Source organism: Flavobacterium sp. 5 (genome assembly GCF_002813295.1).
Lineage (GTDB): Bacteria > Bacteroidota > Bacteroidia > Flavobacteriales > Flavobacteriaceae > Flavobacterium.
Genome location: NZ_PHUE01000001.1, coordinates 4,325,358 through 4,786,730 on the forward strand (window position 1 = coordinate 4,325,358; position 461,373 = coordinate 4,786,730).

Below are 461,373 nucleotides of genomic sequence, written 5' to 3' on the forward strand. Positions count from 1 at the left end.
CTATGGTCAGTATTGATATTGACGGCAATGTAGAATTACAAGGCAATACTAATATTCGTTTTTTAATTAACGGAAAGTCATCCAGTATATTTGGAGCGAGTGTTTCAGAAGCATTACAGTCCATACCTGCAAGTCAGATTAAAAGTGTAGAAGTTATTACAAGTCCAGGGGCCAAATATGATGCTTCGGGTACGGGAGGAATTATAAACATTGTTTTGAAGGAAAGTAAAATTCAAGGAATTAACAGTAGTATTAATTTATCAGCAGGTACGCGTTTGGAAAATGGTTCATTTAATTTAAATGCACGCAAAGGAAATTTTGGGGTTGGCATTTATTTTAGTGGCAACAAACAATTAAAGACAATAACAAAAAGTTCCAGCGACCGTGTATCATACAATATTGCTAAAGATAGTATTGACAGATTGTATCAAAATGGGGTGAGTCCTTTTACAAGAAGCGGGTATCAAACAGGGGTAAATTTTAATTGGAGCATAACTGAAAAAAATGAGTTAACGGCTACTTTGGGTTACAATTATTTTGCAAATAATACATCGGGAATGATATCGCAAAATCAAATATCCTCTTTATCTGACGGAACAATTTTTTCAGAGATAATCAGTGAAAGAAACGCTACCAGTAATTTTAAAAATAAAGCAACCGATTGGAGTTTAGGCTATAAAAAAGCTTTTGAAAAAGAAGATCAGGAATTAAATGTATTAATTACTTCCAGTTATGGCAGAAGTGCCAATGGAGCAGGACAACAAACCAGTTATCAAGATGCTGCTTATTCTACATCAGGACTGCAAAGCACTAATCCGGGCCAAGATCATCAAGTAGAGTTGTCTTTAGATTTTGTGCGACCTATTGTTAAAGGATTTACATTAGATATCGGATCCAAGATAGCTTTAGAGGATATAAATAATAATGTGGTTACCGATACTTTAGCTGTTGATGGTTCTTATGTAAATAATCAGGGGCAAACTTATGGTTTTAAATATAAGCGCAATATCTATGCAGCTTATTTATCAAGCACTTTTTCTTTATTTAATAATTTTTTAGTGGGTAATGCGGGCTTGCGTTATGAGCGTACCAATACTACAGCTAATTTTGTTAGAGTTACTATACCTGATTATAATATTTTTGCTCCATCCTTTACTGTTCAGCATCAGTTTAGTGATGATAACTCTATAAAGTTTGCTTATAATTATCGTATCGAAAGACCGGATTATGAAGAGCTTAATCCTTTTTTTAATATTAGTGACCCTCATAACATCAGTGTTGGGAACCCTTTTTTGAAACCTGAAATAAGTAACCGATATGAACTTGGATACAATAAAAATTTCAATAACGGAGCAAATCTATATCTCTCGGGATACTATCGCTATAATACAGATGATATTCAGCCTCTGACAACATTTCATTCTACACTAACCATTAATGGAACTGATTATACGGATGTAACACTGACACAACGTTATAATATTGGTTCTCAAACCAATATTGGAGCAAGCGTTTTTGGGTCAATATCGGTATATGAAAAATTAAACTTAAGATCAACTATTGAATTTGGAGAACGAACCAATACAGCACCCGGTCTTGGGAGTGTCAGTGGTTTTGTTTATAGGGCTAATTTAAATTTAAGCTATCAGTTTGAACCCACTATGATGGGGGAAATTTTTGGAAACTATCGGTCTTCTCAGAAAAATCTAAGAGGAGAACGCCCGGCATCTTTTCTTTACAATATAGCTGTGAGAAAACAGTTTTTGAATAAAAATGCAAGCGTAGGAATCACAATGACTAATCCTTTCAGTAAATACCTGAATCAAAGATCAACCAGTTATGGAGAAAGTTTTAATCAAGTAAATGTTAAGGAAGTGCCTGTTCAATCTTTCGGTATTTCCTTTAGTTATAAATTTGGAAAGCTTGAATTCAAAAAAGGAGAATCAAATGAAAGTAATGGACAGCCTGAACCGGCATTTTAAGGATAAAAAACGGTTTTAAATAAAATCAATTTGCATAAAATACAGAATTAATTCAGAATTGATTTTATACTTTGTGCTGATTTTAAAATTGTTATAATGAAATACTTGTGTGTACTCGCGGCATTGCTGTCAACTCATTTTTTAATAGCACAAAACAGTGTAACAGATACAATTGTGGTGAAAGACACAGTGCGAAATTTGAAATTTAATTATAAACAATTAATTATTCCCGGTGTATTAATTGGTTATGGATTTATAGGTCTTAACAGTGATCAGCTCAAAAGTTTTAACTCTGAGATCCAAGAAGAAGTGAATGAGCATATCGATAACAAGGTTACGATTGATGACTTTGCACAATACGCCCCAGCGGCAGCTGTTTATGCACTAAACGCATTTGGTGATAAAGGAAAAAACAACCTTAAAGACCGATCAATTATTTTAGCAAGTTCTTATCTTATGATGAGTGTTACAGTACTTGCTTTAAAAGATATTACCAAGGTAGAAAGACCAGATGGCTCTTCTAACAATTCGTTTCCTTCCGGGCATACTGCAACTGCTTTTGCCGGAGCTGAGTTTCTTTGGCAGGAATACAAAGATAAGTCCATTTGGTATGGAATAAGCGGTTATATTGTGGCTACAGGAACGGGTGTTTTTAGAATTGTCAATAATAGACACTGGTTGACTGATGTGGCTGCTGGAGCGGGGATAGGAATACTAAGTACGAAAGTGGCGTACTGGATTTATCCTTACGTCAATAGAAAACTTTTCAGCACTAAAGCTAAAGAAAACAAGGTTTCTTCGATGATAATGCCTTATTACAACGGAAAACAATTGGGCTGCGGTTTAGTGATGCAATTCTGATAATACTTATTTTAACAGTATCAATTTTATTTCCTTCTGGATCTTTACCGGATTGTCAAAACATTATATTTTTTTATAATTATAAATTAATCTGAATCCTTTTATTTTGTGGACATTGAATTATCTTATATATTATAAGTGCTTTTCATTTTTAAAAACAAAGCACAATAGACTCGGTAATACTACTAAGAGCAAAGGCATAGCGAATATAAAACCGCCAATTACAGCAATAGCGAGTGGCTGATGCAATTCTGATCCTGTTCCAATTCCTATTGCCAAAGGTAATAAAGCGATAATAGCACCCAATGCTGTCATTAATTTGGGGCGTAACCTTGTTGAAATGGAATAAATTAATGATTGATGTACATTTCCGGTAATCATGAAAGTTTCACGGAATTGTAGAAAAGTAAAAATGGCATTCTCACTGATAATTCCAACAATCATAATAATTCCGGTGTAGCTTCCGACATTTAAAGCTGTTCCAGTTAAAAAAAGCAAAATATAGCTTCCGGAAATTCCTAAAACAGAGATCAAAACTATAATTATTGCTACTTTAAAATTTCTGAATAAAAATAAAATAACACCAAAAACCAATAAAGAGGAAGCTATTAAAATCATTAATAATTCTTTGAAAGACTGTTGTTGTTCTTTGTAAGCTCCAGCATATTCGATATAATATCCGCTGGGAAGATGGATACTATTTGACACTTTGGTTTTAATTTCCTGCATCACACTTCCTAAATCCCGATTATCTAATCTACCCGTTACAACACTCATTGTTTGAAGGTTCTCTCGTTCTATTTCGGCCACTCCCTTTTGCAGATTTATATCTACAAGACTAGTAATGGGTACAGGTTGTCCTGTAGGTAAGAACAATTGCAGTTTTTTAATATCTTCTAGACTTCTTTTTTCTGAGTATGGATAAATTAATCGAATGGGAATTGTTTGTTCATTTTCTAATAAATTCCCTATAACATTTCCTTCTAAGGCGGTTTGCAGTTGAAATTGCAAATTAGTTGGCGTTATTCCAAATTGGGCCAATTGGGAATAATTGGGCTTAATATTTATTGATGGTCCTGCCAAAATAATTCCGTCAAAAACATCGGCTGTTCCTTTTACTTTCTCAACAACAGCAGTAACCTGTTTTGCTATTTTGTGTAATTCAGCCTGATTGTTTCCATAAATTTTAACTTCTATCGGTGCTACGGAACTCATCAGATCGCCCAACATATCGCCAATGACCTGACCAAAATCGATACGTAGAGCGGGTTGTGATGCTTCTACTTTTGCTCTAATTTCATCAATAACATCATTACTGGTTTTGTTCCTGTCTTTTTTTAACTGAATTAAATAATCACCAAAATTGGGTTCGGTAATAAAAAATCCCATTTGGGTACCTGTTCTTCGGCTGTAGGCTTCTACCTCCGGAATTTGAATTATAATTTTTTCTACTTCATTGAGCATTCTGTCCGTTTCTTCCAATGATGTGCCTGGCGGACTTTCATAATCAAGAACAATGCTGCCTTCATCCATTTCGGGTAAAAAACCAGTTTCTAAATTGGGTACTATCAGTATAATTGAAAGTAGTAAAACAACACAAAAAGCAATACTTATTATTGGTCTTTCAATAAAATAAGCCACCCAATTTTGAGTTTTTACTTCATGGATTTCGCTTGGTTTCTCTGTCACTGTTTTTATTTTTTCTTTTTTGGAAAGCAATAAATAAACCACAGGCAGTAACAGCCAGGTTACAAAAAAGGAACAGACCAAAGTAATAATCATTGTATCTGTTAATACCTTAAAATAAGAGCCCGCCACGCCGCTCATTAATACAAATGGAAAAAAAATAACGATGGTACTTATCGATGAACCCAACATTGCAGGGAATAAATAATGAATTGCTTTTTGCAAAAGAATAACAGTGGGTTCATCTGGATGTTCCTCATGAGTTCTATGAATTTGTTCGACAACTACAATTGCATCGTCAATAATTAAACCCAAAGCCGCAGCAATTGCTCCAAGTGTCATAATGTTGAAAGTTTGTCCCGTGAGATACAAAACAATCAGGGTGAGACCCAAAGTAACCGGAATAATTATCAGAATTGTGGCACTGGCTTTCACCGATTTTAAAAATAAAATGGCAACAATCATGGCTAAAAATAATCCAATGAGTAAACTATCTGTAACACTTTTTACAGCATCATTTACAAAACGGGCCTGTTCATAAAAAGGCTTGATACTAATACCGCTTGGAAGGATTTTTTTTAGATCCTGTACTTTATCATTCATTGCACTCGAAAGTGAAATCAAATTAGAATTGGGTTGTTTTATAACTGCTACAAGGACGCTTTCTTTACCATTGGCATTTACTTTTATATATTCTTTGGCTTCCCGAATTTCTACCGAGGCAATGTCCTTTAGAGTAACAATACCTTTTCCGTTGTTGCGAATGACCAGATTTTCTAATTCGTCTTTTTTATCGACTTGCGCATCAGTAATTGTTAAATAGAGAAAGCGGTAATCAGCCAAATATCCATTAGATTTAATAAAATTTGTTTCATTCATCACTTGAGTAATGGCATTTGGCGTAATGCCAAGCGCTGTCATTTTATCAAAATCTAAGGTTAACCAGTATTCTTTTTCTTTACCGCCAATAATTCTAATTTCAGAAACACCTTCTATTTGGGATAAAAAAGGTTTGATGGTCAAGTTGGCAATTTTTTTGAGTTCAATGGCCGATTTTCCTTTTCCTTCAATGGCGTAGCCAATTACGGCAAGAATTGATGGGTTCATTTTCTCGACCGTAATTTGTGTATCCGGAGGAAGGTTATTTTTTATCTGATTGATTTGTGCTTCAATTCTTGTTTTGCTCAAATCTATATCAGATTTCCAATCCATAAAAGCCGAAATCTCGCAACTTCCTCTACTTGTTGTACTTCGAATGGTTTTTAAATCCTGGACTTTTTTTATAGCATTCTCCAGTGGTTTTGTAACGGTAATCATCATTTTGTCGATAGGCTGCTGGCCTGCATCGGCAATGATTTTTATTTTTGGAAAGGTAATCTCGGGAAATAAGCTGGTCTGCATTTTAGAATAAGCAAAAAAACCGCCCAAAATTATAAGGAAAATAATGGAACTCAGACCATTTTTATGTTTGACAAAAAAAGTATTCATCTTGATTCGTTTTTAACAATTTTGACTTTTATTGTATCTCCAACTCCATAATTACCCGTTAGCAGTATTTTATCTTTACTTGATAAATTCGGAGAAAGTATTCCTACTTTGTCTTCGGTTTCAATTCCTTTTTTTACAGGGACTTTTATAGCAGTGTTGTTGTTAATCATCTTCATTATCCAGAAATTGGTTTGAGTTTCATCACTCAAAACTGCTGCTTTAGGTACTGAAATACTTTTAGAATCAGACGTTTTATTTGCCCGAACTTTTACAATTAAATTCTCTGGAATATCTTGTTTACCATTTATTTTCAAAATCACATTTTGCGTTTGCGAAGTGGCATCAACTGTAGGAGAAAATTTTTGCACTGTCGCCATTCTTGTAGAATTATCAGGTAAAACAACACTTAACTGCTGACCAACCGAAATGTATTTTTTTAACTCAAAAGGCAAACTCAAAACGATTGCAAAACTTTTAGTATCATTTATAGTCACTAAAGCATCGCCATCCTGCACATAATCGCCTTGCTGCGCATTGACCATCGTCACAATTCCACTGGTGTTCGAAAGTACTTTAATTGCTCCGCCAAAGCCCAAAGTTGGATCTATTTTATTAATGGAATTCCCTAACACTTTGGCCTCACGTGATTTTATCGAAAATAATTCCTGACCATTGGCTACAAAATCATTGGTTGCCACATTTACAGAATTCAAATAGCCCGTTGTATTGGCTTTAATGACATTTTTCACCAAATAAGTAGCCGTTGCATTTAGGTCGATATAACTTTGCAGATCTGTGGTATCAATTGAGGTTAAAGTTACCGGAACGCGAACATCTGTTGGCGTTTCAACGGATGGATTATCTTTACAGGAAATAAAAAAAACTGTAATTAGTAGACAGATAGAAAATGTTTTTTTCATTATGTTAGTCATTAGAAATCCAATAATTGATTTCGTTAATAAGCAGCAGTTTGTTGATTCTGTTTTGGGAAACTAAATTATTGAGCGTTATAACATTTCCAATTGCAATAACAAAATCGGTGATTTGGGCATCACCGGAAAGCAATAATTTCTTGTCTGCTTCTATAAGTGCATCTGTTATTTGAAGTTGAGATTGCAATTGGTTTCCGGTATCCGCCGTTTGTTTCAATTTCTGATTAAGCATCAGCAATTGTTGTTGGTATTGCTTATTGAAATGACTTTTATAAGCCAAATTAGTGGCTATGGCCTGTTCGTTTTTTTGATGCTGCAATGATCTTTGATTTCCATCATAAATGGGAATTGATAAACCTAATCCAACACTAAACCCAAAATTCTTATAAGGCTGATACTCAAAACTAGATAAATAACCCGCGTCGCCAAGCAAGGCCAATGTTGGCTTATATACGTTATCAATTAGCTTACTTTGATTGACAATTTTCAGACTATCAACTTCAAATTGCTTGAAGAAAATAGTTTTTTCAGGACTTAAAATCGTTTTTAAGTTGATATCCGGTTTTGTCAAATTCACAAAAGTGGTATCGGTCTCGCCAGACAAATAATTCAGTATTCCTAAATCATTTTGATATTGTTGCTTGAGTTGCAAAACTTGTAATTCTTGTTGCTTTACCGTTGAAAGAAAAATTAAATAATCGGTTTGCTTATAAATAGAATTTTGGGTTAACTTTTTCAGTGTATTAGCACCGTTATTCAGCAGTGTAATCATTTTTTGATTATAGACTATTTGTTCGGCGCTTCCGTAAGCTGTAATATATTGGTCGATGATTACTTTATTCAAATCTTTGAGAGCGATTCTTTTATTTAAAATCAAACTCTCTTTTAAAATTTTGAAGCTTTCCGCCTGTGAGTTTGCAATATTCTTACCAATTATTTTTTGATTAATCCCTACCAAACCAGATACGGATTGTCCATTAGTTATAGCGGTATCATAACCATATCCGTTTATAACCGGAGCATAATTTGCATTTAGGTTTGCAGATATTTGAGGTTTATAGTTCGATCTGTTCAATAAACTATCTATAGCAGCAGATTTTATTTGGTTGTTGAAATCGGTAATTAAAGGCGAATTGGTTTGTGCCTTTTCAATAAAATAGTGTAAGTCTTTTTCTTGCGAAAAAGACCTGATACTTAGCAAAACAAAAATGAGGCAAATCCTTAATTTCATAGAATAAGTTTGCATAATTTTTTTAAAACTATTTGGCATTATTTTCAACAACCAAAACCATAAAGGAATTAGGTATTAGACTTGCACGAGGCTGTGGATTCTCTTTTGTCGGTTCAGGTTTTATGCCAAAATCTGCAGTAGGCAAATACAATTGATTCGTAGTTTTGTTCAACGCAATTGTTCTAGCCCCTTTTTGAGTTTTTACTGTTTCAAGAACTGAAAAGGTATTCGCATTTTCTTCTTTTACAACTGTAATTGTTCCTTCGCCATTTGAACTAAAAATAAGTTTCTTTTCGGGATCAAATACAACACCATCACAACCTTCTCCAATGGGTAATGTTTTTATAATTTTCCCGTTTGATAGATTCACAATAACCATCAAATTATTGCTGCAAACCGAAAACAATCGGTTAGTTTTCAGATCTATTGCCAATCCGGAAGGCTCATCTCCCGGAGCAATACTCCAGGATGCTGTAACTTCTAATTTATTTGCGTCTATAGTTTTAATTTCGTTTTTATCTTCAATATTAACATAAATCAAACCTTTGGTGTCAGTTACCGAAAATTCAGGTTTGCCACCCAATGGAATAGTTTTTATAATCTTATTTGTATTAGCATCAATAACCGTTGCATCATTGCTTTTGGCATTGTAGGTTAACACTTTTTTAGAAAACTGATCATATAAAATTGCATCGGGTTTTTGGCCTTCGATAGCTACTTTATCGATTAATTTAAATGTTTTTAAATTGACAATGGTAACCGAATTGTCTTTTCCGTTGCTGATAAATGCTTTGTTCAAATCATTGGCAATTGCAATGCCGTGAACTCCTTTGGTATCGGGAATTGTTGTTATGGTTTTATTGGATTTTAAATCGATAACATTGACAATGCTTCCGTGAGAAACAAATAAATGCTGATTCACCTGATCAACGGCCAGATAATCCCAGCCTTCATCACCTGAAACATTTATTTTTTGTGATACTTTATACGTTTGGCTATAACTATTAGAGATAGAAACAATTATTAGTAATGATAATATTATTTTTTTCATTTTAAAAAAATCAGAAGTTAATTATATTTAATTTTACACGAACGACTTATCATCCTATTTTAAATCTACTTAAAATGGAAACATTACTCTACTGTAGTTAGATGCAAGATCAACTGTTTATGGGTATATTATTTCATTAAAAAAAAGGAAAAATTATTCTTTTATGGACATGCCGTTTTCTTTAAAAGCAAGGCTTTTACTTTTCATGCCTTTTTTTAAATCTACTTCATAAATAGTTCCGTTTTTAGAAGTTTCAGTTTTGTCCGCCTCAACAATTTTCCAATCACTATATTTTGATTTTACAGATTCTAAAACTGCTTTTGGTAAATCGACAGCTTTAATCTCTCTTTCCGTTTCCAGCCAGGTTCCATAGTCTGAAAAATTAGCAGAAATCTTGTTTCCTTCAAAGGTGAATTCTGCTTCCCATTCTTTTGGACCTTCAACTCCCCAACACACTTTTGTTGCAGTAGGAAATTTTTTAGCGAAAGCTTTTTTTACTGAGTCCGGTGGAGTTTTTGCAAATGCACAACTGCAAACCAATACAATTGAGATAATCATTATTAATTTTTTCATCGCTGTTAATTTTAAATTTATAATAATCAAAGTTGCAAACCGATTCTGTAGGAAGTTTGAATTTTTTAAAATTTAACGCTAAAGCTGTGTAATTGGTTCTCAAAAGTATACTTGATTTCCCATTGATTGATTTCGACAATTTTTTTGATTATCGCAAGACCAAGGCCATTTCCTTGAGAGGAAGGATTTATTTTAGAAAAACGATTAAATAATTTCTCGATTGCCAATGGTGCAGATTGTCCTGTATTGAGGAATGTCAATTGGTTGTCTTGAGTGCGAATGATTATTTTTCCATTTTTCTTATTGTGCCGAATAGCATTCAAAAATAAATTATTGATTAACACTTCTGACAAGGCAGGATTTCCTTTAATGGTAAGGGCAGAGGTGAATTCGGTTATAATGCGGAGGTTTTTTGCTTCAGCCTGTTCCGTGAAAAAATCCAGATGTCTTTCGATGTAATCATTTAAAATAATAGTGCTTTTTCCAAGGTATCTTTCGTTATCAATTTTAGAAAGCAACAAAAGGTTTTTGTTAAGTCTGTTAAGCCTGGAAACATCATTATTGAGTGAACTTACCACAGAAAGCTGTTCTTTATTCAGTTCCAATTGAAGCAAAGTGTCAATTTTGGTTTGAAACAGAGCTAACGGAGTTTGTAATTCATGTGCGGCATTTTCAACGAATTCTCTTTGGTTCTTATAAATGACTGTATTTTTTTCAATAAGTCTTTTAAGGCTATTATTAAGTCGATCAAATTCATCGATATCGGTGGGTATAAAAAGGGGAGGATTACTTTTATCGATTTCAAAATCCTCTATTTGAATTAGTGTGTTATAAAAAGGTTTCCAAATTTTTGCAGCAGTTATTTTTGATATTCCAATGATTCCGATAAGCAGCATAATAATCATAAACAGAAATATAACTGCTACATTTATCACCATTCCTTCCATTTCGACAAGATTAATCTTTTCTGTATAAGTATATCGTTTGCCATTGATATCCACCGGTGCATAAAGTACACGAAATGGTTCTTTGTCATTAGCAATAGAATCAAATAACATTTTGTCAACAATGGAATCTTTATTTACTCCCATATCAGCAAAAATCATTATATTATGATTGTATTTATGCCAGGATTTAATATCTTTTTCTGTAAAATCGGCATGGATTTCTTTAACAAATGCGCCCTTGTGGAACTGCAATACTTCATCAGTTTCATGAATATAAAGCCTTTGGCTGATGAAATAAAATAGCGGTGCTGCTATTAACAGCGTAATAACAGCGAAGATAAGAAAGCTGCCAGTTGTTTTTTGAAGTAGTTTTTTATTACTCATTTTCCCATTTGTATCCTAAACCGTAAATTGTTTTTATATAGTCGCCACTTCCGGCAGCGTGGAGTTTCTTTTTTAGATTCTTTATATGGGCGTATATAAAATCATGATTGTCAAGCATGTCAGCCATATCGCCGGAAAGATGTTCTGCTATTGCACCTTTGGATAAAACCTTATTATGGTTGCCAATTAAAAACAGCAGTAAATCTATTTCTTTTTTGGTCAGATCCAGTTTTTGGTTATTGACAATTACTGTTTTAGATAAAATATCAACATTAATTTCATTGAAAATAATACTGTTATTTCCGTGAAAATTCTTGCGGCGGATGAGTGCCTGCATTCGGACTAAAAGTTCTGAAAGATGAAATGGTTTTGTCAGAAAATCATCTGCGCCAAGATTAAAACCTTCAATGCGGGTGTCTAAAGTTTCTTTTGCTGATATAATGATAACACCTTCGGATTTGTTTTTGTTTTTTAATTCTCTCAAAATGTCAAATCCGTCGCCATCAGGAAGCATTAGATCCAACAATATACAATCGTAGTCATAATTCTCAATTTTTATAAGGGCTACGGCATAATTTTCAGCGGTTTCACAATGAATGCCATTAGTCTTAAAATAATTTTTAATACTTTGAGCAATTTCCTGCTCATCTTCTATAATTAGAATTTTCATAGTGCAATTTACAAATCAATTTTGAAGAAAAACTGAATATTGTTATAAATGAAATGCTTTGTTTAAATGACTTTAAGAAATGCAAATTCAGAAAGAATTCAGAATTGAAGGTTTCTTTTGCAAGAAATTATAATGTCTTGCCAGATATTCCCCAAATATGAAAAAAATTCAGTTCACAAAACCTCTCATTAATTTTCTTTTAATCGGTTTGCTAATTCTTACTGTCAGTCGGTTTATTTTGTTTTTTTTCTTTAGAAACCGTGTTGTAGAAACCCAAGATTACGGTTATATTTTCCCTATTGGATTGCGGATGGATCTCATCGTTTTGTGCTACCTTCTTTTTTTGCCTTTGGCTTTAATTGCTTTGGTGCCAGATTCTTTTTTGAAGAAAATTCAAGGTTTTTTGACTGTATATTTCATTCTGTTTTTGACACTTATTCTGTTTATGGAATTGTCAACGCTTGATTTTATTAATGAGTATGATACCAGACCTAACAAACTATTTATCGATTATCTGATTTATCCAAAGGAGGTTGTTGGAACATTATTGAAAAGTTATCTCTCGTCTATTTTTGTTACTGTAATTATCTTGGCGGGATTTGTTTATACTTTAATCCGTTACAGAAAACCGCTTTTTGGAATTAGAAATAACAATTATAAAACGAAGTTAGCACTGTTTCCTTTAGTTGCTTTTTTTGTGTTTTTTGGAGCAAGGTCCAGTCTTACTTCCAAACGGCCTGTTAATGCCAGTAATGCAATTTTTTCTACAGACCATCTTACTAATTCTCTTGGTTTAAATTCGTTTTACACCGTTGCTTTTGCTTTATATTCAATAAAAAATGAAAGTAATACAGAGAAAATGTACGGGAAAATGAATTATGCCGAAGCCATTTCGAGGGTGAAAAAATATATGGATGTAAAACCAAATGAGTATACAGATGATTCTATTCCATTATTGCACATTCAAAAAACAAATAAGGTTATAAATAGACCTTACAATATTGTAATTATTTTAGAAGAAAGCTTAGGTGCAGAATATGTAGGTTCATTAGGAGGATTACCATTGACGCCGGAATTTGACAAACTGACAAACGAAGGAACCTTATTTACCAATTTATTTTCAACAGGAACGCGCAGCGTACGTGGTATCGAGGCGGTTGTTACAGGTTTTTTGCCCTCTCCATCAGAAAGTGTCGTTAAACTTAACAATTCGCAAACCGATTTCTATACAATTGCGTCGTTGCTGAAACAAAAAGGATATGACACCAGTTTCATTTATGGCGGAATGGCCAATTTTGATAATATGGGTTCTTTTTTTAACGGGAATGGTTTCGATAAAATTATTGATGAGGATGATTTTGATCCAAATAAATCTGCATTTCACGGAACTTGGGGCTGGTCAGACGAAGATGTAATGACAAAAGCCAATAATTATTTTAAAAGTCTGGGCAATAAACCCTTTGTTTCTTTAGTATTTTCATCTTCCAATCACGAGCCTTTTGAATATCCGGAGGGAAGAATTACCCCTTACGATAAGCAAAAGAATACGGTAAATAATGCGATGAAATATGCTGATTATTCGATTGGCCAATTTTTTAAACAAGCAAAAAAAGAAAAATATTATAAGAATACTATTTTTCTTGTAATTGCCGATCATAATACCAGAACCTATGGAAAACATCTTGTACCTATACATAAATTTCATATTCCGGCTTTGATTATTGGTCCGGGAGTTCCAAAAGGAGGAAAATACAATAAACTCTGCAGCCAGATTGATATACAGCCCACCGTATTGAGTAGAATTGGAATGGATACCGAAACACCAATGTCAGGAAGAAATTTGTTCGATTTATCTGATTCGTTTCAGGGACGTGCAATGATGCAATTTAATGATATTAATGCCTTCCGTGTGGGGAATGAAGTGGTTATTATGCAGCCAAATAAAAAACCTTTGCAATTTCATGTCGAAAATGACTCTATCTTTACGCCGAAAAAGCTTAATGAAGATTTGTCCAAAGATGCACTGGCTCATGTAATAACCCCTTTCTATTTATACGAACAAAGAAAATACAGGCTTAAAAGTAAATAAGTCCAGCCTTTTTTCTCTTTGTAAAAAGAATTTTCGCTTAGTTACTATTATAAAACAGCATCAATAGACAAAATAATTTGATGACAGCAACCTTACTAATATTATTCATTTGCAGTTATTTAGCCTTTTCAATTAGCGCTATTTGCGGAGGCGGTGCAGGCTTAATGCTGATACCTATTTTGGGACAGCTTTTACCCGTGAGCAGCGTACCTGCAGCCCTTTCAATTGGTACGTTTACCAGTTCGGGTTCCCGATTAATTTTATTTCGAAAAAATATTTGCTGGCCTATCGTCAAATATTTTGTTCCAGCTGCTTTACCAGCTGTATGGTTGGGAGCTTGGTTGTTGAAATTTGTAAATCCTGTCTATTTAGAAATTGCAATGGGTCTTTTTCTAGTCAGTAATTTGACATTTTTGTTCCAAAAGAAAAAAGAATTAAATAAAACAGAACATCCGTCGAATTTTGTACTGGGTCTAATCGGTTTTTCAGCAGGTTTTTTATCGGGTCTTACAGGTGCTGTTGGATTGTTATTTAATCGTTTTTATTTGCGATACGGATTGACCAAAGAAGAAATTATAGCAACAAGAGCAGCAAACGAAATCATCTTGCATCTTGTAAAAATCGTGCTGTACTTTTTATTTGGCTTGATTTCTATGAAAGTAATTTACATAGGTGTAGTAGTCGCATTTTCTGCAGTTCTTTCCAGTTGGTCAATGAAATGGATTTTACCCAAATTAAGCGAGACTTCATTTAAAAAAATAGGATATTATGCCATGACACTTTCAGGTTTTGTGATGCTTTCGCAATCAAGTTCTGACTTATTAGCCGCCAATAACGGAAATTTAGCTACTAATTCTAAAAACAAAGGAATAGAAACCAAACTGAAATGGCAAGACTCTCATTTTGCTCTTGAATTTACGTATAATGAAGGTTTTGAATTTGAACAACTCATCCCAATTACCGACTTGACAAATGAGCAACAAAAAATAGTCTACAGTAAAAGGCAATCTGCGGATGAAATTGTAATAGAAGCAGTATATGTAATTGGTTCAAAATCCTATGAAGCCTACTATTTTAAGAATAATCAATTGATTCAGAAAATAGATTTCAAATAGATTTGATCCGATATTTTTAAAATGAGCAGGTAACAGGAATTGTATCCAATATGCAATAAATAATCCTTTTAGTATAATAGCCTGATGAAAATTTCACAATCAAATTAATTGTAAAAAAAACAGAGCTTAATTTAGTGCAGAGTCTTATTTGTATATCCATTCTAAAGTCAGTGCCATCAAAAAAAGCGATTCTAAGCTGTTAATAATTAAAAATAAGCATTGACAGTAATAAAACAAACGCGTGCCCGCTTGTTTGAACTCCCCAAAGAGGCATGTTCTGGACAGGCGGGCACTCAGCCCAGGGCTAATGGTTTCGTCCTGAAATCGACTTTAAAGAAATTGAGGTGTCCGCCTTAAATTAAAAGACAAAAAGTCATTTCCTGCTGTGCACAGAATTATATATTTCTCTATTTAAATGAAATTTTATTAGTTGTTTCCCTTTTTTTCTCGTCGATTATTTTTGTATATATCTGCGTTGTCTTTATGTTTTTGTGTCCCAGCATTTTCGATACCGTAAAAATGTCAGTACCTGCCGCCATCTGTAATGTTGCATACGTATGCCTAAAGCAGTGAAATGTAATATGTTTTTCAATTGATGCGTCTTTAATCCAAATAGGAAGCAGTCGGTCTACGTCCCATTTTTTTAAATCATAAAAGACTCTCTTACTTTGTGCCTCTTTTTCACCTAAGAACTCGAACGCTTCTTGGGAAATAGGAAGAGTTACCGGTCTGTCCGTTTTTTGCTGCTTAAATCTAATGTAATATCCTTCGCTTTTACTATACTGCACTTCTTCCCATGTAAGTTTTGCAATATCGGAATAGCGTATTCCTGTTAGCAGAGAAAACATGCAGACGCGTTTAACAATCTCTTTTTTGCATGGTGTCCTAAACAGCCTTGAAGCTTCTTCCATAGTTAGGAAATTTCTTTGGGACTCCTGTTCCTTGATGCTATCAACCGCAGCATTAATATCAGTTTGCAGTAATCCTTTCTTATAAGCTTTTCGAAGGGTGGCCTTGATTTTGTTAAAATAGGATAATGCAGTGTTTTGAGCCAAAAACTGGTCTTTTTTCTTTAAACATTTTGCCTTCAAAATGTATTCCCTGAAGTCCTCAATAATTGTTACATCAATTTCCTGCATTAATATGTCCTCGTTCTTAAGAAACTTTTCAAAGTGGATAATTGCATATTTCCAGATTTCAGCGTTATTGCCGGTCTTGATTTCTGCTGTCTGTTTTATATACTGCAGGAATGATTTTTCTCCTATTTCCTGCAGACGTAGCCGCTCTTGCTCAAATGGTGTATAGATTTGCTGCTTGTTTAATACATTAAGCCTATTTGCACAAATCATCTCGGCCTTGTGTAAATTTTCTGAATTCATTGCTTTATCAATATTATTTTTTGGTTTTGAAACCAGATATAAACCTAAATACTCTCTTCGCGAAAATTCATGAGTTTTAGCGTTATAGATTGGAGGGAAAAAATCAAGATATAATGTAATCTTTCCACTTGGCAGCGTCCTTTTCCTTAATGTAACATTTATATTTTTCATCTTCCAACAGCATTAAAAATTATATCAATATCCTGTTTGGCTACACAGGTGAATTTTCCAACGGAATATTTTACTATGCCCTGCCGTTGAATCAATAGATAGAGTGCTCCTGAAGAAATATTGTACTTCTGCTGAATTTGCGTGATAGTATAGCAATTGTCAAAACCAGGAAATTGCTGTCCAGTCTTCAAAGTAACATATTGAATGGGAATAGCAAAGAAAGCTTCAAGGTCGCATCTACGGATAACAGTTCGTTTGCCAAACTTTGCAATGTCGAGATATCCATTGTTAACTAACCTGTAAATAGTACTCCTGCTGATCCCGAAAAGAAGGCTTGCCTGAGTAATTTTTAGAAACTCAAGCGGCTTTATTTTTTCCAAATCTGTGTTTAAAAGCTGAACAGTTTCGTTATTGCTTTTTTCTACTTTTCCACTACGTACCAGTGCTTTATAACCACGACTGTTGCAAATGTGAGAACAATATCGTGTCCGAGTTGTTCTGGCTGTGAACTGTTTTTTACAGTGTTCACAAATTCTGATGACCTCAATTTTAGAACTCATAATATCACTAATTTTGTGTCCCATTGTGTCTATGTGTCTCTCTGTGTGTCATCATTTCGCCAAAAAAAAATCCGATGAGGAAAATTATTTTCGTGGTACAATAATGGTACAAAAAGGAACAAACTATCTGCAAATAAAGCTAAATAAACAGAAAGAAGAATCCCAGTTAAAATGCGGTTTTATGACATTTTAACTGGGATTCTTTGTTTTATTTTGTTTTATTTTGTGAAACTTATTTTCCGATACAAAAGTTAGCAAAAATATTACCCAACAATTCATCATTGGAAACCTGACCAGTAATCAACCCAAATTGATATAAAGCTTCTTTGATATCCAAAGCAATTAAGTCACTAGAAAGATTGGTTTCGAGGCCGTATTTTACTTTCTGAATTTCATCTAAAGCTTTTAATAACGAATCATAATGACGAGTATTAGTAACAATAGTTTCATTATTGCGTAAAGCTCCAGTATTGACGAATGAAAGCAACTCATTCTTTAAATCATCTACACCAATTTTTTCTTTAGCAGAAATATATATAGTTGTTGGTTGCTGGCTATCAGTTGTTAGTTGTTGGTTAATTATTGATTGCTCTTGCGGCGAAAGTTTATCCGATTTATTGACTATAATTAGAATTGCTTTTTGAGGAAACTTGTTTTTTATTTTTTCAATTTCAACTTTTAATGAGTTCAGTTTACTATCAACAAGCAACTGATAACCATCAACTAAAAATAATACGACTTGCGCCTGTTCTATTTTTTCGAACGTTTTCTTAATCCCAATACTTTCTACATAATCCTTAGTTTCACGAATTCCCGCCGTATCGATGAATCGGAAACCGATACCACCAATTACTAATTCATCTTCAATCGTATCACGTGTAGTTCCTGCAATTTCCGAAACAATGGCACGTTCTTCGTTCAATAAAGCATTCAATAAAGTAGATTTTCCAACATTTGGTTCACCAACAATAGCAACAGGAATACCATTTTTTATCACATTTCCAACAGCAAACGAATCGATCAAACGTTTAAGGACAAATTCAATTCGGTTTAATAATTCGTGAAATTGTGTTCTATCTGCAAATTCTACATCTTCTTCGGCAAAATCTAATTCCAATTCAATTAAAGAAGCAAAATTTAATAATTCCTCACGCAGTTTAGCAATTTCGTTAGAGAAACCACCACGCATTTGTTGCATAGCAATTTGGTGAGAAGCTTCGTTGTCCGAAGATATCAAATCAGCTACAGCTTCGGCTTGCGAAAGGTCAAGTTTACCGTTCAAAAATGCTCTTAAGGTAAATTCACCCGCATCAGCCATTCGACAGCCTTTTCGTAGTAATAATTGAATAATTTGTTGCTGAATATAAGTAGAACCATGACATGAAATTTCAATGGTATTTTCGCCTGTATAGGAATTTGGATTTTTGAAAATAGAAACCAACACCTGATCCAATGTTTTTTCACCATCCATAATATGACCCAAATGCAAAGTATGTGTTTTTTGGGTGGTTAAGTCTTTATTTTTTATAGATCTAAAAACTGAATTGGCAATAGTAATAGCATCTTCTCCAGAAATTCGAATTACAGCAATGGCTCCTGCTCCCGAAGCAGTGGCTAAAGCAACTATAGAATCGTTTTTAATCATATCTAAAAATTTATGCAAAAGTAAGCATTTTTTTTGGCTGATGGCTGTTAGCTGTTAGCTTTTGGTCTTCAATTCAACATTCATCATTTACAACTTACCATTCATAAAAAGCGACAAATGATAAATATCATGCTTTTTTCCTGTTAAGTTTTGTAACTTTATAATTAGTATTGATTTATATCTAAATAAATGATTATGAAGAAGATATTGTTTCCAACTGATTTTTCAGACGTTTCCAAAAACGCTTTTATTTATGCATTAAAACTAGCCGATGCAGTAAATGCAGAAATTATTACGCTCCATGTTTACGAAGTAGATTCGCCCAAATACTTAGACTTCTCTATTTATCTACAGGAAATTTATGAGTACGAAGAATTGAGTGAATTCGAAAATTACAAAGACGAAGTACCTCTTTTACGAAACATAGCCGAGGTCAATAATTTAGGGCATATACCCATTAGTAACGTACTCATTGAAGGTAGTTTGGCTGCCGAAATCCTTAAGCTTTCCAAAGAGGAAAACATAGATTTTATTGTTTTGGGAACCAAAGGAGTAACTAATCTAAGACAGATATTTTTGGGTACTACACTCACCAATATCATGGATGAATCCAAAATGACCGTTTTGGGTATTCCAGAAAGTTGTACATACACGCCCATTACAAAAATACTGTTTACAACAAAATACCATTTTGAGGATATCGAAGCATTACATAAAGCACATAATTTGTCCAAAATATTTAATGCTCATATCGATTGCTTGAATGTAAAACCAGCACATAAGGTTTATAATGACGATTTTATTGTCGACTTCAAAAACGTTTTCAAAAATTCCAACGTTGCTTTTCATTCCGTTTTAAGCGACGATGTCGAAGGAGCAATTTTAGATTTCATTCAACAAAAAAAAATAAATATGATGGCTGCACATATAAAGCACAAAGGATTTTTCGAAAAGTTATTTCAAATAAGCCTTTCCAAAAAATTGGCTGTAGATATCAATATTCCATTCTTATCGGTTAAGTAATTATATAAAGTAAATACAATTTGGGCGTGCCACATTAGGAAACGGGAGCCTATTTAGCATACCGCATATACGGCTCCCTTTTCCTAATCTGTCGGGCTATCCGCGCTACTTTGGTAGCTAGTTTTTATCCCTCACGCACAGTATGCACTACACTATTAGTTGTTCATAAGACTAATCAGAGATCAAAATTTACAAACTGAATTACTCAGTATTAATTAAACTATAAATTCATATAAAATGAAAAAGATTTTATTTCCAACCGATTTTTCTGAAGTCGCGAATAATGCTTTCATTCACGCTCTAGAATTTGCAAAGATTGTAAAAGGAGAACTAGTATTATTACATACTTTCGAATTGCCTGTTGTCGAAAATGCATTCACTCCAGACAATTATTACACACTCTTTGATTCGCTACAATTGGCACAGTATGATATGTTCAAAAGTCAAATCCCTAAACTTCGTGAATTAGCTCAAAAACAACATTTAGAGAACATTCAGCTAAATCATAAAATAATGGAGGGAGATTTGATTTACAGCATTAAAAAAGCCATAAAAGAAGAAAAAATTGATTTTGTTGTCATGGGAACTGCTGGAGCCACAGGATGGGAAGCCTTTTTTATAGGATCCAACACGGGCTCAGTAGTAACTGCGGTCGATGTTCCAGTGCTAAGCATACCTGTAGAAGCCCAATACACCAAAATCAAAACCATAGGTTTTACAACACGCTTTAGAGAAAAAGACAAAAAACCATTGCGTCAAGTTATCAAAATTGCTAAAAAATCGAATGCAATTGTAAAGTGCCTGTATGTAAAAACTAGTAAATCAGATGTTACAGATGAAATAATCAATCAATGGAAAAATGAGTTCGAGAAAGAATCTGTAGAATTTTTAATTACAAATAGCGACTTAGTAAAAGAAACTATTTTAGATTTCATATCTCATAAAAACATTGATATGTTGGCTATGATTACACATAAAAGAAACTTCTTTTCAGAACTGTTTCAACCAAGTCTAACTCAAAAGTTCTCTAATATTTCAACAGTACCAATTTTAGCGATGCACGAGGAATAAATTTTAAATATTAAATTGCAGATTTTAAATAAAGTTTTACTGCAAAGTACGAACACAATCTTATCATCCAGAGGAACGAGGGAACTCCTCGATAAATTTTCGTCTCGGATAACAAGATTATAAATAAAGGATTTCTAAATATGACTTTTGCTATTGCTGGAGATTTTTGATATTGCCATTGCCATCACCATTGCTTACATTTGTATATATCATTAAAACAAAAGATGAAAATATATAATAGCAACAGTCAAAATTATTCTCAGGAATTAAAAGCAATAAATACCAAATACAATACGATTAGTTTTTTCAGACTTGTTAGTATTTTACTTTTCTTAACAAGTTTATTTTATTACATAAAAACCAGTGAATCAGTATTTGTCATATCGGCAGTAATACTGTTTGCTGGTTTTGTTATTTTGATGCGAATCCACTCTAAATTATCCTTTCAGAAAAAGATAAAAGCAGCCCTTGTTGCTATAAACGAAAATGAAAGCACCTATTTGGAACGCAAATCAATCCCGTTTCAAAATGGAGCCGAATTCAATGATTTTCATCATCCGTATGCCTACGATTTAGATATTTTTGGAGAACATTCCTTGTTTCAAAATCTAAACAGAACAGCCACTTTTATAGGTAAAAAAACCTTGGCAAAACAATTATTAACACTATTGCCAAATGACGAAATACTAAAAAATCACCAAGCAGTACAGGAATTAAGCGAGAAGTTAAATTGGCGCCAAGAGTTTTTAGCAATCGCCAAAGTAGGGCAGGATAACGAAACATTTTATAAAACCTTACTACAATGGAGAGTATACAATAGTAAACCATTGTCGAAAGCAGCAGTGGTAATTTTATATTTATCCCCAGCACTTTTTGTGAGTTGTCTTATAACTTATTTGGTGACATCAAACACGGTTTTCTTAACGTATTTATCTTTTTTGTTTGTAGTTAATTTAGGGATTTTGGGTAATTTCACAAAGCGAATTCAAATGGAAATTGCACAATCCGAAAACATCAATACAATAATTAGTCAATACAGTTTATTGGTTCAAAAAATTGAAAACGAAAGTTTTATTTCGGAAAAACTGAAAGATTTACAACAAAAATTAAACTTTAAAAACCAAAAAGCTAGCGCACATCTTCAAAAATTAGCCGAGTTGTTTTCTAATATGGAAACTATTGGCAATTTTGTAACTGCGTTATTATTCAATGGAACGTTTCTTTTTAATATCCATGTTTTAAAATCGATGATTGCTTGGAAAAAAGAACACGCAGTAGTTTTAGAAGAGTGGTTAGAGGTTATCGGAGAATTTGAAATGCTCAATAGTTTAGCAAATTTCGCATACAATAACCCTGATTTCGTGTATCCAAAACTAAATTCTAATTATGAAATCGCTTTTTCTAATCTAAGCCATCCTTTATTAAATCCAGCGACTAGAGTAGGGAACGAGGTACAGTTTCAGCCTCAATCCTTTATGATTTTGACAGGTTCAAATATGTCTGGCAAAAGTACATTCTTGCGTAGTTTAGGCATCAATATGGTGCTTTCAGGAATGGGTTCTCCAGTTTGTGCAAGTCAGGCAACCGTGCATCCATTACCAGTATTAGTCTCAATGCGACTTTCAGATTCATTATCAGATAGTGAGTCCTATTTCTTTGCCGAAATCAAGCGTTTAAAACAAATTATGGACGAATTGGAAGAAAACCCAGCTTTTGTCCTTTTGGATGAAATTCTAAGAGGTACCAACTCCGATGATAAACGCAACGGAACAATCGAAGTAGTCAAAAAAGTGATTGCAAAAAAAGCCATTGGCGCTATCGCAACTCACGATATAGAAGTTTGCCTAACTACAAATGAATACCCAAATACCCTAACCAACAAATGCTTTGAAGTTGAAATTAGCAACGATGAATTACATTTTGATTACATGCTTCGTGATGGTATTTGTAAAAACAAAAGCGCTACTTTCTTAATGAAAAAAATGGGTGTGATTTAAATTCTGGATTTCATATTTAGATCATTACTTCCGCATTTAGATGTATCACTATTTCCAAAATAATAAAGCCAAGATTCGAAAGTGAATTTAATACACTATCGTAGATTTAAAATATTCGCAAAAATCATTTAAATATTGAATTGCGAGTGGTATTTTTGCATTTCAAATACTTCCGAAATTAAATCCCCATATTTAATATGACACGAGACCATTACATTCCCTTCAATAAGGAATTCTTACTCGAGCAACAACTGGCAACCTTCTCTGATGACCCAAAAAAGGTTGAAGATTTTAAAAAGCTATTCGATATCATCGAACATTATTACCATTACGAAGCTTTTAATCTCAATCAGAGTCTAAAGAAAAACTATGCCTTATTTGATCCAGATTTAAGCAAACATGAAAAAGAAGGATTCATAGGTAAAAGTGATTTTTCAGTATTTAAAAAAACACTTCAAAAAGTTCTTGATCACAGTAATTATACTCGTGTAAATCAAGATACTTTGGATGTTGCATTCAAAAATTCAGATTTAATTGGTTTAGATTTAGCAATAGACTTTAATGCTTTTAAAGATTACGAAGTCTATGTTCGTGGTGAACACAAGGCCAAAGAAAAGATAAAAAAATACTTCTTTTGGAAAAAAGAAATAGAAATTGAGTACTACGATCGGGTTATGATTTATCTAAATTATAACGACGCTGATTATCTCAAAGAGAAAAAAGTAAAACTAAAAAACATCCCTATTGAACCTGGCTCAATAGTATTAAAAATATTTAAACGCGTACCTAAAAATGACTTAGAAACGATATTTCCAAATGCTATCCCTATGATGTCAACTACAGATAAGTTGCTTTTATGGGTGCCTGCTATTTTTGGGGGAGTATCGTTATTAAGTGCTAAAGTAATTCCCGCATTAATAGGTATGTACGGTGCTTATAAGTCAGGTGAAGCTATTGATTTCTTAAATAGTAAAACCTCATTAAATCAAGGCTTAATTGCGTTAGGGATATTGTCTGCCTACTTATTTCGTCAGTATAATAACTATGTAAATAAAAAGATTAGATATTCTAAAATGCTTTCTGATAGTCTTTATTTCAAAAACTTAGGAAATAACAGTGGAGCATTTTATTCCTTATTAAACTCTTCGGAAGAAGAAGTGCTCAAAGAAACTATTTTAGTATATGCTTTTTTAAACAGAAGTGAAACTCCTTTATCTGCTGAAGAACTGGATCATCAAATTGAGTCTTGGTTCTCATCAGAATTAAATACAAACCTTGATTTTGACGTAAAAGATGCTTTATCAAAATTGCAGCATATTGGACTAGGTGTAGAAACTAATGGTAAGTGGGAGGTTGTTTCTTTAGATAAATCACTTATACAAATTGACACACTGTGGGACAACGTTTTTGAGTATAATCAAGGATAATTGATTTGAATTTACATTTCTAAAATATTTAATAAAAAAAAACCAAAACTCTGGTTAGGGAGTTTTGGCTTTTTCAAATATAAAAATGGTTTTGGTTAGTTTCGTATATTTTAAGTAACTAGCTGTTTAGCATTACTGGCATTACAAGCATTGTTACGGTTTCACCCTCTTCTAATCCATCAATAGGAGTAAGAATTCCGGCTCTGTTAGGTAATGACATTTCAAGCATTATCATATCTGATTGAAGGTTGTTCAACATTTCAGTCAGGAAACGAGAGTTGAAACCTATTTGCATATCGTCTCCTTGATAATCACAAGTCAATCTTTCTTCTGCTTTGTTAGAATAATCAATATCTTCAGCAGAAATATTCAATTCGGCACCAGCCACTTTCAAACGAATTTGGTGTGTTGTTTTGTTTGAGAAAATAGCAACACGACGTACAGAACTCAAAAACTGAGAACGATCCATCAACAATTTGTTTGGATTCTCTTTCGGAATAACCGCTTCGTAATTTGGATATTTCCCATCAATTAAACGACATAATAAAATGTAGTTATCAAACGAGAAAGTTGCATTCGAATCGTTGTATTCTATTTTTACTTCAGCATCAGATGAGCCAAGTATACTTTTTAAAATATTCAAAGGTTTCTTAGGCATAATAAATTCTGCTACTTGTGATGCTTTTACATCAGAGCGAGCATATTTTACCAATTTGTGTGCATCTGTTGCCACAAAAATTAAACCTTCCGGAGAAAATTGAAAGAAAACCCCAGACATTACTGGACGTAAATCGTCATTTCCAGCTGCAAAAATGGTTTTACTAACAGCAGTTGCTAATACATCAGCAGGAACTAACGTTACTGAGGGTTCGTCTAAGTTTACTGATTTTGGAAATTCTTCTCCTGGAGCATATGCCAAAGCATATTTACCTGAATTAGAACTAATTTCTATAGTACTGTTTTCTTGAACGGTGAATGTTAGTGGCTGTTCTGGAAAAGTTTTAAGGATTTCCAATAATAATTTTGCAGGAACCGCAACACTTCCTTTGCTTTTAGAATCAATGGTTAATGTAGCAGACATAGTAGTTTCTAAATCTGAAGCCGAAACAGTTAATTCGTTATTATTTAATTCAAATAAGAAGTTGTCTAAAATAGGCAAAGTATTGTTGCTGTTAATAACACTACCTAAAACTTGTAATTGTTTTAATAAGTACGAACTCGATACTATAAATTTCATCTGTATTGTTTTGTTTTTAATGGTGTACTTTTTTTAAATAAAATTCGGAATACACTTTTACAAATATATTGTAAACTATTCTAGTATTGCAAATTTTTTATTAACATCTATTTACTATATTTTCTTTTTCTAAGGAATGTAAATCCTAGACCAAATAACCCTAAAAATACGATTGGAAGTCCGATAGTTAGGAACTGCGTGAAAGTATAGTTTTCATAGACTTTTTCTTTGTCTAATAAGGGTAAATCAAGATCTTTGCTTCTAATGTTAATAAGTCCAGTATCATCTAATAGATAATTGACACAATTCATCATAAAATCTTTGTTGTCGTATAAATTGCCAGATCTTTGGTCGTAACCTAGTTCTACAGGCTGTCCCGATTTATCCAATTGGTTCTTTATAATATCTCCATCCGAAATTACAATCATTTTGCTGTCTGTTCCTTTCTTTAAAAAGGATTTGTCGTCAAATGGTAATACACGATTCTCAAACATCGAATGAAAAGAGCCTTCTAATAAAACTGCCATCGGAATATTTCCTTTATTCAAATAATCAGAAGGAGAAGTTTGCTCGGAGACCATATTTAAGCTGATTTCCACCGGCGTTCCTACTTTCTTGGAGTAAGGTGAAGATTGTAGAAGAACTGTTTTTTTAATTCCGTTTTTCAATGTATCCATTGCATTTGCAAAATCAAATTTGATACCTCCCAGATTTTTTACAATTGGGTGTTTACTAATTGGATACACTTGCGGTGCAAATTTCCAGTTAAAATCTTGATAAGTTGTTCCGCTTCCTTGATCACCACTAGCCAGTTTTATAGGACTTCCTTGTTCATCTTTCACTAAGTCTGGATTGATACGTACTCCATATTTGAAGAATAAATCGTTCAAATTTAAGTCTTTTGGAAATGCTAATGTTGCTCCTGTTGGATTGTAAAGACTATCCATTTCGGCATTGACCTGTTCTACCAACCACAGTGTTTTTCCTCCATTGATAATGAATTGATCCAGAACCAATTTTTCTTCATCAGTAAAAGCTTCAGTTGGTTTAGCAATTACTGCCAAATCATAATTTTGTAATGATTTTAAAGTTCCTGTCGGGTCTTTTGCAACCGAATCTAATGTAAAAGGACCTATGAAATAGCTTTCACGGACTTGCATTAGGAATTTAGCAATATGTCTCTCCTGAAGCTCTCCATTTCCTTTTATGATAGCAACTTTCTTTTGTTTTCCTTTAGAGATTTTATTAATACCATCAGATATAGAATATTCAAGATGCTGAACAGAACCAATTACTTTTTGAGTAGTATTAGTTCCCATAATGTTTTTCAACAGCGGAATATTAACTTCTTTGTTGTTGTAAACTGCAATTGCCCAAGGAAAAACCATCGATTGAGATTGTTTTCCTTTATCGTCAACAGTTATGTTTATTGGTGTAAGTCCTTTTCGATACAATTCTTTAATTTTATCCATACTTTCGTCTTTGTTTTCCAAAGGATCAACAAATTCGATAATAATGTTGGAATTATAAGCTTGAAATTCTTCCAAAAGCTGTTTTGATTCTTGCTGTAGTCGCTTGAATTCAGCTGGTAATTCTCCTTGCAGATATACTTTTATAGATAAAGGCGCTTTTACTTCTTTGATGATTCTTAAAGTCGTTGGTGAAAGGGTATAACGATGATCTTGCGTTAAATCAAAACGATGAAAAAAGAAATTACTAATGATGTTTAAAATGAATACTATCGCAACAGTAATCAATAACGATTTGGCGTTTTTTATATTGAATGCTTTCATTACGACTTGATAGATTTTAAATTATAAACGGTGAAGGAAAGGAATAAAACAGTAATGCTTACAAAGTAGATTACATCCCGAGTATCAATAACACCCCGACTCATACTTTTGTAATGATCTTGCATTCCGAAATAGGATATAATTGAAGAAAAATTAGGCAAGATTGAAGCCAATCCTTCAAATCCAAAATAGAAAAAGAAGCATAAGAATACAGCAATTATAAAGGAAACTATCTGATTCTCGGAAATAGAAGAAGTAAAAATTCCAATTGCTGAATAGGCTGCAATTAAAAATAATAATCCAAAATAAGATCCAAGTGTGCTCCCCATGTCTATATTTCCTTCTGGAGAACCTAAATTCCAAATTACAGCAACATAAATAAAGGTAGGGATGATTGCTATTACGATTAATAGAAATGCACCCAGAAATTTCCCGTTTACAATTTCCCAAAGACTGATGGGTTTTGTAAGTAATAATTCAAGGGTTCCTTGTTTTTTTTCATCCGAGAAACTACGCATTGTTACTGCAGGAATTAAGAATATTAAAATCCATGGTGCCAAAGTAAAAAAAGGCGTTAAATCGGCAAAACCAGTATTCAAAATATTATATTCACCTTCAAAAACCCAAAGAAATAAGCCGTTTCCAATCAAGAAAAGAGCAATTACTAAATATCCAATTGGTGAGCCAAAAAAGGATTTTATTTCGCGAAATACGATTGACTTCATTTTTATTTATTTAAAAAATTTAAAATTGTGTTGTTTTTAGATTTAAAGTTTAAAAACTGTTTTAATTAACATAGAATTTATGCCAAAGTGACTAACTTGTCTACACTCCAGGCCTCAGGTTTTGCATTGAATAATTTTTTGGTGTATTCCCAGACATTGTAAAAAAGCTCCGAATTTCGATAATTTTCTAAATCTTTCTCAGTTTCCCAATAACTATAAGTAAAGAAAATGTTTTTGTTATTTTTATCTTGATATAGTTCCAGGAAACGATTTCCTTCCGCGTTTCGTATTTTATCTTTCATTAATTCAAAGTTTTCCAAAAAAGCTGGAATATGTTCCTCATGAAAACTCAGTTTTACTATTCGTACAAACATAATTTTTTATTTAAAATTGATTTGTTTAAGATTTAATTAAACAAATTTTATAGAGACAACATCTCTGTAATTAAGACCTAATAGTGTACTGGCCGAACCTACTGTTAAAGGATTACTTCTAAAAATGGCTATTTCCAGAAAACCTGCCTCATTAAAAATAGCCAGTTTTTGACCTTCATAATATTTTACAGGATATTTATCTGAACTGGCAATAGCCGAATAATAAGGTAAAATTGTTTTTATAATTTGGGTTTTAAAAGTGATTTCATAGGCTCTTCCTTTAGAACATTCTAAAAACTGTTTTTTAGAAATATTAGTGACAACATTGCCAAAATGATCAATATATATTACATTCCCTTTCAATTGATTTCCATCTTCTGTGAAAATTACTTGTAAATCAGTTACTTGTTTTAAGTTTTTAATTTCTTTGCCAATTACACTTAAAACTCCACCTTTTGCAATATGACAAGCTACTTTGACAAATACATCAAGATCAGTAGCCTCGTTATGTAAACGGTCATGAATGGTTATAGCAACGATTTTTTGAGGAATTATCTTTTGCGAAAGCATACTTAATATACCATTATCGGCTGCAATAAAGAAATGATCGTTCCATTGCATAACAATATGTTGATTTTCTTTATTGGCTTCCAGATCCACTCCAATAATATGAACAGTTCCTTTTGGGAAGCTATTATAAGAAGCCGAAATTACATAACTGGCTTCTGCGGTGTTAAATGGATCAATGTAATGTGAAATATCAATAATTGAAGCGTCAGAATACTCAGATAATATTTTCCCTTTCAATGAACCAACAAAATGGTCTTTCAAGCCGTAATCGGTAGTAAGGGTAATTATTGACATAAAATTGTTTATAACTATTGAGTTTTGCAGCAGCCGAAACTTATTTTTTCTTAAATTTGGTAAATGCAAAGCTAAAGTATTTTATACTTTATTTAAACAGAAATTCATTTGAATTAAAACAAAATCTATGTCAAAGTTTATTTTTATTTTATTTCTTTTATTTACTAGTCTAAATTCATTTGGCCAAGAATGTTTTTCGAAAAACAAAGTGTCTAAATCAGATATTTCAGATAAAAAAATTAAAGTTAAAAAAGTAAAAATTGAAGTATTGAATGAAACAGAGATCGATTTACTTCTTAATGATAATCTTTGTGAAATCTTATCAATTAAGCCTTCCGATTTATTGAATGAAAAAATGTTAAAAAAATTAAGAGCTAACGTATAATTAGAACCAGAATTACTCAAATTCCGGAAAAGATGTTTTTTAGTGTTATTTACCGATTTAGAAATTAAAAACTGTAATTTAATAATTGCAGCGTAAAGATTGAATTAGTTTAATCTCAATTAATTAACTTAAAAACTTCTTATTTTGAACGAAAGAATCATAGAGCTCATCGACATTGCTCCCAAAGATTTCTGGGGCACACACGACTCACATTTAGAGTCAATTAAGAAATATTATCCAAAACTAAAAATTGTCGCCAGAGGAACTACTCTAAAAGCATTTGGAGATAAAGACGTTTTAGATGAATTTGAAATGCGTTTTCAGCGTTTAATGTTGCATTTTACGAGATATAACACTATCGATGATAATGTAATTGAGAGAGTGATTCAAAGTGATTCTCAAGAGGAAACCCGAGTATTTGGTCACGACAAAATTTTAGTTCATGGTGTAGGTGGTAAAATTATTAAAGCCATGACTCCAAATCAGCAATTGCTGGTTGATACAATGGAGAAAAATGATATGGTCTTTGCTGTTGGTCCTGCAGGAACTGGAAAAACCTATACAGGTGTAGCCATGGCTGTAAAAGCACTGAAAGAAAAACAAGTCAAGCGTATTATTTTGACTAGACCTGCTGTAGAAGCAGGAGAAAATCTTGGATTTCTTCCTGGTGATATGAAAGAAAAACTAGATCCATATATGCAGCCATTATACGATGCATTGCGGGACATGTTGCCTAACGAAAAGCTTGAAGATTATATTTTGAAAGGAATCATTCAAATTGCACCTTTGGCTTTTATGCGAGGAAGAACTTTGGATCATGCCTTTGTAATTTTGGATGAAGCTCAAAATACAACGCATTCGCAGATGAAAATGTTTTTGACACGTATGGGTAAAAGTGCTAAATTTATGATTACTGGTGACCCTGGTCAAGTAGATTTACCTCGAAGAACAATCTCAGGACTTAAAGAAGCTTTATTGGTTTTAAAAGATGTAGATGGAATTGGTATTATTTATCTTGATGATAAGGATATAGTTCGTCATAGATTGGTGAAAAAAGTGATAGATGCTTACAAACAAATTGAAAATAATGACTATTAAATTGAAAGACTTAATAATTTAAAATTAGAAAAGGAGAGGCTTAATTGTTAAGTTTCTCCTTTTTCATTTGTAATTAACTACTGTTTTGATTTTGGGCGTGGCCCTTCGTAAAACTGCGGGTCGGGTTTTACATTCCTGCTTTTTTCATATTTAGCGAAGAAAAATCGCTCCATTTCAAACGAAGTTCACTGAACTCAGATGAAAATAAATACATAGTGGAGTAATCCCTCACGCAAAAAAAAGGGAAAGTTGTTTATAAAAGGATTAAATGATTAAAGTTAACCCGTTGGGTGTAATTATTTGAAGTAAAAAATAGGGATTAGATATTGTTCAAGATACTGAAATTCAGTATCTTGATGTCGCTAAACGATACAATATCTATGTCAAATATAGTAAAAAATTATCTAAGAGTTTTAGAAGTTATAAGTTCGTTGAATTGTGAATTAGAATTCAAATCAGGTATCGGAAGAAAAGATAAAATGTCTGATTTAGAAGTTGTTGCATTGAGTTTAACCGCTGAATTTATGTCAATTGACAGCGAAAATTCACTTTTCAAACAGCTAAATTCTAATGAAATTCCAAATCTAATAGAACGAAGTCAATTCAATAAAAGAAGGAGGAAATTGTTTTTATTTTCTGAAGAAATTAGAATTAAACTAGCATCTTATTTTCTTGATTTTGAAGATTATTTTATTGTGGATAGCATGCCATTAGAAATCTGTAAATTTTCTCGTCATAACCGAATCAAAATCTGTAAAAATGAATTTGAAACTGCACCTACAAAAGGATTTTGTGCTTCTCAAAACAGCTGGTTTTATGGTTATAAACTTCATGGAGTTTGTTCAATTACTGGAGTTTTTCATTCATTAGATATTACAAAAGCAGAAGTTCATGATGTAAATTTTTTAAAAAACATAAAACAACAAATGTCTGATTGTGTGATTCTTGGGGATAGAGGATATCTGTCAGAAACGATTCAATTGGATTTATTTCAAACAGTAAATATCAAATTGGAAACACCAAAACGAATTAATCAAAAAAATTATAAACCACAACCGTATATTTTTAGAAAATCAAGAAAAAGAATCGAAACATTATTTTCTCAATTATGCGACCAATTTTTAATCAGAAGAAATTATGCAAAAACTTTTGAAGGATTTAAAACTAGAATATTGGCAAAAATAGCATCATTAACATTAATACAATATGTCAATAAATTTATATTTGACAGACCAATAAATAATATTAAAAATCAAATAATTTAATTGCACCCAACGGGTTAAAGTTAATATATTTATATAATTAAGTTAAATACTTCTCATGTGAAGCTTACTTTTTGGGTATGTTATTGTAAAGCAATAAATTTGCAGTGTTTAAAATGAAATTGAAATTATAAAATGTCGAAACAAAAAATTAAAGTAGTAATAAGCGATTTAGATGGAACATTACTCAACTCAGATCACACTATATCACCCTATACAAAATCTGTTTTTCAAGAACTTCACAAACAAAATTATTTAATTATTGTTGCAACCGGTCGTCATCACTTGGATGCTATGACAATTATTAATAGTCTCGATTTTCCTGTTTATTTAGTAACTTCAAACGGGGCTCGAATTCATTCTCCACAAAAAGAACTTTTGTATTCTCTTAATATGAATGGAGATTCTGTAAAATCTGTTTTGTCATTAGATATTGATCCAGAGATTACCACAGTTTTATTTAGAGAAACGGTTTGGCAAACTTCAAAAACGAATAATAAGCTTAATGCTTTTCAGAAAGATTTAACGTATCCTCCTCAAGTTGTTGATTTTGCTAAGCTGGATGATTTCAATGCTATCAAAATATTTTTTACTCATGATAATCATCAAAAATTGGTAGATTTAAAAGAGAGAATACTTGAAGATTATCCAGATACGTTTAGTCATGCTTTTAGTTTGCCTATTTGTTTAGAGTTTATGGATAAGTCTGTAGATAAAAGTGTAGCAATCTCCAAAATATTAGAAAAAGAGGGGTATTCTTTTGAAGAAACGATCACATTTGGAGATGGTTTTAATGACGAAAAAATGCTGGAAGCAGCTGGACTCGGATTAATTATGGGGAATGCACCAGAGAATTTAAAAAGCAAGTTACCTCATTTGGAAGTAATTTCAACGAATAATGAAGATGGGGTCGCCAAATATTTATTGAGGAAATTAGAGTTGGCGAGTGAAATCTAATGACTTGAGTATAAAACAAAAAAAAGAAGGAATAAGGAGTTTGTATTTTTGATTTAATCGAAATCTAATAGTATCAATGAATTATTCGTATGTATTTGTTTTTAATTCAAAAAAAAGTAGCAACTAATACTGTTTTTTTTCTGTATTTTCGCAGGACTAAAATAGTGAAAAATGTTCAAAAAAATAGTTGTTTTGATTTGCTTGGTTTATGGAATTGTTAGCCAAAGTCAGAGTTTAAAATTGGAAGAAATCATGAAGGGTGAATCGTTTGTAGGAGTACAGCCTACGAATGGACATTGGTCGATAGATGGAAAAAAAATCTATTTTGAATGGAACCCAAATAATGATATTGATAAGAGCATCTATTATTGGGAAAAAGGAATGCCAGTTCCGCAATTAGCTTCAGCAAAAGAAGCAGCCTTTTCAAAAATAGATTTAAAAAGAAACCTAGGTTCAGATTTAGGATATTATATTCAAAATGGAGCTTTATATTCATATTCGTTTAAATATAAAATATCAAAAAAACTTTTACAGCAAACTAGTCCGATTTCAAATTTGAAATTGGCTTTTGAGAATGGGGTACTTTTTTTTGAACAAAATGGGAATCTATTAAAATATAATACTAAAGAAGGATCAATACTGCAACTTACTAATTTTAAAGAAGGCAAAGAATCTGAAAAGGAAATAGAAAAAGAATCTTTTTTAAAGAGCCAACAAAAAGAATTATTTCAATTTATTCGTGACCAAGAGACGAAAAAGAAATGGAATACTGCAAAAATAAAAGAGAATAAGTCTGATTTTCCTAAGCCCTTTTTCTACGACAAAAGCATCTTTGAAAATTTAAATGTAAATCCACAAGGAAACTTCGTAACGTTTAGGCTAATTGATAAAGTTGATGTTAAGTCTGAAAAAATGGAGACTTTTATAACAAAAGATGGTTATAACGCAACTCCAGATACTAAAGAAAAAGTATCTATAAATAATTTAGTAGCTACAAAATTTGCAATTTATTCTGTTGCTAAGGATTCTGTTTATTATATGAATTTTTCGTCATTAAGTCATATTCAAGATGTGCCTAAATATTATAGTTTGTATGAAAATTTAAAGAGTAATAAAAAAACAGATAAATTAATAGTGGTTCAAGAACCGATCTATAATCAGGACGGAACTTTTGCTGTTGCAGAAATCAGAAGTCAAGATAATAAAGACAGATGGTTAGTGAATCTTAATTTAGAAAAAAACACTTTCGAAGAAATAGAACATCAACATGATGAGGCATGGATTGGTGGCCCTGGTATTCCTTCATATGCTTTTGATTCGGGTGTAATTGGTTTTCTGGCAGATAATGAAACTATTTATTTTCAATCAGAAGAGACAGGGGATTCTCATTTGTACATTTATAATATTAAAAGTAAAAAGAAAACACAGCTAACGAAAGGTAATTGGGAAGTGCGAGATGTAATTCTATCAAAAGATAAGAAAACGTTTTATTTAACAACAAATACAACTCATCCAGGTAATAGAAATTTTTATAAATTATCAATTAGTGATGGTGTTTTACAGCCAGTTTTAACAAAAGATGGTGCTCATGAAGTAAGTTTGTCTCCCGATGAAAGTACTTTGTTGGTTCGTTACTCTTTTAAAAATAAACCTTGGGAATTGTATTATGCCGAAAATAAAAAGAATACAGAACTTCATCAAATAACTTTTTCGACAACAGAAGCATTTAAAAAATACAATTGGCGTACTCCAGACGTGATTACATTTCAGGCTCAAGACGGAACATCAGTCCATGCCAGATTGTATAAACCAGAATTAGAAAAGAGTAATAAGGCGGCAATTATTTTTGTACATGGTGCGGGTTATCTTCAAAATGCACATAATTATTGGAGTAATTATCACCGAGAATATATGTTTCATAATTTGTTGACCGATTTAGGTTATACCGTATTAGATATTGATTATAGAGGAAGTGACGGTTATGGTAGAGATTTTAGAACTGGAATATATCGCTTTATGGGCGGTAAGGATTTGACGGATCAAATAGATGGAAAAAATTATCTTGTCAAAAATTTAGGTGTAGACGCTAGTAAAGTTGGAATTTATGGGGGGTCATACGGTGGCTTTATTACTTTGATGGCTATGCTGACAACACCTAAAGAATTTGCTTCGGGAGCAGCTTTGCGATCTGTTACAGATTGGGCGCATTACAACCACGGATATACATCTAATATTCTTAATTTTCCAGAAACAGACCCAATTGCCTATAAAAAGAGTTCTCCAATCTATTTTGCAGAAAATTTAGAAGGAAATTTGTTGATGCTACACGGAATGGTCGACGACAATGTAGAATACAAAGATATTGTTCGTTTGTCACAACGTTTTATTGAATTAGAAAAGAAAAATTGGAGCCTTTCTTCCTATCCAGTAGAATCTCATGGGTTTAAAGAAACATATTCTTGGATTGATGAATATAGTAGAATATTAAATTTGTTTAATAGCACACTTCTTAAAAATTAAAAGTGACTGTTTTTTAACTTGAATAATGTTTCAAAAAAAATAAGCCAATGATTTATTAATTATCTCATTTTTAGGAATTTGAATTTAAAATAGTATTATTTTATGCGTAAATTATTATATATTTATGATGCTAATTTTAATTCGTGTAAATAATGGAAAACTTTTTAAAGCAAGTTGAAAGAAATTGTGTTTCTGGGGCACTTTTATTATTACCCTTAGTAGTTTTTTTTATAATTCTTCAAAAGGTTTGGGGATTTTTTCAAAAATATGGAGAGAAGTTTGCTCATTTTCTTAGGTTAGATGAGATTTTTGGAAAAATAGCAACAGATATTCTAGGAGGAGTAATTTTATTACTGTTACTTTATTTTAGTGGTTATTTAATGAGATTAACTTTTTTAAAGTCATTTACCAGTTGGATAGATGATAAATTAATGATTTTTTTACCAGGATATGAAAAGAATAAAAAAATAGCGGAAGAAAAATTAAATACAAAAGTTAAAAAGCCAAATACCAATTTACCTATTTTGCTCGAAAAAGATCAATTTTGGCAACCAGCTTATTTAATTGAAGAAAGTGCAGATGGTAATGCTGTTGTTTTTTTACCAGTTGCACCGGATAAAAATCAAGGACAAATTTTGATAGTACCTTTAGTAAAAATAAAAAAACTTTCTAGTACAACACTAACTCAACTTGATGAAGCAATTAAAGACCATGGAAAAGGAATTTTAAATTTTAAATAGTTTTTTTGAAACCCTAAATTAAATCTTTGAAGTCTTATTCTTCAAATATTTTTTTTTGAAAAATAAATTTATCCATTTATTGAGGTATCTATTTTCAGGATTCATTATGTAACTATGTGAAATAGTTTTAAATTTGCATTCATAAAAATAACAACACAACACTAATGAGCAATACAATAACTACTACCAATTTTAATTTTCCGAATCAAAAATCTGTTTATAGAGGAAAAGTAAGAGAAGTTTATAATATAAATGATGATTTACTTGTAATGATAGCTACTGATAGGCTTTCTGCATTTGACGTGGTTTTGCCAAAAGGAATTCCGTATAAAGGTCAAATTTTGAATCAAATTGCGACAAAATTCATGGAACTAACACAAGATATTGTTCCAAATTGGTTAATTGCTACTCCAGATCCTAGTGTTGCTATAGGACATTTATGTGATCCTTTTAAAGTAGAAATGGTAATACGTGGTTATGTTTCAGGTCATGCTGCTCGTGAATATGCAGCAGGAAAAAGACAAATTTGCGGTGTAACAATGCCTGAAGGTTTGAAAGAAAATGACAAATTTCCAGAACCAATTATAACGCCAACTACCAAAGCAGACAATGGTTCTCATGACGAAGATATTTCTCGTGAAGATATTCTATCAAAAGGAATTGTTACCGAAGAAGATTATTTAGTTTTAGAAAAATATACTCGTGCTTTATTTCAAAGAGGAACTGAAATTGCTGCTAGCCGTGGTTTGATTTTAGTTGATACTAAATATGAATTTGGTAAAACTAAAGACGGTGTGATTGTATTGATTGATGAAATTCATACTCCAGATTCTTCTCGTTATTTCTATTCTGAAGGTTATCAAGAAAGACAAGACAACGATGAAGAGCAAAAACAATTATCGAAAGAGTTTGTTAGACGTTGGTTGATTCAAAATGGGTTTCAAGGTCTAGATGGACAGCAAATTCCTGATATGACAGAGGAATATATTGAAACAGTTTCGGATAGATATATCGAATTATATGAAAATATTTTGGGTGAAAAGTTTGTGAAAGCTGATATTTCAAATATTAACGAACGTATAGAGAAAAATGTCTTAGCTTATTTAGAACAAAGATAATTTAAGCCAAATCGTTATAATACGATTATAGTTAAGCCATAATTCATTTATTTGAGTTATGGTTTTTTTTAGGTCAAAAAAAAAACTCTTCGTTTGGAAGAGTTTTAATATGTTATTTTTTGATAATGTCTTCAAGAACAGCTTTGTTATCGTAATTGATTACTTTAATAGTGATTTGCTGATTCTTCTTTGTCTTACCATCAATTATGTATAGTTTTCCTTTTTTGAAAGGAATATTACTTTGATCAAAATCAACGTCTCCAAGTTTTAGCGTATTCTTAATATCTGTGGTGTCAACCCATTTTTGTGATAATATAAGTGCTGCTTTATCAGAATAGAAGAATGGTTTTGTACTTAAATCATTCAAAACTCTCGCATTTGGAAAATAGTTACAACGGGTATCTTTTCCGCTAAATATAGCGGCTACAATAAATCCTCCCATTATTAGACCTATTAAATAGTAGGCAAAACGTTGTATAAAATTCATATTTTAATTTTTCGGCAAAGGTATGGGAAAGTTTAGTTAAAAAACAATTAAATTAATGTCGTTATCTGGTAAATCAAACCAATCACCAATGGCTTTATTAGTTAGGATACCATGATACAAATAAACACCGTTTTTTAATCCTGAATTACAACGAATAGCACTTTCGATACCACCATCTTCTGCAATTTGTAATAAATAAGGAGTGATAATATTGCTTATAGAAAGAGAAGCTGTTTTTGAATATCGGGAAGGGATATTTGGGACACAATAGTGTAGTACATTACTCTTTATAAAAGTTGGTTTTTCGTGGGTGGTCACTTCAGAGGTTTCAAAACAGCCACCTGTATCAATACTGATATCAACTATTACTGCGCCTTTTTTCATATGTTCGACCATTGTCTCACTTACAACAACTGGACAACGTTCTTTTCCTCTCATAGCGCCAATCGCAACGTCGCAACGTCTAAGTGCTTTAAGTAATGATTTTTGTTGTATGGTTGAAGTGAAAATACGTTGGCTTAGGTTATTTTGTAATCGTCGTAGTTTAGTTATCGAATTATCAAAAACTTTTACACTAGCTCCAAGGCCAATGGCTGTTTTTGCAGCAAATTCTCCAGCGGTTCCTGCGCCAAGAATAACTACTTCTGTAGGTGCAACTCCTGTGATATTTCCAAATAAAAGCCCTTTTCCAAATTCATTGGTAATCATTAATTCGGCGGCGATTAAAATAGATGCAGTTCCAGCAATTTCACTCAACGAGCGTACAGCAGGGTAGGAGCCGTCTTCATCTTTTAAATATTCAAAAGCAAGGGAAGTTATTTTTTTTCGGGATAAAGCTTCAAAATATCCTTTTTTTCTAGTCTTTAGTTGAATGGCGGAGATTAAAATGGCTTTTGTATTCATCATTTCAATTTCGGCAATTGTAGGTGGTTCGACTTTTAAAATCATCGGACACCCAAAAACTTTTTTGGTATCTTGACAAATTTCTGCACCAGCATCACTATATTCTTTATCACTGTAACTAGAGCTTATTCCAGCTCCTGCCTCAATCATTACTCGATGTCCTTGATAGGTAAGTGAATTCACAGCATCTGGTGTTAAGCAAATGCGTCGTTCTTGATAACTATTCTCTTTTGGAATTCCTATAAAAAGTTGGCTTTTATGTCTAGCGATTTCTAGTTTTTCTTCCTGAGGTAGTAATTGTTCTTTTGTGAATGGGCTTAATGACATTGATATGTTGTAATTAGTGGTACAATTTACAAAAAAGATTCAAAGAATAATGTTTTACAATGTCCTATTAGGATAATACTTTTTCCATTTTAATATCGGCTCTTTCATAAATGCCTTCTTCAAGAGGGATTTCTTTGAAACCAAAATTGGCATATAAAGCTAATGCGGGTCTTAATTTTCGATTGGAATAAAGAATTAATTTTTGAATTTCATTTTGTTTAGCTTTATCTAAACAATGTTCCATCAGTTTTTTACCAATTCCTAATCCTTGATTTTTATCAGATACTGCCATTTTGGTTAATTCAAATGTAGTTTCGTTAATCTTTATCAAGGATACTGTGCCAACAATTTGATTGTTGTATTGAGCATAAAAAATCATTCCTCCTTTGTCTAATATTTCTCCCTGAGGGTCGGATAATACCTTTTTATCTTTGGGTTCAACTTTAAAATATTTTTGAAGCCATTCTAAATTTAATATTTTAATAGCTTCTTTGTATTCCGTTGAAAAAGGGATAATGATTACTTTATTTGCTTCTATACTCATAATCCGAATTATTTTAATTCTAATAAACGCTCGCCAGTTGGCAATAATTGTATTGTAATAACAGTATGCTGTTCGGGAATCAGATTTTCGATTTTTTCAGACCATTCTATAAAACACCAGTTTCCTGAGTATAAATAGTCGTCTACACCCATATCTAGCGCTTCAGTTTCTTTGTTTAATCTGTAAAAATCAAAGTGATATACAGTTTGATTATTGGTTGTTTGGTACTCATTAACTAACGAAAATGTTGGACTGCTAGTCGCATCATTTACCCCCAATGTTTTACAAAGCTGTTTGATTAAAGTAGTTTTTCCAACACCCATTTCTCCATTAAAAAGGATTACATTATTTGGGTTTTGGTCTAAAATTTGTTGCGCAACTGTTGAAAGTTGCGCAATAGTAAATGTAATAGTCATTTTTAAATATTTCTATTGTCTAATTAAAATAAAATCAGGCTATTTCGGATTGAAAACAAGGAAAGGAATAATCATTTCCTCCAATGAAATTCCACCATGCTGATAGGTGTTTTTGTAATAACTCACATAATGGTTGTAGTTGTTTACATAAGCCAAAAATAAATCATTTTTAGCAAAAATATACGAACTGCTCATGTTTATGGCAGGTAAGCCTATTAGTTTTGGCTCTTTAACTGCATATACATCTTTTTGCTCATAAGTTAAACTACGACCAGTTTTGTAACGCAAATTCAAACTAGTATTTTTATCACCTACTACTTTTGATGGATTTTTGACATTAATAGTACCGTGATCGGTTGTTAATATCAATTTGAATCCTAATTTTTGAGCTTGTTGAATGATTTCCAATAAAGGAGAGTTTTTAAACCAACTCAAAGTTAGGGAACGATATGCTTTATCATCTGAAGCTAATTCTTTTACCACATCCATTTCGGTTTTGGCATGCGAAAGCATATCAACAAAGTTATAAACCACAGTAACAAGATCATTGTCTTTTAATGATTTAAAACTCTCTGCTAGTTTTTTCCCTCCCGCTAAATTGGTGATTTTAAAATAATCTTCTTTTAAATCGAGTCTTAGACGTTTTATTTGAGCAGTTAGAAATTCGGCTTCGTATAAGTTTTTACCGCCTTCTTCCGGGTCATTTTTCCAATATTGAGGAAATTGTTTCTCCATTTCAAGTGGTGTTAACCCTGAGAAAATGGCATTTCTTGCATATTGTGTAGCTGTAGGAAGTATAGAAAAATAAGGAACTTCTTTTTCGAGTTTATAATAATTACCTACTACACTTTCAAAAGCTTTCCATTGGTCGTAACGCAAATTGTCAATCACAACAAAAAGTACTGGTTTGTCTTTCTTCTGAATCTCAGGAACTACTAATTCTTTGAATAAGTTATGAGATTGTATTGGCTTATCTGCCTTTGGTGCAAACCAATCTTCATAATTACGTTCAATAAATTTTCCAAATTGAGAATTTGCTTCCACTTTTTGAGATTCCAGAATTTCGATCATTCCTTGGTCATCAATATTTTCAAGTTCTAATTCCCAGAAAATAAGCTTTTTATATAATTCTACCCAATCTTCATAGGAGTTCACCATAGCCATTTCCATAGTTATTTTACGGAACTCTTTTTGATAATCCAAAGTTGTTTTTTGAGAAATCAATCTAGAATTGTCGAGGTTTTTCTTCAAACTCAATAAAATCTGATTTGGATTTACTGGTTTGATTAGGTAATCGGCAATTTTAGAACCAATTGCTTCTTCCATAATATACTCTTCTTCACTTTTGGTAATCATAATCATCGGAATGGAAGATTTTTTTTCTTTCATTTCAGATAATGTTTCCAAACCGCTCATTCCAGGCATATTTTCATCAAGAAAAACAATGTCAAAATTATTTTCGTCAAAAATATCTATAGCATCGCGTCCATTGTTACAAGTAGTTACGCTGTAGTTTTTTTTCTCAAGAAATAAAATATGTGGTTTAAGTAAATCGATTTCATCATCGACCCAAAGTATTTTTATAGTATCCATATATAATTTATTTTAGTGCAATTTAGTTTTATAGAACTTAAAAAATATTAAAAATAGTATAAAGTTGATTAAAAATAATTAGAATTAATTCTGATTGTTTTTATTGGTTGTGTTTTTTGGTTTTGATTTATAGTTGTTTATCTGGAAAATAAACTGATTTGGTTTGCTAAATTTGATTTGGAAGAATTTGGGATTAATTTTCAATGGCTAGATGGAGTTTAAAAAATGTATTTTTGCTAACAAAAATATAGGACTATGTTATTTCTTATTCTATCTGTTATTTGTAGTGTAACTGTGGGTGTTATTTTTAAAATAGCCCGAAATTATCAAGTGCCTTCTACACAAATTGTGGCTTTTAATTATGTATTTGCTTTAGCGTTGTGTTACTTGTTTTTTAGCCCAGATGTAACAGTTTTGGATGCTTCATCACCTTGGATTGTCTTTGGCTCATTAGGAATTCTGTTGCCAGTTATTTTTGTTTTTCTTGCTGCTTCTATAAAACACATGGGAATTGTAAAAACAGATGCTGCTCAGCGTTTATCTTTGATTATTTCCCTTTTGGGAGCTTGGCTGTTTTTTCAAGAACAATTTAGTTTGTTAAAAGTAATGGCACTTTTGGCTGGACTTCCTGCACTATTGCTTATTTTAAATAAACCAACTGACAACAAGGAAAATAAATGGATGTATCCTGCGATTGTACTGGTTGGTTTTGGTGTAATAGATATTCTTTTTAAGCAAATTGCATTGAATTCAAATGTTCCTTTTACGACTTCTTTATTGGTGTTATTTTCTATTTCATTGATTGTAATGGCTGTTTACAATGTTTACGAACTGCTTTTCAAGAAAGTTAAATTTGATTTAAAAAGTATCATTTTTGGAGGATTAGTGGGGGGGGTAATTTTGGAAATATTCTATTTTATCTAAAAGCACATCAGGCATTTGCTGAAAATCCTTCAACTGTTTTTGCTGGAATGAATATGGGAGTTATTGTTTTGGGTAGTCTTGTTGGTATTTTTATTTTCAAAGAAAAAATAACAAGACGCAATGTTGCGGGGCTTTTATTGGCTTTGCTTGCTATTGTTTTGATTGTAGCTTCTCAATTAAAGTAAAATTGTAATTTTTTTCTATCCGTATTTTATTATTATATTTGACCTCTGTAAACTAGCCCTGATAGCAGTGAAAATCCTTTTTATTTTTTCTTTAAAAATAAAAAGATTGCAACGGATAGCAGGAATAGCTCCTAATAAAAAAATAAACTAATTTTTAATATGAAATTACTAGAAGGAAAAGTAGCCATTATTACTGGCGCAAGTCGTGGAATTGGAAAAGGAATTGCTGAAGTTTTCGCTAAAAATGGAGCAAATGTTGCCTTTACTTATAGTTCATCTGTAGAGTCTGCAGAGGCTTTAGAAAACGAATTGAATGCTTTAGGAATTAAAGCGAAAGGATATAAATCCAATGCAGCTGATTTTAATGAAGCACAAACTTTTGTAGATGCAGTTTTGGCTGAATTTGGAACTGTTGATATTTTGATAAACAACGCTGGAATCACCAAAGATAATTTATTAATGAGAATGTCTGAGGCTGATTTTGACCAAGTTATCGATGTGAATTTGAAATCAGTTTTTAATATGACAAAAGCGATTCAAAAAACATTTTTAAAACAACGTTCAGGTTCAATTATTAACATTAGTTCTGTTGTTGGTGTTTCTGGAAATGCAGGTCAAACGAATTATGCTGCTTCTAAAGCTGGTGCTATTGGTTTTACTAAATCGGTAGCTTTAGAGTTGGGTTCACGTAACATTCGTTGTAACGCAATCGCTCCAGGGTTTATTGAAACTGAAATGACAGCAAAATTAAGTGAGGATGTTGTAAAAGGATGGAGAGAAGGTATTCCTTTGAAACGCGGTGGTTCTACTGAAGATGTTGCTAATGCTTGTTTATTCTTAGCGTCAGATATGAGTGCTTATATTACTGGACAAGTATTGAATGTTTGTGGAGGAATGCTTACTTAATAAACAGTAGGTAGAATTAAGCTAGCAGTAATCTGCAATCTAAAATCTGCAATCTGAAATCTTTTTTAATTAAAATATGACGACAAACACAATTCTATTACTACTACTTTCTTTAATAATAGCGGGTGGTTTGTCATTTTTTCAATATTTGTATAAAGTCAAAAGCAAATCCAAAGTGAATTTGCTTTTGACTTTTTTGCGTTTTCTCAGTGTTTTTTCTTTATTGGTGCTGTTGATAAATCCAATTGTTACAACCAAAAAACTAGAAATAGTAAAGACACCATTACCAATAGTGATTGATAATTCTAACTCTATTTCTTTTTTGAATGCCAAAGAAAAAGCAGTTGAGCTGGCACAAAAATTAACTTCTAATAGTGCTATTCAAGAAAAATTTGAAGTGCAATCGTATCTTTTTGATACCGATTTTCGACAATCGGATAGTCTTAGTTTTAAGGGAACTCAGACTAATTTGGATTTGGTTGCCAAAAACTTAAAAAGCGTCTATAAAAATGCTTTTTATCCAACTGTAATAATCACTGATGGTAATCAAACCTCAGGGAATGATTATGTCTATAGTTTTAATGAAAACAATAAAGTATATCCTTTAGTTTTGGGCGATACAACCAAAGTATTGGATTTGAAAATCAATCAGCTGAATGTAAACCGATATGCATTTTTAAAGAATAAATTTCCGGTTGAAGTGTTTTTGCAGTATTCAGGTGATAAAAATATAACGGCCAATTTTAGTATTAGTCAGGGTAATGAAGTGCTGAACAAGCAAAGTGTTTCTTTTTCAGCTTCCAAAAGAATGGCTGTGGTAAATGTACTGCTGCCTGCAAATAAAGTAGGTTTACAAGTTTATAAAGCTAAAATTGAATCCAAAGTAAGCGAAAAAAACACATTTAATAATACCAAGAATTTTGCTGTTGAAGTTATTGATCAGAAAACAACGGTTGCTATTGTTTCATCAACCAATCATCCTGATATAGCTGTTTTAAAAAGAGCTATAGAATCTAATTTGCAACACAAAGTCGTATTACTAAAACCAAATGATGTAAAGTCTTTACAGGATTACAATGTACTGATTTTGTATCAGCCAACTTCTGCGTTTAAGTCCATTTTTGAAGCTAATAAAAAAGCAAATTTGAATACTTTTACTGTTACTGGTACGAGTACTGATTTTTCATTTTTAAATCAAGAACAGAATAATTTTGTTTTCAAAATGAGTGGTCAGGACGAAGATTATCAGGCTAATTTTGATACTCATTTCAATCTTTTTGAGATGGAAAATATTGGTTTTGAAAATTTCCCGCCTTTGCAAAATAGCTTTGGTACGATTACTCCAAATGGCGAAGTGAATGTATTGCTTTCTGCTAAAATCAGGAATATTGATACTAAAGCTCCGTTATTATCTTTTGTAGAAAATCAAGGCAGAAGATCGGCTTATTTATTTGGTGAAAATAGTTGGAAATGGAATATGCAGAGTCATATCGATACACAGTCTTTTGAAAAATATGATATTTTTATCAATAAAATTATACAATATTTAGCTTCTAATAATGCTAAAAAGTCGTTGGTTGTTAATCATGAAAGTTTTTATAATTCAGGTGAAACTATAGAAATTACGTCTCAATATTTCAATAAGAATTATGATTTTGATGAAAAAGCCCGTTTAACTATTGCGGTGACAAACATCAAAACGAAGCAAACTAAAAATTATGACCTTTTGAAAGGAAACAATATCTATAAAGTAAATCTTGATGGACTTGTTGCTGGAAGCTATAATTTTTCGGTTAAAGAATTGAATTCAAAAACATCCTATTCAGGTCATTTTGAGATTTTGGATTTCGATATAGAAAAGCAATTTGTTAATCCTGATGTTCAAAAATTAAAGCAATTAGCGTCGCAAACAAAAGGGGCAGCTTTTTATCCAGATCAAATTGATGTCTTGATCAAAACATTGTTGAAAAATGAGGAATACAAGCCAGTTCAGAAAGATGTAGTAACTAAATCTCCTTTAATTGATTGGAAATGGCTTTTGGTTTTGATTGCCATTTTTCTATCTACAGAATGGTTTGTTCGAAAATATAATGGAATGTTGTAGTTACTAATTTTAGCAAAATACAAATTATGGATTTTAGACTAAAAGTATTTTTCACTGTGGCAACTCGCTTAAGTTTTACTAAAGCTGCTGCCGAATTATTCATTACACAGCCCGCTATTTCCAAACATATTCAGGAACTCGAAGAAGAATATAAAATTAAACTCTTTGAAAGAAACGGTTCTAAAATCACACTTACAAATGCTGGAGAGGTATTACTAAAACATACCAAAAACATCTTTGAGATTTATCGAGAAATAGACTTTGACATGAGTACGTTCCTTAACGAGAGAAAAGGTTTGTTGCGACTCGGAGCCAGTACTACGATTTCTCAATATATTATTCCGCCTTTATTGGCACGCTTTCATCAAAAGCTGGAATCTGTAAAAGTGAGTTTGCTCAACGGAAATACAGAACAAATAGAACATGCATTATTAAATAAAGAAATCGAAATTGGAATTGTCGAAGGACAGTCCAAAAATCAATCGATAAAATATACGCAATTCATTAAAGATGAATTGGTTTTGGTTTGCAATGTGAATCATCCATTAGTTAAGAAAAAAGAAGTTTCTCCTGCAGATTTTAAATCCTTGCGTTTTGTTGTGCGTGAACAAGGTTCAGGAACACTTGAAGTTATTGAATATGCTTTGAAACCTTTTCATATTAAAATTGATGATTTACAGGTTGAAATGCAATTGGGAAGTACTGAAAGTATAAAATCATATCTGTTAAATTCTGATTGTGTGGCTTTTATGTCCATCCATGCAATTTCTAAGGAATTGAAAAATAAAGAATTACAAATAATTGATGTTGATAATTTGACTATTGAGCGTTATTTTTATATTATAACGTTACAAGGAAAATCTGAGTCTCTTTCAGAATTATTTATTAAAAACATTTCGAGTTATTATAACTTAAAGTTATAGTGGATTATTTTTAACGATTGGCACTGCTTGGCTTTTAAAGCGACCTTTGTAGTGTAAAAGTTAGCAAATCCATGAAATCGAATACTATCAATAGTCCTTATTTTTTCAAAATCGATGTAACCGTACAGCAAATAATTTTTGCTTTACTAATAATCCTTTGTTTGTTTCCTGTCATTTCGCCACCAATTGCTTTGTTTTTAGGTTTGATTGTTGCTAATGTTTTTGGTCACCCTTTTTTACATCTAAATCATAGGGCGACTACTATATTGTTACAAGTTTCTGTTGTAGGATTGGGTTTTGGTATGAATGTTCATAGTGCTGTAGCTGCAGGAAAGGAAGGTTTTCTTTTTACGATTGGATCAATTGTTGCCACAATTACTTTAGGAACTTTGTTGGGAAAATGGTTTAAGATTCAAAAGAAAATATCTCACCTTATCTCTTGTGGGACCGCTATTTGTGGTGGAAGCGCTATTGCTGCAATTGCCCCAGTTATCCAATCGGATGAAAAGCAAACTTCGGTGGCATTGGGAGTAATATTTATACTTAATTCTGTTGCTTTGTTTGCATTTCCTGTTATTGGACATTGGCTGCAAATGTCACAAAATGATTTTGGTTTGTGGTGTGCCATTGCTATTCACGATACGAGTTCTGTTGTTGGAGCTGCTAATAAATACGGTGCAGAAGCTTTGCAAGTGGCCACGACGGTAAAATTGGCTAGAGCGTTATGGATAATTCCCGTCGCTTTGATTACTTCAGTAGTTTTTAAAAATAAGGCTAGTAAAGTGAAGATTCCCTATTTTATTGGATTGTTTATTTTGGCAATGGTTTGTAATACTTATTTTTCTCCGATAACAGCTGTTGCTCCTCATTTTGTTTCTATTGCTAAAGCAGGTCTTACTGTTACTTTATTTTTGATAGGAGCAGGGTTGAGTAGTACTGTTTTAAAATCAGTTGGAGTATTACCATTATTACAAGGCATTATACTTTGGGTGAGTATTGCTGTTGGTACTTTATTAGCGATTCTATATTTCTAAAATGGTAATTTCTTGCGTTTAATGGCAATGATGTTCAACAGAATGTGATCGTAGTAAAGAGCAATTAACAGAAAGGAAGCTGCAATAAATAAAGTTTTTAATGCCAAATAGACATATATAAATCCGCCACAAAAACATCCTAGAAAGAAGAACGTGATAATGGAAAGTCTCAAATAAATACTGGTTTTTAAAGCTTTTCGTTCTTCTTCTTTTTTGTAGAAAAATAATTGTGAAAGCTCTATTCCCAAATCGGTAAAAAGCCCTGTTAAGTGTGTCGTTCTAACGGTAGATCGTGATATTTTGGTTACTAATGCATTTTGTATTCCCATAGCAAAAAGAAGTCCAAAGGCTATCCATTTTCCTCCGAATAAATAGAAATTTGGTTGATTACCAAACAATCCTAAAGTAATTAAAATAATAAATTCAATGACTATTGCTGGTAAATGGGAAAGGTGTTGTTTTTTCTCAGAAACCAATTCAGCTAAAAAATTGGAAGTGAAAGCACCTGCTAAAAAAAATAGCGTATAAATTAAAAATATAATTGCTTCCTGGTAGTCGTGTTTGGTAACTTCTTCTGCAAAAAAGGCAAAATGTCCAGTAACGTTTGTTGTTAGAGTCTTTACAGCTAAAACTCCAGTTACATTTACAATGCCAGCTACAAATGATAATAATATGGCAAGGCGTAAATTATGTTTTGAAGTTCTGTTTTTGCCTTGATGTTTAAACATTTTAATTTATTTTTCTTTGGCTTAACATAAAATTAAACACAAAATGCTTGAATTATGTTTAAAAAAAATACTTTTGTATTTCAATTAAATAAATATAATGAAAAATTTTAAATTAAAACAAAGAGTTCTTACTTTCTCTGCAATTGGTGTTGCTTTTGTCAGTTTGTCTTGGGGTATTTTTGGCCACGAGCATATTAATAATGCAGCTGTAATGGCATTGCCAAAACCAATACAGACCTTTTTTTATAATCATATTGATTTTATAACTCAAGAAGCAACAGTTCCAGATTTACGTAAATATACTTTACGCGATAAAGCAGAAGGGCCACGTCATTATATGGATGTTGAGAATTTTGGGTCATTGGATTCTGTTCCGCATTCATTCGAAGATGCTAAGAAAAAATATACTGAGAAGTTCTTAAATGATAATGGTTTTGTATTATGGTACATTCAGGAAATAATGACCAAGTTGACCAAAGCTATGAAAGATAAAAGAAAGACTGAAATTTTATTTTTAGCGGCCGATTTGGGGCATTATATTGGTGATGCTAATATGCCTTTGCATACTTCTGCGAATCATGATGGACAACTTACGAATCAAAAAGGAATTCATGCTATGTTTGAATCTCGTATGCCTGAAATGTTTGGTAAAGATTATAATTTTTATACAGGCGAAGCTAAATACATTGATAATGTTGAAAAAGCGACTTGGGACATGATAAAAGATTCTCATAGTCAGGTAGAACCTCTTTTACTTATCGATAGAAAACTACGCGAATCATTTGCAAAAGATAAAATATTTCAAATGGATGAAAAAGGGAATGTGGCTAAAAATAAGTATGGTGATATGATTTATTCTAAGGAATATGTAACTCAACTTCATACGGCTTTGAACGGAATGGTTGAAAAACAAATGAGAAAAGCAATCGTTTCTATTGCTAATTTTTGGTATACTGCATGGGTTAACGCAGGAAAACCAAATCTAGAAGACTTAGATTCAAAAGAAATGACTAATCGTAATAAAAAGAATTTGAAAAAGGATTTGAAACTTTGGAAAGCAGGTAAGCTTTTTGGTTTAGAAAGCGAAAATGATTTCTAATCTTCAATGAAATAAAATAGAAAAGCCTGTAAAACGAATTTTTACAGGCTTTTCTATTTTCAGGATTGAGTTCTACTATTTCAATTCTTGGTATTTCTTTTTCTTCAGTATATCTGAAGCAGTTTGGTAATACGATACAGCATCGTTAACAAGATCTGTTCTTTCGGTTTTCAAAGGAACCTGATCATAATAGATTTGAAAATCTGAAGCCGTTTTTTGATCTGGTTTTAAAGTCAATTGAAACTGTTTTACAGTTTGTTTTGGAGAAAGAATAGTCAAAATATTGTCTTTTATTAATCCCAAATCCTGATAGGTTGCAATTAAAGCTCTTGGTTTGTAATCTGGTTTCAGAACATCTTGTCCGTAAAATTTACTTTGATAATTGAAATTCAATAATCCAAATAGTGTTGGCATAATATCAATTTGTGACATTACATTTGTATATTTTTGAGGCTGAATAAAACCTGGGCTGTAAATCATAGCAGGAATTCTGTATTTATCCACAGGAAGTTCCGTTTTACCTGCACTTGAAGCGCAATGGTCAGCTAAGATTACAAACACGGTGTTTTTATACCAAGGTTGTTTACTAGCCATTTCAAAGAATTTCTTCAAGGCATAATCTGTATATTTTACACCACCATCGCGAGATTTTGCATCACCAGGAATATCAATTTTATTATTTGGATAGGTAAATGGACGGTGATTACTGACAGTCATCCAATGGTTAAAGAAAGGTTTACCATCTCTAGCCTCTGCATTCATTATTTTTATTGCTTTATTAGCCATATCTTCGTCACAAACGCCCCAAATATTTGCAAAAGTAATTTCTTCGGGAGTAAATGATTTTTTATCTACAATATCATAACCATTTCCAGTAAAAAAATCTTCCATGTTGTCAAAGAAAGCATCTCCTCCATATAGAAACTTCACGTTATAATCTCTTTCTTTAAAAACAGATCCAGTAGAAAATTTCTTTTTATTGTCTTCTCTTTTTACAACACTCTCACCAGCAGTAGGGGGAAAACATAAGGTTACTGCTTCAAGTCCGCGAACTGTTCTGTTTCCTACGGCATATAAATTGGTGAACAATAAACTTTGTTGAGCAAGATTGTCAAGAAATGGAGTTATGTTTTGCTCGTTGCCATACATTTTCATAAAATCGGCACTGTAACTTTCTATGGTAATTAAAACTACATTTTTATGAGTTTCAATGGAATCACTTTTGATTTGTCTTAAAGTTGATACACCAGAAATGGATGGAATTTGTTTTCTTAATAAAGCAAAAGCTTCATTTTCTGGTAAAGTTTTGTAAAATTTAAAATAATCCAATTCACTATTCATGAATGCTAAATAGAAACGATACATTCCGTTAGCTTGCAATTCATTGGTAAAAACATTTTGAGAGTTTTCTTTTTTGGCTAGATAAGGGATGGCTAATAAGGAAATACCAAATAAGACAAGATAAATTGCCGATATTTTTATTTTTTCTGTAAAAGTTGGGATTGCATCAATATAGTTTCTAGTTCTTTTAATAATAAAATAAGTCACTATTCCAGCGATTAAAAATAAAGTCGAAAACAAAGGAATTACTGGATAAGATTCCATGATGTTCCCGATAACTTCATTAGTGTAAACTAAATAGTTTACAGCTATGAAATTATATTTAACTCCAAATTCATTCCAAAAAAAGTACTCGCTAATTCCGTTTTGAAGGATAAGAACAACGTATAAAAAAATTACAAAAGTGAATAGCCAAAATCTAATTTTGGTTCTGTATTTTGGTAGAAAAAGTAATAACCCAAATAATATAGTTTTAAGGCCAACGAAAATCATTCCTATTTTTGGTAAAGCACCACCATATTCATTTAGAATTGTTTTTCCAGAAGCTATATAAAGTAAAAGCGCTACTAATAGTCCAAAAATAATGTAACCATAAGGTTTATAGTACTTTGAGTTGGATATAAAAATAAGATACAACCATAAAAATCCAGTAGCTATTACAAATACAAATAAATCAGAAAGGAATCCTATTGTAAATATTTTTAAACTATCTATAAAAATAAAAGAAGTTTGTGTTATCGGATGAAACATTAAAACAATTCGCAGAACGAAACTAACAATAATATAGAAAATTGCTAGATTGTAAAAAGGAGAAAATTTTTTTAGAAAATTCATAGAGTTTTATTTTTGAGCAAAAATACAAAAAAGGGTGCTAGAATAGTATTTATGTTAAAATGATTTGATTTCATGTTTGACTTTATTCTATTATTTATTTTGGAATTTGATTATTATGATTTGAAAGATATTTAAGGTAGAATTTGGTTTGAAATTTTTTGTTGTAAAAAACCAACTATGATATTTGTTAAATTTTTAAAAGTTATTAATACTATCACGTTATCGTAGCTCTATATTTTTTTGACCTCCTTAGTTCTCGTTTTATTTTATATAATTTAGAAGTTTTTATTGTTGTAAATTCTGAATTATTGATGTTTTAATTGCTGTTTTACTAAAAAATTAACTTTTAAGCATCGGGTTTTGATTCTAAATTGTAAACATTAAACTCTAATATAAAGTATCATTAACTTACTAAAAAAACTATGTATAAAAAATTACTTTTAAAAAAAACACTTGTCTTTTGTTCGATTTTGTTTTCAATATTTGTTGGCCAGGCCCAAACATTTAAGGACGATATAATGATGCAGGCATTCGGCTGGGATGTTTATAATCAGTCAACTGTAACAGCAGAGGGAGGGCTCTATAATTATTTGAATAATAGAACTAGTAATTATGCAGCAGCTGGTTTTACTGTATTGTGGATGCCGCCACCAAGTAAATCTTCTGGAGGAGTGGGGTATATCCCTACAGAATTGTATGATTTTTCTCAAACAGTTTACGGATCAGAAAGTCAATTGACAACTTTATTGACAAATTTAAACAATAGTTCTCCAAAAATTCATCCAATGGCTGATGTCGTTGTGAATCATAGAGGAGGTACAACGAATTGGACTGATTTTACAAATCCTACATGGGACTGTAAATCAATAACAAGTACTGACGAAGCTAATACAGGAGTGATTACTGGTGTAAAACCTTGTGGTACTGCTGATACAGGAGATGATTTTAATGGAGCAAGAGATTTAGATCATACTAATTCGCAAGTACAAGATGGTGTGAAAGATTATTTGTCTAAATTAAAAGCACTTGGATTTGATAGCTGGAGATGGGATATGGTAAAAGGTTTTTCAGCAAGTTATGTTGGGGCTTATAATACTGCTTCTGCTCCTTATGGATCAGTTGGAGAGTACTGGGATGGTGATGCAACTAAAGTGAAATCATGGGTTGATGGGACAAGTAAAAAATCAACAGCTTTTGATTTTCCTTTGTATTATAATTTAAGCACTGCAGTTGCAGGTAACTATACAAAATTAGCAGGTACTCCTGGATTATCAAGCCAAACTGGTTATAAAGATTTAGCAGTTACATTTGTAGATAATCATGATACTTTTGTTACAACAGCTTGGATGTCTGATGTTAATTTAATGAAAGGATATGCATATATTTTGACTCATCCTGGAATACCATGTGTGTTTTTCTCACATTATTATGGAGGAGTTTATTCAAAAGATAATGTGACTAGAACATATACTAGTCATGAAAGTGAGATAAATGTTTTAATGGCAGTTAGAAAAGCAAATTCAATAAATGCTTTGAGCTCTGTGAGCATTGTGACAGCTTCAACAACAGAATATTTGGCTATAATTGATGGCAAAGTAGCTGTTAGGTTAGGTAACACAACTACAGTTCCTTCAGGTGTAGATTGGATTGAAAACGCTTCGGGTACGGGTTACAAAGTTTGGTCAAAAGTAGTTGTAAATGTAGCACCCACAGTTACAATTAGCCCTGTTGGAGGTTCATTTGTTGCAGGAACTACACAAGCAGTTACAATTACTGCAAAAGATGATAAAGCAGGCTCTAAGATTTATTATACTATAGATGGTACAACACCTACCGCTAGTTCTCTAGTTTATTCAACTCCTATAAACGTTAGCTCAACGACAACAATAAAAGCGATTGCTGAAGACTCAGAAGGATTATTTTCAGGAGTTGCTTCACAAACTTATACATTTTTGGCAGTTGGGAATATTACAGTACGTTTTTTACCTCCAACTTCTTGGGTAAAACCTATAAATATTCATCATTGGGATGCTATTCCATTAGCTAATTCAGCCAATTCAACATGGCCTGGAGATGTAATGACAGGACCAGACGTAAATGGTTATTATAGTTATGTTTTTAATAACATCATTAGTACTAATATTATTTTTAATGGTAAAACAGGGACTCCACAAACAGCAGATATTGTTGGTGTGAACAAAAATACTTGCTATAATATGTCTACGGGAACATTAGTTGAAGAAACATGTCCTAATTTAGGTATAGAAACTCCTAAAATTAAAACTGAAAAGATTAGTCTTTATCCGGTTCCGGTTTTAGATACTTTTAAAATAAATGCAATAGTTTCAAACGTATTTGTTTATGATATTAATGGTAGAATTGTAAAACAATTAAAAGAAACTTTAGAAGCTAATACCGCGGTTGAAATTAGTAATTTGAATAAAGGTGTTTACTTTTTGACTGCAAATGATGCTAATGGTAGCAGTTTTACAATTAAGTTTTTCAAGGAATAAAAAAAAAGGTTTTAGTTGGTTAGAGAAAGGTTGTTTGATAAGTTCAAACAGCCTTTTTTGTTTTAATTGGGTCTTTTTATAGAGAATAAAAGAAATGAAATTTTGAGATATGTTTTATAGTTAAGAAAACAGCTAAATTATCGATTAAATATAATTTTTAATCGTTTAAGTATCATATTATTAAGAAAAAGTGGTGTTTTTTAACTAATTTATGAACATTCTAACAGACTACATCGTTGTAGTCTTCTTGTTGAGAAAAAATGAATTGTTGCAATGTAAATAAAGGTTTACTTTTAAAATCTTAATGTTACTGAATCATTATTTTTTTAACAAAAAAACTGTTTTAATGAAAATAAAATTACTTTTAATTTTACTAATTACCATTTTATTAAGTAATAAATTAATTGCTTCAAATTTAGAGAAATTAGTATTATTTTCTAAAATCGAAAAAGAAATACTGCTTTCCAAAGCCTCCAAAAACAATCCTTATTTGCCTAAAACTTTCAAAAGAAAGTTGAATGTATTGGCTGTAGTCAATCCTCCAATAGCTGTTGCGGGAAGTTCTTGCGGACCAGGTGTAATAGCACTTTCGGCTACGGGTGCCAGTGGTGATATTATAGAATGGTTTAGTAGTCAGACCAGTGCCACAGTTTTGGCAACTGGCAATACGTATAGCCCTAATGTAGCTACAACAACAACTTTTTATGTTTCAGCTAGATCGGGTATTGGAACTAGTACTAGGGTTCCAGTTGTTGCGTCTGTTTACAATAGTCCACCAGCAGTTTTTTTATCATCAAATCCCCTCAATAATACTATTAATCCTTTGTGTTCAGGAACATCAGTAACTTTTACAGCAACGGGAGGAGCAGATTTGTTTGAGTTTTCTGTTGATGGTGTGGTTAAGCAATCGATGTCAACTAGCAAAACTTTCACAACAAGTTCATTAACTAATGGACAAATTGTAAGTGTGCGTTCTCGTTATGCTATAACATTGGATGGAAATCTTACCGATAATGCTTGGGGAACTGCTCCATTAGAGGATAATGTACTCTCGGCACCATTAGCAACACAAGCGGTTAATGGGTATATAAATGCATTAAAAATTAGCCCAACAGAAGATAAATTAGTTTTTGGTATTGCTGGAAAAGCTTTGAATTATAGAAGAATCATGGTTTTTTTAGATACCAAACCAGGAGGTTTTAATGTGTCTAATTATGGAGATGAAAATGGTTCTCTTCCAGATGTGAGAGCTTTTAATTATTTTAATAATAACCCAAGTACTTTTGATTCTTATTTTGAGGCGGATTATTGCCTTGCAATTGCTACAGATACTGGTGAAACAAACTATTATGCAGATGTAATTGAATTGAAAACAGGAAATTCTACTAAAACTTATTTAGGGACTGCAGCGACTGGATCTCCAACTGCTGTTATGGGAGTTAATAAGAATAATTCAGGTACCTCAGATTATAATTTAGGTTTTGAAGTTGAAGTATCAAAAGCATTAGTGGGTTATACTACTGGAGATGTAAAGTTTTTTGCTTTTACCATGCAAGATAATACTTCTTCTAATTATAATGTTACTAATTCGTTTTTGAGTCCCAGTATAAGAACCAGTGATTACGGAAGTGGTGCTATTGATTATAATTTGGAAGTTCCAAATCCAGTTGTTGTTGCGGAGGCAGCATTGACACCTTGTTACTCTACTGCAAGTTTAACGATGAATTTTGTGAATAATCCAACTTTGGCTACCGTTGGTGGGAATCAAACTAGATGCTCTTTAACAAGCGAAGGTTTAGGAGGTAATACACCATCAATAGGAACTGGAGTGTGGGCATTGAAGTCAGGACCAGGGATAGTTACTTTTAGTGATAGTTCTGCTGGGAATGCTACCGCTACTGTTAGTGTCTTGGGAACTTATGTTTTTACATGGACAATTTCAAGTGGTCAATGTTCGTCTTCATCTGCTGATGTTACAGTAGTATATAATGTGACAGATGCTCCAACAGGTTCATCTAGTCAGAATTTTTGTAAATTAAACAGTCCAAAAATAAGCGATTTGGTGGCTGTAGGAAATAATATAGAGTGGTTTGCAACTGCAGTTGGAGGTATAGCAATTAATAGCAGTACAAATTTAGTAACTGGTTCTTATTTTGCAGAGCAAACAAATGCTATAACTTCCTGTAAAAGTATTTCTCGTTTACAAGTAGATGTTGTTGTAGATAACCCAGCAGGACCAACGGTAGCAACAACACAAACGTTTTGTAATTCAGCAAAGATATCAAATTTAGCTGCGACTGGTACTGCTGTAAAATGGTATGCAGCTCCAACTGGAGGTATTTCATTAGATCCTAATACGAATTTGGTAGATGGAGAAACCTATTATGCTACTCAAACGGTATCAGGAACTCTTTCATGTGAAAGTTTTCCAAGAACAGCTTCCACTATAACTATAAATATTACAGATGTACCTACTGGTTCTGGATTGCAAACTGTTTGTAATTCGGGGACAATAGCAGATTTATTAGCATCAGGAATTGGAATAATAAAATGGTATGATAATCCAACAGGAGGAAGTTTGCTTCCAAGTTCCACAGTTTTGGTTACTGGGACTACTTATTATGCTTCTCAAACAATTGGAACTTGTGAAAGTGCTACTAGATATCCACTTACAGTTACTATAAACGACCCAAATACTCCAATAAGTGGAGGGAATCAATCGGTTTGTGCTACAAATCCTTTACAAACTTTAACTGCAAATGCTACAGTGTCTTTGGGGACTGTCGTTTGGTATGATGCACTTTTAAATGGAAATATAGTTACGAGTCCAATTTTAAATACAATTGGTTCTGTCACTTATTATGCTCAAAACAATATTGCTTCATGTTCTAGTATTTCAAGAACAGCTGTTGTTTTAGAAATAAAAGATTCTCCATTTTTGAATGTAACTTCCAAAAGCTGCTCACTTGATTTATTAACATATAAAGTTGATTTTACTGTTGCAAGTGGCAGTACTATTACCAGATTTCCTGTAGTAGGTGTGATAGTAGGAAATTCCATTACAAGTATACCTACTGGAACTGATATTATGATTACTGCTGATAAAGGAAATGGATGTGTCGAGACTTTTAATGTTATTGCACCAATTTGTACCTGTTCGGTAATTAATAATCCAGTGAGTGGAGGAGATAAATCTATTTGTGAGGGGCAATCAACTCCAGTTTTATCGGCTTCAGTTAATGGTGGAGAAACTATTGATTGGTATGCAAATAATAGTAGCGGTCCAGCTTTAGTTACTGGTAGTTTAACATATACACCAACGGTGACTTTACCTGGTGTTTATACCTATTATGCCGAATCTAGGAAAACAGTAGATGGCTGTTTGAGCTCTAGTAGAACTGCAGTGTCATTAACTATTAATGCAGAATCAAAACCAAGTGGACAGGCTACTCAAATATTTTGTGAATCACAAAATGCTACTGTTGTAAATTTGGTTGCAAGCGGGACTGGAATAAAATGGTATGCTGATGCAATTGGAGGAGTACCATTATCAAATTCTACAGCTTTAATAGATTCAGAAGATTATTATGCTTCTCAAACGGGAACTACAGGTTTGCTTTGTGAAAGTGTTGAAAGATTAAAAGTTGTGGTTACCATCAATAAACCCTCAGCTCCAACAACGACTGTTACTAATCCAGTTTTTTGTAATTCAGCAACAGTTTCTGATTTGATAGTTACTGGTACCAATGTAAAATGGTATGATTCTTTGGGAACTTTACTTTCACCAAGTTCTGCTTTGGCTGATGGTATTTATTCAGCTACACAAACAATATCTGGTTGTGAAAGTGTATCTAAGTTAAATGTAACAGTTACTATTAATAAGCCTTCTGCAATAACAATAAATGGAAGCCAGACGTTTTGTGAGTCAGAAAGTGCTACAGTTGCTTCACTTACTGCTAAAGCTACTTTTGGTGCAAATATAAAGTGGTACTCATCGGCAACAGGAACTATTGCATTGTCAGATTCAACACCTTTAATCAACGCCTTGTATTATGGTTCTCAAACAGTTTCTGGTTGTGAAAGTACACCAAGAGTTGTCGTTAATGTTACTATAAATGCACCTTCAAGCCCTGTGGGTGATGGTATTCAATTATTTTGTTCCAGTCAATCTGCAAAAATTTCAAATTTAAATGTCACAGGAAGTGCACCTATTGTTTGGTATAATGCAGCAGTTTTGGGTAGTTCTTTATCTAGTACGACTTCTTTAAGTGATGGTACAAAGTATTATGCAACTCAAACTATTTCGGGTTGCGAAAGTGTAAATCGTTTTGAAGTATCGGTTACAATTGTTGATCCATTAACTCCTACAATTAGTTCGGCAAGTCCTCTTTTTTGCGAATCACAAAATGCAACACTTAATTCAATTGCTTTAAATGGAATCATAAATAATTCAAATGTTATTTGGTATGATACTCCAAATAACGGAATTGTTTTGCCTTCAAACACTTTGATTGTTCAAGGTAGTACTTATTATGTTTCTCAACAATCTACAACTCCTTTAATGGGGTGTGAAAGTATTAATAGATTAGCAGTTAGTCCAATAATAGACAAACAACAAGCTCCTACTATAGATAGTGTAATTCAACCCACTTGTGCTCTGAATAGCGGTAGTGTTTTATTTAGCGGATTACCTACAATAGGTAATTGGACTATCATTCCATCTATTGGAAGTTCAATAATAGGTTCGGGAGCTAATTATTCATTTGTAGGTTTAACTGCAGGAACCGATTATACTTTTAAAGTTACAAATGCCAATGGTTGTACTTCAGTATTGTCTACTATTATTGTTAAAATAAATGCTGTGCCTACAGCTCCATTAGCGCCTACAATTTCGCATAGTATCCAGCCAAGTTGTGCAATACCAACAGGGACTATCGTAATAACGCCTCAACAAGGAATGGAATATAGTTTGGATGGAGTTGCTTATCAATCATCAACAATTTTTGAATTTTTATCTCCAAATGATTATACTCTGTATGTTCGAAATATTGCTGATGCTACTTGTACTAATACTTCAGTAAGTACAACAAAAATCAATTCCATTCCAACGGCTCCAGTAGCTGCAATTGCTTCAAGTGCTGTGCAGCCAACTTGCGCAGTACCATCAGGATCGATTACCATTACTACGCAAAGCGGAATGGAATACAGTTTGGATGGAACAACTTATCAATTGGCAAATATGTTTAATGGTCTTGCGCCAAATGATTATACTTTGTACGTTCGAAATATTGCTGATGCGACTTGTACCAGCACTTCAGTAAGTACAACAAAAATCAATGCGATTCCAACAGCTCCAGTAGCTGCACTTGTTTCAAGTGTTGTACAACCAACCTGCGGGGTACCATCAGGGTCGATCACTATTACTACACAAAGCGGAATGGAATATAGTTTAGACGGAACAACTTACCAATTGGCAAATATGTTCAATGGTCTTGCGCCAAATGATTATACTTTGTATGTTCGAAATATTGTTGACGCTACTTGTACTAGCACTTCAGTGAGTACAACAAAAATTAATGCCATTCCAACAGCTCCAATAGCTGCAATTGCTTCAAGTGTTGTTCAGCCAACTTGCGCAGTACCATCAGGATCGATTACCATTACTACGCAAAGCGGAATGGAATACAGTTTGGATGGAACAACTTATCAATTGGCAAATATGTTTAATGGTCTTGCGCCAAATGATTATACTTTGTACGTTCGAAATATTGCTGATGCGACTTGTACCAGCACTTCAGTAAGTACAACAAAAATCAATGCCATTCCAACAGCCCCAGTAGCTGTATTTGCTTCAAGTGTTGTGCAGCCAACCTGCGGGGTACCATCAGGGTCAATCACCATTACTGCTCAAAGCGGAATGGAATGCAGTTTGGACGGAACAACTTATCAATTGGCTAATATGTTTAATGGTCTTGCGCCAAATGATTATACTTTGTATGTTCGAAATATTACTGATGCTACTTGTACCAGCACTTCAGTGAGTACAACAAAAATCAATGCGATTCCAACAGCTCCAGTAGCTGCAGTTGCTTCAAGTGTTGTGCAGCCAACTTGCGGGGTACCATCAGGGACGATCACCATTACTACGCAAAGTGGAATGGAATACAGTTTGGACGGAACAACTTATCAATTGGCTAATATGTTTAATGGTCTTGCGCCAAATGATTATACTTTGTATGTTCGAAATATTACTGATGCTACTTGTACCAGCACTTCAGTGAGTACAACAAAAATCAATGCGATTCCAACAGCTCCAGTAGCTGCAGTTGCTTCAAGTGTTGTGCAGCCAACTTGCGGGGTACCATCAGGGACGATCACCATTACTACGCAAAGTGGAATGGAATACAGTTTGGACGGAACAACTTATCAATTGGCTAATATGTTTAATGGTCTTGCGCCAAATGATTATACTTTGTACGTTCGAAATATTACTGATGCGACTTGTACCAGCACTTCAGTGAGTACAACAAAAATTAATGTCATTCCAACGGCTCCAGTAGCTGCAATTGCTTCAAGTGTTGTACAGCCAACCTGCGCGGTACCATCAGGGTCAATCACCATTACTACTCAAAGCGGAATGGAATACAGTTTGGACGGAACAACTTATCAATTGGCTAATATGTTTAATGGTCTTGCGCCAAATGATTATACTTTGTATGTTCGAAATATTACTGATGCTACTTGTACCAGCACTTCAGTAAGTACAACAAAAATCAATGCGATTCCAACAGCTCCAGTAGCTGCGCTTGCTTCAAGTGTTGTACAACCAACTTGCGGGGTACCATCAGGGACGATCACCATTACTACGCAAAGTGGAATGGAATACAGTTTGGACGGAACAACTTATCAATTGGCTAATATGTTTAATGGTCTTGCGCCAAATGATTATACTTTGTACGTTCGAAATATTACTGATGCGACTTGTACCAGCACTTCAGTGAGTACAACAAAAATTAATGTCATTCCAACGGCTCCAGTAGCTGCAATTGCTTCAAGTGTTGTACAGCCAACCTGCGCGGTACCATCAGGGTCAATCACCATTACTACTCAAAGCGGAATGGAATACAGTTTGGACGGAACAACTTATCAATTGGCTAATATGTTTAATGGTCTTGCGCCAAATGATTATACTTTGTATGTTCGAAATATTACTGATGCTACTTGTACCAGCACTTCAGTAAGTACAACAAAAATCAATGCGATTCCAACAGCTCCAGTAGCTGCGCTTGCTTCAAGTGTTGTACAACCAACTTGCGGGGTACCATCAGGGACGATCACCATTACTACGCAAAGTGGAATGGAATACAGTTTGGACGGAACAACTTATCAATTGGCTAATATGTTTAATGGTCTTGCGCCAAATGATTATACTTTGTACGTTCGAAATATTGCTGACGCTACTTGTACCAGCACTTCAGTAAGTACAACAAAAATCAATGCGATTCCAACAGCTCCAGTAGCTGCACTTGCTTCAAGTGTTGTACAGCCAACCTGCGGTTTACCATCAGGGTCAATCACCATTACTACACAAAGCGGAATGGAATACAGTTTGGATGGAACAACTTATCAATTGGCTAATATGTTTAATGGTCTTGCGCCAAATGATTATACTTTGTACGTTCGAAATATTACTGATGCGACTTGTACTAATACTTCAGTAAGTACAACAAAAATCAATGCGATTCCAACAGCTCCAGTAGCTGCACTTGCTTCAAGTGTTGTGCAACCAACCTGCGCAGTACCATCAGGGTCAATCACCATTACTGCGCAAAGCGGAATGGAATACAGTTTGGACGGGACAACTTATCAATTGGCTAATATGTTTAATGGTCTTACACCAAATGATTATACTCTGTACGTTCGAAATATTGCTGATGCTACTTGTACCAGCACTTCAGTAAGTACAACAAAAATCAATTCCATTCCAACAGCTCCAGTAGCTGCACTTGCTTCAAGTGTTGTGCAGCCAACCTGCGGTTTACCATCAGGGTCAATCACCATTACTGCGAAAAGCGGAATGGAATACAGTTTGGACGGGACAACTTATCAATTGGCTAATATGTTTAATGGTCTTACACCAAATGATTATACTCTGTACGTTCGAAATATTGCTGATGCTACTTGTACCAGCACTTCAGTAAGTACAACAAAAATCAATTCCATTCCAACGGCTCCAGTAGCTGCACTTGCTTCAAGTGTTGTGCAGCCAACCTGCGGTTTACCATCAGGGTCAATCACCATTACTACACAAAGCGGAATGGAATACAGCTTGGATGGAACAACTTATCAATTGGCTAATATGTTTAATGGTCTTACACCAAATGATTATACTCTGTACGTTCGAAATATTGCTGATGCTACTTGTACCAGCACTTCAGTGAGTACAACAAAAATCAATTCCATTCCAACAGCTCCAGTAGCTGCACTTGCTTCAAGTGTTGTGCAGCCAACCTGCGGTTTACCATCAGGGTCAATCACCATTACTGCGAAAAGCGGAATGGAATACAGTTTGGACGGGACAACTTATCAATTGGCTAATATGTTTAATGGTCTTACACCAAATGATTATACTCTGTACGTTCGAAATATTGCTGATGCTACTTGTACCAGCACTTCAGTAAGTACAACAAAAATCAATTCCATTCCAACGGCTCCAGTAGCTGCACTTGCTTCAAGTGTTGTGCAGCCAACCTGCGGTTTACCATCAGGGTCAATCACCATTACTACACAAAGCGGAATGGAATACAGCTTGGATGGAACAACTTATCAATTGGCTAATATGTTTAATGGTCTTACACCAAATGATTATACTCTGTACGTTCGAAATATTGCTGATGCTACTTGTACCAGCACTTCAGTGAGTACAACAAAAATCAATTCCATTCCAACGGCTCCAGTAGCTGCACTTGCTTCAAGTGTTGTGCAGCCAACCTGCGGTTTACCATCAGGGTCAATCACCATTACTGCGCAAAGCGGAATGGAATACAGTTTGGACGGGACAACTTATCAATTGGCTAATATGTTTAATGGTCTTACACCAAATGATTATACTCTGTACGTTCGAAATATTACTGATGCGACTTGTACCAGCACTTCAGTAAGTACAACAAAAATCAATGCCATTCCAACAGCTCCAGTAGCTGCACTTGCTTCAAGTGTTGTGCAGCCAACCTGCGGTTTACCATCAGGGTCAATCACCATTACTGCGCAAAGCGGAATGGAATACAGTTTGGACGGGACAACTTATCAATTGGCTAATATGTTTAATGGTCTTACACCAAATGATTATACTCTGTACGTTCGAAATATTGCTGATGCTACTTGTACCAGCACTTCAGTAAGTACAACAAAAATCAATTCCATTCCAACGGCTCCAGTAGCTGCACTTGCTTCAAGTGTTGTGCAGCCAACCTGCGGTTTACCATCAGGGTCAATCACCATTACTGCGCAAAGCGGAATGGAATACAGTTTGGACGGGACAACTTATCAATTGGCTAATATGTTTAATGGTCTTACACCAAATGATTATACTCTGTACGTTCGAAATATTACTGATGCGACTTGTACCAGCACTTCAGTAAGTACAACAAAAATCAATGCCATTCCAACAGCTCCAGTAGCTGCACTTGCTTCAAGTGTTGTGCAGCCAACCTGCGGTTTACCATCAGGGTCAATCACCATTACTGCGCAAAGCGGAATGGAATACAGCTTGGATGGAACAACTTATCAATTGGCTAATATGTTTAATGGTCTTACGCCAAATGATTATACTTTGTATGTTCGAAATATTGCTGATGCGACTTGTACCAGCACTTCAGTAAGTACAACAAAAATCAATGCCATTCCAACAGCTCCAGTAGCTGCACTTGCTTCAAGTGTTGTGCAGCCAACCTGCGGTTTACCATCAGGGTCAATCACCATTACTGCGCAAAGCGGAATGGAATACAGTTTGGACGGGACAACTTATCAATTGGCTAATATGTTTAATGGTCTTGCGCCAAATGATTATACTTTGTATGTTCGAAATATTGCTGACGCTACTTGTACCAGCACTTCAGTAAGTACAACAAAAATAAATTCAAGTCCTCCTGTTCCAGATACTCCCGTTGTTGTAAATGCAGTTCAACCTACATGTGCTGTACCTGTAGGAAGAATCGAAATAGGGGATATGGTAGGTGTTGATTATAGTATTGGTAATGGTTTTCAAGATAGTCCAGAATTTTTGAACGTATTACCGGCAAACTATATTATTAGTGTTCGATTCAAGAATGATAATACTTGTGTAACTACAGGTTCGAGTCAATTAATACAAGAAATACCTCCTCAAATTCAATTTGAATCTTCTTGGACTTGTAAATCAAATAATTATGAAATAACGGCTTCTCCTCTTTTGAATTCTTATGATCCTGATGCTGTCAATTACATTTGGAAAGATAATGTTGGAAATGTTGTAAGTACAAATTCAAATGTATTAAATGTGAATGAAGTTGTAGATTCTACTTCTGTAATAGAGGCTTTTCCTTTGGAGTATAGTCTTACTGTGAAATCAAATGATACTGGATGTGAAACAACTTCTAGTATTATGATTGAATCCATTTATTGTGATATTCAAAAAGGAATTTCACCTGATGGTAATGGTTCAAATGATTTTTTCGATTTACGATTAATGAATGTGAAAAAATTAGAAATATTTAATAGGTATGGTCTTCAAGTCTATAGTCAAGGGAACTATACCGATCAATGGATTGGTCAGACCAATAGTGGCGAGGCTTTGCCAAGTGCTACCTATTATTATGTTATAGCATTTAATAATGGTCAATCTAAAACAGGCTGGATTTATTTAATTAGAGAGAAATAAAAATATATTAAAATGAATAGAACTTTACTGGTAGCTATATTATTTCTAGTACTCGTTATAGATGTTAAAGCGCAACAAGATCCGCAATATACTCAATACATGTACAATATGAATGTTGTAAATCCTGCTTATGCAGGCACCAAAGAGCACGTTACTTTTGGTGTGTTATATCGAAAACAATGGGTAAATATCGAAGGATCACCAACTTCGTTTACTTTTTATGGCGAGGGACCAGCTGGAAAGAATGTTGGTTTAGGGTTATCAATTATTTCAGATAAAATCGGACCTGTAACCGAGCAAAATGTTTATGGAGATGTAGCGTATAAATTACAACTAGGAGAAAATAGTAATTTGTCTTTTGGAATTAAAGGTGGAGCTACTTTTCAGAAAGTTAACTTCTCCGAGATTGTTCCAACATTACCTGATCCTTCAGAAGGCGTTTTTGGGAAAAATACAACTGATGTAACATTGAACATTGGAACAGGTGTTTTTTACTATACAGATAAATATTATGTTTCATTTTCAATACCTAATATTATTAATGCTGCACACTTGGATTATGATGGCAAAAAATATGGTTCTGATGTTTCTCACTATTTTTTGACTGCGGGTTATGTTTTTGATTTGAATCCAAATTTAAAATTTAAACCTTCGTTTTTATTGAAATCAGCATTTAAAGTGCCTTCTTCTTTAGATGTCTCTGCTAATTTTCTATATAAAGAGAAAGTTGAATTTGGTGCAACATATAGGTTAGAGGATAGTTTTGGATTTTTAGTAAATTTTAATGTTACTCCTGATTTAAGAATTGGATATGCCTATGATCATATTGTTTCGGATTTGAATATCTCAACATCATCATCACATGAAATAATCTTATTATATGATTTTTTACCAGTGAAAAAAGTGTCCCGCTCTCCAAGATTTTTCTAATATTAGATCTCATTTGAAATGAAAAAAAATAAAATACTTCTGTTTTTAATAGTCATTAGTTTTCCACTTTTGGCACAAAATAAATACACAAAAATTGCTGATAATTTGTTTGAAAGATATGAATATGTTCAAGCAGTTAAAGAATATCTTCTTGTAAATGAAAAAGGAAAATCGGATGAGTATGTGTATAAGCAGTTAGGAGAATGTTATTATAATATGTTCAATACTGTGGAGTCTGCAAAATGGTATGCTTTGGCAGTAAAAAAGGATCAGGATGCGGAAACCTATTTTAATTATGCCCAAATGCTTAAAGCAAATGCAAAATATGAAGAGGCAAATGTGCAAATGAAGACTTTTGCAATAAAAGCACCAACAGATCAACGTGCGGTAGATTTTAATAAAAATCCCGATTATTTACCTGCGCTTGTTGATAAGGATAAACTTTTTGATGTTAAAATTTTGGATATTAATTCAGATAAATCTGATTTTGGAGCGATACTTTATAATGACGTTTTATATTTTGCTAGTGCACGTAATAGCGGTGGCAAAAAGTACGGATGGAATGATGAAGCTTTTTTAGATATTTATCAATCGGATTTGAAAACTGATGGTAATTTTTCAGATCCAAAACCTGTTTCGGAATTAAATACTCGATTTCATGAAGGACCAGTGAGTATAACTGCTGATGGAAGTACTATTTATTTTTCTAGCGAAAGTTTTAATTCTAATTTGTATGAAAAGAATAATGCTAAACGATTAAAATTTGGTCAGGTTCATTTGTTTAAAGCTAAAAAAGAAGATGGTAAATGGACGGCAATAACACCGATGCCTTTTAATGATAAAAAATATTCCACTAGTAATCCATCAATTGACAAAGAAGGTAAAATACTTTATTTTTCGTCAAATATGCCTGGCTCAATAGGTGGAATTGATATTTGGAAAGTACAAGTGAATAATGATGGAACTTATGGTATTCCTAAAAATTTAGGTGATAAAATTAATACGGCTGGCGATGAAAGTTTTCCTTTTATTACAGATGAAAATGTGCTGTATTTTGCCTCAAATGGTTTGACTGGCTTTGGTGGTTTGGATGTCTTTTTTGTAGATCTTAATAAAAATGACTTGCCAATCAATGTGGGTAAACCAGTTAACACAGAGAAAGATGATTTTGCATTAACGTATAATTCTGTTAAACAACTAGGGTATGTTTCTAGTAATAGATCTGGTGAAGATCATATTTATTCTTCGATACCAGTTTGTAAAGGGAAGATAAAAGTAGTCGTAAAAAGCTTGAAAGATGGTGCCGTTTTGATGAATTCAAAAGTACTTATTTTGGATGAAAATAGCAATGTAATAGGAACACAAGTATCTAATGAAAAAGGAGAAGTAGTTTACGATGTGGATTGTGAAAAAATATACATAATTGAAGCTTTTAAAGATGGTTATATGACCGCAAAAATTCCTTTGGCAAAAATTATTGGAGGGTCAATAACAGTAGATGTAACTATCAAGCCAATTGATGTAGTCATTACAGAAAAAGAAATCATTTTGAATCCTATTTATTTTGATTTCAATAAAAGTAATATTACTAAACAAGGTGCTGAGGAACTAGATAAATTGGTTTATGTTATGTCGCAAAATGAAGCATTGAAGGTTTATGTTAAATCACATTCAGACTCCAAAGGTGATGATAAATACAATCTAAATCTTTCAGATAAGAGGGCTAAAGCAACTGTTCAATATGTAATATCAAAAGGTATAGATACTTCCCGCATTTCTGGAAAAGGATTTGGAGAAACAGAACTCAAGATTGATTGTAAAAACAAATGTACTGAGGAGCAAAATGCTATAAATAGAAGATCTGAATTTTTGCTTGTGAAATAAACTATGAAAAGCATGTTCTAAAAATCACAAAACATTCATAATTAGTTAGTATCCCTAAACTTTTCAACACTATCACGTTTTCGTAAAGACTATGAAAATTAGTAGTGTTGAAGGTGTTAAAATTTACATAAATTTAACATGTTTAATTGGTAAATATGTAATTAAAGTAGCTGATAAAAACAGAATATTAAAAATATTAGTTATAAAATTAATTTATGCTTAATTATTTAAACAATGATAGATTAATTATTAAAAACAAAAAAACTATATACCCCAAACCAAACTATTTTATAACCTACACTTATGCGAAACTGTACTTTGTCGTCACTTTTTGCCCCAAAAAAGCGATTCCTACTACTTGTTGTTTTATGTTTTTTAACATCTCTATTTTCCAATGCTCAGAACCTCATTTCAAATGGAGGTTTTGAGGGGACTGGAGGTTTTAATAGTAATTATTCTTTAATTACACCTACAGGAAATAGTACGCCAGGTCAATATGCTATAACTACAAATCCTAAACCAGTAAATACTGTAAATTTTATAAATAGTACAGATCATTCTGGGACAGGCAATATGATGATTGTTGATGGACAGAATAATGACATATTTTATAAATATACTAATTTACCAATACAGAGAGGTTTGAATTATACGTTTACGTATTGGATATTGAATGTAAATAACGTAACAAATGGTGCTAATCCTGCTCCAAAAATTGATTTAACATTGTCCAATCAATGTCCATGTACTAAAACATTAATTGCTGGTAACTCGGATGTAGGAGCAATGCCATCAGGTTGGAATAAAGTTTCTTATACTATAAATGTTCCAGGTACAGGTACTGCCTATATTCATTTTGAATTGTCAACAAATAGTGCAGGTGGTGGAGGCAACGATTTTGCCATTGATGATGTCTCTTTGTATGCTCCGCCTGCCCCGTTGACAATTTCAACATCGGTTACTAATCCTTCATGCCCAACTGGAAATGATGGCGTAATTGTAGCTTATCCTAATGGAGGTGTTGCACCATTTACTTTTACATTATCGGGAACGGCATCGGCTACAAATTCTACTGGAATTTTTCAAAATTTAGCGACAGGGCCTTATACGGTATCAGTTACCGATTCGAATTCGCCTGCTACTACTGTGTCAACATCTGCGCCATTACTAGCTCCACTTGATATAACCTTAACGGCGTCACCTACTGGATGTCTATTGTCTGGAGCAACTGTTACTTTAACGGCTGCAAATGGTGGTGCTACTTATGGCTGGTCAGCTTCGCCTGGAGGGGCAATTGCAGATACGAGTAATAGTATAGTTGTAAATCCTACCAGTACTACTATTTATACTGTAACTTCAACAATAATTCCGCCATCTGTTGGTAATTTAATTGGTAATCCAGGATTTGAGAATGGAACTTCTGGATTTTATTCTGATTATGGGTACTCTTTAACTAATACCAGTGGTACGCAGTTTGCTTATGGGATAGTTACAAATCCATCTACATGGTATAATAAATTTACTACATGTATTGATCATACAACAGGAAGTGGTAAAATGCTTGTTGCGGATGGAGCTACTATTGCTAATAGCGTTATTTGGTCACAAACAGTTCCTGTAGAAACATCAAAGAGTTACAATTTTTCTTTTTGGGTACAAAATATAGGAGATGGAAGTGTAGCGACTTTTCAAGTACTTGTTAATGGAGTGCCAATAACAATTAGTCCAATTTCTGCAACCAATGTTGTTATAGCAGGTACTCCAGCTACAACAACTTGTAATTGGACAAAAATAACAGGGACGTGGAATTCGAGTGTGGCAACATTGGCTACAATAAAAATTATTGATACAAATATTTCAGGAGGCGGAAATGATTTTGCAATTGACGATTTGTCTTTTAGTACCATATCTACGAAATCTTGTTCTTTATCTACTACAAAAACGGTTACGATTGGTGGAACGGCTCCGATTATTGGTTTCTCCTATACAACACCAGTTTGTAAAACAGGAACTAATCCAGTACCAACAGGTGATCCAGGATTTGTAACAGGAGGGACTTATAGTTCAACTTTAGGCTTAAGCTTAAATGCTTCCACAGGCGAAATCGATTTGGTAACTTCAACGGTTGGAACTTATACGATTACTTATTCGGTAGGTGCAAATGCTGCTACTTGCCAATTAGCTGGTTCTTCTGGGGCTACTATCACGATTAATCCGCAACCAATAGCGGGAACATCAGGTAATACAACAGTTTGCGAAAGTAGTGTTGCTTCAATAGATTTATTCAGTTTAATTACAGGAGAGCAATCAGGGGGAACTTGGACAAGAACAACAGGAATTGGAGGAACGTTTAATTCAGCGGCAGGAACTTTTATTCCAGCAGTTGGAGCGACAACTAGTACTTTTACGTATACTTTAATTGGAACTTCACCTTGTATAAATAGTTCTAGTGTTGCTACAGTGAATATTAATTTGCAACCTATAGCGGGAACATCAGGTAATGTAACAGTTTGCGAAAGTAGTGTTGCTTCAATAGATTTATTCAGTTTAATTATAGGAGAACAATCAGGAGGAACCTGGACAAGAACAACAGGAACAGGAGGAACGTTTAATTCAGCGGCAGGAACTTTTATTCCAGCAGTTGGAGCGACAACTAGTACTTTTACGTATACTTTGACAGGAACTTCACCTTGTATAAATAGTTCTAGTGTTGCTACAGTGAATATTAATTTGCAACCAATAGCGGGAACATCAGGTAATGCAACAGTTTGCGAAAGTAGTGTTGCTTCAATAGATTTATTCAGTTTAATTACAGGAGAGCAATCAGGAGGAACTTGGACAAGAACAACAGGAATTGGAGGAACGTTTAATTCGGCGACAGGAACTTTTATTCCAGCAGTTGGAGCGACAACTAGTACTTTTACGTATACTTTAATTGGAACTTCACCTTGTATAAATAGTTTTAGTGTTGCTACGGTGAATATTAATTTGCAACCTATAGCGGGAACATCAGGTAATGCAACAGTTTGCGAAAGTAGTGTTGCTTCAATAGATTTATTCAGTTTAATTACAGGAGAACAATCAGGAGGAACCTGGACAAGAACAACAGGAACAGGAGGAACGTTTAATTCAGCTGCAGGAACTTTTATTCCAGCAGTTGGAGCAACAACGAGTACTTTTACTTATACATTAACAGGAACCTCGCCGTGTATAAATAGTTCTAGTGTTGCTACAGTGAATATTAATTTGCAACCAATAGCGGGAACCTCTGGTAATACAACAGTTTGCGAAAGTAGTGTAGCTTCAATAGATTTATTCAGCTTAATTACAGGAGAACAATCAGGAGGAATCTGGACAAGAACAACAGGAATTGGAGGGACGTTTAATTCAGCTGCAGGAACTTTTATTCCAGCAGTTGGAGCGACAACTAGTACTTTTACGTATACTTTAATTGGAACTTCACCTTGTATAAATAGTTCTAGTGTTGCTACAGTGAATATTAATTTGCAACCTATAGCGGGAACATCAGGTAATACAACAGTTTGCGAAAGTAGTGTTGCTTCAATAGATTTATTCAGTTTAATTACAGGAGAACAATCAGGAGGAACCTGGACAAGAACAACAGGAATAGGAGGAACTTTTAATTCAGCTGCAGGAACTTTTATTCCAGCAGTTGGAGCAACAACTAGTACTTTTACGTATACTTTAATTGGAACTTCACCTTGTATAAATAGTTCTAGTATTGCTACAGTAAATATTAATTTGCAACCCATAGCGGGAACATCAGGTAATGCAACAGTTTGCGAAAGTAGTGTTGCTTCAATAGATTTATTCAGTTTAATTACAGGAGAACAATCAGGAGGAACTTGGACAAGAACAACAGGAATTGGAGGAACGTTTAATTCAGCTGCAGGAACTTTTATTCCAGCAGTTGGAGCGACAACTAGTACTTTTACGTATACTTTAATTGGAACTTCACCTTGTATAAATAGTTCTAGTATTGCTACAGTAAATATTAATTTGCAACCAATAGCGGGAACATCAGGTAATGCAACAGTTTGCGAAAGTAGTGTTGCTTCAATAGATTTATTCAGTTTAATTACAGGAGAACAATCAGGAGGAACTTGGACAAGAACAACAGGAACAGGAGGAACGTTTAATTCAGCTGCAGGAACTTTTATTCCAGCAGTTGGAGCAACAACTAGTACTTTTACGTATACTTTAATTGGAACTTCACCTTGTATAAATAGTTCTAGTGTTGCTACAGTGAATATTAATTTGCAACCCATAGCGGGAACATCAGGTAATACAACAATTTGCGAAAGTAGTGTTGCTTCAATAGATTTATTTAGTTTAATTACAGGAGAACAATCAGGAGGAACCTGGACAAGAACAACAGGAACAGGAGGAACTTTTAATTCAGCTGCAGGAACCTTTATTCCAGCAGTTGGAGCGACAACGAGTACTTTTACTTATACTTTGACAGGAACCTCGCCTTGTATTAATAGTTCTAGTGTTGCTACAGTGAATATTAATTTGCAACCTATAGCGGGAACATCAGGTAATACAACAATTTGCGAAAGTAGTGTTGCTTCAATAGATTTATTTAGTTTAATTACAGGAGAACAATCAGGAGGAACCTGGACAAGAACAACAGGAACAGGAGGAACTTTTAATTCAGCTGCAGGAACCTTTATTTCAGCAGTTGGAGCGACAACGAGTACTTTTACTTATACTTTGACAGGAACCTCGCCTTGTATTAATAGTTCTAGTGTTGCTACAGTAAATATTAATGCCGTTCCAATATTAGCTATTAATTGCGGTGTTTCTACACCAGTAAGCGTAACATTTAATTGGAATTCTATTTCTGGAGCTACTAGTTATGATTACAGTTATAGTGTTGATGGAGGACTTTCAGTTATTGGGTCAGTTACAACTACAACATTAACAATTAATAGTTTAACTCCAGGTCAAAATGTTGCTATTTCTCTTACTTCAGTTGGGAATAATTGTATTACAACAGCTAATGGAAATTGTGTTTCTTCAAATTGCCCTCTCCCAATAGTTAATCCAATTTCTGATATTACAACAGTTTGTGCCAATGGTACAGTAATAGTGCCAAGTTTTGTAAGTACGCCAGCGGGAGCAACATTCAATTGGGCTAATAATAATACAGCTATTGGTATTGGAGCTAATGGTATTGGAGATATTCCGTCATTTACAGGAATTAATGCAAGTTCTATTATCCAGACCGCAACAATATCTGTAACTGCTTTTGACGGTATTTGTACTGGTCCAGCTTCAATTTTTAAAATTAGTATCAACCCATTGCCAACTGCGACTATATCAGGAACAACAGCTATTTGTTCAGGAACAGGGACTAATATTACCTTTTCAGGAACTCCTAATGCAAGTGTGACTTATAAAATAAATAGCGGACTTGATCAAACAATAATTTTAGATGCAGCTGGATCAGCAATATTACCAACAGGAGTATTAATAGCAAATACAGATTATAGTTTAGTTAAAGTAACGGATGGAACCACAAGTTGTTCACAAGCCCAAACTGGAACTGCTACAATTTCAATAAATGCATTGCCAACGTCGGCTATATCAGGAACAACATCTATTTGCTCAGGAGCAGGAACTAATATTACTTTTTCAGGAACTCCTAATGCAACGGTAACTTATAAAATAAATAGCGGAATAGATCAAACAATAGTTTTGGACGTAGCTGGATCGGCAATATTATCAACTGGAGTATTAACAGCTAATACAGATTATAGTTTAGTAAAAGTGTTGAATTCAGTTACTAGTTGTTCACAGACCCAAACTGGAACTGCTACAATTTCTATAAATGCATTGCCAACGGCGGCTATATCAGGCACAACATCTATTTGCTCAGGAGCAGGAACTAATATTACTTTTTCAGGAACACCTAGTGCAACGGTGACTTATAAAATAAATAGCGGACTAGATCAAACAATAGTTTTGGACGTAGCTGGATCGGCAATATTACCAACTGGAGTATTAACAGCTAATACAGATTATAGTTTAGTTAAAGTATTGAATTCAGTTACAAGTTGTTCACAGCCCCAAACCGGAACAGCTACAATTTCTATGAATGCATTGCCAACGGCAACTATATCAGGAACAACTGCTATTTGCTCAGGAACAGGAACAAATGTTACTTTTTCAGGAACTCCAAATGCAACGGTAACTTATAAAATAAATAGCGGACTCGATCAAACAATAGTTTTGGATGCAGCAGGATCGGCAATATTACCAACTGGAGTATTAACAGCAAATACAGATTATAGTTTAGTAAAAGTGTTGAATTCAGTTACAAGTTGTTCACAGACCCAAACTGGAACAGCTACGATTTCTATAAATGCATTGCCAACGGCAACGATATCAGGAACAACAGCTATTTGTTCAGGAACAGGAACTAATATTACTTTTTCAGGAACTCCTAATGCAACAGTGACTTATAAAGTAAATAGCGGACTGGACCAAACAATAGTTTTGGATGTTTCTGGATCAGCAATATTGGCAACAGGAATATTAACAGCTAATACAGATTACAGTTTAGTAAAAGTATTGAATTCAGTTACAAGTTGTTCGCAAACCCAAACTGGAATAGCTATGATTTCTATAAATGCATTGCCACTAGCAACTATAACAGGAACAACAGCTATTTGCTCAGGAACAGGAACTAATATTACTTTTTCAGGAACACCTAGTGCAACGGTAACTTATAAAGTAAATAGCGGACTCGATCAAACAATAGTTTTGGATGCAGCAGGATCGGCAATATTGCCAACAGGAACCTTAACAACTAATACGGATTACAGTTTAGTAAAAGTATTGAATTCAGTTACTAGTTGTTCGCAAACCCAAACTGGAACTGCTACGATTTCTATAAATGCATTGCCAACGGCAACTATATCAGGAACAACAGCGATTTGCTCAGGAGCAGGAACTAATATTACTTTTTCAGGAACTCCTAATGCAACAGTGACTTATAAAGTAAATAGCGGACTCGATCAAACAATAGTTTTGGATGCAGCAGGATCGGCAATATTACCAACAGGAACATTAACAACTAATACAGATTACAGTTTAGTAAAAGTATTGAATTCAGTTACTAGTTGTTCGCAAACCCAAACTGGAACTGCTACGATTTCTATAAATGCATTGCCAACGGCAACTATATCAGGAACAACAGCGATTTGCTCAGGAGCAGGAACTAATATTACTTTTTCAGGAACTCCAAATGCAACGGTAACTTATAAAATAAATAGCGGACTAGACCAAACAATAGTTTTGGACGTAGCTGGATCAGCAATATTACCAACAGGAATATTAGCAGTTATTACAGATTATAGTTTAGTTAAAGTAACAGATGGAGTCACGAGTTGTTCACAAACACAAACGGGAACTGCTACGATTTCTATAAATGCATTGCCAACGGCAACGATATCAGGAACAACAGTTATTTGCTCAGGAACAGGAACAAATGTTACTTTTTCAGGAACTCCTAATGCAACTGTTACTTATAAAGTAAATAGTGGACTAGACCAAACAATAGTTTTGGATGCTTCTGGATCGGCAATATTACCAACAGGAGTATTAACGGCTAATACAGATTATAGCTTAATAAAAGTGTTAAATTCTGTTACAAGCTGTTCACAAACACAAACAGGAGTAGTTACGATTTCTATAAATGCATTACCAACGGCAACTATATTGGGAACAACTTCTATTTGCTATGGAACAGGAACCGATATTACTTTTTTAGGAACATCTAATGCAACTGTGACTTATAAAATAAATAGTGGAGTCGATCAAACAATTGTTTTGGATGCTTCTGGTTCGGCAACATTGCCAACAGGAACATTAATAGCTATTACAGATTATAGTTTAGTTAAAGTAACAGATGCAACCACAAGTTGTTCACAAGCACAAACAGGAACAGCTACGATTTCTATAAATGCATTGCCAACAGCAACTATATCAGGAACAACAGCTATTTGCTCAGGAACTGGTGCTAATATTACTTTTTCAGGAACTCCTAATGCAATGGTAAGTTATAAAATAGATAATGGATCCAATCGAACAATCGTTTTAGACGCTTCTGGATCAGTCATATTGCCAACAGGAACCTTAACAGCTAATACAGATTATAGTTTGGTAAAAGTAACGGATGGAACCACAAGTTGTTCGCAAACACAAACTGGAATAGCTACGATTTCTATAAATGCATTGCCAACGGCAACTATATTGGGAACAACATCTATTTGCTCAGGAACAGGAACAAATGTTACTTTTTCAGGAACAGCGAATGCAACGGTGACTTATAAAATAAATAGCGGACAAGACCAAACAATAGTTTTGGATGCTTCTGGATTTGCAATATTGCCAACAGGAACCTTAACAGCTAATACAGATTATAGTTTAGTAAAAGTGTTGAATTCAGTTACAAGCTGTTCACAAGCCCAAACAGGAACGGCTACAATTTCAATAAATGCATTGCCAACGGCAACTATATCAGGAACAACAGCTATTTGCTCAGGAACAGGAACTAATATTACTTTTTCAGGAACTCCTAATGCAACGGTGACTTATAAAGTTAATAGTGGACTAGACCAAACAATAGTTTTGGATGCTTCTGGATCAGTAATATTGCCAACAGGAACCTTAACAGCTAATACAAATTACAGTTTGGTAAAAGTGTTGAATTCAGTTACAAGTTGTTCACAAACCCAAACTGGAACGGCTACGATTTCAATAAATGCATTGCCAACGGCAACGATATCAGGAACAACAGCTATTTGCTCAGGAACAGGAACTAATATTACTTTTTCAGGAACACCTAGTGCAACGGTAACTTATAAAATGAATAGTGGAGTCGATCAAACAATTGTTTTGGATGCAGCTGGATCGGCAATATTACCAACTGGAACTTTAACAGCTATTACAGATTATAGTTTAGTTAAAGTAACGGATGCAACTACAAGTTGTTCACAAGCACAAACTGGAACGGCTACAATTTCTATAAATGCATTGCCAACGGCAACTATATCAGGAACAACAGCGATTTGCTCAGGAGCAGGAACTAATATTACTTTTTCAGGAACTCCAAATGCAACGGTAACTTATAAAATAAATAGCGGACTCGATCAAACAATAGTTTTGGATGCAGCAGGATCGGTAATATTACCAACTGGAGTATTAACAGCTAATACAGATTACAGTTTAGTTAAAGTATTGAATTCAGTTACAAGTTGTTCGCAAACCCAAACGGGAACAGCTACTATTTCTATAAATGCATTACCAACAGCAACTATATCAGGAACAATATCTATTTGTTCAGGAACAGGAACAAATGTTACTTTTTCAGGTACACCTAATGCAACAGTGACTTATAAAGTAAATAGCGGACTTGATAAGACAATAGTTTTGGATGCAGCAGGATCGGCAATATTACCAACAGGAACATTAACAACTAGTACAGATTATAGTTTAGTTAAAGTAATGAATTCAGTTACAAGTTGTTCACAAACTCAAACCGGAACGGCTACAATAACTATAATTCCATTGCCTACAATAGTTTTAACATCAGCTGGTATAACTTCAAATCAAACACTATGTATCAATACAGCTTTAGATGCAATAACATACTCAATAGGGGGAAGTGCTACTGGAGCTAATGTTACTGGATTACCAGCTGGAGTAACGGATAGTTTTGTTGGAGGAGTTGTTACTATTAGCGGTGCATCAACTGTATCAGGCTTATTTAATTACAAAGTGACGACAACAGGAGGATGCTTACCATCAGTAATTTTAGAAGGAACAATTAAAGTAAAAGAACCATCGACTCTTACATTGTCTTCGTCTATACCAACTACCGCGCAAACAATATGTTTTAACGATTCTATTTCTCCAATTTCTTATATGATCGGAGGTAGTGCCAATAATGCAGGAGTGTCAGGATTGCCATCAGGGTTAACCTATAGTATATTAGCAGGGACAGTTACTATTAATGGTACACCAACAGTATCTGGTATATTTAATTATAAAGTTACTACAATAGGAGGTTGTTCGCCAGATGCAAGTTTAGATGGGACAATAACTGTCAACTCATTACCTATAGTAAATTTCACTGGAGCTACAGATATTTGTTCTGGGGATACGACTGATATAGTATTGACAAGTACATTAGCAGGAACAACATTTTCTTGGAATGCCGTTCAAAACAACGTTTCTGGAGCTTCAACAGGAAATGGTAATACAATTAGTCAAGTTCTTACGGCAACTGGGAATAATTTAGGGCAAGTAGTTTATAATGTAACTCCAGTTATAGGAAATTGTAACGGATTGGCTAAAATGATAACAATAAATGTTAGCCCTGTTCCAAATGTTATTCCAAATACAGCAAAGAATACACTATGTTCAGGAGAAACAACAAATATTGATTTATCAAGTGATATAGTAGGAACTACATTTTCTTGGACAATTAATGCTGTTGGAGTAATAGGTGCTTCAGCAGGAAATGGTCAAAAGATAAATCAATTATTATCTAATACAGGTTTTGTACCTGGAACTGTAGATTATATTATAACTCCTTTAATTAATGGTTGTGCAGGAACTCCAGTGACTGTCACGATTATTGTTAATCCTTTGCCGGAAGTCTTGGGTACACCTCCAGGGACAATTTGTAGTGGATACAATACTAATATTATTTTGTCACCTACAATTGTTGGAACTACTTTTGATTGGACTGTAGTGCAAACTGGCGTTACAGGTGCAATTGAAGGAACTGGAAATATAATTAATCAAACTTTAGAGACAACAGGGACTTTACAAGGAAAAGTAACGTATACAATTATACCTTCTCTTAATGGCTGTACAGGTGTTCCTCTGGATATTATAGTAAATGTAAATCCAGCACCAAAACCAACTCTTGAGGATGGTGTTATTTGTGTCGAAGAAGCAACTGGATTAGCTTATAAAACGTATGTTTTGGATTCAGGTTTAAGTGCATCAAAATATAATTTCCAATGGTATTTTAATACTTTGCCTATTGATGGAGCTATATCAAATACTTATGAAGCAACTCAGTCAGGAGATTATATGGTAAAAGCCATCAATAATGTAACAGGTTGTGATGGAGTATCAGAAACGGCTAAAGTAACATCTTCTTTTCCGGGATTAGCAATTAAAACTTTGCAAACATTGGCTTTCTCTGATAATGCGACAGTGACTGTAACAGTTTCAGGAGGAAATGCAGATTTTGAATATCAATTAGACAATGGTTCTTTTCAAACTTCAAATGTTTTTGATAATCTGAAGTCAGGAAAGCATACAATAACTGTTAGCGATACAAACGGATGTACTAATTTAACACAAGACTTTTTTGTGATTGGGTATCCTAAATTTTTCTCTCCAAATGGGGATACTCATAATGATAAATGGAATGTTGTAGGGTTAGAAGATCAACAGAAATCAGTTATTTATATTTTTGATAGATATGGAAAGTTGATAAAACAAATAAGTCCGACTGGAGAAGGTTGGGATGGACTGTATAATGGACAACCTTTACCGGCAACAGATTATTGGTTTACTGTTGAATTCACTGAGCAGTCTGAAACTAAATTGTTCAAAGCGCATTTCTCACTAATACGTTAACCAATTAAACAAAAATGACTCCAAGCTATTGGAGTCATTTTTTTATATAATCGATTATTTTTTATAACGAATAAAAACTTTTTTATAATTATCTATTGCTTAATCGAGCTTTCTCTTTAATTATATCACTTATTTTTCGGTTCTCGATTTTACTTTCAAGCCATGAAATAATATCCAGGTATAAAAAAGCTCTTTTCTCGTAGGTATTTTTTTCTAGTTCAATAAAGCGTTCTCTCATTTTTATAAACTCTTTCTTAATGTCACTCGGATATAAGTTGCTTAAGTTTTTTAGAAAACGAATAATTTCTTTTTGAACCTCATGTAAGTCATTCATTTTGATTAAGAATTTATAAGTACTTAATAATTGACTTTCTAAATTAAAATCTTTCCCCGACTCATAATGTGCAATTAAGCATAATAAACGAGCAAAACAGGCTAAATCTTCTCGAACATAAAGATTTTTGTTGTTGATGATTTTTTCTAAATAAACAATACATTCTGAGTACTTTTCATTTCCAAAATAAATACTGGCTATTTTATAATAAAACATCATTTCGTGATGTTCATCCAAATGCTCATTGTGTATTTTTATTTTTTTTAGAATTTCAGGGATGAGATATTCACTTTCGGCAAAAGTACCTTCTAAAATATGATAGTTTAATTTGTTATTGTAAATATATAGAAAGGATAGAGAAGCAATGTTATCATTGACAGGAAATCGAGGGTCACTGATGGTTTCTTCTAAAAGGTTTAAATATTTTTTAAAATTGGTTTTGTATTTCAACATGAATAAAGATTCCAGTAAATAATGATTTCCTTTTAGAAAAAAAACAGGATTTAGGAAAATCATATTTTTATTATCGTAAAATAAAGTTACCCATTTAGTAGCATATTTATAACAGGAAAGAAAGTCTTGTACTAAGAAACTTCGCCAAAGATTAGCATTATAGAACCAATATTTTTCTCTAAAACCAAATTTAGATTGGTCCAAACGCGCAATATGTTTTACAAAATAATCATCAATATATTTGTATTCTTTATCGCTTTTTACGTAACCAGTTTTAAGCATAATACCATATAACTGAAGCGATAAATTAGATAATTTACTCGAAATAGTATTGCGATAGTTTAACTCTTTAGCTTGAATAACCAATTCATCTGCCCGACCTTGAATACTTCTGGTAATGTATTGTGATTCGATTAGCTTCTCAAATTCAACAATTTCAAAAGCCATGTATTTTTCATCATTTTCGATGGCTTGTTGCTTTGTTTTATCTAATATTTTAAGACTTTGCTTGTAAAGGCCTTTATTATAAAGTATGGCTGCAAAATCGATTTGTTCACGAAGTTGATACCTAATATTCTGACTGGGAATATTCAAACGGATACTTACTAATATTTGTTTGTAGAGGTATGATTTTAAATTAGATAATTGGACTTTTTTAATCAAACCGTTCTTAAGTATCAGTTTCTCATCATATACTTCTGATTTATCTAAAATATTAAATAATTCAATGAATTTTGTATTTGAACTGGTCTCTAAGCGGCTGGCAAAAATTTTAAATTGTCTTTTTTCAGATTTGGAAAGGGATTTTATTAATACAAATAAAAAATCTTTTTGATGGTTAGCCATTGTATTATAAAAGTGTTTAACTTGCTGGTTTACAGCTAATTGATTTGTTATTTTTTACGTTATAAATAGTATATTTACTTAAAAGCTGGTTTAGTTTTGAGTAAATGAAAAGTAAATTTGTTTTAAGATGTGAAATTACATTAAATAAATTAAAATGAATAGAGAGAAAGTCCAAATTTTTGATACCACTTTAAGAGACGGTGAACAGGTCCCAGGATGTAAATTAGACACCAATCAAAAACTCGTTATAGCCAATCGCCTTGACGAAATGGGAGTAGACATCATTGAAGCTGGTTTTCCTGTTTCTAGTCCAGGTGATTTTTTATCTGTCTCCGAAATATGTAAAATTGTAAAAAATGCAACTGTTTGTGGACTTACCAGAGCTGTTGAAAATGATATAGATGTTGCAGCACAAGCTCTGAAACATGCAGTTAGACCTAGAATACATACAGGAATTGGAACTTCGGATTCACATATTATTCATAAATTACAAACTACACCTGAGGATATAATTGCTAGAGCAAAACATGCGGTTGCTCATGCTAAAAAATATGTTGAAGATGTAGAGTTTTATGCTGAAGATGCAGGTAGAACTGATAATGCATTCTTGGCTAGAGTTTGCGAAGAAGTAATCAAATCGGGTGCTACTGTACTTAATATTCCTGATACAACAGGATATTGTTTACCTGAAGAATATGGTGCGAAAATAAAGTATCTTAAAGAAAATGTAAAAGGTATTGACAATGTTACAATTTCTTGTCATTGTCATAATGATTTAGGAATGGCAACCGCAAATTCAATCGCAGGTGCTGTTAATGGTGCTCGTCAAATAGAATGTACAATAAACGGAATAGGTGAGAGAGCTGGAAATACTGCACTTGAAGAAGTGGTAATGATTTTCAAGCAACACCCTTACTTAAATTTATATACCGATATTGATAGTAAGCAATTGAACGAAATGAGTCGATTGGTTTCTGATAGTATGGGAATGATTGTACAGCCTAATAAAGCTATTGTTGGAGCTAATGCTTTCGCTCACAGTTCTGGAATTCATCAAGATGGTGTGATTAAAAATAGAGCTACTTATGAAATCATGGATCCTTTGGATGTAGGTGTCAATGAATCGTCAATTATTCTTACTGCAAGAAGCGGTAGAGCAGCTTTGGCTTATAGAGCTAAAAAAGTTGGGTACGAGCTTACAAAAACACAATTAGATATTGTGTATGTTGAGTTTTTAAAGTTTGCGGATATCAAAAAAGAAGTCTTGGATAATGATATTCATCAAATTATTGAAGCTAGTAGGATATACGTTGATAATTTTTAATATAAATAGTACTTCTAAAAATAAATAACAATGAACTTAAAGATAGCAGTGCTTTCAGGTGATGGTGTAGGTCCAGAGGTAATTTTACAAGCAAAAAAAGCGTTGTATGCTATTAGTGTTGCCTATGATCATGAATTTATTTTTGAAGATGCTTTAATAGGAGCAGTTGCTATTGAAAAAACGAGAAATCCTTTGCCAGAACAAACCTTAAATCTTTGTTTAAATACTGATGCTGTTTTGTTTGGAGCTATTGGGAATCCTAAGTATGATAATAATCCAGAATCTAAAGTTCGTCCAGAGCAAGGATTGTTAAAACTTAGACAAGAATTAGGCCTTTATGCTAATATTAGACCAATAAAACCATTCAAAAATCTTTTAGATGCTTCTCCAATAAAAAAAGAAGTAATCGAAAATGTAGATTTTGTAATTTATAGAGAGTTAACCGGTGGATCGTATTATGGCGATAAAGTCATAAACGACGAGGGAACTTTTGCATCAGATATATGTGAATATTCAGAAAATGAGATTAATCGCATTACACATAAAGCTTTTAAAGCTGCTCAAGGCAGAAGAAAAAAAGTAACATTAGTAGATAAAGCTAATGTATTGGAAACGTCTAGATTGTGGAGAAAAATTGTTAAAGAAATAGCTAAGCAATATCCAGATGTAAAATTAGAATGTCAGTACATTGACAATGTTGCCATGCAAATAATTACAGATCCTAAACAATATGATGTAATCTTAACAGAGAATTTGTTTGGGGATATATTATCAGATGAAGCTTGTGCTATTATGGGGTCTATAGGGTTGATGGCATCTGCTTCAATAGGAGATAATAATGCTTTATTTGAGCCTATACATGGTTCTTATCCGCAAGCAAAGAAGAAGAATATTGCTAATCCGATTGCTTCCATTTTATCAGCTGCTATGTTGTTAGAACATTTTGGATTGATAAAAGAAGCTCAGAAAGTGTATGAAGCTGTTGAGAAAGCTATTGAATATAAGGTTGTTACTATTGATTTAAACCCAGGTTCGAGATTTGGGACAAATGATGTTGGGGATTTTATATCCAATGTTATATTAAGTAAAGATGATTTATATTTTAAAAATGATAATGTTCAAATTGGACAATCAACTATCGTTTAATTAATAAAAATCATAAAATATTGCGTTATATCACTAATTGCTGTTAGTTTGTTGATAAAAAGTTTTTCTATTTGAATTTATTTTGTACTTTTGCAAAGTCAAAAAAGAAAAAATGAAACACATTATCAACGTCCTTTTAGTATTAAGTGTCATTGTGATTATCACATATGAAAAGGGATTGTTATAAATATAAGTGAAAGCATATATATAAAACCTCCCAATAATTTTGGGAGGTTTTTTTTTTAAATAAAAATAAATACACAATTAAAATAGAATGGAATTAAATAAATACAGCAAAACAATCACACAAGACGAAACACAACCAGCTTCTCAGGCTATGTTCTACGGAATTGGTTTAACAGAAGAGGATCTTAAAAAAGCGCAGGTAGGAATTGTAAGTATGGGTTATGATGGAAATCCTTGTAACATGCACTTAAATGACTTGGCTAAAGATGTTAAGGCTGGCGTCTGGAAAGAAGATTTAGTTGGTTTAATTTTTAATACTATTGGTGTAAGTGATGGTATCTCTAATGGTAATGATGGAATGCGTTTTTCTTTGGTTTCACGTGATGTAATTGCAGATTCTATTGAAACGGTTATGGGAGCTCAATGGTACGATGGTTTGATCGCTGTTCCAGGTTGTGATAAAAATATGCCTGGAGCTTTAATGGCAATGGGTAGAGTAAATCGTCCATCTATTATGGTTTATGGCGGATCTATTCATCCAGGAAAATGGAAAGGTGAAGATTTGAATATCGTTTCAGCTTTTGAAGCTTTAGGTAAAAAAATCAAGAATACAATTACACCTGAAGATTTTAAAGGTGTAATTCAAAATGCATGCCCCGGTGCTGGTGCTTGTGGTGGAATGTATACAGCAAACACTATGTCATCAGCGATTGAAGCCTTAGGAATGAGTTTACCTTATAGTTCTTCAAATCCTGCTTTGAGTCCAGAAAAGAAACAAGAATGTGTTGATGCTGGTAAAGCTATCAAAATATTATTGGAAAAAGATATTAAACCTAGAGATATTATGACTCGTAAAGCATTTGAAAATGCAATTACGATGGTAGCTGTTTTAGGAGGTTCTACAAATGCGGTAATGCACTTAATTGCAATGGCTCACTCTGTAGGTATTGAATTGACATTAAAAGATTTCCAAGATATTAGTGATAAAACTCCATTATTAGCAGACTTGAAACCAAGTGGTAAATACTTAATGGAAGATTTACACAATGTAGGAGGTGTTCCAGCAGTAATGAAATATTTATTGAAAGAAGGTTTATTGCACGGGGATTGTTTGACTGTAACAGGAAAAACAATTGCTGAAAACTTAGAATCAATTCCAGCTTTACATGATGGTCAAGAAGTAATTTTTGAAATTCAAAAAGCATTAAAAGCTACTGGAAATATTCAAATTTTATACGGAAACCTAGCTTCAGAAGGTTGTGTTGCTAAAATTTCTGGAAAAGAAGGTGAGTTTTTCGAAGGTACTGCTGTAGTTTTTGAAGGAGAAAAAGATGTAATTAGAGGAATACAAGCAGGTGAAGTGAAGCCAGGAAATGTAGTCATCATTCGTTACTGTGGTCCAAAAGGTGGTCCAGGTATGTCTGAAATGTTAAAACCAACATCTGCTATTATGGGAGCTGGTTTAGGAAATTCAGTTGCATTGATAACTGACGGACGTTTCTCGGGAGGCTCACACGGATTTGTAGTTGGACACGTTACTCCAGAAGCTTATGAGGGTGGTGGAATTGCATTAATAGAAAACGGTGATGTAATTACAATTGATGCTGTGAAAAACACGATTGATATGAAAATTTCTGATGAAGAATTTGCAAAACGTAAAGCAAATTGGAAACAGCCAGAATCACCAATTAAACAAGGAGTTTTACTTAAATATATGCGTTCGGTCTCTAGTGCTTCTCATGGATGTGTTACTGACAAATAATTTAAATTAAAACAAATATTCTTGTAAATCTTCAAAACAAAGATTTATAAGTAAAAAAATATAAAATGGAAAATACTAAAATATCAGGCGCAGAAGCCGTTATTAGATGCTTATTAGCCGAAGGAGTAGATTTGCTTTATGGTTACCCAGGTGGTGCTATAATGCCGGTTTACGACGAATTATATAAATTTCAGGATCAATTGCATCACGTATTGGTGCGTCACGAGCAAGGTGCTGCACATGCAGCGCAAGGTTTTGCAAGAGCTACAGGCAAAGTTGGGGTTTGTATTGCTACCTCAGGACCAGGAGCAACTAATTTAGTTACAGGTATTGCTGATGCACAAATTGATTCTACACCTTTAGTGTGTATTACGGGGCAAGTAGGGAAACATTTGTTAGGTTCTGATGCATTTCAAGAAACTGATATCATTGGTATTTCAACTCCGGTAACGAAATGGAATTATCAAATTACAGAAGCTCATGAAATTCCAGCAATCATGGCTAAAGCTTTTTATATTGCTCGTTCTGGTCGTCCAGGTCCAGTTTTGATTGATATAACTAAAAATGCTCAGTTTGATTTATTGGATTTTAGTTATGAAAAATGTACTTCAATTAGAAGTTACCATCCAAAACCAGTTTTGAATCTTCAAAAAGTTCAACAGGCTGCAGATATAATTAATAATGCTAAAAAACCATATATAATTTTTGGTCAAGGTATTATATTAAGTCAAGCTGAAGAAGAATTAAAAAGATTCATTGAGAAGTCTGGAATTCCAGCGGCTTGGACTATTTTAGGACTTTCGGCTTTACCAACAGATCATCCTTTGAATGTTGGAATGGTAGGAATGCATGGTAATTATGGTCCGAATGTTTTGACTAATGAATGTGATGTTTTAATTGCATTAGGAATGCGTTTTGATGACCGTGTTACAGGAAGTTTAGAAACATACGCTAAGCAAGCGAAAGTAATTCATATAGAAATTGATGCAGCTGAAATCGATAAAAATGTAAAAACAGAAGTTGCAGTTTTAGCAGATCTTAAAGAAGCACTAACAGCTTTGATTCCATTAATTGACAAAAAATCACACGATTCTTGGCATAATGAGTTCAAAAAGAAATACGAAATTGAATTAGACGCAGTTATCAACGAAGAATTAGCGCCAACAAACGGAAAAGGAATTTCAATGGGTGAAACTATCGAAATGATTAATAAACACTCGAAAGGGGATGCGATTATGGTTTCGGATGTAGGACAACATCAAATGTTTGCTTGCCGTTATGCTAAATTCAATTCAACTAAAAGTAATGTTACTTCTGGTGGATTAGGAACAATGGGATTTGCTTTACCAGCTGCTATTGGGGCAAAAATGGGAAAACCTGAGCGCGAAGTTGTAGCTATTATTGGAGACGGAGGTTTTCAAATGAATATACAAGAATTAGGAACAATTTATCAAACAAAAGTTCCAGTTAAAATTGTTGTATTAAATAATGAATTCTTAGGAATGGTTAGACAATGGCAAGAATTGTTTTTTGACTACAGATATGCTTCTACAGTAATGATTAATCCTAACTTTTGTGCTATTGCAGAAGGATATTATATCAAAGCAAGAAAAGTAACTAAAAGAGAAGAATTAGATGAAGCAATAGCAGAAATGTTAGCTTCAAAAGATTCGTATTTCCTTGAAGTTATGGTAGAAAAAGAAAACAACGTATTCCCAATGATTCCAACAGGAGCTTCGGTTTCGGATATGAGATTAAGTTAAAAAATTATGGAAAATAAAATATTCACGATTTCTGTTTATTCAGAAAATAACGTTGGTTTATTGAATAGAATTTCAGTAATATTTCTGAAACGTCATATCAATATTTTGAGTTTGAATGTATCCGAATCGGAAATTGAAGGGGTATCTCGTTTTATTGTTGTAGTAAAAACTACTGAAAAATGGGTTCAAAATATTGTAGGTCAAATTGAAAAGCAAATCGAAGTCATAAAGGCTTTTTATCATATTGATGAAGAAACTATCTTTTTAGAAAGCGCAATTTTCAAAATAGAATCTAGTTTGTTATTTGATGAGAGACAAATTCAAAACATCATCAAAGAAAGCCATTCTGAAATTGTAACGGTTTCAAGAGACTTTTTTGTGATTTCAAAAACTGGAAAACGTTCAGAAATTCAAGACTTATATGAAAAATTGAAACCTTTTGGAATTATGCAATTTGTTCGTTCTGGAAGAATATCGGTTTCAAAAGAAAAAATGGAGATATCAACATTATTAGAATCATTATAATAAATATACAATCTGTTAAAATATAATTAAGACAGATTAGAATTCAATTATTAAATTTTACATTCATTAAATATTAAAAAAAAATGGCAAATTATTTCAATTCATTACCACTTAGACAACAATTAGAACAATTAGGAGTTTGCGAATTCATGGATCAATCTGAATTTTCAAATGGAATAGATGCATTAGCAGGAAAAAAAGTAGTCATTGTAGGTTGTGGAGCTCAAGGTTTGAACCAAGGTTTAAATATGAGAGATTCAGGTTTAGATATTTCTTATGCGTTACGTGCTGATGCTATTGCAGAGAAAAGAGCTTCTTTTAAAAATGCAACTGATAATGGTTTCAAAGTAGGTACTTATGAAGAATTAATCCCGACTGCTGATTTAGTTTGTAATTTAACTCCAGATAAACAGCATACAGCTGTAGTTACAGCTATCATGCCATTGATGAAACAAGGAGCAACTTTAGCTTATTCTCATGGTTTTAATATTGTTGAAGAAGGAATGCAAATCCGTAAAGACTTAACAGTTATTATGTGTGCTCCTAAATGCCCAGGATCTGAAGTACGTGAAGAGTACAAAAGAGGTTTTGGTGTACCAACTCTTATCGCAGTTCACCCAGAAAACGATCCAAATGGTTTTGGTTTAGATCAAGCAAAAGCATATGCAGTTGCAACTGGAGGTAACAGAGCAGGAGTATTACGTTCTTCTTTTGTAGCAGAAGTAAAATCAGATTTAATGGGAGAGCAAACTATCCTTTGTGGTTTGTTACAAACAGGTTCTATTTTATGTTTTGATAAAATGGTTGCTGAAGGTGTAGATCCAGGATATGCTTCTAAATTAATCCAATACGGATGGGAAACTATCACTGAAGGATTAAAATATGGTGGAATTACAAATATGATGGACAGATTGTCTAATCCTGCTAAAATTGCTGCATTCAATGTTGCTGAAGAATTAAAAGACATTATGCGTCCATTGTTCAGAAAACATATGGATGATATTATCTCTGGTCACTTCTCTAAAACAATGATGGAAGACTGGGCTAATGATGATGTTAATTTGTTATCTTGGAGAGCAGCTACAGGAGATACGAATTTCGAAAAAACTCCAGCTGGAAATTTTGAAATTTCTGAGCAAGAATATTATGATAACGGAGTATTGATGGTTGCAATGGTAAAAGCGGGTGTAGAATTAGCTTTCGAAGCAATGACAGATTCAGGAATTATTGAAGAATCAGCATACTACGAGTCATTACACGAAACTCCACTTATTGCTAACACAATTGCAAGAAAGAAATTATTCGAAATGAACCGTGTAATTTCTGATACTGCTGAGTACGGATGTTATTTGTTTGATCATGCATGTAAGCCATTAATTGCTGAGTATGTGAAAAATGCACCAAGTAATTTAGTTGGACGTCCATTTAATAACGGAAGTAATGGAGTAGATAATAAAGAATTAATTGAAGTTAATGCAATTATCAGAAACCACCCTGTTGAAGAAGTAGGAGCATGGTTGAGAGAATCGATGACTGCAATGAAAAAAATTGTATAATAAAAATAAAAATTAGGAATTACCATGCCATGAGGGTGTGCTGGGATTTGCATAATATCATAAAGGTTTAAATATTTTGAATTAGTAAGCACTTATTGGACAATTGAAAGATATTTATGCATAATTACATTCACTTAACTTCGAACGAGCTGTAAGTTAAGTGAAGTAATCCCTAGTTTATTATGAGATCTTATGATTTCAAAAGAGAATAAGATTGTTGTTAAATATATTGTTAATAAAAGGGCATTTTAGTTTCTAACTATGCCCTTTTCTTGTTTTAAATTCGAATATAATTCTAAAACGTTATGAAAAAATCATTAAATTTTGAAGAAGTACGATTTTTTATTATTTTTTTAGAACATTTTACAAATTAATAGTTTTGAAAACCGAAGAGATTTAATACTTTTATAAAAAATTTAAAAAGATGAGTTATTTTAAAATTGATAGTTTAGAACAATACTTTAAACATTATAATAAATCGATACGTGAACCTCGAAAATTTTGGGGTAAAATTGCTGAAGAGAACTTCACATGGTATCAATACTGGGACAAAGTTGTCGATTTTAATATGGCTGACGCCGAAGTAAAATGGTTTGTTGATGCAAAAGTTAATATTACTAAAAACTGTATTGATAGACATCTTGCCAAAAAAGGAGATAAAACGGCAATAATTTTTGAACCAAATGATCCTTCTGAAGAAGCGTTGCATATAAGTTATAACGAACTTTATGAACGTGTATCCAAAATGGCCAATGTTTTAAGAGAACAAGGTATTACCAAAGGGGATCGCGTTTGTATTTATTTACCAATGATACCAGAATTGGCAGTATCGGTTTTGGCTTGCGCTAGAATTGGAGCAATTCATTCAGTTGTATTTGCAGGTTTCTCAGCATCGGCGGTTGCTTCAAGAATAAATGATAGCCAATGTAAAATGGTAATTACTTCTGACGGTGGATACCGTGGAAATAAAACCATTGATTTGAAAGGGATAATTGATGATGCTTTGCAAAATTGTCCAAGTGTTACTAAAGTTTTAGTTGCTAAGAGAACAAATGCAGAAATTCAAATGAAAGCAGGTCGTGATCAATGGTTAGCACCGCTTCTGGATAATGCACTTAATAATAGTGTTGCTGAAATTATGGATGCCGAAGATCCATTGTTTATATTGTATACTTCAGGATCAACAGGTAGACCTAAGGGAATGGTTCATACTACGGCTGGTTATATGGTTTATACAGCTTATACCTTTAAGAATGTTTTTAATTATGAAGATAATGACATTTTTTGGTGTACTGCCGATATAGGTTGGATTACTGGACATTCTTATATTTTATATGGACCATTATTGAATGGTGCAACTACAGTAATTTTTGAAGGAATTCCTTCTTATCCTGATTTCAGTCGTTTTTGGGAAACAATAGAAAAGCATAAAGTAACTCAGTTTTATACAGCACCAACTGCAATTCGTGCATTGGCAAAAGAGAATTTATCTTATGTTCAAAAGTTTCCATTAAAATCATTAAAAGTAATTGGTTCTGTTGGGGAACCTATTAATGAAGAAGCTTGGCATTGGTATAATGATCACGTAGGAGGGAAGCGTTGCCCAGTAGTAGATACTTGGTGGCAAACAGAAACTGGCGGAATTATGATTGCCCCATTGGCATTTTTAACTCCAACAAAACCAACCTATGCAACATTGCCATTACCAGGAATACAGCCTGTTTTAATGGATGATAAACGTAATGAAATCGAAGGAAATCAAGTTGATGGTAGTTTGTGTATAAAATTCCCATGGCCTGGTATTGCCAGAACCATTTGGGGAGATCATCAAAGATATAAAGACACTTATTTTTCAGCCTTTCCAGGTAAATATTTTACAGGAGATGGAGCACTACGTGACGAAGTTGGATATTATAGAATTACAGGTCGTGTAGATGATGTAGTGATTGTTTCAGGTCATAATTTAGGAACAGCACCAATCGAAGATGCTATTAATGAGCACCCAGCTGTTGCAGAATCTGCAATCGTAGGATTCCCACATGATATTAAAGGGAATGCATTATATGGTTACGTAATATTAAAAGAATCTGGCGAATACAGAGATAGAGATAATTTAATTAAAGAGATCAATCAGCATGTTGCTGATCATATTGGTCCAATTGCTAAATTAGATAAAATTCAATTTGTAACTGGTTTGCCAAAAACTAGATCGGGAAAAATTATGCGTCGTATTTTAAGAAAAATTGCCGAAGGTGATTATTCTAATTTTGGTGATATTACAACACTCTTGAATCCTGAAATTGTTGATGAGATTGTTAAAGGAAAAATAGTATAACCTTATTCAATCTAAATATATAAACTGCTTCAATCCTGAAGCAGTTTTTTTATGCCCTAAAATCAGATAATAGTACTAATACATGAGCTTTTGTTATATGGCAAATGAATTATAATTATGAATTCATACAACAAGCTATATGAATAATTTAGAAATCACTTGAACAATAGGTAATTTCGTTTTTGGTGTTACAAATTATTTTTTTCTTTTTAATGTTAAAATTTTATTAATTGAAGTAACATTTTTTTTATTTTCAAGTCTATTGAATATAAGTTTTTATAAAAAGAAGTTTTTTTTAAATCTGAATGTTAAAATAAATAATCTAAATTTTTAATTTTCTCAATAAAAATGGCCTTAAAGTTAATAAAAAGTTAAAATTAAGTACTATGTAATACAGAATACCTTTTTAAAGACATATATTTGTATAGGATATTATTATATGATCCAAGTTTATTAATCAATCATCAATCAAAAATTAATTATTATGAAAAAATCAATCGTTTATTTAGGAGTAGCTTTAGTAGCTTTTGCAAATGTTTCTTTAGCTTCAAATGTGAATTCATTTTCAAATGCCTCTCACAAAGTTGAATTTTATGATGCAGTTTCACCGTTAGGGAATGCTGTTTTCAAAGGAGATTTAGAAACTGTAAAAAAGTTTGTTGAATACGGTGCAGACGTAAATGAAAAATCAAACGGAATGAGCCCTCTAATGATTGCTGCTCGTTACAATAAAATAGAAATCATTAAATATTTAATTTCTAAAGGTGCTCGTGTTAATCAAAAAGATGAGAATGGATTTACAGCTTTAAAATATGCACAATTATCAAATGCTACAGAAGCTATTCAACTTTTACAACAATAAATAGTCTAAAAAACTTAATGAGACATCATCATAGATGATGTCTCATTTAAAATCAATCAATCAATCAATCAATCAATCAATCAATCAAAAAATAGTAATCATGAAAAATTCAGTTTTAATCTTAGGAATTGCATTAGTATCATTTTCAAATATTTGTAATGCAAAAAGCACAGTTAGTTTATCTAATAATTTAATTCAAAATTTCATTTTTTCAGATGACAATGCAGAAACAAAAATCAATGAAGTAACAAAAATTGTAAAACCTTCTATGTTTGAAAATGTTGATGTATTCAATCCAGAAACAGTTATTGCCTATAGTCCAAAAACTGCAAAAGAGATCATCGCCGAAGGTGATAAAATTATTGATAACAAAACAACTGATGATGTAGAATTTATGGAATATGAAGAATCAATGAGAGAAATAGTAGCTCAATCTGATTTGGTTACTGAAAATGTTATTTCAAACGAAACTCATCCTCTTTATATTGAAAGAACAATAGAAGATGAAATAACTGAATTGGAATTGATTATTGAAAGTGCTAATGACAATGATTTAAGACCTTTAGATTTTAAAAAAATTAATTGTAATTCATTGATGAATAATTCATTGAATTCTAAAAAATTTATCGGAATGAATTAATTCCCAAGGGCTAATATATTGAATAAAGTCACAAGACTTCAAAAAAAGCACCATTATAAAGAGTATAATGATGCTTTTTTTATGTAATGATGTTATATTAGTTTGATTTAGCCAATTCTTTATCTTGTGTCTTTGAAAACACTAATAAAGCTGTAATAGATCCAATAGTTGCAAACAACATATCAGATTGAGTGTCCCAAACATACCCTTGAGTTCCTAAAAATGCATCTCCACCATCTCCAGTTGCTATAGAAACAAACCATTCAATCCATTCATAGGCAGCACTAATTGCCAAACAAATACAAACAATTATAAAGTTGAAAAAACTTTTATTTGATATTACTTTTTTTCGAATAAATAGTTCTCGAATAATCATGGCAGGTACAAAACCTTGTGCAAAATGCCCAACTTTATCGTAATTATTTCGGCTTTGATGAAATACATCTTTTATGTAATCAAAAAAAGGAACCTCTGCATACGTATAATGTCCGCCAATGAAAAGAATGATACAATGAATTAAAATCAAAGTATAGGTAAAATTGGTAAATCTAAATTTTTTGAAAGTCAATGCTAAGATCAAAAGTCCAATTATTGCTGGAATAATTTCTAAAAAACAAGTAAATCCTTCTTTTGCACCGATGATTGACCAAAGTAAAGTAGCTGTAAATATCGATAATAATGCATAAATGTATTTCATATGGTAGGGGCTGTAAGGATTGTTTTTATTTAATAACTGGTATCATCAAGTTTTACTTTTCCATTGAATGTTCTGTATAAAAAGAAAAAATAAGCGACTAATAAAGGAGCGCCAATACAAACAATAGTCAACATAATGCCTAATGATTTTTGCGAAGAGGCCGCATTGTAAATCGTTACGTCAAATTTTGGGTCTATTGTCGAAATTAAAAGGGTTGGGTACAATTGCAAAGCCACTAGAATTAGCAAAAAGGCCATTGTCAAAGAAGAAAAAATCAATGCTAACATGTATCTTTCTTTAGAAACCAGTCGCGGTACATTGGCTACAGCCAAAAAGGAAATAACAGGAACGGTAAAGTAAATAGGATTTTCTCTAAAATTTTCTGTTACTTCGGGTATAAATACTAAGGTATAAAGTGTTGTAATTCCAAAGCTGATGATGAAAAAAATCATTCCTTTCTGAAGTAAAAATGTCAATCTTAGATGTAATCTTCCTTCTGTTTTTAATAAAAGATAAATAGCGCCTTGTGTCATAAAAATGGACAAAGTGGTAAATCCAACCATTATAGCATAAGGATTTAGGAAGTAGAAAAATGTACCACCTTGATAACTGAAATTTGGTCCCAAAGCGAAACCTTGTAAAATATTTGCTAATATAACTCCAAGTAAAAAAGCAATTAGAATACTGGAAACACTATAAATAATATCCCAACTTTTTCTCCACCACACCATCTCTTCGATACTTCTAAATTTAATGGCGGCAGCTCTAAGTACATTCAATACCAAAAAAAGCATAAACGGAACATACATTGCAGATAGCATAGTGGCATACATAACTGGAAAACCAGCAAATAAAGCACCTCCACCAATAATCAGCCAAACTTGATTCGCATCCCAAACAGGAGCAATAGCGTTTATAGCAATTCTACGGCTTAAATCTTTTCTAAAAAATAAATGCCATGCACCAGAACCAAAGTCAAATCCTTCTAAAATAGCATAACCGGAGAACAATAACCCGATTACTAAATACCATAACGTTGGATAGTCAATTCCTAAAAAAGTTTCCATAATATTAAACAGATTGAAAATTTACAGTTTCTTTTGACTCTTCATAAGGACCATGTTTTATTTTTTTGTTGACAGTGTATAGAAATAAGACAAGCAATAGAGAATAGACTACTGTGAACATGACTAAAGAAAATACAATCTGATTGGCCGAGACTTCTTGAGAAAAAGCATGACTGGTTCTTAATTGACCATAGACTACCCAAGGTTGTCTTCCCATTTCGGCAGTAAACCAACCTACTTGATTTGCTATCTGAGGTAAAATTACTGCAAAAGAAAAAATCCATAAAAGCCATTTGGTTTCAAATAATTTATCTTTCCACCATAAAAAACTAGCATATAAGGTCAGTCCAATTAATGCCATTCCTATAGCAACCATAATATGATAAAACTGAAAAACAGCGTTTATTTGACTGGGTCTGTCTTCAACAGGAAAATTATTTAGTCCTTTTATAGGAGCATTAAAATCTTGATGAACTAAGAATGATAATCCGCCAGGAATTCCAATTCCAGTCACTTTTTGTTTTTCTTTATCTACCCAACCAACAAGATATAAGTCAGCAGGCTTGTCTTTTTCAAAATGACCTTCCATAGTGGCTAGTTTTGCAGGCTGATTAACAGCAACTCCGTCAGCAGTACTATGACCAGAAAGTAATTGGGTAAGCGAAAATAGAGTAGCAACCACCAATGAAATTTTGAATGCCTTTTTAGATATTTCAACATAGCGTCCTTTTCGAATATAATAGGCATGAACACTTAAAACTAAAAAAGCTCCAGCTAAAATAGCACCTTGCCAAGTATGAATGATTCTATCGACACTTGAAGGATTGAATACCATTGCCCAAAAATTGGTTACTTCAGCACGGGCATGTAGGCCTGTACCAACAATATGATACCCTGCTGGTGTTTGTTGCCAAGAATTAGCAACGACAATCCAAACTGCAGAGAACATAGAACCCAAAAACACCCCTAAAGTAGATACAAAATGAACCCAAGGTTTTACACGATTCCAACCAAAAAGCAATATTCCAAGAAAAGTACTTTCCAAACCAAAAGCAAATAAACCTTCGGCGGCTAGAGCACTTCCAAAAATATCACCAACATATCGCGAATATACAGCCCAGTTGGTTCCAAATTCAAATTCCATTATAATTCCGGTAGCAACTCCGATTCCAAATGTTACTGCAAATATTTTAATCCAAAAGCGAGTCAGAATTTCGTAATCTTTATTTCCTGTTTTCAGGTAAAGACCTTCCATGATTACCATTATTAAGCCAATTCCAATGCTTAATGGTGGATATATATAATGAAAAGCAATTGTAAAGGCAAACTGTATGCGGGCGAGTATTTCTACATCCATGATGAAAATATTTTGTTTGAAACTTGATGTAAATTTACGATAGAAAGCTAACTTTATCGGGTATCAAATTAATTTTATTACTGTTTTTTGTTATTCTTCTATTCTTAGTTAAGAAAAGATTTTTATATAAAAAAAAGTCAAGATATTTTAGAAGATTACAAAAAAAAAGCACCATTATAAAATGGTGCTCCTTATATTATTTAAAATAAGAAAACGTTTCGTTGTTTTCAATCTTCAATAGCGTTTCATAAATCAACTTGATGACGTTTTCGACATCTTCACGGTGTACCATTTCGACTGTCGTGTGCATGTATCGTAGTGGAAGCGAAATCAAAGCCGAAGCAACACCACCATTACTATAAGCAAAAGCATCAGTATCAGTACCAGTAACTCTTGAAGAGGCCAAACGTTGAAACGGAATGTTTTTCTCCACTGCAGTATCCAGAATTAATTCTCTCAAATTGTTTTGAACAGCAGGAGCATAAGTAACAACAGGACCTTTACCAATTTTAGTATCCCCTTCAATTTTCTTGTCAATCATAGGAGTTGTCGAGTCATGACAAACATCAGTAACAATTGCTACATTCGGTTTTATGGTTTGCGTAATCATTTCGGCACCTCTCAAACCAACTTCTTCCTGAACAGCATTAGTTATATATAAACCAAAAGGAAGTTTGATATTATTTTCATGTAATAGTCTTGCTACTTCAGCAATCATAAAACCTCCCATTCGATTATCGATAGCACGACAAACAAATTTATTCTCGTTCATAATCATGAACTCATCAGGATATGTAATTACACAACCAACATGAACACCAAGTTTTTCAACCTGTTCTTTGGTTTCGCAACCCAAATCAATAAAAATATTACTAATCTTAGGGTTTTCTTCCTTGTCTCTATTTCGAGTATGAATAGCTGGCCATCCAAAAACTCCTTTTACAATACCCTTTTTGGTATGAATATTAACGCGTTTCGATGGAGCAATCTGGTGGTCAGACCCACCATTTCGTATCACATATACCAGTCCATCGTCTGTTATATAGTTTACATACCATGCAATTTCATCAGCATGTCCTTCAATAACAACTTTGTAAGGAGCATCAGGATTTATAATCCCAACAGCCGTTCCATAGGTATCAGTAATAAAAGTGTCAACATAAGGTTTCAAATAATCCATCCATATTTTTTGCCCTTCACTTTCAAAGCCAGTAGGAGAGGCGTTATTCAAATATTTCTCTAAAAAGGTTAGCGATGATGCATTCAATATTGATTCAGTACTCATATAATTTATTTTTTCGCTAAATTAAATATTTGTCTTCATAGTTCTATATTTAATGTATAATTTTGTGTTAAAAATATTTTTCTATGAAGCTTTATAAAATTCTAATTTTTTGCTTTTTGACCTCACTATCGGTTCATGCCCAAGACCCCAAAAATGATAACATACCAATGGGCTATGTCTTAACAGAAGCAGATAGTATATTTGGCGACACCATCGTACTGCCTGAATTAGTAATCGAAACACACAAAATGAGTGATGAAGATAAAAAGCAATTTTTATTACTTCAAAAAAGAGTTTACGCCACCTATCCATACGCAAGAATTGCTGCCGAAAGATTGACTTCATTAAATAGAGGTATGCAAAAGTTTACCAACAAAAGAGATCAAAAAAGGTATTTCAAGATAGTAGAAGATTATTTAAGCAATGAGTTTGAAGCTCGTCTAAAAAAGCTCTCCAAAAAACAAGGGCAAATCTTGGTTAAATTAATAGATAGACAAACAGGATCCACAACATACGAGTTAATTAAGAACCTCAAAAGTGGTTTCAAAGCATTTGTGTCCAATACAACGGCCAGTATGTTCAGTATTGACTTAAAAATGAAGTATCTGCCTTTCGAGGTCAATGAAGATTATTTAATAGAGACCATTTTAGTCAGGGGCTTTGAATCCGGTAGACTTAGAAAACAAGATGCAGCACAACCCATAGATTATGAAAAGCTAGACGAAGCTTGGGAGAAAAAATAAACCAAAACATTTATATAATAGGAGAGAGATGATTACTAAAGGTAATTATCTCTCTTTTTTTGTTTCAATAATAATCAGGAGCTATTTCCTGCTATCCGTTCCAATCTTGTGGGCCGAACCCCGGCCCACAAGGATTTCCACTACTATCAGGGCTAGGGCATGAGGTTTCATAAGAGAGATTTGTTTTTTAGATACACCTATTATATATGTATAGCACCTTTTTGATGCAAGCCCCCCCCCATATTCTGAACCCTTCAGAATAACAACCCAACCATATTTTAGATTAAAAAGCAACCACCACATCTAAAACCAATGATATTATACTTTTTATATATAACATTTATATAAAAAGTATAAATAATTTATATAAAAAGTATAAATGATTTATATGAAAAGTATAATTGTTTCATATGAAAAGTATAATTGATTTATACAAAACGTATAAATGATTTATACAAAATGTATAATTGATTTGTATAAAAAATATAAATGATTTATATAAAACGTATAAATGATTTGTATAAAAAATATAAATGATTTATACGAAAGGTATAATTGTTTTATACGAAAAGTATAAATGATTTATATAAAAAGTATAAATGATTTATACGAAAGGTATAATTGTTTTATACAAAAAGTATAATTGTTTTATACAAAACGTATAAATGATTTATATGAAAGGTATAAATGTTATATACAAAAAGTACATTGTGTAGTAAGTACAGTCAAAAACGATACTTCTATGTGCTTAAAACAATAAAAATTTAGAATCACCACTCAGTACCTATATATAGTATAGCGAATAAACCATGTATTATTCCCAAAGAAACCTCCAAAACCCTAGCAAAACCGATAAAACACCTCAAAATCCAATACCCAAATTCAAAAATCATCAAAAAGTGACTTTGTAACCCGCCTTAAACCAGTGTATTAAAAAATAAACAAAAAATAGTTGTAAAAAGGCATTGCAGAAACGAATAAACGTGGTACTTTTGCACCCGCAACAGCGAATAAGTTCTTGGAAAATCTGGCAAGTAATTCAAAATCAAAACGAAAATTTATTTTCAAAAAAGATTCAGAAAAGCTTGTGAGAAATAAAAGAGTTAGTTACTTTTGCACCCCGCTAAATTAGCAACGATCTTTGAAATACTGATAAGAAAACGAGAAGCAAACGAAAAAGAAATTTTTCTAAAAAAACTTCAAAAAGTTCTTGCCAGTTAAAAAGAAATTGCTACTTTTGCACCCGCTTTGAGAAACAAGCGAAATACAAAAAGACACGTTCCTAGACATATTGAATTGACAGCCGTTTCGTTGAAAAACGAAACAAATAAAATAAGAGTAATAGAATCGTATAGATTTGAATAAACACCGATAGAAACTGAGTCGAATAATAATAGCTTGATTTATCAAGCAAACAATATACGATGAAGAGTTTGATCCTGGCTCAGGATGAACGCTAGCGGCAGGCTTAACACATGCAAGTCGAGGGGTATATTTCTTCGGAATTAGAGACCGGCGCACGGGTGCGTAACGCGTATGCAATCTACCTTTTACAGAGGGATAGCCCAGAGAAATTTGGATTAATACCTCATAGTATTACGAATCGGCATCGATTTGTAATTAAAGTCACAACGGTAAAAGATGAGCATGCGTCCCATTAGCTAGTTGGTAAGGTAACGGCTTACCAAGGCTACGATGGGTAGGGGTCCTGAGAGGGAGATCCCCCACACTGGTACTGAGACACGGACCAGACTCCTACGGGAGGCAGCAGTGAGGAATATTGGACAATGGGCGCAAGCCTGATCCAGCCATGCCGCGTGCAGGATGACGGTCCTATGGATTGTAAACTGCTTTTGCACAGGAAGAAACAACTCTACGTGTAGAGTCTTGACGGTACTGTGAGAATAAGGATCGGCTAACTCCGTGCCAGCAGCCGCGGTAATACGGAGGATCCAAGCGTTATCCGGAATCATTGGGTTTAAAGGGTCCGTAGGCGGTTTTGTAAGTCAGTGGTGAAAGCCCATCGCTCAACGGTGGAACGGCCATTGATACTGCAAGACTTGAATTATTAGGAAGTAACTAGAATATGTAGTGTAGCGGTGAAATGCTTAGAGATTACATGGAATACCAATTGCGAAGGCAGGTTACTACTAATGGATTGACGCTGATGGACGAAAGCGTGGGTAGCGAACAGGATTAGATACCCTGGTAGTCCACGCCGTAAACGATGGATACTAGCTGTTGGGAGCAATCTCAGTGGCTAAGCGAAAGTGATAAGTATCCCACCTGGGGAGTACGTTCGCAAGAATGAAACTCAAAGGAATTGACGGGGGCCCGCACAAGCGGTGGAGCATGTGGTTTAATTCGATGATACGCGAGGAACCTTACCAAGGCTTAAATGTAGATTGACCGGTTTGGAAACAGACTTTTCGCAAGACAATTTACAAGGTGCTGCATGGTTGTCGTCAGCTCGTGCCGTGAGGTGTCAGGTTAAGTCCTATAACGAGCGCAACCCCTGTTGTTAGTTGCCAGCGAGTCATGTCGGGAACTCTAACGAGACTGCCAGTGCAAACTGTGAGGAAGGTGGGGATGACGTCAAATCATCACGGCCCTTACGCCTTGGGCTACACACGTGCTACAATGGCCGGTACAGAGAGCAGCCACTGGGCGACCAGGAGCGAATCTACAAAACCGGTCACAGTTCGGATCGGAGTCTGCAACTCGACTCCGTGAAGCTGGAATCGCTAGTAATCGGATATCAGCCATGATCCGGTGAATACGTTCCCGGGCCTTGTACACACCGCCCGTCAAGCCATGGAAGCTGGGGGTGCCTGAAGTCGGTGACCGCAAGGAGCTGCCTAGGGTAAAACTGGTAACTAGGGCTAAGTCGTAACAAGGTAGCCGTACCGGAAGGTGCGGCTGGAACACCTCCTTTCTAGAGCCTTAGTTGTTAGCAATTTATTGCACGCTAGGGAAAGAAGACGAAGAATTTATAGGTTACAAATTAAAGATTATATTACTCTTGCTGTTAATTTAAAAAAATAAAGAATAAAAGTAGAGGCGTTGCAGTGCAACGACTAATACAATTTAAGAATAAAGAGTGTCTCGTAGCTCAGCTGGTTAGAGTACTACACTGATAATGTAGGGGTCGACAGTTCGAGTCTGTCCGAGACAACTATTTTAAGAGTTATAAGTCATAAGTTATGAGTTATAAGTTTAAAAGAATTGAAATTCTTAAAAAAAGGAAATTTTAGAAGTTGAGCGTTTATGAGCAAATTCATAACTCATAATTCATAACTCATCATTTAAAAATGGGGGATTAGCTCAGCTGGCTAGAGCGCCTGCCTTGCACGCAGGAGGTCAACGGTTCGACTCCGTTATTCTCCACAATCCGGTAGAGACGTTGCATTGCAACGTCTCTACTAAGGAAAAAGTTCATTGACATATTGAGATAAGAAATAATAAAAAGTAGAAAGCGTTTTTTACTATTTATAGTAAAAGACAAAAAAAAACGGTCTTAATTAATTTTAAGATTGGTACAATAAGCAAAATAAGGGCGTATGGGGGATGCCTTGGCTCTCAGAGGCGATGAAAGGCGTGATAAGCTGCGAAAAGTTACGGGGACGAGCACACATCGATTGATCCGTAAATACCTGAATGGGGCAACCCACTATGTTGAAGACATAGTACACCGATAGGTGGGCAAACCCGCTGAACTGAAACATCTAAGTAGGCGGAGGAGAAGAAAACAAAAGTGATTCCGTAAGTAGTGGCGAGCGAACGCGGATTAGCCCAAACCAATGTTGTTACGGCAATGTTGGGGTTGTAGGACCACGACATTTCTTGCATAAAGAATTAGAATCTACTGGAAAGTAGAGCCAAAGAAGGTGATAGCCCTGTATAAGTAATGAATGTAAAGGATAGTGGTATCCTGAGTAGGGCGGGGCACGTGAAACCCTGTCTGAATTTGGCGGGACCATCCGCTAAGGCTAAATACTCCTGAGAGACCGATAGTGAACCAGTACCGTGAGGGAAAGGTGAAAAGAACCGTGAATAACGGAGTGAAATAGATCCTGAAACCATACGCTTACAAGCGGTCGGAGCCCTTTTGTGGGGTGACGGCGTGCCTTTTGCATAATGAGCCTACGAGTTAACGTTGCTGGCAAGGATAAATGGTTAAGCCATGGATCCGTAGCGAAAGCGAGTCTGAATAGGGCGCTTTAGTCAGTAGTGTTAGACGCGAAACCGTGTGATCTACCCATGGGCAGGATGAAGCGCTGGTAACACAGTGTGGAGGTCCGAACCGGTTGACGTTGAAAAGTCTTCGGATGACCTGTGGGTAGGGGTGAAAGGCCAATCAAACTCGGAAATAGCTCGTACTCCCCGAAATGCATTTAGGTGCAGCGCACGGCGTAAAGTTATATAGAGGTAGAGCTACTGATTGGATGCGGGGGCTTCACCGCCTACCAATTCCTGACAAACTCCGAATGCTATATAATGTTTCCGTGCAGTGAGGGCTTGGGTGCTAAGGTCCAAGTCCGAGAGGGAAAGAACCCAGACCATCAGCTAAGGTCCCCAAATATATGTTAAGTTGAAAGAACGAGGTTTGTCTGCCCAGACAGCTAGGATGTTGGCTTGGAAGCAGCCATTCATTTAAAGAGTGCGTAACAGCTCACTAGTCGAGCGGACGAGCATGGATAATAATCGGGCATAAACATATTACCGAAGCTATGGATTTGTAATTTATTACAAGTGGTAGGGGAGCATTCTAACAGGGTTGAAGGTGTGTTGTAAAGCATGCTGGACTGGTTAGAAAAGAAAATGTAGGCATAAGTAACGATAATGCGGGCGAGAAACCCGCACACCGAAAGACTAAGGTTTCCACAGCTATGCTAATCAGCTGTGGGTTAGTCGGGACCTAAGGCGAACCCGAAAGGGACAGTCGATGGACCACGGGTTAATATTCCCGTACTACTAATTACTGTGATGGGGTGACGGAGTGATGAAAGCGCCGCGAACTGACGGAATAGTTCGTTGAAGTACCTACCTATAAGCTGCGCAGGCAAATCCACGCGGCTTGGGGAAATACGATAGTACTCGGAGTCTTCGGACAAAGAGATAGTGCGCCTAAGGGCTTCCAAGAAAAACCTCTAAACTTCAGGTAATTAGTACCCGTACCGCAAACCGACACAGGTAGTCGAGGAGAGAATCCTAAGGTGCTCGAGAGATTCATGGCTAAGGAATTAGGCAAAATAGACCCGTAACTTCGGGAGAAGGGTCGCCCCGAGTAATCGGGGCCGCAGTGAAGAGGTCCAGGCGACTGTTTATCAAAAACACAGGGCTCTGCAAAATCGTAAGATGAAGTATAGGGCCTGACACCTGCCCGGTGCTGGAAGGTTAAGAGGAGATGTTATCTTCGGAGAAGCATTGAATTGAAGCCCCAGTAAACGGCGGCCGTAACTATAACGGTCCTAAGGTAGCGAAATTCCTTGTCGGGTAAGTTCCGACCTGCACGAATGGTGTAACGATCTGGACACTGTCTCAGCCATGAGCTCGGTGAAATTGTAGTAACGGTGAAGATGCCGTTTACCCGCAGTGGGACGAAAAGACCCTGTGCACCTTTACTATAGCTTAGTATTGACCTTGGATAAATGATGTGTAGGATAGGTTGGAGACTGTGAAGTGGCGTCGCTAGGCGTTGTGGAGTCATTGTTGAAATACAACCCTTTGTTTATCTGAGGCCTAACCCCGCTTTGCGGGGGACATTGCTTGGTGGGTAGTTTGACTGGGGTGGTCGCCTCCAAAAGAGTAACGGAGGCTTCTAAAGGTTCCCTCAGTACGCTTGGTAACCGTGCGTAGAGTGCAATGGCATAAGGGAGCTTGACTGAGAGACATACAGGTCGATCAGGTACGAAAGTAGAGCATAGTGATCCGGTGGTTCCGCATGGAAGGGCCATCGCTCAAAGGATAAAAGGTACGCCGGGGATAACAGGCTGATCTCCCCCAAGAGCTCATATCGACGGGGGGGTTTGGCACCTCGATGTCGGCTCGTCACATCCTGGGGCTGGAGAAGGTCCCAAGGGTTGGGCTGTTCGCCCATTAAAGTGGCACGCGAGCTGGGTTCAGAACGTCGTGAGACAGTTCGGTCTCTATCTACTGTGGGCGCAAGAAATTTGAGTGGATCTGATTCTAGTACGAGAGGACCGAATTGGACAAACCTCTAGTGTATCTGTTGTCCCGCCAGGGGCACCGCAGAGTAGCTACGTTTGGAAGGGATAAGCGCTGAAAGCATATAAGCGCGAAACCCACCACAAGATGAGATTTCTTTTAAGGGTCGTGGGAGATGACCACGTTGATAGGCTATAGATGTAAAGGCAGTAATGTCATAGTCGAGTAGTACTAATAACCCGTAAGCTTATGTACACCCTTTTCCCGAGTCGCAAGACTCGGGAAGAAACTTTCTAATACATTTTTTATATTCTTTATCTCAGTATGTTAAGATATTGTTGCAATGCACGAGTTCTAAATTAGGAATTACGACTTGCAAGATGATTGTCCAAAGCAATTATAACTTCTTAAGGTGGTTATTGCGGCGGGGCTCACCTCTTCCCATCCCGAACAGAGTAGTTAAGCCCGCCTGCGCAGATGGTACTGCAGTTATGTGGGAGAGTATGTCGCTGCCTTTTTTTATAAAAACCCTGTTTCGATAAGAAACAGGGTTTTTTGTTTTACAAAAAACTCAGTTTATATAAAAAAATAACTATTGTATATTGCCCCAAACAGTTACTGAATTACCATAGAGGTGGATATATCGTTTTCGTGGAGTTAAAATAGCACTTATATTAGAGAATGTAGTTGTGTTTTTATAGGAATTATGAGACTACTTTAGCTATAGAAATAATTACTAATTTAAAACGCAGTATCATGAAAACGATTTTAAAATTCAGTTTAGTAGTATTAGTAGCAATGACTACAATGAGTACTTATGCAATCAATAGTGATTTTTTACTTAATGTAAAAAAGGGAGAAGGTAAAGAAATTAGTTTTTCGGTAAATGAGATACAAAAAGCTACTGTAACGATCTATGATGAGTCCCATAATGTGATTTATAATGAAACAGTAACCGGTAAAGGAGGAATAACAAGAGCATATAGTCTTGAGGAGTTTCCACAGGGGATTTACTTTTTGGAAGTAGAGACTAACTTAAAGAAAGTAACTCATGAGATTGTAGTTGCTGATACAGCCACTACCTTATCTAGAAAAGCAATCGCTGAAGTCTATAAAGGCGATTTGAAAATGAAAAATCAAAATGTGGCAGAAGTAAACTAATTGTTTTAGGATTAAACAACTTCGAATAAGAACAGCTCTTTGGGTAGTCATGGTCGGAAGAAAATCTTCCGACTTTTTTTGCTTTCAATTATTTATTTAACGAGATTTTTCTTGTTTATAGTATTGATTTTACGTATATTTATTACTGGTAAATCAGTAATCTATGACAAATTTTAAAGACCACAAAGTATCCGTTAAAGAGTTATTAGGCTTCATTCCAGAGGCTCTCTTATCTCATCTTTCCACCAGTACTAAAGTAGATCATTATTCAAAAGTTCTTCATGGCAAAAAAGTATTTTATCTGCTTTTATATTCTATAATGGACAACGAAAAGCTCAGCCAACGAACATTGGAAGACACCTTTAACTATTCAGGTTTTAAATCTATATTTAACTTGGATGAATCAGAAACTATCCGAAGAAGTTCAATTTCTGAGAGACTCTCGAAGATTGATGCGAGTTATTTCAAAGAAATTTTTGAATGTATGTATGATCGTTTTTCTGAGAGTTACAATCAGTTAGAAAGAAGCAAGTATAATTTAATTCGGGTAGATAGTACCATTGTTGCAGAAGCTGCTGGGAAACTCAAAGAAGGTATTGATCAAAAAAGCGGTAAAAAACTTATAAAATATAGTATTTTCTTTGACGGAATTCTTCCTTCTGGTGTTGAGATATTTAATGCTCAAAGATATTCAGCAGAAGATAATGCTCTTCCCGAAGCTATTTTAAATCAAGTAAAAAAAGATACTGAACATAGCAATATTTACATTATCGACAGAGGTATTCAATCCACCCGAACTATGAAAGACTTTGATAAAAAGAATATCAAATTTGTTATCAGGTCTAAGGAAAACCGAAAACATCAAGAAATACGGTCTTTGATTCAGGAAAATCAGGATTTAGATATTGGAGAAAATATCTTAATTCAAGACAGTATTGTCAACCTTTACACAGGTGTTCCAATAAAAAACAAGCGATGGAACACACATCATCGCCAAGAAAAAGTCAATAATCAATTCAGGCTAGTGGTTGTGAAAAACAAACAAAATCCCGAAAAAGTTTTTTGGTTTATTACTAATGATTTTCAACTTACTGCTAAAGAAGTTGCTGATTATTACAGGAAAAGATGGGATATTGAAGTTTTTTTTAGATTTATCAAACAAGAACTCAATTTTAGTCATCTTGTTTCACTCAGCAAAAATGGAATAGAAGTAATGGTTTATATGACTTTAATTGTTGCAATGCTTATCCTTATGTATAAAAAAGCAAATAATATTGGTTATAAAACCGCTAAAAGAAGATTTGTTTTGGAACTTAGAGAACTTATTATTGCAATAATGATAACGTTGACAGGTGGAGATCCTTCAAAAGTCTTTAAAACATAAGTGGCCGGAATTTCTTCCGACCACTACTAGCTCTTTGGGGGCTGTTTTTTTGTTTTAAGAACTTTTAAAACCTCAAATGTTCTTCATGAAACCGAATTTGTATGAGGGATGGAAATTATACTTGATTTAACTTATTCTATAATGTTAATAATATTTTGTTTACTTATTTTATATTTGATCAAATTATTAATAATTTATGAAAGTTAAGGACAATTTATACAATCAAAGAATTTTTTCAATAGATGCTCTACATGTAATAACAATTTTTGTAATGATTTTTGTAATGAGTTGGCAAGTGTTAAAGATGTGCCACAATGGATGAAACATATGTCTGCAGATGAAGATGCTATGACTTTTGTAGATGTTGTTTTTCCTGCTTTTTTATTTATTGTTGGAATGTCTGTACCTTTTATTTAATACTAGATTACTTAAAGGAGATAGTTTTAAAACTATTTGGTTTCATACTCTAAAAAGAGCTTAGCTCTAATTATTATAGGTGTTTTTATGATAAATGTTGTGTATGGTTACGATGTGTCAAAAATGATTATAGCTCCAGCAATTTTGGGCCTTTTAGCTTATGTGATAACTATTCCGATTTGGAACAAATATGCTAAAGATTTTCCAATTTGGATAAAACATACTTTCCAATATGGTGGAATACTAGTTTTAGTTGCTCTTTACTTTTTATACGTTCAAGATACGGGTGAAATTGAGATGACACCAAAATGGTGAAGGATTCTTGGTTTAATTGGTTGGGCATATCTTTTTACTGTATTGTATTATTGGCTTGTTTCAGGGAAATTATGGGCTATGATTTTGTTTCTAATTGTTTGCATTACTGCTAATTCAATGAATTTTATAGAAGGAATGATAACAAATTCAGCATTAAGTTTTGTTGCAGGACATTTGACACATGCAACATTGGTAACTGCGGGAATAATTATTTCACTATTATTTTTTGATAGAAAAGTACCTTTAAAAATCTATAGGGCAGTATTAAGCTTTGTAGTGTTCTTTTTTGTGATTGGGTATTTACTTCGTCCATATTTTCGGAATTTCAAAAATAAAAAGGACTCCATCTTGGACATTTTTTTGAGCTGCAATTTGTACGATTTTATTTTATTTCCTTTATCGGGTAATGGAAATAAAGAAACAAACTAAATGGAGTAACTTCTTTATGCCTGCCGCTGCAAATCCTTTGTTGATTTATATTTTACCAGGTGTCATTTATTATTTTACTCTAGCATTTGATTTTCATATAATTCTAGAGTATTTTACAGAAGGTCTTCCAGGAATTATATGGTCGTTGGTTTTTTCAACAATAATGCTTGGAGTGATGAAAATATGGAATAAATATAAGATTCAGTTGCATTTGTAAAGTTTTAGATTTTATTATTTATTTCAGCTACAATTTTTGGGGACATACAAAATAAAAATTGTATCTGAAACTTTTAATAAATCCATTGAATTCTGAATTGTAAACTATTGGTTATCCCGGTTATGCCATCTTTTTCTAAATTACTGATACCATAAACTAATCCGGCTTTCCAGTATTGGGTAGCCCACCAGTTCAGTCCAAAACTATAGCGATTGTTTATACCGCCATGAACCTCTTTTGTTTCTAGATCATTTTCTCCAACACGAACAAAAATTTCCCATGCACCATATTTTTCAGTTGGTTTTATTCTTCGGGCATAAGCTGCTTTTTGGTCATATGGTCTTTGCTCACCGCTTAAAACGTAACTTCCAGTCACATAATATCCGCTAAATTGTTCCATTCCAAAGTCTTTTGTGGCTGTCCAGTTGTGAACATATTCCATTAAAACAGAAAAGTTATCTAAGCTCCAAAGTTGTTCCATACTAAGGTTTAATTGATGCGAAGCATCCATATCACCTGTATCAACGTAACTTGTGGTTATATTTGATTCGTTTTTACCTTTTAATCGAACAATGTCATTTTTTGAATCAACATAGCGCACGCCAACTCCCATGTGCATAAATTCCTTTCCTTCATTTTGCCATTTGGGCAGTCCTGTAATTCTGGCGGTAAAAGTAGTATTTGAAGATGAAAAACTTTTATCATCCCCTATAAAATCTTTAAAAACTCCGGCAGCAGCTGTCAATCGGTTATTCATGAAAAAGTGATGATAAATAATCCCAATATTGCGGCTATTGAAAAAAGGACTAAGTAATCTTTCAAAATGAGGTAAGTTGGCAGCGTCTCCTACCATTTCATAAACAAAAGTTTCTTTTATTTTTCCAACAGTAATATCGCTGTTTTCAGATAATGGTATTACAAACTTTAAGTCGGTAATTCCAAAATTTGGATCGTCTTCTGCTCTGTCAAAACCTTTGTATTCAACACTTATTAAGTACTTCCACGGATTTTTAAAATTTATTTTACCGCTTAACATAACTCTTGCACTTCTGATGTCAAATCGACTTTCTTGCGAACCAACTTGATTTTTACTGTCTTCGTCCTGAATATTGAGATTGTAATCTAAAATAGGTGCAAAACCTAGTTTGGTTGTAAACCATTTATTGTGTGATTTGGTCCATCTCATTCCTTTGTGAGTTGCATCAGGAATTAAATAGTTCTTAGTTGTATCAGCTAAAATTTGAGTTTGTGAGTCATCAACTAAATCAGTATGCTGTGAGAAAATTTTATTACTGAAGAAAAAGAAAAACAAGAAAATTGAAGTTTTTAAAATAAAGCTTTTTATCATTTTTTCTGAATTTAAATTACTACAGGCCTTTAATTTTTTAGCTCTTAATGTAATAGTGTTTTAAAATTATATTATTGGAGGTTTAAACCTTTGTGTATCTTTTTTAACTGGTAATGGTGTTGAATTTCAAGTAAATATAGGAATAGTTTTTATTTTATTAAGAGTCAATTAAAATATTGCTGTTATATGAGTTCTCGATTGCGAGAGGGATAGAAGCAAGCTGCCGAAGTAGCATGTATAGTCCGACCGTATCCTGATAAAAGGGCGTATATGCACAGGTAGATTAATCTTTTTATTAGGATACGGTCTCGTCCAGATAGTTGTAGCTAGATTTTTTTATTAAAATAGGGTATGGTTATTATTTTGTGTTGTCAATGATTTAAATTCTGAAAGGTTTCTGATAAGTGAAAATTGTTAAAAGTATTTTTACTTTAGAAATGAAAAAAAATGCCTTATTTTTACACTAAAATAATTTAAATATACATAGAATGGAATGGATTACTGCCAGAGAATTTGAAGATATAACCTATAAAAAATGTAATGGTGTAGCAAGAATCGCATTTAATAGACCTGATGTGCGCAACGCTTTTAGACCTAAAACAACTTCTGAATTATATCAGGCATTTTATGATGCACAGGAGGATACTTCAATTGGTGTAGTTTTATTGTCTGCAGAGGGGCCGTCTTCAAAAGATGGAGTGTATTCTTTTTGTAGTGGAGGAGACCAAAATGCTCGCGGGCATCAAGGATATGTTGGGGATGATGGACAACATCGTTTGAATATTCTTGAAGTTCAACGTTTGATTCGTTTTATGCCTAAAGTTGTTATTGCCGTGGTTCCAGGTTGGGCAGTTGGAGGAGGGCATAGTCTGCATGTAGTTTGCGATATGACTTTAGCTAGTAAAGAACATGCAATTTTTAAGCAAACGGATGCTGATGTTACAAGCTTTGATGGTGGGTATGGTTCTGCTTATCTTGCTAAAATGGTGGGACAGAAAAAAGCACGTGAAATTTTCTTTTTAGGTAGGAATTATTCAGCCCAAGAAGCTATGGATATGGGGATGGTTAATGCTGTTATTCCTCATGATGAATTGGAAGATACTGCTTATGAATGGGCACAAGAGATTCTTGGTAAATCGCCAATGGCTATCAAAATGCTGAAATTCGCAATGAATCTTACTGATGATGGCATGGTGGGACAACAAGTATTTGCGGGTGAAGCAACCCGATTAGCATATATGACAGAAGAGGCTAAAGAAGGTAGGAATGCATTCCTTGAAAAGCGCAAGCCAAATTTTGAAAAGAAATGGTTGCCATAAAAAGTTTAAATATTTAAAAATTATTGATTTCAAGTTTGGAACCAATAATTTAAAACTTTAAACCTGAAACAAAACTTATAAATGGAAGATTTTACAAACGAAACTATTGATACCACATTACTTCCAAAATTTGAGGAAGTTCAATTTTCTTTACTCCATCCTGATTATTGGAAAGTAATCTTAGCAGGATTAACTTTGTTTTTTGTAGTAATAGCAATAGGTGTTGGAACTATATTGTATTTTAATGAAGAACTTTTTCTATTTATTACTGAACTAAGTATTATTTATATTGTTTTGTTACTGCTAGTTGTGTTCATGTCGAGAATAAGTTTTAAGAAAAAAGGATTTGCATTTCGTACTCATGATGTTTTATTTAGACATGGAATAATTGCGACAAATACACTTGTAATACCTTATAACAGAGTGCAACATGTAGCTTTACATGAAGGATTGCTGTCTAGGTTTTTTGGTTTGGCAAGTATTGAGGTTTTTACAGCTGGAGGTAGTTCTAGTGATATTCAGATTCCTGGAATAGCCAAAGTACAAGCCGAAAACATCAAACAATTGTTGATGGGCAAAATTCAAAAACAACTATAATGGAATCCAATTTTAGCCAGCCTCAAAGGCAATCCATTGTTGGGATTTTTGTAATGTTTATCTATTCTTTTCAGAGATATGCAAAAGCGTTATGGCCTTTGTTGGTAATTTGTATCTTGAAATTTAATGAATTTGATAAACTTAATATACTAATAGGAATTATAAGTGTTGTAACTATTTTAATTTTTGTAGGAATTACATCTTATTTTAGATATTTGAACTTTACGTTTTATATCGACCAAGAAAATGATGAGTTTGTTATTACTGAAGGTGTTTTTAATAAAACAAAAACGGCTATACAGCTTAACAAAATTCAGCAAGTAAATATTAATCAATCTTTAATGCAGAGATTAGTTGGTGTTTATGAATTAGTTGTAGATACCGCAGGTTCAAATAAAAAAGAAGGAAGTATCAAAGCCATTTCACATGAATTGGCATTGGACTTAAAAGCACGTTTATTAGAGAACGAAAATAAAAAGTTAAAAAATGTTGATAATGTGATTAATAATTCATCAGAAATTTTGAATAAAAAAACTTTTGATGCTGAAGATCCATTTATAGAAATCAGTTTTTTGAGTTTATTGAAAATCGGATTTACTTCCAATTATGTGAAAAGCTTTTTTTTATTATTAGCTTTCTTTTTTACACTTTTCGATCATATCAAACAATTCACTGGAAGAGATATTCTGCATGATGAAAAAATAGAAAATTATGTAGACAAAAGTCATATGTTAACTGCTGTTTTGATACTGTTTATTATTTTCTTTTCAATAGTTATCATTGTCAATTTAGTCAAAACGATTTTTAAATATTTTGGTTACAAAATTGCAAAACAAAATGGTTCTTTATTGCTTTCTTACGGATTGTTAAATACTAAAAGCACTATTCTAAAACCTGAAAAAGTTCAAATTACGAGTATTACTCAGAACTATTTTCAGAAAAAAATGAATGTTTTAGGGCTTAAAATATCACAGGCAACAGGAGGTGAGAAGGAAGATCATAAATTAGCAATAGAAATTCCAGGCTGTAATGATTTTGAAAAAGAGGCTATTTTAAAATTACTTTTTCAACAGATTCCTGAAAAAGGAGTAATGTTAAAACCCAATTTTAGAAAACTAGGATTTTCAGTTTTTTTAACTGTTGGAGTACCGTTGTTGGGGTATTATTTTCTCAGAGACTTGATAATAGAACAAATACCAATGATAGATTATTTAGTATTATTTTTTGTTCTTTTTATTGGAGTAATTCAGTTCTATTTATTCAAAAATAATAGACTTTATATTAACGATGATTTTATAATTCTTCAAAGTGGAGCTTGGGATATTACTAATAAAATTATCAAACCAAGTAAAATTCAGGCGATTACTACATCTCAACTCTTTTGGCACAAAAATATCAACATTGGTTCTTTAACTTTGCATACTGCAGGAGGGAATATTAGTTTTCAATTAGGTAATTTTACAGCTATAAAGCAATATATCAATCTTTGGTTATATAGGATGGAAACTTCTGACAGCAATTGGATGTAGTATTTATAAATTAAAGCTGATATTGAGATTATTAAATATTAAAACAAACAAAATAATATAATGAAACACTGGATTGAAGCAGCAAGATTAAGAACATTACCATTATCCGTTTCGGGAATAATTGTCGGAAGCATGTATGCATTGGCAAATCCTACCGATAATGTACTTACACCAACAGAGGTTTTCAATTGGGAAGTATTTGCTTTCGCATTATTAACGACTTTGGGATTACAGGTACTCTCTAATTTTGCGAATGATTATGGTGACGGAATCAAAGGAACCGATAATGAAGATAGAGTAGGGCCAAAACGCGCTATTCAAAGTGGAGTAATAACACCTCAAGCAATGAAACGTGCTTTAGTGATTACTTCAATATTAACTTTGGCTTCGGCAATATTTTTGATTTATGTTGCATTTGGAGAAAGTAATCTCGTGTATTCTTTATTTTATCTGGTATTGGGTATAATGGCAATAATTTCTGCAATTCGCTATACTGTTGGGAAATCAGCCTATGGTTATCGCGGATATGGAGATATTTTTGTTTTTGTTTTCTTTGGATTAGTAAGTACTTTGGGAGTCAATTTTTTGTATTCAAAACAATTGGATTTCGTGCTTGTTCTACCAGCCGTTGCAATAGGTTTACTAAGTGTTGGAGTTCTGAATTTAAATAATATGCGTGATCAAGCTTCTGATACTAAATCAGGGAAAAATACCCTTGTAGTAAAAATGGGAGCTGCAAATGCTAAAAAATATCATTATTTTCTAATTGTAGGAGCAATGGTTTCGGTTGTCGCTTTTGCAATATTGAGTGATTTCCATTTTGATCAATATTTGTTTTTATTAGCATATATTCCGTTAACGAAACATTTAATCACAGTGTCCAAAAATCAAGATCCAAAATTACTTGATCCAGAATTGAAAAAAGTAGCGTTGAGTACCTTTTTGCTTTCAATACTATTGTCAATTTGTATGATTTCACTAATTTCAGATATTATTGTGAACGTTTTCTTAGGAGGAAGATGATTTTGTGTCAAATTCTATTTTTTTAATTTTAAAACTATAAAAAGATGAAAATAACATTCTACGGTCATGCCTCTTTAGGAATTGAAGTAAGTGGTAAAAATATACTTGTTGATCCTTATATTTCTGCAAATCCAAAAGCAGCCCACATTGATATTAATGACCTAAAAGCTGATTTTATTTTATTGACTCATGCTCATGGGGATCATATACTAGATGTTGAAGATATTGCAAAAAGAACCAATGCAGTGATTGTTTCCAATGCCGAAATTTCAGCTTATTATGGTAAAAAAGGATTTCAATCCCATCCAATGAATCACGGTGGAAGCTGGAATTTCGATTTCGGAAAAGTAAAATATGTTAACGCAATTCACTCCAGTACTTTTCCAGATGGATCATCTGGTGGGAATCCAGGTGGTTTTGTAATCGAAGGAGAACATAAAAATATCTACATTGCTGGTGATACTGCACTTACGATGGATATGAAACTGATTCCGATGCGAACTAAGCTCGATTTGGCTATTTTACCAATTGGAGATAATTTTACCATGGATGTTGATGATGCTATAATCGCTTCCGATTTTGTGGATTGTGATAAAGTTCTGGGGTATCATTTTGATACTTTTGGGTACATTGAGATCAATCACGAAGAAGCTATCAAGAAATTCTTCGACAAAGGCAAAGACTTGATGTTGCTGGAAATTGGTGGTTTTATTGAATTGTAATATCATAAAAAAAAGAGAAAGGAGCTTTTTCCTGCTATCCGTTTCAATCTTTTCTATTTTTAAAGAAAAAATAGAAAAGGATTTCCACTTCAAATGAAATTTACTGAACACCTATGAAAATAAAATCCAAGTAAAGTAATCAGGGCCAAGGTATTCCGAATTTCATAATCATTTGTTTTTAAACTAGATCAATTTCCTATAATGACCAAACAACTTCTTTTATTTATAGTATTTCTATTTGTAATAAATACATTCGCACAACAACAAGATGGGTATTGGGATAAAGAGCGATCAACTACCAAAGAAATAAAAGTTTCTGCAAGAGATCGTATTGTTGTACAAATTGATGATTTACCACTTGGAACAACAGAAATTGTTTATAGAATTACCCTTTTGGATGAAAATCAGCAATTAGCTAGTAGCTTGGTTTCTGTTTTAAAATCAATTCCTGATCCTACCGGAATTAGTCAAGGTTCTGCAGGTGCTGTTTTTGTTTTGTCAAAAATCTCAGGTGACGATAAATGTACCTATGCTATCTTCTCCAAACAAGATTTGGCAACACAATATCAAGATTCAGGAAAAACTCTAGAGTCTTGTTTAATTCAATCTGAGCCTGTTAGTAAAGATGCAAAACGTCTTTCTGTAGATAAATCTAGTTGTTTAAGTAATGATAATGGTTCTTTATGGTTTGGTTTTGAAAGCAAAAATTGGATCATGAATCAAAAAATCATATTGGAAGTTGTGCCTTGGGTGGATAAAAAATTAAGCCGTGGATGGACATTAGAAAACCGAAAACACATAATCAGTCAATGTAAAACTTCGAATTTAGCTCAAAAAATGAACAATTCGGATAGCTTTTGTGTTTGTGTGTTGGATAAAATTCAAGCTAAATACAAATTTCAAGAGTTTCAAAAGTTGTTAATGATGGAGCAGTCCAAAGTTTATAAAGATGCAGGTGATGTTTGTTTAGGGGAAATAAGCACTTCTCCAGCCCTTTCTGCTGATTTACGTAAAGATGCATCGCTTTTGATTAAAAATGGTAAATATGGTGCTGCAATTGAAAAATTAGCAGTAGTTATCAATAGTAACAAAGCGACAATTTTGGATTATAATACTATCGGGAGCTGTTATCTTTTAACTAAGCAATATGGTAAAGGACTAAAATACTTGCAGGATGCAGAAAAATTGGATAATACCGAGCTATTAGTTCAGTTAAATTTAGCGCATGCGTATTTACTCAATGATAACTACAAAGAAGCCAAAAAGATTTACAAAAAATACCAAAATCAAAATGTAACGGATAATTTGAGTTGGGTTCAGAAAACTGAACAGGATTTTAAGGCATTCCAAAAAGTGGGAATTCAGAATGAGGATTTTGAGCGTGTATTAAAATTGATTAAAGAATAGTATCGCAATTCAATGAAAGCAGCCTATCATAAATATATTTTAAATTTCAAACGCCCATCAGGGACTTCTCGCGGCGTCATGATAGAAAAAGAAACCTGGTTTATTGTTTTGGAGCATAACGGTAAAAAAGGAATAGGAGAGTGCGGTATTTTGAGGGGCTTGAGTATTGATGATCGTTCCGATTATGAAGAAAAATTACAATGGACTTGTACTAATATTCATCTTGGTAAAGATCAGCTTTGGGAAGCTTTATTAGAGTTTCCATCAATACAGTTTGGAATTGAAATAGCGTTCCAATCTTTGGATAGTGAAAATCCCTTTTTACTCTTTCCTTCTGACTTTACAAATGGGGTCAAATCTATCGTTATAAATGGATTAGTTTGGATGGGAGAAGAGGCTTTTATGAAGCAACAAATTGAAGAGAAATTAGCTGATGGTTATAATTGTATTAAACTCAAAATTGGCGCTATAGATTTTGATAAAGAACTGCAATTATTGCGATTTATTCGACAAAATTTTGCACCAGAACAAATCGAAATCAGAGTAGATGCTAATGGTGCTTTTGATTCAAATGAAGCTTTATTTAAATTGATTCAATTGTCTGAATTTAAACTACATAGTATTGAGCAGCCAATACAGAAAAACAACACTGACAGTATGGCAGAGTTGTGTAAAGTGACTCCTTTTCCGATTGCATTAGATGAGGAATTGATTGGTGTGTTTACAGTTGTAGAAAAAGAAAATTTATTGCTCAAAATCAAGCCGCAATACATCATTTTGAAACCTAGTTTTGTTGGAGGATTTAGAGGGACTCAAGAATGGATTTTATTGGCTGAAAAACATAATATAGGATGGTGGATAACATCCGCTTTGGAAAGTAATATTGGACTGAATGCGATTGCTCAATGGACTTTTTTATTAAATAATTCGATGCCTCAAGGATTAGGAACAGGGGTTTTGTATACTAATAATTTCGATTGTCCTTTGCGAGTTTCTCAAGGACAATTATGGTATAGTTCTGAATTAAACTGGAATTTGGATATCGATACTTTTTAGTTCTTCCTTTAAAAGAAAAAAAGGTTCAAAACAAATGTGTTTTGAACCTTTTTTATATATTGAAACCTGAATTTAGAATGTTAATATGGTAAAACTCTTTTGTTTTTTTGTTCTTCTAAGAGTTCTGCTACTGCTAAGTAAAAGGCGCTGCTTCCGCAAATTACACCAATTGCTCCCGCAACTGGAGCTAATGATTCAATACCGGTAATTTTTTCTATAGCTAAAACGAAAAACAAGATCGTTAATGATAAAAATACAAATTGTTGCACTTTACTACCTCCCCAAGTTCCCCACCACATAAAAGCAGTGAAAATTCCCCAAAGAGTTAAATAACAACCAAAAAATGGTGCTGGAGTTGTTCCTGCCATTTCAAAACCGGTATTTGGAAAAAGCCAAATACCAACCAAAGTTAGCCAAAAGAAGCCATAAGAAGTGAAAGCTGTTCCAGCAAATGTTTTTCCATTTTTATAAGATAGTATTCCTGCGATTATTTGGGCTAGGCCACCATAAAAAATTCCCATCGAAATAATTACGGCACTAACAGGGAAAAAACCCAAATTGTGAATATTTAATAAAATTGTAGTCATCCCGAAACCCAAAAGACCTAAAGGCGCTGGATTAGCTAATTTGTTCTCCATTTTTTTTAGTTTTTTAATAGTTAGAAAAATCTAATATAGCGTTATAGTTTGTTATCAATTGGTATAAAAATAACAATTTATGATATTAAATGCTCATGTAAAGAAAAGAAAGTAATTTATGCGTCTAAATCTAAACCAAAAGTGGTTCTTAATAATTCAATGTTTGGATTTATTTCTAAAAGACGGTTGTAACGATCTTGATCCGTAAAGCTTCTTTTTATATCTATACTTTCATTTACAATGACTTCAATATTTATGTCGTGATTATGTAAATGTCCTCGTAAATGCCTTAAAAGACCAATCATTTCGCTTTCGAAATCTAGTTTAGATCCTTCGTTAGGTAATTCAAAAGTAATTTTAGTATTGTTTAATTTTGGGTCATTAATTAATAATAAGGACTCCATTATTTTATACCCTTTATTTCCAAGACGTTCAGCATATTTAGTCCATTGCAAAAGCATTTCTGTTTCTGTAAATGATTCAGTAGGAAGTATAGTATTGTCTTCTTTTACAAATCCTTTTAAGTTTTCTTCTAAAGCTTTTTTTGCTCGAATACTGCTAAGGGACAAAGCAGAAAATTTTGCTTCGTTGTTTATTGTGCTTGATGTTGTATTGTTTTGAATTTGTGGTTTTTCTACAGCAACATCAATTGGTTTTACGGTTTCAGGCGTAAGGACTTTTGATTCAGTATTTTGATTATTGCCCTCTTTATTGCTGTTGGCATTGATAATAGTGTTTTCTTTTTTAGAAACTTCAACTATTGAATAATCAGTTTTTCTGAAATAAGTAGGAGGGATTATAAATTGTTCAACTTTTTTTTTTCTCCATCATAATTGATAGAGGCTAGTTGCATTAGGCAAAGTTCAACAAGTAGTCGTTGATTTTGACTTGCTTTGTATTTTAAATCACAATCGTTGGCGATTTCGATGCCTTTTAATAAAAAATCTTGACTACATTTTTGGGCTTGAATACCGTACATTTTTTGAGCTTGCTCGCCAACTTCAAGTAAAATAAGGGTTGAAGGAGTTTTGCTTACTAATAAATCTCTAAAATGACTAGCTAGTCCAGAAACAAAATGGTGTGCGTCAAAACCTTTGGCGAGGATATCATTGAAAGCGATTAATAAGTCAGGTATTTTATTTTCCAGAAGTAAATCGGTAATTGTAACGTAGGTTTCGTAGTCTAAAACATTTAAATTTTCGGTTACGGCCTGACGAGTTAAGTTGTTTCCGCAAAAAGAAACCACTCTATCGAAAATTGATAAAGCATCTCGCATAGCGCCATCTGCTTTTTGGGCAATGATATGCAAAGCGTCATCTTCAAAAAAAACACCTTGACTAGTAGCTACTTCTGCTAGATGTTCTTTAGCGTCTTTTACGGTAATTCTTTTGAAATCAAATATTTGACAACGAGATAATATCGTTGGAATAATTTTATGTTTTTCAGTGGTTGCCAATATAAAAATGGCGTGTTTTGGCGGTTCTTCTAAAGTTTTTAAAAATGCATTAAAAGCCGCTGAAGATAACATATGTACCTCGTCAATGATATATACTTTATATTGCCCTGTTTGTGGAGGAATACGTACTTGATCGATTAAATTTCGAATATCATCTACCGAATTGTTTGAAGCAGCATCTAGTTCGAACACATTAAATGCAAAATCTTCATTGGGATCATCATAACCTGGTTGATTTATTTTTCGAGCTAGAATACGTGCGCAAGTTGTTTTTCCTACACCACGTGGACCAGTGAATAAAAGAGCTGAAGCTAAGTGATTGCTTTCAATAGCGTTAAGTAAGGTATTGGTAATCGCTTTTTGCCCCACTACATCTTTAAATGTTTGGGGACGATATTTACGGGCCGATACTACAAATTGTTCCATGCTTTTCTTTATTCGAAAGCAAATATAGGATTTGAAAATTCAAAAAACAAGTCACAAAATTTTAATTTTTCCACTTATTAATTTCTACTAAAAAGAAATGGTGAATTCGTTTTTCTGCTAACATTTGTGTATTTTCACAGTACTTTGTAGTTATGACTTTATAAATCGTCTTAATATGAATATTATCAAAGGGATTGTAATTGTTGGAGGAGGATTAGCTGGACTTACGGCGGCAATACATTTGTCAAAAATTGGACTTAAAGTTATTTTAATTGAGAAAAATGAATATCCAAAGCATAAGGTTTGTGGAGAGTATATTTCAAATGAAATTGTACCTTATTTAAATTGGCTTTCATTGGATATTTCTCAATTAAATCCTACTCAAATTTCAAAGCTAGATTTTTCTACTGCCGATGGTGAATTAATTCAATGTAATTTACCTCTTGGCGGATTTGGGGTTAGTCGCTATGCTTTGGATGATTTCCTTTATAGAAAAGCAATTCAGAATGGTTGTGAAATCATACAGGATAGTGTAGATGATATTGTTTATAAAAATGATTTTTTTACAATTTCTACTTTGAATAACAGAACGATTACAGCTGGAATTGTAATTGGTGCTTTCGGAAAGAGATCTAATATAGATCAAAAATTAAAACGTGAATTTATTACTAAGAAATCGTATTGGTTGGCAGTAAAAGCTCATTATTCAGGTGAATATTCTAATGAATTAGTAGGATTGCACAATTTTAAAGGAGGGTATTGTGGTGTTTCAAAGGTAGAGAATGACGCTGTAAATATTTGTTATTTGGCTAGTTATGATTCATTTAAAAAATATAAAAGTATTGAAGATTTTCAAAATCAGGTTGTAGTTAAGAATCCATATTTAAAATTAATTTTTGATACTAGTGAATTACTTTTTGATACTCCTCTAACAATTAGTCAAATATCATTTGATGCTAAAAACACGGTAGAAAATCATATTTTGATGATTGGTGATACTGCTGGTTTGATTCATCCTTTATGCGGAAACGGTATGGCTATGGCTATTCATAGTGCTAAAATTGTTTCTGAACTGATAGAAAAATTACATAAAAATGAAATAAAATCTAGAAAGCAATTGGAAAAGAGATACATAAAGGAATGGAATCTGAACTTTAAAAAAAGATTAAGAATGGGGCGTTTTTTAACATTTATATTACAAAAACAAAAAACTAGTGCTTTTTTGATGAAAATAATGATTAAATTCCCAAAGTTATTACCAATTATAATAAAGAGAACTCATGGTAAGTTAATAGTTGTAAATGATTAGTATTTTTTGATCTTTAAATTATGATTAATAAAAGCAAGATGTTTATAAAAACAAAATATAGAACCGATGATCCTGAAATAATAGATGATTTTGATTTGGGAGGAGATGTTTTGAAAGAATCATTGGATAAAATTGCACAAATTAATCAGTTATTGGGAGGTAATAAGTTGACTTTAAAAGGAGTTGAAAAATTATTAAAAAAAGTTCCTAGTTTGAATTTGATTACGATTGTGGATGTTGGTTGTGGTAATGGAGATATGTTGCGGAAATTAGCTGATTTCGGTGTTCGAAATAACTTGAATTTTGAACTTGTTGGAATTGATGCTAATAAGTATACTGTGAATTACGCGAACGTTTTGTCTAAAAATTATTCAAATATAAAGTATAGATGTGAAGATGTTTTTAGTGAATCTTTTAGTGAGTTAAAATACGATATAGTATTGTTTACCTTAACATTACATCATTTTGAAAATAAAGAAATTGTTGAAATTTTAAATTTATTTAATACTAATTCTAAGTTTGGATTAGTTATCAATGATTTACATCGAAGTATTATAGCTTATCGATTGTTTCAAGTGATTTGTTTTGTGTTTCGTCTGAATGAAATGTCTCGAAAAGACGGCTTGACTTCTATTTTAAGAGGATTTAAAAAACGAGAATTGCTTGAGTTTTCAGAAAATTTGAAATTTAAAAAATATAGCATTAAGTGGAAATGGGCTTTCCGATATCAATGGATAATTGAGAAATAAAATTAGGTTTAGTTTTTTAATTTTAAAATGTAACTATCAAAAAAATAATGAACGTAAAAATAAAATGTGTTGCGAAGCAGTTGCCTAAGTTTTCAAGGAGTACTGAAGAGATTCTTCCTTTTTTGGATATTTGGTTAGAAGGGCAAGAAGATCGTTTTATTCGAAAAGTAAAGAAAATTTTTGAAGGTGCTGCAGTTGATAAACGGTATTCTATAATGGATCCTATAGCTGTTTTTGAAAATACTTCTTTTGAGGATAAAAATGATATTTACTGTAGAGAAGTAATTATTCTGGGAGAAAAAGTATTAGATAAAGCGTTAAAAAAAGCTGAGTGGTTATCAGAGGAGTTAGATTTTATTATTACTGTAAGTTGTACCGGTATCATGATTCCTTCATTAGATGCCTATTTGATTAATAGTTTGAAATTGAGACAGGATATTGTAAGATTGCCGGTTACAGAAATGGGTTGTGCAGCGGGAATTTCGGGAATTATCTACGCGAAAAATTTCCTAAAAGCGAACCCTGGTAAAAAAGCCGCTGTTATTGCTGTAGAAAGTCCTACAGCTACGTTTCAATTGAATGATTTTTCAATGGCAAACATTGTAAGTGCAGCTATTTTTGGTGATGGAGCAGCATGTGTATTGCTTTCTTCGGTTGAAGAGGAAGAGGGGGTTGAAATTATTGACGAAGAAATGTATCATTTTTATGATAATATTGATATGATGGGGTTTAAACTTACAAATTCTGGATTGCAAATGGTTTTGGATATTGAAGTACCAAATACTATCGCTTCTCATTTTGAAGCTATTGTGCATCCTTTTTTGGAAAAAAACAGTTTAAAAATAAAGGATATTGATCATTTAATTTTTCACCCAGGAGGAAAAAAAATTATACAAATTGTAGAAGAGCTCTTTTTTGATTATGGAAAAAACATTGATGACACGAAAGAGGTTTTAAAATTATATGGGAATATGTCAAGCGCAACTGTATTGTATGTTTTAGAGCGATTTATGGATAAAAAACCTCAAAAAGGATCAAAAGGCTTGATGTTGAGTTTTGGGCCTGGATTTTCGGCTCAAAGAGTGTTATTGGGGTTCTAGATAGTATGTAAAAGTTTTTTTTTCTAAAATAAATTGGTTAATAAATGGATATAATATCAAAATTACCTTATTCTAAGCCGTTTTTGTTTGTTGATAAGATTATCGAAATTAGTGAAGATGGAGTAGTGGGGGAATATTTTTTTGATGAGAATTTGGATTTCTACAAAGGCCATTTTAAAGACAATCCAGTTACACCAGGAGTTATTTTGATAGAAGTTATGGCACAAATTGGATTAGTGTGTTTAGGTATCTATTTGTTAAAAGAAAAAATAAATTTAAAAACTGCAATTTGTTTAACATCAACCGATATTGAATTTTTAAAAGCAGTTTTCCCTAAGGAGAAAGTTACTGTGATTTCGGAAAAAATCTATTTCAGATTTGGAAAGTTAAAGTGTAAAGTAAGTATGAAAAATGAAAAGGATGAAATAGTTTGTAATGGGATAATTTCGGGAATGATGGTTTAAATCTAATTAAATACATGAAAAATCGAGTTGTTGTAACGGGTTTAGGTGTTGTTGCTCCAAATGGGGTAGGGCTTGATGTGTTTCAACATGCGGTAAAAAATGGAATTTCAGGTATTAGGTATTTTGAAGAATTGGAAAGATTAAAATTTTCATGTCAAATAGCTGGAATGCCAAATGTTTCTACAGAATTAGCGTTACAGTATTTTACTGAATTAGAACTTAAAAATTTTAATTCTTCTGGTATTTTATATGGTGTTATAGCAGGAATTGATGCTTGGAAAGATGCTGGACTATCAATAGAGCATTTCGATGAGCCAGATTGGGATAGCGGGACTGTTTTCGGATCTGGAACCTCTGGAATTGATAAATTTAGGGAAAGTATTTATAAAATTGATGATTTTAAAGTTAGGAATTTAGGCAGCTCTTCAGTAATTCAAACAATGAATAGTGGAGTGAGTGCTTATTTAGGAGGTAAATTAGGATTAGGGAATTTGGTATCTTCAAATTCTTCTGCCTGTACTACTGGTGCCGAAAGCATTATTATGGGGTATGATCGTATTCGATCAGGGCAAGCTAAACGTATTTTAGCTGGAAGTACAAGTGATTCCGGACCATATATTTGGGGAGGATTTGATGCGATGCGGGTATGTACCTACAAGCACAATGATTTTCCAGAGATAGCTTCTAGGCCTATGTCAGCTAGTGCCTCGGGATTTGTCCCGGCTAGTGGTGCTGGAGCTTTAGTTTTGGAAGATTTGGAAACGGCATTAGCACGTGGAGCAAGAATATATGCTGAAGTGTTAGGAGGTGCTTTGAACTCTGGAGGACAAAGAGGTTTAGGGACATTAACGGCTCCAAATCCTATAGCAGTCCAAAGATGCATTCAAAATGCGATGAAAAATTCAGGTATTTCGAGTGAAGAAGTTGATGCTATTAATGGTCATCTTACTGCAACTGCTAAGGATGGTTTGGAAATTTCAAATTGGAGTGCGGCATTAAATCGAAAAGGAATTGATTTTCCATATATTAATTCCTTGAAATCGACTGTCGGACATTGCTTGTCGGCTGCTGGAAGTATTGAGAGTGTTGCTACTGTTTTACAATTGCATGAGGGATATGTTTTTCCAAATCGGAATTGTGAAGATTTGCATTCCGAAATTGAGTCAATAGTAGATTCTTCTAGAATTCCAACTCAATTGATTGAAACAGAAATAAATATTATTTTAAAAGCTAGTTTTGGATTTGGAGATGTAAATGGATGTGTTGTTTTTAAAAAATATATATCTTAGTAGCTTTAATATTAAATAGTTAATGTATAAAAATATAGTTTTATGGATAGAGAAGAAGCATTAGAACAGTTGAAAAATATAGTGAAGCCTTATGTTCAAGATCAGGAAGCTTTAGATTCTCTTTCTGAAGAAACAGATTTTATAAATGATTTAAAAATAAATTCGGCTAATCTTGTTGATGTGATATTAGATATTGAAGAAAAGTTTGACATCATAATTGATAACGAGTCAATGAAACAAATGGTCAATGTAAAAGAGGCAATTGGTATTATTGAAACTGAATTACTGAAACAATGATTGGGAATGATATAGTTGATCTTAGGTTAGCTAGAAAAGAAAGTAATTGGAAAAGGAAAGGTTTTTTGGAAAAAATTTTTTCTTTTGAAGAACAAATATTGATTCATAATGATTCTAATCCTGAACTGATGGTTTGGAATCTATGGAGTAGAAAAGAAGCGGCTTATAAAATTTATAATCGATGTACAGGAATTAAAGGTTATTTTCCATGGTTATTACAATGTTATTATGATGATGGAAATTCCGGAAAAGTTGTTATAGATGATTTTGTTTTCTATACTCAAACACAAATCACGGATGCTTACGTTTATTCTGTAGCTGCTACTGATATAGCAGTTTTTACTAAAATAAAATCTTTAGTAACAACTGAAAATATAAAAAAGACCAATGGAATACCTAATATTTTAGATAACAGTACAAATACAATTCAACCTGTTTCTATAACCCATCATGGACGTTTTCAAAAGATAATTTCCTTGTAAAACGATCTGAAATTATTTAATTCCTAATCTTTTTTTCAACTTTAAAAATAATAGAGCAATAGTGTAAGCATCTTCCGAAGGGGAATTGCGATAACTTTTTGGTAGTTTGAAAATTTCGGATAGTTCGTCTAGTGAAAACTGCTTGTCATTTATATCTACAAGTTTTCGATACATGACATCAATATCTAAGGCTTCATTTTTTAATCGACCACATCCTAATCTTATCAAGGCATTATTAATCATGTCAACATCAAAATCAACATGATGGCCTATTAAAATAGCATTTCCGATATATTCTATAAAGGCATGCATTGCTTCGGGTTCACTTAATTTTTTCATTTTACTTTCAAGGATAAATTCATTTGAAAGTCCGTTGTCATGAAAAAATTTGTATTGAAGCAAAATAGATTCAAAATTATCTCCGATATGAATTCGGTTGTTAATTATTGCAAATGATCCAATTGATAATATGACATCACTTTCGGGATTTAAGCCAGAAGTTTCAGTTGTAAATACAACGTATCGTTTTGATTTTTGCTCAAACTTAGAAAGATAAGTTTTCCAAAATTCTGGATGTTCTTTGTTTATGTTTTTTAGCCAATCAAGCATGTTTATGAAAATTGCGTTAGTTTGAAATTACTTTTAATTAACTCTTCGAGTTCTTTCATTGGGGCTAAGGCATTCTTTAATTTTTCTTTGTCTAATTTTGTTAATTCTTTCAAATTAATGAATTGACCTGCATTTTCGTTTTTTAGCCCTTCATTTACTCTAAACTTTGATAAAGTTAAAAATGCTTCCGCGCAATTAAGATAAGTGTCAGAATTTTTGGAATCAATAATTGCTAATTGTTTAAAGCGTAAATAGGTATTGTTTAATCCTTTGATGTTAAAATGTAAAGCAAATAACCTAGCGCCATCAATTAATGGCATTAAAGCTTTTGTTTTAATGTCAAATTCGTCTTTGTGTGGTTCTTCTTCTTCTACAGCAAATTTCTTAAAAAAAGTAAGGGGCGAATTTTTTCTTAAGGCGTCATTGCCTAGAAAATCAAAAAACAAAGAATTGTCCTCTAAATTTTTTTCAATTACATTTTCGATAGCTTCAAATATTTTTTTCTCACCAAAAACGAGTTCTAAATCAAAGAAAATACTACTCAGATCATTGCTATTTTCACCTGGAGTATTCATCCAGCTATCATATTGCTTAGTCCAGTCAGTCAATGATTTACACCAAAGCATATTACTTGCCATATGTCCATTTGGACACAATTCATAACCTACTTTTTCTAGTGTTGCAGTTGTCTTTTTTCCTAATTTCAAAAAGTAATCTCTTACATCTCTGTATTTGTCCGGTAAAACATCTTCAAAGATTAAAATACTATCTTGATCTGTAAGTAATAATTGTTCTTTTCTTCCTTGGCTTCCAATGCTTAGCCAAACAAATCGAGCAGGAGGTGAACCTAGGTCTAATATTGACAATTCGACTGCGCGTTTTAAAATAGCTGAATTTATTTCGCTCGCGATATTGTAAATATTTGAAAGTGGTATATTTTTATGAATTGAATTTTGAATCAATTCAGTTAAGCGTTCTCTAAGATTTTTAAGTTCTTTAGCATTAGATGCTCTTTTAATTTCTTTGATTAGAACACCTGGATTATTGGCCTGTGCAATAATTAAATCATGTTCGGAAATCATTCCTTTGACAACAGATTTATCTGTTCCGTCTAAAGTAACACATAAGTGAGTTACATTATTTTTCAACATCATGAGTTGCGCTTCAGCCAATGAAATATTTTCAACAACAGTTACTACAGGCGAAGACATAATAGTTTTCATAGTTACTGTTAATGGAAATTGTCCCGTAGCAATTTTGGAGCACATATCAGTATGAGTAACGATTCCAATAGGTAAATGGTTATCGCAAATCACAACACTAGACGAGAGATTTTCGGTCATTAGAAATGCAATGTCCTTTGCTACATCATTAATCGTTGCTATTAGTGGTGATCTATTATAGGTTAAAGACTGAAAATATTGCATTTCTGACTTTTGGTCAATGTAAAATACATTATCAGTAGCTAATTTACCTCTTAAATTTTCTTTTTCTTTTGGATTCCAAGTATTTGTAGCAAAGCTTTCTAAAAGAAAGTTAAGTACATCTGGATTATTAGCTACAAAAGGTCTAAATGTCGCAATAGGAATAGCATATACAATACTTTCTTCACGAGATTTAGCAGTCATCATGTAATTATTTTTAGCAAAAAAAGGTCTTAGTCCGAAAACATCACCAGAATGACACTTATTTAAAAGTGTTTCTTCAGCATCAGCAATAACAGATAAATGAATTGTACCAGAAGACACAACATAGAAACAATCGTGTAGTTTGTCATTTATTTGGAATAAAGTTTCGTTCTTCTCCAAATTTAAAACTCTAATATTTGTAGCTATTACAGACAATTCTTGAAAAGTCAAGTTATCAAAAGGTGGGTATACCTTTAAAAAATCAGCTATATTTTCGGCAATTGTATTCATAGTTAGTTTGTAAAGTAATGCACGTAAAAATAATAAAAATAGGTATCAAAACGAAAGGATATAATTTATATTTGATTTATTTATTCTTAGTTAAAATTATCATAAATATCCAATAAATAACATGGCAATAATTATAAATATTTAATTTTAATAGCAAATAAACAAAGAAACTATGAAAATTTTAAAAATCACATTACTAATATTTTGCACTTTTTTTGCAATATCATTTGTAAATGCACAGGAAAAACCAAAAAGCCCGCCAGAAACAGCAACTGGAAAAATCAATGGTACTACAATTCAAATAAATTACGGAAGTCCTTCAGTTAGAGAAAGAAAAATATGGGGAGAATTAGTTCCTTTTGACCAAGTTTGGAGAGCTGGAGCGAATGAGGCAACAACTTTTGAAACTGACAAAGACCTTACAATTGAAGGCGCTAAATTACCAGCAGGTAAATATTCTTTTTTTATAATTCCTAATAAAACAGAAAGTACCATTATTTTTAATAAAGAAGCCAAGCAATGGGGGGCTTATAAATATAATGAAAAAGAAGATCAGCTTCGTGTGAAAGTAAAACCACAAACAACAAGTTCAAAGGTTGAAAAATTAGTTTATGCCATAAATGCAAATGATGTAACTTTAAGTTGGGACAATTGGAATATTGGTTTTAAAGTAAAATAATTGAATAATTAGTTAGTTAAAAAATCATTGTCGTTTTGGCAATGATTTTTTTTTGACATTTTTGAAACGCAAGGTTTATAAAGAGATAAGTAGTGTTTTTTGAATTAAAGATATACGAACAGATTAAAGAAAACATTATGTTCTAATAAAATTCTATTTTACATAATATAAATTATAGTTCATTTATGTTGATCTAAATTTGACTGAAGAACTGCTATTAGTTTGTTATCCATTTGTAACCGTTTAATATTTTAATAACTGAGTTAATTCTAAATTTTATTAATTTAAAAGCCAAATGAAAAAACAACTATTAATGTATAATAGTTTAGAACATAATTTTAAAAGTTACTTTTGCAAAAAAAAAATAAAAAGGTTTTCTAAAAATGACTAAAGCAAAATATTTTCAATTAATTCTGATTTTAGGATCCATGACGGCACTTGGGCCATTTTCAATTGATATGTATTTACCTGGATTTTCAGGAATTGCTCAAGATCTTAATACTACAGTAACCAATGTTTCTATGTCATTATCCAGTTATTTTATTGGAATTTCATTTGGGCAGTTATTATATGGACCATTATTAGATCGTTTTGGAAGAAAAAAACCTTTGTTTATTGGTCTGTTGGTATATATTTTAGCTTCTTTGGCCTGTGTTTTTGTAGCTGATATAAATACGTTCATTGGACTTAGATTTATTCAGGCTGTTGGAAGCTGTGCTGCTACAGTGGCATCTGTTGCGATGGTTAGAGATTTATTTCCAGTAAAGGAAATACCAAATGTGCTTTCTAAGTTAATGTTAGTATTAGGGCTTTCACCAATGCTTGCGCCGACTATTGGTGGTTATGTTACAAGCTATTACGGATGGCACGTTGTATTTTTAATTCTAATGGGAATGGGAATTTTTGTCCTTATTACTTCTCAAATGGGATTGCCTATTACTCGTAAACCAGATACTACAATTTCTTTAAGACCAAGACCAATAATTAAAAATTTTATCTCAATTATAAAAGTACCGCAGTTTTACACATATGCTTTGACTGGAGCAATCTCATTTTCAGGATTGTTTACTTATGTAGCTGCTTCACCAATTTTATTTATGACCATCTTGAAAGTTGATGCGCAAATTTATGGATGGATTTTTGCTTTTATGTCTGTAAGTTTTATTGGTGCCAGTCAGCTTAATTCTCTTTTCTTAAGACGTTTTTCTAGCGAACAGATGATTTTTGCATCATTAATTACTCAAATAATTTTCAGTAGTATTTTTTTAATTTTGGCTATAAATGATTCTTTGGATTTGTATACCACGATTATTATGTTGTTTTTGTTTTTGGGATGTTTAGGTATTTCAAACCCAAATACAGCAGCTTTGACTCTTGCTCCTTTTTCCAAAAATGCAGGAAGTGCTTCAGCATTGATGGGTGCTACTCAATTGGGACTTGGCGCTTTTGCTTCTTTTGCAGTAGGTATTTTTGTGAAAAATTCTATGGTTCCGATGGTTGCCATTATGACTTGTACCACGATTATTGCTTTTATTATTTTGAATATTGGTAAAAGAAAAATAAAGAAAACAATTCTGAATTCCGGAGATGATGAAATTATGATGGGGCATTAAATTTTTATCAATATTTTTTCAAAACTAGACATAGTATTGATTCACTTTACGGGTATAGATTACTTCATCAGTTCGCTTTCGCTTGTGCAAATCTATCTCTCGTTTTTTTTTTAATTACTTGCCTGCCAAATTCTTGCATATAGTTTGCTTGATTTTTTCAACGAATTACAAAAAATGAGTGTCAAATTTGATAAAAATAAGAGCAATCAATGTACATTAGCAACTAGTTTATATTGAATAATTTTTTAAGAAACACACATTATGAAACACTTTAAAAGCATCTTTTTATTTTTTCTATGCATAACCCGCTTTTTCTGTGCCAATGCCCAAGATAATGCAGCTATTAAAGAATTTAATTTTGGTAATAATACTGATAAAAAATCGGGTACACTCATAAATAAAGTTGTTGCTTATACTAAAGCTATTGGATACGGATTTGATTTACAATCCGATAAAAATGTAACATTTGACGAAAGATCAATATCGGCTAAGAGTCCGTTCTATTTTTCGATAAAACTTCCAGAAGGAAATTATAGTGTGGAGGTCGTTTTGGGTGGCAACAACAGCGGAATTACAACTGTAAAGACAGAGTCCAGAAGATTGATGTTACGAGAAATTAAAACTGCGGCAAAAGAAACTAAAACTGCACGTTTTGTGGTCAATATCAGAACCGGAAAATTTGATGTAACCAATACCATTAATCTTAAACCTGCTGAGATTAAGGGGTTGAATTGGGATGAGAAATTAACTTTGGAGTTTTTGGGGACATCAATTGTTCAAGGCATCAAAATTACTCCTATTTCAAAAATCAAAACAATTTATATGGCTGGGGATTCTACCGTTATGGAACATGATTTGGAACCCTGGGCATCTTGGCCACAGTTTTTTCCAAATTATTTGACTACAGATGTAGTGGTTGCCAATTATGCTTGTTCCGGTTTAACGCTCCGTTCTTTTATGTCTGGATATCGATTAGATAAAATTTTATACTTAATGGAACCAGGTGATTATCTTTTTATTGAGTTTGGCCACAATGATGAAAAAGCAACAGGTGAAGGAAAAGAAGCTTCGGGAGCGTATACAGCATTACTAAAGGATTTTATTACCAAAACAAGAAATAAAGGAGGTACTCCAATATTAGTAACTCCGGTGCAAAGACGTTATTTTAATTCTAATGGAACTTTAAAGCCTACTCACGGCGAGTTTCCAGATGCAATGCGAAAAGTGGCTCAAGAGATGCAGGTTCCTTTGATAGATGTTACTAAAATGACAACTTCTTTATACCAAAGCTGGGGTAATGAACTTTCAAAAAAAGCATTCGTTTATTATGCAGACGACACCTTTCCTGGACAAATAAATGCTTTGGCTGATAATGCCCACCTTAATAGCTTTGGTGCCAATGAATTGGCTAAATGCATAGTACAGAATATTAAAAATGCAGGTTTGGATCTTGCTAAAAATATTAAACCTACAGTTCCTTATTATATTTTTAAAAACCCAAGCAAACCAAGTGATTGGACTCTGCCGATGAGCGCCCGATTTGAAATTACCAAACCTGATGGTGAATAAAATTTTAGATTTATAGTAGTTTTTAAAATTGCTTATAGCTATTAATATACAAAACAAACCTTCTCAAAGCGTCTTAAATAAGGATCTATAGCAAGGTTTGTTTTATACTTTGTATTTCTTAAATATGTATCTTCTTATCTACAATTAGAGATTGAATAAAAAAGTTATTAGCTTTATGCATCGACTTTTGCTCTCTTCTCAGGTCTGATGATCATTCTTAAAGATTGATCTTTTGATAAATACGCAATCATCCAATGATAAAAAGTATTTAATCGGTTGCGATATGTGATTAATGACATAAGGTGTACAAATAACCAAATCATCCATGCAAAAAAACCTTTGAAATGCATTTTTGGTTTAGGTAAATCTACAACAGCCTTGTTTTTTCCTATAATTGCCATAGAACCTTTGTCATTGTATTTAAAAGGTTGTAAAGGCTTATTTTGCACTAATAATTTGAAATTTTTAGCCAAATTAACTCCTTGCTGAATTGCTACTTGTGCTAATTGAGGATGTCCTTCAGGAAAACTTTTATCATCAAATTGAATTGAAGTATCACCAATGGCATATATATTTTCGGTAGAAGTTACTTTTTGGAAAGCATCTGTTGTCATTCTTTTGCCGCGACCATAACTTTCGTTTGGAATTCCTTCAAATTCCCGAGCTGAAACCCCTGCTGCCCAAATTAAGTTTTTGGTTTTAATAGTTTTTCCATCATTAAAAAAAACAGTATCATCTTTATAATCAACTACTCGGGTGTTTAATTTTATAACAACTTCTAGTTTTGATAAGGCTTCATAGGTGTCTTTTTGTGATTCTTCACTCATTGGTGATAACAAAGCATCGCCTCCATCAACCAAATAAATATTACTGGCAGATGTATCGAGTTCTGGATATTCTTTGAGTAAAATGTTTTTACGCATCTCTGCAAACATCCCGGAAACTTCAACTCCTGTAGGACCACCACCTGCAATGACAATGGTTAAGAGTGTTCTGCGTTTGCGAATATCTTTGCAAATGGCTGCTTTTTCTAGATTTTTTAGTAAAGCATTACGCATCTCAAGTGCATCATTAAGCGTTTTCATTGGGATGGCATTTTTTTTGACATTTTCCATACCAAAAAAATTAGTTTCTGCGCCCGTTGCAAATACTAAGTGGTCATACTGTAATTCCCCATTATTTAGGATAATTTTGTTTTCGGCTGGAATCACTTTTTGTAATTCACCCAAACGAAATTGCAGATTTTTTTTGCCTGCAAAAAACTTTCTGAAAGGATAACTGATGCTTGAAGGTTCTAAAAAGGCTGTTGCTACTTGATAGATGAGTGGAGGGAAAAAATTGTAATTGTTTTTATCTACAAGGGTTACTTCTATCCCTTTTTCGTTTGCTAGTTCTTTTGCTAAGTTAATACCAGCAAAGCCTCCGCCTATAATTACTATTTGCATATCGTACTTTTATAAAAAGATTATATTTATAAAAGTACGATTTAAATCAGGAGTAAAACCTTAGTTTTTGAATTTTTTAACAGGCTTTTCTGTAGGTTCAGTTTTGTTTTGCAATATATAATTCGCTAACAATTTTTCAATTAATTCGTCTTTGGTAAGATGATGAAAAATGGTTTTTATTTTTGTTTTCAATTCGGCATCAACATCATGATTGGGTTTAGTTTTGAAGATTTGTTTCGCCCACAAAAGTGTATTATTCTCCTCAATACTAGCCACGGATGGTTTTTTGTATTTGGTAAATTGAATTCCTAGTTCTTTTTCAAAATCAGCAATTTCAGCAACTTCTTCAGGCTGTAAAACAGTTAAAGATAACCCTTTTGCCCCTGCCCTAGCCGTTCTACCGCTTCTGTGTACGTATACTTCGTATACATCAGGTAAATGATAATTAACTACATAAGATATTTCCTTTACATCAATTCCTCTTGCAGCTAAATCGGTAGCTACTAAAATATTGATATGTCCTTCACGAAATTGATCCATGATTCGGTCACGGATTCCTTGGGATAAACTTCCATGCAATGCTCCTGATGAAAATCTATTGATAGCAAGATTCTTTGCTAATTTATTAACGGCTGCTTTGGTTTTACAAAAGATAATACCTCGTTCTCCTTCTTTTGAATTAAGAAAATGCATCAAAACATCAAGTTTTTCTATTGGATCTACTACAATATAATTGTGATCAATGCCTTGATTACCCACAGTTTCCATACTAGCACTAACCTGAACTACATTTTTATTTAAGTAATTCTGAATTAATTGCTTGATGGTTCCAGGCATTGTTGCCGAAAACAAGAAGGTTCGGTATGTTTTTGGTAACTCGGTGATGATTTCGTCTAAGCCTTCTTTTAAAATAGAGACCATTTCATCGGCTTCATCCAGAACTAGAAATTTAGTTTCTTTTAGGCTAATAGCTTTGCGTTGCAACAAATCAATCAAACGACCTGGTGTTGCAACAACAATGTGTGTTGGTTCATTTAATCTTTCGATTTGTGGTTTAATTGGAATTCCACCGCAAACTGCTGCTATTGAAACTTCGGGAATGTATTTTGCAAAACTTTCCAGATTGTTGAAAATTTGTTGTCCCAATTCTCGTGTAGGCACTAGAATTACAGCTTGTACGATTGGAGATTGTGTATCTACTAATTGCAATAAAGGCAATCCAAAAGCTGCTGTTTTACCTGTTCCGGTTTTAGCAAGTCCCACGACATCAGTATTGTTTGCTAACAATAAAGGAATAGTTTTTTGCTGAATTTCGGTTGGGGTTACAATTCCCATTTCGGTAATCGCTTTTAGTACAAGAGCTGAAACTCCTAAATCTGAGAATTGATTTGACATATTTTTGTTTTTAATTGTAAATGTTGTTGAATTGCGGAATGTGTTTTAGCCCCGATAGTAGTGGAAATCCTTTTCTTTTTTTCTTTAAAAAAGAAAAGATTGGAACGTATAGCGGGATTAGCTCCTAATTTTTATTATTGTGTTGACTTCAAAAAACTATAAAGACGTACTAATTAGTACGTCTCTACAAAATTATTTAATCGGCTTCGTTCATGATTTTCTCACGATATTTTTTACCGATTAATAAAGTCATTTTTAGCTTGTAATCTTCCATTAGCCATTCTCTGTAGTTTTTACTGCATTGACTTAGGCATTTTGAGAAACGTTTTACACGGTATTCAATATCTGCTTCCAATTCTCTTGAAAGTGCTTTGGCTTCATTTAATTCTTCGGTATTGTCGACACACATTGCAGCATGCTGATCTATCGATTTTTCTAAAACTACTTTAGATCTTAAGTTCTGAGCTATAGCGAGTTTGTGTTCTTCATCTACATCAAAAGTTACCTCTGCAGTTTTGCTAAATTTAGCGCGTAATTCAGGAGGCATCGTATATTTGAAATGCACTTCAATTTCACTGTCGTCTCTTAAATTCTCCAAGTAAAACTCAGGTGATTTAAAGATATGCTGCCAGTTTACAGGATCGCTCCATAGTCCAAAACGAGCTGCGTTATTACCTAAATCGATAACTGCAAATTCATCCTTTCCAGGTAATTTTCGAGAGCCACGACCAATCATTTGGAAATATAAAGTCAAAGATTTGGTTGCTCTGTTCAAAATAATCGTCTCAACCGTTGGCTCATCAAAACCAGTTGTAAGGATTCCTACAGAAGTTAGAATCGCATCTGGTGTGTGTTTGAACCAGTGCAGGATTTCTTTTCGTTCTTCGGTACTGCTGGTATTATCCAAGTGACGAATACCATAACCTGCTTCTCTAAATGTTTCGTAAACATATAAAGAGGTGTTGATACCATTGTTGAAGATCAAGGTTTTTTTGCCTAAAGATTTTTCGGTGTAAGCGTGCAGTAATTTTTCCTGCATGGCCATATTGGTATATAAATCATCGGATGATTTTACTGTGTAATCTCCGTTGATACCTACTTTTAAAGAGGTTAAACCAACATCGTAACTATAAGTAACTGCTTTTGCCAAAAAACCATTATCTATTAATGAGCTAATCGTGTCTCCCACGATAAGTTCATCATAGCTTTGGTGCATTGGCAATTTAATATTAGAACTCAGTGGCGTTGCTGTAACTCCAAGTATGAATGCGTTTTTGAATGATTTTAATAATTTTCTAAAGGAATTGTAATGCGCCTCATCGATAATTACCAAACCAATATTATCTAAATGAAGTTTTTCGTCATTGATACGGTTTTTCAAAGTTTCGACCATGGCAACAAAACATGAATAATCGTTTTGGTCTGGAAGTTCTTTTACTTTACTGTTGATGATTTTGTTTTTTACATCAAATCCTTTAAGCATTTTTGAAGTTTGCTTACACAATTCGATACGGTGTGTAAGTACAACCACTTTTTTGTCGTGTTGTGACAAATAACGGCGCACGATTTCAGAAAAAATCACAGTTTTCCCTCCACCTGTAGGCAATTGATATAATAAATGATGTTGAGCAGGTGCATTGTCTATACGCTCAAATATGGCGTCAATGTCTCCTTTTTGATAAGCGTAAAGTTCTTTTCTTACTTCAGTTTCAATTTCTATACTCTCTTGATGCATTGTTTATTTTTGGATTTTTGCAAAAATACGCCTAAAAAACAGTTATTAAGCCATGTTTTTAAAAAAATTATGCTTGGAAATAAATTAAAATGATTTTTTAAACTGACTTTTAATTTTCTAAAAGCTCAATATTTGCTTTGAAATCAGACAGATTCTGCCATTTTTGTTGCAAAACTTCGTCACAAATGGCAATTAATCGATTTTTAAATTCGCTTATAATTCCATTTGAAATAATGAAATTTAAGGCTTGTTCGAATGAATTAAACATGCTTTTGTAAAATAATTCTTGTCTTATTATGTTTTCTGATGCAAAAGTCTGGGCGATTTCGATGTTATAAAGCATCACATCGGCAATAACGAAGGGGTCTACTCCTAAAACAATGAAGTGTTTGATATATTTTTGAGCAACAGAACGTCTCATTTTAGGTTTTTTTCTTTTGCCTTTTGTCTGCAACGGAAAATATTCATGAGATATTTTTAGTTTGCATTCCTGTAATAATGTTTCTTCTTTTGGGTTGAATACAAAATTATAATACACTTTTACCGGACTGAACTTTTCATACAATTCAAGAATCTGCTCTTCGAGCTGTTCTTTATTGAGTTCATTCAAATATTTTTTTAAATCTCGCTTGCTCATTGTAAAAGTTTAAGAATACAAAAGTAATTTCTTTATTTATCAATACCGCAATTACCAATGTTATTACTTAATTTTGCTTTCGAAATTTAGTTTATGTAAATAATCGTTACATTAACTTACTTTTTTTAATCTAATTTATTTATTTCACATGCTTAAAATTTTCAAGGTTGTAGCCATTTTAGAAGGTATCTCCTATTTGGTGTTGTTTTCAAATATGCTTTTTATAAAACCAACAAATTTAGTACTTTATAAAACATTGCTATACCCTATCGGGATGAGCCATGGTGTATTGTTTATTGGTTATATATTATTAGCTTTTTTATTGAAAAGCTCTCAAAAATGGGATTTAAAAACCTTTGGAATTATATTGATTGCTTCGTTATTGCCATTTGGAACTTTTTACGTCGAAAAAAAATATTTATAGAAAATGAATAAAATAATTCACTCCATATTTACTTTTCTCTATCCTGTTTTCAGAGATTGGGGAATGAGTAGAAGTATAGCAACGTATTTAAGTTTATTTTTCGACTTAATTATACTTTGCGTTCTGGTGTATGGATTGTTTATTGTTTTTCGATTTATATTGGTAACTGTACTGACTATTGTATCTCAAAATACAAAAACGAAATTTGATGATTTATTGGTAAGTAATAAGACGGCAACTTATGTTTCTTATTTGTTTCCGTTAACTTTTGTTGTTCGGTCGGTTCCGGTAATTCTGGATAAATTTGAATATTGGGAAAATTTCTTTAGCCAAATTGTTCGTGTTTACATTGTTCTAATGATTTTGTGGATAATCCGAAGCGTTTTTAATACTCTTCGAGATTATTTAAAATTGAAACCCCGATACAGCGATAAACCAATTGACAGTTTCATTCAAGTTATTATGATTGTGCTATGGATGATTGGTATTACAGTTATTCTTTCAAAATTATTTGATATTGATCAAAAAGAGTTATTGACCATTTTGGGAGCAGTATCGGCAGTAATTATTTTAATTTTTAGGGATACAATTTTAGGTTTTGTGGCCAGTGTTCAGGTTGCTATAAATGATATGGTTCGTATTGGCGATTGGATTACTATGGAACGTTATGGTGCTGATGGTGATGTGATAGAAATCAGTTTGGCTACAGTAAAAGTTCGAAATTTTGACAATACGACTACAACGATTCCAACCTACAGTCTGAGTTCGGATTCTTTTCAAAACTGGAGAGGAATGCTTAATTCTGATGGAAGACGAATTAAAAGACATATTATAATTAAAGCCAGCAGTATTCGTTTTCTAAAAGAAGAAGAGCTTAATGAATTTAAAAAAATAGAATTTTTGAGAGCTTATATTGAGACTCGTAAAATTGAAATTGATAACTATAATAACAGCCATGAAATTGATAAAAGTCTGGCTATAAATGGAAGAAATCTAACTAATTTTGGTTTGTTTCGTAAATATATTACCCAATACCTTCATCAAACTCCTGGTATAAATAAAGACATGACGATGATTTGCAGGCAATTACAACCAACTCCTTATGGTGTACCTCTTGAAGTTTATGCTTTTTCAAAAGACAAACGTTTTGAAAATTACGAATACATCATGGCAGATATATTTGATCACGTTATTGCTTCGGTTTCCTATTTTGATCTGGAAATTTTTGTAATGCCTGCTGAAAATATTGTTAAGGCTTAACTCTAGGGTGCTTATAACCGGTCTTTTACAAACTCAATTTCAGTTTTTCCGTGAGATTTTGGTTTGCCATCTTCACCAAGGTTAACCATTGTGGTGCTGTCTATAGTAATGATTGTTTCGCGAGTCATCATATTTCTGGCTTCACATTTTAATTCGAGAGAACTACGCCCAAATTTAACTACATCTATTCCAATTTCGATTATATCCCCTTGTCTGGCAGAACTTCTAAAATTTATTTCGGACATGTGTTTGGTTACAATTCTGGAATTTTCTAATTGTATAATGGTGTATAAAGCTAGTTCTTCATCAAGCCAGGCTAATAATTTTCCTCCAAATAAAGTTCCGTTAGGGTTTAGGTCTTCTGGTTTTACCCATTTTCTAGTATGAAATCTCATGTTTTTTTATTTAATAATGCTAAAATAAGATTTTGCTATCAGTAAATTTTATATTTTTAAGAAAAAATAAGATGAATCAGAGAGATAAAATAATCAAGGAAATTCGTGGAGAATCATTAGGAGAAACAAACATTCAGTCATTATCAGATGAGTTGTTTCAAAATGAAGTGCTTAGACCTATTTTGAAATTACAGAATGATTTGTTTATTGCCTCCTTTTTAAATTACATCAGTAAATACAAAAGAGATTTTTATACCAGGACGGTTGAAAATAAGTTGAGTATTATTGAAAATGCAATTCAAAAAGATATTAAATTCAGAAATGCTTTAAAAGGGATGATTATCGGATTATTTACAACTGAAGAATATGCGCTTTATATCAAAAATTCTTCGAGTTTAAATAAAAGGATGATGAATTTATTGATTGACAGATTGAAAAGTCAGGTTCAATTGTTTGATGTTGAAAGTTAGTTTTTTTCATTTTCTTAATGTAATAATGGTTACTATAGAATGTATTATAGTAAGTTTTTTACTGTATATTTTATTTTTTTTTTATTTTTGCCCTTCAACTATAGAGAAAACATTTTCTTAAAAAATTCTGATTTTTTCTGCTTTTTATTACGAGTTGCTTTTTATTTTTGATAATAATTACTAAAACGTTTTATTACTTGTGAATTATGAATTTATTGCAATTAATTAGGAGTATAAATATATATATATTGTTTTTTTACTTATTATTGTAATCTATTAATAAATATATTATTTGCAATTATTAGCTATTATTTTTAATATTTAGAAATTATGGAAAGACGTGAGGCACTAAAAAAAATAGCTTATTTAATGGGCGGGGCAATTTCGACTACAACAATGGGGGTTTTATTTGAAAGTTTTACTGTATTCGAACCAGGAAAGAATACGTATTCCTATTTAGCAACAGATGAAGAAATTCTGGCTGAATTTGCTGAAATTATTTTGCCAACAACTTCATTATCTCCTGGTGCAAAAGCTGCTGGAGTTGGTGCATTAATACCATTAATTATAAAAGATTGCTATCCTCCAAAATTGCAGGAAGTTTTTAAGAATGGATTTGAAGCCATGCAGACTAAATGCAAAACAAAATTCAACAAAGAGTTCTTAAAACTTAATAATGAAGAAAAAAATCAACTCATGAATGAGTTGAAACAAGAAACTATTGATGCCAATAGTGAACCTTCTTTCTTTTTACTTGCTAGAGATCTAACCCTTTTAGGTTATTTCTCTTCTGAAATTGGGTGTACAATGGCTCGAGAATATTTACCTATTCCGGGAAGATATGATGGTGCTGTAGAATATAAACCAGGTCAGAAAGCTTGGGCAACATAGTGCCGAAGTGCTGATGATTATTTTTTATTAATTCAAATAAAGGAACTCGTGAATATTAATACAGATTTAAAAAAACAAAATACTTATGACGCAATCGTTATAGGTTCAGGAATAAGTGGCGGATGGGCAGCGAAAGAATTAACGCAAAAAGGGCTAAAAGTCCTAATGTTAGAACGCGGAGAAAATATTGAACATATTAAAGACTATGATTCGGCAATGAAAGCGCCTTGGGAAATAGCCTACTGTGGGAAAATGACCGAAGAACAAAAGAGAACACATCCAGTGCAAACCAGAGATTATCCATACAGCCAAGCCAATGAAAGCTGGTGGGTAAATGATTTGGAATGCCCATACACTGAAGATAAACGATTTGATTGGTACAGAGGTTTTCATGTTGGTGGAAAGTCATTAATGTGGGGACGTCAAAGCTACCGTTTCAGTGATCACAACTTTGAAGATAATATAAAAGATGGTCATGGTAATGACTGGCCAATCCGATATAAAGATATTGCACCTTGGTATGATTATGTAGAAAAATTTGCTGGAATCAGTGGTCAGACAGAAAGTTGGCCTCTGTTGCCTGATGGTCAGTTTTTACCTCCAATGGATATGAATTGCGTTGAAAAATCAGTAAAAGAACGCATCGAAAAGCATTATAACAAATCCCGAATAATGACTATTGGCCGTACGGCAAATCTGACAGTACCTCATTTAGGAAGAGGTAGTTGCCAGTATAGAAATTTATGCAGTAGAGGTTGTCCTTTTGGTGCCTATTTCAGTACACAGTCTTCTACATTACCGGCTGCCATGGCAACAAAAAAACTAACAGTTCGTCCCTACTCTATCGTCAATCATATAATTTATGATAAAGAAACCAAAAAAGCCAAAGGCGTAATGGTTATTGATAGTCAGACTAATGAAAGTATGGAATTCTATGCTAAAATTGTTTTTGTAAATGGTTCAACACTAGGTTCCACTTTTGTTTTATTGAATTCAACTTCTGAGGCTCATCCAAATGGTTTAGGGAATGGAAGCGGACAACTTGGACACAATTTAATGGATCATCATTTTAGATGTGGCGCAGAAGGAACTGTTGAAGGTTTTGAAGATAAATATACTTATGGGCGAAGAGCCAACGGTATTTACATTCCAAGATACCAGAATTTTAATGATGATAAAAGAGATTATTTGCGAGGTTTTGGATATCAAGGAGCGGCAAGTAGAGGAAACTGGCATAAAGAAGTAGCTGAATTAGACTTTGGTGGAGATTTTAAAGAGATTTTATCAAGACCTGCTGAGTCATGGACAATGGGATTAGGTGGTTTTGGAGAAATGCTTCCTTACTACGAAAACAAAGTTTACATTGATCATTCTAAAAAAGATAAGTGGGGACAACCCGTTTTAGCTATTGACTGTGAATACAAAGAAAATGAAGCCAAAATGCGTGAGGATATGATGTATGATGCTGTCGAAATGCTTGAAGCAGCAGGTGTCAAAAACGTAAAACCTTATGATAACGGTTGTTATCCAGGAATGACTATCCACGAAATGGGAACTGCCCGTATGGGTAATGATCCAAAAGAGTCCGTGTTGAACAAATGGAATCAAATGCATGAAGTAAGTAATGTATTTGTTACTGATGGTTCCTGCATGCCTTCAAGTGCTTGTCAAAATCCTTCATTAACATATATGGCTTTGACTGCCAGAGCTTGTGATTATGCTGTAAAAGAATTAAAGAAAAAAAACATCTAGACGAGGATTATTCGAATATGAGAAAATTAAAAATGGGAATGATTGGCGGCGGCAAAAATGCTTTTATCGGAGCAGTACATCGCATTGCAGCAAATATGGATGGATTAATTGAACTGCATTGTGGTGCATTTAGCTCCAATCCTGATGTATCCCTTGAATCCGGTAAAGAATTAGGTTTGTCTCAAGATAAATGTTATGAATCCTATATTCAAATGATTGAAATCGAAGCAAAGCTCGTTCCTGAGGAAAGAATGGACTTCGTTTCAATAGTGACTCCAAATCATGCACACTTTGCTCCTGCTATGTTAGCATTAGAGAATGGTTTTCATGTTGTTTTGGACAAACCCATGACTTTAAGTCTGGCTGAGGCAAAATTATTAGAACAAAAAGTAAAAGATACTGGACTTTATCTGTGTCTGACACATACCTATGCTGGTTATCCGATGGTGAAACAAGCCAGAAATATGGTAGCTGAAAATGATTTCGGTGCTATTCGAAAAATAATGGTTGAATACCCACAAGGCTGGTTAAGTACTGACTTTGAAAATGCTGGAAACAAACAGGCTGTTTGGAGAACAGATCCATCCAAAAGTGGAATCAGTGGATGTATGGGAGACATCGGAACTCATGCGGCACATTTAGCAGAATATATTTCAGGATTGAAAATTACTCAAATCTGTGCCGATATTAATACTGTCGTTGCCAACAGAAGATTGGATGATGACGGAAACGTACTGCTTAAATTTGATAATGGTGCTAATGGGATCTTAGTGGCCAGTCAAATCGCCGCTGGTGAAGAAAATAGCTTAAAAATTAAAGTATATGGAGAAAAAGGCGGTCTGGAATGGCATCAAATGGAACCAAATACTCTAGTGGTGAAATGGTTAGATGCACCTGCTCAATTGTATCGTACAGGAAACGGTTATTTATCACCAATTGCTGCTTTTAATACCAGAATTCCAAGTGGGCATCCAGAAGGATATTTGGAAGCTTTTGGAAATTTATATAAAAATTTTGCACTGACTTTACAGGCAAAATTAGCGGGTGAAAAACCAACGGAAACAATGCTTGATTTTCCAACAGTAGCAGATGGTGTTCGAGGAATGGCTTTTATAGAAAATGTAATTGCTTCTGGAAAATCAACTCAAAAATGGACTGAATTTATAATTTAAATCATATCAAATGACCACAATGCAAGGACCTGCGGTTTTTTTAGCACAATTTATATCTGATGAAGCTCCTTTTAATTCTTTAGAAGGAATTTGCCAATGGGCTGCTAATCTAGATTTTAAAGGTATACAGATTCCAACATTAGATTCTCGTTTTATTGATTTAAAAAAAGCAGCTGAGAGTAAAACGTATGCTGATGAACTTACAGGTACTGTTGCTTCCTACGGATTAAAAATATCTGAGCTTTCAACCCATTTGCAAGGTCAGCTAGTCGCTGTTCATCCAGCTTATGATGATTTCTTTGACGGATTTGCTCCTCAGACTTTGCGAGGTAACCCAAAAGCAAGACAAGAATGGGCAGTGCAACAGTTGCACTATGCTGCAAAAGCTTCTCAAAATTTAGGACTTAATGCACATGCTACTTTTAGCGGTTCATTATTATGGCAATATTTTCATCCTTGGCCACAGCGTCCACCAGGTTTAATTGAAGATGGATTCAAAGAACTGGCAAATCGCTGGTTGCCAATCCTTAATGAATTTGATAAAAATGGCGTGGATGTCTGCTATGAAATTCATCCAGGAGAAGATTTATTTGATGGTGAAACTTATGAAATGTTTCTCAAAGCCGTAAACAATCATGAACGCGCCTGCATATTGTATGACCCTTCACATTTTGTTCTCCAGCAATTGGATTATATTCAATACATCGATTTTTATCATGAACGAATTAGAGCTTTTCACGTAAAAGATGCAGAATTTAATCCAACAGGAAAACAAGGAACTTTTGGAGGGTATCAAAGTTGGTTAAATCGTGCAGGACGTTATCGTTCGCCTGGTGATGGCCAAATTGATTTTAAAACCATTTTCAGCAAATTAGCACAATATGACTATAAAGGCTGGGCTGTAATGGAATGGGAATGCTGTCTAAAAAATCAAGAAGATGGAGCTCGTGAAGGAGCTGAATTTATAAAAAAACACATTATCAAAGTAACAGATAAAGCTTTTGATGATTTTGCAGCGGTAGAGACCAATTCACAGCTTAATAGAAAAAATCTAGGATTATAAAACAATAAATAAAAACATATGAAAATTAAAATTTTAGTAGCAATACTGATTATAGGTGGTTTAAGTTCTTTCTCTGATATTCAAACAATGCCAAATAAATATAGTAGCGTTAAAGATAATGACCAACCTTCTGAAGGAGAAAAATTAATGGCTAAATTAGATTGTGCCACTTGTCATAAAATAGATAAAAAAGTAGTAGGTCCCTCCTATTTAGATATTGCCAAAAAATATCCAACAAATGACAAAAATATTAATTATTTATCTGATAAAATTATTAAAGGAGGTTCTGGAGTCTGGGGTGGAATACCTATGGCAGCACATAGCGCATTAAAAAAAGATGATGCAAAAAAAATTGCTAAATACATTCTCTCATTGAATAAATAAATTGAAAACTATTTATGGATCAAGATTTAAATAAAAAAAATGAACCAGAATCTACTATTCGTAGGGATTTTTTTAAAAAAGGTGTTCTGGCAACTGCTGGCTTAATGATTATTCCCAGGCATGTCATGGGAAGAGGTTTTGTAGCGCCGAGTGACCGATTATTAATTGCCAGTATTGGTGTTGGTGGAAAAGGAAGGTCAGATATAGGTTCTTTTGAAAAAAGTGGTCTTGCAAATGTTGCTTATTTGTGTGATGTTGATACTAGAAGAGCTTCCGATAGTGTGAAATCTTTGCCTAAAGCTAAATTTTACAAGGATTGGCGCGAAATGCTGGACAAAGAGCATAAAAACTTTGATGCCGTTTCAGTTTCTACACCCGATCATAATCATGCTATTCAGGCATTTTCAGCCATGCAATTAGGTAAACATGTATATGTGCAAAAACCAATGGCACATGATATTTACGAAGCTCACATGATGACTCAAGCGGCTGCTCGCTACAAAGTAGTTACGCAAATGGGAAATCAAGGATCTTCAAATGATGGTACTCGAATTCTAAAAGAATGGTACGATGCAGATTTAATTGGGGATGTACATACTGTTTATGCCTGGACAGATAGACCAGTTTGGCCACAAGGGATTCCTTGGTCAACAGCAAAAACTGAAATTCCTAAAGAATTAGATTGGGATTTATGGCTGGGAACTGCTCCGAATAAAAATTATGTTGACAAATTAGTACCTTTCAACTGGCGTGGTTGGTGGGATTATGGAACAGGCGCTTTGGGAGATATGGGTTGTCACTTAATGGAAGCACCATTTTCTGTATTGAATTTAAAATACGCAAAAGATGTACAATGTAGCGTTGGTTCAGTTTATGTTGACGAGTTTAGAAGAGGATATTTCCCTGATAGTTGTCCTCCCTCCAGCCATGTGACATTAACGTTTCCAAAAACTGATAAAACGAAAGGCGATATTAAAATGCATTGGATGGATGGTGGTATTCAGCCAGAACGCCCAGAAGAATTAGGAGCTAACGAGATATTTGGTGATGGAGGAAATGGAACTTTATTCATTGGTACCAAAGGGAAAATGCTTTGCGATACGTATAGTGAAAACCCAAGGTTATTACCTTTAAGCCGTAATGAAAATCTAAAAATAGCCGAAAAATATCCTAGAGTAAAAGATGGTGCTAATGGTCATCAAAAACAATGGATAGAAGGTTGTATTGCTGGATATGGAAAAAAAGAGTTGAGTTCGCCTTTTGAGCTTGCTGGTCCTTTAACAGAAGCTTTATTAATGGCTAATCTTGCCGTTAGAGGTTATGATTTACATAAAGAGGTATTAGGAGAAGATGTGTATCCAGGTCGTTCTGTTAAACTACTTTGGGATAATGAATCTAAGAAAGTAACGAATGTAGACGATGTCAATCAATTTGTAAAACGAAATTATAGAGAAGGTTGGAAAAACCTAAGTTTTTAAAATATTAAAAAATAAATATTAAAATCATGAAAAAAATTATTATTACAGTATTAGCATTTACTTTATTTCAAACATTACAAGCTCAAAAAGGCTTTAAACCTCTTTTTGATGGCAAAACTACAACTGGTTGGCATACATATGGTAAAACTTCGGCTAGTGCTGGTTGGAAAGTTGAAGATGGCGTCTTACATTTTGACCCAGAAGCGGCCAAAAATGGACAAGGAGGCGATTTATTAACTGATTTAGAATATGAAAATTTTCATTTAAAAGTAGATTGGAAAGTGGCACCAAATGCTAACAGTGGAATTATTTTTTATGTTAATGACAATCCACAAAAATATAAAAACACTTATGAAACTGGTTTAGAAATGCAGGTTTTAGATAATGATGGACATCCTGATGGGAAAATTACTAAACACCGTGCTGGTGATTTATATGATTTAATTCAAAGTAAATCAGAACCAGTTAAACCAGTTGGAGAATGGAATACTGCCGAAGTTGTATGTAAAAATGGAAAATTGACTTTGGTTTTAAATGGAGTTATTGTTGTTGAATCAGTACTTTGGGATGATAATTTTAAAGCATTGGTTGCAGGAAGTAAATTTGCTGCTTGGCCTGGTTTTGGAACTTTCAAAAAAGGTCATATTGCTTTGCAAGATCATGGTAATAACGTTTGGTATCGTAATATTATGATTAAAGAGTGGAATACGATGGAAACCACAACTGGCTGTAAATAATTGTTCCAAAAGAAATACTAACTAAAAACCTGCTTCTCTTTATGAATTCAACTATCCGTATTAAATTATCTGTTATGATGTTTCTGGAATTTTTTATCTGGGGGGCATGGTTTGTCACTCTTGGTACTTTTCTGGGAAACAATTTAAAAGCTTCTGGCTCCGAAACTGCAGCTGTTTTTTCAACTCAATCCTGGGGAGCCATCATTGCGCCTTTTATAATTGGTTTAATTGCAGATCGCTATTTTAATGCGGAAAAGATTTTAGGTATTTTACACCTTGCTGGTGCATTTTTAATGTATCAAATGTACCAATCAGATGATGTTGGGTTGTTTTATACCTATGTTTTAAGTTATATGATTTTGTATATGCCAACTTTAGCTTTGGTAAATTCAGTAGCATTTAATCAAATGAAAGATGCTGAGAAAGAGTTTGCTAACATTAGAGTTTGGGGGACCATTGGTTGGATTTTGGCAGGTTTGTCTATTAGTTTCTTATTTCATTGGGATTCTGCAGAGGCTATTTCTAAAGGATTACTTAAAAATACTTTCCTTTTGGCTGGAATAGCGGCTTTTATTTTAGGTTTATTTAGTTTTACATTACCAAAAACACCACCGAAAGCGAGTGAAGAAAAAATTAAGATTGGTGACATTATTGGATTAGATGCATTAAAGCTTTTAAAGGATAAAAATTTTCTAATATTTTTCATCTCGTCGATTCTAATTTGTATTCCTTTGGCTTTTTATTATCAAAATGCACATCCTTTTTTGACTGCTGCAGGAGTCGAAAATCCAACAGGAAAAATGGCAATTGGACAAATCTCCGAAGCTCTTTTTTTATTATTAATTCCTGTGTTTTTTGCCCGTTTTGGTTTCAAAAAAACAATTTTAGTAGGGATGCTTGCCTGGGCGATTCGTTATGTGTTATTTGCTTATGGCAACGGTAGTGATTTGAGTTTTATGCTTATCCTTGGAATAGCTTTACACGGAATTTGTTATGATTTCTTTTTTGTTTCAGGCCAAATTTACACCAATTCAAAAGCTGGAGAAAAATATAAAAGTGCAGCTCAGGGTCTTATAACACTAGCGACTTATGGTATTGGAATGCTAATTGGTTTTGCTGTTGCAGGCTGGATTACTGATAATTATAAAACTGTTGAAGGGACAACTAACTGGCAAATGGTCTGGATAATTCCTGCTGGAATTGCTTTTGCTGTATTCTTGATTTTTGCTCTTTTATTTCAAGAGAAAAAACAAATACAAAACGGAATTTAAGTATTTTAAAACATTGAAAAAATGAGTGATACTTTTGATAGGAGATCAGCTTTAAAAGGAATTCTTGCTGGAACTGTAACTTTAGGAATTTCAAGTGGTTTTACATCTGTTTTGAATTCTTTGGAAGAGGAATCAAAATTAGCATCGAATATACTAAAAGGCAGAATCAATCATTCGGTAGCTCGTTGGTGTTTTAATGATTTTGATATCGAAACCCTTTGTTTAGAAGCAAAAAAAATTGGAATAACAGGAATTGATTTGGTTGGTCCAAAAGATTGGCCAGTACTGAAAAAGCATAATCTTATTTCTACGATGTGTAATGGTGCCGAATTGAATTTAGTAGATGGTTTTAATGATACTAAATTTCATGAGCAACTGATTAAAAATTATACAGAAATGATTCCTTTGGTTGCCAAGGCCGGTTACAAAAACTTAATTTGTTTTAGCGGAAACCGTAGAGAAAAAACAGATGAAGAAGGATGGAACAATTGTGTTCTTGGATTTCAGAAATTGATTCCAATTGCTGAAAAACATAACGTGGTCTTGGTCATGGAATTATTGAACAGCAAGATTAACCACAAAGATTATCAATGTGATAAAACAAATTGGGGAGTGGAATTAGTGAAAAGAATCAATTCGGAAAATTTTAAACTTTTATATGATATTTACCATATGCAGATTGATGAAGGTGATGTAATTCGTACTATTAACGAAAATTATAAGTATATTGCACATTACCACACCGGAGGAGTTCCTGGACGTAACGAAATTGATGAAACTCAAGAACTCAATTACAGTGCTATAATGAAAGCTATTGCTGATACAGGTTTTTCAGGTTATGTAGGACAAGAGTTTATTCCTAAACAAAAAGATAAAATTGCCTCTTTGAAAAAGGCAATTGCAATTTGTGATATTTAATTTAATAAAATATAAAGACAATGATAAAAAGAAGAGATTTTATAATAAATAGTGGCTTGGCATTAGGAACATTAGCAATTGTACCTTCCCTAGCCTTCTCTGCAAAACCAAAAAATATCGGTCTTCAATTGTATACATTGAGAGAATCATTTTCTAAAGATGTAAAAGGTGTTTTAGAACATGTAGCAAAGTCTGGATATAAAGAAGTCGAAACTTACGGTTTCTCCAGTGATAAAGGTTATTTTGGTACATCTGCAAAAGATTTCAAAAAAATACTTACCGATAATGGTCTAAAAGCACCTAGCGGACATTATGATTTTAAATCTTTTTTAAAAGATAATAATGCTGATTTTTTGAAAGCATCAATTGAATGTGCCAATCAACTAGGAAGTGAATACATTGTTATTCCATGGCTGGAAGAAAGTTTAAGAAGTACGTTAGATGATTTCAAACGAATTGCGCAAAAAGCAAACGAAGCTGCTGTTTTATGTAAACATGCAGGGATAAAATTAGCTTATCATAATCATGATTTTGAGTTTACGAAGTTTGGAAGTCAAACAGGTTATGATGTTTTATTGCAAGAAACTGATAAAAAATTAGTTGACTTTGAATTGGATTTGTATTGGGTAGTTCGCTCAGGAAACGATCCTTTGCAATTGTTTAAAGCAAACCCTGGGCGGTTCACAATGTGGCATGTAAAAGACATGGATAAATCCAAAGGAGAATGGAATACTGAAATTGGAGAAGGAAGTATTAATTTCAAAGCTATTTTTGCTGAAGCTAAACTTTCTGGAATGCAGCACTTTTTTGTAGAACAAGAAACTAATTATTCTCCAAATCCAAATGATTCTATTAAAACGAGTTGGGAATATGTATTCAAACAATTAATTTAATTTTAATAATTTACGAAATATTACGACACTAAGTTGCAATAAATAAAACTTTTAACACAAGAAAGACCTGTATTTACAGGTCTTTCTTGTGTTAAACGAAGCGAAAATGATTTAATCAATATTTTTAGAAAGAACATAAAAATTCTTATCAACTTCTACTTTTTCAATTTTAAAAGGACTGTCCAAATCGGTCCAATCTGAAGTTGGGTTCAAGGAAACTTCAGTTCCGTTTATAATTACTTTTACTGGCATTTCAAAGCCAGAAACACTATTTATCCAGCGATATTTTAAAATATTTTCTTTAAATGTATATTCTAATGTTGGAATTCTAGTATCTCTTAAATATTGATTGAAAAATGGATTTAAATCCATACCAGTTTGTTGACTTAAATAATCTTCAATTTGTTTGGTAGTAACGGTTTGATGATAAAAAGTACTATTTAATCCTCTCAAAATATTCCTCCATTTTACATCGTCATTTACAAGTTGGCGTAAAGTGTGCAACATATTTGAGCCTTTGTAATACATATCACCTGATCCTTCACTATTTACATTATAATGACCAATAATTGGTTTATCATTTTCAATGTTTTTTCGGATACCTCTTACATATTCGGCTCCAGCATCTTTTCCGTAATAATATTCCAGAAAAAGGCTTTCAGAATAGCAAGTGAAACTTTCATGAATCCACATGTCAGCAATGTCTTTGTAAGTAATATTATTGGCAAACCACTCATGACCTGATTCGTGAACTATAATAAAATCAAATTTTAATCCCCACCCCGTTCCGCTTAAATCACTACCTAAATAACCGTTTGTATAGCCATTCCCGTAAGTTACACAACTTTGATGCTCCATACCTAAATACGGTACTTCAACCAGTTTATAACTATCTTCATAAAATGGATATGGTCCAAACCAATGTTCAAAGACTTTCAACATTTTTGGCACATCTTTGAATTGTTTCTTAGCTTTTACCAAATTCTCTTTTAAAACATAATAAATGCAATCTAAATCACCTTTCTCGCCTTTGTATTTCTCAGAAAAAGTTGTGTAATCTCCAATATTTATATTTACACCATAATTATTTATTGGATTTTTCACGATCCATGTATACGTTTTAGTACCGTCTTTTAATTCTTTTGCATTTATTAAGCGTCCATTAGAAACATCAGTTAAATTTTTGGGTACATTTACACTAATAGTCATTCCTTCGACTTCATCATACATATGATCTTTGTTTGGCCACCAAACACTTGCTCCTAATCCTTGACACGATGAAGCAATAAAATCTTTTCCATTTTTATCTTTTTTCCAAGTAATTCCTCCATCCCATGGTGGTTTAACTGCTTCTTTAGGTTTTCCTCCAAAGGAAATTACTATTTCTTTTGTTTCTCCTACTTTTTGAAATGTAGATAATTCGATAAAAAAAGCATTTCCGTTTCTTACAAATTTCTGTTCTTTACCATTTTGCGTTACTTTATAAATTTGCATGGGTTCCTGCAAATCAATTTGCATTTTATTATTTTCGGATAAAACGGTATAACTAATTGTATTTGATCCTGTAATTGTTTTTTCTGTTGAATTTACTTTAATATCTAAATGGTAATATTTTAAATCCCACCAAGCTCTTTCTTTCGTAATGCTTCCGCGCAAAGTATCCTGATGAGTAAAATTCGTTTCAGAGGTATTGAGAAGCCCTTGTGCGTTGGTAGTCAGACCCGCTAAAAGGAAGATAAAAATGCAGCCAAAGTAGTTTTTCATTATTTAATTATTTGAAGTAAATATTGGTACTAGTACGAAATTAGTTAGCAACAAATGTAAACATTCAGATTAAGTTTTTTTGAAATTTTATGATTTCTATTTTAGTTAATTATCAGTAAAAGATGTTTTTTGCTATTTAATTTTAATCAAATCATGTTGCAAATCATTATTCTTCTTTATTTTAGTATTTTAAAAACATTTGTTTTATGAAATCGACTTCAATTTTATATGTTTTATTTTTAGTATTTTCTATAACGAGTTATTCTCAAATTATTCCGATTCATAAAATAAGCAAGAACCTCATTATTGATGGGGATTTATCAGATTGGAATATTCCTTTTTTAGGACCGTTTGTCGTTCATAATTCAGGAGTAAAAGGAACACAGAGCACGTTTGTTTCACTTTCGTGGAGTAATGAAAATCTTTACATTGCCTATCGTTCAAAAGATTCTAAAATTATAGGAGCATATAAGGAGAAAGATTCTCAAATATACAATACTGATGATTTAGTAGAAATTTTTATTGATCCTGATGGAAATGGTCAGAATTATGTTGAAATTGGAGTAAATGCTTTCTCAACTAATTATGATATGCTGATTGAATGTATTTCGCCTGATTGTGGCGGTTGGAAAACTTCGTTAGGATTTACAGTTTTGGGGATGGAAACTGTCAGTAAAATGACTTCAGAAGGTTTTTGTACTGAAATAAAAATTCCATTCTCGAGTTTAGAAAGTATTCAAAACGGAAATTTCAGTAAACCAAAAATCGGTACAAAATGGAATGGAAACGTTTTTAGAATTGATTATGGTAATTCTACAGAATATCTTGCTTTACAATATTATAGAAATTCTGAATTTGGTTTTCATCAACCAAAAGAATTTGCTGTTTTTGAATTTGTGGAGTAATGTCCCTAGCCCCGATAGTAATGGAAATCCTTTTGTGCCGGGGTTCGGCACAAAAGATTGTAATGAATAGCGGGATTAGCTCCTAAAAAAATTACTATTTCTGACGTCCTTTTAAAACATTGACAACATCATTCAATTGAAATCCTTTAGCTTGCAATAGAATTAGATAATGGAAAAGTAAATCGGCACTTTCGCTCAAGAATAAATCGTCGTTATCGTCTTTGGCTTCAATAACAACTTCTACAGCTTCCTCTCCTACTTTTTGAGCAATTTTATTGATTCCTTTTTCGAATAAAGATGCTACATAACTTTTCTCAGAATCAGCATTTTCTCTACGAATTTTTATTGTGTTTTCTAAATCAGAAATAAAACCGTAGCTCTCATTATTAGTTTCCTGCCAGCATGTATCTGCTCCTGTGTGACAAGTAGGTCCAACTGGTTTTGCCTGTATCAAAAAAGTATCATCATCACAATCATTTTTTATAGAAACTAAGTTTAAGAAGTTTCCGCTTTCCTCGCCTTTAGTCCAAAGTCTTTTTTTCGAACGGCTGTAAAAAGTTACTTTTTGAGTTTCTAAGGTTTTTTGATATGCCTCTTCATTCATATATCCCAGCATCAAAACATTCTTAGTTTCGCTATCTTGAATTATCGCCGGAATCAATCCGTGTGGCATTTGTGAAAAATCTACTTTCATTGTATTTTTAGATTTTAGAATTCAGAATTTAGATTCTGACTTCAATATTATTATTTTTAAGTTCTTTTTTTAATGTTTTTATTTCAATTTCCTTGAAATGAAAGACACTTGCTGCCAGAGCGGCGTCTGATTTTCCTTCAACAAATGTATCTACAAAATGCTGAATATTCCCTGCTCCACCTGAAGCAATAATTGGAATGTTCACTAATTCGGAAAGTTTAGCCAAAGCTTCATTAGCAAATCCACTTTTAGTACCATCATTATTCATTGAGGTAAAAAGGATTTCACCAGCACCTCGCTTCTCTACTTCCTGTGCCCAATCAAATAATCGAATCTCAGTTGGTACTTTTCCACCAACCAAATGCACGATCCATTCACCATCAATTTGTTTGGCATCAATTGCTACAACGATACATTGGCTTCCAAATTTCTGAGCTAAATCATTAATCAATTGTGGATTTTTTACCGCCGATGAATTGATAGAAACTTTATCAGCTCCATTTTGAAGCAAAACTTCTACGTCTTCAACTGCTGAAATTCCGCCACCTACCGTAAAAGGAATATTAATAGCTGAAGCTACTTTACGAACTAAATCAACTAAAGTCCTTCTTCTTTCTTCGGTTGCCGAAATATCAAGAAAAACCAATTCGTCAGCACCTTCATCCGAATAGATTTTAGCTAATTCTACTGGATCACCAGCATCACGCAAATCTACGAAATTAATACCTTTTACAGTTCTTCCGTTTTTGATATCCAGACAAGGAATTATTCTTTTTGTTAACATTTTTTATTTGATTATGGTTAAAACGTTGCATTGCAACATCTAATCATTATTGTGTGTTTTTTCAATTGTTGCAGTAGAGACGTTGCACTGCAACGTCTAAACATTATGCATGTTTTTTTTTCAATTGTTGCGGTTTAGACGTTGCAGTGCAACGTCTCTACAATGATATGATATATTGTTCCAATTGTTTCAACGAAATTCTACCTTCGTAAATCGCTTTTCCAATAATGGTTCCTTCACAGCCTAATCCTGCTAATTTAGGCAATTCATCAAATGTCGAAATTCCTCCTGAAGCAATTAATTTTATTCCTTTGGCTTCCGTCAAAATTTTAGCATACAAATCAAAACTAGGACCTTCCAGCATTCCATCTTTAGCAATATCAGTACAAATTACATACTGAATTCCTTTAGACTGATATTCTTGAATAAAAGGAACTAAATCTTCATCTGAATCTTCCAACCAACCTGAAACAGCCACTTTTTCATTATTAGCATCAGCTCCTAAAATGATTTTGTCTGAACCATATTCAGCAATCCATTTTTCGAAAATAGAACGGTTTTTCACTGCAATACTTCCTCCGGTAATTTGATTAGCACCACTTTCGAAAGCAATTTTTAAATCAGAATCAGCTTTTAAACCACCACCAAAATCAATTTTTAGCTTCGTTTGTGAAGCGATTTGTTCCAATATTTTATAATTGACAATTTTACTGGATTTTGCTCCATCAAGATCTACCAAATGCAAATATTCAATTCCGTGGGCTTCGAATGATTTCGCTACTTCCAGCGGATTCTCATTGTATATAATTTTGGTATTGTAATCTCCTTTCGATAAACGAACACATTTTCCTTCGATGATATCTATTGCAGGTATTATTCTCATTTAATTAAGTCTTAATGGTTGAAAGTCTATAGTAATAAAGCCTTAGATTTTCAAGTTATATTTTTAAAAAATTCTCTAAAATTTTCTCTCCAACGTCACCACTTTTTTCAGGGTGAAATTGCGTTCCGTAGAAATTATTATTTTCTAAAGCTGAGGAATATTCTAATTCGTAATCCGTAGTAGCTATCGTTTCATCGCAAATTGGCGCATAAAAACTATGTACCAAATACATATATTCTTTTTCGGCAATTCCTTTAAAAAGATCAGATTTCAAGTTGTAAATAGTATTCCAACCCATTTGAGGAACTTTTACTTTATTGGTAAACTTAATTACTTCAACATCAAAAATTCCTAAACCTTTGGTATCACCTTCTTCAGAATGGTTACACATCAATTGCATCCCCAAACAAATTCCAAAAACAGGCTGTTTTAATGTTGGGATCAAAGTGTCTAATCCGCTTTTCTTTAGCATCATCATTGCATAACTCGCCTCTCCCACGCCTGGAAAAATAACTTTATCAGCAGATTTTATTTCCTCAGGATTATTACTCAAAACCGCTTTATATCCCAATCTTTCGATAGCGAACATAATACTTTGGATGTTTCCTGCTCCGTAATTTATAATTACTATTTTCATTAATTTTAGTTGTTAGTTGTTAGTAATTGGTTGATAGTTGCATTCTAATAACTATCAACCAACAACCATAACCTTTATAGCATTCCTTTTGTACTAGGCAAAATCATTTTCTCAGTATCGCGTTTTACAGCAACTTTTATTGCTTTGGCGAAAGCCTTGAAAATAGCTTCAATTTTGTGATGTTCATTATCACCTTCGGCTTTGATGTTGATGTTTGCTTTGGCGCCATCCGAGAATGATTTGAAGAAGTGGAAAAACATCTCAGTAGGCATTTTACCAACCATTTCACGTTTAAATTCGGTTTCCCAAATCAACCAGTTTCTTCCTCCAAAGTCAATTGCTACTTGAGCCAAACAATCATCCATTGGTAAACAGAAACCGTAACGTTCAATACCTAATTTATTCCCTAATGCTTTTGCATAAACTTCACCCAGAGCAATAGCTGTATCTTCAATTGTGTGGTGCTCATCAACTTCTAAATCACCTTTTACTTTGATTTCTAAGTCCATTTGTCCGTGACGTGAAATTTGATCCAGCATATGGTCAAAAAATGCAATTCCTGTGTCAATTTTACTTTGTCCTGTTCCGTCTAAATTTAAATTGATGTAAATATCTGTTTCGTGTGTTTTTCTGGTAATTGAAGCTGTACGTGCTTCTAACTTTAAAAACTCGTATATTTTTTTCCAATCAGTAGATTGCAAAGCAATTGTTGCGTCTAATTCTTCTCTTTTAGTACTGATTTCTGTACTTCCATCTCCATCAGTAGTATTCATGAAAATGGCTTTGGCTCCTAAGTTTTTAGCCAGTTCAACATCCGTTAAACGGTCACCTAGCACAAATGAATTCGTCAAATCGTAATTTGGATTGTCAATATATTTAGTCAACATTCCTGTGCGAGGTTTGCGTGTAGGCGCATTGTCTTCTGGAAAAGAACGGTCTACAAAAATATCATCAAATAAAACGCCTTCGTTTTCAAAAGCTCTTAAAATAAAATTTTGTGTTGGCCAAAAAGTATCTTCTGGAAAACTATCTGTTCCCAAGCCATCTTGGTTGGTTACCATTGCCAATTCGTAATCCAATTCGGTAGCAATTTTAGCTAAATACTGAAATGCTTTTGGGTAAAATTCTAATTTATCTAAACTGTCTAATTGGTATCCTTCTGGTTCCAAAACAATCGTTCCATCACGATCTATAAAAAGTATTTTTTTCATTGTTATATAGCTAAAAGTGCCTCCATTAATTTTTTATTTTCTTCTACTGTTCCAATAGTCAAACGCAAAGTGTTTTCACATAGAGGTTGAGTAGTTCTGTTACGAATTACAATTCCTTTTTTAATTAATTCATCATAACGTTTATTAGCGTTATCCACTTTTATCAAAATGAAATTCGCTTCGGTTGGATAAATTTTTTCTACAAAAGATACTTTATCTAAAACTGAAAGTAATTCGGTTCTTTGTGCTATGATTGAGGCAATTTCGTTTGAAATTTTAACTTCATCACTCAAACGTTCCAAAGCACGAAGTTGTGTCAATTCGTTTACGTTATATGGTGGTTTGATTTTGTTCAATACCGTAATTACTTCTGTAGATGCATAGCAAACTCCTAAACGAATTCCTGCCAAACCATACGCTTTTGATAAAGTTTGTGTGATAATCAAATTTGGATATTGATCTAGTTTCTGTAACCAGCCTTCTTTATCTGAAAAATCAATATACGCTTCGTCAATTACAACAAAACCATTGAATTTCTCTAATAAAGTTGTTACGCTTTCTGTTGAAAAAGAATTTCCCGTTGGGTTGTTTGGTGAACATAAAAAGATAATTTTGGTATTAGCATCAACTGTATCTAAAATTTTCTCAATTTGTGGCTGAAAATTAGTTGAAAGTAATACTTCTCTATTTTCAACAGCATTGATATTAGCCAAAACACTATACATTCCATAAGTTGGTGGCAATGAAATAATGTTATCAATTTTTGGCTCACAAAAAGCTCTGAATAATAAATCTAAAACCTCATCACTTCCGTTTCCTAAAAGGATTTGTTTTGGATTTACATTTTTCATTTTACCCAAAACTACTTTTACATTACCCTGTTGTGGATCAGGATAACGGTTTACTCCGTTTTGATATGGATTTTCATTGGCATCCAAAAAAATCATATCTGCTGTATCAAAATCCTCAAACTCATCACGAGCTGAAGAATAAGGCTTTAATTTTTTGACGTTTTCACGTACTATGGTGTTTATATCGAAAGTCATTTCTTGAATCTTTAATTTTTTAAATCTTTTAATCGCAAGGTAACGGCATTTTTATGAGCCTGTAATCCTTCGGCTTCAGCCATTAATTCAATAGCTGGACCGATATTTTGAATACCTTTTGGACTTATTTTCTGAAAAGTCATTGATTTTAAAAAGCTATCCAGATTTACACCACTGTAATTCTTAGCATATCCATTCGTTGGTAACGTATGATTAGTTCCAGAAGCATAATCTCCTGCACTTTCTGGAGTATAATTTCCAATAAAGACAGAACCTGCATTTCCAATGTTGTTTACATAAAAGTCTTCATCTTTAGTACAAATGATAAAATGTTCTGGGCCATATTCATCGATTAGCTCTAATGCAACTGCATCATTTTCAACATAAATCAATTTAGAATTATCAATCGCTTTTTGAGCAATTTCTTTTCTTGGAAGAACTTCTAATTGTGTTTGGACTTCTTTTTCCACTTCGTCAATCAATTCCTTTGATGTTGAAACTAAAATTACCTGACTATCAGTCCCATGTTCTGCTTGAGATAATAAATCGGAGGCGATAAAAGCAGGAACTGCAGTATCATCAGCTACAATTAATAATTCAGAAGGTCCAGCTGGCATATCAATAGCAACACCAAATTGAGTTGCTAATTGCTTTGCTACTGTTACAAATTGATTTCCAGGACCAAATATTTTGTACACTTTTGGGATTAATTCAGTTCCAAAAGTCATTCCTGCAATGGCTTGAATACCTCCAACTTTTAATATTTTGGTCACTCCACATAAATAAGCAGCGTATAAAATAGCTGGATTTATGTTTCCTTGTTTGTCTGGTGGTGAACATAAAACAATTTCTCTACAACCTGCTAGTTTTGCAGGAACAGCTAACATTAATACCGTTGAAAATAAAGGTGCTGTTCCGCCTGGAATGTATAAGCCAATTTTTTGAATCGGTCTTTTTTCTTGCCAGCAGTTAACACCGTCAGTAGTTTCTACTGTGATTGGGTTTGTTTTTTGAGCAGCGTGAAACTTTTCAATATTTGATTTGGCTAATTGAATGGCATCTTTTAGCTCTTTTGAAATCATTGCAATTGCAGTTGCAATTTCCGTTTGTGAAACTTCTAACACAGGAACTGAAACTCCATCAAAAAGCGAAGTATATTTTGCAACAGCAAAGTCACCTTTTGATTGTACTTCTTTAAAGATTCCCTTAACAGTAGATTCAATATCATCAACTGTTTTAGTTGGTCTCTCTAAAATAGCTGACCAAGTTTCTGGTTTTGGATTGTATATTTTATTCATTGTTTTTAGTTTAAGGTTTCAAGTTTGCACTTAATACTTCTTACTTAATGCTTACGACTTAGTTATAGTACCATTTTCTCGATTGGACAAACTAGGATTCCTTCGGCTCCTACTTCTTTTAATTGGTCTATTACTTCCCAGAAAGTATCTTTGTCAATTACTGAGTGCACACTACTCCAACCTTCTTGTGCTAAAGGTAAAACCGTTAAACTTCTTAGAACTGGAAGGATTTTTCCAACTGCATCAATCTTATCATTTGGAACGTTCATCAAAATATATTTTGACTTTCTTGCTCTTAATACTGATTCGATTCTGAATTTTAAGGTGTTGATTATTTTTTGAGATTCAGGACTTACTTTTGGAGAAACCGCTAATACCGCTTCACTTTTAAAAATAACCTCAACCTCTTTTAAATTATTTTTAAAAAGAGTACTTCCGCTGGATACGATATCAACAATTGCATCTGCTAACCCTATGTTTGGTGCAATTTCTACTGAACCTGATATTTGGTGAATATCAACTGTTATTCCTTTAGAATTAAAATAATCAAGCACTGTGTTTGGATAAGAAGTAGCGATACGCATACCATCTAAATCCTTAACAGATTTGTAATTAAAAGCTTTAGGAACAGCTACAGATACTTTGCATTTTGAAAAACCTAATTTTTGAATTACTTCAATGTTTTTTCCTTTTTCAACCAATAAATTATCTCCAACAATAGCAATATCTACTACACCGTCGATTAGGTATTGAGGGATATCGGAATTTCGTAAATATAAAACCTCCAAAGGGAAATTAGAAGCTTCTGCTTTTAATTGATCTATTCCATTATCAATTGAGATTCCGGCGTCTTTTAGAATTTGAATGCTTTCTTCGTTTAAACGGCCAGATTTTTGAATTGCAATTTTAAGTGTACTCATTTTGTAGTTGTTTTGTTTGTAGTTTTTGAATTAATGTTTGAGTACAAAGAATAGGTAATAAAAAACCCGCTTGATGTACTCAAACGGGTTTAGACTATTGTGATTTACACGCATATCATTAACACATCGCTTGAGAGCAATTATGAGAATGATGATGATGTAATTGAATTGATAACATAACTTTATAAAATTAGATAACTCTTTGTTTCTTTTGCAAATATAGAGCATAAATTAATAATAATCCAATTTTTATTTTAACGTTTGGTCAAATATTTGTTAAATTAAAGTTTAGAAAATAATTAATATGCAAAACTGAAATAAAATAAAAACACCTAAGAGATATTGCTTTTTATTACAGTACCTAATAGGTGTTTTAAACCAACTTTAAAAATAATTACTATTAACTGCGACTAACTTAAAACTGGTTCTAAACAAGGTCCAGCTGCGACTAAGCGTTTTCCTTCTTCAGTGTCAGTGTATTGTTCAAAATTTTTGATGTAGCGAGCAGATAAATCTTTTGCTTTAGTTTCCCATTCTTCAACATCTTTATAGGTGTTTCTTGGGTCTAAAATTCCTTCACTAACATTTGTTAATGCTGTTGGAATAGTAAGGTTTAAAAATGGAACAGTCGTTGTTGCTACGGTATCGATCTCACTGTTAATAATTGCATCAATAATCGCTCTTGTGTTTTTAAGAGAAATTCTTTTCCCTGTTCCATTCCAACCTGTATTTACTAAGTATGCTTTTGCACCATGTTCTTTCATTTTTCCGATCAATGTTTTAGAATACATTGTTGGGTGTAATGTTAAGAAAGCTTCACCAAACGCTGGAGAGAAAGATGGTTCTGGAGTTGTAATTCCTCTTTCAGTTCCTGCTAATTTAGAAGTATATCCGCATAAAAAGTGGTATTGTGCTTGATCTTCATCTAAGATAGATACAGGAGGCAGTACTCCAAATGCATCTGCAGAAAGATAAATGATTTTTTTAGCATGCCCAGCTTTTGATGGCAATACAATCTTATTTATATGATAAATTGGGTAAGATACTCTTGAGTTTTCTGTAATTGAGTGATCGTAATAATCAATTTCGCCATATTCATCTACGATAACATTTTCTAATAAAGCATCTCTTTTGATAGCTCTCCAGATATCTGGTTCATTTTCTTCAGATAAGTCAATTACTTTAGCATAACAGCCACCTTCATAATTAAATACCCCATTGTTATCCCATCCGTGTTCGTCATCACCAATTAAATATCTTTTTGGATCTGCAGAAAGTGTAGTTTTTCCTGTTCCTGAAAGCCCGAAGAATACGGCAACGTCTCCTTTTTCGCCAACATTAGCAGAACAGTGCATAGATGCCATTCCTTTTAATGGTAAGTAGTAGTTCATCATAGAGAACATTCCTTTTTTCATCTCACCTCCGTACCAAGTGCCACCAATAATCTGAATTTTTTCGGTAAGGTTAAAAACTACAAAGTTTTCTGAGTTTAATCCTTGCTCTCTCCAATTTGGATTTATAGTTTTTGAACCGTTCATTACAATGAAATCTGGTTGTCCAAAGTTTTCCAATTCGTAATTTGATGGTCTGATAAACATATTAGTTACAAAGTGTGCCTGCCAAGCTACTTCCATTACAAAACGAACTTTAAGTCTTGTGTCTGCATTTGTTCCGCAAAATGCATCTACTACATATAGTTTTGGTGATGTAGAAAGTTGTTTTAAAACTAATCCTTTCAACTCATCATAAATTCCTTGAGTGGTTGGAAAATTTACTTTGTCATCCCAATAGATAGTATCTTTTGAAACTGCGTCTTTAACAATATATCTGTCTTTAGGTGAACGTCCTGTAAAAACACCAGTTTTTACGGCAACAGCACCTGTATCAGTTAAAGCACCTTTTTCATATCCTTTTCTTTTATTAGAAACTTCAGCTTTGAATAATTCTTCATAAGATGGATTATATACTACTTCGTGGTAGCCAGTAATACCTAAATTATGTAATTCCTGAATGATTTTGATGTTTTTCATAATGTGTGTATTTTATTATAATTTGATGTTTGATTTCTGTATCAAATTTACTTCGGATAGAAACAAAAAAAACTGATTTTTATCATGTTTTGAAGAAAAATATGCGCAAACGTTTTCGGTTTTAGTACTGTTTTACAAAGAGATAGGATTGTCTTTTTAAGTAATTGATTGTTGTGATGTCGTTTTAGTTTTTTATAGATAAAATAAATTAAAAACTGATTTTTCTGATATAAAGTTACCTAAAAAAATAATTCAGATATGTTATATTTTCATTAAAAAACGATTAGTATTGTTTTTTTTCTTTAAAATTTTGTGGGTGTTTTTTTTAATCTGAATTCGATTGTACTTAAATTATAAGGAGAGAAGGTCTGTCTTTCTCTTTGTACTCTTAGAATACTGTTTGAGCCTACATTTTGCTTCAAGTTGCCTCCAAAAGATATAGTAGCGCCTATCTAAACTATAGGCGAGCCTACCTTTCTGGTAGGCTCGCCTGCCTAAACTGTAAGTGTGCCTATCAAAGTTATTGGTTCGCCTATAAAAAACATAGGTAGACTTACAAAAACAATAGGTATATCTACCATATTGATAGGTGCTCCTTTCAAAACCAAAGGCTTACCACATTAATATTATACCGTACCTAAACAGTTAATAGGGATCTCCTTTAAAATCAAATGCAATAGCTTTAAAATAGTGAGGTGTTCCTATCGATTTTGAAGGTGATGCCTAACAAAACTAAAGGAGAACCTTTGAAAATTAAAGGAAAGCCTATCGAAAAAATAGGTTATGCGTAAGAAATTGAGAGGCGAGCCTTAATATTAGTATGGCTCGGTATTTTATCCAAAAATAAAACCAGACTCTTTTTAGATAGTCTGGTTTTATTATACCAATGAATTTATGTTTTAGTTCAAAATAGATACGGATTGCAGTCTGTGTCTTTATTAATATTGTAATCAGTGTTAGTATTCTAAAAGAGTTTTTAGTTCCTCCTCAAATCTAGCTTTAGGTAAATACTGATCCTCCAGTGCTTTTGTAAAAGGGATGGGAGAATCTAAACTTGCAACTCGTTTTACAGGAGCATCTAAGTATTCAAAACAATTTTCCATAATCAATGCCGAGATATCACTGGCAATACCACCAAATAGTGAGTCTTCTTGGTAAATAATTGCTTTTCCTGTTTTTTTAACGGATCTATAAATAGCTTCGGTATCTAAAGGCAGTAAGGTTCTTAAATCCAAAATATCAGCATCTATTTCGGGGTTTTTCTCTAATGTTTCTAAAGCCCAGTGGACAGCAGCCCCAAAAGAAATAATGGTTACGTTCTTCCCTTCTTTTAGTAAAGCAGCTTTTCCTAACGGAATGGTATAATAATCATTAGGAACATTTTGGGATAAACTTCGGTATAATTGCTTGTGTTCAAAGAAAAGCACTGGATTCGGGTCATTAATTGATGCATTCAATAAACCTTTTGCATCATAAGGAAACGCTGGATAGACTACTTTTAAACCTGGAGTTTTAGTAAACCAAGCTTCATTGGTTTGTGAATGAAAAGGCCCAGCTTGAGTACCACCACCACATGGCATCCGAACTACTACATCGGCTTTCTCTAACCATCGGTAGTGCGATTTGGCTAATAAATTAACTATCGGATTGAATCCCGTGGATACAAAATCGGCAAATTGCATTTCGACAATAGCTTTGTATCCATTGATAGACAATCCCATTGCTGTTGAAACCACTGCGCTTTCACAAATGGGAGTATTACGAACTCTTTCTTTACCAAATTGAGTTACAAAACCGTCAGTGATTTTAAATGCTCCGCCGTATTCGGCAATGTCTTGCCCCATGATAACCAATTTATCATGCCGTTCCATCGATTCGCGTAAACTATTGGTAATAGCATCTATAAAACGGATATTTTCGGTCTCAGAATTGGGTTGAAATTCTTCATGCTGATACGGTTTGTAAACATCGTTTAGTTCATCTTCGTAAGTTGGTGTTATTTCGGGTTCGGCATTACTCAAGGTCCAAGCTTCCTCAATTTCGTGTTTAATTTGGTTTTTTATAGCTTCATCATCTTCTAAGGTAAGAATATTGTTTAGATACAGATAGCTTCTGTAATTGTCTACAGGATCTTTCGTGGCCCATAAATTCATTAATTCTTGCGGAACGTATTTTGTACCACTTGCCTCTTCATGTCCCCGCATTCTAAATGTTTTGAATTCCAATAAAATTGGTCTGGGCTTTTCGATCATCGAAGCTTTTAGTTCTGTAACTAAATTAAAAACTTCCAAAATATTGTTACCATCTACAATATGACTTTCTATTCCGTATCCAATTCCTTTATCGGCTAGGTTTTTGCAACGGTATTGCTCGTTGGTTGGAGTCGATAATCCGTATCCGTTATTTTCGATTATAAATAGAACAGGTAAATCCCAAACTGCGGCTATGTTCAAAGCTTCATGAAAGTCACCTTCACTTGTGGCACCTTCACCGGTAAAGACAGCTGTTATTTTACCATTTTTTTCTAATGTATTGGCAAGTGCTATTCCGTCTGCAACCCCAAGCTGAGGTCCCAGATGCGAAATCATTCCGATAATTTTATAATCCTGTGTCCCAAAATGAAAGCTTCGGTCTCTTCCTTTGGTAAAACCATTGGCTTTACCTTGCCATTGCGAAAATAAGCGTTGCAATGGAATGTCTCTGCCTGTAAATACACCTAAATTACGGTGCATTGGCAGAATGTATTCGTCAGTATCTAAAGCGGCTGTAATTCCAACAGAAATGGCTTCTTGTCCTATTCCAGAGAACCATTTGGAGACTTTTCCTTGTCGAATGAGGATTAACATTTTTTCTTCTACCAGTCTTGGTTTCAGAATTCTTTTATAGAGGTCTAATAAAATTTCGTTGGTTAAATTTTTTTTATCAAAATTCATTTGTAATAGTTTTTATGGGTCTCTCAAAGATAAAATAATATAACAGTTCATTGTATTAAAGTTATATTATTTTAAAATGTGAATAATTTTTAAAAATACTTGTCTTTTTTATTCTTTATATTTGTAGTCATGAAGTTTTTTGACTTCTAAAGTATTAAATACAGACTAATATGCAAAACATTCCTAGTGTTGACTTGCGTGATTTCCTTTCGGACGACCCGAAACGTAAACAAAAATTTGTAAATGAAATCGGAAGTGCATTCGAAGATATAGGCTTCGTAGCGCTCAAAGGGCATTTTTTAAACGATCAATTAGTTGATGAGTTGTATGGTGAAATAAGAGAGTTCTTCTCATTGCCATTAGAAACCAAACACAGCTATGAAATTCCTAGAATTGGCGGACAAAGAGGCTATGTTTCTTTTGGAAAAGAGCATGCTAAAGGCCGTAAAGAAGGAGATTTAAAAGAGTTTTGGCACTTTGGACAATATGTAGACAAAGATTCTAGATATGCGTCTCAATATCCAGATAATGTTGAGGTAAAAGAATTACCACGCTTTAATGTTGTAGGTAAAGAAGCCTACCAAATGCTTGAAAAAACAGGTGTTTATGTGTTGAGAGCTTTGGCTTTGCACCTTGGATTGGATGAGTTCTATTTTGACGAATATGCCAAAGAAGGAAACTCAATTCTAAGACCTATTCACTATCCTCCTATTACATCTGAGCCTGAAAATGCTATTCGTGCAGCAGCGCACGGAGATATCAACTTGATAACTTTGTTAATGGGTGCTCAAGGGAAAGGTTTACAAGTTCAAAATCATGATGGAGAATGGATTGATGCGATTGCAGAACCAGATGAATTAGTAATTAATGTTGGTGATATGTTATCACGTCATACCAATAATAAACTAAAATCGACAATTCATCAAGTGGTTAATCCGCCTAGAGAATTATGGGGAACTTCACGTTATTCTATTCCATTTTTTATGCATCCGGTAAGCGATATGAAACTGGATTGTTTAGAAAATTGTATAGATGCCGAGAATTCTAAGAAATTCGAAGATATTACTGCAGGTGATTATTTATACGAACGTCTTGTGGATTTAGGTTTGATAAAAAAAGCCTAACTATCCGAAAGTAGAAATAAATTAAATTCCAAATATCAATAACTTTCATTGGTATTTGGAATTGTTTTTTAAATTTGGTTTAAAGAAATAAATTAGAAAAAATGGATTTACAGGATCAATTAAAAAATCTTTTTCCAGATCACGAAATGTCACCGGAAGAAGAAATTGAGGCAGCAGCGCATCAATTATACGTTCAAAAAGAACCTATGATTTGCAAATTCGAAAAAAGAAAAGGAAAAGCAACTACTGTAATCGAAGGTTACGAAGGATCTGACGAAGATTTTAAAATTTTAGCTAAAGAAATCAAGATCAAACTTAGTGTTGGCGGAACTTTTAAAGACGATTCTATTATTATTCAAGGTGATTACCGTGATAAAATAATGGTTATTTTAAAAGAAAAAGGCTTTAAGGTAAAAAGAGTTGGAGGATAATTTGGTTGACAGTTTTTAGTTGGCAGGCTTTAGTTTGCAGATATTTTTTTTTAACATTAAACAACTTTAAAACTTAAACAAATAAAACTTTAAACAAAAACAATGGCTATACAACAATCCGAATTAATACTCAATCCTGACGGAAGTGTGTATCATCTTAACTTGAAACCGGAGAATATTGCTTACGATATCATTTTTGTAGGTGACCAAGATAGAGTTTCAAAAATTACCAAGCAGTTTGATACTATTGAATTTTCTACGCAAAAAAGGGAATTCAAAACCGAAACAGGCATTTATAAAGGCAAACGATTAACAGTAATGTCAACTGGAATTGGTCCTGATAATATTGATATTGTCATTAATGAATTGGATGCTTTGGTTAATATTGATTTAGAAACAAGAAAACCAAAAGAGAAATTAACTTCTTTAAACATTATCCGAATAGGAACTTCTGGTTCTTTGCATGCAGATATTCCTGTGGACAGTTTTGTTATGTCAAAGTTTGCTATCGGACTCGATAATATGCTTCGCTCCTATTTGATCGATGAGGTTTCAAATGAAAAAATAGAAAACGCATTTATTGAACAAACTAATTGGGATTTACGAAAAGGAAGACCAACAGTTGTTTCTTGCTCTTCTGAACTAGCAAAAAGAATAGATAGTGATAAAATGCACAAAGGAATCACGGCAACAGCTGGTGGTTTTTACGGGCCTCAAGGACGTGTTTTGCGTTTAAACATTCAAGATGCCGAATTAAATTCAAAAATGGATAATTTCTCTTTTGAAGGAAACAGAATTACCAATCTTGAAATGGAAACATCAGCAATTTATGGGCTTTCGGCTCTTTTAGGACATCAGGCTTTGTCATTGAATGCTATTATAGCCAACAGAGCAAGGGGAACTTTTAGCAGTGATGCATATAAAGCCGTAGATGAATTGATTGAATATACTTTGGGAAAACTAGCTGAAAAATAAAAGATGGCAGAAACTCATTCAAAAATTTTGTTCAGATATCATAGTGATATTTTAGATGAAGAAGTAGTTGAAACGATGTGGTCTGAAATAATTGATCAAGAAAAAGGAATTTATAAATTAGATAATATTCCATTCTACGGGCCACTTATTGCGACAGATGATATTTTCTATGCCAAATATGATGAAACCGAAGATACTGTCGTTTATAAAGAAACAATTTCAATTTCTGGAAATTCAATAATTCAAGTTGTCATTTTAAAAGACAACTATAATAAAGAAATTATTAGAGAGAAACTCAAAGCAATGAATTGTGAGTCAGAAGGGCTAAATGAAAAGTTTTTTGCTGTTGAAATTAAGAAAGATGTTGATTATTCTGTTGTCAAAAGCTTTTTAAATGAATATTTCGAGTTGGAAATACTTGATTTTGCAGAACCTTGTTTGTCTAAAAAGCACAGTGATGATTTATTAAAATAACTACATTAATTTCCAACAAACTTATTCTTTAAGATGTTTTAAAAATGATGCAAATCTTTTTTTTAAATCTATATTTGCACTTCGAAAAAGACAACAATGAAAATAATTCTTACAGGGGCTACAGGAGTTTTGGGTTCGCATGTTATGTACGAAATTCTGGAACTGTTTATTAATCAAAATCAAAGTGCAAAACTGTTTATTATTGCCAGAAACAAAGGGAAAGCTAATGCGATAGATCGTGTTAATGAACTTCTGACAAGTGATTATACACCTTCCATTTTATTAAAAACCGGTTTAGAAAAACTTCATGAGTATATAGAAATTATAGATTCGGATTTAGCGAATCTTCAGGATACTTTTTCAGAAAAAATAAAAGGAGCTTATTTTATTCACTCTGCCGGATACGTGAATTTATCTACTGACGAGAAGCTAAAAAAGAAAATTTTTGATGAAAATGCCAAAATAACCCAATCGCTTTTCAAGACTTTTAACCCTTTTATCAAGAAATTCATTTACATAGGGACAGCATTTTCGTCTGGAATCCGAAAAGGATTAATAGATAATGATTTTCATAATCTTGGTTTTACTCCAAAGCATCGTAATGCGTATGAGGATGCCAAATTTCATTCAGAGAATTTCATCGCTCAGGAATGTAAAGCTTTAGGTTTGCCTTTTCAAATTTTGAGACCAAGTGTTATTGGTGGAAAAATGTTAGGAACCGAATGCCCTTATTTTATTCCAAAATACATGGTTTTTTATCTTTTAGCGAAATTCTTCCACTTTACATCCCAACGAAAAGGCGAGCAGGAAAACGTTCGCTTCATCATTAATGAGGAAACTGGTCTGAACATTATTCCAGTAGATTATGTTGCCAAAGTAATTGTAAACACCTTTGAACGCGATGACATCGAACAGCTAAATATTGTAAATGACAAAAGTTTCAATATTGTAAAAGGTCTACAGTTGATCATGAAAGAAGTAGGATATACAAACTTTACTTTAATCAAAAATCCACTCGATTTTAAATACAAAAACACCATAGAGAAATTGTATTACGAAAGTATTGGAAAGCATTTAAAGCCTTATTTTATTACCAATCCGAATGAATATGATACAACTTTGCTGAATTCAATTCTTGAAATTCCAAAGCTGGATAATGATGCTTTTTCAAACATGATTCGATATGCAATCTTGAATGATTTTAAGGATATCAATGTATAAAGTAGCTTAGTGACTAAGTTTCTAAGTTGCAAAGACAAGTAAAAAACTCAAAAACTTAGCATCTCAGAATCTTAGAAACTCTAAAAAAAAAAAGTACTTTTACAAAAAGCAATCTAGATTCCCTTTCGGGTATTATGACACAATTTAGCAAAACTAATTTTCAATCCGTAAAAGCCAAGTTTCAGTTAAAAAAACCTTGGGATAGATTTGTTATCTTTTTTTTAAGTGTCCTCATTACAATCCCTTTATTTGTAGTACTTCACCAAACATTAATTGACCCGCAATGGATTTTTGCTTTAGACAGGATTCTATTGTTTATTCTAGTTTTCGCTTCCGTTTACGCTCTTTTGTACATGTTAAGGACCATCATCATTATATGCTTAGCGCTCTATTTCTTGATGCTGATTTACGGAAGTTTATTTGGAAATTTCAGCTTTAATTCAGTTTTCGATGACTACAATTCCATGTTGTATTCCATGAACAACAATCCATTTCCTCAAGATATTATTATTGCAAAATTATTGCCTTTCCCTAATAAAAGTGAAATAATCAAAGCAATAGAGTATGAAAATCCAAAGGTTCGCAACTTTGCAATAATGGCTACAACGAAGCATTTCAAAGACGTAAAAGGCTATCCCGATTATCGAAATTTAATTCAGTGTTTTGCGGTTTTCAAAGAAATCAACAGCCGATGGCATTATGTAAACGATCCAAAAAACGGTGATTATATCGCCACAGCCCACGAATCCTTACTATATTTTTCAGGTGATTGTGATGATCATTCTATCTTGATGGCTGCGAGTATTAAATCGATTGGAGGCACACCAAGACTAATTCATACCAAAGGACATATCTATCCCGAAATCTTAATTGGAAGCATGAAAGATCTCGAAAAAGCAAATTTTCTGATTAAAAATGTATTATTTGTTGAGGAAAGTAAAAACAAGCAACTCAATTACCACATTGACGAACACAACCAAGTGTGGCTAAATCTCGATTACACCGCAAAATACCCAGGAGGCCCCTTTTTATCCGAGGAGATTTTAGGAGCTTTAACATTAGATTAAAATCATTTGGGCGTGCCACCATCCTGACAAATGGGCTAATTCTCTTTGCACATATTCGCCCATTTATCAGGATGCTGTCGGGCTTTACGCGCTACTTGGATAGCCTGCTTCAATCCCTCACGCGTGACCAGGAAACTGTTGAGGTAGTAACGAAATTACAGTCATAAATGGTAGATTTATTTTTCTAAATTTGTGAGTAAAGTTATAATTGAATTCTTGTCATTTGATATTCTAAACATTATGAAAATACAGATTTTGCTTTTAAGTTCTCTTCTCTTATTATCCTGTTCTCAAAAAGAAGAAATAAATACATTTCCTTTTGATGATTTTGTTTTTTCTTCTGCTGGTGAAAGCCATGATGATTCAATGAAATTTACAAAAAGTGACACTGTATATTTTCAGAAAAGATTTCCTGACCCCATAGAAAACTCCTATGCCATTTTAAAAACGGATGATAGAATTAAACTTAACAAATTGCTTCAACAAGTAAATTTTAAAAAATTTGATAGCGTTTATGAACAAGAAAATTTGCAAGATGGTGAAAGTTATCTTATCAATATCTCGAATAAAGGAAAAAACAAATGGATATATTTATATGGTCATGTAATTCCAAAGGAATTGGATGAGTTTATAGATTCTTTGGGTAATATAAAGGCTAAATTGAAGTTTTTACCAACGAACAAGATTGCAGATTTTGGTGATTTAAAGTATATTTTACCTCCACCGCCTCCACCCATGAAAATAGAATCAATTAAAAAATAATTTACCACTCTATTTCTGTTTCTCCATTCAATTTTAAATAAGCATTAGCTTGACTAAAATGTTTATTTCCGAACCATTTCCCCTGATTAGCACTCATAGGCGAAGGATGCCCTGATTCTAATACCAAATGTTTCGTTCTATCAATTTTAGCTCCTTTTTTTTGTGCAAAACTTCCCCAAAGCATGAAAACTACATTTTCTTTTTCTTCGGATATTTTTTGAATTACTGCATCAGTAAAAGTTCCCCATTTTAAGTGTTTATGACTATTTGGTGTGTCAATTCTAACAGAAAGGGAAGCATTTAAAAGCAATACTCCTTGTTTTGCCCAACGTTCCAGATTTCCTGATGTGGGCATAAAAATAGAATCCAAATCATCATTCAATTCTCTAAAAATATTACGTAATGATGGTGGAATTTTCACTGAATCATTCACTGAAAAAGACAAGCCATTCGCTTCACCAACTCCGTGATACGGGTCTTGACCAATAATAACCACTTTCACATCTTCAAAAGAACAATTATTAAAAGCCGAAAAAATTAATTTCTTTGGAGGAAAACAAATATGATTTTGATATTCTTCATCAAGGGCATCCATTAATTCTAAAAAATAAGGTTTCTTAATTTCGTCCGCTAAAATAGTTTGCCAAGATGGGTTGAGGTAAAGTTTCATACATATATTTTACCGCAAAGTTCGTAAAGTTTTCTCAAAGAGAACAAAGAAAATGGTTTTTGACTTTTTACTTTGTAACTTTGGGCTTTTACTTTGACTTTTGATATAAAAATGATATCCATTACCGAAAAAACATTACAAGACTTACAATTTCCTACGGTTCTCGAAACGATTTCCGAAATTTGTAATACCGATATAGGAAAACAAAAAGCTTTAGAAATAACTCCTTTTAGAGACAAAGAAACTTTGATGAGTGCTTTACTGCAAACTTCTGAGTATGTTTCTTCTTTTCAAAATAACAATGCAATCCCTAATCATGGTTTTGACGCTATAACTTACGAAATAAAGTTTCTAGCTATCGAAGACAGTTTTCTTGAAGTAGGTGGTTTTAGAAAAATTGCCACGATTTCAGAAACAACGAATGTACTTTTGGCATTTCTGAATAAATTCAATGATTATTATCCAAACCTTTGCGCTAAGAGCTCAGGCATTCAACTCACCAAAGAAATTATCACACTTGTAGATGCTGTAGCCGATAAATACGGAGAGATTAAGGATAATGCTTCTCCCCGATTACAGGAAATACGACGTGAAATGAATTTAGTTCGTGGGAAGGTAAATCAGAGTTTTGCTTCCGCCTTGACGCAATACAATAGTTTGGGTTATTTGGATGATATCAAAGAGAGTTTTGTTCAAAATCGCCGTGTTTTAGCGGTTTTAGCGATGTATAGACGCAAAGTTAAAGGTTCTATTTTAGGAAGTTCAAAAACAGGAAGTATAGCTTACATCGAACCTGAAAACACGCTGAAATATTCTCGTGAATTAGCTAATTTAGAATATGAGGAAAAAGAAGAAATTACCAAAATTCTAAAACAATTATCAAACGCTGTTCGTCCATTTTTACCTTTGCTGATTCAATATCAGGATTTTCTAAGCGATATTGATGTAATTGCTTCCAAAGCAAAATATGCTAACCGAATAAATGGAATTTTACCAACCATTACAGAGGAACGTCGTCTTTATTTTAGAGATGCCTATCATCCTATTTTGTATTTGAATAACAAAAAAAAAAAGGAAATTACGCATCCACAAACAATCGAATTAAGTCAGGAAAATAGAATAATTGTTATCTCTGGTCCAAATGCTGGAGGTAAAACTATCTCGATGAAGACAGTTGGTTTACTTCAATTGATGTTACAATCGGGAATGTTGATTCCGGTTCATGAGCGCAGTGAAACCTTTCTTTTTGATAGAATATTAACAGATATTGGAGATAATCAATCTATTGAAAATCACCTAAGTACTTATAGTTACCGCTTGAAGAACATGAACTACTTCTTGAAAAAGTGCAACAAGAAAACCATGTTCTTAATTGATGAATTTGGTACAGGTTCTGACCCCGAGTTAGGTGGAGCTTTGGCCGAAATTTTCTTAGAGGAGTTTTATCATAGAGAAGCTTTCGGATTGATTACTACCCATTATTCGAACCTTAAAATTTTGGCTAATGAACTACCTCACGCTACAAATGCTAATATGCTTTTTGATGAGAAATCATTAGAACCAATGTATAAATTAGCTTTGGGACAAGCAGGAAGTTCTTTTACGTTTGAAGTTGCCTTAAAAAACGGAATTCCATTTAGTTTAATCAACCGTGCCAAAAAGAAAATTGAAGTTGGTAAAGTTCGTTTTGACAAAACCATTGCTACACTCCAAAAAGAACGTTCTAAACTCGAGAAAACATCTTTAAATCTGAAAGAAGAAGAAACTCGAGCACGTGAGGAAGGTAAGAAAATGGAAAATATCAACGTCAAAATCAAGCAAAAGCTAGAAAGCTATCAAGAATTGTATGATGATAACCAAAAGACGATTTATATTGGACAAAAGATTGAAGATATAGCTGAGAAATATTTCAACAATAAAAACAAAAAAGATCTTATCGGTGAGTTTTTGAAAATTGTAGAAATAGAAAATTCAAAACGCAAAAAAGCTACTCCTAAAGAGGTTAAAGCTAAAGTTGAGCTGAAAAAAGAAATCATCAAAGAAGTTGAAATCAAGGTTGAGGAAATTCGAGTTGAAAAGAAAGAGAAGAAACTAAAACCTGTTATTGAGAAGCCTAGACCAATTTTAAAAGTCGGTGACCGTGTACGAATGTTAGATGGAAAATCAGTGGGAAGTATTGATTCTATTGAAAAAAACAAAGCAACAGTTAATTATGGAATTTTCACTTCAAAAGTAAGTTTAGATGAGTTGGAATTTGTTGAAGCTGGTAAGAAGTAAAATTGGTACACGGATGACACAGATGTAACGGATTAAACACAGATTTTTTATTGTTATTTATAAAATCCGTGTAAATCAGTTTAGTCCTTATAATCTGTGATCTAATTGACTAAGTTTGTTTTTCCTTATAATGAAAGAAACGATGCTAAACCTTCCTCAAAATAAAAAAATAATCCTTTTTGACGGCGTTTGCAATTTATGCAATTCGGCGGTTCAATTCGTTATTCGACATGATTCAAAAGATGCGTTTAGATTTGTGGCTTTACAATCTGAATTAGGAATACAAATCCTAAATCATATTGGAGTTAATCCAAAGAAAACAGATAGCATAATTTTGTACGAACCCGGAGTTGCTTATTATTACAAATCACAAGCGGCTATTCAAATTTCCAAGAATCTTGGAGGGTTTTGGCATTTGGTAACTATATTCAGAATTATACCAACTGGAATTAGTAATTATATTTACGATTACATTGCTCAGAATAGATATAAGTGGTATGGTAAAAAAGAAAGCTGTATGATTCCAACACCTGAATTAAAAATAAAATTTTTAGAATAATTCGATTTCATGATAAATGTCATTTATTTAGCAGGATTGTTGCTGTAAATTTGACATATCTTAAAAGTTAATTTTTATTAGAAGAAGTTTATAGAAGACCGTACATTCATAGTTGTTTTCGAGTTGGTAATTATTGGTTTAAACGAGAACTGTGTTTTTTAAAATTAATTCTAATAAAGAGAAATGATTAGTTTTTTTTGTCTAAAATGAAAAAGGGTGCCTTTCTGTGAGCATCCTTTTTTTATTTTAAGATATTTGAAACGAATGCCTTGTAATGAAACCAAATGCCCTAGCCCTGATAGAAGTGAAAATCCTTTTTGTTTTTCCTTTAAAAATAAAAAAATTGTAACGGATAGCAGGAAATAGTTACAGGAAAGTAATCAATAAAAAAGCCTCAAACTATTAGATAATTTGAGGCTTTCCAGTTATTTAAAATTAATTATTATCTAATTAATTTTCTGTATTTCAAACGTTTTGGGGTTAAATCACCACCTAAACGTTTCTTTTTGTTTTCTTCATATTCAGAGAAACCTCCTTCGAAATAGTATACTTCAGAATCTCCTTCGAAAGCTAGAATGTGCGTACAAATTCTATCTAAGAACCATCTGTCGTGCGAAATCACTACAGCACAACCTGCGAAATTCTCTAAACCTTCTTCTAATGCACGAAGTGTGTTTACGTCCAAGTCATTTGTTGGCTCATCCAGTAGCAATACGTTTCCTTCTTCTTTCAAAGTCATTGCTAAGTGCAAACGGTTACGTTCTCCACCTGAAAGCGCTGAAACTTTTTTGTTTTGCTCACCACCACCAAAATTAAAACGAGATAAATAAGCTCTTGAATTGACTTGTTTTCCGCCCATCATAATCAATTCCTGTCCGTCTGCGAAGTTTTCCCAGATTGATTTATTCGGATCGATATTAGAATGTGATTGATCTACGTAAGCGATTTTTACAGTTTCACCAACAGAGAATTCTCCGCTATCTGTTTCCTGCTCACCCATAATCATTCTGAAAATAGTCGATTTACCAGCACCATTTGGTCCGATAATCCCAACAATTCCAGCTTGAGGCAAAGTAAAATTCAAGTTGTCATACAATAATTTATCACCAAAAGCTTTGGCTACATTTTTAGCTTCGATAACATTTGTACCTAACCGTGGACCGTTTGGAATGTAGATTTCCAAGTTTTCATCCAATTGTTTTTGGTCTTCATTTAATAATTTATCGTAGTTCTGTAAACGTGCTTTTTGCTTCGTTTGACGGCCTTTAGCTCCTTGACGAACCCAGTCCAACTCACGCTCTAAATTTTTACGACGTTTTGAAGCTACTTTTTCTTCCAATGCCATTCTGCTCGATTTTTGATCCAACCAAGAAGAATAATTTCCTTTCCACGGAATACCTTCTCCTCTATCCAATTCCAAAATCCAGCCTGCAACATTATCAAGGAAATATCTATCGTGCGTTACAGCAATTACAGTTCCAGCATATTGTGCCAAGTGTTGCTCTAACCAAAGAACAGACTCCGCATCCAAGTGGTTGGTTGGTTCATCCAAAAGCAAAACGTCAGGTTGTTGCAACAACAAACGACATAAAGCTACACGACGGCGCTCTCCACCAGAAAGGTTTTTGATAGGTGTATCACCATCTGGAGTACGCAAAGCATCCATGGCGATTTCTAATTTGGTATCTATTTCCCAAGCTCCCAATGCATCGATTTTGTCTTGTAAAGCTGCTTGACGATCCATCAACTTGTCCATCTTATCTGGATCTGAATAGTTTTCTTCAAGACCAAATAAATCGTTAATGCTATTATATTCTGCCAAAACAGCCATAGTTTCTGCAGCACCTTCTTGAACAATTTCTAAAACAGTTTTAGAATCATCCAAAATTGGCTCTTGCTCCAAATAACCAACAGTATATCCAGGTTGAAAAACAACATCACCTTGGTAGTTTTTATCAACTCCAGCAATAATTTTTAAAAGAGAAGATTTACCTGAACCATTCAAACCTAAAATACCAATTTTGGCTCCGTAAAAGAAACTTAAATAGATATTTTTAAGAACAGGTTTGTCTGCTCCTTGATAGGTTTTACTCAATTTTTGCATTGAGAAAATTACTTTTTTATCGTCTGACATAATTTTTGTTTAAAGTTTTATTTGTTTAAAGTTGTTAAAAAAAACAACTCATGACTATTCATTTTTACACTCTTCCTTTCAAAGCGTTAAATACCCAAGCATTGGCTAAAAATCCTACTCCAACTGCAGCAAATCCCCAGCCAGAAACATCTCTGTATTTAAAAAAGCCCAACCCTATTAGTAATAATCCCATTAGTATCATTATAAAGGTTGCCCATCCTAAAATAGTATTTTTATTCATTCCCATAATTGTAGTATTTGTTTTTAGAAAGGTGCAAATATCGGGATTTTTTGTTAAATTTTTAAATTAAAATAGTTAATCCTGATACAAAATTACTGCGCTTCTGCTTGGAATGGTAATAATTTGATTTTTAATATTCAATATTCCCTTTTGATTGATAATTTCTCCATTGCAGATCATTTTCCAATTGCCTTTTATAGGCTGTTTTGAATCTTTTTCATCACCATTAAAATAGACTCTGATATTCTTCCAAGAATCTCCATTTGCATGATTTTTCAAGGTATATCCAACCAATAGTGGCGAATCTAAAGTTAGGAATTCCAAATGCTCTTGAATCATCTTTTCTGTTGGCATTTTGAAAGCTGGATGTTTTTTTCTTAAAGCAATCAAGTTTTCATAATATTGAACTAATGCTGCGTTCTCATGTTTCCAGTTCCAATCAATTTTATTGATACTGTCTGGTGCGTTGTATGAGTTTTCAACTCCCATTTTGCTACGTTTCATTTCTACGCCATTATGCAAAAAAGGAATGCTTTGGGACGTTAAAATAATGGTATTGGCTAGTTTGTCCATTTGTACCAACTCTTTTTCAGTTGCTTTAGGATTTGCTATTTTTAATTTGTCATACAATGTGTTGTTGTCGTGACAGGAAACGTATCCAATAACTTTTGTGGGACTATCAGAATATGGAAATTGAGCATAACCTCTTTTGGAATCGTATTTAATTTGAGGATGATTCGTTGAAGCTACAATTCCAAATTGAATTACTTCTTTGTAATTTGGATTTCCACTTACAAAACCTTTTTCAGTAACATTAGCCCAATGGCCTTTCACGCCATCTCTTATATCATCAGAGAAAACAGCAATATCATTTAGTTTTTTGACATTGTTTTTTAAAGCTCTCTTTTCTATAGGCAAAGGTGAATCTCCAGCAGTCCATCCTTCTCCATAAAGGAAAATAGTTTTGTCAAGTTTTTTTAGTTCTTTTGAAATGATATTCATTGTTTCAATGTCATGAACCGCCATTAAGTCAAACCGAAAGCCATCAACATGGTATTCTTTAACCCAATATTTAAGAGATTCTAACATAAATTGTCTTGCCATAATTCGGTCTGAGGCAAATTCATTTCCGCAAGCTGTCGCATCCGAACGTTTACCATTGGGCCATGATCTATAATAATAACCGGGAACTAATTGGTCAAAAATATCTGTAGAACTCGTATGGTTGTAAACAACATCCATAATTAATCGAATTTTAGCTTCATGCAATGCCAAAATCATTTGTTTGTATTCTTTTATTCTTACTAAACCATCAAAAGGGTTTGTTGAGTAAGAGCCTTCTAAAGAATTGTAATTCTGTGGATCATACCCCCAATTGTATTGCTTTTTATCTAACTGAGATTCATCAACGGATTTATAATCAAATACAGGAAGGAGATGTAAATGTGTAATACCTAATTCTTGTAGATGGTCTAACCCGGTAGCTTCTCCAAAAGCATTTTTGGTATTTTTCTCTGTTAAGCCTAGAAATTTTCCTTTGTTTTTTATTCCAGAAGAAGGATCGATTGAAAAATCCCGTACATGCGCTTCGTATAGGATAATGTCCGAAGCAGATTTTAACAGAGGTTGTTTATCTGTATTCCAATTTTTAGGATCAGTTAGTTTAGGGTCGAATATTAATCCTCTGTTTCCGTTAACGCCTACTCCTTTTGCATAAGGATCTGGCATTTCTTTTGACCAATTTCCATTGGTGTATTTTACTTGTAAAGTATAATAAGTGTTGTGATAATTGCCATCTAAAACAATTTCCCAAACACCTGTTGTAGAATCATAATCAAGGTTTTTTGTTAAAAACACTTCTCCTCCATCACCTTTTTTGTAAAGATTGATTTTTGTTTCCACAACATTAGGGCTCCATAATCTGATAGTTGTCTTATTAGCGGTGTAGCTTACACCTAAATCATCTTTTAAATAAACAGGATAAGTATCAAAAGAGCTGTATTGAATAGTGTTTATTTTAGAATCTTGTGCCATAGCAAAATTTACAATAAGTAGAAAAACTGTTAAGCAACTCAATTTTTTAGTGGAAATAAACATTGTAGAATCGTTTAATTAAATATTTTATAAAGCATTTCTCTTAATAAATCAGCCTGAGACAAACTGTTGGCGCCAACTCCTTTGCTTTTTACATCAGTATCCCGCAATGAAGTTACAATTTGACTAACCTTTCTCATTGGGTAGTTTTTCAACGCTACATCGTAATCTTTCAAGAAAAAAGGATTAACACCAAGTACTGAAGCAACATTTTTAGGGTTTTTATCCTTCAATCCGTGGTATTTTAATAATTGAATGAAAAAGCCAAAAACCAAACCTGTAGTCATTACAATTGGATTGTCTTTTGGGTTTTGAGCAAAATTTTCAGCTATTTTGTATGCTTTTAATTGATTGCGTTCTCCAATTGCTTTTCGTAATTCGAATACATTGTAATCTTTACTAAATCCAATATTTTCTTCTATATCTTTTGCAGAAATAGTGCTTCCAGCAGGCAAAATAATTTGTAATTTTTCAAGTTCATTGTTGATTTTACTCAAATCTGTTCCTAAAAACTCAACCAATATTGCTGAAGCTTTGGGTTCTATAGCATATTTTTTACCTGCTAATACTCTCTTAATCCAATCTCCTATTTGGTTTTCGTATAACTTTTTACTTTCGTAAACAACTCCGTTTTTGGCTAGAACTTTGGTGGCTTTTTTTCGTTTATCCAAAGTTTTGTATTTGTAACAAAACACCAACACTGTTGATGGCATTGGATTTTCTGCATAACTTTCAATTTTGTCAATGGTTCTTGATAATTCTTGAGCTTCTTTGACGATAACCACTTGACGATCGGCCATCATTGGATAGCGTTTGGCTGTAGAAACAATATCTTCTATAGTAACATCTCTTCCATATAAAACAGTCTGATTGAATCCTTTTTCTTCTTCGGATAAAATATTAGCTTCGATATATTCGGATAATTTGTCAATGTAATAAGGTTCTTCCCCCATCAAAAAATAAATGGGTTTAATGTTTCCTCCTTTAATATCATTAACAATTTTTACAACTTCGTCCATGTTTTTTGTTTAAAGTTTGAAGTTCAAGGTTTTATTTAAAGCATAATCTCTGAGCTTTAAACCTTAAACTTTAAACAATTTAATTATTTTTGCTTCATGCAAAAACTTAATTTTCCTTCCTATACTTTTCGTTTCAAAAATAGCGAAAATAAAGTATCTATTTTTGATGCTATCAGGAAAAAATTCATCATTCTTACCCCAGAGGAATGGGTTCGTCAACATGTGGTCAACTATTTATTGGAAGAAAAAAAATATCCAAAATCATTGATTAATGTTGAAAAAGTTCTACATGTCAATGGTTTACGGAAACGCTATGATATTGTAGTTTTTAACCCAGACGGCACTATTTTTATATTAATTGAATGTAAAGCTCCTGAGGTTAAAATTGCTCAAGCAACCTTTGATCAAATTGCACGATATAATATGACTCTTGAAGCCGAATTTTTGATGGTAACCAATGGGCTAAATCATTATTTTTGTCTAATGGATTTTGAAAACGAAAAGTATGAGTTTTTGAGAGAGTTACCAGATTATAGATAAGATACTTTTGAGTACTGATTTTGATACATAAAATATAAATAAACTTCCTTGGAAAAAATAGCCGTAGTTATATTGAATTGGAATGGCGTAAAACTTTTAGAACAGTTTTTGCCTTCCGTAATTCAATTTTCGCCCGAAGCAACTGTATATGTTGCTGATAATGCTTCAACAGATGAGTCTATCACATTCGTTAAAAATAATTATCCATCAATAAAAATTGTGCAGAACAAAATCAATCATGGTTTTGCTGGTGGTTATAATGATGCTTTACAATATATTGATACCGAAATTTATGCATTGATAAATTCGGATATTGAAGTAACTGAAAATTGGCTGAAACCTATTTTGGAAACTTTTGATTCTGAATTCAATACTGCTATTATTCAGCCTAAGATTTTAGATTTTAAACGAAAAGAGTATTTTGAATATGCTGGTGGTGGTGGTGGATTTATTGATAAATACGGTTATCCTTTTTGCAGAGGTCGTATTTTTGATACATTAGAAAAGGATAATGGGCAATATAATGATGCAACTGAAATATTTTGGGCTTCTGGTGCTTGTTTTTTTATTAGAAGCGAAGTTTATAAAGAGTTGAAAGGTTTTGATGAAGATTTTTTTGCTCATCAGGAAGAAATTGATTTATGCTGGCGTGTCATCAACAAAGGATATATTATTAAATACAATTCAGAATCAGTTGTTTATCATGTTGGAGGTGCTACTTTACAAAAAGCTAATCCACAAAAAACGTTTTTAAATTTTAGAAATTCTTTGTTAATGTTAACAAAGAATTTGCCACAAAATGTTCTTGTTCAAGTACTTTTCGTCAGAATGATCTTAGATGGTATTGCAGGTGTTAAATTTGTGTTTTCGAGTCAATTTTCTCATTGTTGGGCAATTATACGTGCTCATTTTTCTTTTTATGGGTTGTTTTTTAAAAATTATAAAAAAAGGGAAAAAAATCAAGCAGAAATATACTTTAAAACGAAAAGCATCGTTTATGGTTATTACGTTAAAAGTGGCACAGTTTTTGGTGACTACATTTAACAATAATTTACATTTAAAATTAACATTTAAAAACTAACTTTGTAAAACACACATTTAATTAAAATTGAATTCTATGAAAAAAATAATGTTAACTCTGGCGGCTTTGGCACTTCTTACTTCTTGCGTTTCTAAAAAAGAATACGCAGCATTAGAAGCTAAAAATAAAGAAACACAAGATTTATTAAATACTTGTACTGTAAAATTAAATTCTTGTTTAGAAGAAAAAGCAGGTCTTAAAGCAACTGTAGATGGTTTAAAAGAAACGAATCAGCATTTGATTTCAACTTCAAAAGACATGACAATTTTGTCTACTAAAGGAGCTGAAAATATTGAAAAAGCATTAGAGTCTATCAAAGAAAAAGATTTGAAAATTAGCAGAATGCAAGACGCTTTAACTAAAAAGGATAGTGTTACTCTTGCGGTTGTTACTAGTTTAAAATCAGTAGTTGGATTGGATGATAAAGACATCGAAATTAATGTTGATAAAGGTGTAGTTTTTATCTCTATCTCTGATAAAATGTTGTTTAAAAGTGGTAGTTATGAAGTAAGCGATAAAGCAAAAGGAGTTTTAGCTAAAGTTGCTAAAGTGGTAAATGACAAACCTGATTTCGAATGTATGGTTGAAGGTCATACAGATACTGATGTATTAAAAGGGAATTCTTGTCTAATAGACAACTGGGATTTGAGTGTAAAACGTTCTACAGCGATTATCCGTATTTTATCTAATGATTTAGGAGTAAATCCAGCTCAATTAATTGCTGCGGGAAGAAGTTCTTATGTTCCTTTGGTACCAAATGATTCTCCAGATAATAAATCTAAAAACAGAAGAACTCGCATCTATGTAATGCCAAAAATCGATCAGTTCTATGATATGGTTGAAAAAGAAATGAAAAAACAACCAGGAGCTCCAACAACAGCACCAGTTCAAAAATAAGGTATAATTATAATTCATTAAAAACGCTTCGAAATTCGAAGCGTTTTTTTTTATGCATTAATTTTTAGAATTTCAAAAACTATTTGGCTAGTTTGATATAATCTACTTTTTATTTGAAAAAAATTATATAATATCAATATCCCCCTTACCTTCTCTAACCACTATCGGCTCATCCCCAGATAAATCAATTATAGTTGAACCTACATTATCACCATAACCACCATCAATAACTATATCAACCAAATTTTGCCATTTTTCAAAAATAAGTTCAGGATCTGTAGTATATTCAATTACTTCGTCTTCATCTCGAATAGAAGTAGAAACAATAGGATTTCCTAATTGACGAACTATTTCTAAAGCAATAGAATTATCAGGAATACGAATACCTACTGTTGTTTTCTTTTTAAATTCTTTAGGTAAATTATTATTTCCTGGAAGAATAAAAGTATAAGGTCCTGGTAATGCTCTTTTAAGTAGTTTGAAAGTCGAAGTATCTATTTGTTTTACATAATCGGATAAGTTGCTCAAATCGTAACAAATAAACGAGAAATTAGCTTTTTCTAATTTAACTCCTTTTATCTTGGCAATTTTTTCAAGTGCTCGAGAATTGGTAATATCACAACCTAGACCATAAACAGTATCTGTTGGGTAAATTACTAAACCACCGTCTCGAAGTACTTTTACGACTTTAGCTATTGCTGCTTCGTTAGGTTTGTCTTCGTATATTTTAATGAATTGAGCCATGATTTATTTAGTTTAATGTTTTTTTGCTTAAAGTTTTAACGTTTTTAGAATAAGAACTTTAAACTTTTTTATCCTATAATATCCAATTTTGCAAATCGTAATAATAATTTTTTAAGTCCACCTACTTCAAACTTAATTTCAGCTTTTTTATCAGGTCCAACGCCTTCTAAATTGACTACTTGTCCTTTTCCAAAACGTTCATGCATAACCACATTCCCCGCAACTAATTTATTGTCAAATAGGTTAGCAGTTCCAGCTGAAGGATTATTTACTGTCATTGGCTTCAGTTTTCTAATATTAACGTCAGATTTGGGTTCATTATCTGTAATGTATTTAGGAGGTGTGCTTCCTACTGGTTTTGCTAAACGCAATTTGGATTTATCTACATCTCCAAAAATATCACTATCAATTGATGATTTGTAACGATAATTACTTTCGGCTGGAGTTAGATATTCTAAGAATTGACCATCAATTTCTTCGATAAAACGGGAAGGCTCACTATCGGTCAATTTTCCCCAACGATAACGAGATTGAGAATATGTTAAATATGCTTGATGCTCTGCACGAGTTAATGCTACATAAAATAAACGACGTTCTTCTTCTAATTCGCTTCTTGTACTCATACTCATAGCGCTAGGAAATAAATCTTCTTCCATTCCAACTACAAATACATGAGGGAATTCAAGACCTTTCGCCAAGTGTATCGTCATTAAAGCCACACGGTCTTCATCACTGGTATCTTTATCCAAATCAGTAGCTAAGGCAACATCTTCCATAAATTCGGATAATGAACCACGAGCCCCATCTACTTCTTTTTGACCTTCTATAAAGTCTTTAACACCATTCAATAATTGCTCAATATTTTCAATACGAGCCATTCCTTCGGGCGTAGCATCTTTTTTTAATTCTTGAATCAGCCCTGTTTTTTTTGCTACATGTTCTACAACATAAAAAGCATCCTGATTCTCATTAATCACTTGAAAACTCTGAATCATTGTAACAAAATCTAGTAGTTTTTGTTTGGTACCCGAGTTCAGTTTCAAGTCAATTCGTTCAATGTTTTGCATTACTTCAAAAATCGAACGCTTATAATGATTGGCTGCAATTGTTAATTTTTCGATAGTTGTATTTCCAATTCCACGTGCAGGGTAATTGATAACACGTACCAAAGCTTCCTCGTCTTTTGGATTAATGACTAATCGTAAATAACACAGTGCATCTTTGACTTCTTTTCTTTGATAAAAAGACAAACCTCCATAAATTCGGTAAGGGATATCTCTTTTTCTCAACGCATCTTCCATAGCTTTGGATTGTGCATTGGTACGATATAAAATTGCAAAAGCACCATTATGTAACTGATGATTCATTTTTTGTTCCCAAATGGTAGCAGCTACAAAACGTCCTTCTTCATTATCAGTAATACTGCGATGTACTTTTATTTTTGGACCAAAATCGTTGGCTGTCCAAACCACTTTGTCCAGTTTTACTTTGTTTTTATCAATAATGGTATTAGCCGCTTCCACGATATTTTTGGTCGAGCGGTAATTTTGTTCTAGCCTAAAAGTTTTTACACCTTCGTAATCTTTCTGGAAGTTCAAAATATTATTGATATTCGCCCCACGAAATGCATAAATACTTTGTGCATCATCCCCTACCACACATATATTTTGAAATTTATCTGATAAAGCACGAACAATCAAATACTGAGAATGGTTGGTATCCTGGTACTCATCTACCAATAAATATCGAAAACGGTTTTGATATTTAGACAAAACCTCAGGAAAACGAGTCAATAATTCATTGGTTTTCAATAACAAATCATCAAAATCCATGGCGCCCGATTTAAAGCAACGCTCTACATAATTCTGATAAATCTCACCCATTCTAGGCTTTTTACTCATTGCATCAGCCTCTTGTAAATCAGGATCATTAAAATAAGCTTTTACAGTAATCAAACTGTTTTTAAAGTTGGATATCCTACTTAAAACCTGCTTGGGTTTGTATACATCGCGATCCAATTGCATTTCCTTGATAATTCCAGAAATAGCACGTAAAGAATCTTGCGAATCATAAATTGTAAAATTCGAAGGATATCCTAAATGATCCGCTTCCGAACGTAAAATTCGAGCAAATACGGAGTGAAAAGTTCCCATCCAAAGATTCTTAGCTTCACTAGTCCCTACAATATCTGAGATACGTTTTTTCATCTCACGTGCTGCTTTATTAGTAAAAGTAAGCGACAAAATATTGAAAGGATCTACACCTTGATGCATCAAATAAGCAATCCTGATAGTAAGCACACGTGTCTTTCCTGAGCCTGCACCGGCAATAATAATCATAGGACCATCTTTTTGCAATACAGGTTCGCGTTGCGCTTCGTTAAGTTGTTCTATATATTTTTGCATAGAAAAATGTACTGTTTGTCGCAAAATTAAGAATTTAAGACTGAATAAACGAGTCTTTACAAAATTCAGTTGTCAGTTTTCAGATTGCAGTTTTCAGATTCAAAAATCCTCACTCAAATGTTGCATTTCTAAGATAAATTAAAACACTGAATTCTATAATTTGTAATCTAAAATCATTTGGGCGTGACCACAATAGAAAAAGGAGCTATTTTCGTGATGGTTATTTGCTCCTTTTTCTATTGCAGTCGGGCTGTACGAGCTACTTTGGTAGCTTGCTTCTATCCCTCACGAGGCATCAAGTAAATTCAAATACTTCTAGTTTAAATAATAAGGAAAATATTGAATTTATTCATAAATTAGCAATGGCTATTGCCTCAATTATTAACTAAAAATGTAATACTATGAAAAATCTAGGTCTGTTTTGTTTGCTGTTAGCTTGCATTGGATTCGAAAGTTGTAAAAAAGACCAAAGTCAAAAAGATGTTGAAGCAACCAAAGCACAAGCTGAAAAACCAATAAGTACAGCATGCTATAAAGCATTCTATGAAAACGATACTATTGATTTGAGGATTAATACGTTGAAAAACGGAAAAATAAACGGTGATATGATAATGAAAATTGAAAATATGCCGAATAAAGTTGGGGAAATTACTGGAGAATTTCGTGGAGATACCTTGTTTGCTGATTACTCTTTTATCCAAGGAACAAATGATAAAGTAAAATTCAAAAATCCGATGGCATTTCTAAAGCATGGGAATGAACTCAATTTAGGTAGTGGTAAAATAGAAACCTATTTGGGGAAATCATACTTTGTTAAAGACACACCTATAGAATTTGAAAAAGTGAAATATAAATTTACAACTGTAGATTGTGTTAGCAAATAGTAAATTTTTTAGGAATGAAGCAATTATGAGCATTCTTGATAGAATTCTAAATGTGATTGCTTCATTCCTAATAATTTTGATTAAGTTTATTTATTAAACTCTCCAATATGCCATAATACTCCTGAAGGGTCATGAATAAAACATTCTTTACCCCAATCTAATATTTTGATAGGGACAAGTTTTGCCTCTTTATATTTTGTTGTCAATTCTAATTCTATAAGATCATTCCAAAAATGACTAACATCTTTCACTTCTAAAAAAATCATAGAATTATCAATCCAATCCTTTATGTATGCATCTTGCAAATAAAAAGATAATTCCTCCATTTCGAATACAGACATATTGTTGCCTAAAATTGTTTCTTTAAAACCCAGATCTGTATAAAAACTTCGTGACAGATCAAAGTCTTTAGCTCCTATAAATGGGCGAATTGATTTCGTTTTACGTTCCATGGCTTGTATTTTTAAATCAAATATAGAGTTTATATTTATTTAAAAAACACATCGTAAGCAAAACGTACCAAAGTACCGATAACAACAATCATAAAAAAAAATCGAATAAAACCGTTTCCTTTGTTTATCGCTAATTTAGCACCTATAAATCCGCCCAAAGCGTTACTAAAAGCCATTGGAAGTGCAATCGCCCAAATGATTTTACCTTTTAGTATGAATAGGCAAATGGAACCAAAATTGGTAGCGAGATTCACCATTTTTGCATTGGCAGAGGCATGCAAAAAGTCAAATCCCATTAATGCGATGAAAGCAACAACAAGAAAGCTTCCCGTACCTGGACCTATGAATCCATCATAAAAACCAACTACAAAACTGATAATTACTGCATTGAAAATCTGCGTTCTTGACGATATGTTTCTTTCTTGATGTTGCCCGAAATTTTTCTTTGCGTAGGTATAAATAGCTAATAATGAAAGTACTATTAATAGTAAAGGTTTCATAAAGTCATTACTCACATAAGTCAATAAAGTAGATCCTAAAAAAGCTGCTGGAAATGCTAACAGCATCATGATAATCAGTATTTTATAATTTATAGTGACTTTTTTCATGTATTGATAGGCAGCAAATGATGTTCCGCTAAAAGCTGGGACTTTTAAAGAGCCTATCACGATAGATACAGGAAGATTAGGTAAAAGGATAAGTCCCATAGGAGTTTGTATCAGTCCGCCTCCACCTACTATGGCATCTACAAATCCTGCAAAAAAGGCGGCTAAACAAAGTAAGACTATAATATAAGTTTCCATTTGGTTCGTGCAATTTGGGTTTTGAATCTTGAATGAGCAAAAATACCCATCCACTTTTTATTATTGAAATAATTTTGCCTTTGTTTTAGTTTCAAAAAGGTTATTTTTGCTTTTTTTAAAATGAAAACAAAATGGATATTTCAAAAATGCTAGAATTACTGAGTTATACTTTACCTGCAATTATTACTGGAATGGTTGCTTATTACTTTTTTAATTTACATACCAAAAATGAAGAAGGAAGACGTCGTTATTTATTGAGTAAAGAAGCTCAAAAAAATACAATGCCTTTACGTTTACAAGCCTACGAGCGTATGACTTTATTTTTGGAACGTATTAGTCTTTCCAATTTATTGATTAGAATTTCTCCTATTTCGACAGATAAAAATGATTATGCTAATTTTGTTATAGCACAAATTGATCAAGAATTTGAACATAATTTAGCACAGCAAATTTATATGACAGATGAATGTTGGACAATTATTGTGACTGCTAAAAATGCCACAACTCAAATGATTCGTAAAGCGGCTTTGAGTGAAGTTGTTGGTAATGCAGATCAATTGAGAGAAGCCTTATTAAATGATTTACTGGATAGACAAACTCCAAGTAATGCTGCTTTGGGTTATATTAAAAAAGAAGTAAGCCAAATGTGGTAGTTTTTAAAGTTCTTAATTTATTAAAAGTTCTAAGTCTTTGAATAGTATTTCAGAGACTTGGAACTTTTTAATATTTAGGAGTTTTTTATTTGACTATATTTTAATCTTTGTTTTGATAGAGAAAAATAGAGAAATTAAATATGTATTATAAAGTAGTTTTAGTGTTCTTTTTTATTAACATAAATTTATTCCTTAAGCAATCGATCCAATTGAAATTGTTCTTTTTCATTCAAATTTGGCAAGATAGTTTGGAAAGTACTTCTTGTTTCTGAATTTTTTAATAATAAACGAATATTATCTCTACCAAATTTAGAAAATTGCCACATATGATGCGTAGTAGCATTGACCAAATTTTTTAAAATTTCTTCATTAATGATATTAAAATTCAAAAGATATTCTAATGCATTTTGTCTTGTTGTTGCCTCAAATTTAGAGGAAGAATAGTTTACTAATTCTTGAATATTGGTTTCTTTATTGCTAGCATATTCTGGAGTTGATACAGCTAATGATAGCCATAAAATCCGTAAATTGAAATCGTTAAATCCTATCCAGTCTTTTGTTTTTGCTAGATAATCGTTCCTTTTAGTTGGAAAGTTATTCCACAAATTATATAGTGCGACCTCCTGAGTTTGATAAGATTTGTCATCGAGTAGGGTTTCGTATTCGGTCCTAAATTCTTCAGGTATTTTTTGAAGTGTGACAGCTACTGCTTGTCTAACCTGAATGTTTTGTGTTTGCATTGCCAAATGTAATAACTGTTTTTTATCTTCGAATTTTTCTTTAAATAATTGACTTAAAATCGCTTCTTTTATAGTAAAGTATGTGTCTGATTGTAATGTTTTCTCAAAAAATGCATTTTTTTCGTTTAATGGTTTGTTCCTTAGTTTCGCTACTTCCAGCTGAACTTTCGTTGCATCATTTTTGGATAATAATTCATTAGTAATATCACTGTTAAAGACAGGTGACTCAAGCCATATTTTACTAAAATTTACTAAATCATAATTTGATAATTTTTTAATTTCATCAAACAAATTTTGAGTAGTTACGTTTTGATAAGAATATTTCAAGAGGTAATTTTTCACAGCTTTTCTAAAGACCTCCTCTCCTATTCCTTCTCGTAAAACATGCAATGCCCAAGCACCTTTTTGATAAAATGATAAGGAACTTGCTTTGGCATTTAGCACCGGAATCGTATCCGTTTTCGAAGCTTGTTTGAGTTGTAATGACGATTCGTATAATTTGGAATAAAAATAATCATCGCCATAGACAGAACGCTCTGCTAACAAAGCATAATAAGTTGCAAATCCTTCTTGAAGCCAATGATCTTTTCCACTTTGAGCAGTTACTAAATCCCCAAACCATTGATGAGCTAGTTCATGTGCGTTGACGTTGGTATAACTTCGGTCTTCAAATCCTATAGAATCTACGACATAACGTGTTGCGAATATTGTGGCACTTGTATTTTCCATACCAGCATAAAGAAATTCTGAAACTGGAACTTGACGATAGATTTTCCAAGGGTACTTCACTCCTATTTCCTTTTCCAAATAATCAAATATTTCTTTAGAATAACGGTAAGTTGGTTCTTGTTTGCTAACATCTTTTGAATCTAAATACAATTCTAGCGGAATACCTGATTTTGTATTTAATGTACTTTTTTCAAAATTCCCTATAGCAACCATTAACAAATACGAACTCATTGGTTTTTGCATTTGATATGTCCAATGAGTATTGTTTTTATCTGCAACTTTATGTTTTAAAACACCGTTTGAAATTACTTTATAATTAGAGTCAAAAGTAACATCCATATTAAAAATCACTTTCTCATTGACATCATCAAAACTTGGAAACCAATGACTGGTATATTTGCCCTGCCCTTGTGTCCAAATTTGTAAATTATTCGTGGCTTTAGAGCCAACAAAATATAGGGTTTGCTTGGGTTTTGCTTCGTATGAAAACTGGATGGAATTTTTACCTTTTTGAAACGGATAAATCAATAGCAATTCTTTTCCATTGGTTGAAAAAGGGATTTTTTTCGCATTTAATTCTAATGATGCAAAAGTCATGTTTTGTGCATCAATTTTGATAGTATCAATGAGGTTTAAAACTTCAAAAGTATAAGTAACTGTTCCCGAAATACTTTTATTCTCAGGATTAATAGAAACATTGCCATTAACGGTTTTAAAATCTACCGATTTGGTTTGTTGTCCGAATACAAATGTGGAAAAAATCAGGAAAAGGTATTTCATTCTTGTATGAATTTATGGAATCTGGTTTGTATTTTTCTACAAGTTAATCAAAGTTACAAAGGTTTAAGCAACAAATCGAACATAATTTGTAAGTTTACTTCCGAAATAAATCATAAAGAAAAATTGAAGAAAAAAGCCTTATTTAATTGGAGCAGCGGAAAAGATTCTGCTTTAGCATTATACAAAACCTTGCAGAATGATGAGTTTGAAATCTGCTGTTTGTTAACTAGTGTAAATCAGCAGTTTCAGCGTATTTCTATGCACGGTGTTCGAGTAGAATTATTGGAACAACAAGCGCAAAGTATTGGTTTGCCTCTAGAAATTATGCAAATCCCCGAAATGCCTACTATGGAAGTGTATGAAGCTGTGATGCAAAAAACACTTTCAAAATTAAAAGAAGAAGGTATTACTCATTCTATTTTTGGAGATATTTTTTTGGAAGATTTGCGAAAATACAGGGAAGATAAATTAGCAGAAATAGGTTTTGAAGGCGTATTTCCTCTTTGGAAAGTACCAACCATTGATTTGATTCAGGAATTTATCACACTAGGATTTAAAACTATTGTAGTTTGTGTTAACGAACGTTTTTTAGATAAAAGTTTTGTAGGTCGTGTTATCGATCAGGATTTTATCAATGATTTGCCTGAAAATGTAGATGTATGTGGTGAAAATGGAGAATTTCATACTTTTACTTTTGATGGGCCTATTTTCTCGAAGCCTATTTCATTTGAAGTTGGAGAAATTGTTTATCGTAAATATGAAAAACCAAAGGAACAAGATGCTTCGGATACCGCTTGTGACACATCAGCATCGGATGCTTTTGACTTTGGATTTTGGTATTGTGATCTGATACCGAAATAGATAATTATAGCTGATTAAAAAAATGTTATGTTAGTAAAAAAACACAGTATAGAATTAGAAAAAGTTTTGTCTTTTTTAAACGAAATTGAGATTACTATTATTGAAAAAGAATTAGATGAAACTACTTTTTTGCCCGGATTGACTTTGGGGCCAAATTGTATTTATATTGATTTTGATAAATTATTGTATCCTGGAGATATTTTACATGAAGCAGGGCATTTGGCCGTTACAACAGCATTAGAAAGAAAATTAGTAGGTACAGAAGATATGCCTAAAGATTGGCCTACTCAAGGTGATGAAATTGGTGCTATTTTATGGTCGTATGCAGCAGTTTGTCATTTGAACTTGCCTTTGGAATTTGTTTTTCATGCAAATGGATATAAAAATAATTCGGATTGGTTTGTATCTAATTTTAAAAGTGGAAATTACATAGGATTACCGTTTTTAGAATGGGCAGGACTAACTTTAAGTGAGAGTCGAGCAGCATTAGAAGGGAAAAAAGCTTTTCCAATAATGCAAAAATGGTTAAGAGATTAAATTATGGAAGAATTAGTAAGAACAATAAAATTTCCAATTGTTTTTGACACAGAACGTTTAAAAACTGATGTTCAAAAAGTGTTGGAGCTAAACTGGATTGATCATTATAATTCCAATGATTATTCGGGTAAATGGACTTCTATTGCTTTGATGTCACAAAGTGGGAAATCAGATGCTATATATGCTTTTCCAAATGGCAATGAGCCAATTGTAAATACAGAAATTTTGGATTCCTGTGAATATTTTAAGTCCATTTTGAATGGTTTTCTTTTTGAAAAAACTGCCGTCAGATTGTTACAATTAGCAGTTGGAGCCGAAATTAAACCACACAGTGATCATTGTTTAGGTTATGAAGACGGTTCTTTTCGATTACACATTCCCATCATTACTAATAGTGAGGTAGAATTTATTTTGGATGGTAATCGGGTTATAATGAATGAAGGTGAATGCTGGTACATTGATGCTAATTTTATACATTCAGTGGCTAATAGAGGAAAAAATGACCGCATACATTTAGTTATTGATGGTATTCGGAATGAATGGACAGATAAACTTTTTTTTACGGAAGCAAATCCTAATCAATTCATAAAACCAAAAGATATTATTAGTGAAGAACAAAAACAACTTATGATTGCCGAATTGCAGCTCATGAATTCTTCCATAGCAAACGATTTAATCAAAGAAATTAAATAGATTATTAATCATTATTCTTCTCTAAGACTACATTCTCAAGAACCAAAATATCCAGTGCAGAAATCCCAAATAAGTTAAGGGCTTCTTCTGGAGTTTCAACAATTGGCATTCCTTTTTTATTCAAACTGGTATTGAGTAATACTGCAATTCCGCTTTGGTTTTTAAACTCTTTTAGCAATTTCACAAATCGTGGATTCCAAGTCTCTTCCACAGTTTGAACTCGAGCTGAACCATCACAATGTGTTACATTACATAATTGTTTTAGAAATTCAGGGCGGGTTTTATCAACCAAAATCATATAAGGACTGTATCTGCCCGTTTCAAAATAAGTCCCTACTTCTTCTTTTAATACAGCTGGAGCAAAAGGTCGAAAATCTTCTCTAAATTTGATGTTTGCATTTATATGTACTTTCATTCCGTCGATTCCTGGATGAGCTAAAATGCTCCTTCTACCTAATGATCGTGGTCCAAACTCAGCCCCCGATTGAAACCAAGCTACAGTTTTACCTTCGTTTAATTTTTTGGCACAATATAAAATTAAATCCTCTTCGGTTTCAAATTTTGTTTGTGTATAGGTTTTATTAGCTTCTTTTTGAATAGCAATTTCTATTTGTTTTTCACTGTATTGTTTTCCAAAGCAAGTGGTTCCTTCATGAGTTACTTTTGGCATTTTTAGATGCTCTAACCATCCATAATACGCACAACCCAGTGCCAAACCATTATCTCCTGCAGCGGGTTCAAAATAAATATTTTCGGCTATTTGTGCATCTTCCAGTTTAGCATTTGCAACAGCATTAAGAGCTACGCCACCTGTATAGCATAGATTTTTATGAGGAAATCGTTCTAAACGATTGGAAATGCAGTAAATAACAGCTTTTTCTACTTGCTCCTGTGCCCACTTTGCCACATTAGCGTAATAAGAAAAATGTTTTTTAAAATAATCATAACCTTGAGAAGGATTGGTAAAATATTGTTTCCAGCTGTCTTTTACTAACAAACATCCGGATTCAAATTCAAAAGCATCAAAAGTAAAATCCTTGGCATCCCCAAAAGGAGCCAATCCCATTAATTTCCCTACATCATCCATGTCGCCAAAAACATAAAGGCTAACTGCAGCATAAAACCCACCAATGGAATGCTGTGTCGTAGGAAGCTTTAGTTCACTCGTCACAGCTCCTGACATATTACTAAAATCTTTGAACAATGGAGTCAGTTTTTGACCATCAAAATGGTAAAAGCTGTCTTTCTCACATAGCATTTGTACTTCCTTCAGAAAAGAAGAATCAATATGTTTTTTCTGTTCGGGATGCATATTCAAAAACTGATCTAATGGACTGCCGCAACCATCAATTACCATGACTGCGCATTCAGAAAAAGGAGAAGTCCCCACAGCACTATAAGCATGAGCTAAATGATGCGATATATCAATAATCTGAGGTTCATTTGCTGTTGCAAAAATTCTTTCACCTCTAAATTGGTTTCGATTAGGAATATCAAAATTAGCGCATTGTACTACTAAAGCGACATCACTCAATTTAATACCTTCCGCATCTAAACAATATTGAATAGCTAAGGTATCATTACCACCATCGTGCTTTTTTCTACTGATGCGTTCTTTTTCAATACCAACACAAACACGACCGTTTTTTAACAATATTGCTGAACCGTTATGGGATAGGCCTGTTCCAAGAACATAAATGGGTGGAGTCACTTTATCGTTCATCATACATTTTAAGCAACTGTGTCACTGTATTCCAATTCCTAATAGTAGCCGTAATATTTAATTTTTTTTCAATGTATTTTTGATCAAATCTAGTTTTTCCTGCTCCAACATTGTATTTAATATAGATTCTGTTTTCATCAATATGAGCTTCATCTGGTTTTACCTGGCTCATCTTTAAATCATTAATACTGTCACTTTTCAATGTTTGAGAAACAAAAGCAACATATAATTTTTTTATGTCAACTTCTTTTTCTTTCAAAAAGGAGTTGTTTTTAAAGCATTTCTCTAAATCCGTTTTTCCTATAACCACAATTGGAACTTCGTGTCCAAAAGCCTTGAAAATTTCCTGTTTGATTTTGAAACCTACAGCAGCAGAATTTTCCTCATCTGTATCCACAAAAACATTTCCTGATTGAATATAAGTCACTACATTTTGAAAGCCAATATTTTCTAAAGTGATTTTTAAAACCTCCATTTTCATCATGTTGTGACCAGAAACATTAATACCTCTAAGTAGTGCGAGATGGGTTGTCATTTTTTTAGTTTTTTAATGAAAACAAAAGTATTGACTTTATAATAAATTTGATGTTATTCTTCCTATATTTCTTTCTAAATTCAATAATTTACAAAATTAGATATTACAGTTTTTACTGAATTTATTAAAAAACTCCATTTTTAAATTTCCTAACAAACAACTATCTTCGCTTTTCTTAAAGAAAAAAGAACTAGAATAAAGATTATTTAGAGAAAATCTAAAATCTGCATTCTAAAAGCTAAAATCATAAATGTCCAATAATTTACTAGAAACCCCAATAGAATATCTTAAAGGCGTTGGTCCCACCAGGGGTGCATTGCTACGTAAAGAATTAGGGATTTTTAAATATGGTGATTTGGTCAATTTTTTTCCGAATCGCTATATCGATCGTACCCGTTATTACAAGATTAATGAACTTCAAAATAATATTGCTGAAGTTCAGATTATTGGAAAAATCATCAATATTAAAACGGTTGAATTTGGTAAAAACCAAAAACGATTAGTGGCGACATTTGTAGACGATACGGGGCAAATTGATCTCAACTGGTTTCAAGGACATAAATGGATTAGAGAAAGTTTGAAACTTAACGAGGTCTGTGTTGTTTTTGGAAAATGCGCACAATATGGTAGCCAATTTAGCATGGCACATCCTGATATTGAATTGTTGAGTGAACACGAAAAGAGTTTGCGTTCTGCCATGCAACCTGTTTATCCCTCTACCGAAACTTTGACAAATCGAGGTGTCACAAATCGTGTGGTGAATAAAATGATGCAGCAATTATTTATGGAAACGCAAGCATTATTTAGTGAAACTTTGCCCTCTTATTTGACAAATGAATTACAGTTAATTCCTAAAAATGCTGCCTTATTCAATATTCATTTTCCTAAAAGTGGCGATATTTTGGCGAAAGCCCAATTCCGATTAAAATTTGAAGAATTGTTCTTTATTCAGTTACAGTTGATCACAAAGAATTTAATTCAGAAGCATAAAATAAAAGGGCATCCATTTTCCAAAGTTGGAGATTTTTTCAATGATTTTTACCAAAATCACCTTCCTTTTGAGTTAACTAATGCTCAAAAAAGAGTTATCAAAGAGATTAGAACCGATATGGGTAGCAATGCTCAAATGAATCGATTATTACAAGGTGATGTTGGTTCTGGCAAAACAATAGTTGCTTTTATGAGTATGTTATTGGCTCTGGATAATGGTTTTCAGACTTGTTTGATGGCCCCAACAGAGATTCTGGCTAATCAGCATTTTATTGGATTATCGGAATTGGCTGCTTCTTTAAATATCAATATAAAAATACTTACTGGTTCTACCAAAATTGCCGCTCGTAGAATTATACACGAAGAACTGGAAAATGGTTCTTTGCAAATTCTAATTGGAACTCATGCCTTGTTGGAAGATAAAGTCAAATTTCAAAATTTAGGATTAGCCGTTATTGATGAGCAACACCGTTTTGGAGTGGAGCAACGTTCTAAGTTGTGGAAAAAAAATACAATTCCTCCTCATATTTTAGTGATGACTGCTACGCCGATTCCAAGAACCTTGGCTATGAGTTTATATGGAGACCTTGATATTTCAGTTATTGATGAATTACCTCCTGGAAGAAAACCCATTCAAACCGTACATCGTTTTGATAGCAATAGACTAAAAGTTTGGAAATTTATTCGAGATGAAATTGCTTTGGGACGTCAAATATATATTGTTTATCCGTTGATTCAGGAATCTGAAAAGATGGATTATAAAGATTTAATGGATGGTTATGAGAGTATTTCCCGTGATTTTCCATTGCCTAAATATTCTGTTTCGATCCTTCACGGTAAAATGAAACCTGCTGAAAAAGATTCAGAAATGAAGCGATTTTCCGAAGGAAAAACAAACATTATGGTCGCTACAACCGTTATCGAAGTGGGTGTAAATGTGCCCAATGCAAGTGTAATGATTATAGAAAGTGCTGAGCGTTTTGGTTTGTCACAACTACATCAGTTGCGAGGCCGTGTGGGTCGTGGTGCCGATCAAAGTTATTGTATTTTGATGACCTCTTTCAAGTTATCAAGTGATAGTAAAACACGAATGGAAACCATGGTAAGTACCAATGATGGTTTTGAAATAGCCGAAGTTGATTTAAAACTTCGGGGACCTGGTGATTTGATGGGGACTCAACAAAGCGGTGTTCTAAATCTTCAAATTGCTGATATTGTCAGAGATAAGGATATTTTACTTTTGGCACGAAACTATGCTATTAAAATTCTAAAAGATGATGCTCCTATGCAAAAGCCTGAGAATACTATCCTAAAAGCCGTTTTTATTGAATTGACAAAAAAGAAAAATATTTGGAATTATATTAGTTAGTTTCTCAAATTATAAACTTCTCTCAGATTATTAAAACCTATATACTTCAAATTATCATCTTGATCTTAGATTATGTCTAAAATACTTTAGAATAGATAAAATGAAGTATATGGTTTTATTCTTTTATTTTTTAGGAGGTGTTTTCTTTTCGAAAAGCCCTGTAAATAAACCTTTACTTACTTTATTTTTATCATCTTTTCCAGTTGTTATAAGATGATCGATATATTCCATGTACGTTTTTTTGCGTTCTTCTAAAAATCCTATTAAATAATTTTCGGAACCATCAATCCCGCTAACTTCTTCAATATGTAGTAGCTTTTTATATAAAGGTTCTATAAATTTTACTATTATATCTTCAGGAACAGATTTTCTTGTGCCAAAGTATCCTACAATTTCCCCATCAGCATCAGAAATAATCTTAAAATCAGTAACTACCCAATAGTATCTTCCTGTTTTTGACATGTTTTTGATTACTACATGAATATTTTTATTGGATTTAATATTATCCCACATGAATTTAAAAATCACTTTTGGCATTTCAGGATGGCGAACAATATTATGAGGTTGACCAATTAATTCAAATTCGTCATAACCTGATACATCTATAAAATCCTCATTAGCATATAAAATAGTTCCCTTTGTGTCGGTTTTACTTAATAATACTTTAGTTTTATTCCAATCAACTTCTCTGTTTGATGGTGTTGGGCGCGTAGTATTGGTATCCATAAACTTTGCATTTAAAATTAAATTAATTATGTTTTTTGGTTGATTTTAATTGCATATTAACTTCTACCGATTTTTGATTTATGATGTATGTCATTCACTAAATCATCAATTTTTTGAGTACTTTCTCTCATCCTTTCCAAATAATTTAGAAGTTCATCATTATCGGTATGATCTTTTGAAGCATCAATGAGTTTTAAAACTGAATTTACAGGCATTTTCAAATCAAGAGTTACTTTGTTTATGAAATCATTATATTCTTTGTTTGCTGATATTGAGTTATATTTTGCTGAAGCTAGTTTAATATTTTCTAGTTCATATTCATCAGAAATTTTAGAAATATGGTTTTGACTATGTTCTTTAAAATAATATGCCCAGTATCCATTCATAAAAAATACTACAGCCGCTAACACAACATGGATAAGAAACGTTTCTACATCAAAATTTACTTGCGAAAAAAACACTTGAGGTCCTGCGGCATCATTATAAACAAAATTTTGTAAGTAAGCTAAACCTCCGTGATGTAAAACCACTAAAAGGGTAAGCGGAATTTGGAGTTTCCAATTTTGGTAAATAATTAAAATCGTACTAGCAATAAAAACTGTAAAATGCATTTCGAATAGACCGTGCATTTGATATATGTACAGTGCCATAAAGACAGATAACACTACCGATAATACATATTGGTAGAATTTCGATTTTTTTAGAAAAATTTTTGCAGAATAATAAGCTACCAAATTTAAAGTTCCTACTCCTACTCCAATTTCATAAGTATCGTACTTAAATGATAACCCAATTCCAAGTAAAAAATAAGCGGCAAGGACATAGTTAATAATAGTGTCTGATTTTTGCGTCATTGTTGACGTAAAATTGTGAAGATAATCTTGTTCATTCAAACTAGCTTTTGTTTTCATAGATATAGGTAATTTAGGTTAAAGTTAGATTTATTTATTGCATTTTGGTAATGAACATCCGTATGCCCTAAGTGCTAAAGCATCAAATGAAGGGGAATTAGTTTTCTTTAGTAAAGATTCTATTGCCATTTGAGCATAATTACTATCGGCATTAGTACAATATCTTGTTTTGTTGTAGTTTCCACGGTAATATAAGTTGTGAGATCCATCTAAAAGGACTGCTTGGGGAGTCGAAAAAACACCGCATTTTTTAGCAATTTCTTCATCAAAAAAGACAGGGATATCATCAGAATTAAATTTTTTTTGGATTTCTTCTATTGTGAAATTTTTCTGTTTGTTTAGAACAACAATTTTAAAATTGATTTTATCTCCATACTTTTTGATTAGTGTACTTATATGAGGTACATTAAATCGTGAGCAGGGACAATCAGGATTAAAAAAGTGGATAAAAACTGGTTTGCTATCTTCAACGCAACATTGTCCCAAGTCAATTTTGGTCCCCATGGCAACGTCATGATAATTTTTTGGAATAGGTGTTGGTAGACTATATTTATATTCGTTCTGCCAGAATAAAAAAGCAATTGCAACAAGTAATAATGAAAACCATAAGCCCAGAAGTATTTTTTTCTTCATAGATCAATTATTTAGTTAAAAACAAAAAAAGGTAAACACTTGTTAATTCAATTATTTCTACTAATTTTAAAAGGTTTAAAAAATGGTCTTGTTTTTATATTTTAACATTATTTTAATGAAGAATGTTTTTATAAAGTTAAAAAACAACCACTTTCTTTAACAATATCAATATTACAAATAAAATAGATAAAGTGCAAAAAAAAGAAACAAAATACATAAAAAAAAATATTACGTCTTATTTTACTTGCTTTTAGCTTGTAAAAGTTAAAATCAAGAGATAAAAGATTAGTTAATTATTGATTTTGTTTTTAAATGAAATGTTAATAAAATTAAAATTTATTCATATTATTCAGCTGATACGTTTAATAAACATTCTAAATGATTATATTTTTTTTATGGCTCCAATTATAACTTTCATACATTTAGTATTCGTTGCTTTCCTAACATTATTTCCTCCAGTAAATCCAGTAGGAACTTCTTTCATAATAGATCCAATGTTAACTCATTTAAGCCGAAAAGAACGACTTGTGGCTGCTAAAAAAATAGCATTATATTGCTTTGTTATATGTGTTACTTCTGTGATCATTGGTAGTTGGATTTTAAAATTATTTGGGCTTTCATTACCAATAGTTCAAATTGCTGGTGGATTAACAATTTGTAATATGGGATGGAATTTATTAAATTCGGATAATAGCGCTTCTGAAAATAGTTCTTCAGAAAAAACGATTCAGCCTCAAGATAAATTCTCAAAAATTGAAAACTCATTATTTTACCCCATGTCTTTTCCGATGATGTGTGGAGCTGGTACGATTTCTGTTTTGCTAACATTGAGTGCATCAACTTCATTCCAAAATATCGAACAATATTTATGGAATACTAGTGCTCTAATTGTTGGGATTTTTTGTATGACCGTTGTTATTTATATATGTGTTGCCAATACGCATATTCTATTAGAAAAAATAGGTGAAAGAGGAAAACAAATTGTAAATCGTTTAAGTGCCTTTATCGTATTTTGTATTGGTTTGCAAATTTTTTGGGAAGGATTACAAGTACTTCTTTCTTTAAAGTAATTTTAAAAATTTAAACCTTTTTATCTTATTGATTAAACCTTTTGGAATTTTGAAAGTCTTATATTTTAGCTAAAACAAGTTTTGGCTAAATATTAATACTTGTATGTACAAACGTTAAATAAAAATTAACAATTCAACTTTTAACAATTCTAAAACCTAAATTTGCTTTTCCTTAACTAAAGGAATTATTTAACTTTATTTATACCCTACTTATGAAAATAAAAAACATTGTCTACATCTTATTATTACTATGTTTTGTTGGATTTATTGGCTATAGAATTACTTCTAATAGTGCGAAAAAAAATGATTCAAAAGATAAAGGCGCAAAAGATAAACCAGTGACCGTTACAGGGATAGTAGTTCGTTCTAAAACTTTTGACAATAACTTATCTCTTTCTGGCTCTATTGAAGCAAATGAGCAGATTGAAATTCACTCAGAAGTTTCAGGAATTGTTGAGGGTATTTATTTTCAAGAAGGTAGCAATGTGACCAAAGGACAAATATTATTTAAAGTAAATGATATAGAGTTAAGAGCGCAATTAACTCAAGCTAGTACAAAAGAAGGTTTAGCTGCCGAAAATGAAAGAAGAGCTAAGTTATTATTACAAAAGGAAGCAATTAGCCAAGAAGAATATGATATAGCAAGAGCCGATTATAAATCTGCTCAAGCACAAAGTCAGTTGGTAAAGGCTCAAATTTCAAAAACATCTGTTCGGGCTCCTTTTTCAGGAAAAATAGGATTACGTTCAATTTCTCCAGGAACTTATATTACACCTACAGTTATGGTAGCAAAATTAGTCAATACTGGAAAATTAAAAATTACATTTTCTATTCCCGAAAAATACGCAGCAGAAGTAAAATCAAATTCAGCTATAGATTTTACTGTTTCGGGATCTACTAAAGTGTACACTGCCAAAATATATGCTATTGAGCCAGAAGTAGAAGTAGCTACACGTACTTTACAAATTAGAGCGATTGCAGATAATATTGATGGAAAACTTTTCCCTGGAACTTTTGCAGATGTAAAATTACCATTAGATATTATTAATGATGCAATAGTTATTCCATCCGAGTCAATTATACCTGTTCAGAATGGTAAAAAAGTTTATATCGCCAATATGGGCAAAGCCAAAGAAGTTATGGTAGAAGCTACTACAAGAACCGATTCTTCTATTTTGATTCTTTCAGGATTAAAAGTTGGTGATACCTTAATAACTGGAGGTGTAATGTCATTAAAGAATGATGCTCCAATAAAAGTTAATATAAAATAAGTCACTTTATCTGAAAGGGATAAAGTCAAAAGTTTAAAAAATATAAAATCTAAACTCTAAAATTATAAATCTCATATGAGTTTATCAACTACAAGTATAAGAAGACCCGTTTTAACCATAGTATTAAATCTTTTAATTATATTATTTGGTTTTCTAGGTTTTACCTTTTTGGGTGTTCGCGAATTCCCTTCAATTGACCCTGCTCAAGTTTCTATTAGAACCAATTATACAGGAGCCAATTCTGATATTATCGAATCACAAATTACTGAACCACTAGAAAAAGCTGTAAACGCTATTGACGGAATTCGAAATATTACCTCTTCTAGTAATCAAGGGAGTAGTAATATTACAATAGAATTTAATTTAGATAAAGATCTTGAAAGTGCAGCCAATGATGTTCGAGATAAAGTTTCTCAAGCAGTTCGAAGTTTACCTCAAGATATTGATGCTCCACCAGTTGTTTCCAAAGCAGATGCTGATAGTGAGTCAATTATTTCAATGACTGTGCAAAGTGATTCGCGAAGTTCTTTAGAATTAAGTGATTATGCCGAAAATGTAATTTCGCAACGATTAGAAACTATTCCTGGAGTAAGTGGTGTTCAAATTTGGGGACAAAAACGATATGCGATGCGTTTATGGATTGATCCTGCAAAACTTAGTGCTTATAACTGTACAGTATCTGATGTTCGTACAGCTTTAAATGCTCAGAATGTGGAATTACCATCAGGAAAATTGACTGGAAATAATACCGAACTTACTGTAAAAACTATTGGGAATTTATCAAAACCAGAAGAGTTTAATAACATTATCATTCGGACTGATGGAGACAAAATTGTTCGTCTTAGTGATGTAGGAAGAGCTAGTTTAGGACCTGAAGTTATCGAAACTCAATTGACACAATCTGGACTCCCTATGATTGGTTTAGCTATTGTTCCAATGCCAGGAGCTAATTATTTAGATATTTCAAAAGAATTTTATAAAAAATATGACGCATTAAAAAAGGATTTACCGAAAGATATTAAACTAAATATTGCTTTAGATAATACCATTTTTGTAAAAAAATCAGTGCTTGAAGTGGCTGAAACTTTGGGAATTTCGATTCTTTTGGTTATCATTATTATTTATTTATTTTTTAGAGACTGGGCTATAGCTTTTAGACCTTTAATTGATATTCCAGTTTCTTTAATTGCTACTTTTTTTATTATGTGGCTTTTCGGATTTTCGATAAACGTATTGACCTTATTAGCAATTGTTTTGGCTACTGGTTTGGTTGTAGATGATGGAATTGTAGTTACCGAAAATATTTTCAAAAAAGTTGAGGAAGGAATGTCTCCTATTGAAGCAGCTATCAAAGGTTCTAATGAAATTTTCTATGCTGTAATTTCAATCTCAGTAACGTTAGCAGCAGTGTTTTTACCTGTAATTTTCTTGGAAGGTTTCGTAGGGCGCCTTTTTCGAGAGTTTGGAGTTGTGATTGGTGCTGCAGTATTAATTTCGGCTTTTGTATCATTGACTTTGACACCTATGTTGAATGCATATTTAATGAAAGGTGGTGAACAAAAAAAATCAAAATTCTACGTTAGAACCGAACCGTTTTTCGAAAAATTAAATAGCGGTTATGCAGATTCTTTACAACGATTCATGAATAAAAAATGGGTTAGTTTTCCAATTTTAATTGCTTGTTTTGGGTTGATTTATTTATTTTTTACAATACTTCCAAAAGAAACTGCGCCTTATGACGACCGTAGTTCTGTAACTATGCGTATGACAACTCCTGAGGGATCGTCTTATGAATATACGGATCGCTTTATGCAAGAAATCTCTAAGTTGGTAGATGATTCTATTCCTGAGAGAAAAGTAAGTTTAGTTGTTACTGCTCCTGGTTTTGGATCATCTGCTGCTAACACTGGATTTATCCGACTTTCATTAACAGAACCTGATGAAAGAAAAAAATCTCAAAAAGATATTGCAGACGAACTATCTAAATGGACAACAAAATATCCAGATGCTAAAATATCAGTCATGCAGCAACCTACAATTGCTGTAAACCGACGTGGAGGTTTACCAATTCAATATATCATTCAAGCTCCAACTTTTGAGAAATTAAGAGAAAAAATTCCTATTTTTATGGATGAAGTAGGCAAAAGTGATGTTTTCTCTGTTACCGATGTCAATTTAAAATTTAATAAACCGGAAATCAATGTCAGTATTGATCGAGCAAAAGCCGAGAGTTTAGGGATTTCTATTATTGATATTGCTCAAACCTTGCAACTTTCATTAAGTGGACAGCGTTTTGGTTATTTTATTAAAAATGGAAAGCAATACCAAGTTATTGGGCAATTTGATCAAAAAGACCGTTCTAAACCTTTGGATTTAACTTCGATGTTTGTTAAAAACGACAAAGGAGAATTGATTCAGATGGATAATGTTGTTAATGTGGAAGAACAAAGTAATCCTCCACAATTGTTTCATAATAATAGATACATGTCGGCAACTGTTTCTGCTGGTTTAGCTCCTGGTAAAAGTATCAGTGATGGTATTAGCGCAATGGATGAAATTAAAACTAAAGTTTTGGATGACAGTTTTACTACTGATTTAAGTGGTGAATCTCGTGACTTTGTCGAAAGTAGCTCTAATACATCTTTTGCATTTGGATTAGCATTATTATTAATATTTTTGATTCTTGCAGCTCAGTTTGAGAGTTTTATTGATCCATTTATTATCATACTTACGGTACCCATGGCAGTTGCGGGAGCTTTGTTTTCTCTTTGGTTGTTCAATCAAACTTGGAATATTTTTAGCCAGATTGGAACCGTAATGCTTATTGGTTTAGTAACCAAAAATGGAATTTTGATTGTAGAATTTGCTAATCAGTTACGAGAACAAGGAAAACCAAAATACGAAGCTATTATGGAAGCTTCGGAAGCTCGTTTGCGCCCAATTTTGATGACAAGTTTGGCAATTGCGTTGGGAGCTTTACCTATTGCAATGTCTCTGGGGGCTGCTTCTACTAGTAGAATTGGAATGGGAGTTGTAATTGTAGGAGGAACCATTTTCTCTTTAGCATTAACCCTTTTTGTAATTCCTGCGATTTATTTAATGTGGTCTAAAGCTAGGAAACATTATCCTGAATTTGATCATATCGAAGAATATGAAAGTGATAGTAAATCATAGATTTTAAATTTTGAAATAAAAAATATAAGTGGTGATAAAAATATCACGACCAATAATTCATTCACATGAAAACTAAAAACGTATTAAAAAGTCTAGTACTATTTTTGTTTTGTATAGCAAGAGCAAACGCTCAGGAAGTGTTAAGCCTTGAAGATGCAATTAAAATAGCTTTAGAAAATAATTTTGAAATAAAAATTTCAAAAAACAATTTAAAAATTAGCGAAACCAACGCAACTATTGGGAATGCTGGTATGCTACCTTCTGCTACTGCCTCTGTTACTGATGCGAATAGTATTATGAACTCATCTCAAACACGTCAGGATGGTACAACGACTTCATTAGATAATGCTAAAAATAATAGTCTAAATTATGGTGTAAATCTAAATTGGACCATTTTTGATGGAATGAAAATGTTTGCCAAATATGATCAGTTAAAGGAATTTCAAAATATGAGTGATGCTCAAATGAAATTAACGATTATTAATAAAGTGAGCAGTGTTAATTCGGTTTATTTTGATTTGATACAGGAACAACAGAAATTATCTGATTTGGATTCAACAATTGTCATTTCTCAAAAAAGGCTGGAATTTATTAAAAACCGTTATACAATTGGTAAAAATTCTAAACTCGATGTCCTAAATGCTCAAGTTGATTTGAATACTGATCTTGGGAATTTGGTAAAGGAAAAACAAGCTTATGCTAACGCGAAAACTCTTTTGAACCAAATATTAGCCAGAGATTTGAAAACGGATTTTAAAGTCACAAATGGAATTCATGTAGATCGTAAATTGCAGCTTGATGAATTAATGACGCTTGCTGAAAAGCAAAATCCAGAATTAGTAATGCAAATTATAAATAATAAAATAGCTGAATTAGATTTGAAGCAAATCAAAGGAGAGCGTTATCCTACTGTTGCATTAAATACAGGTTATAATTTTAGTGATTCAAAGTCGAGTCTCGGTTTTACAAGTAAATCTTCGTCTCATGGTTTGAATTATGGTTTTTCGGCTTCTTTGAATTTATTTGATGGAAATGCTCAAAACAGAAATGAAAAAATTGCTAAAATGCAAATTGACAATTCTAAACTGGCAATTGATCAACAATTAATTCAGTTGAGAAGTAATTTGACTGTTGCTTTTCAAGTGTATTTAACTAATTTGGATTTGATTGATTTAGAGGAAAATAATACGGCTATTGCAAAACAAAACATTGAGATTACGGCTGAAAAATTTAAAATAGGAACTATTACTTCTGTTGAGTTTAGAGCAGCACAATTGAATTTTATTAATTCAAAAATTCGTTTGACAAGCGCACAGTTTCAAGCTAAATTATCCGAAATAACATTGAGAGAATTAGCAGGTAATCTTAATTTTTAATTATTTTTGATTAAAAAATCTGAATGATATCATACAATCCCAAAATTTGGCTTTCCTACATCTTTCGTTTGCATAAATCAGATACCTTTAGATATCTCTTCCCTTTTGTGCTTCTAGTGGCAATTTATTCTGGTGTTGTAGCTTATTTAGAGATCGAATATTTCAAATTGAAAGAAACTAGTCATATTAAAAATCTTTCGGTAATTCATACTACATTAGGTTTTGTAATTTCATTATTATTAGCCTATAGAATCAATTCAGCCTATGATCGTTGGTGGGAAGGCCGCAAATTATGGGGTGCTTTGGTTAATAATAGTCGTAATCTAGCCATCAAACTGTCTGTTATATTAAAAGACGAGAAGGATTTGGTTTATTTTCGAAAATTAATTCCAAGTTATGCTTCAATTTTAAATAAGCATTTGAAAGACGAGGAAACAAGCATGCAATTGTTTGAACATGTTGATTTGAATTTAGATCATCACAAACATAGACCTAATCAAATAGCTAAAATGCTATTCCAAAAAATTAATGATTTGTATGTTATTCATAAAATATCTGGAGATCAATTGATTATTTTGAATAGTGAAATACAATCATTTACTGATATTTGTGGAGCTTGTGAACGTATTAAAAATACTCCTATCCCCTATTCATACAGTACTTTTATTAAAAAATTCATATTCATTTTTGTTTTAACATTACCCTATGCCTATACTTTTACTTTAGGCTACTACGTAATTCCTGTAGTATCTTTTATTTTTTACGTATTAGCCAGTATCGAGTTAATTTCAGAAGAAATTGAAGAACCATTTGGTTACGATGACAACGATTTACCACTAACAAAAATTACTCAAAATATAAAAAGACATATAGAAGAAATTTTATAATAGTAATACACTAATTTTTCATATTTGTTTAGAAGCAGCAAGATTTAGCAATTTTGGTTATATCTATACTACTCTTTACGCTAGATCTTTGCTTTTTTGTTAGTAAAAAAGCAAATGACAATGTTTTGATTAAAGTTGGTTTTGTTGTATAGTATTGATTTTTAGTAATTTAGAAATTAAATTAGATTTAGATTTCAAAACAAAATTTGTTGGTATAGTTTGAAATTTTGCGACAAACTAACTTTGACTCTCAAGAAACATTGATTATATTTGCAATCTTGAAAAAAACGTAAAATGAAAATATCTTATAACTGGCTAAAACAGTTCATTAAAATAGATTGGAAATCAGAAGAAACATCAGCATTACTTACCGATTTAGGGCTCGAAGTAGAAATTGTTGAAAAATACCAATCCATCAAAGGAGGATTAGAAGGTATTGTAGTAGGACATGTATTGACTTGTATACCACATCCTGACGCTGATCGTCTAAAAATTACTACTGTTGATCTTGGAGACGGTATTCCATTACAAATTGTTTGCGGTGCTAGTAATGTTGATGCTGGACAAAAAGTGCCAGTAGCAACCATTGGAACTGTTTTATATGATAAAGAAGGAAATTCATTTACCATAAAAAAAGGAAAAATTCGAGGACAGGAAAGCCACGGAATGATTTGCGCTGAAGATGAATTAGGTCTTGGAGAAGGTCATGACGGAATTATGGTTTTGGATGCATCTGTTCCTGCTGGAACATTAGGTTCAACTGTTTTCAAAATTGAAAACGACGAAGTTTTCGAGATTGGTTTAACGCCAAATCGCGCGGATGCTATGAGTCATTTAGGAACTGCCCGTGATTTAAGAGCTGGTTTGATTCAAACTGGAATTAATGTAGAATTAATTACTCCATCAGTAAGTAATTTTAGAGTTGATAAAAGAACTTTGAAAATAGATGTTGATGTAAAAGATATTCAACTTGCTCCAAGATATTGTGGAGTAACTATTTCTGGAATTTCTGTAAAAGAATCACCGGAATGGTTAAAAAACAGATTAAAAGCAATTGGTATTAATCCAAAAAATAATATTGTTGATGTTACTAATTATGTATTGCATGATTTAGGTCAACCGCTTCATGCCTTTGACGCAGCAATGATCAATGGTAAAGTTATTGTACAGACACTTCCTGCTGGAACAAAGTTTACCACTTTGGATGATATCGAAAGAACTTTGCATGAAGAAGATTTAATGATTTGTGATGAAAAAGGACCATTATGTATTGCTGGTGTTTTTGGAGGTAAAAAATCAGGAGTATCAGATAGGACTACTTCTATTTTCTTAGAAAGTGCTTATTTTAACCCAGTTAGTATACGTAAATCTGCCAAAAGACACCAATTGAACACAGATGCTTCTTTTAGGTTTGAAAGAGGAATTGATCCAACAATTACTGAGTATGCTTTAAAAAGAGCTGCTTTGTTGATACAAGAAGTAGCAGGCGGAGAAATTACATCTGATATTGTAGATATCTATCAAAAGAAAATTGAAGATTTTCCTGTGTTTTTGAATTTTGAGAATGTTTCCAGAATTATTGGTCAGGAATTGCCAAAAGATACTATCAAACAAATTTTGGCTTCTTTAGAAATAAAAGTCAATAGTGTTTCTGATGCTGGTTTAGGATTAACCATTCCTGCTTACCGTGTAGATGTACAAAGAGAAATAGATGTTATCGAGGAAATTTTGAGAGTGTATGGATATAATAATATAGTATTCTCTAAAAAGTTGAATGCAACAGTATCTAATTCTCCTAGAAACGAAGATTATAAAATACAAAATACGGTTGCAAGCCAATTAAATTCTCAAGGTTTTAATGAAATGATGGCCAATTCATTGACTACAGCTTCGTATGTACAGCTTTCAGAGACTTTAAAAGAAGATTATAATGTAACCATGTTAAATCCTTTAAGCAGTGATTTGGCAACGATGCGTCAGTCTTTACTATTTTCTGGATTGGAAGCTATATCGTATAATATTAATCGAAGAAATTCAGATTTAAAATTATTTGAATTCGGGAAATCATACCACAAATTTCTTGCAGGATATGAAGAAATTAAGCATTTAACATTATTTCAAACAGGAAATAGAAACCAAGAGAGCTGGACAAATACTCAAAAACCTTCTGATTTCTTTTTGTTTAAAGGATATGTTGAAGCTATACTTTCGAGATTGGGGATTTCTAATGCTAAAAGTTTACCCGTTTCTTCAGATGTATTCTTAGAAGGTATTGCATTAGGAATAGGAAGTGAAATTTTAGTTGAATTTGGAGTTGTTAAAAAATCGGTACTTAAGCATTTCGGAATTAAGCAAGAAGTTTTATATGCTGATTTTAATTGGGCAACGGTTTTAAAATTAATGTCTAGTAAAATTAAGTATACAGAAATACCTAAATATCCAGAAGTTCGTAGAGATTTGGCTTTATTAGTAGATCAAAATGTAACGTATGATTCTATTTATGCACTAGCCAAACAAACTGAAAAGGCGTTGCTGAAAAATGTCAATTTGTTTGATGTATATGAAGGTCAAAATTTACCAGAAGGTAAAAAATCATACGCATTAAGTTTTATTATTCAAGACACTACCAAAACACTTGAAGATGCTCAGATTGATAAAATTATGAGCAAGTTGCAAAAGAATTTTGAAACCGAACTTGGAGCAAGTTTGAGATAATATAATTTTAGTTTAAAAAAAATCCAAAATCATTGATTTTGGATTTTTTTGTTTGGTAGGTTTTGTTTGATTTATGATTTTGGCAAAAGCACGGTATCCACAACATGAATTACTCCATTTGATTGATTTACGTCTGCAATGGTAACTTCAGACATCCCTCCTTTTTCATCGGTGATGTACAGATTTTTACCTTTCATCCAGGCAGTTAATGTACCGCCACTTACAGTTTTTAAAATTGCTTTTCCATTCCCCGCTTTAATTGCATTAGCAATATCTGTTGCACTCATTTTACCTGCTACTACATGATAAGTTAAAATAGTCTGTAGCATTTTTATATTTTCAGGTTTCAACAAAGTTTCAACGGTGCCTTTTGGTAATTTGTCAAACGCATTATTTGTTGGGGCAAAAACGGTGAATGGTCCTGTTCCTTGTAAAGTTTCTACCAAGCCTGCAGCTTTAACGGCAGCTACTAATGTGGTGTGATCTTTTGAATTGACAGCATTTTCAATAATGTTTTTTGTTGGATACATTTCTGCTCCACCGACCATAACTGATTTTTGAGCAAAACAAGTTACTCCGAATACTAAAGTAAAAAATGCAACTGATAAAAATTTTCTAGTTTTCATAAATTTATTAATTAAAGATTATCTAATTCCATTTACGGGATTGCATTTCTTTTGGTTTTGAAAAAACTGAAATTTTTTAAATTATTTTTAAACCTGCCCAAAAATAAAGTATATAGCCTAAAAATATTTTAGCGTTTTTTCTTATTACATTCAAAATTTATTATATTTATGAGAACCAATAATTCTCAAAATAAAAAAATATTTAATTATCATTTAGCTTAAATCATTTACTATGGAAAATTCTAAAAAAGTAAGAAGTAAAAAATTAGATCCAAGAGTTGATTTAACAGCAATGGTGAGCGTTTCTTTTCTATTGATTATATTTTTCATGGTGACAACTGAATTATCGAAACAGAAAATAATGAGTTTATCCTTGCCTGAAAAAGATATATCTTGTGGAGGTTTTGGTTGTAGTTCTGGTTCAGAACTTCGAATTCAAACAGTTTTGCTTGATGAGAATGATAAAATTATAACTTATTCAGGATTATTAGAATGTCCTCTTGAGGCTCCTAAAAAAGTTAAGTATGGAAAAGATGGAATTAGAAAAGAATTACAAAACAAACAAATTAAAACACTTAAATATTATGCTGATATGGGATTACCTCACAGGGGATCTATAATAATTATTAAACCAAGTGAGAAATCTAATTTTAAAAATTTAGTTGATATTTTAGATGAAATGGCAATTGTTAATATTGATACATATTCAATTGTAAATGAGTTTACTCCTGAAGAGTCTAAACTTTTAGCCAAAAATTAATAAACTAATTTGTGTATTCTAAAAATAAAAAGTCCCAAACTGTTGGGACTTTTTAGTATATTCTAATTTAAAAAATGATTATCATTTTAGTATTTAAGATTATAAATTCTTAATCACAAATTCACTTCTTCTGTTTAATTCATGTTGTTCTTCATCACAAGAATCATCAGGAACGCATTTTACTATTGGAACAGACTCCCCATATCCTTTGGCTTGTATTCTGTTTTTAGGAATTCCTTGTTCTAAAATATAATTTCTAGTCGCATCAGCTCTTTTCTGAGAAAGATCCTCATTGAATTTTGCATTTCCACGACTATCAGTATGCGAGCCAATTTCGACAACCATTTCTGGGTACTTCTTCATTAATTCAACCACACGATTTAGAATTTTTTTAGATTCTTTTCGGATATACCACATATTGTAATCAAAATAAATAGGATCAGTTTTAATGATTAGGCGGTCTTTATCTTTAACAACATCTTTTTCGGCGGCAACTATGGCTGCTGTTTTTTCTTTTTTCTTTGTTTCAGCTAATTCTTTTTCTTTTTTATCGGCTACTAGTTTGTCAGTTTTTAATTGCTGAATCGCTGCTAAATCTACTAGTCTTTTTGATTCAAGTGCAATTGCATCGTCTTTTTTCTTTTGTTTAAGATTGTTTGCGTCAGCTATTTTTTGTTCTTGTAAAGCAATAGCATCTGCTTTCCTTTTTTGTTCAAGTGCTACTAATTCGGCAGCTTTTAACTGTTCTGTAGCTAATTGTTCTTCTTTTTTAATTATTTCTTGAGATCTAATTGACATTGATCCATCATTGGTTTTATTTCTCTCTTTCGAAATAGTTAATGATTTTGAATCCTCAGTATAATTTTCTTTAGTTACAAATAAGGTGTATTTGGATTCACATTCAACAGAAAAACTAAATTTTCCATCCATTGATGTTATTGCATTTTCAATTTCTTGATTACTACTATTTCTTAAAATGACTTTAGCATTTTCTAATGCTAGATGTGAATCGGTATCAGAAATAATTCCTGCAATATATTGTTTACAATCTTCGACAGATAAGTTTTTAATTTCTTTTAAAAAATAGATGTCATCTTTTCCTTTTCCCCCTAGTCTATCCGATGAAAAATATCCTTCTTTAGTATCTGAATCAATATAATATGCAAAATCATCATAACCTGAATTTACAGGAAGTCCAACATTCAAAGCTTTGGAGTATGAATTACCTTGAACATCTGAAACAAAGATATCCAAAGCTCCATAACCTTCATGTCCATTGGAAGAAAAATACAATTTGTTATCTTTAGAAATAAATGGAAATTGTTCTCTTTTGGAGGTGTTGATATTATCACCCAAATTCATTGGTAAACCATACGTTAAACCATCAATAGAAACACTGAAAATATCAAAAGACCCTTTTGTTCCAGGCATATCAGAGGCAAAATATAATGTTTTTTCATCAGAACTTAAAGCAGGATGTTCTACAGAATAATTAGGGCTATTAAAAGGTAACGTCACAATATTTGTCCATTTACTATTTACTAATTCGGCTCTGTATATTTGAATATTTGAGATTTTGTTTGTGTCTTTCCCTCTTTTACCGTTAATATAATTATTTCTGGTAAAATACATAGTTTGGCCATCTTTTGTAAAAATCGCATTAGATTCGTGCATTGGTGATTTCAAATCCTTAGAAAAATAAGTCACAATTGAATCTTTTGCATTTACATTTTTCAAAGGAATAGTTACTAAATTTAGGTAGCCTTCATTATTCCATCTATATGTTTTATCAAATAGATTTGGTTTCTTTTTGACAGCTGCAAAAACTAAATTATCACCTAAAACGACACCTCCGAATTCTGAATTTACCGTATTAACTTCTAGATTTACAATTTCGAATCTTTCTCCAATTGCTGAAACATTATTTAAGTTTTTGATGTCCTTATCTAATTTTTCGATTGCTACACTGTTATTAGAGGATTGATAATAGTTTCTCATAACTGTATTGGCCTCAGTATATTTTCCTTTTGCTTTCAATGTTTGTGCATATCTAAAATAGAAGTCTTCATTGAGGTCTTTACTTTTGCTTTGGATTAAAAGAGTATATTGTGCATGAGCTTTATCGTATTGATTAGTGTAGTAATAACAATCTCCTAAATTTTTAATTACATCAGCAGTTTGGTTTTTTAGGCTAATTTTTTCAAACAATGGTATGGCTTCGCTATAATATGTTTTGTCAAACAAGCGGTTTGCTCTTAGCAAGTCCTGTTGTTGAGCTTGTGCAAATTGGACTGTAAATACAATTAAGAGTATATATATTCTTTTCATTTTTACTTTTTTAAAAGAATCTAGGTGATTTGTTATATCCTTTACCCAATAAATCCAAATTATACAATAGCACTATTTCATGTGAACCAGAGTTAAATTGGCTTAGATTAGAAGTAGTATAATCATAAGAATAACCAACTCTTAGATTTGGAGTTACATTTACATTCATTAGTATACTCACAGCATCACCAAATCTATAGGCAGCACCTAGTTCGAACTTTTCATTATACAATACATTTGCAGTCAAATCTATAGAAACAGGAGCACCTTCTACAAATATAGCCATAGCAGCAGGTTTTATTTTGAAAGATTCATTTATATCAAAGACATAACCGCCTGTTAAATAACCATGAACTCTATGAGTTCCGAAAGAATTAACTTGGTTGTTCGATGATCCGATATGTTCTGCGGTGAATATGTTTGGAACGGATAGCCCAACATAATAATTATCTGTGAAATAGTAAGCTCCAACTCCAAAATTAGGTACAGTTTCATTTGTATTTTCAGCAAATGCTAAATCGGTAGAAACATCCCCGCTATTTAATTGAAATCCATTAAAGTTTGTACTTATAGTAGAAAAACCAGCTTTTACTCCAAAAGAAAGTTTATGTGTTTCATTCAATTGTAAAATATAAGCGAAATCTGCAAAAACATTGGTTTCTTTTTTTGCACCATCCCCAATATCATCTGATATTAATGAGATCCCAGTCTCTATTTTGTCATTAATAGGTGTATGAGCAAATAAGGTCATCGTTTTTGGGGCACCTTTAATCCCAGCCCATTGGTAACGATATAAACTTCCTAAATTAAGAATTGCTGGTGTAGCAGTTGCATAAGCAGGGTTTATCACACTCATATTACTCATATACTGTGTAAAATGAGGTTCTTGCTGAGCAGTTGCCTTTAGTATAGAAAGGAAAAAAAACACAAAAAGTATTAATTTCTTCATTAGGATAAATTTAATAGTAAAAAAAGAATTATCGGTTTAAGTAAAGTTGCCCCTGTCTTGGAGAGAAGTTGTCTTTATTATAATTGATAATATAAAAATATACTCCTGTAGCTGTATCACCATCTATGAAGCTTGAATTTGAATTTTTCCCATCCCAATCTGGTTTGTTTATATTTCCTTTGAATAAAATATTACCATATCTGTTGAATATTTCTAAGGTAAAATTTGGAAACAAATATTCGATATCCAAAATTTTAAATGTATCATTAACGCCATCTCCATTTGGTGAAAAACCATCTGGTATTGTTAAACCATCTGGTGTAACATTGCAAGAAGTTAAAGTAACTATTGCTTCTAATGGGTTAGAAATACATTTGGTATTAGGGTTATAATCAATTCCATAGTAAGTAGTTCCTTCTGTAAGTAAATCTGTATTGGCAAGCGCAATTCCACTAGTTGGTGTATTGTACCAGGTTAAATCTCCTGTGTAAGTAGTGTTATTGGATAAATTTTGAATTGTAGGTTTATCGGCTCCACAATAATTTTGCCCATTTGAATTTAATGTTGGAGTTGCTACGCTGTTTAATACTACACTAATAGTTGTAGCATTCGATTCGCATCCTGCAGGGCTTACTTCCTTTAGATAATAATTGCCTTCAATCAAGGGGGTGTTAGGTTGCAATGGTGTTGTACTGATTGCTGAATCATACCATTTGTATTGTGTTTCGTTTGGTATTAAATTAGTTACAGTTGCCAAATTTTTTTCGCAAAATTCTTGATTATCCGCAGTTGGATTACTCGGAATTGGTAGTATATTAAAATTTTGAGAAATAGAATTTATTTCAGAGGAACAATTAGTTACCAAATTAGTAATATCATTTATAACTAATGAATTGGTACCTGAAACACTAAGTGCTGAACCGGGGATAGTAAAATCAGTAGTTCCTTCTGTCACATCCAATGGGTCAGTTTGTAAATTAATTATATTCGTACCAGATAATACTGTATAATTGAACGTAACTTTAGTTAAAATTCCTAATCCGGTAACATTTACATTAAGTGGGAGATTAGGACAACCGTTATTGACTGTAATAGCTATATTGGAAACATCAGGAAGTGGATTTACAGTAAAATTAACCTTTTTTTCCATATTTAATGCACAACCATTTGATCGATTGGTTATACTACTCATCGTAAAAAGTGTTGGTCCTGAATTAGGTACATCGGTTGCAAGAATCTCAAAATTGACATTTCCATCAACAACATTTAATGAAATTGTTCTTGGGATAACTGTATTTGCTCCCTCTAATGAGTAATTGATATTTATATCGGTTAATGCTCCTAAACCTGATAATTCTATCTTTGCTGGCTCCCCTTTACAAATATCTTTAATGGTTATATTTAAATTAGTTATATCTGGCGAAGCTTCTATTGTGAAAGATTTACTTATAGTATTGCTTACCGTGTTTGAGCAGTTACTAGGATTGGTAATATTCGTAATTGTGACAATAGATTGACCCGCATTTGGAACTAAGTTCGACAGAATTGTAAATGGACCACGACCAGTTCCACCAGAAATAGTTAGAACAGCTGTTATGGCAGTAGCCGTATTCTTTCCAGTCAAATTATAAACAATAGTATAATCCCCATCGGGAAGGCTCGTATTTCTTAAATCTACTTTTACATCAGAAAACTGGCACACTGTTGCGATTGATAGTATAGCACTATTAATTTGAGGTGTGACATTTATGACTACAGGGACTGTTTGTAAATCTGAAGAACAACCTGTTATTAGGTTTGTTTCTTTTACAAAATAATCTTTAGTTTGTAAAGATGTAGTACTAGTTAATGGTATTGTACTTGTTACAGAATCAAACCATTGGTATTGATTTCCTTGAAGTGGTAAATTTGCAACAGTTGCATTATCAGCTGTACAGAAAGACTGTGGACCTAGTAAAGGTTTATTTGGTAGCGGATTAACTTTAAAATTAGCCCCCTTATTTATGTGATCAATAAAACAACCTGTTAAAATGTTTGTTATACTATTTATAGTAATAGTGGTCGGTCCACTATTTGGGATATCAATACCTTGAATTGAAAATTTAACTTCACCTGATCCCGCAATTAGAGAAATAACTCTAGAAGTAGTAATATTGCTTACAGAAAGGTTATAGGTTACTTCGATTTTAGTTAATGTCCCTAAACCTGTTAGCTTTACCTCTGTATCTTGATTTATGCAAGCATCTTTAACTGTAACTCCTAAATTACTCATATCTAATGATGGATTTACTGTAAAATCTTGTCCAAGTGTTGAGGAATTAAAACAACCTGTATTTCGGTTGGTAATTTTAACAATTGTAATTTTGGTATTACCTGTCCTTGGAATATATAAAGCAGGAATAAGGAAAGTAGCTTTTCCTCCTATTATATTCATAGTGGCAGGTATCCCATTTAATGTGTTTTTATCACTTAAATTGTAAACAATATCGTAATTTCCATCTGTAAGATTAGAAGTTCCTGAAAATTGAACTATAGCATCTGCTCCTAAACATACTGGATCAATAGTAAGAGTGGCTGCATCAATTTTTGGACTTGGTTTAATACTCAATACATCTTGAATTGTTCCTATGATACTTGAACATAAAACTGGGCTACTAATCAATGTTACATCAACTATGCTTATTGTGTAATCTTTAACTTGAGAAAATGTTGGCAAAAAGAAATTTAATTTGCCACCAGAAAAAAATGCGGTTGTAATAAATGACCCCATCCCAGAAATTGTATAACTTACTCTATAACTTCCGTTTGCAATTGGTTTAAGTCCCTCTTTTAAAGTTGCAGAATATATTGTAGTTTCCATTTCATTTTCGCAAACTGGATTAGGGTTTATTTTTAGTGTTGCATTTGTAAAATCTAGCTGTTCACCTAGCGAAATAATAACAGTGGCTGACTGCTCGGTACAAACGCGATCATCCTTTGGAGGTTTCACAGTGTATGTAAAACGATAATATCCTGGTCCTTTAGTATTGTATATATTTTGAATATCAATTGTAGAGTCTGTACCGCTACTAAGTTCCGATGTTCCTGATTCAGACCATACTCCGCCAATATCTTCACCATCCAATTGATTATATAAATCTACATTTGTGTATGCACTAAGTTGGTTGGAACATAGTGATAAGTAATTGGGTGTACCTGGTTCTGGAGAACGATAAATAGATACGGAAATTTGAGATGATGTTTCTGGACAGACACCAAAAGCTTGTATTGTATATTTATAGGAATATGTGTTATACGGAGGAGGAATAGATGCATTCAAATCACCAGTTATAGTATTTAAGCCCCCTGTATAATCTAGCCCCTCCCAAGTACCTCCACTTTGAGGTGCTAAAATTGGTGTTCCTTTAAAAACTTGAAACAAACTATATGAATGATCTGAACTACAGATTGAATTATTTGGACCTGGAATTCCAGCATATCCACCAATTGTAACTTCTATAGTAGCTGTGTTATCAATACAAGCAGCATTTCCATTTACCGTATAGGTATAATGATAAATACCCGCTACATATATTTTTTGAGCATTTAAAATACCAGTAGCTATATTGAATCCACCCGAATTATCGTCATCACTCCAAGTACCCCCAATAGTGTGCATTGGATCTAAATATGTATTTAAATCAATAGATTGACTACTAATATTTGCTATATCACAAACTGAAAAATTATGATCATCTCCAGCACATTGAGCATTCATGTCTATAGAAAAGACAAAAAAAAGTAAAATGATCAGATAAGTTGGAAATGTAAATTTGGAGGAGAAAAGTAAATTTCGAACCATAAAATTTGTTTAGTTTTATCAAAAATAAGCATTTTCAGATTTTAAAATGCAGTTTTATGCTTTTTAATTGATTTATATGCTTTATATGTATATAATAACTTAAGTTGCCTTAAAATGGGTAACAAGTATTGCAATATTAGATGTAAAAAAAAATATTAGAACTAAAAAGTAAACTTTCTTAATGTAAGATTTTTAAACAATAATACGACTTTTTTATTAATTTTTTATTGATTAAAATATTGAATATAAAAAAAGCTCCACATTTTTGTGGAGCTCTATATTCGGAAAAATTTAAGAATTATTTTTTGTTTTTTTTATTTTAGTTTTTAATGAAGTTAATACATTATAGTTATTGTTAGTATGTGCTTTTGAATCAAAAAAACAGATCAAACAAATCAAAGCTAATTTTTAATGAACTTCATACTCGAGCTACCTTTATCTGAATTTATTTTTATGAAATAATTCCCTGTTGTAAGTTTTGAAACATCAATTTTAGAAACCGATTTTGCATTTGGAACTGCAATAACTATTTGACCTATAATATCATAGATGGCTAACGATTTTATTTCTATAGCTCGTGTAGTATTGATATTCAAAATATCATTTGCAGGGACAGGATACACAGTTAAATAATTTGAAAACTCAAAATCCTGAGTGGCTAATGCTGTTTTAAAGGTTGAAGTTGCTTTGTTAGTGAGAATTGGAAAATTATAATCAAAATAAATATTAGCTTCGTTATCAAATGAGTCTCCAGTAACAAGAGTTGGTTTTGTTTTGATTTTAAAAGCAATATAACCGTCATTATTTGCATCGTCAAAAGGAAGATTAATGTTTTCAAAAATAAACTCTACTTTATTTCCTTCAGAAATCTTAGTAATAAATGAATGGCTTGAACTTGTTGGAATTAAAGTCGAAATGTCAAATTTAGATAGATCAATCATATCTTTTACTACAATATTCTGTGCTTGATAAGTTCCTGTATTTTCAAAACGAATCATATAATGAACATACTCTCCGATTAACTCTGGTGTAATGACATCTCCTTCCAAACAAGTTTTGTCATTTGGGTCATATGCCCCTACTACTTTATGATCAAAATAAAAAGTATTATCATTCGTATTCTCATCAGTTTCGGTGGAGTTTATTGTTGCTTTATAACGCAAACTAGCTCCATTTATAATCGCAGGTATTTCCATTGGTCCATTTAAATTTATGGTAAATGTTATCTCACGAGTTTCAAAAGGTTGTAAATTAGAGAAATTCCAAGATAAATTATTTAAGCTTTGACTGGAAACGACTGGACTCGAAATCACCAAATCTAAAATAATATCTTCAAAAGTCAGATTTACCAATCCAGATTGTACAATATTACCTTTGTTTTTATAGATTATTTTATACTTCGCATCAAAGCCTGGTCTAGCCGCTTCTAATGGCATTAAGATGATTTCTAGATCTTTATGAGAATCAATGGGTGCAATACAAAAATCTTGAATAAATGTAGGGATATCTGTTGGAAAGGTAATATTTATGGAGCTTGGAGAAATAGTAAAATATTCAGCATTTTCTAAAATTGGAGTTACCATATAAGTTCCTTCTTTAACTTTTACAGAATAATTACCTGATGTATTAGTAATTACGGTTCCTGTTTCAATTCCGTCTGAAATGCTAAATTTTATATTTGAAGCTGGTAAATCCAAAACATCACAGCCATTTTTATTATTATCTATTCTGTTATTTCCTTGAATAGTAAAGTTTGTTCCTCCATTTTCAAATGAGCAATATCCGCCAACAACACAATTTGTATAGTTGTATCCAGCTATTTTTAGAGAAATCGATTCCAGTTCTCCTTCATCTCCGCAAATGTATTTTAGTTTAGGGCAGTTAGAGAAATTACTGTAATCTGTATGATAATAATTTTGTAATTCAACCTCCAAATAATTTAAATCTTCAACACTACCATTTTTTAGATTTATAGATTCTAAATTTGGACAACTAGATACATTAGCTCCTTTGAGTTTATTTGAATTGCTTAAGTCTAAAGAATGTATTGAAGTATCCCCTAACCATAATATTTCCAGATTAGGCAATTGAGATAAATCAATAAATTCAATTGGGTTTTTCCCACCATCCAAATCAGTTATTTTGGGAGAATTTTTAAAAGTAATAGTTTCAATATTATTATCAAAAAAACTTAAATATAGTAGTTCTGATAGTCCTGTAAGATCAAGTGTGGTTATCTTATTTTCAAATAAATTCAATAAATATAGATTTGATAATCCATTTAAATCTACATTTGTTAGTAAATTTGATGAGCAGTCTAGATCTTGTAAATTGATATTTTTATTTAAATCTATATTTGTTAATTTATTATTGTAGCAATCAATTGACGTTAGGGAAGTTAATCCGCTAATATCTAAGTTAGTTAAAATATTTTCGTTGCAAACTATGCTATGCAGATTTGATAATCCCACTAAATTTAAATCAGAAATTTTATTTTTACCACAATCTAAACTTATAAGTTCATTATTTCCTTTAACATCTAATAATGATAAATTATTATTGTTACAATTTAAATTATTTAGACTCAAATGATTTGATATATTTAGACTTGCTAATTTGTTGTTGGAACAGTCTAAATCCTTGAGATCATTTAAACTTAAAGTTAAACTTTCTAGTTGATTATAACTGCAATCTAGATATTTAAGCAATAACAAAGTGTTTACATCCAAATTTGCTAATTCATTTCCTTGACAATTTAATGAGGTTAGATTTGTAAAATTTTCAATTCCACTTAAACTAGAAATTCCTGACCCAATAAGTACCAATTTATCAACATTTAATGCTTCACTTACTTCTATTTCTCCATCGTTATTTGCATCAACCTTAAATGGACTACCATCTGTATTTATAGTAATATAAATATCAGTATCAGCCTTTAACAATTTAGCTTTAAAAGTTGCATCTAGAAAATTTATAATCTGCGCGTTCAAACCATTAAAAAAACAAAAAGCCAATATCAAAAAGTAGATTTTTTTCATAAATAAATTTTTAGAAAACAAATGTAAACTTTTAAAATTGTCAAACGCTTTTTCTTGTTAAAATAAATAAAAAAAGTCATAAAAAAAGCCCCGCAATTTGCGAGGCTTCTATATTCAAAAAATCTAAGAATTATTTTTTCTCTGATTTTTCCATTTTAGCTTTCAATGCAGCTAATACATCATTGTTATCTCCTAAAGTTGCAGCTGGTGCGTTTGTAGTAGATGCAGATGAAGTATTTTCAGTTGCAGTTTTCACATTTTTCTCTTCTTCTTCACGGAAGATAGCAGTGTGAGAAGCAACTACTCTTTTGAATTCTTTGTTGAATTCAATTACTTTAAATTCAGCAGTATCACCTTTTTTCAATTTTTTACCGTCTTCTTTTTCAAGGTGACGAGTAGGAATGAAAGCAACGATATCTTCTCCGAATTCTACAGTAGCTCCTTTGTCAACGATTTCAGAGATTTCACCTGAGTGGATAGTTCCAACTGCGAATGAATCTTCGTATTGATCCCAAGGATTAGCAGTAGTTTGTTTGTGACCTAAAGATAATTTACGTCCATCAACATCTAATTCTAATACAACTACGTCTAATTTTTCACCAACATTTACAAATTCAGATGGGTGTTTGATTTTCTTAGTCCAAGAAAGGTCAGAAATGTAGATTAATCCATCAATTCCTTCTTCTAATTCTACGAAAATACCAAAGTTTGTAAAGTTTCTAACGATACCTGTATGTTTAGAACCTACTGGGTATTTAGAAGTGATATCAGTCCATGGATCTTGAGTTAATTGTTTGATACCTAATGACATTTTACGGTCATCTCTATCTAAAGTTAAGATAACAGCTTCAACAACATCTCCAACTTTCACGAAATCTTGAGCAGAACGTAAATGAGTAGACCATGACATTTCAGAAACGTGGATTAAACCTTCAACACCTTCAGCAACTTCGATGAAAGCACCGTAATCAGCTATTACAACTACTTTACCGTTTACTTTATCACCAATTTTTAAATCAGCATTTAAAGCATCCCATGGGTGAGCGTTTAATTGTTTCAATCCTAATTGAATTCTTGTTTTCTCATCATCGAAATCAAGGATTACAACGTTTAATTTTTGGTCTAATTCAAGAACTTCACTTGGGTGGTTGATTCTACTCCAAGAAAGGTCAGTAATGTGAATTAATCCATCAACACCACCTAAGTCAATAAACACACCATAAGAAGTAATGTTTTTAACAACACCTTCTAATACTTGTCCTTTTTGTAATTGACCGATGATTTCTTTTTTCTGTACTTCAATATCAGCCTCGATAAGCGCTTTATGAGATACAACAACATTTTTGAATTCGTGGTTGATTTTCACAACTTTAAATTCCATCATTTTGTTTACGTAAACATCATAATCTCTAATTGGTTTAACATCAATTTGAGATCCTGGTAAGAATGCTTCAATTCCGAAAACATCAACGATCATACCACCTTTAGTTCTGCATTTTACAAAACCATTAACGATTTCACCTGTTTCGTTTGCAGCAATAACTCTATCCCATGATTTGATAGTACGTGCTTTTCTGTGAGATAATACTAATTGACCAGTTTTGTCCTCACGGATGTCAATTAATACTTCAACTTTATCACCTACTTTTAATGCTGGGTTATAACGGAATTCATTTAATGAAATAACACCTTCCGATTTTGCGTTGATATCAACGATAACGTCTCTATCTGTAATTCTAACAACTACTCCTTCTACTACTTCTTCTTGATCTGTAGCGATGAAAGTTTTTGATACTAGTTCTTCGAATTCTAATAAGTTTTTCTCATCTACTGCATCGATACCTTCTTCGAAGTTATGCCAGTTAAAATTTGCTAAAAACTCTTCTTGTGATTTTAATTGTTCAGACATGCTGATAAAAAATTTGTATTCTGTTTATCTTGAGTTTCTTAAAGTGATAGAAAAAACAGAAGTTGTTTTACATAAATAGTTGATACCTAAAGGAAACTCTTCTCTGCCAAAAGGTGTGCAAAATTAATTCTTTTATATAACATGGCAAAATATTTATAACAAGATATTTACAACTATTACAAAAAGAACCCAAAAAAAGGCTTAGAAGCGAATGATAAGGCATATTTGTTGGGAAAGTTCCCGCTGTCATTCCTAATCTTTTTATTTTTGAAAAAAAATAAAAAGGATATTCCCTTCCATCGGGGCTAGATAGATTTAATTGTGGTTTATCTGCTAAAAAAAATCCCAACAAATAACTGTTAGGATTGATTTATTTTTTCTGAAGAAATATAATTTTAATGATTCAATATTTCCACTTCATTTGGATTATGCTCGTGTTTGAATAAGATAGCAAATGCAATTGCAATAATTAATGAATAAATAGCAAATGCTAGCCAAATCTGATGCCAATCCTTCATCATAATTACGTGATGTAAAACTCCATCAGTAGCTGAATTTCCTTGTCTATTTATAAATTCCAACATTTTAGAATTAGTAACATCGGTATGTAAAAAAGAAGCCAAATCACTCGTAGTACTAAAAGACTTTGTAAAAAAACGGTCAATCGCCCATCCCGAAGTAAAACTACCTAATATCGCTCCTACTCCATTAGTCATCATCATAAACAATCCTTGCGCTGAAGAACGATTTGTATTATCAGTATTAGTTTCTACAAATAAAGAACCAGAAATATTAAAGAAATCAAAAGCCATTCCGTAAACAATACAAGAAAGGATAATCATCCACAAACCATCTGCTGGATTTCCAAAAGAAAATAATCCAAAACGCAATACCCAAGCCAGCATACTGATTAGCATTACTTGTTTGATACCAAAACGTTTCAGGAAAAATGGAATTGCCAATATAAACAACGTTTCTGAAATCTGAGAAATAGACATAATAATAGTTGAATACTTAACTACAAACGAATCAGCATAGATTGGAAAATGTTTAAATTCATCCAGAAAAACATCTCCGTAAGCATTTGTCAACTGTAAAGCACCACCCAAAAACATTGAAAAAATAAAGAATAAAGCCATTTTGTAATTAACAAATAATTTGAACGATCCTAAACCCAAAGTATCAATCAATGATGCATTTTCTTTAATTAAACGTTGTGGTTTACACGCGGGCAGTGTAAATGCATAAATTCCTAAAATAATTGCCGAAATACCAGCGATATAAAATTGATAAGATGTTGCTTTATTTCCGGTCAAATTGACAATCCACATGGCAACTATAAAACCAATCGTTCCAAATACGCGAATAGGTGGAAAGCTTTTAACGACATCCAATCCGTTTGTTTTTAATGCATTATAAGAAATAGAATTACTTAAAGCGATTGTTGGCATGTAAAAACACATTGCTAAAAGCATCACATAGATAAAGCTATTTGGAGTGGTAACTTCAGGGAGATAAAACAAAACACCTGCATATAAAATCTGAAGTATTCCATATAATCTTTCGGCATTTACCCATCTGTCGGCAATAATACCAGCAATTGTCGGCATAAATAAGGAAGCGATTCCCATGGTTCCAAAAACTAAACCAAATTGAGTTCCTTCCCAATTTTTGGTTCCAAACCAATAATTTGCAATTGTAATCAACCAAGCTCCCCAAACAAAAAATTGAAGGAAGCTCATTATTATTAGTCTATTTTTAATTCCCATAAGATGATTTGTGTTTTTTGTTTTTAATAAATTCGGAGGCTGTAAATCTACTATTTAAAATAAGATTACCAAAAAAATTATAAAGTATTAATAACCTCATTTACCAACTCAAGAACGGCATCAAATTGTTCTTTTCGATCTAAATAAGAGTTATCTATTTCAATAGCGTCATCAGCCATAACCAATGGAGAATCTTCCCTATGAGTGTCAATATAATCTCTTTCAACTACGTTTTTTAAAACCTCTTCATAAGACACTTCATCTCCTTTTGCTTGTAATTCATCAAAACGTCTTTGGGCACGGGTATCAGCGCCAGCGGTCATGAAAATTTTGAGTTCGGCAGTAGGAAAAACAACCGTACCAATATCTCTGCCATCCATTACAATTCCTTTTGCTGCACCCATTTCTTGTTGCTGTTCTACTAGTTTGTGACGTACTTCTGATATAGCGGCAACGGTACTTACAAAACTAGAAACTTCTAAAGTTCTGATTGTAGTCTCAACATTCACATCGTTCAAATACATTTCAGCAAAACCTAAATCTGCATTAAATACAAAATGCAAGCGTACTAAAGGCAAGCTGTTTATTAATTTTTCTTTGTCCAAAAAATCAGCGCCGATACATTTGTTTTCCATAGCATACAAAGCTACTGCTCGGTACATAGCGCCAGTATCTACGTATACATATCCCAAATGTTTAGCCAATTGTTTTGCCAATGTACTTTTTCCTGTAGATGAAAATCCATCTATTGCTATGATTATTTTTTTCATGCTTTTTAATTTAGTGTACGAATTATTATTTCCGTCTTTATTCTTTTCTCAAATATAAAATCATTCTCCAAAATTAATTACCAATCCAAACAAACTCGTATTTCCTGCCAAAGTATATTTAGAATAGGAGTAATTTAATTTTAATTTATTCAGTTTAAGTCCAAAGCCCAATGAAAGTCCTGAGAAATTCCGTTGATCTTGAATTTGTAATTCAGTGCCTCTTCTAAAATTGTATCCTAATCTAATATTAAAGGCTTTTTTAGGGAAAAGTTCTGCACCCAAAATCATGTGACGAAGAGCATTGTTAAAAAACGATACTTTTTCTTCGGTAACAGTGCCATCAATCGAAGTTTGTGAATTAACAGGATTTGAAAAAGACAAATTCCATTGTTGTAGATTTTCAACAGTTAAGTGCCAGCGTAAAGGCACATGTTCTAGTTCTTGAGAAACACCTGCGATAATTTCAAAAGGCAGTTGTTCTCTCGTTCCGTCGTAGGTGGTGAATTGTGTTCCAATATTCATTAGGGTTAAAGCCCAATTTACATCGTTTTTTTCATCAATATACACCATACCTAAATCTACTGCTGCTCCAAAAGAGTTATAGCTTTCTAATGTAGATTCTATAAATTTTGCATTAGCTCCTATATGAATGTCTGTGTATGGAATATTGTAAGCGTAGCCCAGAGAAAGTGCTATTTCACTTCCTGTAAATGAGGAAGTTGGTAATCCGTTTTCATCATATCCATCAAATTTCCCATAATTGATGTAATTGATGCCTGCTTGAAATGTTTGCAAATGCTGATCGTAAGTGTAAGCGTAAGAAGCGGTTCCATAAGTAACCTCTTGGTAATAATTACCATAATTTAAAGACAAATGATTGTCCATTTCTTCATTGATTGATGCAGGATTAAAAAGTGCCTGATTGACATCTTCATCATAAATGGTAATTGTTTTTCCTCCCAATGCAGCTTGTCTTGGTGAAGTAATCAAATTTAAAAACTCATAAGTGTACTTCCCTCCTATTTGTCCGTATGAAACAGAACAAATTAAGAGCAAATAATAAATTATAAGTTTTTGGGACATATAATGTTTAAAAGTAAGTTTGGAATTCCAAGTGTCAAACTTACAAAAATAAGAGCTAATAAATGGCTATAAATAAAATTCTGGTAGAGAAAATAATCAGATCTAAATCTAAAAATAAATTCCAAATTTCAATAACACCGATTTGATTCGGGATCGAAATTTGGAATTTAAAATATTAAACGATTCAGATTTATTTTAAATCTTTTGCATTTTTGACTTTGTCTTTTGTAATGGCTAATTCTAATACTTCGCTCATTTCTTTTACATAGTGAAAACTAAGACCTTCTAAGTATTCAGCTTTAATTTCATCAATATCACTTTTGTTTTCATGACATAAGATGATTTCTTTGATATTGGCTCTTTTGGCAGCTAATATTTTTTCTTTAATACCTCCTACAGGCAAAACTTTTCCTCTCAAAGTAATTTCTCCTGTCATGGCTAAGTTTTTCTTCACTCTTTTTTGAGAAAGTAAAGAAACTAAAGATGTCAGCATCGCAATACCAGCACTAGGACCATCTTTTGGAGTAGCTCCTTCTGGTACGTGTAAATGGATGTTGTATTTAGTTAATACTTCAGGATTTAATCCTAATAATTCAGCATTAGCTTTAATATATTCTAAAGCAATTGTTGCCGATTCCTTCATTACAATACCTAGATTTCCAGTAATTGTCATTGAACCTTTTCCTGGTGAAAGAAGTGATTCAATAAATAAAATATCTCCGCCTACACTTGTCCAGGCAAGGCCAGTTACAACACCAGCAACTTCATTGTTTTCGTACTTGTCTCTTTCTAATCTTGGAACGCCAAGAACTTTGATAATATCTTCGTCAGTTACTTTTTTATTGTATTCTTCATCCATTGCTACTGATTTGGCAGCATTACGAACGATTTGAGCAATTTTATTTTCTAATCCGCGAACTCCAGATTCACGTGTATAGCCTTCGACGATTTTCTCCAATTGTTTTTTACCAATAGTCAAATCTTTAGCTTTTAATCCATGGGCAGTCAATTGTTTTGAGAACAAATGTTTTCTGGCAATTTCAACTTTTTCTTCAATAGTGTATCCAGACATTTTAATAACTTCCATTCTGTCAATCAATGCAGGCTGGATAGCTGACATGTTATTTGAAGTTGCTATAAACATCACTTTAGATAAATCATAACCCATTTCAAGGAAATTGTCATAAAAAGCATTGTTTTGTTCAGGATCTAAAACCTCTAATAATGCAGATGATGGATCGCCGCTATGACTAGACGATAATTTATCAATTTCATCCAAAACAAATACTGGATTAGATGTTCCAGCTTTTTTTAAACTCTGAATAATACGTCCTGGCATAGCACCAATATAGGTTTTTCTATGTCCGCGGATTTCAGCTTCATCACGTAAACCACCTAAAGAGATACGTACATATTCTCTGCCCAATGCTTCTGCAACAGATCGGCCAATAGAAGTTTTACCAACTCCTGGAGGTCCTGTTAAACAAATAATTGGTGATTTCATGTCGTTTCTTAATTTAAGAACGGCCAAATGTTCAATCATTCTCTTTTTGACATCTTCTAGACCAAAATGATCTTTGTCTAATATTTTTTGAGCATGTTTTAAGTCAAAATTATCTTTAGAATAATCGCTCCAAGGCAAATCTAAAAACAATTCTAAATAATTTCTCTGAATTCCAAAATCAGGAGCTTGCGGATTCATTCTGCGCATTTTCGACAATTCTTTTTCAAAATGTGTCTGCGTTTTTTCATCCCAATTTTTGGTTTTAGCCTTCAAGCTCATTTCGTCAATCTCTTCCTCATGTGAAACGCCTCCCAATTCTTCTTGGATGGTTTTCATTTGCTGATGCAGGAAATATTCTCTTTGCTGTTGGTCTAAATCAAAACGGACTTTGGATTGGATATCATTTTTGAGCTCTAGTTTTTGCAGCTCCACATTCATGTAACGAAGCGTTTCTAAAGCACGCTCTTTTAATCCATTGATAGATAACAAGTCTTGTTTTTCCTTAACAGATAAATTCATGTTGGAAGAAACAAAATTGATCAAGAACGAAGGACTTCCAATGTTTTTAATAGCAAAAGTAGCTTCTGTTGGAATATTTGGGCTTTCGCTGATAATTTTAACAGCTAATTCTTTTACGGAATCAATAATAGCATTGAATTCAGTATCTTTTTTAGCTGGTCTTTTTTCAGGAACTTCTTTGATTTTTGCTTTCAAATAAGGTGAATCCGATACTACTTCGTCAATTTCGAAACGCTTTTTCCCTTGAAGAATAACGGTTACATTCCCATCGGGCATTTTTAAAACACGAAGAATACGGGCTACAGTTCCAACTTTATTGATATCATCAAATGTAGGATCTTCATCATCTTCGTTGATTTGAGCCACTACTCCAATTACTTTTCCATCAGCATTGGCGTCGTTAATCAATTTTATCGATTTATCTCTCCCTGCCGAAATTGGGATAACAACTCCTGGAAACAAAACAGTATTTCGTAAAGGTAAAATTGGTAAAAATTCCGGTAATTCTTCATTATTCATTTCTTCCTCATCCTCAGGAGTCAATAATGGAATTAATTCGGCTTCCGAATCAAATTCTTGAAGTGACAGATTGTCAATAGTAAGTATTTTATGATTTGACATAGTAGTATTTAAGTCTTTTTGTCATTAATTTTTTAGATAGGAACGCAAATATAAGGTATCACAACAATATTTTAAACTAATATTGATGTATAAATACATTAAAATATATGAGCCTTAATAAGGCAATCATTATGCCAAAATCAAGACTATTTCAAATTCTTGCATTAATTTGATATTGCAGTTTTATGTTATACTTAATTAAATAGAATTAAGTTTTTTTGTTTTAAAGTAAAAATTATTACTGTTTGTGTTTCAATCTTGGCATTAGAAAACCTAAGATTATTCAGAGTTCCGATCGTATTAGTCTTTAAAAGTGAAAAAAAATTAAACTAATTTTATAAAACTGTAACAAACCAAAAATATTCATGTCTTTACTATAAATCATTACTATTTAATTGAATCTGACCCATCAAAATATCGAAGAATTAATTACGCTTTGCAAAGAGAATAATCAGAAAGCACAATTTGAGATTTATAATCGCTATTGCAAGGCGATGTATAATGTGGCCTATAGAATTGTGAAAGATGAGCATTTTGCCGAAGACGTTATGCAGGAAGGCTTTTTGAAAGCATTTACTAAAATAAATGATTTCAAACAAGAAGTTGCCTTTGGCGCATGGCTGAAGCGAATAATAGTGAATTACAGCATCGATTTTTACAAAAAAAACAATCAATTTAAAACAGAAGATTTCGAAAAAACGCTGTATAAACTAGAAGAAAACGACAATGATGGAAAAGAAGAGTTAGATTTTAATGATTTAAAAGTCAAGCAGATTTTGGAGACAATTCAGTCCTTGAAATACAATTACAGTATGGTTTTAACTCTATTTTATATAGAAGGTTATGATCAGGAAGAAATAAGTGAAATTCTTAAAATTAGTTACGCCAATTGTCGAACAACTTTAAGCAGAGCTAAAGAAAGTTTAAGAAAAAAATTAAATGAGTTATGAAGAATGAAAATGAAAAATTAGATCAATTATTTGAAAATTTAGAAAATCAATGGGATATTCAGGAAATGGATAATCAACATTTAGATCGGTTTTCAAAGAAAATGGTTCTTAAAAAGAAAAAAAGAAATTACAGTTTTTTCTATGCTGTTGCTGCTTCAGTGGTTGTTTTATTAAGTATTACATTGTTTTATACAAATAATGATAAACCAAGAGAATTGAAATTTGCTTCCAAAGAAACAAAACAAACCGATTCAATTTTTACTGTTTTGATTAGAAATGAATTAGAAAAAGTTAAAGAGAAAAAATCTCCAGAAAATGAAAAAATTATAAATGATGCATTAAAACAAATGAAATCGCTAGATAGCGATTATGAAAAAATAGTGCATGAATTGGAAGTAAACGGAGAAAGTAAACCAATTATTTATGCCATGATTAGTAACCTTCAAACTCGGATTTCGTTTTTGCAAAATGTATTGCAACGTATTGAAGAAACTGAAAAATTTAAAAACTTAAACGATGAAAAAACAATTTAAAATATTCTTTATTCTTTTTATAATTCCTATTTTGGGATTTTCAAATGATGATTTTAACTATTCAAAGCAAAAAACAATCAGTAAGGCTTATGTAGTAAATAGTGACGCTGGTATCAATATAGACAATTCTTATGGTAACATTTTTGTAACCACTTGGAACGAAGACAAAATTGAAATCGAAGTATTAATTAAGGTTAGTGGTGATAACGAAAGATGGGTAAACCAAAGAATTGATGCAATTGATGTTAATTTTATAGCATTGAAAAGTATGGTTACTGCTAAGACAGTTTTTGAAAATAACGTTTCAAGAAACAATGGAAAAAACAATAATTTCCAAATTAATTATACTATTAAAATGCCTAAAAATGGAAGTGTAACACTAAACAATAAATACGGAGGTATTAGTACAACTGATCTGTTTTCCAGTACTGATATTACTTGTAAATATGGTAAAATTAATTTAGGAAGTCTCAACGGGAATAATAATAAAATCGAAATTGGATACTGTTCTAAGTCAGAAATTGAGTACTTAAAATATGGTGCTGTAATTTCAAAATATTCAGGATTAAAAGTCGTAAAAGTTGCTAAAATTGATTTAGTTTCTGATTACTCAGAAATAGAAATTGAAGAGGGTAATGATGTGAAATACAATAGTAAATATGGGAGTGTAAAAATTGACAAAGTAAATTCACTAGATGCTAATGGTAATTATTTGACAATTGATATCGGTTCAATTTCCAATCAATTAAAATTATATACTAAATACAGTAATGTTTCTATCGATGCTATTCAGCCCAAAGCAAATAATGTTACGATTGTTGCTGGTTATACAGGAGTTGATATTGGCTTTCAATCTAATTATGTTTTTGATTTTGATGTGTCTGTAAAGTATGGTGACTTTAAATATGACAATGAACTGACAGTTAATTCCAAAGAAGAGACCAATTACACTAAAAGAGTTAGTGGTTATTTTAAGAAAAAAGGAGAAAATAAAATTACAATTACTTCCGATTATGGTAATGTTAAATTGTATAAAAATGATGTTCAAAAATAGTTTCAATCACAAAAATCAATTAAAAAATGAAAAAATCACTTCAATTAATCATTTCAGGAGCTTTCTTTATAACAAATATGGGATATGCTCAATGGACTAAAATCAAAGGAAATGGAAAAGTAATAACTGAAAACCGATCTACTGTTGGATATGATGAAGTCAACGTATCTGGTTTTTTTGATGTAGTATTGGTATCTGGCAAAGAAGGTGCAATAACGATTAAAGGAGAAGAAAATCTTTTACCATATGTCAAGGTTGAAGTAAAAGATAATGTTTTACATATTTATACTGAAAAAAATATAAATATTAGTACCAAAGAAAATCTAATTTTGACAGTACCTTTTGAAGAAATTAGTGCTGTTTCACTTTCTGGATCAGGAGATGTTAGCAGTAAAAATACTATTGTTGCTACAACTTTCAAAACTAAATTGTCGGGTTCTGGGGATTTAACTTTGGATGTTAAAGCAACAGATTTTGAAGCTAATCTTAGTGGATCAGGAGATGTTGTTTTAACGGGTAATTCAGATACTTTTACTTCTAAAATTTCGGGTTCAGGTGATGTAGACGCAGTAAATTTAATTACAAAAAAAGCAAATGTGACTATTTCAGGATCTGGTGATATGAAAGTAAATTGCAGCGATAGTTTATATGCTAGAGTTTCAGGTTCTGGAGATATCGCTTACAAAGGTAATCCTGAATCTAAAGATACCAAAGTCAATGGTTCTGGTGAAATTTCAAAAATATAATTCGTAATTTTTTTAATTTATTTACAAAAATCGGTATTTAAGATTTCATAATCTTAAATACCGATTTTTGTTAAACGAACTTATTAATGCTCAAGTATACTTTGAACTTTTGACAATCCATTAGTTTGTTAGTTTTTTGATACGGCGTCATTTTTTGGTACTCTTCTCAAAAGCAAAATTCCAATAACAAAGAATACTGCCAAAAAGACAATAGCTAATCTTGGGCTTCCAGTAATTTGATCAATAATACCATAAACGCACATCCCTATTACAATCCCAATTTTTTCAGTAACATCATAAAAACTAAAAAATGAAGCTGTGTCCTCTGTCTCAGGTAATAATTTTGAATAGGTTGAACGCGATAATGCTTGGATTCCTCCCATTACAAGTCCAACCAATGCTGCCATTACATAAAATTCGTTAGGAGTAGTTATAAAATAGGCAGTAGAACAAAGTGCTACCCAGATACAATTAATTACAATAAGAGTTGGTATATTTCCGAATTTAGCAGAAGCTTTTGACGTTATAATCGCACCACAAACTGCCACTAATTGAATTAATAAAATACATATAATCAATCCTGTTTGACTTTGACTTGGCGACTCCCATGCAATTTCTTGAGAACCAAAATAGGTAGCAATTAACATCACAGTTTGAACGGCCATACTGTAAACAAAAAAGCTCGTTAAATATCTTTTTAATGGAATGTTGGTATCTAATAGTTTCCAAACCTTTTTTAATTCATTAAAACCATTAAAAATAACTGCTTTAGTAACTTTTTGTTTTTCAGTTTTATTTCCTTTTGGTAAAAAATAATAAGTGTATTGACTGAAGAGTATCCACCAAATTCCAACCATTACAAAAGAATAGCGCATGGCTTTCATAGCTGCTTCCCCTTTAGTACCCGAAATACCAAAAGTATCAGGAAACATGACCATTCCTAAATTTACAATTAATAATATTACACTACCAATATAGCCAAGGGAATATCCTTTGGCACTTACAGCATCTTGTTGCTCTGGGTAAGCGATATCAGGTAAATAAGAATTATAGAAAACTAAACTACCCCAAAAACCAATTAAACCTAAAAAGTAAAAAAGCAATCCGACGTAAATATTTTCTAAACTAAACCAGTTTAAACCAATACAAGAAATGGCTCCCATGTAACAAAAGAATTTCATGAAGGATTTTTTATTTCCAACATAATCGGCAATTCCTGATAATAAAGGTGAAATAATAGCAACCATCAAAAAAGCTGCAGCAGTAACAAAACTAATTAATGCTGAATTTTTTAAGGTCATACCAAATACATCAATATAGAGATGATCTTTAGGAAATAAAGCTAAATAAAATAATGGAAATATAGCTGTGGAAATTACCAATGGGTAAACGGAATTAGCCCAATCGTAAAATGCCCAAGCGTTTAATAATTTTTTACTGCCTTTTGCTAAATCTGCCATGTTTTCTTTTTTTATACTGCGAATTTATTTCTTTTTTAAATCGGAATAACAGCAAATGACATTTTTTCATAAATTATTTTTTAATGCTAAATTTATGGCACCATCGTTTATAGTAGAACTAGTTTTTTAAAGTAGAATCTGGACCAAAAAAAAGCTATTCCTTTTATTGAATAGCTTAATAATAAAAATAATTTAATCAATTTTATTTGGAAGCATTAACCTTTGCTGCAATAGATCTTGCGTCTGGAATCAAAGCTTTTAAATTTGCCATTCTTGTAGCATCAGAAGGGTGAGTGCTTAGGAATTCTGAGGGTGCACTTCCTCCTGATTGTGTTGCCATTCTTTGCCAAAAAATAATGGCCTGATCTGGGTTATAGCCTGCGATAGTCATTAAAATAAGCCCGATTTTATCAGCTTCAGTTTCCTGACTTCTACTAAACGGAAGCATTACTCCTACTTGGGATCCTAAACCATAATATTGCTGCCACATTTGTTGTTTTTCAGAACTCTGCTGACCAGTGGCAACAGCCACTCCTACTGCACCTAATTCTTGTAATTGGGAAGCGCTCATTCTTTGTGCTCCATGATTTGCTAATGCATGAGAAACCTCATGCCCTAAAACTGTTGCGAGACCTGCTTCATCTTTTGTTATGGGTAAAATTCCTGAATAGACAACGATTTTTCCTCCAGGCATACACCATGCATTAACTTCTTTACTTTCAATTAATTTATATTCCCATTGATACCCATTTAAGTATTGGGTTTGCCCGAGATATCTTGAATATTTTTCTGCAGCGGCTCTAATTTTTGATCCAACTACTTCTACTGTTCTAGCTTCTGCTGTTCCTGAAATTATTTTATTTTCTTTTAAGAAAGTTCCATATTGTTGAAATGAAGATGGAAATAATTCACTGTTGGATACAAAATTAAGTTCTTTTTTTCCTGTGATAGGATTTGTGGCACAAGAATAAAAAACACCAAGTATCCCTAATCCTATTAATAAAATTTTTTTCATGATTTTTCAATTTAATATTACTACAAAATTGCAATTTTTTAAAGACTGCCTATTTATATAATTAAATTTAAAAGTATCAACTTTTTAGTATTTTTATAAATTAAAAACACCAATTAAAGTAGTGCTAGTTTTAAAAAAAACAACTATTTTAATTGGTGTAAATTCAATTTAAATTTAGGAAATTTTGAATACTGTAACGCTTAAAGGAGGAAGTAATAAAGCAGTTGAATATTCTTTTCCATCATATGGATTGTTTTCAATACTTAGTTTTTTTGAGTTTTTCACTCCACTACCTCCAAAATCCTCTGAATCGCTATTAAATATTTCTACCAATTTTCCTGTTTTTGGTAGGCCTATTCTATAATTTTCTCTTACTACTTGAGTAAAATTAAGGACAATAATTAAATCATCTTTTGGATCATTTCCTTTTCTAATATAAGACATCACTGCGTTCTCATGATCTGAATAATTAATCCATTCAAAACCCTCTGGACTAAATTGTTTTTCATGTAAAGCAGGTTCCGTTTTGTATAGTTTATTAAGCTTTGTGATGGTTAATTTTATTCCGTTATGAAAAGAATATTGCAACAAGTGCCAATCTAAGCTGCTCTGAAAATTCCATTCGCTACTTTGTCCAAATTCAGAACCCATAAATAATAATTTAGTTCCTGGATGGGTAAACATATATCCATAAAGTAATCGCAGATTAGCAAATTTTTGCCACTCGTCTCCTGGCATTCTTCCTGCAATAGATTTTTTTCCGTAAACTACTTCATCATGTGATAGCGGTAACATGAAATTTTCTGTATAGGTATAAGTCATAGAAAAAGTCAAGTCATTTTGATGGTATTTTCTATAAACAGTTTCTTTTTGGAAATATTCTAAAGTATCGTGCATCCAACCCATCATCCATTTCATGCCAAAACCTAATCCTCCAGCAAATGTTGGTCGGGATACCATTGGGAATGATGTGCTTTCTTCAGCTATAGTTTGTACTCCTTCATAATTTGCATAAACAGCTTCGTTGAAATCTTTTAAAAAGCTAATGGTATCTAAGTTTTCTCTTCCTCCAAATTCATTAGGCTCCCACTCCCCTTCATTTCTGGAATAATCTAAGTAAAGCATAGAAGCAACTGCATCTACTCTAAGTCCATCAATATGATAATGTTGTAACCAAAATAACGCATTACTAATTAAGAAGGAACGAACTTCATTTCGACCATAATTAAAAACTAGACTTTTCCAATCTGGATGATATCCTTTTTTACGATCTGGGTGTTCAAATAAATTAGAACCATCAAAAAAACCTAACCCATGAGCGTCTTCAGGAAAATGTGAAGGTACCCAGTCTAAAATTACTCCAATACCGGCCTGATGTAATTTATCTACAAGCACCATAAAATCCTGAGGGTTTCCAAAACGGGATGTTGGAGCAAAATACCCTACTAATTGATAACCCCATGATGGATCATAAGGATATTCCATAATTGGCATAAATTCTACGTGAGTAAAACCAGTTTCTTTTACATATTTTACTAGATCCTCTGCATATTCTAAATAGGTTAAAAAACGATTTTCTTCTCCATGTCTTTTCCAGGAGCCTAAATGTACTTCGTAAACTGAATAGGGTTTATCTAGATCATTGTGCTCTTTTCGAGTTTGCATCCATTTTTTGTCTTTCCATTTGTAGTCAAGATCCCAAACAACAGAAGCAGTATGTGGTGGTTTTTCACAGTAAAAAGCAAATGGATCAGCTTTTTCAGTAATAATTCCGCCATTGTTTGATTGTATTTTGTATTTATAAGTTGTTCCTTGTTCAATTCCTGGAATAAACCCTTCCCAGATCCCTGAGGAATCCCATCTAACTTGCAATGCATGTTCTCCTTGAATCCAGTAATTAAAATCACCAACAACAGAAACCGTTCTTGCTGATGGAGCCCATACAGCAAAATATACTCCTTTTACTCCATCGACTTCGATTAGATGTGCACCTAATTTTTCGTAAAGTCTAAAATGTTTACCTGCTTTAAATAAATCAATATCAAAATCTGTAAAAAGCGAATAGGTTTGTACTTTGTTCATTTTTATGTTTTATTTTTTCTTGTGAAATTGTAATTAACTATTTTTATTAAAATCCATTATACTGGCTATTCCAGTCAAAGGAATTACGGACCATCTTGGTCTGGAATTTAATTCATAGCCTAATTCATATATTGCTTTTTCCAAAAGACAATATTTTAATAAAAAATCTATTTCTTTTCGGTAGCCAATATTTAAGTTACCCCCTTGTGCAATTTCTGTATAAGTGTTTAGAAATACGCCAACAAAATATTTATATAAAATTTCTCCAGCTTGAAATAGCTCTTCTTGTTCATACGGATATTTTTCATTGCTATTGAAAATAGTTGCATATATAGCATAATGAAAAGACCGAAACATCCCAGCTACATCTTTCAAAGGTGGCTGCTTTACTTTTCGATCACGAATTGTACTTTCAGGTTCCCCTTCAAAATCCAAAATGTAAAAATCATCACCATTCACTAAAACCTGTCCCAAATGATAATCTCCATGAATACGGATGCGTTCTGATTTCATTTGTGTCCAGTCAAAATCAAGAAAAACTTTTCTAATTTCTTTTTTATTATCCAAAAATTGATTGGCGAGTTCTAATGCTAATCCATCCAATTTATGCAAATTATTTTCTAAAATATTCAATCTATTTTGAAACTGATACGTTAATCTGTTTTTTAGCCAAACTGAATAATCACCATTATAGGTAAGTGGTGTGAATGCTGTTTCATGGATGTCACTGCCTAAAGCAATATGCATTTCGGCTGTTCGAGTAGCTAAAGTTTTGATTTTCTGGAAAATACTCAGTCCAGCCCAATCAATAATCTCATGGGGAACATCGTTTAATTTTAATCGTTTGAATAATTCAATATCCGGAAGTTTAGCAATTGAAATTTTTTTAGTACTCAAATTTTCGAAAATTCGATCTACCTCTTCCAACATATATTTCCATGCATCACCTTGATTAGGAACCAATTCTTGCATTAATCCAAGAGTAATATTTCCATCAGAAGATTCAATACTGATACTTCCGGTATAAGAAGGGGAATGATCAAAATTCATCCTTTCAGTAAGAAAACGACTTATTTCATAGTCTGGATTCATGCTGATATATATTCTTCTAAATATTTTGAGAACTAAGTCATCATTGAATATTATTGATGTATTACTTTGTTCTACTCCCATAAAATGAGATGAAATATATTCTTTGGCATGTAATGCTTTCCCTTTATGAAATTTCACGTTTGAATCTTCATTCTTTTTGGAATGAATAATTTTATCGAAAAGCAATTTTCTAAAATCTTCCTGATGTAAAGCATCGACAAGGTACCCTTCTTGCTCGTTCATTACTATTGGAGCAATTACAGTATTGGTATCTAGATCCTCTTCAGACATAAAAGCCAGCGGCATAAAATAGTGCTGGTAAAAGGCTTCTTTAAAATTAACTTCTAATAAAACACCGTAATATGTATTGTCATTTGAATTGATTTTAAATGAATGTACAACTTCAATATATTTTAAGGTACTGGCTTTTCCACCGTACCATCTTTTATTGATAATGTAATTTTCTAAAATATCGGAGGCAAAAATTTTAATAAAACTCTCGTCTTCAAAAGCATCACTCCAATTGGTATGAAACACAAATGGATTTTGATATTCGGCTTCGTTAATTTTATCAACCATTATTTCTGGATTTTAAAAAGATGAAAAGGTAATTCTGGAGGGAGTTCTACATAATTCCATTCATTATCCCATGAATAGGTGTTTCCTGTAATCAAATCGTTTATTTGTATACTATGGCTTCCAATTTTGTCCAAAGGTAATCTTACTGATGCGCTGCTGGTATTATAGGGATCTAAGTTAACAATCATTATTGTTTCGTCTTGTTTGTCATCATCAAATTTATAATATGCTATTATTTGATCATTATTAGTTTCACAAAAAACGATGTTATTAGTTTGTTGCAATGATAAATGCTCCCTTCTAAGGAAATTAATGCGGGTAATAAGAGTAATTAGTTTATTTTGGATACTCCAATCCCATTTGTAACATTCATATTTTTCAGAATGCAAATATTCTTCTTTTCCAGGAGCCATCGGTGTGCTAACCATGTACTCGAAAACGGGGCCATAAATTCCAACATTTGAACTTAATGTTGCTGCAAGAAAATATTTTTGTAAATGCACTGACTCATTGCCATTTTGCAAAGCAAATGGGTTGATGTCTGGTGTATTTGGCCAAAAATTAGGCCTGTAAAATTCCTTTTGTTCGGTTTGAGTTAATTCTTCAACATATTCTGTTAATTCCTGTTTAGAATTTCTCCATGTAAAATAAGAATAAGACTGGCTAAAACCTTGTTTTGCCAATTCATTCATGATTTTGGGACGCGTAAAGGCTTCTGCCAAAAATAATACATCTGGGTGCTTTTTCTTTATTTCAGCGATTAGCCAACCCCAAAAATAAAAGGGTTTTGTGTGTGGATTATCAACTCTGTAAATTTTAATATTACATTCTTCAATCCAAAATAAAGCAACATCCAGCAATTCTTTCCATAAGTTTTTCCAATCAGAGCTCTCAAAATATATTGGTTGAATATCTTGGTATTTTTTAGGAGGGTTTTCAGCATATTGAACTGTTCCATCTGGTCTCCATTTAAACCATTGAGGAAAATCTTTTACATACGGATGATCTGGAGCTGCTTGCAAAGCATAATCCATAGCTACTTCAATTCCTAAATCTTGCGCTTTTTGAACTAATTCTTTAAAATCTTCTATTGTGCCTAATTCGGGATGAGTGGATTTATGACCTCCATGATGAGAACCAATTCCCCAAGGAGAACCAACGTCTCCATATTCGGCATTTGTACTATTGTTTTTTCCCTTTCGGTTTACTTCTCCAATTGGATGAATTGGAGGAAAATAAAGTGTGTCAAATCCCATTTCTGCAACTCTGGGAAGTAATTTTTCGCAATCTTTAAACGTTCCATGTTTGCCTTCTTCAGATGAAGTTGAGCGCGGAAAAAATTCATACCAAGTACTGAATAAAGCTTTTTTTCTATCTACATATATTTGTAAATCAATTGACTTGTTTTCTAAAAAACGGATAGGATATTTTTTAAAAATTTGAATTAATTCTTCTGATTTTGTTTCTCTAACGGCATTATCATATTCTGATTCTGTAGTGAAATAATAATGCAATCTATTAAGGTATTCATTTTCAGAACCTTCAACACTATTCAGAATTGCTTGGATATATTCGGCTCCTTCAAGTAATTCTGATTTCACATATTGATTGTCATTAATTTTGCGTTCAGTACCATGTTGCCAATTTAGAGCATAATCTACCCAACCTTCAACAAAATAAGTATAAGTCCCTTGTTTTTCAACTTGAAATTCCGTCACCCATTCATCATTTTGGGTAGGCTTCATTCTAACTTCTTGCCATTTTTTTTCTGATTCATGCTTGAATTTTACACAGCATTCCACAACATCGTGTCCATCTGAAAAAACTTCAGCAGTTACAACAATTTTTTGGCCAACAATCCTTTTAATAGCAAAGCTGCCACTATTGAGTTGTGGTAAAACATTTTCTATAATTATACGTGTCTGATTTTGCATAGTATTAGTTAAATTGAATATGAAAATTAGTAAATATTAAAGGTTTATAGAAACTAATTTTAAGAAATACAAATAATCTATTAATTGGCTTCATTACTGATTATTTGTTATGAATAATAAATTAAATGACGTTATTGAGTGATATTTTTTTTGCATTAGTAGTCAATAAAAACAATTACTTTTTTAAATAATGGCAATCGGTCTTTCATTACAATTGAATTTTTTCTTTTTTTTAGTAAATCAATCAAATCAATTGAAAAAAAAATAAGTTGGTTTTTATAAATAAAATTAAGTTCCTTACAATTCTAAAAACTTATAATTGCTAATTACACCAAATCGAAAGTAGATTTTAATGCTCTTTCAATTTGGTGTAATTTGCCTCTTAAATATAAAATATCTAAATAAATAATTTATTTGACAGTAAAATTATCTGGAATTATTGCTCCTTTTCGAATCACTACGATTCCTTCTTTTACACAATACAAATCGGTTACAGTATCTTCTAAGTGTTTACCACCTTTGACATATACATCATTACCAATTCTGCAATTTTTATCAACGATTGCATTGTGAATGAAGCATCTTTTACCGATGCCAATTAATGGAATGTTATTGGCAATGTTTTCTTTGATATCTTCAATACTTTGGTATAAATCATTACCCATTACATAGCTGTGTTGAATTACAGTTCCCTCTCCTATTCGAGAGCGATTACCAATAACAGATTTGGTAATTTCTTCAGCATGAATAATACAACCCTCAGAAATTAATGATCTTTCGACCATTGTTTTATGAAACTTTGATGGTGATAATAAACGAGGTCTCGTATAGATTTTATTATCATTGTCAAATAGATTAAATTGTGGAATATCATCTGTCAATCCAATATTTGCCTCAAAGAAAGAATCGATATTTCCGATATCAGTCCAATAACCTTCATATTGGTAGCTCAATAGCTTTTTATTTCCAACGGCTTGTGGTATGATTTCTTTTCCAAAATCTTTTGTCTCTGGATTAGACATTAATTCAGTTAATAGTTTTCTATTAAAGATATAGATTCCCATAGATGCTAAATAATGTTTTCCTTGGCTTTTCATTTCTTCACTTACTTCTGATGTCCAATCAGATAATAATTCTTTTGCCGGTTTTTCTATAAATGATTGAATAGTACTGTCTGAATTAGTTTTTAATATTCCAAATTCAGGAGCATCTTTTGCATTTACTGGCAATGTGGCAATAGAGATATCAGCTTCTGCTTTTATATGAGCCTCAACCATTTCGTTAAAATCCATCTGATATAATTGATCTCCAGATAGGATTAGTGCATAATCAAATTCATGGTTTAAAAAGTGCGGCATACATTGTCTAACCGCATCTGCCGTTCCCTGAAACCAAGTTGGATTATCTGGTGTTTGTTCAGCAGCTAAAATATCTACAAATGAATCACTGAAAAAACCAAAATTATAAGTGTTTTTAATATGAGCATTTAAAGATGCTGAATTGAACTGAGTTAACACAAACATTTTGTAGATATCAGAATTGATACAGTTCGAAATTGGAATATCTACCAGTCTATATTTTCCTCCTATCGGTACTGCTGGTTTTGATCTTCTGGCAGTTAAGGGGAATAATCTAGAGCCTTGACCACCACCTAAAATAATAGCGATCACATTTTTCTTTTTAGTTTTCATGTCTTTTTGCAATAATTAAATTATATAATTCTATGTATTCTTGGCTTATGTGTTCCCAAGAATGGTCTGTATTCATTCCTTTAATTTTAATTTGGTCTATGATATCTTTATTAGAATATAAATTGACTGCTCTTTGTATAGCATCACAAATATCTTCTACAGTTGCTTGATCATGACAAATGCCATTTCCATTATCTTCAAAATCAATAATGGTATCTTTTAGTCCTCCTGTTCTTCGAACAATTGGTATAGTTCCGTAGCGCATTGCATACATTTGATTTAATCCACAAGGTTCTATACGTGACGGAATTAAAATAAAATCTGAACCAGCATACGTTTTATGAGCTAATTCTTCATTATAACCAATGTGCAAATGATAATTGCCTTTATACTCATCAAGTAATTGTTTAAGTTCATTTTCTATTCGAACATCACCATATCCTAAAATTAAGAAATTAATTTCATTTTTATAAGTTGTTAAAACTGATGGTACTACTTTAGGGAGTAAATCGGCTCCTTTTTCATTATATAACCTTCCAATAAAACTAAATAGCGGTTTTGTTGGATCCATGTTAAAAAGCGAACACAATTGCTCTTTATTTTTTTGCTTTCCTTCATTAATATTAGATATTGAATAATTGCTTTCTAACATTGGATCTTTACGAGGATCCCAAATGTCTGTATCAATTCCATTAAGAATTCCTTTTGATTTGTCTCTCACACGTTGAAATAATGTTTCAAGTCCGTTATCAGAATAATTTATTTCATTAAGATAGCTTGGTGATACTGTTGTAATTTTATCAGCACTTTTTATCGCTGCCGCTAATGAGTTAATACAATTACCCCATTCTAATTCTTTTATATTAATCAAATCAAATTCTGGCAAATAATACAATTTATTAAATGTGAATATTCCTTGATACAAGCCATTATGAATGGTAATAAGTGTTGAAATATTTTTTAATTTTTCATATTTTGGACAATACTTTTTCATAAAAGGAATTAATCCCGTATGATGGTCGTGACAATGAATTATATCTGGCATAGTAATCCATTCGGAAATCCAATCTAATATTGCAATTTGAAAGGATAAAAAACGCTCTATATCATCTCTATAATTATATATATCAGGTCGATCAAAGAGTTCTGGTATTTCAATTAAATAGAGATTAAATCCTAATTTATTACTTGTTTCTTTAAGTACACTATATGGAAAGTTGAAATTGCCTAATTTTAATTTTCCCGAATGAACACAATCAAAATCATTTTCTAATCTAAATGCTGTTTGATAGCATGGAATGATAACGTTAACGTTATTTTCTGTGTTATTTTGATATTTTGGCAATGCTCCAATTACATCTGCTAGCCCCCCCACTTTTGCTATTGGGTAACATTCTGCCCCCACGTGAAGTATTTCCATGCATTATTTATTTTAATTTTCTTAAAAAAAAGGTTTTATTCTTTTTATATTTCAATAGTTACAAAATTTAAAAAAGTGTTGATTTTATAGTAAGAAACTAAATTATATTAACATTAAATTTATAGTACTTTTGTCTTTTTTAAATTTAGTTAAAAAAAGTTAACATTTAAAGACTTCTAATAATTTTATCAATATGACAAAAAATACCTCAAATCATATTAAACCTTTAAAAATTCCCAAAATTATAATACTATCTAGTAAGTTTATTGCGTTTCTGTCTCCGAAATGGGCTACTATTTATGCCTCTAAATTGTTTACAACCCCAATAAAACATAAGATTCCAAAACGAGAATTTGAAATGGATGAAAAAAGTAGTCAGCAAATGATTACAATTCCTGTGATAAATAGAGAAATTAATATTTATGAATACGGAAAAAGTGATACAAATAAAAAAGTTCTTTTAGTTCATGGATGGTCAGGTAGAGGAACACAATTGTGTAAAATCGCTAAAGAAATGGTTAATTTAGGATATCAAACGGTTAGTTTTGATGCCCCTGCGCATGGAAAATCACCAGGGAATTCTACTATTATGGTTGATTTTATTGCTTCTGTTATTGAAATTGACAAACAATTTGGACCTTTTGAAATTGCCATCGGTCATTCTTTAGGAGGAATGTCAGTAATGAATGCGATAAAAGAAGGTTTAAAGGTTGATAAGGCAATAATTATTGGAAGTGGAGATATTGTACAAGATATTACGGATGATTTTATTGCTAAATTAGGATTAAAACCTGCTATAAGTAAATTATTATGCGAGCGTTTTGAAAATAAATATGGAGGAAAAATGGATGACTATAGTGCTTATAAAGCTGCAGAAAGTACCTTAATTCCAACTTTAGTTATTCATGACAAAAATGATCCTGAAGTTCCGGTAAAAGCTGGTATAAATATTCACAAGCATCTCAAAAATGGGGAATTAATGTTAACAGAACAATTAGGTCACAGAAAAATACTTGCAGATCATCAAGTGATTCAAAAAATAATTAATTTTATTAAAAAATAATAATTATGAACTATCCTTTTGTTAAAACTGAAAAAGAATGGGAAGAAGAATTAGGAATTGAACGATACAGAATTCTTCGTCAAAAAGGAACTGAATACCCACACACTGGAAAATATAATTTACATTTTGAAAATGGAGTGTATTGTTGCGGAGGTTGTGGTACTCCCCTATTTGAAAGTAATTCGAAATTTGATGGACATTGTGGTTGGCCTTCATTTGACGAATCAATACCTGGAAAGGTAGAGTATATGTCAGATACAACACACGGAATGAAGCGCACTGAAATTCTATGTGCTAATTGTGGGGGGCATTTAGGTCATGTTTTCGATGATGGACCAACAAAAACTGGTCAACGGTATTGTGTGAATTCTTTATCTGTTGATTTTAAAGAAAAATAAAATTTCTTTCGAAAATAGTTATAAAAAAAGCTTCACAAAATTGTGAAACTTTTTTTATAGATAAAAGTAATGTTTTAAAATGCAACATTCCATTTAGGTAATTTACCTGTTTCGTCTAAGAAGTTTTGCAAAACTTGTCCTTCTATGCTAGTAGGAATAGCTTTTATTGAGTCATTAAACGTTTCAAACCAAAAAACTTCTAAAGTATCAATGTTTTCTTTTTTCATCTGTGCTGGCCAAGAATATTTTCTTCCAGTTTTTGCAAATTGATGACCGTTTACAATTTTGTCATATAGTCCACCACTTTTGCTTTTTAGAGTTCCATCATTTTGAACAGTTCCAGTAGAACTAACCATAATTAACTCTTTTGTATCTGCTACAACAGCATATACTACAAAAACACCACTTGCATTGTCTGAAGCGTTACAAACAGCTTCTAAATTATCTTCTTGTGTAAACGTAAAATTTCCTTTTACTGTAAACTTTTCTAATTCTTTGTACATATCTTATTTATTAATCAAAATGCCCCACAAAATCGTGAGGCATTTTGGAATTTTATTGTTTAAAATATTGAAAATTAACCCAATACTTCTTTAACTTTTTTACCAATCTCAGCTGGAGAATCTACAACGTGTATTCCATTTTCTCTCATGATTTGTTTTTTAGCTTCAGCTGTATCATCAGAACCTCCAACAATTGCACCAGCATGTCCCATTGTACGTCCAGCTGGAGCTGTAACTCCTGCTATGAAACCTACAACTGGTTTACGGTTACCATCAGCTTTGATCCATTTAGCCGCATCAGCTTCTAATTGACCACCGATTTCACCAATCATAACGATACATTCCGTTTCTGGATCGTTCATTAATAATTCAACAGCTTCTTTAGTAGTAGTTCCAATAATTGGATCTCCACCAATACCGATAGCAGTTGTAATTCCTAATCCTTGTTTAACAACCTGATCAGCAGCTTCGTAAGTTAATGTTCCAGATTTTGAAACAATTCCAACAGTTCCTTTTTTGAAAACGAATCCTGGCATAATTCCAACTTTAGCTTCTCCTGGAGTAATTACACCAGGGCAGTTTGGTCCAATTAATCTAGCATTTCTTTCTTTAACATAGCTATTCGCTTTAATCATATCAGCAACTGGAATTCCTTCTGTAATTGCTATGATAACTTTTATTCCTGCATCAGCAGCTTCCATAATAGCATCAGCGGCAAAAGCTGGCGGTACAAAAATAATTGTAGTATCAGCTCCAGCTTGTACTACAGCATCTTTTACTGTATTGAAAACTGGAAGGTCCAAATGTGTAGTTCCACCTTTTCCTGGAGTAACACCACCAACAACATTTGTACCGTATTCAATCATTTGTGTAGCGTGGAAAGTTCCTTCACTACCTGTAAATCCTTGAACAATTATTTTTGAATCTTTATTGACTAAAACACTCATGATATATTTTTTATGTAGTTTTTAAAATTGTTTCGCAAAAGTAAGGCTTTTGTAATTATTTTATACTTTTTTTAAAATAAAAATAATGACTAAACTTGACTGATCTGGTATCCTCTGTATAATTTACTATCTTTTATTTCCCATATAATCATAATATGAGCCAAAAACATTTCTTCTCTTGGATTTTCTATTGTTTTTACAAAATGATCAAAACGAACAGAAACGATGTTTCCTTCTTCGATAATATGACTAATTCTTGCTTTTGTACGAACATAAGCTCTGCTAATTTCATTAGTCAACTTTAATATTTGATCATAATCCCTTTGAAGAAATCCTGCAGTACTATTCCAATCCAAAATACATTCGGGATGTAAATACTCTTTCATTATCTCAGGATTAATGAAGGCATCTGATTTATAAAAACTTTTTACAATTTCTTTAGCAGACATAATTATTTCAATTTATTTAAAATTTCAGGAATCTTCTTAATATTTGCTGATTGTTTTAAAAATGCTCTTGATTCTTGTATTGGGTTTCCATTATAAACTTTATCTCCGGATAATGATTTGGTCACTCCTGCTTGAGCTAAAACTATAGCTTTAGATCCAATTTTAATTCCACTTGTTATTCCTACTTGGCCCCAAATGGTAACTTCATCTTCAATAATAACACAACCAGCAATTCCAGTTTGAGAAGCAATTAAGCATTTTTTTCCAATAACGGTATCATGTCCAACATGTACTTGGTTATCAATTTTTGTTCCTTCACCAATTGTGGTATCTCCAGTGACTCCTTTATCAATAGTGCAAAGAGCACCAATTCCAACATTGTCTTTAATTACAACCCTACCACTTGATAGTAATTGATCATACCCTTCTGGTCTTTTTTTATAATAAAAAGCATCAGCACCAAGAACAGTACCGGAATGAATAATTACATTATTTCCAATAATAGTATGGTCATATATTGAAACATTAGCATGTATTAAACAATTTTCACCAATAACAACATTATTTCCAATGAAAGCATTTGGCTGAATAATTGTTCCTTCCCCGATTTTTGCTGAAGAAGAAATGGTAACGTTTGCTTGAGTAAAAGGCTTAAAATGTCCGGTTAGTAAATTAAAATCTCTAAATGGATCATCAGATATCAATAATGCTTTTCCTTCTGGGCAATCCACTTCTTTATTAATTAAAACAATCGTAGCAGCAGAATTTAATGCTTTATCGTAGTATTTTGGATGATCAACAAAAACTATATCACCCGATTCCACGACATGAATTTCATTCATACCATAAACAGGAAATGAAGCATCACCAACAAATTCACATTGAAGTAAATTTGCGATATCTTGTAGTGAATGAACTTTTGGGAATTTCATAATTTAATTAGAAATAGTATAATTAAAAAATGTGCTAATATCAATTAACACATTTTCTAATTATCAAATTATTTATGCTTTAACACGTTCCATATAAGAACCTGATGTAGTATCAATTTTAATTTTGTCACCTTCATTAATGAATAAAGGTACATTTACTGTAGCTCCAGTTTCAACAGTAGCTGATTTAGTTGCATTTGTAGCTGTATTTCCTTTGATACCTGGTTCGGCATAAGTAACTTCAAGGATTACTGATGCTGGCATATCTACAGAAAGTGGTAAATCTGTCTCAGTGTTGATACTTACCATAACGTTTTCTCCTTCTTTTAATAAATCAGGGGAATCAAGAATGGATTTATTTAAAGAAATTTGTTCGAAAGTCTCTACATTCATAAAGTGAAATAAATCCCCTTCAGGGTATAAAAACTGAAATTTGTGATTTTCAACTCTCACTTCATCAATTTTATGTCCTGCAGAAAATGTATTATCCAATACTTTTCCATTGCTTAAACTTCTCAATTTTGTTCTAACAAATGCAGGTCCTTTACCTGGTTTCACATGAAGAAATTCAATGATTTTATAAATATCATTGTTATATTTGATACATAATCCGTTTTTAATATCTGATGTAGATGCCATTTTTTTGTTTATTTATTGATTCTTTTATTTCTAGATTCATTTATTTATTTGAACGATTAAGCGATTTAATAAATAAAATGATCAACTGACTTATTTTTAATAATTCCCTGAATATCCTTTCATAACACCACGAGACGAATTTCTAATAAAATCTAATATTTCGTCACGTTCTGTTGTTGCTTCCATTTCTGCTTCAATAATACCAATTGCTTGGGTTGTATTGTAGTTTTTTTGATAAAGAATTCGATAAATATTCTGAATTTCTCTGATTTTTTCAGTAGAAAACCCTCTTCTTCTTAAACCAACTGAATTAATCCCAACATAAGACAAAGGTTCCTTTGCCGCTTTAGTATAGGGAGGAACGTCTTTTCTTAATAAAGAGCCACCAGAAATCATTGCATGATCTCCTACACTTATAAATTGATGTACGGCAGATAAACCGCCAATAACTGCATAATTACCAATGGTTACGTGCCCTCCAAGCAGAACACCATTTACAATGATTGCATTATCACCCACATGACAATCGTGAGCAATATGGGCAGCAGCCATGATTAAACAATTATTTCCGATAGTGGTTTGCCCTGAAGCTATAGTTCCTCTATTTATAGTAACACATTCTCTAATAGTACAGTTGTCTCCAATAATGGCAAGAGAATCTTCTCCTCCAAATTTTAAATCTTGAGGTACAGCAGCAATTACCGCACCTGGAAAAATGTTACAATTTTTACCAATTCGAGCTCCTTCCATTATAGTAACATTGGAACCTATCCAAGTACCATCTCCTATAATGACATTATTATGTATGGTTGTAAAAGGTTCAATTACAACATTTTTGGCGATTTTTGCACCTGGATGAACGTATGCTAACGGTTGATTCATCTACTGTTTTTTTAATTAATTAAAAGATTAATACTTTTTATAAAGCATTTAATCAAAATTTATTGCTTTCTAGCAATTTGCGCCATTAACTCAGCTTGAGCAACTAATCGCCCATTTGCATAAGCGTTTGCCTGCATGTGACAAATACCTCTACGTATTGGAGTTATTAAGTCACATTTGAAAATAAGTGTATCCCCAGGTAATACTTTTTGTTTGAATTTTACATTATCAATTTTCATGAAAAAAGTCAAGTAATTTTCAGGATCTGGAACTGTGCTCAAAACTAAAATACCTCCAGTTTGTGCCATAGCTTCTACAATCAAAACTCCAGGCATTACTGGTGCATTTGGAAAGTGACCAATGAAAAAACTTTCATTCATTGTCACGTTTTTCATGCCTACTACGTGACTATCAGACATTTCGATTATTCTGTCAATCAACAAGAATGGAGGTCTATGCGGAAGCATTGCCATAATCTTATGGATGTCCATTAATGGTTCTTGATTTAAATCATAAGTAGGAACATAATTTCTTTGTTCGTTTTTGATGATTTTTGACATTTTTTTTGCAAACTGAGTATTCACATAATGTCCAGGTTTATTTGCAATTATCTTTCCTTGGATTTTAGTTCCAATTAAGGCTAAATCACCAATTACATCTAATAATTTATGTCTTGCCGCTTCATTAGGATAATGCAAAGTAAGGTTATCTAAAATACCATTTGGTTTTACAGTAATCTCATCTTTACCGAATGCTTTTTTCAAGCTTTCCATTGTAGATTCTGAAATATCTTTATCTACATAAACGATAGCATTATTTAAGTCCCCGCCTTTAATTAATCCATTTTCTAATAATGCTTCTAATTCATGTAAAAAACTAAATGTTCTTGCATTAGAAATTTCAGTTTTGAAATCATTAATAGTTTTTAAAGTTGCATTTTGAGTACCTAATATTTTTGTACCAAAATCAACCATAGTTGTTACACTGTAATGATCACTTGGCATAACCATGATCTCACTTCCAGAAGCTTCATCTATAAAAGAAATAACTTCTTTTACTACATATATATTACGATTTAATTCTTGTTCCTGTATACCAGCTTCTTCTATGGCTTCCATGAAAAATTTTGAAGAGCCATCCATAATAGGAAGTTCAGAAGCGTCTAATTCAATGATAATATTATCCAAATCAGAACCCATCAAGGCAGCTAAAACATGCTCAGGTGTTTGAATTTTGACACCCAATTTTTCTAAATTTGTACCACGTTGTGTATTAACTACATAATTAGCATCAGCTTCAATAACAGGATGACCTTCAAGATCAACACGAACAAAAGTGAATCCATTATTTACTGGAGCAGGTTTAAAAGTCATTTTTACTTCTTTTCCAGTATGTAATCCAACTCCCGTTAACGAAATTTCTGTTTTGATGGTCTTCTGTTTAACCATTGTTTCCATTTTTTTGGTTTAATATTTGTTTTTTTAACTCTTCTATTTCTTTTACCATTTTTGGTAAATTCTTAAAATAAACATACGATTTACTAAAATCAGAATATCCAAAAGTTGGACTTCCCTGTAATACTTCGTTGTCTTTTATATTGCTTGCAACTCCAGATTGAGCCTGAATACGTACATTATTACCAATAGTTAAATGCCCTACAATCCCTACTTGTCCTCCAATCATGCCGTTTTCACCCAATTTTGTTGAGCCTGCAATTCCTGTTTGGGCAGCAATAACTGTATTTTTTCCTATTTCTACATTATGAGCAATTTGAACTTGATTGTCAATTTTGACACCGGATCTTATAATGGTAGATCCTAATGTGGCTCTGTCAATAGTTGAATTGGCACCAATATCTACATAATCTTCAATAATTACATTTCCAATTTGTGGAATTTTATTATAAGTACCATCTTCATTTGGAGCATACCCAAAACCATCAGCACCAATAACTGCTCCTGAATGAATTGTGCAATCATTTCCAATTACTGTCTCGGAATAAATTTTAGCACCAGCAAAAATAATGACATTATTACCAATAGTCACATTGTCACCAATAAAACTTCCGGGATATACTTTAACATTATCTCCTAATATTACATTGTCTCCTATGTAACTAAAGCTTCCTAAATATAAATTTTCACCATAGGCTGCACTTTCGGAAATAAAAGAAGGATTTTCAATACCACTCTTATTTAATTTCACTTGATTATAAAACTCTAATAATTTAGAAAAAGCTTTATAGGCATCACTTACTTTTATAAGTGTTGTACTTATTGGAGATTCAGGTTCAAAAGTATCATTAACGATTGTAATTGAAGCTTCAGTGGTATATATAAAGTTAGTGTATTTTGGATTGGATAAAAAAGTAAGAGAACCGCTGGTTCCTTCTTCAATTTTAGATAAGCGAGACACTTCAACATTGGGATTACCAACAATCTCTCCTTCTAATATTCCTGCTATTTGTTCAGCTGTAAATTTCATCTTATTGTATTGTATTTTTAAAAGGTATAAGACGGAACAGACTAAAAGTTAGTTCTCACACTATATAATAAAAATGGATTGGCTTGATTCATGGCGACAAAAATATAAAAAATAGGTTTTAAATGTTAATTTTAAAGCAGTTGTTTTGGAAAACAAATATAATACTTAGTTACTAACCTTGATAACGACTTCAAATTCAGTTGGTCAGAAGCTTCTACAACATCTTCGATAGTTGCATCTTTATTTAATATTCGTATAGGTTCAGCTACTTTACTGTATGCCTGGCTTTTTATTTTTCCTTTGAATATAAAATAATTAGACTCGGCCAATGTAATTTTATTTTTAATTGAAAAACGTTCTTTTTGCTCTTGCAATTCTTCTAAAGAAACTTTTTCATTGGTCAATTTTATTTTTAATAAGTCTCTGTTAATAATCATTTTGCTTAACGAAGAGAGAATAAAGTCATCATTACTTTCCCATGCTTTTAAGGCACTAATAATATCAAAATCGTCTAGTTTTGTAAAAAGTTTTACTGTTTTTTGATCGAAAGTATCTAAGGTTACTTTGTTTTGCATGAAAAATAATAAGGGAGCACTACATGGCAAAACAATCCCTCTTTCGGTTAATTCTTTGGCTCGTTTTAAAGCTTTGGTTAAAGTTAGTTCGGCAACCAAGCTTGTTTTATGTAAATATACCTGCCAATACATCAATCTACGTGACATCAAAAATTTTTCAACCGAGTAAATTCCCTTTTCTTCAATCACCAATACATCATCCACCACATTCATCATCTGAATCAATCTCTCAGAATTGACATTTCCTTCGGAAACACCTGAATAAAAGCTATCTCTTTTTAGATAATCCATGCGATCCATATCCAGCTGGCTAGAGATCAATTGTAGCATAAATTTACGATGGTATTCTCCTTTAAAAACTTGAATGGCAAGACTCAATTGACCATTAAATTCAATATTGAGTTCATTCATCAATAGTAATGAAATTTCTTCGTGATGAACATCCTCCACAATACTGCTTTCCATTGCATGTGAAAATGGGCCATGTCCTATATCATGCAATAATATGGCAATATATAATGCATTTTCTTCTTCGGTGCTGATGTTTATTTCTTTAAAGCGCAAGACTTCAACTGCCTTTTGCATTAAATGCATACAGCCTAAAGCATGGTGAAAACGGGTGTGATTAGCTCCTGGGTATACTAAATAAGACAGTCCCATTTGAGATATACGTCTTAACCGCTGAAAATAAGGATGCTGGACTAAATCGTAGATTAAAGGATTTGGGATAGTAATAAACCCGTAAATTGGATCATTGAATATTTTTAATTTATTTATTTGAGACACAATCAAGTAATTTTTAGGAAAACAAATATAGTTAAAATAGTATATAGTATTGAAATCGATTTTGTATTCTAATTGCAAAAACTTTTGTCAGCTACTGTAATAAGAAAAGAGCAAATTTCATACAATAAAAAAACCTCCAAAATTTATTCCTTGGAGGTCTTTTGTCTTTTGAAAACTATCTTATAAAAGCTAAATTTCGATAAACAACCGATATGGAAATACGTTTGAAGATTTGTTTTTTAAATTTTTCATGAAACTCTCACACAAATAATCCCATTCTGTAAGGGATAAAAGCTCTTTTTCGACTGAATTTATTTTTAAATAAATGTCTACCGTTCGGCTAAATCCTGCTTTTACAGAAATTTCTTTTCGTGTACCTTTTTCTATTTTAACATCAGTAATGCAACTTTTAAAATGATTAAAACCAAAAGCTTTTATATCTGCAAAAGTCACAATTCGCCCTCTTGTCAATAAATCATTGCGATAAGCCAAAATACGATCTTTGTTATTCTGCTTATTCATTCCCCCAACAGTATTGGTGACCAATACAACTTCTTTACTAACAAAATACAAATCGTCTTTGGATTCTAAAACTGTTCCTGCTTTAATATCATTTCCTTCTTCTGCACATGTTGACCAATAATTTATTGCAAATGATTTCCCTATAGAATCATCAATTTTAGGCTTAATCATCAAATAGGGAGCATTATTTTTGGAAAAATTACTCTCTTTCGCTTGCTGCTCAACAGATGCTAATAACTGATTAATTTCTACCAATGAACTATTCATGAAATCTTTTCCTAAACCTGCAAAAGAAGAACTTTCATCTTTTAATAAGTCTAATACATTTTGAAGTAACTCTGAAGCACTTCTGGAATCGAATCTGGAAACTCCTCCTGTTCGTAACACTGCATTTCCTTCTTCAAGAACACCATCTTTGAATTCTTTTATTTCGTAATGATTATTGAATCCATCAACAACAGTATCTATATCGAGATATATATTATTATCAGTTTCAAGAGCTACGTATGATAAAAAATTGCCGAGTGTTTTATTTATGGTATGTCTTTTTTTATTAATTACTGGAAAACAATTTGCGGTAAAAGAAACATTATCAATTATTTGAGGAATTAACGATTCAGGAAAAACCATTTTTATCCAAATAATAGGATTCCCATTGCTATTGGTAACTCCTTCAAAATGTTTATACTCAGTGCTGTATTCTTTAATTGTTTTGTACTGTAACTTCCCTTTAAAAGTGTAAAAATTATCAAAATAAAATTCGTTTACCTCCTGCATTACTTCACTTAGATGTGTGTAATTGCGATTGATGATATTCTCTATATCAAAATTGTTTACAGGAACATTATATCCCTCTTCTACAAGAATTTGTTTATCGTCATGGAAACATTTCATTTGCTTTAAATAGTAATGAAACATTTCTTTTTGATGTGTGTTTTTAATATCGATATATAACATTAAATTCTCTATTTCGGATATAGTATTCTTTAACTCGATACCTAAAAATACTTCCCCAGAAGGTAATGAATGTCTATAATCCCGAACTGCATCTTTGTAAAAAAGATTAGAGATTTCATAGAGATTTCTTTCATAGGCAACATATTTTACCTCTGCTGCAGCTAATTTCACCTCGAGTGTAGGCGAAAGTGTTATCTCTTTGGTAATTGGTGCTAAGGGATTATAAATATTATGAATTCTTCTGTTAACCGACATCTGGTTTTTTAAAGAAATATTCATATTATTTTCAATTGGCAAAGCATACATAATCGCTCTAGCTGGTTTTGTACCAGCAATAACCTCTGGGAACATAATTTCAAGAACCCTTTCTACTACACGGGTTTTAGAATCCTCAAGCTCATGTGCTACTTTTTCTAATTCATATGATAATGCATTAAGCATCATCGATACAACTGGATCGAAAGATGTTTCCATTTCAACATCTGAAAAGCCCCATGTTCTGGCTGCTCTTTTTAATACCCTATCTTTTATTCGTTCTTGTCTCATTGATTTTTTTTAATAGCAAAAAAGCTTTACGCTAAGTCAATTATTTTAAATAATAGCTCTTATTAATTTTTGTTTTTTATTGGAAATGTTTCACTACATTCTTTAAAAAACAACAAATTCAATTAGTAGTTTTCTCAATCTATAAATATAAACTTCTTCTTATAAAAGACAGTAAAAAATTGTTAATGGATATCATAAAAATTCATATAAAACATACAGAAATTAAAGTCACTATAAAGTTAAAAATTTTTAAACAATAGATAATAATGACCTGACTTATAGTTAAGGTATGTTGTAAAGTCCTAGATGGAATCCAATTCCTTAATTAATTTGAACATAAATTTAGTTTATATGTTATCGTTCCTTACAATTCTGATATAAAGGGGATAAAATATTAATAATGATAAAATACTTATCAGCGTTCAATAAATTTTATTTTTCTATTATAATTTCCAACTATCTATTTTATTGTATTTTCCAATGTTTATTAGGGTTTTCTTTAAAACCATTTGGATAAAAATATACAAGACTTCCTTCAGTAATATTATAAATTGTATCATTTATAGTTTCTGTAGAACTTCTGTTATAAGTTTCAAAACGATAATATGGTAAAGTGGGACAGGCTTCTTTACAATTTTTATATTCTTTAATTAATTCCTTATCATTATAAACATAAGAAACAAGATACTCATTTATAAATTCCGAATTATCAGATCTGATATCAATTAAAGCACCTCCTATAAAAGCATGATAGTAAGGTTTATAGAATCTTGTTAAATTAAAAGTTTCTTTATAAAATGATTGCACATACAACGTCTTATTTGCTCTTGATTTCAAATCTATTGTATCGTTCATTTCTTCGATTAGTTTTATAAGTTCTTCTTTGGAAGAAGGAGGATTTTGTAAAACAAAAACATCGAACACATCATCAGCCACTTTTTTATTTTCAAACTTAATCCAATGTATTTTTGTTCCTTCCAATTTATACAATATAAAAGGAGATAATACTATCGCTATAATAATTAGTAATATTCTTCGCTTTTTAATATGTTTCATTAACTGTTTTATTTTTTATTTTTATTACGGTACAAAATGGCTTATAACCACATTTATGTTGCAGAATAAACCAACATAAAAAACCTTCAAAACTTGCAGGTTCAAAAAAGCCACCTTTTATTTTGGGATCAATATCCTCACTATTTAGTCCATAATGATCAAAAAAATCAATGTCAAACGTGGCAGCAAATGTTCTTTTTTTTTCATCTTTTACAAAATTTGTTATTATAACATTATAACCCCATGTGTCATTTATTGCTATACCTAATCCACCATATTTATCTGAATATGTAGGGCTAGGAATATCTTTTCTTTGTATTTTGGTTCCTGGAATGTAAAGATTTTTATCATTATTTACCAATAGTTGCTTCTCAAACACGAAATTTGGATTTTGCTGTAATTGCAATTTCATGTTTTCTTTTAATCTTTTTAAAAATAATTTAGTACTATCATGCTCTTTAGCTGCCTTGGTTAAAATTTCATCTGAAAAATCGCCCTCTTTATTTCCTACAAATTTTTTATACATTTTTAAATTTATATCTTCTAACTCTCCTTGTGAAAAGTCAGTTAGTAAATCCTCCATTTCATCAGCTAATTTTTTTATCCCTTGGAATCCTTCCTTGTTTACTATATCAATCCATTTTTTTGTATCTGGATTTAATGTAATTATTTCGGCATCAGTCATATCTTTGCTCATCATGTCATGATGCGTTGCGGTGCCTTCTTCGTTCATCCCCTTGCGATGGCGAGATTGTGCAATAATATAAGGATGGAAAACATCTTTGTTTTTTATATCTAAACATACTGCATCATCAGCCTTTTGATAGAAAGCATACACTTTTGCATTCTCAAAAGTGTGATTTAATTTCAGTGGTAAAATAATTTTATCTCCTTCTAATTTATTATAATTTGCTGCACCTAAGATAATTTGTTTTTCAGTATCATCTAATTTCACAGCCCATTTTAATAATTTAAGTTCAGGGACTGTAGGTTTTCTTGTCGTTGTTGCTTTAAAAATATAAGAGGCTCCTAAAACAATTTTATCTACTAATTTTCCATTACCATCAAATGGCCCTTCAACTTTTGTTATTCGAATATCTGTAGGAGGTTTTCTATCTTTGTTTTTATCATAACTAATCTCTTTTTTACTATTTTGAACAACTTTTTTAGTTGATTGATTTGAAATTTGGGCTCCATCATCTCTAATGCTACCAGATGCATTTTCGAAAAAATTATTGGCTATTATAGTAATCTTTCCCATAATCTATGCATTCAAAGATTTTTCTCCTGACAGATTCTCTATTTTACCCTTACTGTTCTGAATGTGTTCATCTACAGAAATTGCTTCAATTTTGCCTGAGGCATTTCGAGTAATATCTTTAGCATCAGCAGAATAATTTTCACTAGCTACTTTAGTAATGTTTTTTGCCATTACTAAATAATCTGCTCCTGCATTGTGTGAAATCATTGCTATTGCATTTTGTGAAATATCACCTCCTGCACTTTCAGAAATATTCGTTCCCGCTGTAGAATTAATATTTTGTCCTGCTGCCATTGAAATATTCCCACCAGCATTTATACTAATATCGTTAGGTGCATTCACACTAATATTCCCTTTTCCATCCATTTGCCAAGTATTACCAGAAGGGTCTTCAATCAAAACACTACCTTCACCGTCATTCAAAATGATTTTGGTTCCTGAGCGTGTATGGATTGCCTTTACATTATTTTCTCCATCAGCATATCCACTAGATTCACTACCGTTATAGTGCGTTCCTAAAACATAAGGATTTTGTACATTGCCACCTTCAAAACCTACTAATACTTCTTCGTCAATTTCAGGAATAAAGTAAAAACCTTTGCCTGCTCCTGCATGTGGTTGTATGAGACGTATCCAATCGCTCTTCATATTCCCACCTGTCCAATTAAACTCTACTTTTAATCTACCTAAACCATCAGGATCGTTATTATCAATTACTTTGGCAGGCTGTGTCTCGGCTTTTGCAAATATGTGTACATCGGTATAATTTGGTGCGGCAACGTCGGCTGGAATTGCTTTGAACTCACAGGAATAATTTCCATGTACCTGTGAATGGTGTATAACCTCGACTGCGATTAATTCATGTTCTACTGTCTGATTTACTATCGTAAATACTTGTCCAAGACCTATTGGGAAGTATGATATCCCACTATAATACACACTATTAGCATCACTACCTGAAGTTTGTAGTGTTACCATTTCATCTATATCGTCTTTATTTTGAGCGTTTGTTGTATAAGCACCAGTACTTAAATCACTATTAGTAACCGTTCCTTGATTGTAGCCCACAATAGCCGAAAAACTATCTTTACTACCTGTAGAAGTTTTGGCTGCTGAATTGCGAATATTTGCTCCACTGCTATAATCATACCCTGTTAAGGAAATTTTATGCGAGGACATATTGGTCTGTATCTTAAAACCATGAAGTGAAGCTCCGTTAATAAGCTTTGTTTTGCTGTTTTTCGTTTGTCCAAACTGCATTCGCATCCCGTCAAAATAAAACCATTGACCATAACGTGCTGATACTCTTTTTAGAAATTCAAAACTAGTTTCGTTATATTGTACAAGGTTTTTAAATTCTTTGAGATGGGTAGATTTTATAGAGTCTCTTTGATAAAATTCGCCAGGACCCTCAGAAAAAATACTTAAAACAATATCATCCATAGTCATTTCCTGATAAGCTCTTGATTTTTTTATATCATCGAGGAAAACACTATGGCTTACCCCTGTAACATGTAAACCAACTGGACTTCCATTAAGATCAACTGAGGATAATTCCGTAATAATTCCTTTACTCATCAATTTAATTCCAGTAAGACTCATAAAAGTGAATATTACTTCATCTCCTAAATAATTTCTTAATGCTTTGGCTTGATCTACAGGGTTTATTAGTGCCTTTCCTGTGTATTGCCAAATGAATGAAAATTCATGATGATTAGCCATTTTTTGTGATAGCTTAAAATCATAATAAACAATATTTTGGGTAAAACTCCCTATAGTTATGTGTACTTGTTCTGAAAAATGTGCCATAATAAATGCTTTTTAGTAGCTATTAATTTAATCTAAAGCAATCCAGTTATTCGAAAATTTAGCATCTCCAAAAGTCAATTCTTTAGCAACTAGTTCCATTGTTATTTTCATCGGAACCTCTGTAGTACTTGTAAATTGTTCATCATAACTAACACAAAAAGCTTTTACAAACTTAAGCTCTTTCATTTTGCTTAAGGCATCTCTTCGGTAAAAAACAATTTTGCCATCTTTGGTTAAATCACCATTTAGCATCCATGATAAAAAGTGGCTGTTTTGAGTTGCCTCTATTATCATTTTTACGATGCCTCCTTTTGCATTTCCTGTAGGTTTGCTTGTTGTATCAATTTCTTGTTTAAAACTAATATTAAATTCAAGAACATTATATTCTTCTCCGTCTATATGTAATTTAGATAAAAAACTCATTTGTAGATTTGTTAGATTGTTAAAAGGTACTATGACAAAATGTGCACCAGCTTACTATAAAGATTTAGATTTTTAAAAATAAAGCAAAAAAGGAAGTCCAAAAAATGGACTCCCTTCAATGGTTTTAAACTTGATTAAGTTTGATAAAGTCCAAAGGATTATACCCAAGCATTATCAAATTCTCCTCCACCCATAGAAATTTTACGAGCAGAAATCATAAAAGTTTCTGTTAACGGATTTTCACTGTTATGGTCAAAGTTTTCTTTGTATTTAACCATGTAAGCTTCTGTAAACTTCAACTCTTTTAGAGTAGCATTAGAATCACGCTTGATGAATTTTACTGACCCATCTTTTCTTTCGAAATTATTGGTCATCCACTCAAACAATTCAGTACTTCCTGTAGACTCAACTTCAATCATAATTCTTCCACCACGTGTTACCGTAGATGGACGACCAGACGCGTCTGTTTCTTGAGCTAAATCATAGCTTACATTCAATACTTTGTAATCTTTTCCTGCAACTGATAACGATGTTAAAAACGACATAATAAAAATTTTTAGTTATTAATTTATTTATTTATATTGTAAATATATAATTAAAATCTTATAATAAATTTATTTTTTATAAAATTTTAATTACAATTGTTGATTTTTAAATTATTTATAGAAAAACAGTTAAAAAGTAATTACTTACAAATAAATAAAATCTAAATACTGTTAATTTTTTAATTATTTGTAAGACAAAGGGCCGACAAAAAAATATCCTCGAAAATCAAAATCTCTATTTGTACTTTTTATGGTTGCTTCAATAATAATGTCAACCTTTTTTTTTGCTCTGCTAACCTCATCAACTAAATACATAGTTTCTGATAATTCAACTTTGAGTTCATTTACTTTTATTCTTCTTTCGTGCAAAAGCAGAGATTGCTTCATTGTTTTTGAAATGATTTCTTTTAATGTATTTTCATTCATGAGTAAATCAAAATCAATCTCCCAAATTCTAGAGCCAAAAGTTTCATCAAACTTGCATTCGCCAAATGTTGTTGTCGCCAGCAATATTATCTGTTGTGCAATTGAATGTTCAATTGAAGTTTTTTCTAATTCTTTCTTTTGTATAACACTATTAAAATCAATAGGTAGTTTATAAAAAGCTCCTTTCATTATTGTATGTTTTTAAATATAAACCAGTCTATTTGTACTTCCCTCCTTGTTTGTTTCCATTCCTTTTGAAACCTCTTTTCGTTTGATTATATGTAATTTTACATTTGGAGTAATTTTTAAAAATTTTTCTCGATACAAAATGTCACCTATAAATCTTTGCCCTTTTTTTTCATCAACAATTAGAAAATAGCTGGTTCCTTTTTCAATTTTCAGTCTATTTATATCTCCAGAATAAATCTGAACGTTTTGTCCTTCTTTTTGAAAAGTATAAGTAAGTTCTTCTTGATTTAATTTTCTGTATTTAGAAATATCAAATATCTCCATATCCTCTTTTAAAGGTTCAAATGGTATATTCTCGAAAAGAAAGTTTTTTGGTGCTAAAAATTTTAAACCTAAAAAACTCCACAACCCTTTTTTTGTTGTCTGTTTTTTATAAAAAAAAGTATCACGTGTTACTTTATAAATTTCTTTTTCATTGGTTTTATCATCTGTAACAATCATCTGATACGTTGGTATCTCTATTTCAGCTGGAATATCCGCTCCTTCAAAATGAGTTTTTAGATTGACTATACCCACCTGTTGTTCAGAAATTGTTATACTGATTGTATGTTTTTTTAAGGCAGAGTCAGTTCGGACAACAACTTTGCCTTCTCCGCTTCCCGCATAAAAAATAGAACCATCATTATCTGTAAGTCCCAAGGAAAGATTTAATTCTGGAAATGGCATATTTAAAATTTTAAAATGAATTAAGCTTTAAAGTTAATCTTGAATTATTTTTCAGTTTTGACTTAAGTCCAAATTTGATTTATTTTTTTTTCTTGATTTTATATAATTTTAAACAATGCAGATAAAATTTTATATTTTGATTATCAACTTCACTAGGACTAAATTCATAATCTTTTTTAAGTGAATAGAACTTTATAGTATTAATAGAATTGGTCATTAATTTTTTAATATCTTTTCTTGTGAGTTCCAAAACTGCTGTACCATCACAATTTACCTTGTACGTATTTTTCAGAATGTACACATCTCCATTTTTAAAATAAAGTTCCAGGGGTTGATTCTGTTTCACACAAACATTATCAGTGAAAATTTTAAAATACAAGTATATGCTACTTTGTCTTTTACCAAGTTGAAACACTGCATATTCCTCATATTCTTCATTAAATACACGTAGCAAAATTGGTTTCGCACTTGCAAATAACTTTCCTGAAAGCAATAAATCATTTTGAGAAATTGGACAATTTAAAGTATCAATTGGATTTATTTTTTGTGCTTTTATCGAATTTGTAATAGAAAATAATCCGACTAAAAGTATAATTTTAAGTACGTTCATGAATTTGAATTATTTGGTTTGATCATTCAAAAGATCAATATTTTGTTTAAAAAAGGAAACACATTTTTTATGTGCTTCCTTTTTAGAATTTAGTGTACAATTATTTTTGTTCGTAATCTGTATCCCATTCTGTTCCATCAGTTCCTTTTTGCCCATCCATTTTTATAAGGAAATTTTTGGCTGGGAAATATGGTTTCATATGGATGTCCATATATATTCTGTCTTTTTGAATTGGATCTTGTTCAAATCTGCGAATTTCAAAATTCTCGATTAATTTATCTGGGCCTGTTATACCATCAAGGAAACTAACGATTTGATTCATAATTTCTTTACGGGTTTTAGCTGTAAAGTTTTCGAAAGCACGACGGTTAAGGAAATCCATTAATACTTTAGTAACATAATCAAAAACACGAACTACTGAATACGTTTGTAACCCTAAATTATCTCCACTAAACAAAGTTTTTGCAGAGAAAGCCATTACTTTTCCGTACTCGTTTACCATAGGAACTAATCCTAAGTTTTCAAGATTTGCAATTTCACTTTTCTTAAGGTCAAATTTTACTCCGTCCACTTCATTAATACCACCGAATTTTTTACCAGCAGTAACCTGAGACATCAATGTTTTGTATATTTTACCAGCAAGTGCTGCAGATGGTGCAATGTGTAAATCTTCGTTTTCACCAATTTGGTCAAATCTTCCACGACCTACTAACCAATTACAAGTCATTATTACATTCGAACGATATACATCACCACCTGTTAAAGAAGCAGCATCGAACATTTCCATTACGTCATCCGGTTCGTCAAGATGTTCGAAATCAGTAACCAACATTACTTTATTTTCATGAGCAATCTTAGCCCATTTTTCGATTACTTTATTAGAACCTAAATAACCAGGAATTACAAGTATTCCATAATTGTTTTTTAGGTCTAAACGGTCATAATTATCAACTAATTCTGAATGAATAGCATCGATAAAACGAGTGTTGTCAAGGTCTTTTAATTGCTCTAAATCAGCATTTACGATAGTGACATTTTTAACTTTATCAATTTCTGTATTTTTGAAAAATAAAGCAATTGTTCTGTAAGCAGCTTCAATTTCTCTTGTATCTTCGACCGCTTTAATCAAATTCTTTTTTAACAATGCTTCAGATTCTTTGCATTTGTCCTCACTTTGAGCCACCATATCAGTTAAAGCTTCATTGTTGCTTAAAACCGAAACCCATAACTCTAAAGTTTTTTTAAGAGTTTCTCTCTCTTTTACTTTATTTACTTCACTAAGAAAAATTTTTCTTCTTGCTTTTCTGTCTGGATTGAGGTTTTGAATTCCTTCTATTGACATTTCCAATAAATCAAATCCACCGTATTTAGCCAGTTTTTCAATATTTTTTTCAATTGCACCACCAACTACTTTACGTTCTAATACAGCAGTATCAGCGTCATTTCCTTTATATGCTTCTTTTGTTGACATATTATATTTTTTATAAAATTTATTTATTTTCTTTTAACTCGTTAATTAGCGTTCCAAGGCTAGCCAATAAAGCTTGTTTAGCTTCACCGTCTTCCAAAGCAGCTTTTAAAATCTTGTTTGATTTTAACTGACGAATGATTTTTTGATATTGGTCTTTTTCTGTTTCTAAATCAGATAAAAAACTACTTTGAGAAGTGATTCCTTTTATACCAAAATCACCTAAATTTTTAAAATTCAACGCTTCTACTTTTGTAGCACCGTCTACATTTTCAAAATTTACTTTCACTTCTGGCTTAAAGTGTTCGAATGCTTTTTCTACACTCGTAATTCCTTCAACCAATTCTGGTTTTACAGGAGCATCAACAGTTAGCTTTTGAGCAACAAGTGTTCTGTTTTGAGGGATTGCAGTGATTGCTTCATCTGCATCTAATTTTACTTCATTACCTCCAATTCCATAATTTGATAACATAATTTTAAATTTTAAATGGTTGTTTACTAATTTTTTACTTTTATTATTCTATTTATTGATTTTGATAAATCTGACGACAGACATCTAAATCTCTACTTACTTTTTCTAACTCTTCTTTATATGTTTTAGCCGATTGATTCAAACTGTCTATTAAGTGTGAATTATGAGTAAGGCTTCTAATTTGCTTTTTATAATCAATAATGTTTTTGTATGCCAAAACAACATTGTTGTATAGTTTTTTATTCTCAGTAGTATCTTTTGGGATTTTTTGATACATATTGGCAATCATAACATTAGCCAAACGTTGCTGAAAATCATTATCCACTTTTGGGGAATTAATTGAATCAATTGTCATTCTAATACTGTCAATTTTTACTGAAAAATTAGTTTGATAATCGTATTCTCTTTTCATCATTTCATTCTCAGATTTCAGTACTTTATTTTCTGCAATAGGCATATAAAAATTGAATGATACCGAAATTAACATCACTGAAAAAGTGAGAATAAATGCAATTAGAAAAGCGATAAAAGCTTTTTGACGTTCTTGTTTGTTTAATACTTCCATAATTTATATTACTATTATATTTTTAATCTTTTATAAAAAAGCCGTGTCGTTTCGGGCTATGAATGATGTCTTTTTTATCCGTTTCGGCAACAAAAAGTTCGATATTTTCTTTTTTCTTCCCTATATAATCCAACTTATTTAGGGTCTCAAACAACTTTTCAATTCTGCTTAAAGCATTCATTGCAAGCGTAGCAGTTTTGTCAATATGTACATGATCATAACTTGCATTAATAAGTGAGGTAAATAATATTTCAAGATCTCCTTGTGAAAAATCACACCATTCAGCAAAATAATTTAGTAACTCCTCCTTACCTGCTCCTGATTTTGAATCGATAAAATTTTTCATTACTCTAGCAAAGGACACTACTGTACTCAACATCGCGGCAGGATGCTGATGCAAGGCAAACCAACGAAACTGAGTGAGACAATTTCCTAAATAATACCCTGTATTATCTGCTAATTGTATAACTGACTGTGCTAAAATTCCAGTTTGTTGAATTCGGTTAATTTTTTGAGAAATCTGTACAGAATAAATTTCTATCTGACCAAAAGAGCGTGCAATTTGCGCATGCATATCAACCAATTTAGGGTGACAAGCTACAGTTACAGAAGACGGAATATAATCTTCATCAAGAACTGTTGTGTTTCCAATCAAAACTTTACCAATTGCGAGATAAAATCCACCATACCCAATTCCAGAACGAAATTCGTCTGCTTTGATTAAATGAAGTCTATATTCTGGCAATGTAAATGGATATCTTGGCGGAACTTCGTCAGGATCTGGTTCTCCAAACGGAATTCTTTTTTTTGAGTTAACGGATATACATGCCAGTAAGACCATTTGTTCACCATCTTTAATTTCATAGGTGTCTTCTGGATAGGAAACTTGAAGATCTAGCGTATCGGTGTTACTTTTACTGATTTCTATTCTTGATCCGTTTGGTGTAATAGCATGACATTCCTCTACACGTACGCGTAATAATTTGTGATTATCAATACTTAGTGTGATTTTTGTAGATTCTTTGTTTTGATTCCCAGAATCCAATAATCCATAGCTCATAGGTGTGGTATGAATACCTATAGCGTCATTTACTAATTCAGAGACATTATCCTGAATCGCTAAAAAATGATTCTTATTTATTTTCATCCCATCAATCCAGTTTACGGGAAAATGACTTAATTTTTCTATCATATATTCTTTTTATTTAAAATGAGATGTTGTTCTTTTATTATTTTCCTTATTATTAAATTTCATTTAAAAAAAATCTTCATTAAATAAGTTTGTTCTGGTTAAATATTGACAATATTGTATAATGTGCCCTAATTTTAGAAATTTTGTAGTGTTACTTTTTTATGAATTTATTAAATTTCAAAAACAAAATTAATTATTAAGGCTGTTTTATTTGTTCTCATTTTTTGTATGAATTGCAAATCAGAGTCATTGAGCTATTTTACTAATTTTATTAATAATTCTTGTGTAATTGCTTCAAATTGTATTTTACCGAAATCTTTAATTGTTTTAATTTTGTTAGGAATTAACTTATATGGATTACTACGATCTGTATAAGCTTCGCTATATTTATGCATCACGATTTCTTTTGTTTTTTCATCAAATCTAAAAGTGGTATATGAATTAACAAAAAGAAAGTCTTTACAATAAACTTGTTCAATTGTAAAATAATTATTTTTAACTACAATTTTTTGAAATCCGTCTGCAGGACAATTATAATCATATTTAAAAACTATATTTTTATTTGATTTAGCTTCTATGAATTCATTATTAAATTTCTTTAAAATAATTATTAGCAATGAATTATGTTGTGCATTTTCTTTATCGTTTACTTTTTTTTCTAATGCCAAAATTTTAAAAACTTGATCTTTCCAATTAAGCGTAGCACTATTCAAAATATACATGCTGGCAGGTATTTTAAAATTTAAAGTTTGTTTTTGATCTGATTTATTCTGTCCAAAACAAGAATTAATCGATATGATACAAAAAAAGAATATTATTATTTTTTTCATTTTTTTTACATTAAAAGATTAAGATATACTAAAAGATTATTTTTTTCTCTCCACTTTATCCAATACTCTTTATTTAAAGTAGTGTTTTTAACATTTAACCAATCGCCTTTAATTTCAATTACTTCAATTTCATCGTCTGATTGTATGTTTTTGATAGTAATAACTTTTCCATTCATTTTATCGAACAATGGATTAAAGCTTATATTTTTATTTTCGATACTAGTTACTTGATTTTTTAAAAAATCATACCAGTCATAATATAAATATTTTTGAGTAGGCTTTATATATGCATATTTGCCAATAGAAGTAACGATTTTAAAGTATTTGTTGTTTTTTTCTGAGCAAATAAAAAATTGGATGCTATAATCAGGTTTATTTAAGATAGGAATGATATCTTTTCCGATTTTTGCTTGATTAGTTTTTATGGTTTTACAGGAGCTATAACTATATAAAATAATTTTTTCATTTGGATTTACTAATTGCACTAATCCAATGCCAAGTTCTTTTATTAAATTGTCATTTTGATATTCTAATTGTGCTTCTTCCTTTTGAGCATTACAATGTATTACTTGAAATAAAAAAAAGATGACGCTAAATAATTTTGCTTTTTTCATATTACTATTTATCACAATTCTAATTCAATCAAAATTTTTAATAAATTGGGGTCTATTATTTTACTTTATCTTTTAGTATAATATATTTGAGTCATCATGTTTAAAGCTGTTTTTTAATTAATAGTTGCCATTTAAAATCATCAAATCTTTTACTTTTTATATAGTATTTATTATTCTGTTTTTTAATTAGAAATGTACTTTCATCTTCATCTGAAGTACAGGTACCTTCTCCAGTATATTTTAATTTTAAAACATTATCATTTTTTGTAATAATATATGCCCCTTCACAATATGCTTCAAGAGAGTTATTTGTACCTATACTTAAAACTGCTTTTGATGTATCAAAAGAAAAATAAAAACTAACGTCAATTGGATCGCCTGTTTCAATACTAGAAACTTTAGTCTTAATAAAATAATCACCCTTGAGTTCAGGTATTATGTCTTGTACAGATTGATCAGAGTTATTTAGAAATTTTATCTTCCAATCAGTATATTTAGAATCTTTTTCATTACTTATATCAAGAGTTACAATATTTTTATATTTACCATCTAAGTATTTATATATTGTCTGCTTATATGGATAACTTGGATAATACGGCACATCCATATTAGGATTATGTGTCAAATATTTTTTATCAATTATAAATATATATATATCATAAAATTTCTTTAAACTGCTAATATTCATTCTTCCAATATTATTTTCTTCTTTTTCAACATCAAAATTTTCTTTTAATTCTTTTTTAGGGATAAGATATACTTCTGCATTTCCAAATTTATTTATTCCTTTAGGTTGATATATGCATCCAAAATCAGCTATAGTAAAATATCCATCTATATAGGAATAATCACCACATTTTAAAAGATTATCTAGAGCTTCATTCGCATCCACACTTTTAATATTTGCCACATTTTTTGCTACTTCTTTTTCTTTAATTTCTAAAGACTTTGTATTATTGTCTTTACAACTAATAAAAAGTAAAAAAAAGCTAAGTAATTTAATTGATTTCATTGTTTTATAAATTTTTAGTGTAATTTTTTGGTCTAAAATATCCTTTCCAACCTGCATGACTGGCTAAAGCTTTTCCTGTTCTTCTATAAATAGCCGTTCTAGAACATCCTTTTCCTGAATGACCGCCATTATTATTATTAGTTCTTTCATCAGCACTACCGACATTACCTATTGCCTCCAATATTGTAACTAAGTCTGTTTTTTCATTGTACTCATATACTATTCCTGTATGTCCTACTCCATCAGTTCTCCTCCAAACAAAAATATCTCCACGCTTAGGTTTAAAATTCTCTGAATTACTTCCTGAAACAAAATCAATATTTTCTGAATCTATAGCTTTTCTGAAATCTTTTTGAGTAGTCATAACTCCTGTATTTATTTCTTTAACACTCGCCGTTATTCCTAATTTTGTTAAGTAAATTGATACTGTTTCCGAACAATCTAAACCCCGTAATCCTTTTTCTGAAAGGGAGTTTCTAACTCCGAGTTGACTATATGAAATGTGCTGATCTACTAATGCTTTCATTTCATCTAATATTCCTATCGTGTTGGTTTCCTCTTTTTCCTTTGTTATTCCACAACTAAATTTTTTTTCTTTCTTTAAAATACCTTCAGCAAAACTTAAACGATATCTGCCTAAAATTTCTAAACGTTGAATTTTTTTATCATTGTTGTTTTCTTCATCAACACTTTTATTTGCATTATAATTTTTTGTGCTTGTTTTTTCTTTTTCAGTTTCAGGATTTTCATGTTTTTGATACAATACATAATTATCATCTTTTGCAATACCAATTGGAGAAAAAACTTGTAAATAAATATCCTCTGGTGATAATAATTTTTTATGCCAACCATATAACATGAAATATTTTTTAACATAATCTAATTGATCTATATCAGACATTAAAGCTAATTTTTTCTTATTAAGTGTTAATGAGTTTTCTTTGTTTAAAGCATCTATTGCATCTTTTGTAAACTGTATCAGACCTACAGCACCATTAAAATTATCATCAAGTTCATTAATTGCATCTTTAGATAGACCTTGATATTTTTTTCTTTTTTTTCCATTATTATCAATATAGCTTACTAAATCAATTTTAGAAGGAGAGAATGTTTCTGAAGTTTCAACTCTCATAACAGCCATCAATCCATTTGCCATTGCTTTATATTTATCTGGCCATAATTCTTTAGAAATTTCTACAACTTTTTTTCTAAAATCACAACTAACTTTATTTCCCCAAATTAAATCGTATTCTTTACAAACACATGTACCATTTTCATTCTTTTTATCTTCCGCTTCTTTATCAGGTGTAAAAATCTTCGCGACACTATTTATAACATCAATTGGATCTGGGAAAATTATCGGCGAAACTTTTACTTTTCCTTCCCACCAATCAATAACATTATCTACAATAGATTTCTCTTTCTCCTGTTTTTTGGAGGGACCTTTTTTCTGAGCCGGAGTTTGTTTATTTTGTGGAACTGCTACTTTTTTATCATTAGGATTAGCCACATTTGTATTGTTACTTGCCGTCTTCTTATTTAAAAATTCAGCAGTAACATAATACTCGTGAGTTTTGCCTTCACTTTTATCTCCTTTAGCTTTTATTGCATCAGCAATTTTAGTAAAATCGGGATTTAAAAAGAAATCTATATCAGCAACACCGTCTTTTACAGTTCCTGGAAGAGTTATCATTTTATTTTTCTCATTGGCCTTATTATGCCCAGCTCCCTCAGCATCATCTTCCCATAGAGTTGCATATATTGTTCTTTTTTCCATATGCAAGCAATGTACTCTTGCCTTAAGGATTTGACTATATGCGAAAGGTTGAGTAGGTTTATTACCCAATTTGTCAAGAAACTCAATACTATCAATTTTAGGTTCCTCAGCTTTATTAGGTTTTATGTCAATTCTTGCAAATTCCTCACCCTTGCGAGCATAGATACGAATCCCCTTTCTCTCCAAACTTTTCTGTAAAAAAGTATAAGAAACTTTATTTCCAGTTTTGTCGTTCTCTTTTGTTTTACGCCATCTGCCATTTTCTAAAACATGTACCTCCCAATTAATAAGATGTTCAAAAATACTTTTATCAGTATTGGCGAAACTCTGATAAGGTAAAAATTTAGTTAATAAATTATTTACCCAATAGAATTCTTCTTTCCCTACTATGGGAGCAGTATTTCCAATAATTTTAAAATCTGACATACTGTTTTATTTTATTTACAAATAGAATCACTCTCTTCTAAACTTTGTTTAAATTTTGTCGTATTTACCAAAGGATTTATTTGGTTGTTTACTTGTGGTTTAACCTGCTTTGCATTTTGCTTTCCTGGTTCGGCTTTTTGTCCATGTTTATCAATTTCTATACAATCAGGACCACCAATAGGACAAGTTCCTTTACTATCTTCTAATAAAATTTTTCCTTTATTGGATAGTGTAACTTTATCATAGAAACCACTCCATTTGGTAATTACAGCTTGGCAAGGCAAATAATCTCCGCTTCCATTGGGCTGCATTTTACATTTTCCAAAAGTATTTTTCTCTAATGTTTGTCCAATTTCTTTATCGGTTGCAATAAGTTTTTTTTCAGCATCTTTGTCATTGGCATAATGCTTACTTTGTGTTTTTACCTTAAGTTTATCTAACTTAGGTTCTACACTAAACTTACATTTTACTGTTGCACCCTGTACGACTATATGTTTCTCACTCATTACTTTACCTTTTATAAATCTTTTAAGTTATTTCTATCTTTAACTATTGCTTTTTATTTCGTCTTCCTGAAGAAGTTCAATATGTACAGTAATTTTCAGAGGCTCATCATACTCAATACTACATTCTAAATTTATTTTTTCGATGCAATAGGAATCTGAATTTAAAAAAAAAGCAGCATTATAATTTCCTTTCCAAGGAGCATAACCATATTGAATTCCATCACTTAAATCTATATAATCTCCTTTTTGTTCTACTTTGATTAAATCAGAATCATCTAAATGTTGCGCAATTTTTTGCTGTACTTTAAACATAGATTCTTCCTCTTTTTCTAAGGGAAAGGAAATCTCATTTTTAAATGAATAATCAGAAGTATACCCCAGATGAATACCATTAAAAAAAACTCTCAAAAAATAATCTGAACTAATAGAAGCTAATAATGTTTCCGAATTCTCTAATGCATTCTCGGTATGTTCGATGTAAGCCTCTGCTACTTCTCCTTCATAATAGTCTAAAATTTCTCTTTTTATTCTTCCCCAACGGTTTTCAATTTCATTATAATTATGAATATCTATCCATTTACCATATTCATTAACTACAATTTTTAAAGGATACAAAACTTCGGCAGCTTTCAATGCCAATTCACTCATCATTGTATCAGGTGCTTTACCATTGATATAAATTTCAGATGCTCTATCAATTTCGAAGAGATGATACCTGTTATTATCAACAGCAAGCCATTTTACTGATATCTTCATTTCTGTAATATCAATCTCATCACCAACTTCAGAAGTATATTGTATTTTGTAATTTTCATTAATTCTTTCTGGTAAAAAAGGCAGTCTGAAATCATTTGCAAGACTAATTTTTTTAAGCTTTCTAGCTATTCCTTCATTTGTTTTAACCTCTTTTTTTTCAGGAGCCAAAATCACTAGTTCTAAATGGTTTTTAAAATCAGCTTCTATCAAATCTTGGATCGGGCAATATATATTATGATATCTTCTGAGTTCCTGAGCTTCTACACCAAGTTCACGAGCTACAGCTTGAAGCGTATCTCCTTTTCTTACCTTGTAAGTTTGGTGTTTGTCGTATTCTGACGTCTCAATTTTCTCTAAATGATACATTTGCTTTTAAACTATTTTAGAATTTATTTTTAGTTCATTAACTCCACTTCTTTTTCTTTTTTCTCAGTCTTAGGTTCGTAAATAAAACCTTTATCCTCTTTCTTTTCTTTCTTATTCAATATATTCTCTTTTTGCTTTTGCCTTTTACAAATAATTACCGAATTCTCAGTAATTCCATTCATTCCCAAAGTATATTTAGCATCTACATATTTTGCAGTCTGATACCATTTTGGCTGTAAAAAGAATACCCAATTACAATTTTCACCATTTTGTTTTAATTCGATTTTACTTTCAGCATTATGCTCGTTAAACCCTGAAACAGTATGGTAAAATAAAGCTCCAAAATCAATTCGTACAGGCCCTTTCGATCTAATAGAAGTATAATTTTCGCTATCCGATTGTTTCTGAATTAATAATGTAATAAGTAACAAATCCTTCATTTCTACATTCTCAATTTCTGGAAATGGATTTTTTCTTTCAGGTATTTTCCATGTAACATATTCTTTTGGAGGTATTTGCATCATATAATTGAAAACCGCGTAAACCCCTGTAGGAACCATAAAAATTAGAAAATGGGAACACATCAAGAAAGTAAAATGAATTCCATTTAGAGCAGTGTAAATAATAACAAATAATACACTGGAGTAAAGTGTGGTTAAAAATGCAAACAACAATTCATGACCTATTGCCTTTAAATTAAATCCCTCGAAATACCATCTATATAAATACACATGAAGGATTCCGAATAGCAAAGAAGCTATCTGATAAAAAAGAAACTCATCAGATAATTCAGTAAACAATTTATTGTATCCTAAAAATCCAACTAAGGCATAAATAAGTACAAATGAAAAAAGATATATGTAAAATTTTCTTTTATATTTTACTGCAAATTCTTTTATTTTATCACTAAATACCATTGTAAGTATAACACTAACTGCTATAATTACAACTAAAAATACTATAAGCCTGACATCTATAAGTGCTGCTAAATGCTTTTTTATCATTTCTAAATTCTTGTTGTAAACCCTAACACAGGTTGTTTATTAAAATTAAATTCTTCAATTTCATCATTCATTAATAAAACTATTTTTACTTCAACTTCCATTGGGAAAAGATGCTCACAAAAACAATCTATGAAATTTTTTATTTCCCCATTATTTATATAATTATCAAAAGTTTTGTTGATTATCGGTCCAATTTTTATTGTTAGATTCATAGAATAATCGATGTAATTTTGACCACTAATAAAATCGACTCCTAATCTATTCTCTCCTAATCTAATTTGTTCACCTTCTTCACTATATTCTTTAGAACTCGTTGATGTATGAGTTACTTTTTCTTCTAAAATACTTGCTAAACAACGACAAGCTAAATCAATATCTCCTACAATTTTATAAGCGTAAGGCAAAAGTTGAATAAATTTTGAAACCAAAACTGCTGGATAAATATGTGGTAAACCCCAAAAATTATAAAAAAAATCTAGTGGTTTACTCCCATTCAGTTTATACAAAAAATCTCTTTCAACATTTTCTATTTTTGTTCGGTAATGAAATATTTCATTTTCGAAAGGAGCAAAAAAATTACGGGCTTCAGCTTCTTGTTTTTTTTGATGCTTATGCTCCCTAATCATTTGCTTCACCGATTTATCGGCGTTATTTTCGCTTAGACTATGTACTATCCCTTCTGGAAGCGCATCATAAATACTGTCTCTGGATAATTGTATATTAAGATATTCTTGCTTATTATAATTATCATCCTGAACTGTCGCACCCAAAATATCACTTCTGTAGGCTCTTGAGAATTGCCCATGATTTGAAATCGCAATTTCATCCTGCAGAATAATATTACTCTCAAGGAGTTCATTTGTAATAACTTCAGCTCTAATGTCATATGAAATATTCTCTATTTCATACACAAGTTCCTCAAGACTTTTTTTATTTTTTCTTAACATCTTCATTGATTCTTCCTGCTCCTATGTAACGTAACTGAAAATACTCGTCATTGAAATTATATATTGCCAAGCCTTTATTGGTACAAGCCAAGATTCTGTCGTTGTGTAGATATAAACCCACATCAGATATTGGATGGTCTTTGTCATATCTAAAAAACACTAAATCTCCTTCTGCAAGGAAACTTCTTCCGGTAAAAATTTGAATGGATTTTGATTTCCACATACCTGCAGGATCCTTAGGCAGTGTAACCTTATAAACATCACTATATAAAGACTGTAAAAAATAGGAACAGTCTATTCCTTTCTTTGAAAAGTTTTTTTCTTTGTATGGAGTGTTTATCCAAGGGTCGATGTAAGAATATAATTTGTAGTTTGTTATTTTATTAGGCATTACTGCTAATACAATTGAATATTTTTCTTTAAGAGCCAATAAATCATCGCTTAAATTTTCTGAATTATCATTAACTATTGTTTTATTCTTTAACCCAATTTCTCCAATTTGGGATTGCTTTTTTAACGATTCTAAAGAATAATCATATTTAAAAGGAATCTGAGAAATATATTGTTGGGCATAAGATTTAATGCATAAATGCATAATCATAATTAACAAAATTGCTTGCCTCATAGAAAATAGTATTTTATTATTTTACCAATATTCAAAAAATACGGTAAGACTTAATTGCATTGTTTTTTAGATCTTGAAAATACAAATTAATAATCTTGAGTTTTACCTCTTAATTTTTAAATCAGGAATTTTCTCATTTGTTAAAATAATTGTATTATGAATTTATTTACAAATTAATTCATCGCATTGCAAACGTAATAAATTATTTTGTAAGAATACAAATTATTTTTATGAATTTTTTGTAATAATTTTAATATTTTTAAAATAATAAAAACTACTTTTGTTTTTCATTTTCATAAAAAATATCTGACTTTGTAGAATAATTAAACATTTAAAATGAATAAAAAAAATATTGATATCAGGGTTGTTTTTTTCTTTGCAATCTTGTTACTAATTGGAGTAATTGTCTTTATAGTGCAGTTTTTCAATCATGTAGATTGTGATGATGCTAAATTTTATGTCTTTTCAGATCATTCACAAACGGATGAATCTATTGAGTTTTATGATAAAACAGATGATGCTAAATCATGGAAATGGGACTTTGGAGACGGTTCTGAAATTGATGTAAGAAAACATACTTTTCATATTTATAAAAATCCTGGAAAATATTATGTCACTTTAACCATAAATGGGGATTGTGGTCACACGAAAGAAATTAATATAAAAGATAAATATGGAGCAGATAAGTTAGGTATACCTCAAATTATTACTCCCCAAATTATTACTGTAGGACAGCCTGCTTATTTTAAATCTGTTTCAGAAGATGCTAGAACTTGGGAATGGGCATTTGGTGAAAATAACGGTATTGATGAAACTTCATCTAATCCTGTTTATAATTTTTCTACATCGGGAGAAAAGACAATTACACTAGTTATAAATGGTGATTTTAGTCGTGTTGCAAAAAAAGTTATTTATGTACATCCAAAAGTCATAAAAAAAACAAATCCATTAGATGTGACATCGTACGTATTTGAGAAAAAAGCTGAAGCTTTTGAGTTGCCCCGCGGAACTGTAAAAAAGGACCCACTAGAAGAAATGTTACAATATGTTCCAGTAGCTCCAAAAACAAAAACGATTAAAGACAGTACACTTGCTGTTAAAAAAGCTCCTAAAATATCAGAAGATCAATTTGAAATTTTATTGACTAAAGTAGCTGAAGGTAATAAGGTTAAAGATGATTTTGCAGAATATTTATGCGATGATTTGGATATTCCAATCGTAAAAAACGATACAGATTTATTGACTTTTTCTCAATTGTGTGCTTCTATTAAAGGAAAAAAAATAAAAATAGAATCGATAAGACTTAACAAAGACAAACAAAATAATTGTGTTAAAGGATTAAATATCAGCTATAAAGTTAAAAAATACTTGATCTGGTCTAAAGATTAAATTTGTATGGAAGAAGAAAAAAACATTTTCAGCGTAGAATTATTAAGTGCTCTTGAGATTGCTAAAAAGATTGCTAAAAGCAATTTAAATAAATATTACTCAGCATCACATTTGCTTAAAGCTATTTTAAACAGGGATTTATCACTTTTAAAGCGTCTTGAAACCATGGGCAAAGATGTCTATTATCTTGATGAATGGGCCGAAGTCCGTATGGAAGAAGAACCTAAAACAACTCATGTTCTTGATTCAGAACCTAGTCATCTGATTGATGAGATTATTATAGAAGCAGAATCGGTAAGAATAGCATTAAATGAAGATGAAATAAGTCTTTATGCGATTATAGTTGCCATAAGTTCTCCTGGAGTTGGTTTTAATTTTGACCAAATGAAAACCTACCCTATTTTACGAGGTGAATTATTAGAAGATCAGATTGATATTCCACAAAATGATAATTTTTCCAAACAAGAAGTCAAAAAAGGTTTTTTAGGTAAATATTGTATTCATAAAAACCTTGAAAAAAAGAGTAAAAGAGTTGTTGCAATTGGCCGTGAAACAGAATTAAACACCATAAAAGAAATTCTTTGCAGATTTTCTAAACCAAATGTATTATTGATTGGAGATCGTGGAATCGGTAAATCAATATTAATTGATACTCTTATTCAAAATGTAATTGCAAATCAGGTTCCAGATGCTTTAAACAAAGTACAACTTTTTGAATTGGACTTATCCTCTTTAATTGCTGGTGCTTCATACAAAGGTGAAATTGAAGATCGATTAAAAAACTGTATTCAAGAACTGAGACAGTATCCAAAAGCAATATTTATTATTGAAGAGTTCCATACACTATTGGATAAAAATGGTGGAGACTCTGGTGTTTCAAATGTTTTGAAGGGAGAATTAGCTAAAGGTTTAAATATCATTGCAACTTCAACCATTGATGAATTTTCAAAAAGAATCGAAAAAGAACAAGGTTTATCTGGAATGTTTGAAATCGTAAAATTGGAAGAATCTGACGATGAAACTTTATTCAGAATGATTAGAGAATCAATAAAGACGTATCAAGAACATCATAAAATACAAATTGATGATGAAACTATATCTGAATCTATTCGATTGTCAAGAAGATATTTAAAAGAAAAAAGTCTGCCAGAATCAGCAATAAATCTTATCGATCATACAATGTCGGTATTAAAGACATCTGGTGAGACTTTCTTAAAAGAAAAACAATCTATTCTTGATAAATTATCTGTTTTAAAAACGAACGAGAAAAATTTATCTGAAGAACAATTAATAAAAGAATTTAACTGGTTTCTTACTGATTTAATCAATAAAACTACTTTTTTAATGATTGTGGATGAAGAAAATGATAAGAATACTTTTGAAACTTCCGAATCAATTGTTAAACACATCGAAAGTCTAATTAATGGTCTAGAAGAAAAAGCTTTAGACAAACGTTTACATATTGAGCCTATTGACTTATCACTAATTATCGCCAAGAAAACGGGTATTCCTGTTGGAAAATTAAAAGAAGAAGAAAAGCAAAAGCTTAATAGTATCGAAGAAGTTTTAAACCGAAGAGTTATTGGTCAAAATCATTGTATTGCTTCAGTTGCGGGTTCTATTTTAGAATCAAGATCTGGTTTAAGTAAAGCAGGTCAACCGATTGCATCATTCTTTTTTTTAGGACCAACTGGAACGGGTAAAACAGAATTAGCAAAAAGTTTAGCAGAATTTCTTTTTCAAGATGAAAATGCGATTATTAGGTTTGATATGTCTGAATTTAAAGAAGAGCATTCAGCTGCATTGCTTTATGGAGCACCTCCAGGATATGTTGGTTATGAAGAAGGTGGATTATTAGTAAATAAGATAAGACAAAAACCATATTCTATTGTACTATTTGATGAAATTGAAAAAGCACATGCTTCTGTTTATGATGTTTTTCTACAGATAATGGATGAGGGAAAATTACACGACCGTTTAGGAAAAGAAGGAGATTTTTCGAATGCGATTATCCTTTTTACCTCAAATATCGGAGCAGATCATATTGTAGAAACATTTAATAGAGGCCAAATTCCTAGTTCTTCTTCTTTAATGGAAATCATGGGGAATTATTTTAGACCAGAATTTTTAGGAAGATTAACCGAAATTGTACCCTTTGCTCCTATCAGTAAAGAAAATGCTTTAAAAATATTTGAAATTCATCTTAAAAAAGAATTTATCGATTTACTAAAGAATATTAATATTACTGTTGAAATTCCAATGGAAGCTAAACTTTATTTAGCCGAGAACGGATACAATGCAAAATATGGTGCAAGACCTATAAAAAGTATAATTAGAACTCATTTGAGAAGACCATTAGCTAAAAAAATAATTTCTGGAGAAGTTAAAGATGGAGATAAAATGATTGTTACAATTGAAAATGGGGAAGTTAAATGGTTAAATGAAACAATTTTAAACGTCATATCATAACTCTTAAGTAAAACATAAAAAAACTCCATTAGAAATAATGGAGTTTTTTTATGTTTTACTACAATTGGTAATTTGGTATACTTATTTTGCAATAATAATAAAATCAGATCTTCTATTGATCAAATGCTCTTCCTCTGTACATTTTACCCCATTACTACATTTATTAATCAATCTTGATTCTCCATAGCCAATTGCACTAAGAATTCTAGAAGAATCTATTCCGCTTTTGATAAGATAGTCGAGTGTTGCTTTGGCTCTATTATCAGACAATTTTAAATTATATTGATCTTTTCCTCGTGAATCGGTATGTGATTCAATTTTTATAATAACTTTTGGGAATTTTTGCATTAGAAAAACAACTTTCGAAAGTTCTTCAATCGCTAAAGGAGTAATGTCAAACTTATCATAATCAAAATAAATTGGGTTTACATCCACTTTTTCAACTCCTTTTTTATCTCTTATTACTAGATCATTATAATTACTCAAATAAAAGTCAATATCCTTAATTTCGGTGTTGTAAGTATCTGTTGTTTCAACAGTTTTTTCATCATTACTATAATTTGGTTTGGTAGCAATCATTTTTATGATACTATCACAAGGAACTTTGATTATGTACTTACCCAAATCATCTGTATTTGCTTCTGCAATAACTTCGTCATGAGAATTATAAGCTCTTACTAAAACCTCCTTCAATGGTAATGTTGATTTACGATCGAAAGCTGTTCCCGAAATACTTTGAGTACAGACTAAAGGTCTTTTTGTAAATGAATATATATCATCATTCCCTTTACCTTGTGCTCGATTGGATGAAAAATACCCGAAACTATTTTTACAATTAATAATAAAAGCAAAGTCATCTTTGTTACTATTTATGGGTGCACCAAGATTTTTAGGAGTTGAAAATTTTAAATCTCCTGAAAACTTACTTTCATAGATATCTAGATTTCCCCAACCATAATGGCCATCAGATGAAAAATAAAGTATCCCATTACAGAAAAATGGAAAAACATCCTCACCCATAGTATTTATTTTAGGACCTAAATTCTTTGGAGAACCCATCGTTCCGTCATCGGCAATTTGAACTACGTATAGATCTGTTTCTCCATAACCACCAGGCATATCTGAAGCAAAAAACAACCATTTACCGTCTTCACTCAAAGAAGGTTGTCCCACAGAATAATCTTCACTAGAAAAAAAGACTTTTTCGGAATTTACTAATTTACCATCTACAATTTGACCTTTAATGATTTGGAAATTATTCGTTTTAGTATCATCAACTACTAATTTTTTCTTTTTAGTGATATTGGTAGAATAATACATAGTTTGCCCTTTTGCATCAAAAGTTGTTGTGGCATCGTGGTATTTAGTTTCAATATTTGGTAAAAAAATAGTTGGGTTAAATAAACTATTATCTGCAGGATTTCTTTCGGCAACGTATAAATTTAGATACGGTTCATTATTCCAGCTATACAATCCATTTGAAAAATGGGTTGTATCCCTTGCTGAAGAAAACACTATTTTATCATTATAGAAACTCGCTCCAAAATCAGACAAATCAGTATTAATATCTAAATTTTTTATGGCATATAAAGGTTTCTTTAGAGTTAAACTGTCCATTTGTTGCTTTTGATATTTATAGCGTTTGATTTCCTCAAGATCATTTTTTTTCTCTAAATATTCAAGTGTTATTTTATTAGCATCATCATAGTCCATAACCGCTTTCATAGTCTGGATATACCTCAAATAAGAAAGGTCAGTTAAATTGTTTTCCTGTATTTCATATAACCTTTTGTACCATTTTAAGGCATTTTGACTGTCCGAAATATAATAGTAAGAGTCTGCCGCATTTTTTATGGTATGTGCAGAAGGACTTTTTATGTTTTGCAAACATTCTTCGTATGCTTTGGCAGCATCTGCATAAGAATAGTCATTAAACAAGGCATCTGCTTTTTTTAGATTTGTCTGCGAATAAGCGGTTGTTAAACACCACAATAAACAAATGGTATACGTTCTTTTCATAGGTACAGTTTTTAGAAAAATCTTGGGGATTTAATTTTATTTTCGCTTTTAAGGAATTGATAACGAAGCACAATTTCATGTGAACCGTCGTTGTATTTATTCAACTCGCTTACAGTATAATCATAAGAGTATCCTGCATAAAAATTATTGGACACTTGAAATCCTACTAAGGCACTTACGGAATCATCAAATCGATAGGAAGCTCCTAAGACAAATTTTTCGTACAGCATGAAATTAGCAGATAAATCTGCTGAAATAGGTGCTCCAGTTACTGCTTTTACCAAAAATGCAGGTTTAATTTTTAAATTCACATTGAGATCAAAAACATAGCCTCCAATGAAATAATAATGTAATCTATCATAATTGACCGCTTCTTGTACATCATCATAATAGGTTGACTGAATAAAATTAGGAACAGAAACTCCAAGATACCATTTGTCGGTATAGTAGTATAGTCCAGCACCAATAGATGGTTTAATTTCATTGTTGATGTTTTGGTTTAACAACGGATCAACATTGTCATAATACTTTCCTTTTGTCCAATCAACATTTAACACCCTAGCTCCTGCTTTTATACCAAAAGCTAACCTTTTTTCATAGCCAAGAGCGAGTGAATATGAAAAATTACCATCAAAATACAATTCGTTTGAAGGTCCTATTTTATCATTGACAATACTCAATCCTAATCCTATATTTTCGTTTCGTAATGGACCATCTACGCTGAATGATTGTGTTCTGGGCGCTCCATCCATGCCAACCCATTGTGATCTATGTAAAAGAATCGCTTCTAAATTACCTGTAGATCCTGCATATGCAGGATTTACAGTCATAGTATTGTACATGTATTGAGTGTATTCAGGGTCTTGCTGCGCATTTATAGAAGATACAACCAGCAAAAAGGCTACAGATAAATATTTTTTTATGTTTAGTTTCATAATGATACTTATTTTAAATTAAATAATTAGTAATGTTGATTATCTCACGATAGATAGCCATCCTTTTTTAACTGTTCCATCTCCAATGTTTATCACATAAAAGTAGGTACCTGTTGGTAACATATCCCCTTTATTTACGACTCCAGATACATTGGCAGTTCCATTCCAATCATTTTCATATTTATTTTTTTTGTAGACTAAAGAACCGTATCTATTATACACTTCGAGTTCATTATTTGGATACGATTCAATACAATCAATTCTGAAAAGATCATTTGCGCCATCATTATTTGGCGTAAACTCATTGTAAACAGTTAAACAAATTGGCTCTACAAAAGATGATGCGGTATTATTTGTTGAATCTAAATCCAATGGGGTTGATGCTATAATTGATGCTACGTTCATGTAATTGTCAGTAGACAGGACTAATGCTTTAATTTTTAGAATTTGACTTGTTCCTGCATTTAAAGTTGGTAAATTCCAGATATGATTTGCGGGATCATAAGTTCCTACTGATGCCGTAAATGAAAGAAAATCATATCCATTTGGCAATAGTTCGTTGACCTGTGTATTGATCATGTTTCCTTCACCAACATTACTTATTGTTATTGTAAATTCTACTTCTTCACCAAAATTAGGCGCTGGGTTATTTACTATATTGGTGATCGTTAAATCTGAACAAGTTACAGCAGTAATATCTAATGTTTTGGTTGTATTTTCATCACAGGTATTTGTGTACGTAACCTTAACCTGACCAGCCCCTATATTCGACCATGAAACCGTTACAGAACCATCAGCAGTTCCTCCTCCAGAAAGAATTGTGCCTCCAGTAATTGTCCAAACGTAATTTGATTTTCCGTTAGCAATTGAATAAGTTACTCCGTTGAAAACACAAGGCGTATCATTTGTAGAAGAGATTTGTATTTGATCTGAATTTTCAAATTCTACGGTAATTGCTAATCTTGTCAAACTTTCACAACCACTTAGTGTAGTTGCAGCAACATAATACGTTTTTGGAGTAAGTGTAGTATTTAATGCTAATGGAGTTCCTCCTATTGCTTGAGTATACCATACCAAATTTGTTCCACTTGCTTCTAGATCCGCAATTGTTGCAATCGCTGAAGGACAGAATGTTTGTGTTGTTTTTGGCGTTGTAGGTATAGTTGGAGCGTTCACATTAACAGTTACTTTCAAACGAATCGAGCTTTCACATTTGGTTATTGGGTCTTTGATTGCTCCATAGTAATCACCACTTGTTAAAGCTGTTGTTGCTACAATTGCTGTTCCGCCTATTACTGCTTTATACCAAACCACATTGCTTTCATTCACTTGAATGTTTGCAATTGTTGGAGCGTTTATCAAACAGAAACCTTGAGTTGAAGCTGTTGTTGTTGGTGTTGCAGGGTCAGTAACGTTAATAATAACTTTCAAACGAACCGAACTTTCGCAATTGGTTATTGGATCTTTAATTGCTCCATAATAATCACCAGTTGTTAAAGCTGTAGTTGCTAGAATTGCTGTGCCACCTGTTACTACCTTATACCAAACCACATTGCTTTCATTTACTTGAATATTGGCCACTTTTGGAGCATTTATCAAGCAGAAACCTTGAGTTGAAGTTGTAGTTGTTGGTGTCACTGGATTACTAACATTCACAGTTATTTTCAAACGAACCGAACTTTCACAATTGGTTATTGGATCTTTAATGACGCCAAAATAATCTCCAGTCACCAATGCTGTATTTGTTGGAATTGCTATTCCTCCAGTTACTGCGTTATACCAAATGACATTACCTTCATTTACTTGAATATTGGCTATTTTTGGTGCATTTATCAAACAGAAACCTTGTGTTGAAGCTGTTGTTGTTGGTGTGCCAGGATCAGTTATATTGATGGTAACTTTCAAACGAATCGAACTTTCACAATTGGTTACTGGATCTAAAAGGGCACCATAATAATCTCCACTTGTTAAAGCTGTTGTTGATGAAATTGCTTCTCCGCCTGTTGCTACTTTATACCAAACAACATTGTTTTCATTCACTTGAATATTAGAAATTTTTGGAGCATTTATCAAACAGAAACTTTGAGTAGAAGCCGTTGTAGTAGGTGTTACTGGGTTTGTAACTTTAATAGTCACTTTCAAACGAACAGAACTTTCGCAATTGGTTACAGGATCTTTAATTATTCCATAATAATCTCCATTTGTTAAAGCTGTAGTCGGAAGAATTACTGTTCCTCCTATTGCTACTTTATACCAAACTACATTGCTTTCATTCACTTGAATGTCGGCTATTTTTGGCGCATTTACTAAACAGAAGTTTTGTGTAGTTGCTGTTGTAGTTGGTGTTGCCGGATTAGTTACGCTGATAGTTACTTTCAAACGTAGAGAACTCTCACAATTGGTTACAGGGTCTAAAATGGCTCCAAAATAATCTCCGTTTATTAAAGCGGTAGTTGATGCAATCACAGTTCCTCCTGTCATTGTATTATACCACACTACATTACTTTCATTCACTTGAATGTTGGAAACTTTAGGTGTATTTATTAAACAAAACCCTTGATTAGCAGCCGTTGTAGTTGGTGTTGCTGGATTGGTAACACTAATAACCACTTTTAAACGAACTGAACTTTCACAATTTGTTATTGGATCTAAAATGGCACCATAATAATCTCCACTTGTTAAATCAGTAGTTACGGCAATTGCGGCACCTCCTGTCACTACTTTATACCACACTACATTACTCTCATTCACTTGAATATTGGAAATTTTTGGTGTGTTTATCAAACAGAAACTTTGACTAGTAGCCGTTGTCGTTGGTGTTGTTGGGTCTGTAACATTAATAGTTACTTTCAAACGTACAGAACTTTCACAATTTGTTACTGGATCTAAAATTACTCCATAATAATCACCGCTAGTTAAAGCTGTAGTTGCTGTGATTGCAGTACCTCCTGTTACTACTTTATACCAGACCACATTACTCTCATTCACTTGAATGTCGGCTATTTTTGGCGCATTTACTAAACAGAAGTTTTGTGTAGTTGCTGTTGTAGTTGGTGTTGCCGGATTAGTTACGCTGATAGTTACTTTCAAACGTAGAGAACTCTCACAATTGGTTACAGGGTCTAAAATGGCTCCAAAATAATCTCCGTTTATTAAAGCGGTAGTTGATGCAATCGCAGTTCCCCCTATCATTGCATTATACCAAACCACATTGTTTTCATTCACTTGAATGTTAGAAACTTTAGGTGTATTTATTAAACAAAACCCTTGATTAGCAGCCGTTGTAGTTGGTGTTGCTGGATTGGTAACACTAATAACCACTTTTAAACGAACTGAACTTTCACAATTTGTTATTGGATCTAAAATGGCACCATAATAATCTCCACTTGTTAAATCAGTAGTTACCGCAATTGCAGCACCTCCTGTCACTACTTTATACCACACTACATTACTCTCATTCACTTGAATATTGGAAATTTTTGGTGTGTTTATCAAACAGAAACTTTGAGTAGTAGCCGTTGTCGTTGGTGTTGTTGGGTCTGTAACATTAATAGTTACTTTCAAACGTACAGAACTTTCACAATTTGTTACTGGATCTAAAATTACTCCATAATAATCACCGCTAGTTAAAGCTGTAGTTGCTGTGATTGCAGTACCTCCTGTTACTACTTTATACCAGACCACATTACTCTCATTCACTTGAATATTAGAAATTTTTGGGGCATTTACTAAACAGAAGTTTTGAGTAGCTGCTGTTGTAGTTGGTGTCGCTGGATTGGTTACATTGACAGTAACTTTTAAACGAACAGAACTCTCACAATTGGTTACAGGGTCTAAAATGGCTCCAAAATAATCTCCGTTTATTAAAGCGGTAGTTGATGCAATCACTGTTCCTCCTGTCATTGTATTATACCATACCACATTACTTTCATTTACTTGAATATTGGAAACTTTTGGGGTATTTATCAAACAGAAACCTTGAGTTGAAGCCGTTGTTGTTGGTGTTGCAGGATTGGTAACACTAATAGTTACTTTCAAACGAACCGAACTTTCACAATTGGTTACTAGGTCTAAAATTGCGCCATAATAATTACCACTTATCAGAGTTGTAGTTGGTGCAATTGCGACACCTCCAGTTACGGTTTTATACCAAATAACATTACTTTCATTTACTTGAATACTAGAAATTTTTGGTGCATTTACTAAACAGAAGTTTTGAGTAGATGCTGTAGTTGTTGGTGTTACTGGATTAGTAACATTGATAGTTACTTTTAAACGAATTGAACTTTCACAATTGGTTACAGGATCTTTAATCGCTCCATAATAATTTCCACTTGTTAAAGCCGTAGTTGGTGCAATAGCTACGCCACCCGTTACAGTTTTATACCAAATGACATTACTCTCATTTACTTGAATGCTGGAAACTTTTGGCGCATTTACTAAACAAAAGTTTTGAGTAGCGGATGTTGTGGTTGGTGTTACAGGATCGGTTACATTGACAGTAACTTTTAAACGAACTGAACTCTCACAATTGGTTACAGGGTTTTTAATCGCTCCAAAATAATCTCCACTTATTAAAGCTGTAGTTGATGCAATTGCTGTTCCACCTGTTACTGCATTATACCAAACGACATTGCTTTCGTTTACTTGAATATTGGAAACTTTTGGCGTATTTATCAAACAGAAACCTTGAGTAGAAGCCGTTGTTGTAGGTGTTGCTGGATCGGTAATGTTGATAGTTACTTTCAAACGAACTGAGCTCTCACAATTAGTTACAGGATCTTCAATTGCTCCATAATAATCTCCGCTTATCAAAGCTGTTGTTGATGCAATCGCTGTTCCTCCTGCCATTACGTTGTACCAAATGATGTTGCTTTCATTTACTTGAATGTTAGAAATTTTTGGCACATTTACTAAACAGAAGTTTTGAATAGATGCTGTAGTTGTAGGTGTTGCTGGATCGGTAATAGTAACGGTTACTTTCAAACGAACGGAACTTTCACAATTGGTTATTGGGTTTAAAATCGCTCCATAATAATCTCCATTTGTTAAAGCTGTAGTTGCCACAATTGCTGTTCCGCCTGTTGCTACTTTATACCAAACTACGTTGCTTTCATTTACTTGAATATTAGACACTTTTGGAGTATTAACTAAACAAAAATTTTGAGTCGCAGTTGTTGTAGTTGGTATAGTTGGATTGGTAACATTGATAGTTACTTTCAAACGAACTGAACTCTCACAATTAGTTACAGGATCTTTAATTGCTCCAAAATAATCTCCGCTTATTAAAGCGGTGGTTGATGCAATTGCTGTTCCACCTGTTACTGAGTTATACCAAACAACATTGCTTTCATTTACTTGAATATTGGAAACTTTTGGTGTATTTATCAAACAGAAAATTTGAGTTAAAGCGGTTGTTGTAGGTGTTGCTGAATTGTTAACATTGATAGTTACTTTCAGGCGAACTGAACTCTCACAATTGGTAATAGGATCTTTAATTACGCCATAATAATCTCCGCTTGTTAAAGCCGTAGTTGCTGCAATTGCAGTACCTCCTGTTGCAATTTTATACCAAATCACATTGCTTTCATTCACTTGAATGCTAGAAACTTTTGGTGTATTTATTAAACAGAAGTTTTGAGTTGAAGCAGTTGTGGTTGGTGTTGCTGGATTAGTAACATTGATAGTTACTTTTAAACGAACAGAACTTTCACAATTGGTTACCAAATCTTTAATTGCTCCAAAATAATCACCGTTCATTAAAGCTGTAGTAGTTGAAATCAAAGTTCCGCCTGTCATTGCATTGTACCAAATGACATTGCCTTCGTTTACTTGAATATTAGACACTTTTGGTGAATTTATCAAACAAAAGTTTTGAGTTGAAGCCATTGTTGTTGGCGTTACTGGATTGGTTATGCTGATAGTTATTTTTAAACGAACCGAACTTTCGCAATTGGTTACTGGATCTAAAATTGCTCCATAATAATCACCACTGGTTAAAGCTGTAGTTGGTGCAATCACTGTTCCTCCTGTTGCTGTTTTGTACCAAATTACATTGCTTTCATTTACTTGAATGTTAGAAATTTTTGGTGCGTTTATGAAACAGAAAATTTGAGTTAAAGCGGTTGTTGTAGGTGTTGCTGGATTGTTAACATTGATAGTTACTTTCAGGCGAACTGAACTCTCACAATTGGTAATAGGATCTTTAATTACGCCATAATAATCTCCACTCGTTAAAGCCGTAGTTGCCGCTAAAGCTGCACCACCGGTTATTGATTTGTACCAAATGACATTACCTTCATTTACTTGAATACTGGATACTTTTGGAGTATTTACTAAACAGAAATTTTGGATAGATGCTATAGTTGTTGGTGTTACAGGATCGGTAACAGTAATAGTTACTTTCAAACGAACCGAACTTTCGCAATTGGTTATGGGGTCTAAAATGGCTCCATAATAATCTCCGTTTGTTAAAGGGGTAGTTGCCACAATTGCTGTTCCGCCTGTTGCCACTTTATACCAAATTACATTACTTTCATTTATTTGAATGTTAGATACTTTTGGAGTATTAACTAAACAAAAATTTTGAATAGATGCTGTAGTGGTTGGCGTTGCTGGATTGGTTACATTGACAGTTACTTTCAAACGAACAGAACTTACACAATTGGTAACAGGATCTAAAATGGCTCCATAATAATCTCCGTTGGTTAAAGCTGTAGTTGGTGTAATAGCTGTTCCTCCTGTTGAGGTACTATACCAAACTACATTACTTTCATTTACTTGAATATTGGATACTTTTGGGGTGTTTACTAAACAGAAACCTTGTGTAGAAGCTGTTGTTGTTGGCGTTGATGGATCATTAACAATAATATTTGCAGTTTGAAGTGTTCCTGCAATATTCTCACAAGTTGTATCACTAGATACCCCAACATAATAGGTAATAGAACCCATTGCATGAGTTACACCTGATGCCGTTAAAACACCTGTAGCGCTAATTGTATAAGTTATTCCACTTATAATGGCTCCGTTAGTTATAGGCTGGGTTTTATTTGTATTTAAATACCAATAAAACACTGGGTTGGTTAACGTAGTTACAGTTGGTGTTAAAGTTGCTATTTCACCAGAACATATTATTGCATCATTAGTAGAAATATCATTTGTTTTAGAAGGAGGTAATATTGTAAATGTAATTTGTTTTCTATCTGTTGTTACAGTTTCACAAAAATCATTTGAACTAACTCCAACATAATACGTATAGGTTCCAGGAATCAAACTATTCACAGTTAATTGTGATGTAGTTGCACCAGGAATCAATTGCATTGATGTTCCGTTAAAACGATACCAATAATAAATAGGATTTGTTAATACTGGAGCTCCACTAGGACTGGTAGCCAGAGTTATTGTTCCAGATGGAGAACAAATTGAAGTGGTTACACCTCCATTTAAAGTGATATCAGTTAAAGCATTTTCTGGGCTTGATGGTCTCACCTCTACGATCACTTCTCCACGAGCAAAAGTTTCGCAATCGTAACGAACTGGCTGTACATAATATTTATAAATTCCGGCAGCAAAGGTAGCTAGAACAGGATATGTAACTCCTGTAGCTACAACATTTCCTCCTGTTGGGGCATCATACCATTTGTAGGTAGAGCAAGATTTTTGTGGTATTTGAAGTGTAACAGCAGTTCCAGGACAAACGGTGACTTTATTATTAGAATCGCTTCCTATAACTTTCGTATCTGCTACTCTTTCAACGGTATGAACTCTTAATAAATCTAATACTCCTGCAACGCCTCCCAAACGAATTCTAACTCTGTCGTATGGTTCAGGTTGAGAATTTACGAGTACCATAGACATTGTATTTCCAGGTAATACTTGTAAAGTTAAGAATGTACTGGTATTTAAAATTGGTGCTCCAACAGGTACATTTCCTAAGTAACGTTGAATACTAAATCCTCTTAGCAAATTAACATCAAGAGGTACGCTTGGTTTAGAAACAACTATTCTTAATGTATCACTAGCAATGGATGGAGTTTTGAATGCTATTGTTAAGTCGGCAGCCGCAAGCACACTCACGCCACTATACATAGTAGTAAAAGTTGTAATATCATTATCCGCTACATTCCAAGGTTCACTAACGCCTATTGTAGCTGTTACCGCACCTACACCTAATGTAGTTGAACCATAAAATATATCCTGAATATCACCTGGTGTACAAGTTATTGTTGAAACAGATTTGTTATAATAAGCATCGTATACTTTTATGCTTTGGGCAACGCTGGCTAGAGATGCAGATTGAATTCTAATTCCATCATAGTCTTGAGGACCTGATGCATTTGCAGGAACAAAAGTAAATTCGAATACATTATCACCAGATAATCCATTTAATAAAGCACCTGAAACTGGCTGTAGTGTTCCAATATCAACTCCGCTTTTAGTTCCAATTACCGATAAATTCTGACCAAGAGTGACTGCGCTATATTCTGATCCTAGTTTAACCGTTACTGGAGTTCCTTTTACAATATTAGCTGACCATTTTAAATTTTGCCATGTAGTACCAATACCTAATAATCCTACTCCCGTTACGATTGTTGAATTGGTTAGAGGATTTCCATCTACAGCATTAGTACCATTTGATACTCCACCTGTAATGTTGGAACCTGAACTTTGAGTGTTAGCATACACTCTTTGGGTTAATAATTGACAGCCATTGGTATCTATGACATTTATAGAAACCGTACCTGTTCTTGAACAAGTTCCATTACTTGCTACTACTGTATAAGTATAAACCCCAGGTGTATTTAAAATTCCTGTCGAAAAAGAAGGACCTGTTATAAGAGCTCCTTGTGGATTAAACCAAGTCAATGTTCCATCTGATGTTGCGGTTAATGGAACACTAGTTCCTGCACTTACTGATATTGAAGGAGTAACATTCAAAGTCGGTAATGAATTTACGGTAACTGTTACTGGGGATTTTACAGAAGGGCAAATAGCACCAGTTATTTGAGCTTGAATCGAATAAATACCGCTTAGGGTTACATTGGCAGCTGCTTCTGCAGTTATGCTACTATTAGATGGATCAAAGAAATTATAAGTTGTATTTCCTGATGTATCAAAAGCTTCAATAGCATCTTTCAAGTTTACGCTTCCACATCCTATTAAAGGTGAAATTACTGTTAATGATGATGATGTTGGAGCCGTTATAGTTACAAGTTTTAAAGTGTTATTGTCATTTTCACAAGTACTTCCATTAGAAACAGAAACATAATAATTATAAGATGAACCAGCTGTAAGTCCACTAATGGTAAGTGCTCCAGTTGCTAGATTTTTAGAGAAAGTTACTCCTGGCTGAGTAACAACATTTGTTCCAGATGTAATTTCTTGTGTTTTAATTTGATCTGTATAGTATTTAAATTGTGCTCCTCCTAAAGCAGATGTTGGAGATAATACAATTCCTCCGTTGCAAGAGGCCTCTTGCGGGCTTGTAATTATCACAGAAGCTGCTGTTGCCAATGGAAAAACAGTAACTGTTACTGGTTGACGAACACTGTTATCACAAGTTCCTCGTGTTGTTTCTATATAATAAATTGTAGTAGTTGTTAAAGCAGGAGTTGTATAATCTGCAGTTGAAGAAAGTAATCCTCCACCGCTTGCTGCAGTATACCATCTAACAGTTTCTCCAGACAAAGGGGTGGCTACTAAAATTGCTTTTTTTCCTGAACAAATAGGAGAATCCGCTCCTGAAACAGAGACTTCTTTATATTTAAATGAAGCACCATAAATATTTAAATCAGTAGCGATAGTTGCTGATCCACCTAATCTAACCTGAACACCTGTAAAGTTTCCACCTGCTACAAAACTAGCTCTAAAACGATTTCCTCCTAAAAGTTGAATATTTAAAAGAGAATTGATTGTAATTCCATCTGTATTAACTGTTCCTCCATCATAACTTTGTAAAGAAATATAAGAAAGTGCACTAATATCTAATGTACCTGTTGGAATACCTAATTCAATGTCAATAATATCACCCGCTAATCCAGATGTTGAAAAATCAATTTTTTGTTGAACATAGCCTGCTACTGCAATAGGAACCTGAAGAGTTGTAGCTGTATTAAAATCTGTATCTATAGAAAGTGCTTCAGTACCTGGGACTGCACCACAAGCTAGACATAAAATTCCATCATTTGAAATTGTTTGATTAACCGCCAATAAACAGCTTGTAATGGGTTTATTTACGATGACAGTCACAGGAGTTCTTGTAGTATTTATACAACCTGATGTAGTGCCACTAGCTTCAATATAATACGTTGTAGTGGTCAATAAAAGAGGTGTTGTAAATTCGGTAGCAGTTGCTAAAGAACTTCCTCCGACAGCAGCACTAAACCAATCATAATTAACTCCTGCTTCTGGATTTATTACTTCTAATAAAGCACTTTGTCCAGATTGAATTGATACATTAGAAGAAGCTACAGTTGGAGCTAATGGTGTAGGATTTACAATAACATCTATTTGAGTTCTTGTTGTACTTGAACAACTGCCAATTTCTGCTTCTACATAATAAGTGGTATTGGCATTTAAAACAGAGGTTGTAAAAGAATTTCCAGTAAATAATAATGTTCCTGCTGTAGCTGTAGTAAACCATTTATAATTGGTTCCAATAACTGGAGCATTTATATTTAATGTAGTGGTTTGACCGCTACAGATAGTGGTTCCACCCACTGCGATTGTTGGTGCAATAGGATTGGTTACATTTACCAGAACTGGAAAGCGTTCAGTACTTACACAACCATTTCTGGTAATTGCTACATAGTAAGTTGTGCCAGTAGTCAAATTTGGTGTTGTGTATGCTGCTGCGCTTACTAATAAGGTACCAGCTGTTGGAGCATCATACCAAGCAGCGGTCTCTCCTACTGAAAGTCCTGCTGTTAATGTGGTATTTTGTCCACTACAAATAGTTGTAGTGCCAGATATAGTAGGAGCTTTATATTGGTAAGACGCCTGATAAATGTCTAAACTAGTTAATACAGTTGCTAAACCACCTAAACGTATTTCAACACGATCAAAATTAGCACCAGCAGTAATACTGGCTTTAAATCGGTTTCCTCCTAATAATTGAACATTTAATAGATTATTAATAGAAACTTTATCATTATTAAAAGTTGCTCCATTGTAAGTAGCTAAAGTAATATAGCTCAATGCGGTTAAGTCAAGAACACCGCCAGGTAATCCAAGTTCAACATTAATTATATCTCCTGTTTTCCCTGGATTATTAAATTGAAGTGTTTGTTGAATCCATCCGTTTATTAAACCAATAGGAATCGTAAGTCTTGCTGCTGTTGCAGTATTTCCATCAACAGAACTATTTGGTGTGGTAGATCCGCACAATATGCAAAGTCCGTTTAGATTAGTCTGTTGTGTATTGGCGTCTAAACATCCTCCAAGTGGAGTTGTTATAACCGATACTGTTACTGGCACTCTTGTTACGCTAACACAGTTTCCTGTAGGACTTTGTGCTTCTACATAATAGGTTTTAGTGGCAGTTAATATAGGTGTGGTAAAGGTTGGAGTGTTTGAAGCAAGAACAACACCAGCAGTAGGTACATCATACCAATTAAGTGTTACTCCAGCTTCCGCAGTAGTAGCACTCAAAGATGCATTTTGTCCAGATTGTATAGTAACACTTTGTGTTAAAACAGTTGGAAGAGCTGGTGTTGCAGTAGAAACCACATCTACTTGTGTTCGTGTGGCACTATTACAACTACCAATTGAAGCTTCTACATAAAAACTGGTTGTTCCTACAGAAACTGTTGGTGAATATGAAGTGCCTGAAGCTAAAATTGTCCCAGCAGTTGCAACAGAATACCAATTATAAGTAGTTCCAGGAATTGGATTTATAACTGATAAAGTCGTTTGCTGAGTAGCACCACTAGAACAAAATACAGTACCAGCAGTATCAATAGTTGGTGCAATAGTATTGGTTATATTTACCAGAACAGGAAAACGTTCAGTACTTACACAACCATTTCTGGTAATTGCTACATAGTAAGTTGTGGCAGTGGTTAAATTTGGTGTTGTGTATGCCGCTGTGCTTACTAATAAGGTACCAGCTGTTGGAGCATCATACCAAGTAGCGGTCTCTCCTACTGAAAGACTTGCTGTTAATGTGGTATTTTGTCCACTACAAATAGTTGTAGTACCAGATATAGTAGGAGCTTTATATTGGTAAGACGCCTGATAAATGTCTAAACTAGTTAACACAGTTGCTAAACCACCTAAACGTATTTCAACACGATCAAAATTAGCACCAGCAGTAATACTGGCTTTAAATCGGTTTCCTCCTAATAATTGAACATTTAATAGATTATTAATAGAAACTTTATCATTATTAAAAGTTGCTCCATTGTAAGTAGCTAAAGTAATATAGCTCAATGCGGTTAAGTCAAGAACACCGCCAGGTAATCCAAGTTCAACATTAATTATATCTCCTGTTTTCCCTGGATTATTAAATTGAAGTGTTTGTTGAATCCATCCGTTTATTAAACCAATAGGAATCGTAAGTCTTGCTGCTGTTGCAGTACTTCCATCAACAGAACTATTTGGTGTGGTAGATCCGCACAATATGCAAAGTCCGTTTAGATTAGTCTGTTGTGTATTGGCGTCTAAACATCCTCCAAGTGGAGTTGTTATAACCGATACTGTTACTGGCACTCTTGTTACGCTAACACAGTTTCCTGTAGGACTTTGTGCTTCTACATAATAGGTTTTAGTGGCTGTTAATATAGGTGTGGTAAAGGTTGGAGTGTTTGAAGCAAGAACAACACCAGCAGTAGGTACATCATACCAATTAAGTGTTACTCCAGCTTCCGCAGTAGTAGCACTCAAAGATGCATTTTGTCCAGATTGTATAGTAACACTTTGTGTTAAAACAGTTGGAAGAGCTGGTGTTGCGGTAGAAACCACATCTACTTGTGTTCGTGTGGCACTATTACAACTACCAATTGACGCTTCTATATAAAAACTGGTTGTTCCTAAAGAAACTGTTGGTGAATAAGAAGTACCTGAAGCTAAAATAGTCCCAGCAGTTGCCACTGAATACCAATTATAGGTAGTTCCTGGAATTGGATTTATAACTGATAAAGTCGTTTGCTGAGTAGCACCACTAGAACAAAATACAGTACCAGCAGTATCAATAGTTGGTGCAATAGTATTGGTTATATTTACCAGAACAGGAAAACGTTCAGTACTTACACAACCATTTCTGGTAATTGCTACATAGTAAGTTGTGGCAGTGGTTAAATTTGGTGTTGTGTATGCTGTAGTGCTAACTAATAAGGTACCAGCTGTTGGAGCATCATACCAAGTAGCGGTCTCTCCTACTGAAAGACTTGCTGTTAATGTGGTATTTTGTCCACTACAAACAGTTGTAGTGCCAGATATAGTAGGAGCTTTATATTGGTAAGATGCCTGATAAATATCTAAACTGTTTAATACTGTTGCCAAACCGCCTAAACGTATTTCAACACGATCAAAATTAGCTCCGGCAGTAATACTGGCTTTAAATCGGTTTCCTCCTAATAACTGAACATTTAATAGATTATTAATAGAAACTTTATCATTATTAAAAGTTGCTCCATTGTAAGTAGCTAAAGTAATATAGCTCAATGCGGTTAAGTCAAGAACACCGCCAGGTAATCCAAGTTCAACATTAATTATATCTCCTGTTTTCCCTGGATTATTAAATTGAAGTGTTTGTTGAATCCATCCGTTTATTAAACCAATAGGAATCGTAAGTCTTGCTGCTGTTGCAGTATTTCCATCAACAGAACTATTTGGTGTGGTAGATCCGCACAATAGACAAAGTCCGTTTAGATTAGTCTGTTGTGTATTGGCATCTAAACATCCTCCAAGTGGGGTTGTTATAACCGATACTGTTACCGGTACTCTTGTTACGCTAACACAATTTCCTGTAGCACTTTGCGCTTCTACATAATAGGTTTTAGTGGCAGTTAATATAGGTGTGGTAAAGTTTGGAGTGTTTGAAGCAAGAACAACACCAGTAGTAGGTACATCGTACCAATTAAGTGTTACTCCAGCTTCCGCAGTAGTAGCACTCAAAGATGCATTTTGTCCAGATTGTATAGTAACACTTTGTGTTAAAACAGTTGGAAGAGCTGGTGTTGCGGTAGAAACCACATCTACTTGTGTTCGTGTGGCACTATTACAACTACCAATTGACGCTTCTATATAAAAACTGGTTGTTCCTACAGAAACTGTTGGTGAATAAGAAGTACCTGAAGCTAAAATAGTCCCAGCAGTTGCAACAGAATACCAATTATAAGTAGTTCCAGGAATTGGATTTATAACTGATAAAGTCGTTTGCTGAGTAGCACCACTAGAACAAAATACAGTACCAGCAGTATCAATAGTTGGTGCAATAGTATTGGTTATATTTACCAGAACAGGAAAACGTTCAGTACTTACACAACCATTTCTGGTAATTGCTACATAGTAAGTTGTGGCGGTGGTTAAATTTGGTGTTGTGTATGCCGCTGTGCTTACTAATAAGGTACCAGCTGTTGGAGCATCATACCAAGTAGCGGTCTCTCCTACTGAAAGACTTGCTGTTAATGTGGTATTTTGTCCACTACAAATAGTTGTAGTGCCAGATATAGTAGGAGCTTTATATTGGTAAGACGCCTGATAAATGTCTAAACTAGTTAATACAGTTGCTAAACCACCTAAACGTATTTCAACACGATCAAAATTAGCACCAGCAGTAATACTGGCTTTAAATCGGTTTCCTACTAATAATTGAACATTTAATAGATTATTAATAGAAACTTTATCATTATTAAAAGTTGCTCCATTGTAAGTAGCTAAAGTAATATAGCTCAATGCGGTTAAATCAAGAACACCGCCAGGTAATCCAAGTTCAACATTAATTATATCTCCTGTTTTCCCTGGATTATTAAATTGAAGTGTTTGTTGAATCCATCCGTTTATTAAACCAATAGGAATCGTAAGTCTTGCTGCTGTTGCAGTACTTCCATCAACAGAACTATTTGGTGTGGTAGATCCGCACAATAGGCAAAGTCCGTTTAGATTAGTCTGTTGTGTATTGGCATCTAAACATCCTCCAAGTGGGGTTGTTATAACCGATACTGTTACCGGTACTCTTGTTACGCTAACACAATTTCCTGTAGCACTTTGCGCTTCTACATAATAGGTTTTAGTGGCAGTTAATATAGGTGTGGTAAAGTTTGGAGTGTTTGAAGCAAGAACAACACCAGCAGTAGGTACATCGTACCAATTAAGTGTTACTCCAGCTTCCGCAGTAGTAGCACTCAAAGTTGCATTTTGTCCAGATTGTATAGTAACACTTTGTGTTAAAACAGTTGGAAGAGCTGGTGTTGCGGTAGAAATCACATCTACTTGTGTTCGGGTGGCACTATTACAGCTACCAATTGACGCTTCTACATAAAAACTGGTTGTTCCTACAGAAACTGTTGGTGAATAAGAAGTACCTGAAGCTAAAATAGTCCCAGCAGTTGCAACAGAATACCAATTATAAGTAGTTCCAGGAATTGGATTTATAACTGATAAAGTCGTTTGCTGAGTAGCACCACTAGAACAAAATACAGTACCAGCAGTATCAATAGTTGGTGCAATAGGATTAGAAACATTTATTACAACAGGTATACGTTCACTGCTTTCACAGCCTGCTGTGCCAATTACCCCTATATAATAGGTTGTATTTGTTGTTAAAATTGGTGTAGTAAAACTATTTCCCGTTATGATAGCAGATGTAGAAGTCGCGGAATTATACCAAGCCAAAGATGTAGCGACTGCTGGTGTAGCAATAATTGTAGTAGAATCTCCAGAACATATTGTTTTATTCAGGCCTCCAGTTACTGTTGGTTGCACAAACTCTAGGCGTGCATCATAAACTCTTAAAACGGATAAATCTAAAATTCCACTAACTCGAATTTGTATTTTATCTGCATTTCCAGTAAAAGTATATTCTACAGCTTGAATTGTTTTACCAGGCACTAGACTTACATTCAAAAGAGCATTATTTAGCGCTACACTTGAACCTACATTAGTGTTTGATAATTTTGCTTGAATAGAAACATTAGTTAATAATCCGAGATCTAATAATCCTCCATTTGCGCTCAAATAAAGTATTATTTTATCGCCAGCTTTTACTGTTTGATTTAGCGTTAAGGTTTCTTCTACAGAACTAGCTAGTCCGCTTGATATACTTGCATATGTAGTTAAGTTTGGGTCATCATCAAATACATTGTCTGGGTTTGATATACCACCAATTAACCCTACTTTACTATTTGTTTGAGAAATAGCACGACAAAAGGTTTGTCCTTGTAAATAATTTAAGGAAAGCAAAGTAAGAAAGAATACTAGCCAAATTTGATAAGAAATAAATCCTGAAATAGTAATTTTTTTTTCCATAATTTAATATTTAAAATTGAGCCAAAAAAAGTCTATTTGCTATAAACTGAATAGTTTATGCATTTTTTAATTAATTGATAATAAGACTATTGAGTAATTATACAGACTAGTGCTTCTTAAATGTTATTAGGAAAATTAGAATGTATTGTAACTTGGTAAACTTTGAGAAATTACTTTCTAGATTAAAAGAAAATGAAAAGACTCAAAAAATAATTAAATTTTTAAATTAATTTTATGAAAAACTAATGCTGTATTCATAACGATTGAAATGTCATGAATAAACAATACAAATCCTCATATTTTTTTAACGATTAGTAAAAAAAAATGACTAATTTAAATATAAAGTAACAATTAGAATGGTACAATTGTAATGCATTTTAGTCGCATCAACTGATACCGATTGTAAGGGGAGGGGATAAAAATATATTTCGTTTTTAAAAATATGTACTAAAACTAAAATTAGCTTTGTTTAATTTTAAATCGAACCAAAAAAATGTACTCAGAGAAAAAAAATAAATAAACTCAAGAAGTATATTGTTAAGGATTTATTATTAAAATTAAAAACCTTTTCTAGTTTTTATTTACGCTCTCAATATTTTGAGAATACCTAAAAATTATATTTTTTTTAAAAGTTAATATTGCTTTTTAACAGTGTGTCTAAAACAATTTTAAAAGAATATATTTTCTTTGAAAAGTATTGTTTTATCTATTCATCGTCTAATTTAGAAATTTTATTTTTATTTAACAAAGTTTTTTTGCAAGAAATTTGTTTAAAAAAATAAAATTTATATATAAAATAGTACTATTTTATATATAACTCAAGAAAAACAAAGGATTTGTAAAAAGTTAGCTAAAATAAAAAACATATATAAAATAAAGATTTAACTTACTAAATTGAAGTATCAATAACAAAATTTTTATAATTAATAGATGAAGATTAAGTTTTAAATTTTACCTAAAAAGCACTTTTTTCGTTTTCATATTAAAAAAGTAGCTGCTTTTATTTATCATTTCATTTTAGATATTACAAATCATGTTGCCATAAATTATCTATTGATCATAGAAAAAACTTGTTTTATTCTATTTAAGAGAAATTCTTTATCCATTGGGTTGATTAAATATAGTAATCAATTCTACTATGTTTTTGATGTTGAGTTTACCAAATATTTTATTTTTATGTGTGCTTACAGTAGTCATACATATATCTAATTTATTGGAGATTTCAATATTCCCATTTCCTTTTATTAATAATTCACAAATTTCCATTTCTCGTTTAGACAATTTATCAAGAGGATTTAAAGTTTGTCCTTTTATTGATGCATTGATGATTGTATTTACAATATCCGGTGCAAAATAATTTCCTGTCTTTAATATGGTGTCTACGGTCAAAACTATTTTTTCTTTGTCACTAAGTTTATTTAAATAACCATTGGCTCCAGCCATAATGTATTGATAAGCATGAGTGGTTTCTTCATAAACAGAAAAAATTAAAATTTTTACATCTGCTTGCAACTCTCTAATTTCACGTATCATTTCTTTATTTTTTCCTCCGGGAATATTTATGTCTAGAATGATAAGCTCTATTTCATTTTCTTTCAAAAGAGAAATGGTGTCTGGGAAATTTTCGGTTGTAAACAGTTCTATACTTTCAAAACTTTCTTCGAGAATTATAGAAACGCCAGTTCGTACAACTAAGTGGTCATCAACTATTAGTATTTTTTTTGACATAGATTCTTAAGTTAAGTTTTTAATATTTAATTTCGACAGTTACAGTGGTACCAGCATTTACAACACTGGAGAAATTGATGTTTCCTTTTAAAATAATAAGCAATTCTAAAACAAAATGGAGTCCTATTCCAAAGTTATTTAGAATTAACTTTTCTGATTCTTTACTCTTAAATAGATCAATATAATAATCAATTAAATACTGATCCATTCCAATTCCAGTATCTTTTATCCAAAAAACAAATTTATTTTTATCTGCGAAAGCACCAACTTCAATCTCACCAAAGATTGTATTTTTGATAGCATTATCGAGTAAATTGTGCAAAATAATTGCTACAATTCTATTGTTTACATGAGATATTAAATTCTTGTCTACTTTATTAAAAATAACAGAATTATTATTGTGAGCTATTTCCGTGAATAATTCTATCTTTTTGTGAACTAAATCATAAAAGGGATAAGCCACTATTTCATATCTTTTTTCTTCAATATAAATATCGGAATATTCCACTAGTACATTAGTAAATTCATAAAGTTGTGACGAAGATTTGAGTATTGAAGTTGCGTATTTATGTGAAACGGAGTTATTTGTTTTTTTAGTTTCCTCACATAAATACTTCCCAATCAGGACTATATATTTTAGTGGACTTTTAATATCATGACTAATAGTTCCGATAATTTTTTTTTGTTGAATAATCTCTTTTGACAAATCGGTTTTAATGTTTTCTAAATCAGTAATCATTGTCTGAAGATACTTATTGGATTCATTAATTTCGTTTTTTGAAAATAACAATCTTTTTATCATGGTGTTATAATACAAACTGACACTTCCGAAAATAATTAAGACAAAAAAGATATTGGTGTAGATAAGATAATCTCTTATCTCCCTTGTCCCCTCACCTAGCGTATTAGAAAAATTGCGTTCATTAATTGTGAGTTTATCGCTAACGTCACTTAACTTAGTGAGAAAATAATTTCGCGATGTAACAGTTAAATGTCCATTTATAATCTCTTTATGAATTTCATCACCTATAGAATCTATCTGAGAAATCAATATATCACCTTGCCGCCATTCATTTATTGCTTTGCGCATAAACGGAATGGCTTTGAAATTTTTGAAAACCCAAATTAAATCGTCCAAATCTTTCTCATGATTTCTACCATTTCGAAACCCTTTTTTGATAATGTCAGTATTCAGATTTTTTATCAAAGCTATGCGTGCAGTACCATCGCCTTGAGGTACACTCAATTCATTTTCATATAATTTCCATTGCTCTATATTATCGGTATATAAGTAGGTAATAAGATGTCGAACAGCATCTTTCTGTCCTTTAGAATAATGTGATTCACCATTCACATAAGCTCTGCTACCAGAGAGAATTTTAATTGTGAAACAATTAATAAATATCAAAGCAGAACAGGAAACGAATATTAATATTAAAAGAATAATAATATTTGTTTTTTTAAAATATCTAAAAGCTTTGATTCCTTCCATTTAATATTTAATTATTTGAGTAACACACTCTACTCTAAAAAGGGCAATTTGTTTTTTATTCTGAATAGTAAAAATGTAAGAAAGCGTCCATTTACTAATAGAATAAAATACAGGTTTTGAATAGTTTTAATTCTGTAATGCTATCAGTTTTTCTTTATGAATAAAATGGTAAAATATTATAATAATCTTATAAATTTACCATTATAAAAATAAAAAAACATATTTTTTTATTTTAAAATTTCAAAAAAATCATTTTTGCAATACTGTATTTATTCGGGGGGATATAATATGACAAATAGCAAGAATGATTTTTTTATAAAATTTATAAAAATAGAAAAATCTGATTATTACATAATGAAGGGATCATTTTATCAATTTAAAACAAATTTGATTATGAGTTATATGAACTGATTATTTTGAACAGTTTGATAATAGTTTTAATTATAAGCAGTATTGATTCCTTGAATAAAGACTTTAACCGTTTTATTCTCTATAATTTCCTTAAATGCAATTATTCTGTAAAATATTCCAGCTGGTTGTGTTTAGAATTTTCTCTTAAAATTTTAATGTAGTTTTGCACTGGTGCACTTTTGTTTTAAATTTGCAGACTAGAATAATGGCAAATTTTTATACAAATGCCAAGATCAAGTAAAATAAAAAAGGAAGTGAAAAAAGCGGAAAATGAGGCATGGACTATTTGCCAGGAATGTCAAGGACGTGGCAAAAAAAGTCGAGGTCTTAGTGATAAAGCAAGACGAAGCTACCAAATAGAACTTGATCAATTTGAAAAAACAAAAGATAAAGGAACAGCTCCTGTTCGTCCTAAAGGTCACCTGTATACCTGCTTAAATTGTGCTGGATCTGGGGTGATTTTCTCTACTGCCTACCCTATAGCAGATAAAGAAAATTACCCACATGTTGCTATTATTGGTGGAGGTATTGGAGGTGTGGCTCTGGCTGTGGCTTGTTTGCACCGAGGAATCCCTTTTACTATTTATGAACGAGATAGTGATTTTAATGCCCGATCTCAGGGCTATGGACTTACTTTGCAGCAAGCTAGTAAAGCAATCGAAGGATTGGGTATTTTCTCGTTAGATGAGGGAGTGATTTCAACAAGGCATGTTGTACATACTACTGAAGGAAAGGTAATTGGGGAATGGGGAATCAGAAAATGGATGCAATCAGATGCAAAAACATTTCAGAAACGTACTAATGTGCATATTTCACGGCAAGCTTTACGTTTAGCGCTACTTAAACAACTAGGAGGTCATGACAAAGTGCATTGGAATCACCAGTTAGTAGATTTTAAAGAATGTGATGGTGAAGGTGTTGATTTAAATTTTCAAGTAAATGGTGAATTAAAGACCTACAAAGCAGATCTTGTGGTTGGAGCCGATGGTATTCGTAGTTCGGTACGAAGGTTGTTGATTGGTGAGAATGTTACTCCTTTACGTTATTTGGATTGTATTGTGATATTGGGTATTTGTCCTCTAAAAGCTATTCAAGATACTACTAGCTCTTTATTGGATTCTGCTACCGTTTTTCAAACAGCCAATGGAAATGAGCGTATCTACATAATGCCTTATACGTCAGACTCGGTAATGTGGCAGCTTAGCTTCCCAATGCCAGAAGAAGAAGCTAAGGAATTAAGTGCTAAAGGACCTCAAGCGCTCAAAGAAGAAGCATGTCGTAGAACTCAATGGCACGATCCTATTCCTCAAATTATCGCGGCTACACTAGTAACTCAGATTTCTGGTTATCCCGTCTATGACAGAGAATTACTTGATTCAGAATTGTTAGAAAAAGGAAAAAAAGTAACTCTGATTGGAGATGCGGCGCACCCTATGAGTCCGTTCAAAGGACAGGGAGCCAATCAAGCATTACTGGATGCGCTCTCACTGGCTCGGGGCATATCAAAAGGATGCAGACCTTTATCCCAATGGAGAGAAGTCGGAGTTAGAGAAAGTGTATTAACTGAGTTTGAGTCAGAAATGTTGCAACGTAGTGCTTCCAAAGTAAAAGATTCAGCTGAGGCTGCACAGTTTTTACATTCAGAAATTGTACTTCATGAAGGTGATGAACCCAGAGGGCGATGTCTAAAGAAAAATGACGTATTATAAGACGTAAATTTGAAAAAATTAGAATTAAAAACTGATTAGAATAAATTCATTAATTTATAAACTATTGTATTTCAATAAATTTAATTTCAAGTGAATATATTGTAATTGAAGACCATTCTTCAATACGTCATATTCTGCTGAAAGCAATTGATTTTTAACCGAAGAATATAAAATTGCTTCTACTTTTCCATTAGTAAATTTAGCTTGTGTAGTAGTTAAAGAAGCTTTTGCATATTTTTGTTTTTCATTCAATTTCTTCTGAATCTCCTGATAGTTTTTCCTATTTTGTTCTTCAAGGGCAACTTGTTTCTCTAATTCTTGTTTTTCTTGTTCTATACCCTGTTTTGTTTTTTCGCTTTCAATTTTCGATGCACTTATTTTTTTATTGTTTCTAAATCCGTTAAAAATTGGAACAATCATTTGAATGCCTACTTGTTGGTTTTTATTGTCTTCCAATTGATTTTTAAAGTTGATAGTGCTTCCAATTGGCTGATTTAAAATGGTATAATAAAAAGTTGAATATCCATAATATGCTGATACTATTGGTAAATTATTGGCTCTTTCCAGACTTATTGACTTTAAACTGTTTTGATACTGAAGTTCGGCGCGTTTTATTTTTGGGTTATTTGCTATATCTGTATCGTTAGTTGTGGTTTCATTTAAAACATTTTCCAGTACAACTTTTTCGGTTGCAATAGCTGTAGCATTCATCAATTGGAATAATTGCATTTTTTTGATTCCATACAATTGTTCCGATTCCAAATTTCTATTCTCCTCTTCTGCAAAACTCAATTGCATATCATATAAATCACTTTGGGGTTTACTTCCAATAGCGACTTCTTTTGTGACTCTGTCTAAGTTAAAGATTGCCTGCTTGAATTGTTCTTTCTGAATTTTTAATAATTCCTGAGTGTAAAGTGTTTGGTAATAGCTTTCTAAAATCTGTAGTTTATATTCGTTTTCAATGACTTCTTTATCAGCTTGGGCGATTTCGATATTGATTTTATCCTTTTTTGCATTTGCAAAAGCACCAAAATCAATCAAATTTGTTCGTGCATTCAGATAGAAATTGTCATTTTGAATATTGGAACTTATTCTTCCATTTGATGAAGGATCTATAGTTGAACCAAAATTATAATTTTGTTCTCCAGATAAATTGACAACTGGTAACATTCGGTTTAAAACAGAGTTTTGAGATTTTTGAGTTCGTTTTATTTCCAGCTGCCTGATTTTTATTTCGATATTATTTTGCAAAGCCAAATCCATGCATTTAGTAAGCGACCAGGAATTTTCCTGGCCATTTACTAAAGCAAAAAATAAAAAAAAGATAATCGTAATTAGTTTCTTATTCATATTTTAAATAGTGTAAAACATCAACTCTTGTTGCCTGATAGGCTCTGGAAAGAACTACTAAAAGTGTTAAAAACAGCAAAGCTGCGAATCCAATTAAAAAGGGATAAATAGAAATATCAATTCTATAAGAAAAATTATCCAACCATTTATTTAGTAAATAATACACTGGAAATAAAGCAATCATAAATCCGATTATGCCGAAAATAATATACTGCTTTGAGAGTTCTTTAAGTAAAACATTAGTTTCTGCACCAAGTGTTTTTCGAATAGCAATTTCTTTCATGCGTCTTTCTATAGAATATGAGGCCAAAGCAAATAACCCAAAAAGAGCAATTAGAATTACAATGACATTCAGTAAAGAGAAAAGATTCTTTTGCTTTACGTATGTTTTATAGGTTCTCTGATAGCTTTTATCTATAAAATTATATTGAAACGGATAATCGGAATCGACACTTTTTGTCCAGAGTTTTTCAATATCAGCAATAGTCTGTTCCGTATTTTCTGCTTTCAGTTTTACATAAATATGATTCATATTTCCAATCATCCAAGGCACTGTTTTGAAGTGGAAAAAGACCATTGGCGGCACTTTTCCCTGTGGGCTGTAAAGACTAAAATCTTTAACAATTCCAATGATTTTGAGTTTGTTTTCATTCCAATCGACAATTTTACCAATAGGATTTTTCTCGTTCATTATTTTCAAAGCTGCTTCATTGACCATCATTGAGTTTATGGTATCTGAGGCAATTTTTGGATCCAGATAACGACCTTGTGCCATTTCGATTTTCATCATTTCGAGCATGCCAAAATCAACAGCAATATTTTGCCCCTGAATATTGATTCCGTTATAACTAAAACCTGAAGAAGAATCATTACCTCCACCAAATCGGAATGCTCCGGTTGCTACCTGCTCTACTCCTTTTATTTTTGAGATTTCATTTTTAGTAGTTGTATATCGATCAAATATTTGTTGTTCCGAATTTTTAGCATTGAGAAGAGTTTGCGTCTTAAAATAAAAAATTTCCAAAACCTGGGATCCAGAAAAGCCTAGATTTTTATTGCTTAAATAACGTACTTGTTCGTAAACAATATAAGAACCAATAATAAAGAAAGAAGCGATAGAAAACTGCAGAATCAGCATTCCGTTTCGGAGCCAGACCCCACTTTTATTTCTTCCGAAATTTCCTTTCAATACTTTTAAAGTTTCAAAATTAGAAACATATATCGCTGGAAAAACGCCTGCAAAGACTACAGTAATGATAAAAATCAATATGATTTGCAGATAAAATTGATTTCCATAAATAATTAAATCTTTGTCCAAGAATTCGTTGTAATAAGGCAATGACAATTCAACAATAACCAAAGCGAGTAAAATAGAAATTAAAACAGTGATAATTGTTTCAAACAGAAACTGCTTGATTATTTCGGCTTTCGAAGCACCAACAATTTTTCGAACCCCTACTTCTTTGGCTCTGCGAATAGCATTTGCTGTTGCCAGATTAATATAGTTGACTATTGATAATAGTAAAATTAAAATAGATAATCCTGCCATTATCAATAGAAATTGATAGTTGCCTTTTCCCTCAGGCGATCCTTGACCTATAGTATGTAATCTTGAAATTGTAAGTGGTTCTAATAAAAATTTAAACTTTCCATATTTTGATTCAAATTCTTTAGGACTGATCCCTTCTGCTTTTGCATCTTTAATCGTTTTATTCTGATAGTAAATTGAATTAAGTTTTTTCGAAAGTTCGTTTGCTTTCGAGGGATCTTTTAATTTGATATACCAACCACAATTAAAATGTCCCCAATGTTCTTTGTTTTCATCAATCTTTTTTTTCATGTTATTCACAACTGCATCAGGAGCAATAGCGGAATTACCTGGAATTTTATATACAGCGGTAACCGTTAGAATTTGATTTTCATACTGAATTTGTTTTCCAATAGGATTTTCAGTGCCAAAAAAGAGTGTTGCCGTTTCTTGTTTCATGGCAATACTATTTTCGTTTTGCAATACCGTTTTTGGATTTCCTTGTAGAAATTCAAAAGGAAAAAAATCAAAGAAATTATTTTGAGCGTTAAACAATTTTTCAATAATTATCTTTTTTCCATTGTATTTATAAAGTGGTGATGCATACCAATTTTCGCAGTACATCATTTTTTTAATATTGGAATCATCTTTTAAGAAGGGATCGAATGTTACAGGAGCATTTGTCCAAACTCTGCCCTCTCCTATATCAACCAGAACTTGAAAAGTAGTATCTTTTTCAGGATTCCAATCATTGTAACTTTGTTCATCATTCCAATATAGAATGGCAAAAACTAAGCCTGCTATTCCAATACTCAAACCCAAAATATTCAAAGTTGTAAAAAGCTTGTTGTTTTTAATATGATATAGGAATATAGTTGTCCAGTTTTTTATCATGATTCTAGTTGTTAAAATTGGTTACTAAAACATCTACATTTCTATGATTCAATTTTTCAGAAAGTACTACTCCATCTTTCATATGAATAGTTTTTTGCGAAAAGGAAGCATCATAATCGGAGTGTGTAACCATCAGAATGGTGGCACCATTGGTATGTAAATCGGTTAATAATTCCATTACTTCATTTCCGTTTTTACTATCCAGATTTCCTGTAGGTTCATCGGCAAGAATAATTTTCGGATCATTTATCAAAGCTCTTGCAACGGCTACACGTTGTTGCTGTCCTCCGGAAAGTTGCTGCGGATAATGTTTCAAACGATGAGAGATATTTAATTTTTCAGCTATTGCTTCCACTTTTAACTTTCTTTCAGCAGAAGGAACTTTGTTGTAAATCAGAGGCAATTCAATATTATCATAAACTGATAATTCATCAATTAAATTGAAATTTTGAAAAATGAAGCCTATGTTTTCTTTTCTAACTTTAGATTTTCCTTTTTCTTTCAATCCAACCATTTCCTGATGTAGTAATTGGTAACTTCCTCCCGAAGCACTGTCAAGCAATCCCACAATATTTAATAATGTAGATTTTCCGCTACCGGATGGTCCCATAATAGACACGAAATCACCTTGATTAATGGTTAATGAAACTTCACTTAAAGCTTTAGTTTCAATTTCTTCGGTTCTAAAAATTTTCGAAAGATTTTTGATGTTGATCATGATTATTGTTCGTTTTTTGATTGATGTTTATTTTTAATATTTATTTAGTCTATACGGTTATTTTTTTCTTATTCTAAATTCAAAACTTCTACCTGTTTATAATCTTTGTATGATGATGTAATAACTTTATCGCCAGGTTTTAACCCTTCTAAAACTTCATAATACAACGGATTTTCTCTTCCTAATTTAATTGCTCTTCTTTCTGCTTTATTTCCATTAACAACAAATATCCACTTGCCATTTGTTTCTTCATTAAAGCTTCCTTTGGAAAGTAATTTGGTCTTTGTTTTTTCAGATAAATTTAATTTTACTCCAAAACTTAATCCTTGTTTTAAGTCCATTTTAGCAGTAGAAATAAAATCTAATTCTACTTGAAATCTTCCATTTTTTACTTCCGGAATAACTTTCGTTATTTGAACATCAATGGTTTTGTTTTCAAAATCTACAGTTCCTTTTTGGTTTGCCGAAATTCTGTCCAAATAAAACTCATCAACATCAGCTATCAATTTATATCCTTTTTGATCGTCAATAAAACCAATGCTGGTATTTTGTGCATAGGTTTTTCCAAGTATCGGTTCAAATGATGAAAGTCTTCCAGAAATGGGTGCCGTAACTAAAAAATTCTTTTTGTTGGTTCTTAAAATCCCCAAACTTTTATTCATGATGCCAATCGATTGATTGAGTTGCCCGATCTGAATTTGATTCGCCTGCTTTTCCTTGCTCACACTTTGCTTTATGATACTCATTCGCTCCTTCTGAAAACGATAATTTTCTTTAGTTTTCTCCCATTCACTTTTAGCGAGAATCTCCTGTTCAAACAGACTCTTATTGGTCTCTAATAAATTTTTAGAATCCAAATAATCGTGTTCTATCGAAATCAAATCTTTACCTAAATTCAATTCCTGATTTCTCAAATCAAGTTTGGCTTTATTAAGATTATTTATTTGTTCGATAATAGCTGTTTCCTGTTGCATATATGCTAATTCTGCATTTGGATTGTATAATCTTGCCAACGATTGCCCTTTTATAACCATATCACCGTTTTCTACAAATATTTCCTGTACTGCTCCACCTTCAATAATATTAATCAACATTGAATTTACAGGAACCGCTTTTGCCTGAAAAGACATGAAATCTTCAAAAAAATTATCTTCAACCGTTTTAATCGAAATTTCTTCTTTTTTTACATTAAGACTTCTTTTTTTGGTAGCCGATACAAAGATGATATAACCCAAAACTAAGATAATGGGTAATACAATTATTAGATACTTTTTTTTGTTATTTTTACTTTTGATTATGGTGTCCATTGTTGCTTATTTGTTGTACTTAAAGTGATTATCGTGCCAAAAAATTAAAACATTGCAACTCCTTTATTTTTAAGTTTTTATTTTTAATTAAATTTTCAAGCTGTCCATTATTGAACATCTTTTGTCCGCAACTGAACAGTAATGAAATCAGTATGACTCCAAATTATAGCAGTAAAAATGAAGAATAGTGATAACATGTTCCTATAAAAAAAGCAAATATTAGCTTCACATGAAAAAAACAAACACATCAATTTTAATTATAGACGATCAGGAAGACATTCTTTTTGCCTCAAAAATGTTTCTCAAAAAGCATTTTGAAAATATTTTTACGCTTAATAATCCAAAATTGGTGGTCGATTTATTGGCAAAAAACACCATCGATGTCGTTTTATTAGACATGAATTACAGAATAGGTTTTGAAGATGGTAAAGAAGGATTGTATTTATTGAAAGAAATAAAAACACTTTCGCCAAAAACAGTTGTTATTTTAATGACCGCTTTTGGTAAAGTTGAAACTGCTGTCGAGGGGCTAAAATCAGGCGCTTTTGATTATATTTTAAAGCCTTGGGAGAATGAAAAATTACTTGAAGTTGTAAAACAAGCAGTCGAAAAATCCAGAAAAGATCAAAAGAAACTTAATAGTAATGTAATTGCTGACGATAATTTTTTTATTGGCAATTCGGATGCTATAAAAAAGGCCTATTCATTGGCAGATAAAGTAGCCAAAACAGATGCCAATGTCTTAATTCTGGGAGAAAACGGAACAGGAAAGTTTGTTTTAGCACATTATATTTTTAGTAAATCCGAACGAAAAAATGGTCCTTTTATTCCCGTTGATTTGGGGTCTTTGAATTCTAATATTTTCGAAAGTGAATTGTTTGGTTATGCCAAAGGTGCTTTTACAGATGCTAAAATCGATACTGCAGGTCGTTTCGAAATGGCACAAAATGGCACTATTTTTTTAGATGAAATTGGTAATGTTCCGTTGCATTTACAATCAAAACTTTTGCAGATAATACAAACCAAAACTGTTACCAGATTGGGCGAATCAAAAGCCAGACCTTTGAATGTCCGCATTATTACAGCGACTAATTTGAATTTAAAACAAGAAGTTACAGATAAAAATTTCAGAGAAGATTTGTATTACCGCATCAATACAATGGAAATTGTATTGCCTCCTTTGCGAGAGCGTATTCTGGATAAAGTACCATTGGCCGAATATCTTTTGCAAAAAATGATTACCAAATACGGAAGAGATGAAATAACTTTTGACAAAAGAGTGATTGAACAAATCGAAAAACACGCCTGGAATGGTAATATTCGAGAAATGGAAAACAGAATAGAACGTGCTGTAATTCTTTGTGAGGATAACCATATTACGGTTTCAGATCTTGATTTGGAACAAATAACTATTTATGAAGATAATCAAGAAGATATCCAACTCTCTTCAATTGAAAAAGCATCTGTCGAAAGAGCACTTCTTAAAAATAATAACAATATTAGTAAAACAGCAGAAGAATTAGGTCTCTCAAGAGGCGCCTTATACAGACGTTTAGAGAAATATAACATCACTACCAATTAATATGTTTAAATCCTCCAAAATATATAATCAGCTTTTTTTTCGATTGATTTTTATTCTCTTTTTTTCGGGAATTTTAATTGTTATTTATCAAGACAAATTGTTTTTCACCACTTTGTTTGTAATTTTTATTATTGTTATACTTATTATGGAAATGTATTTTTATCTCAAAAATGCTTTCTCACTTTATGATAAAACAATTGCTTCTATATTAAGAAATGATTTTACATCCGATTTCTCTAGACACAAATCCTATAAAAACTATACTGATTTATTTCACTTATATGAAAATCTAAAAAACAAACAAAATGACGAAGTTTCAAAAGACATTGTTTACCGTTCTATTTTAAATACTATTGGAACAGGAATTATCATTCTTCAAAAGGAGGAAAATGAATGGAATGTTTTTATGATGAATGATTATTTTTCTAAACATTTTGATGTTCCAAAAGTTACCAAATGGAAATATCTAAAAAATCAGTTGCCTTCTTTATGTAAAATTATTGAAGAACAGGATTTTCAGGAAATTAAAACATCATTAGAGATTAGAGTAAATGAGCAGGACACACAGACATTTGTGATGCAGACTTCAAGAAGTGCCATTTATAATCAGGATTATTTTATTGTATTATTAGATTCTATTCAAAATGTAATTGAGAAAAAAGAGAAAGAAGCATGGATAAATCTAATGAAGGTGATTTCTCACGAGCTGTTAAATTCGATTACCCCTATTCGTTCCCTCTCTCAAAATCTACAGGATTTGATGCAACAGGAAACGATATCAACTGAGGATTTGGATGACATGAAAAGCAGTATTGCAGCCATGTTGAGACGAAGTGACCATTTACAACAATTTGTAGAAAGCTACCGTAAACTTGCCATGTTGCCTTCTCCCAAAAAAGAAAAAATACAATTATCGCAATTGATTGAAAATAGCTTTCAAATCATGATGCCAATGTTTAAAAAGGAGCAAATTGAAATCATAAATACTATTTCATTTGATCGTTGGTTACATATTGACCAGCAACAAATGGAACAAGTAATGATTAATCTTTTAACGAATTGTATATATGCTTTAAAAGATACCGTAAAGAAACAAATAATCATTTCGGCAGATGTCAAAGAAAAAAGAACTTTAATTAGGATTGAAGATAATGGAAATGGCATCGAAAAAGAAATAGAAAATAAAATATTCCTACCGTTTTTCACCACTCGCAAAGAAGGAGCCGGAATTGGATTAACGTTGTCCAAAAGTATAATGGAGGCTCACGGAGGGTATTTGGCGTATAGAAAAAATGAGGATGATAAAACTGCTTTTGTGATTTGTATGGTGGATTAATCTGTTATAAATGTCACAATCTGGCTTGTAGTTATGCCATTCCTATTTGTAGTTTGATAATGCATGATTTTACTATTTATTTTAATAGCTAATTATTACGACAAAATAAAGCCCTGAGCAACTCTCTATTGGAATGTTCAGGGCTTTTAATTATTTAAAAAAATTATTTTTTAATAAAACGTTTGACTATTTTCTTTCCGTCTCTTTCAAAAACCACAAGATAAATTCCGGTTCTAAGGCGTGAGACATCAATACTGCTATTATTGATTTTCTGTTCAGAAACTACTGCTCCTGATTGAGAATCTACAATACTAACTCTTTCATCACTTACCTCAGTTGTAACATAAAGGGTGCTTTCTGCCGGACTCGGATATATGCTTAATTCTGTGGTAACTGCTTCTTTATTAGTTGTTTTTGCCAGAGCCGTTATTACAGTTGAACCAGCACCAACTTTTGTGATTTTAATCCAGTTGATGTTCATTCCAGTATTTTGAATATAAATTCCAAAATTATAGGTGCCAGCGTTTACATTTACTGTTTGTGATACCGTTTGCCAATTTTGCCACCCTCCAGTATTCGGAATATCTACATTCCCTAATTGAATTGTTCCTGCATTCAAATCAGATGATAATTTACCACCCGCTACAGCACTTGCTACTCTGTATTCAATCGTATAAGAACCAGAAGCTGGGAAATTAATATTGTTATATGCCAGCCAATCACCTGTTTCTGTATAACCTACATTTGAACCTCCTCCTGTATCAGTTGTAGATTCAACCTGAATTCCGTTCATAGCTGAATAATCTTCTGCCTGAATCAACGTTGAAGTCTGTGCTACAGTTGTCGAAATTAACTTCCATTGACCGCAAGTCTGATTGTTATTGTCCCATTGTTGAATATTTCCGCCATTTGCTGTACTTGCTCCTGCAACCTCAACGATTCTTCCGCTGTGACGGGCAACAATTTTATAAAATCCGTCGCCTGTAGCTACCAGAATAAACTGTTGGTTTGTAGTTCCGTTATACGGATATTGCTCTACGTTGGTACCGTTTGCTTTATTAAAACCATTTACATCCAACGATAGTCCGCTGTGATTAGCAATAATTTTATACAATCCATCACCTAAATGAGTAAAAGTAAACTTCTGATTATTTCCTGTATTAACAGTTCCCTGTGCAATATTGGCTCCATTTGACAAACTTGCGTTCCAAACATCCATGTTTAAACCGCTGTTCCTGTTTTGTAAAAAGAAGGTCTGATTTCCTAAAGTAGTAACTCCGTTTGCAAGTATACGAATCGAACTTACTTTGTCATTCCAGGTAGCATTCAAACATGAATTATCTGAATTAATTACTGTTGAAGCTCCAGTGAAATTATCATCCTGATACAAAATAGCCTGAAATCCTTGAGTAATTCGAAGTGAAGAAATATCATCATTTAAAATTCCTAAAGAATTCAGTCGTGCCAGATTATAATCTCCAATTGTCAATCCTGCGGAAAAACCAGCATAATTACAATCTTTATAAGCAGTAATTACATCTGTTGAAGAAGCAATATTTCCTCCAGGCGGAATTGTCCCTGTAATAGAATAGCTTCCGATAGAACCATAAGCAGAATATCCCCCGGAAGCAGCACTTCCCGCTCCGTTTCCATCAACACCAATAAAATATTTACCTGCCGGCAAATTCACATTCATAGAAGCGTTTAAAGCAAATGGATCAGAATTCCAATACGTTCCCATTTCTGCTCCTGCAGAATTATATAATCGTATTAATAGATGAAGATTTCCATCACTGGCAACCGTATTGGCATTAATAGAAACATTTCCTCCACCAGTTGTAAATGTAAAAAAGTCATAATCAGCTTCGCTTGAAATAATCCCATTTTTCTGATTGATGGATCCGCTTCCATTATAATCTAAAGTAGTGGCAGAAGCAGTAGTATTTCCATAATCATCGCCTCTGTAGCCTACACCAAATTTTGCACTCGCAATAGTTTCAACATCATCTTGTTTGTTGTTTGCATAATTGTATTCTCCCTTACTCCATTGTACAACAGGTCTGTAATATCCTGCACCCATAATTGGAGCCCAAGAAGTTCCATCCAGACCAACAAAATAATCTTCTGCAGGATTGGTACGACCGTCGTGTCCAAGATCAAAAGTATGCCCAACCTCGTGTGCCGAAGCATCTCCTCCGGATTTACCTGAAGTAATAAATACCCAACACGGAACATCATTATCCCAATTGAAAGAACCAATATAAGCTACACCACCTGCACCAGGAGCAGCAGTATTGGTTGGTGTAACTACAACACGCATTCTTCTGTTTCTTGGATAAGAATTAAAAACAGCTTCGCTTGTTGTAACATTTACATTAAAAGGTCTGTAATCTTCAGAAACTACTTCCCAATGTTGTTGTACCGCAGCATCACTCATACCAGAAGCCGCTGCATTAATTGGGTTACCGTTATTCCAAAGATTTCCTGCCGGCATATTATAACCATCGAAATCCAACATTACACATCCTGCAGCACCCGGTAAACTTTGTAAGTTCAATAAAGCTGGTGCAATTGCAGCAACAGCAGCTTTAGAAGTTGTTTTGTTTGCGATTAGAGGAACGTTTTTGTAGTCAATACAAATCAATTTATTGATGTCTATTTTTTCTACATAGGCATTTCCTTGCGCATCAGAATAATATTTATACGCTTCTTTGGATTTTTTTAAAATGATATGACCTTCCAAAGATTTATCCATTACCTTGATATAAAAAGAAGATTCTGCAATATTTTTAATTTCTCCAATCAAAAACTCGCTTGATGCTTTTGATTCTTTAAAATTTATTTTTCCATTAAAGGTTTTTGAATTAGAAACCAAAAGGGCTACTGTTTTTTCTGTACTTTTTGAAGTCGCAGAATTGACCATTTCTTTCTTTAAATTGTTCATAAATGTTTTACTCGAACCTAAAGAAGTCTGCGCAACCGCAAAGCTGCTAAAAGCAATAAATAGCAGTAAACTTAGCTTAAATTTATAATTGTTTTTCATTATTTATCTGGGGTTTGTGAGTAAAGAATTAATACAAAAGCACAATCTTCCCTAGTCGGAACAAAGAAAAAATAGTGCTTTTGAAAAGGTTATTTTTTAATAAAACGTCTTACTGTTTTAACTCCGTCTTTTTCTACTAAAATTAGATAGATTCCGCTTTTTAAGCTTGAAACATCAATAGTATTGTTATTTACTGTTTGTGTAGAAATAGTAGAGCCGTCTGCAGAATTTATAACAGTCACGCTTGCACCCGAAATTTCAGCATTAAAGGAAAGTGTACTTTCAGTCGGGTTTGGTGATATCGATAAACTTGGAATTTCAACTGTTTTTGCTGTAGAAGCTGATTTTGCAGTTAAAGCCGAGCCTGATTTTGCAGTTAAAGCCGAGCCTGATTTTGTGATACGGAACCAGTTTAAATTAACTCCGGAACTTTGTATGTAGATTCCAAAATTATAGGTTCCAGCGTTAACATTTACGGTTTGAGATACTGTCTGCCAATTTTGCCATCCTCCAGTATTAGGAATATTAACAGCACCAAGCTGAATGGTTCCGGCACTTAAATCAGATGATAATTTTGCTCCGTTAACCGCACTTGCTACTCTGTATTCAATTACATAAGAACCTGAAGTTGGGAAATTAATATTGTAGTAGGCCATCCAATCGCCTGTATCAGCATACCCTACATTTAAACCTCCGCCCGTATCAGTTGTAGCTTCAGTCTGAACACCGTTCATTGTAGAGTAATTTTCAGCTTGTATTAAAGTTCCTGTTGCCGGCGGCTGACTTCCAGTGATAACTTGATTCACGGCTGTTAATAATGATTTAGAACCAACAGCATCCTGAGAAAGTTCCCAAATCATAACACCTCCTGCATTTTGAATAGCAAAAGTAGTTTTAGCCTTAATAGTTGGAATTCCGTTATAATAAATTGTATTTCCAACCTGATCGAGATTTTCAGCACCGGGATATTGATTTACGATATTGGCATAAGAAATTCCCTGATTAGCAGAAGCACCAAAACCATATCCGTAAAAAGGAAGACCAATTATTGCTTTGCTTGCAGGTAATCCCCTTCCTGTCCAGTAATTAAACTGGTTAACCGCCATACTGTAAGGAGAATGTTGTCCCGGATTTCCCGGTGCCCAAGGACCAGTTGCATCATAAGCCATGATATTGATCCAGTCATAAGTGGCAAAAGTAGATGAAGGTACATTGGCTCCACCATATCCTTCTGAAAGTGCTGCAGAGATTAGTTTGCCATTAGCATGTAATTTGTTAGCCAAAGCAATTACAAATCCACCGTAATCTCCATTAATGGCTGGCCCCTCCAAATCGACATCTACTCCATCGAAGTTGTGTGCTACAACATAATCGTAGATTTTTTGAACAAAGGCCGTTCTGTTTCCAGGCGTAATCAGATTGAAATAATTGTCGCGAATTGCGCCGCCTTCAGATACAGAACCTCCTCCCAGAGAAACAAAAACTTTTACATTTTGCGCATGTGCCGCATTAATAATAGTATTACTTCCGGAATTAAAAGTCAAATATCCGTTTGCATCTGGGTTTTCAAACGCGATATTAATGTGTGTTAATTTGCTATATTGAATGCCGCTCGAAAACGCATTAAGATCTATCCAATTGGGGATATAAGCAATTACTTTTTTCTGGGCAATCGAAAGATTAAAAACTCCAAGAACTAAAATGATGGTCCATTTCAGTTGTATTCTTCTGTAGTTGTATTTCATAATATTCATTTTCAATAGTTAATTTAACAGTAGGATTTAAAATTGTATTGATAATAAAAACCTCAAGCAGTTCTCAATCGAAATGCTCAAGGCTTTTACTTATTCTGAAATTATTTTTTGATAAAACGTTTCACCGTTTTAATACCGTCTTTTTCGAAAATCACAAAATAAATTCCGGTTCTCAGATTAGATACATCAATACTGTTATTGCTGATTTTCTGTTCAGAAACTATTGTTCCTGTTTGATCTGCAATACTAATTTTATCTCCACTTGCAACAGTTGTTACAAAAAGTGTATTATCTGCCGGGTTTGGATAAACGCTCAATTCAGTAGCAACAGGTTCTTCTTCTAATATTGTTTTAACTGAAGCCGTTTTTGCTGTACTAACTTTTGTAATTTTAATCCAGTTGATATTCATTCCAGTATTCTGAATATAAATCCCAAAATTGTAAGTACCTGCGTTTACATTTACCGTTTGAGATACTGTTTGCCAGTTTTGCCACCCTCCGGTATTAGGAATATCTACATTACCTAATTGGATTGCTCCTGCATTTAAATCAGAAGATAGTTTACCTCCAGTTACAGCACTCGCTACTCTGTATTCGATTAAATAAGAACCAGTTGTTGGAAAATTAATATTGTTATACGCCATCCAGTCTCCTGTTTCAGTATAACCAACATTTGAACCTCCGCCAGTATCGGTAGTAGCTTCAACTTGAATTCCGCTCATGGATGAGTAATCTTCCGCCTGAATTAAAACTGATGTTTGTGAAGTCGTAACTGGAATCAATTTCCATTGTCCACAAGTTTGATTGTTATTATCCCATTGCTGAACATTTGCACCGTTTACTGTGCTAGCTCCTGAAACTTCTACGATTCTTCCGCTATGGCGGGCAACAATTTTATAAAACCCGTCACCAGTTGAAACTAAAACGAATTGTTGGTTTGTAGTTGCATTGTATGGATATTGCTCTACATTAGCTCCATTTGCCTTATTAAATCCATTTACATCTAATGATAATCCACTATGACTAGCTATAATTTTATACATTCCATCGCCTAAATGCGTGAACGTAAATTTTTGATTAGCATTTGTATTCGGCGTTCCCTGAGCAACATTGGCTCCGTTGGCTGTGCTGGCACCCCAGACATCCATGTTTAGTCCGCTGTTTCTGTTTTGTAGATAGTACGTTACATTTCCTAAAGTTGTAGTTCCATTTGCAATTATTCGAACAGAAGTTACTTTATCATTCCAGGTTGAATTTAGACAAGAATTATCAGAATTAATTACTGTTGAAGCTCCTGTGAAATTATCATCCTGATACAAAATAGCCTGAAAACCTTGTGTAACTTTAAGCGAAGAAATATCATCATTTAAAATTCCAAGCGTATTTAAACGCGCTAAATTGTAATCACCAATAGTTAATCCTCCTGAAAAACCCGTGTAGTTACAATCTTTATAAGCGGTAATTACATCTGTAGAAGCAGGCACAGAAGGAACGGTTCCTCCATATCCTCCAAAACTTGCAATTACTTTGGTCGGTTGAGGCGTATGAAGAGATGGCGATTGGTCTGCTACATCATCATAAGCAAAACCGTAAGCCAGATTATCTACACTTATTCCTGGCAAATGCCAAAATTTAGAATAATGATTTGTTGGATTTACTTGGTAGAATTTTGATGCATCATACCAATTTTGCTGACCAGGATTTGTAGTTGTAACATTTACAACATGTCTGTTTATTGCTGCAGTTAATTGCGCCTGAACTACAAGATCCAAATCTCCATCAACCAATCTTCTGTCTAAAACACCTTTTCCTTCAAGTGCTTCTTGAGTTGATGGTCTATATTGTACACGACCTGTGCGACCTACAAAACCTCCTGATTGTCCAACCATTTCTAGTTGTTCTCCAATTACTCTTCCTTTAAAAACTCCAGCATCTCCGGCATAAAATATTAAATCTTCATTTTTGTATTTATTCCAAATTGCATCAATATAAGATTTTAAATAATTAGCCTGAGGCCCAACAATAGTCCCTCCTGTTCCATCTGCGAAAGCAGGTGTTTTTGATGGCGCAGTAATTTCACCTGTTGTATTATTAACACAACCTTGAAATTCTGCTGGTACATTGGCTTTGAAAGCAGCAATAATATCAGCATGCTTTTTTAATTCACCCACTCGTTTTTGATATCCGTTTGCACCAAATAATTCAAGCCCCATTGGGTATTTATAGGAATCAACCCTTGAAGGATTTCCGAAAAAACCGTATTGATTATTAGTAAGTTCAATTATTTCATACAATATTCCTTGATTAGGATCTGTTGCATTTAACGGATTTGGTGAAGTATAACCTGAAGGAGCACCACTTGCACCAAAGAAATAAAAATACAACTGCTGTCCTCTTGATATAAAAACTCTACATCCTGCAATTTGCGGCAAAGTAAATGTCTTATTAGGGATATCACTTAGTTTTGTAAAGCAATTTGCATATTTTGAGTTTTGCCCAGGTCCTGTATTTCCTCCAATTGTTGGCCCGGTTACCGTATTATAAGAAGAACTCATTGGTAATACCTGACTAGTTTTAGCGTCTACCCAAACATGATTTCCTGTATTGTAATCAATCCCAACAATGGCTACATATAGTTCGTTGTCATTATATGTTGAAGTATTACTTATGGTAAAAGGAATTGCTCCTTGTCCATGCATCAAATTCGAAAACACCAAGAAAAGTGTGATCAATAAAGAGGTTCTTGTAAGTCTGTTTTTTTTCATATATAAAAGGTTTTTGGTTACTAAATAAAATTTTGAAACGTAAAATCATTTTGAAACGATGATTTATATTAATCCGTCAGGTGTAATAATGTAGGTAATATTTAAAATGGAAACTCCGGTATGTTGGAGTTGGGGACATTCATTTTAATTTAATTACACCCAACGGATTTATAATTATTTTTTAATCAGCTTTTTAGCTACGTTTTTTTCATCAGAACTAAAATTCAGAATATAAACTCCTTTTGAAAGTCGGCTGATATCAATAATGGTTTCATCGGACGTAGTATTAATTCTGTTTTTCATTACCAGATTGCCTGTTAAATCATAAATTGTAACTTCTTTATTAGTTAATTTACCAGATACTGAAAGCTCAATATAATCGCCTGCAGGATTTGGATAAATTGCTAAATCTGTCACTTCTGTTTCAGGAGCCACTCCTTTAGATGTTAATACTTGTTTGGCAGTTGAGGCAGATCCGTAAGCTTCGATCTCATACAATGAATATCCATAAGGAGCCAAAGCTTTTGTTGTACATAAAACTCGGATATATCTTCCTGTTCCACTTACTGTTAAATCATCTGTTCCTCCATCACTGGCTGTTTGTGTATTTACAGTTTCATTTTCTGTGAAAGTAGCATCTGTTGAAATTTGTACTTTATATTGAGTTGCAAAAGCTGCCTCCCATTTCAATACAACTCGGTTAATGTTATAATTACTTCCTAAATCAACATAAACCCATTCTGTTGCATTTGCAAAAGAACTTGCCCATCTTGTTCCAGAATCCCCATCTGTAGATTTTCCGGCACTAAGTGTAGCATTTTCTTCTGTAGAAGCTACTGCTGTTTTTGCTAATGCTAAATTAGTATTGTTGTTTGCGACAATATTTCTAACCACTACATCACTAAAAACCCCTGTTCCTAATGTTCCATTTGCATGGGATGTAACAGCTAATCCAACATAAATAGTATTTGCCATTGCAATAGTTCTTGGTGTACCAATTTGTGTCCAAGTCATTCCATTATCCGAAGAATAAGAGGTAAACACATTTCCAGATCGTACTATACGAACCCATTTAGGTGCAGCTCCGCCAACGCCTTCAAAAATTGTTGCTCCTGAAGTTGCATCTCTCGATAAAAACTCAATTCCAGCACCAGCACTTGCATCAGTCATAGCATGTTTAGAAGTTGGAGTAAGTGTTTCGCGGAACATTATTCCCGCTTTAGCATAAGTATTTGTATTAGTTAATGAATTTACTTTTGCAATAATTTCGGCATCACCAGTTATTGGCTGATTTACATATTGAAATTGATCGCTGGAATTCCAAATATCATCACCCGATCCTTTTACCGTAAAAGTTCCACCAGAGTATGTAGCTTCTCCTGCAGGTGTAACTGAACCTAAATCTGTGCTAATCCAAGGTGATGGCAAAGTGTTTGTTGGGTTCTCAGTAGAAACTAAATTTACACTCCTAAGGTTGTCAAAATAATAAGTGTTTCCAGAGCTTGTTCCCGGTTCTAATAGGAAAACAAAACGATTAACTTCACTATCTAATGTTGATGCATCTGGAGCACTTGCGTAAGTAAATGTTAGCGCATGCCATGTATTGGTTTGTTTTACAACGGCCTGATAAACACTATGTCTTCCAACAGGATAATTTGACGGAATCGAAGCACTGCTTTCTGCCTGCCATGTAATTATTGATCCAACTGGCGCAGAAGTATAAACATCCATTGCAAATTTCTTAGTACCATTTTTGAAATCTCCAATATTTGTTATTGTCGTATTGAACGAGAAGTTATCGTATAGTTCTGTTGATTTTCTAACGTATTTACCAACGCTTGAAGAGGTGTTGATTCCGCTGGCATTTGGATTTGCAGCATTTGCTGTATAAGTTCCGTTAGCATCTCTAAATGTAATAGTATGTATTGTTTGATAATCTTCGTAAACTGTTCCAGGTGTATAAGTGTCTGGGAGTTTAGTAGATCCAATTCTGATATTATCAAAATAATAAGTATCACTTGTATAGGAACCTGAGTTAAATAATAACACCATTTGGTTTGCAGCCAGGTTTGATGTTCCTTCATCAGGACTTGAGTTATAATAAAATGTAAGCGTTTCCCATTGGTTTTGTTTGGTTGTTATAGCTACATAATTACTGTTTCTTCCTGTTGGGAAATTTGCAGGAAGAGACGTTGCGCTATTTTCCAAATTCAAAGTCACAACTGTTCCGATTGGAGCTGAAGTATAGACATCAATCATTATTTTATTGGTCTGATTTTTCAATAAACCAGTATCTTCAATAGTGCTTTGTGTATTAAAAAACAACACATCATATTGTTCTGATGAGTTTCTAACGTACTTCGCTACATTTGCGGAAGTGTTAACCGAATTAGACCCTGGATTTGCCACAACAGAATAAGTTCCCGTTGCAGTTCCTTTTATAATTCTATTGGTGCCGTCATAGTTTTGAAGAACATCTGTGGCGATAATTGGTTTTTCAGGAGCGGCTTTGGTTTGTAAATTATCAAAATAATAAGTAGTGCCAGAATTAGAGTTTGACTCAAAAAGGAACACTACATTATTGATAGACAAAGCACTTGTGTTCGCATCGATTACTTTTTCGAATTCAAATTCAATTGTTTCCCATTTGTTTTGTACAGTTGTAGTTGCTTTGTAACCACTATGTCTTCCATAAGGAAAATTAGTAGCTGTTGTTACCAGACTATTTTCAAGTTGCATTGATATTTTAGTTCCAACGGGAGCAGAAGTATAAATATCAAAAGAGAGTTTTTTTCTTCCGTAAACATAATCATTAGCATTTTTAATGATTAAGTTTTTAATATTGATAACATCGTATAATTCAGATGAGTTTCGAACATATTTCCCAACCAAAGCAGATGTGTTTATGCCTGTAGCCGATGGATTTGCAACGGCTTCTGTTAAAACACCAGTTTTTAATGGATATAGAACATTTCTATTGCTTTGGAAATCTTCGTGAATTTTCTCTACTGGCAATGGTACTTCTGTAGTTACAGCCAATTTATAAGTTGTGGCGTTGCAACCAGAAACTGTTGCTACAGCAGAAACATCTCCGCCAGTAGTTCCCCAATTTACAGTAATTGTATTGGTCCCCTGTCCGGAAGTAATTGTTGCTCCTGACGGAACTGTCCAATTATAAATTGCTCCGGCGATCGCATTAAGAGTATACGTTTTGCCAGTTTCATTGTTGTATACTTTTGCATCTCCTAGTACGCCATGAGTATAACTTCCGTCATAGACACGAACATAATCTACTTGCATTTTTGTTGGAAAATCACCAGGAATTGGTGCTACTCCACTTCCGTTTACACTTGTATAAGGTGTTCCTGCCCCACCAACAGCCAGATTCAGAATAATATAAAAGCTATTATCATTAAAAGGCCATCCGCCGTTTACAGTAGTTTTTGGAGTTGCTGTATGAAATAAATTCCCGTCCACAAACCATTTAATACTATCTGGTCCCCATTCTACAGCATAAACGTGAAAATCTGCTGATAAATCTACTGGAGAAGCATAACTTCTGCCAGTATAATGATAACCTCCGCCATCATAATGAATGGTTCCATCTATAGATTTTGGATTTCTGTGTTTGGCTTCCATGATATCAATCTCACCAGTATACGGCCAATTTGATACGCCCGCTGGCAACATCCAAAATGCTGGCCATGCACCCATTCCTGACGGTAATTTCATACGGGCTTCTATTCTTCCGTATTTTATCGAATATTTGCCTTCAGTTGTTAGTTTTGCAGATGAATAAGGTTGGTCCGGAAATGCAGCATTCGGAGCATATTTAGCTTCAATATTCAAATAACTGTTTGCCCCATCTTTAACAATTGTTGCCTGATTTGGATCATAACGTTCTGCTTCTCCATTTCCAAAACCACATAGTGAAGGGCAACCGTTACCGCTAATGCTTTGCCATTTTGTTCCATCTACTGAGGTTCCGTTAAATTCGTCTGACCAGACAAGTGTATTACATTGTGAATAAAGATGTAGAAAAGGCGACAGTAATAATAGTGTCATAATAATAAACCTCTTCAAGAAATTGGAATTGTTTTTCGGTGGTTGTCCGAAGAAAATGTTTTTTTGCTTCATTATTTTGTTTTTTTGTTAATTAATATTATTATCTAAATAAAAAATCAATTTGTAAAAAATTAATTGTCATTTTTAATAATAATGCACAATATTAACAAACAAACAAACCAAGACTCGTATTTAGCTATACGGTTTGACTACGGTACAGGGCTAAAAAGTAGTAAATAGTAATCAAATTAGGTAAATTTACGTAGGATTAAGCTTAAATAATTTAAATTTAAAAATTAAGAATAAATTCTGTAATATTTGCTTCAGAAGACAGTTGTAGTTTTTTTCGGATGCGATATCGGGTATCTTCAACACCTCTTACAGAAATTCCCAAAAGAGGCGCAATTTCTTTAGTATTGAAATTCATTCGTAGATAAGCACACAATCGCATATCTCTTGGAGTTAATTCTGGGAAACTGGTTTTTAAACGTTGCATGAAATTATCATGAATTTGATTGAAGATTTCTTCAAATTCATTCCAATGCTGATCTCCTTGTAGTTCATGGTCAATTATTCGATTTATTTTGGTTAACAAACTCAAATTTACAACGGAATCATTTTCTTTTTTAATATCAGAGATAAGCTCTTTTATAGATAACAGAATTTCATTTAAATGAATAAGATTTACTGTATTCGATGCAACTTTAGCATTTTTAAGATTAATCGTTGCTTCTAGGTTTTCACGCATTATGACCATGTTTTCCTTTTCTAATGCTAGTTTCTGCTCATTCAATTCAGCACGATTTTGCAATAATTCCTTTTCCTGATTTAAAATCAATTGCTTACGTTCGCGTTCTGCGAGATTTTTTTGATACTTAATAATAGTGTATATCAAAAAGCCAAAAAGCGATAAATACAAAATATAAGCCCAGTTAGTTCGGTACCAGGGTGGTAAAATTTCAAATCTAAAAACAGCTTCTTCACTTATAGTATCATATATATTTTTTGCTCTTACATGAAAAACATATTTATTTTCAGGTAGGTTTGTGTATTCTTTCTCTGTCTGAAGGCTCCAGTCTGACCACTTTGATTCAGAACCTTCCAGCCAATATTCATATTTCGTAGCATCTGCTTCATCATAACTTAAAGAAGCGAACGAAAAATGCAATGCATTATTCGCATATGATAAAACTGGAGAAAGTTTTTTGGTTATTGAAATTGTTGGAAGAACATCATATCTGTTCGAAAATAGTAAACTGTCTTTTGGAACAATACATTTGACCTCAGAAATAACCGATTTGTAATTGATTTTATACTTTTTTCCTTTTGTATTATTATAATGAATTAAGCCATCTTGTGTGCCAAAAAACACATCACCGCTTGTTGTTGTCTGAATATTTTCGAAACCCGGGACGTATAAGTACATTAATTTTCTAAATGGTAATTCTTCTACAGTTAAATTTCCATTCTTTTGTTGACTCATTTTTCCAGTATTTTCTCCGGATATATACCAAACATTACCTTGATTATCTTCTTTAAGCAAACGAATGTGATTGTTTATTCCCAAGTACTTTTTATAAAGAGTATTCGGAATCATTGTATGTGAAGTTTTATCTTGATTGTAAACTCCTTTAGTTGTCCCAAAAAGTATTTGATTGTTTATTTTGAAAGTATTTAAAAATAAGCTTGAAGGAAAACCATTTTCTTTATTATAAAATTGAATGTCTGAAACGCCATCAAATGTTTTATTGAGTTTTATTTTAAAAATACCTTTGTAACCATGTGCAATCCATATATTATCATTATCGGTTACGATTATCCTACTGCACTCTTCAAAACCTTTTATTTTATTTTGATATACCCAAGAACCATTTATTTTTTTTAATAAATACAATCCGGTATAGCCTCCAACAAGTAATAATTCGGGATTATTCGGGATAATAACACCTTGCCATACACCATCTGGTTTGGCAATTAATTTAGCCGAAGTACCATTTATCTCGAATATTCCGTTTTTTCCAAAAGCCAAAAGCGAATTACCAAAAATACCAGTATTCCATACATTTTCAGACATTCCAAAAACATGCTGAAAATGTGTGTTTTCTTTTTTTTGGGTTTTATACGCTTCCCAATTGAGCCAAAATAAGCCATTATCAGTTGCTATGTAAAGTTTGTTCTGATAAATCTGACTACAATATATTTTGGTTTCTGAATTTGATGTATCTAATATCCTTGACAAAGGCGAAGAAATTTGAATAAGTGAAATGCCTTCCTTGAGTGTCACCCATAAATTACCTTCTTTATCAACTTTAAGATTGGTCACATATTCGTTCTGCAAACCCATTTGTTTACTAATATGCTGAATCAATTTCCCTTCACTATCTAAAATTACCAGTCCAGCCTGACGAGTCCCAATGCCTAAATACCCATCAGAAAATAAAATCCCTGCAGTGATTTGATTTTGTTTCAATAAATAATCTACTTCTGTTACAAAAGGTTTTAGTTGATTATTGTAATAAATAAATAATCCGTTTTTTTGTGTAAGAAGGACTAAACCTTTTTTAGTTTCAAAAATCTTTTGAATCTTCATTCCGGTAAATTGCCCACTATTTGGAATTGCTACTAAACTATCATCTTTGAGTTTTAATAAGCCTTTAGTATTATCTGAAACATAAATATCCTTATTGACTTCAAAAAATTCATCAAAATTAGCATCAGACTTTATTATTTTTATTTTGTTATTTTTATAAATGAATATAGCTTCATTAGAAAAAAAAAGTACTTCATTATTGCGAATAACTGTATGTAGTACATCTCCAAAATTTCTTTCAGAAATTGGAAGCAAGTTCACTAATGAAGTAAATTTATATTGCCCATTTGATAACTGAACTACATAACCAAAATCTCCCTGAGCACCAACATACATTTTGTCTTTTTTATCGATGGCAAGAGAACGAACCATGCTTTTATTGTTTGGTTGTGTTACAATGCTCCATCGTACACCATCAAACTGCATGATTCCAAAATGATTTGCAAAAAACATCATGCCTTTGGAGTCCTGTAAAACGTCCCAATTCTCTGACGCAGCTTTATAACTTTTAGGACTATAATTGGTTATGAATGGAATCCCAATTTTTTTAGTTTGAGCTTTTATAGCATTGGGCAAAAAGAATATTGATAAAACTAAAAGTTTAAAATATTTCGTCATTTTTTTCTGTCTGTAGGTTACTTTTATGATTTATAAAAAACCATAATCTAAAAAAACATCCCATTTGGGTAAAGGATATTTTTAAAGTAAAACATATTATTTTATTGATTTTTCAAAATATTAAAATCATATTTTGTCATGTTAAAAAAATAAATGTTTATAATCAAATATATAAAATTTTATTTTATATCAGTATAAACTGTTAATTTTTAAGAATATAATATAAGATTCGGATTTTATACCGAGAGGAGAAAAACATAAAAGACATATTTCATTTCTAAATAAATCTTTTTTATGTTTTTTGTGAATTTTACCAATAGCCTTTGTTTTATAAATCTAAAAGAATCCGGGTGATTTTAAAAACCAAAATTTGCTTTGAAATATAATGAGCTTTTAAACAAATAAAATTGAGCTTTTCAACAAATCATCAATATCTGTTCCTGATGTAAATTTGCAATGAACATTAAATACAAATAAAATGAAAAAAGTATGGTTTATTACAGGAAGTGCCCGTGGATTAGGTCGTGATTTAGCGGAAGCAGTATTAGAAAACGGTGATAATGTAGTCGCAACCGCACGAGATATTAATCAATTGAATGATTTGAAAGATCGTTTTAAAGATAAGATTTTTCCAATTACACTTGAAGTTACTAATTATGAACAAGTCAATCTCGCAGTTCATGAGGCAGTACAACATTTTGGAAGAATAGACGTATTGGTAAACAATGCTGGATTTGGAATCATTGGTGCGGCTGAAGGGTATACTAATGAGCAGGTTCGGAGTCAGCTGGAAACTAATTTATATGCACCAATTGAAATTACACGTGCAGTATTGCCTTATATGCGTAAACAGGGGTCAGGAAGGATTTTGCAAATCAGTTCTATTGGTGGACGCGTTGGTAATCCAGGCCTAACGATGTATCAGGCGGCAAAATTTGGCTTAAGCGGATTTTCCGAAGCTTTGGCAAAAGAAGTTGCCCCATTAGGAATATTCGTAACCAGTGTTGAACCAGGCGGTTTCCGTACGGATTGGGGTGGCGCTTCAATGTCATATGCAGCAGAAATAGAAGGCTATGGAATGGTAAAACAGCGTACTGATTTTTTCAAAGGAGGAAAATTTATTGCGGTTGGAAATCCTGAAAAAGCAGCGAAAGTGATGGTAGATTTAGCTTCTAATCCAAATCCACCAGTGCATTTAGTATTAGGTAGTGAAGCAATTGGTATTTTAAAAAATGCTGATCAGAACCGAACAGAAGAAATGGAAAAATGGATAGATGTCAGCTTATCTACAGATCATGATGATGTTGGAAGTTTTTTTGATACAGCACAAGGAAAATGGTATACCAATAATGGCAAAAAATAATAATTTAAATGCATTTTGCAATGGGCAGTAATCAGTATTGCTGCCCGTTTTTTTATAAATTTGTAATATGAACGATTCAAAAATAAATCAAAAAACATCTCCCATAGCTTATTCCTGTTACTATGTCCAGAATAGGCAAGGCGAGCAATTTGCTGCAGAACATGTTTTAAGTTTTCAGATTTCGGGCACACTTACTTTAAACAATGGCATTCAGGAACATATTTTCAAACCTGGAGATTTTCGATTTGTTAAGAAGAATCAGCTTATAAAATTCATTAAACAACCTGATCCCAATACCGCATTTCAGTCCATTTCAATTTATTTGAATCAGGAGGCGTTGCTCGATTTCTCTATAAAACACAATTATAAAACTAGTTTAATTAAAAATCCAAAAACAGAAACTGTTTTTCGATTAAAGGAAATTCCTCTTCTTAAAAGTTTAATGGATTCTTTAATTCCTTATATCAACGAAGATCAATTAATTACCGAAGAGCTTCAGGCTTTAAAAGTAAATGAAGCTATTGCCATTTTATTGCAATGCAAACCGGAACTTAAAGACATTTTATTTGACTTTAATGGACCTGGTAAAATTGATTTGGAAGCTTTTATGGAAAAGAATTTTCATTTTAATGTGCAATTAGATCGTTTTGCTTATTTAACTGGTCGGAGTCTGGCAACTTTTAAACGTGATTTTCAGCGTATTTTTGAAATTTCACCAAGTCGATGGTTATTACAAAAGAGATTGCAACAAGCATATTATCTTATAAAAGAAAAAGGAAAAAGTCCATCCGAAGTTTATCTAGAAACTGGTTTTGAAGATCTTTCGCATTTTTCCTTTGCTTTCAAAAATAAATTTGGAATATCTCCTTCAAAATTGAATTAAATTATAGTCAACTTTTTAAGAAAAGTTATTTATCTAAAAAGCCTCAAAATCAATAGTTTTTGAGGCTTTTTAAAAGAAAAAATATTTATTATTCAATATCTAGTTTATTATCATGCTTTTACTAATGTATTTAACTCGACTTTGACACTACTATCTTGTGTGCTTTTTAATCTGTATTTATTGAAAATCACAAAAAGGATAACCACATTTACAAGTAACGAAAGATCTGCAATGCCTAATAATAATTGACTTTTTACATGAAATAAATTAGCAAATCCGTAGCTAAAAACAGAACTAATCATATACATAACTCCTCCGGTAAGTCCGCTTGCAACTCCTGCATTTTTAGAAAAACGGCTTAGACAATATCCATACAAAATATTAAAAATAAAGCCTCCAGCGATATGAATTCCGATTATAAAACCCATCAGAGTATAAAGGTTACTAGCCCATGAAGCAGTTAAAATCATCAGTAAAACCAACAGAATTTGTATTCCAAATGCAATGCTTACTTTTTGAGCCAATGGTTTTTTAATCAATGATTTTGCTATTATTCCACCTGTCATTAGTGAAAAACCAGACAATAAAGAACTATATCCTGTAGTGATAGCCGAATATCCTAAAACACGTTCTATGATAAAAGGACCTGATAAACTATAAACCAGAACGACACCAAAACAAATTCCGATAATAAGCAGTCCCAATATAAAATCAGTTGTTTTTAGCATATCTGAATAGGTTTTTGCTATTAATTTCAATTTGAATGGATGATAATGTTTTAATGATTCTCCGCTGTAAATAAGTTCTAAAACCAAAAATACTAATGATAAACCGCCAAGAAAATAAAAGTTAGATCTCCATCCAAAACTATTTTGCAAATAACCTCCTAAAAACGGAGCCATAATAGGTGCCGATGCCCAAATAATCGAAAATAAACTGATGTAATTTTTTAGCTTTTCTCCCGAAAAAAGATCAACAAAATAAGCTCTTTTTCCCACTACAATGAGGGCAATTGTAATTCCCTGAATAATTCGCATCGCGTAAATCACATAAATATCAGATACCAAGGCAATAACAAAACTGGTTATAGAAAATAAAGCAAGTGATGCAAGACCAATTTTATAACGCCCAAAACTGTCTAGTATACTTCCGATAAAAAACTGGCTTATACCCACACTAAACATAAATACAACTAACGAAAGCTGTACAGCCGATGCTGAGACATGCAAATCATTTGCCATTGCCGGAAGCGATGGTAAATAAATATCTGTTGCAAATCCCGATAACGGAATAAATGCCAGAGCTAGTATAGTACTGAAGCCCTGATGATTTTCTTTTAAAGTTTTCATTTTTATTTACTTTTAAAAATTATTCTCCATGTGCTTCGTCAGAAACAGATTTCCAATCTGAAAAGCTTTCCAAACGTTCTTCGTACACTTTTTTAACTGTTGGATATGCGAATGAACCTAATAGCAATCGCAAAGGCGGATTAGGATTGTCTACCAATTTAAGGATAACTGAAGCTGTAGCTTCAGGTTTTCCAAAGATACCCGGAGTCGAAACTGCTTCGCTAAAACCTGCTTTTACAGGATTATAAGCTTCAATACTTTGAGTTTGAAAAGCTGATTCTCCTGACCAATCTGTTGTATAGCCGTTAGGTTCAACTAATGAAACGTTAATTCCAAAGCCTTTAACTTCCGAAGCCAATGTTTCACTCAAACCTTCCACGGCAAATTTAGAAGCGTTGTAAAGTCCTAAAACCGGAAGAGTTACTAAACCTAAAAAGCTTGATACCTGGATAATGTGACCGCTTTTTTGTTCTCTCATAATTGGCAATACTGCTTGTGATAACCAAAGAACGCCAAAGAAATTAGTTTCCATTTGATTTCTAGCTTCTTCTTCAGATGTTTCTTCAACCGCGCCAAATAAACCATATCCAGCATTATTGATTAATACATCGATTCTTCCGAAATGTTCTTTTGCTTTGCTTACTGCTTCAAAAGAAGCGTTTCGATCATTTACATCTAATTGAATTGGCAAGACCAAATCTCCGTAGCTTTTTTTAAGATCTTGCAACGCTTCGGCATTTCTGCCAGTTGCTACTACTCTATCTCCACGTTTTAAAAATGCTTCTGCCCAGATTCTTCCAAATCCTTTTGTGGCTCCTGTTATAAAAATTACTTTTGACATTGTTATTATATTTAATTATTAAACTTTATATTAAAATAGACCGAACGGTCTTAAATTATTCAAAAAAAATAGTTTAGAGTACATATCTTTTAAATTCATCTTTTATTCCTTCTAGAATAATCTTCATTTGGGTATCACTTCCGATAACTTTCGTTAGTAAAATAGCGCCTTCGATCATTGCAAATGCTTTAATACTAAATTGCTCTGCATCAAACTCTGGAGATAATTGGTTGTTCTTAATTCCATCTTCAACAATGGTATAAAACCTTTTTTGAGCAGAAAAAATAGCCTTTTTTACATGTTCTCTTATTATTGGATTGGTGTCATCAGCTTCAAGTCCAAAATTCATTATAGGACAGCCTTCATCCATATTCTCTAAATTACTATATACTTTCAGTAAATTAAAAAGCCTTTCTTCAGCCGATTTACCTTTTAATAATGCGGAATCTAATTGCTTTGCCAATTGTGCTCTTAAGTATAAAAAAGACTCTGTACAAATTTCTTCTTTGTTCTCGAAGTTTCCATAAATACCGCCTTTCGCTAGTTTGGTAGCTTCCATAATATCGGTAAGAGAAGTTCCAGCCATACCTTTTTTATTGATAATCGGTGCCGATGTTTCTATAATAAACTGTCTTGTACGTTCTGCTTTACTCATGATAATTTCATTTTGACAGGACAAATTTAGACCGTTCGGTCTTAAATAACAAATATTTTAACTTTTATTTTTGAAAATCAATTTGATAGAAATCTAAAAGTAACTATGTTTTCCTTATATTTATAAGGGTTGAGAAGCTGATTATATTTATAAATTCATTAAAAATAAAAAAATTAAAGGTTAAGTATTATTTTTACTTTTTTGATAAAAATTATAATAATGGAAGCCAAAACAATCTTAAAAGAGCATGTCTCAAAAATTGCAACTTTAACCGATGCGGAATTTGATTATTTCTTTTCGCATTTTAAGCCAGAAACTTTTAAGAAAGGACAAGCTATTATTACCGAAGGTCAAGATGTTGATAAAGAATACTTTGTTCTTTCGGGCTGTTTAAAAACCTTCTTTTTAAATGATGAGCTCAAAATGTATATTTTACAATTTGCTATGCCAACTTGGTGGGCATCCGATTATTTGGCTCTTTATAATAAAACAAAAGCAACGGTTAATGTCGATTGCATTTCAGATGTAGAAATACTTTCTCTTGCTAATAGCGACCGCGAAAAAGTTTGTGCCGAAATGCATCAAATCGAACATTTCTTCAGATGGAGAACAAACAGAGGTTATGTTGCTACTCAAAAAAGACTGCTTTCTTTTATGAATAACGATACTAAAACCAGATACGAAGAACTCCTCGCACTCTACCCTGCTCTTTATAATATGGTTCCTAAACATTTAATTGCTTCTTATCTTGGAGTTTCAAGAGAAACTTTAAGCCGATTATACAACGCTTCAAAATAGCCGATTTACGAATGTGATCTACATCACGTAACCCATCTTCGGTATCGCCATTACTTTGTACTATAAATTAATAACAATTTAAAAGTATAAAAAAATGGAAACTCAAAATTTTAAAATTGCAAACGCACAAAGTAGTGTAAACTGGATCGGTAAAAAAGTAACTGGTCAACACAATGGAACTATTAACATTGAAGAAGGTAACTTCACTATAGTTAACGGTGATCTTGTAGCTGGAAATGTAGTTATCGACACTACTTCTATCGTAATTCTGGACGTTACAGATCCAGCAACCAACCAACAATTTGCAGGACATTTAGCTTCTGATGATTTTTTCTCTACCGAAAAATTTAAAACAGCATTTTTAGACATTACTTCAGTTGCGAAACAAAATGAAGTGAATTATTTTGTTGAAGGTAACTTGACAATTAAAGCAATCACGCATCCTATTGGTTTCAACTTAAAAGTAAATACCAGCGAAGATGAACTTAGTGCTTCTGGTAAAATTATCATTGACCGTACCAAATATGACATGAAATTCCGTTCTGGAAATTTCTTCACCAATCTTGGAGATACTTTAATCTACAATGAATTTGAACTTGATGTAAACCTTACAGCTAAACTAGCTTAATACTTGGAAATCATGCCATACGTAAAAATAGAAGTTACACGCGAAGGCGTTACTAGAGAACAAAAGCAACAACTTATTGCAGGAATCACAGCACTTATTACCGATGTATTAGACAAAGATCCCAATCTTACTCATGTTGTAATTCAGGAAATTGAATTAGACGATTGGGGTTTTGCAGGTGAACAAGTTTCGGTATTGCGTGAAAAAGGAATTACTGCTCAAAAAAAATAATTAATTAAAAGAAACATACAAATGAAAACAGTAATAGTAACCGGTGCATCTACCGGAATAGGAAAATCAATTGCTCAATTATTCTTAGAAAAAGGATATAATGTAGTCATCAATTCAGCTAATTTAGGTAATCTGGAAAGTACCTATAAAGAATTAGGGCATCCAAATCAATTAGCAATGGTTCATGGTGATATAAGTCTTATAGCGACTGGAAAGAAATTGGTTGAAACTGCCGTCGAACGTTTTGGAAGCGTAGATGTATTAATTAATAATGCAGGTATTTTTGAACCAAAATCGTTCTTAGATGTTGAAGAGCAAGATCTTGATAAGTTTTATAATATCAATCTTAAAGGGACTTTCTTTACCAGTCAATCGGCTGTAAAACAAATGTTGCAACAAAGTCAAGGTTCAATCATCAACATTGGAACTGTATTGGTAGATCATGCTATTGACGGGTTTCCTGCAACTGCACCAATTTCGAGTAAAGGTGGTATTCATGCCTTTACCAGACAGCTTGCCACCGAATTCGGAAAAAATAATATCCGAGTAAATGCCATTGCGCCGGGAATTATTAGAAGTCCGCTTCAAGCAAAAACAGGAGTTGATAATGCAGATTCATTAGCAGGTTTACATTTGCTAAATCGCATTGGAGAAACCAGCGATGTGGCTCAATTAGCTTATTATCTTGCCGAAAGTAATTTTGTTACTGGAGAAATTATTAATTTAGATGGCGGGCACGTTGCGGGCCACAGTATTAGATAATTAATTTAAACTATTATTAAATTTATCGTCATGGACAATTTTAGTACCAATACAGCTCTTATCACAGCTTTACTTATGAATTACTTCAATGGAGTATACACAGGTGATGTTACGCAATTAAGAAGTGTTTTTCATCCGCAGACTTTACTTGCGGGTGATATTAACGGACAGTCTTATTTTAAAACCCTAGATCAATATCTGGAAGGAGTAAAAAACCGCAAAAGTCCGAAGGAACTTGGAGAAGAGTTTAAAATGAAAATTATTTCATTGGAAATCATCAATAATACAGCTGTTGCTAAAACACAGGTTCCGATATTGGGATACAATTATTATGATCAGCTTAGCCTTGCTATTGTTGATGGCAAATGGATTATTGTAAACAAATTGCTAACGAATGTAAATCAGTAAGTGATGTGGAATTCAACTAAAATAACACAATTATTAGGCATAGATTATCCAATTTTACAAGGTCCGATGGGCGCTGGTTTTTTTACCACTGCCCTATTGGCTTCTGTTAGCAATGCTGGCGGGTTGGGTAGTTTTGGTGCCTATACTTTATCTCCTGAGGAAATTTTGGAAGCTGATAAAAAGATAAAGGAAGCAACGAACAAACCTTATAATATTAATTTATGGGTTAATGATGTCGATGCAGCTTTAGTCAATTATCCTCCTGAAAAATTAGAGAGAATCAAACAGCTCTTTAAACCTTACTTTGATGAATTAGGGGTTCCATTGCCAGATTTATCTACTGATATTCCATCAAAATTTGAAAAGCAAGTTGAAGCTTTATTCGAAATTAAACCTGCAGTTTTTAGTTTCATCTTCGGGATTCCTTCCAAAGAAATCCTTAACGAAAGCAGAAGATTAGGTATAAAAACAGTTGGAGCAGCAACAACTTTAGACGAAGCTCTTGCCCTTGAAGAAGCCAAAGTTGATGCCATTGTTGCAGCAGGATTTGAAGCTGGCGGACACAGACCTTCTTTTTTAAGACCTGCGCAGGATTCTTTTACCGGATTATTTACTCTTTTACAGCAAATAAAAGCAAAAACAAATACTCCAATTATTGCTGCCGGTGGTATTGCAGATGCAAAAGGTATTGTTGCTGCTTTGACTTTAGGTGCTGATGCCGTTCAGATTGGGACAGCATTTTTGGCTACAGATGAATCTGGTGCAACACCGCTTCACAGACAAATGTTATTCTCAGATGAATCTAATCATACTACAATTTCAAAATCGCTTACGGGAAGAATGGGCAGAATGATTCATAACCGAATATCTCAGAATATTGCTTTTGAAACAGAAGTTTTGCCTTTTCCATTACAGACAAAGTTAATAGCTCCTTTAAAAGTTGCTGCACTAGCACAAGGAAAAACCGAAATGATCAGTTTTTGGTCAGGACAAAATACAAGTTCTTTAAAATATCACAGTGCCAATGAGCTCATGCACGCATTAATTACTGAAACTGGAAACTTAATCGTATAGTAACTATTTGACTTAAACAAGAAGTAGCGAAAAAGACAGAGCATAATTCTGTTTTTTTTCGCTACTTTTTTAGATAAGTCTAATGAAGTTAAAATTATTTCATCAACAGGCTCTTATATTTGTCTATATTTTTTAAGACAATGCCAGTACCTTTTACAACAGCTCTTAACGGATCTTCTGCAATATATACTGGTAATTCTGTCTTCTGCGATATTCTTTTATCAAGACCTCGAAGCATTGCTCCACCTCCTGCGAGATACAATCCCGTATTATAAATGTCGGCAGCCAGTTCCGGTGGTGTCAATGAAAGGGTTACCATAATCGCATCTTCAATTCTCTGTATTGATTTATCCAAAGCTTTTGCAATTTCCCTAAAGCTAACTAGGACTTCTTTGGGTTTTCCCGTAAGTAGATCTCTTCCACGAACAGTGATATCATCTGGAGCATCGTCAAGGTCTTCCGTTGCAGCACCAACATCGATTTTTATTGCCTCGGCAGATGCATCACCAACATATAAATTATGATGTGTTCGCATGTAATACAAAATGTCACTGGTAAAAACATCACCTGCAATCTTTATTGATTTATCACAATTTATTCCTCCAAGGGCAATAACTGCAATTTCAGTAGTTCCTCCACCAATATCAACAATTAGATGTCCTTTTGGCTGCATAACATCTATACCTATTCCAATAGCAGCAGCCATTGGCTCATGAATTAAAAAAACTTCTTTACCGTTTACACGTTCACACGATTCTTTTACGGCTCTCATTTCTACCTCGGTAATTCCACTTGGAATACATACCACCATTCGAAGTGCAGGAGTAAAAAAACTTTTCTTTAATTCCGGTATGTTTTTTATAAACCAACTGATCATTTTCTCTGATGCATCAAAATCGGCAATCACTCCGTCTTTAAGAGGTCTGATTGTTTTAATATTCTCATGTGTTTTACCCTGCATCAAATTGGCCTCATGCCCCACAGCAATAATTTTTCCGTTTCTAATATCCCTGGCTACAATTGAAGGACTATCAACTACTATTTTTCCGTCGTGAAATATTAAAGTATTTGCTGTTCCTAAATCTATAGCTATTTCCGCCGTCATAAAATTAAATGCACCCATAATATAGTTTTGTTTAGATAGAAAACGCTTTTATTGTCCTTTTATTCCGCAAAAAGTATTTAGGATATGCTAAACTTATCATAAAATGAGATAGTTGAAGTAAAATCTTATTTTTATGAATAGAAAGAAAATTTTAAATAGGCTCTTATGATAATAAACCAAGTATTGTCTATTTCAAGGTTTAATTTGTCCATTTCAAGATGATTTCTATATTTTTTTTAAGGCTTAAATCACAATTTTGTCTCGTTAAATAACTTAAAATATAAAAATCATGAACACAAAAACAACAAAAATTATTTACTGGACTGGAATCGCATTAACCTCTTTATGGTTTGGTACAAGCGGATTATTTGAATTGACCAACAACCCAATTGTTTGGCAAATTACTCAGCAATTAGGGTATCCTGCACATTTTATTTATTTGCTTGGCGTATTTAAAGTAGCCGGAGTTATCACTTTATTAATCCCGAATAAATTGCTTCGATTAAAAGAATGGGTATTTGCAGGAGTCTTTTTTGATATCATTTTTGCATTTGTTTCGAAACTTGCTGTACTGGATTTTACCGCAGGTATAGATGCAATCATTGCCTTTGTAATGGTAACTGTAACATATGCGATGTTCCGTAAATTATATACAGCAACTTACAGTCCTGTTACATTGAATTAATAACAAATACATAACAATATAAATATCCTAATTATTTAATATTATGACATTTATATTGTTATTATTAATTAAAAACTTTAAACAAGTAATCACTTCAAAAAAGCTAATTTATATGAAAAAAATCATCCTAATTATATGCTTTATACTATCAGCTCTTTTCTTTATCAGCTGTTTTTTGTTTCCTGGATTATAAAAACAACCCATTAAATTATTCCTTAAAATGAATAATTTAATGGGTTATCTATTTTCTAACCAACTTAAAAAAGCAGTTGCCTTTTCTTTTCCGATTAGTAATTTCTCTTCTGTTGGAATGGTTAATTTGATGATTAGCTTGCGTGAAAAATAATGTTCCGCTTCTCTAATTGCTGTAAAATTCACTAAGTATTGTCTGTTGATTCTAAAGAATTGTATGGGTGATAAAAGTTTATGAACTTCGTCTAATGATTGTGTTATTTGATATTCATTTTTATCAAAAGTCATAATCGTTGGCGTTTCATTCTTTATGTAGAAAAGCGCAATATTCTCTGTAAGGACTGTTTGGTATTTGTTGTTTTTAAAAACTAAAAAACTACTTTTCCCTTTATTCTCGCCTGTACGTGTCAATAAATAATCAAAATCTGGCATTGCTTTTTTATTCCTTTGAAAGAAATTCTTCAATTCTCCTGCCTTCTTAATTGCCTGTGCAATACTTTCTCTAGAAAATGGCTTTAAGACATAATCGATTCCATTAGATTTGAAAGCTTCAATAGCATATTCATCAAAAGCAGTGCAGAAAATGACTGGCGAAAGAACTTCCACATTTTTAAAAATCTCAAAGCACAAGCCATCTGCCAATTGAATATCCATAAAGATAAGATCGGGTTGATCATTTTCTAAAAGATAACTCACAGCTCCATCAATACTTTGTATATACGACAAAATTTGAGCATCGGGTCTGATACTCAAAATTAATTGACCAAGGGCTTTGGCCGTTTTTACTTCGTCCTCAATTATTATGATAGTCATATTTCATTGGTATTTTTACTTTAAAAGTAGTTTCGTTTTTATCAATTTCAATTTCTGCATGCATCAAATGCATAAAGCGCTGATTGATATTATCAAGTCCAACACCGGTAGATAGTACTCCCCTTTTCAGTTGGATCTTATTTTCAACCACTAAGAAATCATTTTCAGTATATAATTGAATTCGTAAAGGTTTATCCAGAGAAACTACATTGTGTTTGATACAGTTTTCAATCAATAACTGTAACGTAAATGGCGGAATAACCGATTCGTATTGTTTCGAATCTACTTCATTTATTAGTACAAATCCATCTTCAAAACGAGCCTTCAATAAATAAACATAAGAATCCAAAATCTGAAGTTCTTCTCGAAGCGGTATTAAATCCAGTTTTCTACTTTCGAGTGTAAAACGATAAAAGTCTGATAATTTCAAAATAAAATCAGAACTCTGTGGATCCTGCATGTCCACCATCGATTTCAGCGTATTCAAACTATTAAATAAAAAATGCGGATTAACCTGTTGTTTCAAAAGTTCATATTGTGCGCCAAGATTTAGAGCATGAGTGCGCTCCAACTCCATTCCCATTTGCTGAGTTTGATAGTTTTGAAAAAGCAAATGCAAAAACATATAGACTATCAAATTGATTAAAACACCTCGCAATTCAAACATTATTGGAGCATCCATTTTTGAAACCTGAAAAAGTTCCTGGTGCACGACTACAAGAATAACCATTACAAGAATTCCCATTATAACACTCAATAAAAGTTTCCAATTGAATAAACTAGTATTCGTGCGTTGTGAAGTAAATTTTGGAAGACTGTAAATGTTATAATACCAGATAAAAATAGAAAACATCAATGTAATCGAAGAGTTTATAATGATGTCGGGAATAGTAATAAAAGGATCAAATAATTTTGGAATCGAAGCAAGGATTGCCAATGCTATAGAACTTCCCCAGATAACTCGTTGAGAAACTTGAAAGCGTTTTAGTTTTTCCATAATTTATTTAGTTGTTCTTAATCTTCTTTTGTCAAAGATAAATTTATTTTAGAAAATTTCTCTTCTTGTTGATTCGATTGATAGCTAATTAATAGTAACTCTTTTAGCTCCCAAAATAGTACCAAAATTCATATTTTGTACAAATCCTATTATTTCAAACTCTTTGGTATTGAAATCTTTTAATAAAGACATCGAAACAATCCCTTTAATATTTCCAGTTAATGCAACACTATGTAATTGACGTACAATTTGAAAATGTGATAAAACTCGATTGGCATTCTCGCCTCTTTTTACATTGCTTTTAGCCGATTTTTGTACAACGGCCAATACCAAACGATTATTTTTTGACGCTTTATTTACATTGTAACTCACATTCAATTTAGTATCTAACAGAGTTGCTTCCAAAGATAAATCTACAATTGAGGGTTTCGCAAGAGCAACTTTAATTGCATTTCTCACAACAGTTTCCTGCGAACCGATATATTCAGTTGTTCCGTTAACGATTAGCTGTGGTGTATAAATTGGCTCTTTGCCTAGATATTTAGCATATTCATATTGTCTTTTGGTATAATCAGCGTTACTGAAAATATCTTTCCAACCTTGTCTATCCCAGTAATCTACATGGAAAGCTAAAATATAGACATTGTCTTCTTTGTATTCACTTTGTAGTTTTCCCAATAATTCATCTGAGGGAGGACAACTTGAACAGCCTTCGGAAGTATATAATTCTAAAAGAGCAAAACCTTTTACGGCTTTTTTATCTATATTATTTTGACTATAAACTGTCATTCTGGTTAGAAATAGAAAGCTTATAAAAACGAAAATTAGTTTTATTTTTCTCATGATTCATATTTTAATATAAGCCTCATCTATTGACAAGGCTTATAAAAGTAAATTTACAGAATATTAATTTCAACACGAATGTTTCCTCTTGTAGCTTTAGAATAAGGACAGGTTTGATGTGCTTTATCTGCAAGTTCTTTAGCGGTTTCAGGATCTAATCCCGGAAGACTGATATTCAAACGTGCCTGTAATGAATATTCTCCGGCTGTTAAAGCCAAATCTACTTCGGTATCTACGGCAGTTTCTGCAGGAAGTTTTATGTTCATTGCTCCTGCGGCCTTTCCCATTGCTCCTATGAAACATGCAGACCATCCAGCGGCAAATAATTGTTCAGGATTTGTCCCAGGTTTTGAAGAGCCTGGAGAACTCAGTTTAATATTTAATTGATCATCAGAACTTCTTGAAGAGCCTTCACGTCCTCCTGTTGTGTGTGTTTTCCCTGTATAAAGAATTTTTTCTGGTTGTGGGATGTTTAAATTTTCCATGATTGTGTTTTTAAAATTGTTATTGAAATTGAAATTGATTTTTGATATTGATATTGAAACCGTTATTTTTCTTTAGCAAAAGCAGCTACATCGATAATTGCCTTAGCGAAGGCTTTTGGGTCTTCTTGCGGTACATTATGCCCGATGCCATTTAAAACTCGATGCTCGTATTTACCGATGTATTTATCAGCATAAGCTTTTCCATCTGCATTAGCGCCATCAAAATCACTTGCGATAGTGATAGTCGGAACTGTGATTGCTGGTCGTGATGCTAAACGTTTTTCTAAGCTATCATATTTAGATTCGCCTGCTTCAAGTGATTGACGCCATCTGTAATTATGAATTACAATTGCTACGTGGTCTGAATTATCAAATGATTGTGCCGTTTGATCGTAAGTAGCTTTGTCAAAATTCCATAACGGAGAAGCCAATTTCCAGATTTGTTTATTGAATTCATAAGTATTTTGAGTGTAGCCTAATTTTCCTCTTTCTGTAGCAAAATAATATTGATACCACCATCCTAATTCAGCTTTAGGCGGAAGCGGTTTTAAATTTGCTTCAAGATTTACAACCAAATATCCACTTACGGAAACCAATCCCTGCAAACGTTCTGGCCAAAGTGCAGCCATAACCACTGCTGTTCTTGCACCCCAATCAAAACCACCTATAATGGCTTTGTCAATTTTAAGCGCATCCATAAAATCCATAATGTCTTTTGCTAATGCAGCCTGTTGCCCATTTCTAAAAGTATCTTTTGAAAGAAAACGAGTAGTACCAAATCCTCTTAAATAAGGAGTAATTACTCTATATCCTTTAGAAACTAAAATTGGAACCACCTCATTATAACTGTGAATATCATAAGGCCAGCCGTGAAGTAAAATAACTGGTTGCCCGTTTGAAGGTCCCGCTTCGGTGTAACCAACATTTAATAATCCAGCATTAATTTGCTTTAATGTTCCAAGAGAAGAGCTTACTGTTATCTCTTTTGCTTTTTGATTTTCTGATTGTGCAGTAATTTGTGTTATTGTGAAAAATAAAACTGCTATTAAAACTGTTTTAATTGCTATCATGTTGATGATATTGTTTTGGATTTTTGCTATTGTTTTCATAATCTTTAATTATTTGGTTATTAGCTAATTTCTTCGTCAAAAGTACATCTGTTATTATTTTTATACTATCAGAAAAGAGTTCAAATGGACGAAGTAAGGATTGAAATGGACAGGCCTAAAGCTGAAATTTATTTCTTCATAACAAGAATAGGTTTCCCTTTTTCGACTACATAAGTTGCCAGTTCTGAAGCTTTTGCATCGCTATTGTTTTTTGCAGAATGAAATTTTCCTGCTGGAATAAAAAGTACTTCTCCAGCTTTGAGTGTCACCGGCAGTTGCCCCTCAATTTCATATTCTAAAGAACCTTCAAGAACATAAATGATTTCTTCTCCGGGATGATTGTGTTTTCCAAAAGCTGTGTGAGGTTCAAAATCTATTTTAGCCTGAACAGCTTCTCTACCATCAAAACTAAGATCATGTTTTTGCAGATCTGTACGTATAATACCAGACTTTTGTGCCATTGCACTATTGGAAATGATAAATGCTAAAATGCCAAGAACGGTACTAGCATAAAATTTAAAGTTTTTATTTGTTTTCATTTTGTTGATTTTAAGTTATTTGATTATCAGTGAATTTCTTTGTCAAAAGTATCTTGATAACCCTTTATTTAAAATCAAAAAATAGCCCAAGCGGACAAAGTGAAACCTGAAATGGACAAGCTAAAACCTAAAGATTTTTATGTATAATATAATGGTAGTGTTTTATGGCTTTCTGTTGAAATTATTGTTTGAATGCTTAAGTTATTATAGCAAAAAGGTTTTTTCGTTTGCATTCAGAGATAGAATAATATAGTACTAAAAAACCTTCAGAATGGATAAAATATCCAGTCATGAAGGTTCTTGATTTTCTGTCGATCAGCTTCTGTTACTCTTTTTGTTCCTTTTTACCCTAAAAAAGCCATATCTTCTTCTGTTAAAAGAATATCACATGCCGCAATGTTTTCTTCAAAATGTTTCAATTGTGAGGTACCTGGAATAGGCAAAATCAAATCGTTAAAATGCAACAACCAAGCAATATTTATTTGAGCAGTGCTTACCTTGTATTTTTTGGCAATTACAGCAATTTTATCATCATTCTTTGGTAACGAATTTTGCAAAGACCAAAACGGAACCATCATAATATTGTTAGCAATACACAAAGGCATTACTTCTTGCAATCCACGAGTTTGCTGGCCGTGCGACTCGAAACTTGTTCTTTGCCCATAACCGAAAGCATTTTCCACACTAACAATACTTCCCATAGTTAATCCTATTTTTAATTCTTCAGGGCTCACATTGCTTAAACCAATATGAAGAATTTTGCCTTCTTTCTGCATATCAAACATAGCTTGTAAAGATTCTTTAAATGGTGTTGCTGTATTTGGCATTACTCTAAAGTGAACCAATGGAAGCTGTTCTAACTTCAAGGTTTTCAAGTTTCTTTCAATGCTTGTTCTTAAATTTTCTGGAGTATTAAATACTACCCAAGCTTTATCTGGAGTCCTTGCAGCTCCTACTTTAGTACAAATTAATGTTTCATCGTTGTACGGATATAGTGCTTCTTTGATTAACCTGTTTGTAATATCATCACCGTAAAAATCGGCAGTATCTAAAAAGTTAATGCCTTTGTTAGCAGCAGTTCTTAATATTTCTAAAGCTTCTTCTCTGTTTTTTGGTTTTCCCCAAACAAAGTCTCCTGGTAACCGCATCGTACCATAACCAAATCTGTTAATAGTAATTGGATTGTTAGTTCCTGCCCCGATTGTTATTGTCTTTTTCATCTTTTATGTAAATTTTAATTGGACAAATTTCAGAGAAACATAAAGAGAATTTGTATCTGAATCGACTTTTGTTGTAGCCCAAAAAAAGGAACATAAATAACACTATTAGTTTTAGTGAATTGATAACTACTTGCTAATCCTGAAAAGGAATTCTCAAATTCAGCTACAACAAAAGTCGATTTAACTACATTGATTTTTAAAGAAATACAAACCTTTGTTACATAAAAAAACAATAGAAATGAAAATAATTATTACAGGTTCACTAGGACCAATCAGCAAACCGCTAGCAGTAAAATTAATAGCTGAAGGACATCAAATTACAATTGTCAGCAGTAACAAAAACAAGCAAAAAGAAATAGAAACCTTAGGTGCAAAAGCTGCTATCGGGAGTATTGAAGATATTGGCTTTTTAACTGAAACTTTCACAGGAGCAGATGTAGCCTATCTTATGCAACCTACCGTAAATTTCTTTGATCCTTCGGTAGATCTGTTGAGACACTATGAAAAAATTTGCAAAAAATATGTACAGGCAATTTTAAATTCAGGTTTAAAAAAAATTGTTCATTTAAGCAGTATTGGCGGACATTCCAGTACTGGAAATGGCATGTTAGCTTTTCATTATTATGCTGAGCAGGCTTTGAAAAAATTACCAGGGGATGTGGCAATTACCACTTTACGCCCTATGTCGTTTTACTCCAATATAATGGCATTTATTTCTACAATTAAAGGTATGAAAGCAATCATTACCAGTTATAAAACTGATGAACCAGAACCTTGGGCTTCTCCACTAGATATTGCTGATGTCGCTGCTGAGGAACTAACCACTTCTGCTAAGGGAAGAAAAGTGACATACATTATTAGTGATGAAGTAACAAGCGATAAACTAATTGATGTTTTAGGAAAAGCAATAGGTGAAGAAATTCAATGGATTACGGTACCGCATGAAACTTTGGAAGAGTCTTATAAAGATTTCGGAATGAGTCCGCAAGCGGCAAATGGTTTTGCAAAACTGAATGAAGCTAAAAATAGCGGAATTTTATACGAAGATCTTATAAAACATAAAGCAGAAATTACGTTTGGAAAAGTAAAAATTGAAGATTTTGCTAAAGACTTTGCACTGGCGTATCAAAATTCATAATTAAAAACGTCGGCAAACTATACTAAGGTTTTTAGTTAAATATAACTACAATAAAAGTTGATTTGGCTAAATGCAAACTGCTGTTTATCCGTACTTTTGTAATAGAAATAAAGAGTTGAAAAATGGAAAATAAACCACCAATCCGATTAAAAACAATCACAGAGTTTCATAAACTTTGGGCATTACCAAAGCCTGAACATCCTTTGATTAGTGTTGTTGATTACAGACAAATCAAACACTCGCTCTTGGATTCCGATCAGGCAGTGATTATGGATTATTATTCCATTACTATCAAACGTGATTTGGGTGTGAAGATCGTTTACGGACAAGAATCTTTCGATTTTGATGAAGGTTTGATGTTTTTTATGGCGCCAAATCAGGTGTTTAAAATCGAGAAAGAAATTAGAAATACGACTGATCACGCAGGTTGGATTTTATTGATACATCCTGATTTTCTTTGGAACACACCTTTGGCTAAAACCATCAAAAAGTACGAGTTCTTTAATTATGCAATGCACGAAGCTTTATTTCTTTCAGAAAAAGAAGAAGAGATGGCGGTAAATATTATCCAAAATATCCAACACGAATATCATTCTAATATTGATACTTTTAGTCAGAACATTATCATTTCGCAATTGGAAACCTTGTTGAATTATTCTGAACGATTTTATCAAAGGCAATTCATCACCCGAAAAATAGCCAACCACAAAATATTAGAACGCATCGAAGATTTGCTTGATGTCTATTTTAATGATGATTTGTCGAATAAAGGTTTGCCTACAGTAAAATTTATTGCTGAAAGTCTGAATATTTCGCCTAGTTATATGGGTGGTTTATTGAAATTACTTACCGGTCAAAGTACACAACAGCACATTCAAAACAAAATTGTAGAAAAAGCCAAAGAGAAACTCTCCACTACTAATTTATCTGTCGGTGAGATTGCTTATGAATTAGGTTTTGAACATTCACAATCATTCAATAAATTTTTTAAGACCAAAACGAAACTTTCTCCTTTAGAATTTAGAACTTCTTTCAATTAGTTAAAATTTAAAAAACACACACATTTTTATCACTTACCTATTGGCTGTTTAAAGACGGTCATAGTGATTTCTTGTGCTAAAAATAAAAATATAAAACAACTTAAATAATGAATACTATTTTTCGAATTCCTTTTGTCTTACTGCTATGTATAATAACTTTCCATTCGTATGGACAAGAAAACCAAAAAGTATTTCACAATCCTCCCGTCAATGTTGAAGCTATGGTTGGAAGCCGTGGTGTATCTTTTCAGATGATAATTGATAAAAAAATAGAAAGTCTGCCACAACTTGGATTTTTCAGCGTAGTTGATATGAACTCCGATTGGAATGAGAAAAAAACTGACGATTTAATGGTACAAGCCAACTTGACTTTGGATTTGGTTAAAGGATTTCGTTTGTATGGAGGATTTCATCACACCGTTGTTACAGGTCTGCGTCCTTCAGCTGGATTGATTTATTCGTTTGTAAATAAAAAATGGACAATCATTACTGCGCCTAGAATTGATTTACAAAAAAATCCAAATATTGAAGGTATTGCATTAATTGAGTTTAAACCGAAATTAAACGAAAACTGGGGTTTGTATTATCGCGTGCAGGGTTTGTATTCTTACATGACCGAAATTGAAGACCACGGCAGAAGTTATATCAGAGCCAGAGCGGGTTTGAGTTACAAAGAAATCGCTTTTGGAGCAGGCGCCAATATAGAATATTACGGACCGATGAAGCATAACGAAAACAACATCGGTTTCTTTACCAATGTATTACTTTTTTAAAGCAACAAAATAATAGTTTAACTTTTAAATACTAAAAAAATGACAACAGATAATTTAACAAAAAACCAATTAAGCGAAGAACGTTTTAACTGGTTGAAAGAAGCTTACACCATTATCGATTCATTAGATGCCAACACGAACCACAATTTGTATGCTGAAAATAGCGAAGTGATATTTGGTAATCGTCCCGCTGTTCAAGGAAGAGAAAACATCATTACAATGTTCAAACATTTTTGGACTACTATTGAAGGATATAGCCATTCTTTTGTTTCTGTATTTGGGCAAGATGATGCTTTTGCTGTAGAAACAGTAGTGAATTATACCCGATTGGATGCTACAACTATTGGTATTCCTGCGGTTACTGTAATTGAAATGAATGAAAAGAATCAGATTCAATCGATGCGTATTTTCATTGATATTGCTCCTCTTCATCAAATTTAATTTTAAAAAAGTGCAACACAATGAGCAATTTGAAATAAATATATTTGAAAATTCTACACATAAATGCTTAGTGAATTGTAGTTAATTTTATGAATTGAAATTATATCTGGTCGCTGAATATGGTGATTCAGCGACCAGATTTTGTTTACATAAATTTAAAGTTATAACCTAATTGTATATAAATCGGTATGGTGGGGGATGTTTTAAAATCTTGAGCTATTGTCTTCCCTCCTTTTAAATAAATATCGCTTATATTAAATGAATAACCAACCTGCATCCCTAATTGTACATTTCCTCCAGTGGTTTCATACCAGCCATCTTTGACTTCTGGAAAGTTATTTTTATAAATATCGCTATGTTGAAAATGGGTAACTATAGCTTTGTCAAAACCAAACTCTCCGTTTAGATACCATTTTGGGCTATAATAACCAATAACAACATTTGCATTACCTCCGAAATTTGAAAGGCTTACTAAAGTGTTCTCATAACGTCTGAAAATGCCGTTAACATTTAAACTAACAGCCATTTTTTTTATTTCAAATACCTTTACATGAGCTCCGATTTTAGTTTTAAAATCATCTAAAAGTTTATTTCCTGATGGTACCGAAAACTCAGCATTTAATACGACTGGTAATTTTGATTTGACACGATAACCATAACCAAATCCATAAATTACACCATAGTCAACACCTAATTGCAGGTTTACTAAATGTCGGTGTTCTTGTTTTAATCCAGCCCAGTTTATACTTTGAGCATTGCAATAATTGTATAATGAGAACAACAATACCGTTATATTGATGATAATTTTATTTTTCATTTTGAATGTTTTATTTGAAGAACTTATTTTAAAGCGTTGAAATAGGTAAGAATTGCTGGCTTCGTATTGTTCCAGCCTGTTGGAAAAGAAAGCATATCATGACCAGCTCCTTTTGTTTCAAACAACTGAACATTTATAAAAGCAGACGATACATTTTGTGCGTGGGCTAAACCATAAGCTTTGTTTCGCTCGCTATAAATAAATAAGATTTTTGTTTTAAATTGCTTTAAATTGGTGGTCCAATCGGAATTCTCTTTTTTAATAATGTTAAAGTAGGCATCCTGTAATACAAAACCCGGACGCCAGAAAGGGAGTGTTCCCTCATTGCCAACAATCGCATTCTCGTCACCAGTTGAGGCAAGCAACTTAAACTTATAGTCTAAAATGATATGTTCATCCTCATTCCCTGTCAGGAATTGATCCATATAAATAGCATTATTCAATGCTTCGCTGGTAATATTCATCTTTTGAGAACGCTTTACATAACCTTCAATATCATTCCATTTTAAGCCGCCTGGTTCTGCAAGTACAGCACCATTTATGGCAGTAGGATATTGATTGATATATGCTCCGGCGAGCATTGCACCCCAGGAATGTCCTAATAAGAAAATTTTCTGTGTTGGTGATTTTCTATAATGTGCAATTACACTGTTTAGATCATCAAAAGAGGTTTGTATGCCTGTGTAATACGAACCCGGAAAACGTTGCGATAAACCTGTTCCTCGCTGATCATAAAAGACCACAAAATAGCCATTGTCTGCAAATTCTTTGCAATTGAGCAAATAGCGATAATCTGCTGCAGGGCCACCGTGCAAAATGAAAATGATGGGATCGTTTGGATTTCCAAAAGTTTCGGCATGTAGTTTTGCGCCATTAATTACAATCGAAGGAAGACTGGAATTTTGATCGGCTGTTTTTGGAACTAAGTTCCCGGGTTCATCAATTTTCATTTCGTTTTCACAGGAAAAGAAAAAAATTGTGAAGAGCAAGAGCATCGGAAGTAATTTGTTTTGATACATTTTTTGAGTTTTAATATTACTGCAAAAATGACCTAAACATCGTGTCTCATCGCCCCAAAGGGTAAGTTGGTACTTATTCTAACTGTATTTTTGTTCTTTTAAATACATTGTAGGAGTTTGTCCTGTGATTTTTTTAAAATTTCTATTGAATGAGGTTTTAGAATTAAAACCAACTTCGAAAGCCAGAGAAAGTATAGTGAAATTTTGGTTCTCTTTTAAGACTGAAATTTTTATAAATTCGGCTATTCGTTGTTCATTGATATAATCGAAAAAGTTTTTATTCTCTATAGAGTTAATTACCTGTGACAAAATATTCGGATTAACATTTAATTTTTGCGCCAATTCATCTAAGGTTAGTTCTGGATCTTTATACAATTTTTCGTTTTGCATTAAAATTTTTAAATCCTGATGAATTTTTAATAGTAAAGTTTCATCGGCATTAGAACTTTGATACTTAATTTTTTCTGTAATAGTTGGAATAATCTCTTCATTTACCGTTTCGATAATCGGCTGATTCGTAAGGTTACTATTTGTAAAAACTCCAATTTGTTTAATTCCAAAATACCCAATAAATAAGATAAAAAGATCGAGTAAAGTAAAGGTAGAAATATCATTAGCAAAAAAAACTGAGATCCAGATTAGGCCGATTCCTAGTATTAAATATCGTAACCAGTTTAAATTTATTCTTTCCAGATCAGAAAATTGGTTTGAAATGTAGGCAGAATATTTTTTCAGCAAAGTCAATGATAAAATAACATATAGCACACCTGATAATAAGGTAGCCAGATACATCCATTTCATAAAACCCTCAAAACCTGCACCTGCATGTATATAAACTTCAATTTTTTTGTCAAATGACAGTAGAAAGAATCGGTATAAAAGTCCAATTGCAATGATAAGTGGCAAAAAATGAATTATCCAAAGTGCTTTTTTAGTACTTTGACTTGTTAAAGACTTGGTGTATAAATATAAAAAAGGTCCATGAATTAGAGGTAAAGGAATTTCAAAGCCAAGAAAATAAGGGAATTTAATATACTGGCCGCTACTATAAATGTAAAATACATAGAGATGAAATCCAATAAAGAACAACCAAACTGCCAAAATTACATCGGCTTGTGATTTTCCTTTTTTCGTAAAAAGTATGATAGAAAGAAAAAAGGAAATAATGATTCCTATTAAATGCAGCATAACATCGTATTATTTTATTCTGATCAACTCTGCATCTTTTTAAATAAAAGACCTACAAAACTAATAAAATGCGAAGCTACAAAAAGTCTTGCTGAAAATACGGTCTGAATTGATTTAGGGCAATTTATTATTAGGTGGTGAAACTCACAACCAATAATTACTATTTTAAAGGTTTATGAATAAGTATGAGTAGTTCTTTATTAATTCTCACGAGGGCATACAATAGCAAAAAAATAGGATAATTTCTATTTTTCTCCACGAATTATAATCTTGAATTTTTCAATTTGTCGTCTATGTCGCAATATATGAACAATGGCGTGTTCTGTTATTTGTTCAATATCATAAACTTGTCCCCACGGAGTAATTATTTTTTTTGCATTGTCAAATTCCTCTAGCTGATTGTCTTGAATATTTTTAAAAGTCTCTATCGTGAAAGTAAAACAATTGTTCAAGTCCTTATTAAAATCGTTTATTGTCAAACGAAGTAAATCGTCTGGATAATCTACTTTTTCTCCTAAAAATTGTCGAATATCAAGGGCGTAAGCAAATACAGAGTTAACAACGTGTGCTAAAACTGTCTGAACGGATTGGCAATTAGAATCCGTTGTTTCATTATCTATAATTGCAATAAGTTCATTGTCTGAAATATCGAAAATTGTCTCTTGCAAGTCAATTATTGCTCTTTCATATTCGTCTAGCAATGCTCCAATCGCACCTTGTCTATAACTTTTGGTCATCAATTTTATCAATTAGTTTGGGCTTTTATAAAACAACACCTAACGTCACAGGTGTTTATCTTCATTACTGAAATAATAATAGAGTATTTTCTTTCGAACGTAAATGTAGTTGATTTTTATAATGTTTTTATTTCGAAAAAAGAAGCAATAGAATAAACATTATGTTAGCGTTTTGTTTTTCGTATAAATACTATTGTTTTACATTATCCATTCTCGTTTCTACATGGCATACTGAAATTCACTTCCCCACTTTACTTCAAAGAATATATTTTCAATAAAGTATCCTTCTTGTTTAAATCCTGTGTTTTTAATAATTTAATAGAAGTCCTAATCACAAAACAATCGTCCTGAAAGTTAAATTCACTCTTGGTTTTGTAATTAATTTTGTTGGTGGCAGCCTGTGAAGCCAATTGGTTTGAGTTGTGTCCTTCATAATCAATAAACTGCCGTGTTCAAGAATCAATGAAATAGTTTCTTTGGTTTGTTTATGTTTAAATACAAATTTTCGTTCGGCTCCAAAACTTAATGATGCAATTGCTCCATTCTTTTTTAGGTCTTTTTCCGCATCACTATGCCAAGCCATTCCTTCATTACCATTGTGATACAAATTGAGCAAACAGGAGTTAAAGTGTTCTCCTGTTTGTTTTTCAATTGCACTTTTCAATTCCAATAATTCTTTTGTCCAAGGTAACGCTTGTTTCGTGGTGTTAGAATAGGTATAATCAAATTTATTGTCGCCATACCAGGCTACTTTTCGTTTTGTAATAATATGTTTTCCAAAGATAACAGCTTCATCATTTTTCCATTCGATTGTGTTAAGCAGACAATCTAAATAATGATTAGCTTCAGTATGAGAAAATAGTTTACCATAATAATTCACTGTACCATCATTTGGTAATAAATTTTCTGTGTGGTCAATTTGGTCACTAAATAAATTCATTTTTCCATTTTTGATAGTTCTCTTTCATACAATGCCCACAAGGACGAAAACCGCTTTCGATAGCTTCGTTTTCTGAAATGAAGAAAACACGATTTTCTTTTTTCATTCGTTTTCCGGATTTACATTGCAAAGTTCCATAAATTTTAAGCTTTTGGTTGCCGCCAAAGCAAATTATATTTTTCCTGATTCCATTTCGTAAATCGCTATCAGTTATTTCAGAATGCTGTATCATTTTAATTTAAAGCATCATGAAAGATAATGCCTAATGTATGTCTTTCACCACTATGCAATTCGCTTACACCGTGTTTCATATTTACTCGATAATATCCTTTAGTTCCTTGTATAGGCCGGAAATTAGTTGTAAAAATAAGCATATCGCCTTTCTTTGGTTTTAAAACGATGGCTTTTGATTGTGCCCTTGGTGTCTGTTGAGTCAAAACAAATTCACCGCCTGTAAAATCTTCATCGGGTTCATTCAAAAATAAAACGATTTGCAAAGGAAAAAAAATGTCTCCATATAAATCCTGATGTAAAGTGTTGTGTCCTCCTTTACCATATTTTAAAATCAAAACAGTAGCTTTTAACTGATTATTGTCGTGGCAAAGATTTTGCAATTCCTGAAAAGTATCAGGAAATCTGGTGTCAATATGCAATACTTTCATCCAGCTATTTGCAATTGGGGCGAGTTTTGGATACACATTTTCTCTAATGGTCTGAATTAGGTTTGGCAAAGGATAATTGAAATACTTGTATTCGCCTAAACCAAAACGATAGCGTTCCATAACCACCGTTTTTCTGTAAGCATTTGTATCCATATAATTGTAAATTAACGCATTGCATTGCTCTTTAGACAATAAATCAGAAACAATGGCAAATCCTTTATCATTCATGTCTTCTGTTATAACTTGCCAGTCGATAGTTGATATTTTATTTTTTAGCTCTTCCATTATTTAATTTTTGGAAATCCGCCATCAACAAATATTTCAGTTCCGTGCATAAAAGATGCATCTTCTGATGCAAGAAATGTAATCGCTTTTGCCACTTCGGATGGCTGTCCAAATCGGGCAAGCGGAACTTGTGGAAGTACTGCTCCGGCAAGACCTTCTATTTGTTCTGTCGTTAAATTAGAACGTTCAAAATAATTAGTAGAAATTGGGCCAGGACTAACGGCATTTATTCTGATTTTTTTAGAGGCTAATTCTGAGGCAAACGTTTTAACAAAAGATTGTACTGCAGATTTTGCTGCCGAATAAACAGAGGAATTAGGCATACCAACTTCTGTAACAATCGAAGTATTTAAAATAATAACACCGCCTTCTTTCATTAATGGTAAAATTTGCTGAACTGTAAATAATGTTCCTTTTACAATAACATTAAATTGCTCGTCAAAATGGTTTTCGTCTATTTGTTCAATTGGAGCGTACTTTCCAAAACCTGCATTTACGTATAAAATGTCTATCTGTGGGGAAATCATTTTTACTTTGTCTCCTAATTGTAAAAGATCTGCCATTTTACCAGCATCAGAAACGATACCTTTGGCTTTTTCTCCAAGTTCATTGATAGTTTCGTCTATAGTATTTTGAAATCGGCCGGTAATAATTACTGAGGCTCCGTTTTCTATAAAATCAATTGCTGTGGCCTTACCTATTCCGCTTGTTCCACCTGTAATTAAGGCTGTTTTGTTTTTCAGTTTTGTCATCATTTTTATTTTAATTTATGATACAAAACTGCAACTGTTTGCTATTTTATAAAATCCGTTTCTTGCTCAATATTTATTTTTGAAGCTTCCCAGCCAATAATTGCCGTTTTACGGGTTGTTCCCCACATATAACCACCTAGTTTTCCTGTTGATTGAATGACACGATGACAAGGAATAAGAAAAGCAACCGGATTATCACCAATTGCACTACCAACAGCTCTTGAAGCATTTGGGTTTTCGATTTGTTTTGCAATAGTTCCATAGGTTGATAATTGTCCCATCGGAATTTTCAGTAAAGTTTCCCATACTTTCAATTGAAAATCAGTTCCTTTTAAATGAAGTTTTATTTGATTGAGTTTTTTCCAGTCGTGGTTAAAAATATATAAAGCATTTTGTTGAATAAGGTCTAAATGCTGTGTGAAACTGGCATTAGGAAATTGATTTTGTACTATTGAAAATGCTTTATTTTCATCTTCAGCAAAAGCGATGTGACAAATACCTTTTGAAGTAGAAGCAACTAAAATATTTCCAAATGGACTCTCTGTAAAACTATAATTTATAGAAAGATTTTTACCGCCATTTTTGTATTCGGCTGGCGTCATACCTTCAATATTTATAAACAAGTCGTGTAGTCTGCTGGTTCCCGAAAGCCCTGTTTCCAGGGCTGTTTCAAATAATGTAGCTTGGTTTTCTTTTAGTATTTTTTTTGCGTATTCAATACTGGTATATTGCAAAAACTTCTTTGGACTTGTTCCCGCCCATTCGGTAAAAAGCCTCTGAAAATGAAAAGGACTCAGATTAACTTTTTTTGCAACCTCGTCTAAATTGGGTTGGTCTTTAAAATTGGTTTGGATATAATGTATTGCGTCTGCAATACGATGATAATTAATGTCTTCCTGTATGTTCATTTGGTCAAATTTTAAGATACAAAGTTCGAGAGTTTTTGAGTCTCATAAAATCCGATACTTGCGGTTTTAATTTGTTATGTAAAAATGAACAAAAATTTCTGTTTTCAAAGTTATAAAAAGATATCTCAGCCGAATTATTATTCTTTATAGGATTGACTCTGAATTTCCTTCACAAAATCGCCATAGGTTTTATTTACTAATTAGCTTTATAACAACTTTTCCTTTAGCACGTCCGCTTTCAACATAAGCAAGGGCCTCATTGGTAGCCTCAAACGGAAAAATTTTATCTACAACTGGGCGTATAATTCCAGAATTAATAAGCGTTGTAATTTTGCTAAGCTGTGGCCCGCTTGCTTTCATAAAAAGAAATGAATAATTTACATTTAGCCTTTTTGCTTTTATCTTAGTTGTATAACTTAAAATAAACATAACCAATTTCATTACTGCATTCAATTTTATTTCTTTTGCAAAATCCAAATCTGGAGGACCAGAAATTGATATTAGTTTTCCGCCTTGTTTTAATATTCGAAGTGATTTCTCTAATGTTTTTGAATCCTGACTGTGTAAAACAACATCATAATCTTTAAGAATCGTTTCAAAATCTTCTGTTCTATAATCAATAACAATATCTGCTCCCAGACTTTTTACTAACTCAGCATTAGTTGTACTGGTGGTTGTTGCTACTGTAGCGCCTAAATGTTTTGCAAGCTGAATTGCAAATGTACCAACACCGCCTGATCCCGCCTGAATAAACACTTTCTGTCCCTTTTTTAAATCAGCTTTTTCAACCAGTGCCTGCCAGGCTGTTAATCCTACTAGCGGAATTGAAGCGGCTTCTTCCATCGAAATATTTTTAGGCTTTAATGCTACATCATTTTCATCAATGGCAATAAACTCTGCAAAAGTTCCAATTTTATAATCAGCCGGACGTGAATAGACTTCATCACCAATTTTAAATTTCGTCACCTTAGCCCCTGTTTTTATAACAACTCCAGCTGCATCATGCCCTAAAATAAGAGGCATTTTATAAGGCAGAAATGGTTTAAATTCCCCGCTTTTAATTTTTGAATCTAAGAGATTAACTCCTGCGGCATATATTTTTACCAATATATCATTTTCCTGAAGCTGCGGCTCAGAAGCATCAATCAGTTTCATGCCGTTCTTAGGTTTATAGCTATTTAGAATAAATGCTTTCATATAATTTGTTTTAAAGTTTTGAAACAACTGTTATTTAACTATTGTAATGATTTATAGCTTTCTTTAGAATTAACTAAGCCATAAGCTATTTTAGGAAAAAATCTATTTAATAAATACAGGGCTTTTGTATCGCCAATTCTAATGGTGTACTGGTCTTTTTTAAGAGCAGTAATAAACTGTTTCACAAACTCTTGTGTGCTTAGTTTTTTACCTGTTCTGTCTGCTGTCATTTCTGTGGCAACAACAGGTGGCAGTAATTCAAAAACTTTTACACGGCTGTTCAAAATCTGTAAATGTTTGCGAAGTGATTCTGTATAAAAACCCAAAGCAGCTTTAGACGCAGAATAAGTTGGTTCTACAATCGAAGGTACATAACGAAGAAGTGAAGTAGTATTGATAATAGCACTTTCTTCTTGTTGCTGAAGCATTTCCATAAAAATGTTGTTTAAACGGATTACGCCAAGATAATTAACTTCCATTTCATAAGCCGCACTTTCAGCATGTCTGTCATCAGGAATGCCTAAATTCAACAGCGGACTTAATACACCTGCATTATGGTATAAAATATCAATTCCTCCTAATGCTTTAACTTGATTAAAAAGGGTAATTGCATCTTCTGGATTACCTGCATCGCTTTTTATTACGGTAAGACTTGGGTATTTTTTTTTAGCTTCATTTAACTTATCCTGATTTCTTCCCGTAATAATTACTTTTGCCCCTTGTTCAAGGAATTGTTTTGCGGCTTCAAGGCCTATACCAGAGCCTCCTCCGGTAATTAATATTGTTTTGTTTTTTACTGTCATAATGATATGTTTTATTTTTAATTAGATTCAGATTCTGATAAAAAGAAATAGGATTTAAAAAGGCAGTTTTATAATTTATCAGAAAATGTTTTCGATTCACCCACCAAAATATCAAATTGGTTTTGTCCTAATCCTAAAAGTAATTCATCGGCTACTTCTGAAGGAGGAATACCGTTTGCGCCGCCAATCTCAGCAGAAAATTCTGTGTTCACCAAAGGAGGATAAATTTCAAAAATATTTAGATTTGAATTTTCTTCAAACGTATCTCTCAGCCCTTGTGTATAACTGTGTAAAGCTGCTTTACTGGCAGCATAAGTGGGTAAGTATTTATTTCCTCTAAACACAGCTATTGAAGAAACATTTATAATAGCAGCCTCTTTCTGTTGTAATAAATTAGGTAATACCAATCGTGTAAAATCTATCACACTTAAATAATTGGTATTCATTTCCTGAAATGCTTTTTCGGCCGCATTGTTCACGTCATCGCTTAAATCATTCATAAAAGCTGCGCCCGCATTATTGATGACAATATTGGTTTCTGGATATTGCTCTGTTAATTCTTTTGCAATTCGAATACGATCTGCCACAATCGATAAGTCTCCTTGAATAGCAGATGCATTGTCTAACTCTTTCAATGCTTTTTGCAGACGTTCTTCACTGCGTCCGTTAATGATAATGGTATTGCCGGCTGCACTTAACTTTTTAGCAAATGCTAAACCTATTCCTGCACTTCCGCCTGAGATGAATATGGTATTTCCTGTTGTTTTCATTTTATTGTTTGTTTAAATTGTTATTTTTTAGACTTTTTAGTATATTTTATTATCCGATTATGTAATGTATTAAAATAAATTATTTTATAAAATAGACTAAAAAGTATATTTTATGTCAAAAAAATTAGACCCTAAATTGTTCTAATTCTTCTTTTAAGCTTTTAATCAAACTCTGCATTGGCTTAGCAGTATTCATTGTTTTGCATAAAACCAAAGCTCCTTCAACGGCAGCAACTGCTTTAAAAGCATATACATCTGTTTGCAGTTTGTTAGAAAATTCTCCATCCTCAATCCCTTTTTCAAGAATCCCAACAAATAATGCTTGTCCATTTTTTAGAACGTCTGCAACTCTTTCTTTAATAATTGGAAAAGTATCATCAGATTCCACAGCCATATTAAACATAGGACATCCTCCTTTTATATGAGTATTTAAAGGATCTTTATAAAAATCTAAAAATGCAAAAACCTTTGATCTGGCAGATTTTTCCTTATTGATAGCAGTTACCAATTTGGAACTGTTATAGTCAAGCATATAATTAACTACTTGAACAGATAAATCTTCTTTACTCTCAAAATGTCCATAGAGACAGCCTTTAGTTAATTTTGATGCTTCTAGAACATCATCAATATTTGCTCCAGCTATCCCTTTTTGATTATAAATAGGAGCTGCAGTTTCTAGTATGAATTGTTTTGTTCTTTCGGCTTTTGTCAGCATTGCTTCAATAATTAGAGTACAAATATACTAAAAAGTATATTTTGATATATGGTCTATCATATGATTTATCTATAGACATATTCTATATTGCTATACTTACTTTATTTAAAATCAAAAATAGCCCAAATAGGGAGTGTTATTGTTAAATATTAATTGTGGAAGTAGGAAAAGAAAAAGTGAGAAGCAAGTGTGAATTTCCACAACTGCATCTCACTTTTCAAGTCACCTTTTAGCCTATAATTGTAATCAACAACTCATCATAACCAAAAAACATAGGTCATTATCCATAATTTACAATTCATAATTCATAATTAACTTAATACCATTCCTCCATCCATAATAATATCAGCTCCTGTAATAAAAACAGCAGCTTCACTGCTTAAATAGCTTACCATTTTAGCAACATCTGCAGAAGCACCCATTTGTTTTAAAGGAACTTTATTAACTACAACATCCATAATTGATTTTACAGTTGCCTCGTCTAAACCCACTTTATTCATTACTTCGGTTTCCGTTGGTCCGGGGCTAACAGAATTAACTCTTATTTTTCTTGGTGCTAATTCTAAAGCTGCAGATTTCATTACCGAATTTAAAGCTGTCTTACTGGAAGAATAAATTGATGATCCCGGACCAGGCATACTCGCAGTATTTGAAGAAAGAAACACAACTGATGCTCCATCTTTCAAAATCGGAATAAAGCGACTTAAGGTAAAGTAAGCTCCTTTAAAATTTACATTCATAATACTGTCAAATAAATCTTCTGTGGCTTGTTCAATTGTTCCCAAACCAGCAATTCCAGCATTTATAAACAGAATATCAATAGGATCAAAATTTTCCTTTATTTGAGATGCTAAATTTTCGATATCCGAAATACTCGATTGATCTGCGACTATTGCATTTACATTCAATTCTAAAGCAGCTTTCTCAATTGCTTCTTTTCTTCTTCCTGTAATAATAACTGTAGCCCCCTGCTCTTTTAATTGCTTTGCTGTTGCATAGCCTATACCACTATTACCCCCAGTTATAACCGCTATTTTATTTTTTAAATTGTCCATTTTATTTGTTTTAAAATTAATGGTACAAAGTTAGATTCAAAAACATATTGCTTTTTTGGAGGTATCATGGAGTATACCAGAATTAGGATAGACTCCGAATTCTTCTTTTATATTTTGCTTGCCTTTAGTATCTTTATTATCTGTTTAATAATTAGTCATGGAAAGAAATCAAAAAGAAGAAGTTCGCGCACTTCAGGATACGATATATGTTTTGGGTGGAAAATGGAAATTACCCATCATAAATTCAATCTGTAATGGAAACAATCGTTTTAAAGATATTAAAGAGAGTATTCCTGGCATCACTTCAAAAATGCTTTCGAAAGAATTAAAAGATATGGAACTCAACAACCTTGTTAAAAGAACTGAAGATCATGATGCAAAAGTCACAATCCTTTATGAATCTACTGATTACTGCAAATCTTTCGGCCCTATAATTACCGAAATGATTAATTGGGGAATCTCACATCGAAATCATATCAAAAAGAGAGAAGTAACTATTTGATTTTTACAAACGTTCAATGATGAATAGAAATTTAAGCTAAACATTTTTTTGATTACTTAAAGTAGTTTACAATGGGTTTGTGTCCCGCCACGGTCACTAAATAAAAAAGCTCAATTCGCTTCGAATTGAGCTTTTTTTATAACTTTTCAGACTATTTAACACATACATACCTCTATTTATTTATAAAAACTAAATGGTTTGAAAATTTATAAAGTTAACTTGACTGGATTCAAACCACTATCATGTTTGTAGGTTTTAAAGGCAGAAAACGATCTAACTGTATGTTATCATTTTTTTCATTAGTAAGAGTACTGAATTGTTGCAAGGTCAACTTCTACTCTACGCATTTTCATTATTCCTTTAACATCCCTATAACTCAATGCCAATCTTAATTTGAAATAAACCGCTTGAAGAATAATAGCTTTGAGTAGGCAATGACCTTTAGTATTCCTTTAAAGATTTTTTTAATATCTAAATAAAAAAATTATTCATCGATATTACAGCCCCATTATTATCTGCCTACAAAAAAATACAGTTAAATATGGCATGATAGGGTTACCTCAATAAAAGCAAATTAATCTTATTTTATTTACATAATTAATAAAATTACGAAATAACGTAAAGCATAAAATACAAATATATTTTTAAGTAGTTGATTATTAATGAATTGTCATGAAAGACATATTGTTTGTCTACTCTTTAGCATTCAATTAATTAACTTAAAAATATAAAAATGAAAAACTTACTTTTTACAATCAGCTTATTTACGCTCCTTTTTGCGAATACTGAAGTCTTTTCACAAGCAAAAAGAGTTCCTGCTTCTTTAGGAAGAGAAGAATACATTGAAGTTGAAAAAAATGTACGCCTTCATGTAACTGATTTAGGAACTGGTCAGCCAATCATATTAATCCATGGATGGCCGTTGAGTGATGCCATGTACGAATACCAGTATTCCTATTTTATTCAAAATGGCTATCGTGTAATTGGAATTTCTTTACGTGGATTCGGACTATCTGATAAACCTGGAGGAAAGTACAACTATGATGTCTTTGCAGATGATATTAAAGTAATACTTGACAAATTAAAAATTGAAAATGCCATTTTAGGTGGGTTTTCAATGGGCGGTGCTACTGTAATTCACTATGCAGCAAAATACAATGCTGCCCATATCTCAAAATTGGCATTATTCGGAGCAGCAGCGCCAATTTGGACAAAAAGAGCCGACTTTAACTATGGCAATTGGACTAAGGAGGATGTCGATGGATTGATTAATTTGAACTACACAAACAGACCTCAATTATTCGAAAATTTCGGGCAAATATTCCCTGCAAATTCATCTAGTGTATCTCCTGGACTTGGAGCATGGTTAGGAACAATTCAGGCACAAGCTTCTCCATATGCTATGGCTGAAGGTTTAAAAACACTTAGAGATACCGATTTAAGAGATGATTTAAAAAAGATTAAAATCCCAACATTAATCCTTCATGGTAAGTTAGATAAAATCTGTTCCTATGATTTAGCCGAACAGATGCATTCAATGATTAAGAACTCAACATTAGTTCTTCTTGAAAAAAGTGGGCACGCCTTATTCATCGAAGAAACTTCAAAATTCAATGCTGAATTATTGAGTTTTATCAAAAAATAATTCTTTAAAATTTCGTATCATGACTGGTTCTACAACATTGTCTCCCTTTCAAATTTTAATCATGTCAGCCACAGCAGGTATATGTGTGGCTAACATCTATTACAGTCAGCCTATTTTAAATGAAATTGCTAATTCTTTGCACATCAGCATAAATGAAGCAGGGTATTTATCGGTGCTTTCTCAAGCTGGTTATGGTTTTGGATTGTTTTTTATAACTCCATTGGGAGACAAAATAGACCGAAAAAAGTTGATATTATGGCTTCAAATAGGGCTGCTAATTTCATTGGCAGCCATAGCCACTACTTCATCAGTTTTAGTTTTATATATAGCCAGTTTAGCCATAGGTCTTTTTGCTGTTACTGCTCAAGTAATTTTACCAATGGCAGCGAGCCTAACATCCGAAAATAAAGGTAAAGTAGTAGGAATAATTTTTACTGGAATTCTAGTTGGAGTTTTAGCCGCAAGAGTGGTAAGTGGTTACATAGCTGAATTTTTGGGATGGCGTTATGTATATCTATTTTCTGCAGCTTTGGTTTTACTTTCTGCCATAAGCATGCAAACCGATTTTCCTGGTACAAAAGACCAATTTGTTGGGACGTATAGCCAATTGCTAAAATCAGTAACCAATCAATTCAAACGTTTTGCAACACTGAGAAGAACCTCATTTATTGGAGCATTGACATTTGGTACGTTTAGTTCTTTTTGGGTTACTTTGACTTTTCATCTTAGTGGAAAACCTTTCAATTATCAATCGGATATCATTGGTTTGTTTGGTCTTTTGGCCATTGGCAGTGCATTGTTAGTTCCAATTATCGGAAAGCTTTTTGACAAATATAATAATCCAAAAAAAGCATTGCTATTTAGTATTGGAGCAATCATCATTGGCCTTCTCACACTAGTCCTATTTCCTTACTCACTGACAGCGCTTTGGGTCGCAGTTATCCTTATTGATATTGGAGTTCAAGCTACTCAAGTAACAAACATTGCTGTGATTTACACTTTAGATGCAACTGCTAATAGCAGAATCAATACTGTTTATATGACCTCTTATTTTATTGGAGGAGCATTAGGCGCTTTTGTTGGAATTCATTGTTGGGAATTGGGAGGCTGGCATGCAGCATTACTTCAAATGGTATTGTTTGCTGTTACAGCCTTCCTTATTGTGATTACAAGTAAAAAAATAATGCAATAAATATATAATAATCAAATTAAAAATGACAAAAAATGACAAAATCAACTTGGGCAATCGACCCCACACATTCAGAGATTGGCTTTAAAGTAAAGCACATGATGTTCACAAATGTATCAGGAAAATTCAATGATTTCAAAGCTTCAATCGAAAATGAAGATGACAATTTTGAAATCTCAAAAATTAATTTTTCGGCTGATGTTAGTTCAGTGGATACCAACAATGCTGACAGAGACAATCATCTCAGAAGTAATGATTTTTTTGATGTTGATACTTTTCCGAAAATTTCATTTACATCAACAAAGATTACAAAAATTAACGATGGATTGTTCCAGATTAATGGAGACCTGACTATCAAGAATGTAACTAAAAGCATTGCTCTAGAAACAGAATACAGTGGATTAATGGAAGACCCATGGGGAAATACAAAAATTGGACTTTCAATAACTGGAAAAATTGACAGAAAGGAATTTGGCTTAACCTGGAATTCTACTCTAGAAACTGGAGGAGTTCTTGTTGGAGAAGAAATTAAATTAAACTCTGAAATTCAATTTATTAAACAATAATCATTAACCATTAAAATTAAACAATTATGAAAAAAGTTATTTTAACAGTAGCAGTAGGTTTATCAACCTTAGCAGGATTTGCTCAAAAACCAAGTCCAAATTTATTAAGTCCAACAAATCATACCTTGGTATTGGTTGATTTTGAGGGACAAATGGCATTTGCTACAAAAAGTATTGATGCAATCGATTTAAGAAACAACACTGGTTTGATTGCTGGTGCTTCCAAAATTTTTAAAGTTCCAACTGTAGTTACAACTGTTGCTGAAAAATCGTTTAGTGGTCCAGTATTCCCTGAAGTATTGGAGGCATATCCTAACCAAGCTGAATATATTGATAGAACAACCATGAATACTTGGGAAGATGCAAAAGCGTACAAAGCCATTACTGGTAAAGGAACCAAAAAAATTGTTTTTGCAGGACTTTGGACAAGCGTATGTATTGTAGGTCCAACCCTATCAGCACTTACTGAAGGATATGATGTTTATTTTATTACTGATGCCTGTGGAGATGTTTCACCTGAGGCGCATAACCAAGCAATTGCTAGAATGATTCAAGCTGGTGCTAAACCGATGACTTCTTTACAATACTTACTTGAATTACAAAGAGACTGGGCACGTGGAGAAACCTATAAAGCAGTAACAGATTTAGCCGTAAAATATGGTGGCTCTTATGGTTTAGGTGTTCAATATGCTAGAGAAATGGTAAAACACTAATTACAGAAAGTGGGTGTAAAAGCCCACTTTTTTTTAAATTCTAAAAAATGAAAACAATTCTAAAATATTTTATTTGTGCTTTTTTCTTTTATAGTAATGGTTTTGCTCAAAAAAAAACTGCCCCTACTTTAATTGTTTACAATGCTGTTATTCACACTTTGGATGATCAAAATCCAAATGCTGAAGCAATAGCAATTACTGATGGAAAAATTATGGAATTAGGCCAAAACAAATCTATACTCAAATTAAAAACAAACACGACCAAAGTAATTGATGCTCATGGAAAAACGTTAATTCCAGGTTTATTCGACAGTCATTCTCATGTAATTCGAGGTGGCAGATTTTTCAATACCGAATTGCGTTGGGATGGTGTTCGTTCTTTAAAAAGAGCTTTGGCTATGCTTAAAGAGCAAGCTCAAAGAACTCCTGAAGGACAATGGGTTCGCGTCGTTGGAGGATGGAATGCCTATCAATTTGAAGAAAAAAGATTGCCTACTTTAGATGAAATCAATGAAGCGACTGGAAATGTGCCGACATTCATTTTGCATCTTTATGGACACGCTTATCTGAATAAAGCAGGTTTAGCGAAATTAAAAATTGATAGTACTACACCTAATCCAAAAGGAGGTCTAATTCAAAAAGATGAACAAGGGAATCCAACTGGATTATTGGTTGCAGAGCCTAGTGCTTTTATATTATATTCGACTGTTGCAAAATTACCAGAACTGACAGCAGAGGAAAAAATTAATTCTGCACAACAGTTTTTAACAGAGAACAATCGCTTCGGAATTACTGCTGTAATGGATGCCGGAGGTGGGTTTCAAAACTATCCGGATGACTATGGAATTACTAACAAATTGGCGGAGCAACATAAACTTACAGTAAGATTACCATTTTATTTGTATCCACAAAAACCAGGAAATGAACTTGTAGATTTTACCAAATGGATTAGCGAAGTTGAAGTTGGTAATCATGATGAAGACCAAAGTCATACCGAATATTATATTCAAGGAGGTGGCGAAAGTCTGGTTGCAACAGGAGCTGATTTTGAAAATTTTGACAAGCCCAGACCTGATTTATCTCCTGCAATGGAAGATCAGATGAAAGCCATCATTTCACTTATGGTAAAAAACAAATGGCCTTTTAGAATTCACGCTACTTACGATGAAACCATAACCCGTTTCCTGAATGTGATTGAAGAAGTTAACAAAGAAACACCTTTAAATGGTTTGACATGGTTTTTTGACCATTGCGAAACTATTTCAATAGATAATTTACAGAGAATTAAAAACTTGGGTGGAGGAATTGCAATTCAACATAGAATGGCATTTCAGGGAGAAGCTTTTATTAAACGCTATGGTAAAAAAGCCGCACAAAATACTCCGCCAATTAAACAAATGTTAGCTATGGGAATCCCAATCGGAATGGGGTCTGATGCTACACGGGTGAGTTCCTATAATCCCTGGATTGGTCTTTATTGGCTTACTACAGGAAAAACCATTGGAGGAACAAAATATCAGGGTGAACAAAATATTCTAGACAGAGAAACAGCCTTAAAACTGTATACTCAAGGAAGCGCTAAACTGATTCATTTGGATAAAGACAGAGGCATGCTTAAAAAAGGATATCTGGCTGACTTTGCCATTCTTTCAGATGATTATTTCAAAATAGCTGATGAAAAGATACTCGACATTACTTCTATTTTGACAGTAGTAAATGGCGAAATTGTTTATGCTGACAGCTTTTTTAAATCATTGATAAAGCTGCTTCCAAAAGCAATTCCAGACTGGTCTCCTATTAATTATTTTGGCGGTTATCAATCAAATAAATCTAAATAATGAAGCTAATTGAATTTATAAAACAGTTTAATGATAAAGTATTATCATTTGATTTTGGAATGTTGCTTTTTAGAATTACAATCGCAACACAACTAATTGTTGTTCATGGACTAAAAAAAATTGGAATTGGAGTTGAAATCGCTGAAAAAGTGCCCAATCCATTGCATCTTCCTGAAATTTTCAATTATTCATTTGCTGTTGCTGCCAATTTGGTGTTTCCTTTATTTGTGATATTGGGATGGTGTACCAGATGGGCTACACTTCCCACATTGGCAGTAATATTATCAGGATATTTTATTGTACATTGGAATGACCCACTACTTGTTAGCGATGTTCCATTTATGTACAGTTTAGGATTTTTATTCATTTTTTGTTCAGGACCAGGATTATACTCAATGGACAGGTATTTTAAAATTAATAGCAAATGAAAAAGGTTATTCTAATATTGTTTATAAGTAATTCTTTATTTTCTCAGCAAATGCTGGATTTTAAAATGCTTCGTTATGATGAAGATTACTTTGAAAAAAAAATGGATACTAACGCTACCTTTTTTGACAAAATAAAAAACATATCACTCGATAATCATAATGCTTTCAAACTTTCAATCGGAGGAGAATTAAGATTACAATACCAATATTTGAAAAATGAACAATGGGGAGATATTCCTGATGATAAAGATGGTTTTTTATTAAACCGTGCCTTACTTCATACCGATTTTAAGTATAAAAATCGATTCCGATTATTTACACAGCTTCAAAGTAGTACAGCTGTTGGCCGAATTGATCCAAGTCCAGTTGAGAAAAATGAATTGGATTTTCATCAGCTTTTTATCGACTATAATATTTTTATAGAAAAAAGTAAAATAACCTTTAGAATTGGTAGGCAAGAAATGCTTTTAGGTTCCCAAAGATTGGTTTCAGTTCGAGAAGGCCCAAATAACCGCCAAGCTTTTGATGCTACAAGAATAATGTTCGAAAATACTACTCTTAAATCAGAGCTTTTCTATAGTTTTCCTGTTAAAAACCATTACGGAACTTTTGATGATAAGTTTGATAATAATACCAAATTCACCGGATCATATACAACCATTAAAAAAATACCAATACTTGAAAATATAGATGCTTATTATTTTAATTTAAGAAAAAACAATGCCAAATTCGAAGATGCAAGTGGTTTTGAAAACCGCAATACTATTGGAACCAGAATATGGCGAAAAAATCATTCCTGGAATTATGACTTTGAGGCTGTTTATCAATTTGGTGATATTGGAGATACGAAAATAGAAGCTTGGACAGTCTCTTTAAATACTACCTATGAATTTAATGCCATAAAATTTAAACCTATGTTTGGCTTAAAAACAGAATTAATATCGGGTAATAAAAATTATGGCGACACTACTATTCAAACGTTCAATCCTTTGTTTCCCAAAGGAGCTTATTTTGGATTAGCCGCATTAATTGGACCATCCAATTTATATGATATTCATCCTTCAATAAGTTTAAATCTGTCTGAGGATATTGTATTCTCCGTAGATTATGATATGTTTTGGAGATACAGTACAAATGATGGTATTTACCAGCCCAATACCCAATTAATTTATTCTGGTAAAAATGCTTCTGAAAAATATATTGGTAGTCAATGGGAAGCAACTCTGGATTATGATGTAAAAAAATGGTTGGCTTTTAGATTAGAAGGTACCTGGTTTAAAGCTGGAGATTATCTTCAGGAAGTAAGTGCAGGAAAAAATATTCTATTTGGCGCAGCTACAATGTATTTAAGGATGTAAATTTGAAATAAAATTTATCTTATGAGTCAAACTTTTATTTGAAACAATTGACGTTTTGTTGATTTCCGTTAAAATTAAGAAATAGAATTTATCCGGCAGTTACATCCAAGATTGGTTTTTGAATAAAAGTTATCTTAACATTGGCACCATTTTTATTTGAGAATTCTAATTTCCCATCTAGCTGCTCTGTTAGACCATTTATCAAATTCATACCTAAAGAAGGAGATTCTTTAAAATTAAAATGTTCTGGAAAGCCAATTCCATTATCACTTATTTTTAATAAAATCTTATTATTACTTTCCAGTTTCATTAAAACCAATATACTACCCATTTTATTATCAGGAAATGCGTATTTGATTGAATTAGTTATAACCTCGTTTAAAATAAGTCCTACTGATACTGCTTGCGATTGGTCAAGATCAATAGAATCTACTTTCATTTCAAAGTTAATACGATTATAAACATCTAAAGTATCCTTAAAGTTTGTTGCCAAATCATTAATATAGTTTTTCATTTGAATTTGTACAATTTCATCTGTTCTGTACAATTTTTGATGTAAAAGTGAAATTGCATATAATCTTTGTTGGCTATTTTGAATTGCGTTAAAGGCATCTTCATTTTTTAATAATGATAATTGTGAATTTAAAAGACTCATAATAATTTGCAAATTATTTTTAACCCTGTGATGAATTTCCTGCATCAGGTGTTCCTTTTCATTTACTAATTTTTGAAGTGTACTATTTTTTAAATCAATTTCATTTTTCTGGCTTATTAAAATTTGATTGTTTTTTTGTTTAAGTCTATAAATTGTAGCAAAAAGTAGTGTTGTAGTGAGTAATAATACTAAGACAACAATTCCAATGTTGATTTTATTATTAGCTTCAACTATTTTCTTTTTTTCTAACTCCATTGAAAGTTTCATATTTGATAGTTCCTTTTTTTTCTTTTCAAAAGAGTAGGACATTTGTATTTTTTCAATTTGTTTGGTTTTATTAAAATCAAAGATAGAATCATTTAAATATTTATATTTCTGAAAATGCTTTATTGCCGAAATATAGTTACCTGTTGCAGAATCTATTTTGAACAAATAAAGATTGGTTTCTTTTATCTGTAACTGATCTATAATCCCTTTTGGGGATTCTTGAGATTTGATGAAATTAATTTTTGCCTTATTATATATTTTTTGTTCTACGTAAAATTTCCCTAATTCAAAATATGCATTTGACAATTTAGCAAAAGACATCAGTTCTGGATTTTTTTCATACAAGTCAATCATTTTGATATAATTAGCCTCTGCTAATTTAGGTTCATTACTTTTTCTGTAGCACAATGCCATTGTTCCAGCAATTACTGCATTTTCCATTTTTCCCTTAGGAGGATAATCTTTTATTAGGTTTTGAGCTTGGGTTAATGCTTCTTTATATTGTTTAATTTCAACTAATTCCTTGCATAAAAAATCAGTTAAATAATATAACATATTATTATCAATATCTTTTCTTGGTCTTTGAATATTAATTGCTTTTTTTAATAATTCAATACAAGTTTTATGCTTTCCAAATTCTTTATAAGATTTTGCTAACTGTATATAAAAAGCAGGCGCATAAAGATAATCTTTATTTAATTCCATACTTTTTACACATTCTAAAGAATAATAAAGATATTTACCTAAATTACCTTTCAATCGATATAAATTGGCTAAAAGATCGTATGTAAAATGAAGTTTTTTATACCTTATTTTATTATAAATGGAAAGAACGTGTAATAATTCTTTTTCAGCCAAATCAAGCTTACCTTGATTTAAATGGGAGTCAGCAATTAGCTTAATTGTATAAGCACTATCTTCGCTAAGACTTAAATGTTTATAAATTTGTAATGCTCTATTATAATAAACTATAGATTCTTCTAGAGATTTTATATTCCTCGGAGATTTCCAAAAATATTTTTCGCCTAGATTTATCCATAATTCTGCCTCTTTCTTAAATTGTTTAGTTTTTCGGAAATACTTAACAGCTGTTGATGTTCTTTCTATTGCTTTTGGATAATTATTTTCTTCATATGAAACTTCTCCATAATAAAAGATACATTTATAAATAAGATTTTGATTATTTATACTCTTACTAATAGAAAGCGCTCTGCTTAGATTAATTTTAGCACTATCAATATCAATTTTATAATTTTCAGGCTTAAATAAAAAATTTTCACACTTATCTAGAAAATAATTAATTTTTTTAACTTCTAAAAAATAGTTTTTTTGGGGATTAACTTTATCACTGATAGAATAACATCGCCAATTCACAAAAACAATAATAAACAAACATTTTAGGATGCAATTTCTTGTCATATATAATTTAGTACTATAGATTTTTAGAAAAATACTTTGAGAATTTAAAGATACAAAAAACACAACGTAATTTCTTATTAATAGACTAAGGAGATAAATTTTTCAGACTATCTTAATAAAATTAAAAAAAGCTGCCAAATACACATAATTGGCAGCTTTTTTTTATTATTTCAATCTATATTATCAATTGATAAGTTACGACTTTATAAAAGCCAAAATATCTTTATTGATTGTTTCTGCCTCCGTTGTTGGCATACCATGAGGAAAACCTGGATACGAAATTAATTTTCCGTTTTTCAAAAGTTTAGCGGCTTTTGGTGCTTGATAAAAAGGTACGATCTGATCATCTTCACCATGAAGTACAAGAACCGGAATGTCTAAACTCTTAAGATCTTCTGTAAAATCAGATTCAGAGAAAGCTTTTATACCTTCATAATGTGCTAACACAGAACCCATCATTCCTTGACGCCACCAATTGTGTTTAATCCCTTCCTGAACTGTAGTACCTTCACGATTCCACCCATAGAAAGGGATTGGGAAATCATAAAAATATTGCGCTCTATTAAAACCAGTGCCTTCTCGGATTTCATCAAAAATAGATAATGGTACACCTTCTGGGTTGTCTTCGTTTTTAATCATTATTGGTGTTACTGCACTAATTATTACAGCTTTTGCTACACGTTCTTTTCCGTATTTAGCAGTATAACGGATTACTTCGCCACCACCAGTTGAATGACCAACATGAATTGCATTCTTTAAGTCAAGGGCAGCTGTAAGTTCAGCGATATCGGATGCATAAGTATTCATATTATTTCCTTCAGAGCTTTGGCTAGACCGACCATGTCCACGGCGATCATGAGCAATAACTCTGAATCCTTCTTTAAGGAAAAACATCATTTGTGCGTCCCAATCATCACTTGATAATGGCCAGCCATGATGAAAAACAATAGGCTGCCCTGTTCCCCAATCTTTGTAAAAAAGTTCTGCTCCGTCTTTTAATTTAAGTGTACTCATTTGTATTTGATTTAAGATTAATAGATTATTTTGTTGATTTTATGGCATCTTCTATCACTGCCAAAACTTCTTTTGGATGCGACACCATTACCACATGGCTTGCTTCAATTTCGGTGATTTTGGCTTTTATTCTTTTTGCCATAAACCTTTCTAAATCAGGATGCAATCCTTTGTCGTCTTTTGCTACAATGTACCAACTTGGTTTAGTTTTCCAGGCAGGTTCACCACTTTTATCTCCAAAAATACTTAGCGATGCAGGTACTTGGATGGCAAAAATTTCTTTCTGCTGAATTGGTGTTAAATCTTGTGCAAAAACCTTTTTTACACCTTCTTCGGATAAGTAAGCAAACCCATCTGTTGCAGAAAAATAATCGCCCAATTTGGTAGCAGGACCATTTGCAGATAATACAGGAATTGTTTCCCCCAAATCGGGTGCATAAGCTGCGATATAAACCAAGCCAATTACTTTTGGGTCATTTCCTGCTTGGGTAATCACGTATCCACCCCAGGAATGTCCCACCAAAATTACTTTTCCTTTGGCTAAACTAATGGCTCTTTTGGTTGCAGCAACATCATCTGCAAGCGAAGTAACTGGATTTTGTACCGCCAAAACTTCGTATCCTTTTGCCTGCAGAGCCAAAATCTGACTATGCCAAGAAGATGTTGCATCTGCCCATACTCCGTGTACAAAAACGATAGTTGGTTTTTCGTTTCCTTTTGTTTGTGCGTTCATTTCTGTAGAAAATAATGAAGTCACAGTTAATGTGGCCATCATTAAAGTCCTTTTTAACGTCCTGATAAATTTTGCATTTGTTTTCATTTTAATTTGGTTTTAGATATTAATTTTTACAATTCGATTCTTAATATCCAAACGGCATGCCTTTTTATATAATATACTGATTAATAAAAACTTATAAATTGTGTAAATATTATTATTTTGCGATATTTCGTAATTTTATAAAACAAAACCATAATCAGTTAAAGTATTAAAATACTCTTTTTTGTTACTAACCATTATTACAATATAATAGCCTCTATCAATAAATTTACGAAATAGCGTAATGTAAAAAATGCAACAAAATAAATAAAGTGTTGACTATCAATATATTAGATAAAAAGGCATGTTGTTTGGTTAATAAAGAATGTGCTTTACTAATTAAAAATTTAACAACCATGAACTTATCCCAGCAACCCTCATTTGATACCGTGACCGAAGCTTTGCAATGGCTCAATCGGGAAGGATTTACACATGACTTTAATCTTGATGATGATTGTATCTTATTCAACAATAACAAACAATCCATGTCTCCTGAAGAATTTTCGATAGAATATCTATTTCGTTTTGAAGGAGATACTGACCCTGGAGATGAAGATATTGTCTATGGAATAACATCAGAAATCTACAATGTTAAAGGTGTTTTAACTAGTGCTTTTGGAGCCTATGCTGACTCGATTTCATCAGAAATGATTAGAAAACTTTCAACTCATTAAAATAAAATTTTATGAAAGCAGATTTAATTTTATTCAACGGTAAAATTCATAGTTTTAATGCAGAAACCCCAAACACTTCCGCTGTGGCAATCAAAGACGGCAAATTTATAGCAGTTGGAAGCGATGAGTTTGTAATGGGATTTACATCTGAAGAAACTAAAATAATTGACCTCCAAAATAAAAGAGTTGTTCCAGGAATCAACGATTCGCATATTCATCTCATTCGTGGAGGTTTAAATTACAATTTGGAATTGCGTTGGGACGGCGTTCCTTCGCTTGCAGATGCGTTACGAATGCTAAAAGAACAAGTTGACCGCACACCAACCCCACAATGGGTCCGTGTTGTTGGTGGCTGGTCTGAATTTCAATTTGCTGAACGCAGAATGCCAACTTTGGGCGAAATCAATTCAATTGCTCCAGAAACTCCAGTTTTTATTCTGCATTTGTATGATCGAGCCATTATGAACAGAGCCGCTTTGAAAGCGGTTGGTTATACTAAAAACACACCTGCCCCTCCTGGAGGACAAATAGAACGTGATGCCAATGGCGAGCCAACCGGGCTGATTATTGCAACTCCAAATGCGATGATTTTATATTCGACTTTGGCAAAAGGTCCGGCTCTTTCCTTTGAACATCAGATCAATTCAACGCGTCATTTCATGAAAGAATTGAATCGCTTTGGAATAACAAGCGTTATTGATGCAGGTGGCGGTTTTCAGAATTTCCCCGACGATTATAAAGTTGTCAATGAATTGAATGAAAAGAAACAGCTTACGGTACGAATTGCTTATAATCTTTTTACACAGAAGCCAAAACACGAATTTGAAGATTTTGAAGATTGGATAAGTACTGTAAAATTATATCAGGGAGATGATATGTACCGTCATAATGGTGCTGGTGAAATGCTAGTTTTTTCGGCTGCTGATTTTGAAGATTTTATCCAGCCAAGACCAGACCTTCCAGAAACTATGGAAGCAGAATTAGAGAAAGTGATTCGGCTTCTAGTAGAAAATCGCTGGCCGTTCAGACTTCATGCCACTTATAATGAAAGTATTTCGAGATTTCTGAATGTTTTCGAAAAGGTTAATCAGGATGTTCCATTCAACGGACTTACTTGGATTTTTGACCATGCAGAAACGATTGACGAACGAAATATCGAACGCGTTAAAAATTTAGGCGGTGGAATTGCCGTTCAAAGCAGAATGGCGTATCAGGGAGAATATTTCACAGACAGATATGGTGCAAAAGCAGCCGAAAATACACCTCCAATAAAGAAAATGCTCGAAATGGAAGTTCCTGTAGGTGCGGGTTCTGATGCGACGAGAGTAAGCAGTTATAATCCCTGGGTTTCCATGTATTGGATGACGGTTGGAAAAACGGTTGGAGGTTTGCAATTGTATAACGAAACGAGATTGAGCAGGGAAACTGCGTTGGAATTGTACACCAGAGGAAGTGCTTGGTTTTCGCAGGAACAAGCAAAGAAAGGCGATATCAAAACGGGAATGTTTGCAGATTTAGTGGTTTTAGACCGAGATTATTTTTCTATTAATGAGGAAGATATTAAAAAAATAGAAGCTGATTTAACTATTGTTGATGGGAAAATTGTGTACGCTAATGGTGATTTTTCATCCTTTTCGCCACCGCATATTCCAATTTTACCAGATTGGTCGCCAACTAATATTTATAACGGTTATCCAACGAGAAGCAATTTGCAAAGTGCCATCGAAAAGAACTCAAAAGTTGATGCAAAACCAGGTTTGACTTCTCAAATACACAGTTGTAGCGGAAGTTGTGATGTTCACGCTCACAGCCATGATATTGCCAGAATGAGCAATGTTCCGGTAAATAATTATAACGCATTTTGGGGAGCATTGGGCTGTTCCTGTTTTGCATTTTAAATCTTAAAAAATGATTGACATTCTAAAACAAATTCTTTATTCAGATTTAGGAACATCTTTCAATAATCTGGCACTTTTATTCTTTAGAGTTTTACTTGCGATAGAACTTTTTAGAGTGCATGGAATGAAAAAGTTCCGAGTGGAGAACGGACAAAGAGAACACGTTCCGAATCCTTTTCATTTGCCTGAAAAACTAAACGGATTAGTAGCTACATTTTCAGATACTGTAGTTCCTTTTCTTGTTATTCTTGGTCTTGGAACCAGACTTGCTGTAATGCCAACTATTGGTGTAACTGCTGTAGGCTATTTTATTGTTCATGGAAAAGATTCTCTCGAAGTACGCGACGCTCCCTATATGTACACTATCTCTTTATTACTAATTCTGGCACTCGGTGCTGGAAAATATTCACTCGATTATTATTTATTAAACTTAATTTAAAATGAAAGCAAACATCGGAATTAAACAAGAAAGCATCTCAAAAGTTGTAGATGTATTAACTAAAGTTCTTGCAGACGAATTCGTACTTTATAACAAAACAAAAAAAGCACATTGGAATGTTGAAGGTGCAGATTTTTATAACAAACATCTTTTCTTCGAACAACAATACGAAGCACTTGACGAAATTGTAGATGCTGTTGCAGAAAGAATTAGAACTTTAGGTCATTATGCTCCAGGAACATTAAAAGAATATTTGGCGCTAACGCATCTTACAGAAGAATCAAGTAATAAAAATGATAGTTTAAGTTATATCAAAGAATTGCTTTCTGACCATGAAAGTATCTTGATTCACCTGCGCGAAAACATTAACAATTTTGCTGCAGAATTACGCGATGCTGGAACAAGCGATTACATTACAGGGCTTTTAGAAACTCACGAAAAAATGGCTTGGATGCTTCGTGCTCACTTGAACTAAAACAAATTATGGAAATACAAAAAAATATTTGGTACGTAACCCTGCTTCTTACAATGATAGCAGGGTATTGCGACACCGTAACTTTTGTAGCAGCAGATTCAATATTTTCTGCGCATGTTACGGGTAACTTTATTGTCTTTGCCTATCAAATCATCAAAGGTTATGATTTACATACTTGGGTAAAACTACTGACTTTCCCTGTATTTATAATTGCTGTTATGATTGGTGGAAGAATTGCATTGAAAAGTACAAGTCATTATACCATTTTATTTTGGGAAGGCTTACTATTGTTTTTAAGTGGTAGTTTGATATATGTTGCTGATTTATTTGGCTTTTATTCAGAATGGACTATGTACACGGTTGCCATGACAACAGTATTTGCAATGGGACTTCAAAATGCTTTTGGAAAATTGTGCAGCAAAGAAACGTACGGACCAACAACAATGATGACGGGGAATGTTACACAGGCTTCTCTTGATTTGGGAAATCTATTAAAAAATGGAATAAAAGATTTAGAAACACTGCTTAGTTTTAAAAAACAATTAGTTACAATTTTTGGATTTCTTACAGGTTGTTTTCTAGGTGCGATTACTGGAAAGTTTTGTGGCTTAGGAACTTTAATTTTTCCAGGTATAGCAATGATTATTTGTTATTTAAAAAATACTTAAATCAACTAAAAACGAGAAATATGGAAATAATTCAAACCCCACAAAATGCTTTATCAGCATCAAAAGTAAGCGCTATAATTAATGCTCCTATCGAGAAGATAAATATTTCAGATTGGCTGCTGAATTTACCAGATGCGGAATATCAGCGTTGTTCAAAAGACCATATTGCTGCTGGCACGACTTCAACTTTTGACGGTCAGCCAATGACAATTAATGTCGAAACAATTGGTTCAGCTCTGGTTATTCAACATTATGTTGCCGTAGAACATCGAGCTGATTATTGCCGGATGCTTTCTATTTCGGATACAATTTCTGTAAATGGCCGTTCAAATGTTCAGGTTCTTTGGGAATTGAAAGTTGAAAAAATTGATGATAATACCTGTAGATATACCAATGAAATCCATGGAACTGCTACACCAGATTTTCTAGAATTCATCAAATTACGTGGAATTACTTTAGAACAAGCTGCACAAGCTAGACAACAAGCCTCTCATGAACACAACATAGGTGAAACACCATATTTTGCTAAAAGCATTGAAAATAAGGCATTGTACGGAAAGTATAATTTACCATTTAATTAGCCGAAACAACTACTTGATATAAAATTTGGCAATATGCGTAAAGAAAGAGAGAGATTGAATCGTTTTACTTGGCTTTACTTTGTAATTTTATTTTACATGGTAACAGATTATACGTATGCTCAATCCAAAAAAAACAATTTAAATCGTACTGGTAGTAAATCGGATATTCAAAACGCCATGTTTGAGTGGGAAGTAAACAATGATACTTTTTATAAATCAAAAAATATTTTGGCACTTTTAGCTGTTACGGGTTTAATTTTCAATACGTATAGACTTAAACAACGGAACGATAAAATGCTTTACAACAAGCAACTAGAGATTAGTCAACAAAAAGAAATTCTAGAAAAATTATTAGGCGAAAAAGAATGGTTATTAAAAGAAATTCATCATCGGGTAAAAAATAATCTCCAAATTGTTATTAGTTTATTAAACTCACAATCTTCTTATTTAGAAAATCAAGATGCATTTATTGCTATTAAGGAAAGTCAATATAGAATGTATGCAATGTCACTGATACATCAAAAGTTATATGAATCTGATACTCTTTCGTATTTGGATATGTCATGGTATATTTATGAATTGGTCAAAAAAATGAAAGAATGTTTAGACACAAAAACAAAAATAAATTTTATTTTAGATACAGAAAAAGTATATCTGGATGTTGTTCAGGCTGTTCCGCTTGGATTGATTATAAATGAAGTTTTAAATAATGCGATTAAACATGCTTATCCTTTAGAAGAAAAAGGAAATGTTTATATTTCGCTTAAGAATATAGAAAAGAATAATTATCAATTAATAATTTCAGATAATGGAATAGGTCTTCCTGAAGATTTTGAAATAGAGCAGGAAAAATCGTTTGGAATGAATCTCATCGTTGGTTTATCTAATCAAATTGATGCTATCTTTGAGATGGATAATACCAATGGATTAAAAATCACAGTTACATTTACTAGAAATACAGAATTTAAAATTTCACTAGACAATTCTGAAAACATTTAAATTAAGCAATGAAAGAGAAGATTCTAATAGTTGAAGATGAATTTATAGTCGCCAATGACTTAAAATTGATGTTGCTAAAATCGGGTTATGAAGTAACTGGAATTGCATCTTCGGTCATACAGGCTCGAAAATTAATCGAAACCAAAAGACCAGACTGGGTATTTCTTGACATCATGTTGAAAGGCAATCTTACAGGAATTGATTTGGCTAGGGAATTGAGAGAACAGCAATTACCCTTTCTATATATTTCCGCCAATACCAACCAGTCGACGCTTGAAGCTGTTAAAGCCACGGATCCTTATGGATTTATGGTAAAGCCTTTTCGAGAAAGAGACCTTTTTGTAATGTTGGACATTGCCAAGTATCGATTTGAGCAGGAAAAAGGAACATCTACAGAAGTTTCAAATAAAATCACAACTGAAGAAATTGAGGGAATTATTGGAGAAAATAATCTCTTAAAAGAGGTAATTGAGAAAATAAAAATTGTAGCCCCAACAGAAACTTCAGTTTTGGTTTTAGGAGAAAGTGGTACTGGAAAAGAAAGAGTGGCGCACACAATACACAATCTTTCTAAACATAAATCAAATCCAATTGTAGTTGTAAACTGTGCCGCTTTACCTCATTCATTGATAGAATCAGAACTTTTTGGACATGAAAAAGGCGCTTTTACAGGTGCCAATAGTTTAAGAACAGGAAAGTTTGAACAGGCAAATGAAGGAACCATTTTCCTCGATGAAATTGGCGAATTGCCACTTGATTCGCAAGTAAAATTATTACGGGTACTGCAAGAAAAAGAAATCCAGAGACTTGGCGGAAATAAAACAATTAAAGTGAATGTCCGCATTGTAGCAGCAACCAATAGATGTCTGGAAAAAGAAGTTGCCGAAGGACGTTTTAGACTTGATTTATATTACAGACTAAACGTATTCCCAATACAATTACCATCCTTAAGAGAACGCAAAGAAGATATTGAAGCATTGGCTAATTATTTTCTAAAAAAATACGCTGCTAATTCTCGAAAAAATGTCACAACAATTAGTGAATTAGCCTTGAATCAATTAATGAAATATGATTGGCCGGGTAATATTCGGGAATTAGAACATTTGATAGAAAGAAATGTTTTGCTCGCTAAAACGAATGAAATTGAAAAATTTGACCTTCCAACCAATTTTTCCAATTTTACCAATCCTGTTCAAGAAAGTTCTGGAAAAATAAAAGCAATGGAAGAAATGGAAAAAGAACACATCTTGAATGCATTACAAGCCAGCGATGGGAAGGTTTCAGGAATTGGAGGTGCTGCAGAACTTTTAGAAATGCAGCCACAAACTTTGTATTCAAAAATAAAAAAACTAGGTATAAAACAAGAATATAATTAAAATATGGAAAGGATAAAATTAGAATTAAACGAAAAACGCGAAGGAGCTTTTAATCTGTATATAGATGATAAAAAGCTAGGCGAAATGGTTATTAGCATTACAAACAATTTGCTAACCGTTTATCATACAGAAGTTGCCCCCGAAGCTGAAGGAAAAGGCTATGCAAAGAAACTTTTAGACGAAATGACTGCTTATGTTCGTGCCAATAATCTAAAGGTTGTACCACTTTGTCCGTATGTACATGCACAATTCAAAAGACATCCAGACGAATACCAAGATATTTGGAAAAAATAAAATGGTTGACCGTAATTTACCCTAAAAGTCACCTATTGAAAATAAACTTTCCGTCTCTGCGCCTTTGCGAGCCCAATTTCACGCAAAGGTGCAGAGAAGCAAAGAAAATAAAAGTATTATTGAGAAATTGCATTAATCATGTATGCTAATAATAAAAAGGAATCAGATTTTTTTTTAAATAAATCTGCTAAAATCTGCGTGCCAAAATTGTGTTTAGTCAGCAAACTAGATAGTCATAAAAAATAATTTTAAATAAATCAAATTATGAGTTTAGAAGTTATAACAGACGGAGTCCCTTTAAATGAGGCAAAAAAAGCCCTAATACTACTTCACGGACGTGGTGCAGGAGCTCACGACATTCTTTCGGTGGCGAGACATCTTAAAGTTGAAGATTTTGCATTAGTCGCTCCTCAGGCTGAGAACAGAACTTGGTATCCTTATTCTTTTTTAGTTCCAATTGAAGAGAATGAACCTTCATTTTCAAAATCACTCGATGCTATTCATCAGACTGTAGTAGCCATTCAGCAAAATGGAATTGAAAAAGAGAATATTTATTTCTTAGGATTTTCACAAGGTGCTTGTCTTGCTTTAGAATTTACAGCTAGAAATGCTGCTAAATATGGTGGAGTTGTTGCCTTTACGGGCGGACTTATTGGTGATAAAGTTTATCAAGATCATTATGCTGGAAATTTTGGAAATACACCGATTTTCATCGGAACAAGTGACCCGGATTTTCATGTTCCTGTGGAAAGAGTGAATGAAACTGAAGCACTTCTTCAAAAAATGGGCGCTTCAGTTACCAAAAAAATCTATGACAATATGGGACATACGATAAGTCAGGACGAAATTGATTGGGCTAATAAACTTATTTTTAATAAAAAGTAATGATACAAATCACACGTGTTTATAGCGACAGCAATGGTGAAAGTCATTTTGAAGACTTTGAAGTTCCGTTGAAAAACAATGGAGATATTGGATTTTTATCTGATGATGAACCTGTAAAATCAATTGTTTTTAGGGAAGTTAGTCCTTCTTATGATTATGATTTTCATAATGCTCCAGCCCGACAATATATTGTTTTGTTGGAAGGTGGCGTAGAAATAGAAACTTCTTTAGGAGAGAAAAGAAGTTTTAATACAGGTTCAATTTTATTGATGGAAGATACAACTGGAAAAGGGCACAAAACTAAAAACATTGAACCAAAATTGCGAAAATCAATATTTATAAAACTAAGTGACTAAGATTCTAAGTTGCTAAGATTTTAGTCGATGATTTAAATCGTGAGTTTTGTTGTTATATATAGTTTTACAATTAAAAAAATCCGTGTAAATCAGTTTAATCCGTCCAATCTGTGTGCTATTTTATTGAGATTGCTTCGTTCCTAGCAAGGACTTTGATTGAGATTTGTAAACTGAAATCTGTAACCTAAAAATGCTTTTTCTTAATTCCTAATTTCTGCATTTTTGAAATTAAAGTTGTTCCTGGTAAACCTAATAAAACAGCCGCGCCTTGTGGTCCTGAAATTTTCCCGTTACATTTTTTTACAACTGTTAAAATATGCTCCTTCTCTACTTCTTGCAATGTTTTTGTGTAAAATTCATTTTCATTTGTTACAGAATCTGTTTTGAATATTTCTGGGAAATTCATTTCTTTTATTACATCTTCTTTGGCAAACAAAACACTTCTTTCTACCATATTCTCTAATTCCCTTACATTTCCAGGCCAGGAATTTGCAACCATACTATTAAGAACTTTTTTAGAAAAACCTTTTATTTTTTTTCCTGATTTTTTGGAGTGTTTTTCTAAAAAGAAATTAGCTAATTCAGTAATATCTTCTTTTCGTTCTCTTAAAGCAGGTAAAAGAATTGGATATACATTTAAGCGATAATAAAGGTCTCTTCTAAAACGTCCTTCGGCAACTTCTTTTTCCAGATATCTATTTGTCGCCGCAATTACTCGTACATTTATCTTGATTATATTTTTCCCACCAATTCTTTCTATTTCCTTTTCTTGTAAAACGCGTAGCAATTTTCCTTGTAATTCTAAAGGCAACTCCCCTATTTCATCCAAAAAAATAGTACTGTTTTCAGCTTGCTCAAATTTTCCAATTCTTAAATCTGTTGCGCCCGTAAAGCTTCCTTTTTCATGACCAAATAATTCGCTTTCAATTAGGTTTTCAGGAATCGACGCACAATTCACTTTAACCATTCTTTTTTTAGCAACAGCTGACAAATCATGAATAGTACTTGCAACGAGTTCTTTACCTGTTCCGGTTTCGCCTGCAATTAAGACCGTAGAATGAGTTCCTGCAACATTAGTAATCAGTTCATATATGTTTTGCATTGTATTACTATTCCCCAATATACCTTGAAAACCTTTTATTTCTGAATCTGAATTTTCTGTTTTCTTTTCGTTTAAATTATTTTCCAAAAACTTCAAATTCGCAATCTTCCTTTCATATTCTTCTGCCATCAAAATATTTCTGACCGATATTGAAAGTTGCATGGCAATTCCTTTAATGATACGGTTGGATTCCCTGCTAAAAGTGATACTGTTCTTAAAAAAGAGAAAAAGAACATTTCTATTACCCTTTGTATAAGGAAGACAAATCCCTATACCATTTTTGAGACCTTTATCCTGTAGCCATTTTATATAATTTGGAAAATTATTTTTTTTATCTATTAAAGTTTTTAAATCGAAAACAACCGTTTCGGCAGAATTTAAACAAACATCAAAAAAACCATCACATAAAGTATAGGTTTGACTTTCTGAGGATTTTATCTGTGAAAATTGGCTGAATAGCTTATATTCTATTTCATTTTCATCGGTTGATGCCAAAATGAAATCATCAAATTGGAAAGTTTCTTTTAGTAAACTGCTAACAACTTTCTGAAAATCTTCTTTAGTTAAAGCCTCAGAAAGTGCTTTACAAATAGACAAAATCGTCATTTGTTCTCTTTCTCTTTCTTGCAGTCTGTTCATTACATCTGCTGTTTGCTCTATTTGATTCTTCATAAATTTTTATTGATACACTGTTTATTTACTAAAATGTAAATTTAAAGAATAGTCTTCATAAAATAACAATTTTTATACCAAATAACAAGCTATTCGGCTAATAAAATTACGAAATGCCGTATAATTAAAATTAACTATTTTACATCAATTAACTGAATTACAACTTGTTAATCTCAAAGGCATGCTATTTGTATATTAACTAGCTCTAAGATTAAGGATTTTCATTTCTTAATCTAGATTAACTGACAATCAGTTATTTAAGAAGTAAATTTGAATAAGAAATCAATAACCACATAAAAACAATATATCATGGAAAATCAAATTTTAGGATTACATCACATTACAGCAATTGCAGGTGACGCTAAACGCAACTTTAACTTTTATTCAAAAATATTAGGATTACGCTTTATTAAAAAAACGGTCAATTTTGACGACCCGGGAACTTACCATTTTTATTTTGGGGATGAAGTTGGAAGTGCTGGAACAATCTTGACCTTTTTCCCTTGGGGAGAAGGAATTCAGCAAGGTAGAAAAGGCTCAGGAATGGCAACAGAAATTGGATATTCTGTACCAAAAGGAAGTCTTGATTTTTGGCAAAAACGTTTTGATGAACATAATGTAATTTACAATAAACCATCTGAAAGATTTGGAGAAAAACACCTTCCTTTTTTAGATCCAGATGGACTAAAACTGGAATTAATCGAATCTAAAACTGAGGATACCCGAAAAGCGTGGGAAACCGATGAGATAAAAGCAGATGTTGCCACAAAAGGGTTTCATAATGTTACTTTGACTTTAAAAAATATCAAAGCAACTGCAGCTATCTTAACTGAAATATTTGGCTATAAATTGATTGAACAAGAGGTAAATCGCTATCGCTATGCAACTGATACTGTAGAAACCGCAGCGATTGTTGACTTGGTAGAATTAGAAGATGAAAAACATGGACATGTCGCCAATGGAACTGTTCATCACGTGGCTTTCCGTGTAAAAAATGATGAAGTATTGATGCATTTCCGTGAAAAAGTAGAATCTTTCGGATTATCAATCACACATCAAATTGACAGACAGTATTTCCACTCCCTATACTTTAGAGAGCCAGGTGGTGTTTTGTTTGAATTAGCAACAGAAAATCCTGGATTTACATATGATGAAAGTTTAGAAGAATTAGGTAAAAACTTAAAACTTCCAGCACAATATGAGTCCGACAGAGAACGTATTGAATCACATTTGGCAAAAATTGATTAATTCAAAATACTTCTAAATGTTTTAATAAAAACACTAAAAGTAATTTCCTCTAAAGCTGTCTATAAATAGACAGCTTTTTTTATTTCAAAAAAAAAATGTAGTATTCTTGTTATTTTTAAAAAATTAATGAGTCAATATTTTCATAATGAACGTATTATTAAAATATATTTATTGAAAAATAAATGTCTTTATGAAAAAACAGTTGAATTCAGCTATACTATTTCTTTTTACAATAAAATCTGCAGGTCAGAATCAACCTGTAAAGCAAATAAAACCCCTTATACATTAATTAACGATATTTTTGTTTGGTTCGAATATTTTTCGAGGATATTAATCTGAAAAACATATAATTTTACAGAACCTATTTTTTGTATTTTTAACCAAAACAAAAAAATCATGTTAGGATTTTACATTAATACAGAACATCTAAGAAAAGCAGTTGAATATCCCAAAAGATATCAAACTCAAAATCTTTTCAAAAATTCGGTTGTAGTGTTTTTTATTCTTTTGTCGTTTCTTTTATTATTTAAACCATTTGGAGTGTATGATCCGGAACTTAAGATGCATTATCTGTTTATTTGTTTTTTCCATGCCTTTGCTCCTGCTTTTATTTTATTCGCTTATTTTGGAGTATTGAATTATTTTAGAAAAAGAAAAAAACAAACGAAATGGACGCTGCTTAAAGAATACATTCACATTGGAACTTTGTTACTGTTAATTGGCGCAACAAGTTTTTTAATGCGTGATTTACTTTATAGAAATCCAAATAATTGGTCTTGGAATTATTTCTATGAAGAAATTAGAAATTGTTTAATTGCGGGTGTATTTTTCTACTTCTTTTTAAGATTATTAAGTTTCTATTTTGAATCAAAAAAAGGAGCGCCATTTGTTCTTCAGTTTATCCCGTTGGCTATTGAAGCTGAAAAAATAACTTTAAAAACACCTCTTTTTATTAGCACACAGGTAAAACAAGATGATTTTAGCCTGGACATTGACGAATTACTATTCGCAAAAGCAGATGGCAATTATATCGAATTAACTAAATCAAAAGAAAATCAAATCACCACAGAAGTAAAACGAATTTCTTTAACTCAATTTGAAACTCAAATAGCAGATTATCCACACTTTTTCAGATGCCACAGAACCTATTTAGTGAATATGTTTAAAGTCGAAAAAGTATCCGGAAATTCTCAGGGTTATATTTTATCTTTTAATGAAACCAACTTAAAAGTTCCGGTTTCCAGAAAACAAATTGATAGTTTCAATACTTACTATCAAGAGCTTCGCACCAAATACATTGCATAATCTTGTTGCTCGTCACAAAAGCTAGTTACCAGTAACAAGCCTTACCACGTCTGCCTTTTCTTGTTGTAGGTTTGCCATCAATAACACAAAACCAAATTTATGATGTCAACTGCAACCGTTACCACAAAACCGAATTCAAGCTCTTCAAGCAAATTATTTTATATTGATACTATCAAAACGATATTGACGATATTGGTCATTCTGCATCATACCGTTATCACTTACGGAGGTTCTGGTGGCTGGTATTGGACTCAAAAAACAACTTGCTTTGGTGCACTTGTACCAATGACAATGTTTGTGAGCATAAACCAATCTTTTTTCATGGGTTTTTTCTTCCTGCTTGCTGCTTACTTTACTGATTCTTCTTATTACAAAAAAGGAACAACACAATTTATAAAAGATCGCCTTATCAGGCTCGGAATTCCTTTACTGTTTTATTGCTTTATTCTCTCGCCTTTTTTGAGCTATTTAGTCTATTATTTTGCAAAACAACAGCATATAACATTCTTGCAATATCTTTCAGGTTACGATAGCTGGATCGATTTTGGAGTAATGTGGTTCGTTGCAGCATTGTTGTTCTTTACCATGATTTATGTTTTAATGCAGAAGTTTTTCAAAACCGATTTTTCAAAATCACTTCCTGCACCGGGAACATTCCAAATACTTTCATTTGCGGTAATTATAGGCACAATTAGTTTTATAGTTAGAATTATATTTCCGGTAGGATGGGTTCTCAAACCACTTGGTTTTCAGTTAGGACACTTTACACAATATATAGCATTATTTATAGTCGGAATAATGGCATCCAGAAACAATTGGTTCGAACAGCTTACGGACCAAACCAGAAAGTATTTAAAAAAATCAATCGGATTCTGTTTATTATTCTTTCCCATATTTTTCTTCATACGAGCCAAATTAAATATGCCAATTTCATGGTATTCAGGAGGTTTTCATTGGCAATCATTAGTATATGCAATTTGGGAACAATGGATTGGAATTTCTATCTTAATAGTATTTCTTATAAAAGGAAGAAAAAGTTGGAACACCACATCAGCCTTTCTCACAAAAATAGCCCGAAGTAATTTTGTGGTTTACATCTTTCATCCACTTGTAATAATTAGTTTAACGCTGCTCATAAGAAACTGGGCAATTGATCCAGCCATAAAACTTTTGGTTATAGCTCCATTTACAGTTGCAGGCAGTTTTGGACTCGGATCCACCATTTTATTAATTCCTGGGATTAAGAAAATTATTTAATAGTCCATAACCTTCTTTCAAATAGTATAGTTTTAATATACAGCTTTTGATACAAAACTATTTGTTGTTGATTATAAGAACGGGCATAAAGTCAGAGAGATTTGTGTTGTTCCTGCATCGCTTTAAAGAGCGGGATTCAAAAAACTTGCTTAATACTAAATGGAGCCACAAAATGGCGATATATTCATAGAAATCAAAAGGAGTTAAGAACATTGTGAGCTCCATAGGAGCGAAATGTAAAATACAATAATAATCGAGTTCAGGTGGATAAGAATTGGGTAAGTGAAAAAGTGAAAATCTAAAACAAAAAAACGACCTAATATTAGGACGCTTTTCTATATTTATATTGAATTTGAAATTACAATATACAACTTTTATCACATAACTATTAATTGTGGATTATAGCAACGGGCGCAAAGTTAGAGACATTTGCACAACATTTGTGTTATTTTTGTAACTCTTCAAAGAGCGAAGCTAAACTTTTGTTTTTAATTCATTTTTAGTAGATATAAAGAAACTCCGTTTCTTGGTGGGACTACAAACTATTTTATGGCTAATTTGAAAAAATTAAATAAGTTATGACTTAAGTTGATTTTTCAAATCCCATGTTGCTTGCTATTAAATTACACCAAACTATATTCTAACTTTGTTTTCCACCTTTTCCAATCGGGCATCATTTTTTCTTGTAAATCATAAAATGATTTAGTGTGATTGTGATGTACTAAATGGCATAACTCGTGTATTATTACATATTCAATACTTCCTTTTGGTGCTTTTATTAATTCAGGATTTAATATCACCTTACCTTTTACAGTACAGCTTCCCCAGCGTTTATTCATTGTTCTAATTTCAATAGTTGGCTTTTCAATATTGTATTTAGAAAATAAGCAGATTTTTTCATCTAATACCGAGGTGAAATGTTCAATTGCTTTTTCTTTATACCAATTCCTGACAACTGTTTCAATTTTGGTATTAGCTTTATGATTTACTATCAGCTTACCACGATAGACTTTAACTTGGTTTACTTTTGCTATTTCTGAATGTAAAATATATTGTCTTCCTAAATACAAATGTGTTTCGCCATTGATATATTGCCTTTTCGGAGTTAATGGAAGATACGATTGAAATTCATTTTGTTGCTTGATTATCCAACGTGCTTTTTCTTTTACTTTTTCTTCAATTTTTTCATTAGTAGTTTCATTTGGGGCATACACTTTTACCGAACCTTCAGGAAATACTTTTATACCTAGTGTTTTCCTTTCTTGAAAAATTAGTTCATAGCTGATTTCTTTTGTGCCGTATTTGATATTTTTGCTATTCGTAATCATTATGTAAATTTGATTTTAGCAATATTCAATCCTTGTTCTACGATATCATCTATCTGTTTGAATGAAATTTCTAATCCATATTTTGACTTTAAATCAAAAATATAATCATCAATAGCAATTTTAATTTTCCCTTCAATATCCGTTTTGTTTTGCCAATCAATTATTAATATATCATCTTCATATACTATTGAACGAATGATAGTATCAATTTCAACTGCTATTTCTGTCGCTATTTCGGGTTTTGTTCCTAATTCATTTTTAAGAATGTCTTTTACTAAATTGTATATTGCTATACCAGTATCATTTCCATTTAATTCGGTCGGAATATTGCTTCTTTTACCACTTAAAAACTCTGCTTCATATTCTTTTACTTTTCGTAAGTATTCAGCTTCTAAAATACGTTCTAGCCTATAACTTTCAATAGTTTCTCTAATTAAGGCCGACAGGTTTTTATAATAAATGGGATCTTCATTTATTTTAACGTTAATAGCTTTAATTGTTCTACTAGCTATGTGGTCTGCCTTTGCTGCTTTACCTGTTAATTTTTCAACTTCTGCTTCTCTTTGTTCTTTATCAAAAATATTTACTAAATCAGTTATGCGAAGCATATCGCCCTCTGTAGTAATATGCTTGTCTATTAACTTTTGAATTTGAGGTTCGTAAGCTGCATAATCCGCTTCGTCGGAGTATCTTCTTTTAACGGAAATTCTTAATTCTAAAAAGAATTTTAAATCCTTTTTGTATTTAGCAATTACTTTATCAGGCGTCTTGGTTTCAAACTCATAACTAGATAATGCTAGTTTTAGTAATAGTGCAAATGCAGACACTTTTTCATAAAAATTATGTCTAATTTCTTCATCTTGTAATAATACTTCATAAGCAGGTTCATCGTATTTATTTGCTACTGTTTTAAAAATATCCCATACTTCTGAATGTGCTTGGGGTAATTTTTTTATTTCATCGTTGATATTGGTAAATGTACCTGCCAAATCTTCTTCATCATAAGCATTATCACCCGAATAGGTTTCTAAAGCTTTGTCTAAATTTTCGAGGTTACCATAATAATCAATGATATATCCATATTTTTTACCGTCGTGCAATCTATTCACCCTTGCAATTGCTTGTAATAGGGTGTGTTCTTTTAAACCTCGTGTTATGTATAATACAATGTTTCTTGGAGCATCAAAACCAGTTAATAGTTTATCGACAACAATAATGATTTCGGGTTCATCTTGCTTTTTAAATGCACTAATAATAGATTTTTCATACTTTTCAGTAGTGCCGTATTTATCCATTTTAGCTTTCCAAAATGCTTTTACTTTATCATCAGCTTTATCAAAGGCATCTTCTTCTCCTTCACGTGTGTCAGGTGCTGAAATAATTACTTCGGAAGTTATTTTTCCTATCTCATCAAAATATTCTTTGTATTTGATTGCAGTTGCTTTATTTGGTGCTACTAATTGTCCTTTAAAAACTGTCCCCTGCCAATTGTCTACAAAATGATCCACAATATCCCACGCTCTTGCATAAATTATTTGGTCTGCTTTATTCAGCATATTTTTACTGCTGTACTTTCTTTTTAAAGCTGCTTTACCATAAACTGTTAATGGTTCTGAAATTTTATTAAAATAATTATCTATTGGATTGTCATTTACCTCAATAAGATTGTGTCTTCCTTCATACAATAAAGGAACTACTGCACCATCAGCAACTGCATCATTAATAGAATACACATCAATTAAGCCTCCAAATTTATTAGCGGTACTTTTTTCTTTCTTCATCAATGGCGTCCCTGTAAATGCTATAAAACAAGCATTTGGGAAAACTTGTTGCATTCTTACATTGAATGAACCGTATTGACTACGATGCCCTTCGTCTACTAATACAAAGATTTCAGAAGATAAAAAAGGAGTTACCGAAGCATCAACCGCCGCTTTGAATTTGTGAATTAAAGTTGTTATTACTGCATCACCTGGTTCTGCTATAAGATTTAGTAAACTCTTGTCTTTTTTAAGTTTATCAAAATCTTTATCCGACAGTTTTTCGCCTTTTAATTTTTTGATGATTTCTTTTGAAGCTCCAACTTCTGCATTTTCTACAGGAAACTGACACTTTTGAAATGTTTCGGTTATTTGGCTATCTAAATCGATACGATCTGTTACTAATATAATTTTAGGGTTTTTGATGTTAGGATGTGCAGCAATCATTTGTGCCAACATTACCATCGTTAATGATTTTCCGCTTCCTTGCGTATGCCAAATTACACCTCCATTATACTTGTTATTTGTTTTAGTACTTAAACGAGCTAATGTATTTTTAATCCCAAAATACTGCTGATATCTCGTTATCTTTTTCACCCCATCATCATACACAATGTAATTGAATATTAAATCTAATAGTCGCTTGGGTTGGCAAAAACTAAAAATTAGCTTGTCTTGTTCTGTTACAGTCTCTGCATTATCGACCACATTGGCAATAAACTCATTTCTCTTTTCGTGCCAATCAATTAATTTGTTCCAATCTTCTTTGTTTACTGATTTCGTTTTGATTTCGGAAATAGTATCTTCCCAAAGCGTTTGTTCTTCTTTGGTTTTAAACAATTCTTTCCAAAAACTCCAAAACTCTTTTGGTGTTGCTGTTGTTGCAAACTTTGCATCGTTTACCGCAATAGACATTAGTACATTGGAATATAGATATAATGAACGAATACCATCGTCTTGCTGATTGCGTTGATGTTGTTCAATGCCTTTATCAATAGGTTCCTTTATTATTGGACTTTTACATTCAATAACAACCATAGGAATGCCATTTATAAACAAAACTATATCAGGTCGATAATGGTCGTTTCTTTCTGAACGCAAGACACTAAACTCTTCGGTAACGTGATAGGTGTTATTTTCAAGGTTTTTCCAATCTATATATTGAAAAGAGAAACTCTTTTTGTCGCCAAGAACGGTTTGTTCTAAACTTTTACCTAATGTTATTAGTTCATAATAAGCTTTATTAGCTGCAATATAACCATCTTGTACAGGTAAATCTCTTAATGCTAATAAACCATTACTTATATTAGTATCTGAAAATTCAAACTCTTTTTGCTTGTATTCTATCTTGTTTATTTTGCGTAGTTGTTCTTTTAGAATATCTTCTAGTAGTACATTAGAAGTCCTATTTCCTCTAGCTTCAAGAGCCTCATCAGGAGTAAGGTATTGCCAACCTATATTCATTAATAGTTTTAAAGCTGGAAGTTGAGCTATATGATCTTCTATAAAAGAGGGTGTACTCATATCTATTGTTTTATCTTTATTAATAGCGTTTTTTTGTACTACTATTGTTTTATTAGAATTTATTATTATCTTTGCAGTGTCAATGCACAAAGTGTAAAGGACGTGGTTGCCCACAGAACCGTAAATGTGGACCGCATTCACCGAAGTGCGGTTTTTTTTTGCTACAAACTTTCCCGATACTTATTATAATCCCATTCAAAATCTTTCTTTTTTAGAGCTTCTACATAGAAAGCTGTAACTAATAATAAATTTGCACTCACAGGTTTTAGAATCACAACAAAGTCTTTTTCTTCAAACCAATAATGTCTTTTTAAATATCCCTGATCTACTTTTTCAAAATATTTAATTTTAGGATTATCCTTTTGAGTTAATATTTGTTTGCCCCAATGTATCCTATTTGCTCTTAACTTATCAAATGTTCTTGGTTTTCCCTTTGAAGGTTCTCTTGTTAGTAAATGAACAAATGTTTCGGGCAATTCTTCAAATCCTTTTAACCACGTTTTTTGACTTTTTAAAGTAATTTCTTTTCCATCAATTACTACATAATCGTGAACGAAATCATCTCTATATATTTCATACATTTTAGCTAGTTGTACTGCTGTGGGACTGACTTCATCCAGATTGTCAAATAAATCCTCAAGATCATCTAAATCAATCATTTTTTCTTGGTTTTACTTGAAAATCATCAATAAAGAATTTTGTTTCCCAAGGCTCTGTTCCATCATCTAACACGTAACCCGAACTAGCTTCTAAATAATCAACGACCATTCTTTTTATTTTAGAAGCATTTTCATTTTTATATTCTGGTCTTGATTTGTAGCAAATTGCTCCAATAAATAAATCTGTTAATTGTAAAAGCTCATTTTCATTGGAATGTAAATGTTGGAAATACTTGAATGGTGAATTGTCATTGTGTTTTTCTAATAACTCCGTTTGTAATAATTCCAATCTTGTTTTACCTCTGGTATCCTTAACATCAAGATAAACACGGTAAACATCTTCACCATAAGAAACTTTGTTGTTTAGTAAAAAAATTAATGTTTGATAATAAAAGCTGTTTTTATCTTCTCTATTATATCTTTCTGGACCAAGATTTTTTTTATTTTTTACGAGTACACTTCTAAACTCTATTGTGCTGGCAAAAAAGAAATCAATTAATTCTTTGTACAATTCCCAACGTGACATAGAAAGTTGGTTCCACTTTACTTCTGTAGGAGATTTGTGTTTTAGTTTGATTTCTTTTATTGCCTCCTTGACGCTTGAGTAATCTTCTAGGCTAATTTTTGTATAGCCAATACACATCACTTCTGATTTGTCGTGTTCAAGATGACAACTTTCGTCGATATAGATATTATAGGTTGTGCTCATAGTTTCTTAATTTACATTCACTATTATTTTTCCTGTTAGCAATTGTTGCATTAATCCCTTCTTTTGTAATTGCAATGCTTCTAGCTTGGTTTGATAGCTTTTTAATTCTTGGTCTGCGGTTTCTAATGCTAATGCAATAGCTGTTTGCTCTTCATATGACGGAACGCTAACTTTAATTTTAGAAAACTCTTGCCATCTTAACCCACCGCGTCTATCAATAGAACCTTCCATTCTTTTTTGATATTCTTGGATATAAGTATTCGATTTTAAAACTTTGAAAAGAAACTCATCATTTATTTTTTCTTCTGTTTTGAAAACGGTGTACATTGGGCTAATTAATGCTTTTTCATACTTACTTTGATAACCAATAGAACCTTCCTCAATATGATTAGTAGCATAAGCAAAAACATTCTTTTCTACTATCTTGTACGTTTTTAGATTATCACTGTAAATTTTTCTACCAAAATATTCTAATGAAGGAACTAAACCATTGTATTTAGTACAAGATAAAACAACCAAATCCTCATCTTCTTTATTTTTGGAAGATATCTCTTTTGAGAAATCTTTAATTTTTTTTACTTCCCATTTCTCATTAAACCCATTTAATCTTTTTTTGCTAGTAAGCAATTGTTGCGCTAAACCTTTATTTCTTTTTGTTATTTTCTTAACGCACTTTTTGGTGATAGTTATAGCTTCATCCCAAGTAGATAGTATTTCCGCTATTTTTTGTTGTTCGGGTAATGGTGGGATTGGAAGTTGTAAGCTATTTAAAGCTACTTGATTGATATTGATATTAGCACTAATTGTACTTTTTGCTAATAATCTATTTCTAAATCCTTGATCATAAAAACAATGCACTTTATATTTTAAATCTAAATAATGATTATCTCTAAAACGAATGATAAACCCACTATAAACAGCATCTTTTATATCATTTAAAATAACACAAGTTAAACCAACTCCTGTAGCTTTTACAGAAGACCTAACAAAAAGCACATCACCTTTATCTAAAGAATAATTCTCTCGCTCTTTTTCATTTGAATTAACCAACGAAAAATCCTTGTCGTGGTCTGTATTTATTTCAAACACATCATTAAGATTGATTAATGGAAACCCAAAACCAAATTGGTCTTTGTCTTTATTTATTCCGTTTTTTAATTCTCCTATCTGACCTAATCGTTTTACTTCCCAATGCATTGGAATAACTCCAATAGCGGTTTTTTTGTAGCCGTTTGGTATAATGCTTTGCTGGACCATTATCGGCGTTGTAGTGGTGTTGCTCATCGTTTCCATATTAAAATCCTAACTCCACTAAATATTGTTTCATTTTGTATTCAACGGCAACCAATTCATTTTTTAATGAAAGAATAGTTTGTTGTGTTGCTTTAACATCAATAGCTTCTTCTTCTTCAAAAGTATCTACATAACGAGGAATATTAAGGTTATAATCGTTATCTTGTAAATCTTTGATGGTTGCTCTAAAAGCATATTTATCTTCTACTACAACACCGTTTTCAGAAGTTAAAGGAGTTGCGTTTTTAAAATCAACATAAGTAGTAACGATTTTATTAATGTCACTTACTTTTTCGTTATCACGCAGTTTATTTTGATTTTTTCCTGCTTCATAACCTTTACTTGCATCAATAAATAAAACATCTGTATTATTTTCTTTGGCTTTGTTAAAGATTAAAATAGATGCTGGAATACCTGTTCCAAAAAACAAATTGGCAGGTAATCCAATAACCGCTTCTAAAAGATTTTCTTCTATTAATTGTTGGCGAATTTTGCCTTCGCTACTACCACGAAACAAAACACCGTGTGGCATAATAACCCCAACACGTCCTGTATCTTCATAAGTTGTTTCAATCATATGACTGATAAACGCATAATCGCCTTTACTTTTTGGAGGAATGCCTCTGTGGTAACGGTTGTGCATATCAGCAATAGCAGTCTCCGCACCCCATTTGTCTAACGAGAATGGAGGATTTGCGGTAACGATGTTGAACTTCATTAAATTATCTCCTTCTAATAAACGAGGATTATTTAAAGTATCTCCCCATTCTATAGTAGCATCGTCAATCTCGTGCAAAAACATATTCATTCGAGCCAATGCCCAAGTGCTTCCGTTTACTTCTTGACCGTACAAAGCAAAGTTATTGCTTCCTACTTCTTTTGCCATTTTTATTAATAATGATGCACTTCCGCAAGCGGGATCACATATTCTGTCTCCTGGTTGTGGGTCTAATAATTTGGCTAAAAGTGTAGATACTTCGCTAGGTGTATAAAACTCGCCCGATTTCTTGCCTTCTTCTCCTGCAAACATCGAAATAAGATATTCGTAAGCATCACCAATAATATCATTACCATCTAAATGTGAAGGCTGTAAGTCCATTGCAGCAAAGTCAACTAATAGATTTTTTAGTCTTCTGTTTCTGTCTTTAGTTTGTCCTAGATTATTTTCAGAATTAAAATCAATACTTCTGAAAACACGGTCCAATTTACTTCTGTTGGCATCCTCAATACGTTCTAATGAAGTATTGATTAATTCACCTAAATTAGGTTCGTTTCTGTTTTCAAATAAGAATTCGAAAGTGGCATTTTCTGGAAGTTTAAAACGCTCATTAGCCAAAGCTCTTTCAACACGTGTTGTATCTCCGTTGTATTTTTCGGCATAAAAGTTCTTTTTATCTTTCCAAACATCAGAAACGTATTTCACAAAAAGCATTGTTAATACATAATCTTTGTATTGTCCGCTACTTAATACACCTCTAAAAGTGTCACAAGCTTTCCAAACGATTTGATTTATTTCTTTTTGCGTGATTTTATTTTCCATACTGACCTGTTACAATTTTATTAATTATACCTTGAAACAAGGCTTTTTTATTTTCTATAATTTGATTTGATAATTTAATTTCTTCCGAATGTAAAGCACTGATTGTGGCAATTTTGTTTTGTAAATCTAAATCTGGCACATCAATTATAATACTTTCTAGCTCTCCTTTTCTAATAGAAGGAATGGAACTGCCTGCACCCATACTTTGAAACTGACTTTGGTATTTTTGCGAATTGAAAAGTGTTGCAATATACTCTGGATTTACTTTAGTTTTTTTTGGTCTTATTACATAGAATATTGATGAAGCGATTGCAGGACCCATTGCTTTATTGTAAGTCCAGGCAAAGTTTCTAAAACCTTTACCCACAAAAAGCACATCACCATCTTCTAATAAATGGCTTTCATTTTTATTGTCTAAATTTACAAAGGAATCAATATCACTTTGGAGATTGCCAAAATCATCAAAATTTTTAGCTTGCAAGTATTTAGCAAAACCTTTTTCAAGAGATTTTACATAAAACCCAAACTTAATAGTAGCAATATCTTTTAATTGTTTTTGCATCTAAACTATTTTGTAGAGTGTTTCAATTTTTTTACAAAGATATATAAAATATTTAAACATCCTAATAAATATTTTTGTAGAGTTATTCAAATTTATAAACCAATAATATGTTTTTTTTAGTTAGAATGATTAAATGTGATATCAAACGAGATGTACTTCTTTGAAAAGCTTTATGTTACAAAAAGAAATTGTCCAAAAACAAGAAAGAGACCCTTAACAGGTCCCTTTCTTGTAATTAATTATTTTTTTTAAAACTATTTCTCTTTCAGTAATTTCTCTAAATATTCAACCTTTTCTTTTTCAGCCTGAACTAAACGTTCGTATAATTCAACCACTTTATCAAGAGGGTTAAAATTAGGTTGGATATTGACCGCATTAAGTGTCGAATTATCATGACTTGTAAAAGTATTATTGATAACATTTAATACAGTTTCATCACTATAATTTTTAATTGCTTCTGCAGAAACACCTAAAACTTCAGCAATTACTTTTAGTTTCTCTTCATCAATAGTTTCACTTGCCTCAATGTTAGAAATGGATTGCTGGATTACTCCTATTGCTGTCGCCAACGCTTCCTGTTTCATCCCTCTAAGTTCTCTAATTCGGCCAATATTTCTGCCAATATGTTTTGGTTTTGTTGCTGTGCTCATAGCTCAAAGGTATCTAAAATTGGTTGTAAAAAATAATTTTGGTAAAAAACAAGTTCGCTTTGGTAAGATACAATTGTAATTAGTTCGGTACGGTACAATCGCTCACTTACTTGCAGGTCATAAACAAAAATACAAATTAAAAGTAAGGTTTAACGTGTAAAAGAGAAATTATGAAAACAATCGACAAATTAGGTTTACAAATGCTTAGTGAAATCATTATGGAGAGCATTAGTACAAGTGGTATTTACTGTTTCGGAGAAAAAAAGCAAAGTCAAACGGTTCAAAACCCATTTCAGGAAACTGCTTCTGTTCAGGAAGAGCATACCCATTTCTATATATTGGTCTTTGCCAATGAATACGTTATAAATGCGGTCACAGATATTAGCGATATAATAAAGACTAAAACTGAGGGACGTTACACGGTTACGTTGTTACTGCATAAAGCAACAACAGTACAACATCTTGCACCACATCAATTGTATTTCTATCATGAGGTTATAACCAAAGGCAATAAAATTTATGAACATGAAAATGTGCCTCCAAACATAGCTTTCGATGAAACACCAAAACGCCAAATAAAGTATCTCCGTTCCCATTGGAACAACAGAAATATAGTGGCTGAAACTTTTTTGAGAAGCTTACGTCATGTTGACTATACGGATTATGGATTTGTTCAGGAATCTATGATGCATATTGCTATAGAACAAACCTGCCTTGGACTCATTGATGTGTTCTTAGGTTATCGTCCTGATCATTTTTCACTGCCATATCTATTTGATCTCTGTGAAATATTCACACCACTGGCCTCTGATCTCTTCCCGCGAACTACAATTGAAGATAAAAGACTTTTTGATTTATTAAAAGCGAATACTAGTGCACTTCGGTGGGTCAATTTAAAAAAATCATGTATCGTAGATACCGAGTTTCTAGAGAAAAGAAGCAATCTTTTCCACGAAAGAGCCTGCAGACTCATAGAATCCGAATTAGAACGTTTAGAGACTCTTGAACTTAATAGACAAAGTAATGGCAACAAATGAAATTACAACATTAGAAGAGTTTAAAGATTTTGCTTCTTCTCATTTTGAAAAGCTAAAACCAGCAGAAAGTATTTACGACGGTTACATTCTAAAAATAAAAGTTTCAGGATATTCAGATATGATTAGAGTTGGAGAAAGTCTTATCAAATTATGTTTACACGTTGTTCACACGGATGCGTTGGATAATAAAGATTTAGATATTGGATCAGTAATGGAATTAGCCTTGCAGTTTTTCCCCCGCGCAGAAACTGAAGTACTCGAAGAGATACATCAAATGCTTATAAAGGATGCAAAGAATAAGGCGGATCAATAACTTAAAAGCAATGAACATAAAGTTTTATCATTGATAACAACGATATAATAACTAACCTAAAATACAATGATCATGGAAACAGATGAAATTAAGAACCTGGAGACTATTAAGGGATTAACTGCAGCTTATCTCAATACTTTGAAACCAGTTGATGGCAAAAGCAATATTCATACAGCACAAATAAGAGTGTATGATTATTACGAACTGTCCGCAGTTATTAGAAATCTACTAAAAATCTTCATTGTTGCTTTAGACCATGAAGCACCCGACATGCCAAGTACGATTGAAAGTAAGCCAATTGACGTTGGTCTTATACTGGGAATCGCCCTGCAGTTATTTCCAATAGATGAATTCGAGCTGTTAAATGAGATCAGTACATTATTCCCAACAGATTATCAAAACTCAGATAAAAAAAAATCATAAAACAAACGGCTGTACTTTCAGTACAGAGTGGCTTAGTTAGAATCGAAAAATACTTATATAAAAAAAACTCCTTAATTTAATAAGGAGTTTTTTGTGAGCAATGAGAGATTTGAATCTAGAGACTCTAACCTTTGTAAACGCTTATGAAATGTTATTATCTCTCCAATTTCACATCAGGCAATGTTTTAGGACGACCACTATCATTTGATAAAATCCAGCCGGTACGATACATCCATTCTGTCATTTTATGTAGTTTCAAGAAATCAATGTTTTCAGATTCATCCATTGGTGTGTGATATTGACTATGCAGTACACTTGTGAAAAATACTGCTGGAATTCCTTTTTTAGCATACGGTAAATGATCGGAACGGAAATAAAAATACTCTGGATGTTCTGGTCTGTCCCAGAGTTTATCTAAATCGAATTTTGGACCTTCGTCATTTGCTTTTTTAGCAATCGCAACCAAATCTGAAGAGTTTTCGTGCGGTGAACTTGAACCTAATAAAGCAGCTTGATTTACATTATTTCTCCCAATCATATCTCCATTTAAAACAGCTACAATACTTTTTTCAGGAACAGTTGGATGCGATGCATACCATCTGGAACCCAGCAAACCACGCTCTTCTGAGCCATGAAAAACAAATAATGCCGTTCTTTTTCCAGGTTGTTTTTTATACGCTCTTGCAATGGCTAACATGGCTACACAAGTACTCGCATTATCATCTGCTCCATTATAAATGGAATCCTTACCATATTTTTGTCTCACACCATCGTGATCTTGATGACCACTGTAGAGAACATATTCATTCTTTAATTTCGCATCAGTTCCCGGTATCGTTCCAACAACATTTACAGATGGATATTTATAAGTTTCAGAAACAACTTCTGTAGATAAAAGATCTTTGGTTGTTTTTAAATACTCTAATTGATCACCATGTACCCAAAAAACAGGCATAGTGGAGCTAATTTTTTCACGCAGACCTTCAATTCCGTAAATACCTCTAGTCATTTGTGGTTCAACTTGAGACCAGCTCTCCTCTCCTAGTTTATCAGCAACCATAATCATTGCCGAAGCTCCTTTTTGGACTAAAAGATCATAGTATTTAGTTTTTACAAGACCGGGATAACGCCTGTCAAAAAGTGTAATCTCATCCGCAATTCCTTCTTTCGAAGCTAACAAAACAACTGCTTTCCCTTTTATATCAGCTTTCTCTATTTCTTCTTTTGTCGCTGCACCTAAATACAATAAAGGCGCTTCCACTTTTATATTTGTAGTTTCCGCTACAAGAACTTCACTCCATAATTTATATTCTTTTGTACCAATCTTAAACTTTGTATTGGCCGTAACCTGATGCCTGTATAAATCAAAAAACTGAAAATAAGTTCCATCATCACCTGCAGGAAGCATTCCAGCTTCTTTGGCTTTATTTGCCAGCCACATAGATACTTTTAATTCATCCAAAGTTCCGGCTTCACGACCATTAAAGTGATCTCCAGCCATTTGATACATATCAGTTTTAAGATCTTTTTCTGTAATTGCTGAAACTAACGGTTTTTTAACGGTCTGAGAGAAAGCTATTCCTCCGGAGGCAAGCAAAACAAGGATCATTTTGTTTTTCATAGGTTTTAATTTAATACTCAAATTTAAGCATTTCAAGAGAAAACATTCCTATATTATCAATAAAAACAGCCTATAATAATTGTCAATGAATAGCAAACCTTCAAAACATTAATTTTATCTCCCAAAATCATCTTGCAGACGAACAATATCATCTTCGTCAGATGGATTTTCTGAGTCGGTATGCTGCCAAATTTCGGCTACTATTCCCCATGAATCTAATCCTATTAATCGATGGCGTTCCCCTTTTTCTAATTGTATAAATGCTCCAGGAGCAAGTTCTTGAATTTCACCTTCTTCATCTGTAGGACTAGTTTTTACTCCTACAATTCCAGCAATTACTTTCCATATTTCAGCTCTTCGGAAGTGGTATTGCCATGATAATCTTTTATTAGGTGCAACCACCAAAAACTTTGGACTTAATTTGTTTGTAATTTTAATATTTTCCAGATCAAGATGAGGAAAAAATTTAGCTGCAAATTCTACTGCCTGATTTTCATCAATTACAAAAAAGCCTCCCCAAGGTCTGGTATCATCTTGTTTTATGATTGTAAAATTTTCTTTTTTTAATTCAGCTGCAATTTGTTCAAAAACAACTTTTTTCTCTGTGGTATTCGATATATTGAAATTCATATTTTTATTTTTAAAAGAAAAAAAGTATTTAATTATGACTTATGCTTTTTCGGTATTCACTGCAAATGCGCAGTACAAAAGATAAACAGCACACAATAAAATAATAACTACTGAACCAACTTGTGATCCGAAAGTATCTGAAGCCATTCCCATAACAAAAGGAATTACTGCACCTCCAAAAACTCCTGTAATCATTAACCCAGAAATTTCATTAGCCTTTTCAGGACGCGATTGAAGTGCCATTGAAAACAGTATTGAAAAAACATTAGCAATAGCTAAACCAATGACTGCATAAATGGAAAAAATAGCTGCCTGATTTGTTATAAAAACAAGTGTAATCAAGGCTAATACAGTTATAATAGTGGTTATTTTGAAGAAAACTTTCGGAGAATATTTTGCTAACAACCATACACCAATAAAAGATCCTGCAGTACGAAAAGCAAAATACATACTCGTTCCATAACTAGCATCAATAGTACTCATTCCACAACGTTCCATTAGGATTTTAGGTGCAGCTGTATTTACACCGACATCAATCCCTACCAAAAATACAATCCCTAAAAACAGAATTAAAATGCTTTTATCTTTCAAAAGACTAAATACACTTAGAAAGGAACTGACTTTATTAATTGATACTTCTTCCTGAATTGGTGTTGCCATTAACCATACAGTAGAAATTAATGTTATAACAGCATAAATTGGAAAAATATATTGCCAATTTCCTAATTGTGTAGCCGCATAAGCCGCAATAAAAGGACCACAGAAAGATGAAATGGCTTTTACAAACTGACCTGCGGTAATATTTGAAGACAGTTTGTCTCCTTGTACCACATTGGTTAATAATGGATTTAAAGATACCTGTAAAATAGTATTAGCTATTCCAAGTAAGGCAAAAGCAATCAGGCATATTGTAAATGTATAACCAATTAGTGGTAAAAACATGGCAATAATGGTGATAACATTGCTTAATAATACGGTACGTTTGCGACCAATAGCATTCATTAAAATTCCTGTTGGTACTGAAAAAAGTAAAAACATTGAAAATAAAGCTACTGGAATCATGTTCGACATAGTATCACTTAACCCAAAATCTGCTTTTACATGTGTTGAAGTAATTCCTACTACATCACAAAAACCCATTATAAAGAAGCCGAAGAGTACTGGGAGAACACTTGATAAATAATTATTTTTCATGTATTTATAATTTAATTGTGTTTTTTTAATATTTAAAATAAGATTTAGTTAGACCATTTTTGACTTGGTTTTGCATCTACAGACATTTTAATAGTACCTCCTTTTATGATGTCATTGAAATCTAATTTTAAATGTTCTATATCTTTATTATTTAAAGTTGCTTTTTGAAGATAAACATTCTTTTTAGAATTATTTTGAACTTCAATTACAAAATCTTTTCTGTTTAATGCTTTAGGTAATTTAATAGTTATTTTGTCAAATAACGGGCTACTTATTTGAAACGATGGATTCATTTCTGTTAGTCCTTTTACATCAAATAACCCTATTGAGGACATTACATACCATGCTCCTAATTGCCCTTGATCTTCGTCCTGCCCATAACCATAGCCATGAATTCCTTCTGTACCATAAAATTCATCACATATTGCATGCACCCATTTTTGAGTAAGATACGGTTTGCCAGAAAAATTAAATAACCATGATATATGTAAGTTAGGCTGATTTCCATGATTATAGAATCCTGATAAACCTGCGAAAGCATCAATTTTTGTTCCGCCCCCAAAAACATTCTTTTGAGATACTTCGAAAATCGTTTCTAATCTATCATTAAAGGTTTTCTTGCCAAGAGTTTCAACTAATTTTTCGACATCGTGAGGAACATAAAAAGTGTATTGCCATGCATTCCCTTCTTGGAAACCTCTCCAAGGCTGTGATGGATCAAAATTTGGGATAAATTTCCCGTTAGCATCCTTTGGTCTAATAAATTTAGTTTCTGAATCGTATAGTAATTCCCAACCTTTTGATAATTTCATTAACTGCTCATAATCATTTGTTTTTCCTAATGATTTAGCAAATTGAGCAACAGCAAAAGAGCTATAGGAATATTCTAAAGTATGCGAGGCCGAAAACCCTGAACCATCAGTTACTGTATTGAAACCAATATCATCAATATGTGGTGAATAACCACGTTCTACGAATTGTTTCAAATCCATTTTTCCAGCTCCTTCGATTCGGTTTTGCCAGGTAATTTCATTTTTCAATGCGGCTTCATAAGCTAAGTTCACGTCAAAGTTGCGAATACCACAGTTATAAGCTGAAGCAATCGCTAATCCTGTGAAATTTGTTCCAACACCAGAAACATATTTACTGTTTGCTATACCATCTCCTAACCAGCCAGCATCTTTGTAAACAAGTAATTGACCTTGTACCCAATCTGCATAATATTCTGGATATGCTAATGCCCACAATTGAGTTAAATTCCAAAATCCTCCCCAAATAGCATCTGTATTATAAGAATTATATTTTGAAGTTCCATCTGCGTTTTGAGGTATTTGACCAATTTTTCCATTGTTCATTGGGTAAGCTCCATTTACATCACTGGATAATCCTCTTCCTAAAAGGGCATGATATAGTCCTGTATAAAATTTAACTTTATCGGTTTCATTTTTTCCTTCAACAGTTATTCTTCCTAAACTTTGATTCCATGTAATAAGAGCATTGTTTTTTGCAGTATTAAAATCGGTGTTTTTTGCTTCAGATTCAAGATTTAATCGAGCATTAGCAATTGATGTGTATGATAACCCGATTTTGACTGTGATCGACTCTTTTTCTTTGGTGTCGAAAGTAAGGTATAAACCAGCTCCAATTCCATCAATTTCTTTTTTGCCCGCGACTATTTCACCTTTTTTAAATACGCCATATTCTTTTGGTTTTTTGTCTAAAACCGCAGAAAAGTACATCGCTACATTGGCACCTTCTTGGTATTTTTTTACATATTCTGGAGTTGTAATTACATACCCTTCTACTCTGCCATCTTCCGTAAAAGTAACTTTAGCATCTTTTACAGCACCGCTTTCTCCTTGTCTGTTACCAATATCAAAAAGAATATGAGATTCAGATGATTTTGGAAAAGTATAACGCTGAAATCCGACTCTTTTTGTAGCGGTAAGTTCTGCCTTTATATTGTAATCTTTTAGCAAAACGGAGTAATATCCAGAAGTTGCAGATTCATCTTTTCTATCAAATCTGGATCGATACCCTTCGTCTGGATTTTCCAGACTGCCAGGTATGGTTTGTAGCTTTCCAACTGAAGGAGCAAGAACAATTCCTCCGACTTGAAATTCATGTAAACATGCAAAGCCTTCAATAGAAGTATCTCTATCATCATATCCTGTCGCTTCCCAACCATTTGCATTACCGAGATGTGCATTGGTAGAAGGTCCCAGTTTGGCCAAACCAAAAGGAACTGCGGCTGGGGTATAAAAAAACCAACGGCTATGCGCTGTTCCTATATTAGGATTTACATAATCTGATAATTTTTTTCTGTCTTTTTGCCCATAAGTAGTACATGAAATGCAACTTAGGGTTATAAATAATATTCTTAAAATCTTTTTCATATCAGGTAATTTAGGATGATTTATTTTTTCAATAGTGTGATCCGAGCGTATAGTTCGATAATACAGGCTTCATCTAGTAACCATTTTGGTGTTTTAGTTTCTTCCTTTTCTACATTCCAGTTACTAAAAAGGAGCCCATTCTCGTCACGACCTTTTGCCCAGGCAAAATCAAGATTTTTGATAATAGTATCAATATACTTTGAATTTTTATCAACGGAATACAAATCTTCATAACCACGAAATAAAACGGTAGTAAACCATGCGTTATCAAGAATTGAAATACGTCCATCTGGTTGTTTTTTTCCAAAATAAATATAAGAACCTTCAGCTAATAAATGTGCTTCATTATAATACTTTTTGTCACCTGTAATTTTGTATAAGCTAACTGCCGCCTGTAACATTGTACCCGTATTGTATGTCCAAGCAGTTTTTAAAACTGATCTGTCGGCTGTTTTCATATCATTCCAATAAATGTTTTCCTCTGCTCTTAGATGGGTGTACATCCAATTGTAAAACTTTAAGCCCCAATCTAAATAATATTTATCATGTGTTTGTTCATATATTTTTAGAGCTAACACAGTTGCTTTTCCATTAGAGCAAGCTGGTTTTTGATCATAGACTCCTTCTAGCCAAGTGACACCCCCTTCAAGATCTGAATTCCATCCGCTTATGATGAATTTAAACACTTCTTTGGCATCATTTAAATAATTAGGATTTTTGGTATTTTTATAGGCTTCAATATAATCGATACCAACTAATCCATTATCATCATAATAACGATCTGATTTTTCAAACTGAGGAGGATATGCCTGGTATCCAGTAGGTTTAGTATCTTTGTATAATTTTTGAGCTTCTATTAAATTTTTTAATGACGCCTTGTATTTTTTTGGATCAATTTTATAAAGCACATTAATGGCAGATGTCATGCCACTAAAAGGCCATAAGAACGAAACCTCCTTTACAGATTTTTGACCGTCATTAAAATAATTTACATTCAGATCATTGCTCTTTGGATAATACTCCGAAAACAAATTATATTTTGGTAAATAATATAGATTGTAGACTAAATCATAAAATGATTCGGCTCTGTTTTTATATACTTGATACGATTCACCTTGTTTATTTTGACTGTAGGCTTGTATAGAAAACAAAAGGCAAATTATAAAGGGAGCTACTAATTTTTTCATTACTCTGTTTCTCCTTTCAATAGTGCGATACGCCCGTAAATTTCAATTAATGCTGCTTGTTGTAATAACCATTTATCTCTTCCTGGTTTAATTCCAGACCAGTCTTCATAAAACAATCCATAACTATTTCTAGCTTTCGCCCAAGCGTAATCTGCATTGCTTATAAAAGTATTAACGTAATTTTGAGCGATTGGATCGTGTTTAAGCAGGTCTAAATATCCTCTAAAAAGACATACATTGAACCAAGAATCATGATCAGGAAAAAATAATTGATTATCTACTCTTCGTGTAAAAACAGTGTATGAAGATGCAGCAATGGTTCGAGCTTCGGTAAGATACGTTTCATCTTTTGTAATTTCATATAACAAAACATTATTAGTAATCATGGCACCAGAATTATAAGTCCATTTTGTTTTATTTATATAACTATCTCTTATTCTAATATCATTCCAAAAAAGATTATCAACCGGATCTTTCATATTAGCTGTTAACCATACATAAATTCTTTTGGCGAATTTTAGATATTCATCATTTTTTGTAATCTGATATAACTTTAGTAGATAAGTTGTCGTAAAAGCACTTGCGCAAACAGCTTTCATACAATTATCATTTTCAGGTTTGTATCTATATTCTTCGACCCAATACATTCCGCCCCCAGCTACATTATCTTCACCTGTTAAACTAAATTCTACTAATTTCTTAACACGATCTAAAGATGCTTCATTCTTTGTAATTTGATAATCCTCAATTAAATCAAGTGCAACTATAGCATTATCATCATAAAAACGATCATCTAAACCATACTGAACTGGAAAAGCAGGATAAGCAGTTGGCAATCTTTGAGTATCATAATATTTTTCTAAAGCTAGAAAGGGAGCATTCAATACTTGATCTTTATATCCAATCGCTTTTAATTGATTTACACCAGATAAAAGGCCATCTAGTGACCATAGATAAGAAGATTCTCTATCACCAGCTTGTTTCGGAAAATTTTCTAAATACAAACCAGTACTGCTTATTTTATAATTTTGTTGAACTAAATCAAAAGTTTGTTTTGCTTTTTCTTTATAACTAATGGTTTCTACTGGTGTCGTAGGATCAGTATGTGTTAATTCATTATCTGTGTTTTCCGTACAAGATATGATTAAAAGGAAAAGTAATAATAGACTTGATTTTTGTAGATTTTTCATACCTATAGGTTTTAATATTGGCTGTTTCCTGTTGACAAACAGCCAATTATATTTATTAATCAATTATATTTACATAGTGTTTATAGTCTCCGGAAGGAGACATATCAATAATCACATTGGCATGTTTGTTTTCAGAACCCTTAGGTAATTTGTACATACCGATCCAGTCTGGATTTTGTCCAGGGCTTGGAATATCTGCTAAATTGTAGATATTATAATATTCAGCAGGTTCACTTCCATCAGGTGGAGTATTAAAAGCAGCTAATCCTGGTATATTTGAAGCATTCATCTGGTCATTTAAATGACTTCCCCAGATTTCTTTTCCGTCATTTGTGTTTACCCAAAAACGATAACGCTCTTCCGGATATCCCCAATCATGATAGAATGGTAAAGCAATGTTCTTTACTTCGAATTTGTGGTTTCCTATATAAGCTAAATCTCCAAGCTCATATTCCCAAGTTCGCATCATTTTGATAGATTTAATTTCGGTTGTTTTAATGGTTAACAAATTAAAATCAACAATAATTCTATATGCTTTTCCTGTACCGTTTATTGTAATTCCTGTTTCATTTTCTGCTTCAATCATTTTGTTATTACTGTCAAGGATATAGTAAACTTTATCTGCATTAGCTGAATTGCAAAGTTTTATGTCACCATTAGATAATGATGCAAAAATTTCAAAAACACCATCTTCTATTTCTTTACATTGCATTGCGTTGTCAATGTTTTTGGCTTCAAATCCAGATCCATAAATAAATAATTCATTTGGGATTTCGGCTATTCCTGCAGGACGTTTTAATTTTAGAGTTCTTATTTCTTTGGTCTCTTTTCTTTCTCCGCCTTGAGAAGCAATTACTTTCCATTTAATTGTTCCTTCAGAATCGATACCTATATTGGCTAGTTTGGCTATGACAATTAATTGTTTAGGTGTTAGTGATAACCAATTATCACCACCGCCACCATTCGAAAAAATTTTGAATAAAGGATCAGTGAAATCTCCATCTTCTTTATCAAAAGCAACTTCATATATCACAACTCCACCATAATAAGAATTAGATTTTGTCCACTCGAATTTCGTTGGAGTCCCATTCTCTAAGTCTATAGCAACAACTTGATTTGCTGTTGGTATAAGTAATGATTCTGGCGCATCAAAACCAATTTGAAGTTCATAATTTTCACTACAGCTCATCAATAGTATGATGGCCATAAGGCTAAGTAATCTGTTAATTTTCTTTTTCATAAAATTTATATTTTTACCAATTTGGATTTTGGGTTAGATTACTATTTAAATCTCTTTCTGATTGAGGCACAGGCCACAAATAATGTTTTGTTTTATCAAAAACTCTATTGTCCACACGGATATAACCGTTATCTATCGATGGGGCTTCGTTGGTTTTTATGCCATGTAACCAGCCGTTTAGAACAACTTCAGCAGATTTCCAACGTCTCAAGTCCATTAACCGTAAGCCTTCCATTGCTAATTCGGAACGACGCTCACGGCGAATAATTTCGTCCATTTCTGTATTTGAAACTGTTGGAAAGTCTAATGCATTTACATTTGAAAATCCGGCTCTTAAGCGTAATTTTTTAATGGTTTGGTTCCATTCATTTGCGCCAAATTGGTTTAATTTTGATTTAGCTTCAGCATACATTAATAGTACATCAGCATAACGGATAAGGATAAGATTTGATCCTGAATTAAGCATGTTTCGAGCCGTTTTGTCATAAAATTTAGAAACATAATATCCAGTTGGAGTACAATTAGAGGAAGTGTTTATTGCATCATCTCCTGTTCCTAAATTAGTATTTATGGTACTAAAACTTCCGTCAGGGTTTTCAACTTTAGAACCATCTCTAATTACAGTAGCATCCAAACGAGGATCTCTATTTGCATATGGAGTTAATTCGTTATAGCTTGGATCTGCGATTGTTTTACCATTTAATAGTAAATAATCATCTACTAATTCTTGACTAGGTGAAATCGCTGCATACCCGCCTAGAGAAGGTGGAATCAAATAATATTGAATTCCTTGCTCTCTGTTGATTGGCATAAATTCTACATTTAAGAGCACTTCAATATTATCTTTGTTTTCAGGTTTAAATAAATCGGCATAGGTTCCATTAAATAAATCTAAATTTCCAGCTTCCTTATTGTTTATAATTGCATTACAAATATCAGCTACTTCTTGCCAACGATTTTCACAAAGTAAAACTCTTGCTTTTAATGCCATTGCTGCTCCTTTTGTAAAACGACCTTTTTCTGAGTCTTGGTACGAATTTGGAAGTGTTTTTGCAAAATCTAATTCATTCAAAATAAATTGTAATACTTCCGCTTTTGGAGTTCTGGGCATAGTTCTCGATTCTTCAATACTTATTTGTCTAGTAACTAAAGGAACATCTCCAAAGTTGTTCATCAAAATAAAATAGTGAAAAGCACGAATGGCCTTTGCTTCGGCAATATATCTGTTCTTTAATTCAGCACTTATGCCAGGAACTTTGCCAATGTTGTCTAATAAAATATTGCAACGTTTTATTCCAGCATATCTTGCATTCCAGACATCACGGATAAGTGAAGCCGAAGTACCATAACTTCCGTTAGCTACATCACGAACTAATGATCCGTTGTTACTTTTTGTATAAGAGTTGTCAGAAAGCGATTCGGTAAAAATGAATTGCTCTGCACCATAAAGATCAGGATAACAACTGTTCAAAGCATTAAGAGCGTCTTCAGGTTTATCCCAAAAGGAAAGATCCGATTCTTTATCAACTAGTGGAGTGTCTAGACTTTCGCATCCCCAAAATAGACTAATTATAAGTATTACTAATATGTGTTTTGTTTTCATGTTTGGTTTTTTAGAAGTTAACATTAAGGCCTATAGCTAAAACTTTTGTTACGGGATAAACACGTCCGCTGGTAGCTGCACCAGAATTAATTTCTGGATCATAGCCCGATTTTAGTTTAGTCAGTGTTAATAAATTTTGTCCTGTTATATACGTTCTAAATTTAGTGATACCTATTTGTTGAGTAAATCTTGAAGGTATAGTATATCCTAATTGTATGTTTTTCAAACGTAAGTACGAAGCGTCTTCTATCCAAAAATCAGATTTTGCAGCATTATTAGCCGATTCTGTTCCTGTTGTTAAACGAGGATATGAGGCGTCAGGATTTGTAGGTGTCCATCTATCAATATGAAAATCCATTACCGGGCCTTCGTTATTATTATGAAATGCTTCGACTGCTTCTCCGCGTATCCACATGCTGCGTTTACCAACTCCTTGAATGAAAACACTTAAATCTAGGCCATTCCAATCTGCAGTATAAGTTAGCCCGTAATTATATCTGGGAAATGGATTTCCTGCAATAAATCGATCATCAGCTTCATTGATTACACCATCACCGTTTCTATCTACATAGCGAATATCTCCAGGCTTTGCACCAGCTGCATTGAACGTTTGCTTAGGTCCATTTGCAACTTCTTGAGCATTTTGAAAATAGCCATCGCTTTTTAATACATAATAAGAATTAATAGGGAATCCTTTCTTTAAGATGGTAACTACATCAGAACCAGAAATCAAAGTTCTGCCTCCATCATCTGTTACTTCATTTACATTGTCAGATAAATTTGCTGTCAATGAGTGATTAACTTTTCCTGTTTTAAAACCATAATTAATAGAGAACTCCCAACCTTTGTTGTTTATCGCTCCAAGGTTTTGAGTTGGAGATCCACTGCCATAAATACCTGGAACAGGAAGGTTATCAACTAAGATGTTTTTAGTGTCTTTACTATAAAGATCAAGGGTTAATGATAATTTGTTTTTGAAAAATCCTGCTTCAATACCAAAATCAATCATCTCACTAGTTTCCCAAGTAATATCGGGGTTTTGTTCGCTAAAATAAGCTCCATTTGCTAAATTATCTTTGAATGAATAGGCTTGTGTAGCTATATTTACAGTACGTAGATACCTATATAATCCAATGTCTTGATTTCCTACTTGTCCCCACGAAGCACGTAATTTTAGATTACTAACGTAATCTTTAATTGGTTCCATAAATTTTTCTTTAGAAACGCGCCAACCACCTGAGAATGATGGAAAAATTCCCCAACGATTGTCTGAAGCAAAACGAGAAGAACCATCCATTCTAATATTTGATTCAAAAAGATATTTTTCTTTAAAGGAATAATTTATCCTTCCGAAATAAGATTGAATAACCCATGTTTCTCCACTGCCATAAGTATTACTTTCATCTGTAACTTGACCATTTCCTAAAACTCCAAACTCATTACCTGGAATTCCAATTTTTCTCGCTTGAAACCATCTTCTTTCACTACTTTCTTCGGAAGCTCCTAATAATCCGGAGATGCTATGATTTTCTCCAATTTTTTTGTTGTAATTTAAAGTAATAGTTGAATTGAGTAATAACGTTTTATCAAAAATATCCGTTACTGAACTTTCATTATCACCTCCTCCTTTGTATGGAGCATAATCTATTGATTTTCTAAATTCATGATTATTATTAGTCGTTGAATTAGCACCGAAGAAACCTTTAAGCTTTAAGTCTTTTATTATGGTCCATTCTGCACTAAGGCTACCAGATAAACCGTCACTTTGATTAGTTCTCATTCCGCCTTCGCTTAACCTCGCCAATCCATTTGAATTACTGCCACTCGGAAGTGTATAATTACCTTCTGCATCTTTTATAGGATAAATAACAGGGATTCTAGTTGCTTGTTCTATAAGCCATTCTGTCCAATAAGCGTGTTCTTTGGTTGTAGATCCAGTATAGGCACCAATTGCAGTGACTGTGAACTTATCTGATAATTTTGAGTTGATGTTTAATCTTGCATTATTCCTTTTTAGGCCATAATCATCATTACCTTCAAACAAACTTCTTTGATCTAAATGTCCTATTGAAATATGGTATGAAGTTTTATCAGACGATCCTTCAATAGCTAGATTATGGCTTGATTGTGGTGCATTTTCTCTGTAAAGTTCATCTAACCAAACGGTTCCTTTTCCCATTTTTCTAAATTCATTTATTTGGTCAGGAGTATATTTTGCAGGTAAACCGGAATTAATTAATGCTTCATTTCTAAGTTCGGCATATTCCCAAGCACTGGCATATTTTGGCATATTTGTAGGAGTTTGTAAACCATACAGATAGTCATATGATACTCTGGTTTTACCTTTTTTTCCCATTTTGGTTGTTATTAGGATAACACCATTAGCGGCTCTGGATCCATATACTGCTGTAGAAGCTGCATCTTTAAGTACTGAAACACTTTCTATATCGTTAGGGTTAATGTTGTTGATACTTCCTGCTAATCCATCAATTAATACCAGAGGATAAGTTCCTGATTGAAATGTTCCAATGCCTCGAATATTAATATTTGTTCCTTGACCAGGTTCACTAGATCCCTGTTGAATTACTAATCCTGGTACTGTACCTTGTAATGCTTGTGCTGCACTGGTAACAGGTTTGTTTTCAAAAACTTCTGATCCTACATTACTAACGGAAGAGGTAAGATTTACTTTTTTCTGAGAGCCGTAACCAATTACTACTACTTCTTTAAGTAGTTTTTCTTCTTCTTTTAGTGAGAAATCAAGTTTTTGATTTCCGTTTATTGCTTTTTCGTTATTCTCATAACCAACATACGAAACGATTAATACATCATTCGTTGATGCTTTTATTGAATAAACGCCATCAATATTAGTCATTGTTGCTGTTTTAGTGCCTTTGACACTTACTGTTGCGCCAATAATAACTTCAGACGTTTTACTGTCTCTAATTGTACCTGAAATTGTATTTTGAGCATTTAATACAGCAAAATTTGCTGTCAAAAAGAATAAAAAAAGGAGTCTTGATTTTAAGGATATAGCTATCCAAAACATTGTACTGGTTGGTTTTTTATTTTTCATAAATTAGGTTTTGATTTTTGGTTATTTATAAGTTCATTGCTGCTCCAATAATTGGAGCTTCACTCCACAATTCACATGTTTTTACCTTAAGTTTATTTATTCCTTTCTTAGCTAACTTTTGTTCTAGATTATTTAGAAAGTATGGAAATGCTCTGGCAATACTTCCTCCAAGAACAAAAGTGTCAGGATTGAATTTTTCAATCCAGGGAAAAATCATTTCAGTCAGATTTTCTGCAAATTCTTCAAAAACGGCTAATGCTTGTGGATTGTTGTTTTTGGCTAATTCAGCCGCTTCTCTTGCCCCTGAAATATCGAAACCATATTTTTCTTTACAAGTGTTTACAAACCATCGAGTCGAAAAATAATCATCAGCAATACTTTTTCCAAAGGGAACATTATATAGATATCCTCCAGGAGGTACTCCACCACCTTCAGTCGATTGTATAATTCCATCAATAAGAAAAGTACTTCCAAAACCAGTACCCAATGTCACTACAATTGTTCGTTTGCTGTTTTGAGCTGCACCGGCATAATATTCCCCTAATGCAAAACAACTTGCATCATTTGTAAAGCGTACTGGAATGTCGTTATTTTTTATTACGTCCTTAAATATTTGTTTAAGGTCAAGACCGTATAAGGCATCGAATTTTTGAACTCCTGTAATTTTCGAGATTCCATTTTCATAATCGAAAGGGCCTGGCATGGCTATACCAACACTCGAAAAAGAATATTGAGAGGTTACCGAAAATAATTGTTCAAATAATAAACGCAGAGGTTCTGTAAATTCCTGAATACTTCCATTAGAATCTATCTTGCATTCTAGGAGGCTTTCTGCTATAGTTTCCCCAGTTGTTTTATGTACGAAGGCGCAAGAAATATGTGATCCTCCTACGTCAACTCCTATATTGTATAAATTTTCCATTTTTTGATTGCTAAATTAATTTGACTTAGAATTATGCTTTATGTCTTACATATGCTTTTATAGTAGCACATTCTTTGCCTAAACTTTCACCAAAAGGTCTAATAGTATAGTTTCCAACTGCTGCAGGAATAATAAATGTTTCTGCATAATGAACAATAAAAGGCTCGAACATATTAGTAGGGCTTTCAACAATTGCTTCTGCGCCTTCCACTAGATTTAATACATTAACACTTTCTCCCGTTTGATGTAGAACTGATTTGGTAAACCAATGACGACGGGTTTCTATAAATTCAGTTTTGTGCAAACCAGTTCTTTCTTCTCTCCATCCATCTCCCTCGGCAATTTTCTCAACCTGATTGACTAAGTTTTCAAGGCAATATTCTGTATCTCGAGTCCAGTTAATCACTTTTTCTCCATGGTCAATATTGATGGCTCTTGGCTTACCGTTTAAGCCCATACGTCCCCAGTCATAAAGTTTAAAGGTGAAAATATAGGGTGTAGCACTTATCTCTAATACCATTCCATTTGTCCCAGAACAGTGAATTGTTCCGCTTGGTATTAAAAAATGATCATGTTTTTTTGCAGGGAATACATTAACATATTTTTCGGCATCAAAAAGATTTCCTGTTTCTTGAGATTTTTTTAAGTCAGCAATCATTTCCTCGCTATCACATTCTTTTTTTAATCCCAAAAGAACAGTTGCACCAGGTTTTGCATCAAGCATATAGTAACTTTCATCCTGAGTATAATTCATTCCGAATTTTTCACGAATGTATTGTGTAGTTGGATGTACTTGTAAGCTCAGATTTCCGCCTTCAATTGTATCAAGAAAATCAAATCGTATAGGGAACTCTTTTCCAAATCTTGACTCTACAGGTTCTCCTAACAGTTCCGTACTTTTGTAGAAAACCAGATTTATACTTGGAATTTCAATAATTTCACCATCTACTTTTAATAGTAAACTATTCTCTTCTGGGACTCCATCAAAAGACCATGCATAATTTGATTTTGATTTATCCAAACCAATAACTTCTTTCATCCATTGACCACCCCATGGACCCGGGTCAAAATAGGGAACAACTCTAAATGGACTTTTTGAAATAGCGGTCAATCCATCAAGAAGGGTTTGAGTAAGGAGCATTTTTGGTTCTCCTTTTTTATTGGTATCCAGCCAATAATCTGCTTTTTCAAACAATTGTTGTTTGAGTCTGTCGCAAACGCGCCAATCGACAAAAAAAGCTCTTTTATATTGAATTGATGGATCTTCGTTCGAATTTTTTATACCAATATTGGTGACCTTATGTTTGCGTTGACGAAGCTGTATTTCCCAGCGTGCCATATCTGCATAAACCAAACAGTCATATTCCTGGGTAATTAGCGACGCAGCATGACCGTAAATAATTACTAATCCAGTCGAATTTTTAATTTTAGAACGAAGGTTTACAACTTTTTCTGAATCCAGAAAATCGATATAATTAAGTCGGGTAATGTAACCAAAAATGGCATCGTCAGTAACATCCGGAGAAGTTAGTTCACGTATCCTTTCATCTGAATGAAATGCTTCTGTAGAATCAATAAATAAATTAGGATTTAGTTTCTTAAAACCAGCCATTAATTCCTCGTGATTTACTCCTTGATAGCATTCGACTATTAATATATACCGATTTTTATTCGATTTTTTGATTTTTAAATTTAATTCATCAATAATAGTGTTCCAACCTGCAAAAGATTTACCCTCGATTGGAAAGAAAGGTGTTTTGTTATAAGTACTCATAGTATAAAATGATAATTAATCTAAATAAATTAGTAACAGTTCGGTCTCAAAAAGCTTTATCAGTTTACTATATCGATTTAGTTTTTAATTGCTAAAGCGTTAAAAAAAAATGATTTTATTTTCATTATTTTTATTTATGATATCGTTTAATTGAGAATAATTACAAAGTTATTATTGTTTTAAAAAAATAAATATAACTTTGCGGGGATTTACTTGTACTATCTTACGATTTTAAATTTGATATATTATGCTAAAACAAAAAGAAGGATTTAAGGGGCAAAGGCTAATAGCTATAAGCACTGAAGTTCTTTTGAACAATGAACACAACTCTCTGACAAATAGTCTTTACATTACAAAAATTGGGTTCTTCCCTGCTGTGAAGTATCATTTTATTAAAAAAGAGGTAGGCGTAGATTATTATATTTTAATATATTGTACTTCTGGAGAAGGTTGGTATAAAGTTGGAGAAAACACTTATCCAATATTGGAAAATCATTTTTTGATACTTCCGCCTAATACTCCTTATAGTTTTGGTTCCAACAGGACTAATCCGTGGACAATATATTGGATACATTTCAAAGGGAAATTGGCATCATCATTTTTTAGCTTACCAATAATTCCCCGTGAAATATTACCCGAAATAAATTCCAGATTACAGGACAGAATAGATATGTTTGAAGAAATATATGAAAACCTTGAGTTGAGTTTTCATAGTAATCATTATTGCTATGCATCACTTTGTCTTTTTCATTTTTTAGCATCATTTAGATACAGCCAGCAGTTTAGTCAAATTCGAAATCAGGATGGAATTGAAAATCGTTTTAGTGAAAAGGTTATTTATTATATGCGTGAAAATGTGGGGTATAATTTGACTTTAGAGCAATTTGCAAAGCATTTTAATTACTCTCCTTCACATTTTTCTACATTGTTTTATGAGGAAACCAAACAATCACCTATCAAGTATTTTATAAATTTAAAAATTGAAAAAGCTTGCCAATACTTAGAATTATCAAATCTCAAAATAAGTGATATTTATCCAAAATTAGGGTTTAAAGATGCCGCTTATTTTAGTCGGATTTTTGGAAAAGTAATGGGGATATCTCCTTCGAAATATAAAGAACAGGAAAAGAATATTTACGCAAATAAAATTTAGTTTTTTTTTTGTTAAGCACATGAATGTAATAGCGAATTGAAAACGTGCGTTATATAAAGAAATGTGTTGTTCTTTTAGGATTAACAATTATGCTTGTATAACTATGATTTATTTAATAATCTGTATAGTTATTTTAGGACGGGACAAGGTGTATACCAAAGCCTAGTCAAAGGCATGGATAGTGTATGGGTAGTGCATGAACGAGTTATACGAAAATAGATGAAAAAGAACCTCACACTTTTGTTATTCTTGCTCTGTTTTTATTCTGAAACGGAAAATACAAACATAAAAAACTCCTTAATTTCTTAAGGAGTTTCTTGGTGGGCTGTCAGGGATTGCAATCGAACACCTTATGCCTGTTTTGTCCTTTTTTGAAAGTCTAAAATAATCTATATTTAATCATTATATTGAGGATTAGGTATTTAATAATTACAACTACAATACTATTATTTATTTTTCAAAAAACTAAAAGCAAAGAAGAGCTCTCCATAACGAGAGTTCTTCTTTTGAACTATTATTTCCAAAATTCATCTTCTATGGGCTGATTTTCTGAAAACAACCATACATTAATTATTTTGCCATTTACAACTTCAAACAAATCGATACCTTTCATATCGACAGTTTTATTCCCGCTTTGAGCACTAAATTGTATAGGAAAAGATACTAAATTGCCATTTGCCATCATTGCTCCAGTAGGTTTAATTACCAAACTTCCTTGAGTAACCCCCATCATATCAGAAAGCATTTTACCAATGGCCTCTAGACCATTTTTTGTTCCAGAAAACTGATTATTGCCCGGCTGATACCATTTTGCATCAGGACTAAAATAAGAGAATACTGTAGGTATATCTCCTTTTGAAAGTGCTATTGCATACCCTTCTACTACTTCTATTGGTGTCATATATTATTTATATTTAAGATTATTATTTGTACAAAACTACACAACAACTTACCTTTGTACAAGTACTTACGTAATAGTGTGGTACTTACCAAATGGTTAGAATTAATTAAATACTATGGAAAATAATTTAAAAACAATTCCAGCTTGTGATGAAAGTTGTCCTGTAAGAGCGTCTTTGTCACTGTTAAGTGGTAAATGGACGTTGATGATACTATTTCAAATTAATGAAAACGTCATAAGGTATGGCGAATTAAAAAGAGCTGTTATAGGCATCAGTGAAAAAATGCTTATACAAGAGTTAAATACACTTGTTGAACACAAATTGGTAAGTAAAAAAGTGTATCCCCAAATTCCACCAAAAGTGGAATATCAGCTTACTGAACTAGGAAAAAAAACGTTACCAATTGTAGATCAATTGGCTCAATTTGGTTTAGAAAATTTACTTTAACGATTTCTGACTTAAAAAAGGTCTAGTTATAGAGAAATAAATTTAAGAAGAATAGCTTATTTTTAAATGAAAGAAACTTTAAGAACAATAAACAGAAATGAAAATAATTAAATTTCATAAAACAGAATGTGGTGTTGACTTTCTTCTAAACGTATTGCCTTCTGAAGAGGTTAAAGAAACTTACGTTGATTCAGAAGCATTCAACACGGATTATTTTGAAATTATTGTATTCAAAAAAGGCAAAGGAACTTTAGTTTTAAACCAACAGCAAATTGAAATTTCGGATAATAGCATCGTTTTTATTTCACCTTTCCAAAGGAGACAATGGAAATTAGAAAGTAATAATCTTGATTTTACTGTTCTCGTATTTCAAGAAGAATTTATGAATGACTTTTTCGCCGATAAATTATTTACGTACCGTTTGTTGTATTTTTATCAGTTGGAGTACCCGTTGTATTTTTCAGCTACAAATGAAAGTATTAAAAGATATTGTGAACTGCTTACAGAAATTAAAACAGAATTAGTTGTTACTAAATCGGATAGTGTGCATATTATTCGCTCTTTGGTTTATTATTTATTACAAAAACTAAATCGGCAATATGCAGAAGAATACCAACTTTCATTAGATAAAACGGATGGTAATTATGCTTTTCTGTTTAAACAACTTTTAGAAAAACACATTAAGACAAAACAACGTATTGACTCCTATACTGAAATATTGAATGTCAGTCGAATTACACTCAATAAAGCTGTCAAAACACATTTTAATGTTACGGCAACACATTTGCTCAAGCAACGTTTACTTTTTGAAATCAAGAATTACCTTATCCATTCAGAACTTACCGTTGCCGAAATTGCCCACGAATTGAATTTTTCAGAACCAAATCACTTGATGCGTTTTTTTAAAAAGCAAACAGGAATAACAACCAGTGAATTTCTATTTGATTATCAAAACGGTAGGTCTTAACTCTTTTTTGGTAGGCGACACTCCTTTTTTCTAAAGTATTTTTGCAAAATAATTTAAATTAGAAATGATGAGAAATAAAAATATAGATAGCCCACAAAATAAACCAGCCTCTTTCCAATACCTTATCAAACAAGGAAATGCTCCAGTGCCTTTGTCAATTCTGGATGTTGCTACCACAGGGAAAGGTTATTCTGCCACAGAAGCCATCAACAACAGTATCGAGATTGCAAAATTGGCTGACCAAAGAGGATTTGCCCGCTACTGGGTGGCTGAACACCATGCTATGCCCGCCGTTTCTACTTCATCTCCTGCTATGTTGCTTTCCAGACTTATCAGTGAAACAAAACAAATCCGATTGGGATCTGGTGGAATGATGCTGTCTAATTTTCCTCCTTTAGTGATTGCTGAGCAATTCGGTATGCTTCAAGCAATGGCGCCTGGTCGCATAGACCTAGGAATAGGTCGCGCTCCCGGTACAAATGGATTAACAGCACATGCACTCCGCCGTGATCTTGTTGGAGCTGAAGATTTTCCTGCACAAGTAACGGAACTAATGCATTTTCTTGAAGATGATTTTCCAGAAGCGCATCCCTATAAGGATAAAGTATTTGCGGTTCCAGGACTGGGACAAGATCGGGAAAATGGAATACCAAGATCTTTCAATAGTCCGTCTTTATGGCTACTAGGCTCTTCAGGATATTCCGCACAATTGGCTGGCAAACTTGGATTACCTTTTGCTTTCGCAGCACAATTAGCTCCCGAAAATTTAATAGCTGCATTTGAACTTTATAGAAAAAACTTCAAGCCATCAGATGTTCTTGATAAACCACATACCATAGCTTGCTTCTCTGTATTTGCAGCAGACAATGAAGAAGAAGCGAAGATTCAAACACGTTCTTTTTCACATAGTATGCTACGAATGATGAGCAGTCAGTCCTACGTTATCCCATCTCCGGAAGAATTGAAAAATTATGTTTACACTGATTCTGAAAAATATGTATTGGAAAGCTGGAACGAAAAAATAATAAAGGGAACAGCCGACCAAGTAGTAACTAGATTGAATCAATTTCAAAAGGCTTCAGGAGCAGATGAAATTATGATAGCCAGCTTGGGGCATTCTCTCAATGGTATGCTACATTCCACAAAATTGATAGCAGATGCTTATGATATGCCTACTAATTAAGAGTAAAAAGCATTGGAACTAATACTAATGAAACTCTTATGGTTATCAAAATGGTAGTTAATGACAATCATTTGGTATTCTTTACGTCTTAATTACTTTGTAATTTTGGTGTGTTAATTTTAAAAAATAAATAAATTATGAGCAAAGCATTAATAATAATAGACATTCAAAATGATTATTTTGAAAATGGAGCAATGGAATTGGTAGGCGCTTTAGAAGCCAGTGAAAAAGCCAATCAGATTTTAACAAAATTCAGAAATGAAAACCTACCGATAGTACACATTCAACATCTTTCAGTAGCGCCAGGATCTACCTTCTTTTTGCCAGAAACAGAAGGGCAAGATATTCACACAAATGTGAAACCTATTGAAGGGGAGAAAGTAATTACTAAATACTATCCAAACAGCTTTAGAGAAACAGAACTTTTGGATCACCTAAAAGCAAAAGGCATTACTGAATTAGTATTTGTAGGTATGATGACTCAAATGTGTATCGATGCTACCGTAAGAGCTGCAAAAGATCTTGATTTTGAATGCACCGTAATTGAGGATGCTTGTGCAACAAGAGATTTAGAAGTCAATGGAGTTCAGGTAAAGGCATTGGATGTACAAACTGCATTTTTGGCAGGGTTAAATTTCTTTTATGCTGATGTTATAAATACAGAAAATTACCTTTCTGTTTAAATTAAGAATAATGTGTCTTTAGGACGGGACATGGTGTATAGCAAAGCCCAGTCAAAGGCATGGATAGTGTATGAGGAGTGCATGAAAATTGTATGAAGGATAGATAAAAAACTCCAAAAAAAGACCTAATTAAATGAGTTATTTGGTTTAAACTTTTGTTCATGATTCATCTTTATTCTGAAACAGAAAATACAAGGCATAAAAAAAACTCCTTAATTTCTTAAGGAGTTTCTTGGTGGGCGATGAGGGGTTCGAACCCCCGACCCCCTCGGTGTAAACGAGGTGCTCTGAACCAGCTGAGCTAATCGCCCTATTTTACTAGGTTGCTATCATTTTGTGATTGCGAGTGCAAATATACAACTAGAACTCGTATTTGCAAGCAAAATTTTAAAAAAATCAAATAAAAAATAATGATTTATTCTTTAATAACTCAGTGACAGTGTTTTATTAAAGAATCAAACCCAATGTTTTTTTTGGTAATCAGCTTCATATAGCCTTACATTTGTATAATAAAACAAATATAATGGCACGATTCCAAGAAAATGATTTACCAAAATCAAAAATTACTGCAAGTTCATTGCAAAAAGCAATTCTAATTTTCAAATATGCTGATAATCACAAATGGAAATTTTATTTAGGGTTAATTTTTCTTCTTCTTACTAGTGTCACTGCGCTAGCCTTTCCTAAGTTTATGGGAATGCTTGTGGATTGTGTTAACAAAAAAGATGCTCACTTAGCCAATCAAATTGCTCTGGGTTTAGGAGGTGTTTTATTGCTGCAATCATTATTTTCTTTTTTTAGACTTTCATTGTTTGTGAATTTTACTGAAAACACTCTGGCAAATGTCCGATTGGCATTATACACCAATTTAGTAAAATTACCAATGTCTTTCTTTTCACAAAAACGCGTTGGAGAATTAAATAGCCGAATCAGTAATGATATTACTCAAATTCAGGATACGCTGACTTCTACAATTGCGGAATTTTTAAGACAATTTATATTGATTATTGGGAGTTTTGCAATGTTAGCCAGTATTAATATAAAATTGACAATTATGATGGTTTCGGTTGTGCCATTAGTTGGTGTAATTGCTGTAGTTTTTGGAAGGTTTATTCGAAAATATTCTAAGAAAGTACAAGATCAGGTTGCCGAAAGTCAAGTAGTGGTTGAAGAAACGATGCAGGGAATTAGTATTGTTAAAGCTTTTGCTAATGAATGGTACGAGATTGCGCGTTATAAAGAGCGTATTAGAGAGGTTGTTAAAATCGGTATAAAAGGCGGGCAGTTTAGAGGATATTTTGCGTCTTTTATTATTATTTGTTTGTTTGGAACAATTGTTGGTGTCGTTTGGTATGGTGTGCAATTGAGTATTGCTGGCGAAATTACAGTTGGCGAATTATTTACTTTTATATTGTACTCCAGTTATGTTGGTGCATCTTCAGGAGGTATTGCCGAATTGTATGCTCAAATGCAAAAAGCGATTGGTGCTACCGAAAGAGTATTTGAATTATTGGATGAAGTACCAGAAAAAATCAATTCAAATCTTCATATTCCATCTATAGAGAAAATCAGAGGAGAAGTTACCTTTAATAACGTTGCTTTTAGCTATCCTTCCAGAAAAGAGGTTAAGGTTTTGAAAGACATTAATTTTACAGCTAATTTTGGTCAAAAAATAGCACTCGTTGGACCAAGCGGTATGGGAAAATCAACAATCGCTTCTTTATTATTGCGTTTTTATGATATTGAAGGTGGTGAAATCTTAATTGATGGAAAAAATATCTACGATTATGATTTAGAAAATCTTCGTGGTAATATGAGTATTGTACCGCAGGATGTAATTCTTTTTGGAGGAACTATAAAAGAAAACATTGCTTATGGGAAACCAAATGCTACCGAAGAAGAAATTATCATGGCTTCTAAACAAGCGAATGCCTATAACTTTATAGAAAGTTTTCCTGAAAAATTCGATACTGTAGTCGGTGAAAGAGGAATTAAACTTTCTGGTGGTCAAAGGCAACGAATTGCTATTGCACGTGCTTTATTAAAAAATCCATCAATATTAATTTTAGATGAAGCTACTTCTTCATTAGATAGTGAAAGCGAAAAATTAGTTCAAGAAGCTTTGGAAATTTTAATGGAGGGAAGAACCAGTATTATTATTGCTCACCGTCTTTCTACTATTCGCAGTGCCGACCAAATTTTAGTACTTGATAACGGGAAAATTAGCGAACAAGGAACTCATCAGGAATTAATAAATCTGGAAAATGGATTATATAAAAACTTAAGTAATTTACAGTTTAGTAATTCTTAATCAGTTAATTAAATAAAAAAAAGTCCATTTGTATACAAATGGACTTTTTTATTATGCCTTCTGCCTTCTAAACCTTCCCTTTTCTTCTATTGCGTTCCGCTTTTATCATAGATAATTCACGGCTTGTTTGTCCAGCAACAGAAGTATTTTCTTCTGCACGGCGGATTAAATACGGCATAACATCTTTTACAGGGCCAAAAGGCAGGTATTTAGCAATATTATATCCATTTGCAGCTAGGTTGTAACTAATATTATCGCTCATTCCGTACAATTGACCGAACCAAATTCTGTCATCACTAGATGAAATTCCTTTGGTTTTCATTAATTCCATCAATTTATAAGTACTCAATTCATTATGAGTACCAGCAAATATAGACATGGTTTCTAAATGTTCTGCCATATATAGAACAGCAGCATCGTAGTTTAAGTCCGAAGCTTCTTTAGAAGAGCATATTGGTGTAGGATATCCTTTTTCTTCAGCACGAAGATTTTCTTTTTCCATATAAGCACCACGAACCAATTTCATTCCAATGAAGAAACCTTCTGCTTTAGCTTTTTCATGCAATTGTTTTAAATAGTCCAATCGATCCCAGCGGTACATTTGAAGTGTGTTGAATACAATAACTTTTTCTTTGTTGTATTTGCGCATCATTTCGGTAACTAAATCATCGGCTGCATCTTGCATCCAACTTTCTTCAGCATCAATCAATAATGCTACATTTTTTTTATGTGCTTCACTACATACTTGGTCAAAACGCACTACTACTCTATCCCATTCAGCTTGTTCCTCTGAAGTTAGTGTTTGCTTCTCTCCTACTTTTTCATATAAATCCAATCTGCCTAAACCTGTAGGTTTAAAAACCGCAAAAGGAATTGCTTTACGCTCTTTAGCAAATTCAATGGTTTTTAAAGTCATTTGAAGAGCTGCATCAAATTGATTTTCCTCTTCTTTACCTTCAACAGAATAATCTAGTACAGATGAAACTCCTTTGGTAAACATTTTATCAACTACCGATAGACAGTCATCCTCGTTTACACCTCCGCAAAAATGATCAAATACGGTAGCACGAATTAAGCTTTCAACTGGAAGATTAGCCTTAATTGCAAAATTGGTAACCGCTGTGCCAATACGAACTAAAGGTTGACTATTGATTAATTTGAAAAGAAAATAGGCTCTGTCAAGCTCGGTATCGCTTTTCAATGCAAATGCAATTTGTGAGTTATTGAAAATATTATCCATATTTTGTTATATTTTTTCTGCAAATATAAAGAGAGTAAGTCATTATTATTTGCAAAATTTCCCTTATTTTGCGGTTTCAATTAAAATAAAATGATGCAATCTATTCAAGCCAATAATTATCCTGTTCATTTTAATGAAACTGGATACGAAAAACTAAATCAACACTTAAAAGAGAATAAATATTCTAATCTATTTATAATTGTAGATGCTAATACAAATGAATATTGTTTACCTAAATTACTACCATTATTAGAGACAGATTTAACGATAGAAATTATTGAATTTGAAGCGGGTGAAATAAATAAAAACATTGAAACCTGCATTGAAATTTGGAATGTTTTAACAGAACTTGGAGCTGACAGAAAAACGTTAGTTATTAATATCGGTGGTGGAGTTGTAACAGATTTAGGTGGTTTTGTGGCTTCTACTTTTAAAAGAGGTGTTGATTTTATTCACATTCCAACTACTTTATTATCTATGGTAGATGCTTCTGTTGGTGGGAAAAATGGAGTTGATTTAGGGAATCTAAAAAATCAGATAGGTGTAATTAATACTCCAAAAATGGTTTTAGTGGATACAGCCTATCTTGCAACCGTTCCTCAAAACGAAATGCGTTCTGGTCTTGCAGAAATGTTAAAACACGGATTAATATATGATAAAGCCTATTGGGAATTATTTTTGGATATAAAAGCAATTGATTTTGATCAATTGGATTCTTTAATTCATCGTTCGGTTGAAATCAAGAATATAATAGTGATGCAGGATCCTACTGAGAAAAACATTAGAAAATCACTGAATTTTGGTCATACATTAGGGCATGCAATCGAAAGTTATTTTTTAGAAAATGAAAATAAAACTACATTGCTACATGGTGAAGCAATTGCTGTAGGTATGATATTGGAAAGTTATATATCATTGCATAAAAATTTAATTACTAAAGAGGAATATCAACAGATAAAAACGACTCTTAAATCAATATATGATGATGTTATTTTCGCTGAAATTGATATAGATCCGATCATTGAATTGCTAATTCACGACAAGAAAAATGAATATGGTACCATACAATTTGCATTAATTGAAGGTATCGGGAAAATAAAAATTAATCAATCTGTTGAAAACGAATTAATTCTAAACGCTTTTCAAGATTATAAATCTTAGTGATTTTTTAATAAAAAAGGATTGCTTTACGTTTATATTATTTTTTACATTTGTGCCAATGAATAAAAGTAAAAACACCAAAATGTTCTCAAATAAAAGAAACAGAAACAATAGAGCTTTTTTAAGCATATTGAAACGTTTCTATGGTATAAAGGGAAATTTTAGTTTTGATGTATTTCAATATTTTAAGGCCGATTATGAAAAACTTCAGATCATTTATGCCAACATTAGGGTTTGAATTCAAATTAATTCTGTTTTTTAAATACAATTAATTCACAAAAAATCCCAAAAACAAATGAATACAAAATATTCAGATTTAATAAATCAAACATATTATTTTCCACAAGAAGAATTTAAGTTAAATAAAGATAATCTTCAATTTCATAATATCGATTTAATGAAATTGGTAGAAACATACGGTACGCCTTTAAAGTTTACCTATTTGCCACAAATTTCAAATAACATCAACAAAGCCAAAAGTTGGTTTCGTAAATCGATGGAAAAAAACAAATATGAGGCAAAATATTTTTATTGCTATTGCACTAAAAGCTCTCATTTTGAATATATTATGAATGAAGCTTTCAAGAATAATATTCATATAGAAACTTCATCTGCCTTTGATATTAATATTGTTGAAAATTTATTAGACAAAGGGAAAATAAACAAAAGCACTTATATTATATGTAATGGTTTTAAAAGAGATCAATACATTGAAAATATTGCCCGATTAGTTAATAATGGCCATAAAAATACAATTCCAATTATAGATAACTATGAGGAATTGGACTTGTTACAAGCACAAATCAATGGTAAATTTAAAATAGGAATTAGAATTGCTGCTGAAGAAGAACCTAAATTTGAATTTTATACTTCAAGATTAGGAATTGGATATAAAAATATTGTTCCGTTTTATAAAAAAGAGATTAAAGAGAATAAAAATCTGGAACTTAAAATGTTGCACTTTTTTATTAATACAGGTATCAATGACAATGCTTATTATTGGAATGAGCTTGTAAAATGTATTAAGGTATATGTAGCATTGAAAAAAGAATGTCCTACTCTTGATGGATTAAATATTGGTGGAGGTTTTCCTATCAAAAATTCATTGGCATTCGAATATGATTACCAATATATGATTGACGAAATTATCAATCAAATTAAAATTGCTTGTGACGAAGCCGAAGTTGATGTTCCAAATATTTTTACCGAATTTGGTTCTTTTACAGTTGGTGAAAGTGGAGGTGCAATCTATCAAGTATTGTATCAAAAACAACAAAATGATAGAGAAAAATGGAACATGATTGATTCCTCTTTTATTACAACTCTTCCTGATACTTGGGCAATTAATAAACGTTTTATTATGTTGGCTATTAATAGATGGAATGAAACCTACGAAAGAGTTTTATTAGGCGGAATGACTTGTGATAGTGATGATTATTATAACTCTGAGCAAAATATGAATGCAATCTATTTGCCTAAATACAATAAAGAAAAGCCATTATATTTAGGATTTTTCAACACAGGAGCTTATCAGGAAACTATTGGAGGATATGGCGGATTACACCACTGTTTGATACCGCAGCCTAAACACATTTTGATTGATCGTGATGAGAATGGAATACTGGCAACTGAAGTGTTTTCTGAGCAACAAACTGCTGAGGATGTACTAAAAATACTAGGTTACAATAAATAATAAAATATTCGGTTATAATAAATAAAAATTGAGATCTAGGTAATTTGATATTTATAAATTTCTTTTATTTGTAAAGCCAAATCTCAAATAACCTTTTGAACATTAAATAAAAAAGAAAAAGAAAATGAGTAAAGGACCAATCAGTCAATTTATTGAAAAGCATTATTTGCATTTCAATTCTGCATCCTTAGTTGACGCCGCAAAAGCTTATGAGCAGCAATTAGCCAATGGTGCAAAAATGATGGTAAGTATGGCTGGTGCGATGAGTACCGCTGAAATTGGAAAGATTTTTGCCGAAATAATTCGTCAGGATAAAGTTCAAATTATTTCTTGTACAGGAGCAAATCTAGAAGAAGACATTATGAATTTGGTCGCACATTCTCACTATGAGAGAGTTCCAAATTATCGTGATCTAACACCTCAAGATGAATGGGCTTTGCTAGAAAGAGGTTTGAACAGAGTTACTGATACTTGTATACCAGAGCACGAAGCATTTCGTCGTCTTCAGAAACATATTTATAAAATTTGGAAAGATGCCGATGATAAAGGAGAGAGATATTTTCCTCATGAATTCATGTATAAAATGTTACTTTCGGGTGTCTTAGAAGAATATTACGAAATTGATTTAAAAGACAGTTGGATGTATGCTGCTGCTGAGAAAAATTTGCCTATTATTGTACCAGGCTGGGAAGATAGTACTATGGGGAATATTTTCGCATCGTATGTTATAAAAGGAGATTTGAAAGCTTCTACCATGAAATCTGGTATTGAATATATGGTTTTCTTATCTGACTGGTATCCAAAAAATAGTTCAAAGGGAATTGGTTTCTTTCAAATTGGTGGTGGTATTGCTGGAGATTTTCCAATTTGCGTAGTACCAATGTTGTATCAGGATATGGAAATGCATGATATTCCTTTTTGGAGTTATTTCTGCCAAATTTCAGATTCAACAACCAGTTACGGATCCTATTCAGGAGCAGTTCCTAATGAAAAAATTACTTGGGGAAAATTAGATATTAATACTCCAAAATTCATTATTGAATCGGATGCTACGATTGTAGCTCCACTAATTTTCGCCTATTTGTTAGATTTATAATAATTATTTATGAAAAGAGTAATAGTTGATTACGCCAAATTGACCAACGAAATTTTAAATCTTTTGGTTGATAAATTTCCTGATGGTTATGATGATTCGGACATCATTAGATTTAGAAATGCCAAAAATGAGTTAATTGAAGCTGTTGAAGTTAAGACTGAAGATACTATTTATTTAGTAAAAGTAAGTACTAAACTTGCTGATAGAATTGGGAATTACGATGAAGATGATGAAATTGATGATGTAGTTGAACCAATTAGCGGTTTAGAATTAGATGTTGATGATGCAGATGATGATGATGACGATGAAGATGACAATGTTGATAAACCAGATTTAGATGGAGATGAAGATGATGAGGACTCTGATGGCAAAAATGTTGCAGATGACGATGATGATGAAGACGATGAAGATTAATTAGTTTTTAAATTTTATCAAATATAGAAAAGGAACTCAAATTCGAGTTCCTTTTTTTATTATATTTATTTTTCAAAATATAAGCCAAAATGACTACAGAAATTTTACACGCCAAACTTAAAGAGAATTTTGGGTTTGAAAAATTCAGACCTAATCAAGAAGAAATTATTAATAGCATTCTTTCAGGAAAAGATACTCTAGCAATTATGCCAACAGGAGGAGGTAAATCTATTTGTTTTCAACTTCCAGCTTTAGTGTTTTCAGGAATTACTATTGTTATTTCGCCACTAATTGCATTAATGAAAGATCAGGTAGATAGTTTGAAAGCCAATGGAATAGCCGCATGTTTCATTAATAGTAGTCAGTCCAGTGATGAACAAGAATTTCATATTCAAAATTTAAAAGATAACAAAGTCAAGCTCGTTTATGTTGCGCCTGAAAGTTTATCGTTTTTGGAAAATGCATTTAGTCAGATAACTGTAAGCTTAATTGCTATTGATGAAGCTCATTGCATTTCGGCATGGGGTCATGATTTTCGACCAGCTTATACTAATCTTGGATATTTAAAAAATCGCTTCCCTTCTACTCCAATCTTAGGATTGACAGCAACTGCAGACAAAGCAACCCGCACAGATATATCTGAACAATTAAATTTAATTAATCCTGAGATTTTTATATCTTCTTTCGATAGAAAAAATTTAAGTTTAGAAGTTAGACCTGCATTAGATCGTGTAAAACAAATTATTGATTTTATTAATACCAAACCAAATGAGTCGGGTATTATATATTGCTTAAGTCGTAAAACTACTGAAGAACTTGCACAAAAATTACAAAAAATTGGTATCAAAGCAAAAGCGTATCACGCAGGTTTAGAAAATAAAATTCGTTCTACAACTCAAGATGAATTTATAAACGATGATTGCCAAGTGGTTTGTGCCACAATTGCTTTTGGAATGGGGATCGATAAATCGAATGTTCGTTGGGTTATTCATTATAATTTACCAAAAAATATTGAGGGCTATTATCAAGAAATTGGAAGAGCTGGTCGTGATGGATTGCGATCTGAAACTATTTTATTCAAAAGTTATGGTGATTTAGTTCAATTACAAAAATTTGCTTCTGGAGGTTTGAATGCTGAAGTACAACTTGCCAAACTAGAACGGATGAAGCAATATTCAGACGCATTAAGTTGTCGTAGAAAAATTTTACTGTCCTATTTTGGCGAATTAGTATCTGATAATTGTGGTAATTGTGATATTTGTAAAAATCCTCCAGCATTTTTTGATGGAACAATAATTGCTCAAAAAGCTTTGTCAGCTGTAATGCGCTTACAAGAATCCGAAGCGTTACCAATGATTGTGGATTTTCTAAGAGGTTCCAAAAATGCAGCAATCTATGATAAAGGATACCAAAATTTAAAAACCTATGCAGTTGGTTCTGATATTTCTTGGTATGACTGGAATCAATATATTATTCAATTAATAAATTTAGGATATTGTGAAATCGCCTTTCATCAACAGAATAGAATTAAATTAACACCTTTTGCAAAAAAAGTTTTGTTTGATGGTGAAAAAGTAAAATTGACAAATGTTCTGAAAAAAGTAAATCAATCTGAAGAAGAAAAAATTGTAAAGACGAAATCAACTGAGAATTCTCTTTTTGAATTTTTGAGAAAACTTCGTGCAGAAATTGCTAAAGAAGAAAATGTTCCAGCTTATGTTATTTTTAATGATGCTACTCTTAAACAATTAGAAATTCAAAGACCAATGAGTGACGAAGAATTTCTAAGTATCGATGGAGTTGGAAAAGCAAAACTTGAAAAATATGGTCATGTTTTTATAAAGGCAATAATTGAATTTCAAAAAATAAAAAAAGTTAAAGCAAAAAAAGAGAGCAGTACTTATAAGGAAACTTTGGAGTTATTTAATATTGGATTATTAGTTGAAGAAATTGCAATAAAAAGAAAATTAGGAGTTACAACAATATTTTCTCATTTAGCTAAATTGTACAGCGACGGACATCCAATAAATTTGAGTGTTTATATTTCTGATCAAGAAATTTCAAAAATTGCTCAAGCAAAAATAAGATTAGAAAATCCACCTGCATTAAAATCTTATTTTGATTTTTTTGAGGAAACCATATCGTATGATAAAATTAGAATTGGCTTGACAATTCTTGAAAAAGAAAACGATGCTAAAATAAAAACCTATTCTGTAGACAATATTAGATTAGAACATTCTGAGGCTTACAAGAAATGGAATATCGAAGAAGATGTAAAACTTGAAAAAATGTACAAAGAAGGAAAAAAAATAAAAGAGTTAACTTCTATATTTGGAAGAAATGAAGGTTCGATTAATTCTAGGTTAAAAAAAATAGGATTAAAATAAAAAAACTTAATTCAAGTAGTATTAACACTCGATTCTTCTTCATAAAATTTATGAAGTTGTAGCCTCAAATTTTATAATTTTCATGCAAATAAAATCATTTCCTTATTTTATAGATTCGAATACAGAAATAATAATTTTGGGAACTATGCCTGGAGCAATATCCCTTGAAAAACAAGAATATTATGCTAACCCAAGAAATCATTTTTGGAAAATTATATATTCTATTTTTGATGATTTACCCATTTCAGATTCTTTTGAAGAAAAAAAAGAAGTTTTATTATCTAATAAAATTGGGATTTGGGATGTTTTAGAAAATTGCGAAAGAAAAGGAAGTTTGGATATTCATATCAAAAATCATAAAGAAAATGATTTTGAAAATTTATTTAAAGAGCTTCCTAAAATCACAAAAATTATTTTTAATGGAAAAAAGAGTTATGACTTTTTTTTTAAGAGATATGGAAAAATTGAAGGCATCACTTATTTTGTGATGCCTTCAACTAGTCCTGCAAATACAATGACTTTTGAGAATAAATTGAAAATTTGGTCAAGTTGTTTTATTTAAAACAACTTGTTAAACTTTATAGATATCTTTCTGCAAAAACTTTTTGATGATGTTTAAGATGTCCCAAAATTAAAAAACCTAGAGCTCTTACTGAAACTTCATTATCTGATGCAATTCCTATTCTTCTTAATTGTTCATCAGAAAAACTTTTGAACATCAATAAGTTTGAATGTCTTACTGCAGAAAATTCTGTTAATAAATCTTGTATACTTCTGCTTTTAGCGTTGGTATTATCTACATAAGCATTTTCCTCAAAACCTGGCAAAGGTGTTTTATCATTTCTGGAAATTCTCAGAGCTCGGTAACTAAAAATTCTTTCAGTATCAATAATGTGCTGAATAATTTCTTTAATAGTCCATTTTCCTTCGGCATAACTATAATCAAATTTGTCCAAGGGAATATTTTGGACAAATTTGATAAAGTCATGTAAACTAATTTCTAATTCTTCAAATAATTCAACATTTTCTAATGCTTGTATGTAGGTAGCATTAAATTTTGAATATTCATTTACTGGTAATTGATTTGAATTCATAACGCCAATTTTTTAGAAATTTAGAATTTATTTTTGTATTCTATACTTTAAGCAGAGTTTCTACTTGCATTAGTATTTCCAAAAAGCGAACGAGTCACAATTTTCTCATATACTTTAATCAAGTTCAAATCTGGGTTTTCAGCTTTATTAAGTTCACTGATTTTTAGCAAAGCATATTGTTGTATTGTCAACAATGGCAACACAATACGTTCTCTCATTTGAATTGAAGCTATACCATCAGGATAATTTTCCATTAATTCAGTATGACCAGCAATTTTCAATAATAACCTTTTTGTTTCCAAAAATTCATCATAAATAATTTGCCAAAAAGCACCAAATTCGGGATCCTTGCTCATGTAAGCTGTCAAAGGGAAAAAAGATTTAGCCAATGACATCATACTATTTTCAAGTAAGGTTTTAAAAAATAATGAATCATTATATAGCCCTTGAACTTTATCCCATTGATTGTTATTTTCAAAATGTTTTAAAGCTGTACCTACTCCAAAAAATCCAGGAACATTTTGTTTTAATTGACTCCAAGAACCCACAAAAGGAATCGCTCTTAAGTCTGCAAAATCTAGACTTTCAGATTTGCTTCTTTTTGATGGACGACTTCCAATATTAGTTTTCGCATAATATTTTAAAGTACTCATCTGTTCTAAATATGGAATGAATTTAGGATGATTTTTAAAACTCAAGTATTTATCATATCCTAATTCAGCCATTTGATCCAAAATAGCTTTTTCATCTTGACTCAATTCGTTTTGTCCTTGATTGAATACTTGATTAGCAACACCAGCACTTAATAGATTTTCTAAATTATAACGACAAGAATCTAAAGTTCCAAAATTTGAACTAATAGTTTGTCCTTGAATAGTAATTTGAATTTCATTGTTTTCAATATTCGGTCCTAGTGATGCATAAAATTTATGTGTTTTTCCACCACCACGTGCTGGAGGTCCACCACGTCCGTCAAAAAAGATAGCGTGAATACCGTATTTTCTTGATATTTCGGTTAAAGCCTCTTTTGCTTTATATATACTCCAATTTGCCATCAAATAACCACCATCTTTTGTACCGTCAGAAAAACCTAACATTATTGTTTGCTTGTTATTTCTGTTTAACAAATGTTGAGCATACTCAGTATTGGTATATAATTTTTCCATTACTAAATGTGCATTATGTAAATCATCAACAGATTCAAAAAGAGGAATTATATCTACAGTAGCATTTTCCCAATTGCATAATTTAAATAATGCAAAAGTTTCCATTACATTAAGTGCGCTTTCATTATTACTAATGATATAACGATTTGCACCAAATTCACCATTGTTTTCCTGAATTGTTTTTATGGCTTGAATTGATTCAATAGTTGATCTTGTCATTTCATTTTCAAAATCAGCTGAATCTAAATCACCTTTTAATGTTGATAAAACTTCCATTTTATCATTCTCAGTCAATTGAAAATAATTATCTGGAAAGATATTTTCTTTTGATTTTGAATAATAATCTACAATGTCATAAAAAACACTTTGGTGAATTTTGCTATTTTGTCTAATATCTAGAGTAGCAAAATGGAAACCAAATAAATTTAAACGAATAAGTAATGCATCAATTTGGTCAACGTAAAGTGATTGATGTTGCTCAATTATTATCGTTTTTATTTTTATAAGTTGCAATTTAAATTCTTCAAGCGTAATAAATATTTCACCTTTAGAATAAAAAACAGAACGATACAATTTTTGTTCTAGTTCCATTACCAATGAATCAACAACAGGAAAAGTTAACTTTCGTTTTAAATTTCTTATTTCAACATAATAACATTTTAATATAGAAGTTCTCAAACGTTCAGCTACTTTTAAAGTAATTTCAGTAGTAACAAAAGGATTTCCATCACGGTCACCACCTGGCCAAAAACCAAGTTTTATTAATGGATTTTTTATAGATTCTCCTTCAAAAACATTTTTTTGAAGATAATGAACCATTTCTCCAGAAGTATCATAAAAAACATTTTCTAGATACCAAATTAAGCTTACTGCTTCATCAAAAGGATTCGGCTTTTCATTTTGAATAAAAGGTGTCTTACCTAGCTGAGCTAATAATTGCTTGATTTCTAATAGATCATTACTTCTAATAGCTTCTGTCAAATCATTTATAATACCTAAAACTGGTCCAGGATAGAATTGAGTCGGATGAGCAGTTAAAACTGTACGAACATTAAAGTTTTCAAGAAAATGAATCAGTTCTTCCTTGTTATTTTTGACATCTGATTTTTCTTTAATATCACGAAGAGAACCTCTTCCTTCCATATTGTTGACAACGGGAAAAGCAGCATCTTCAATAGCATCAAATAAAACAATCTGGCGTTCAATATATTGTATAAAATGAAACATCAAATTAATTTTGTCTTTTTCAGAATCACTATGCATGTATTTATCTGAAAAAAAATCAAAAATTTCTGTAGGAGTCTTTTGTTTTTTGAAACCATTATCACAAAGTTCTGTGAATATAGGTAATAAAACACCTGTATTATCAACAGAATCAAAAGGTAATGTTATAAATACACTATTGTAAATATGATATTTTGATAAAACATTTTCATTAAAACGTTCTATTTTTGGTAACGTGTACATAAATTATACTATTAATTGGTTGGTTAATCTAGCATAAAAAAACCCCAAGATTACACTTGAGGTTATATTTATATATAAGCATTCAAGGAATTATTACATTTCTTTGAAGATGGTATGCATCAAGCGCTTTTTATCATTAATACTCTCCTCAAGAGAAATCATAGTTTCTGTTCTATAAACCCCCTCAATATCGTCAATCATAAAAATAACATCCTTTGCATGCTTAGTATCTTTTGCTCTAATTTTGCAAAAAATATTGAATTTACCTGTAGTTACAGAGGCTACAGTTACAAATGGAATTTCATTAATACGCTCTAAAACAAATTTAGTTTGAGAAGTATTATTAAGAAAAACTCCAACATAAGCAATAAATGAATATCCTAATTTATCATAATCAAGGACCAAAGAAGATCCCATGATAATACCTGCATCCTCCATTTTTTTAACTCTAACATGAACCGTTCCAGCTGAAATCAATAATTTTTTTGCAATGTCAGTAAACGGAACTCTTGTGTTGTCTATCAACATATCTAAAATCTGGTGATCTACTTCATCTAAACGAAACTTACTCATAATTCTTTTATTATATGGTTATTTGATACTAAAAAAGTTAAAATTATAAATAAAAATTAAATAAACGGCACAAAAATCATTTTTTTATCTTTCCGTTAAGAAAAAAGACTTTTTTATCTAAATTAAAATCGGCAATTTGTCCTTCTTTTGGAAAATTAACGAAATTATCTTGATATAAAGCTCCTTTAGCATCGTACTCGAAATGGCCAAAATATCCCTTTAAATCTCCTACTTCAACTATGTAAGCATTAAAATTTAATTTGTTATCGATTAACTCTTCTTTATATTGAGCGACAAAATTCGTGATTATTTCATTACCATCATAATTTATTTTGACATTTTTGTACATAAAATCAAAAAAAACTACATTATTCTGAGGAATGTTTAAATATTTATCATTTCTATTGTCAACTACATCGTTTTCGCTCAGAATAATGAAACTGGAAACCAAGGACATAAATACGAATTTTCTTGTTTTTTCTCTTTCATAATCATTTGAAAAGTGTCCTGCTTCAAATAATAATGTAGGGACGCCTAGGTATTGAAAAGTGTCACCTATGCAATTAATGTTAAATGAATCATCAAATCGTCCAATTTGTCCAGGTATATATTTTTGTAAAACATCATTTATACCTGCTATTAAATTGATTGCTTTCAATCTAGACTCATTAACCTCTCTTTCTTCATTATAAGATGGCGCTAAAAAAGAAAGAGTTGCTGGTTTACCCGTATTTGCAACACCAAAAATAGTACGTTGATCATGAAGATTAAAACAATAATCTGGCTTAAACTCGTCAAAAGTAGCTCTTAAAATTTTGCTTTCTGGCTGAGTGAGATTTTGAGAATCTCTGTTTAAATCAATGCTATTTGCGTTAGCACGTGTGTATAATTCTGCACCATCTGGATTTAACATTGGAATGCTGTAAAAAGTAAAGGTCTCCAATAGTTGTTTTGCTAAATCCGAACCATTATTTAAAAGGTTTATAAAATCAAATAACGCTTTGGTTGTGGTACTTTCATTTCCATGCATTTGTGACCAAAGGTAAATTTTTAATTTCCCGTGTCCTTTTTGGTAACTATAAATAGGTTTGCCTAAAACTGATTCTCCTATTATTTTGACATCATTTTTAATAAAATGTTTTTTCAATAAAGGCTCAATAGATTCCAAAGTTATGTATCGCCCTTCAATAGTATTTTCTTTATTCTGATTGAATAATTGTTCTAAATCCATGTTATATTATTTGATTTACAAAAGTAAACATCTTTATATTTACAATTGTAAATAGATTAATTATTAGAAAAATTAGATTTGTAAACAACCTTATTCCTCCTGAATGTATAAAAGTAAAACAATTATAATGTGTCTAATTTTATTTTAAATAAACATTTATTATTTACTATAAATTAATTAGTTGTGATATATTATATAATTTAAAACTTTAAACTATTAATCAATAGTTTTGTATTTTAACATTGTAAATTAGCCGAATTGATTACTATTAATTACATTTGTAAATACATCGATTTGAAATTAAATTTACAATGGTAAACACAGACGATTTTATAAAAAGACTGGAGATCATACTCGATTATTATAGTCTGAGCGCCTCATCATTTGCAGATAAAATAGGTGTACAGCGTTCAAGTATGTCTCACCTCCTTTCGGGAAGAAATAAACCAAGCTTGGATTTTATCTTAAAAATTATAGATATTTTTCAGGATGTAGATTTGTATTGGATATTAAATGGGACAGGATCATTTCCGAAAAATTCTGAACTAATTCAAAATTCGAATCTAGTTGTACAAAATTTAGACACTCCTACCCCAATTGATTTATTTTCTCAAATTTCATTATCTGAAGAAAAAGTGTCTGTTTCAGAAAAAATGAAACAAGTGACAAGAACTTCAGAAAATGAAAATTCTGATGAAATTGAAAAAATTGTTTTTTTTTATAAAAATGGAACTTTTAAATCCTATAAACCAAATTCGTGAGAATTTAATATTTCGTACAAAGGATCAGAAAAAAATAAATACGCAATTCTCAGGCGTTTTAATTTAAAGGTTCAATATATCCGTTTTCGGGTATTTTTCCTTTAACACCTGCGAAATGTTTATTCAATAAATTTAAATCTGATTCTATATTACCTGTGGGGTAAAAAGCATCTCCAAAATTGAACGCTTTTTTTTCAAAGTTCATAGCAATTGGAATTATAGGTACATTTGCTTTAAGAGCAATATAGTAAAAACCCGTTTTAAGTACTTCAACTTTTTTACGAGTTCCTTCTGGTGACAAACCTAGTCGAAAGGTTTCTTTAGATTCAAATAATTTCGCAATGGATTCTACTTTGTTTAATCCTCCTGCTCTATCTAGTGGCGCTCCGCCTAAAGATTTAAAAAAATAACCAAATGGGAACCGAAATAATTCCTTCTTTCCTATCCAATTAATCTCAACTCCTATTGCTCCTCGACAAATAATAGCTACATAGAAATCATGCCAACTAGTATGCGGCATTACCATTAAAATGCTTTTTTTTATTTGCTCATTGAAGACACCTTCTATTTTCCATCCCATTAAATTGCAAAAGATCCACTTATAGATTTGTTTCTTCATTTATCTTTTTTTTGTACAAATAAAACAATTAATATCTTATTTTTGAAAAAAACATGAATTAATGCTTCGTAAATTATTAAGTTATATTATTCCAATTAAAATATTTAAAATCAATTCACCTCTAAGTAAAACTATAGAAGTAACCTGGGCAAATGGAGAATTAGTACTGGATTCTGAAAACACTAATTATTCCTATGGAAGTCTGCAGCGCATTTTAAGAAGAGGTCTAAAGCATTTTGGATTTAAAAAAATTGTAAAAATGCAGCACATCTTGGTTTTAGGAGTTGCCGGCGGAAGTGTTATTAAAACTTTGGTAGATGAAATCCATTACGAAGGTAAAATCACTGGTGTTGATATCGATTCAAAAATCATTGAAATTGCCAACGAATACTTTGAGCTCGACAAAATTAAAAATCTGGACATTATTATTGAAGATGCTTTTGAATTTGTTTTAAAAACTAAAGATAAATATGGTTTAATTATTATTGATATATTTCAGGATACTAAAATGCCAAATTTTTTGTTCGAAAAATTCTTTATAGATAGAATTTGTTTTTTGCTTAATAGTAAAGGAATTGTATTGTTTAATACAATGTGTCTGACAGCTGCTGATAACTTCCGAAATCAAAATTTTATTAAAGATTTTAATGATGTTAATTTCAACATTCAATCTATTCCTAGGGTTGAAGTACACAACGAATTAATTATAATTGAAAAATTGAATTAGAAGAAAGAATTAAAATAATAATAAAAATTCTAAAATTACCTTAAATGCCTTCTGCTTTTCAACATATAAGGCATTTAAGATTATATAAGGAGAAACAAATATTAAATTTAGATTAGTTTCTTGATTCTAGAGCAGCTAACATTTTTTTAGCTTTCTCTAAATCTTCTTGAGTATCGATTCCGATTCCAACGTGAGTAGTTTCTATCATTTTGATGCGTTTTCCAAATTCTAAATAACGCAATTGTTCCAGTTTTTCGGATGCTTCCAATGATTTCATTGGCAAACTATAGAAATCCAGTAAAGCTTGTTTTCTAAAAGCGTAAATACCGATGTGCTGCATGTAGCGAACACCTACATTTTTCTCTCTCGGATATGGAATTACAGAACGTGAAAAGTACAATGCAAATTCATTTTGATCTACAACTACTTTTACATTGTTTGGATTATTGATTTCTTCTTCGTTTTTTATTTCTCGCATTAACGAAGCTAAATCAACTTGTTTGGCTGTATCATTTTTAAAAACTTCAATCACTTCTCGCAAAGGCTCAGTGTCTATAAATGGTTCGTCACCTTGCACATTTATTACGATATCTACATCTAGATTTTCAACAGCTTCGGCAATCCTATCACTCCCCGATTCGTGTTCTTTAATACTCATAATGGCTTTTCCACCATTAGTAATAATTTCATTATAAATCAAATCTGAATCGGTTACCACAAAAACATCATCGAATAATTTTGTATTAATTGCTGATTCATAGGTTCTAAGAATTATTGTTTTTCCTCCTAAATCCTGCATTAATTTTGCTGGAAATCGTGTTGATGCGTAACGTGCCGGTATAACTGCTATTATTTTCATTTTATTTATTCTATTTCAATTCTCAAATTTATGTTTTTATAATCTAAAATTAATTCGAAATCCTTACCGAAGTCATACTCAATGACCCTGCGACTAATTTATCATTAAACAGGCTCAATTCCTCTTGTTTTCCTTTCAGTCCCAAAGTATAAATTAGTGGTAAATAATGTTCAGGAGTTGGAATTGATAACTGAAATGCTTTGCTCTGTTTTTCAAAATCAATAAGCGGTTGAAAATTACCATCAAGTAAATAATCATTTATATTCGCTCTGGCTTCAACAGCCCAATCATAACCATAATTATCAGTATTAATGTTTCTAAAATCGACCATCCGCAAGTTATGAATGATATTTCCACTGCCTACGATTAGGATACCTTTGGTACGTAGAGCGCTTAATTTTTGAGCTAATTCAAAATGATATTGACCTGATTTTGTATAATCGATACTCATCTGAATTACAGGAATATCAGCATCTGGATATAAATGTTTAATTACACTCCAAGCACCGTGATCCAAACCCCAATGATGGTCTAATTCTACAACCGTTGGTAATAATAAATCTTGTGTTAATGTAGCTAATTCTGGACTTCCTTCTGGAGAATATTGTACATCAAATAATTCTTGTGGAAATCCTCCAAAATCGTGAATTGTTCTAGGTTTTTCCATAGCCGTCACTTTGGTGCCATTTGTAAACCAATGTGCTGAAATACATAGAATAGCATTTGGCTTGGGCAATGTTTTTGCTATATTTCGAAAACCAGTTACAAACTGATTTTCTTCAATAGCGTTCATTGGACTTCCGTGTCCTAAAAACAAAACAGGCATTTTATCTGTATTCGAAAAAGTGCTTGAAATAGTATGTAAATCGTTTAGTGTATTCATAGGAGTCTTTTTTAGCACGAATTACACAAATTTAAACAAATTAAATCTGTAGTCGCCATTATTAATCTCATTGGGAAGTATATTATTCCACAAAACTATCATCTTTAAATCCTATCAAATATAACTTATTTTTTGCTCTTGTCATAGCCGTGTATAGCCACCTAATATAATCTCTGTCAATACCGTTGGGTAAATAGGGTTGTTCTATAAAGACAGTATTCCATTGCCCTCCTTGCGATTTATGACAGGTAATAGCATAAGAGAACTTAACTTGTAATGCGTTGAAATACTCATTTTCCTTTACTTTCTGAAACTTTTTATATTTGGTTGTTTCGCTTTCATAGTCTTTCATCACTTCTTGGTACAATCTGTTGGACTCTTCGAAAGTTAAAGACGGAGATTCACTTTTTATTGTATCCATCAAAAGTACAGTTTCAAAAGGCTTTTGATCTGGATAATCAATCATTCGGATTTTTACTTTGGCAAATTTAAAACCATATAATTCTTTAATTCCAAACATTTCTAAAACTTCAATTATATCTCCATTGGCAATAAATCCGGCTTCATCTGAGTCTTTTAGCCAAAAATAATTATTCTTAACCACCATCAAGAAATCGCCTGTAGATAACTCACTTTCTTTATCAAGGATTTTGGTTCTAATTTGCTCATTGTATTGATTAGCTCTTTTATTGGAACGAACAATGAAGGCTGTGTCTTCGATACTAAAATTACTATAAGCAGAATGAATAGCATCCTGAATATCGTAGCCATCTACTAATCGCACAATGTCTTTAAATTTTCGAACATTGAACTTGAATTCTGATATAAAACTGTCTTTTAATAATTCTCTCAATTCTGTAGCATTATGTAAAATACCTGAGTTTTCTTCTTGACGCATTACTTCATCGAGTTCGATATATTCGACTTCTTTGTTGTAATTCAATCCCAAAGTGTGAATATCAAGAGCTGGACTTATATCCAAATTTACCGGCGGTAATTGTGCGGTATCTCCCAAAAGAATCATTTTGCAATTGGTTCCTGAATATACATAAGAGATCAAATCATCGAGTAGCGAACCGTTTTCGTATAATTTGGAATCTGAAATAGTATCAGAAATCATCGAGGCTTCATCGACTATAAAAATGGTGTTTTTATGTTTGTTTTGTTGTAAAGTAAATGAAACGCCTCCACCAGAGTTTTTCTTTGGAAAGTATATTTTTTTATGAATGGTAAAAGCCGGTTTGTTCGAATAATTGGCAATTACTTTGGCTGCACGCCCGGTTGGAGCGAGTAAAACATACTTTTTATTAATATCTAATAAACTGTTTACAATTGTCGAAATAACGGTAGTTTTTCCTGTACCTGCATATCCTTTCAAGACAAAAATGGTGTCATCATGAGCATCTGTCAAAAAAATGGCGATTTTTTGAAAAAAAATATCCTGATTATATGTCGGTGCAAAGGGAAATTTTTTCTGTAAAAGGCTATAAAAAGAGGAGGAATTCATTGAGGAATAATTTGATTACAAAGTAAGGCTTTTTCAATATCAATTTCAATGAGAAAGGCAAAAATCAATATTAGGGACAATTTACATTATTATTGATATTGATGTTTAAATTCGTAAGTTTGCATTGTTGAAAAAAATACTATGAATACTAATATAACCGATAAAAAATACAAAAAACTTTCGCTTCAAGTTTCCTTGACGGGACTTTCTTTTTGTAGTTTTGACACGCTTCATAACCGAATTGTGTCCATAAATGAAATTCAGTTTGATACGTTTCATAAATCAACTAAGATTGAGGAATTGTTTTCGGATGCTTTTAAAAATTATCCAGAGTTGAGTGATAGTTATGATGAGATCCAGGTGATTCACAATAATAATCTTTCAACATTTGTGCCTACTGCCCTATTTGATGAAAATTTCCTTGGAAGTTATTTACAGTACAATACCAAAGTTTTTGAAACCGATTTTTTTGCATTTGATGAAATCAATAACTATCAAATGAATGCGGTTTATATTCCTTACGTAAACATCAATAATTTTTTCATAGACCAATTTGGGGCTTTTGATTACAAGCATGCCAATACCATTTTGGTTTCCAAGCTTTTGGATGCTTCTAAAAACAATGATACTAAAAAAATGATTGTTCATTTTAATCCTGGACATTTTGAGATTATTGTCATTCAGAATCAAAAACTGCTTTTATTCAATTCATTCGAATACAAAACTCCAGAGGATTTTATTTATTACTTGCTTTTTACAGCAGAACAATTGAATATGAATCCCGAAAGTTTTAGACTTGAATTATTAGGAGCAATTTCTGAAGAAGATGATTTTTATAACATCGCTTTCAAATACATTCGAAATGTATCCTTTCTTGATGTAACTGATTTACAAAAAAATAACGCCTTTTCAGCAGGGCAAAATCTGCAACATTTTATACTTTTTAACTCATGAGAATCATATCTGGAAAATACAAAGGAAGACGCATTTTTCCGCCAAAAGGCTTACCCGTTCGACCTACAACCGATATGAGTAAAGAAGCATTGTTTAATGTTTTGAACAACCATTTTAGTTTTGAAGGTTTGAAAGTACTGGATTTGTTTTCTGGAACAGGAAATATAAGTTATGAGTTTGCTTCAAGAGGAAGTTCTCCAATAACCTCTGTCGATGGAGATTTTGGTTGTGTGAAATTCATCAAACAAGTCGCTGCTGAATATGATTTTAATATTGCAGCTACCAAAAGTGATGTGTTTGCTTTTATAGAAAAAAGTAAAACAACTTACGATATTATTTTTGCGGATCCTCCTTATGGTTTAGATCAAAAAATATTTGAAAAGATTGTTCTGTCTATTTTCGAAAAAGGATTACTCAATGAGGAAGGTATGATGATTATAGAACATTCTAAATATACCAAACTAGATCACTTGATAAATTTCTCTTTCCAGAAAAGTTATGGGGGATCTATTTTTAGCTTCTTTGAATTGGATGGAGCAATTGAGGAAGAAATAGATGATGAATCAAATAAAAAAAGTACTGAAGACGACGAAGATTAATACAAAAGAAACCTGAACTTAAATATTTATTTTAAAGGATCAGGTTTTGTTATTTTTACAGGTTCTGGATTTGTTTTGATTCCAAAATAATAGTTAAAACCTAGCCCAAGAACATTATTTGTATTGACAATTTCTCCATTGTGACTTAATTGATTCAAAGCTTTCCCCATATCAACATTTTGATAATAAATATTTACACAAAATGAATCTGTATTATTGCTAGAAATACTAAAATCAACTCCAATTCCAATTCCTAATGAATGTTGCCAATCAGTAATTGTTTCTTTGGTAGTAGTTTTTACATCTTTTGAATTTATAGTTGTAAATTCTCCAACGGCGGTAACTTTAGAAAAGGTATATTTTGGCAATATAACTAAAAAACTATTGCGTTGTCCATCATTACCAATACAAATCTTAGGACAGAAATTAAAATTTAAAGCTGAAGCAGTACTACTAAAAACACTTATTAATTGTCCTTGACTACCATAGTTAGTTTTATTCTGATTTGTTCCATAAAAGTAACTAATATCTATTTCGGGTTTAATAAATCTATTAATTTTAAATTCAGTTCCGCCATCAACACCAACAAAAAGTGATTTCTCAAATCCACTGTATAAATACCCTGCGGCACCAATATAAGGTCTAACGATTTGTGCTTTTGCATTCAATGAAATCGCAAGAAATATAATAAAAACTATTTTTTTCATAATTTATTTTCCAATTACCCAACCTAATGAAAAACCAAGAACTGGTACAAAACCGCTATCATTAGAATTACTACTTACGTTATATCCAGCTCCCATATTAAGCCCGAGATTAAAATTACTTCTATAAGTTCGTTCAAATCCCCATACAGTACCTATAGTAAATGAACTTTCTAAAGAAGAAAGAGCATCATTTGTTGAAATAGCTTTGAATCTATAATCTGAATGTAAAGCAACAAATCCTCCAGAATTGTGAACTGTAACTTTTCCTTTCGAAGTTCTTCTATCTAAATTATAATAATGACGAAATTGTTCTGTGATTGTTGGGTAAAAAGACCATTCCGAACCATAATAATCATTATTTCTGTAACCTATTCCAAAACTAATTTCTGAATAAAGTGTGTTTTTTGTTGTAAAACCATGTTCATAAACGAAACCTGGTAATAAGATGTTTATTTTAAATTGATTTTTTTCAACAGATGGAGAGTCTTGAGAATACAAATTCGAAAATATTATCAAGTTTAATAAAACATATGCATATTTTTTCATAGAAAAATTTTTAAAATTTTCTTGCCAAATTAATTTGGCAAGAAAATAAAGTTTATTTGATTTTATCAGTTACTAATCTGCGTCCTTTCCATTGTCCATTGTGCAAAGCTGCTGCATAAATATCTGCTGTAACATTAGAATATGCCGTTGACCCCTTTAATCCTTTGAGATAATCAGCCGTATCCTTATAATCTGATTTCCATGTCAAAAGAAAATTACTGTCAAAATAATGAGTTATGGCATTATCGTCATTATTTGTCCATTTTACACCCATTGTAGCAAAAGTTACTTTATTACTAAATGGAACAGCCTTTAAAATATTATATTTTAAATTTTCAGAATCCAAACTTTTTTGTAATTCTGCTTTAGCAGGATTAAGGTTCGATAAAGAATTAGCTATTACTCTAAGTCCTTGATCGAAAAGCTTATTTGCTTGTGGATCAGATATTGTAAAATCATTATTAAATATATAAATATCAACAACATTTTGATTACTATCTGTACTAAATGGCCAACCAGGATTATCTGTGGGTAGCGTTGGTATAACTTGCCCAGTTTGATTATATTTTACTCCTTTATATTCATAATAAACAGTTGGACCACTTACATATAAAACATTATTAAACATAGGTACATTAAATTTATAATCATATTGTATGTTGTTGATACCAAGTTCAATTTGTTCCGCATAAGATTTTTGCCAACCAGAGATCCCTAAAATTTTGACTCTTTTTTGAAAACGAACACTACAACCAATTGAACTAAATATATAATAATTTTGATTCCAAAAACTTGTTTTCACTCTTTTATTATCATCGTAATAATCTTCATCGGATTCTGTTTCTCCAAATATTTTTTCAAAAAATCCTTGTTTTTGTATTGTACAAATTTCTAAGTTTTGCTTAATCAATCTTGGAGAAGGTGGTGTTGGAAAAGTTAGTCTTGGGACTGGAGGAATAGGGATACCACTATCATCATTTCCACCTCCACAATTTCCTGCTGGGATAAATAGCATTATTCCAGTACTAACTTCTGTTAATTCAGAAATTACTTTATTGGTAGTAGATTTCATAAATATTTCAGGGCAAGGTACTGGTCTATTGGTAATTTGAATTTTCCTTGAAGTTGAACTTAATTTATTTAAATAATTATTTAATTTTTGTTGATCTTTAATTAGACAAAAATACATTCCCATTTCAGTATATTTATATAAACTATCACCAACATATATTTCTCTATCTTCATTTAAAAGAGCTGCAAATGAAGGATCAGGAATTAGTTCATCATCAAATTCAATTTCAGCATCGGACTCTGAAGATTTAGAGGCAAGACCAAACTCTAAATTCCTTTTCTGAATTCTATCCTTTTTTCGTGCTAAAAACTGCTGAATATTTTCTGTGTCATTTTCATCAAAAATCGGCGTTAATGGTTTAAAACCTTCACTTTGAATTTTTCGTATTTTATTATTAAATTCATTTTGATTTTCAATATTAACTTTGTATGAATTTAAAATATTCTTTAAAGCAGTTTTATTTTGTAATTTAATTGTCCCATCTTGTATTTCTAGATCTGAAAGATTGTTATTTTGATTCTTAATTTCTAGATCTGTAGTATTTTCACAACTTGACAATATTGTCAAAAAAATTGTTGCAATTAAAATTGTATGTAATTTTATGTAATTCATCATTTTTTTTAAAATTATTTATAAATTATTTTATTATATGATGTGGTATTTTTTATTTCGAATATTTAGAAGTGCTGTTTTGGAACACTTCAAAATTCTCAAAAATTAACTTAGGTTTACCTCTATTGATTAAATATTTCATTTATTTTTTTAACAAGAATTTTGCCAAAAATAAGAATTAAAATGAATAATATTACAATAATTATATGTTTAAAAAAAACATAATAGTTCTATACGTTTTTTTAAACATATGTATATATACAAATGTATTAACAATGGGACAAGAATTATATTATCAAAAAAGGATTTTTTAAGAAAAAGCAGACCTATAAGCCGGATTCTGTTCTCGTTATTACTAACGATACCTTATCATTTATCTAGACTTATAATTACTCATAAGCTCAAGCTATCTACCCTTCAACAACGGACGAGAAGCCCTTAAATGCTGATATACTTGATATTTCACCGCATAGAGTTTACCTGGTTTCACTACAGCATTACCTGTACATACTTTCTGTTGCACTTGTCCTAATTTCGATTGCTCGAAACCGACGGGGGTTACCCGCTATGCTTCTCTATGGTGTCCGGACTTTCCTCCCTCCCGTCCATAAAGACGAGACGACGATAAGGCGGTCTGCGGTGCAAATCTACAATATTAATTAGGGCTTGACAAGAATTACACTTTTACTTTAACAATACTTTTACAACAGTTTAGAAATAAAACAGTTACCTTTAATTAAAACTATTTATTCTTTATTTATCATGAAACCAACCTATCATTATACCACTGTTTTAGAAGCTCTAGAAGATTTAAAAGAAAAAGGTTTTCTTCATGATTTTAATCTTCATTATGAAATTATTATCGCCAATCCTCAGGATTATGCAGTAGAACATGTATATCGTTATGAAGGGGATTCCGACCCAGATGAAGAATCGGTAGTTTATGGTATAGTTTCTATTGCAGGAGTAAAAGGAGTATTTGTTTCTGGTTTTTCGGCAAATTCAGATAATGAAGCTTCACAAGTTTTAGAGAATTTATACATACAAAGCAACAGAAAATCATAGTTTTAGAAATAAAGTAATACTAATAATCACTCTTGAGCCAGCCAGTAATACTCATTCTTGTATTTTGAGTGACCAAAACCTCATGTACAAGTTCATCACTTTTAAAAAAAACTGTTTTACCTTGAGTTGGACTTATTTTTTGATTGTTATTCAATTGATGAATGAGCAACTCTCCTCCATCACTTTCTTGCCAATCACTATTTAAATAACTAATCATAGAGTATTTTCGGCTTGGGTTATTTTTGAATTGATCCAAATGCTTTAAATAAAAATCTCCAGTTTCATATAGTGAATAATGAAATTCATAACCAGTGATTCCAGCATAACAACTTTCATTGAGATAGCTTATAAATGCTTCTATTTGCAGAAAAAATTCATTTTCGAATTGATTGTTGTGTTTTTTATCCAGCCAATAAATTGAATCACTGCGAATGGCGCCATTAAATGCAAGCTTTTCAGAATTTCCAATTCCAGCCATAGCTAATTTGCTATTATCATTTAATGTTTTTAAGTTCTGTTTTAGGTTATTAGCCAAATCATTACTTAAAAAATGTTCCGATATTCCTACTCTATTTTCTATATAAGTCGAAATTAAAGTCTCAAAATTATTTATCATATCCTATTGTGAAGGAATGAAAATTGTTCCAACGGGACAAGGTAGACTAATTAAAATCGGTAACGCGATTTCTTAAATTTAAAATTAAGGAATGTTTTTTATACTCAATTTTTTAATAATACATCGAAACAGTAAATAACAGGGATTAAAACCACAATTTCGACGTTTAAAAGCATTACATAATCAATTGAAAATCAGTTAATTTTAATTAAATTTATTTGATTTTTAACTAAAAATATAAATAAACATGAAAAAAGAAATTACTATTGTATTGATGATTGCAACCTGCATCACTTACTCTCAAAAAAAGTCAAATGGAACTATATATGTTGAACATCCCGCAATAACAACTGTAGAGGCTTTTACACAAGCATTTGTTAGTGGTGATGCTGATAAAGTAGCCAGTTATTTAACTGATGATTTTAAATACTATAGTGGCACTTCGACAAACAAGGATGATAAAGGAATGGATAAAGCAGCTTTTTTAAAAAATGTTAAATCATGGAAAGATTATATTGATTATTTGAGTATTAAACGTTCTAAAGGTGCTTATCCTGATGCACTCGAATATAAAGATGATAATCAAAAAGATGTGGTTTGGGTTCAGACATGGGAAGATGTAAAAGGTGTTGATAAAGAAACAGGTGTAAAAATTGACAGACCTCTTCATCGTTTATATACTGTAGATAAAAATAATAAAATCAAAATGTTGATTAACTATTCTACTAGTACTGTAAATGATGAAATTAATCAAAGTTTAACTGAAAGAACCAATGGTCAAATCTTCAATCATCATGAATATATAAATTCTGTTAGAAAAAGTGTTCATGCTTTTGAAAATAAAGATTTTGATAAAGCATATAGTTTTTTTGATGACAAAGCTATTTTCTATGATATTAATTCGCCCGATAATGATAAAGGAGCAACTTTGGCTGAACAGAAAGAAATGGATAAAAAAATGTTCGAATCTTTTGATTTAATTAGTATTGATCAAGTTGGGTATCCAGATTATCTACATTATGAATTAGAAGACGCAAGAGTGGTTCAATCTTGGTGGAAGATTAGATTAATTCGAAAATCAGATAAAAAAAATATAACATTACCAATGATGTTCATTGATACTTTTAATGATAAAGGAAAAATAACATCGGAAATAGCCTATTATAGCCAAAAAGTATTGGAAGTAAAATAATATAGTATGGTAAGGTCCCCAAAAATAGATAAGCTAAAAAAAGGGATTAACCTTTTTAAATAAAGTTAATCCCTTTTTATTATTGACTATAGATTAAAATATTTTTATAATCTGCTTATATAACTACCGAATGTATCTTTAAATTGATAACCTTCAGAAAATCTATCTTTGCTCAGTTTCTTGTATTCTACCAATCCCCAAAGAACAAATTCTTTCATAAAATAAGTGTCTTCTTTTGGTAAATCGGGCTGATATTTTTTTATTAATTTATCCAAAGGAGTTATACTGTCCAGAATAGATTTATAATCGGCATCGGTACAATCGTCTAATAATTCAAAACCACTTTCTGTAAAAAACCAATCTAATAAATCAGAATAAGCTGTTTTTTGATCTTGCTTTTCTAATTTTTCAATTTTAGGGAAATAAGCTGGGAAAAAAGTACGGATTGCATCTCCAATTAAGTGTTGTGCTACAACTGCAGCTCCTTCCTGTTCTCCCTCATAAACTAATTCTACTTTACCAGTAATCGATGGAATGATTCCCATAAAATCTGACAAACGTAATGTTGTATGTTCTGATCCCAATCGTAAAGCACGTCGTTCCGCAGTACTCAATAAATTTTCGTAAGCAGTTATGCTTAAACGAGCACTCACTCCACTTTTATTATCAATAAATTCACTTTCTCTAGCTTCAAAACTGATTTGTTCTAATAAATCCTTGGCCAAAGAAGGAATATGTACTAAATCGACCTGGTTTGAATCCAACTTAGCTTCTTGAGTCGTAATAGTTCGCGCATTTTTGATGGTTTCCGGATAATGTGTCAGGATTTGTGAGCCAATTCTATCTTTAAGCGGTGTTACTATACTGCCTCTATTAGTATAATCTTCGGGATTTGCAGTAAACACAAACTGCATATCAAGAGGCATTCTTAATTTAAACCCTCTAATTTGTATATCACCTTCTTGCAGGATATTAAATAAAGCTACTTGAATACGAGCTTGAAGATCGGGCAATTCATTAATGACAAAAATACAACGGTTGGCTCTTGGAATCATTCCAAAATGAATCACTCGGTCATCGGCGTAAGACAACTTTAAATTTGCTGCTTTTATAGGATCTACATCACCAATTAAATCGGCGACAGTTACATCTGGAGTTGCAAGTTTCTCGAAAAATCGATCGCTTCGGTGTAACCATGAAATTGGAGTATCATCGCCTTTATCTGTAATGATATCTTTTGCAAAACGGGATAACGGCTGAAATGGATCATCATTTATTTCGGAACCAGTTACAAATGGGATATACTCATCCAATAACTCAACCATTTTACGTGCTAATCTTGTTTTTGCCTGACCACGAAGTCCTAATAAATTAATATTATGGCGAGATAATATAGCTCGCTCCAACTCAGGAATAACAGTGTTTTCAAAACCATGTATTCCTTCAAAAGTGGGTAATCCTGATTTAATTTTCTCTCTTAAATTATGACGTAATTCGTCTTTGATTCCTTTAGTTTCATATCCAGATTTTCTTAATTCTCCTAATGTCTTTATATTTTCAATTTCCATTAACTATAGTGTTTAAATTGTCGAAGGTTATTTAATTCGTTTCATAATCTTGAAAAATCATTTCACCCAAACCTTTTAAGCCAGTATAAAAAGCCTTTCCTTGATTTGCTTCTGTAAAATGGTCTACAAATTTTTGCAAATAAGGATCATTAGCGATCATAAAAGTGGTTATCGGGATATGTAGTTTTCTTGCTTGTTGAGCCTGAGTATAGCATTTATCTACGATGTATTGATCCAAGCCATTACTGTTCATGTAATATGAGCCATCTTTCTCTATTACACAGCTGGGTTTTCCATCGGTAATCATGAAAATTTGCTTATTAGTATTTTTTTTTCGTCTCAGCAAATCCATTGCCAATTGTAAACCAGCAACGGTATTGGTGTGATAAGGACCAACTTTTAAATATGGTAAATCCTGAATAGTAATCTTCCAGGCATCATTTCCAAAAACTAATATGTCCAGTGTATCTTTGGGATAACGAGTAGTTATTAATTCGGCCAAGGCCATAGCTACTTTTTTTGCTGGAGTAATTCGATCTTCACCATAAAGGATCATACTGTGACTTATATCAATCATCAGAACTGTACTCATTTGAGATTTATACTGAGTTTCTTCAACAACTAAATCATTTTCGGTAAGAATAAAATCGGCTACACCATTATTTATTTGGGCATTTCGTAAACTTTCTGTAAGCGAAATACGTTCTAAACCATCTCCAAAATGAAACTCCCGAAACTCTCCTGTATGTTCGTCACCATTACCTACGTGCTTTGTTTTGTGATTACCTGTCCCTGATTTTTTTAAATTTCCAAAAATAGTATCCAAAGCTTGTTGTCTAATGGCACGCTCTGTTTTTGCAGTTATTCCGGTCCCAGATGTTCCGTCATCTTTGAGTTCTTCTCGGATGTATCCTTTTTTCTTTAAATCCTCAATAAAGTCATCGATAGTATAGGATGAATCAGTTAGTTTGTATTCTTTGTCCAATTCGCGTAACCAATTGATAGCTTCATCAAAATCACCAGAAGTGTGCGTGATAAGTTCCTTGAAAATAGCAAAGAGTTTATCAAATGGTGATTGAAATGGAGCTTCGTAAGTCTTAAAATAAAATCCTTTTTTAACTGTATCGTTCATAAATATAAATTTAGATTATTTTTAAATGAACGAGCAACAAACAATTTATAATTTTAAGTTAAAAGGTAGTGTGAAAAATGAACTATTAATCTACTTTTCTGAAAACCAATTCACTTCCAGATGGGTTAGCAAGTGTTAATCGTAAATTTTCAACTTTATAATTAGTAGTACTTTGCAAAGCTTTTAGAAAAATAGCTTCTTTGTTATTTTCTCTACAAGCCATTTCAGTAGTTACAACATTAGTAAATCGAAGTAATCCTTTTTCGAAAAAAATACTCCCTCCCATTTTATTGCAACCTGAAAATCCCATAAATGTATTGGTAGTACTGTTTATTTCAAGATTGGGTAATTCTTTTGTGAAGTTCTCTACAGTAACATTTTCTCCATTAAGTTTTTCTAAAACCCAAATATCATGCAAACGAGGATCGGTAATATAATTTCCGCACCCTAATAAATGTATTGATTGATTTTTTTTTAGAATTTCTATTTGAACTGAATAAGAAGATTTATCACCTGACATCTTATTTACGCATTCTTGTTGCATGATTTGGATTGTCATAGTGCCTGCTTCTGTAGAAACTTGATACATTTTGACATTAGCATCTATACCACGAATTGGTTCAACATGGTTACCATTCAAAGCTTCATAACCTTGTTTCGAAGAAGCAAATTCAATAGTTTTTTCAGATATTTTTAAACTCCAATCGGGTTCATTTCCATTTGCCCTAAAATAAATTCCCTTTTCTAAATTTTCTATTTGCTGTTTATATGCAAAAGTAGGTTCATTATTTTCAACTATTTTTGGAGCTGATGAATTTGTTTTACAACAAATGAAAAACAAAGCGATTACTAGTAATTGAATTGCTTTTTTCATAATCTTTTGTATTTACATTTATTTAAACTTTCCATCTACATAAAACCAAATGTCATTTTCCTTTTTAAAGTTAGAAAATTCATAATGTACTTGACTTACATTATTCTCGTCTTTAAAATAAGCTTTAAATTCTACTGTATTTTCGGTAGCCGAAATAATTTCAAGTTTTTGCCATTGATTGGAAGTAGCCCATTTTAAAATTTCCTCTCGGGAATAATGTTTTCTTTCAGAACTGTGTGTAGTTGCTAATAAATAATCTGCCTGATGTGTTGCATAGGCGGAATATCTAGATTTCATTAAAGCTAAAGCTGTTGGAACTTTTTGAATTCCATTGATATAAAGATTACAACACACATCAAAAGGTTTAGCAGCACCACAATAGCAATTTTCAGAAGCCATAATTGTATAAAATTAATTTTGAAATTTACTGAAGTGAAACAATTTTTTGTTGTAGTTGATTTAATAACACTTGAAATTTACTAATTTCTCTTAGTTCTTCATCTTCATCAGTATGATCTAAAATTTCGTCTAATTCCTCGCTAACTTCCACCAATTTATTATTAGCTTCTTTTGCATTTTTAACTGCAATCAAGTCAATTATTTCTTGAACTCCGTTTTTTAATTCGTCAAATTTAGTTACATCCATTATAAAAATAATTAGTCATTTTCTGAAGCTTTATCTTCATTAAATTTTTTAGTAATCTGTTTTAATTTTTCTTTACGATCCCTTTCTGCTTGTTTGGCTTTATTCTGAGCCTTATGCAGTTTATCGTTGTGTTTTTTTATATTTCCTTCGTTATTTCTACTCATAATGTTTATGTATTATATTTCAATTTAAAATAAAAAAGATATTAGAAAATGCAAATTTCGACTTTATTATTGAAAGGATTGCTATTTTACTTTAACAAACAAAAGTCTTCATATCTACTACCAATCAAAATTTCGGTTATTTTTTTTCGTTTAAATGCTATAAATGCTATCTTTATGATTGAAAATTCCGAGCTTACCTAGAATTGCAATCTTTTTTTACATTTATTTATAAAACATATGAAATACAAAAATAAATGGCCTAAATATTTTCGATGGTTTTTGAATAAACCTAAAACTGTAGGACTTTTGTTTTTTTTTATTCTAAGCTTAGTAGTTTCGTTTGTTATCTTTCAACGTATTCATATCCTCAATGAAAATAAGAACTATGAGATGCAAACTGTTCTCGAAAATTTACATCAAAATATTGATCAAAATTTAAAAAGTTGTTATACATCTACTCTTACGTTAGCCTTAACAATTAATGACAATGGAATTCCTGAGAATTTTGAATCTATAAGTTCACAACTCTTGGCTTCTAACAAGTGTATTAGTGCTGTTCAATTGGTACCAAATGGAATTATTAAATACGTTTTCCCTTTCCAAGAAAATCAATTTGCTTTAAATCTAAATATTTTAAAAAATCCAAGTCTTAAAAAAGAAGCTTTAAAATCTATTATTAATAAAAGAATGTATTTTGCTGGACCTTTATATTTAAAACAAGGAGGCATTGGAATTGTTGGACGATTACCTGTTTACAAAAAAAATAAATTTTGGGGATTCTCAGCTGTCATTATTAAATTAGAAAATTTATTAAAAATATCTGGAATCAATACAATTGACACTAGTAAATACTATTTTCAGTTTTCAAAAGTAAATCCGAATACCAATAAAGAAGATTTTTTTCTTCCTTTTCGAAGAGAAAATTTTAATAACAAACAAATTTCTATAAGAATCCCTGATGGAAATTGGAAGTTATATCTTATTGCTAAAAAACAAACTAATAATTATTCGGTTCTATATCTTCCTTCTATTCTAGGTTTTACTTTATCATTACTATTTGGAACTTTGATAACGATTTTATTAGATAGACCAAGAAGATTACAACAATTAGTTGATATTCAAGAAGAAATGATTTTAAATAGTCAAATAAAATTTAAAACTATTTTTGATCAAGCACCAGTAGGAATTGCTCTAATAAGAAAAGATACAGGGGGTTTTATAGAGGTTAATAAGAAATTTTGTGCATTGATTGGCTATTCTGAACAAGAAATGAAATTAAAAAATTATAAATCTATAACACATCCCAAAGACTTAATAATAAATAAATCAGTTTCTGGAGAATTAATAGATAAAAATGATACTGATTATTCTTTAAAAAAACGATACATAACTAAAAATGGAAATACTGTTTGGGCAAATTTAATTGTATCATCTCTTTTTAGTGTAAATGAAAATTTAAATACTAACATTGCAATTATTGAGGATATAACATTGCAAAAGCAAATTCTTGATAATCTTAAAGATAGTGAGAAACAATTTAAAAGTTTATTTAAAAACTCTCCTATTCCACTATGGGAGGTTGATATGTCTTTGGTAAAAAATCATCTTAATGATTTAAATTTAATTGCTAAAGAGCCAATATTTGTTGCTAACTATCTAAAAGAACACCCAGAAGTAACAAATGAATGTTTTTCTCTTATTAAAATTATTTCAGTAAATTATAAATGTTTACAGTTGCTTAATATAAAAACAAAGCGAATGCTGGCTTATAATTTAAAAATGGTAGTTGATAATGATACACTTATAGATTTTAACAAACAACTAATTGCTATTACACAAAGCAATAATCAGCTAACCTATGATTCTAAAATAAAAAACAGCAATGGAGAGTCTATAGATATTAATTTTAGATGGAATGCAGTTTTAGGGCATGAAAAAACAATGGATAGAATAATTATATCTACGGAGGATATTACTTTTAGAAAAAATAATGAAAAAATGATTATTGATTCACAGCAAAAAGTTGAGTCTCTTATCAATGCAATAGATGGAATCGTTTGGGAATGCAATATTGAAACCTTTTCATTTACTTTTGTCAGTAAAAAAGTTGAACAAATCTTAGGTTATACTTCAGAAGAATGGATTAGTGATCCCAATTTTTGGGGTAATCATATTCATCCCGAAGATAGAACATGGGCATTAGAATATTGTGAAACAAAAACCAAAGAAAATCTAAATCACGATTTTGAATATAGAATGATTTGTAAAGATGGGTCTGTAATTTGGATGCGTGATATGGTAAATCTTGTTTTTCAAGAAGGAAAAGCCGTCGGTCTTCATGGAATAATGATTGATATTACAAAATCTAAGAATATAGAAAATGATTTAAATAACTCATTCAATTTGGTCTCTAGACAAAATGAAAGGCTTTTAAATTTTTCTTATATAATTTCTCATAATTTAAGATCCCACACCAGTAATATTGCTTCAATTGTAACCTTGATTAAAGAAGCTGAAACAGAGCAAGAAAAAAAAGAATTAATGGATTTATTGGTGTCCGTTTCAGACTTACTTAACGAAACAATGGTTCATTTAAATGAGGTGATTAATATACGAACCAACATAAGCCTCGTAATAGAATCTTTGAATTTAAAAGAATGTGTAGACAATGTGATGAAAATATTTTCCAAACAAATTTTATTGAGAGAAGTTTCAATCATCAATTTGATACCAGAAGATTTAATAATCAATTATAATCCAGCTTATCTAGAAAGTACTCTATATAACCTTATTTCAAATGCAATTCGCTATAGTCATCCAGACAGAAAACCTAATATCATTTTAGAGTGGATCACAAAAAAGAATAAAAATTTCCTTCAAATTTCAGATAATGGTATAGGCATAGATTTAGAAAAATATGGAAATAAGATTTTTGGATTATACAAAACTTTTACTAATGATAGAACATCAAAAGGAGTTGGATTATTTATTACAAAAAATCAAATAGAAGCAATGGGAGGAACAATATCTGTTGAAAGCAAACTTAATCATGGCGCAACCTTTAAAATAGAAATTATATGAAACACATGACCATTTGGGTTATTGATGATGATCCAATATATCAAATTATTGTTAATAAAATGATCAAAAAATCAGAATTATTTTTAAATGTTTTGAGTTTTAAAAACGGAAAAGAAGCTATCGATGATTTCAAAAAGAAACTAGAAGAAAAAGAAACTCTTCCTAATATAATACTTTTGGATATAAATATGCCTGTTATGGATGGTTGGGAGTTTATGGCTGAGATGGTAGTCTTAAAAGAACAAATCAATGAAACAATTCAAATATATATTGTGAGCTCATCAATTGCAGTTGAAGACAAAAACAAAGCAAAACATTATCCTGAAATAGTTGCCTATTTGGTAAAACCTATTAATAATAATGACTTAACATTAATAACAGCTAACTATTAGCCAATTTCTCTTTTTATTTCTTCCAATGTTTTATTTGTAAAAATGAGCTCATCGATAATTTCTTTGCGTAACTCATCAATATCATTATAATCAAAATACTTAGCCCATGACGTAAGTTCAAATAAATTTCTAATTTGCTTAATTTTTTTTCCTGTCTCGAAACTTGTTCTAAGTATAGCTTTTCCATCATATACAGGGTTATTTCGGTGCTGATAATTCACCTTTTTCTTTGTGAAATTAGCCTCCAAATAGTACAATTCTTCTTCTGCATTATCGGGATAAAACTCATTCCAAGAAGCAAAACCAATTTTAAACTTAGACTCTGTTTCGGGTTCCATAGGCTCTAAACGCCATTTACTATTAGCCAAACGTCCCCAATGATTTGAAAGACGATACATTCCATTTTTTGTATAATAATATTTACTCCCCGACTGACTATCATATTGCACCTGCATTCCCGCTATCTTTTCAGGCAGCACTTCATGAAAAACACAAAACGTATTTTTAAAAGATTTTGGACTCGGACGAAACAATTTTTTCATGTAACAAAGGTAGTCACAAACTGTAATATCAAGCAAATCATTTAAAAAACAACCAAAATTAATACCTATTAGGCATGTCACCATTTACCTTTTTCGAAAAAGTAATTACAACTTCTATTTAGCTATCTTCATCAATAATTGTGTAACTTTGTCACAGAAATTGAAATAAAACATAAAGAATATGACCAAATCAGCAGAAGATAAAATGCCTCAAAAAGGTGTTTTTACAGGAATAATGGAGCAAGACGAAAACAAAAATTATTTTTGTGGAGAATATCTTTTAGACTTTAAAATGGCTCAAAGACACGAACTTGGAGATTGGATCACCATAAAAAGTATCATTGAAAACCCAAGTGACATTAGTTATAATAGATACCCTAAGAAATCTAAAAACTTCGATAAAGCAAACAGGAAATCTGAATAACAGCTATTTATGGTTTTAAATTATTAAAAAAAATCAAAGACACTTTTTTTGATTTTTTTTTTGCACTAAACTAAAAAGTTAAAAAAAAGTGTACCTTTGCAAAAAATTGTCGATTTTTAACCAGTTTAGTTTGGTTGAATAGTAAAAGACAAGTAGTTACCTTATTTATGAAAAAAATAGTTGAATACCGCAAACTACTTAATGTAGAAAAAACAGTAGAGCTTAAAGAATTGAAAACCATCTATCGTAATGCGATGAAAGATGCACATCCTGATAAATTTCAAGGTGATGAAGCTGGTTTAAAAGAAGCTGAAGAAAACAGTAAAAGAATAATTGAAGCTTACCATTTCTTAGTAAGTATCAACGCAGAGACAATCAAACAACTTTTACCTGAATATACTGAAACAACGACTACAGCAACTATAACAGACTACAAGTTTGTTGAAGGTAGATTGATCGTTAATTTCTCAAACGGTAGTGTTTATGAATACATTAGTGTACCTAAAGCTACTTATGTAAAAATGGTTAACGCAGATTCTCCTGGAAGATTTGCAAAAAGACATATATTTAATGCTTTTCCTTGGAGAAAAACGATCAACCAAGAATAGTTTTAAATTTAAAATAAAAAAAGCACTCTTAATAGGGTAGTCATGGTCGGAAGAAAATCTTCCGACTTTTTTTTGTTTTTAATTATTTATTTAACGAGATTTTTCTTGTTTATAGTATTAATTTTACGTATATTTATTACTGGTAAATCAGTAATCTATGGCAAATTTTAAAGACCACAAAGTATCCGTTAAAGAATTATTAGGCTTCATTCCAGAGGCTCTCTTATCCCATCTTTCCACCAGTACTAAAGTAGATCATTATTCAAAAGTTCTTCATGGCAAAAAAGTATTTTATCTGCTTTTATATTCTATAATGGATAACGAAAAGCTCAGCCAACGAACATTGGAAGACACCTTTAACTATTCAGGTTTTAAATCTATATTTAACTTGGATGAATCAGAAACTATCCGAAGAAGTTCAATTTCAGAGAGACTCTCGAAGATTGATGCGAGTTATTTCAAAGAAATTTTTGAATGTATGTATGATCGTTTTTCTGAGAGTTACAATCAGTTAGAAAGAGGCAAGTATAATTTAATTCGGGTAGATAGTACCATTGTTGCAGAAGCTGCTGGAAAACTCAAAGAAGGTATTGATCAAAAAAGCGGTAAAAAACTTATAAAATATAGTGTTTCCTTTGACGGAATTCTTCCTTCTGGTGTTGAGATATTTAATGCTCAAAGATATTCAGCAGAAGATAATGCTCTTCCCGAAGCTATTTTAAATCAAGTAAAAAAAGATACTGAACATAGCAATATTTACATTATCGACAGAGGTATTCAATCCATCCGAACTATGAAAGACTTTGATAAAAAGAATATCAAATTTGTTATCAGGTCTAAGGAAAACCGAAAACATCAAGAAATACGGTCTTTGATTCAGGAAAATCAGGATTTAGATATTGGAGAAAATATCTTAATTCAAGACAGTATTGTCAACCTTTACACAGGTGTTCCAATAAAAAACAAGCGAGGGAACACACATCATCGCCAAGAAAAAGTCGATAATCAATTCAGGCTAGTGGTTGTGAAAAACAAACAAAATCCCGAAAAAGCTTTTTGGTTTATTACTAATGATTTTCAACTTACTGCTAAAGAAGTTGCTGATTATTACAGGAAAAGATGGGATATTGAAGTTTTTTTAGATTTATCAAACAAGAACTCAATTTTAGTCATCTTGTTTCACTCAGCAAAAATGGAATAGAAGTAATGGTTTATATGACTTTAATTGTAGCAATGCTTATCCTTATATATAAAAAAGCAAATAATATTGGTTATAAAACCGCTAAAAGAAGATTTGTTTTGGAACTTAGAGAACTTATTACTGCAATAATGATAACGTTGGCAGGTGGAGATCCTTCAAAAGTCTTTAAAACATAAGTGGCCGGAATTTCTTCCGACCACTACTACTCTTAATAGGGTGCTTTTTTTATTTTAAAATGTAAATATTTGATAGCAAATAGATAAAACTTAAATTAGATTTTACTTAACATTTTTTTAACAAGTTTTTTAATAAATTAGCAAACCCAATAGACATTAACTTAACCGAAAAAAATGGATGCTAAAATTAACAACTATCAAAAACAGTACAAAAATGCTTTAAAAACAATTGAAAAGCTGCAAGAGGTCAAAGCTGATATTGATTTAAAATTAAAAGATAATCCTGTTTGTTCTTATTTACACAAAGACTTAAGGGGTGTAAATTTAGATATTACAATTACTCAAAATGAAATTGAACATATTGAGTCTTATTTACATGAATATAACAACTAAATTGTTTATTAATCATTAAAAATCAAAAACTGCCTATTAAACAAAAATACTTTTATCTTCAAAAAAGATTAAGAATGCTCACTTCTTAAACGAGAAATTCTTATCATTTATTAATAAAATAAAATTATAAACACTGTATTTTCTTATTTTTAACAACTTGAAATACTAGAAAATTATAACATAAATTTAGGGACTAAA

The 461,373-nt window shown here is 32.3% G+C and carries 366 protein-coding genes, 3 tRNA genes, 3 rRNA genes and 1 other RNA gene (1 of these 373 cut by a window edge); 176 read left to right on the forward strand and 197 right to left on the reverse strand.

Annotated elements, in window-relative coordinates; all coding sequences use genetic code 11:
- Together CLU82_RS18210 and CLU82_RS18215 are read left to right on the forward strand one after the other, a co-directional pair.
- On the forward strand, positions 1-1,982 hold the 3' portion of the coding sequence (locus CLU82_RS18210; protein ID WP_100844437.1) for an outer membrane beta-barrel family protein. 475 nt of this gene lie to the left of the window's left edge; only the last 1,982 of its 2,457 coding nucleotides appear in the window; its start codon lies beyond the left edge, outside the window; the stop codon is at positions 1,980-1,982.
- 96 nt (positions 1,983-2,078) lie between these two features.
- Positions 2,079-2,843 carry a phosphatase PAP2 family protein gene (locus CLU82_RS18215; RefSeq protein WP_100844438.1) on the forward strand — a complete coding sequence of 255 codons (765 nt, stop codon included), beginning with the start codon at positions 2,079-2,081 and terminating at the stop codon, positions 2,841-2,843.
- Between the two features lie 132 nt (positions 2,844-2,975).
- Here the strand turns inward: CLU82_RS18215 and CLU82_RS18220 are convergent, their stop codons facing one another.
- The 7 genes from CLU82_RS18220 to CLU82_RS18250 form a co-directional block, all read right to left on the reverse strand.
- Positions 2,976-6,017 carry an efflux RND transporter permease subunit gene (locus tag CLU82_RS18220; RefSeq protein ID WP_100844439.1) on the reverse strand — a complete coding sequence of 1,014 codons (3,042 nt, stop codon included), beginning with the start codon at positions 6,015-6,017 and terminating at the stop codon, positions 2,976-2,978.
- A complete protein-coding gene (locus CLU82_RS18225; protein ID WP_157813402.1) occupies positions 6,014-6,937 on the reverse strand; it encodes an efflux RND transporter periplasmic adaptor subunit in 924 nt (307 codons plus the stop codon). Before CLU82_RS18225 ends, CLU82_RS18220 begins: the two co-directional genes overlap by 4 nt.
- Positions 6,938-6,941: 4 nt before the next feature.
- Positions 6,942-8,180, reverse strand: a complete 1,239-nt coding sequence (locus tag CLU82_RS18230; RefSeq protein WP_198520240.1) for a TolC family protein — start codon at positions 8,178-8,180, stop codon at positions 6,942-6,944.
- 28 nt (positions 8,181-8,208) lie between these two features.
- Complete coding sequence (locus tag CLU82_RS18235; protein ID WP_100844442.1) at positions 8,209-9,231, reverse strand: YncE family protein; 1,023 nt, start codon at positions 9,229-9,231, stop codon at positions 8,209-8,211.
- 153 nt (positions 9,232-9,384) lie between these two features.
- Complete coding sequence (locus CLU82_RS18240) at positions 9,385-9,804, reverse strand: PepSY-like domain-containing protein (protein ID WP_100844443.1); 420 nt, start codon at positions 9,802-9,804, stop codon at positions 9,385-9,387.
- 65 nt (positions 9,805-9,869) lie between these two features.
- Positions 9,870-11,135, reverse strand: coding sequence for a HAMP domain-containing sensor histidine kinase (locus CLU82_RS18245; RefSeq protein ID WP_100844444.1), 1,266 nt, complete (start codon positions 11,133-11,135; stop codon positions 9,870-9,872).
- Complete coding sequence (locus CLU82_RS18250; RefSeq protein ID WP_100844445.1) at positions 11,128-11,805, reverse strand: response regulator transcription factor; 678 nt, start codon at positions 11,803-11,805, stop codon at positions 11,128-11,130. The genes CLU82_RS18245 and CLU82_RS18250 overlap by 8 nt, the downstream gene beginning before the upstream one ends.
- 157 nt (positions 11,806-11,962) lie before the next feature.
- Between CLU82_RS18250 and CLU82_RS18255 the strand changes: the two genes are divergently transcribed.
- Positions 11,963-13,894, forward strand: coding sequence for an LTA synthase family protein (locus CLU82_RS18255; RefSeq protein ID WP_100844446.1), 1,932 nt, complete (start codon positions 11,963-11,965; stop codon positions 13,892-13,894).
- Positions 13,895-13,974: 80 nt separating this feature from the next.
- A complete protein-coding gene (locus CLU82_RS18260; RefSeq protein ID WP_100844447.1) occupies positions 13,975-15,009 on the forward strand; it encodes a sulfite exporter TauE/SafE family protein in 1,035 nt (344 codons plus the stop codon).
- Between the two features lie 407 nt (positions 15,010-15,416).
- Here CLU82_RS18260 and CLU82_RS18265 read toward each other — a convergent pair whose 3' ends face one another.
- From CLU82_RS18265 to mnmE, 3 genes are all read right to left on the reverse strand, one after another.
- Positions 15,417-16,559 (reverse strand): site-specific integrase, encoded by a 1,143-nt coding sequence (locus CLU82_RS18265; protein WP_100844448.1) that lies wholly within the window; start codon positions 16,557-16,559, stop codon positions 15,417-15,419.
- Positions 16,556-17,119 carry a helix-turn-helix domain-containing protein gene (locus CLU82_RS18270; RefSeq protein ID WP_232735268.1) on the reverse strand — a complete coding sequence of 188 codons (564 nt, stop codon included), beginning with the start codon at positions 17,117-17,119 and terminating at the stop codon, positions 16,556-16,558. Before CLU82_RS18270 ends, CLU82_RS18265 begins: the two co-directional genes overlap by 4 nt.
- Before the next feature lie 232 nt (positions 17,120-17,351).
- On the reverse strand, positions 17,352-18,764 hold the full coding sequence (mnmE, locus tag CLU82_RS18275) for a tRNA uridine-5-carboxymethylaminomethyl(34) synthesis GTPase MnmE (RefSeq protein WP_100844450.1): 1,413 nt from the start codon (positions 18,762-18,764) through the stop codon (positions 17,352-17,354).
- A gap of 195 nt (positions 18,765-18,959) precedes the next feature.
- On the opposite strand from mnmE, the gene CLU82_RS18280 reads away from it, so the two are divergent.
- From CLU82_RS18280 to CLU82_RS18295, 4 genes are all read left to right on the forward strand, one after another.
- Complete coding sequence (locus CLU82_RS18280) at positions 18,960-19,787, forward strand: universal stress protein (protein ID WP_157813403.1); 828 nt, start codon at positions 18,960-18,962, stop codon at positions 19,785-19,787.
- A 237-nt stretch (positions 19,788-20,024) separates the two neighbouring features.
- On the forward strand, positions 20,025-20,858 hold the full coding sequence (locus CLU82_RS18285) for a universal stress protein (RefSeq protein WP_100844452.1): 834 nt from the start codon (positions 20,025-20,027) through the stop codon (positions 20,856-20,858).
- Positions 20,859-21,082: 224 nt separating this feature from the next.
- The gene (locus tag CLU82_RS18290; RefSeq protein WP_100844453.1) at positions 21,083-22,855 is read left to right on the forward strand and encodes a DNA mismatch repair protein; all 1,773 of its coding nucleotides are present in this window, start codon (positions 21,083-21,085) and stop codon (positions 22,853-22,855) included.
- A 197-nt stretch (positions 22,856-23,052) separates the two neighbouring features.
- Positions 23,053-24,282 (forward strand): TMEM143 family protein, encoded by a 1,230-nt coding sequence (locus CLU82_RS18295; protein WP_100844454.1) that lies wholly within the window; start codon positions 23,053-23,055, stop codon positions 24,280-24,282.
- 118 nt (positions 24,283-24,400) lie between these two features.
- Here the strand turns inward: CLU82_RS18295 and dnaN are convergent, their stop codons facing one another.
- The 5 genes from dnaN to CLU82_RS18320 form a co-directional block, all read right to left on the reverse strand.
- Entirely contained in the window at positions 24,401-25,519 is a 1,119-nt protein-coding gene (dnaN, locus tag CLU82_RS18300) for a DNA polymerase III subunit beta (RefSeq protein ID WP_100844455.1), read from the reverse strand.
- A gap of 107 nt (positions 25,520-25,626) precedes the next feature.
- Positions 25,627-27,312, reverse strand: coding sequence for a gliding motility-associated ABC transporter substrate-binding protein GldG (gldG, locus tag CLU82_RS18305; protein ID WP_100844456.1), 1,686 nt, complete (start codon positions 27,310-27,312; stop codon positions 25,627-25,629).
- A complete protein-coding gene (gene gldF, locus CLU82_RS18310) occupies positions 27,312-28,037 on the reverse strand; it encodes a gliding motility-associated ABC transporter permease subunit GldF (RefSeq protein WP_100844457.1) in 726 nt (241 codons plus the stop codon). The genes gldG and gldF overlap by 1 nt, the downstream gene beginning before the upstream one ends.
- 77 nt (positions 28,038-28,114) lie before the next feature.
- A complete protein-coding gene (locus tag CLU82_RS18315; protein ID WP_100844458.1) occupies positions 28,115-28,411 on the reverse strand; it encodes a putative quinol monooxygenase in 297 nt (98 codons plus the stop codon).
- 36 nt (positions 28,412-28,447) lie between these two features.
- Positions 28,448-29,275: an S-adenosyl-l-methionine hydroxide adenosyltransferase family protein gene (locus CLU82_RS18320; RefSeq protein WP_100844459.1), complete on the reverse strand. Its 828-nt coding sequence runs from the start codon at positions 29,273-29,275 to the stop codon at positions 28,448-28,450.
- 127 nt (positions 29,276-29,402) lie between these two features.
- On the opposite strand from CLU82_RS18320, the gene CLU82_RS18325 reads away from it, so the two are divergent.
- The 7 genes from CLU82_RS18325 (at position 29,403) to CLU82_RS18355 (ending at position 37,355) form a co-directional block, all read left to right on the forward strand.
- Positions 29,403-29,660, forward strand: coding sequence for a hypothetical protein (locus CLU82_RS18325; RefSeq protein WP_100844460.1), 258 nt, complete (start codon positions 29,403-29,405; stop codon positions 29,658-29,660).
- 144 nt (positions 29,661-29,804) lie between these two features.
- Positions 29,805-30,758 carry a PhoH family protein gene (locus tag CLU82_RS18330; protein WP_100844461.1) on the forward strand — a complete coding sequence of 318 codons (954 nt, stop codon included), beginning with the start codon at positions 29,805-29,807 and terminating at the stop codon, positions 30,756-30,758.
- Between the two features lie 431 nt (positions 30,759-31,189).
- On the forward strand, positions 31,190-32,023 hold the full coding sequence (locus CLU82_RS18335; RefSeq protein WP_198520270.1) for an IS982 family transposase: 834 nt from the start codon (positions 31,190-31,192) through the stop codon (positions 32,021-32,023).
- Positions 32,024-32,155: 132 nt separating this feature from the next.
- Positions 32,156-32,977 carry a Cof-type HAD-IIB family hydrolase gene (locus CLU82_RS18340; protein ID WP_100844462.1) on the forward strand — a complete coding sequence of 274 codons (822 nt, stop codon included), beginning with the start codon at positions 32,156-32,158 and terminating at the stop codon, positions 32,975-32,977.
- A 171-nt stretch (positions 32,978-33,148) separates the two neighbouring features.
- A complete protein-coding gene (locus CLU82_RS18345; RefSeq protein ID WP_100844463.1) occupies positions 33,149-35,497 on the forward strand; it encodes a prolyl oligopeptidase family serine peptidase in 2,349 nt (782 codons plus the stop codon).
- 152 nt (positions 35,498-35,649) lie between these two features.
- The gene (locus CLU82_RS18350; protein WP_100844464.1) at positions 35,650-36,237 is read left to right on the forward strand and encodes a hypothetical protein; all 588 of its coding nucleotides are present in this window, start codon (positions 35,650-35,652) and stop codon (positions 36,235-36,237) included.
- A 164-nt stretch (positions 36,238-36,401) separates the two neighbouring features.
- The gene (locus CLU82_RS18355) at positions 36,402-37,355 is read left to right on the forward strand and encodes a phosphoribosylaminoimidazolesuccinocarboxamide synthase (protein WP_100844465.1); all 954 of its coding nucleotides are present in this window, start codon (positions 36,402-36,404) and stop codon (positions 37,353-37,355) included.
- A gap of 112 nt (positions 37,356-37,467) precedes the next feature.
- Here the strand turns inward: CLU82_RS18355 and CLU82_RS18360 are convergent, their stop codons facing one another.
- The 5 genes from CLU82_RS18360 to CLU82_RS18380 form a co-directional block, all read right to left on the reverse strand.
- Entirely contained in the window at positions 37,468-37,842 is a 375-nt protein-coding gene (locus CLU82_RS18360; RefSeq protein ID WP_100844466.1) for a DUF4258 domain-containing protein, read from the reverse strand.
- A 36-nt stretch (positions 37,843-37,878) separates the two neighbouring features.
- Complete coding sequence (locus CLU82_RS18365) at positions 37,879-39,078, reverse strand: alanine dehydrogenase (protein WP_198520279.1); 1,200 nt, start codon at positions 39,076-39,078, stop codon at positions 37,879-37,881.
- 61 nt (positions 39,079-39,139) lie between these two features.
- Complete coding sequence (locus CLU82_RS18370) at positions 39,140-39,616, reverse strand: GNAT family N-acetyltransferase (RefSeq protein ID WP_100844468.1); 477 nt, start codon at positions 39,614-39,616, stop codon at positions 39,140-39,142.
- 8 nt (positions 39,617-39,624) lie between these two features.
- A complete protein-coding gene (gene tsaE, locus CLU82_RS18375; RefSeq protein WP_100844469.1) occupies positions 39,625-40,032 on the reverse strand; it encodes a tRNA (adenosine(37)-N6)-threonylcarbamoyltransferase complex ATPase subunit type 1 TsaE in 408 nt (135 codons plus the stop codon).
- A 39-nt stretch (positions 40,033-40,071) separates the two neighbouring features.
- On the reverse strand, positions 40,072-41,625 hold the full coding sequence (locus tag CLU82_RS18380; protein WP_100844470.1) for a bifunctional response regulator/alkaline phosphatase family protein: 1,554 nt from the start codon (positions 41,623-41,625) through the stop codon (positions 40,072-40,074).
- 255 nt (positions 41,626-41,880) lie between these two features.
- On the opposite strand from CLU82_RS18380, the gene CLU82_RS18385 reads away from it, so the two are divergent.
- From CLU82_RS18385 to CLU82_RS18405, 5 genes are all read left to right on the forward strand, one after another.
- The gene (locus CLU82_RS18385; RefSeq protein ID WP_369829039.1) at positions 41,881-42,549 is read left to right on the forward strand and encodes an EamA family transporter; all 669 of its coding nucleotides are present in this window, start codon (positions 41,881-41,883) and stop codon (positions 42,547-42,549) included.
- Between the two features lie 344 nt (positions 42,550-42,893).
- Positions 42,894-43,640: a 3-oxoacyl-[acyl-carrier-protein] reductase gene (gene fabG / locus CLU82_RS18390; protein WP_100844471.1), complete on the forward strand. Its 747-nt coding sequence runs from the start codon at positions 42,894-42,896 to the stop codon at positions 43,638-43,640.
- Between the two features lie 76 nt (positions 43,641-43,716).
- Positions 43,717-45,744, forward strand: a complete 2,028-nt coding sequence (locus tag CLU82_RS18395) for a hypothetical protein (RefSeq protein ID WP_100844472.1) — start codon at positions 43,717-43,719, stop codon at positions 45,742-45,744.
- Between the two features lie 26 nt (positions 45,745-45,770).
- On the forward strand, positions 45,771-46,667 hold the full coding sequence (locus CLU82_RS18400) for a LysR family transcriptional regulator (protein ID WP_100844473.1): 897 nt from the start codon (positions 45,771-45,773) through the stop codon (positions 46,665-46,667).
- A 71-nt stretch (positions 46,668-46,738) separates the two neighbouring features.
- Positions 46,739-47,701 (forward strand): YeiH family protein, encoded by a 963-nt coding sequence (locus CLU82_RS18405; protein ID WP_100844474.1) that lies wholly within the window; start codon positions 46,739-46,741, stop codon positions 47,699-47,701.
- Here the strand turns inward: CLU82_RS18405 and CLU82_RS18410 are convergent.
- Positions 47,698-48,429, reverse strand: a complete 732-nt coding sequence (locus CLU82_RS18410; RefSeq protein WP_100844475.1) for a YoaK family protein — start codon at positions 48,427-48,429, stop codon at positions 47,698-47,700. The two genes, CLU82_RS18405 and CLU82_RS18410, sit on opposite strands and share 4 nt — an antisense overlap.
- 97 nt (positions 48,430-48,526) lie before the next feature.
- Between CLU82_RS18410 and CLU82_RS18415 the strand changes: the two genes are divergently transcribed.
- A complete protein-coding gene (locus CLU82_RS18415) occupies positions 48,527-49,528 on the forward strand; it encodes a zinc dependent phospholipase C family protein (RefSeq protein WP_100844476.1) in 1,002 nt (333 codons plus the stop codon).
- A 75-nt stretch (positions 49,529-49,603) separates the two neighbouring features.
- Here the strand turns inward: CLU82_RS18415 and CLU82_RS18420 are convergent, their stop codons facing one another.
- Positions 49,604-51,703 carry an LTA synthase family protein gene (locus tag CLU82_RS18420; RefSeq protein WP_100844477.1) on the reverse strand — a complete coding sequence of 700 codons (2,100 nt, stop codon included), beginning with the start codon at positions 51,701-51,703 and terminating at the stop codon, positions 49,604-49,606.
- Positions 51,704-52,221: 518 nt separating this feature from the next.
- Between CLU82_RS18420 and CLU82_RS18425 the strand changes: the two genes are divergently transcribed.
- The 5 genes from CLU82_RS18425 to CLU82_RS18445 all read left to right on the forward strand — a co-directional run bounded on the left by CLU82_RS18425 (position 52,222) and on the right by CLU82_RS18445 (position 79,639).
- Positions 52,222-54,216, forward strand: coding sequence for a chitobiase/beta-hexosaminidase C-terminal domain-containing protein (locus CLU82_RS18425; protein WP_198520241.1), 1,995 nt, complete (start codon positions 52,222-52,224; stop codon positions 54,214-54,216).
- 346 nt (positions 54,217-54,562) lie between these two features.
- Positions 54,563-65,134: a gliding motility-associated C-terminal domain-containing protein gene (locus tag CLU82_RS18430; RefSeq protein WP_157813404.1), complete on the forward strand. Its 10,572-nt coding sequence runs from the start codon at positions 54,563-54,565 to the stop codon at positions 65,132-65,134.
- Positions 65,135-65,146: 12 nt separating this feature from the next.
- Complete coding sequence (locus CLU82_RS18435) at positions 65,147-66,064, forward strand: type IX secretion system membrane protein PorP/SprF (protein ID WP_100844480.1); 918 nt, start codon at positions 65,147-65,149, stop codon at positions 66,062-66,064.
- Between the two features lie 18 nt (positions 66,065-66,082).
- On the forward strand, positions 66,083-67,948 hold the full coding sequence (locus CLU82_RS18440) for an OmpA family protein (RefSeq protein WP_100844481.1): 1,866 nt from the start codon (positions 66,083-66,085) through the stop codon (positions 67,946-67,948).
- A gap of 303 nt (positions 67,949-68,251) precedes the next feature.
- Positions 68,252-79,639, forward strand: coding sequence for a T9SS type B sorting domain-containing protein (locus tag CLU82_RS18445; protein ID WP_100844482.1), 11,388 nt, complete (start codon positions 68,252-68,254; stop codon positions 79,637-79,639).
- Positions 79,640-79,727: 88 nt separating this feature from the next.
- On the opposite strand, the gene CLU82_RS18450 is transcribed toward CLU82_RS18445, so the two are convergent.
- Positions 79,728-81,272, reverse strand: a complete 1,545-nt coding sequence (locus CLU82_RS18450) for a hypothetical protein (RefSeq protein ID WP_100844483.1) — start codon at positions 81,270-81,272, stop codon at positions 79,728-79,730.
- A 154-nt stretch (positions 81,273-81,426) separates the two neighbouring features.
- Here CLU82_RS18450 and CLU82_RS18455 point away from each other — a divergent pair, with 154 nt between their 5' ends.
- The 9 genes from CLU82_RS18455 to CLU82_RS18495 all read left to right on the forward strand — a co-directional run bounded on the left by CLU82_RS18455 (position 81,427) and on the right by CLU82_RS18495 (position 93,371).
- Entirely contained in the window at positions 81,427-82,596 is a 1,170-nt protein-coding gene (locus CLU82_RS18455) for a 2-isopropylmalate synthase (RefSeq protein ID WP_100844484.1), read from the forward strand.
- A 30-nt stretch (positions 82,597-82,626) separates the two neighbouring features.
- Positions 82,627-83,742, forward strand: coding sequence for a 3-isopropylmalate dehydrogenase (gene leuB, locus CLU82_RS18460; protein ID WP_100844485.1), 1,116 nt, complete (start codon positions 82,627-82,629; stop codon positions 83,740-83,742).
- A 274-nt stretch (positions 83,743-84,016) separates the two neighbouring features.
- Positions 84,017-85,690 (forward strand): dihydroxy-acid dehydratase, encoded by a 1,674-nt coding sequence (gene ilvD, locus CLU82_RS18465; protein ID WP_100844486.1) that lies wholly within the window; start codon positions 84,017-84,019, stop codon positions 85,688-85,690.
- A gap of 65 nt (positions 85,691-85,755) precedes the next feature.
- On the forward strand, positions 85,756-87,453 hold the full coding sequence (gene ilvB, locus CLU82_RS18470) for a biosynthetic-type acetolactate synthase large subunit (protein ID WP_100844487.1): 1,698 nt from the start codon (positions 85,756-85,758) through the stop codon (positions 87,451-87,453).
- A 6-nt stretch (positions 87,454-87,459) separates the two neighbouring features.
- Entirely contained in the window at positions 87,460-87,978 is a 519-nt protein-coding gene (ilvN, locus tag CLU82_RS18475; RefSeq protein ID WP_100844488.1) for an acetolactate synthase small subunit, read from the forward strand.
- Between the two features lie 83 nt (positions 87,979-88,061).
- On the forward strand, positions 88,062-89,534 hold the full coding sequence (gene ilvC / locus CLU82_RS18480; RefSeq protein ID WP_100844489.1) for a ketol-acid reductoisomerase: 1,473 nt from the start codon (positions 88,062-88,064) through the stop codon (positions 89,532-89,534).
- 424 nt (positions 89,535-89,958) lie between these two features.
- The gene (acs, locus tag CLU82_RS18485; protein ID WP_100844490.1) at positions 89,959-91,869 is read left to right on the forward strand and encodes an acetate--CoA ligase; all 1,911 of its coding nucleotides are present in this window, start codon (positions 89,959-89,961) and stop codon (positions 91,867-91,869) included.
- 484 nt (positions 91,870-92,353) lie between these two features.
- Positions 92,354-92,731: an ankyrin repeat domain-containing protein gene (locus CLU82_RS18490; protein WP_100844491.1), complete on the forward strand. Its 378-nt coding sequence runs from the start codon at positions 92,354-92,356 to the stop codon at positions 92,729-92,731.
- Between the two features lie 100 nt (positions 92,732-92,831).
- Positions 92,832-93,371, forward strand: a complete 540-nt coding sequence (locus tag CLU82_RS18495; protein ID WP_157813405.1) for a hypothetical protein — start codon at positions 92,832-92,834, stop codon at positions 93,369-93,371.
- 97 nt (positions 93,372-93,468) lie between these two features.
- Here CLU82_RS18495 and CLU82_RS18500 read toward each other — a convergent pair whose 3' ends face one another.
- The 4 genes from CLU82_RS18500 to CLU82_RS18515 all read right to left on the reverse strand — a co-directional run bounded on the left by CLU82_RS18500 (position 93,469) and on the right by CLU82_RS18515 (position 97,777).
- Entirely contained in the window at positions 93,469-94,068 is a 600-nt protein-coding gene (locus CLU82_RS18500; RefSeq protein ID WP_100844493.1) for a DUF2238 domain-containing protein, read from the reverse strand.
- A gap of 29 nt (positions 94,069-94,097) precedes the next feature.
- Complete coding sequence (cydB, locus tag CLU82_RS18505) at positions 94,098-95,135, reverse strand: cytochrome d ubiquinol oxidase subunit II (RefSeq protein ID WP_100844494.1); 1,038 nt, start codon at positions 95,133-95,135, stop codon at positions 94,098-94,100.
- Positions 95,136-95,139: 4 nt separating this feature from the next.
- Positions 95,140-96,492, reverse strand: a complete 1,353-nt coding sequence (locus CLU82_RS18510; RefSeq protein ID WP_100844495.1) for a cytochrome ubiquinol oxidase subunit I — start codon at positions 96,490-96,492, stop codon at positions 95,140-95,142.
- Positions 96,493-96,688: 196 nt separating this feature from the next.
- The gene (locus CLU82_RS18515) at positions 96,689-97,777 is read right to left on the reverse strand and encodes a M42 family metallopeptidase (RefSeq protein WP_100844496.1); all 1,089 of its coding nucleotides are present in this window, start codon (positions 97,775-97,777) and stop codon (positions 96,689-96,691) included.
- Positions 97,778-97,860: 83 nt separating this feature from the next.
- On the opposite strand from CLU82_RS18515, the gene CLU82_RS18520 reads away from it, so the two are divergent.
- From CLU82_RS18520 to CLU82_RS21050, 11 genes are all read left to right on the forward strand, one after another.
- Entirely contained in the window at positions 97,861-98,520 is a 660-nt protein-coding gene (locus tag CLU82_RS18520) for a DUF4294 domain-containing protein (protein WP_232735269.1), read from the forward strand.
- Positions 98,521-99,941: 1,421 nt separating this feature from the next.
- Positions 99,942-101,455, forward strand: a 16S ribosomal RNA gene (locus CLU82_RS18530).
- A 166-nt stretch (positions 101,456-101,621) separates the two neighbouring features.
- Positions 101,622-101,695: transfer RNA gene (locus tag CLU82_RS18535), tRNA-Ile, on the forward strand.
- 138 nt (positions 101,696-101,833) lie between these two features.
- Positions 101,834-101,907, forward strand: a tRNA-Ala gene (locus CLU82_RS18540).
- Positions 101,908-102,059: 152 nt separating this feature from the next.
- Positions 102,060-104,943, forward strand: a 23S ribosomal RNA gene (locus CLU82_RS18545).
- 153 nt (positions 104,944-105,096) lie between these two features.
- Positions 105,097-105,206, forward strand: a 5S ribosomal RNA gene (gene rrf, locus CLU82_RS18550).
- The 16S, 23S and 5S rRNA genes sit together here with 2 tRNA genes alongside, the layout of an rRNA operon.
- A 238-nt stretch (positions 105,207-105,444) precedes the next feature.
- A complete protein-coding gene (locus CLU82_RS18555) occupies positions 105,445-105,849 on the forward strand; it encodes a DUF3244 domain-containing protein (RefSeq protein ID WP_100844498.1) in 405 nt (134 codons plus the stop codon).
- A gap of 163 nt (positions 105,850-106,012) precedes the next feature.
- The gene (locus tag CLU82_RS18560; protein ID WP_100844499.1) at positions 106,013-107,233 is read left to right on the forward strand and encodes an IS4 family transposase; all 1,221 of its coding nucleotides are present in this window, start codon (positions 106,013-106,015) and stop codon (positions 107,231-107,233) included.
- Between the two features lie 288 nt (positions 107,234-107,521).
- Positions 107,522-107,650, forward strand: coding sequence for a hypothetical protein (locus CLU82_RS21115; protein ID WP_255409723.1), 129 nt, complete (start codon positions 107,522-107,524; stop codon positions 107,648-107,650).
- 87 nt (positions 107,651-107,737) lie between these two features.
- Complete coding sequence (locus CLU82_RS21045) at positions 107,738-107,965, forward strand: hypothetical protein (RefSeq protein WP_232735270.1); 228 nt, start codon at positions 107,738-107,740, stop codon at positions 107,963-107,965.
- Between the two features lie 406 nt (positions 107,966-108,371).
- Entirely contained in the window at positions 108,372-108,611 is a 240-nt protein-coding gene (locus tag CLU82_RS21050; protein ID WP_232735271.1) for a hypothetical protein, read from the forward strand.
- 73 nt (positions 108,612-108,684) lie between these two features.
- Here the strand turns inward: CLU82_RS21050 and CLU82_RS18570 are convergent, their stop codons facing one another.
- Entirely contained in the window at positions 108,685-109,959 is a 1,275-nt protein-coding gene (locus tag CLU82_RS18570; protein WP_100844500.1) for a porin, read from the reverse strand.
- A 488-nt stretch (positions 109,960-110,447) separates the two neighbouring features.
- Between CLU82_RS18570 and CLU82_RS18575 the strand changes: the two genes are divergently transcribed.
- The 7 genes from CLU82_RS18575 (at position 110,448) to CLU82_RS18605 (ending at position 117,612) form a co-directional block, all read left to right on the forward strand.
- Positions 110,448-111,278, forward strand: a complete 831-nt coding sequence (locus tag CLU82_RS18575) for a 1,4-dihydroxy-2-naphthoyl-CoA synthase (protein WP_100844501.1) — start codon at positions 110,448-110,450, stop codon at positions 111,276-111,278.
- Between the two features lie 81 nt (positions 111,279-111,359).
- Positions 111,360-111,875, forward strand: coding sequence for a PH domain-containing protein (locus CLU82_RS18580; protein ID WP_100844502.1), 516 nt, complete (start codon positions 111,360-111,362; stop codon positions 111,873-111,875).
- Entirely contained in the window at positions 111,875-113,404 is a 1,530-nt protein-coding gene (locus tag CLU82_RS18585; protein ID WP_100844503.1) for a PH domain-containing protein, read from the forward strand. Before CLU82_RS18580 ends, CLU82_RS18585 begins: the two co-directional genes overlap by 1 nt.
- Before the next feature lie 60 nt (positions 113,405-113,464).
- Entirely contained in the window at positions 113,465-114,427 is a 963-nt protein-coding gene (gene menA / locus CLU82_RS18590; protein WP_100844504.1) for a 1,4-dihydroxy-2-naphthoate octaprenyltransferase, read from the forward strand.
- Between the two features lie 44 nt (positions 114,428-114,471).
- Positions 114,472-115,149, forward strand: coding sequence for a metal-dependent hydrolase (locus tag CLU82_RS18595; protein WP_100844505.1), 678 nt, complete (start codon positions 114,472-114,474; stop codon positions 115,147-115,149).
- A gap of 201 nt (positions 115,150-115,350) precedes the next feature.
- Positions 115,351-116,556, forward strand: coding sequence for a tetratricopeptide repeat protein (locus tag CLU82_RS18600; protein ID WP_100844506.1), 1,206 nt, complete (start codon positions 115,351-115,353; stop codon positions 116,554-116,556).
- Between the two features lie 12 nt (positions 116,557-116,568).
- Positions 116,569-117,612, forward strand: coding sequence for an o-succinylbenzoate synthase (locus CLU82_RS18605; protein WP_100844507.1), 1,044 nt, complete (start codon positions 116,569-116,571; stop codon positions 117,610-117,612).
- A gap of 80 nt (positions 117,613-117,692) precedes the next feature.
- Here CLU82_RS18605 and CLU82_RS18610 read toward each other — a convergent pair whose 3' ends face one another.
- The 3 genes from CLU82_RS18610 to dnaX form a co-directional block, all read right to left on the reverse strand.
- A complete protein-coding gene (locus CLU82_RS18610; protein ID WP_100844508.1) occupies positions 117,693-118,250 on the reverse strand; it encodes a GPR1/FUN34/YaaH family transporter in 558 nt (185 codons plus the stop codon).
- A 116-nt stretch (positions 118,251-118,366) separates the two neighbouring features.
- Positions 118,367-118,819, reverse strand: a complete 453-nt coding sequence (locus CLU82_RS18615; protein ID WP_232735272.1) for a DNA polymerase III subunit gamma/tau — start codon at positions 118,817-118,819, stop codon at positions 118,367-118,369.
- 227 nt (positions 118,820-119,046) lie between these two features.
- A complete protein-coding gene (gene dnaX / locus CLU82_RS18620) occupies positions 119,047-120,132 on the reverse strand; it encodes a DNA polymerase III subunit gamma/tau (RefSeq protein ID WP_100844509.1) in 1,086 nt (361 codons plus the stop codon).
- Positions 120,133-120,307: 175 nt separating this feature from the next.
- Between dnaX and CLU82_RS18625 the strand changes: the two genes are divergently transcribed.
- Genes CLU82_RS18625 through CLU82_RS18655 form a run of 7 tightly spaced genes read left to right on the forward strand, consistent with a single transcriptional unit; the run spans position 120,308 to position 125,822 of the window.
- Positions 120,308-121,441, forward strand: coding sequence for an NAD(P)/FAD-dependent oxidoreductase (locus CLU82_RS18625; RefSeq protein ID WP_100844510.1), 1,134 nt, complete (start codon positions 120,308-120,310; stop codon positions 121,439-121,441).
- Between the two features lie 20 nt (positions 121,442-121,461).
- On the forward strand, positions 121,462-122,190 hold the full coding sequence (locus CLU82_RS18630; RefSeq protein ID WP_369829040.1) for a methyltransferase domain-containing protein: 729 nt from the start codon (positions 121,462-121,464) through the stop codon (positions 122,188-122,190).
- Positions 122,191-122,237: 47 nt separating this feature from the next.
- A complete protein-coding gene (locus tag CLU82_RS18635; RefSeq protein ID WP_100844512.1) occupies positions 122,238-123,290 on the forward strand; it encodes a type III polyketide synthase in 1,053 nt (350 codons plus the stop codon).
- Positions 123,291-123,334: 44 nt separating this feature from the next.
- Positions 123,335-123,754 carry a 3-hydroxyacyl-ACP dehydratase FabZ family protein gene (locus tag CLU82_RS18640; protein WP_100844513.1) on the forward strand — a complete coding sequence of 140 codons (420 nt, stop codon included), beginning with the start codon at positions 123,335-123,337 and terminating at the stop codon, positions 123,752-123,754.
- A 14-nt stretch (positions 123,755-123,768) separates the two neighbouring features.
- On the forward strand, positions 123,769-125,043 hold the full coding sequence (locus CLU82_RS18645) for a beta-ketoacyl synthase (RefSeq protein ID WP_100844514.1): 1,275 nt from the start codon (positions 123,769-123,771) through the stop codon (positions 125,041-125,043).
- A 42-nt stretch (positions 125,044-125,085) separates the two neighbouring features.
- Positions 125,086-125,340, forward strand: a complete 255-nt coding sequence (locus CLU82_RS18650; RefSeq protein WP_100844515.1) for an acyl carrier protein — start codon at positions 125,086-125,088, stop codon at positions 125,338-125,340.
- Entirely contained in the window at positions 125,337-125,822 is a 486-nt protein-coding gene (locus tag CLU82_RS18655; protein WP_100844516.1) for a 4'-phosphopantetheinyl transferase superfamily protein, read from the forward strand. The genes CLU82_RS18650 and CLU82_RS18655 overlap by 4 nt, the downstream gene beginning before the upstream one ends.
- Positions 125,823-125,834: 12 nt before the next feature.
- Here CLU82_RS18655 and CLU82_RS18660 read toward each other — a convergent pair whose 3' ends face one another.
- Together CLU82_RS18660 and CLU82_RS18665 are read right to left on the reverse strand one after the other, a co-directional pair.
- On the reverse strand, positions 125,835-126,431 hold the full coding sequence (locus CLU82_RS18660) for a 3'-5' exonuclease (RefSeq protein ID WP_100844517.1): 597 nt from the start codon (positions 126,429-126,431) through the stop codon (positions 125,835-125,837).
- A gap of 2 nt (positions 126,432-126,433) precedes the next feature.
- The gene (locus CLU82_RS18665; RefSeq protein WP_100844518.1) at positions 126,434-128,350 is read right to left on the reverse strand and encodes a DUF294 nucleotidyltransferase-like domain-containing protein; all 1,917 of its coding nucleotides are present in this window, start codon (positions 128,348-128,350) and stop codon (positions 126,434-126,436) included.
- 172 nt (positions 128,351-128,522) lie between these two features.
- On the opposite strand from CLU82_RS18665, the gene CLU82_RS18670 reads away from it, so the two are divergent.
- From CLU82_RS18670 to CLU82_RS18680, 3 genes are all read left to right on the forward strand, one after another.
- Positions 128,523-129,029: a DUF2911 domain-containing protein gene (locus CLU82_RS18670; RefSeq protein WP_100844519.1), complete on the forward strand. Its 507-nt coding sequence runs from the start codon at positions 128,523-128,525 to the stop codon at positions 129,027-129,029.
- 383 nt (positions 129,030-129,412) lie between these two features.
- Entirely contained in the window at positions 129,413-130,642 is a 1,230-nt protein-coding gene (locus CLU82_RS18675) for a multidrug effflux MFS transporter (RefSeq protein ID WP_100844520.1), read from the forward strand.
- Between the two features lie 261 nt (positions 130,643-130,903).
- Entirely contained in the window at positions 130,904-132,211 is a 1,308-nt protein-coding gene (locus CLU82_RS18680; RefSeq protein WP_100844521.1) for a rhamnogalacturonan acetylesterase, read from the forward strand.
- A gap of 173 nt (positions 132,212-132,384) precedes the next feature.
- Here CLU82_RS18680 and CLU82_RS18685 read toward each other — a convergent pair whose 3' ends face one another.
- The 4 genes from CLU82_RS18685 to CLU82_RS18700 all read right to left on the reverse strand — a co-directional run bounded on the left by CLU82_RS18685 (position 132,385) and on the right by CLU82_RS18700 (position 137,423).
- Positions 132,385-133,656: an NAD(P)/FAD-dependent oxidoreductase gene (locus CLU82_RS18685; RefSeq protein ID WP_100844522.1), complete on the reverse strand. Its 1,272-nt coding sequence runs from the start codon at positions 133,654-133,656 to the stop codon at positions 132,385-132,387.
- Between the two features lie 60 nt (positions 133,657-133,716).
- Complete coding sequence (locus CLU82_RS18690; protein ID WP_100844523.1) at positions 133,717-135,051, reverse strand: DEAD/DEAH box helicase; 1,335 nt, start codon at positions 135,049-135,051, stop codon at positions 133,717-133,719.
- Positions 135,052-135,247: 196 nt separating this feature from the next.
- Positions 135,248-136,786, reverse strand: coding sequence for a DEAD/DEAH box helicase (locus tag CLU82_RS18695; protein WP_100844524.1), 1,539 nt, complete (start codon positions 136,784-136,786; stop codon positions 135,248-135,250).
- A gap of 109 nt (positions 136,787-136,895) precedes the next feature.
- Positions 136,896-137,423 (reverse strand): DUF6155 family protein, encoded by a 528-nt coding sequence (locus CLU82_RS18700; protein WP_100844525.1) that lies wholly within the window; start codon positions 137,421-137,423, stop codon positions 136,896-136,898.
- Positions 137,424-137,571: 148 nt separating this feature from the next.
- Between CLU82_RS18700 and CLU82_RS18705 the strand changes: the two genes are divergently transcribed.
- Together CLU82_RS18705 and CLU82_RS18710 are read left to right on the forward strand one after the other, a co-directional pair.
- On the forward strand, positions 137,572-137,847 hold the full coding sequence (locus CLU82_RS18705) for a DUF3817 domain-containing protein (protein WP_100844526.1): 276 nt from the start codon (positions 137,572-137,574) through the stop codon (positions 137,845-137,847).
- A gap of 3 nt (positions 137,848-137,850) precedes the next feature.
- The gene (locus CLU82_RS18710; RefSeq protein ID WP_100844527.1) at positions 137,851-139,107 is read left to right on the forward strand and encodes a mechanosensitive ion channel family protein; all 1,257 of its coding nucleotides are present in this window, start codon (positions 137,851-137,853) and stop codon (positions 139,105-139,107) included.
- 11 nt (positions 139,108-139,118) lie between these two features.
- Here the strand turns inward: CLU82_RS18710 and CLU82_RS18715 are convergent, their stop codons facing one another.
- The gene (locus CLU82_RS18715; RefSeq protein WP_100844528.1) at positions 139,119-139,502 is read right to left on the reverse strand and encodes an acyl-CoA thioesterase; all 384 of its coding nucleotides are present in this window, start codon (positions 139,500-139,502) and stop codon (positions 139,119-139,121) included.
- 71 nt (positions 139,503-139,573) lie between these two features.
- On the opposite strand from CLU82_RS18715, the gene CLU82_RS18720 reads away from it, so the two are divergent.
- From CLU82_RS18720 to CLU82_RS18770, 11 genes are all read left to right on the forward strand, one after another.
- Positions 139,574-139,972: a glyoxalase gene (locus CLU82_RS18720; protein ID WP_100844529.1), complete on the forward strand. Its 399-nt coding sequence runs from the start codon at positions 139,574-139,576 to the stop codon at positions 139,970-139,972.
- Between the two features lie 330 nt (positions 139,973-140,302).
- Positions 140,303-140,863 carry a gluconate 2-dehydrogenase subunit 3 family protein gene (locus CLU82_RS18725; RefSeq protein WP_100844530.1) on the forward strand — a complete coding sequence of 187 codons (561 nt, stop codon included), beginning with the start codon at positions 140,303-140,305 and terminating at the stop codon, positions 140,861-140,863.
- Between the two features lie 48 nt (positions 140,864-140,911).
- Positions 140,912-142,615 (forward strand): GMC oxidoreductase, encoded by a 1,704-nt coding sequence (locus CLU82_RS18730; protein ID WP_100844531.1) that lies wholly within the window; start codon positions 140,912-140,914, stop codon positions 142,613-142,615.
- A gap of 17 nt (positions 142,616-142,632) precedes the next feature.
- Positions 142,633-143,787 (forward strand): Gfo/Idh/MocA family protein, encoded by a 1,155-nt coding sequence (locus CLU82_RS18735; protein ID WP_232735273.1) that lies wholly within the window; start codon positions 142,633-142,635, stop codon positions 143,785-143,787.
- 10 nt (positions 143,788-143,797) lie between these two features.
- Positions 143,798-144,850: a sugar phosphate isomerase/epimerase gene (locus CLU82_RS18740; protein WP_100844532.1), complete on the forward strand. Its 1,053-nt coding sequence runs from the start codon at positions 143,798-143,800 to the stop codon at positions 144,848-144,850.
- Positions 144,851-144,868: 18 nt separating this feature from the next.
- A complete protein-coding gene (locus tag CLU82_RS18745) occupies positions 144,869-145,234 on the forward strand; it encodes a c-type cytochrome (protein WP_100844533.1) in 366 nt (121 codons plus the stop codon).
- Between the two features lie 14 nt (positions 145,235-145,248).
- Positions 145,249-146,712 (forward strand): Gfo/Idh/MocA family protein, encoded by a 1,464-nt coding sequence (locus CLU82_RS18750; protein ID WP_100844534.1) that lies wholly within the window; start codon positions 145,249-145,251, stop codon positions 146,710-146,712.
- Positions 146,713-146,738: 26 nt separating this feature from the next.
- Positions 146,739-147,449 carry a DUF1080 domain-containing protein gene (locus tag CLU82_RS18755; RefSeq protein WP_100844535.1) on the forward strand — a complete coding sequence of 237 codons (711 nt, stop codon included), beginning with the start codon at positions 146,739-146,741 and terminating at the stop codon, positions 147,447-147,449.
- Positions 147,450-147,490: 41 nt separating this feature from the next.
- Positions 147,491-148,720, forward strand: a complete 1,230-nt coding sequence (locus tag CLU82_RS18760) for a nucleoside permease (RefSeq protein WP_100844536.1) — start codon at positions 147,491-147,493, stop codon at positions 148,718-148,720.
- A 21-nt stretch (positions 148,721-148,741) separates the two neighbouring features.
- Positions 148,742-149,638: a hydroxypyruvate isomerase family protein gene (locus tag CLU82_RS18765; protein ID WP_100844537.1), complete on the forward strand. Its 897-nt coding sequence runs from the start codon at positions 148,742-148,744 to the stop codon at positions 149,636-149,638.
- 20 nt (positions 149,639-149,658) lie between these two features.
- On the forward strand, positions 149,659-150,531 hold the full coding sequence (locus CLU82_RS18770; RefSeq protein WP_100844538.1) for a sugar phosphate isomerase/epimerase: 873 nt from the start codon (positions 149,659-149,661) through the stop codon (positions 150,529-150,531).
- 111 nt (positions 150,532-150,642) lie between these two features.
- Here the strand turns inward: CLU82_RS18770 and CLU82_RS18775 are convergent, their stop codons facing one another.
- Complete coding sequence (locus CLU82_RS18775) at positions 150,643-152,295, reverse strand: M1 family metallopeptidase (RefSeq protein WP_100844539.1); 1,653 nt, start codon at positions 152,293-152,295, stop codon at positions 150,643-150,645.
- 206 nt (positions 152,296-152,501) lie between these two features.
- Here CLU82_RS18775 and CLU82_RS18780 point away from each other — a divergent pair, with 206 nt between their 5' ends.
- Positions 152,502-153,200, forward strand: coding sequence for a carbohydrate-binding family 9-like protein (locus tag CLU82_RS18780; RefSeq protein ID WP_100844540.1), 699 nt, complete (start codon positions 152,502-152,504; stop codon positions 153,198-153,200).
- 94 nt (positions 153,201-153,294) lie between these two features.
- Here CLU82_RS18780 and hisIE read toward each other — a convergent pair whose 3' ends face one another.
- From hisIE to CLU82_RS18830, 10 genes are all read right to left on the reverse strand, one after another.
- Positions 153,295-153,894, reverse strand: coding sequence for a bifunctional phosphoribosyl-AMP cyclohydrolase/phosphoribosyl-ATP diphosphatase HisIE (hisIE, locus tag CLU82_RS18785; RefSeq protein WP_100844541.1), 600 nt, complete (start codon positions 153,892-153,894; stop codon positions 153,295-153,297).
- Positions 153,895-153,922: 28 nt separating this feature from the next.
- Positions 153,923-154,678, reverse strand: a complete 756-nt coding sequence (gene hisF, locus CLU82_RS18790; protein ID WP_100844542.1) for an imidazole glycerol phosphate synthase subunit HisF — start codon at positions 154,676-154,678, stop codon at positions 153,923-153,925.
- Between the two features lie 157 nt (positions 154,679-154,835).
- Positions 154,836-155,561: a 1-(5-phosphoribosyl)-5-[(5-phosphoribosylamino)methylideneamino]imidazole-4-carboxamide isomerase gene (hisA, locus tag CLU82_RS18795; protein ID WP_100844543.1), complete on the reverse strand. Its 726-nt coding sequence runs from the start codon at positions 155,559-155,561 to the stop codon at positions 154,836-154,838.
- 55 nt (positions 155,562-155,616) lie between these two features.
- Positions 155,617-156,198, reverse strand: coding sequence for an imidazole glycerol phosphate synthase subunit HisH (gene hisH, locus CLU82_RS18800; protein ID WP_100844544.1), 582 nt, complete (start codon positions 156,196-156,198; stop codon positions 155,617-155,619).
- Positions 156,199-156,272: 74 nt separating this feature from the next.
- On the reverse strand, positions 156,273-157,409 hold the full coding sequence (gene hisB, locus CLU82_RS18805; protein ID WP_100844545.1) for a bifunctional histidinol-phosphatase/imidazoleglycerol-phosphate dehydratase HisB: 1,137 nt from the start codon (positions 157,407-157,409) through the stop codon (positions 156,273-156,275).
- A gap of 2 nt (positions 157,410-157,411) precedes the next feature.
- Positions 157,412-158,455, reverse strand: coding sequence for a histidinol-phosphate transaminase (hisC, locus tag CLU82_RS18810; protein WP_100844546.1), 1,044 nt, complete (start codon positions 158,453-158,455; stop codon positions 157,412-157,414).
- Between the two features lie 11 nt (positions 158,456-158,466).
- Positions 158,467-159,753, reverse strand: coding sequence for a histidinol dehydrogenase (gene hisD / locus CLU82_RS18815; RefSeq protein ID WP_100844547.1), 1,287 nt, complete (start codon positions 159,751-159,753; stop codon positions 158,467-158,469).
- Positions 159,754-159,815: 62 nt separating this feature from the next.
- Complete coding sequence (gene hisG / locus CLU82_RS18820; protein ID WP_100844548.1) at positions 159,816-160,673, reverse strand: ATP phosphoribosyltransferase; 858 nt, start codon at positions 160,671-160,673, stop codon at positions 159,816-159,818.
- A gap of 410 nt (positions 160,674-161,083) precedes the next feature.
- Positions 161,084-162,703, reverse strand: a complete 1,620-nt coding sequence (gene pckA, locus CLU82_RS18825) for a phosphoenolpyruvate carboxykinase (ATP) (RefSeq protein WP_100844549.1) — start codon at positions 162,701-162,703, stop codon at positions 161,084-161,086.
- A gap of 956 nt (positions 162,704-163,659) precedes the next feature.
- On the reverse strand, positions 163,660-165,636 hold the full coding sequence (locus CLU82_RS18830) for a thiamine pyrophosphate-dependent enzyme (protein WP_100844550.1): 1,977 nt from the start codon (positions 165,634-165,636) through the stop codon (positions 163,660-163,662).
- Between the two features lie 170 nt (positions 165,637-165,806).
- On the opposite strand from CLU82_RS18830, the gene CLU82_RS18835 reads away from it, so the two are divergent.
- The 7 genes from CLU82_RS18835 (at position 165,807) to CLU82_RS18865 (ending at position 171,690) form a co-directional block, all read left to right on the forward strand.
- Positions 165,807-166,760, forward strand: coding sequence for an isopenicillin N synthase family oxygenase (locus CLU82_RS18835; protein ID WP_100844551.1), 954 nt, complete (start codon positions 165,807-165,809; stop codon positions 166,758-166,760).
- Between the two features lie 101 nt (positions 166,761-166,861).
- Positions 166,862-167,191: a translation initiation factor gene (locus CLU82_RS18840; RefSeq protein WP_100844552.1), complete on the forward strand. Its 330-nt coding sequence runs from the start codon at positions 166,862-166,864 to the stop codon at positions 167,189-167,191.
- A gap of 102 nt (positions 167,192-167,293) precedes the next feature.
- On the forward strand, positions 167,294-168,166 hold the full coding sequence (locus CLU82_RS18845; RefSeq protein ID WP_100844553.1) for a nucleoside phosphorylase: 873 nt from the start codon (positions 167,294-167,296) through the stop codon (positions 168,164-168,166).
- A gap of 3 nt (positions 168,167-168,169) precedes the next feature.
- Positions 168,170-168,640, forward strand: a complete 471-nt coding sequence (locus CLU82_RS18850) for a DUF4265 domain-containing protein (protein WP_100844554.1) — start codon at positions 168,170-168,172, stop codon at positions 168,638-168,640.
- 96 nt (positions 168,641-168,736) lie between these two features.
- Positions 168,737-169,861: an SDR family oxidoreductase gene (locus CLU82_RS18855; protein ID WP_100844555.1), complete on the forward strand. Its 1,125-nt coding sequence runs from the start codon at positions 168,737-168,739 to the stop codon at positions 169,859-169,861.
- A 134-nt stretch (positions 169,862-169,995) separates the two neighbouring features.
- Positions 169,996-170,928: a transglutaminase gene (locus tag CLU82_RS18860; RefSeq protein ID WP_100844556.1), complete on the forward strand. Its 933-nt coding sequence runs from the start codon at positions 169,996-169,998 to the stop codon at positions 170,926-170,928.
- Between the two features lie 240 nt (positions 170,929-171,168).
- Complete coding sequence (locus CLU82_RS18865) at positions 171,169-171,690, forward strand: hypothetical protein (RefSeq protein ID WP_100844557.1); 522 nt, start codon at positions 171,169-171,171, stop codon at positions 171,688-171,690.
- 1 nt (position 171,691) lies between these two features.
- Here CLU82_RS18865 and ung read toward each other — a convergent pair whose 3' ends face one another.
- The gene (ung, locus tag CLU82_RS18870) at positions 171,692-172,360 is read right to left on the reverse strand and encodes a uracil-DNA glycosylase (RefSeq protein WP_100844558.1); all 669 of its coding nucleotides are present in this window, start codon (positions 172,358-172,360) and stop codon (positions 171,692-171,694) included.
- A 111-nt stretch (positions 172,361-172,471) separates the two neighbouring features.
- On the opposite strand from ung, the gene CLU82_RS18875 reads away from it, so the two are divergent.
- Both CLU82_RS18875 and CLU82_RS18880 read left to right on the forward strand, forming a co-directional pair.
- Complete coding sequence (locus tag CLU82_RS18875) at positions 172,472-174,637, forward strand: DNA mismatch repair protein MutS (protein ID WP_100844559.1); 2,166 nt, start codon at positions 172,472-172,474, stop codon at positions 174,635-174,637.
- A 142-nt stretch (positions 174,638-174,779) separates the two neighbouring features.
- Entirely contained in the window at positions 174,780-175,196 is a 417-nt protein-coding gene (locus CLU82_RS18880) for a thiol-disulfide oxidoreductase DCC family protein (protein WP_100845079.1), read from the forward strand.
- Between the two features lie 442 nt (positions 175,197-175,638).
- On the opposite strand, the gene ettA is transcribed toward CLU82_RS18880, so the two are convergent.
- From ettA to holA, 4 genes are all read right to left on the reverse strand, one after another.
- On the reverse strand, positions 175,639-177,330 hold the full coding sequence (gene ettA, locus CLU82_RS18885) for an energy-dependent translational throttle protein EttA (RefSeq protein ID WP_100844560.1): 1,692 nt from the start codon (positions 177,328-177,330) through the stop codon (positions 175,639-175,641).
- 64 nt (positions 177,331-177,394) lie between these two features.
- A complete protein-coding gene (locus CLU82_RS18890; RefSeq protein WP_100844561.1) occupies positions 177,395-177,577 on the reverse strand; it encodes a CAL67264 family membrane protein in 183 nt (60 codons plus the stop codon).
- A gap of 69 nt (positions 177,578-177,646) precedes the next feature.
- Positions 177,647-179,668 carry a type I pullulanase gene (gene pulA, locus CLU82_RS18895; RefSeq protein WP_232735274.1) on the reverse strand — a complete coding sequence of 674 codons (2,022 nt, stop codon included), beginning with the start codon at positions 179,666-179,668 and terminating at the stop codon, positions 177,647-177,649.
- Positions 179,669-179,679: 11 nt separating this feature from the next.
- Complete coding sequence (gene holA, locus CLU82_RS18900; RefSeq protein WP_100844562.1) at positions 179,680-180,684, reverse strand: DNA polymerase III subunit delta; 1,005 nt, start codon at positions 180,682-180,684, stop codon at positions 179,680-179,682.
- 96 nt (positions 180,685-180,780) lie between these two features.
- Here holA and CLU82_RS18905 point away from each other — a divergent pair, with 96 nt between their 5' ends.
- The 3 genes from CLU82_RS18905 (at position 180,781) to CLU82_RS18915 (ending at position 183,202) form a co-directional block, all read left to right on the forward strand.
- On the forward strand, positions 180,781-181,224 hold the full coding sequence (locus CLU82_RS18905) for a type I restriction enzyme HsdR N-terminal domain-containing protein (protein ID WP_100844563.1): 444 nt from the start codon (positions 180,781-180,783) through the stop codon (positions 181,222-181,224).
- Between the two features lie 48 nt (positions 181,225-181,272).
- On the forward strand, positions 181,273-182,268 hold the full coding sequence (locus CLU82_RS18910) for a glycosyltransferase family 2 protein (RefSeq protein ID WP_100844564.1): 996 nt from the start codon (positions 181,273-181,275) through the stop codon (positions 182,266-182,268).
- Between the two features lie 73 nt (positions 182,269-182,341).
- Positions 182,342-183,202, forward strand: a complete 861-nt coding sequence (locus tag CLU82_RS18915; RefSeq protein WP_100844565.1) for an OmpA family protein — start codon at positions 182,342-182,344, stop codon at positions 183,200-183,202.
- Positions 183,203-183,325: 123 nt separating this feature from the next.
- Here CLU82_RS18915 and CLU82_RS18920 read toward each other — a convergent pair whose 3' ends face one another.
- Both CLU82_RS18920 and CLU82_RS18925 read right to left on the reverse strand, forming a co-directional pair.
- Positions 183,326-183,946: an L-threonylcarbamoyladenylate synthase gene (locus CLU82_RS18920; protein ID WP_100844566.1), complete on the reverse strand. Its 621-nt coding sequence runs from the start codon at positions 183,944-183,946 to the stop codon at positions 183,326-183,328.
- Positions 183,947-184,014: 68 nt separating this feature from the next.
- A complete protein-coding gene (locus CLU82_RS18925; protein WP_100844567.1) occupies positions 184,015-186,351 on the reverse strand; it encodes an ATP-dependent helicase in 2,337 nt (778 codons plus the stop codon).
- Between the two features lie 401 nt (positions 186,352-186,752).
- On the opposite strand from CLU82_RS18925, the gene CLU82_RS18930 reads away from it, so the two are divergent.
- Positions 186,753-187,235, forward strand: coding sequence for a hypothetical protein (locus CLU82_RS18930; RefSeq protein WP_100844568.1), 483 nt, complete (start codon positions 186,753-186,755; stop codon positions 187,233-187,235).
- Between the two features lie 86 nt (positions 187,236-187,321).
- Here CLU82_RS18930 and CLU82_RS18935 read toward each other — a convergent pair whose 3' ends face one another.
- Positions 187,322-187,687 carry a glyoxalase gene (locus CLU82_RS18935; protein ID WP_100844569.1) on the reverse strand — a complete coding sequence of 122 codons (366 nt, stop codon included), beginning with the start codon at positions 187,685-187,687 and terminating at the stop codon, positions 187,322-187,324.
- A 35-nt stretch (positions 187,688-187,722) separates the two neighbouring features.
- A complete protein-coding gene (locus tag CLU82_RS18940) occupies positions 187,723-188,490 on the reverse strand; it encodes a TSUP family transporter (protein ID WP_100844570.1) in 768 nt (255 codons plus the stop codon).
- 131 nt (positions 188,491-188,621) lie between these two features.
- On the opposite strand from CLU82_RS18940, the gene CLU82_RS18945 reads away from it, so the two are divergent.
- The gene (locus tag CLU82_RS18945) at positions 188,622-189,143 is read left to right on the forward strand and encodes a hypothetical protein (protein WP_100844571.1); all 522 of its coding nucleotides are present in this window, start codon (positions 188,622-188,624) and stop codon (positions 189,141-189,143) included.
- Positions 189,144-189,328: 185 nt separating this feature from the next.
- On the opposite strand, the gene CLU82_RS18950 is transcribed toward CLU82_RS18945, so the two are convergent.
- Positions 189,329-191,392: a M1 family metallopeptidase gene (locus tag CLU82_RS18950; protein ID WP_100844572.1), complete on the reverse strand. Its 2,064-nt coding sequence runs from the start codon at positions 191,390-191,392 to the stop codon at positions 189,329-189,331.
- Positions 191,393-191,515: 123 nt separating this feature from the next.
- Between CLU82_RS18950 and CLU82_RS18955 the strand changes: the two genes are divergently transcribed.
- From CLU82_RS18955 to CLU82_RS18965, 3 genes are read left to right on the forward strand one after another with little or no spacing between them, the layout of a single operon-like run.
- Entirely contained in the window at positions 191,516-192,253 is a 738-nt protein-coding gene (locus tag CLU82_RS18955) for a diphthine--ammonia ligase (RefSeq protein ID WP_100845081.1), read from the forward strand.
- Positions 192,254-192,280: 27 nt separating this feature from the next.
- Positions 192,281-192,790: a hypothetical protein gene (locus CLU82_RS18960; protein ID WP_100844573.1), complete on the forward strand. Its 510-nt coding sequence runs from the start codon at positions 192,281-192,283 to the stop codon at positions 192,788-192,790.
- A 3-nt stretch (positions 192,791-192,793) separates the two neighbouring features.
- Positions 192,794-193,483, forward strand: a complete 690-nt coding sequence (locus CLU82_RS18965; protein ID WP_100844574.1) for an aspartyl/asparaginyl beta-hydroxylase domain-containing protein — start codon at positions 192,794-192,796, stop codon at positions 193,481-193,483.
- 4 nt (positions 193,484-193,487) lie between these two features.
- On the opposite strand, the gene CLU82_RS18970 is transcribed toward CLU82_RS18965, so the two are convergent.
- Positions 193,488-195,209: a carbamoyltransferase C-terminal domain-containing protein gene (locus CLU82_RS18970; RefSeq protein WP_100844575.1), complete on the reverse strand. Its 1,722-nt coding sequence runs from the start codon at positions 195,207-195,209 to the stop codon at positions 193,488-193,490.
- Entirely contained in the window at positions 195,196-195,741 is a 546-nt protein-coding gene (locus CLU82_RS18975; protein ID WP_100844576.1) for a DUF1697 domain-containing protein, read from the reverse strand. The genes CLU82_RS18970 and CLU82_RS18975 overlap by 14 nt, the downstream gene beginning before the upstream one ends.
- A 250-nt stretch (positions 195,742-195,991) precedes the next feature.
- Between CLU82_RS18975 and recG the strand changes: the two genes are divergently transcribed.
- Entirely contained in the window at positions 195,992-198,100 is a 2,109-nt protein-coding gene (gene recG / locus CLU82_RS18980) for an ATP-dependent DNA helicase RecG (RefSeq protein ID WP_100844577.1), read from the forward strand.
- Positions 198,101-198,223: 123 nt separating this feature from the next.
- Here the strand turns inward: recG and CLU82_RS18985 are convergent, their stop codons facing one another.
- The 3 genes from CLU82_RS18985 to CLU82_RS18995 are packed head-to-tail and all read right to left on the reverse strand — an operon-like array spanning position 198,224 to position 200,370.
- Entirely contained in the window at positions 198,224-198,826 is a 603-nt protein-coding gene (locus CLU82_RS18985; protein ID WP_100844578.1) for a PAS domain-containing protein, read from the reverse strand.
- Positions 198,827-198,882: 56 nt separating this feature from the next.
- Positions 198,883-199,737: a hypothetical protein gene (locus CLU82_RS18990; protein ID WP_100844579.1), complete on the reverse strand. Its 855-nt coding sequence runs from the start codon at positions 199,735-199,737 to the stop codon at positions 198,883-198,885.
- 30 nt (positions 199,738-199,767) lie between these two features.
- The gene (locus CLU82_RS18995) at positions 199,768-200,370 is read right to left on the reverse strand and encodes a thioredoxin fold domain-containing protein (protein ID WP_100844580.1); all 603 of its coding nucleotides are present in this window, start codon (positions 200,368-200,370) and stop codon (positions 199,768-199,770) included.
- Between the two features lie 395 nt (positions 200,371-200,765).
- On the opposite strand from CLU82_RS18995, the gene CLU82_RS19000 reads away from it, so the two are divergent.
- The 6 genes from CLU82_RS19000 (at position 200,766) to pheT (ending at position 210,863) form a co-directional block, all read left to right on the forward strand.
- Complete coding sequence (locus CLU82_RS19000) at positions 200,766-201,440, forward strand: MarC family protein (protein ID WP_157813406.1); 675 nt, start codon at positions 200,766-200,768, stop codon at positions 201,438-201,440.
- A gap of 212 nt (positions 201,441-201,652) precedes the next feature.
- The gene (locus CLU82_RS19005) at positions 201,653-202,711 is read left to right on the forward strand and encodes an efflux RND transporter periplasmic adaptor subunit (protein ID WP_100844582.1); all 1,059 of its coding nucleotides are present in this window, start codon (positions 201,653-201,655) and stop codon (positions 202,709-202,711) included.
- A gap of 75 nt (positions 202,712-202,786) precedes the next feature.
- Complete coding sequence (locus CLU82_RS19010) at positions 202,787-205,885, forward strand: efflux RND transporter permease subunit (RefSeq protein WP_100844583.1); 3,099 nt, start codon at positions 202,787-202,789, stop codon at positions 205,883-205,885.
- 65 nt (positions 205,886-205,950) lie between these two features.
- Positions 205,951-207,261: a TolC family protein gene (locus tag CLU82_RS19015; protein ID WP_100844584.1), complete on the forward strand. Its 1,311-nt coding sequence runs from the start codon at positions 205,951-205,953 to the stop codon at positions 207,259-207,261.
- A 23-nt stretch (positions 207,262-207,284) separates the two neighbouring features.
- On the forward strand, positions 207,285-208,148 hold the full coding sequence (locus CLU82_RS19020; protein WP_100844585.1) for a bestrophin family protein: 864 nt from the start codon (positions 207,285-207,287) through the stop codon (positions 208,146-208,148).
- Between the two features lie 294 nt (positions 208,149-208,442).
- Positions 208,443-210,863 (forward strand): phenylalanine--tRNA ligase subunit beta, encoded by a 2,421-nt coding sequence (gene pheT, locus CLU82_RS19025; RefSeq protein WP_100844586.1) that lies wholly within the window; start codon positions 208,443-208,445, stop codon positions 210,861-210,863.
- A gap of 71 nt (positions 210,864-210,934) precedes the next feature.
- Here pheT and CLU82_RS19030 read toward each other — a convergent pair whose 3' ends face one another.
- Positions 210,935-211,489, reverse strand: coding sequence for a fasciclin domain-containing protein (locus CLU82_RS19030; RefSeq protein WP_100844587.1), 555 nt, complete (start codon positions 211,487-211,489; stop codon positions 210,935-210,937).
- A gap of 232 nt (positions 211,490-211,721) precedes the next feature.
- Between CLU82_RS19030 and CLU82_RS19035 the strand changes: the two genes are divergently transcribed.
- Complete coding sequence (locus CLU82_RS19035) at positions 211,722-212,249, forward strand: biopolymer transporter ExbD (protein WP_100844588.1); 528 nt, start codon at positions 211,722-211,724, stop codon at positions 212,247-212,249.
- A gap of 99 nt (positions 212,250-212,348) precedes the next feature.
- Here CLU82_RS19035 and CLU82_RS19040 read toward each other — a convergent pair whose 3' ends face one another.
- The 9 genes from CLU82_RS19040 to lon all read right to left on the reverse strand — a co-directional run bounded on the left by CLU82_RS19040 (position 212,349) and on the right by lon (position 230,580).
- A complete protein-coding gene (locus tag CLU82_RS19040) occupies positions 212,349-214,577 on the reverse strand; it encodes an OmpA family protein (protein ID WP_100844589.1) in 2,229 nt (742 codons plus the stop codon).
- A gap of 10 nt (positions 214,578-214,587) precedes the next feature.
- Positions 214,588-215,526: a type IX secretion system membrane protein PorP/SprF gene (locus tag CLU82_RS19045; protein WP_100844590.1), complete on the reverse strand. Its 939-nt coding sequence runs from the start codon at positions 215,524-215,526 to the stop codon at positions 214,588-214,590.
- Between the two features lie 28 nt (positions 215,527-215,554).
- Entirely contained in the window at positions 215,555-219,367 is a 3,813-nt protein-coding gene (locus tag CLU82_RS19050; protein WP_100844591.1) for a gliding motility-associated C-terminal domain-containing protein, read from the reverse strand.
- 401 nt (positions 219,368-219,768) lie between these two features.
- Entirely contained in the window at positions 219,769-222,405 is a 2,637-nt protein-coding gene (locus tag CLU82_RS19055; RefSeq protein WP_100844592.1) for a T9SS type A sorting domain-containing protein, read from the reverse strand.
- A 130-nt stretch (positions 222,406-222,535) separates the two neighbouring features.
- Positions 222,536-224,314, reverse strand: coding sequence for a 30S ribosomal protein S1 (rpsA, locus tag CLU82_RS19060; RefSeq protein ID WP_100844593.1), 1,779 nt, complete (start codon positions 224,312-224,314; stop codon positions 222,536-222,538).
- A 395-nt stretch (positions 224,315-224,709) separates the two neighbouring features.
- A complete protein-coding gene (locus tag CLU82_RS19065; protein ID WP_100844594.1) occupies positions 224,710-226,083 on the reverse strand; it encodes a nucleoside permease in 1,374 nt (457 codons plus the stop codon).
- A gap of 77 nt (positions 226,084-226,160) precedes the next feature.
- On the reverse strand, positions 226,161-226,853 hold the full coding sequence (gene cmk / locus CLU82_RS19070) for a (d)CMP kinase (RefSeq protein ID WP_100844595.1): 693 nt from the start codon (positions 226,851-226,853) through the stop codon (positions 226,161-226,163).
- Between the two features lie 60 nt (positions 226,854-226,913).
- A complete protein-coding gene (gene porQ / locus CLU82_RS19075; protein WP_100844596.1) occupies positions 226,914-227,936 on the reverse strand; it encodes a type IX secretion system protein PorQ in 1,023 nt (340 codons plus the stop codon).
- Positions 227,937-228,126: 190 nt separating this feature from the next.
- Positions 228,127-230,580 (reverse strand): endopeptidase La, encoded by a 2,454-nt coding sequence (gene lon / locus CLU82_RS19080; protein ID WP_100844597.1) that lies wholly within the window; start codon positions 230,578-230,580, stop codon positions 228,127-228,129.
- A gap of 395 nt (positions 230,581-230,975) precedes the next feature.
- On the opposite strand from lon, the gene CLU82_RS19085 reads away from it, so the two are divergent.
- Genes CLU82_RS19085 through CLU82_RS19100 form a run of 4 tightly spaced genes read left to right on the forward strand, consistent with a single transcriptional unit; the run spans position 230,976 to position 233,863 of the window.
- Entirely contained in the window at positions 230,976-231,530 is a 555-nt protein-coding gene (locus tag CLU82_RS19085; RefSeq protein WP_100844598.1) for an RNA polymerase sigma factor, read from the forward strand.
- Positions 231,527-232,063 (forward strand): anti-sigma factor, encoded by a 537-nt coding sequence (locus CLU82_RS19090; protein ID WP_100844599.1) that lies wholly within the window; start codon positions 231,527-231,529, stop codon positions 232,061-232,063. Before CLU82_RS19085 ends, CLU82_RS19090 begins: the two co-directional genes overlap by 4 nt.
- Positions 232,047-233,117 (forward strand): hypothetical protein, encoded by a 1,071-nt coding sequence (locus CLU82_RS19095; protein ID WP_100844600.1) that lies wholly within the window; start codon positions 232,047-232,049, stop codon positions 233,115-233,117. The genes CLU82_RS19090 and CLU82_RS19095 overlap by 17 nt, the downstream gene beginning before the upstream one ends.
- 26 nt (positions 233,118-233,143) lie before the next feature.
- On the forward strand, positions 233,144-233,863 hold the full coding sequence (locus CLU82_RS19100) for a head GIN domain-containing protein (protein ID WP_100844601.1): 720 nt from the start codon (positions 233,144-233,146) through the stop codon (positions 233,861-233,863).
- A gap of 128 nt (positions 233,864-233,991) precedes the next feature.
- Here CLU82_RS19100 and CLU82_RS19105 read toward each other — a convergent pair whose 3' ends face one another.
- The 7 genes from CLU82_RS19105 to CLU82_RS19135 form a co-directional block, all read right to left on the reverse strand.
- The gene (locus tag CLU82_RS19105; protein ID WP_100844602.1) at positions 233,992-235,323 is read right to left on the reverse strand and encodes an MFS transporter; all 1,332 of its coding nucleotides are present in this window, start codon (positions 235,321-235,323) and stop codon (positions 233,992-233,994) included.
- Positions 235,324-235,525: 202 nt separating this feature from the next.
- On the reverse strand, positions 235,526-236,338 hold the full coding sequence (locus CLU82_RS19110; RefSeq protein ID WP_100844603.1) for a M48 family metallopeptidase: 813 nt from the start codon (positions 236,336-236,338) through the stop codon (positions 235,526-235,528).
- A gap of 174 nt (positions 236,339-236,512) precedes the next feature.
- Positions 236,513-238,420: a 1,4-alpha-glucan branching protein GlgB gene (gene glgB, locus CLU82_RS19115; RefSeq protein ID WP_100844604.1), complete on the reverse strand. Its 1,908-nt coding sequence runs from the start codon at positions 238,418-238,420 to the stop codon at positions 236,513-236,515.
- A 33-nt stretch (positions 238,421-238,453) separates the two neighbouring features.
- On the reverse strand, positions 238,454-240,091 hold the full coding sequence (locus CLU82_RS19120; RefSeq protein WP_100844605.1) for a trehalose synthase: 1,638 nt from the start codon (positions 240,089-240,091) through the stop codon (positions 238,454-238,456).
- Positions 240,091-242,025: an alpha-1,4-glucan--maltose-1-phosphate maltosyltransferase gene (locus CLU82_RS19125; protein WP_100844606.1), complete on the reverse strand. Its 1,935-nt coding sequence runs from the start codon at positions 242,023-242,025 to the stop codon at positions 240,091-240,093. Before CLU82_RS19125 ends, CLU82_RS19120 begins: the two co-directional genes overlap by 1 nt.
- A 410-nt stretch (positions 242,026-242,435) precedes the next feature.
- Complete coding sequence (locus CLU82_RS19130) at positions 242,436-243,716, reverse strand: glucose-1-phosphate adenylyltransferase (protein WP_100844607.1); 1,281 nt, start codon at positions 243,714-243,716, stop codon at positions 242,436-242,438.
- The gene (locus tag CLU82_RS19135; protein WP_100844608.1) at positions 243,706-245,136 is read right to left on the reverse strand and encodes a glycogen synthase; all 1,431 of its coding nucleotides are present in this window, start codon (positions 245,134-245,136) and stop codon (positions 243,706-243,708) included. The genes CLU82_RS19130 and CLU82_RS19135 overlap by 11 nt, the downstream gene beginning before the upstream one ends.
- A gap of 193 nt (positions 245,137-245,329) precedes the next feature.
- Between CLU82_RS19135 and CLU82_RS19140 the strand changes: the two genes are divergently transcribed.
- Together CLU82_RS19140 and msrB are read left to right on the forward strand one after the other, a co-directional pair.
- Positions 245,330-246,199, forward strand: a complete 870-nt coding sequence (locus CLU82_RS19140) for an alpha/beta fold hydrolase (protein WP_100844609.1) — start codon at positions 245,330-245,332, stop codon at positions 246,197-246,199.
- Positions 246,200-246,204: 5 nt separating this feature from the next.
- Positions 246,205-246,597 carry a peptide-methionine (R)-S-oxide reductase MsrB gene (gene msrB, locus CLU82_RS19145; protein ID WP_100844610.1) on the forward strand — a complete coding sequence of 131 codons (393 nt, stop codon included), beginning with the start codon at positions 246,205-246,207 and terminating at the stop codon, positions 246,595-246,597.
- A 74-nt stretch (positions 246,598-246,671) separates the two neighbouring features.
- Here the strand turns inward: msrB and CLU82_RS19150 are convergent, their stop codons facing one another.
- The 31 genes from CLU82_RS19150 to CLU82_RS19300 all read right to left on the reverse strand — a co-directional run bounded on the left by CLU82_RS19150 (position 246,672) and on the right by CLU82_RS19300 (position 276,424).
- Positions 246,672-247,100: a hypothetical protein gene (locus tag CLU82_RS19150; protein WP_100844611.1), complete on the reverse strand. Its 429-nt coding sequence runs from the start codon at positions 247,098-247,100 to the stop codon at positions 246,672-246,674.
- A gap of 74 nt (positions 247,101-247,174) precedes the next feature.
- Complete coding sequence (sucD, locus tag CLU82_RS19155; RefSeq protein ID WP_100844612.1) at positions 247,175-248,047, reverse strand: succinate--CoA ligase subunit alpha; 873 nt, start codon at positions 248,045-248,047, stop codon at positions 247,175-247,177.
- A gap of 89 nt (positions 248,048-248,136) precedes the next feature.
- The gene (locus CLU82_RS19160) at positions 248,137-248,496 is read right to left on the reverse strand and encodes a nuclear transport factor 2 family protein (protein WP_100844613.1); all 360 of its coding nucleotides are present in this window, start codon (positions 248,494-248,496) and stop codon (positions 248,137-248,139) included.
- Between the two features lie 2 nt (positions 248,497-248,498).
- Positions 248,499-249,428 carry a UDP-3-O-(3-hydroxymyristoyl)glucosamine N-acyltransferase gene (locus CLU82_RS19165; RefSeq protein ID WP_100844614.1) on the reverse strand — a complete coding sequence of 310 codons (930 nt, stop codon included), beginning with the start codon at positions 249,426-249,428 and terminating at the stop codon, positions 248,499-248,501.
- Between the two features lie 72 nt (positions 249,429-249,500).
- Complete coding sequence (gene efp, locus CLU82_RS19170; protein ID WP_100844615.1) at positions 249,501-250,067, reverse strand: elongation factor P; 567 nt, start codon at positions 250,065-250,067, stop codon at positions 249,501-249,503.
- 96 nt (positions 250,068-250,163) lie between these two features.
- A complete protein-coding gene (gene lpxA / locus CLU82_RS19175; protein WP_100844616.1) occupies positions 250,164-250,949 on the reverse strand; it encodes an acyl-ACP--UDP-N-acetylglucosamine O-acyltransferase in 786 nt (261 codons plus the stop codon).
- 59 nt (positions 250,950-251,008) lie between these two features.
- Positions 251,009-252,397, reverse strand: a complete 1,389-nt coding sequence (locus tag CLU82_RS19180) for a bifunctional UDP-3-O-[3-hydroxymyristoyl] N-acetylglucosamine deacetylase/3-hydroxyacyl-ACP dehydratase (RefSeq protein ID WP_100845082.1) — start codon at positions 252,395-252,397, stop codon at positions 251,009-251,011.
- Positions 252,390-253,433: a UDP-3-O-(3-hydroxymyristoyl)glucosamine N-acyltransferase gene (gene lpxD / locus CLU82_RS19185; protein ID WP_100844617.1), complete on the reverse strand. Its 1,044-nt coding sequence runs from the start codon at positions 253,431-253,433 to the stop codon at positions 252,390-252,392. Before lpxD ends, CLU82_RS19180 begins: the two co-directional genes overlap by 8 nt.
- Before the next feature lie 131 nt (positions 253,434-253,564).
- Positions 253,565-254,794, reverse strand: coding sequence for an HD domain-containing protein (locus tag CLU82_RS19190; protein WP_100845083.1), 1,230 nt, complete (start codon positions 254,792-254,794; stop codon positions 253,565-253,567).
- A gap of 189 nt (positions 254,795-254,983) precedes the next feature.
- Positions 254,984-256,819: a type VI secretion system baseplate subunit TssF gene (locus tag CLU82_RS19195; protein WP_100844618.1), complete on the reverse strand. Its 1,836-nt coding sequence runs from the start codon at positions 256,817-256,819 to the stop codon at positions 254,984-254,986.
- A 465-nt stretch (positions 256,820-257,284) separates the two neighbouring features.
- Positions 257,285-257,875: a hypothetical protein gene (locus CLU82_RS19200; protein ID WP_100844619.1), complete on the reverse strand. Its 591-nt coding sequence runs from the start codon at positions 257,873-257,875 to the stop codon at positions 257,285-257,287.
- Positions 257,862-259,136, reverse strand: coding sequence for a DUF3289 family protein (locus tag CLU82_RS19205; protein ID WP_100844620.1), 1,275 nt, complete (start codon positions 259,134-259,136; stop codon positions 257,862-257,864). The genes CLU82_RS19200 and CLU82_RS19205 overlap by 14 nt, the downstream gene beginning before the upstream one ends.
- A 3-nt stretch (positions 259,137-259,139) precedes the next feature.
- The gene (locus tag CLU82_RS19210; RefSeq protein ID WP_100844621.1) at positions 259,140-260,945 is read right to left on the reverse strand and encodes a type VI secretion system Vgr family protein; all 1,806 of its coding nucleotides are present in this window, start codon (positions 260,943-260,945) and stop codon (positions 259,140-259,142) included.
- 27 nt (positions 260,946-260,972) lie between these two features.
- Positions 260,973-261,368: a type VI secretion system tube protein TssD gene (tssD, locus tag CLU82_RS19215; protein ID WP_100844622.1), complete on the reverse strand. Its 396-nt coding sequence runs from the start codon at positions 261,366-261,368 to the stop codon at positions 260,973-260,975.
- 158 nt (positions 261,369-261,526) lie between these two features.
- Positions 261,527-261,913: a type VI secretion system tube protein TssD gene (tssD, locus tag CLU82_RS19220; RefSeq protein WP_100844623.1), complete on the reverse strand. Its 387-nt coding sequence runs from the start codon at positions 261,911-261,913 to the stop codon at positions 261,527-261,529.
- A gap of 183 nt (positions 261,914-262,096) precedes the next feature.
- A complete protein-coding gene (locus CLU82_RS19225; RefSeq protein WP_100844624.1) occupies positions 262,097-262,528 on the reverse strand; it encodes a GPW/gp25 family protein in 432 nt (143 codons plus the stop codon).
- Positions 262,529-262,540: 12 nt separating this feature from the next.
- Positions 262,541-263,254 carry a hypothetical protein gene (locus tag CLU82_RS19230; RefSeq protein ID WP_100844625.1) on the reverse strand — a complete coding sequence of 238 codons (714 nt, stop codon included), beginning with the start codon at positions 263,252-263,254 and terminating at the stop codon, positions 262,541-262,543.
- Between the two features lie 79 nt (positions 263,255-263,333).
- Positions 263,334-263,864: a hypothetical protein gene (locus CLU82_RS19235; protein WP_100844626.1), complete on the reverse strand. Its 531-nt coding sequence runs from the start codon at positions 263,862-263,864 to the stop codon at positions 263,334-263,336.
- A 100-nt stretch (positions 263,865-263,964) separates the two neighbouring features.
- On the reverse strand, positions 263,965-265,335 hold the full coding sequence (locus CLU82_RS19240) for a DUF5458 family protein (RefSeq protein WP_100844627.1): 1,371 nt from the start codon (positions 265,333-265,335) through the stop codon (positions 263,965-263,967).
- 19 nt (positions 265,336-265,354) lie between these two features.
- Complete coding sequence (locus CLU82_RS19245) at positions 265,355-265,804, reverse strand: hypothetical protein (protein WP_198520242.1); 450 nt, start codon at positions 265,802-265,804, stop codon at positions 265,355-265,357.
- Positions 265,805-265,856: 52 nt separating this feature from the next.
- On the reverse strand, positions 265,857-266,369 hold the full coding sequence (gene tssO, locus CLU82_RS19250; RefSeq protein ID WP_100844629.1) for a type VI secretion system TssO: 513 nt from the start codon (positions 266,367-266,369) through the stop codon (positions 265,857-265,859).
- A gap of 22 nt (positions 266,370-266,391) precedes the next feature.
- A complete protein-coding gene (locus CLU82_RS19255) occupies positions 266,392-267,561 on the reverse strand; it encodes a hypothetical protein (RefSeq protein WP_100844630.1) in 1,170 nt (389 codons plus the stop codon).
- A 254-nt stretch (positions 267,562-267,815) separates the two neighbouring features.
- Positions 267,816-268,391 carry a hypothetical protein gene (locus tag CLU82_RS19260; RefSeq protein WP_100844631.1) on the reverse strand — a complete coding sequence of 192 codons (576 nt, stop codon included), beginning with the start codon at positions 268,389-268,391 and terminating at the stop codon, positions 267,816-267,818.
- Positions 268,392-268,396: 5 nt separating this feature from the next.
- Positions 268,397-269,005, reverse strand: a complete 609-nt coding sequence (locus CLU82_RS19265; RefSeq protein ID WP_100844632.1) for a hypothetical protein — start codon at positions 269,003-269,005, stop codon at positions 268,397-268,399.
- 100 nt (positions 269,006-269,105) lie between these two features.
- The gene (locus CLU82_RS19270) at positions 269,106-270,017 is read right to left on the reverse strand and encodes a hypothetical protein (RefSeq protein WP_157813407.1); all 912 of its coding nucleotides are present in this window, start codon (positions 270,015-270,017) and stop codon (positions 269,106-269,108) included.
- Positions 270,018-270,021: 4 nt separating this feature from the next.
- Positions 270,022-272,220, reverse strand: coding sequence for a CHAP domain-containing protein (locus CLU82_RS20885; protein WP_198520243.1), 2,199 nt, complete (start codon positions 272,218-272,220; stop codon positions 270,022-270,024).
- Positions 272,221-272,231: 11 nt separating this feature from the next.
- Positions 272,232-272,726, reverse strand: coding sequence for a DUF4280 domain-containing protein (locus CLU82_RS19280; RefSeq protein ID WP_100844634.1), 495 nt, complete (start codon positions 272,724-272,726; stop codon positions 272,232-272,234).
- Between the two features lie 39 nt (positions 272,727-272,765).
- Positions 272,766-273,848, reverse strand: a complete 1,083-nt coding sequence (locus tag CLU82_RS19285) for a LysM peptidoglycan-binding domain-containing protein (protein WP_100844635.1) — start codon at positions 273,846-273,848, stop codon at positions 272,766-272,768.
- A gap of 29 nt (positions 273,849-273,877) precedes the next feature.
- Positions 273,878-274,852, reverse strand: coding sequence for a TssN family type VI secretion system protein (locus CLU82_RS19290; protein ID WP_100844636.1), 975 nt, complete (start codon positions 274,850-274,852; stop codon positions 273,878-273,880).
- A gap of 2 nt (positions 274,853-274,854) precedes the next feature.
- Positions 274,855-275,799: a type VI secretion system baseplate subunit TssG gene (locus CLU82_RS19295; RefSeq protein WP_232735275.1), complete on the reverse strand. Its 945-nt coding sequence runs from the start codon at positions 275,797-275,799 to the stop codon at positions 274,855-274,857.
- Positions 275,783-276,424, reverse strand: a complete 642-nt coding sequence (locus CLU82_RS19300; protein WP_100844638.1) for a C40 family peptidase — start codon at positions 276,422-276,424, stop codon at positions 275,783-275,785. Before CLU82_RS19300 ends, CLU82_RS19295 begins: the two co-directional genes overlap by 17 nt.
- 336 nt (positions 276,425-276,760) lie before the next feature.
- Between CLU82_RS19300 and CLU82_RS19305 the strand changes: the two genes are divergently transcribed.
- Both CLU82_RS19305 and CLU82_RS19310 read left to right on the forward strand, forming a co-directional pair.
- On the forward strand, positions 276,761-277,813 hold the full coding sequence (locus CLU82_RS19305; protein ID WP_100844639.1) for a PKD domain-containing protein: 1,053 nt from the start codon (positions 276,761-276,763) through the stop codon (positions 277,811-277,813).
- A gap of 6 nt (positions 277,814-277,819) precedes the next feature.
- Positions 277,820-280,282 carry an AAA family ATPase gene (locus CLU82_RS19310; protein ID WP_100844640.1) on the forward strand — a complete coding sequence of 821 codons (2,463 nt, stop codon included), beginning with the start codon at positions 277,820-277,822 and terminating at the stop codon, positions 280,280-280,282.
- An 81-nt stretch (positions 280,283-280,363) separates the two neighbouring features.
- Here CLU82_RS19310 and CLU82_RS19315 read toward each other — a convergent pair whose 3' ends face one another.
- From CLU82_RS19315 to CLU82_RS19335, 5 genes are all read right to left on the reverse strand, one after another.
- On the reverse strand, positions 280,364-282,301 hold the full coding sequence (locus CLU82_RS19315) for an OmpA family protein (protein ID WP_100844641.1): 1,938 nt from the start codon (positions 282,299-282,301) through the stop codon (positions 280,364-280,366).
- 11 nt (positions 282,302-282,312) lie between these two features.
- A complete protein-coding gene (locus CLU82_RS19320) occupies positions 282,313-283,236 on the reverse strand; it encodes a type IX secretion system membrane protein PorP/SprF (RefSeq protein WP_100844642.1) in 924 nt (307 codons plus the stop codon).
- A gap of 39 nt (positions 283,237-283,275) precedes the next feature.
- Entirely contained in the window at positions 283,276-299,703 is a 16,428-nt protein-coding gene (locus CLU82_RS19325; RefSeq protein WP_100844643.1) for a gliding motility-associated C-terminal domain-containing protein, read from the reverse strand.
- Positions 299,704-300,801: 1,098 nt separating this feature from the next.
- Positions 300,802-301,431, reverse strand: coding sequence for a response regulator transcription factor (locus CLU82_RS19330; protein ID WP_100844644.1), 630 nt, complete (start codon positions 301,429-301,431; stop codon positions 300,802-300,804).
- Between the two features lie 19 nt (positions 301,432-301,450).
- Positions 301,451-302,923, reverse strand: a complete 1,473-nt coding sequence (locus CLU82_RS19335; RefSeq protein ID WP_100844645.1) for a HAMP domain-containing sensor histidine kinase — start codon at positions 302,921-302,923, stop codon at positions 301,451-301,453.
- Positions 302,924-303,558: 635 nt separating this feature from the next.
- On the opposite strand from CLU82_RS19335, the gene CLU82_RS19340 reads away from it, so the two are divergent.
- Positions 303,559-305,043, forward strand: coding sequence for an NAD(P)/FAD-dependent oxidoreductase (locus CLU82_RS19340; RefSeq protein WP_100844646.1), 1,485 nt, complete (start codon positions 303,559-303,561; stop codon positions 305,041-305,043).
- A 54-nt stretch (positions 305,044-305,097) separates the two neighbouring features.
- On the opposite strand, the gene CLU82_RS19345 is transcribed toward CLU82_RS19340, so the two are convergent.
- The 4 genes from CLU82_RS19345 to CLU82_RS19360 all read right to left on the reverse strand — a co-directional run bounded on the left by CLU82_RS19345 (position 305,098) and on the right by CLU82_RS19360 (position 310,843).
- Positions 305,098-306,396: a TolC family protein gene (locus CLU82_RS19345; protein WP_100844647.1), complete on the reverse strand. Its 1,299-nt coding sequence runs from the start codon at positions 306,394-306,396 to the stop codon at positions 305,098-305,100.
- Positions 306,389-308,818 carry an ABC transporter permease gene (locus tag CLU82_RS19350; protein ID WP_100844648.1) on the reverse strand — a complete coding sequence of 810 codons (2,430 nt, stop codon included), beginning with the start codon at positions 308,816-308,818 and terminating at the stop codon, positions 306,389-306,391. Before CLU82_RS19350 ends, CLU82_RS19345 begins: the two co-directional genes overlap by 8 nt.
- Before the next feature lie 4 nt (positions 308,819-308,822).
- Positions 308,823-309,536, reverse strand: a complete 714-nt coding sequence (locus tag CLU82_RS19355; RefSeq protein WP_100844649.1) for an ABC transporter ATP-binding protein — start codon at positions 309,534-309,536, stop codon at positions 308,823-308,825.
- A 68-nt stretch (positions 309,537-309,604) separates the two neighbouring features.
- Positions 309,605-310,843, reverse strand: coding sequence for an efflux RND transporter periplasmic adaptor subunit (locus tag CLU82_RS19360; protein WP_100844650.1), 1,239 nt, complete (start codon positions 310,841-310,843; stop codon positions 309,605-309,607).
- 229 nt (positions 310,844-311,072) lie between these two features.
- Between CLU82_RS19360 and CLU82_RS19365 the strand changes: the two genes are divergently transcribed.
- Positions 311,073-312,425, forward strand: a complete 1,353-nt coding sequence (locus CLU82_RS19365) for a sigma-54 dependent transcriptional regulator (protein ID WP_100844651.1) — start codon at positions 311,073-311,075, stop codon at positions 312,423-312,425.
- Between the two features lie 145 nt (positions 312,426-312,570).
- Entirely contained in the window at positions 312,571-313,761 is a 1,191-nt protein-coding gene (locus CLU82_RS19370) for a PAS domain-containing sensor histidine kinase (RefSeq protein WP_232735277.1), read from the forward strand.
- Between the two features lie 163 nt (positions 313,762-313,924).
- Here the strand turns inward: CLU82_RS19370 and CLU82_RS20890 are convergent, their stop codons facing one another.
- The 5 genes from CLU82_RS20890 to CLU82_RS19395 all read right to left on the reverse strand — a co-directional run bounded on the left by CLU82_RS20890 (position 313,925) and on the right by CLU82_RS19395 (position 328,596).
- Complete coding sequence (locus tag CLU82_RS20890) at positions 313,925-316,705, reverse strand: RICIN domain-containing protein (RefSeq protein WP_232735278.1); 2,781 nt, start codon at positions 316,703-316,705, stop codon at positions 313,925-313,927.
- Between the two features lie 188 nt (positions 316,706-316,893).
- Positions 316,894-318,549, reverse strand: a complete 1,656-nt coding sequence (locus CLU82_RS19380; protein WP_100845086.1) for a glycosyl hydrolase family 18 protein — start codon at positions 318,547-318,549, stop codon at positions 316,894-316,896.
- Between the two features lie 110 nt (positions 318,550-318,659).
- Positions 318,660-321,323: a beta-1,3-glucanase family protein gene (locus tag CLU82_RS19385; protein WP_100844653.1), complete on the reverse strand. Its 2,664-nt coding sequence runs from the start codon at positions 321,321-321,323 to the stop codon at positions 318,660-318,662.
- Positions 321,324-321,497: 174 nt separating this feature from the next.
- A complete protein-coding gene (locus tag CLU82_RS19390; RefSeq protein ID WP_100844654.1) occupies positions 321,498-325,460 on the reverse strand; it encodes a family 16 glycosylhydrolase in 3,963 nt (1,320 codons plus the stop codon).
- Between the two features lie 217 nt (positions 325,461-325,677).
- The gene (locus CLU82_RS19395; protein WP_100844655.1) at positions 325,678-328,596 is read right to left on the reverse strand and encodes a triple tyrosine motif-containing protein; all 2,919 of its coding nucleotides are present in this window, start codon (positions 328,594-328,596) and stop codon (positions 325,678-325,680) included.
- 478 nt (positions 328,597-329,074) lie between these two features.
- Here CLU82_RS19395 and CLU82_RS19400 point away from each other — a divergent pair, with 478 nt between their 5' ends.
- Both CLU82_RS19400 and CLU82_RS19405 read left to right on the forward strand, forming a co-directional pair.
- Entirely contained in the window at positions 329,075-329,959 is an 885-nt protein-coding gene (locus CLU82_RS19400) for an SDR family NAD(P)-dependent oxidoreductase (protein WP_100844656.1), read from the forward strand.
- 67 nt (positions 329,960-330,026) lie between these two features.
- Positions 330,027-330,842 carry an AraC family transcriptional regulator gene (locus CLU82_RS19405; RefSeq protein WP_100844657.1) on the forward strand — a complete coding sequence of 272 codons (816 nt, stop codon included), beginning with the start codon at positions 330,027-330,029 and terminating at the stop codon, positions 330,840-330,842.
- 110 nt (positions 330,843-330,952) lie between these two features.
- Here CLU82_RS19405 and CLU82_RS19410 read toward each other — a convergent pair whose 3' ends face one another.
- The 3 genes from CLU82_RS19410 to CLU82_RS19420 all read right to left on the reverse strand — a co-directional run bounded on the left by CLU82_RS19410 (position 330,953) and on the right by CLU82_RS19420 (position 333,687).
- Positions 330,953-332,191 carry an MFS transporter gene (locus tag CLU82_RS19410; protein WP_100844658.1) on the reverse strand — a complete coding sequence of 413 codons (1,239 nt, stop codon included), beginning with the start codon at positions 332,189-332,191 and terminating at the stop codon, positions 330,953-330,955.
- A 19-nt stretch (positions 332,192-332,210) separates the two neighbouring features.
- Positions 332,211-333,032 (reverse strand): SDR family NAD(P)-dependent oxidoreductase, encoded by an 822-nt coding sequence (locus CLU82_RS19415; RefSeq protein WP_100844659.1) that lies wholly within the window; start codon positions 333,030-333,032, stop codon positions 332,211-332,213.
- Positions 333,033-333,105: 73 nt separating this feature from the next.
- Positions 333,106-333,687 (reverse strand): TetR/AcrR family transcriptional regulator, encoded by a 582-nt coding sequence (locus CLU82_RS19420; RefSeq protein WP_100844660.1) that lies wholly within the window; start codon positions 333,685-333,687, stop codon positions 333,106-333,108.
- A 219-nt stretch (positions 333,688-333,906) separates the two neighbouring features.
- On the opposite strand from CLU82_RS19420, the gene CLU82_RS19425 reads away from it, so the two are divergent.
- The 6 genes from CLU82_RS19425 to CLU82_RS19450 all read left to right on the forward strand — a co-directional run bounded on the left by CLU82_RS19425 (position 333,907) and on the right by CLU82_RS19450 (position 337,588).
- Positions 333,907-334,485 (forward strand): Crp/Fnr family transcriptional regulator, encoded by a 579-nt coding sequence (locus CLU82_RS19425; protein WP_100844661.1) that lies wholly within the window; start codon positions 333,907-333,909, stop codon positions 334,483-334,485.
- A 94-nt stretch (positions 334,486-334,579) separates the two neighbouring features.
- A complete protein-coding gene (locus CLU82_RS19430; RefSeq protein ID WP_100844662.1) occupies positions 334,580-335,113 on the forward strand; it encodes a YceI family protein in 534 nt (177 codons plus the stop codon).
- 12 nt (positions 335,114-335,125) lie between these two features.
- On the forward strand, positions 335,126-335,344 hold the full coding sequence (locus CLU82_RS19435) for a 4-oxalocrotonate tautomerase family protein (RefSeq protein ID WP_100844663.1): 219 nt from the start codon (positions 335,126-335,128) through the stop codon (positions 335,342-335,344).
- 21 nt (positions 335,345-335,365) lie between these two features.
- Positions 335,366-336,106: an SDR family NAD(P)-dependent oxidoreductase gene (locus CLU82_RS19440; protein WP_100844664.1), complete on the forward strand. Its 741-nt coding sequence runs from the start codon at positions 335,366-335,368 to the stop codon at positions 336,104-336,106.
- Between the two features lie 30 nt (positions 336,107-336,136).
- Positions 336,137-336,514 carry a nuclear transport factor 2 family protein gene (locus CLU82_RS19445; RefSeq protein WP_100844665.1) on the forward strand — a complete coding sequence of 126 codons (378 nt, stop codon included), beginning with the start codon at positions 336,137-336,139 and terminating at the stop codon, positions 336,512-336,514.
- Between the two features lie 3 nt (positions 336,515-336,517).
- Entirely contained in the window at positions 336,518-337,588 is a 1,071-nt protein-coding gene (locus tag CLU82_RS19450) for a nitronate monooxygenase family protein (protein ID WP_100844666.1), read from the forward strand.
- A gap of 94 nt (positions 337,589-337,682) precedes the next feature.
- Here CLU82_RS19450 and CLU82_RS19455 read toward each other — a convergent pair whose 3' ends face one another.
- A complete protein-coding gene (locus CLU82_RS19455; RefSeq protein ID WP_100844667.1) occupies positions 337,683-338,711 on the reverse strand; it encodes a rod shape-determining protein in 1,029 nt (342 codons plus the stop codon).
- Between the two features lie 271 nt (positions 338,712-338,982).
- Between CLU82_RS19455 and CLU82_RS19460 the strand changes: the two genes are divergently transcribed.
- Positions 338,983-339,378: a DoxX family protein gene (locus tag CLU82_RS19460; protein ID WP_100844668.1), complete on the forward strand. Its 396-nt coding sequence runs from the start codon at positions 338,983-338,985 to the stop codon at positions 339,376-339,378.
- 237 nt (positions 339,379-339,615) lie between these two features.
- Here CLU82_RS19460 and CLU82_RS19465 read toward each other — a convergent pair whose 3' ends face one another.
- The 7 genes from CLU82_RS19465 to CLU82_RS19495 form a co-directional block, all read right to left on the reverse strand.
- The gene (locus CLU82_RS19465; RefSeq protein WP_100844669.1) at positions 339,616-340,383 is read right to left on the reverse strand and encodes a LytTR family DNA-binding domain-containing protein; all 768 of its coding nucleotides are present in this window, start codon (positions 340,381-340,383) and stop codon (positions 339,616-339,618) included.
- Positions 340,364-341,380: a sensor histidine kinase gene (locus CLU82_RS19470; protein ID WP_100844670.1), complete on the reverse strand. Its 1,017-nt coding sequence runs from the start codon at positions 341,378-341,380 to the stop codon at positions 340,364-340,366. The genes CLU82_RS19465 and CLU82_RS19470 overlap by 20 nt, the downstream gene beginning before the upstream one ends.
- 84 nt (positions 341,381-341,464) lie before the next feature.
- Complete coding sequence (locus CLU82_RS19475) at positions 341,465-342,223, reverse strand: thioredoxin family protein (protein ID WP_100844671.1); 759 nt, start codon at positions 342,221-342,223, stop codon at positions 341,465-341,467.
- A gap of 53 nt (positions 342,224-342,276) precedes the next feature.
- Positions 342,277-342,708 carry an organic hydroperoxide resistance protein gene (locus CLU82_RS19480; RefSeq protein WP_198520244.1) on the reverse strand — a complete coding sequence of 144 codons (432 nt, stop codon included), beginning with the start codon at positions 342,706-342,708 and terminating at the stop codon, positions 342,277-342,279.
- Between the two features lie 62 nt (positions 342,709-342,770).
- On the reverse strand, positions 342,771-343,817 hold the full coding sequence (locus CLU82_RS19485; RefSeq protein WP_232735279.1) for an alpha/beta fold hydrolase: 1,047 nt from the start codon (positions 343,815-343,817) through the stop codon (positions 342,771-342,773).
- A 128-nt stretch (positions 343,818-343,945) separates the two neighbouring features.
- A complete protein-coding gene (locus CLU82_RS19490) occupies positions 343,946-344,356 on the reverse strand; it encodes a cupin domain-containing protein (RefSeq protein WP_100844672.1) in 411 nt (136 codons plus the stop codon).
- A gap of 344 nt (positions 344,357-344,700) precedes the next feature.
- Positions 344,701-345,576, reverse strand: coding sequence for an aldo/keto reductase (locus tag CLU82_RS19495; RefSeq protein ID WP_100844673.1), 876 nt, complete (start codon positions 345,574-345,576; stop codon positions 344,701-344,703).
- 238 nt (positions 345,577-345,814) lie between these two features.
- Here CLU82_RS19495 and CLU82_RS19505 point away from each other — a divergent pair, with 238 nt between their 5' ends.
- The 4 genes from CLU82_RS19505 to CLU82_RS19520 all read left to right on the forward strand — a co-directional run bounded on the left by CLU82_RS19505 (position 345,815) and on the right by CLU82_RS19520 (position 348,968).
- A complete protein-coding gene (locus tag CLU82_RS19505; RefSeq protein WP_100845089.1) occupies positions 345,815-346,714 on the forward strand; it encodes an NAD(P)H-binding protein in 900 nt (299 codons plus the stop codon).
- Positions 346,715-346,836: 122 nt separating this feature from the next.
- Entirely contained in the window at positions 346,837-347,754 is a 918-nt protein-coding gene (locus CLU82_RS19510; protein WP_100844675.1) for an AraC family transcriptional regulator, read from the forward strand.
- Positions 347,755-347,861: 107 nt separating this feature from the next.
- Complete coding sequence (locus tag CLU82_RS20895; RefSeq protein ID WP_198520245.1) at positions 347,862-348,527, forward strand: hypothetical protein; 666 nt, start codon at positions 347,862-347,864, stop codon at positions 348,525-348,527.
- A 39-nt stretch (positions 348,528-348,566) separates the two neighbouring features.
- The gene (locus tag CLU82_RS19520; RefSeq protein WP_100844676.1) at positions 348,567-348,968 is read left to right on the forward strand and encodes a nuclear transport factor 2 family protein; all 402 of its coding nucleotides are present in this window, start codon (positions 348,567-348,569) and stop codon (positions 348,966-348,968) included.
- 145 nt (positions 348,969-349,113) lie between these two features.
- On the opposite strand, the gene CLU82_RS19525 is transcribed toward CLU82_RS19520, so the two are convergent.
- From CLU82_RS19525 to CLU82_RS19595, 14 genes are all read right to left on the reverse strand, one after another.
- The gene (locus tag CLU82_RS19525; protein ID WP_100844677.1) at positions 349,114-349,785 is read right to left on the reverse strand and encodes a hypothetical protein; all 672 of its coding nucleotides are present in this window, start codon (positions 349,783-349,785) and stop codon (positions 349,114-349,116) included.
- 23 nt (positions 349,786-349,808) lie between these two features.
- Complete coding sequence (locus tag CLU82_RS19530) at positions 349,809-350,804, reverse strand: alpha/beta fold hydrolase (protein ID WP_100844678.1); 996 nt, start codon at positions 350,802-350,804, stop codon at positions 349,809-349,811.
- Between the two features lie 78 nt (positions 350,805-350,882).
- A complete protein-coding gene (locus tag CLU82_RS19535; protein WP_100844679.1) occupies positions 350,883-351,992 on the reverse strand; it encodes an AraC family transcriptional regulator in 1,110 nt (369 codons plus the stop codon).
- A gap of 245 nt (positions 351,993-352,237) precedes the next feature.
- A complete protein-coding gene (locus CLU82_RS19540) occupies positions 352,238-352,729 on the reverse strand; it encodes a damage-inducible protein DinB (protein WP_100844680.1) in 492 nt (163 codons plus the stop codon).
- Positions 352,730-353,060: 331 nt separating this feature from the next.
- Positions 353,061-353,669 carry an alpha-ketoglutarate-dependent dioxygenase AlkB gene (locus CLU82_RS19550; RefSeq protein ID WP_100844681.1) on the reverse strand — a complete coding sequence of 203 codons (609 nt, stop codon included), beginning with the start codon at positions 353,667-353,669 and terminating at the stop codon, positions 353,061-353,063.
- The gene (locus CLU82_RS19555; protein WP_100844682.1) at positions 353,656-353,901 is read right to left on the reverse strand and encodes an Ada metal-binding domain-containing protein; all 246 of its coding nucleotides are present in this window, start codon (positions 353,899-353,901) and stop codon (positions 353,656-353,658) included. Before CLU82_RS19555 ends, CLU82_RS19550 begins: the two co-directional genes overlap by 14 nt.
- Before the next feature lies 1 nt (position 353,902).
- The gene (locus tag CLU82_RS19560; RefSeq protein ID WP_100844683.1) at positions 353,903-354,616 is read right to left on the reverse strand and encodes a 2OG-Fe(II) oxygenase; all 714 of its coding nucleotides are present in this window, start codon (positions 354,614-354,616) and stop codon (positions 353,903-353,905) included.
- The gene (locus CLU82_RS19565; protein WP_100844684.1) at positions 354,616-355,368 is read right to left on the reverse strand and encodes an SDR family oxidoreductase; all 753 of its coding nucleotides are present in this window, start codon (positions 355,366-355,368) and stop codon (positions 354,616-354,618) included. The genes CLU82_RS19560 and CLU82_RS19565 overlap by 1 nt, the downstream gene beginning before the upstream one ends.
- Positions 355,369-355,409: 41 nt before the next feature.
- Entirely contained in the window at positions 355,410-356,276 is an 867-nt protein-coding gene (locus CLU82_RS19570) for a methylated-DNA--[protein]-cysteine S-methyltransferase (protein WP_100844685.1), read from the reverse strand.
- Positions 356,277-356,465: 189 nt separating this feature from the next.
- Positions 356,466-357,473 carry an NADP-dependent oxidoreductase gene (locus CLU82_RS19575; protein WP_100844686.1) on the reverse strand — a complete coding sequence of 336 codons (1,008 nt, stop codon included), beginning with the start codon at positions 357,471-357,473 and terminating at the stop codon, positions 356,466-356,468.
- A 38-nt stretch (positions 357,474-357,511) separates the two neighbouring features.
- A complete protein-coding gene (locus tag CLU82_RS19580; protein WP_100844687.1) occupies positions 357,512-358,276 on the reverse strand; it encodes an SDR family oxidoreductase in 765 nt (254 codons plus the stop codon).
- Between the two features lie 68 nt (positions 358,277-358,344).
- A complete protein-coding gene (locus CLU82_RS19585; RefSeq protein ID WP_100844688.1) occupies positions 358,345-359,046 on the reverse strand; it encodes an SDR family oxidoreductase in 702 nt (233 codons plus the stop codon).
- A gap of 124 nt (positions 359,047-359,170) precedes the next feature.
- Positions 359,171-359,761, reverse strand: a complete 591-nt coding sequence (locus CLU82_RS19590; protein WP_100844689.1) for a TetR/AcrR family transcriptional regulator — start codon at positions 359,759-359,761, stop codon at positions 359,171-359,173.
- Positions 359,762-360,072: 311 nt separating this feature from the next.
- On the reverse strand, positions 360,073-360,816 hold the full coding sequence (locus tag CLU82_RS19595) for an SDR family oxidoreductase (protein ID WP_100844690.1): 744 nt from the start codon (positions 360,814-360,816) through the stop codon (positions 360,073-360,075).
- Between the two features lie 157 nt (positions 360,817-360,973).
- On the opposite strand from CLU82_RS19595, the gene CLU82_RS19600 reads away from it, so the two are divergent.
- From CLU82_RS19600 to CLU82_RS19635, 8 genes are all read left to right on the forward strand, one after another.
- Positions 360,974-361,318, forward strand: coding sequence for a helix-turn-helix domain-containing protein (locus CLU82_RS19600; RefSeq protein ID WP_100844691.1), 345 nt, complete (start codon positions 360,974-360,976; stop codon positions 361,316-361,318).
- A 733-nt stretch (positions 361,319-362,051) separates the two neighbouring features.
- The gene (locus CLU82_RS19605; protein ID WP_100844692.1) at positions 362,052-362,963 is read left to right on the forward strand and encodes an alpha/beta fold hydrolase; all 912 of its coding nucleotides are present in this window, start codon (positions 362,052-362,054) and stop codon (positions 362,961-362,963) included.
- Positions 362,964-362,982: 19 nt separating this feature from the next.
- On the forward strand, positions 362,983-364,155 hold the full coding sequence (locus CLU82_RS19610; protein ID WP_100844693.1) for an MFS transporter: 1,173 nt from the start codon (positions 362,983-362,985) through the stop codon (positions 364,153-364,155).
- 32 nt (positions 364,156-364,187) lie between these two features.
- Positions 364,188-364,718 (forward strand): YceI family protein, encoded by a 531-nt coding sequence (locus tag CLU82_RS19615; RefSeq protein ID WP_100844694.1) that lies wholly within the window; start codon positions 364,188-364,190, stop codon positions 364,716-364,718.
- Positions 364,719-364,744: 26 nt separating this feature from the next.
- Complete coding sequence (locus CLU82_RS19620; protein WP_100844695.1) at positions 364,745-365,431, forward strand: hydrolase; 687 nt, start codon at positions 364,745-364,747, stop codon at positions 365,429-365,431.
- Positions 365,432-365,478: 47 nt separating this feature from the next.
- Entirely contained in the window at positions 365,479-367,269 is a 1,791-nt protein-coding gene (locus CLU82_RS19625) for an amidohydrolase (RefSeq protein ID WP_100844696.1), read from the forward strand.
- Positions 367,269-367,697: a DoxX family protein gene (locus CLU82_RS19630; protein WP_100844697.1), complete on the forward strand. Its 429-nt coding sequence runs from the start codon at positions 367,269-367,271 to the stop codon at positions 367,695-367,697. Before CLU82_RS19625 ends, CLU82_RS19630 begins: the two co-directional genes overlap by 1 nt.
- A complete protein-coding gene (locus CLU82_RS19635; RefSeq protein WP_100844698.1) occupies positions 367,694-369,055 on the forward strand; it encodes an alginate export family protein in 1,362 nt (453 codons plus the stop codon). Before CLU82_RS19630 ends, CLU82_RS19635 begins: the two co-directional genes overlap by 4 nt.
- Before the next feature lie 88 nt (positions 369,056-369,143).
- Here the strand turns inward: CLU82_RS19635 and CLU82_RS19640 are convergent, their stop codons facing one another.
- The 3 genes from CLU82_RS19640 to CLU82_RS19650 form a co-directional block, all read right to left on the reverse strand.
- Complete coding sequence (locus CLU82_RS19640; RefSeq protein ID WP_198520246.1) at positions 369,144-371,369, reverse strand: histidine kinase dimerization/phosphoacceptor domain -containing protein; 2,226 nt, start codon at positions 371,367-371,369, stop codon at positions 369,144-369,146.
- Positions 371,370-371,591: 222 nt separating this feature from the next.
- A complete protein-coding gene (locus tag CLU82_RS19645; protein ID WP_100844700.1) occupies positions 371,592-372,410 on the reverse strand; it encodes an alpha/beta fold hydrolase in 819 nt (272 codons plus the stop codon).
- A 25-nt stretch (positions 372,411-372,435) separates the two neighbouring features.
- On the reverse strand, positions 372,436-373,230 hold the full coding sequence (locus tag CLU82_RS19650) for an alpha/beta fold hydrolase (RefSeq protein WP_100844701.1): 795 nt from the start codon (positions 373,228-373,230) through the stop codon (positions 372,436-372,438).
- A 353-nt stretch (positions 373,231-373,583) separates the two neighbouring features.
- Here CLU82_RS19650 and CLU82_RS19655 point away from each other — a divergent pair, with 353 nt between their 5' ends.
- From CLU82_RS19655 to CLU82_RS19705, 11 genes are all read left to right on the forward strand, one after another.
- Positions 373,584-373,901: a phosphoribosylpyrophosphate synthetase gene (locus CLU82_RS19655; protein ID WP_100844702.1), complete on the forward strand. Its 318-nt coding sequence runs from the start codon at positions 373,584-373,586 to the stop codon at positions 373,899-373,901.
- An 11-nt stretch (positions 373,902-373,912) separates the two neighbouring features.
- Positions 373,913-375,799, forward strand: coding sequence for an amidohydrolase (locus CLU82_RS19660; protein ID WP_100844703.1), 1,887 nt, complete (start codon positions 373,913-373,915; stop codon positions 375,797-375,799).
- A 10-nt stretch (positions 375,800-375,809) separates the two neighbouring features.
- Complete coding sequence (locus CLU82_RS19665) at positions 375,810-376,238, forward strand: DoxX family protein (RefSeq protein ID WP_100844704.1); 429 nt, start codon at positions 375,810-375,812, stop codon at positions 376,236-376,238.
- A 1-nt stretch (position 376,239) separates the two neighbouring features.
- Positions 376,240-376,713, forward strand: coding sequence for a Dps family protein (locus CLU82_RS19670; RefSeq protein ID WP_100844705.1), 474 nt, complete (start codon positions 376,240-376,242; stop codon positions 376,711-376,713).
- 8 nt (positions 376,714-376,721) lie between these two features.
- Positions 376,722-377,381, forward strand: a complete 660-nt coding sequence (locus CLU82_RS19675; protein ID WP_100844706.1) for a YoaK family protein — start codon at positions 376,722-376,724, stop codon at positions 377,379-377,381.
- 20 nt (positions 377,382-377,401) lie between these two features.
- Positions 377,402-377,962, forward strand: coding sequence for a hypothetical protein (locus CLU82_RS19680; protein ID WP_100845090.1), 561 nt, complete (start codon positions 377,402-377,404; stop codon positions 377,960-377,962).
- Between the two features lie 33 nt (positions 377,963-377,995).
- On the forward strand, positions 377,996-378,961 hold the full coding sequence (locus tag CLU82_RS19685) for a sensor histidine kinase (RefSeq protein WP_100844707.1): 966 nt from the start codon (positions 377,996-377,998) through the stop codon (positions 378,959-378,961).
- Between the two features lie 8 nt (positions 378,962-378,969).
- On the forward strand, positions 378,970-380,337 hold the full coding sequence (locus CLU82_RS19690; RefSeq protein WP_100844708.1) for a sigma-54 dependent transcriptional regulator: 1,368 nt from the start codon (positions 378,970-378,972) through the stop codon (positions 380,335-380,337).
- A gap of 3 nt (positions 380,338-380,340) precedes the next feature.
- Positions 380,341-380,631: a GNAT family N-acetyltransferase gene (locus CLU82_RS19695; protein WP_100844709.1), complete on the forward strand. Its 291-nt coding sequence runs from the start codon at positions 380,341-380,343 to the stop codon at positions 380,629-380,631.
- Positions 380,632-380,895: 264 nt separating this feature from the next.
- Positions 380,896-381,516, forward strand: a complete 621-nt coding sequence (locus CLU82_RS19700; protein WP_100844710.1) for an alpha/beta hydrolase — start codon at positions 380,896-380,898, stop codon at positions 381,514-381,516.
- Positions 381,516-381,872, forward strand: coding sequence for a hypothetical protein (locus CLU82_RS19705; protein WP_100844711.1), 357 nt, complete (start codon positions 381,516-381,518; stop codon positions 381,870-381,872). Before CLU82_RS19700 ends, CLU82_RS19705 begins: the two co-directional genes overlap by 1 nt.
- Before the next feature lie 184 nt (positions 381,873-382,056).
- Here the strand turns inward: CLU82_RS19705 and CLU82_RS19710 are convergent, their stop codons facing one another.
- Positions 382,057-383,646 carry a sigma-54-dependent Fis family transcriptional regulator gene (locus CLU82_RS19710; protein WP_100844712.1) on the reverse strand — a complete coding sequence of 530 codons (1,590 nt, stop codon included), beginning with the start codon at positions 383,644-383,646 and terminating at the stop codon, positions 382,057-382,059.
- A 309-nt stretch (positions 383,647-383,955) separates the two neighbouring features.
- On the opposite strand from CLU82_RS19710, the gene CLU82_RS19715 reads away from it, so the two are divergent.
- From CLU82_RS19715 to CLU82_RS19725, 3 genes are all read left to right on the forward strand, one after another.
- Entirely contained in the window at positions 383,956-384,894 is a 939-nt protein-coding gene (locus CLU82_RS19715; protein ID WP_100844713.1) for a ring-cleaving dioxygenase, read from the forward strand.
- Between the two features lie 396 nt (positions 384,895-385,290).
- Positions 385,291-386,199, forward strand: coding sequence for a LytTR family DNA-binding domain-containing protein (locus CLU82_RS19720; RefSeq protein ID WP_100844714.1), 909 nt, complete (start codon positions 385,291-385,293; stop codon positions 386,197-386,199).
- Between the two features lie 99 nt (positions 386,200-386,298).
- Positions 386,299-387,456: an acyltransferase gene (locus CLU82_RS19725; protein WP_100844715.1), complete on the forward strand. Its 1,158-nt coding sequence runs from the start codon at positions 386,299-386,301 to the stop codon at positions 387,454-387,456.
- A gap of 623 nt (positions 387,457-388,079) precedes the next feature.
- Here CLU82_RS19725 and CLU82_RS19730 read toward each other — a convergent pair.
- From CLU82_RS19730 to CLU82_RS19765, 8 genes are all read right to left on the reverse strand, one after another.
- Positions 388,080-388,784, reverse strand: a complete 705-nt coding sequence (locus CLU82_RS19730) for a M48 family metallopeptidase (protein ID WP_100844716.1) — start codon at positions 388,782-388,784, stop codon at positions 388,080-388,082.
- Positions 388,784-392,068: an HsdR family type I site-specific deoxyribonuclease gene (locus CLU82_RS19735; RefSeq protein WP_100845091.1), complete on the reverse strand. Its 3,285-nt coding sequence runs from the start codon at positions 392,066-392,068 to the stop codon at positions 388,784-388,786. The genes CLU82_RS19730 and CLU82_RS19735 overlap by 1 nt, the downstream gene beginning before the upstream one ends.
- A gap of 161 nt (positions 392,069-392,229) precedes the next feature.
- Positions 392,230-392,727, reverse strand: coding sequence for a hypothetical protein (locus tag CLU82_RS19740; protein WP_100844717.1), 498 nt, complete (start codon positions 392,725-392,727; stop codon positions 392,230-392,232).
- Positions 392,720-393,436 carry a DUF3800 domain-containing protein gene (locus CLU82_RS19745; RefSeq protein WP_100844718.1) on the reverse strand — a complete coding sequence of 239 codons (717 nt, stop codon included), beginning with the start codon at positions 393,434-393,436 and terminating at the stop codon, positions 392,720-392,722. The genes CLU82_RS19740 and CLU82_RS19745 overlap by 8 nt, the downstream gene beginning before the upstream one ends.
- A 6-nt stretch (positions 393,437-393,442) precedes the next feature.
- Positions 393,443-394,720 carry a restriction endonuclease subunit S gene (locus CLU82_RS19750; protein ID WP_198520247.1) on the reverse strand — a complete coding sequence of 426 codons (1,278 nt, stop codon included), beginning with the start codon at positions 394,718-394,720 and terminating at the stop codon, positions 393,443-393,445.
- Between the two features lie 10 nt (positions 394,721-394,730).
- Complete coding sequence (locus CLU82_RS19755) at positions 394,731-396,269, reverse strand: type I restriction-modification system subunit M (protein WP_100844720.1); 1,539 nt, start codon at positions 396,267-396,269, stop codon at positions 394,731-394,733.
- A complete protein-coding gene (locus CLU82_RS19760) occupies positions 396,259-396,831 on the reverse strand; it encodes a restriction endonuclease subunit S (RefSeq protein ID WP_100844721.1) in 573 nt (190 codons plus the stop codon). Before CLU82_RS19760 ends, CLU82_RS19755 begins: the two co-directional genes overlap by 11 nt.
- Before the next feature lie 254 nt (positions 396,832-397,085).
- Positions 397,086-397,481, reverse strand: coding sequence for a helix-turn-helix domain-containing protein (locus tag CLU82_RS19765; protein WP_100844722.1), 396 nt, complete (start codon positions 397,479-397,481; stop codon positions 397,086-397,088).
- Positions 397,482-397,651: 170 nt separating this feature from the next.
- Between CLU82_RS19765 and CLU82_RS19770 the strand changes: the two genes are divergently transcribed.
- The 3 genes from CLU82_RS19770 to CLU82_RS19780 all read left to right on the forward strand — a co-directional run bounded on the left by CLU82_RS19770 (position 397,652) and on the right by CLU82_RS19780 (position 399,254).
- Positions 397,652-398,518, forward strand: coding sequence for a hypothetical protein (locus tag CLU82_RS19770; RefSeq protein WP_100844723.1), 867 nt, complete (start codon positions 397,652-397,654; stop codon positions 398,516-398,518).
- Positions 398,505-398,831 carry a hypothetical protein gene (locus CLU82_RS19775; protein WP_100844724.1) on the forward strand — a complete coding sequence of 109 codons (327 nt, stop codon included), beginning with the start codon at positions 398,505-398,507 and terminating at the stop codon, positions 398,829-398,831. The genes CLU82_RS19770 and CLU82_RS19775 overlap by 14 nt, the downstream gene beginning before the upstream one ends.
- Before the next feature lie 72 nt (positions 398,832-398,903).
- Positions 398,904-399,254, forward strand: coding sequence for a hypothetical protein (locus CLU82_RS19780; RefSeq protein WP_100845092.1), 351 nt, complete (start codon positions 398,904-398,906; stop codon positions 399,252-399,254).
- Between the two features lie 154 nt (positions 399,255-399,408).
- Here the strand turns inward: CLU82_RS19780 and CLU82_RS19785 are convergent, their stop codons facing one another.
- From CLU82_RS19785 to CLU82_RS19835, 11 genes are all read right to left on the reverse strand, one after another.
- Entirely contained in the window at positions 399,409-400,875 is a 1,467-nt protein-coding gene (locus tag CLU82_RS19785; protein WP_100844725.1) for a M28 family metallopeptidase, read from the reverse strand.
- Positions 400,876-400,989: 114 nt separating this feature from the next.
- Positions 400,990-401,505 carry a phosphoheptose isomerase gene (locus CLU82_RS19790; RefSeq protein ID WP_100844726.1) on the reverse strand — a complete coding sequence of 172 codons (516 nt, stop codon included), beginning with the start codon at positions 401,503-401,505 and terminating at the stop codon, positions 400,990-400,992.
- 39 nt (positions 401,506-401,544) lie between these two features.
- On the reverse strand, positions 401,545-402,699 hold the full coding sequence (locus CLU82_RS19795; RefSeq protein ID WP_100844727.1) for a sugar MFS transporter: 1,155 nt from the start codon (positions 402,697-402,699) through the stop codon (positions 401,545-401,547).
- A gap of 44 nt (positions 402,700-402,743) precedes the next feature.
- Positions 402,744-405,095 (reverse strand): GH92 family glycosyl hydrolase, encoded by a 2,352-nt coding sequence (locus tag CLU82_RS19800; RefSeq protein ID WP_100844728.1) that lies wholly within the window; start codon positions 405,093-405,095, stop codon positions 402,744-402,746.
- Between the two features lie 20 nt (positions 405,096-405,115).
- Positions 405,116-406,282 carry a glycoside hydrolase family 76 protein gene (locus CLU82_RS19805; protein WP_100844729.1) on the reverse strand — a complete coding sequence of 389 codons (1,167 nt, stop codon included), beginning with the start codon at positions 406,280-406,282 and terminating at the stop codon, positions 405,116-405,118.
- Entirely contained in the window at positions 406,282-407,472 is a 1,191-nt protein-coding gene (locus CLU82_RS19810; protein WP_100844730.1) for a glycoside hydrolase family 76 protein, read from the reverse strand. Before CLU82_RS19810 ends, CLU82_RS19805 begins: the two co-directional genes overlap by 1 nt.
- Before the next feature lie 55 nt (positions 407,473-407,527).
- A complete protein-coding gene (locus tag CLU82_RS19815; RefSeq protein ID WP_100844731.1) occupies positions 407,528-408,712 on the reverse strand; it encodes a SusE domain-containing protein in 1,185 nt (394 codons plus the stop codon).
- 13 nt (positions 408,713-408,725) lie between these two features.
- A complete protein-coding gene (locus tag CLU82_RS19820) occupies positions 408,726-410,315 on the reverse strand; it encodes a RagB/SusD family nutrient uptake outer membrane protein (protein WP_100845093.1) in 1,590 nt (529 codons plus the stop codon).
- A 10-nt stretch (positions 410,316-410,325) separates the two neighbouring features.
- Positions 410,326-413,391, reverse strand: coding sequence for a TonB-dependent receptor (locus tag CLU82_RS19825; protein WP_198520248.1), 3,066 nt, complete (start codon positions 413,389-413,391; stop codon positions 410,326-410,328).
- Between the two features lie 25 nt (positions 413,392-413,416).
- Positions 413,417-414,313 carry an ROK family protein gene (locus tag CLU82_RS19830; protein WP_100844732.1) on the reverse strand — a complete coding sequence of 299 codons (897 nt, stop codon included), beginning with the start codon at positions 414,311-414,313 and terminating at the stop codon, positions 413,417-413,419.
- Positions 414,314-414,344: 31 nt separating this feature from the next.
- Positions 414,345-416,087 (reverse strand): class I mannose-6-phosphate isomerase, encoded by a 1,743-nt coding sequence (locus tag CLU82_RS19835; RefSeq protein ID WP_100844733.1) that lies wholly within the window; start codon positions 416,085-416,087, stop codon positions 414,345-414,347.
- 247 nt (positions 416,088-416,334) lie between these two features.
- On the opposite strand from CLU82_RS19835, the gene CLU82_RS19840 reads away from it, so the two are divergent.
- A complete protein-coding gene (locus CLU82_RS19840) occupies positions 416,335-417,240 on the forward strand; it encodes an AraC family transcriptional regulator (RefSeq protein WP_100844734.1) in 906 nt (301 codons plus the stop codon).
- 514 nt (positions 417,241-417,754) lie between these two features.
- Here the strand turns inward: CLU82_RS19840 and CLU82_RS19845 are convergent.
- Positions 417,755-418,141: a nuclear transport factor 2 family protein gene (locus tag CLU82_RS19845; protein ID WP_100844735.1), complete on the reverse strand. Its 387-nt coding sequence runs from the start codon at positions 418,139-418,141 to the stop codon at positions 417,755-417,757.
- A gap of 115 nt (positions 418,142-418,256) precedes the next feature.
- Here CLU82_RS19845 and CLU82_RS19850 point away from each other — a divergent pair, with 115 nt between their 5' ends.
- From CLU82_RS19850 to CLU82_RS19865, 4 genes are all read left to right on the forward strand, one after another.
- Positions 418,257-418,589 (forward strand): helix-turn-helix domain-containing protein, encoded by a 333-nt coding sequence (locus CLU82_RS19850; protein WP_100844736.1) that lies wholly within the window; start codon positions 418,257-418,259, stop codon positions 418,587-418,589.
- 97 nt (positions 418,590-418,686) lie between these two features.
- Positions 418,687-419,556 carry an AraC family transcriptional regulator gene (locus CLU82_RS19855; RefSeq protein WP_100844737.1) on the forward strand — a complete coding sequence of 290 codons (870 nt, stop codon included), beginning with the start codon at positions 418,687-418,689 and terminating at the stop codon, positions 419,554-419,556.
- Between the two features lie 67 nt (positions 419,557-419,623).
- A complete protein-coding gene (locus CLU82_RS19860; protein WP_100844738.1) occupies positions 419,624-420,739 on the forward strand; it encodes an LLM class flavin-dependent oxidoreductase in 1,116 nt (371 codons plus the stop codon).
- Between the two features lie 137 nt (positions 420,740-420,876).
- Positions 420,877-421,422 carry a cysteine hydrolase family protein gene (locus tag CLU82_RS19865; protein ID WP_100844739.1) on the forward strand — a complete coding sequence of 182 codons (546 nt, stop codon included), beginning with the start codon at positions 420,877-420,879 and terminating at the stop codon, positions 421,420-421,422.
- 233 nt (positions 421,423-421,655) lie between these two features.
- On the opposite strand, the gene CLU82_RS19870 is transcribed toward CLU82_RS19865, so the two are convergent.
- Positions 421,656-421,733 (reverse strand) — tRNA-Val (locus CLU82_RS19870).
- Between the two features lie 212 nt (positions 421,734-421,945).
- On the opposite strand from CLU82_RS19870, the gene CLU82_RS19875 reads away from it, so the two are divergent.
- Complete coding sequence (locus CLU82_RS19875; RefSeq protein ID WP_100844740.1) at positions 421,946-423,733, forward strand: ABC transporter ATP-binding protein; 1,788 nt, start codon at positions 421,946-421,948, stop codon at positions 423,731-423,733.
- Between the two features lie 67 nt (positions 423,734-423,800).
- Here the strand turns inward: CLU82_RS19875 and CLU82_RS19880 are convergent, their stop codons facing one another.
- Positions 423,801-424,973 carry a proline dehydrogenase family protein gene (locus CLU82_RS19880; protein WP_100844741.1) on the reverse strand — a complete coding sequence of 391 codons (1,173 nt, stop codon included), beginning with the start codon at positions 424,971-424,973 and terminating at the stop codon, positions 423,801-423,803.
- A 93-nt stretch (positions 424,974-425,066) separates the two neighbouring features.
- On the opposite strand from CLU82_RS19880, the gene aroB reads away from it, so the two are divergent.
- From aroB to CLU82_RS19915, 6 genes are all read left to right on the forward strand, one after another.
- Entirely contained in the window at positions 425,067-426,134 is a 1,068-nt protein-coding gene (gene aroB / locus CLU82_RS19885; protein WP_100845095.1) for a 3-dehydroquinate synthase, read from the forward strand.
- Positions 426,135-426,429: 295 nt separating this feature from the next.
- Positions 426,430-427,827 carry an arginine decarboxylase gene (locus CLU82_RS19895; RefSeq protein WP_100844743.1) on the forward strand — a complete coding sequence of 466 codons (1,398 nt, stop codon included), beginning with the start codon at positions 426,430-426,432 and terminating at the stop codon, positions 427,825-427,827.
- Positions 427,828-427,951: 124 nt separating this feature from the next.
- Positions 427,952-428,923: a deoxyhypusine synthase family protein gene (locus CLU82_RS19900; RefSeq protein ID WP_100844744.1), complete on the forward strand. Its 972-nt coding sequence runs from the start codon at positions 427,952-427,954 to the stop codon at positions 428,921-428,923.
- A 9-nt stretch (positions 428,924-428,932) separates the two neighbouring features.
- The gene (locus CLU82_RS19905; protein WP_100844745.1) at positions 428,933-429,337 is read left to right on the forward strand and encodes a DNA primase; all 405 of its coding nucleotides are present in this window, start codon (positions 428,933-428,935) and stop codon (positions 429,335-429,337) included.
- A gap of 89 nt (positions 429,338-429,426) precedes the next feature.
- The gene (gene recQ / locus CLU82_RS19910) at positions 429,427-431,724 is read left to right on the forward strand and encodes a DNA helicase RecQ (protein ID WP_100844746.1); all 2,298 of its coding nucleotides are present in this window, start codon (positions 429,427-429,429) and stop codon (positions 431,722-431,724) included.
- A gap of 82 nt (positions 431,725-431,806) precedes the next feature.
- Entirely contained in the window at positions 431,807-432,286 is a 480-nt protein-coding gene (locus CLU82_RS19915) for a DNA-deoxyinosine glycosylase (protein WP_100844747.1), read from the forward strand.
- A gap of 16 nt (positions 432,287-432,302) precedes the next feature.
- Here CLU82_RS19915 and CLU82_RS19920 read toward each other — a convergent pair whose 3' ends face one another.
- From CLU82_RS19920 to CLU82_RS19935, 4 genes are all read right to left on the reverse strand, one after another.
- Positions 432,303-432,818: a DinB family protein gene (locus CLU82_RS19920; RefSeq protein WP_100844748.1), complete on the reverse strand. Its 516-nt coding sequence runs from the start codon at positions 432,816-432,818 to the stop codon at positions 432,303-432,305.
- Positions 432,819-432,865: 47 nt separating this feature from the next.
- Complete coding sequence (locus CLU82_RS19925; protein WP_100844749.1) at positions 432,866-435,451, reverse strand: phosphoenolpyruvate carboxylase; 2,586 nt, start codon at positions 435,449-435,451, stop codon at positions 432,866-432,868.
- Between the two features lie 93 nt (positions 435,452-435,544).
- Positions 435,545-436,024, reverse strand: a complete 480-nt coding sequence (locus CLU82_RS19930) for an Lrp/AsnC family transcriptional regulator (protein WP_024981770.1) — start codon at positions 436,022-436,024, stop codon at positions 435,545-435,547.
- A gap of 76 nt (positions 436,025-436,100) precedes the next feature.
- Complete coding sequence (locus tag CLU82_RS19935) at positions 436,101-437,255, reverse strand: M14 metallopeptidase family protein (RefSeq protein ID WP_100844750.1); 1,155 nt, start codon at positions 437,253-437,255, stop codon at positions 436,101-436,103.
- 311 nt (positions 437,256-437,566) lie between these two features.
- Between CLU82_RS19935 and CLU82_RS19940 the strand changes: the two genes are divergently transcribed.
- Positions 437,567-438,016 (forward strand): helix-turn-helix transcriptional regulator, encoded by a 450-nt coding sequence (locus CLU82_RS19940; protein WP_100844751.1) that lies wholly within the window; start codon positions 437,567-437,569, stop codon positions 438,014-438,016.
- Positions 438,017-438,074: 58 nt separating this feature from the next.
- On the opposite strand, the gene CLU82_RS19945 is transcribed toward CLU82_RS19940, so the two are convergent.
- Positions 438,075-438,635 (reverse strand): 1-acyl-sn-glycerol-3-phosphate acyltransferase, encoded by a 561-nt coding sequence (locus CLU82_RS19945; protein ID WP_100844752.1) that lies wholly within the window; start codon positions 438,633-438,635, stop codon positions 438,075-438,077.
- Positions 438,636-438,696: 61 nt separating this feature from the next.
- On the opposite strand from CLU82_RS19945, the gene CLU82_RS19950 reads away from it, so the two are divergent.
- Positions 438,697-439,362 (forward strand): spermidine synthase, encoded by a 666-nt coding sequence (locus CLU82_RS19950; protein WP_100844753.1) that lies wholly within the window; start codon positions 438,697-438,699, stop codon positions 439,360-439,362.
- Between the two features lie 112 nt (positions 439,363-439,474).
- Here CLU82_RS19950 and kdsB read toward each other — a convergent pair whose 3' ends face one another.
- The 3 genes from kdsB to CLU82_RS19965 all read right to left on the reverse strand — a co-directional run bounded on the left by kdsB (position 439,475) and on the right by CLU82_RS19965 (position 442,611).
- Entirely contained in the window at positions 439,475-440,221 is a 747-nt protein-coding gene (gene kdsB, locus CLU82_RS19955) for a 3-deoxy-manno-octulosonate cytidylyltransferase (RefSeq protein WP_100844754.1), read from the reverse strand.
- Positions 440,222-440,270: 49 nt separating this feature from the next.
- Entirely contained in the window at positions 440,271-441,104 is an 834-nt protein-coding gene (gene ygiD, locus CLU82_RS19960; RefSeq protein ID WP_100844755.1) for a 4,5-DOPA dioxygenase extradiol, read from the reverse strand.
- Between the two features lie 82 nt (positions 441,105-441,186).
- Positions 441,187-442,611: an ATP-dependent RecD-like DNA helicase gene (locus CLU82_RS19965; RefSeq protein WP_100844756.1), complete on the reverse strand. Its 1,425-nt coding sequence runs from the start codon at positions 442,609-442,611 to the stop codon at positions 441,187-441,189.
- A 141-nt stretch (positions 442,612-442,752) separates the two neighbouring features.
- Between CLU82_RS19965 and CLU82_RS19970 the strand changes: the two genes are divergently transcribed.
- Positions 442,753-443,565, forward strand: a complete 813-nt coding sequence (locus CLU82_RS19970; protein ID WP_100844757.1) for a DUF3822 family protein — start codon at positions 442,753-442,755, stop codon at positions 443,563-443,565.
- Positions 443,562-444,164 (forward strand): RsmD family RNA methyltransferase, encoded by a 603-nt coding sequence (locus tag CLU82_RS19975; RefSeq protein WP_100844758.1) that lies wholly within the window; start codon positions 443,562-443,564, stop codon positions 444,162-444,164. Before CLU82_RS19970 ends, CLU82_RS19975 begins: the two co-directional genes overlap by 4 nt.
- Before the next feature lie 26 nt (positions 444,165-444,190).
- On the opposite strand, the gene CLU82_RS19980 is transcribed toward CLU82_RS19975, so the two are convergent.
- The 4 genes from CLU82_RS19980 to rnpB form a co-directional block, all read right to left on the reverse strand.
- Positions 444,191-444,871 (reverse strand): hypothetical protein, encoded by a 681-nt coding sequence (locus tag CLU82_RS19980; protein WP_100844759.1) that lies wholly within the window; start codon positions 444,869-444,871, stop codon positions 444,191-444,193.
- A 3-nt stretch (positions 444,872-444,874) separates the two neighbouring features.
- Entirely contained in the window at positions 444,875-445,417 is a 543-nt protein-coding gene (locus CLU82_RS19985; protein ID WP_100844760.1) for a hypothetical protein, read from the reverse strand.
- 52 nt (positions 445,418-445,469) lie between these two features.
- Positions 445,470-447,104 (reverse strand): hypothetical protein, encoded by a 1,635-nt coding sequence (locus CLU82_RS19990; RefSeq protein WP_157813408.1) that lies wholly within the window; start codon positions 447,102-447,104, stop codon positions 445,470-445,472.
- Positions 447,105-447,414: 310 nt separating this feature from the next.
- Positions 447,415-447,742: RNase P RNA component class A (rnpB, locus tag CLU82_RS19995), an RNA gene on the reverse strand.
- Between the two features lie 121 nt (positions 447,743-447,863).
- Here rnpB and CLU82_RS20000 point away from each other — a divergent pair.
- The gene (locus CLU82_RS20000; RefSeq protein ID WP_100844762.1) at positions 447,864-448,166 is read left to right on the forward strand and encodes a hypothetical protein; all 303 of its coding nucleotides are present in this window, start codon (positions 447,864-447,866) and stop codon (positions 448,164-448,166) included.
- 19 nt (positions 448,167-448,185) lie between these two features.
- Here the strand turns inward: CLU82_RS20000 and CLU82_RS20005 are convergent, their stop codons facing one another.
- Positions 448,186-448,782: a 2OG-Fe(II) oxygenase family protein gene (locus CLU82_RS20005; RefSeq protein ID WP_100844763.1), complete on the reverse strand. Its 597-nt coding sequence runs from the start codon at positions 448,780-448,782 to the stop codon at positions 448,186-448,188.
- A 247-nt stretch (positions 448,783-449,029) separates the two neighbouring features.
- Between CLU82_RS20005 and CLU82_RS20010 the strand changes: the two genes are divergently transcribed.
- On the forward strand, positions 449,030-449,974 hold the full coding sequence (locus CLU82_RS20010; protein WP_100844764.1) for a hypothetical protein: 945 nt from the start codon (positions 449,030-449,032) through the stop codon (positions 449,972-449,974).
- Positions 449,975-450,078: 104 nt separating this feature from the next.
- Here the strand turns inward: CLU82_RS20010 and CLU82_RS20015 are convergent, their stop codons facing one another.
- The 6 genes from CLU82_RS20015 to CLU82_RS20900 all read right to left on the reverse strand — a co-directional run bounded on the left by CLU82_RS20015 (position 450,079) and on the right by CLU82_RS20900 (position 454,358).
- Positions 450,079-451,542: an AAA family ATPase gene (locus CLU82_RS20015; RefSeq protein ID WP_100844765.1), complete on the reverse strand. Its 1,464-nt coding sequence runs from the start codon at positions 451,540-451,542 to the stop codon at positions 450,079-450,081.
- A 31-nt stretch (positions 451,543-451,573) separates the two neighbouring features.
- On the reverse strand, positions 451,574-452,674 hold the full coding sequence (locus CLU82_RS20020; protein WP_100844766.1) for a VWA domain-containing protein: 1,101 nt from the start codon (positions 452,672-452,674) through the stop codon (positions 451,574-451,576).
- An 85-nt stretch (positions 452,675-452,759) separates the two neighbouring features.
- Positions 452,760-453,548, reverse strand: coding sequence for an META domain-containing protein (locus CLU82_RS20025; protein ID WP_100844767.1), 789 nt, complete (start codon positions 453,546-453,548; stop codon positions 452,760-452,762).
- Positions 453,549-453,566: 18 nt separating this feature from the next.
- Positions 453,567-453,947 (reverse strand): YchJ family protein, encoded by a 381-nt coding sequence (locus CLU82_RS20030; RefSeq protein ID WP_100844768.1) that lies wholly within the window; start codon positions 453,945-453,947, stop codon positions 453,567-453,569.
- A gap of 25 nt (positions 453,948-453,972) precedes the next feature.
- Positions 453,973-454,194, reverse strand: coding sequence for a hypothetical protein (locus tag CLU82_RS20035; RefSeq protein ID WP_100844769.1), 222 nt, complete (start codon positions 454,192-454,194; stop codon positions 453,973-453,975).
- An 11-nt stretch (positions 454,195-454,205) separates the two neighbouring features.
- Complete coding sequence (locus tag CLU82_RS20900; RefSeq protein ID WP_198520249.1) at positions 454,206-454,358, reverse strand: hypothetical protein; 153 nt, start codon at positions 454,356-454,358, stop codon at positions 454,206-454,208.
- A 390-nt stretch (positions 454,359-454,748) separates the two neighbouring features.
- Here CLU82_RS20900 and CLU82_RS20040 point away from each other — a divergent pair, with 390 nt between their 5' ends.
- Both CLU82_RS20040 and CLU82_RS20045 read left to right on the forward strand, forming a co-directional pair.
- Positions 454,749-457,439, forward strand: a complete 2,691-nt coding sequence (locus CLU82_RS20040; RefSeq protein ID WP_232735280.1) for a PAS domain S-box protein — start codon at positions 454,749-454,751, stop codon at positions 457,437-457,439.
- On the forward strand, positions 457,436-457,831 hold the full coding sequence (locus CLU82_RS20045; protein WP_100844771.1) for a response regulator: 396 nt from the start codon (positions 457,436-457,438) through the stop codon (positions 457,829-457,831). The genes CLU82_RS20040 and CLU82_RS20045 overlap by 4 nt, the downstream gene beginning before the upstream one ends.
- Here CLU82_RS20045 and CLU82_RS20050 read toward each other — a convergent pair.
- Positions 457,828-458,373 (reverse strand): hypothetical protein, encoded by a 546-nt coding sequence (locus tag CLU82_RS20050; RefSeq protein ID WP_100844772.1) that lies wholly within the window; start codon positions 458,371-458,373, stop codon positions 457,828-457,830. The genes CLU82_RS20045 and CLU82_RS20050 overlap by 4 nt on opposite strands.
- 181 nt (positions 458,374-458,554) lie before the next feature.
- Between CLU82_RS20050 and CLU82_RS20055 the strand changes: the two genes are divergently transcribed.
- From CLU82_RS20055 to CLU82_RS20070, 5 genes are all read left to right on the forward strand, one after another.
- Positions 458,555-458,797, forward strand: coding sequence for a hypothetical protein (locus tag CLU82_RS20055; protein WP_100844773.1), 243 nt, complete (start codon positions 458,555-458,557; stop codon positions 458,795-458,797).
- 167 nt (positions 458,798-458,964) lie between these two features.
- The gene (locus CLU82_RS20060; RefSeq protein WP_100845096.1) at positions 458,965-459,405 is read left to right on the forward strand and encodes a KTSC domain-containing protein; all 441 of its coding nucleotides are present in this window, start codon (positions 458,965-458,967) and stop codon (positions 459,403-459,405) included.
- A gap of 157 nt (positions 459,406-459,562) precedes the next feature.
- Positions 459,563-460,606: a transposase gene (locus CLU82_RS20065; RefSeq protein ID WP_232735281.1), complete on the forward strand. Its 1,044-nt coding sequence runs from the start codon at positions 459,563-459,565 to the stop codon at positions 460,604-460,606.
- A 14-nt stretch (positions 460,607-460,620) separates the two neighbouring features.
- Positions 460,621-460,782 carry a hypothetical protein gene (locus tag CLU82_RS21055; RefSeq protein ID WP_232735282.1) on the forward strand — a complete coding sequence of 54 codons (162 nt, stop codon included), beginning with the start codon at positions 460,621-460,623 and terminating at the stop codon, positions 460,780-460,782.
- 174 nt (positions 460,783-460,956) lie between these two features.
- On the forward strand, positions 460,957-461,175 hold the full coding sequence (locus CLU82_RS20070) for a hypothetical protein (protein WP_100844774.1): 219 nt from the start codon (positions 460,957-460,959) through the stop codon (positions 461,173-461,175).
- Positions 461,176-461,373: the final 198 nt, after the last annotated feature.

What these genes read in the sequence shown, in the direction of transcription:
- CLU82_RS18215 (WP_100844438.1), top strand. Translation starts at nt 2,079, where the DNA reads ATGAAATACTTGTGTGTACTCGCGGCATTGCTGTCAACTCATTTTTTA.
- CLU82_RS18220 (WP_100844439.1), bottom strand. Translation starts at nt 6,017, where the DNA reads ATGAATACTTTTTTTGTCAAACATAAAAATGGTCTGAGTTCCATTATT.
- CLU82_RS18225 (WP_157813402.1), bottom strand. Translation starts at nt 6,937, where the DNA reads ATGAAAAAAACATTTTCTATCTGTCTACTAATTACAGTTTTTTTTATT.
- CLU82_RS18230 (WP_198520240.1), bottom strand. Translation starts at nt 8,180, where the DNA reads ATGAAATTAAGGATTTGCCTCATTTTTGTTTTGCTAAGTATCAGGTCT.
- CLU82_RS18235 (WP_100844442.1), bottom strand. Translation starts at nt 9,231, where the DNA reads ATGAAAAAAATAATATTATCATTACTAATAATTGTTTCTATCTCTAAT.
- CLU82_RS18240 (WP_100844443.1), bottom strand. Translation starts at nt 9,804, where the DNA reads ATGAAAAAATTAATAATGATTATCTCAATTGTATTGGTTTGCAGTTGT.
- CLU82_RS18245 (WP_100844444.1), bottom strand. Translation starts at nt 11,135, where the DNA reads ATGAGTAATAAAAAACTACTTCAAAAAACAACTGGCAGCTTTCTTATC.
- CLU82_RS18250 (WP_100844445.1), bottom strand. Translation starts at nt 11,805, where the DNA reads ATGAAAATTCTAATTATAGAAGATGAGCAGGAAATTGCTCAAAGTATT.
- CLU82_RS18255 (WP_100844446.1), top strand. Translation starts at nt 11,963, where the DNA reads ATGAAAAAAATTCAGTTCACAAAACCTCTCATTAATTTTCTTTTAATC.
- CLU82_RS18260 (WP_100844447.1), top strand. Translation starts at nt 13,975, where the DNA reads ATGACAGCAACCTTACTAATATTATTCATTTGCAGTTATTTAGCCTTT.
- CLU82_RS18265 (WP_100844448.1), bottom strand. Translation starts at nt 16,559, where the DNA reads ATGAAAAATATAAATGTTACATTAAGGAAAAGGACGCTGCCAAGTGGA.
- CLU82_RS18270 (WP_232735268.1), bottom strand. Translation starts at nt 17,119, where the DNA reads ATGAGTTCTAAAATTGAGGTCATCAGAATTTGTGAACACTGTAAAAAA.
- mnmE (WP_100844450.1), bottom strand. Translation starts at nt 18,764, where the DNA reads ATGATTAAAAACGATTCTATAGTTGCTTTAGCCACTGCTTCGGGAGCA.
- CLU82_RS18280 (WP_157813403.1), top strand. Translation starts at nt 18,960, where the DNA reads ATGAAGAAGATATTGTTTCCAACTGATTTTTCAGACGTTTCCAAAAAC.
- CLU82_RS18285 (WP_100844452.1), top strand. Translation starts at nt 20,025, where the DNA reads ATGAAAAAGATTTTATTTCCAACCGATTTTTCTGAAGTCGCGAATAAT.
- CLU82_RS18290 (WP_100844453.1), top strand. Translation starts at nt 21,083, where the DNA reads ATGAAAATATATAATAGCAACAGTCAAAATTATTCTCAGGAATTAAAA.
- CLU82_RS18295 (WP_100844454.1), top strand. Translation starts at nt 23,053, where the DNA reads ATGACACGAGACCATTACATTCCCTTCAATAAGGAATTCTTACTCGAG.
- dnaN (WP_100844455.1), bottom strand. Translation starts at nt 25,519, where the DNA reads ATGAAATTTATAGTATCGAGTTCGTACTTATTAAAACAATTACAAGTT.
- gldG (WP_100844456.1), bottom strand. Translation starts at nt 27,312, where the DNA reads ATGAAAGCATTCAATATAAAAAACGCCAAATCGTTATTGATTACTGTT.
- gldF (WP_100844457.1), bottom strand. Translation starts at nt 28,037, where the DNA reads ATGAAGTCAATCGTATTTCGCGAAATAAAATCCTTTTTTGGCTCACCA.
- CLU82_RS18315 (WP_100844458.1), bottom strand. Translation starts at nt 28,411, where the DNA reads ATGTTTGTACGAATAGTAAAACTGAGTTTTCATGAGGAACATATTCCA.
- CLU82_RS18320 (WP_100844459.1), bottom strand. Translation starts at nt 29,275, where the DNA reads ATGTCAATAATTACCCTTACTACCGATTACGGCTTGAAAGACCATTTT.
- CLU82_RS18325 (WP_100844460.1), top strand. Translation starts at nt 29,403, where the DNA reads ATGTCAAAGTTTATTTTTATTTTATTTCTTTTATTTACTAGTCTAAAT.
- CLU82_RS18340 (WP_100844462.1), top strand. Translation starts at nt 32,156, where the DNA reads ATGTCGAAACAAAAAATTAAAGTAGTAATAAGCGATTTAGATGGAACA.
- CLU82_RS18345 (WP_100844463.1), top strand. Translation starts at nt 33,149, where the DNA reads ATGTTCAAAAAAATAGTTGTTTTGATTTGCTTGGTTTATGGAATTGTT.
- CLU82_RS18350 (WP_100844464.1), top strand. Translation starts at nt 35,650, where the DNA reads ATGGAAAACTTTTTAAAGCAAGTTGAAAGAAATTGTGTTTCTGGGGCA.
- CLU82_RS18355 (WP_100844465.1), top strand. Translation starts at nt 36,402, where the DNA reads ATGAGCAATACAATAACTACTACCAATTTTAATTTTCCGAATCAAAAA.
- CLU82_RS18360 (WP_100844466.1), bottom strand. Translation starts at nt 37,842, where the DNA reads ATGAATTTTATACAACGTTTTGCCTACTATTTAATAGGTCTAATAATG.
- CLU82_RS18370 (WP_100844468.1), bottom strand. Translation starts at nt 39,616, where the DNA reads ATGAGTATAGAAGCAAATAAAGTAATCATTATCCCTTTTTCAACGGAA.
- tsaE (WP_100844469.1), bottom strand. Translation starts at nt 40,032, where the DNA reads ATGACTATTACATTTACTATTGCGCAACTTTCAACAGTTGCGCAACAA.
- CLU82_RS18380 (WP_100844470.1), bottom strand. Translation starts at nt 41,625, where the DNA reads ATGGATACTATAAAAATACTTTGGGTCGATGATGAAATCGATTTACTT.
- CLU82_RS18385 (WP_369829039.1), top strand. Translation starts at nt 41,881, where the DNA reads ATGTTATTTCTTATTCTATCTGTTATTTGTAGTGTAACTGTGGGTGTT.
- fabG (WP_100844471.1), top strand. Translation starts at nt 42,894, where the DNA reads ATGAAATTACTAGAAGGAAAAGTAGCCATTATTACTGGCGCAAGTCGT.
- CLU82_RS18395 (WP_100844472.1), top strand. Translation starts at nt 43,717, where the DNA reads ATGACGACAAACACAATTCTATTACTACTACTTTCTTTAATAATAGCG.
- CLU82_RS18400 (WP_100844473.1), top strand. Translation starts at nt 45,771, where the DNA reads ATGGATTTTAGACTAAAAGTATTTTTCACTGTGGCAACTCGCTTAAGT.
- CLU82_RS18405 (WP_100844474.1), top strand. Translation starts at nt 46,739, where the DNA reads ATGAAATCGAATACTATCAATAGTCCTTATTTTTTCAAAATCGATGTA.
- CLU82_RS18410 (WP_100844475.1), bottom strand. Translation starts at nt 48,429, where the DNA reads ATGTTTAAACATCAAGGCAAAAACAGAACTTCAAAACATAATTTACGC.
- CLU82_RS18415 (WP_100844476.1), top strand. Translation starts at nt 48,527, where the DNA reads ATGAAAAATTTTAAATTAAAACAAAGAGTTCTTACTTTCTCTGCAATT.
- CLU82_RS18420 (WP_100844477.1), bottom strand. Translation starts at nt 51,703, where the DNA reads ATGAATTTTCTAAAAAAATTTTCTCCTTTTTACAATCTAGCAATTTTC.
- CLU82_RS18425 (WP_198520241.1), top strand. Translation starts at nt 52,222, where the DNA reads ATGATGCAGGCATTCGGCTGGGATGTTTATAATCAGTCAACTGTAACA.
- CLU82_RS18430 (WP_157813404.1), top strand. Translation starts at nt 54,563, where the DNA reads ATGAAAATAAAATTACTTTTAATTTTACTAATTACCATTTTATTAAGT.
- CLU82_RS18435 (WP_100844480.1), top strand. Translation starts at nt 65,147, where the DNA reads ATGAATAGAACTTTACTGGTAGCTATATTATTTCTAGTACTCGTTATA.
- CLU82_RS18440 (WP_100844481.1), top strand. Translation starts at nt 66,083, where the DNA reads ATGAAAAAAAATAAAATACTTCTGTTTTTAATAGTCATTAGTTTTCCA.
- CLU82_RS18445 (WP_100844482.1), top strand. Translation starts at nt 68,252, where the DNA reads ATGCGAAACTGTACTTTGTCGTCACTTTTTGCCCCAAAAAAGCGATTC.
- CLU82_RS18450 (WP_100844483.1), bottom strand. Translation starts at nt 81,272, where the DNA reads ATGGCTAACCATCAAAAAGATTTTTTATTTGTATTAATAAAATCCCTT.
- CLU82_RS18455 (WP_100844484.1), top strand. Translation starts at nt 81,427, where the DNA reads ATGAATAGAGAGAAAGTCCAAATTTTTGATACCACTTTAAGAGACGGT.
- leuB (WP_100844485.1), top strand. Translation starts at nt 82,627, where the DNA reads ATGAACTTAAAGATAGCAGTGCTTTCAGGTGATGGTGTAGGTCCAGAG.
- ilvD (WP_100844486.1), top strand. Translation starts at nt 84,017, where the DNA reads ATGGAATTAAATAAATACAGCAAAACAATCACACAAGACGAAACACAA.
- ilvB (WP_100844487.1), top strand. Translation starts at nt 85,756, where the DNA reads ATGGAAAATACTAAAATATCAGGCGCAGAAGCCGTTATTAGATGCTTA.
- ilvN (WP_100844488.1), top strand. Translation starts at nt 87,460, where the DNA reads ATGGAAAATAAAATATTCACGATTTCTGTTTATTCAGAAAATAACGTT.
- ilvC (WP_100844489.1), top strand. Translation starts at nt 88,062, where the DNA reads ATGGCAAATTATTTCAATTCATTACCACTTAGACAACAATTAGAACAA.
- acs (WP_100844490.1), top strand. Translation starts at nt 89,959, where the DNA reads ATGAGTTATTTTAAAATTGATAGTTTAGAACAATACTTTAAACATTAT.
- CLU82_RS18490 (WP_100844491.1), top strand. Translation starts at nt 92,354, where the DNA reads ATGAAAAAATCAATCGTTTATTTAGGAGTAGCTTTAGTAGCTTTTGCA.
- CLU82_RS18495 (WP_157813405.1), top strand. Translation starts at nt 92,832, where the DNA reads ATGAAAAATTCAGTTTTAATCTTAGGAATTGCATTAGTATCATTTTCA.
- CLU82_RS18500 (WP_100844493.1), bottom strand. Translation starts at nt 94,068, where the DNA reads ATGAAATACATTTATGCATTATTATCGATATTTACAGCTACTTTACTT.
- cydB (WP_100844494.1), bottom strand. Translation starts at nt 95,135, where the DNA reads ATGGAAACTTTTTTAGGAATTGACTATCCAACGTTATGGTATTTAGTA.
- CLU82_RS18510 (WP_100844495.1), bottom strand. Translation starts at nt 96,492, where the DNA reads ATGGATGTAGAAATACTCGCCCGCATACAGTTTGCCTTTACAATTGCT.
- CLU82_RS18515 (WP_100844496.1), bottom strand. Translation starts at nt 97,777, where the DNA reads ATGAGTACTGAATCAATATTGAATGCATCATCGCTAACCTTTTTAGAG.
- CLU82_RS18520 (WP_232735269.1), top strand. Translation starts at nt 97,861, where the DNA reads ATGAAGCTTTATAAAATTCTAATTTTTTGCTTTTTGACCTCACTATCG.
- CLU82_RS18555 (WP_100844498.1), top strand. Translation starts at nt 105,445, where the DNA reads ATGAAAACGATTTTAAAATTCAGTTTAGTAGTATTAGTAGCAATGACT.
- CLU82_RS18560 (WP_100844499.1), top strand. Translation starts at nt 106,013, where the DNA reads ATGACAAATTTTAAAGACCACAAAGTATCCGTTAAAGAGTTATTAGGC.
- CLU82_RS21045 (WP_232735270.1), top strand. Translation starts at nt 107,738, where the DNA reads ATGATAAATGTTGTGTATGGTTACGATGTGTCAAAAATGATTATAGCT.
- CLU82_RS21050 (WP_232735271.1), top strand. Translation starts at nt 108,372, where the DNA reads ATGGAAATAAAGAAACAAACTAAATGGAGTAACTTCTTTATGCCTGCC.
- CLU82_RS18570 (WP_100844500.1), bottom strand. Translation starts at nt 109,959, where the DNA reads ATGATAAAAAGCTTTATTTTAAAAACTTCAATTTTCTTGTTTTTCTTT.
- CLU82_RS18575 (WP_100844501.1), top strand. Translation starts at nt 110,448, where the DNA reads ATGGAATGGATTACTGCCAGAGAATTTGAAGATATAACCTATAAAAAA.
- CLU82_RS18580 (WP_100844502.1), top strand. Translation starts at nt 111,360, where the DNA reads ATGGAAGATTTTACAAACGAAACTATTGATACCACATTACTTCCAAAA.
- CLU82_RS18585 (WP_100844503.1), top strand. Translation starts at nt 111,875, where the DNA reads ATGGAATCCAATTTTAGCCAGCCTCAAAGGCAATCCATTGTTGGGATT.
- menA (WP_100844504.1), top strand. Translation starts at nt 113,465, where the DNA reads ATGAAACACTGGATTGAAGCAGCAAGATTAAGAACATTACCATTATCC.
- CLU82_RS18595 (WP_100844505.1), top strand. Translation starts at nt 114,472, where the DNA reads ATGAAAATAACATTCTACGGTCATGCCTCTTTAGGAATTGAAGTAAGT.
- CLU82_RS18600 (WP_100844506.1), top strand. Translation starts at nt 115,351, where the DNA reads ATGACCAAACAACTTCTTTTATTTATAGTATTTCTATTTGTAATAAAT.
- CLU82_RS18605 (WP_100844507.1), top strand. Translation starts at nt 116,569, where the DNA reads ATGAAAGCAGCCTATCATAAATATATTTTAAATTTCAAACGCCCATCA.
- CLU82_RS18610 (WP_100844508.1), bottom strand. Translation starts at nt 118,250, where the DNA reads ATGGAGAACAAATTAGCTAATCCAGCGCCTTTAGGTCTTTTGGGTTTC.
- dnaX (WP_100844509.1), bottom strand. Translation starts at nt 120,132, where the DNA reads ATGGAACAATTTGTAGTATCGGCCCGTAAATATCGTCCCCAAACATTT.
- CLU82_RS18625 (WP_100844510.1), top strand. Translation starts at nt 120,308, where the DNA reads ATGAATATTATCAAAGGGATTGTAATTGTTGGAGGAGGATTAGCTGGA.
- CLU82_RS18630 (WP_369829040.1), top strand. Translation starts at nt 121,462, where the DNA reads ATGATTAATAAAAGCAAGATGTTTATAAAAACAAAATATAGAACCGAT.
- CLU82_RS18635 (WP_100844512.1), top strand. Translation starts at nt 122,238, where the DNA reads ATGAACGTAAAAATAAAATGTGTTGCGAAGCAGTTGCCTAAGTTTTCA.
- CLU82_RS18640 (WP_100844513.1), top strand. Translation starts at nt 123,335, where the DNA reads ATGGATATAATATCAAAATTACCTTATTCTAAGCCGTTTTTGTTTGTT.
- CLU82_RS18645 (WP_100844514.1), top strand. Translation starts at nt 123,769, where the DNA reads ATGAAAAATCGAGTTGTTGTAACGGGTTTAGGTGTTGTTGCTCCAAAT.
- CLU82_RS18650 (WP_100844515.1), top strand. Translation starts at nt 125,086, where the DNA reads ATGGATAGAGAAGAAGCATTAGAACAGTTGAAAAATATAGTGAAGCCT.
- CLU82_RS18655 (WP_100844516.1), top strand. Translation starts at nt 125,337, where the DNA reads ATGATTGGGAATGATATAGTTGATCTTAGGTTAGCTAGAAAAGAAAGT.
- CLU82_RS18660 (WP_100844517.1), bottom strand. Translation starts at nt 126,431, where the DNA reads ATGCTTGATTGGCTAAAAAACATAAACAAAGAACATCCAGAATTTTGG.
- CLU82_RS18665 (WP_100844518.1), bottom strand. Translation starts at nt 128,350, where the DNA reads ATGAATACAATTGCCGAAAATATAGCTGATTTTTTAAAGGTATACCCA.
- CLU82_RS18670 (WP_100844519.1), top strand. Translation starts at nt 128,523, where the DNA reads ATGAAAATTTTAAAAATCACATTACTAATATTTTGCACTTTTTTTGCA.
- CLU82_RS18675 (WP_100844520.1), top strand. Translation starts at nt 129,413, where the DNA reads ATGACTAAAGCAAAATATTTTCAATTAATTCTGATTTTAGGATCCATG.
- CLU82_RS18680 (WP_100844521.1), top strand. Translation starts at nt 130,904, where the DNA reads ATGAAACACTTTAAAAGCATCTTTTTATTTTTTCTATGCATAACCCGC.
- CLU82_RS18685 (WP_100844522.1), bottom strand. Translation starts at nt 133,656, where the DNA reads ATGCAAATAGTAATTATAGGCGGAGGCTTTGCTGGTATTAACTTAGCA.
- CLU82_RS18690 (WP_100844523.1), bottom strand. Translation starts at nt 135,051, where the DNA reads ATGTCAAATCAATTCTCAGATTTAGGAGTTTCAGCTCTTGTACTAAAA.
- CLU82_RS18695 (WP_100844524.1), bottom strand. Translation starts at nt 136,786, where the DNA reads ATGCATCAAGAGAGTATAGAAATTGAAACTGAAGTAAGAAAAGAACTT.
- CLU82_RS18700 (WP_100844525.1), bottom strand. Translation starts at nt 137,423, where the DNA reads ATGAGCAAGCGAGATTTAAAAAAATATTTGAATGAACTCAATAAAGAA.
- CLU82_RS18705 (WP_100844526.1), top strand. Translation starts at nt 137,572, where the DNA reads ATGCTTAAAATTTTCAAGGTTGTAGCCATTTTAGAAGGTATCTCCTAT.
- CLU82_RS18710 (WP_100844527.1), top strand. Translation starts at nt 137,851, where the DNA reads ATGAATAAAATAATTCACTCCATATTTACTTTTCTCTATCCTGTTTTC.
- CLU82_RS18715 (WP_100844528.1), bottom strand. Translation starts at nt 139,502, where the DNA reads ATGAGATTTCATACTAGAAAATGGGTAAAACCAGAAGACCTAAACCCT.
- CLU82_RS18720 (WP_100844529.1), top strand. Translation starts at nt 139,574, where the DNA reads ATGAATCAGAGAGATAAAATAATCAAGGAAATTCGTGGAGAATCATTA.
- CLU82_RS18725 (WP_100844530.1), top strand. Translation starts at nt 140,303, where the DNA reads ATGGAAAGACGTGAGGCACTAAAAAAAATAGCTTATTTAATGGGCGGG.
- CLU82_RS18735 (WP_232735273.1), top strand. Translation starts at nt 142,633, where the DNA reads ATGAGAAAATTAAAAATGGGAATGATTGGCGGCGGCAAAAATGCTTTT.
- CLU82_RS18740 (WP_100844532.1), top strand. Translation starts at nt 143,798, where the DNA reads ATGACCACAATGCAAGGACCTGCGGTTTTTTTAGCACAATTTATATCT.
- CLU82_RS18745 (WP_100844533.1), top strand. Translation starts at nt 144,869, where the DNA reads ATGAAAATTAAAATTTTAGTAGCAATACTGATTATAGGTGGTTTAAGT.
- CLU82_RS18750 (WP_100844534.1), top strand. Translation starts at nt 145,249, where the DNA reads ATGGATCAAGATTTAAATAAAAAAAATGAACCAGAATCTACTATTCGT.
- CLU82_RS18755 (WP_100844535.1), top strand. Translation starts at nt 146,739, where the DNA reads ATGAAAAAAATTATTATTACAGTATTAGCATTTACTTTATTTCAAACA.
- CLU82_RS18760 (WP_100844536.1), top strand. Translation starts at nt 147,491, where the DNA reads ATGAATTCAACTATCCGTATTAAATTATCTGTTATGATGTTTCTGGAA.
- CLU82_RS18765 (WP_100844537.1), top strand. Translation starts at nt 148,742, where the DNA reads ATGAGTGATACTTTTGATAGGAGATCAGCTTTAAAAGGAATTCTTGCT.
- CLU82_RS18770 (WP_100844538.1), top strand. Translation starts at nt 149,659, where the DNA reads ATGATAAAAAGAAGAGATTTTATAATAAATAGTGGCTTGGCATTAGGA.
- CLU82_RS18775 (WP_100844539.1), bottom strand. Translation starts at nt 152,295, where the DNA reads ATGAAAAACTACTTTGGCTGCATTTTTATCTTCCTTTTAGCGGGTCTG.
- CLU82_RS18780 (WP_100844540.1), top strand. Translation starts at nt 152,502, where the DNA reads ATGAAATCGACTTCAATTTTATATGTTTTATTTTTAGTATTTTCTATA.
- hisIE (WP_100844541.1), bottom strand. Translation starts at nt 153,894, where the DNA reads ATGAAAGTAGATTTTTCACAAATGCCACACGGATTGATTCCGGCGATA.
- hisF (WP_100844542.1), bottom strand. Translation starts at nt 154,678, where the DNA reads ATGTTAACAAAAAGAATAATTCCTTGTCTGGATATCAAAAACGGAAGA.
- hisA (WP_100844543.1), bottom strand. Translation starts at nt 155,561, where the DNA reads ATGAGAATAATACCTGCAATAGATATCATCGAAGGAAAATGTGTTCGT.
- hisH (WP_100844544.1), bottom strand. Translation starts at nt 156,198, where the DNA reads ATGAAAATAGTAATTATAAATTACGGAGCAGGAAACATCCAAAGTATT.
- hisB (WP_100844545.1), bottom strand. Translation starts at nt 157,409, where the DNA reads ATGAAAAAAATACTTTTTATAGATCGTGATGGAACGATTGTTTTGGAA.
- hisC (WP_100844546.1), bottom strand. Translation starts at nt 158,455, where the DNA reads ATGACTTTCGATATAAACACCATAGTACGTGAAAACGTCAAAAAATTA.
- hisD (WP_100844547.1), bottom strand. Translation starts at nt 159,753, where the DNA reads ATGAATAAAATATACAATCCAAAACCAGAAACTTGGTCAGCTATTTTA.
- hisG (WP_100844548.1), bottom strand. Translation starts at nt 160,673, where the DNA reads ATGAGTACACTTAAAATTGCAATTCAAAAATCTGGCCGTTTAAACGAA.
- pckA (WP_100844549.1), bottom strand. Translation starts at nt 162,703, where the DNA reads ATGAAAAACATCAAAATCATTCAGGAATTACATAATTTAGGTATTACT.
- CLU82_RS18830 (WP_100844550.1), bottom strand. Translation starts at nt 165,636, where the DNA reads ATGAATTTTGATAAAAAAAATTTAACCAACGAAATTTTATTAGACCTC.
- CLU82_RS18835 (WP_100844551.1), top strand. Translation starts at nt 165,807, where the DNA reads ATGCAAAACATTCCTAGTGTTGACTTGCGTGATTTCCTTTCGGACGAC.
- CLU82_RS18840 (WP_100844552.1), top strand. Translation starts at nt 166,862, where the DNA reads ATGGATTTACAGGATCAATTAAAAAATCTTTTTCCAGATCACGAAATG.
- CLU82_RS18845 (WP_100844553.1), top strand. Translation starts at nt 167,294, where the DNA reads ATGGCTATACAACAATCCGAATTAATACTCAATCCTGACGGAAGTGTG.
- CLU82_RS18850 (WP_100844554.1), top strand. Translation starts at nt 168,170, where the DNA reads ATGGCAGAAACTCATTCAAAAATTTTGTTCAGATATCATAGTGATATT.
- CLU82_RS18855 (WP_100844555.1), top strand. Translation starts at nt 168,737, where the DNA reads ATGAAAATAATTCTTACAGGGGCTACAGGAGTTTTGGGTTCGCATGTT.
- CLU82_RS18860 (WP_100844556.1), top strand. Translation starts at nt 169,996, where the DNA reads ATGACACAATTTAGCAAAACTAATTTTCAATCCGTAAAAGCCAAGTTT.
- CLU82_RS18865 (WP_100844557.1), top strand. Translation starts at nt 171,169, where the DNA reads ATGAAAATACAGATTTTGCTTTTAAGTTCTCTTCTCTTATTATCCTGT.
- ung (WP_100844558.1), bottom strand. Translation starts at nt 172,360, where the DNA reads ATGAAACTTTACCTCAACCCATCTTGGCAAACTATTTTAGCGGACGAA.
- CLU82_RS18875 (WP_100844559.1), top strand. Translation starts at nt 172,472, where the DNA reads ATGATATCCATTACCGAAAAAACATTACAAGACTTACAATTTCCTACG.
- CLU82_RS18880 (WP_100845079.1), top strand. Translation starts at nt 174,780, where the DNA reads ATGCTAAACCTTCCTCAAAATAAAAAAATAATCCTTTTTGACGGCGTT.
- ettA (WP_100844560.1), bottom strand. Translation starts at nt 177,330, where the DNA reads ATGTCAGACGATAAAAAAGTAATTTTCTCAATGCAAAAATTGAGTAAA.
- CLU82_RS18890 (WP_100844561.1), bottom strand. Translation starts at nt 177,577, where the DNA reads ATGGGAATGAATAAAAATACTATTTTAGGATGGGCAACCTTTATAATG.
- pulA (WP_232735274.1), bottom strand. Translation starts at nt 179,668, where the DNA reads ATGTTTATTTCCACTAAAAAATTGAGTTGCTTAACAGTTTTTCTACTT.
- holA (WP_100844562.1), bottom strand. Translation starts at nt 180,684, where the DNA reads ATGGACGAAGTTGTAAAAATTGTTAATGATATTAAAGGAGGAAACATT.
- CLU82_RS18905 (WP_100844563.1), top strand. Translation starts at nt 180,781, where the DNA reads ATGCAAAAACTTAATTTTCCTTCCTATACTTTTCGTTTCAAAAATAGC.
- CLU82_RS18915 (WP_100844565.1), top strand. Translation starts at nt 182,342, where the DNA reads ATGAAAAAAATAATGTTAACTCTGGCGGCTTTGGCACTTCTTACTTCT.
- CLU82_RS18920 (WP_100844566.1), bottom strand. Translation starts at nt 183,946, where the DNA reads ATGGCTCAATTCATTAAAATATACGAAGACAAACCTAACGAAGCAGCA.
- CLU82_RS18925 (WP_100844567.1), bottom strand. Translation starts at nt 186,351, where the DNA reads ATGCAAAAATATATAGAACAACTTAACGAAGCGCAACGCGAACCTGTA.
- CLU82_RS18930 (WP_100844568.1), top strand. Translation starts at nt 186,753, where the DNA reads ATGAAAAATCTAGGTCTGTTTTGTTTGCTGTTAGCTTGCATTGGATTC.
- CLU82_RS18935 (WP_100844569.1), bottom strand. Translation starts at nt 187,687, where the DNA reads ATGGAACGTAAAACGAAATCAATTCGCCCATTTATAGGAGCTAAAGAC.
- CLU82_RS18940 (WP_100844570.1), bottom strand. Translation starts at nt 188,490, where the DNA reads ATGGAAACTTATATTATAGTCTTACTTTGTTTAGCCGCCTTTTTTGCA.
- CLU82_RS18945 (WP_100844571.1), top strand. Translation starts at nt 188,622, where the DNA reads ATGGATATTTCAAAAATGCTAGAATTACTGAGTTATACTTTACCTGCA.
- CLU82_RS18950 (WP_100844572.1), bottom strand. Translation starts at nt 191,392, where the DNA reads ATGAAATACCTTTTCCTGATTTTTTCCACATTTGTATTCGGACAACAA.
- CLU82_RS18960 (WP_100844573.1), top strand. Translation starts at nt 192,281, where the DNA reads ATGTTAGTAAAAAAACACAGTATAGAATTAGAAAAAGTTTTGTCTTTT.
- CLU82_RS18965 (WP_100844574.1), top strand. Translation starts at nt 192,794, where the DNA reads ATGGAAGAATTAGTAAGAACAATAAAATTTCCAATTGTTTTTGACACA.
- CLU82_RS18970 (WP_100844575.1), bottom strand. Translation starts at nt 195,209, where the DNA reads ATGATGAACGATAAAGTGACTCCACCCATTTATGTTCTTGGAACAGGC.
- CLU82_RS18975 (WP_100844576.1), bottom strand. Translation starts at nt 195,741, where the DNA reads ATGACAACCCATCTCGCACTACTTAGAGGTATTAATGTTTCTGGTCAC.
- recG (WP_100844577.1), top strand. Translation starts at nt 195,992, where the DNA reads ATGTCCAATAATTTACTAGAAACCCCAATAGAATATCTTAAAGGCGTT.
- CLU82_RS18985 (WP_100844578.1), bottom strand. Translation starts at nt 198,826, where the DNA reads ATGGATACCAATACTACGCGCCCAACACCATCAAACAGAGAAGTTGAT.
- CLU82_RS18990 (WP_100844579.1), bottom strand. Translation starts at nt 199,737, where the DNA reads ATGAAAACAAAAGCTAGTTTGAATGAACAAGATTATCTTCACAATTTT.
- CLU82_RS18995 (WP_100844580.1), bottom strand. Translation starts at nt 200,370, where the DNA reads ATGAAGAAAAAAATACTTCTGGGCTTATGGTTTTCATTATTACTTGTT.
- CLU82_RS19000 (WP_157813406.1), top strand. Translation starts at nt 200,766, where the DNA reads ATGGCTCCAATTATAACTTTCATACATTTAGTATTCGTTGCTTTCCTA.
- CLU82_RS19005 (WP_100844582.1), top strand. Translation starts at nt 201,653, where the DNA reads ATGAAAATAAAAAACATTGTCTACATCTTATTATTACTATGTTTTGTT.
- CLU82_RS19010 (WP_100844583.1), top strand. Translation starts at nt 202,787, where the DNA reads ATGAGTTTATCAACTACAAGTATAAGAAGACCCGTTTTAACCATAGTA.
- CLU82_RS19015 (WP_100844584.1), top strand. Translation starts at nt 205,951, where the DNA reads ATGAAAACTAAAAACGTATTAAAAAGTCTAGTACTATTTTTGTTTTGT.
- CLU82_RS19020 (WP_100844585.1), top strand. Translation starts at nt 207,285, where the DNA reads ATGATATCATACAATCCCAAAATTTGGCTTTCCTACATCTTTCGTTTG.
- pheT (WP_100844586.1), top strand. Translation starts at nt 208,443, where the DNA reads ATGAAAATATCTTATAACTGGCTAAAACAGTTCATTAAAATAGATTGG.
- CLU82_RS19030 (WP_100844587.1), bottom strand. Translation starts at nt 211,489, where the DNA reads ATGAAAACTAGAAAATTTTTATCAGTTGCATTTTTTACTTTAGTATTC.
- CLU82_RS19035 (WP_100844588.1), top strand. Translation starts at nt 211,722, where the DNA reads ATGGAAAATTCTAAAAAAGTAAGAAGTAAAAAATTAGATCCAAGAGTT.
- CLU82_RS19040 (WP_100844589.1), bottom strand. Translation starts at nt 214,577, where the DNA reads ATGAAAAGAATATATATACTCTTAATTGTATTTACAGTCCAATTTGCA.
- CLU82_RS19045 (WP_100844590.1), bottom strand. Translation starts at nt 215,526, where the DNA reads ATGAAGAAATTAATACTTTTTGTGTTTTTTTTCCTTTCTATACTAAAG.
- CLU82_RS19050 (WP_100844591.1), bottom strand. Translation starts at nt 219,367, where the DNA reads ATGGTTCGAAATTTACTTTTCTCCTCCAAATTTACATTTCCAACTTAT.
- CLU82_RS19055 (WP_100844592.1), bottom strand. Translation starts at nt 222,405, where the DNA reads ATGAAAAAAATCTACTTTTTGATATTGGCTTTTTGTTTTTTTAATGGT.
- rpsA (WP_100844593.1), bottom strand. Translation starts at nt 224,314, where the DNA reads ATGTCTGAACAATTAAAATCACAAGAAGAGTTTTTAGCAAATTTTAAC.
- CLU82_RS19065 (WP_100844594.1), bottom strand. Translation starts at nt 226,083, where the DNA reads ATGGGAATTAAAAATAGACTAATAATAATGAGCTTCCTTCAATTTTTT.
- cmk (WP_100844595.1), bottom strand. Translation starts at nt 226,853, where the DNA reads ATGAAAAAAATAATCATAGCAATAGATGGATTTTCATCTACAGGAAAA.
- porQ (WP_100844596.1), bottom strand. Translation starts at nt 227,936, where the DNA reads ATGTCCCAAAAACTTATAATTTATTATTTGCTCTTAATTTGTTCTGTT.
- lon (WP_100844597.1), bottom strand. Translation starts at nt 230,580, where the DNA reads ATGTCAAATCATAAAATACTTACTATTGACAATCTGTCACTTCAAGAA.
- CLU82_RS19090 (WP_100844599.1), top strand. Translation starts at nt 231,527, where the DNA reads ATGAAGAATGAAAATGAAAAATTAGATCAATTATTTGAAAATTTAGAA.
- CLU82_RS19095 (WP_100844600.1), top strand. Translation starts at nt 232,047, where the DNA reads ATGAAAAAACAATTTAAAATATTCTTTATTCTTTTTATAATTCCTATT.
- CLU82_RS19100 (WP_100844601.1), top strand. Translation starts at nt 233,144, where the DNA reads ATGAAAAAATCACTTCAATTAATCATTTCAGGAGCTTTCTTTATAACA.
- CLU82_RS19105 (WP_100844602.1), bottom strand. Translation starts at nt 235,323, where the DNA reads ATGGCAGATTTAGCAAAAGGCAGTAAAAAATTATTAAACGCTTGGGCA.
- CLU82_RS19110 (WP_100844603.1), bottom strand. Translation starts at nt 236,338, where the DNA reads ATGAAAAAAATTTTATTAATAGGATTAGGGATACTTGGTGTTTTTTAT.
- glgB (WP_100844604.1), bottom strand. Translation starts at nt 238,420, where the DNA reads ATGAACAAAGTACAAACCTATTCGCTTTTTACAGATTTTGATATTGAT.
- CLU82_RS19120 (WP_100844605.1), bottom strand. Translation starts at nt 240,091, where the DNA reads ATGGTTGATAAAATTAACGAAGCCGAATATCAAAATCCATTTGTGTTT.
- CLU82_RS19125 (WP_100844606.1), bottom strand. Translation starts at nt 242,025, where the DNA reads ATGCAAAATCAGACACGTATAATTATAGAAAATGTTTTACCACAACTC.
- CLU82_RS19130 (WP_100844607.1), bottom strand. Translation starts at nt 243,716, where the DNA reads ATGAAAACTAAAAAGAAAAATGTGATCGCTATTATTTTAGGTGGTGGT.
- CLU82_RS19135 (WP_100844608.1), bottom strand. Translation starts at nt 245,136, where the DNA reads ATGGAAATACTTCACGTGGGGGCAGAATGTTACCCAATAGCAAAAGTG.
- CLU82_RS19140 (WP_100844609.1), top strand. Translation starts at nt 245,330, where the DNA reads ATGACAAAAAATACCTCAAATCATATTAAACCTTTAAAAATTCCCAAA.
- msrB (WP_100844610.1), top strand. Translation starts at nt 246,205, where the DNA reads ATGAACTATCCTTTTGTTAAAACTGAAAAAGAATGGGAAGAAGAATTA.
- CLU82_RS19150 (WP_100844611.1), bottom strand. Translation starts at nt 247,100, where the DNA reads ATGTACAAAGAATTAGAAAAGTTTACAGTAAAAGGAAATTTTACGTTT.
- sucD (WP_100844612.1), bottom strand. Translation starts at nt 248,047, where the DNA reads ATGAGTGTTTTAGTCAATAAAGATTCAAAAATAATTGTTCAAGGATTT.
- CLU82_RS19160 (WP_100844613.1), bottom strand. Translation starts at nt 248,496, where the DNA reads ATGTCTGCTAAAGAAATTGTAAAAAGTTTTTATAAATCAGATGCCTTC.
- CLU82_RS19165 (WP_100844614.1), bottom strand. Translation starts at nt 249,428, where the DNA reads ATGAAATTCCCAAAAGTTCATTCACTACAAGATATCGCAAATTTACTT.
- efp (WP_100844615.1), bottom strand. Translation starts at nt 250,067, where the DNA reads ATGGCATCTACATCAGATATTAAAAACGGATTATGTATCAAATATAAC.
- lpxA (WP_100844616.1), bottom strand. Translation starts at nt 250,949, where the DNA reads ATGAATCAACCGTTAGCATACGTTCATCCAGGTGCAAAAATCGCCAAA.
- CLU82_RS19180 (WP_100845082.1), bottom strand. Translation starts at nt 252,397, where the DNA reads ATGGTTAAACAGAAGACCATCAAAACAGAAATTTCGTTAACGGGAGTT.
- lpxD (WP_100844617.1), bottom strand. Translation starts at nt 253,433, where the DNA reads ATGAAATTTACAGCTGAACAAATAGCAGGAATATTAGAAGGAGAGATT.
- CLU82_RS19195 (WP_100844618.1), bottom strand. Translation starts at nt 256,819, where the DNA reads ATGAGACAAGAACGAATAAAAGATAGGGTATTAAAAAGAGCAGCCAGA.
- CLU82_RS19200 (WP_100844619.1), bottom strand. Translation starts at nt 257,875, where the DNA reads ATGAAACATATTAAAAAGCGAAGAATATTACTAATTATTATAGCGATA.
- CLU82_RS19205 (WP_100844620.1), bottom strand. Translation starts at nt 259,136, where the DNA reads ATGGGAAAGATTACTATAATAGCCAATAATTTTTTCGAAAATGCATCT.
- CLU82_RS19210 (WP_100844621.1), bottom strand. Translation starts at nt 260,945, where the DNA reads ATGGCACATTTTTCAGAACAAGTACACATAACTATAGGGAGTTTTACC.
- tssD (WP_100844622.1), bottom strand. Translation starts at nt 261,368, where the DNA reads ATGAGTTTTTTATCTAAATTACATATAGACGGAGAAGAATATAATGTT.
- tssD (WP_100844623.1), bottom strand. Translation starts at nt 261,913, where the DNA reads ATGTCGTTTTTAACATCGTTATCAGTTGCAGGAAAAGATTACAAAGTA.
- CLU82_RS19225 (WP_100844624.1), bottom strand. Translation starts at nt 262,528, where the DNA reads ATGAAAGGAGCTTTTTATAAACTACCTATTGATTTTAATAGTGTTATA.
- CLU82_RS19230 (WP_100844625.1), bottom strand. Translation starts at nt 263,254, where the DNA reads ATGCCATTTCCAGAATTAAATCTTTCCTTGGGACTTACAGATAATGAT.
- CLU82_RS19235 (WP_100844626.1), bottom strand. Translation starts at nt 263,864, where the DNA reads ATGAACGTACTTAAAATTATACTTTTAGTCGGATTATTTTCTATTACA.
- CLU82_RS19240 (WP_100844627.1), bottom strand. Translation starts at nt 265,335, where the DNA reads ATGTCAACAAAAGAAGCATATAAAGGAAATGACGCTGATACTGCTGTA.
- CLU82_RS19245 (WP_198520242.1), bottom strand. Translation starts at nt 265,804, where the DNA reads ATGTTATCAAATTATGGAATTGGAGGTAATGAAGTAAAATTAGATGCA.
- tssO (WP_100844629.1), bottom strand. Translation starts at nt 266,369, where the DNA reads ATGGAAGTATTAAACAAACAAGAACGTCAAAAAGCTTTTATCGCTTTT.
- CLU82_RS19255 (WP_100844630.1), bottom strand. Translation starts at nt 267,561, where the DNA reads ATGATAGAAAAATTAAGTCATTTTCCCGTAAACTGGATTGATGGGATG.
- CLU82_RS19260 (WP_100844631.1), bottom strand. Translation starts at nt 268,391, where the DNA reads ATGAAAAAAATAATAATATTCTTTTTTTGTATCATATCGATTAATTCT.
- CLU82_RS19265 (WP_100844632.1), bottom strand. Translation starts at nt 269,005, where the DNA reads ATGAAAAAAGCAAAATTATTTAGCGTCATCTTTTTTTTATTTCAAGTA.
- CLU82_RS19270 (WP_157813407.1), bottom strand. Translation starts at nt 270,017, where the DNA reads ATGAAATCAATTAAATTACTTAGCTTTTTTTTACTTTTTATTAGTTGT.
- CLU82_RS20885 (WP_198520243.1), bottom strand. Translation starts at nt 272,220, where the DNA reads ATGTCAGATTTTAAAATTATTGGAAATACTGCTCCCATAGTAGGGAAA.
- CLU82_RS19280 (WP_100844634.1), bottom strand. Translation starts at nt 272,726, where the DNA reads ATGAGTGAGAAACATATAGTCGTACAGGGTGCAACAGTAAAATGTAAG.
- CLU82_RS19285 (WP_100844635.1), bottom strand. Translation starts at nt 273,848, where the DNA reads ATGTATCATTTAGAGAAAATTGAGACGTCAGAATACGACAAACACCAA.
- CLU82_RS19290 (WP_100844636.1), bottom strand. Translation starts at nt 274,852, where the DNA reads ATGATAAAAAAGCATTTAGCAGCACTTATAGATGTCAGGCTTATAGTA.
- CLU82_RS19295 (WP_232735275.1), bottom strand. Translation starts at nt 275,799, where the DNA reads ATGTTAAGAAAAAATAAAAAAAGTCTTGAGGAACTTGTGTATGAAATA.
- CLU82_RS19300 (WP_100844638.1), bottom strand. Translation starts at nt 276,424, where the DNA reads ATGAGGCAAGCAATTTTGTTAATTATGATTATGCATTTATGCATTAAA.
- CLU82_RS19305 (WP_100844639.1), top strand. Translation starts at nt 276,761, where the DNA reads ATGAATAAAAAAAATATTGATATCAGGGTTGTTTTTTTCTTTGCAATC.
- CLU82_RS19310 (WP_100844640.1), top strand. Translation starts at nt 277,820, where the DNA reads ATGGAAGAAGAAAAAAACATTTTCAGCGTAGAATTATTAAGTGCTCTT.
- CLU82_RS19315 (WP_100844641.1), bottom strand. Translation starts at nt 282,301, where the DNA reads ATGAAAAGAACGTATACCATTTGTTTATTGTGGTGTTTAACAACCGCT.
- CLU82_RS19320 (WP_100844642.1), bottom strand. Translation starts at nt 283,236, where the DNA reads ATGAAACTAAACATAAAAAAATATTTATCTGTAGCCTTTTTGCTGGTT.
- CLU82_RS19325 (WP_100844643.1), bottom strand. Translation starts at nt 299,703, where the DNA reads ATGGAAAAAAAAATTACTATTTCAGGATTTATTTCTTATCAAATTTGG.
- CLU82_RS19330 (WP_100844644.1), bottom strand. Translation starts at nt 301,431, where the DNA reads ATGTCAAAAAAAATACTAATAGTTGATGACCACTTAGTTGTACGAACT.
- CLU82_RS19335 (WP_100844645.1), bottom strand. Translation starts at nt 302,923, where the DNA reads ATGGAAGGAATCAAAGCTTTTAGATATTTTAAAAAAACAAATATTATT.
- CLU82_RS19340 (WP_100844646.1), top strand. Translation starts at nt 303,559, where the DNA reads ATGCCAAGATCAAGTAAAATAAAAAAGGAAGTGAAAAAAGCGGAAAAT.
- CLU82_RS19345 (WP_100844647.1), bottom strand. Translation starts at nt 306,396, where the DNA reads ATGAATAAGAAACTAATTACGATTATCTTTTTTTTATTTTTTGCTTTA.
- CLU82_RS19350 (WP_100844648.1), bottom strand. Translation starts at nt 308,818, where the DNA reads ATGATAAAAAACTGGACAACTATATTCCTATATCATATTAAAAACAAC.
- CLU82_RS19355 (WP_100844649.1), bottom strand. Translation starts at nt 309,536, where the DNA reads ATGATCAACATCAAAAATCTTTCGAAAATTTTTAGAACCGAAGAAATT.
- CLU82_RS19360 (WP_100844650.1), bottom strand. Translation starts at nt 310,843, where the DNA reads ATGGACACCATAATCAAAAGTAAAAATAACAAAAAAAAGTATCTAATA.
- CLU82_RS19365 (WP_100844651.1), top strand. Translation starts at nt 311,073, where the DNA reads ATGAAAAAAACAAACACATCAATTTTAATTATAGACGATCAGGAAGAC.
- CLU82_RS19370 (WP_232735277.1), top strand. Translation starts at nt 312,571, where the DNA reads ATGGAAATGTATTTTTATCTCAAAAATGCTTTCTCACTTTATGATAAA.
- CLU82_RS20890 (WP_232735278.1), bottom strand. Translation starts at nt 316,705, where the DNA reads ATGAACAATTTAAAGAAAGAAATGGTCAATTCTGCGACTTCAAAAAGT.
- CLU82_RS19380 (WP_100845086.1), bottom strand. Translation starts at nt 318,549, where the DNA reads ATGAAATACAACTACAGAAGAATACAACTGAAATGGACCATCATTTTA.
- CLU82_RS19385 (WP_100844653.1), bottom strand. Translation starts at nt 321,323, where the DNA reads ATGAAAAAAAACAGACTTACAAGAACCTCTTTATTGATCACACTTTTC.
- CLU82_RS19390 (WP_100844654.1), bottom strand. Translation starts at nt 325,460, where the DNA reads ATGAAGCAAAAAAACATTTTCTTCGGACAACCACCGAAAAACAATTCC.
- CLU82_RS19395 (WP_100844655.1), bottom strand. Translation starts at nt 328,596, where the DNA reads ATGACGAAATATTTTAAACTTTTAGTTTTATCAATATTCTTTTTGCCC.
- CLU82_RS19400 (WP_100844656.1), top strand. Translation starts at nt 329,075, where the DNA reads ATGAAAAAAGTATGGTTTATTACAGGAAGTGCCCGTGGATTAGGTCGT.
- CLU82_RS19405 (WP_100844657.1), top strand. Translation starts at nt 330,027, where the DNA reads ATGAACGATTCAAAAATAAATCAAAAAACATCTCCCATAGCTTATTCC.
- CLU82_RS19410 (WP_100844658.1), bottom strand. Translation starts at nt 332,191, where the DNA reads ATGAAAACTTTAAAAGAAAATCATCAGGGCTTCAGTACTATACTAGCT.
- CLU82_RS19415 (WP_100844659.1), bottom strand. Translation starts at nt 333,032, where the DNA reads ATGTCAAAAGTAATTTTTATAACAGGAGCCACAAAAGGATTTGGAAGA.
- CLU82_RS19420 (WP_100844660.1), bottom strand. Translation starts at nt 333,687, where the DNA reads ATGAGTAAAGCAGAACGTACAAGACAGTTTATTATAGAAACATCGGCA.
- CLU82_RS19425 (WP_100844661.1), top strand. Translation starts at nt 333,907, where the DNA reads ATGGAAGCCAAAACAATCTTAAAAGAGCATGTCTCAAAAATTGCAACT.
- CLU82_RS19430 (WP_100844662.1), top strand. Translation starts at nt 334,580, where the DNA reads ATGGAAACTCAAAATTTTAAAATTGCAAACGCACAAAGTAGTGTAAAC.
- CLU82_RS19435 (WP_100844663.1), top strand. Translation starts at nt 335,126, where the DNA reads ATGCCATACGTAAAAATAGAAGTTACACGCGAAGGCGTTACTAGAGAA.
- CLU82_RS19440 (WP_100844664.1), top strand. Translation starts at nt 335,366, where the DNA reads ATGAAAACAGTAATAGTAACCGGTGCATCTACCGGAATAGGAAAATCA.
- CLU82_RS19445 (WP_100844665.1), top strand. Translation starts at nt 336,137, where the DNA reads ATGGACAATTTTAGTACCAATACAGCTCTTATCACAGCTTTACTTATG.
- CLU82_RS19450 (WP_100844666.1), top strand. Translation starts at nt 336,518, where the DNA reads ATGTGGAATTCAACTAAAATAACACAATTATTAGGCATAGATTATCCA.
- CLU82_RS19455 (WP_100844667.1), bottom strand. Translation starts at nt 338,711, where the DNA reads ATGGGTGCATTTAATTTTATGACGGCGGAAATAGCTATAGATTTAGGA.
- CLU82_RS19460 (WP_100844668.1), top strand. Translation starts at nt 338,983, where the DNA reads ATGAACACAAAAACAACAAAAATTATTTACTGGACTGGAATCGCATTA.
- CLU82_RS19465 (WP_100844669.1), bottom strand. Translation starts at nt 340,383, where the DNA reads ATGACTATCATAATAATTGAGGACGAAGTAAAAACGGCCAAAGCCCTT.
- CLU82_RS19470 (WP_100844670.1), bottom strand. Translation starts at nt 341,380, where the DNA reads ATGGAAAAACTAAAACGCTTTCAAGTTTCTCAACGAGTTATCTGGGGA.
- CLU82_RS19475 (WP_100844671.1), bottom strand. Translation starts at nt 342,223, where the DNA reads ATGAGAAAAATAAAACTAATTTTCGTTTTTATAAGCTTTCTATTTCTA.
- CLU82_RS19480 (WP_198520244.1), bottom strand. Translation starts at nt 342,708, where the DNA reads ATGGAAAATTTAAACATCCCACAACCAGAAAAAATTCTTTATACAGGG.
- CLU82_RS19485 (WP_232735279.1), bottom strand. Translation starts at nt 343,817, where the DNA reads ATGAAAACAATAGCAAAAATCCAAAACAATATCATCAACATGATAGCA.
- CLU82_RS19490 (WP_100844672.1), bottom strand. Translation starts at nt 344,356, where the DNA reads ATGAAAACAAATAAAAACTTTAAATTTTATGCTAGTACCGTTCTTGGC.
- CLU82_RS19495 (WP_100844673.1), bottom strand. Translation starts at nt 345,576, where the DNA reads ATGAAAAAGACAATAACAATCGGGGCAGGAACTAACAATCCAATTACT.
- CLU82_RS19505 (WP_100845089.1), top strand. Translation starts at nt 345,815, where the DNA reads ATGAAAATAATTATTACAGGTTCACTAGGACCAATCAGCAAACCGCTA.
- CLU82_RS19510 (WP_100844675.1), top strand. Translation starts at nt 346,837, where the DNA reads ATGGAAAATAAACCACCAATCCGATTAAAAACAATCACAGAGTTTCAT.
- CLU82_RS20895 (WP_198520245.1), top strand. Translation starts at nt 347,862, where the DNA reads ATGAATACTATTTTTCGAATTCCTTTTGTCTTACTGCTATGTATAATA.
- CLU82_RS19520 (WP_100844676.1), top strand. Translation starts at nt 348,567, where the DNA reads ATGACAACAGATAATTTAACAAAAAACCAATTAAGCGAAGAACGTTTT.
- CLU82_RS19525 (WP_100844677.1), bottom strand. Translation starts at nt 349,785, where the DNA reads ATGAAAAATAAAATTATCATCAATATAACGGTATTGTTGTTCTCATTA.
- CLU82_RS19530 (WP_100844678.1), bottom strand. Translation starts at nt 350,804, where the DNA reads ATGTATCAAAACAAATTACTTCCGATGCTCTTGCTCTTCACAATTTTT.
- CLU82_RS19535 (WP_100844679.1), bottom strand. Translation starts at nt 351,992, where the DNA reads ATGCTGCATTTAATAGGAATCATTATTTCCTTTTTTCTTTCTATCATA.
- CLU82_RS19540 (WP_100844680.1), bottom strand. Translation starts at nt 352,729, where the DNA reads ATGACCAAAAGTTATAGACAAGGTGCGATTGGAGCATTGCTAGACGAA.
- CLU82_RS19550 (WP_100844681.1), bottom strand. Translation starts at nt 353,669, where the DNA reads ATGAATTTATTTAGTGACCAAATTGACCACACAGAAAATTTATTACCA.
- CLU82_RS19555 (WP_100844682.1), bottom strand. Translation starts at nt 353,901, where the DNA reads ATGATACAGCATTCTGAAATAACTGATAGCGATTTACGAAATGGAATC.
- CLU82_RS19560 (WP_100844683.1), bottom strand. Translation starts at nt 354,616, where the DNA reads ATGGAAGAGCTAAAAAATAAAATATCAACTATCGACTGGCAAGTTATA.
- CLU82_RS19565 (WP_100844684.1), bottom strand. Translation starts at nt 355,368, where the DNA reads ATGACAAAACTGAAAAACAAAACAGCCTTAATTACAGGTGGAACAAGC.
- CLU82_RS19570 (WP_100844685.1), bottom strand. Translation starts at nt 356,276, where the DNA reads ATGAACATACAGGAAGACATTAATTATCATCGTATTGCAGACGCAATA.
- CLU82_RS19575 (WP_100844686.1), bottom strand. Translation starts at nt 357,473, where the DNA reads ATGAAAGCATTTATTCTAAATAGCTATAAACCTAAGAACGGCATGAAA.
- CLU82_RS19580 (WP_100844687.1), bottom strand. Translation starts at nt 358,276, where the DNA reads ATGACAGTAAAAAACAAAACAATATTAATTACCGGAGGAGGCTCTGGT.
- CLU82_RS19585 (WP_100844688.1), bottom strand. Translation starts at nt 359,046, where the DNA reads ATGAAAACAACAGGAAATACCATATTCATCTCAGGCGGAAGTGCAGGA.
- CLU82_RS19590 (WP_100844689.1), bottom strand. Translation starts at nt 359,761, where the DNA reads ATGCTGACAAAAGCCGAAAGAACAAAACAATTCATACTAGAAACTGCA.
- CLU82_RS19595 (WP_100844690.1), bottom strand. Translation starts at nt 360,816, where the DNA reads ATGGACAATTTAAAAAATAAAATAGCGGTTATAACTGGGGGTAATAGT.
- CLU82_RS19600 (WP_100844691.1), top strand. Translation starts at nt 360,974, where the DNA reads ATGGAAAGAAATCAAAAAGAAGAAGTTCGCGCACTTCAGGATACGATA.
- CLU82_RS19605 (WP_100844692.1), top strand. Translation starts at nt 362,052, where the DNA reads ATGAAAAACTTACTTTTTACAATCAGCTTATTTACGCTCCTTTTTGCG.
- CLU82_RS19610 (WP_100844693.1), top strand. Translation starts at nt 362,983, where the DNA reads ATGACTGGTTCTACAACATTGTCTCCCTTTCAAATTTTAATCATGTCA.
- CLU82_RS19615 (WP_100844694.1), top strand. Translation starts at nt 364,188, where the DNA reads ATGACAAAATCAACTTGGGCAATCGACCCCACACATTCAGAGATTGGC.
- CLU82_RS19620 (WP_100844695.1), top strand. Translation starts at nt 364,745, where the DNA reads ATGAAAAAAGTTATTTTAACAGTAGCAGTAGGTTTATCAACCTTAGCA.
- CLU82_RS19625 (WP_100844696.1), top strand. Translation starts at nt 365,479, where the DNA reads ATGAAAACAATTCTAAAATATTTTATTTGTGCTTTTTTCTTTTATAGT.
- CLU82_RS19630 (WP_100844697.1), top strand. Translation starts at nt 367,269, where the DNA reads ATGAAGCTAATTGAATTTATAAAACAGTTTAATGATAAAGTATTATCA.
- CLU82_RS19635 (WP_100844698.1), top strand. Translation starts at nt 367,694, where the DNA reads ATGAAAAAGGTTATTCTAATATTGTTTATAAGTAATTCTTTATTTTCT.
- CLU82_RS19645 (WP_100844700.1), bottom strand. Translation starts at nt 372,410, where the DNA reads ATGAGTACACTTAAATTAAAAGACGGAGCAGAACTTTTTTACAAAGAT.
- CLU82_RS19650 (WP_100844701.1), bottom strand. Translation starts at nt 373,230, where the DNA reads ATGAAAACAAATGCAAAATTTATCAGGACGTTAAAAAGGACTTTAATG.
- CLU82_RS19655 (WP_100844702.1), top strand. Translation starts at nt 373,584, where the DNA reads ATGAACTTATCCCAGCAACCCTCATTTGATACCGTGACCGAAGCTTTG.
- CLU82_RS19660 (WP_100844703.1), top strand. Translation starts at nt 373,913, where the DNA reads ATGAAAGCAGATTTAATTTTATTCAACGGTAAAATTCATAGTTTTAAT.
- CLU82_RS19665 (WP_100844704.1), top strand. Translation starts at nt 375,810, where the DNA reads ATGATTGACATTCTAAAACAAATTCTTTATTCAGATTTAGGAACATCT.
- CLU82_RS19670 (WP_100844705.1), top strand. Translation starts at nt 376,240, where the DNA reads ATGAAAGCAAACATCGGAATTAAACAAGAAAGCATCTCAAAAGTTGTA.
- CLU82_RS19675 (WP_100844706.1), top strand. Translation starts at nt 376,722, where the DNA reads ATGGAAATACAAAAAAATATTTGGTACGTAACCCTGCTTCTTACAATG.
- CLU82_RS19680 (WP_100845090.1), top strand. Translation starts at nt 377,402, where the DNA reads ATGGAAATAATTCAAACCCCACAAAATGCTTTATCAGCATCAAAAGTA.
- CLU82_RS19685 (WP_100844707.1), top strand. Translation starts at nt 377,996, where the DNA reads ATGCGTAAAGAAAGAGAGAGATTGAATCGTTTTACTTGGCTTTACTTT.
- CLU82_RS19690 (WP_100844708.1), top strand. Translation starts at nt 378,970, where the DNA reads ATGAAAGAGAAGATTCTAATAGTTGAAGATGAATTTATAGTCGCCAAT.
- CLU82_RS19695 (WP_100844709.1), top strand. Translation starts at nt 380,341, where the DNA reads ATGGAAAGGATAAAATTAGAATTAAACGAAAAACGCGAAGGAGCTTTT.
- CLU82_RS19700 (WP_100844710.1), top strand. Translation starts at nt 380,896, where the DNA reads ATGAGTTTAGAAGTTATAACAGACGGAGTCCCTTTAAATGAGGCAAAA.
- CLU82_RS19705 (WP_100844711.1), top strand. Translation starts at nt 381,516, where the DNA reads ATGATACAAATCACACGTGTTTATAGCGACAGCAATGGTGAAAGTCAT.
- CLU82_RS19710 (WP_100844712.1), bottom strand. Translation starts at nt 383,646, where the DNA reads ATGAAGAATCAAATAGAGCAAACAGCAGATGTAATGAACAGACTGCAA.
- CLU82_RS19715 (WP_100844713.1), top strand. Translation starts at nt 383,956, where the DNA reads ATGGAAAATCAAATTTTAGGATTACATCACATTACAGCAATTGCAGGT.
- CLU82_RS19720 (WP_100844714.1), top strand. Translation starts at nt 385,291, where the DNA reads ATGTTAGGATTTTACATTAATACAGAACATCTAAGAAAAGCAGTTGAA.
- CLU82_RS19725 (WP_100844715.1), top strand. Translation starts at nt 386,299, where the DNA reads ATGATGTCAACTGCAACCGTTACCACAAAACCGAATTCAAGCTCTTCA.
- CLU82_RS19730 (WP_100844716.1), bottom strand. Translation starts at nt 388,784, where the DNA reads ATGATTACGAATAGCAAAAATATCAAATACGGCACAAAAGAAATCAGC.
- CLU82_RS19735 (WP_100845091.1), bottom strand. Translation starts at nt 392,068, where the DNA reads ATGAGTACACCCTCTTTTATAGAAGATCATATAGCTCAACTTCCAGCT.
- CLU82_RS19740 (WP_100844717.1), bottom strand. Translation starts at nt 392,727, where the DNA reads ATGATTGATTTAGATGATCTTGAGGATTTATTTGACAATCTGGATGAA.
- CLU82_RS19745 (WP_100844718.1), bottom strand. Translation starts at nt 393,436, where the DNA reads ATGAGCACAACCTATAATATCTATATCGACGAAAGTTGTCATCTTGAA.
- CLU82_RS19750 (WP_198520247.1), bottom strand. Translation starts at nt 394,720, where the DNA reads ATGAGCAACACCACTACAACGCCGATAATGGTCCAGCAAAGCATTATA.
- CLU82_RS19755 (WP_100844720.1), bottom strand. Translation starts at nt 396,269, where the DNA reads ATGGAAAATAAAATCACGCAAAAAGAAATAAATCAAATCGTTTGGAAA.
- CLU82_RS19760 (WP_100844721.1), bottom strand. Translation starts at nt 396,831, where the DNA reads ATGCAAAAACAATTAAAAGATATTGCTACTATTAAGTTTGGGTTTTAT.
- CLU82_RS19765 (WP_100844722.1), bottom strand. Translation starts at nt 397,481, where the DNA reads ATGAGCACAGCAACAAAACCAAAACATATTGGCAGAAATATTGGCCGA.
- CLU82_RS19770 (WP_100844723.1), top strand. Translation starts at nt 397,652, where the DNA reads ATGAAAACAATCGACAAATTAGGTTTACAAATGCTTAGTGAAATCATT.
- CLU82_RS19775 (WP_100844724.1), top strand. Translation starts at nt 398,505, where the DNA reads ATGGCAACAAATGAAATTACAACATTAGAAGAGTTTAAAGATTTTGCT.
- CLU82_RS19780 (WP_100845092.1), top strand. Translation starts at nt 398,904, where the DNA reads ATGGAAACAGATGAAATTAAGAACCTGGAGACTATTAAGGGATTAACT.
- CLU82_RS19785 (WP_100844725.1), bottom strand. Translation starts at nt 400,875, where the DNA reads ATGAAAAACAAAATGATCCTTGTTTTGCTTGCCTCCGGAGGAATAGCT.
- CLU82_RS19790 (WP_100844726.1), bottom strand. Translation starts at nt 401,505, where the DNA reads ATGAATTTCAATATATCGAATACCACAGAGAAAAAAGTTGTTTTTGAA.
- CLU82_RS19795 (WP_100844727.1), bottom strand. Translation starts at nt 402,699, where the DNA reads ATGAAAAATAATTATTTATCAAGTGTTCTCCCAGTACTCTTCGGCTTC.
- CLU82_RS19800 (WP_100844728.1), bottom strand. Translation starts at nt 405,095, where the DNA reads ATGAAAAAGATTTTAAGAATATTATTTATAACCCTAAGTTGCATTTCA.
- CLU82_RS19805 (WP_100844729.1), bottom strand. Translation starts at nt 406,282, where the DNA reads ATGAAAAAATTAGTAGCTCCCTTTATAATTTGCCTTTTGTTTTCTATA.
- CLU82_RS19810 (WP_100844730.1), bottom strand. Translation starts at nt 407,472, where the DNA reads ATGAAAAATCTACAAAAATCAAGTCTATTATTACTTTTCCTTTTAATC.
- CLU82_RS19815 (WP_100844731.1), bottom strand. Translation starts at nt 408,712, where the DNA reads ATGAAAAAGAAAATTAACAGATTACTTAGCCTTATGGCCATCATACTA.
- CLU82_RS19820 (WP_100845093.1), bottom strand. Translation starts at nt 410,315, where the DNA reads ATGAAAACAAAACACATATTAGTAATACTTATAATTAGTCTATTTTGG.
- CLU82_RS19825 (WP_198520248.1), bottom strand. Translation starts at nt 413,391, where the DNA reads ATGAAAAATAAAAAACCAACCAGTACAATGTTTTGGATAGCTATATCC.
- CLU82_RS19830 (WP_100844732.1), bottom strand. Translation starts at nt 414,313, where the DNA reads ATGGAAAATTTATACAATATAGGAGTTGACGTAGGAGGATCACATATT.
- CLU82_RS19835 (WP_100844733.1), bottom strand. Translation starts at nt 416,087, where the DNA reads ATGAGTACTTATAACAAAACACCTTTCTTTCCAATCGAGGGTAAATCT.
- CLU82_RS19840 (WP_100844734.1), top strand. Translation starts at nt 416,335, where the DNA reads ATGCTAAAACAAAAAGAAGGATTTAAGGGGCAAAGGCTAATAGCTATA.
- CLU82_RS19845 (WP_100844735.1), bottom strand. Translation starts at nt 418,141, where the DNA reads ATGACACCAATAGAAGTAGTAGAAGGGTATGCAATAGCACTTTCAAAA.
- CLU82_RS19850 (WP_100844736.1), top strand. Translation starts at nt 418,257, where the DNA reads ATGGAAAATAATTTAAAAACAATTCCAGCTTGTGATGAAAGTTGTCCT.
- CLU82_RS19855 (WP_100844737.1), top strand. Translation starts at nt 418,687, where the DNA reads ATGAAAATAATTAAATTTCATAAAACAGAATGTGGTGTTGACTTTCTT.
- CLU82_RS19860 (WP_100844738.1), top strand. Translation starts at nt 419,624, where the DNA reads ATGAGAAATAAAAATATAGATAGCCCACAAAATAAACCAGCCTCTTTC.
- CLU82_RS19865 (WP_100844739.1), top strand. Translation starts at nt 420,877, where the DNA reads ATGAGCAAAGCATTAATAATAATAGACATTCAAAATGATTATTTTGAA.
- CLU82_RS19875 (WP_100844740.1), top strand. Translation starts at nt 421,946, where the DNA reads ATGGCACGATTCCAAGAAAATGATTTACCAAAATCAAAAATTACTGCA.
- CLU82_RS19880 (WP_100844741.1), bottom strand. Translation starts at nt 424,973, where the DNA reads ATGGATAATATTTTCAATAACTCACAAATTGCATTTGCATTGAAAAGC.
- aroB (WP_100845095.1), top strand. Translation starts at nt 425,067, where the DNA reads ATGCAATCTATTCAAGCCAATAATTATCCTGTTCATTTTAATGAAACT.
- CLU82_RS19895 (WP_100844743.1), top strand. Translation starts at nt 426,430, where the DNA reads ATGAATACAAAATATTCAGATTTAATAAATCAAACATATTATTTTCCA.
- CLU82_RS19900 (WP_100844744.1), top strand. Translation starts at nt 427,952, where the DNA reads ATGAGTAAAGGACCAATCAGTCAATTTATTGAAAAGCATTATTTGCAT.
- CLU82_RS19905 (WP_100844745.1), top strand. Translation starts at nt 428,933, where the DNA reads ATGAAAAGAGTAATAGTTGATTACGCCAAATTGACCAACGAAATTTTA.
- recQ (WP_100844746.1), top strand. Translation starts at nt 429,427, where the DNA reads ATGACTACAGAAATTTTACACGCCAAACTTAAAGAGAATTTTGGGTTT.
- CLU82_RS19915 (WP_100844747.1), top strand. Translation starts at nt 431,807, where the DNA reads ATGCAAATAAAATCATTTCCTTATTTTATAGATTCGAATACAGAAATA.
- CLU82_RS19920 (WP_100844748.1), bottom strand. Translation starts at nt 432,818, where the DNA reads ATGAATTCAAATCAATTACCAGTAAATGAATATTCAAAATTTAATGCT.
- CLU82_RS19925 (WP_100844749.1), bottom strand. Translation starts at nt 435,451, where the DNA reads ATGTACACGTTACCAAAAATAGAACGTTTTAATGAAAATGTTTTATCA.
- CLU82_RS19930 (WP_024981770.1), bottom strand. Translation starts at nt 436,024, where the DNA reads ATGAGTAAGTTTCGTTTAGATGAAGTAGATCACCAGATTTTAGATATG.
- CLU82_RS19935 (WP_100844750.1), bottom strand. Translation starts at nt 437,255, where the DNA reads ATGGATTTAGAACAATTATTCAATCAGAATAAAGAAAATACTATTGAA.
- CLU82_RS19940 (WP_100844751.1), top strand. Translation starts at nt 437,567, where the DNA reads ATGGTAAACACAGACGATTTTATAAAAAGACTGGAGATCATACTCGAT.
- CLU82_RS19945 (WP_100844752.1), bottom strand. Translation starts at nt 438,635, where the DNA reads ATGAAGAAACAAATCTATAAGTGGATCTTTTGCAATTTAATGGGATGG.
- CLU82_RS19950 (WP_100844753.1), top strand. Translation starts at nt 438,697, where the DNA reads ATGCTTCGTAAATTATTAAGTTATATTATTCCAATTAAAATATTTAAA.
- kdsB (WP_100844754.1), bottom strand. Translation starts at nt 440,221, where the DNA reads ATGAAAATAATAGCAGTTATACCGGCACGTTACGCATCAACACGATTT.
- ygiD (WP_100844755.1), bottom strand. Translation starts at nt 441,104, where the DNA reads ATGAATACACTAAACGATTTACATACTATTTCAAGCACTTTTTCGAAT.
- CLU82_RS19965 (WP_100844756.1), bottom strand. Translation starts at nt 442,611, where the DNA reads ATGAATTCCTCCTCTTTTTATAGCCTTTTACAGAAAAAATTTCCCTTT.
- CLU82_RS19970 (WP_100844757.1), top strand. Translation starts at nt 442,753, where the DNA reads ATGAATACTAATATAACCGATAAAAAATACAAAAAACTTTCGCTTCAA.
- CLU82_RS19975 (WP_100844758.1), top strand. Translation starts at nt 443,562, where the DNA reads ATGAGAATCATATCTGGAAAATACAAAGGAAGACGCATTTTTCCGCCA.
- CLU82_RS19980 (WP_100844759.1), bottom strand. Translation starts at nt 444,871, where the DNA reads ATGAAAAAAATAGTTTTTATTATATTTCTTGCGATTTCATTGAATGCA.
- CLU82_RS19985 (WP_100844760.1), bottom strand. Translation starts at nt 445,417, where the DNA reads ATGAAAAAATATGCATATGTTTTATTAAACTTGATAATATTTTCGAAT.
- CLU82_RS19990 (WP_157813408.1), bottom strand. Translation starts at nt 447,104, where the DNA reads ATGATGAATTACATAAAATTACATACAATTTTAATTGCAACAATTTTT.
- CLU82_RS20000 (WP_100844762.1), top strand. Translation starts at nt 447,864, where the DNA reads ATGAAACCAACCTATCATTATACCACTGTTTTAGAAGCTCTAGAAGAT.
- CLU82_RS20005 (WP_100844763.1), bottom strand. Translation starts at nt 448,782, where the DNA reads ATGATAAATAATTTTGAGACTTTAATTTCGACTTATATAGAAAATAGA.
- CLU82_RS20010 (WP_100844764.1), top strand. Translation starts at nt 449,030, where the DNA reads ATGAAAAAAGAAATTACTATTGTATTGATGATTGCAACCTGCATCACT.
- CLU82_RS20015 (WP_100844765.1), bottom strand. Translation starts at nt 451,542, where the DNA reads ATGGAAATTGAAAATATAAAGACATTAGGAGAATTAAGAAAATCTGGA.
- CLU82_RS20020 (WP_100844766.1), bottom strand. Translation starts at nt 452,674, where the DNA reads ATGAACGATACAGTTAAAAAAGGATTTTATTTTAAGACTTACGAAGCT.
- CLU82_RS20025 (WP_100844767.1), bottom strand. Translation starts at nt 453,548, where the DNA reads ATGAAAAAAGCAATTCAATTACTAGTAATCGCTTTGTTTTTCATTTGT.
- CLU82_RS20030 (WP_100844768.1), bottom strand. Translation starts at nt 453,947, where the DNA reads ATGGCTTCTGAAAATTGCTATTGTGGTGCTGCTAAACCTTTTGATGTG.
- CLU82_RS20035 (WP_100844769.1), bottom strand. Translation starts at nt 454,194, where the DNA reads ATGGATGTAACTAAATTTGACGAATTAAAAAACGGAGTTCAAGAAATA.
- CLU82_RS20900 (WP_198520249.1), bottom strand. Translation starts at nt 454,358, where the DNA reads ATGAGTAGAAATAACGAAGGAAATATAAAAAAACACAACGATAAACTG.
- CLU82_RS20040 (WP_232735280.1), top strand. Translation starts at nt 454,749, where the DNA reads ATGCAAACTGTTCTCGAAAATTTACATCAAAATATTGATCAAAATTTA.
- CLU82_RS20045 (WP_100844771.1), top strand. Translation starts at nt 457,436, where the DNA reads ATGAAACACATGACCATTTGGGTTATTGATGATGATCCAATATATCAA.
- CLU82_RS20050 (WP_100844772.1), bottom strand. Translation starts at nt 458,373, where the DNA reads ATGAAAAAATTGTTTCGTCCGAGTCCAAAATCTTTTAAAAATACGTTT.
- CLU82_RS20055 (WP_100844773.1), top strand. Translation starts at nt 458,555, where the DNA reads ATGACCAAATCAGCAGAAGATAAAATGCCTCAAAAAGGTGTTTTTACA.
- CLU82_RS20060 (WP_100845096.1), top strand. Translation starts at nt 458,965, where the DNA reads ATGAAAAAAATAGTTGAATACCGCAAACTACTTAATGTAGAAAAAACA.
- CLU82_RS20065 (WP_232735281.1), top strand. Translation starts at nt 459,563, where the DNA reads ATGGCAAATTTTAAAGACCACAAAGTATCCGTTAAAGAATTATTAGGC.
- CLU82_RS21055 (WP_232735282.1), top strand. Translation starts at nt 460,621, where the DNA reads ATGACTTTAATTGTAGCAATGCTTATCCTTATATATAAAAAAGCAAAT.
- CLU82_RS20070 (WP_100844774.1), top strand. Translation starts at nt 460,957, where the DNA reads ATGGATGCTAAAATTAACAACTATCAAAAACAGTACAAAAATGCTTTA.